Source organism: Rhizobium sp. ZK1 (assembly GCF_047782645.1).
In the GTDB taxonomy this organism is placed as follows: domain Bacteria; phylum Pseudomonadota; class Alphaproteobacteria; order Rhizobiales; family Rhizobiaceae; genus Rhizobium.
On the sequence record NZ_CP180586.1, the window covers coordinates 2,161,202 to 2,605,256 of the forward strand.

General features: G+C 61.2%; 461 protein-coding genes, 1 tRNA gene, 1 other RNA gene, 15 pseudogenes and 4 riboswitches (2 of these 482 cut by a window edge). Of the genes and pseudogenes, 246 read left to right on the forward strand and 232 right to left on the reverse strand.

Annotated elements, in window-relative coordinates; all coding sequences use genetic code 11:
- Positions 1-443 carry the final stretch of an aldehyde dehydrogenase family protein gene (locus ACK9YZ_RS11120; RefSeq protein WP_416066632.1) on the forward strand. It extends 934 nt beyond the left edge of the window, so 443 of the gene's 1,377 nt are visible here — the last part of the coding sequence; its start codon lies off the left edge, out of view; the stop codon is at positions 441-443.
- A 117-nt stretch (positions 444-560) separates the two neighbouring features.
- On the opposite strand, the pseudogene ACK9YZ_RS11125 reads toward ACK9YZ_RS11120, so the two are convergent.
- Positions 561-719: pseudogene (locus ACK9YZ_RS11125) on the reverse strand (HlyD family type I secretion periplasmic adaptor subunit); the annotation flags it as partial.
- A 166-nt stretch (positions 720-885) separates the two neighbouring features.
- Here ACK9YZ_RS11125 and ACK9YZ_RS11130 point away from each other — a divergent pair.
- The 4 genes from ACK9YZ_RS11130 (at position 886) to ACK9YZ_RS11145 (ending at position 2,745) form a co-directional block, all read left to right on the forward strand.
- Positions 886-1,149, forward strand: coding sequence for a hypothetical protein (locus tag ACK9YZ_RS11130; protein ID WP_416066633.1), 264 nt, complete (start codon positions 886-888; stop codon positions 1,147-1,149).
- Entirely contained in the window at positions 1,146-1,622 is a 477-nt protein-coding gene (locus tag ACK9YZ_RS11135; protein ID WP_416066634.1) for a hypothetical protein, read from the forward strand. Before ACK9YZ_RS11130 ends, ACK9YZ_RS11135 begins: the two co-directional genes overlap by 4 nt.
- A gap of 15 nt (positions 1,623-1,637) precedes the next feature.
- Positions 1,638-2,354 (forward strand): SOS response-associated peptidase, encoded by a 717-nt coding sequence (locus ACK9YZ_RS11140; RefSeq protein WP_416066635.1) that lies wholly within the window; start codon positions 1,638-1,640, stop codon positions 2,352-2,354.
- A gap of 64 nt (positions 2,355-2,418) precedes the next feature.
- Complete coding sequence (locus ACK9YZ_RS11145; RefSeq protein ID WP_416066636.1) at positions 2,419-2,745, forward strand: DUF982 domain-containing protein; 327 nt, start codon at positions 2,419-2,421, stop codon at positions 2,743-2,745.
- A 16-nt stretch (positions 2,746-2,761) separates the two neighbouring features.
- Here the strand turns inward: ACK9YZ_RS11145 and ACK9YZ_RS11150 are convergent, their stop codons facing one another.
- Entirely contained in the window at positions 2,762-3,622 is an 861-nt protein-coding gene (locus tag ACK9YZ_RS11150; protein ID WP_416066637.1) for a hypothetical protein, read from the reverse strand.
- A gap of 196 nt (positions 3,623-3,818) precedes the next feature.
- Between ACK9YZ_RS11150 and ACK9YZ_RS11155 the strand changes: the two genes are divergently transcribed.
- Positions 3,819-3,977, forward strand: a complete 159-nt coding sequence (locus tag ACK9YZ_RS11155; protein WP_416066638.1) for a hypothetical protein — start codon at positions 3,819-3,821, stop codon at positions 3,975-3,977.
- Between the two features lie 374 nt (positions 3,978-4,351).
- Here the strand turns inward: ACK9YZ_RS11155 and ACK9YZ_RS11160 are convergent, their stop codons facing one another.
- The 7 genes from ACK9YZ_RS11160 to ACK9YZ_RS11190 form a co-directional block, all read right to left on the reverse strand.
- On the reverse strand, positions 4,352-5,809 hold the full coding sequence (locus tag ACK9YZ_RS11160) for an HlyD family type I secretion periplasmic adaptor subunit (RefSeq protein WP_416066639.1): 1,458 nt from the start codon (positions 5,807-5,809) through the stop codon (positions 4,352-4,354).
- Positions 5,806-7,950 (reverse strand): peptidase domain-containing ABC transporter, encoded by a 2,145-nt coding sequence (locus ACK9YZ_RS11165; RefSeq protein ID WP_216758642.1) that lies wholly within the window; start codon positions 7,948-7,950, stop codon positions 5,806-5,808. The genes ACK9YZ_RS11160 and ACK9YZ_RS11165 overlap by 4 nt, the downstream gene beginning before the upstream one ends.
- Before the next feature lie 42 nt (positions 7,951-7,992).
- Entirely contained in the window at positions 7,993-8,301 is a 309-nt protein-coding gene (locus tag ACK9YZ_RS11170; protein WP_216758643.1) for a hypothetical protein, read from the reverse strand.
- A gap of 34 nt (positions 8,302-8,335) precedes the next feature.
- Positions 8,336-9,553: a GTP-binding protein gene (locus ACK9YZ_RS11175; protein WP_416066640.1), complete on the reverse strand. Its 1,218-nt coding sequence runs from the start codon at positions 9,551-9,553 to the stop codon at positions 8,336-8,338.
- 64 nt (positions 9,554-9,617) lie between these two features.
- The gene (locus ACK9YZ_RS11180) at positions 9,618-14,894 is read right to left on the reverse strand and encodes a DUF4082 domain-containing protein (RefSeq protein ID WP_416066641.1); all 5,277 of its coding nucleotides are present in this window, start codon (positions 14,892-14,894) and stop codon (positions 9,618-9,620) included.
- A gap of 268 nt (positions 14,895-15,162) precedes the next feature.
- Entirely contained in the window at positions 15,163-15,693 is a 531-nt protein-coding gene (locus tag ACK9YZ_RS11185; RefSeq protein ID WP_416066642.1) for a dihydrofolate reductase family protein, read from the reverse strand.
- A gap of 247 nt (positions 15,694-15,940) precedes the next feature.
- The gene (locus ACK9YZ_RS11190) at positions 15,941-16,174 is read right to left on the reverse strand and encodes a hypothetical protein (protein WP_416066643.1); all 234 of its coding nucleotides are present in this window, start codon (positions 16,172-16,174) and stop codon (positions 15,941-15,943) included.
- Between the two features lie 555 nt (positions 16,175-16,729).
- On the opposite strand from ACK9YZ_RS11190, the gene ACK9YZ_RS11195 reads away from it, so the two are divergent.
- Both ACK9YZ_RS11195 and ACK9YZ_RS11200 read left to right on the forward strand, forming a co-directional pair.
- Positions 16,730-17,197, forward strand: coding sequence for a DUF6789 family protein (locus ACK9YZ_RS11195; RefSeq protein ID WP_416066644.1), 468 nt, complete (start codon positions 16,730-16,732; stop codon positions 17,195-17,197).
- Between the two features lie 150 nt (positions 17,198-17,347).
- Entirely contained in the window at positions 17,348-17,821 is a 474-nt protein-coding gene (locus ACK9YZ_RS11200) for an NUDIX domain-containing protein (RefSeq protein ID WP_416066645.1), read from the forward strand.
- 492 nt (positions 17,822-18,313) lie between these two features.
- On the opposite strand, the gene ACK9YZ_RS11205 is transcribed toward ACK9YZ_RS11200, so the two are convergent.
- Positions 18,314-18,631 carry a hypothetical protein gene (locus ACK9YZ_RS11205; RefSeq protein WP_416066646.1) on the reverse strand — a complete coding sequence of 106 codons (318 nt, stop codon included), beginning with the start codon at positions 18,629-18,631 and terminating at the stop codon, positions 18,314-18,316.
- Positions 18,632-18,675: 44 nt separating this feature from the next.
- Positions 18,676-19,548: an FAD-dependent oxidoreductase gene (locus ACK9YZ_RS11210; RefSeq protein WP_416066647.1), complete on the reverse strand. Its 873-nt coding sequence runs from the start codon at positions 19,546-19,548 to the stop codon at positions 18,676-18,678.
- 371 nt (positions 19,549-19,919) lie between these two features.
- Here ACK9YZ_RS11210 and ACK9YZ_RS11215 point away from each other — a divergent pair, with 371 nt between their 5' ends.
- Complete coding sequence (locus tag ACK9YZ_RS11215; protein WP_416066648.1) at positions 19,920-20,657, forward strand: TetR/AcrR family transcriptional regulator; 738 nt, start codon at positions 19,920-19,922, stop codon at positions 20,655-20,657.
- A gap of 363 nt (positions 20,658-21,020) precedes the next feature.
- On the opposite strand, the gene ACK9YZ_RS11220 is transcribed toward ACK9YZ_RS11215, so the two are convergent.
- A complete protein-coding gene (locus tag ACK9YZ_RS11220) occupies positions 21,021-21,371 on the reverse strand; it encodes a KTSC domain-containing protein (RefSeq protein WP_416066649.1) in 351 nt (116 codons plus the stop codon).
- Between the two features lie 42 nt (positions 21,372-21,413).
- Positions 21,414-21,782, reverse strand: a complete 369-nt coding sequence (locus tag ACK9YZ_RS11225) for a hypothetical protein (RefSeq protein ID WP_416066650.1) — start codon at positions 21,780-21,782, stop codon at positions 21,414-21,416.
- A 311-nt stretch (positions 21,783-22,093) separates the two neighbouring features.
- Here ACK9YZ_RS11225 and ACK9YZ_RS11230 point away from each other — a divergent pair, with 311 nt between their 5' ends.
- Positions 22,094-22,639, forward strand: a complete 546-nt coding sequence (locus tag ACK9YZ_RS11230; protein WP_416066651.1) for a terminase small subunit — start codon at positions 22,094-22,096, stop codon at positions 22,637-22,639.
- A gap of 5 nt (positions 22,640-22,644) precedes the next feature.
- The gene (locus ACK9YZ_RS11235; RefSeq protein WP_416066652.1) at positions 22,645-24,141 is read left to right on the forward strand and encodes a terminase; all 1,497 of its coding nucleotides are present in this window, start codon (positions 22,645-22,647) and stop codon (positions 24,139-24,141) included.
- A 478-nt stretch (positions 24,142-24,619) separates the two neighbouring features.
- Here ACK9YZ_RS11235 and ACK9YZ_RS11240 read toward each other — a convergent pair whose 3' ends face one another.
- Positions 24,620-25,564, reverse strand: coding sequence for an oxidoreductase (locus ACK9YZ_RS11240; RefSeq protein ID WP_416066653.1), 945 nt, complete (start codon positions 25,562-25,564; stop codon positions 24,620-24,622).
- Between the two features lie 84 nt (positions 25,565-25,648).
- Between ACK9YZ_RS11240 and ACK9YZ_RS11245 the strand changes: the two genes are divergently transcribed.
- A complete protein-coding gene (locus ACK9YZ_RS11245) occupies positions 25,649-26,566 on the forward strand; it encodes an AraC family transcriptional regulator (protein ID WP_416066654.1) in 918 nt (305 codons plus the stop codon).
- A gap of 386 nt (positions 26,567-26,952) precedes the next feature.
- Here the strand turns inward: ACK9YZ_RS11245 and ACK9YZ_RS11250 are convergent, their stop codons facing one another.
- The 5 genes from ACK9YZ_RS11250 to ACK9YZ_RS11270 form a co-directional block, all read right to left on the reverse strand.
- Positions 26,953-27,228: a hypothetical protein gene (locus ACK9YZ_RS11250; RefSeq protein ID WP_216758660.1), complete on the reverse strand. Its 276-nt coding sequence runs from the start codon at positions 27,226-27,228 to the stop codon at positions 26,953-26,955.
- 130 nt (positions 27,229-27,358) lie between these two features.
- Positions 27,359-27,739: a DUF6481 family protein gene (locus ACK9YZ_RS11255; RefSeq protein WP_416066655.1), complete on the reverse strand. Its 381-nt coding sequence runs from the start codon at positions 27,737-27,739 to the stop codon at positions 27,359-27,361.
- Positions 27,740-27,769: 30 nt separating this feature from the next.
- The gene (locus ACK9YZ_RS11260; RefSeq protein WP_416066656.1) at positions 27,770-27,994 is read right to left on the reverse strand and encodes a hypothetical protein; all 225 of its coding nucleotides are present in this window, start codon (positions 27,992-27,994) and stop codon (positions 27,770-27,772) included.
- A gap of 135 nt (positions 27,995-28,129) precedes the next feature.
- The gene (locus tag ACK9YZ_RS11265; RefSeq protein ID WP_416066657.1) at positions 28,130-28,339 is read right to left on the reverse strand and encodes a cold-shock protein; all 210 of its coding nucleotides are present in this window, start codon (positions 28,337-28,339) and stop codon (positions 28,130-28,132) included.
- A gap of 621 nt (positions 28,340-28,960) precedes the next feature.
- Complete coding sequence (locus ACK9YZ_RS11270; protein ID WP_416066658.1) at positions 28,961-29,899, reverse strand: aromatic alcohol reductase; 939 nt, start codon at positions 29,897-29,899, stop codon at positions 28,961-28,963.
- Between the two features lie 101 nt (positions 29,900-30,000).
- On the opposite strand from ACK9YZ_RS11270, the gene ACK9YZ_RS11275 reads away from it, so the two are divergent.
- Positions 30,001-30,426, forward strand: a complete 426-nt coding sequence (locus tag ACK9YZ_RS11275; protein ID WP_416066659.1) for a winged helix-turn-helix transcriptional regulator — start codon at positions 30,001-30,003, stop codon at positions 30,424-30,426.
- 171 nt (positions 30,427-30,597) lie between these two features.
- Here ACK9YZ_RS11275 and ACK9YZ_RS11280 read toward each other — a convergent pair whose 3' ends face one another.
- Positions 30,598-31,152: a TetR/AcrR family transcriptional regulator gene (locus ACK9YZ_RS11280; RefSeq protein ID WP_216758665.1), complete on the reverse strand. Its 555-nt coding sequence runs from the start codon at positions 31,150-31,152 to the stop codon at positions 30,598-30,600.
- 105 nt (positions 31,153-31,257) lie between these two features.
- On the opposite strand from ACK9YZ_RS11280, the gene ACK9YZ_RS11285 reads away from it, so the two are divergent.
- From ACK9YZ_RS11285 to ACK9YZ_RS11300, 4 genes and pseudogenes are all read left to right on the forward strand, one after another.
- Entirely contained in the window at positions 31,258-32,001 is a 744-nt protein-coding gene (locus ACK9YZ_RS11285; protein WP_416066660.1) for an SDR family NAD(P)-dependent oxidoreductase, read from the forward strand.
- 147 nt (positions 32,002-32,148) lie between these two features.
- Positions 32,149-32,505 (forward strand): cupin domain-containing protein, encoded by a 357-nt coding sequence (locus ACK9YZ_RS11290; protein WP_216758667.1) that lies wholly within the window; start codon positions 32,149-32,151, stop codon positions 32,503-32,505.
- Between the two features lie 58 nt (positions 32,506-32,563).
- Positions 32,564-32,872, forward strand: a pseudogene (locus ACK9YZ_RS11295) (ArsR/SmtB family transcription factor); the annotation flags it as partial.
- Positions 32,873-32,974: 102 nt separating this feature from the next.
- Positions 32,975-33,343: pseudogene (locus ACK9YZ_RS11300) on the forward strand (SRPBCC domain-containing protein); the annotation flags it as partial.
- Positions 33,344-33,388: 45 nt separating this feature from the next.
- On the opposite strand, the gene ACK9YZ_RS11305 reads toward ACK9YZ_RS11300, so the two are convergent.
- The 3 genes and pseudogenes from ACK9YZ_RS11305 to ACK9YZ_RS11315 form a co-directional block, all read right to left on the reverse strand.
- On the reverse strand, positions 33,389-33,622 hold the full coding sequence (locus ACK9YZ_RS11305) for a hypothetical protein (protein ID WP_216758671.1): 234 nt from the start codon (positions 33,620-33,622) through the stop codon (positions 33,389-33,391).
- A gap of 381 nt (positions 33,623-34,003) precedes the next feature.
- Positions 34,004-34,141 (reverse strand): annotated as a pseudogene (locus tag ACK9YZ_RS11310) (pyridoxamine 5-phosphate oxidase); the annotation flags it as partial.
- A gap of 132 nt (positions 34,142-34,273) precedes the next feature.
- A complete protein-coding gene (locus ACK9YZ_RS11315) occupies positions 34,274-35,260 on the reverse strand; it encodes an MBL fold metallo-hydrolase (RefSeq protein ID WP_416066661.1) in 987 nt (328 codons plus the stop codon).
- 135 nt (positions 35,261-35,395) lie between these two features.
- On the opposite strand from ACK9YZ_RS11315, the gene ACK9YZ_RS11320 reads away from it, so the two are divergent.
- Both ACK9YZ_RS11320 and ACK9YZ_RS11325 read left to right on the forward strand, forming a co-directional pair.
- Entirely contained in the window at positions 35,396-36,292 is an 897-nt protein-coding gene (locus tag ACK9YZ_RS11320) for a LysR family transcriptional regulator (RefSeq protein WP_416066662.1), read from the forward strand.
- 489 nt (positions 36,293-36,781) lie between these two features.
- On the forward strand, positions 36,782-37,075 hold the full coding sequence (locus tag ACK9YZ_RS11325; RefSeq protein ID WP_216758674.1) for a hypothetical protein: 294 nt from the start codon (positions 36,782-36,784) through the stop codon (positions 37,073-37,075).
- A gap of 94 nt (positions 37,076-37,169) precedes the next feature.
- On the opposite strand, the gene ACK9YZ_RS11330 is transcribed toward ACK9YZ_RS11325, so the two are convergent.
- The 3 genes from ACK9YZ_RS11330 to ACK9YZ_RS11340 all read right to left on the reverse strand — a co-directional run bounded on the left by ACK9YZ_RS11330 (position 37,170) and on the right by ACK9YZ_RS11340 (position 40,185).
- The gene (locus ACK9YZ_RS11330) at positions 37,170-37,877 is read right to left on the reverse strand and encodes a LuxR C-terminal-related transcriptional regulator (protein WP_416066663.1); all 708 of its coding nucleotides are present in this window, start codon (positions 37,875-37,877) and stop codon (positions 37,170-37,172) included.
- A gap of 741 nt (positions 37,878-38,618) precedes the next feature.
- Positions 38,619-38,957: a hypothetical protein gene (locus ACK9YZ_RS11335; protein ID WP_416066664.1), complete on the reverse strand. Its 339-nt coding sequence runs from the start codon at positions 38,955-38,957 to the stop codon at positions 38,619-38,621.
- 142 nt (positions 38,958-39,099) lie between these two features.
- Complete coding sequence (locus ACK9YZ_RS11340; protein WP_416066665.1) at positions 39,100-40,185, reverse strand: hypothetical protein; 1,086 nt, start codon at positions 40,183-40,185, stop codon at positions 39,100-39,102.
- A gap of 490 nt (positions 40,186-40,675) precedes the next feature.
- Between ACK9YZ_RS11340 and ACK9YZ_RS11345 the strand changes: the two genes are divergently transcribed.
- The 5 genes from ACK9YZ_RS11345 (at position 40,676) to ACK9YZ_RS11365 (ending at position 45,816) form a co-directional block, all read left to right on the forward strand.
- Entirely contained in the window at positions 40,676-41,248 is a 573-nt protein-coding gene (locus ACK9YZ_RS11345; protein WP_216758679.1) for a PE-PGRS family protein, read from the forward strand.
- Between the two features lie 103 nt (positions 41,249-41,351).
- On the forward strand, positions 41,352-43,067 hold the full coding sequence (locus ACK9YZ_RS11350; protein WP_416066666.1) for a type I secretion system permease/ATPase: 1,716 nt from the start codon (positions 41,352-41,354) through the stop codon (positions 43,065-43,067).
- A gap of 14 nt (positions 43,068-43,081) precedes the next feature.
- Complete coding sequence (locus ACK9YZ_RS11355) at positions 43,082-44,527, forward strand: HlyD family type I secretion periplasmic adaptor subunit (protein ID WP_416066667.1); 1,446 nt, start codon at positions 43,082-43,084, stop codon at positions 44,525-44,527.
- A 7-nt stretch (positions 44,528-44,534) separates the two neighbouring features.
- Positions 44,535-44,810, forward strand: coding sequence for a transposase (locus ACK9YZ_RS11360; protein WP_216758682.1), 276 nt, complete (start codon positions 44,535-44,537; stop codon positions 44,808-44,810).
- Between the two features lie 265 nt (positions 44,811-45,075).
- Entirely contained in the window at positions 45,076-45,816 is a 741-nt protein-coding gene (locus tag ACK9YZ_RS11365; protein WP_216758683.1) for an SDR family NAD(P)-dependent oxidoreductase, read from the forward strand.
- A gap of 565 nt (positions 45,817-46,381) precedes the next feature.
- On the opposite strand, the gene ACK9YZ_RS11370 is transcribed toward ACK9YZ_RS11365, so the two are convergent.
- Complete coding sequence (locus ACK9YZ_RS11370; RefSeq protein ID WP_416066668.1) at positions 46,382-47,494, reverse strand: hypothetical protein; 1,113 nt, start codon at positions 47,492-47,494, stop codon at positions 46,382-46,384.
- 192 nt (positions 47,495-47,686) lie between these two features.
- Here ACK9YZ_RS11370 and ACK9YZ_RS11375 point away from each other — a divergent pair, with 192 nt between their 5' ends.
- The 5 genes from ACK9YZ_RS11375 (at position 47,687) to ACK9YZ_RS11395 (ending at position 50,003) form a co-directional block, all read left to right on the forward strand.
- Positions 47,687-48,250 carry a transglutaminase-like cysteine peptidase gene (locus tag ACK9YZ_RS11375; RefSeq protein ID WP_416066669.1) on the forward strand — a complete coding sequence of 188 codons (564 nt, stop codon included), beginning with the start codon at positions 47,687-47,689 and terminating at the stop codon, positions 48,248-48,250.
- Between the two features lie 161 nt (positions 48,251-48,411).
- A complete protein-coding gene (locus tag ACK9YZ_RS11380; protein WP_416066670.1) occupies positions 48,412-48,696 on the forward strand; it encodes a hypothetical protein in 285 nt (94 codons plus the stop codon).
- Positions 48,697-48,802: 106 nt separating this feature from the next.
- Entirely contained in the window at positions 48,803-49,264 is a 462-nt protein-coding gene (locus ACK9YZ_RS11385) for a DUF3597 domain-containing protein (protein WP_416066671.1), read from the forward strand.
- A gap of 182 nt (positions 49,265-49,446) precedes the next feature.
- Positions 49,447-49,725, forward strand: a complete 279-nt coding sequence (locus ACK9YZ_RS11390) for a CopG family ribbon-helix-helix protein (protein WP_216758687.1) — start codon at positions 49,447-49,449, stop codon at positions 49,723-49,725.
- Complete coding sequence (locus ACK9YZ_RS11395; protein ID WP_216758688.1) at positions 49,713-50,003, forward strand: type II toxin-antitoxin system RelE/ParE family toxin; 291 nt, start codon at positions 49,713-49,715, stop codon at positions 50,001-50,003. Before ACK9YZ_RS11390 ends, ACK9YZ_RS11395 begins: the two co-directional genes overlap by 13 nt.
- Positions 50,004-50,050: 47 nt before the next feature.
- Here ACK9YZ_RS11395 and ACK9YZ_RS11400 read toward each other — a convergent pair whose 3' ends face one another.
- A complete protein-coding gene (locus ACK9YZ_RS11400) occupies positions 50,051-50,347 on the reverse strand; it encodes a YkgJ family cysteine cluster protein (protein WP_416066672.1) in 297 nt (98 codons plus the stop codon).
- 281 nt (positions 50,348-50,628) lie between these two features.
- On the opposite strand from ACK9YZ_RS11400, the gene ACK9YZ_RS11405 reads away from it, so the two are divergent.
- The 4 genes from ACK9YZ_RS11405 (at position 50,629) to ACK9YZ_RS11420 (ending at position 55,366) form a co-directional block, all read left to right on the forward strand.
- The gene (locus ACK9YZ_RS11405; protein ID WP_216758690.1) at positions 50,629-52,110 is read left to right on the forward strand and encodes an ATPase domain-containing protein; all 1,482 of its coding nucleotides are present in this window, start codon (positions 50,629-50,631) and stop codon (positions 52,108-52,110) included.
- 13 nt (positions 52,111-52,123) lie between these two features.
- Positions 52,124-54,181, forward strand: coding sequence for an ATP-binding protein (locus ACK9YZ_RS11410; protein ID WP_416066673.1), 2,058 nt, complete (start codon positions 52,124-52,126; stop codon positions 54,179-54,181).
- 251 nt (positions 54,182-54,432) lie between these two features.
- On the forward strand, positions 54,433-54,696 hold the full coding sequence (locus tag ACK9YZ_RS11415; protein WP_216758692.1) for a hypothetical protein: 264 nt from the start codon (positions 54,433-54,435) through the stop codon (positions 54,694-54,696).
- Between the two features lie 169 nt (positions 54,697-54,865).
- On the forward strand, positions 54,866-55,366 hold the full coding sequence (locus ACK9YZ_RS11420; protein ID WP_416066674.1) for a hypothetical protein: 501 nt from the start codon (positions 54,866-54,868) through the stop codon (positions 55,364-55,366).
- Positions 55,367-55,701: 335 nt separating this feature from the next.
- Here ACK9YZ_RS11420 and ACK9YZ_RS11425 read toward each other — a convergent pair whose 3' ends face one another.
- The 3 genes from ACK9YZ_RS11425 to ACK9YZ_RS11435 all read right to left on the reverse strand — a co-directional run bounded on the left by ACK9YZ_RS11425 (position 55,702) and on the right by ACK9YZ_RS11435 (position 57,332).
- Positions 55,702-55,920, reverse strand: coding sequence for a hypothetical protein (locus ACK9YZ_RS11425; protein WP_416066675.1), 219 nt, complete (start codon positions 55,918-55,920; stop codon positions 55,702-55,704).
- Complete coding sequence (locus ACK9YZ_RS11430) at positions 55,917-56,672, reverse strand: COG4280 domain-containing protein (protein WP_216758695.1); 756 nt, start codon at positions 56,670-56,672, stop codon at positions 55,917-55,919. Before ACK9YZ_RS11430 ends, ACK9YZ_RS11425 begins: the two co-directional genes overlap by 4 nt.
- Positions 56,673-56,867: 195 nt before the next feature.
- Positions 56,868-57,332 (reverse strand): MarR family winged helix-turn-helix transcriptional regulator, encoded by a 465-nt coding sequence (locus ACK9YZ_RS11435; protein WP_416066676.1) that lies wholly within the window; start codon positions 57,330-57,332, stop codon positions 56,868-56,870.
- A gap of 82 nt (positions 57,333-57,414) precedes the next feature.
- Between ACK9YZ_RS11435 and ACK9YZ_RS11440 the strand changes: the two genes are divergently transcribed.
- The 3 genes from ACK9YZ_RS11440 (at position 57,415) to ACK9YZ_RS11450 (ending at position 59,286) form a co-directional block, all read left to right on the forward strand.
- Entirely contained in the window at positions 57,415-57,822 is a 408-nt protein-coding gene (locus ACK9YZ_RS11440) for a DoxX family protein (protein WP_416066677.1), read from the forward strand.
- Positions 57,823-57,832: 10 nt separating this feature from the next.
- Positions 57,833-58,516: a glutathione S-transferase family protein gene (locus ACK9YZ_RS11445; protein WP_416066678.1), complete on the forward strand. Its 684-nt coding sequence runs from the start codon at positions 57,833-57,835 to the stop codon at positions 58,514-58,516.
- Between the two features lie 503 nt (positions 58,517-59,019).
- Positions 59,020-59,286 carry a DUF2277 domain-containing protein gene (locus ACK9YZ_RS11450; protein WP_416066679.1) on the forward strand — a complete coding sequence of 89 codons (267 nt, stop codon included), beginning with the start codon at positions 59,020-59,022 and terminating at the stop codon, positions 59,284-59,286.
- 8 nt (positions 59,287-59,294) lie between these two features.
- Here ACK9YZ_RS11450 and ACK9YZ_RS11455 read toward each other — a convergent pair whose 3' ends face one another.
- Positions 59,295-60,005: an LssY C-terminal domain-containing protein gene (locus ACK9YZ_RS11455; RefSeq protein WP_416066680.1), complete on the reverse strand. Its 711-nt coding sequence runs from the start codon at positions 60,003-60,005 to the stop codon at positions 59,295-59,297.
- A 187-nt stretch (positions 60,006-60,192) separates the two neighbouring features.
- Here ACK9YZ_RS11455 and ACK9YZ_RS11460 point away from each other — a divergent pair, with 187 nt between their 5' ends.
- Positions 60,193-60,870, forward strand: a complete 678-nt coding sequence (locus tag ACK9YZ_RS11460) for a winged helix-turn-helix domain-containing protein (RefSeq protein ID WP_416066681.1) — start codon at positions 60,193-60,195, stop codon at positions 60,868-60,870.
- 99 nt (positions 60,871-60,969) lie between these two features.
- The gene (locus tag ACK9YZ_RS11465) at positions 60,970-62,343 is read left to right on the forward strand and encodes an ATP-binding protein (protein WP_416066682.1); all 1,374 of its coding nucleotides are present in this window, start codon (positions 60,970-60,972) and stop codon (positions 62,341-62,343) included.
- Between the two features lie 120 nt (positions 62,344-62,463).
- Here the strand turns inward: ACK9YZ_RS11465 and ACK9YZ_RS11470 are convergent.
- From ACK9YZ_RS11470 to ACK9YZ_RS11480, 3 genes and pseudogenes are all read right to left on the reverse strand, one after another.
- A pseudogene (locus ACK9YZ_RS11470) lies at positions 62,464-62,649 on the reverse strand (arylsulfatase); the annotation flags it as partial.
- 307 nt (positions 62,650-62,956) lie between these two features.
- Positions 62,957-63,079 (reverse strand): annotated as a pseudogene (locus ACK9YZ_RS11475) (GIY-YIG nuclease family protein); the annotation flags it as partial.
- 119 nt (positions 63,080-63,198) lie between these two features.
- On the reverse strand, positions 63,199-63,840 hold the full coding sequence (locus ACK9YZ_RS11480) for an IMP cyclohydrolase (protein ID WP_216758703.1): 642 nt from the start codon (positions 63,838-63,840) through the stop codon (positions 63,199-63,201).
- 204 nt (positions 63,841-64,044) lie between these two features.
- On the opposite strand from ACK9YZ_RS11480, the gene ACK9YZ_RS11485 reads away from it, so the two are divergent.
- Positions 64,045-65,394 (forward strand): chloride channel protein, encoded by a 1,350-nt coding sequence (locus ACK9YZ_RS11485; protein WP_416066683.1) that lies wholly within the window; start codon positions 64,045-64,047, stop codon positions 65,392-65,394.
- A 106-nt stretch (positions 65,395-65,500) separates the two neighbouring features.
- Here ACK9YZ_RS11485 and ACK9YZ_RS11490 read toward each other — a convergent pair whose 3' ends face one another.
- Positions 65,501-66,211, reverse strand: coding sequence for a phosphatase PAP2 family protein (locus ACK9YZ_RS11490; RefSeq protein ID WP_416066684.1), 711 nt, complete (start codon positions 66,209-66,211; stop codon positions 65,501-65,503).
- 198 nt (positions 66,212-66,409) lie between these two features.
- Complete coding sequence (locus tag ACK9YZ_RS11495; protein ID WP_183806270.1) at positions 66,410-66,862, reverse strand: Lrp/AsnC family transcriptional regulator; 453 nt, start codon at positions 66,860-66,862, stop codon at positions 66,410-66,412.
- A gap of 119 nt (positions 66,863-66,981) precedes the next feature.
- On the opposite strand from ACK9YZ_RS11495, the gene ACK9YZ_RS11500 reads away from it, so the two are divergent.
- The 3 genes from ACK9YZ_RS11500 to ACK9YZ_RS11510 all read left to right on the forward strand — a co-directional run bounded on the left by ACK9YZ_RS11500 (position 66,982) and on the right by ACK9YZ_RS11510 (position 70,162).
- Positions 66,982-67,959, forward strand: a complete 978-nt coding sequence (locus tag ACK9YZ_RS11500; RefSeq protein WP_416066685.1) for a nucleoside recognition domain-containing protein — start codon at positions 66,982-66,984, stop codon at positions 67,957-67,959.
- A gap of 285 nt (positions 67,960-68,244) precedes the next feature.
- Positions 68,245-68,637: a hypothetical protein gene (locus tag ACK9YZ_RS11505; protein ID WP_216758707.1), complete on the forward strand. Its 393-nt coding sequence runs from the start codon at positions 68,245-68,247 to the stop codon at positions 68,635-68,637.
- Positions 68,638-68,815: 178 nt separating this feature from the next.
- The gene (locus ACK9YZ_RS11510) at positions 68,816-70,162 is read left to right on the forward strand and encodes a carbohydrate porin (protein ID WP_416066686.1); all 1,347 of its coding nucleotides are present in this window, start codon (positions 68,816-68,818) and stop codon (positions 70,160-70,162) included.
- A gap of 33 nt (positions 70,163-70,195) precedes the next feature.
- On the opposite strand, the gene ACK9YZ_RS11515 is transcribed toward ACK9YZ_RS11510, so the two are convergent.
- The gene (locus ACK9YZ_RS11515; protein WP_416066728.1) at positions 70,196-71,086 is read right to left on the reverse strand and encodes a hypothetical protein; all 891 of its coding nucleotides are present in this window, start codon (positions 71,084-71,086) and stop codon (positions 70,196-70,198) included.
- 317 nt (positions 71,087-71,403) lie between these two features.
- On the opposite strand from ACK9YZ_RS11515, the gene ACK9YZ_RS11520 reads away from it, so the two are divergent.
- The 4 genes and pseudogenes from ACK9YZ_RS11520 to ACK9YZ_RS11535 all read left to right on the forward strand — a co-directional run bounded on the left by ACK9YZ_RS11520 (position 71,404) and on the right by ACK9YZ_RS11535 (position 73,312).
- The gene (locus ACK9YZ_RS11520; RefSeq protein WP_416066687.1) at positions 71,404-71,619 is read left to right on the forward strand and encodes a hypothetical protein; all 216 of its coding nucleotides are present in this window, start codon (positions 71,404-71,406) and stop codon (positions 71,617-71,619) included.
- Positions 71,620-71,700: 81 nt separating this feature from the next.
- The gene (locus ACK9YZ_RS11525) at positions 71,701-72,492 is read left to right on the forward strand and encodes a potassium channel family protein (protein WP_416066688.1); all 792 of its coding nucleotides are present in this window, start codon (positions 71,701-71,703) and stop codon (positions 72,490-72,492) included.
- 46 nt (positions 72,493-72,538) lie between these two features.
- Positions 72,539-73,002 (forward strand): annotated as a pseudogene (locus ACK9YZ_RS11530) (LysR family transcriptional regulator); the annotation flags it as partial.
- Positions 73,003-73,186: 184 nt separating this feature from the next.
- Positions 73,187-73,312: a hypothetical protein gene (locus ACK9YZ_RS11535; RefSeq protein WP_416066689.1), complete on the forward strand. Its 126-nt coding sequence runs from the start codon at positions 73,187-73,189 to the stop codon at positions 73,310-73,312.
- Between the two features lie 237 nt (positions 73,313-73,549).
- Here the strand turns inward: ACK9YZ_RS11535 and ACK9YZ_RS11540 are convergent, their stop codons facing one another.
- The 3 genes and pseudogenes from ACK9YZ_RS11540 to ACK9YZ_RS11550 all read right to left on the reverse strand — a co-directional run bounded on the left by ACK9YZ_RS11540 (position 73,550) and on the right by ACK9YZ_RS11550 (position 75,031).
- A complete protein-coding gene (locus ACK9YZ_RS11540) occupies positions 73,550-73,849 on the reverse strand; it encodes a HigA family addiction module antitoxin (protein ID WP_216758711.1) in 300 nt (99 codons plus the stop codon).
- A 47-nt stretch (positions 73,850-73,896) separates the two neighbouring features.
- Positions 73,897-74,180 (reverse strand): annotated as a pseudogene (locus ACK9YZ_RS11545) (type II toxin-antitoxin system RelE/ParE family toxin).
- 110 nt (positions 74,181-74,290) lie between these two features.
- A complete protein-coding gene (locus tag ACK9YZ_RS11550; protein ID WP_416066690.1) occupies positions 74,291-75,031 on the reverse strand; it encodes a phosphatase PAP2 family protein in 741 nt (246 codons plus the stop codon).
- A 306-nt stretch (positions 75,032-75,337) separates the two neighbouring features.
- On the opposite strand from ACK9YZ_RS11550, the gene ACK9YZ_RS11555 reads away from it, so the two are divergent.
- Together ACK9YZ_RS11555 and ACK9YZ_RS11560 are read left to right on the forward strand one after the other, a co-directional pair.
- Positions 75,338-76,030, forward strand: a complete 693-nt coding sequence (locus ACK9YZ_RS11555) for a response regulator (RefSeq protein WP_416066691.1) — start codon at positions 75,338-75,340, stop codon at positions 76,028-76,030.
- Positions 76,027-77,196: an ATP-binding protein gene (locus tag ACK9YZ_RS11560; RefSeq protein WP_416066692.1), complete on the forward strand. Its 1,170-nt coding sequence runs from the start codon at positions 76,027-76,029 to the stop codon at positions 77,194-77,196. Before ACK9YZ_RS11555 ends, ACK9YZ_RS11560 begins: the two co-directional genes overlap by 4 nt.
- Positions 77,197-77,217: 21 nt before the next feature.
- Here ACK9YZ_RS11560 and ACK9YZ_RS11565 read toward each other — a convergent pair whose 3' ends face one another.
- On the reverse strand, positions 77,218-78,168 hold the full coding sequence (locus tag ACK9YZ_RS11565) for a DUF535 family protein (protein ID WP_416066693.1): 951 nt from the start codon (positions 78,166-78,168) through the stop codon (positions 77,218-77,220).
- A 395-nt stretch (positions 78,169-78,563) separates the two neighbouring features.
- On the opposite strand from ACK9YZ_RS11565, the gene ACK9YZ_RS11570 reads away from it, so the two are divergent.
- The 9 genes from ACK9YZ_RS11570 to ACK9YZ_RS11610 all read left to right on the forward strand — a co-directional run bounded on the left by ACK9YZ_RS11570 (position 78,564) and on the right by ACK9YZ_RS11610 (position 86,012).
- Positions 78,564-78,803, forward strand: a complete 240-nt coding sequence (locus tag ACK9YZ_RS11570; RefSeq protein WP_132654374.1) for a hypothetical protein — start codon at positions 78,564-78,566, stop codon at positions 78,801-78,803.
- A 15-nt stretch (positions 78,804-78,818) separates the two neighbouring features.
- The gene (locus tag ACK9YZ_RS11575; protein ID WP_416066694.1) at positions 78,819-80,504 is read left to right on the forward strand and encodes a portal protein; all 1,686 of its coding nucleotides are present in this window, start codon (positions 78,819-78,821) and stop codon (positions 80,502-80,504) included.
- A complete protein-coding gene (locus ACK9YZ_RS11580) occupies positions 80,504-80,857 on the forward strand; it encodes a hypothetical protein (protein ID WP_416066695.1) in 354 nt (117 codons plus the stop codon). The genes ACK9YZ_RS11575 and ACK9YZ_RS11580 overlap by 1 nt, the downstream gene beginning before the upstream one ends.
- Entirely contained in the window at positions 80,841-81,548 is a 708-nt protein-coding gene (locus ACK9YZ_RS11585; protein ID WP_416066696.1) for a hypothetical protein, read from the forward strand. The genes ACK9YZ_RS11580 and ACK9YZ_RS11585 overlap by 17 nt, the downstream gene beginning before the upstream one ends.
- A gap of 6 nt (positions 81,549-81,554) precedes the next feature.
- Positions 81,555-82,589, forward strand: a complete 1,035-nt coding sequence (locus ACK9YZ_RS11590) for a major capsid protein (RefSeq protein WP_216758721.1) — start codon at positions 81,555-81,557, stop codon at positions 82,587-82,589.
- A gap of 103 nt (positions 82,590-82,692) precedes the next feature.
- A complete protein-coding gene (locus ACK9YZ_RS11595; RefSeq protein WP_416066697.1) occupies positions 82,693-83,103 on the forward strand; it encodes a Bbp16 family capsid cement protein in 411 nt (136 codons plus the stop codon).
- Positions 83,096-83,419 (forward strand): hypothetical protein, encoded by a 324-nt coding sequence (locus ACK9YZ_RS11600; protein ID WP_416066698.1) that lies wholly within the window; start codon positions 83,096-83,098, stop codon positions 83,417-83,419. Before ACK9YZ_RS11595 ends, ACK9YZ_RS11600 begins: the two co-directional genes overlap by 8 nt.
- A 178-nt stretch (positions 83,420-83,597) precedes the next feature.
- On the forward strand, positions 83,598-85,412 hold the full coding sequence (locus ACK9YZ_RS11605; protein ID WP_416066699.1) for a hypothetical protein: 1,815 nt from the start codon (positions 83,598-83,600) through the stop codon (positions 85,410-85,412).
- A gap of 87 nt (positions 85,413-85,499) precedes the next feature.
- On the forward strand, positions 85,500-86,012 hold the full coding sequence (locus ACK9YZ_RS11610) for a hypothetical protein (RefSeq protein WP_416066700.1): 513 nt from the start codon (positions 85,500-85,502) through the stop codon (positions 86,010-86,012).
- Here ACK9YZ_RS11610 and ACK9YZ_RS11615 read toward each other — a convergent pair.
- Positions 85,978-86,226 (reverse strand): hypothetical protein, encoded by a 249-nt coding sequence (locus ACK9YZ_RS11615; protein WP_416066701.1) that lies wholly within the window; start codon positions 86,224-86,226, stop codon positions 85,978-85,980. The two genes, ACK9YZ_RS11610 and ACK9YZ_RS11615, sit on opposite strands and share 35 nt — an antisense overlap.
- Before the next feature lie 224 nt (positions 86,227-86,450).
- Positions 86,451-87,545, reverse strand: a complete 1,095-nt coding sequence (locus tag ACK9YZ_RS11620) for an acyltransferase family protein (RefSeq protein WP_416066702.1) — start codon at positions 87,543-87,545, stop codon at positions 86,451-86,453.
- 190 nt (positions 87,546-87,735) lie between these two features.
- Between ACK9YZ_RS11620 and ACK9YZ_RS11625 the strand changes: the two genes are divergently transcribed.
- Both ACK9YZ_RS11625 and ACK9YZ_RS11630 read left to right on the forward strand, forming a co-directional pair.
- Complete coding sequence (locus ACK9YZ_RS11625; protein WP_416066703.1) at positions 87,736-88,350, forward strand: imm11 family protein; 615 nt, start codon at positions 87,736-87,738, stop codon at positions 88,348-88,350.
- Positions 88,351-88,827: 477 nt separating this feature from the next.
- Positions 88,828-89,037, forward strand: coding sequence for a hypothetical protein (locus ACK9YZ_RS11630; RefSeq protein WP_416063896.1), 210 nt, complete (start codon positions 88,828-88,830; stop codon positions 89,035-89,037).
- 39 nt (positions 89,038-89,076) lie between these two features.
- On the opposite strand, the gene ACK9YZ_RS11635 is transcribed toward ACK9YZ_RS11630, so the two are convergent.
- Together ACK9YZ_RS11635 and ACK9YZ_RS11640 are read right to left on the reverse strand one after the other, a co-directional pair.
- Positions 89,077-89,583, reverse strand: coding sequence for a hypothetical protein (locus ACK9YZ_RS11635; RefSeq protein ID WP_416063897.1), 507 nt, complete (start codon positions 89,581-89,583; stop codon positions 89,077-89,079).
- 64 nt (positions 89,584-89,647) lie between these two features.
- On the reverse strand, positions 89,648-90,052 hold the full coding sequence (locus ACK9YZ_RS11640; RefSeq protein WP_416063898.1) for a hypothetical protein: 405 nt from the start codon (positions 90,050-90,052) through the stop codon (positions 89,648-89,650).
- A gap of 286 nt (positions 90,053-90,338) precedes the next feature.
- On the opposite strand from ACK9YZ_RS11640, the gene ACK9YZ_RS11645 reads away from it, so the two are divergent.
- The gene (locus tag ACK9YZ_RS11645) at positions 90,339-90,641 is read left to right on the forward strand and encodes a hypothetical protein (protein ID WP_416063899.1); all 303 of its coding nucleotides are present in this window, start codon (positions 90,339-90,341) and stop codon (positions 90,639-90,641) included.
- 63 nt (positions 90,642-90,704) lie between these two features.
- A complete protein-coding gene (locus ACK9YZ_RS11650; RefSeq protein ID WP_416063900.1) occupies positions 90,705-92,306 on the forward strand; it encodes a hypothetical protein in 1,602 nt (533 codons plus the stop codon).
- Positions 92,307-92,551: 245 nt separating this feature from the next.
- Here ACK9YZ_RS11650 and ACK9YZ_RS11655 read toward each other — a convergent pair whose 3' ends face one another.
- Entirely contained in the window at positions 92,552-92,812 is a 261-nt protein-coding gene (locus tag ACK9YZ_RS11655) for a KTSC domain-containing protein (RefSeq protein WP_416063901.1), read from the reverse strand.
- A 339-nt stretch (positions 92,813-93,151) separates the two neighbouring features.
- Between ACK9YZ_RS11655 and ACK9YZ_RS11660 the strand changes: the two genes are divergently transcribed.
- The 3 genes from ACK9YZ_RS11660 to ACK9YZ_RS11670 all read left to right on the forward strand — a co-directional run bounded on the left by ACK9YZ_RS11660 (position 93,152) and on the right by ACK9YZ_RS11670 (position 95,854).
- Entirely contained in the window at positions 93,152-94,285 is a 1,134-nt protein-coding gene (locus ACK9YZ_RS11660) for an acyltransferase family protein (RefSeq protein WP_416063902.1), read from the forward strand.
- Positions 94,286-94,456: 171 nt separating this feature from the next.
- The gene (locus ACK9YZ_RS11665) at positions 94,457-95,146 is read left to right on the forward strand and encodes a GntR family transcriptional regulator (protein WP_416063903.1); all 690 of its coding nucleotides are present in this window, start codon (positions 94,457-94,459) and stop codon (positions 95,144-95,146) included.
- A gap of 33 nt (positions 95,147-95,179) precedes the next feature.
- Positions 95,180-95,854 (forward strand): GntR family transcriptional regulator, encoded by a 675-nt coding sequence (locus ACK9YZ_RS11670; RefSeq protein ID WP_416063904.1) that lies wholly within the window; start codon positions 95,180-95,182, stop codon positions 95,852-95,854.
- A gap of 81 nt (positions 95,855-95,935) precedes the next feature.
- On the opposite strand, the gene ACK9YZ_RS11675 is transcribed toward ACK9YZ_RS11670, so the two are convergent.
- Entirely contained in the window at positions 95,936-97,825 is a 1,890-nt protein-coding gene (locus tag ACK9YZ_RS11675) for a bifunctional sugar phosphate isomerase/epimerase/4-hydroxyphenylpyruvate dioxygenase family protein (protein ID WP_416063905.1), read from the reverse strand.
- Positions 97,826-98,057: 232 nt separating this feature from the next.
- Between ACK9YZ_RS11675 and ACK9YZ_RS11680 the strand changes: the two genes are divergently transcribed.
- The 7 genes from ACK9YZ_RS11680 (at position 98,058) to ACK9YZ_RS11710 (ending at position 102,596) form a co-directional block, all read left to right on the forward strand.
- The gene (locus tag ACK9YZ_RS11680) at positions 98,058-98,888 is read left to right on the forward strand and encodes a transporter substrate-binding domain-containing protein (RefSeq protein ID WP_216758740.1); all 831 of its coding nucleotides are present in this window, start codon (positions 98,058-98,060) and stop codon (positions 98,886-98,888) included.
- 110 nt (positions 98,889-98,998) lie between these two features.
- Positions 98,999-99,448 (forward strand): type II 3-dehydroquinate dehydratase, encoded by a 450-nt coding sequence (gene aroQ / locus ACK9YZ_RS11685; protein WP_416063906.1) that lies wholly within the window; start codon positions 98,999-99,001, stop codon positions 99,446-99,448.
- Complete coding sequence (locus ACK9YZ_RS11690) at positions 99,445-100,113, forward strand: amino acid ABC transporter permease (RefSeq protein ID WP_416063907.1); 669 nt, start codon at positions 99,445-99,447, stop codon at positions 100,111-100,113. Before aroQ ends, ACK9YZ_RS11690 begins: the two co-directional genes overlap by 4 nt.
- A gap of 7 nt (positions 100,114-100,120) precedes the next feature.
- A complete protein-coding gene (locus ACK9YZ_RS11695) occupies positions 100,121-100,765 on the forward strand; it encodes an amino acid ABC transporter permease (protein ID WP_216758743.1) in 645 nt (214 codons plus the stop codon).
- Between the two features lie 73 nt (positions 100,766-100,838).
- On the forward strand, positions 100,839-101,567 hold the full coding sequence (locus tag ACK9YZ_RS11700) for an amino acid ABC transporter ATP-binding protein (RefSeq protein ID WP_416066729.1): 729 nt from the start codon (positions 100,839-100,841) through the stop codon (positions 101,565-101,567).
- Between the two features lie 19 nt (positions 101,568-101,586).
- The gene (locus tag ACK9YZ_RS11705; protein WP_416063908.1) at positions 101,587-101,772 is read left to right on the forward strand and encodes a hypothetical protein; all 186 of its coding nucleotides are present in this window, start codon (positions 101,587-101,589) and stop codon (positions 101,770-101,772) included.
- A complete protein-coding gene (locus tag ACK9YZ_RS11710) occupies positions 101,769-102,596 on the forward strand; it encodes a shikimate dehydrogenase family protein (protein ID WP_416063909.1) in 828 nt (275 codons plus the stop codon). Before ACK9YZ_RS11705 ends, ACK9YZ_RS11710 begins: the two co-directional genes overlap by 4 nt.
- Before the next feature lie 28 nt (positions 102,597-102,624).
- Here ACK9YZ_RS11710 and ACK9YZ_RS11715 read toward each other — a convergent pair whose 3' ends face one another.
- Positions 102,625-103,059 (reverse strand): hypothetical protein, encoded by a 435-nt coding sequence (locus ACK9YZ_RS11715; RefSeq protein WP_416063910.1) that lies wholly within the window; start codon positions 103,057-103,059, stop codon positions 102,625-102,627.
- 273 nt (positions 103,060-103,332) lie between these two features.
- On the opposite strand from ACK9YZ_RS11715, the gene ACK9YZ_RS11720 reads away from it, so the two are divergent.
- Positions 103,333-103,788 (forward strand): hypothetical protein, encoded by a 456-nt coding sequence (locus tag ACK9YZ_RS11720; protein WP_416066730.1) that lies wholly within the window; start codon positions 103,333-103,335, stop codon positions 103,786-103,788.
- 826 nt (positions 103,789-104,614) lie between these two features.
- Here the strand turns inward: ACK9YZ_RS11720 and ACK9YZ_RS11725 are convergent.
- Entirely contained in the window at positions 104,615-104,950 is a 336-nt protein-coding gene (locus tag ACK9YZ_RS11725) for a hypothetical protein (protein ID WP_416063911.1), read from the reverse strand.
- A 306-nt stretch (positions 104,951-105,256) separates the two neighbouring features.
- On the opposite strand from ACK9YZ_RS11725, the pseudogene ACK9YZ_RS11730 reads away from it, so the two are divergent.
- A pseudogene (locus tag ACK9YZ_RS11730) lies at positions 105,257-107,176 on the forward strand (adenylate/guanylate cyclase domain-containing protein).
- 745 nt (positions 107,177-107,921) lie between these two features.
- Here the strand turns inward: ACK9YZ_RS11730 and ACK9YZ_RS11735 are convergent.
- The 3 genes from ACK9YZ_RS11735 to ACK9YZ_RS11745 form a co-directional block, all read right to left on the reverse strand.
- Positions 107,922-108,176: a hypothetical protein gene (locus tag ACK9YZ_RS11735; RefSeq protein ID WP_416063912.1), complete on the reverse strand. Its 255-nt coding sequence runs from the start codon at positions 108,174-108,176 to the stop codon at positions 107,922-107,924.
- 176 nt (positions 108,177-108,352) lie between these two features.
- Positions 108,353-108,553, reverse strand: a complete 201-nt coding sequence (locus ACK9YZ_RS11740; RefSeq protein ID WP_416063913.1) for a hypothetical protein — start codon at positions 108,551-108,553, stop codon at positions 108,353-108,355.
- Positions 108,554-108,966: 413 nt separating this feature from the next.
- On the reverse strand, positions 108,967-110,373 hold the full coding sequence (locus ACK9YZ_RS11745; RefSeq protein ID WP_416063914.1) for an adenylate/guanylate cyclase domain-containing protein: 1,407 nt from the start codon (positions 110,371-110,373) through the stop codon (positions 108,967-108,969).
- A 415-nt stretch (positions 110,374-110,788) separates the two neighbouring features.
- Here ACK9YZ_RS11745 and ACK9YZ_RS11750 point away from each other — a divergent pair, with 415 nt between their 5' ends.
- The gene (locus ACK9YZ_RS11750) at positions 110,789-112,117 is read left to right on the forward strand and encodes a DUF2254 domain-containing protein (protein ID WP_416063915.1); all 1,329 of its coding nucleotides are present in this window, start codon (positions 110,789-110,791) and stop codon (positions 112,115-112,117) included.
- Positions 112,118-112,192: 75 nt separating this feature from the next.
- Here ACK9YZ_RS11750 and ACK9YZ_RS11755 read toward each other — a convergent pair whose 3' ends face one another.
- Positions 112,193-112,636: an SRPBCC family protein gene (locus ACK9YZ_RS11755; RefSeq protein ID WP_216758756.1), complete on the reverse strand. Its 444-nt coding sequence runs from the start codon at positions 112,634-112,636 to the stop codon at positions 112,193-112,195.
- 281 nt (positions 112,637-112,917) lie between these two features.
- On the opposite strand from ACK9YZ_RS11755, the gene ACK9YZ_RS11760 reads away from it, so the two are divergent.
- Positions 112,918-113,355, forward strand: coding sequence for a VOC family protein (locus tag ACK9YZ_RS11760; RefSeq protein ID WP_416063916.1), 438 nt, complete (start codon positions 112,918-112,920; stop codon positions 113,353-113,355).
- Positions 113,356-113,391: 36 nt separating this feature from the next.
- On the opposite strand, the gene ACK9YZ_RS11765 is transcribed toward ACK9YZ_RS11760, so the two are convergent.
- Positions 113,392-113,823, reverse strand: coding sequence for a helix-turn-helix domain-containing protein (locus ACK9YZ_RS11765; RefSeq protein ID WP_416063917.1), 432 nt, complete (start codon positions 113,821-113,823; stop codon positions 113,392-113,394).
- Positions 113,824-113,892: 69 nt separating this feature from the next.
- On the opposite strand from ACK9YZ_RS11765, the gene ACK9YZ_RS11770 reads away from it, so the two are divergent.
- On the forward strand, positions 113,893-115,137 hold the full coding sequence (locus tag ACK9YZ_RS11770; protein WP_416063918.1) for an MFS transporter: 1,245 nt from the start codon (positions 113,893-113,895) through the stop codon (positions 115,135-115,137).
- Between the two features lie 616 nt (positions 115,138-115,753).
- On the opposite strand, the gene ACK9YZ_RS11775 is transcribed toward ACK9YZ_RS11770, so the two are convergent.
- Both ACK9YZ_RS11775 and ACK9YZ_RS11780 read right to left on the reverse strand, forming a co-directional pair.
- Positions 115,754-116,080: a hypothetical protein gene (locus ACK9YZ_RS11775; protein WP_416063919.1), complete on the reverse strand. Its 327-nt coding sequence runs from the start codon at positions 116,078-116,080 to the stop codon at positions 115,754-115,756.
- A 110-nt stretch (positions 116,081-116,190) separates the two neighbouring features.
- Complete coding sequence (locus ACK9YZ_RS11780; protein ID WP_416063920.1) at positions 116,191-116,949, reverse strand: SDR family oxidoreductase; 759 nt, start codon at positions 116,947-116,949, stop codon at positions 116,191-116,193.
- 263 nt (positions 116,950-117,212) lie between these two features.
- On the opposite strand from ACK9YZ_RS11780, the gene ACK9YZ_RS11785 reads away from it, so the two are divergent.
- Entirely contained in the window at positions 117,213-117,902 is a 690-nt protein-coding gene (locus ACK9YZ_RS11785) for a hypothetical protein (RefSeq protein ID WP_416063921.1), read from the forward strand.
- A 280-nt stretch (positions 117,903-118,182) separates the two neighbouring features.
- Here the strand turns inward: ACK9YZ_RS11785 and crcB are convergent, their stop codons facing one another.
- The 3 genes from crcB to ACK9YZ_RS11800 form a co-directional block, all read right to left on the reverse strand.
- Positions 118,183-118,614, reverse strand: a complete 432-nt coding sequence (gene crcB / locus ACK9YZ_RS11790; RefSeq protein ID WP_216758763.1) for a fluoride efflux transporter CrcB — start codon at positions 118,612-118,614, stop codon at positions 118,183-118,185.
- A gap of 77 nt (positions 118,615-118,691) precedes the next feature.
- Positions 118,692-118,753, reverse strand: a riboswitch (Fluoride riboswitch).
- A gap of 117 nt (positions 118,754-118,870) precedes the next feature.
- Complete coding sequence (locus ACK9YZ_RS11795) at positions 118,871-119,041, reverse strand: hypothetical protein (RefSeq protein WP_183736319.1); 171 nt, start codon at positions 119,039-119,041, stop codon at positions 118,871-118,873.
- A 121-nt stretch (positions 119,042-119,162) separates the two neighbouring features.
- On the reverse strand, positions 119,163-119,372 hold the full coding sequence (locus tag ACK9YZ_RS11800) for a cold-shock protein (protein WP_183736320.1): 210 nt from the start codon (positions 119,370-119,372) through the stop codon (positions 119,163-119,165).
- Between the two features lie 306 nt (positions 119,373-119,678).
- Here ACK9YZ_RS11800 and ACK9YZ_RS11805 point away from each other — a divergent pair, with 306 nt between their 5' ends.
- Genes ACK9YZ_RS11805 through ACK9YZ_RS11815 form a run of 3 tightly spaced genes read left to right on the forward strand, consistent with a single transcriptional unit; the run spans position 119,679 to position 120,578 of the window.
- Positions 119,679-120,005 (forward strand): hypothetical protein, encoded by a 327-nt coding sequence (locus tag ACK9YZ_RS11805; protein ID WP_416063922.1) that lies wholly within the window; start codon positions 119,679-119,681, stop codon positions 120,003-120,005.
- Positions 120,002-120,280 carry a BON domain-containing protein gene (locus ACK9YZ_RS11810; RefSeq protein ID WP_416063923.1) on the forward strand — a complete coding sequence of 93 codons (279 nt, stop codon included), beginning with the start codon at positions 120,002-120,004 and terminating at the stop codon, positions 120,278-120,280. Before ACK9YZ_RS11805 ends, ACK9YZ_RS11810 begins: the two co-directional genes overlap by 4 nt.
- Positions 120,281-120,290: 10 nt before the next feature.
- The gene (locus ACK9YZ_RS11815) at positions 120,291-120,578 is read left to right on the forward strand and encodes a hypothetical protein (protein WP_416063924.1); all 288 of its coding nucleotides are present in this window, start codon (positions 120,291-120,293) and stop codon (positions 120,576-120,578) included.
- A gap of 34 nt (positions 120,579-120,612) precedes the next feature.
- On the opposite strand, the gene ACK9YZ_RS11820 is transcribed toward ACK9YZ_RS11815, so the two are convergent.
- Complete coding sequence (locus tag ACK9YZ_RS11820; RefSeq protein WP_416063925.1) at positions 120,613-121,002, reverse strand: DUF4242 domain-containing protein; 390 nt, start codon at positions 121,000-121,002, stop codon at positions 120,613-120,615.
- Positions 121,003-121,029: 27 nt separating this feature from the next.
- Between ACK9YZ_RS11820 and ACK9YZ_RS11825 the strand changes: the two genes are divergently transcribed.
- Complete coding sequence (locus tag ACK9YZ_RS11825) at positions 121,030-121,581, forward strand: hypothetical protein (RefSeq protein ID WP_416063926.1); 552 nt, start codon at positions 121,030-121,032, stop codon at positions 121,579-121,581.
- A 186-nt stretch (positions 121,582-121,767) separates the two neighbouring features.
- On the opposite strand, the gene ACK9YZ_RS11830 is transcribed toward ACK9YZ_RS11825, so the two are convergent.
- On the reverse strand, positions 121,768-122,640 hold the full coding sequence (locus tag ACK9YZ_RS11830) for a LysR family transcriptional regulator (RefSeq protein WP_416063927.1): 873 nt from the start codon (positions 122,638-122,640) through the stop codon (positions 121,768-121,770).
- Between the two features lie 106 nt (positions 122,641-122,746).
- Here ACK9YZ_RS11830 and ACK9YZ_RS11835 point away from each other — a divergent pair, with 106 nt between their 5' ends.
- Both ACK9YZ_RS11835 and ACK9YZ_RS11840 read left to right on the forward strand, forming a co-directional pair.
- Positions 122,747-123,688: an AEC family transporter gene (locus ACK9YZ_RS11835; RefSeq protein ID WP_416063928.1), complete on the forward strand. Its 942-nt coding sequence runs from the start codon at positions 122,747-122,749 to the stop codon at positions 123,686-123,688.
- 284 nt (positions 123,689-123,972) lie between these two features.
- Positions 123,973-124,770: a class I SAM-dependent methyltransferase gene (locus tag ACK9YZ_RS11840; protein ID WP_416063929.1), complete on the forward strand. Its 798-nt coding sequence runs from the start codon at positions 123,973-123,975 to the stop codon at positions 124,768-124,770.
- A 40-nt stretch (positions 124,771-124,810) separates the two neighbouring features.
- Here the strand turns inward: ACK9YZ_RS11840 and ACK9YZ_RS11845 are convergent, their stop codons facing one another.
- Positions 124,811-125,218 (reverse strand): hypothetical protein, encoded by a 408-nt coding sequence (locus tag ACK9YZ_RS11845; protein WP_216758774.1) that lies wholly within the window; start codon positions 125,216-125,218, stop codon positions 124,811-124,813.
- Between the two features lie 348 nt (positions 125,219-125,566).
- Here ACK9YZ_RS11845 and ACK9YZ_RS11850 point away from each other — a divergent pair, with 348 nt between their 5' ends.
- Genes ACK9YZ_RS11850 through ACK9YZ_RS11870 form a run of 5 tightly spaced genes read left to right on the forward strand, consistent with a single transcriptional unit; the run spans position 125,567 to position 131,799 of the window.
- Complete coding sequence (locus ACK9YZ_RS11850) at positions 125,567-126,202, forward strand: hypothetical protein (RefSeq protein ID WP_416063930.1); 636 nt, start codon at positions 125,567-125,569, stop codon at positions 126,200-126,202.
- Positions 126,195-128,288 carry a hypothetical protein gene (locus tag ACK9YZ_RS11855; protein WP_416063931.1) on the forward strand — a complete coding sequence of 698 codons (2,094 nt, stop codon included), beginning with the start codon at positions 126,195-126,197 and terminating at the stop codon, positions 128,286-128,288. The genes ACK9YZ_RS11850 and ACK9YZ_RS11855 overlap by 8 nt, the downstream gene beginning before the upstream one ends.
- Positions 128,269-128,745 (forward strand): hypothetical protein, encoded by a 477-nt coding sequence (locus ACK9YZ_RS11860; RefSeq protein ID WP_416063932.1) that lies wholly within the window; start codon positions 128,269-128,271, stop codon positions 128,743-128,745. The genes ACK9YZ_RS11855 and ACK9YZ_RS11860 overlap by 20 nt, the downstream gene beginning before the upstream one ends.
- Positions 128,738-129,250: a hypothetical protein gene (locus tag ACK9YZ_RS11865; protein ID WP_216758778.1), complete on the forward strand. Its 513-nt coding sequence runs from the start codon at positions 128,738-128,740 to the stop codon at positions 129,248-129,250. The genes ACK9YZ_RS11860 and ACK9YZ_RS11865 overlap by 8 nt, the downstream gene beginning before the upstream one ends.
- 8 nt (positions 129,251-129,258) lie before the next feature.
- On the forward strand, positions 129,259-131,799 hold the full coding sequence (locus ACK9YZ_RS11870; RefSeq protein ID WP_416063933.1) for a hypothetical protein: 2,541 nt from the start codon (positions 129,259-129,261) through the stop codon (positions 131,797-131,799).
- A 52-nt stretch (positions 131,800-131,851) separates the two neighbouring features.
- Here ACK9YZ_RS11870 and ACK9YZ_RS11875 read toward each other — a convergent pair whose 3' ends face one another.
- From ACK9YZ_RS11875 to ACK9YZ_RS11885, 3 genes are all read right to left on the reverse strand, one after another.
- On the reverse strand, positions 131,852-133,507 hold the full coding sequence (locus ACK9YZ_RS11875; protein ID WP_416066731.1) for an alpha/beta hydrolase: 1,656 nt from the start codon (positions 133,505-133,507) through the stop codon (positions 131,852-131,854).
- A 106-nt stretch (positions 133,508-133,613) separates the two neighbouring features.
- Positions 133,614-134,432, reverse strand: coding sequence for a class I SAM-dependent methyltransferase (locus tag ACK9YZ_RS11880; protein ID WP_416063934.1), 819 nt, complete (start codon positions 134,430-134,432; stop codon positions 133,614-133,616).
- Between the two features lie 135 nt (positions 134,433-134,567).
- Complete coding sequence (locus ACK9YZ_RS11885) at positions 134,568-135,125, reverse strand: acyltransferase (protein WP_416063935.1); 558 nt, start codon at positions 135,123-135,125, stop codon at positions 134,568-134,570.
- A gap of 283 nt (positions 135,126-135,408) precedes the next feature.
- Here ACK9YZ_RS11885 and ACK9YZ_RS11890 point away from each other — a divergent pair, with 283 nt between their 5' ends.
- From ACK9YZ_RS11890 to ACK9YZ_RS11900, 3 genes are read left to right on the forward strand one after another with little or no spacing between them, the layout of a single operon-like run.
- Complete coding sequence (locus ACK9YZ_RS11890; RefSeq protein WP_416063936.1) at positions 135,409-135,804, forward strand: hypothetical protein; 396 nt, start codon at positions 135,409-135,411, stop codon at positions 135,802-135,804.
- Between the two features lie 31 nt (positions 135,805-135,835).
- Positions 135,836-137,008 (forward strand): hypothetical protein, encoded by a 1,173-nt coding sequence (locus ACK9YZ_RS11895; protein ID WP_416063937.1) that lies wholly within the window; start codon positions 135,836-135,838, stop codon positions 137,006-137,008.
- Positions 137,005-137,418, forward strand: coding sequence for a hypothetical protein (locus tag ACK9YZ_RS11900; RefSeq protein ID WP_416063938.1), 414 nt, complete (start codon positions 137,005-137,007; stop codon positions 137,416-137,418). The genes ACK9YZ_RS11895 and ACK9YZ_RS11900 overlap by 4 nt, the downstream gene beginning before the upstream one ends.
- Before the next feature lie 85 nt (positions 137,419-137,503).
- Here ACK9YZ_RS11900 and ACK9YZ_RS11905 read toward each other — a convergent pair whose 3' ends face one another.
- Positions 137,504-138,175: a VOC family protein gene (locus ACK9YZ_RS11905; RefSeq protein ID WP_416063939.1), complete on the reverse strand. Its 672-nt coding sequence runs from the start codon at positions 138,173-138,175 to the stop codon at positions 137,504-137,506.
- Positions 138,176-138,287: 112 nt separating this feature from the next.
- Positions 138,288-139,205, reverse strand: coding sequence for a LysR family transcriptional regulator (locus tag ACK9YZ_RS11910; RefSeq protein WP_416063940.1), 918 nt, complete (start codon positions 139,203-139,205; stop codon positions 138,288-138,290).
- Positions 139,206-139,322: 117 nt separating this feature from the next.
- Between ACK9YZ_RS11910 and ACK9YZ_RS11915 the strand changes: the two genes are divergently transcribed.
- Positions 139,323-140,201 (forward strand): aldo/keto reductase family oxidoreductase, encoded by an 879-nt coding sequence (locus tag ACK9YZ_RS11915; protein WP_416063941.1) that lies wholly within the window; start codon positions 139,323-139,325, stop codon positions 140,199-140,201.
- Positions 140,202-140,461: 260 nt separating this feature from the next.
- A complete protein-coding gene (locus ACK9YZ_RS11920; protein WP_416063942.1) occupies positions 140,462-141,454 on the forward strand; it encodes a carbon-nitrogen hydrolase family protein in 993 nt (330 codons plus the stop codon).
- Between the two features lie 57 nt (positions 141,455-141,511).
- On the opposite strand, the gene ACK9YZ_RS11925 is transcribed toward ACK9YZ_RS11920, so the two are convergent.
- From ACK9YZ_RS11925 to ACK9YZ_RS11935, 3 genes are all read right to left on the reverse strand, one after another.
- The gene (locus ACK9YZ_RS11925; RefSeq protein ID WP_216758787.1) at positions 141,512-142,036 is read right to left on the reverse strand and encodes a hypothetical protein; all 525 of its coding nucleotides are present in this window, start codon (positions 142,034-142,036) and stop codon (positions 141,512-141,514) included.
- Between the two features lie 12 nt (positions 142,037-142,048).
- Positions 142,049-142,762, reverse strand: a complete 714-nt coding sequence (locus ACK9YZ_RS11930) for a hypothetical protein (RefSeq protein WP_216758788.1) — start codon at positions 142,760-142,762, stop codon at positions 142,049-142,051.
- A gap of 114 nt (positions 142,763-142,876) precedes the next feature.
- A complete protein-coding gene (locus tag ACK9YZ_RS11935; RefSeq protein ID WP_416063943.1) occupies positions 142,877-143,221 on the reverse strand; it encodes a hypothetical protein in 345 nt (114 codons plus the stop codon).
- 74 nt (positions 143,222-143,295) lie between these two features.
- On the opposite strand from ACK9YZ_RS11935, the gene ACK9YZ_RS11940 reads away from it, so the two are divergent.
- From ACK9YZ_RS11940 to ACK9YZ_RS11975, 8 genes are all read left to right on the forward strand, one after another.
- Positions 143,296-145,740, forward strand: coding sequence for a hypothetical protein (locus ACK9YZ_RS11940; protein WP_416063944.1), 2,445 nt, complete (start codon positions 143,296-143,298; stop codon positions 145,738-145,740).
- Between the two features lie 102 nt (positions 145,741-145,842).
- On the forward strand, positions 145,843-149,610 hold the full coding sequence (locus ACK9YZ_RS11945) for a hypothetical protein (RefSeq protein WP_416063945.1): 3,768 nt from the start codon (positions 145,843-145,845) through the stop codon (positions 149,608-149,610).
- A gap of 54 nt (positions 149,611-149,664) precedes the next feature.
- Positions 149,665-149,916 (forward strand): hypothetical protein, encoded by a 252-nt coding sequence (locus ACK9YZ_RS11950; protein WP_183736350.1) that lies wholly within the window; start codon positions 149,665-149,667, stop codon positions 149,914-149,916.
- 123 nt (positions 149,917-150,039) lie between these two features.
- Complete coding sequence (locus ACK9YZ_RS11955) at positions 150,040-150,243, forward strand: hypothetical protein (RefSeq protein ID WP_183736136.1); 204 nt, start codon at positions 150,040-150,042, stop codon at positions 150,241-150,243.
- Complete coding sequence (locus tag ACK9YZ_RS11960) at positions 150,240-150,635, forward strand: hypothetical protein (protein ID WP_416063946.1); 396 nt, start codon at positions 150,240-150,242, stop codon at positions 150,633-150,635. The genes ACK9YZ_RS11955 and ACK9YZ_RS11960 overlap by 4 nt, the downstream gene beginning before the upstream one ends.
- Before the next feature lie 237 nt (positions 150,636-150,872).
- Positions 150,873-151,670: a hypothetical protein gene (locus ACK9YZ_RS11965; protein ID WP_416063947.1), complete on the forward strand. Its 798-nt coding sequence runs from the start codon at positions 150,873-150,875 to the stop codon at positions 151,668-151,670.
- Between the two features lie 158 nt (positions 151,671-151,828).
- Positions 151,829-152,518, forward strand: coding sequence for a hypothetical protein (locus ACK9YZ_RS11970; protein ID WP_416063948.1), 690 nt, complete (start codon positions 151,829-151,831; stop codon positions 152,516-152,518).
- A gap of 2 nt (positions 152,519-152,520) precedes the next feature.
- Positions 152,521-153,747: an HlyD family secretion protein gene (locus ACK9YZ_RS11975; RefSeq protein WP_416063949.1), complete on the forward strand. Its 1,227-nt coding sequence runs from the start codon at positions 152,521-152,523 to the stop codon at positions 153,745-153,747.
- A gap of 32 nt (positions 153,748-153,779) precedes the next feature.
- Here the strand turns inward: ACK9YZ_RS11975 and ACK9YZ_RS11980 are convergent, their stop codons facing one another.
- Positions 153,780-154,244: an Lrp/AsnC family transcriptional regulator gene (locus ACK9YZ_RS11980; RefSeq protein WP_216758798.1), complete on the reverse strand. Its 465-nt coding sequence runs from the start codon at positions 154,242-154,244 to the stop codon at positions 153,780-153,782.
- A gap of 162 nt (positions 154,245-154,406) precedes the next feature.
- Here ACK9YZ_RS11980 and ACK9YZ_RS11985 point away from each other — a divergent pair, with 162 nt between their 5' ends.
- The 8 genes and pseudogenes from ACK9YZ_RS11985 to ACK9YZ_RS12020 all read left to right on the forward strand — a co-directional run bounded on the left by ACK9YZ_RS11985 (position 154,407) and on the right by ACK9YZ_RS12020 (position 159,284).
- A complete protein-coding gene (locus ACK9YZ_RS11985; RefSeq protein WP_216758799.1) occupies positions 154,407-155,186 on the forward strand; it encodes an ABC transporter ATP-binding protein in 780 nt (259 codons plus the stop codon).
- Between the two features lie 42 nt (positions 155,187-155,228).
- Positions 155,229-156,002: a transporter substrate-binding domain-containing protein gene (locus ACK9YZ_RS11990; protein ID WP_416063950.1), complete on the forward strand. Its 774-nt coding sequence runs from the start codon at positions 155,229-155,231 to the stop codon at positions 156,000-156,002.
- A gap of 9 nt (positions 156,003-156,011) precedes the next feature.
- Positions 156,012-156,737: an ABC transporter permease gene (locus ACK9YZ_RS11995; RefSeq protein ID WP_216754919.1), complete on the forward strand. Its 726-nt coding sequence runs from the start codon at positions 156,012-156,014 to the stop codon at positions 156,735-156,737.
- 12 nt (positions 156,738-156,749) lie between these two features.
- Positions 156,750-157,439, forward strand: coding sequence for an ABC transporter permease (locus tag ACK9YZ_RS12000; protein ID WP_416063951.1), 690 nt, complete (start codon positions 156,750-156,752; stop codon positions 157,437-157,439).
- A gap of 114 nt (positions 157,440-157,553) precedes the next feature.
- A complete protein-coding gene (locus tag ACK9YZ_RS12005; RefSeq protein WP_416063952.1) occupies positions 157,554-158,462 on the forward strand; it encodes a homocysteine S-methyltransferase family protein in 909 nt (302 codons plus the stop codon).
- Between the two features lie 10 nt (positions 158,463-158,472).
- Positions 158,473-158,643 (forward strand): annotated as a pseudogene (locus tag ACK9YZ_RS12010) (HlyD family secretion protein); the annotation flags it as partial.
- Between the two features lie 58 nt (positions 158,644-158,701).
- Positions 158,702-158,920, forward strand: coding sequence for a hypothetical protein (locus ACK9YZ_RS12015; protein WP_216758886.1), 219 nt, complete (start codon positions 158,702-158,704; stop codon positions 158,918-158,920).
- A 91-nt stretch (positions 158,921-159,011) separates the two neighbouring features.
- Positions 159,012-159,284: a hypothetical protein gene (locus ACK9YZ_RS12020; protein ID WP_416063953.1), complete on the forward strand. Its 273-nt coding sequence runs from the start codon at positions 159,012-159,014 to the stop codon at positions 159,282-159,284.
- On the opposite strand, the gene ACK9YZ_RS12025 is transcribed toward ACK9YZ_RS12020, so the two are convergent.
- Positions 159,281-160,210, reverse strand: coding sequence for a LysR substrate-binding domain-containing protein (locus ACK9YZ_RS12025; RefSeq protein WP_416063954.1), 930 nt, complete (start codon positions 160,208-160,210; stop codon positions 159,281-159,283). The two genes, ACK9YZ_RS12020 and ACK9YZ_RS12025, sit on opposite strands and share 4 nt — an antisense overlap.
- A gap of 122 nt (positions 160,211-160,332) precedes the next feature.
- Here ACK9YZ_RS12025 and ACK9YZ_RS12030 point away from each other — a divergent pair, with 122 nt between their 5' ends.
- Both ACK9YZ_RS12030 and ACK9YZ_RS12035 read left to right on the forward strand, forming a co-directional pair.
- Positions 160,333-160,932, forward strand: a complete 600-nt coding sequence (locus tag ACK9YZ_RS12030; protein WP_416063955.1) for an NADPH-dependent F420 reductase — start codon at positions 160,333-160,335, stop codon at positions 160,930-160,932.
- 11 nt (positions 160,933-160,943) lie between these two features.
- Positions 160,944-161,327 (forward strand): limonene-1,2-epoxide hydrolase family protein, encoded by a 384-nt coding sequence (locus ACK9YZ_RS12035; RefSeq protein WP_416063956.1) that lies wholly within the window; start codon positions 160,944-160,946, stop codon positions 161,325-161,327.
- 37 nt (positions 161,328-161,364) lie between these two features.
- Here ACK9YZ_RS12035 and ACK9YZ_RS12040 read toward each other — a convergent pair whose 3' ends face one another.
- A complete protein-coding gene (locus tag ACK9YZ_RS12040; RefSeq protein ID WP_416063957.1) occupies positions 161,365-161,988 on the reverse strand; it encodes a LysE family translocator in 624 nt (207 codons plus the stop codon).
- Between the two features lie 222 nt (positions 161,989-162,210).
- On the opposite strand from ACK9YZ_RS12040, the gene ACK9YZ_RS12045 reads away from it, so the two are divergent.
- The 6 genes from ACK9YZ_RS12045 to ACK9YZ_RS12070 all read left to right on the forward strand — a co-directional run bounded on the left by ACK9YZ_RS12045 (position 162,211) and on the right by ACK9YZ_RS12070 (position 165,173).
- The gene (locus ACK9YZ_RS12045; protein WP_416063958.1) at positions 162,211-162,540 is read left to right on the forward strand and encodes a hypothetical protein; all 330 of its coding nucleotides are present in this window, start codon (positions 162,211-162,213) and stop codon (positions 162,538-162,540) included.
- Positions 162,541-162,611: 71 nt separating this feature from the next.
- Positions 162,612-162,740: a hypothetical protein gene (locus ACK9YZ_RS12050; protein WP_416063959.1), complete on the forward strand. Its 129-nt coding sequence runs from the start codon at positions 162,612-162,614 to the stop codon at positions 162,738-162,740.
- A 66-nt stretch (positions 162,741-162,806) separates the two neighbouring features.
- Positions 162,807-162,989: a hypothetical protein gene (locus tag ACK9YZ_RS12055; protein WP_216754929.1), complete on the forward strand. Its 183-nt coding sequence runs from the start codon at positions 162,807-162,809 to the stop codon at positions 162,987-162,989.
- Between the two features lie 106 nt (positions 162,990-163,095).
- Positions 163,096-163,341, forward strand: coding sequence for a hypothetical protein (locus tag ACK9YZ_RS12060; protein WP_183736155.1), 246 nt, complete (start codon positions 163,096-163,098; stop codon positions 163,339-163,341).
- Between the two features lie 55 nt (positions 163,342-163,396).
- Positions 163,397-164,296: a transglutaminase family protein gene (locus tag ACK9YZ_RS12065; RefSeq protein ID WP_416063960.1), complete on the forward strand. Its 900-nt coding sequence runs from the start codon at positions 163,397-163,399 to the stop codon at positions 164,294-164,296.
- Positions 164,297-164,363: 67 nt separating this feature from the next.
- Positions 164,364-165,173, forward strand: a complete 810-nt coding sequence (locus ACK9YZ_RS12070; protein WP_416063961.1) for a transglutaminase-like domain-containing protein — start codon at positions 164,364-164,366, stop codon at positions 165,171-165,173.
- A gap of 22 nt (positions 165,174-165,195) precedes the next feature.
- On the opposite strand, the gene ACK9YZ_RS12075 is transcribed toward ACK9YZ_RS12070, so the two are convergent.
- From ACK9YZ_RS12075 to ACK9YZ_RS12095, 5 genes are all read right to left on the reverse strand, one after another.
- Positions 165,196-165,405, reverse strand: coding sequence for a type II toxin-antitoxin system YafQ family toxin (locus tag ACK9YZ_RS12075; protein ID WP_416063962.1), 210 nt, complete (start codon positions 165,403-165,405; stop codon positions 165,196-165,198).
- A 114-nt stretch (positions 165,406-165,519) separates the two neighbouring features.
- Positions 165,520-165,801, reverse strand: a complete 282-nt coding sequence (locus ACK9YZ_RS12080; protein WP_416063963.1) for a type II toxin-antitoxin system RelB/DinJ family antitoxin — start codon at positions 165,799-165,801, stop codon at positions 165,520-165,522.
- An 83-nt stretch (positions 165,802-165,884) separates the two neighbouring features.
- Positions 165,885-166,079, reverse strand: a complete 195-nt coding sequence (locus tag ACK9YZ_RS12085; protein ID WP_416063964.1) for a type II toxin-antitoxin system HicA family toxin — start codon at positions 166,077-166,079, stop codon at positions 165,885-165,887.
- A 4-nt stretch (positions 166,080-166,083) separates the two neighbouring features.
- Positions 166,084-166,326 carry a DUF1902 domain-containing protein gene (locus tag ACK9YZ_RS12090; RefSeq protein ID WP_416063965.1) on the reverse strand — a complete coding sequence of 81 codons (243 nt, stop codon included), beginning with the start codon at positions 166,324-166,326 and terminating at the stop codon, positions 166,084-166,086.
- A 297-nt stretch (positions 166,327-166,623) separates the two neighbouring features.
- Entirely contained in the window at positions 166,624-167,256 is a 633-nt protein-coding gene (locus tag ACK9YZ_RS12095; protein ID WP_416063966.1) for a CatB-related O-acetyltransferase, read from the reverse strand.
- 384 nt (positions 167,257-167,640) lie between these two features.
- Between ACK9YZ_RS12095 and ACK9YZ_RS12100 the strand changes: the two genes are divergently transcribed.
- Positions 167,641-168,174, forward strand: a complete 534-nt coding sequence (locus ACK9YZ_RS12100; RefSeq protein ID WP_216754936.1) for a DUF1269 domain-containing protein — start codon at positions 167,641-167,643, stop codon at positions 168,172-168,174.
- Between the two features lie 276 nt (positions 168,175-168,450).
- Here ACK9YZ_RS12100 and ACK9YZ_RS12105 read toward each other — a convergent pair whose 3' ends face one another.
- Positions 168,451-169,089, reverse strand: coding sequence for a helix-turn-helix domain-containing protein (locus ACK9YZ_RS12105; RefSeq protein WP_416063967.1), 639 nt, complete (start codon positions 169,087-169,089; stop codon positions 168,451-168,453).
- A 271-nt stretch (positions 169,090-169,360) separates the two neighbouring features.
- Here ACK9YZ_RS12105 and ACK9YZ_RS12110 point away from each other — a divergent pair, with 271 nt between their 5' ends.
- From ACK9YZ_RS12110 to ACK9YZ_RS12135, 6 genes are all read left to right on the forward strand, one after another.
- Complete coding sequence (locus ACK9YZ_RS12110; RefSeq protein ID WP_416063968.1) at positions 169,361-169,588, forward strand: hypothetical protein; 228 nt, start codon at positions 169,361-169,363, stop codon at positions 169,586-169,588.
- Entirely contained in the window at positions 169,581-169,793 is a 213-nt protein-coding gene (locus ACK9YZ_RS12115; RefSeq protein WP_416063969.1) for a hypothetical protein, read from the forward strand. The genes ACK9YZ_RS12110 and ACK9YZ_RS12115 overlap by 8 nt, the downstream gene beginning before the upstream one ends.
- A gap of 117 nt (positions 169,794-169,910) precedes the next feature.
- The gene (locus tag ACK9YZ_RS12120) at positions 169,911-170,312 is read left to right on the forward strand and encodes a helix-turn-helix domain-containing protein (protein ID WP_416063970.1); all 402 of its coding nucleotides are present in this window, start codon (positions 169,911-169,913) and stop codon (positions 170,310-170,312) included.
- A gap of 108 nt (positions 170,313-170,420) precedes the next feature.
- A complete protein-coding gene (locus tag ACK9YZ_RS12125) occupies positions 170,421-172,955 on the forward strand; it encodes a CHC2 zinc finger domain-containing protein (RefSeq protein ID WP_416063971.1) in 2,535 nt (844 codons plus the stop codon).
- Between the two features lie 528 nt (positions 172,956-173,483).
- Entirely contained in the window at positions 173,484-174,275 is a 792-nt protein-coding gene (locus ACK9YZ_RS12130) for a glycoside hydrolase family 108 protein (protein ID WP_416063972.1), read from the forward strand.
- 263 nt (positions 174,276-174,538) lie between these two features.
- Positions 174,539-174,880 carry a hypothetical protein gene (locus ACK9YZ_RS12135; RefSeq protein WP_216754940.1) on the forward strand — a complete coding sequence of 114 codons (342 nt, stop codon included), beginning with the start codon at positions 174,539-174,541 and terminating at the stop codon, positions 174,878-174,880.
- Positions 174,881-175,163: 283 nt separating this feature from the next.
- On the opposite strand, the gene ACK9YZ_RS12140 is transcribed toward ACK9YZ_RS12135, so the two are convergent.
- The 3 genes from ACK9YZ_RS12140 to ACK9YZ_RS12150 form a co-directional block, all read right to left on the reverse strand.
- Positions 175,164-175,817, reverse strand: a complete 654-nt coding sequence (locus tag ACK9YZ_RS12140) for a hypothetical protein (protein WP_416063973.1) — start codon at positions 175,815-175,817, stop codon at positions 175,164-175,166.
- A gap of 210 nt (positions 175,818-176,027) precedes the next feature.
- On the reverse strand, positions 176,028-176,180 hold the full coding sequence (locus tag ACK9YZ_RS12145; protein WP_416063974.1) for a hypothetical protein: 153 nt from the start codon (positions 176,178-176,180) through the stop codon (positions 176,028-176,030).
- A 381-nt stretch (positions 176,181-176,561) separates the two neighbouring features.
- On the reverse strand, positions 176,562-176,855 hold the full coding sequence (locus ACK9YZ_RS12150; RefSeq protein WP_416063975.1) for a hypothetical protein: 294 nt from the start codon (positions 176,853-176,855) through the stop codon (positions 176,562-176,564).
- 197 nt (positions 176,856-177,052) lie between these two features.
- Here ACK9YZ_RS12150 and dusA point away from each other — a divergent pair, with 197 nt between their 5' ends.
- Positions 177,053-178,090, forward strand: a complete 1,038-nt coding sequence (gene dusA / locus ACK9YZ_RS12155) for a tRNA dihydrouridine(20/20a) synthase DusA (RefSeq protein ID WP_416063976.1) — start codon at positions 177,053-177,055, stop codon at positions 178,088-178,090.
- Between the two features lie 30 nt (positions 178,091-178,120).
- Positions 178,121-178,327 (forward strand): annotated as a pseudogene (locus ACK9YZ_RS12160) (DUF992 domain-containing protein); the annotation flags it as partial.
- Positions 178,328-178,410: 83 nt separating this feature from the next.
- Here the strand turns inward: ACK9YZ_RS12160 and ACK9YZ_RS12165 are convergent.
- The 3 genes from ACK9YZ_RS12165 to ACK9YZ_RS12175 form a co-directional block, all read right to left on the reverse strand.
- The gene (locus ACK9YZ_RS12165) at positions 178,411-179,868 is read right to left on the reverse strand and encodes an efflux transporter outer membrane subunit (protein ID WP_416063977.1); all 1,458 of its coding nucleotides are present in this window, start codon (positions 179,866-179,868) and stop codon (positions 178,411-178,413) included.
- 191 nt (positions 179,869-180,059) lie between these two features.
- Complete coding sequence (locus ACK9YZ_RS12170) at positions 180,060-181,352, reverse strand: ATP-binding protein (RefSeq protein WP_416063978.1); 1,293 nt, start codon at positions 181,350-181,352, stop codon at positions 180,060-180,062.
- A gap of 2 nt (positions 181,353-181,354) precedes the next feature.
- Positions 181,355-182,041: a response regulator gene (locus ACK9YZ_RS12175; protein WP_416063979.1), complete on the reverse strand. Its 687-nt coding sequence runs from the start codon at positions 182,039-182,041 to the stop codon at positions 181,355-181,357.
- A 274-nt stretch (positions 182,042-182,315) separates the two neighbouring features.
- On the opposite strand from ACK9YZ_RS12175, the gene ACK9YZ_RS12180 reads away from it, so the two are divergent.
- The 4 genes from ACK9YZ_RS12180 to ACK9YZ_RS12195 all read left to right on the forward strand — a co-directional run bounded on the left by ACK9YZ_RS12180 (position 182,316) and on the right by ACK9YZ_RS12195 (position 188,191).
- Positions 182,316-183,347: an efflux RND transporter periplasmic adaptor subunit gene (locus ACK9YZ_RS12180; RefSeq protein WP_416066732.1), complete on the forward strand. Its 1,032-nt coding sequence runs from the start codon at positions 182,316-182,318 to the stop codon at positions 183,345-183,347.
- On the forward strand, positions 183,347-186,502 hold the full coding sequence (locus ACK9YZ_RS12185) for an efflux RND transporter permease subunit (RefSeq protein ID WP_416063980.1): 3,156 nt from the start codon (positions 183,347-183,349) through the stop codon (positions 186,500-186,502). The genes ACK9YZ_RS12180 and ACK9YZ_RS12185 overlap by 1 nt, the downstream gene beginning before the upstream one ends.
- Positions 186,503-186,908: 406 nt before the next feature.
- Positions 186,909-187,748 (forward strand): SDR family NAD(P)-dependent oxidoreductase, encoded by an 840-nt coding sequence (locus tag ACK9YZ_RS12190; RefSeq protein WP_416063981.1) that lies wholly within the window; start codon positions 186,909-186,911, stop codon positions 187,746-187,748.
- Between the two features lie 152 nt (positions 187,749-187,900).
- A complete protein-coding gene (locus tag ACK9YZ_RS12195; RefSeq protein ID WP_416063982.1) occupies positions 187,901-188,191 on the forward strand; it encodes a hypothetical protein in 291 nt (96 codons plus the stop codon).
- Positions 188,192-188,459: 268 nt separating this feature from the next.
- Here ACK9YZ_RS12195 and ACK9YZ_RS12200 read toward each other — a convergent pair whose 3' ends face one another.
- A complete protein-coding gene (locus ACK9YZ_RS12200; protein WP_416063983.1) occupies positions 188,460-189,053 on the reverse strand; it encodes a hypothetical protein in 594 nt (197 codons plus the stop codon).
- Positions 189,054-189,288: 235 nt separating this feature from the next.
- Positions 189,289-189,828: a Pycsar system effector family protein gene (locus ACK9YZ_RS12205; RefSeq protein WP_416066733.1), complete on the reverse strand. Its 540-nt coding sequence runs from the start codon at positions 189,826-189,828 to the stop codon at positions 189,289-189,291.
- A gap of 113 nt (positions 189,829-189,941) precedes the next feature.
- Here ACK9YZ_RS12205 and ACK9YZ_RS12210 point away from each other — a divergent pair, with 113 nt between their 5' ends.
- From ACK9YZ_RS12210 to ACK9YZ_RS12225, 4 genes are all read left to right on the forward strand, one after another.
- Positions 189,942-193,715: a FecR domain-containing protein gene (locus ACK9YZ_RS12210; protein ID WP_416063984.1), complete on the forward strand. Its 3,774-nt coding sequence runs from the start codon at positions 189,942-189,944 to the stop codon at positions 193,713-193,715.
- Positions 193,715-195,730, forward strand: a complete 2,016-nt coding sequence (locus ACK9YZ_RS12215; RefSeq protein WP_416063985.1) for a CHASE2 domain-containing protein — start codon at positions 193,715-193,717, stop codon at positions 195,728-195,730. The genes ACK9YZ_RS12210 and ACK9YZ_RS12215 overlap by 1 nt, the downstream gene beginning before the upstream one ends.
- A gap of 83 nt (positions 195,731-195,813) precedes the next feature.
- Positions 195,814-196,506 (forward strand): fumarylacetoacetate hydrolase family protein, encoded by a 693-nt coding sequence (locus tag ACK9YZ_RS12220; protein WP_416063986.1) that lies wholly within the window; start codon positions 195,814-195,816, stop codon positions 196,504-196,506.
- A 10-nt stretch (positions 196,507-196,516) separates the two neighbouring features.
- Entirely contained in the window at positions 196,517-197,047 is a 531-nt protein-coding gene (locus ACK9YZ_RS12225; RefSeq protein WP_416063987.1) for a gamma carbonic anhydrase family protein, read from the forward strand.
- Between the two features lie 78 nt (positions 197,048-197,125).
- Here ACK9YZ_RS12225 and ACK9YZ_RS12230 read toward each other — a convergent pair whose 3' ends face one another.
- The gene (locus ACK9YZ_RS12230; protein WP_416063988.1) at positions 197,126-197,824 is read right to left on the reverse strand and encodes a DUF1223 domain-containing protein; all 699 of its coding nucleotides are present in this window, start codon (positions 197,822-197,824) and stop codon (positions 197,126-197,128) included.
- A 236-nt stretch (positions 197,825-198,060) separates the two neighbouring features.
- Here ACK9YZ_RS12230 and ACK9YZ_RS12235 point away from each other — a divergent pair, with 236 nt between their 5' ends.
- From ACK9YZ_RS12235 to ACK9YZ_RS12250, 4 genes and pseudogenes are all read left to right on the forward strand, one after another.
- Entirely contained in the window at positions 198,061-198,921 is an 861-nt protein-coding gene (locus ACK9YZ_RS12235) for a cytochrome b/b6 domain-containing protein (protein ID WP_216754958.1), read from the forward strand.
- Positions 198,918-199,694 (forward strand): molybdopterin-binding protein, encoded by a 777-nt coding sequence (locus ACK9YZ_RS12240; protein ID WP_416063989.1) that lies wholly within the window; start codon positions 198,918-198,920, stop codon positions 199,692-199,694. Before ACK9YZ_RS12235 ends, ACK9YZ_RS12240 begins: the two co-directional genes overlap by 4 nt.
- Before the next feature lie 16 nt (positions 199,695-199,710).
- A pseudogene (locus ACK9YZ_RS12245) lies at positions 199,711-199,797 on the forward strand (gamma carbonic anhydrase family protein); the annotation flags it as partial.
- Positions 199,798-199,967: 170 nt separating this feature from the next.
- A complete protein-coding gene (locus tag ACK9YZ_RS12250) occupies positions 199,968-200,738 on the forward strand; it encodes an SDR family NAD(P)-dependent oxidoreductase (RefSeq protein WP_416066734.1) in 771 nt (256 codons plus the stop codon).
- 363 nt (positions 200,739-201,101) lie between these two features.
- On the opposite strand, the gene ACK9YZ_RS12255 is transcribed toward ACK9YZ_RS12250, so the two are convergent.
- On the reverse strand, positions 201,102-201,842 hold the full coding sequence (locus ACK9YZ_RS12255) for an SDR family NAD(P)-dependent oxidoreductase (protein ID WP_416063990.1): 741 nt from the start codon (positions 201,840-201,842) through the stop codon (positions 201,102-201,104).
- Positions 201,843-201,979: 137 nt separating this feature from the next.
- On the opposite strand from ACK9YZ_RS12255, the gene ACK9YZ_RS12260 reads away from it, so the two are divergent.
- Positions 201,980-202,657 carry a TetR/AcrR family transcriptional regulator gene (locus tag ACK9YZ_RS12260; RefSeq protein ID WP_416063991.1) on the forward strand — a complete coding sequence of 226 codons (678 nt, stop codon included), beginning with the start codon at positions 201,980-201,982 and terminating at the stop codon, positions 202,655-202,657.
- 100 nt (positions 202,658-202,757) lie between these two features.
- Here the strand turns inward: ACK9YZ_RS12260 and ACK9YZ_RS12265 are convergent, their stop codons facing one another.
- The 5 genes from ACK9YZ_RS12265 to ACK9YZ_RS12285 form a co-directional block, all read right to left on the reverse strand.
- A complete protein-coding gene (locus ACK9YZ_RS12265; RefSeq protein ID WP_416063992.1) occupies positions 202,758-203,093 on the reverse strand; it encodes a helix-turn-helix domain-containing protein in 336 nt (111 codons plus the stop codon).
- A 2-nt stretch (positions 203,094-203,095) separates the two neighbouring features.
- Positions 203,096-203,458: a type II toxin-antitoxin system RelE/ParE family toxin gene (locus ACK9YZ_RS12270; RefSeq protein ID WP_416063993.1), complete on the reverse strand. Its 363-nt coding sequence runs from the start codon at positions 203,456-203,458 to the stop codon at positions 203,096-203,098.
- A 164-nt stretch (positions 203,459-203,622) separates the two neighbouring features.
- On the reverse strand, positions 203,623-205,170 hold the full coding sequence (locus tag ACK9YZ_RS12275) for a DHA2 family efflux MFS transporter permease subunit (protein WP_416063994.1): 1,548 nt from the start codon (positions 205,168-205,170) through the stop codon (positions 203,623-203,625).
- A 326-nt stretch (positions 205,171-205,496) separates the two neighbouring features.
- Positions 205,497-206,987 (reverse strand): arylsulfatase B, encoded by a 1,491-nt coding sequence (locus ACK9YZ_RS12280; protein ID WP_416063995.1) that lies wholly within the window; start codon positions 206,985-206,987, stop codon positions 205,497-205,499.
- Positions 206,988-207,156: 169 nt separating this feature from the next.
- A complete protein-coding gene (locus ACK9YZ_RS12285) occupies positions 207,157-207,828 on the reverse strand; it encodes a TetR/AcrR family transcriptional regulator (protein ID WP_216754965.1) in 672 nt (223 codons plus the stop codon).
- Positions 207,829-208,017: 189 nt separating this feature from the next.
- Between ACK9YZ_RS12285 and ACK9YZ_RS12290 the strand changes: the two genes are divergently transcribed.
- The 5 genes from ACK9YZ_RS12290 (at position 208,018) to ACK9YZ_RS12310 (ending at position 212,498) form a co-directional block, all read left to right on the forward strand.
- Complete coding sequence (locus tag ACK9YZ_RS12290) at positions 208,018-208,920, forward strand: NADP-dependent oxidoreductase (RefSeq protein ID WP_416063996.1); 903 nt, start codon at positions 208,018-208,020, stop codon at positions 208,918-208,920.
- An 8-nt stretch (positions 208,921-208,928) separates the two neighbouring features.
- The gene (locus ACK9YZ_RS12295; protein WP_416063997.1) at positions 208,929-210,140 is read left to right on the forward strand and encodes a TCR/Tet family MFS transporter; all 1,212 of its coding nucleotides are present in this window, start codon (positions 208,929-208,931) and stop codon (positions 210,138-210,140) included.
- A 315-nt stretch (positions 210,141-210,455) separates the two neighbouring features.
- Positions 210,456-211,103 carry a VOC family protein gene (locus ACK9YZ_RS12300; RefSeq protein ID WP_216754968.1) on the forward strand — a complete coding sequence of 216 codons (648 nt, stop codon included), beginning with the start codon at positions 210,456-210,458 and terminating at the stop codon, positions 211,101-211,103.
- A gap of 306 nt (positions 211,104-211,409) precedes the next feature.
- Entirely contained in the window at positions 211,410-212,042 is a 633-nt protein-coding gene (locus ACK9YZ_RS12305) for a DapH/DapD/GlmU-related protein (protein ID WP_416063998.1), read from the forward strand.
- Positions 212,043-212,072: 30 nt separating this feature from the next.
- Positions 212,073-212,498 (forward strand): GFA family protein, encoded by a 426-nt coding sequence (locus ACK9YZ_RS12310; protein WP_416063999.1) that lies wholly within the window; start codon positions 212,073-212,075, stop codon positions 212,496-212,498.
- Positions 212,499-212,653: 155 nt separating this feature from the next.
- Here the strand turns inward: ACK9YZ_RS12310 and copD are convergent, their stop codons facing one another.
- From copD to ACK9YZ_RS12350, 8 genes are all read right to left on the reverse strand, one after another.
- Positions 212,654-213,541 carry a copper homeostasis membrane protein CopD gene (gene copD / locus ACK9YZ_RS12315; RefSeq protein ID WP_416064000.1) on the reverse strand — a complete coding sequence of 296 codons (888 nt, stop codon included), beginning with the start codon at positions 213,539-213,541 and terminating at the stop codon, positions 212,654-212,656.
- Complete coding sequence (copC, locus tag ACK9YZ_RS12320) at positions 213,541-213,906, reverse strand: copper homeostasis periplasmic binding protein CopC (RefSeq protein WP_416064001.1); 366 nt, start codon at positions 213,904-213,906, stop codon at positions 213,541-213,543. Before copC ends, copD begins: the two co-directional genes overlap by 1 nt.
- A 118-nt stretch (positions 213,907-214,024) precedes the next feature.
- Positions 214,025-214,621, reverse strand: coding sequence for an SCO family protein (locus ACK9YZ_RS12325; RefSeq protein ID WP_416064002.1), 597 nt, complete (start codon positions 214,619-214,621; stop codon positions 214,025-214,027).
- Positions 214,618-215,550: a copper uptake system-associated protein gene (locus tag ACK9YZ_RS12330; RefSeq protein ID WP_416064003.1), complete on the reverse strand. Its 933-nt coding sequence runs from the start codon at positions 215,548-215,550 to the stop codon at positions 214,618-214,620. Before ACK9YZ_RS12330 ends, ACK9YZ_RS12325 begins: the two co-directional genes overlap by 4 nt.
- Positions 215,551-215,560: 10 nt before the next feature.
- Positions 215,561-216,934 carry a PepSY-associated TM helix domain-containing protein gene (locus ACK9YZ_RS12335; RefSeq protein ID WP_416064004.1) on the reverse strand — a complete coding sequence of 458 codons (1,374 nt, stop codon included), beginning with the start codon at positions 216,932-216,934 and terminating at the stop codon, positions 215,561-215,563.
- 89 nt (positions 216,935-217,023) lie between these two features.
- Positions 217,024-217,431, reverse strand: a complete 408-nt coding sequence (locus ACK9YZ_RS12340) for a hypothetical protein (RefSeq protein ID WP_416064005.1) — start codon at positions 217,429-217,431, stop codon at positions 217,024-217,026.
- A 174-nt stretch (positions 217,432-217,605) separates the two neighbouring features.
- A complete protein-coding gene (locus ACK9YZ_RS12345; RefSeq protein WP_416064006.1) occupies positions 217,606-217,881 on the reverse strand; it encodes a hypothetical protein in 276 nt (91 codons plus the stop codon).
- A 207-nt stretch (positions 217,882-218,088) separates the two neighbouring features.
- A complete protein-coding gene (locus ACK9YZ_RS12350) occupies positions 218,089-218,268 on the reverse strand; it encodes a hypothetical protein (RefSeq protein ID WP_416064007.1) in 180 nt (59 codons plus the stop codon).
- 184 nt (positions 218,269-218,452) lie between these two features.
- Between ACK9YZ_RS12350 and ACK9YZ_RS12355 the strand changes: the two genes are divergently transcribed.
- The 7 genes from ACK9YZ_RS12355 to ACK9YZ_RS12385 all read left to right on the forward strand — a co-directional run bounded on the left by ACK9YZ_RS12355 (position 218,453) and on the right by ACK9YZ_RS12385 (position 224,199).
- Positions 218,453-218,767, forward strand: coding sequence for an ArsR/SmtB family transcription factor (locus tag ACK9YZ_RS12355; protein WP_416064008.1), 315 nt, complete (start codon positions 218,453-218,455; stop codon positions 218,765-218,767).
- Positions 218,764-219,135: an SRPBCC family protein gene (locus tag ACK9YZ_RS12360; protein WP_416064009.1), complete on the forward strand. Its 372-nt coding sequence runs from the start codon at positions 218,764-218,766 to the stop codon at positions 219,133-219,135. Before ACK9YZ_RS12355 ends, ACK9YZ_RS12360 begins: the two co-directional genes overlap by 4 nt.
- A gap of 48 nt (positions 219,136-219,183) precedes the next feature.
- Positions 219,184-219,804: an ATP-dependent Clp protease proteolytic subunit gene (locus ACK9YZ_RS12365; RefSeq protein WP_416064010.1), complete on the forward strand. Its 621-nt coding sequence runs from the start codon at positions 219,184-219,186 to the stop codon at positions 219,802-219,804.
- A 345-nt stretch (positions 219,805-220,149) separates the two neighbouring features.
- Positions 220,150-220,400: riboswitch (cobalamin riboswitch) on the forward strand.
- 177 nt (positions 220,401-220,577) lie between these two features.
- Positions 220,578-221,594, forward strand: coding sequence for an ABC transporter substrate-binding protein (locus ACK9YZ_RS12370; protein ID WP_416064011.1), 1,017 nt, complete (start codon positions 220,578-220,580; stop codon positions 221,592-221,594).
- Positions 221,591-222,631, forward strand: a complete 1,041-nt coding sequence (locus tag ACK9YZ_RS12375; RefSeq protein WP_416064012.1) for a FecCD family ABC transporter permease — start codon at positions 221,591-221,593, stop codon at positions 222,629-222,631. The genes ACK9YZ_RS12370 and ACK9YZ_RS12375 overlap by 4 nt, the downstream gene beginning before the upstream one ends.
- Positions 222,628-223,392 carry an ABC transporter ATP-binding protein gene (locus ACK9YZ_RS12380; protein WP_416064013.1) on the forward strand — a complete coding sequence of 255 codons (765 nt, stop codon included), beginning with the start codon at positions 222,628-222,630 and terminating at the stop codon, positions 223,390-223,392. The genes ACK9YZ_RS12375 and ACK9YZ_RS12380 overlap by 4 nt, the downstream gene beginning before the upstream one ends.
- 3 nt (positions 223,393-223,395) lie before the next feature.
- Positions 223,396-224,199, forward strand: a complete 804-nt coding sequence (locus tag ACK9YZ_RS12385; protein ID WP_216754985.1) for a class I SAM-dependent methyltransferase — start codon at positions 223,396-223,398, stop codon at positions 224,197-224,199.
- A 35-nt stretch (positions 224,200-224,234) separates the two neighbouring features.
- Here the strand turns inward: ACK9YZ_RS12385 and ACK9YZ_RS12390 are convergent, their stop codons facing one another.
- The 3 genes from ACK9YZ_RS12390 to ACK9YZ_RS12400 all read right to left on the reverse strand — a co-directional run bounded on the left by ACK9YZ_RS12390 (position 224,235) and on the right by ACK9YZ_RS12400 (position 227,315).
- Positions 224,235-224,450, reverse strand: a complete 216-nt coding sequence (locus ACK9YZ_RS12390; protein WP_416064014.1) for a hypothetical protein — start codon at positions 224,448-224,450, stop codon at positions 224,235-224,237.
- Positions 224,451-224,569: 119 nt separating this feature from the next.
- Positions 224,570-226,267 (reverse strand): rhomboid family intramembrane serine protease, encoded by a 1,698-nt coding sequence (locus tag ACK9YZ_RS12395; protein WP_416064015.1) that lies wholly within the window; start codon positions 226,265-226,267, stop codon positions 224,570-224,572.
- 343 nt (positions 226,268-226,610) lie between these two features.
- Positions 226,611-227,315, reverse strand: coding sequence for an SDR family oxidoreductase (locus ACK9YZ_RS12400; RefSeq protein WP_416064016.1), 705 nt, complete (start codon positions 227,313-227,315; stop codon positions 226,611-226,613).
- Positions 227,316-227,450: 135 nt separating this feature from the next.
- On the opposite strand from ACK9YZ_RS12400, the gene gcvA reads away from it, so the two are divergent.
- A complete protein-coding gene (gcvA, locus tag ACK9YZ_RS12405) occupies positions 227,451-228,371 on the forward strand; it encodes a transcriptional regulator GcvA (protein ID WP_216754988.1) in 921 nt (306 codons plus the stop codon).
- Positions 228,372-228,454: 83 nt separating this feature from the next.
- A complete protein-coding gene (locus ACK9YZ_RS12410; protein WP_416064017.1) occupies positions 228,455-229,573 on the forward strand; it encodes a metallophosphoesterase in 1,119 nt (372 codons plus the stop codon).
- Positions 229,574-229,590: 17 nt separating this feature from the next.
- On the opposite strand, the gene ACK9YZ_RS12415 is transcribed toward ACK9YZ_RS12410, so the two are convergent.
- Positions 229,591-230,424: a helix-turn-helix transcriptional regulator gene (locus ACK9YZ_RS12415; protein ID WP_416064018.1), complete on the reverse strand. Its 834-nt coding sequence runs from the start codon at positions 230,422-230,424 to the stop codon at positions 229,591-229,593.
- 182 nt (positions 230,425-230,606) lie between these two features.
- Here ACK9YZ_RS12415 and ACK9YZ_RS12420 point away from each other — a divergent pair, with 182 nt between their 5' ends.
- The gene (locus tag ACK9YZ_RS12420) at positions 230,607-231,506 is read left to right on the forward strand and encodes an SDR family oxidoreductase (protein ID WP_416064019.1); all 900 of its coding nucleotides are present in this window, start codon (positions 230,607-230,609) and stop codon (positions 231,504-231,506) included.
- Between the two features lie 72 nt (positions 231,507-231,578).
- Here the strand turns inward: ACK9YZ_RS12420 and ACK9YZ_RS12425 are convergent, their stop codons facing one another.
- Positions 231,579-232,334: an SDR family NAD(P)-dependent oxidoreductase gene (locus ACK9YZ_RS12425; protein WP_216754992.1), complete on the reverse strand. Its 756-nt coding sequence runs from the start codon at positions 232,332-232,334 to the stop codon at positions 231,579-231,581.
- Positions 232,335-232,492: 158 nt separating this feature from the next.
- Between ACK9YZ_RS12425 and ACK9YZ_RS12430 the strand changes: the two genes are divergently transcribed.
- Entirely contained in the window at positions 232,493-233,083 is a 591-nt protein-coding gene (locus tag ACK9YZ_RS12430; RefSeq protein WP_416064020.1) for a TetR/AcrR family transcriptional regulator, read from the forward strand.
- 13 nt (positions 233,084-233,096) lie between these two features.
- On the opposite strand, the gene ACK9YZ_RS12435 is transcribed toward ACK9YZ_RS12430, so the two are convergent.
- Positions 233,097-233,618, reverse strand: coding sequence for a winged helix-turn-helix transcriptional regulator (locus ACK9YZ_RS12435; RefSeq protein WP_416064021.1), 522 nt, complete (start codon positions 233,616-233,618; stop codon positions 233,097-233,099).
- Between the two features lie 90 nt (positions 233,619-233,708).
- On the opposite strand from ACK9YZ_RS12435, the gene ACK9YZ_RS12440 reads away from it, so the two are divergent.
- The 3 genes from ACK9YZ_RS12440 to ACK9YZ_RS12450 all read left to right on the forward strand — a co-directional run bounded on the left by ACK9YZ_RS12440 (position 233,709) and on the right by ACK9YZ_RS12450 (position 235,897).
- The gene (locus ACK9YZ_RS12440; RefSeq protein ID WP_416064022.1) at positions 233,709-234,350 is read left to right on the forward strand and encodes a dihydrofolate reductase family protein; all 642 of its coding nucleotides are present in this window, start codon (positions 233,709-233,711) and stop codon (positions 234,348-234,350) included.
- 21 nt (positions 234,351-234,371) lie between these two features.
- The gene (locus tag ACK9YZ_RS12445) at positions 234,372-235,028 is read left to right on the forward strand and encodes a glutathione S-transferase family protein (RefSeq protein ID WP_416066735.1); all 657 of its coding nucleotides are present in this window, start codon (positions 234,372-234,374) and stop codon (positions 235,026-235,028) included.
- Positions 235,029-235,105: 77 nt separating this feature from the next.
- Entirely contained in the window at positions 235,106-235,897 is a 792-nt protein-coding gene (locus ACK9YZ_RS12450) for a methyltransferase domain-containing protein (protein ID WP_416064023.1), read from the forward strand.
- 20 nt (positions 235,898-235,917) lie between these two features.
- Here the strand turns inward: ACK9YZ_RS12450 and ACK9YZ_RS12455 are convergent, their stop codons facing one another.
- Together ACK9YZ_RS12455 and ACK9YZ_RS12460 are read right to left on the reverse strand one after the other, a co-directional pair.
- A complete protein-coding gene (locus ACK9YZ_RS12455; protein ID WP_416066736.1) occupies positions 235,918-237,672 on the reverse strand; it encodes an acetolactate synthase 3 large subunit in 1,755 nt (584 codons plus the stop codon).
- A gap of 269 nt (positions 237,673-237,941) precedes the next feature.
- Complete coding sequence (locus ACK9YZ_RS12460; protein ID WP_416064024.1) at positions 237,942-238,673, reverse strand: SDR family oxidoreductase; 732 nt, start codon at positions 238,671-238,673, stop codon at positions 237,942-237,944.
- A gap of 137 nt (positions 238,674-238,810) precedes the next feature.
- On the opposite strand from ACK9YZ_RS12460, the gene ACK9YZ_RS12465 reads away from it, so the two are divergent.
- Positions 238,811-239,407 carry a TetR/AcrR family transcriptional regulator gene (locus tag ACK9YZ_RS12465; protein ID WP_416064025.1) on the forward strand — a complete coding sequence of 199 codons (597 nt, stop codon included), beginning with the start codon at positions 238,811-238,813 and terminating at the stop codon, positions 239,405-239,407.
- A gap of 21 nt (positions 239,408-239,428) precedes the next feature.
- On the opposite strand, the gene ACK9YZ_RS12470 is transcribed toward ACK9YZ_RS12465, so the two are convergent.
- Positions 239,429-240,592, reverse strand: a complete 1,164-nt coding sequence (locus tag ACK9YZ_RS12470) for a mandelate racemase/muconate lactonizing enzyme family protein (protein WP_416064026.1) — start codon at positions 240,590-240,592, stop codon at positions 239,429-239,431.
- 219 nt (positions 240,593-240,811) lie between these two features.
- Between ACK9YZ_RS12470 and ACK9YZ_RS12475 the strand changes: the two genes are divergently transcribed.
- Complete coding sequence (locus ACK9YZ_RS12475; RefSeq protein ID WP_416064027.1) at positions 240,812-241,729, forward strand: LysR family transcriptional regulator; 918 nt, start codon at positions 240,812-240,814, stop codon at positions 241,727-241,729.
- 38 nt (positions 241,730-241,767) lie between these two features.
- Here the strand turns inward: ACK9YZ_RS12475 and ACK9YZ_RS12480 are convergent, their stop codons facing one another.
- The 4 genes from ACK9YZ_RS12480 to ACK9YZ_RS12495 form a co-directional block, all read right to left on the reverse strand.
- Positions 241,768-243,459, reverse strand: coding sequence for an FAD-dependent oxidoreductase (locus tag ACK9YZ_RS12480; protein WP_416064028.1), 1,692 nt, complete (start codon positions 243,457-243,459; stop codon positions 241,768-241,770).
- A gap of 9 nt (positions 243,460-243,468) precedes the next feature.
- A complete protein-coding gene (locus tag ACK9YZ_RS12485; protein WP_216755001.1) occupies positions 243,469-243,771 on the reverse strand; it encodes a UBP-type zinc finger domain-containing protein in 303 nt (100 codons plus the stop codon).
- A gap of 335 nt (positions 243,772-244,106) precedes the next feature.
- Positions 244,107-244,283: a hypothetical protein gene (locus ACK9YZ_RS12490; RefSeq protein ID WP_416064029.1), complete on the reverse strand. Its 177-nt coding sequence runs from the start codon at positions 244,281-244,283 to the stop codon at positions 244,107-244,109.
- A gap of 852 nt (positions 244,284-245,135) precedes the next feature.
- The gene (locus tag ACK9YZ_RS12495) at positions 245,136-245,537 is read right to left on the reverse strand and encodes a GFA family protein (RefSeq protein ID WP_416064030.1); all 402 of its coding nucleotides are present in this window, start codon (positions 245,535-245,537) and stop codon (positions 245,136-245,138) included.
- 258 nt (positions 245,538-245,795) lie between these two features.
- On the opposite strand from ACK9YZ_RS12495, the gene ACK9YZ_RS12500 reads away from it, so the two are divergent.
- Both ACK9YZ_RS12500 and ACK9YZ_RS12505 read left to right on the forward strand, forming a co-directional pair.
- Positions 245,796-246,050, forward strand: coding sequence for a hypothetical protein (locus tag ACK9YZ_RS12500; protein ID WP_416064031.1), 255 nt, complete (start codon positions 245,796-245,798; stop codon positions 246,048-246,050).
- A complete protein-coding gene (locus ACK9YZ_RS12505) occupies positions 246,047-246,313 on the forward strand; it encodes a hypothetical protein (protein ID WP_416064032.1) in 267 nt (88 codons plus the stop codon). Before ACK9YZ_RS12500 ends, ACK9YZ_RS12505 begins: the two co-directional genes overlap by 4 nt.
- Before the next feature lie 26 nt (positions 246,314-246,339).
- Here the strand turns inward: ACK9YZ_RS12505 and ACK9YZ_RS12510 are convergent, their stop codons facing one another.
- From ACK9YZ_RS12510 to ACK9YZ_RS12525, 4 genes are all read right to left on the reverse strand, one after another.
- Entirely contained in the window at positions 246,340-247,104 is a 765-nt protein-coding gene (locus tag ACK9YZ_RS12510) for a sugar phosphate isomerase/epimerase family protein (protein WP_416064033.1), read from the reverse strand.
- Between the two features lie 119 nt (positions 247,105-247,223).
- Entirely contained in the window at positions 247,224-248,153 is a 930-nt protein-coding gene (locus tag ACK9YZ_RS12515) for a glycosyl hydrolase family 43 (RefSeq protein ID WP_416064034.1), read from the reverse strand.
- 3 nt (positions 248,154-248,156) lie between these two features.
- A complete protein-coding gene (locus tag ACK9YZ_RS12520) occupies positions 248,157-249,251 on the reverse strand; it encodes a glycosyltransferase (RefSeq protein WP_416064035.1) in 1,095 nt (364 codons plus the stop codon).
- A gap of 335 nt (positions 249,252-249,586) precedes the next feature.
- The gene (locus tag ACK9YZ_RS12525) at positions 249,587-250,321 is read right to left on the reverse strand and encodes a glycosyltransferase family 25 protein (protein WP_216755007.1); all 735 of its coding nucleotides are present in this window, start codon (positions 250,319-250,321) and stop codon (positions 249,587-249,589) included.
- A gap of 380 nt (positions 250,322-250,701) precedes the next feature.
- Between ACK9YZ_RS12525 and ACK9YZ_RS12530 the strand changes: the two genes are divergently transcribed.
- Both ACK9YZ_RS12530 and ACK9YZ_RS12535 read left to right on the forward strand, forming a co-directional pair.
- Positions 250,702-252,045, forward strand: coding sequence for an NAD(P)/FAD-dependent oxidoreductase (locus tag ACK9YZ_RS12530; protein WP_416064036.1), 1,344 nt, complete (start codon positions 250,702-250,704; stop codon positions 252,043-252,045).
- A 155-nt stretch (positions 252,046-252,200) separates the two neighbouring features.
- A complete protein-coding gene (locus ACK9YZ_RS12535) occupies positions 252,201-252,329 on the forward strand; it encodes a hypothetical protein (RefSeq protein ID WP_416064037.1) in 129 nt (42 codons plus the stop codon).
- 15 nt (positions 252,330-252,344) lie between these two features.
- Here the strand turns inward: ACK9YZ_RS12535 and ACK9YZ_RS12540 are convergent, their stop codons facing one another.
- Positions 252,345-253,154: a pirin family protein gene (locus ACK9YZ_RS12540; protein WP_416064038.1), complete on the reverse strand. Its 810-nt coding sequence runs from the start codon at positions 253,152-253,154 to the stop codon at positions 252,345-252,347.
- 200 nt (positions 253,155-253,354) lie between these two features.
- Positions 253,355-253,921 carry a winged helix-turn-helix transcriptional regulator gene (locus ACK9YZ_RS12545; RefSeq protein WP_216755011.1) on the reverse strand — a complete coding sequence of 189 codons (567 nt, stop codon included), beginning with the start codon at positions 253,919-253,921 and terminating at the stop codon, positions 253,355-253,357.
- A 259-nt stretch (positions 253,922-254,180) separates the two neighbouring features.
- Between ACK9YZ_RS12545 and ACK9YZ_RS12550 the strand changes: the two genes are divergently transcribed.
- On the forward strand, positions 254,181-255,017 hold the full coding sequence (locus tag ACK9YZ_RS12550; RefSeq protein WP_416064039.1) for a hypothetical protein: 837 nt from the start codon (positions 254,181-254,183) through the stop codon (positions 255,015-255,017).
- A 9-nt stretch (positions 255,018-255,026) separates the two neighbouring features.
- Here the strand turns inward: ACK9YZ_RS12550 and ACK9YZ_RS12555 are convergent, their stop codons facing one another.
- Together ACK9YZ_RS12555 and ACK9YZ_RS12560 are read right to left on the reverse strand one after the other, a co-directional pair.
- Positions 255,027-255,551 carry an AAA family ATPase gene (locus ACK9YZ_RS12555; RefSeq protein WP_416064040.1) on the reverse strand — a complete coding sequence of 175 codons (525 nt, stop codon included), beginning with the start codon at positions 255,549-255,551 and terminating at the stop codon, positions 255,027-255,029.
- Between the two features lie 23 nt (positions 255,552-255,574).
- Positions 255,575-255,739 (reverse strand): annotated as a pseudogene (locus tag ACK9YZ_RS12560) (Lrp/AsnC ligand binding domain-containing protein); the annotation flags it as partial.
- A gap of 4 nt (positions 255,740-255,743) precedes the next feature.
- Between ACK9YZ_RS12560 and ACK9YZ_RS12565 the strand changes: the two are divergent.
- Positions 255,744-255,922: pseudogene (locus ACK9YZ_RS12565) on the forward strand (amidohydrolase); the annotation flags it as partial.
- A 141-nt stretch (positions 255,923-256,063) separates the two neighbouring features.
- Here ACK9YZ_RS12565 and ACK9YZ_RS12570 read toward each other — a convergent pair.
- Both ACK9YZ_RS12570 and ACK9YZ_RS12575 read right to left on the reverse strand, forming a co-directional pair.
- Positions 256,064-256,456 (reverse strand): hypothetical protein, encoded by a 393-nt coding sequence (locus ACK9YZ_RS12570; RefSeq protein ID WP_416064041.1) that lies wholly within the window; start codon positions 256,454-256,456, stop codon positions 256,064-256,066.
- A gap of 43 nt (positions 256,457-256,499) precedes the next feature.
- Positions 256,500-257,054, reverse strand: coding sequence for a DUF3990 domain-containing protein (locus ACK9YZ_RS12575; RefSeq protein ID WP_416064042.1), 555 nt, complete (start codon positions 257,052-257,054; stop codon positions 256,500-256,502).
- A 43-nt stretch (positions 257,055-257,097) separates the two neighbouring features.
- Here ACK9YZ_RS12575 and ACK9YZ_RS12580 point away from each other — a divergent pair, with 43 nt between their 5' ends.
- The 4 genes from ACK9YZ_RS12580 (at position 257,098) to ACK9YZ_RS12595 (ending at position 261,666) form a co-directional block, all read left to right on the forward strand.
- A complete protein-coding gene (locus tag ACK9YZ_RS12580; protein ID WP_416064043.1) occupies positions 257,098-257,766 on the forward strand; it encodes a hypothetical protein in 669 nt (222 codons plus the stop codon).
- A gap of 188 nt (positions 257,767-257,954) precedes the next feature.
- Positions 257,955-258,935, forward strand: a complete 981-nt coding sequence (locus tag ACK9YZ_RS12585) for an SDR family oxidoreductase (protein ID WP_416064044.1) — start codon at positions 257,955-257,957, stop codon at positions 258,933-258,935.
- Between the two features lie 163 nt (positions 258,936-259,098).
- Positions 259,099-259,572 (forward strand): VOC family protein, encoded by a 474-nt coding sequence (locus ACK9YZ_RS12590; protein ID WP_416064045.1) that lies wholly within the window; start codon positions 259,099-259,101, stop codon positions 259,570-259,572.
- A gap of 225 nt (positions 259,573-259,797) precedes the next feature.
- Positions 259,798-261,666 (forward strand): ABC transporter ATP-binding protein, encoded by a 1,869-nt coding sequence (locus ACK9YZ_RS12595; protein WP_416064046.1) that lies wholly within the window; start codon positions 259,798-259,800, stop codon positions 261,664-261,666.
- Between the two features lie 24 nt (positions 261,667-261,690).
- Here the strand turns inward: ACK9YZ_RS12595 and ACK9YZ_RS12600 are convergent, their stop codons facing one another.
- Together ACK9YZ_RS12600 and ACK9YZ_RS12605 are read right to left on the reverse strand one after the other, a co-directional pair.
- Positions 261,691-262,572 carry a hypothetical protein gene (locus tag ACK9YZ_RS12600; protein WP_253958231.1) on the reverse strand — a complete coding sequence of 294 codons (882 nt, stop codon included), beginning with the start codon at positions 262,570-262,572 and terminating at the stop codon, positions 261,691-261,693.
- Positions 262,573-262,845: 273 nt separating this feature from the next.
- A complete protein-coding gene (locus ACK9YZ_RS12605; protein WP_216758894.1) occupies positions 262,846-263,634 on the reverse strand; it encodes a class I SAM-dependent methyltransferase in 789 nt (262 codons plus the stop codon).
- A gap of 114 nt (positions 263,635-263,748) precedes the next feature.
- On the opposite strand from ACK9YZ_RS12605, the gene ACK9YZ_RS12610 reads away from it, so the two are divergent.
- From ACK9YZ_RS12610 to ACK9YZ_RS12625, 4 genes are all read left to right on the forward strand, one after another.
- Positions 263,749-264,885: an ABC transporter substrate-binding protein gene (locus ACK9YZ_RS12610; protein ID WP_416064047.1), complete on the forward strand. Its 1,137-nt coding sequence runs from the start codon at positions 263,749-263,751 to the stop codon at positions 264,883-264,885.
- A 6-nt stretch (positions 264,886-264,891) separates the two neighbouring features.
- Entirely contained in the window at positions 264,892-265,962 is a 1,071-nt protein-coding gene (locus ACK9YZ_RS12615) for a FecCD family ABC transporter permease (RefSeq protein WP_216755017.1), read from the forward strand.
- Entirely contained in the window at positions 265,956-266,708 is a 753-nt protein-coding gene (locus ACK9YZ_RS12620) for an ABC transporter ATP-binding protein (RefSeq protein ID WP_216755018.1), read from the forward strand. Before ACK9YZ_RS12615 ends, ACK9YZ_RS12620 begins: the two co-directional genes overlap by 7 nt.
- A 178-nt stretch (positions 266,709-266,886) precedes the next feature.
- Positions 266,887-267,651: a hypothetical protein gene (locus tag ACK9YZ_RS12625; protein WP_416064048.1), complete on the forward strand. Its 765-nt coding sequence runs from the start codon at positions 266,887-266,889 to the stop codon at positions 267,649-267,651.
- Positions 267,652-267,736: 85 nt separating this feature from the next.
- Here ACK9YZ_RS12625 and ACK9YZ_RS12630 read toward each other — a convergent pair whose 3' ends face one another.
- Complete coding sequence (locus ACK9YZ_RS12630) at positions 267,737-268,351, reverse strand: hypothetical protein (protein WP_416064049.1); 615 nt, start codon at positions 268,349-268,351, stop codon at positions 267,737-267,739.
- Positions 268,352-268,607: 256 nt separating this feature from the next.
- On the opposite strand from ACK9YZ_RS12630, the gene ACK9YZ_RS12635 reads away from it, so the two are divergent.
- From ACK9YZ_RS12635 to ACK9YZ_RS12670, 8 genes are all read left to right on the forward strand, one after another.
- On the forward strand, positions 268,608-269,348 hold the full coding sequence (locus tag ACK9YZ_RS12635) for a carbon-nitrogen hydrolase family protein (protein ID WP_216758895.1): 741 nt from the start codon (positions 268,608-268,610) through the stop codon (positions 269,346-269,348).
- A gap of 107 nt (positions 269,349-269,455) precedes the next feature.
- A complete protein-coding gene (locus ACK9YZ_RS12640; protein ID WP_216755020.1) occupies positions 269,456-269,707 on the forward strand; it encodes a type II toxin-antitoxin system Phd/YefM family antitoxin in 252 nt (83 codons plus the stop codon).
- Positions 269,704-270,153 carry a type II toxin-antitoxin system VapC family toxin gene (locus ACK9YZ_RS12645; protein WP_216755021.1) on the forward strand — a complete coding sequence of 150 codons (450 nt, stop codon included), beginning with the start codon at positions 269,704-269,706 and terminating at the stop codon, positions 270,151-270,153. Before ACK9YZ_RS12640 ends, ACK9YZ_RS12645 begins: the two co-directional genes overlap by 4 nt.
- Positions 270,154-270,246: 93 nt before the next feature.
- Complete coding sequence (locus tag ACK9YZ_RS12650) at positions 270,247-270,687, forward strand: hypothetical protein (RefSeq protein WP_416064050.1); 441 nt, start codon at positions 270,247-270,249, stop codon at positions 270,685-270,687.
- Positions 270,680-271,207 carry a DoxX family protein gene (locus tag ACK9YZ_RS12655; protein WP_416064051.1) on the forward strand — a complete coding sequence of 176 codons (528 nt, stop codon included), beginning with the start codon at positions 270,680-270,682 and terminating at the stop codon, positions 271,205-271,207. The genes ACK9YZ_RS12650 and ACK9YZ_RS12655 overlap by 8 nt, the downstream gene beginning before the upstream one ends.
- Positions 271,208-271,412: 205 nt before the next feature.
- Positions 271,413-271,979, forward strand: coding sequence for a sigma-70 family RNA polymerase sigma factor (locus ACK9YZ_RS12660; protein WP_416064052.1), 567 nt, complete (start codon positions 271,413-271,415; stop codon positions 271,977-271,979).
- The gene (locus ACK9YZ_RS12665; protein ID WP_416064053.1) at positions 271,966-272,601 is read left to right on the forward strand and encodes an NrsF family protein; all 636 of its coding nucleotides are present in this window, start codon (positions 271,966-271,968) and stop codon (positions 272,599-272,601) included. The genes ACK9YZ_RS12660 and ACK9YZ_RS12665 overlap by 14 nt, the downstream gene beginning before the upstream one ends.
- A 201-nt stretch (positions 272,602-272,802) precedes the next feature.
- Positions 272,803-273,749 (forward strand): IS630 family transposase gene (locus ACK9YZ_RS12670; RefSeq protein ID WP_416064054.1). Its coding sequence is split into 2 segments (ribosomal slippage): positions 272,803-273,141 and positions 273,144-273,749, totalling 945 coding nucleotides; the frame shifts between segments, so codons are not numbered across the junction.
- Positions 273,750-274,004: 255 nt separating this feature from the next.
- On the opposite strand, the gene ACK9YZ_RS12675 is transcribed toward ACK9YZ_RS12670, so the two are convergent.
- Positions 274,005-274,235 carry a hypothetical protein gene (locus tag ACK9YZ_RS12675; RefSeq protein WP_007817645.1) on the reverse strand — a complete coding sequence of 77 codons (231 nt, stop codon included), beginning with the start codon at positions 274,233-274,235 and terminating at the stop codon, positions 274,005-274,007.
- Positions 274,236-274,370: 135 nt separating this feature from the next.
- Positions 274,371-274,631, reverse strand: coding sequence for a hypothetical protein (locus ACK9YZ_RS12680; protein ID WP_416064055.1), 261 nt, complete (start codon positions 274,629-274,631; stop codon positions 274,371-274,373).
- Between the two features lie 189 nt (positions 274,632-274,820).
- On the opposite strand from ACK9YZ_RS12680, the gene ACK9YZ_RS12685 reads away from it, so the two are divergent.
- From ACK9YZ_RS12685 to ACK9YZ_RS12700, 4 genes are all read left to right on the forward strand, one after another.
- Positions 274,821-275,021 (forward strand): hypothetical protein, encoded by a 201-nt coding sequence (locus ACK9YZ_RS12685; protein ID WP_416064056.1) that lies wholly within the window; start codon positions 274,821-274,823, stop codon positions 275,019-275,021.
- Positions 275,022-275,647: 626 nt separating this feature from the next.
- Positions 275,648-275,911 carry a DUF982 domain-containing protein gene (locus ACK9YZ_RS12690; RefSeq protein WP_216755025.1) on the forward strand — a complete coding sequence of 88 codons (264 nt, stop codon included), beginning with the start codon at positions 275,648-275,650 and terminating at the stop codon, positions 275,909-275,911.
- 111 nt (positions 275,912-276,022) lie between these two features.
- A complete protein-coding gene (locus ACK9YZ_RS12695; protein WP_416064057.1) occupies positions 276,023-277,159 on the forward strand; it encodes a hypothetical protein in 1,137 nt (378 codons plus the stop codon).
- Positions 277,160-277,311: 152 nt separating this feature from the next.
- Positions 277,312-278,793: a DHA2 family efflux MFS transporter permease subunit gene (locus ACK9YZ_RS12700; protein WP_416064058.1), complete on the forward strand. Its 1,482-nt coding sequence runs from the start codon at positions 277,312-277,314 to the stop codon at positions 278,791-278,793.
- 16 nt (positions 278,794-278,809) lie between these two features.
- Here the strand turns inward: ACK9YZ_RS12700 and ACK9YZ_RS12705 are convergent, their stop codons facing one another.
- Positions 278,810-279,568, reverse strand: a complete 759-nt coding sequence (locus ACK9YZ_RS12705) for an alpha/beta hydrolase family protein (protein ID WP_416064059.1) — start codon at positions 279,566-279,568, stop codon at positions 278,810-278,812.
- A gap of 436 nt (positions 279,569-280,004) precedes the next feature.
- On the opposite strand from ACK9YZ_RS12705, the gene ACK9YZ_RS12710 reads away from it, so the two are divergent.
- Both ACK9YZ_RS12710 and ACK9YZ_RS12715 read left to right on the forward strand, forming a co-directional pair.
- Entirely contained in the window at positions 280,005-281,489 is a 1,485-nt protein-coding gene (locus ACK9YZ_RS12710) for a L,D-transpeptidase family protein (RefSeq protein ID WP_416064060.1), read from the forward strand.
- Positions 281,490-281,592: 103 nt separating this feature from the next.
- Positions 281,593-282,558 (forward strand): DMT family transporter, encoded by a 966-nt coding sequence (locus ACK9YZ_RS12715; protein ID WP_416064061.1) that lies wholly within the window; start codon positions 281,593-281,595, stop codon positions 282,556-282,558.
- A gap of 20 nt (positions 282,559-282,578) precedes the next feature.
- Here the strand turns inward: ACK9YZ_RS12715 and ACK9YZ_RS12720 are convergent, their stop codons facing one another.
- Positions 282,579-283,199 carry a TetR/AcrR family transcriptional regulator gene (locus ACK9YZ_RS12720; protein WP_416064062.1) on the reverse strand — a complete coding sequence of 207 codons (621 nt, stop codon included), beginning with the start codon at positions 283,197-283,199 and terminating at the stop codon, positions 282,579-282,581.
- Positions 283,200-283,367: 168 nt separating this feature from the next.
- Between ACK9YZ_RS12720 and ACK9YZ_RS12725 the strand changes: the two genes are divergently transcribed.
- Positions 283,368-284,399 carry an aldo/keto reductase gene (locus tag ACK9YZ_RS12725; protein ID WP_216755032.1) on the forward strand — a complete coding sequence of 344 codons (1,032 nt, stop codon included), beginning with the start codon at positions 283,368-283,370 and terminating at the stop codon, positions 284,397-284,399.
- A 59-nt stretch (positions 284,400-284,458) separates the two neighbouring features.
- Here the strand turns inward: ACK9YZ_RS12725 and ACK9YZ_RS12730 are convergent, their stop codons facing one another.
- A complete protein-coding gene (locus ACK9YZ_RS12730) occupies positions 284,459-285,199 on the reverse strand; it encodes a gamma-glutamylcyclotransferase (RefSeq protein WP_216755033.1) in 741 nt (246 codons plus the stop codon).
- 201 nt (positions 285,200-285,400) lie between these two features.
- Here ACK9YZ_RS12730 and ACK9YZ_RS12735 point away from each other — a divergent pair, with 201 nt between their 5' ends.
- Positions 285,401-286,147: a phosphotransferase family protein gene (locus ACK9YZ_RS12735; protein ID WP_416064063.1), complete on the forward strand. Its 747-nt coding sequence runs from the start codon at positions 285,401-285,403 to the stop codon at positions 286,145-286,147.
- A gap of 42 nt (positions 286,148-286,189) precedes the next feature.
- Here the strand turns inward: ACK9YZ_RS12735 and ACK9YZ_RS12740 are convergent, their stop codons facing one another.
- Genes ACK9YZ_RS12740 through znuC form a run of 3 tightly spaced genes read right to left on the reverse strand, consistent with a single transcriptional unit; the run spans position 286,190 to position 288,376 of the window.
- Positions 286,190-286,588 (reverse strand): Fur family transcriptional regulator, encoded by a 399-nt coding sequence (locus tag ACK9YZ_RS12740; protein ID WP_007814087.1) that lies wholly within the window; start codon positions 286,586-286,588, stop codon positions 286,190-286,192.
- Positions 286,585-287,400, reverse strand: a complete 816-nt coding sequence (gene znuB / locus ACK9YZ_RS12745; protein WP_216755035.1) for a zinc ABC transporter permease subunit ZnuB — start codon at positions 287,398-287,400, stop codon at positions 286,585-286,587. Before znuB ends, ACK9YZ_RS12740 begins: the two co-directional genes overlap by 4 nt.
- A complete protein-coding gene (gene znuC / locus ACK9YZ_RS12750) occupies positions 287,393-288,376 on the reverse strand; it encodes a zinc ABC transporter ATP-binding protein ZnuC (protein WP_416064064.1) in 984 nt (327 codons plus the stop codon). Before znuC ends, znuB begins: the two co-directional genes overlap by 8 nt.
- A 102-nt stretch (positions 288,377-288,478) precedes the next feature.
- Between znuC and ACK9YZ_RS12755 the strand changes: the two genes are divergently transcribed.
- The 3 genes from ACK9YZ_RS12755 to ACK9YZ_RS12765 all read left to right on the forward strand — a co-directional run bounded on the left by ACK9YZ_RS12755 (position 288,479) and on the right by ACK9YZ_RS12765 (position 291,043).
- Complete coding sequence (locus ACK9YZ_RS12755) at positions 288,479-289,483, forward strand: zinc ABC transporter substrate-binding protein (RefSeq protein WP_416064065.1); 1,005 nt, start codon at positions 288,479-288,481, stop codon at positions 289,481-289,483.
- Between the two features lie 178 nt (positions 289,484-289,661).
- A complete protein-coding gene (zigA, locus tag ACK9YZ_RS12760) occupies positions 289,662-290,867 on the forward strand; it encodes a zinc metallochaperone GTPase ZigA (protein WP_416064066.1) in 1,206 nt (401 codons plus the stop codon).
- The gene (locus ACK9YZ_RS12765) at positions 290,864-291,043 is read left to right on the forward strand and encodes a hypothetical protein (RefSeq protein WP_416064067.1); all 180 of its coding nucleotides are present in this window, start codon (positions 290,864-290,866) and stop codon (positions 291,041-291,043) included. Before zigA ends, ACK9YZ_RS12765 begins: the two co-directional genes overlap by 4 nt.
- A gap of 144 nt (positions 291,044-291,187) precedes the next feature.
- Here the strand turns inward: ACK9YZ_RS12765 and ACK9YZ_RS12770 are convergent, their stop codons facing one another.
- The 11 genes from ACK9YZ_RS12770 to ACK9YZ_RS12820 all read right to left on the reverse strand — a co-directional run bounded on the left by ACK9YZ_RS12770 (position 291,188) and on the right by ACK9YZ_RS12820 (position 304,247).
- On the reverse strand, positions 291,188-291,523 hold the full coding sequence (locus ACK9YZ_RS12770; protein ID WP_216755039.1) for an RcnB family protein: 336 nt from the start codon (positions 291,521-291,523) through the stop codon (positions 291,188-291,190).
- A gap of 282 nt (positions 291,524-291,805) precedes the next feature.
- Positions 291,806-292,306, reverse strand: a complete 501-nt coding sequence (locus ACK9YZ_RS12775) for a GNAT family N-acetyltransferase (RefSeq protein ID WP_416064068.1) — start codon at positions 292,304-292,306, stop codon at positions 291,806-291,808.
- An 8-nt stretch (positions 292,307-292,314) separates the two neighbouring features.
- Complete coding sequence (locus tag ACK9YZ_RS12780) at positions 292,315-293,928, reverse strand: glycoside hydrolase family 43 protein (RefSeq protein ID WP_416064069.1); 1,614 nt, start codon at positions 293,926-293,928, stop codon at positions 292,315-292,317.
- 89 nt (positions 293,929-294,017) lie between these two features.
- Positions 294,018-295,049 carry an L-glyceraldehyde 3-phosphate reductase gene (gene mgrA / locus ACK9YZ_RS12785; protein ID WP_416064070.1) on the reverse strand — a complete coding sequence of 344 codons (1,032 nt, stop codon included), beginning with the start codon at positions 295,047-295,049 and terminating at the stop codon, positions 294,018-294,020.
- A gap of 281 nt (positions 295,050-295,330) precedes the next feature.
- Positions 295,331-296,464: a Gfo/Idh/MocA family protein gene (locus ACK9YZ_RS12790; RefSeq protein ID WP_416064071.1), complete on the reverse strand. Its 1,134-nt coding sequence runs from the start codon at positions 296,462-296,464 to the stop codon at positions 295,331-295,333.
- Between the two features lie 8 nt (positions 296,465-296,472).
- Complete coding sequence (locus ACK9YZ_RS12795; protein WP_416064072.1) at positions 296,473-297,237, reverse strand: sugar phosphate isomerase/epimerase family protein; 765 nt, start codon at positions 297,235-297,237, stop codon at positions 296,473-296,475.
- 39 nt (positions 297,238-297,276) lie between these two features.
- Positions 297,277-299,742 carry a beta-mannosidase gene (locus tag ACK9YZ_RS12800; protein WP_416064073.1) on the reverse strand — a complete coding sequence of 822 codons (2,466 nt, stop codon included), beginning with the start codon at positions 299,740-299,742 and terminating at the stop codon, positions 297,277-297,279.
- A gap of 124 nt (positions 299,743-299,866) precedes the next feature.
- A complete protein-coding gene (locus ACK9YZ_RS12805; RefSeq protein WP_216755046.1) occupies positions 299,867-300,958 on the reverse strand; it encodes an ABC transporter ATP-binding protein in 1,092 nt (363 codons plus the stop codon).
- Positions 300,959-300,962: 4 nt separating this feature from the next.
- A complete protein-coding gene (locus ACK9YZ_RS12810; RefSeq protein ID WP_216758897.1) occupies positions 300,963-301,895 on the reverse strand; it encodes a carbohydrate ABC transporter permease in 933 nt (310 codons plus the stop codon).
- A gap of 4 nt (positions 301,896-301,899) precedes the next feature.
- The gene (locus ACK9YZ_RS12815) at positions 301,900-302,805 is read right to left on the reverse strand and encodes a carbohydrate ABC transporter permease (RefSeq protein ID WP_216755047.1); all 906 of its coding nucleotides are present in this window, start codon (positions 302,803-302,805) and stop codon (positions 301,900-301,902) included.
- Between the two features lie 206 nt (positions 302,806-303,011).
- The gene (locus tag ACK9YZ_RS12820; RefSeq protein ID WP_216755048.1) at positions 303,012-304,247 is read right to left on the reverse strand and encodes an ABC transporter substrate-binding protein; all 1,236 of its coding nucleotides are present in this window, start codon (positions 304,245-304,247) and stop codon (positions 303,012-303,014) included.
- Positions 304,248-304,702: 455 nt separating this feature from the next.
- Between ACK9YZ_RS12820 and ACK9YZ_RS12825 the strand changes: the two genes are divergently transcribed.
- Together ACK9YZ_RS12825 and ACK9YZ_RS12830 are read left to right on the forward strand one after the other, a co-directional pair.
- On the forward strand, positions 304,703-305,743 hold the full coding sequence (locus ACK9YZ_RS12825) for a LacI family transcriptional regulator (RefSeq protein WP_416064074.1): 1,041 nt from the start codon (positions 304,703-304,705) through the stop codon (positions 305,741-305,743).
- 46 nt (positions 305,744-305,789) lie between these two features.
- Entirely contained in the window at positions 305,790-306,299 is a 510-nt protein-coding gene (locus tag ACK9YZ_RS12830; protein ID WP_416064075.1) for a GNAT family N-acetyltransferase, read from the forward strand.
- 76 nt (positions 306,300-306,375) lie between these two features.
- Here ACK9YZ_RS12830 and ACK9YZ_RS12835 read toward each other — a convergent pair whose 3' ends face one another.
- Both ACK9YZ_RS12835 and gndA read right to left on the reverse strand, forming a co-directional pair.
- On the reverse strand, positions 306,376-306,774 hold the full coding sequence (locus ACK9YZ_RS12835; RefSeq protein WP_216755051.1) for a VOC family protein: 399 nt from the start codon (positions 306,772-306,774) through the stop codon (positions 306,376-306,378).
- Between the two features lie 94 nt (positions 306,775-306,868).
- The gene (gene gndA / locus ACK9YZ_RS12840; protein WP_416064076.1) at positions 306,869-308,299 is read right to left on the reverse strand and encodes an NADP-dependent phosphogluconate dehydrogenase; all 1,431 of its coding nucleotides are present in this window, start codon (positions 308,297-308,299) and stop codon (positions 306,869-306,871) included.
- A 155-nt stretch (positions 308,300-308,454) separates the two neighbouring features.
- Here gndA and ACK9YZ_RS12845 point away from each other — a divergent pair, with 155 nt between their 5' ends.
- The 3 genes from ACK9YZ_RS12845 to ACK9YZ_RS12855 all read left to right on the forward strand — a co-directional run bounded on the left by ACK9YZ_RS12845 (position 308,455) and on the right by ACK9YZ_RS12855 (position 310,066).
- Entirely contained in the window at positions 308,455-309,240 is a 786-nt protein-coding gene (locus tag ACK9YZ_RS12845) for a DUF6597 domain-containing transcriptional factor (protein WP_416064077.1), read from the forward strand.
- 63 nt (positions 309,241-309,303) lie between these two features.
- Complete coding sequence (locus ACK9YZ_RS12850; protein WP_216755054.1) at positions 309,304-309,702, forward strand: SRPBCC family protein; 399 nt, start codon at positions 309,304-309,306, stop codon at positions 309,700-309,702.
- Position 309,703: 1 nt separating this feature from the next.
- Entirely contained in the window at positions 309,704-310,066 is a 363-nt protein-coding gene (locus ACK9YZ_RS12855; RefSeq protein ID WP_416064078.1) for a VOC family protein, read from the forward strand.
- A 2-nt stretch (positions 310,067-310,068) separates the two neighbouring features.
- Here the strand turns inward: ACK9YZ_RS12855 and ACK9YZ_RS12860 are convergent, their stop codons facing one another.
- From ACK9YZ_RS12860 to ACK9YZ_RS12890, 7 genes are all read right to left on the reverse strand, one after another.
- Positions 310,069-310,764 carry a PAS domain-containing protein gene (locus ACK9YZ_RS12860; RefSeq protein WP_216755056.1) on the reverse strand — a complete coding sequence of 232 codons (696 nt, stop codon included), beginning with the start codon at positions 310,762-310,764 and terminating at the stop codon, positions 310,069-310,071.
- A gap of 201 nt (positions 310,765-310,965) precedes the next feature.
- On the reverse strand, positions 310,966-311,901 hold the full coding sequence (locus tag ACK9YZ_RS12865; RefSeq protein ID WP_416064079.1) for a lipid A biosynthesis lauroyl acyltransferase: 936 nt from the start codon (positions 311,899-311,901) through the stop codon (positions 310,966-310,968).
- 4 nt (positions 311,902-311,905) lie between these two features.
- Positions 311,906-312,934 (reverse strand): zinc-binding dehydrogenase, encoded by a 1,029-nt coding sequence (locus ACK9YZ_RS12870; RefSeq protein WP_416064080.1) that lies wholly within the window; start codon positions 312,932-312,934, stop codon positions 311,906-311,908.
- Between the two features lie 57 nt (positions 312,935-312,991).
- The gene (locus ACK9YZ_RS12875) at positions 312,992-314,278 is read right to left on the reverse strand and encodes a beta-ketoacyl-ACP synthase (RefSeq protein WP_416064081.1); all 1,287 of its coding nucleotides are present in this window, start codon (positions 314,276-314,278) and stop codon (positions 312,992-312,994) included.
- Between the two features lie 12 nt (positions 314,279-314,290).
- Positions 314,291-315,496: a beta-ketoacyl-ACP synthase gene (locus tag ACK9YZ_RS12880; protein ID WP_216755060.1), complete on the reverse strand. Its 1,206-nt coding sequence runs from the start codon at positions 315,494-315,496 to the stop codon at positions 314,291-314,293.
- A complete protein-coding gene (locus tag ACK9YZ_RS12885; protein WP_216755061.1) occupies positions 315,496-315,990 on the reverse strand; it encodes a 3-hydroxyacyl-ACP dehydratase FabZ family protein in 495 nt (164 codons plus the stop codon). Before ACK9YZ_RS12885 ends, ACK9YZ_RS12880 begins: the two co-directional genes overlap by 1 nt.
- A gap of 114 nt (positions 315,991-316,104) precedes the next feature.
- Positions 316,105-316,383 carry an acyl carrier protein gene (locus ACK9YZ_RS12890; protein WP_007814022.1) on the reverse strand — a complete coding sequence of 93 codons (279 nt, stop codon included), beginning with the start codon at positions 316,381-316,383 and terminating at the stop codon, positions 316,105-316,107.
- A gap of 420 nt (positions 316,384-316,803) precedes the next feature.
- Here ACK9YZ_RS12890 and ACK9YZ_RS12895 point away from each other — a divergent pair, with 420 nt between their 5' ends.
- The gene (locus ACK9YZ_RS12895; RefSeq protein ID WP_216755062.1) at positions 316,804-317,526 is read left to right on the forward strand and encodes a Crp/Fnr family transcriptional regulator; all 723 of its coding nucleotides are present in this window, start codon (positions 316,804-316,806) and stop codon (positions 317,524-317,526) included.
- A gap of 5 nt (positions 317,527-317,531) precedes the next feature.
- On the opposite strand, the gene ACK9YZ_RS12900 is transcribed toward ACK9YZ_RS12895, so the two are convergent.
- Positions 317,532-317,960 carry a L,D-transpeptidase gene (locus ACK9YZ_RS12900; protein WP_416064082.1) on the reverse strand — a complete coding sequence of 143 codons (429 nt, stop codon included), beginning with the start codon at positions 317,958-317,960 and terminating at the stop codon, positions 317,532-317,534.
- 136 nt (positions 317,961-318,096) lie between these two features.
- Positions 318,097-319,599 (reverse strand): winged helix-turn-helix domain-containing tetratricopeptide repeat protein, encoded by a 1,503-nt coding sequence (locus ACK9YZ_RS12905; RefSeq protein ID WP_416064083.1) that lies wholly within the window; start codon positions 319,597-319,599, stop codon positions 318,097-318,099.
- 139 nt (positions 319,600-319,738) lie between these two features.
- On the opposite strand from ACK9YZ_RS12905, the gene plsY reads away from it, so the two are divergent.
- Entirely contained in the window at positions 319,739-320,401 is a 663-nt protein-coding gene (gene plsY, locus ACK9YZ_RS12910; protein WP_416064084.1) for a glycerol-3-phosphate 1-O-acyltransferase PlsY, read from the forward strand.
- 32 nt (positions 320,402-320,433) lie between these two features.
- Here the strand turns inward: plsY and ACK9YZ_RS12915 are convergent, their stop codons facing one another.
- From ACK9YZ_RS12915 to ACK9YZ_RS12925, 3 genes are read right to left on the reverse strand one after another with little or no spacing between them, the layout of a single operon-like run.
- Positions 320,434-321,345: an agmatinase gene (locus ACK9YZ_RS12915; protein ID WP_416064085.1), complete on the reverse strand. Its 912-nt coding sequence runs from the start codon at positions 321,343-321,345 to the stop codon at positions 320,434-320,436.
- A 19-nt stretch (positions 321,346-321,364) separates the two neighbouring features.
- Positions 321,365-321,820, reverse strand: coding sequence for an SRPBCC domain-containing protein (locus ACK9YZ_RS12920; RefSeq protein ID WP_416064086.1), 456 nt, complete (start codon positions 321,818-321,820; stop codon positions 321,365-321,367).
- 1 nt (position 321,821) lies between these two features.
- Entirely contained in the window at positions 321,822-322,148 is a 327-nt protein-coding gene (locus ACK9YZ_RS12925; protein WP_416064087.1) for an ArsR/SmtB family transcription factor, read from the reverse strand.
- Positions 322,149-322,196: 48 nt separating this feature from the next.
- Between ACK9YZ_RS12925 and ACK9YZ_RS12930 the strand changes: the two genes are divergently transcribed.
- Together ACK9YZ_RS12930 and ACK9YZ_RS12935 are read left to right on the forward strand one after the other, a co-directional pair.
- A complete protein-coding gene (locus tag ACK9YZ_RS12930; RefSeq protein ID WP_416064088.1) occupies positions 322,197-322,559 on the forward strand; it encodes a DUF1127 domain-containing protein in 363 nt (120 codons plus the stop codon).
- Positions 322,560-322,663: 104 nt separating this feature from the next.
- On the forward strand, positions 322,664-323,776 hold the full coding sequence (locus ACK9YZ_RS12935; RefSeq protein ID WP_416066737.1) for an MFS transporter: 1,113 nt from the start codon (positions 322,664-322,666) through the stop codon (positions 323,774-323,776).
- An 8-nt stretch (positions 323,777-323,784) separates the two neighbouring features.
- On the opposite strand, the gene cbiB is transcribed toward ACK9YZ_RS12935, so the two are convergent.
- The 6 genes from cbiB to ACK9YZ_RS12965 all read right to left on the reverse strand — a co-directional run bounded on the left by cbiB (position 323,785) and on the right by ACK9YZ_RS12965 (position 329,546).
- On the reverse strand, positions 323,785-324,765 hold the full coding sequence (gene cbiB / locus ACK9YZ_RS12940) for an adenosylcobinamide-phosphate synthase CbiB (RefSeq protein WP_416064089.1): 981 nt from the start codon (positions 324,763-324,765) through the stop codon (positions 323,785-323,787).
- The gene (cobD, locus tag ACK9YZ_RS12945) at positions 324,762-325,763 is read right to left on the reverse strand and encodes a threonine-phosphate decarboxylase CobD (RefSeq protein WP_416064090.1); all 1,002 of its coding nucleotides are present in this window, start codon (positions 325,761-325,763) and stop codon (positions 324,762-324,764) included. Before cobD ends, cbiB begins: the two co-directional genes overlap by 4 nt.
- On the reverse strand, positions 325,760-327,067 hold the full coding sequence (locus ACK9YZ_RS12950) for a cobyrinate a,c-diamide synthase (RefSeq protein ID WP_416064091.1): 1,308 nt from the start codon (positions 327,065-327,067) through the stop codon (positions 325,760-325,762). The genes cobD and ACK9YZ_RS12950 overlap by 4 nt, the downstream gene beginning before the upstream one ends.
- The gene (cobA, locus tag ACK9YZ_RS12955; protein ID WP_416064092.1) at positions 327,064-327,912 is read right to left on the reverse strand and encodes a uroporphyrinogen-III C-methyltransferase; all 849 of its coding nucleotides are present in this window, start codon (positions 327,910-327,912) and stop codon (positions 327,064-327,066) included. Before cobA ends, ACK9YZ_RS12950 begins: the two co-directional genes overlap by 4 nt.
- A 194-nt stretch (positions 327,913-328,106) precedes the next feature.
- On the reverse strand, positions 328,107-329,057 hold the full coding sequence (locus tag ACK9YZ_RS12960; RefSeq protein WP_416064093.1) for a nucleoside hydrolase: 951 nt from the start codon (positions 329,055-329,057) through the stop codon (positions 328,107-328,109).
- Positions 329,058-329,126: 69 nt separating this feature from the next.
- Entirely contained in the window at positions 329,127-329,546 is a 420-nt protein-coding gene (locus tag ACK9YZ_RS12965; RefSeq protein ID WP_416064094.1) for a cobalamin biosynthesis protein, read from the reverse strand.
- A 128-nt stretch (positions 329,547-329,674) separates the two neighbouring features.
- Between ACK9YZ_RS12965 and ACK9YZ_RS12970 the strand changes: the two genes are divergently transcribed.
- Positions 329,675-330,460, forward strand: a complete 786-nt coding sequence (locus tag ACK9YZ_RS12970; protein WP_416064095.1) for a TSUP family transporter — start codon at positions 329,675-329,677, stop codon at positions 330,458-330,460.
- On the opposite strand, the gene ACK9YZ_RS12975 is transcribed toward ACK9YZ_RS12970, so the two are convergent.
- Positions 330,457-331,104, reverse strand: a complete 648-nt coding sequence (locus tag ACK9YZ_RS12975; protein ID WP_416064096.1) for an isochorismatase family protein — start codon at positions 331,102-331,104, stop codon at positions 330,457-330,459. The two genes, ACK9YZ_RS12970 and ACK9YZ_RS12975, sit on opposite strands and share 4 nt — an antisense overlap.
- A gap of 141 nt (positions 331,105-331,245) precedes the next feature.
- Between ACK9YZ_RS12975 and ACK9YZ_RS12980 the strand changes: the two genes are divergently transcribed.
- Positions 331,246-331,674 carry a nuclear transport factor 2 family protein gene (locus tag ACK9YZ_RS12980; protein WP_416064097.1) on the forward strand — a complete coding sequence of 143 codons (429 nt, stop codon included), beginning with the start codon at positions 331,246-331,248 and terminating at the stop codon, positions 331,672-331,674.
- On the forward strand, positions 331,674-332,468 hold the full coding sequence (locus tag ACK9YZ_RS12985; RefSeq protein WP_416064098.1) for a helix-turn-helix domain-containing protein: 795 nt from the start codon (positions 331,674-331,676) through the stop codon (positions 332,466-332,468). The genes ACK9YZ_RS12980 and ACK9YZ_RS12985 overlap by 1 nt, the downstream gene beginning before the upstream one ends.
- Before the next feature lie 3 nt (positions 332,469-332,471).
- Here ACK9YZ_RS12985 and cobO read toward each other — a convergent pair whose 3' ends face one another.
- From cobO to cobU, 4 genes are read right to left on the reverse strand one after another with little or no spacing between them, the layout of a single operon-like run.
- Positions 332,472-333,104, reverse strand: a complete 633-nt coding sequence (gene cobO / locus ACK9YZ_RS12990) for a cob(I)yrinic acid a,c-diamide adenosyltransferase (protein WP_216755083.1) — start codon at positions 333,102-333,104, stop codon at positions 332,472-332,474.
- Positions 333,101-337,066, reverse strand: a complete 3,966-nt coding sequence (cobN, locus tag ACK9YZ_RS12995) for a cobaltochelatase subunit CobN (RefSeq protein WP_416064099.1) — start codon at positions 337,064-337,066, stop codon at positions 333,101-333,103. The genes cobO and cobN overlap by 4 nt, the downstream gene beginning before the upstream one ends.
- 9 nt (positions 337,067-337,075) lie before the next feature.
- Positions 337,076-338,122: a cobalamin biosynthesis protein CobW gene (gene cobW / locus ACK9YZ_RS13000; protein ID WP_416064100.1), complete on the reverse strand. Its 1,047-nt coding sequence runs from the start codon at positions 338,120-338,122 to the stop codon at positions 337,076-337,078.
- A gap of 4 nt (positions 338,123-338,126) precedes the next feature.
- Positions 338,127-338,636, reverse strand: coding sequence for a bifunctional adenosylcobinamide kinase/adenosylcobinamide-phosphate guanylyltransferase (gene cobU / locus ACK9YZ_RS13005; protein WP_416064101.1), 510 nt, complete (start codon positions 338,634-338,636; stop codon positions 338,127-338,129).
- Between the two features lie 203 nt (positions 338,637-338,839).
- Positions 338,840-339,234, reverse strand: a riboswitch (cobalamin riboswitch).
- Positions 339,235-339,441: 207 nt separating this feature from the next.
- Between cobU and ACK9YZ_RS13010 the strand changes: the two genes are divergently transcribed.
- Complete coding sequence (locus ACK9YZ_RS13010) at positions 339,442-341,232, forward strand: chloride channel protein (protein ID WP_216758898.1); 1,791 nt, start codon at positions 339,442-339,444, stop codon at positions 341,230-341,232.
- On the opposite strand, the gene ACK9YZ_RS13015 is transcribed toward ACK9YZ_RS13010, so the two are convergent.
- Positions 341,229-342,680, reverse strand: coding sequence for a cobyric acid synthase (locus tag ACK9YZ_RS13015; RefSeq protein ID WP_416064102.1), 1,452 nt, complete (start codon positions 342,678-342,680; stop codon positions 341,229-341,231). The genes ACK9YZ_RS13010 and ACK9YZ_RS13015 overlap by 4 nt on opposite strands.
- Before the next feature lie 657 nt (positions 342,681-343,337).
- Between ACK9YZ_RS13015 and ACK9YZ_RS13020 the strand changes: the two genes are divergently transcribed.
- Both ACK9YZ_RS13020 and ACK9YZ_RS13025 read left to right on the forward strand, forming a co-directional pair.
- Positions 343,338-344,330, forward strand: coding sequence for a glycine betaine ABC transporter substrate-binding protein (locus ACK9YZ_RS13020; RefSeq protein ID WP_416064103.1), 993 nt, complete (start codon positions 343,338-343,340; stop codon positions 344,328-344,330).
- Between the two features lie 33 nt (positions 344,331-344,363).
- Complete coding sequence (locus ACK9YZ_RS13025; RefSeq protein ID WP_416064104.1) at positions 344,364-344,714, forward strand: hypothetical protein; 351 nt, start codon at positions 344,364-344,366, stop codon at positions 344,712-344,714.
- Between the two features lie 6 nt (positions 344,715-344,720).
- Here ACK9YZ_RS13025 and ACK9YZ_RS13030 read toward each other — a convergent pair whose 3' ends face one another.
- The 3 genes from ACK9YZ_RS13030 to ACK9YZ_RS13040 form a co-directional block, all read right to left on the reverse strand.
- Positions 344,721-344,876 carry an entericidin A/B family lipoprotein gene (locus ACK9YZ_RS13030; protein ID WP_007813980.1) on the reverse strand — a complete coding sequence of 52 codons (156 nt, stop codon included), beginning with the start codon at positions 344,874-344,876 and terminating at the stop codon, positions 344,721-344,723.
- Positions 344,877-344,971: 95 nt separating this feature from the next.
- A complete protein-coding gene (locus ACK9YZ_RS13035) occupies positions 344,972-345,871 on the reverse strand; it encodes a LysR family transcriptional regulator (protein WP_216755090.1) in 900 nt (299 codons plus the stop codon).
- Positions 345,872-345,979: 108 nt separating this feature from the next.
- Positions 345,980-347,386 carry a DUF882 domain-containing protein gene (locus tag ACK9YZ_RS13040; protein ID WP_416064105.1) on the reverse strand — a complete coding sequence of 469 codons (1,407 nt, stop codon included), beginning with the start codon at positions 347,384-347,386 and terminating at the stop codon, positions 345,980-345,982.
- Positions 347,387-347,674: 288 nt separating this feature from the next.
- Here ACK9YZ_RS13040 and ACK9YZ_RS13045 point away from each other — a divergent pair, with 288 nt between their 5' ends.
- The 5 genes from ACK9YZ_RS13045 to ACK9YZ_RS13065 all read left to right on the forward strand — a co-directional run bounded on the left by ACK9YZ_RS13045 (position 347,675) and on the right by ACK9YZ_RS13065 (position 353,023).
- Positions 347,675-348,979 (forward strand): hemolysin family protein, encoded by a 1,305-nt coding sequence (locus tag ACK9YZ_RS13045; protein WP_416064106.1) that lies wholly within the window; start codon positions 347,675-347,677, stop codon positions 348,977-348,979.
- Between the two features lie 115 nt (positions 348,980-349,094).
- A complete protein-coding gene (locus tag ACK9YZ_RS13050) occupies positions 349,095-350,996 on the forward strand; it encodes a potassium transporter Kup (RefSeq protein ID WP_416064107.1) in 1,902 nt (633 codons plus the stop codon).
- Positions 350,997-351,211: 215 nt separating this feature from the next.
- Positions 351,212-351,373: a hypothetical protein gene (locus ACK9YZ_RS13055; protein ID WP_416064108.1), complete on the forward strand. Its 162-nt coding sequence runs from the start codon at positions 351,212-351,214 to the stop codon at positions 351,371-351,373.
- A gap of 121 nt (positions 351,374-351,494) precedes the next feature.
- Complete coding sequence (locus tag ACK9YZ_RS13060; RefSeq protein ID WP_216755095.1) at positions 351,495-351,698, forward strand: hypothetical protein; 204 nt, start codon at positions 351,495-351,497, stop codon at positions 351,696-351,698.
- A gap of 302 nt (positions 351,699-352,000) precedes the next feature.
- A complete protein-coding gene (locus tag ACK9YZ_RS13065) occupies positions 352,001-353,023 on the forward strand; it encodes a GlxA family transcriptional regulator (protein WP_183736076.1) in 1,023 nt (340 codons plus the stop codon).
- A gap of 108 nt (positions 353,024-353,131) precedes the next feature.
- Here ACK9YZ_RS13065 and ACK9YZ_RS13070 read toward each other — a convergent pair whose 3' ends face one another.
- The 9 genes from ACK9YZ_RS13070 to ACK9YZ_RS13110 all read right to left on the reverse strand — a co-directional run bounded on the left by ACK9YZ_RS13070 (position 353,132) and on the right by ACK9YZ_RS13110 (position 366,109).
- Positions 353,132-354,463, reverse strand: a complete 1,332-nt coding sequence (locus ACK9YZ_RS13070) for a diguanylate cyclase (RefSeq protein WP_416064109.1) — start codon at positions 354,461-354,463, stop codon at positions 353,132-353,134.
- A 201-nt stretch (positions 354,464-354,664) separates the two neighbouring features.
- Positions 354,665-355,495 (reverse strand): response regulator, encoded by an 831-nt coding sequence (locus ACK9YZ_RS13075; RefSeq protein WP_216755097.1) that lies wholly within the window; start codon positions 355,493-355,495, stop codon positions 354,665-354,667.
- Between the two features lie 168 nt (positions 355,496-355,663).
- Complete coding sequence (locus ACK9YZ_RS13080) at positions 355,664-358,177, reverse strand: GcvT family protein (protein ID WP_416064110.1); 2,514 nt, start codon at positions 358,175-358,177, stop codon at positions 355,664-355,666.
- 203 nt (positions 358,178-358,380) lie between these two features.
- Positions 358,381-358,656 (reverse strand): hypothetical protein, encoded by a 276-nt coding sequence (locus ACK9YZ_RS13085; RefSeq protein ID WP_416064111.1) that lies wholly within the window; start codon positions 358,654-358,656, stop codon positions 358,381-358,383.
- Positions 358,657-358,757: 101 nt separating this feature from the next.
- A complete protein-coding gene (locus ACK9YZ_RS13090; protein WP_416064112.1) occupies positions 358,758-361,406 on the reverse strand; it encodes a mechanosensitive ion channel family protein in 2,649 nt (882 codons plus the stop codon).
- A 90-nt stretch (positions 361,407-361,496) separates the two neighbouring features.
- Positions 361,497-362,054, reverse strand: a complete 558-nt coding sequence (locus ACK9YZ_RS13095; RefSeq protein WP_216755101.1) for a DUF924 family protein — start codon at positions 362,052-362,054, stop codon at positions 361,497-361,499.
- Between the two features lie 36 nt (positions 362,055-362,090).
- Positions 362,091-363,146 (reverse strand): sensor histidine kinase, encoded by a 1,056-nt coding sequence (locus ACK9YZ_RS13100; RefSeq protein WP_416064113.1) that lies wholly within the window; start codon positions 363,144-363,146, stop codon positions 362,091-362,093.
- 272 nt (positions 363,147-363,418) lie between these two features.
- Positions 363,419-364,864, reverse strand: a complete 1,446-nt coding sequence (locus ACK9YZ_RS13105; protein ID WP_416064114.1) for an MFS transporter — start codon at positions 364,862-364,864, stop codon at positions 363,419-363,421.
- Between the two features lie 165 nt (positions 364,865-365,029).
- Complete coding sequence (locus ACK9YZ_RS13110; protein WP_416064115.1) at positions 365,030-366,109, reverse strand: glycosyltransferase family 2 protein; 1,080 nt, start codon at positions 366,107-366,109, stop codon at positions 365,030-365,032.
- Between the two features lie 190 nt (positions 366,110-366,299).
- On the opposite strand from ACK9YZ_RS13110, the gene ACK9YZ_RS13115 reads away from it, so the two are divergent.
- On the forward strand, positions 366,300-366,989 hold the full coding sequence (locus ACK9YZ_RS13115; RefSeq protein ID WP_416064116.1) for a methyltransferase family protein: 690 nt from the start codon (positions 366,300-366,302) through the stop codon (positions 366,987-366,989).
- 15 nt (positions 366,990-367,004) lie between these two features.
- Here the strand turns inward: ACK9YZ_RS13115 and ACK9YZ_RS13120 are convergent, their stop codons facing one another.
- The 8 genes from ACK9YZ_RS13120 to ACK9YZ_RS13155 form a co-directional block, all read right to left on the reverse strand.
- The gene (locus tag ACK9YZ_RS13120) at positions 367,005-367,670 is read right to left on the reverse strand and encodes an O-methyltransferase (RefSeq protein ID WP_416064117.1); all 666 of its coding nucleotides are present in this window, start codon (positions 367,668-367,670) and stop codon (positions 367,005-367,007) included.
- 63 nt (positions 367,671-367,733) lie between these two features.
- Positions 367,734-367,877 (reverse strand): hypothetical protein, encoded by a 144-nt coding sequence (locus tag ACK9YZ_RS13125; protein WP_416064118.1) that lies wholly within the window; start codon positions 367,875-367,877, stop codon positions 367,734-367,736.
- Positions 367,878-367,895: 18 nt separating this feature from the next.
- Positions 367,896-367,971, reverse strand: a tRNA-Lys gene (locus ACK9YZ_RS13130).
- A 127-nt stretch (positions 367,972-368,098) separates the two neighbouring features.
- Positions 368,099-369,010, reverse strand: coding sequence for a PhzF family phenazine biosynthesis protein (locus ACK9YZ_RS13135; protein ID WP_216755107.1), 912 nt, complete (start codon positions 369,008-369,010; stop codon positions 368,099-368,101).
- 70 nt (positions 369,011-369,080) lie between these two features.
- Positions 369,081-369,818, reverse strand: a complete 738-nt coding sequence (locus ACK9YZ_RS13140) for an NUDIX hydrolase (RefSeq protein ID WP_216755108.1) — start codon at positions 369,816-369,818, stop codon at positions 369,081-369,083.
- A gap of 183 nt (positions 369,819-370,001) precedes the next feature.
- Positions 370,002-371,021, reverse strand: coding sequence for an ABC transporter ATP-binding protein (locus ACK9YZ_RS13145; protein ID WP_416064119.1), 1,020 nt, complete (start codon positions 371,019-371,021; stop codon positions 370,002-370,004).
- Positions 371,009-372,703 carry an ABC transporter permease gene (locus tag ACK9YZ_RS13150; RefSeq protein WP_416064120.1) on the reverse strand — a complete coding sequence of 565 codons (1,695 nt, stop codon included), beginning with the start codon at positions 372,701-372,703 and terminating at the stop codon, positions 371,009-371,011. The genes ACK9YZ_RS13145 and ACK9YZ_RS13150 overlap by 13 nt, the downstream gene beginning before the upstream one ends.
- A 7-nt stretch (positions 372,704-372,710) precedes the next feature.
- The gene (locus tag ACK9YZ_RS13155) at positions 372,711-373,688 is read right to left on the reverse strand and encodes an ABC transporter substrate-binding protein (RefSeq protein ID WP_216755111.1); all 978 of its coding nucleotides are present in this window, start codon (positions 373,686-373,688) and stop codon (positions 372,711-372,713) included.
- 341 nt (positions 373,689-374,029) lie between these two features.
- On the opposite strand from ACK9YZ_RS13155, the gene ACK9YZ_RS13160 reads away from it, so the two are divergent.
- The gene (locus ACK9YZ_RS13160; protein WP_416064121.1) at positions 374,030-375,088 is read left to right on the forward strand and encodes an aldo/keto reductase; all 1,059 of its coding nucleotides are present in this window, start codon (positions 374,030-374,032) and stop codon (positions 375,086-375,088) included.
- A 94-nt stretch (positions 375,089-375,182) separates the two neighbouring features.
- Positions 375,183-376,226 (forward strand): DUF2278 family protein, encoded by a 1,044-nt coding sequence (locus ACK9YZ_RS13165; protein WP_416064122.1) that lies wholly within the window; start codon positions 375,183-375,185, stop codon positions 376,224-376,226.
- A 23-nt stretch (positions 376,227-376,249) separates the two neighbouring features.
- Here ACK9YZ_RS13165 and ACK9YZ_RS13170 read toward each other — a convergent pair whose 3' ends face one another.
- Positions 376,250-377,467: a PLP-dependent aminotransferase family protein gene (locus ACK9YZ_RS13170; protein WP_416064123.1), complete on the reverse strand. Its 1,218-nt coding sequence runs from the start codon at positions 377,465-377,467 to the stop codon at positions 376,250-376,252.
- Positions 377,468-377,783: 316 nt separating this feature from the next.
- Between ACK9YZ_RS13170 and ACK9YZ_RS13175 the strand changes: the two genes are divergently transcribed.
- The 3 genes and pseudogenes from ACK9YZ_RS13175 (at position 377,784) to ACK9YZ_RS13185 (ending at position 379,915) form a co-directional block, all read left to right on the forward strand.
- A complete protein-coding gene (locus ACK9YZ_RS13175; RefSeq protein WP_416064124.1) occupies positions 377,784-378,881 on the forward strand; it encodes a branched-chain amino acid aminotransferase in 1,098 nt (365 codons plus the stop codon).
- 137 nt (positions 378,882-379,018) lie between these two features.
- Positions 379,019-379,224: pseudogene (locus ACK9YZ_RS13180) on the forward strand (AbrB/MazE/SpoVT family DNA-binding domain-containing protein).
- 103 nt (positions 379,225-379,327) lie between these two features.
- Complete coding sequence (locus tag ACK9YZ_RS13185) at positions 379,328-379,915, forward strand: class I SAM-dependent methyltransferase (protein WP_416064125.1); 588 nt, start codon at positions 379,328-379,330, stop codon at positions 379,913-379,915.
- 195 nt (positions 379,916-380,110) lie between these two features.
- Here ACK9YZ_RS13185 and ilvC read toward each other — a convergent pair whose 3' ends face one another.
- Both ilvC and ACK9YZ_RS13195 read right to left on the reverse strand, forming a co-directional pair.
- The gene (ilvC, locus tag ACK9YZ_RS13190) at positions 380,111-381,130 is read right to left on the reverse strand and encodes a ketol-acid reductoisomerase (protein WP_216755118.1); all 1,020 of its coding nucleotides are present in this window, start codon (positions 381,128-381,130) and stop codon (positions 380,111-380,113) included.
- A gap of 47 nt (positions 381,131-381,177) precedes the next feature.
- Positions 381,178-381,843 (reverse strand): TetR/AcrR family transcriptional regulator, encoded by a 666-nt coding sequence (locus ACK9YZ_RS13195; RefSeq protein ID WP_183736049.1) that lies wholly within the window; start codon positions 381,841-381,843, stop codon positions 381,178-381,180.
- A gap of 174 nt (positions 381,844-382,017) precedes the next feature.
- Here ACK9YZ_RS13195 and ACK9YZ_RS13200 point away from each other — a divergent pair, with 174 nt between their 5' ends.
- Complete coding sequence (locus tag ACK9YZ_RS13200) at positions 382,018-382,374, forward strand: DUF4087 domain-containing protein (RefSeq protein WP_416064126.1); 357 nt, start codon at positions 382,018-382,020, stop codon at positions 382,372-382,374.
- An 18-nt stretch (positions 382,375-382,392) separates the two neighbouring features.
- Here ACK9YZ_RS13200 and ACK9YZ_RS13205 read toward each other — a convergent pair whose 3' ends face one another.
- Complete coding sequence (locus ACK9YZ_RS13205; protein WP_216755120.1) at positions 382,393-383,301, reverse strand: AraC family transcriptional regulator; 909 nt, start codon at positions 383,299-383,301, stop codon at positions 382,393-382,395.
- A 199-nt stretch (positions 383,302-383,500) separates the two neighbouring features.
- Between ACK9YZ_RS13205 and ACK9YZ_RS13210 the strand changes: the two genes are divergently transcribed.
- Entirely contained in the window at positions 383,501-384,547 is a 1,047-nt protein-coding gene (locus ACK9YZ_RS13210; RefSeq protein WP_416064127.1) for an NAD(P)-dependent alcohol dehydrogenase, read from the forward strand.
- Between the two features lie 55 nt (positions 384,548-384,602).
- Here the strand turns inward: ACK9YZ_RS13210 and ACK9YZ_RS13215 are convergent, their stop codons facing one another.
- Entirely contained in the window at positions 384,603-385,868 is a 1,266-nt protein-coding gene (locus ACK9YZ_RS13215; protein ID WP_416064128.1) for an NAD(P)/FAD-dependent oxidoreductase, read from the reverse strand.
- On the opposite strand from ACK9YZ_RS13215, the gene ACK9YZ_RS13220 reads away from it, so the two are divergent.
- Complete coding sequence (locus tag ACK9YZ_RS13220) at positions 385,854-386,831, forward strand: phosphotransferase (protein WP_416064129.1); 978 nt, start codon at positions 385,854-385,856, stop codon at positions 386,829-386,831. The two genes, ACK9YZ_RS13215 and ACK9YZ_RS13220, sit on opposite strands and share 15 nt — an antisense overlap.
- A 5-nt stretch (positions 386,832-386,836) precedes the next feature.
- Here ACK9YZ_RS13220 and ACK9YZ_RS13225 read toward each other — a convergent pair whose 3' ends face one another.
- Positions 386,837-387,301 carry an Lrp/AsnC family transcriptional regulator gene (locus tag ACK9YZ_RS13225; RefSeq protein WP_416064130.1) on the reverse strand — a complete coding sequence of 155 codons (465 nt, stop codon included), beginning with the start codon at positions 387,299-387,301 and terminating at the stop codon, positions 386,837-386,839.
- Between the two features lie 150 nt (positions 387,302-387,451).
- Here ACK9YZ_RS13225 and ACK9YZ_RS13230 point away from each other — a divergent pair, with 150 nt between their 5' ends.
- The 4 genes from ACK9YZ_RS13230 (at position 387,452) to ACK9YZ_RS13245 (ending at position 391,239) form a co-directional block, all read left to right on the forward strand.
- Complete coding sequence (locus ACK9YZ_RS13230; protein WP_416064131.1) at positions 387,452-388,174, forward strand: aspartate/glutamate racemase family protein; 723 nt, start codon at positions 387,452-387,454, stop codon at positions 388,172-388,174.
- Between the two features lie 160 nt (positions 388,175-388,334).
- Positions 388,335-389,252 (forward strand): bifunctional helix-turn-helix transcriptional regulator/GNAT family N-acetyltransferase, encoded by a 918-nt coding sequence (locus ACK9YZ_RS13235; protein WP_416064132.1) that lies wholly within the window; start codon positions 388,335-388,337, stop codon positions 389,250-389,252.
- Positions 389,253-389,312: 60 nt separating this feature from the next.
- Positions 389,313-389,936, forward strand: a complete 624-nt coding sequence (locus tag ACK9YZ_RS13240) for a TetR/AcrR family transcriptional regulator (protein ID WP_416064133.1) — start codon at positions 389,313-389,315, stop codon at positions 389,934-389,936.
- A 94-nt stretch (positions 389,937-390,030) separates the two neighbouring features.
- The gene (locus ACK9YZ_RS13245) at positions 390,031-391,239 is read left to right on the forward strand and encodes an MFS transporter (RefSeq protein WP_416064134.1); all 1,209 of its coding nucleotides are present in this window, start codon (positions 390,031-390,033) and stop codon (positions 391,237-391,239) included.
- Between the two features lie 40 nt (positions 391,240-391,279).
- Here ACK9YZ_RS13245 and ACK9YZ_RS13250 read toward each other — a convergent pair whose 3' ends face one another.
- Positions 391,280-391,708, reverse strand: a complete 429-nt coding sequence (locus ACK9YZ_RS13250; protein WP_416064135.1) for a winged helix-turn-helix transcriptional regulator — start codon at positions 391,706-391,708, stop codon at positions 391,280-391,282.
- A gap of 119 nt (positions 391,709-391,827) precedes the next feature.
- Here ACK9YZ_RS13250 and ACK9YZ_RS13255 point away from each other — a divergent pair, with 119 nt between their 5' ends.
- Positions 391,828-392,709 (forward strand): SDR family oxidoreductase, encoded by an 882-nt coding sequence (locus ACK9YZ_RS13255; RefSeq protein WP_416064136.1) that lies wholly within the window; start codon positions 391,828-391,830, stop codon positions 392,707-392,709.
- A 49-nt stretch (positions 392,710-392,758) separates the two neighbouring features.
- Here the strand turns inward: ACK9YZ_RS13255 and ACK9YZ_RS13260 are convergent, their stop codons facing one another.
- Positions 392,759-393,511, reverse strand: coding sequence for a pyridoxine 5'-phosphate synthase (locus ACK9YZ_RS13260; RefSeq protein ID WP_416064137.1), 753 nt, complete (start codon positions 393,509-393,511; stop codon positions 392,759-392,761).
- Between the two features lie 447 nt (positions 393,512-393,958).
- On the opposite strand from ACK9YZ_RS13260, the gene ACK9YZ_RS13265 reads away from it, so the two are divergent.
- A complete protein-coding gene (locus tag ACK9YZ_RS13265; protein ID WP_216755133.1) occupies positions 393,959-394,651 on the forward strand; it encodes a MerR family transcriptional regulator in 693 nt (230 codons plus the stop codon).
- 74 nt (positions 394,652-394,725) lie between these two features.
- Here the strand turns inward: ACK9YZ_RS13265 and ACK9YZ_RS13270 are convergent, their stop codons facing one another.
- The 3 genes from ACK9YZ_RS13270 to ACK9YZ_RS13280 form a co-directional block, all read right to left on the reverse strand.
- Complete coding sequence (locus ACK9YZ_RS13270) at positions 394,726-395,853, reverse strand: ATP-dependent DNA helicase (protein ID WP_183736035.1); 1,128 nt, start codon at positions 395,851-395,853, stop codon at positions 394,726-394,728.
- Positions 395,854-395,978: 125 nt separating this feature from the next.
- On the reverse strand, positions 395,979-396,758 hold the full coding sequence (locus ACK9YZ_RS13275) for an alpha/beta fold hydrolase (RefSeq protein WP_416064138.1): 780 nt from the start codon (positions 396,756-396,758) through the stop codon (positions 395,979-395,981).
- Between the two features lie 159 nt (positions 396,759-396,917).
- A complete protein-coding gene (locus ACK9YZ_RS13280; protein ID WP_416064139.1) occupies positions 396,918-398,219 on the reverse strand; it encodes a bifunctional folylpolyglutamate synthase/dihydrofolate synthase in 1,302 nt (433 codons plus the stop codon).
- A 21-nt stretch (positions 398,220-398,240) separates the two neighbouring features.
- A riboswitch (ZMP/ZTP riboswitch) is annotated at positions 398,241-398,321 on the reverse strand.
- Between the two features lie 175 nt (positions 398,322-398,496).
- Here ACK9YZ_RS13280 and ACK9YZ_RS13285 point away from each other — a divergent pair.
- From ACK9YZ_RS13285 to ACK9YZ_RS13295, 3 genes are read left to right on the forward strand one after another with little or no spacing between them, the layout of a single operon-like run.
- Complete coding sequence (locus tag ACK9YZ_RS13285; RefSeq protein WP_416064140.1) at positions 398,497-398,877, forward strand: hypothetical protein; 381 nt, start codon at positions 398,497-398,499, stop codon at positions 398,875-398,877.
- A gap of 10 nt (positions 398,878-398,887) precedes the next feature.
- Positions 398,888-399,403: an RNA polymerase sigma factor gene (locus tag ACK9YZ_RS13290; RefSeq protein WP_216755138.1), complete on the forward strand. Its 516-nt coding sequence runs from the start codon at positions 398,888-398,890 to the stop codon at positions 399,401-399,403.
- Complete coding sequence (locus ACK9YZ_RS13295) at positions 399,400-400,182, forward strand: anti-sigma factor family protein (protein WP_416064141.1); 783 nt, start codon at positions 399,400-399,402, stop codon at positions 400,180-400,182. The genes ACK9YZ_RS13290 and ACK9YZ_RS13295 overlap by 4 nt, the downstream gene beginning before the upstream one ends.
- A 131-nt stretch (positions 400,183-400,313) precedes the next feature.
- On the opposite strand, the gene ACK9YZ_RS13300 is transcribed toward ACK9YZ_RS13295, so the two are convergent.
- Together ACK9YZ_RS13300 and ACK9YZ_RS13305 are read right to left on the reverse strand one after the other, a co-directional pair.
- Positions 400,314-400,613 carry a putative quinol monooxygenase gene (locus ACK9YZ_RS13300; protein ID WP_416064142.1) on the reverse strand — a complete coding sequence of 100 codons (300 nt, stop codon included), beginning with the start codon at positions 400,611-400,613 and terminating at the stop codon, positions 400,314-400,316.
- Between the two features lie 18 nt (positions 400,614-400,631).
- Positions 400,632-401,648, reverse strand: a complete 1,017-nt coding sequence (locus ACK9YZ_RS13305) for an NADP-dependent oxidoreductase (RefSeq protein ID WP_416064143.1) — start codon at positions 401,646-401,648, stop codon at positions 400,632-400,634.
- A 110-nt stretch (positions 401,649-401,758) separates the two neighbouring features.
- On the opposite strand from ACK9YZ_RS13305, the gene ACK9YZ_RS13310 reads away from it, so the two are divergent.
- A complete protein-coding gene (locus ACK9YZ_RS13310; RefSeq protein WP_416064144.1) occupies positions 401,759-402,313 on the forward strand; it encodes a TetR/AcrR family transcriptional regulator in 555 nt (184 codons plus the stop codon).
- Here ACK9YZ_RS13310 and ACK9YZ_RS13315 read toward each other — a convergent pair.
- The 3 genes from ACK9YZ_RS13315 to nthA are packed head-to-tail and all read right to left on the reverse strand — an operon-like array spanning position 402,276 to position 403,967.
- Complete coding sequence (locus ACK9YZ_RS13315) at positions 402,276-402,689, reverse strand: nitrile hydratase accessory protein (RefSeq protein WP_416064145.1); 414 nt, start codon at positions 402,687-402,689, stop codon at positions 402,276-402,278. The genes ACK9YZ_RS13310 and ACK9YZ_RS13315 overlap by 38 nt on opposite strands.
- Positions 402,676-403,335: a nitrile hydratase subunit beta gene (gene nthB, locus ACK9YZ_RS13320; RefSeq protein WP_216755145.1), complete on the reverse strand. Its 660-nt coding sequence runs from the start codon at positions 403,333-403,335 to the stop codon at positions 402,676-402,678. Before nthB ends, ACK9YZ_RS13315 begins: the two co-directional genes overlap by 14 nt.
- Positions 403,332-403,967 carry a nitrile hydratase subunit alpha gene (nthA, locus tag ACK9YZ_RS13325; protein ID WP_416064146.1) on the reverse strand — a complete coding sequence of 212 codons (636 nt, stop codon included), beginning with the start codon at positions 403,965-403,967 and terminating at the stop codon, positions 403,332-403,334. The genes nthB and nthA overlap by 4 nt, the downstream gene beginning before the upstream one ends.
- A 180-nt stretch (positions 403,968-404,147) precedes the next feature.
- Between nthA and ACK9YZ_RS13330 the strand changes: the two genes are divergently transcribed.
- Entirely contained in the window at positions 404,148-405,428 is a 1,281-nt protein-coding gene (locus ACK9YZ_RS13330) for an SDR family oxidoreductase (protein ID WP_416064147.1), read from the forward strand.
- Positions 405,428-405,898 (forward strand): DUF2269 family protein, encoded by a 471-nt coding sequence (locus ACK9YZ_RS13335; protein WP_416064148.1) that lies wholly within the window; start codon positions 405,428-405,430, stop codon positions 405,896-405,898. Before ACK9YZ_RS13330 ends, ACK9YZ_RS13335 begins: the two co-directional genes overlap by 1 nt.
- On the opposite strand, the gene ACK9YZ_RS13340 is transcribed toward ACK9YZ_RS13335, so the two are convergent.
- The gene (locus tag ACK9YZ_RS13340; RefSeq protein WP_216755149.1) at positions 405,890-406,483 is read right to left on the reverse strand and encodes a LysE family translocator; all 594 of its coding nucleotides are present in this window, start codon (positions 406,481-406,483) and stop codon (positions 405,890-405,892) included. The genes ACK9YZ_RS13335 and ACK9YZ_RS13340 overlap by 9 nt on opposite strands.
- A 151-nt stretch (positions 406,484-406,634) precedes the next feature.
- On the opposite strand from ACK9YZ_RS13340, the gene ACK9YZ_RS13345 reads away from it, so the two are divergent.
- On the forward strand, positions 406,635-407,480 hold the full coding sequence (locus ACK9YZ_RS13345) for an aldo/keto reductase (protein WP_416064149.1): 846 nt from the start codon (positions 406,635-406,637) through the stop codon (positions 407,478-407,480).
- Positions 407,481-407,544: 64 nt separating this feature from the next.
- On the opposite strand, the gene ilvN is transcribed toward ACK9YZ_RS13345, so the two are convergent.
- Entirely contained in the window at positions 407,545-408,117 is a 573-nt protein-coding gene (gene ilvN / locus ACK9YZ_RS13350) for an acetolactate synthase small subunit (protein WP_183736022.1), read from the reverse strand.
- A 24-nt stretch (positions 408,118-408,141) separates the two neighbouring features.
- Positions 408,142-409,935 (reverse strand): acetolactate synthase 3 large subunit, encoded by a 1,794-nt coding sequence (locus ACK9YZ_RS13355; RefSeq protein WP_416064150.1) that lies wholly within the window; start codon positions 409,933-409,935, stop codon positions 408,142-408,144.
- A gap of 325 nt (positions 409,936-410,260) precedes the next feature.
- Here ACK9YZ_RS13355 and ACK9YZ_RS13360 point away from each other — a divergent pair, with 325 nt between their 5' ends.
- Positions 410,261-412,291, forward strand: coding sequence for an ATP-binding protein (locus ACK9YZ_RS13360; RefSeq protein WP_416064151.1), 2,031 nt, complete (start codon positions 410,261-410,263; stop codon positions 412,289-412,291).
- Positions 412,292-412,298: 7 nt separating this feature from the next.
- Here ACK9YZ_RS13360 and ACK9YZ_RS13365 read toward each other — a convergent pair whose 3' ends face one another.
- Both ACK9YZ_RS13365 and miaA read right to left on the reverse strand, forming a co-directional pair.
- A complete protein-coding gene (locus ACK9YZ_RS13365; protein ID WP_216755153.1) occupies positions 412,299-412,556 on the reverse strand; it encodes a hypothetical protein in 258 nt (85 codons plus the stop codon).
- 81 nt (positions 412,557-412,637) lie between these two features.
- Positions 412,638-413,534 (reverse strand): tRNA (adenosine(37)-N6)-dimethylallyltransferase MiaA, encoded by an 897-nt coding sequence (miaA, locus tag ACK9YZ_RS13370; protein WP_416064152.1) that lies wholly within the window; start codon positions 413,532-413,534, stop codon positions 412,638-412,640.
- Here miaA and serB point away from each other — a divergent pair.
- Positions 413,533-414,423, forward strand: coding sequence for a phosphoserine phosphatase SerB (gene serB / locus ACK9YZ_RS13375; protein ID WP_416064153.1), 891 nt, complete (start codon positions 413,533-413,535; stop codon positions 414,421-414,423). The two genes, miaA and serB, sit on opposite strands and share 2 nt — an antisense overlap.
- Positions 414,424-414,499: 76 nt before the next feature.
- Here serB and ACK9YZ_RS13380 read toward each other — a convergent pair whose 3' ends face one another.
- The 6 genes from ACK9YZ_RS13380 to ACK9YZ_RS13405 form a co-directional block, all read right to left on the reverse strand.
- Positions 414,500-416,254 (reverse strand): Do family serine endopeptidase, encoded by a 1,755-nt coding sequence (locus tag ACK9YZ_RS13380; RefSeq protein ID WP_416064154.1) that lies wholly within the window; start codon positions 416,252-416,254, stop codon positions 414,500-414,502.
- A 232-nt stretch (positions 416,255-416,486) separates the two neighbouring features.
- Entirely contained in the window at positions 416,487-416,672 is a 186-nt protein-coding gene (locus ACK9YZ_RS13385; protein WP_416064155.1) for a DUF2065 domain-containing protein, read from the reverse strand.
- Positions 416,673-416,683: 11 nt separating this feature from the next.
- Positions 416,684-417,649 (reverse strand): protease modulator HflC, encoded by a 966-nt coding sequence (gene hflC / locus ACK9YZ_RS13390; protein WP_416064156.1) that lies wholly within the window; start codon positions 417,647-417,649, stop codon positions 416,684-416,686.
- Positions 417,650-417,652: 3 nt separating this feature from the next.
- A complete protein-coding gene (hflK, locus tag ACK9YZ_RS13395; RefSeq protein WP_216755159.1) occupies positions 417,653-418,750 on the reverse strand; it encodes an FtsH protease activity modulator HflK in 1,098 nt (365 codons plus the stop codon).
- A 146-nt stretch (positions 418,751-418,896) separates the two neighbouring features.
- On the reverse strand, positions 418,897-419,418 hold the full coding sequence (locus ACK9YZ_RS13400) for a dihydrofolate reductase (protein WP_416064157.1): 522 nt from the start codon (positions 419,416-419,418) through the stop codon (positions 418,897-418,899).
- A 113-nt stretch (positions 419,419-419,531) separates the two neighbouring features.
- The gene (locus ACK9YZ_RS13405; protein WP_216758901.1) at positions 419,532-420,326 is read right to left on the reverse strand and encodes a thymidylate synthase; all 795 of its coding nucleotides are present in this window, start codon (positions 420,324-420,326) and stop codon (positions 419,532-419,534) included.
- 114 nt (positions 420,327-420,440) lie between these two features.
- On the opposite strand from ACK9YZ_RS13405, the gene ssrA reads away from it, so the two are divergent.
- The 4 genes from ssrA (at position 420,441) to ACK9YZ_RS13425 (ending at position 421,998) form a co-directional block, all read left to right on the forward strand.
- Positions 420,441-420,817: a transfer-messenger RNA gene (ssrA, locus tag ACK9YZ_RS13410) on the forward strand.
- Positions 420,818-420,948: 131 nt separating this feature from the next.
- Positions 420,949-421,458, forward strand: a complete 510-nt coding sequence (locus tag ACK9YZ_RS13415) for an SspB family protein (protein WP_216755161.1) — start codon at positions 420,949-420,951, stop codon at positions 421,456-421,458.
- Positions 421,459-421,505: 47 nt separating this feature from the next.
- Entirely contained in the window at positions 421,506-421,694 is a 189-nt protein-coding gene (locus ACK9YZ_RS13420; protein WP_216755162.1) for a DUF4169 family protein, read from the forward strand.
- Between the two features lie 82 nt (positions 421,695-421,776).
- The gene (locus tag ACK9YZ_RS13425) at positions 421,777-421,998 is read left to right on the forward strand and encodes a ribbon-helix-helix domain-containing protein (protein WP_416064158.1); all 222 of its coding nucleotides are present in this window, start codon (positions 421,777-421,779) and stop codon (positions 421,996-421,998) included.
- Between the two features lie 36 nt (positions 421,999-422,034).
- Here ACK9YZ_RS13425 and ACK9YZ_RS13430 read toward each other — a convergent pair whose 3' ends face one another.
- The 3 genes from ACK9YZ_RS13430 to ACK9YZ_RS13440 form a co-directional block, all read right to left on the reverse strand.
- Entirely contained in the window at positions 422,035-425,739 is a 3,705-nt protein-coding gene (locus ACK9YZ_RS13430; RefSeq protein WP_216755164.1) for an AsmA family protein, read from the reverse strand.
- Between the two features lie 89 nt (positions 425,740-425,828).
- Positions 425,829-427,241: an FAD-binding oxidoreductase gene (locus tag ACK9YZ_RS13435; protein WP_416064159.1), complete on the reverse strand. Its 1,413-nt coding sequence runs from the start codon at positions 427,239-427,241 to the stop codon at positions 425,829-425,831.
- Between the two features lie 100 nt (positions 427,242-427,341).
- The gene (locus ACK9YZ_RS13440) at positions 427,342-428,394 is read right to left on the reverse strand and encodes an aldo/keto reductase (protein WP_216755166.1); all 1,053 of its coding nucleotides are present in this window, start codon (positions 428,392-428,394) and stop codon (positions 427,342-427,344) included.
- A 91-nt stretch (positions 428,395-428,485) separates the two neighbouring features.
- Between ACK9YZ_RS13440 and ACK9YZ_RS13445 the strand changes: the two genes are divergently transcribed.
- Complete coding sequence (locus ACK9YZ_RS13445; protein WP_416064160.1) at positions 428,486-429,388, forward strand: LysR family transcriptional regulator; 903 nt, start codon at positions 428,486-428,488, stop codon at positions 429,386-429,388.
- 149 nt (positions 429,389-429,537) lie between these two features.
- On the forward strand, positions 429,538-430,632 hold the full coding sequence (locus ACK9YZ_RS13450) for an AbrB family transcriptional regulator (RefSeq protein WP_416066738.1): 1,095 nt from the start codon (positions 429,538-429,540) through the stop codon (positions 430,630-430,632).
- A 194-nt stretch (positions 430,633-430,826) separates the two neighbouring features.
- On the opposite strand, the gene ACK9YZ_RS13455 is transcribed toward ACK9YZ_RS13450, so the two are convergent.
- Entirely contained in the window at positions 430,827-432,617 is a 1,791-nt protein-coding gene (locus ACK9YZ_RS13455; RefSeq protein WP_416064161.1) for an ABC transporter ATP-binding protein, read from the reverse strand.
- Between the two features lie 571 nt (positions 432,618-433,188).
- On the opposite strand from ACK9YZ_RS13455, the gene ACK9YZ_RS13460 reads away from it, so the two are divergent.
- Entirely contained in the window at positions 433,189-434,109 is a 921-nt protein-coding gene (locus ACK9YZ_RS13460) for a LysR family transcriptional regulator (protein WP_416064162.1), read from the forward strand.
- 95 nt (positions 434,110-434,204) lie between these two features.
- On the opposite strand, the gene ACK9YZ_RS13465 is transcribed toward ACK9YZ_RS13460, so the two are convergent.
- Entirely contained in the window at positions 434,205-435,158 is a 954-nt protein-coding gene (locus ACK9YZ_RS13465; RefSeq protein WP_216755170.1) for an NmrA/HSCARG family protein, read from the reverse strand.
- Between the two features lie 231 nt (positions 435,159-435,389).
- Positions 435,390-436,310 carry an AraC family transcriptional regulator gene (locus ACK9YZ_RS13470; RefSeq protein ID WP_416064163.1) on the reverse strand — a complete coding sequence of 307 codons (921 nt, stop codon included), beginning with the start codon at positions 436,308-436,310 and terminating at the stop codon, positions 435,390-435,392.
- Positions 436,311-436,343: 33 nt separating this feature from the next.
- On the opposite strand from ACK9YZ_RS13470, the gene ACK9YZ_RS13475 reads away from it, so the two are divergent.
- Positions 436,344-436,751, forward strand: a complete 408-nt coding sequence (locus ACK9YZ_RS13475) for a DUF2000 family protein (RefSeq protein ID WP_416064164.1) — start codon at positions 436,344-436,346, stop codon at positions 436,749-436,751.
- Positions 436,752-436,818: 67 nt separating this feature from the next.
- On the opposite strand, the gene ACK9YZ_RS13480 is transcribed toward ACK9YZ_RS13475, so the two are convergent.
- Positions 436,819-437,484 carry an OmpA family protein gene (locus tag ACK9YZ_RS13480; RefSeq protein ID WP_216755173.1) on the reverse strand — a complete coding sequence of 222 codons (666 nt, stop codon included), beginning with the start codon at positions 437,482-437,484 and terminating at the stop codon, positions 436,819-436,821.
- Positions 437,485-437,644: 160 nt separating this feature from the next.
- A complete protein-coding gene (locus ACK9YZ_RS13485; protein WP_416064165.1) occupies positions 437,645-438,058 on the reverse strand; it encodes a winged helix-turn-helix transcriptional regulator in 414 nt (137 codons plus the stop codon).
- 77 nt (positions 438,059-438,135) lie between these two features.
- Between ACK9YZ_RS13485 and ACK9YZ_RS13490 the strand changes: the two genes are divergently transcribed.
- Positions 438,136-438,723, forward strand: coding sequence for an NADPH-dependent FMN reductase (locus ACK9YZ_RS13490; RefSeq protein ID WP_113204759.1), 588 nt, complete (start codon positions 438,136-438,138; stop codon positions 438,721-438,723).
- Positions 438,724-438,784: 61 nt separating this feature from the next.
- Here ACK9YZ_RS13490 and ACK9YZ_RS13495 read toward each other — a convergent pair whose 3' ends face one another.
- The 3 genes from ACK9YZ_RS13495 to ACK9YZ_RS13505 form a co-directional block, all read right to left on the reverse strand.
- The gene (locus tag ACK9YZ_RS13495) at positions 438,785-439,783 is read right to left on the reverse strand and encodes a flagellin (RefSeq protein ID WP_216755175.1); all 999 of its coding nucleotides are present in this window, start codon (positions 439,781-439,783) and stop codon (positions 438,785-438,787) included.
- Between the two features lie 283 nt (positions 439,784-440,066).
- Positions 440,067-443,222 (reverse strand): efflux RND transporter permease subunit, encoded by a 3,156-nt coding sequence (locus ACK9YZ_RS13500; RefSeq protein WP_416064166.1) that lies wholly within the window; start codon positions 443,220-443,222, stop codon positions 440,067-440,069.
- Positions 443,219-444,055, reverse strand: the 3' portion of a protein-coding gene (locus ACK9YZ_RS13505; RefSeq protein ID WP_416064167.1) for an efflux RND transporter periplasmic adaptor subunit. The gene runs 375 nt beyond the window's last position; 837 of the gene's 1,212 nt are visible here — the last part of the coding sequence; its start codon lies beyond the right edge, outside the window; it ends in the stop codon at positions 443,219-443,221. Before ACK9YZ_RS13505 ends, ACK9YZ_RS13500 begins: the two co-directional genes overlap by 4 nt.

Genomic DNA, 444,055 nt, shown 5'->3' on the forward strand with positions numbered 1-444,055 from the left:
CGGCGGAAGCCGAACGGGTCGCCACCTGGGTTGAGGAAGCCGCGTCAGGCGGCGCCCGCCTGATCGGAGGTGGACGGCTGAGCGACACGACGCTGGCCCCTGCTATTCTCGTCGATCCACCGAAGACATCGAAGGTCTCGCGCGAGGAGGTCTTTGGCCCGCTCACCTGCATTTTCGGTTTTGCCGATCTCGATGATGCCATCCGCGAGGCAAATTCGCTGCCGGTCGCATTTCAGAGCAGCATCTTCACCCGCGATCTCGCCGTCGCGCTCGACGCAGCCGAACGCCTCGACGCCTCGGCCGTCATGGTCAACGACCACAGCGCCTTCCGCACCGATTGGATGCCTTTCGCCGGCCGGAAGACATCCGGCTATGGGATCGGAGGCATTCCCTACACCGCCCGCGAGATGACGGCGGAGAAAATGATCGTCTTCAAACAGTGATCGGGATGCGGCTCCCCTGGTCGTCACCAGGTCTGGGGCAGCACCGCAAACCGCGCCACGGCCCCATCCCCTGGCTCGTGCAGGTGGCCCCTCGCCTACACCTCGCCGGCGGACCCCTCAGTTCGGCTCGCAGATCGCGTCATCCGGCCCGCGCAGCAGCGGATAGAGGAAATACGAGATCACCGTCCGCTGTCCCACCTTGATTTCTGTCGACACGGTCATGCCCGGCAGCAGCCGAACCGGCACGTCCGAGGCGTTCAGCCGCTCCCTGGATAAATCAGCAATCCCCTTTTTCGGCCAGCAAAGCCCCTTGACGATTCTTTAGCATTGCCTCAAATGTTCTTCTTATGTTCCATCAGACGTGCGGCCGTCTCCGATCAACGCGAACAGGGCAGAACAGGAATGAGTGAAAATGCCGCCGGTGGTTTTATCGATATCCAGAATGCAGAAAGCCGGTTACGACCGGATTGTAGTCGATTGCCGGATATGCCCCCGGCATGGGGAATATGTCATCGCCCGCCTTTTGGAGCAGTATAGCCCCGATCTGCTCGTTGCCGTCTTCGTCAACCTTGCTGCTGCCGATTGTCGGTACAGGTGCGAGCAAGGCCAAAAGGAAATCTGCGGCGCCTATTGCGGCGATGCGGATGCCCTGCAGTCGCAAGCGCCGGCCAATCCCTACGCGAAGGCCAAGGGTGGCGCGCAATGAAGGATATGGGGCCGACCTATAAGGGTCGCGTCGGCGTCATCTGCGAAGACTGCGAGGTTTTGAAATTCTTCGAGCCCGGCGATCTTGAAAAGACCTATCCGGCCGAAGAAGGCATTTCGAGCATCTACATCATGGCGGAAAAGCTCTTCGGCTGCCCGCGGGTGCGAAACCAATGGTACGACCGCTGTCATATCCACAATCACTTCAGCCCGGCGGAATGGGCGCGGCGCATGGGCTACATCGACCCCAAGGATTTGAACGCGGCACCCACCGGGCGGATGATCGGCGAGCTTGCGGAATGGGAGCAGATGAAAGCCACCTGCAAGCGGTGCAAACACAGCCGCTGGCTTGATCGGTGGGCGCTGCAAAGGCGGTACGGCAAGGGCCTCGCGCTTTCAGACCTTGGCGCGCGACTGAAATGCAGATGCGGCATGAGGGGTGCCGAAATCGAAATCGGCTATATGTCTCGATAGGACGGAGGAAAAAGCATGTGCGGAAGAGTATTCGTCAGATCCGATTTGGCAACGCTGATGCAGGCTTTTGCCTTTGCCGGCCGCGAAGGCGTGCTCGGCATGGCAAACCAGTTTCCGCGCTATAACGGCGCCCCGAGCCTCGAATATCCCATCATCATCATGCAAGCCGATCGCAGCGGCAAAGTCGGCCCTGTTTTCGAAAGCGCCTCTTGGGGATTGAAGCCGGCTTGGTGGAAAGCCGGTATGCCGACACCGATCAATGCCCGGTGTGAAGACGTTGCCAGCAAACCGATGTTCCGGTCGGCCTACCGGTCAACGCGCTGCCTCATCCCGATCGATGGTTTTTTCGAGTGGCACAAGCTCGATGAAAAGGGAAAGAAGAAGCAGCCCTATGCCATTGCCATGAAGAGCGGCCAGCCCTTTGCGCTCGCCGGCCTTTGGGAGATATGGCGCGATCGGGAAACCGATCTGCAGGTTCGAACGTTCACCATCGTTACATGCGCGGCAAACGAGATCATGGCGACCATCCATGACCGGATGCCCGTCATCCTGCATGAAAAGGACTATCAGCGCTGGCTCTCCGAAGAGCCGCCGCCACATGATCTGATGACGCAGTTTCCGAGCGAGCTTATGACCATGTGGCCGATCGGGCCAGGTGTCGGCAATCCGAGGAATGACCGGCCGGATATCATAGAAGAGATCGACCCCGATCCGGAGCCGTCTTTCATCTGATCAGCGGCGGAACGAATCACCGCATCGACAGTTGAGTCGCAGTTTCATTGCGCGAGGTGTCGAGATGCCCGAGCTATCCCCTGTCCCCATCAAGGAAATATCCGCCCAGATTCACGGCGTCGGCGGCTACAGGACCGTCCATACAGTCGCCGATCTTGCCGGAATTCTCATGTCGAACAACTGGCCGAAGAAGGCGGGCGATCCGTTTTTTCAACGGGCGATAGCCGCATGTCTGACCGCGCTGGAGGTGCAGGGCCAGGGCGATAAGGCGCGACGGGCTTTTGTTGATGCGGCTCGCAAGGCGGGAATTGCAGTGCTTCCGGACGATGCGGCCCGGCATGAGCGCACCCGGACGCGCTTTCACGATTGGAGATGCGAGCGCACAAATTGAATAGACATGGCCGCTTTCAGGGCAGACGGTCCAATATGCGCCCGGTCAGATTCGCCCAGTTGGTCCTCGGGGCGAAACGCTTTCGTGCCTCTATCTCAAATTCCTTCTGCCGATCCATCCACTCGGAGCCATGAATTTTCCGCATGATCTCCTTGTGTCGATCCAAACGAATGCAGAAGAAATCGGGATCGTAAGGCTGTCGGCGCTCCAAAGTGTTGTTGGGAAACAGCTCACCTAGAAGCAGGATCTGCATTTCCACCTTGAAGTCCCCAACCCAGGCAAGCAATCGCTGGATTTGTCGAAGCTCACGGTTCAGCCGATCCATGATGTCTGCATGTTCTTCAGGTGACGGGATCGACCATGTAGATTCGTGCCCGTGAACGGGCATCTTGTATACCAGCAGGTCGGGTGGTCTTTGAACTTTTGAAAGCTCCTCCAACCCCATCGAGATCGCATAACGAAACACGTCAAGCTTCGGCTCGACAATATGCCATGACTCGATCATCGTTATTACACCAATGAAGGCCGTACTCGCTTCGTTGCGTAACTCTAAATACTGAGGGTAGCGCTCAGCCGGGATTTGCCATTTATCGCCAGCGTTGTTCCATATCTGGACCAAGTCCAAACTCATCTGGAACCTATTCAGGTAGTTTTGTAGCTTGAGCCCGGCACCTTCAGCATTGCGCGATGTACCAAGAGTCTGCTCGTATATTTCAACCTTGCGTTTGATCTGCTCGTTTTTTTTGTTGGCTTTAATCGCATTTCCCAACTGTAAGAACACAGCTGTAAAGCCTAGGAGCGCCGCAAAACAGGTTGCGGCAGCTCCTATGACGGGACCCTTTAATCCGGGATCAAGGTTCTGAAAAAAATCCAACATGCGAGCCACCAAATTAGCGCTGCTGCACCGCTATTCGGTGACTATCTCGCATTCGAAGAGCGCCGCCAATTGAATAAGGTTGGGCGTCCCCAAAAGAAATCCCCCCACATTTGAATTCGGACCTCGCAATCCCAGCGCAATATCCCAGATAATTGCTAGAACAGCCGGCGCCTTGGAGTGTGTTTTGGAAATTCTAATGGCAGCTATGGGACGGGAAATGCTTCGCTTTATTGTACTGGAGATTTGGGCTTATTGGTGCAAGCGGCGGCGCGAGCGCAAATATGAGGCCGACATGGCCGCTTTCAGGGCCGGCAAGGACAACCTCTTGGGGCAAACCGGAGACAAGGCTCGCTGAGATCTCGGAACTCTTCTTTTTGCATGGAATCCTTTCGAGTCGGCAAAGGCATTCACCAGAGGAATGATCCTCGCCGCGTCGATCCGGCAGACGGGGGGCGGTCGGATTGTCCAACCGACCATTGTTTGCAGCATTAGCGGCGATCCCTGTGACAAGCACAGGACGGAGGTGTGTTGACGCCTCGCTCCTTCATGCAACGCTGGAAATCTGGACGGCGGTGCGGCGATTTTGGCTTTCGGACCGGCGCCAGAAAAAAGGCCGACCCCCACCCCCCCAAAAAACAGGTCTGGGGGCAGCACCGCAAGCCGCGCCACTGCCCCCATCCCCTGGCTCGTGCAGGTGGCCCCTCGCCCTACACCTCGCCTGGGGACCCCTCAGTTCGGCTCCCGTATCGCATCATCCAGCCCGCGTAAGAGCGGGTAGAGGAAATACGAAATCACCGTCCGTTGCCCCACCTTGATTTCGGTCGACACGGTCATGCCCGGCAGCAGCCGAACCGGCACGTCCGAGGCGTTCAGCCTTGTATCCGCAAGCAGGATGCGAGCCTTGAAGAAGGGTGCGGCCGGCTGGCTGGGCGTGGCGGTTTGTTCCGGCTGCTGGCCGGTCATGAACGTGTCCTGGCTGATGGTGCGGACCTCGCCGGATGCGGTGCCGTATTTCTGGAAGGGATAGGCGTCGAGCTTGATGCGGGCCTCCTTGCCGACGGCGATGCGGCCGATGTCGCGGGTGTTGATCGACACTTCCGCTTCGAGCGGCACGTTGATCGGCACCAGCGTGACGATCGGTTCGGCCTCGCGCACGACCGAGCCGATGGAACGCTGGGCGAGATCGAGCACGACGGCATCGGCGGGTGCCGTCAGCGACACCATGTTGCGGCGCAGCTCCATCTTCTTCAGCTCTTCATCGGCCATGTCGCGCTGGCCGCGCAGTTCCACCAGCTGTTCCATGGCGGCGCGGCGGAAATCCTCGATGAAGGCCTGGCGGTCGGCGCGCAGCTTGGCATAGGCGTGTGCTGCCTCGTCACCCTTGCCGCGAACGGCGGTCAGATCGGATTCCACGTCGAGGCGGGCGTCGCGAGAGCCGAGCATGGTGATCAGCGAACCGCTCTGCTTGTCGTAAAGCCGCGTGCGCGCGCCCTCGATCTGCGAGAGCGTATCGCGCCGGTCGATGAGCACGGCCTCCTGGTTCTTGGCTGCCGCGAGCGCCGCCGACTGGCCGGCGATCTGCTGCTCGAAATTCTGCAGCTGCGCCATGTAGAAGGCCCGCCGCTGGCCGAAGAGCTGCACCTGCAGCATCTCGTCGGGCGTCTTGCCGGCCATGGCGGTATAATCGTCGCCGGCAAGTTCCGCCTCGATGCGCTTCACCTGCGCGTCGAGCGCGGAGAATTTCGCCTGCTGCTGGTCGACATCGGCCTGGCTGAAGGTGGCGTCGAGGGTCGCCAGCGTCTGGCCGGCATGCACCACCTCGCCGGCCTTCACGTCGATCGTGCGGATGATCGAGGTTTCCAGCGGCTGGACGACGATAGTCGGCTGGGTGGTGACGAGCTTGCCGGGCGCAATCACCACCTCGTCGATCTCGGAAACGGAGGCCCAGGTGATGGTGGCGGCAAGCAGCGCCGTCACGCAATAGAGCGTCATGCGCGCAACGCGCGGCGGCGCGCGTTCCTCCAGTTCGACGGCATCGGACTGGAATTCGGCGATGGCCGGCGGCAGCGGCGGGCGGGCGACGAGCTGGTTTCCCTTTTTCTGGCCCTTCTCCGGACCCTTGTCCGATGGCCCCTTGCCTGAGGGAACCGGCATGTTTTCGTCGGATTTTCTGACATGCGCGTTCATGCGACCTGCCTCATCTGCTGTGCCCAGAGATGGCGGTAGGTCATGCAGCGCGACACGAGCTGGTCGTGCCGGCCGATATCGGCGACCTTGCCGCGATCGATGACGAGAATGGCATCGGCATCGACGAGCGTCGAAAGCCGGTGCGAGACGATGATGACGGTGCGCCCGGCGGCGATGCGGCTGAGATTCTCGCGGATGATCGCCTCGCTGTCGGGATCGAGCGCGCTTGTCGCCTCATCGAAGATCAGCAGCTTCGGATCGGTGATCAGCGCCCGCGCAATGGCGAGACGCTGCTTCTGGCCGCCGGAGAGGTTGGCGGCGTTTTCTTCCAGCATCGTGTCGAAACCGCGCGGCAGCCGCTCGATGAATTCTTCGGCGCCTGCGATGCGGGCGACCTGCATGATCTCCTCGATGCTGGCATCGGGCCTGGCGGCTGCGATATTGTCGCGCACCGAGCCGCGGAACAGGAAATTATCCTGCAGTACGACGCCGATGCTGGTGCGCAGATGCACGAGGTCGATCTCGCGGCTGTCATAGCCGTCCATGCGCACCAGCCCTTCCTGGCTCTGGTAGAGCCCCTGGATGAGCCGGGTGATCGTCGTCTTGCCCGATCCGCTCTTGCCGACCACGCCGAAGACCGAGCCTGCCGGAATGGCGAAGGAGACATTGTCGAGCGCCGGCGCAGTATCGGGCGCATAGCGGAAGCTGACGCGGTCGAATTCGATGCGGCCATGCAGATGTGGCCGCACCCCTCGCCCGCGGCCCGCCTGTTCCGGCCGCTGGTTCATGATCTCGCCGAGCATGCGCACCGAGAGCGCCACTTCCTGATATTCGTGCACCATGGTGACGATCTGCACCAGCGGTCCGGAGACGCGGCCGGCGAGCATGTTGAAGGCGACCAGCGCGCCGATCGTCATCGCGCCGGAGAACACGTCGAGCGCGCCGAGGCCGATGATCGCGACACTCATCAGCTTTTCCAGCAGTCCGGTCATCGCCTGGGCGATGGTCGAGATCTTCTCGACCCGGAAACGCACCGAGATCGACTGCGCCGAATAATCGTCCCACACCTTGCGCTGGCGCGGCTCCAGCGCCAGCGATTTGACGGTGCGCATGCCGTGCACGGTTTCCACCAGGAGCGCCTGCCGGTCGCCTTCGGCCTGGTAGAGCGCCTGCAGGCGGCGCTGGAACGGCCCGACGAGCAGCATCACGACGAGCCCGACGAGGGCTGCGAAGCCGAGCACGACGAGCGTCAGCTTGACGCTGTAGAGAAGCAGGATCGGTATGAAGACCAGGAGCGACACGCCGTCCAGAAGGGTCAGAAACAGCCGGCCGGTCAGGAATTCGCGGATGCGGCCCGTCTGCTGCATATGCTTGACGAGAACGCCGGCCGAGGCCTGCTCGAAGAGCGCGATCGGCAGGTTGAGCAGATGCCCGAAGGTGCGCGTCGCCACCCGGATGTCGATCCTGTTGGTGGCGTAGAGCAGCAGGTAACGGCGCAGGAAGGTAAAGGTCGCGTCGAAGACGAGCGCGACGGCAATGCCCGCCGTCAGAACCGTCAGCGTCGCATAGCTCTGGTGCACGAGCACCTTGTCGATGACGAGCTGAAAGAACATCGGCGTCGTCAGCCCGAGGCCATAGAGAACGAAGGCGGCGAGCGCCACGTCACGGAAGAAGCTGCGCTGCTTGATGATTTCGGGGATGAACCAGCGGAACCCGAAGGGCCGGTCCTCGTCGGACATGCGATAGTTGCGCTTCAGCAGGATCACCGATCCGAGCCAGGCCTTGGCGAACTGCTCCTCGCTCAGCATCATCACTTCGGCGCGGCTGGCGAGCGGGTCGAGAACGCGGATCCTCTCCTCCTCGCCCTCCCCGACGGCACCGGCGATGACCACCCAGTTGCCGTTCGAAAGTTCAGCCAGCACAGGAAAGGCTTCGCCGAGCTGGAACAGGCTTCGCCAGGTGAGATCGAGATGCTTGGCCCTCAGGCCGGCATCCTTGGCCATGCGCAAGAGCTGCCGCACGGCAACCGGATCGCTGCCGACGGCATAATCGTGCTGCAATCGCTCAGGAGAAAGATCGACGCCGTGATGACGTGCGACGAGCGCAAGACAATGCAGGTTCGTATGCAGAAATTCACTCATGGCCCACCCGAAACAATACGAGACCGAGGCGATATTTGTTTATCAGTTGAAGTTCGGCGAGGCGTTCGAAGTCCCGGCCTGCGTCGCCTGGATATCGGCGGCCGCGGCAGCCGACATGTCGCCGATGCGGCGAACGGCACCCGCCTCGACCAGCCCGCCGAGCGCCTTCTGCATGAGATCGACCGCATTGGCGAAGGCATCGACCGGCATGATGATGCGCTGGCGGAAGATGGGCTTCGGATTGTTGTTGGCATCGCGGTCGGTGGCCGACAGCGACATCAGGTCGATGCGCACGATCGTGCCCGTGATGGTGATTTCGCCGATGCCGTCTGCATAAAGTTCGCTGCTCATTGTTCTTTTCCTCTGGTTGATAATCAAAACACCTTCACCTGTGGATATCATGCCTCCATGCCGGAAACGGATCTCGAAGGCCGACGGCCGTCAGCGGATCGAAACCCGTCTCCTCACCGGTGAGACAATCGTCGAGCGCAGCGCGGATCGCCGCCTCGTCGAAGCCGGAACCGATGAAAACCAGCTCCTGGCGACGATCGCCCCAGACGTCGTCCCAGTGCCGGTCCAGCAACTGGCGGAATTGCGGATGGCGCGGCCAGTGCGCCCGCGGCACCGACACCCACCAGAATCCTCTCGTATCGATGCGGCACTGCGTGCCGGCAATCGACAGCAGGCCGATCTCGTCCGGCCGGGTCGCCAGCCAGAAATGCCCTTTCGCCCTGATGATGCCGGGCAATGGCTGCTCGAGGACGCGGGCGAGCCGCGCGGGATCGAAAGGCCGGCGGCTGCGGTAGACGAAGCTCGATATGCCGTATTCCTCGGTCTCCGGCACATGGTCGCCCCAGCCGTAAAGCTCCTTGTGCCAGAGCGGGTGGCGGGCGGCCTTCGCCTCGCTGAAGAGACCGGTATCCATGATTGCCGAAAGCGGCACCTGGCCGAAGACCGCATCGATGACGCGGGCATCCGGATTGAGCGCCGCAATGACCCGGCGGACCTCCGCAAGCATCGCGGGCGCCACCTCGCCTGCCTTGTTGACGATGACGACATCGGAAAATTCGATCTGCTCGACGAGCAGTTCGACGAGCTTGCGCTCGTCGTCGCCGTCACGCCTCTCGCCGCGATCGGCCAGGAATTCGCCGCTCCGGTAATCGGCCAGAAGATTGACCGCATCGACGACGCAGACCATCGTGTCGAGCCGCGCCACATCGCAGAGCGCTGCCCCGTTCTCGTCGCGGAAGGAGAAGGTGGCTGCGACCGGCAGCGGCTCGGCAATGCCCGTGCCCTCGATCAGGAGGTAGTCGAAACGGCCGGTAGCGGCCAGCCGGCGGACCTCGCTCAGGAGATCGTCGCGCAGCGTGCAACAGATGCATCCATTGGTGAGCTCCACCAGCGTCTCGTCCGTGCGCGAGAGGTCTGCACCCCCCTCGCGCACGAGATCCGCATCGATGTTGACCTCGCTCATATCGTTGACGATGACAGCAACCCGGCGACCCTCTCGATTACTCAGAACATGATTGAGAACGGTCGTCTTGCCGGCGCCGAGAAACCCGGCGAGGACGGTAACCGGCAATCTGTTGTCTGCACGCATCATCGATATCGTCATCCTTTCCGGATGCCCTGTTTTCCAGGTGCTGGGCCTCACATGTCAGCGGTGTTTACGCCGCAAGCTGCGGTCTGAACGCCACGTCCACATAGTAGTTCGTGCTGTTGTAGCTGGCGCTCGGGAACAGCCCGCCCGCCCCATAGGCATAGACGCCGTTATTGCCTGATGGCGCCTTGAGATCGCCATTCGTCACATCGGCGCTGAAGTAATTGCCGGTCGCCGAATAGTTGCCATTGGTCGAATAGGAGACGACGTAGGTCGTATCCGCCGAGATCGCCACCTGCTGGGTGAGCGCGGCGGTCTGCCAGCCGCTCGCCGTTTCGTTGTTGAAGGTGACGCTGCCGAGAAGCGTGCCCGAGGCGGTCCAGAGATAGCCGTTGTGCGGGCCTGTATTGTCGGCACCCTTGTAGAAGCGGATGGCGGTGATCCAGCCTGCCGTATCGGCCTGGAATTTCATGCCGAGATTGACCTGCTGGTTGTCGTTGGTGTTGACGATGGCAGGCGTTGCATTGGCGGCAAAGAGGGTCTGGTCGGCGCTCTGATTGTTGACGGCAAGCGAGACGCCGGCCGTTGCCGTGCCGCCCTGCCCGTCGGCGATGGAATAGCTGAAGCTCGCCGGCCCGGAATATCCCGATGTCGGGGTAAACGTGATGGTCTGCGCCTGGCTGTCGAAGGAAACCGAGCCGTTGACCGCGCCGCTGACACCGGTGATGGAGATGGCATCGCCATCGGCATCGCTGTCATTGGCAATGAGCGCCGACGCCTGGATCGTGATCGGCACGCCCTTATTCGTCGAGAAGCCGTCGTCATTGGCCGCGACCGGAGCGACATTCTGCTTTGCCTGATAGACCACGTCGACCCAGTAGTTGGTCGCATTGTAGGAAGCCGTCGGGAACAGGCTGCCCGAGCCGTAGGCATAGACACCGTTGCCGCCGCTCGAAGCACTCGACGGCGCCGTCAGCGAGCCGCTCGTATGGTCCGTGGTGAAATAGTTCGCCGTGGCCGAATAGAAGCCGTTGGAATGGTAGCTCGCCACATAGGTGACGCCGGCCGAAACGGTGATCGGCTGCGCGAAGGTCACCGTCTGCCAGCCGCTTCCCGTTTCGGCGGTGAAGGTCGCCTGCGCCAGCAGCTGGCCGCTCGCGGTCCAGAGCGAGCCGACATGCGTGCCGGTATCCTGCGCGCTCTTGTAATAGCGCAGGCCGGTGATCTCGCCGCGGGCGGACGCGATGAACTTGACGCCGAGCTCGACGGACGAATTGTCGGCGGCCGCACCCGCCGGCGCGTCGGAGACGGCAAACAGGCCGGAACCATCAGGCTGCGCGCCGACATTGAGGCTGACGGTCGCAGACGCCGTGCCGCCCTGCCCGTCCGAGATCGAATAGGAGAAGCTTGCCGCACCCGTATAACCCGTCGTCGGCGTGAAAGTGACGGTATTGGTCTGGCTGTTGAACGTCACCGTTCCGTTGACCGCGCCATTGGCGCCGGTGATGCTGAGCGGATCGCCATCGGCATCGGTATCGTTTGCCAGCAGGCTGGCTGCGGCAATCGACAGCGCCGTGTTGGCATAGGTCGTATAGCCGTTGTCGTTGGCGGCGACCGGCACCATGTTGCCCGTCGACTGGTTGTAGACGACATCGACCCAGTAATTGGTCGACTGGTAGCTCGATGTCGGGAAGGTCGAGCCCGATCCGACCGCGTAGACGCCGTTGCTGCCGGCCAGCGCCGTCAGCGAGCCGTTGGTATGGGCTGTGGTAAAGTAGTTCGCCGTCGCCACATAGCTGCCGGTCGTGTGGTAGGAGGCGACATAGGTCGCACCCGCCGTGATCTGCAGCGGCGTGGAGAAGGTCGCCGTCTGCCAGCCCGAAAGCGACTCGTTGGTGAAGGTGACCGTGGCGATCAGCGTGCCGTCTGCCTTCCAGAGGGAACCGGTATGCACGCTCGTATCGCCGGCGGTCTTGTAGAAGCGGATGCCCGATATCGTGCCGCTTGACGAAGCGACGAACTTCATGCCGAGTTCCATCGCCGTATTGTCGTTGAAGCTGCCGCCGGTCGGCCCCTCGCTGCCCGTAAATACCGTCTCGCCGGCCGGTCCTGCCTGGACCGTGAGGCTGACATTGCCTTGATCCGTACCGCCGCGGCCGTCCGACAGCGTATAGGTGAAGCTTGCCGGCCCGGTGTAATTGTTGGCCGGCGTGAAGATGACGGTTCCGGCCTGCTTGTCGAGGGTGACCGTGCCGTTCAGCGCATTGCCGACGGCGGTGATGGTGAGCGCATCGCCATTGGCATCGGTATCGTTTGCCACGAGCGCGGCGATCGAAATGACAAGCGTTCCGTTATGGCCGGTGACCAGCCCGCTGTCGTCGGTCGCGACCGGCGTGCTGTTGGGGCCGGCATCGAAGACCACATCCACCCAGTAGTTGGCGCCGCCGGAGCTCTGGCCGGGGAACGTGCTGGTGCCGCTGTAGGCGAACACGCCGCCGCCATCGACCACCTTCAGCAGGCCGCTGGTATAGGGGCTGCTGAAATAATTGTCGGTGACGGAGTAGTAGCCGTTGCCGTGATAGGAGGCCACATAGGTCGTGCCGGCCTGAATCTGGATCGGACTGGAGAACATCACCGTCTGCCAGCCGGAAAGCGATTCCCCCGTCGATACGCCGGTCGCCAGCAGCGTTCCGTCGCTCGCCCAGAGGCTGACGACATGTTCGCCGATATTGTAAAAGCCCTTGTAGAAGCGGATGCCTTGCACCGAGCCCGCCGTCGTCGCCTGGAAGCGCAGGCCGAGCTCGACCGAGTCACGATCGATCGCCACCTCGGTTGCCGGCTTTTCCGCCAGCGTCCACAGGCCCTGCGTGCTGGGCAGCGTAACGGTGACCTGCTTGCCGGCCGAAGGCGTCTCCAGATTGACGCTGTCGTCGACGGCGCGCGACATGATCGTATAGGTGCCGCTTGCCTGGACGACCCAGTTATAGCTCCAGTTCTCGCGGCCGGTCGCCTTGAACCAGTGCTGGCCGCCATCGGTGGAGACCTCGACGCCGGCGATGATGCCGCCGCCGAAATCCTGCGCCGTGCCCGTGATCGTCACGTGTTGCCCTTCGAGGAAGGAGGCACCCACGATGGGCGTTGATATCGACGAGGTGGGCTTCAAGAGGTCGGTCGATTGGGTGGCGAGGATCAGGCTCGCATCCAGCGTCGTCGGCTGGATGCCCATATCCGCGAACATGTTGACCATCGCCTGCTGCACATTGCGATCGGTCGATGTCGTCGGACCCTGGTGATTGTCGCTCAGGCCCCAGGACCAGAAGACGGTGCCGGCGCCGAAGACCAGCGCGCCGCTTGCCGCCCGGTACATGGTGAGGCTGTGGGTGGCGACGGCATCGCCGATCGTCTGGCCGTAATCGCGCAGATACGTATTGACCGCGACCGACGAGAGCGACAGGTTGATCAGTCCAGCCGGACGGAACCCGTTCTCGACATCGGAATCCCATTCGTAGCCGAGCAGGTTCTGCGTGAGATTGTAGGTATCGCCTTCATTCAGCTCCGAGACCTCGGTGTTGCGCCAGAAGCGCAGGTTCGAATAGTCATAGGGGATGGAGATCGTATCCTGGCGGTAGCTGTCCACCTGGAACATCGTGCCCGTCAGCGAATTCTCCGGCTCCTGCCCCGGATCGGCATAACGCGGATCGCGCCAGGTGCCGGTGCCGACACTGCTCGGATCGGTGCTCGAGCCCCAGGTCTCCTTGTAGCAGACCATGGTGCGATAGGCCTGGCCGCTGCCGTCGATGCTGCTTTCCCAGCGAACCTTCCAGTAGCACTCGTTGCCGCTCCAGAAGGCGAGGTTGACACCGGCATCGCGTGCGGCCTCGACATTGGCGCGCTGCTCGGCAGACCAGTATTCGTCGTGGCCGACCGAGAGATAGGCCTGATGGTTGAGCAGCAGGCTGCCGCTGCGCGTCGCATCGACGCCCGAGATGTAGGATACATCGTAGCCGTTCTGCTCCAGCCATGAGATGGCGGAGGATTCGACGCCGAAGATGAAATCATGCGAACCGCCGGACGGGCTCGTATTGGTGATGATCGGCCTGTTGTAGCTGACGGCCGAGGCGCGGCCGATCGCGGTCAGCCCGCAGCTGCAGTTCGGCGGCAGGTAGCCGATCATGTCGGCCGGATCGACGGGCACTTCGCCGTAATAGAGGCTGGCGCCGCCCCAGGCATTATAGGCCTGCCATGTCGTATCCGACGTCTGGAAGACGATATCGCTGGTCGAGGCATCGTCGCGCACGACGAAGGGGATGATGCCGGCATCCTCGGTGCCGTCCTCGCGCACCAGCTTGGCGAAGTAGACGCCGGAGACGGCATCGGCAGGGATCTGCCAGCTGGCGGAAACCGACCAGTTGCCGCAGTCGATGAGGCCGAGCGACATGTCGACGATCGGATGCGGCTGGATCTGCGCCGTGGTCAGCGATTTCTCGATCGAGTCCACCTTGCGCGCGCCCATACCGCCATAATAGCCCATGCGGTAGATATCGATGCGGTAATGGGTGGAATCCGTGGCGATCTTGAAATCGACCGTCTGGCCGATATTGGTGCTGATCTCGGTGGCGAAGCCCTGGATGGTGCCGTTGCCGTCGCCCTCCAGCCCCCATTCGCTGATGGGGTTGCCCTGCTTCAAGTTCTCGAGCGCGATCTTGTTGGGACCAGCCGCAGCCGCCGCCGCGGGCGCAGCAAGCGTCGCCGAGGCCACGGGGGTCTCGGCGGAAACGCTCTCGCTCGGCTGCAGCGAGATGGAGGCGATCGAGGTCTGAAGGCGTAACGACTGCGTGCCGGAACCGGCGGCAGGATCGGTCGCAGACGTGGTCGTGCTTGCGGTGCCGGCGTCGCTGGTGACGCCTGTCAGCGTGGGCGCCGCAGGCAGCGTCGCCGCCTCCTGGTACGGGTCCGGGCCGAGCACGGTACGCTCGGTGGACGTGGTCGTCGTCTGCTGCGCCGGCAGGATCGACGCCGTCTTGGTGGATGTGTCCGGCGCGCCGCCATCGCCCGCAGGCGCCGACATCGCCGTCGGCGACAGGGAGGCGGTCTGCATGCCGCCGAAGGAGATCGCTGCGGCAGGCTGCATCATATTGCCTGCGAAGGAGGACGGGACGGCGCCACCGCCCGGATCGGTAAAGCTGCCCTGATTGGCAAAGCTTAGGGAACCCTCGGTACTCGTGGAAGACACAACCGTCGCGGTTCCCAGCACTGCGCTCCAGGCCGAGGGTGCACGACTGATACTCAACGCCCCACCAAATGTACTCAGGCACTCAAGACTACTAACGCGAATTTTCCGCATAAGTGGCGTCCCCTTTCCCGTCCACCAGCCTCCTGGACCCGCCCCATAACCGGCTCCACGAAGCAGCATTCCAAGGCTTCATTCTGGCAGCTTTCGCGCGGGAACGAACGACAGCAATCCGCGGTATGAGGGTGGTACCCCCTACGCCCATATGATGACCCCCCGCATGCCCGACTGGCATGGCGGCAAGTTTGCCTGTGAAGGTTGAAAGGAAATTTGGAGTGTTGCATCGAGGTGAGCAATCGTCACCTCTGGCGCGCGCCTGCCCTCAGGCCGGAACGTAGGTCAGCCTGATCACGTCCTCGTCGATACGATCGCTGGCCACAAGGCGCAGCCGCGGCCGGGGTGCCGTGAAGAATGGCGTGCCGTGGCCGAGCACGACAGGATGGAAATAGAGCTGATATTCATCGATGAGGCCAAGCTCCGTCAGGCTTCCCGCCAGGTCCGATCCGCCAATGCCGATCTCTCCGACAAGCCGGTCCTTCAGTCCGCGGATGGCAGTTTCGAGGTCCCCCTCGACAAGCGTGGCATTAGGGCCGACCGACGTCAGCGTGTGTGATACAACCCACTTCTGCCGGCTCCGCCACGCCGCCGCAAACTCGCCTCCCGCTGGTTCCCAGTCCGCATGATCTTCGTCCCAATAGCGCATGAGCTCGTACATGCGGCGACCGTAGACGATGGCTGCCGCGCCGCGCACGCTCTCGATGAAGTGACGGAAGAGGACGGGACCGGGCATGAATCTGTCATGGTCGATGTAACCGTCCAGTGACACGTTCAATCCGAACACAAGCTTGGCCATGTCCTCTTCCTCCTCCAGAGTGTCCTTTGAATCCACGCATCGGTTCGAAAATCGATGCCGATTTTCGAACCGATGCTGCAAGCGCCGCACCATCGAGATTCTGATTGCCCTATACAATCAGTTGCAGGATAGCCCGACTAGTTTCAAATCGCAATCAGTTTTTGGAATGCGCATGAACGCTCGACACCCGGGCTGCTCGCCCGATCCGGCGCTGGAGACGCCGCCGCGCACCTTTCCTGAAATCGCCCTAGATATCGGCCATCCTCAGCTCGATCAGTTCACGCGCCAGCTCGTAGGTTCCGTCCTCGTCGTCGCCGGAGGCTTCATCGATCATCTCGGCGGCGGCGCGGTAGACTTCCCGCTCTTCCTCGGGGGAAAGCAGACCCCTGTTGCCGAGCACGGAGATGAGAGAGTTCAGAATGGCGGCAGCCGATAGTGTAATTGCCTCGGATGTGAGACGCGTGGATTCTGAAGACATCATTATTCCTCGATCGATAAAGCGTGTCGCGCAAAAGTGTGCGCAGTTTTGCGATGACGACACGCGTAAAAACAAAGACCTAAAGCACGGCGAACGAATCTTGAAGATCGTGACGTGCTCTAGAACAACGCCTAGACAATACATTGGCCATGCAACAAGTTCCAAGTCGAGGCCGACGTATAGTTCAGGTTGATCTTATCGCGACAAGAACGGCTGCACCACCCCTGATGATTGCAGGAAACAACCTGGCTCGCCGTCGGACTTCGTCTCGGGGATGCCTCGATATCGGCGACCCTGCCGCGGGTTTCGATGCCGCCGTGCAATCTGGTTATGCGACGTCCGAACGATACCGGGAGGCATCGGCCGAGCGCCTGATTGCGACATCAAATTGCTGATCTTTGAAGCACAATCGGTGTATAATGATGCCGGAGCCTGCTAGCGGTACATGCCGGGTTCCCATGAAATCGAGGATGGCGGTCATGCCTCTGGCAGGCGCGCGGATCCGGATCGACCCGGTTCGGAATTCGCGTGTCAACCTTATGCTCATGAGGCAACGCCATGAAACTCCTCCACCACCCAATGCCGACGCTCCTGGATGAACGGGCCGGCCTGATCGCCGGCTTCACAGCCACGGTCGCAATGTCCATACTGATGATAGCCCAGAAAGCGGCGGGCCTGATGCCGCAGCTCGATCCAATCGCAGATATCGCGAATCTGGCCCAACTGCCGGCAGGCACAGCCATGGCCCTGTCGTTCGGCTGGATCGGCCACTTTGCGCTGGGGACAATCATCTGGGGCACCATCTATGCGGCAATGCACGCAGACCTTCCGGGCCTCCCGGTCGTCAGGGGTCTCATTTTCGGAGCTTTAGCCTGGCTCGCGATGATGATCGTCTTCATGCCCATGGCCGGCCATGGCCTGTTTGCACTGTCGCTCGGCCTTCGGGCTGTCGTGGCCACCCTTGTTCTTCACCTCGTCTACGGTGCGGTGCTGGGTGTGGCTTACGCCAGAGCTGCGCATGAATAGCATCCGAGGCCGGAAAGGCTGAAACCGTTGGCCTGCGTCCGTCGGTGGTGAGGGATGCAGTGGCGCAGGCTTCCATGTGCGCAATCTTGACCTGTCCGGGGATTGCCCAATAACTGTGCCGGAGTTCGTCATTCACCCGGGGGAAGCATCGTGGAATCCAGTCAGGACCGGTTCTTTCAGGCCGTGGCGATGAGGCAGATTCCGAGGGTCAGGGTTGCAGGCATCGTGGTCGAGGATGGAAAGGTGCTGGTTCAGCAGCCCGCCGACGATCCATCGTCCTGCTATGCCTTCATCGGCGGCGAATATGAAATCGGCGATACGTTCGAACGCCGGCTGCGCAAGGAATTCGAGGAAGAGACGAATGCCAGGGTGAGGCAGGCGCGATATCTCTTCTGCGTCGAGAACCATTTTCGCTATCGCGGCCAGTTGATCCAGCAGGCCGAGCATTATTTCCTGGTGTCGCTCGATCGGCATGACGTTGTCAGCAACGAGACGCACCTGAAGCAATATTGGCTGCCGCTGGAAACGCTCGCGAACGTCGACCTGCGTCCGGTGGTGGTGAGGGATGCAGTGGCGGATGGGCGCTATTTGACCGAGAGGCATTTTGTGCAGATGACGGACTGAGCTTGCCGTCACCCGCTCAGTCCCGCTACCGTCCCTTGCGCCGCATCCAGCGCCCCTCCAAACGCCTCAAGGCATCTCTTGCTCCGCCCTTGCTTTGGAGATGAGTGCCCTCCTCTCCACCCCTCATCCCTGTGCTTGTCACAGGGATCCAGCCTGCCCAAGTCCTTGGGCAGGAGAGACTTTTTCGCTTGCGGCATGTGAGAGTCATTCACCGCGCGGACGCGCGGTGGCTGGATTCCTGTGACAAGCACAGGAATGAGGGAAGTTGGCGTGCCGGTCCCTATCGAGAGGTCGAGTTGCCCAACCCTCATCCTCCGCCCAGACCATCCCCCTGCCCGCCATCCAGCCCCCCGCGCAAACGCCTCGAACCGCGCATCATACGCGCCAAACGCCCCCTCCCCATCGAAAATCCCCCAATAGTCCCGGAACGACGGCTTCTCGATCTGCCGCTTGAGAAACATCTCCCACCCCGGCCAGAAATGCTCCGTTATCTCAGGCGTCTTGTGCCGCTCCAGAGAAGCCCGCGAAAATGTCGCGCCGGTTGAGGTCGGCGAGGGAAAGGTCGGCGGCCTCCTCCTGCCACGGGAAGATGCCGAGATGAGGATATTCGACGGAGAGTTCCAGGAGCCGGTGATAGGCATCGCTGATCGTCAGGTACGAGCTGTTGAACTCCTGCTCCTTCTCCTTCACATGGCCGCGCCGCGCCTTGATGAGCTCGGCGACACCGGCGACGATCGCGACGAAGGTGCCGACCGCCGTCAGCAGCGAGATGAGACCGGCATATTCGACCAGCGCGTTGTGCATGAGCACAGGCGACGTCTTCGCCTCGGCAGGTCAATCGCCGCAGCACTGCCTCATCCCTGCCCGAGCTTGCCGGTAAGAAAATCGACCAGCCCATAGGGCGCGCGGTCGCCGACGCAGAGATCCAGGATGAAGCGGGCGCCTTCCGCCTCTGTTGCGCTGCGGGCAAACATCGGCTCCTCATAGGCGGCAAGCGCTGCTTCGATAGTGTCGGGCTGCGCGGCGATTGCCGTTGCGAGCTCCGCGCCGTCGAACATGGCGAGGTTTGCCCCCTCGCCCGATGGCGCCATCAGATGGGCGGCGTCGCCGATGAGCGTCACGCCGGGGACACGCGGCCAGCGGATCGCATCCGGCAGCGCGTGGATCAGGCGCGGGGCAAGCGGCGTATCACTCTCGGTGATCAGTGCGGTCAGCGCCGGCGCCCAGCCTTCAAATTCCGCGGCGATCCTGGCCTTGGCCGCGGCGGCATCGGAAAAATCGATGCCGGCGATCCATTCCGGCGAGCGGTTCATCTGGATATAGGCGTGCAGCACGCCGCCCGCCTCGCGATGGGCGACGATGCCCTTGCCCGGCGAAAGCGCAAACATTCCGCCGCTGCCGACCACGTCGGCCGCCGCCGGATGGCGGACATCGGCATCATGGAGATAGGTTTCGATGAAGGCCGTGCCGACATAGGCGGGCTTGGCATCCGAAAGCAGCGGCCGCACCTTCGACCACGCACCATCGGCCCCGACGAGCAGATCGCTGACGACGCTGGTCCCGTCGGCAAAGCTCAATTCGTGCCGGCCGGCGCCGAGCGCCGCAACGCCAACGAGTTTCTTGCCCCACCGGATCGTGTCACCAGGCAGGGACTCGATAAGGATGCGGCGGAGATCGCCGCGCAGCACTTCCGGGCGCGAGAGCGTACCGTCATCGGCCTTCTCCATGAGCACCACGCCATGCCGGTCAAGCGCGCGCGAGGCCTGGGCGCCATGATGGATGATGGCGCGGAACGCCTCGGTGAGGCCGGCAGCCTCCAGCGCCCGCTGGCCGTTATGCGGATGGATATCGAGCTGGCCCCCTGTTTGCGGGCCTCGGCCGAAGGCTCCGCCTCATAGACAACAGCCCCTATGCCGTTGACGGCGAGGACGCGGGCAAGCGTGAGGCCGCCGAGGCCTGCCCCGACGATCGTGACTGTTGCAGTCATCGTGTTCCTTTCCGACGATGCTTGGCCGAAGATGCCCGGCCGAAGATGAATGGAACAGCGTTCCATAGATAGTAATTGGAACGTCGTTCCATTCATGTCAAGATGCGGCCCATGGAAATCAAGATTCGGCAAAGCAAGGCTCGTCCCATCAAGACTGAGCGGACCGGAACCCGGCGAAGCGGGCGGCGCACAGACGCTCTCTCCAAGGAAAGGATCGTCGAAGCGGCGATCGATATCCTCGATGCCGAGGGCGAAAATGCCCTGACCTTCCGTGCGCTTGCAGCACATCTCTCAACAGGCAGCGGCGCGATCTACTGGCATGTCGCCGACAAGAACGAATTGCTGACTGCCGCCACCGACGCCATCATCGGCGGCGTCCTGACCGGTCTCGCGTCGGATGCCACGCCGGATCAGGCGATCCGCGCCTTCGCGCTCGGCCTGTTCGACGCGATCGACGCCCACCCCTGGGTCGGCACTCACCTCTTCCGCGAGCCATGGCAGGCGGCGATGCTGGAGATCTTCGAAGCGATCGGCGGACGGCTGCAGGCGCTTGGCGTTCCCGAAGAGGCGCTGTTCAATGCCGGCTCGGCGCTCGTCAACTACATCCTCGGCGTTGCCGGACAGAATGCCGCCAATGCCCGCCTGCAGCCGCAAGGCACGGACAGGTCAGCCGTCCTCGGCGCCATTGCCGCAAGCTGGACGGAGCGCGACCCGGCGCGCTATCCCTTCGTCCACCATCTGGCAACGAAGCTCCGCGATCACGACGACCGCGAGCAATTCCTCGCCGGCATCGACCTGATCCTCGCCGGCATCGGCGCGATCAAAGGGGCGGATGAGCCGAGGCCTTGAATGGCGCCGGTCCTATTGAGGTCTCAGTTGCCGGATTGATGCGTGCTTCATGTCTGCCTTTCCATTCCGCGGCACGCCAATAGCCATCCCCACCCCGCACATTCTTCGCATTGGCAGGTCATTCGCCCTCGCCGCTCGCGACTTCTCCGCTTCCGGGGGGGCAATATCCCTTCTAATCAAATCTAACCCATTGATCCTGAATAAGAAATCGGATTAGTGCAGCAAAAACGCCCCAAAATTGTACTAAGTCATTGATTCTGAATAAGTGATGCACTTTCCCTAAAAATACGCGTAAAGAAATTCAATTCAGGAGAGAGCGCCGGATGACGAGAAAAATTTGAAAGTTTTTTCGCCCCTGATGCGTCACTTATTCATTTTCAAGGACTTAGACAGTTTCTGCAGCCATGCCGGCAGCATCGTGCCTTGATGGCGCGGCGTCTCCGCCTTCAAAACTCCGCTCGCCGCGGGATGGCGGCGCAAGCGAAGCCGGAAAAGGGAGAAGCGTGGAGGAGGTTCGTCGTCCGTGCGGGCAAAGGCATGGTGGATGTGCTGCGTGTAGTACCAGCCGGGCGACGGCGCGGTGAGCAGGTTTTTGACGACGGCGGGAGGCACGTTGAAATAGCGGCGACGGCCTTTCAGGCGCAGCTTGACGTCGAGGGTCTGCGTCGCCGCATCATAGGTAATCTCTTGGATCAATCGTGATGAGATTTCCATCGTCACTATCCGGAAGCGGGTCCCGGGATCCGAGGTGAGATCTCAGGACTGCGCCTCGCGCTTTCCTGGCGCAGCCGCTGCTCTTGCTCTCATGCTCTGGGCTCCCATGCTTATACCTGGCCTGATATGGATGCTCGCTCTGGTGCTCGTATCGGCGATTGCCCTTGCGCCCGACACTTCGAGGGCAACATTTGCGGGCACGATCTGGGATTCGTAGTAATCCAGCTTATCGGCCGCCACCCGCAGACCGACGATGTAACCCGGCATGACATTGAGATGGGTGCGCCTGGTGCCATCGGTGAATTCGATCACCAGCCGGGAAGGTTTTTCGCTATAGCCGATCCAGTTTATCTCCCTCTCACGGTGGTTCTTCTTGGAAACACCAAGAGTTTTTATCAGTTTTTCAAGCATCGTAAAGCTCCCTCTCCTCTCTGCTGCAGTATTATCAAATTGATTTTCTCAGCAACGAAGAGCTTTTCCTTAGGTTAATAGCGGTCATTAATCCCCGTGGCCGCGATCCGGTCCACACCGGGTGCAGGCATCGTCCGTTCAGGACATGCCCACGGGCTCTTTCTTCTACAGCGCCAGGAACGCAGGGAACGAGGTCTGGCAGAAGCGCAAAACGCCACGTGTCCGAAAAAGTTCCTGCATAGGACTTTGGTCCGATATCGCCTCGACAACCATTGGCCTGCACTCTGTCAGGCAAACCGGGAGCCGATCGCATGAGCGAACTGACGGCGCGCCAGCAGCGCTTCGTGGAAGAATATCTCGTCGATGCAGTTGGCGCGCACGCGGCGATCAGGGCCGGCTATTCGCCGCGCGGCGCCAAGAAGAGGGCCTGGCTGCTCTTGAAGAAACCCGAGATCGCCGCCGCCATCGAAACGGCGACGGCGGAGCGCTCCGAGCGCACGAAGATCGATGCGGACTGGCTCTTGACGCGGCTTGCGGCCGAAGCGGAAGCCGATCTCGGCGATCTCTACGACGAGAACGGCGATTTCAAGCCGATCAGGGAATGGCCCGCCATCTGGCGGCAAGGGCTGGTGACCGATGTCGAAATCTCCGCGCTCTATGAGGGCACCGGCAAGGAGCGCAGACAAGTCGGCCATGTGAAGAAGGTAAAATTCGCCGAGCGGCTGCGTCGGCTGGAGTTGATCGGCAAGCATATCCGCATCAACGCCTTCAAGGAGATCGTCGAGCACAAGGGCCTCACCGCGCTCGCCGAGCGGCTGGAGCGGGCGCAGAAGCGCAATGATGGCGGGGCGGAGTAGCGACGATGCTTCAAAAACCCCTGCCCGCCGTCTCAGGCGAAAGCCGCGATCCCAATGACGAGATCATCGCGCTTGCCGCCTCCTGCCGCTTCAGCCCGAAGCGCTGGAGCCGGCTCGCCTGGGATTGGGGTGTCGGCGAACTCTCGGGTTACGATGGCCCCCGTCCCTGGCAGGACGAGATCAACGATCTGATCGGCGCCCATCTTGCCGACCCAGCCACCCGCTTCCAGCCGCTCCAGATATCGGTCGCCTCCGGCCACGGCATCGGCAAATCGGCCGAAATGGGCATGCTCTCCAACTGGGCGATGTCCGGTTTTGCAGACTGCAAGGTGGTCACGACAGCCAATACCGAGGGGCAGCTGCGCACCAAGACGGCGCCCGAGATCGGCAAGTGGTTCCGGCTCTCCATCACCGCCCACTGGTTCGATGTGCAGGCCATGTCCATCAAGTCGCGCGATCCCGAGCGCAGCGAAAGCTGGCGGCAGGATTTCATCTCCTGGAGCGAGCACAATACGGAAGCCTTTGCCGGCCTGCACAACAAGGGCCGCATCATCCTGCTGCTCTTCGACGAGGCCTCGAAGATCCACGACAAGGTCTGGGAAGTGGCCGAGGGCGCGCTGACGGATGAGGACACCGTCATCATCTGGATCGTCTTCGGCAACCCGACGCGGAACAGCGGCCGCTTCCGAGAGTGCTTCCGCCGCTTCCGTCACCGCTGGGTGGGACGGCAGATCGACAGCCGCTCGGTGCCCGGCACCAACAAGCAGTTCCTTCAGCGTCTCGTGGACGATCACGGCGAGGATAGCGATATCGTCAAGGTGCGCGTGCGCGGCCAGTTTCCGAGCCAGTCCGCCATGCAGTTCATCTCCGCGGATGATGCCGACCGGGCACGATCAGTCCACCTGCGCCCCGAGCAATATGGCTTCGCGCCCGTCATCATCGGTGTCGACCCCGCCTGGACGGGCGATGACCCGACAGTCATCATGCTGCGCCAGGGGCTTTACTCGAAGCGGCTGGCGACCATCGCCCGCAACGACAACGACATCGAGGTCGCCAATCTCATTGCCCGGCTGGAGGATGAATATCAGGCCGATGCCGTCTTCGTCGATGCCGGCTACGGCACCGGCATCGTCAGCGCCGGCACGGTCATGGGCCGCTCCTGGCAGCTCGTGTGGTTCGGCTCGACCAGGGTGTTGGACCCCGGCTATTACAATATGCGCGCCTATATCTGGGGGCAGATGAAACGCTGGCTGAAGGCCGGCGGCGCGATCGACCCGGCCAATGAGGCTCTCTATCAGGATCTCGTCGGGCCGGAGACCGTGGCGCGGCTGGATGGCAGAATCCAGCTCGAAAGCAAGGACGACATGAAGGAACGTGGGTTGCCTTCGCCCAACGAGGGCGATTCGCTGGCGCTGACATTCGCGCAGCCGGTGGCGAAGAAGCCGCGTCACCGGGCGGGGACAGGGGCGAAGGCGGCGGTGGATTATGATGTTTATGGGTAGCGTGGGTGGCGCGATGCGGCAGCAGGTGCAGTTGGATGGAATGGCCGTTTCGTGCCAATAGGAGACGTCATGCCGTCCCCGGCACATCTTTCCCGCTGAACACCTCGATCAGGTAATAGATGAAGAGCCTGACCTTCCAAGGGGTATGCTGGCGCTGGGCGTAATCATCTGCGGTTTTACATAGTGCCACGGCTCATCGCCAAAATTGCCGTTTCCGTCCACCGCGCGGCGCTCAAAGGCGGCGGTCTCGCCATACTCTCCCACATTCTTGCCGGTCGGATATCGAAAGCGGACGGTTAGTGAACGTGATGCCGGGCACGCGACTGCCCATCCATGTGGTTTACCTGTCGCGTCGAAGTATGTCGCCGCGTTCGGGGCGTATTCGATTTCTTGTGGACGCCGTCCGCCAAGCCCCCCTCATGGCCTCGTCGATGGTCGCTATGCCGCAGGTCAGCTAGGTTTCCTGCCAACGCTTCCATTACATCCGGTCGGACACATGCCAAAGCCGCGCCGCAAGGTCTGGATCGATGGCATAGTGCGCCACGCCCTTGCGGCCCACATCTCCGGAATGTACCGGCGCAACATTGCAGTCCTCCAGGTAGAGACCGCCCTTTCCGCTCAACAACGGACTTGTGGCCGCCCAGACGCTGGTTGCGGCACCTTGCTCCGGGGTCTTCATGCCCTTGTCCGGATCCACGATGGGCCTGCCGTCCGCGTCGAGCGCATCGAAACTGGCGATTTCCTCCTCCGACAGGTGTCGCGCGAGGTTTGTCAGAACCTGTCCAGGATGCAGCGAGAAGGCGCGGATGCCCTCCTCCGCTCCTCGCCTGTCCAGTTCGACGGCAAACAGGACGTTGGCGGTCTTGGACTGGCCGTATGCGATCCAGCGATCATAGGGACGGGCACGGAAATCGATGTCGTCGAAGTCCACCCCGGCGAGTTGATGGCCGCGCGAAGAAACGCTGATCACCCGTGCCCCCTGTGACTTGGCGAGCGCCGGCCAGAGGGCCTTCACCAGTCGGAAGTGACCAAGGTGGTTGGTCGCGAACTGACCCTCGTGTCCGTCACCGTCGCGGAACAGCGGCGTCGCCATTACGCCGGCGCTGTTGATCAGGATCGGCAAGGCAAGTTTCCGATCCAGAAACCCTGCGGCAAAGGACGCCACCGATCTGGGGTCCGACAGGTCCATGGAAACGATCTCGACGCCGCCAAGTCCGGCCAGGGCTTCCTCTGCCTTACCCGTGTCACGTGCCGGAACGATCACCGACGCGCCCGCACTCGCCAGAGCACGCGTCGTCTCCAGTCCCAATCCTGAATAGCCGCCGGTCACGATGACTGCTTTTCCCGACAGATTGATATCCTGCGCGACATCCCAGGCTGTGCTGTGCGCGTTGAAGGGAGAGGCAATGGGCTGCTGCTGCATGTCAAACTCCTGACTGGGCTTTCATGCGACGGAGATAGGCGATATACCGAGGACGAGCCAGCGCCTCGCGTCCAGGATTCCGTCGTGATCGTCCAAACCCAGTCTGCCGACGTCTTGTCGGATATCCTTGCGACCGTTCAGGCGCAAGCACGCTGTTCCATCAGCCTCAAGGCTGGCGGCAGTTGGGGCATCGATTTTCCGATGCCATCGCACCTCAAGTTCAATGCGGTGCGAAGAGGCCTGTGCTGGCTGCGGCTCGATGGACAGGACCCGATCCCGCTCCAGGCGGGCGATTGCGTCGTCGTGGTCCGGGCTCCATTCACCCTGTCGAGCGAGCCCGAGGGGCCGACCATCCCGGCGCGAGAGGTGTTCGCATCCGACAACCTGGCAGCGTCGATCGGGGATGGCGATGACTTTTCCATTCTCGGGGGAAGTGTCGAAGTCGACGGAACGGACGGTGTGCTACTGACCTCGGCATTGCCTCCGGTCATGACCATACGGAGCGATCGGGCCGCCTCGATCGGCTGGCTGCTGGCCGAACTCGATCGTGAATGGAACAACACCGCACCTGGCGCGCGCCTGATCAGCAATGATCTGCTCAGGATGATTTTCGTCCAGGTCCTGCGCATCCATCTGGCCTCGGAGAGCGCTCATGCGCAGAATTGGCTATCCGGCCTCGCCAACATCAACATCGCCCGCGCGCTGCATGCCATTCATGGCAACCCCGCACATGCCTGGACGGTCGAGAGCCTAGCACATGAGGCGGGACAATCGCGATCCGCCTTTGCGGGCCGGTTCAAGGCACTTCTCGGCGAAGCTCCAATGGAGTATCTCACGAAGTGGCGCATGCGCCTTGCGGCGACCAAGCTCCGCACCACATCAGCCTCCATCACCGAAATCGCCATCGCCGTTGGGTACAATTCCGACACTGCGTTGAGCGCGACTTTCCGGAGAATTCATCAGATGTCGCCAGCACAATATCGTCGCGCTCATCAGCAGTGACATTGAACCGGTGCGGATGCCGCGCGGGGCAGAGGCCTGCCTGTTCGTCCCGACCAGCCTGGTCAGATGAGTCGTTCACGCACAAAATACATCGACCAGTGCAAACAACCACGAACTGCCGCCTCGCGGCGAAGTGACGAGATCACCTGGCGCTTGGGCCAACAGGAGCCCGAGGTCTCTGAAGTGCCAAATGCGGTCGTCAGGACAAGCTTTCGTATGTGGCAGCTCTCGACGTCATTAGCGCCGATTACGATGCTTTCATCGCTGCCCGAAACTTGCCGTTCGTTCGGACACTATAGACGGCAGAGTTGGAGCTGACGGCTGTTCGTTGCCAGCGTCACAATGCGAAAGGTGGGCATGTTGCTCGATCTGGAGCCTTAGCCCCGTCAGGTGCGATCGTATGTGAACGATGTCAGCAGCGTGGTGACAAAGTTACTCGCCTTTTCCTTGACAAGTAATTCCGTCCATTCGTTCGTGCCGCGCAGCCGCAGGTCGGAATAAATGCTGTCGACCGCAGCCTCTTCAATGCGCTTGATGTTCGCCAAAAAGGCAGCCTCTCCGTCCGCATGATAGATGTCGCGGATCACCATCCGCAGGATTTCCTGAATAGCGATCTGCCAGGCCGTGTTGATTGCCTGGAGTTCGCCGGGGGTTTCTGGCATGGAGGCTCCTTTCGGTTTGATGGGTCTTTGGCAGCAGTTTACGCCGTGCCGGCGGCACTGCGCTTTAGCGGGCCGGATGCGGCGAACAACGTGGGCTTACAGGTCCGATCGGATGTCCGAAACCTGGACGCTAGGACCGCCTGGCCTTACGGTTGGCATAGCGCCGGTCGCGCTCAGCCTTGCGGATAGCCTCGTCTTCGAGCACCCGGGCGATGCGATCTCTTTCCGCCACCTCGCGCGCTTCGGTTTCGGCGCGCGCCGCAGCATCGGCAGCCGCCTGCTGCTCCGCGGCCTCGGCCACCCGGCGTTCGGCCTCGTCGCGCTTTGACCGTTCGCGTTCAAGGCGCCGCTCTTCCCTGGCAGCAGCGATGGCCAAGCGTTCCGCTTGCCTCGCCAATCTGGCGGGTTCGGCGACACTTCTTGCCGCATGATAGGCCTTCAGGAGAGCGGACTTTGCTTCCGCTGCCGCAGTACGGCGATCGGAAAGGTCGTTGTTTCTGGCGTTCTTCAAATCTTTGTCCTGCAAATCGTGTTGAACGAGTCAGGCCTTCCTGGCTCGTTTCGCGATGAGAGAGGCGGTCGCCGCCTCCCGGTCCTTCAATTCTTTTGCAAGGCGGGCTTCACGAAGCCGCCGGGTCTTTTCGTCACGGGCCAGAACGAGGGAATCGAGTTCCTCGACGGCGTGGTTGCGAGCGAAGAATTGTGATTGGACATTGCCGAAGGCAATCTCCGCCTTCTGACGGGATTTGCTGTGTGTCTGTGACATGGTCTTTTCCGGATTGGAGGCCGCAAGGTACCGCGGGAACAAAAAAGGCCAGGCAACCTGCCTGACCTTGCTGGTATCATGCTCTCGACAGTGCCAGTACATCCGTGGTCAACGGAGAGCGGATACCGTGATGATTCAGGCGGTCTGCAGGTTGCAGGCCGACATCTTGCCCGACTTGTTGTCGCGCTCCAGCTCATAGCCGATCTTCTGGCCTTCCACGAGTTCGCGCATACCGGCGCGCTCGACGGCAGAGATGTGAACGAACGCATCGGCGCCGCCATTGTCAGGCTGAATGAAGCCGAAGCCCTTGGTCGAATTGAACCATTTAACTGTGCCAGTGGTCATGATGAACCCTTTCATAGCAAGAAGAGAACCACAACGCTCGAAGCGCTGCGGACGGTGATAGCGATTTTTGAAAGAAAAGGTTCGTTCAGGGAGCGGTGTCAGACGCGCGATAACCAAAGCTCAGCAAGCAAATATCGACTATTGGTATATGGACCCTCCTTGTCGGGTTGTCAACTTTTAGTTTTTTCCCTTCGATCTCATCGGCGTTTGGTTGTAATTCCGCAAATCCTTTTCACAACCGAGACTACAGAGCCGAGCTACAGCATCGGCCCGAAAACCGGGATCGATTTTCGGAAAGCCTGATGCGCAGATTGAAAGAGTTAGAGTATCCTCGTGCGTCCGAATGGACGCACGGCGCTCCAGAAGAGTGACCCGACACCTGCCAGCCTGCTTCTCCACCCCTTACCCGACATTTTCAGACCAGCCTTCTCATGACCGATTCGAGCCGAAAGCGGTCCGCATCGCAGCAATGGATAACAAGCCCCGGCCTCGATTGGCAAAGTCACAGGGGCTGTATTTCGGGGGCTAGTCTCCAAGCCAGTCCGCCCTGCAGTCCATCTCCGCAGACGGCGAATGCAGCGGGCTCGGTGCGGTCATTGACCTCGCCGAGCCATATCGCTCTTAGGAGCGAAGGTTTTTTCTGATCCATTCTTCGGCGGTCGTAACCTTTATACCGTTTCGCTCATTGAAGCTGTCGCGCTTTGGCCATGCCACGCCTTTGCCCTCGGCAAAGACCGCCCGATATTTCCTGATGTGGTTATCTGGGTCCTGAGCAAGTTCCGACTTGAGCCGAGGAACCGTCCATTCCGCTTTCGTAAACGGACGCCCAAGCACGGTCTGAAGCGTGTCGGCAACGTCGCCGTAGGTCACGGTGTCGCCAGCAAGATAGACGATCTCGTTGCGGATCATCGGCTGAGCGAAGACCACCTCGGCGGTCAGGGCACCGATATCATCAGGAGTCGTCAGCGTCACTTCCGTATCCAGGCTGCCCAGCGCGTTGACCACATTCCTTTCGAGATCGACGACCTCGAAGATCGGTTCGAACAGGAAACTCGTGAACATGCCCGTAGAGATGACCACCCAGTCCGTCTTGTCTTGCCCACGCAGAAGTTCACGCACGTCGATCTGTGCATCGAACAGATCCTGCGGGCTGCCGCGGCCGATGACGTCGAAGTCGACGCCGAACTGCCACGGGAAATAGCGCTTGAGCTTGGCTTCCAGTGCAGCTTTCGCGAGTTTCATTGGCGTGTTTCGACCGGCGGAAAAGCCTGCACAGCCGATCACCGTATCAAAACGGCCGAAGATCGCTGCCAACTCACTTATTGTTGCGGCAAGGATGTCGCCGGTGACGATGTCGATCCCCAGTTTGCGTATTTCGGAGACATCACGCTGTTTCGCCGCCTCAGTCGACTGAACGGTCGCCGCCCGCAAGAGAACGCTGATGGTTGTACCCGGATGATCCTTGGCCTTACGCGCCAGATTGCGTAGTACAGGCATACCAAGCTCTCCGGCACCGATGACCAGGATCGACTGTGCTTCTGTTGGTTGCGTGGAGTTCATTTGGTGATCCTTTCTGATCTTTTCGTTCGTGTGAACGAGCAAATGGCATCTCTCGGATGGGATCGTAAGAAGGTACACGCGTGATACCGTAGGTCAGAAAGATGACGAGAGACGAAATCCTGAGCTATTCTCAAGCGGTCTGCGATGGCCTTCGCGAAGACGAGGACGGCGTAAGGCGCGAAGTTCTGACCCACGCGGGAAACAGATGGTCGCTGGGCGTCATCCACACCTTGGGCGTCTACGGCAGATTACGCCATGCCGAAATCGGACGGAGAATGCACGGTGTTACCCAGAGGATGCTGACACGAACTCTCCGGCAACTTGAGAGGGATGGGCTGGTCACGCGCCATGATCTGGTGGAGATGCCGCCACGGGTGGAATACGAGCTTACCGAATTGGGAATGGGGCTGCTGATCCGAATGATCCCGCTTTGGACATGGGTCGTTGAAAACTCGGATCAGTTTCGAAAAGCGCGTGAAGAATACGATTCCCGACCGCATGCAAAACCATCATGGCAGACTTTTTAATGGGCTTGAACTGCCACGGGCAGCTTGCATCATGCTCCATGACTATCTGCGGCTAGGAAACATCATGTCAGCTTTGGGCCGAAAGCGGTCGCGGACTTAAACGGCGGGATACGGCGGCTGGTGCGGCTGGCGGCGTGACACTTCGCGCCGAAAGCGGTCATCGGCCAGACCTCAGCGCACAGCCATCCCATCCATGAACACTCCCACGAGACGCGCGATGTGTGCCTGTGGCGAACTCTCCTGCCCTGTTGCGAGCGAGATGGCGGTTGCTATGCATACGATGTCGTCGAAGCCGATGTCGTGCCGGATAACCCCCGCCGCCTGCGCATTTTCCAGAAGCCGCAGACCTTCCCTGCTGGTCGCCGCGCAGCCGGGCGTGCCGACCTGCAACACTGTTCCGAGCGAAGCGGCGAGGCCACGATAGACGTTGGTGTGCTGGACGAGTTCTTCCAGATAAGAGCGCATCGCGTTCAGCGGATCACGTCCCGTGTCTCTTGATCGGCTGGTTTCGGCAAGGGCCAAAAAGCGAGAGCTGTAGGCCGCGGCCAGAAGCTCCTCTCGTGTCGGGAAGCGACGGTAAAGCGTCCCGATGCCGACGCCGGCGCGTTTTGCGACATCGTCCAGGGACACGTTGGCCCCTTTCTCGAGAAAGACGTCTTCGGCTGCGGCGAGGATGCGTTCCCGGTTTCGCTGGGCGTCGGCCCGCAATGGGATTTCGTCAGCCAAAAGATTCGCCTCCAAAGATTTGCTTCAACGCGACTTGCTAAGTGGAGCCTACCTCCATATAGAAAGTGGAGCAATCCTCCACTTGATCAGGAAGCGAGCAACGACATGGCAAAACGGTTTGATAATAAGGTTGTGGTGGTTACGGGCGGCACGGACGGCATCGGCCTGGCCACGGCCAAGGCATTCGCAGCGGAGGGTGCCCATGTATATGTCACGGGGCGCCGGCAGGAGCGCCTGGATGAAGCACTCGAGGAGATCGCGAACGGTGCCATCGGCGTTCAGGGCGATGTCAGCGATCCCTCGGCCCTCGACAGGCTCTACGCTCGGATAAAGCAGGATCACGGTCGCGTGGATGTGGTCTTCGCCAATGCCGGCATATCCGAGTCCGCCCCGATCGGCGGTATCGAGGAGGACCATTTCGATCGCGTTTTCGATATCAACGTCAAGGGGACCGTCTTCACGGTGCAGAAGGCTCTGCCGCTGATGTCTGCCGGCGGTGCCGTCATATTGGCCGGATCGGGCGCCGGCAGCAAGGGCTTCGCCAACCTTTCCGTCTACAGTGCGACGAAGGCGGCGATCCGCTCATTTGCACGAACCTGGACAGTCGATCTGAAAAGCCGCGGAATACGTGTGAACGTCGTCTCCCCCGGCATGGTCCTGACCCCGGCAATGCAGACCTACCTTCAAGACAATGCCGGTGCCGAGGAATGGATGAAGCAGGCCATTCCCTTCGGCAGGCTCGCCGAGACCGCAGAGGTCGCCAAGGCGGTATTGTTCCTGGCATCGGATGAAAGCAGCTTCGTTGGCGGCGAGGAACTGCTCGTCGATGGCGGCTTCGTCGCGGTCTGACGCAGCCGGTCAGAGCGTCAGGCGCGATCCGCCAATGCGCACAAACGTTCAAGACCGTGACGCGGCCCTCGTGTTTCTTCCGGGTCTCCAGTCTTCCGGGTCACCAGGCCACCGGTGAGCCCGGATCTATTTGTCAAAGGCGAGAAAATGAAAACAGTCAATCTCGAGGAAAAGCTCGGCTGCTTCTCCAGTCACTGGGATCCCCACGTCATTGCGGATTACAACGAAAATGACGTGATGGTCGTGAAATTCCTGGGGGAATATCCCTTTCACAAGCATGAAACGACCGACGATTTCTTCCTCGTGCTCGAGGGTGAAATCGAGATCGATATCGAGGGGGAGCCTTCCCGAACGGTCCGGGCCGGCGAACTGTTCGTCGTCCCCAGGGGCGTCGTTCACCGGCCGCGCGCCGCAAAGGAAGCCAAGGTTCTGCTGATCGAACCCAAGGGAGAACCCAACTCCGGCAATTCCGACCGGGCGCCTTCTCCGAAACCGCGGATCTGATTGCGGATAAAACGTGACCATCTTGACACGTGACTATTTAGTCACGTATTGTCGTCACATGGATGAAATCTTCAACGCCCTGGCGCATCCGCTCCGGCGCGAGCTGCTGGACCGCCTGCGCGAACGCGACGGCCAGACGCTGAGCGAGCTTGAGCGCGACCAGCCCGTCACCCGCTTCGGGGTGATGAAGCACCTCGGCGTGCTCGAAGACGCCCATCTCGTCGTGACCCGCAAGATCGGCCGGGAAAAGCTGCATTATCTCAATCCGCTTCCGGTTCAGGAGATCGCGGATCGCTGGATATCGCGCTTTTCTGCGCCCTTCGCCCGCACGATGAGCGACCTTAAAACCGCTGTCGAGAGAAGGGACGCGACCATGGCACCTGCTGCACCGAAACATGTCTGGGAAATGTTCATTCGCGCCACGCCGCAAGACGTGTGGGCCATCCTGACCGATGACGAGAAAACGCCGCTCTGGCAGCACTACAATATGACCTCGAAAACGGAATGGGTCGCAGGCGGCGCCATTACCTTCCATGTCGGCGACCGCGCGATGATCGTCGGAAAGGTCCTTGACATCGATCCGCCCCGCCGCTTCGTGCATTCCTTCAGCGCGCAATGGTCGCCCGATGTCGCCGCGGATCCGGCCTCGCGCGTGACCTGGCTGCTGGAACCCGTCGGCGACAAGGCCTGCAAGGTGACGCTGACCCATGACAATTTCGGCGGAGAAACCGCCACCAGCAAGGCCGTCGGCGGCGGCTGGCCGGAAGCGCTGTCGCGATTGAAGACGCTCGCGGAAACCGGCGAGCCTTTCTATATGCCGGCCCCCGTATCGGCCTGATCGGGAACGAACGGATGGCGTTCCCGCTCTTATCGCGTCAAGCCTTCACTCGGCCGAGAATTTGACCGTCACGCCGCGCTGACGGAAATAGGCCTGCATCAGCTTCCTGCCGGACCGGTTGTTCTGCACGAGCCTGGCGGGGTCGAAGACGGCCTCTTTCAGACCCGCGCGCGCCAAGGCTGCCTTGAGAGCGGCGATATGCAGGTCGATATCCTCATTATCGGCCCGCAGTGACTCGTAAATGCGGTTCGTCGCATCTTCTACCGTCGGTTCGCTCACCGTTACTCTCCCTTTGTTTTCTGGCGCTTGCCGCCCATCTCGGCCCGATCCTATTAAGGCGAAAAATGCCTTCGTCAATCTGAGACCTGGCTGGAAAGCTGCGTTCGCCTCAAGAAGGCGGCACGCAAAGATGAAGGCGGGGTCATCTCCACGCGGCCTGCCCTCGCCCAACGAGGGCGATGCGCTGGCGCTGACATCAGCGCAGCCGGTGGCAAAGAAGCTGTGTCACCGGGCGGGACCGGGGTGAAGGCGGCGGTGGATTATGACCCGTATGCGTAGCGTGGGGGAATGGCGGATTTGGTGTGCGTTTGCGCGTGTGGCCCCCTCACCCTAACCCTGACCGGGGTCGAAACCCGTGGCGGGGTGATCATTGAGCTTCGGTCATCTTTCAGGGTTCTCCAACCGTGCGCGCAAAGTCGCGTTCTCGGTTTCCAACCGCTGCAGTTGTTCACGGAGAGGAGCGACAGCTTGTTCAACCTGCTATTCGTTGCAGCGCGGGATGATGTGCTGTGGGCAATTGGATAAGGCATGCCTGTTCTCCTTGCCCAGGCAGGCTCGCATCGTTGTCTCACGGTGCGAGCCCGGATCTATCTTTGGATAGCCGAAATCAGTGCTTGGCATTTATATCCTTGAGATCACCGAGAGCAGACATCAGTCCTGCAAGGCCCAGTCTGCGACCTGCCAACGCATCTCCCCACGATCGGCGACGACACGGCCGAGCCCAGGGAACGGCATGTGCGTGGCAGCGATGAGTGCGCCCTCCGACGCGGCGCGCGGAAAGAAGCGATCACGCATGGCTTTCGCAGCGGCACGGTCCTGCTCAAACAGGAAGAACACGTCGGTCGCGGCCGGATGGACGACCGGAAAGACCATATCCGAAACCATGATCATGCTCTTGCCGCCATCTTCGACCCGCACGCCGATATGGCCGGGTGTGTGGCCGGTCAGGTCGACGATCGAAACACCGCGCATGATCTCGCGCTCTCCGTCGATCGCTTGGAGCCTCGGATATAGCCGCACGACCTCCTCCGCCATCTTGAAGCTCGCCTGCAGGTAATCAGGCGCGCCGTTGCGCTTGGCCGGATCGGTCCAGTGAGTGATGTCGCGACGATCGATATAAAGCTCGGCTCCGGGGTAGTTGTTCTTGCCTCCCAGAACCAGCCCGCCCATGTGGTCCTGGTGCATATGCGTCACGATGACCGCGTCGATCTTGTCGGGCTGCAGACCGAGCGCGGCGAGTGCCTGTGGTAACTGTCCGGTCTGCCCGATCGAACCTGCCGCACCGGCGTCGATCAGGATGCGGCGCTCACCATCCTCGACGAGATATTGGTTGAAGAGAAACCGAACCCCACTCGGCCGGGCCGTAAACTGTGCGCTTGCCGCCCTCTCGACCTCGGACGCTGAGCGCCCCGGAAAGTAGTCATAGGGCATATCGGCATACCCGTCCGTCAGTGCCGTCACGGTGAACCGACCGATGCGAATCTGTGCGAACGGGTTCACCGCAACAGGCGCGTTGGCAGCTTCCTGCGTCGCCGCACGGGCGGCGGTGTCGCCGAGCAGGCCTCCACCGAGGAGGTTTCCCCCGATGAGGCCGAGAGGCAGGGCGCCGGCAAAGGCGCGACGTGAAAGTTGAGGCATGACATCTTTCTCCGGGATCAGTAGCACGATGGGAGCTACGTCGAGCCCCTTGACGACGCGAATGCTATGACATCCAAAGACAACGGGGTATCTTTGCAATGTGGAAACATTCTTCTCATTTTATGGAAGGCTTCGATGGATCGTCTTGATGCGATGGCGGTGCTATTGGCGGTGGTCGACGCCGGCAGTCTTTCTGCCGGGGCACGGCGGCTGAATACGCCGCTTGCCACGGTCAGCCGCAAAGTGGCCGATCTTGAACAGCATCTCGGCGTCTGCTTGGTCGTGCGCACCCGCCGCGGCCTCGCCTTGACTGAGGAGGGGCGCGCCTTCGTCGCCGCGTCACGTCGTATTCTCGAGGACCTGGACGCGGCGGAGCGGCAGGCCAGCCGCGATTATGGAGCGCTGCGTGGCGGGCTGCACGTGACCGCGCCGATTGCCTTCGGCGAGCGCCATCTGCTGCCAATTGCGCTCGAATTCCTCAAGGAGCAACCCGATATCAACCTGCGGCTGACCCTGAGTGATCGGCAGCTAAGCCTGGCGGATGAGCAAGTCGATGTAGCCCTACGGATCGGGCACCTGCCGGACAGCGCCATTATCGCAACACGGGTTGGTGTCGTCAGACGGGTGATCTGCGCGAGCCCCGACTATCTCGCCCGCCGAGGAGTGCCGCGTCAGCCGCAAGACCTCGCCCCGCATGATGGCATAAGCTTCCAGGGCTTCGCGACCGCCCCGGAATGGCGATACCGCCGGGACGGCGCGGCGTTCGCCGTCGAGCCGCGCCTCAAACTCGCAGTCAACACGACAGAGGCTGCCATTCAGGCTGCGCTGGCCGGGATCGGCATTATTCGCGTGCTTTCTTACCAGATCAACGAACATTTGCGCTCTGGGGCTCTGCAGGAATTGTTGGGGGAGTTCGCACCGGAGCCGCTGCCCGTCAATGTTATTCACGGACCAGCCGATCCGCCGTCGCTGAAGGTGCGATGCTTCCTTGACTGGATCGGCCCACGCCTGCGCGCGCGGATGGCATCCTAGCGTTCCGCCTATCAGAGGCGCCTCCGTTGATGGCTGTCGGGCTCACTGGTCGTCGATCGTCCTGCATGACGACGCGCTGGCGCTGGACTGTGCGCAAGCTATGTCACCGGGTGATGTCTATGGGCAGATGGGCGGTACCGGGAGAGGATTAGACCAGCGGCCGCAGCAGGCTAATCACAATACACGGCGCCGATTTTATCCACAGGTTTATTTCTGGATTCCAGGCGTAAAAAATCCCGCAGAAGCTGGATTTTTTGCAGCGAACAGCCAAACTAATCCAACTGGTCGAATTGCTGCGCTTCGTGCCCGGGCGTCTAATTGTGATGTCGCGGTGGAGGGCACAGATGAGACAAGCACCGGGGCTGGGGCTCGTCTTGGTGCTGGGTGGCGAGCCCCAATATCTTCGCCAGTGATCTGATAAACTGCGTTAGAAAAAAGACTGCCTCGGGGGACGCTAAAGGATGAACTCCATCTTCAGAAGGTCCGCCAATGCCGCCATTGCTCGATGCCGACGACCCAAACAGCCTTGATATTGTCTGCGATGTCATCCTGGTAGACTGGTATAACGCAGGCGTAGACACCTTCGATATCAGAGACTTCCGGGAGGAAATGGAGCTGCACTATCAAGAGGTGGGCAGGCCCGTCCCTGCAGAGATTGCCGATCCCCAAAAACTCGTTCCAACCCTGCGGCTGCTGCAGGCGCGCATGCACATCGTCAAGCCGACGCGGATTACCGGTATCGAGTGGCAATTCCTGCGAAATGGTAACGGTAACGGGGATTGAAGGTGCAAGGGCGTCATACCCGTCGTGACGGCATCAAACCCTGCCCCGAAACCCGACGAAAACGGTGCGACAGCGCCCTACCCTGAGACCTCGCCTACCCCGGCGAGCCGTCAGGCCCTCCGGCGGCTCTTTGAACCAGGCGGGCGACCACTTCAGTGCGGTTCTGCGCCTGCAGCTTGCGCATGATATGTTGCAGATGCATCTTCACCGTATGCCCCGACAGATTGAGTTTTCCGGCAATCACCTTGTTCGAGCAGCCGCTCTGCAACGCTGCCAGCACATCCGCTTCCCGCGGCGTGAATTCGGCGATCGCCAGGTATTGCGTCCTGTCGTCAAGGCGTTTTTCGGCCTCGCTTCTCGCCGGAACATGCTCGTTCGCGCCGTTTGTCACCGCGCCCAACAGCTGCGGGAAGAATGTTCCTCCTGCCAGAACGAGACGAAGACCGGCAAGCGCGATGTCGATGGGAACAGATGTCGAGAAAAAGCCGCGGATACCCATCTTGAGTGCCTGACGGGCTATATCGACGTCGTCGGTTCCTGAGAGCAACGTGATAGGTGCCTCGGGAAACCGTGCAGCAATTGCCGCGAGATCATCTCGCAGGCTGGGGCTCTCGACACTTCTGCCGGCCAGATCCAGTGCGATCAAACGCACCTCGGCTCCAAGAGCGCGATCGAGGCTCTCGGTCGAGATCAGGTCGATAAAGTTCCACCCCGCGAGCTCATGCTGAAGAAGCTTCACGACGGTGGTGCGAGCCAGTGTAGAATGCTCAATTATGATCACAGTTGGTGCATTGCGCCCCATACGGCGCTTAGATTTAGCACTGTCGGACACTTGCGTGCTCCCCACAAGATTTGCAACCCAACAGCTGTTCACATTATTCCTGTTCTCGCTTCATGTCATGAGAAAAAAAGAGTGTATTGCCAGCCTCAATAGTCTGATCTCTCATGATAATTCTTATAGTCTATAAGATTCAGGTGAGAGACAACTGGGCCTGTAGAGCACTTAGGAAAGCGTATCTGCGAGGACTTGCCGGTTCGACTTGTCGCTGCAGACTGTCCAGTCTTCGCCGAATTCACGTATGGAAAGCGCCTCAACAAAGCTTTCAAAGGCACTGAAAAGGCGAGCGATCTGCTTCAGATCCATTGGGGAATGAGACGTTGGATGGAACGCCCTGGCGATCCGTTCGGTTTTCTTCCCACATCTCATGTCAAAGCAGCCGCTGACCTCGACGCCGAAACGTCCAGAGCGAAAAGCAAAAACAAGCCCGAGATGCCTGGTAACCCTTTATGATTACTGAATAACTGGGGGCCATTGACGCACCAGGACGCATTAATACCAGCTGGCCTCGTTTTCACTCAGGCAACACTGCGCCGGCACCGACAGATGTCGGCCTCTTCTATGACAATGCGGATAAGGTCATGGTGGAATGTTCGGTATCTCGATGAGCCGGCCGTGCCATGTCGGCCCAAACGACGAAAGCCGGGGGCTGAACGGGCATCTCGCCGCGAGGCTAGAGCTGCACACCCGTCAACAGCATACGTTTTAATGAAATTTGTGAAGGACAATCACGCGCTCACCGTCGCGGCCGGTCCACTCGGATGCACTGTAGAAGAAGCAGCTTGGGTAATCTTCCAAGTAAGGCTTCTCTGACACATGCAAGTTTGAGCGGATCGACTTCCAAAATTCAAAACGTTCATTCAGCGGTATCCAGCGCAGCGGCCTGCCGACGTTAACTTCTAGGAATCTGATAGGAGCTTCTCGAAGCAGGTCGCGGATATCCTCTTCAGTGACGTCCTCCCTCACGCACTGACCGAACTCTCCTTTGTCATCCCACAACTTGGTAAGCGGCCCGCCCACATACTTGCGTTCTACATTTATCATCTCATTCCTGCGATTCCGGCTTCACCGTGTGCCACCTTGTCACTGCAGCGCAACCTCACCCGAAAATGTCCGCGAAGAAAAGGCCTACGACACTCTGTCAACAGAACCTAGAGTTCCATGTTGGAGGAAAAATGGAAATGCCCTAGCTGTGCAGGAAGCCCATGATATCGTCGACGAGAGCCGAATGGGCGTCCGTGAGGTTGCCCACTCCGCCGTGTCCCCCGATGCCTGCCATCTGGAGCGCGTGCTGATCATAGAGAACATGATCGATCTGCTGGGCGTCTGCCGTCCCGCCGGCGGGAACGGCGATGTTGATGGGATGGAAATAGGCGAAATTGGCGTCGACCATGCTGCCGGTCGACGATCCGACCCCGCCACCGCCACCCGCATGGCCGCCGGTAAAAATCGTGTCCGACGACAGGTTGAAGCCACCGCCATTGCCGCCGATGCCGGCGATCTGCACAGCGCCCTGATCGAAAATGACGTTGTTGGTCTGATGCGCCGTTGCCGAGCCGCCTGCGGCGCCGATGGCAATGTTGATCGGCGAGAAGATGGCGATACTCACGTCGACGATGCTGCCGACGAAATATCCATTGCCGCCATGGCCCGCATAAAAGTCGCCGGTCAATGTCAGCGATGTTCCCGGGCTCAGCGCGTCGTGGCCCGCGACATTGTGGTCTCCGCCCGAGCCGCCCATGCCGCCGATCTGGGTTGCGCCCTGCAGGAACAGCGCGTTGTTCGATTGGTCGGCGTGAGCCACGGAACCAGAGCCTGCAGCCACGGCGGCATTCACGGGGACAAACAGCGCGGTTTCGGTGCTGACGAGGCCACCGTAGAAGACCCCATTGCCGCCGCTGCCGGCATGACTGCCGCCGTCGCCGCCGCCGATAGCAACATTGCCGCTTCCGCCATTCCCGCCGATGCCGGCCATTTCGGTGGCATGCTGATTGATGAGCGCATTGTTGCCCTGAACGGCATCGACAGAAGAATGAGGTCCCGCAATCGCGGCATTGGACGGCATGAAGACAGCCAATGCGTTGCTGCTGATCACGCCCTCGCTGATCCCGTTACCGCCGCTGCCGGCTGACGTATAACTCGGACCGGAAGCGACATCCAACGGAAGCCAGGTCGGCACCAGCGCCAGATGCCCCGCGGCCACATTGGAGGCGGGGTTCTGATCGGTGCCTGTCTTGGGCACGTCTTCCGACAAGGGACGATTTTCCGTCATTACCGTCTCCGTTCCGCGGCCAACCACGCGTCCATCAAGCGTGCAGTCTGAATTATCCAGGCCCTGAATTATCGGAGACATTGTGCCTCTGAACGTCGCAAAAGCGGAGCCTGCAATTCGTCTACATCCCCTCGGCTAGGACCGTAGCCATTTGGCCGTCATGGCCGCAGCCTCCCCCTGTCCGGGTTCGACAGCACCAGATCCGCCTCCGCACGAGAGGTCTTGCAGCTTGCATCCCCTTTCTTCGCGGCGGGACATGAACGTTTTTTGGCCGGCATCGGATTATCAGGCACCAATCTAAAGCAACGCCACGTCGTCTCGAAGTATACACCCAAAGGAACGTCACCGAATATCTAGATAGTTAGAGGTTTAAATCGAAGGCAATATTCGCTCGCGGTTGTATTGGCTGGCGGTGACATCGAATACCCACGCCGTAAGGGGGACGCCGTAAAAGATTCACGGACGAAACGAAGTAGAAGGAGTGACATCAATGCCTATTCCACAAATGTCTGACACGATCTATCTCAACAACCCGGATGCGGGTGACGCCAATGCCGGCAACGGCGGTGATGGCAACAACCACGGCAACATCAACTACAATCCGGTTGCCTATGTGGACCCCTCACAAACGGTCTACGGGGCAGAGACCCATCTGCACAATGGCGATCACGTCTGGCAGACGGCAGGTTGGGACGCCGGCGGTGGCGGACCCGGCGGCTTCAGCCAGGCCCAGAACGGCTTCCTGGCATCGCTCACCAGCGGCGCCGGAGGCGCCGGAGGAGAAGCACACTCCAACGGCGATCAAGGCAATACGAGTGGCGGCGACACGGCTACGGTGAATGCGGCGACGACCGCGACACAATATACGCAGCTCGTGGCTGACCAGCATGCCACCATCCTGGCAGGCGTCGGCGGCAACGGCGGCAACGGAAACAACGCTCTGGGCGGCGATATCGCATCGGCTCTGGTTCACACCGATCCCGAAACGACGACGGTGAACAATTCACTCGATCATTTCATCAACGCCTTCGGCCATATCGACGTCAGCCATCTCGGCTCATGACCTCAGACCCCGAGGGTCGCCGGCTCCGGCTGGCGACCCTTCTATATTGCCGAACCAGCAGGCAGCCCCTCCTTGTCAGTATCAAATGCAGCGAGATCTGATAATGGCAACGATCTCTACAAAGCTATCGCGCCCGCAGACACACCTCGTTGTTGCGCTCCGAGCCTGTGCCGGAGCCTTCGGCCTGGTCTTCCTTTACAGCTGCGGCTACAATCTCTTTCTTCTGGCGCCTTCCGTCTATCTCCTGCAGATCTATGACAGGGTCCTGTCCAGCCGAAGCGTCGACACGCTGCTGATGCTGACCTTGATCATCGCCGTCGCCGTGCTGGTCGGGTCCATGCTGGATATCGTGCGCAGGGCGGCTCTCTCGCGCATCGGCAGCTGGCTGGACCACAGGCTGCGGCCGATGGTGCTGACCGCATCGTTCGAATATGCCACTCTTGCCGATACGGGAGCCGCCACGGAATGCTACCGGGATCTCGCCGCGCTGCGCCAGTTCCTCGATTCACCGGCCAGCTCGCTGTTCTTCGACGTTCCCTGGGCGCCGCTGTTCCTGCTCCTGCTCTTTCTCGTTCATCCGCTGCTTGGGACCATCGGGCTTCTGAGCGCATGTGCGCTTCTGCTGTTTGCGTTCCTGACGGAACTGGCGACGCGGGAGCCGCTCGGCCAGGCCAATCTTGCCCTTTCGAGAAGCTATCTCAGATTTTCGACCGCCCTCAAGAACCTCGAGGTCATCAGGGCAATGGGCATGCAGGATGGCGCGGCGCAGATCGTCTATCGCGATGCGGAAATGGCAAGACGGTCACAGGACATCGCGATGCATCGCACGGAGATCATTCTCGGTTTCTCCAAATCGGTCCGCACGCTCGCGCAGATCCTCATGATGGGATCGGCGACATGGCTGGTGCTCGAAAACAACGGCAGCCCCGGAATCATCTTCGTCGCCAGCCTGCTGCTCGGGCGCGGGCTCGCCCCGATCGAGGGCGCGATCGGGGCATGGCGCGCCTTTACCTATGCGCGCCATGCCTTCAATCGCCTGAACAATATGCTGATATCGGTTGCATCGGGATCCGACCCCCGCATGGTGCCGGTGCCGGAACCCGGCGGCCTCGTTCTCGACAATGTCAGCTATATCAGGCCATCAGCCAATGAGCCGATATTGACCGGCATCACCTTGCGCCTGGCGCCTGGCGATTGCGTCGCGCTCATCGGCCCCTCAGGATCGGGAAAATCGACGCTCGGTCGCGTCATGGCAGGCGTCGTGCCGGCAACGAGCGGATGCGCCCTTCTCGGCGGGGTCGATATCTCGGCGCTGCGCCTCTGCGGCGGGACCCGCCATGTCGGCTACCTGCCGCAGGACATCGAACTCTTCGGCGGCGCAATCAAGGATGTGATCGGCCGGCTGGACGGGGGAGATCCCGGCAAGGCGATCGAGGCCGCAAAGCTGGTCGGATTGCACGAAGCAATCATGCGCCTGCCCCGCGGCTACGAGACCGATATCGGCGAAGGCGGAAACCTGCTCCTGCGCGCCCAGCGCCAGCAGCTCGGACTGGCGCGCGCAGCCTATGGAAATCCGTCCCTGATCGTTCTCGACGATCCGAATTCGAGCCTGGATTATGACGGCGAACGCATGCTGTTCCATGCGATCGAGCGCATGAAATCCCGCGGGATGACCGTCGTCATCATAACGCACCGGATGGGCATCCTGCCGGTCACCAACAAGATCGCCATCATACGCAACGGGACGGTGGCTGCCTTCGGCGACAGCGAGCGGATCTATGAAACCTATCTTCAACCGCCGTCTCGAACAGGAACATAGGGAGGGACGCCGACATGACCCTTGTTCAACTGGAGGCAAAGCCGGCGAGATTTTCAAACTGGTCAAGGGCGTGCCGGCAGTTCGCGCAACGATCGGCAGCGGCAGCCAGGCGGCGGACGAATTTTTCGCCTGTCATCGAACAGAACCAGCGCGGCATCGCTTCCCCTTCCCCCATGCCGGGGCTCAGAGGCGTCGTCTGGACGGGTAACCTGTTGATCCTCGTCTTCATCGTCGGATTGGGCGGCTGGTCGGTTCTGGCGCCGCTGAAAAGCGCTGCGATCGCATCCGGTGTCATCGAGCCGGAAACCAGCCGCAAGACCATCCAGCACCTGGAGGGCGGCATTATCAGGCGGATCCTCGTCAAGAACGGCGACAGGGTCATGGGCGGACAGATCGTGATCGAACTCGACGACACGAAGTTCCGCGCCGAGCGCGACAGCATTCAAGGGCAGCTTTGGGACGCCGAAGGAAGCCGCGCCCGCCTGTTTGCGGAGCAGACGGGCGGCGACCGTGTCGTCTATCCGCAAGACCTCAGGGCCGCCATGGACAGATATCCTTCGGTCGGCGCGATCCTGACCGGGCAGCAGAAAATCTTCGAGGCCCGTCGCCGGGTCATGCAGGCCGAAATCCAGATCGCCAATGAAAAGATCGCGCAGGTGCGGCAGGAAATCATCGGACTGGGCGCGCAGAAGGCCGCACTCGCCGACAGGGCCGCGATCTCGAGCCAGGAACTGGATCAGGTGACGTCCCTCAACGCCAAGGGACTGGAAAAAAAGAGCAGGCTGCTCAACCTCCAGCGGGAAAAAGCAGATCTCGATGGCCAGCAGGGTCAGGTCGAGGCGCAGATATCCCGCGCCCATCAGGTGATCAGCGAGACACAGGCCGATCTCGCAAAGCTCGAGAGCGACCGGTTGAGCGAAGTCGCCCAGGGCATGCGCGATACGGAAAGCCGGATCTTGCAGCTGCGCGAGCGCCTGCGGGCGATCGACGACCAGCTCCTGAGGACCGATATCCGTGCCCCCGAGGATGGGACGATCATGAACCTGCGCATCCACACGGCCGGTGGCGTGGTCGGCGCGGGCGAACCGCTCGTCGATCTCCTGCCGCGCTCCGATCGCCTCATCGTGTCCGTCCACGTCAGGCCGGAAGACATGAATCTCGTCCGTGCGGGGCTCGAGGCCCAGGTTCATCTGCTTCCCTACAATCAGCGGCGCGTTCCGCTCCTGAAAGGTCGGGTCGAATATGTATCGGCCGACCGCCTCACCGATCCACAGACCGGCCAGCCCTATTTTGCCGCGACAATCCGCGTGACGGACGAGCGGCTGGCGAAAATGAGGGATGTCGAGCTGATCGCGGGCATGCCCGCACAGACACTGATCGAAACGGGCCAAAGCAGCGTGGCGCTCTATGCTGTCAGGCCATTGCTCGACAGTTTCAACAGAGCATTTCGCGAGGACTGAAGCGGTGATGGGCAAGAGAAAATTCGACGACGACCAGATTACGGGCATTCTCAGGGAGCACAAAGCCGGCGTGACGGTGGCCGATGTTTGCCACAGGTACGGCATCAGCGAGCCGACCTTCTATCGATGGCAATCCCTGCAGGTGCGAAATGTCGGGCTCGATGCCAAAAGGGTGAAAGCGCTGGAGGAAGAGAACCAGAAGCTCAAGAAGCTCCTGGCCGAAGCCATGTTCTCGGCGGCAACGCTGAGCGAGATGCTGGCGAAGACCTCGAAAGGAAGCTGACGTGGAGGTACCACCGGTCAAGGCTGTGGCGTTCATGGCAGCTTTGCGCCAACAGCGGTCATCGAACCAGTAAAGCACCTAATGCGCTGGAAGCAGACGAGCGGTGAAAAACCGTTCACCCTGCGGGCAACCGTTCCTCCTTGCGCGACAAAGCGTTCCGCCGGTTGGCACTACGAGAGGCAACCTGGCGCTCTCAGATATTGTCTGCCGAGACTATGGGATTCATCCCCGAGCTCGACAAATCCAACAATCGAACGAGGAACAGATGATCAATCTTGAGGGCAAACTCGCATTTGTCACAGGCGGCTCGCGCGGGATCGGAGCGGCAATCGCGCTCGCTCTGGCAGAGAACGGCGCCGATGTCGCATTCACATACCAGAACTCGGAGGAGAGAGCCAAAAATGTTACCGAATCCATCCAGCGCACGGGGCGACGTGCCTTTGCGATCCAAGCCGACAGCGCCGATCCGAAGGCCATTCAGCGGTCTGTGAATGAGGCGCTCGATAAGCTTGGTGGGCTCGATATTCTCGTCAACTCGGCTGCGGTCGGGATGAATGGCACGATCGCAGACCTCGATGTGGAAGCCTATCAGAAGATGATGGATATCAACGTCCGCGCACCTGTGCTGTTTGCAAAAGCGGCAATTCCGTATCTGAAGGCAGGTGGACGCATCATTTCCATCGGGTCGGGTCTCGGTGAACGTGTACCCTTCGCAGGCGTAACGGCCTACGCGATGTCCAAAGCGGCTCTCACCTCCTTCACGCGCGGCCTTTCGCGAGAGCTGGGGCCGAGTGCAATCACCGTCAACCTCGTGCAGCCTGGTTCGACCGACACGGACTCGAATCCGGCAAGCGGTCCCGCCGCCGAATTCCAGCGAGGCATGACATCCTTGGGACGCTTCGCCGAGGCCCGCGAAGTTGCGAACGCAGTTGTCTTTCTGGCCAGTCCCGCGGCGAGCATTATAACCGGCGCGATACTGACAGCGGATGGCGGTGCGATCGCCTGATCAGATACTCGCAAGCCGGAACGGAATGCGACCTTTCTCGCGAGTGCAGGACCATGCACAGATGGCGGCAAGGCCGCCGCCATCGCTGGCGACTTGCTTCGACAATGTGGTCGCCTCTCGGGCTCCTTTGCTTTAGCCTCAGCCCTTATCCAAATCTTGTGGCACTTGCTCCATGATGCCGCAAAAAAGGGGCACCTCGCGGCACCCCTTTTTCGCCCCCCCAAGAGCCGGCATCCCCTCCCCGGACCCCGGCCCTCCCCAAACAACCCTCTCCCCCCTCATCTCTGTGTTCCCGGCCAGCCCCGAGTTATCTCACAGAGATCAAGCGCCCGCCCTTTTGGCCGCGGTGACTCCTACGCAGTCACATATGAACCATCACCGCAGAGCCGACGCCTGAATTCCTGTGACTTCCTTTGCGCCAGCACGCGGGCACAGGAATGAGGGAGGAAAGGGAATGCGCCCGGCAGATGGTGGCGACAAGACACCGTCGCCGGGCGCATTTCGATACCGCCATTGAAGAAGGGCTTCGGTTCCTGAAGCCCTTCTTCCGGTTCAGGACGTCGGATCAGCCGCGGTTGTGTCCGCCCTTATCGGAAGTGCCATTGTCGGAATTGCCCTTATCCGAGTTCCCCTTATCCGAGTTCCCCTTATCCGAGTTGCCCTTGTCGGAGCCGTTGTCCGAGCCGCTGCTGCCACCCTTGTCAGAGCCATTATCGCTGCCCTTGTCGGAGCCGCCGCTGCCGTCCTTGTCACCTCGGTCGGAGCCGTCCTTGTCACCTCGGTCGGAGCCGCCCTTGTCGCCCCGGTCGGAGCCACCCTTGTCGCCCCGGTCGGAGCCGCCCTTGTCACCCCGGTCGGAGCCGCCCTTGTCACCCCGGTCGGAGCCGCCCTTGTCGCCCCGGTCGGAGCCACCCTTGTCGCCCCGGTCGGAGCCACCCTTGTCGCCCCGGTCGGAGCCGCCCTTGTCGCCCCGGTCGGAGCCGCCCTTGTCACCTCGGTCGGAGCCGCCCTTGTCGCCCCGGTCGGAGCCACCCTTGTCACCCCGGTCGGAGCCGCCCTTGTCACCTCGGCCCTTGTCGCCGCGATCACCGTGATCCTTGTCACCACGATCACCACGATCCTTATCGCCACGATCCTTATCGCCATGGTCCTTATCGCCATGGTGGTCACGATCCTTGCCGCCATGGTGGTCACGATCCTTGCCGCCGTGGTGATCACGGTCCTTGCCGCCGTGATGGTCACGGTCCTTGCCGCCGTGATGGTCACGGTCCTTGCCGCCGTGGTGGCCACCATGATGACCACCGTGATGATCGCCGGGGCCATCGCCGTCACCATCGCCGGAGCCGCCAGTGTTGCCGTCACCGCCGCCGTTGCCGTCGTTGCCGCCGCTGTTCTGATCGCCGGAAGGATTCTGGTTCGACGCCTGTTTGCCAGAGCCGGTGTTGCTGCCGGAATTGCTGCCGGAGCTGCCGCCGAAGCGGTTGCCGCTGCTGTCGTTATTGACCGTGCGGCTGTCATTGTCGGTACGGATGGATTTCGTCGGCAGGCACAGCCTGGCCTCGATCGAGCCTGGTGCAGCCGTGGCGCAGTTGACAACTGCCGGTGCGGCCATCGTGAGGCTGCTGCTTGCCAAGAGGTAAGCAACGGCGACGCTATACTTCGCTGCTTTGCGGATCATCTTTTTTCTCCCAAAGTTAACAAACCGTTAACTGAGGGGAATTCCTATATTAGCAAAAAGTTAATTCCAAGAATAAACTGTGGATACTGGCACAGGTTCTTAATGTATAGTTAATTACGCAAGTAATAATTTTTATTAAAGTTTTAGTATAAACTGTGTTACCTTCTCACATGAACAATAGAGGGGTGATTCATGCGACGGCTTGTTTGTCTTGTTTCCCTTATGTTCTTTCCCATGCAATTTCAGGTATTTGCCGGACAGCTGCTGCCGGTCGGCAGAAGCATCGGCGCGCCGGTGGGATTCGCGTCCGCCTGTGCCAGTTACCGCTGGCTTTGCCGTGGGACTCCCTCGCGAGCGACAGCCGAGCAGGCGGGCATGCCGCTTCTTCGCAAGGTCACCCGCACCGTGAACCTGCGCGTCCGCTCGACGGAGGACCGTTCCGCCGACGACTGGACCCTGCCCGTCGGCGGCCGGGGCGACTGCGAGGATTACGCTTTGCAGAAGATGAAGGACCTGATCGACGCCGGTTTTCCGGCAAATCGCCTGGCGCTCTCGGTGGTGATCGGCCTGCGTGACGAGAACCACGTCGTGCTGATTGCCCGCATGGACGACGGCGATTACGTGCTCGACAATCTCAACAACGCGGTGAAACCCTGGAGAGCCACGCCCTATACGTTTCTGGCGACGCAGGATTTCCGGGCGAAATCGACTTGGCGGGTGACGCTTGCCGGGCCGCGGGCGAACGAGTTTTCGTGACGGAAGATGGCGGGTGCGGTAGGCGCCCGAAGCCCCCTCCGGATCCGCCGCCACGAATTCCAGCGGCCGGAGACCGACGCAAACACCGCATCGCCACGCGGGTATTTCTCCATCGCCGCACCCTTCCTGCCCCCGCAACGAAGAACGCTCTCGCCTTCCGCATGCGACCCTATGGCACCACCTCCTATTTCGACGCCTTCAAGGCGACGATGGCTTACCGGCTGGATGATGTGGCTGACAGGATCACCTGCCCGATGCTGATTACCGAGCCCGCCAACGAGGCCTTCTGGCCCGGGCAATCGCAACAGCTCTACACGATGCTGACGGGGCCGAAGACAATGGCGGCTTTTGCGGCATCCGACGGGGCCGATCTGCATTGCGAGCCGGGCGGATACGGGTTGAGGGATTTGCGGGTCTTCAACTGGCTGGACGAGGTTTTGGGGTGAGAACCGGGGTCTTTCGACCGATAGAGCCTCAAAACGACATCACCACCCGGAACACCTGGCCACCCAGCGGCGTTTCCCCATCTCGACCACCGGAGGAGGGTTTCCCATGAGCATTTTCGACCGCATCAAGCACGCTATTTTCGGCGAGGCACAAGCCACCGAGGCCGCAGCGCCCGCCGCCCCTGCCAACTCGGCGCCCACCGCTCCCGCCAGCGCGGCACCCACGGCAAGCGCACCGGCTTCGGCCGCGCCCGCCGCCCCCTCGCCGGCGCCGACCACCAATCCCTCACCTGCCCCGGCCAGGACGCAGCCTGTCGATATCGAGCAGATGCTGAACGCAGCCGTGAAAAAATCCGGCCAGAAGCTCGACTGGCGCCATTCGATCGTCGATCTCATGAAGGCGCTTGGAATGGATGCGAGCATGGCGGAGCGCAAGGAGCTGGCCGGCGAACTCGGCTACACCGGCGATACCGGTGACAGCGCGAAAATGAACATCTTCCTGCACAAGGCGCTGATGAAGAAACTGTCGGAAAACGGCGGCAAGGTGCCGGCCGATCTCCTGGACTGAGTGCGAGCCGGATGGAGCGGCAGATGGCGCCGACGCTCAAGCACGCGCCATCAGCTTCAAATCTGCGCGGCCCTTCGCAGGCTATCGTCTCCAAGATTTTACGACGCAGATATTGTCATCGACAGGCGCCGGCGCAGAGCCTACATTAGCGTCAGGTATTACCTTTGACCAAGGAGGCCCGTGTGGCATCGCCGACCTCGCTCAAGCTCGATGATGAACTGAAGGGCCGCGTCCAGCATCTGGCCGAGCTTCGCCGTCGCTCGTCCCACTGGATCATGCGGGAAGCCATTGCACAATATGTGGCGCGCGAGGAAAAGCGCGAGGCGTTGCGACAGCAGACGCTGGACGCCTGGGACGAATTTCAGGCGACCGGACTGCATGTCACAGGTGACGAAGTCGAGACATGGCTTTCCACCTGGGGAACTGACGACGAGCTGCCCGCACCCGAATGCCACAAGTAGTCTTTTCGCCGGCAGCGATCCGCGACCTTCAACGGCTACGGGATTTGCTGACGCCGAAAAACCCCTCGGCAGCAAGGCGAGCGGGGGAAACGATCCTCGCAGGTGTCAGAACGCTCTGCCTGCATCCGCATATGGGCCGCCTGATCGAGGACCTGCCCGAGCAATACCGCGAATGGCTCATCGATTTCGGAGACAGCGGATATGTGGCCCGCTACCGCTTCGATCAGAACACGGTCACGATCCTTGCGGTGCGGCACCAGAAGGAAGCAATGTTCTGATACGGTTGCCGTGAAGAAGTTCGGCACGCTTGGCGACCGGTATTGATCTACATCAGCCCGTAGGCCGCGCGCGCCGTCAGGCAGGCTTCGTCGCCGGGAAGGCAGGCGCGACAGACATCCGGCCTGATATCATAGACCATGCACGAGACATATGAGCCGACCGTGCCCGAGAGCGCAGAGCAGCGCTCTCCATCGCAACGCATGCCCGTCTGATCCGCCCAAACGAAATGCGCCGGCAGCAGATCCAGGTCGGCGTCGCTCTCGGTGGTGAACCTCGGCCATTCGCTCGAATAGGAACAGCACGCGCCGCAGGCCTGACAGTCTAGCTCTGTTGATAGGGTCATGGCTGGCTCTTAACACTTTCCCTGCCGGGGATGCAAAACCATCCTTGCAGTGCCGGAGATTTCGCATCCGCCGCCCCAGCCGCGCCTGGGGAGCCGCGCGCGATCGTTGCCGCCAGCAAGGGCCAGCACGCCTACCATCTCCAAGTAGAGCCGCCGCAACAGATCGGGCTTGTGGCTGAAAATCTTACGGCCGGCGAGAACTTATTGTTTGTCTCATGCGTTTTGATGTCGGCTTGTCCTGGCAGTCACCGGTCCTAATTTCTTGGAAATACGGAGGAAACATGGACGAAATTTCGAGAACGAAGGCGAAAACCGGCGTCGCTGGGCTGGACGATGTTCTTGCCGGCGGTTTCACGCGCAGTCACGTCTTTCTCCTCGAAGGGTCTCCGGGCACGGGCAAGACGACGATCGCGCTGCAGTTTCTCGTGGAAGGTGCCGCCCTTGGCGAGCGCTGCCTCTACATCAGCCTTTCCGAAACCAGGGAGGAATTGTGCGAGAGCGCCAGGTCGCACGGCATGAAGATCGGCGAGGAGATCGAGATTTTCGAGCTCGTGCCGCCCGAAAGCCTGCTCGATGCCGACCAGCAGCAGAGCCTGCTCTACTCCTCCGATCTCGAACTCGGCGAGACGACGAAGCTGATCTTCGAGTCCTTCAAGCGCGTCAAGCCGCAGCGGGTCGTCATCGACAGCCTCTCCGAGATCAGGCTTCTGGCGCAAAGCTCGCTGCGCTATCGCCGGCAGATCCTCGCGCTCAAGCACTTCTTCTCCGGCTCCGATGCCACCGTGCTGCTGCTCGACGACATGACCTCCGACACTCTGGACAAGACGGTCCATAGCGTGGTGCACGGGGTCATCCATCTCGAGCAGCTGGCGCGCAGCTATGGGCCTGAGCGCCGCAGCCTGCGGGTCATCAAATATCGCGGCCAGTCCTTTCGCGGCGGCTATCATGATTTCATCATCAGAACCGGCGGTGTCTACGTCTTCCCGCGCCTGCGCGCCATCGAGCACAAGACGAGCTTTGCCCGCGCGGTACTGAAGAGTGGCATCCGGGAGTTCGACGAGCTTCTCGGCGGCGGCATCGAACGCGGGTCGAGCACGCTCTTGATCGGGCCGGCGGGCACGGGCAAGAGCCTGTTTTCGCTGCAATTCGTCGAGGCGGCCGTCAAGCGCGGCGAAAGGGCCGCAGTATTCGTCTTCGACGAGGAACTGGGCCTGCTGTTTGCCCGCACGAAGTCGATGGGCCTCGATCTCCAGAAGATGAGCCATGACGGAATGCTCCATATCGAACAGCTGGATGCCGCCGAACTGTCGCCCGGAGAGTTTGCCCAGCGCGTCAGGGAGCGGGTGGCAGACTACGATGCCAAGACCGTCGTCCTCGACAGCATCAACGGCTACCAGCAAGCGATGCCGGAAGAAAACGCCCTCCTCCTGCACATGCACGAGCTGCTGCAATATCTGAACCGGCAGGGCGCCAACACTTTCCTGACCGTTGCCCAGCACGGCCTCGTCGACGACATGAAATCGCCCGTCGATGTCACCTATCTCGCCGATACAGTGATCCTGCTTCGTTATTTCGAAGCACATGGCATGGTCCGCAGAGCCGTCTCCGTCATCAAGAAGCGGACCGGCAAACATGAGGAAACCATCCGCGAATACAAGATCACTCATGAAGGGCTGATCCTGGGCCAGCCGCTAACCGGCTTCCAGGGGATCCTTCGCGGGCTGCCGACACTCGTCGATGACCGTAAGCCGTTACTGCAATAAAGCGGGCACGCGCATGGCGACGATTCCTAATAATGATGCCATCGCCCTGATCCACGCGCCGCTTGGGCGTGATGCGCAGATTGCGGTCGCGCTTCTGCGGGAAGCCGGCATTCCGTCACAGGCGGTATCCGACCTCACGTCGTTCGTCGCCTGTCTCGGCGACGACACGGCGCTCGCCATCATTACCGAGGAGGCACTGCGCTATGCCGACCTGCGCGCCCTCTCGGCGTGGATCGAGGCGCAGCCGAGTTGGTCCGACCTGCCCTTCATTATTCTCACCAACCGCGGCGGCGGCCCCGAGCGCAACCCCGCGGCGGCCAGGCTGCTGGAAGTGCTCGGCAATGTCAGCTTCGTCGAACGCCCTTTCCATGCCACGACCTTCATCAGCGTCACGCGCGCGGCCCTGCGCGGACGAAGACGCCAATACGATGCCCGGCTGCGCATGGAGGCGCTGGACGAAGGTGAACACCGCTTGCAGACGGCGCTCGCCGCCGGCCGGCTCGGCGCCTGGGAACTCGACCTTGCCACCGGGATTCTAACGGCCTCGGCCGCCTGCAAGGCCATTTTCGGCCACAGCCCAGACGAGGATTTCACCTATCGGGACATGATAATGGCAATCCACCCTAATGACCGTGCCCGCATGCTGGCCGCCGTAGAGAAAAGCGTGGAGATGGGATCGGACTATTCAATCGAATACCGGACGGTCTGGAAGGACGGCACCGTTCACTGGGCCGAAATCCGCGCCCAGCTTCACCGGGATCGCGCCGGCAGAGGGATGAAACTCGTCGGCGTCTCGGCAGATATCACCGACCGGCTCGAGGCCGAGGAACATCAGCGGCGGCTCAACGAGATCCTCGAGGAACGGGTGGCCGAACGCACCCGCGAACTCGAACAGGCCCATGCGACGATGGTGGCGGAAATCGGCCAGCGCCAGCGGGCCGAGGAGCAGCTGCGCCAGGCCCAGAAGATGGAGGCGATCGGCCAGCTGACCGGCGGCGTGGCGCATGACTTCAACAACCTGCTGATGGCCGTGCTCGGCAATCTCGAACTGCTGCGCAAACATGTCGGCGACAATACCAAGGCGATCCGCCTCATCGACGGCGCGCTGCAGGGCGCCAGGCGCGGCGCATCGCTGACCCAGCGGCTGCTCGCATTCGCGCGCAGGCAGGACCTTCACATCGGCCGGGTCGACATGACCGGCCTCGTGCTTGGAATGGCCGATCTTCTGCAGCGCTCCGTCGGCTCCACCGTGACGATCGAAACCGTGGTTCCCGACGAGCTTCCGCCGGTTTCGGCCGATGCCAACCAGATCGAGCTGGCGCTTCTCAATCTCGCCGTCAACGGCCGCGATGCGATGCCCGACGGCGGCACCATTCGCATAGAGCTGAAAGAGGCCCGCCGGGCTCCCGCCACCGATGAACTCGCCGCCGGGGATTATGTCGTGCTCTCCGTCACCGATCAGGGACACGGCATGGACAAGGAGACGCTGCGAAAGGCGGTGGAGCCGTTCTTTTCGACCAAGGAACTGGGCAAGGGCACCGGGCTTGGCCTTTCGATGATCCATGGACTGGCCCTGCAGCTGAACGGCGAACTAAAGCTTGCAAGCGAGCCCGGCAAGGGCACAACGGCAGAGCTGTGGATACCGGTTTCGCCCGCGCCCGCTGCCGTGCCGGAGCCCGCCGAAGGGCCAGCGGAGAATGCCGAACCGTCTTCCGGCCCGAAACGCATCCTGCTCGTCGACGATGACGTGCTGATCGCCATGAGTTCGGCCGACATGCTGGCCGATCTCGGGCATGAGGTGGTGGAAGCCCATTCCGGCAGGGAGGCGCTGGAATGCCTGAGCCACGGCGCGGCTTTCGACCTGATGATCACGGATTATTCGATGCCGGGAATGACCGGCGGCGAGCTCGCCAGGGCAGCCCGCGAGATCGCCCCGCGTTTGCCCATCCTGATCGCCTCCGGCTATGCCGAACTGCCGCCGGGCCTCGACCTCGATGTCGCAAGGCTCGGAAAACCCTATACCCAGGCTCAATTGGCCCAGCAGATCGGCAAGCTGATGATATCGGCATAGCCCTCTTCCAGCCGGGGAAGGCCATGCATCCTTTTCCCTCCTCGGATGTTTCAATTCCCGCCAGCGCCGTTTCGTTCGAGCGCACCCGTTCCGTTTGGCTTGATATTCGTCACGTCGAGTTCGATCGGAACGGTGATCATCCTGTCCCGTAAAACCAGATGCACCCACCCATGCGGGTGATATCCATGCGATGACCCGAGGCGTAGAGTTTTCTCCGGCTCTGATTTCAGGAGAAGCAAGAGGAGGACGCAATGCCAACCATCCTGGCTCATCACGACGTCAAGGACGTCAAACACTGGCTCGCCTCGCCCCGTCGCAAGGAAATTTTCGAACCGATCGGCTGCACGAACATTCGCACCTTCGTCGATCCGCAATCGTCCAACAAGGTCGGCCTCGTCATGGACGTCGCCGACATGGGCCGCCTGACGGAACTCATGAAAAGCAAGCAAGCGGCTGATGCGATGGAATATGACGGCGTATTGCCCGAGACCCTGGTGATCCTCGTTCAGTCCTAGCTGTCAGGGATCAACCCGGCCGGTACCAAGTGAAAGCCCCTCCCCACAAGGGGGCGGGCTTTTTTTCTCCGCGGAGAACGTGAAGCCGGCGTGCGCAATACCCGTAAAACCCATGCATCCTTTTTCCGCGTCAAGCGTTTGAACTCCGTCAGCGAATGAGGAGACCGAGATGGCGGGCAGCACAGGCAGAGACACGATCGAAGGCAAGGACGAGGTGAAGGATGCGGGCGAGCAGCCGCCGGCCGACCGCATCACGCCGACCGACCACGCTGCCCGTCACGAGGGTTTCGAGAGCGAAGCGGAATACCGCGCCTATCTGGATGCGGTCGCCGAGGATGCGCCGGTGGAAGAGATCGTCGTCGATGTCGAGCGCGCCGCCTCGCGCGCGGAGCTCGAGCGGCAGATCGAGGACGTGCGTTACGAGATCGACAATCTGCGCGCCCGCCTGCATATCATCCGTCATCAGGCGGGCAACGTGCTCCAAGAGAATATCCGCTGGGCGGACGCGAGCGCCCATGCGCAGCTCGGCGATCATCCCTGGCTGAAGCTTTCCACCGCCATGGCCGCCGCCTTCCTCGTCGGCAAGGCCCTGCAGCGCCTGCCCTTCGGTCCGTTCGCCACCGCCCTGGCGCCGCTCATTCTGGCCGTGGCGCGCGAGAGAGGAAGGTAGCGGAACCGTGACGTGTGAACGCACAGCGCTTTGGAGCATTCATTGGGGCGGCGGCGCCACCTCCCTTGTGAGCCATGAGGCACGAGGCTTCCCTATCCTCCCTCATTCCTGTGCTTGTGACAGGAATCCAGCAGCCGCGAGTCCACGCGGCGGGGGACCCTATGTCTGCAATGACCTCATAAGCCTATAAAATGTAAGAGTCTTTTCGGCTTGCAGACGCAAGCCGGCTGGATTCCTGTGACAAGCACAGGAATGAGGGGGTTGGGGTGGCGCCTTCATTCAAAAGGGAAGCGTCATGGCCAAAAGGTGGTCGCCTCTCTAGGCTATCCCACCCGCTACCGCCGAAACGTCCGCCTTGCCGCCCGCGCGACACTTTCGGCGAGCACCGCAAGACAGCCGACGACGAGCAGTGCGGCACCAACAGTCGGGCCAATGAGGCCGGATTTTACCGCAAGGCCGACCCCGAGCACGAGAAGCAGGCTGAAAAGCGCCAGCGCCCCGTCATCGATGAACATGCCGATGAGTTCCCTAAAGGCGATTTTCAGGATGTTCATCGGGCGACGGGCTCCGCATGCAGATCGTAATACTGGCGCAGCCACCGGACTGCGATGAAGGAGAAGATGGCAAGCCCGCCGAAGAGCACGGGCAGCGAGAGGTCTTCGCCCGGCCATGGCGTGCCGATGCCCTCGCCCACCCAGAAGATGCCGAAAGCCGTCAGCAGCAGCCCGACGATGAATTTCAGCGTATTTTCCGGCACTGAAGACAGCGGCTTGTGAACCGCCAGGCCGATGACGAGCACGGCGATGCAGGCCACCAGCGCGCCGATGGCCGCATAGGGCAGCATGCCGGGCCGCGCACCTGTCGCGATGACGATGAATACCACTTCGATGCCTTCGAGCAGCACGGCCTTAAAAGCGGCCGTACCGGCCAGAAAATCGGCCCGCCGATCCGTCGACTGGCGGGCAAGCGCATCGGTTTCCGAGGCAAAGGCCTTCTCCTCGTCATGCAGCGCAATGAAGCCCGCGGCCCTGAGGATCGCTTTTCTCAGCCACCGCATGCCGAACAGGATCAGGAGCGTACCGATGACGAATTGCAGGATGTCGATCGGGATGAGGCCGAGCAGAGGCCCGAAGACCAGCACCAGCACCGCAAGCAGGGACAGCGCCAGCCCCGCGCCGATAAAGGCCGACCGCCAGCTCCGTGTGACGCCGACCGCAAGGATGATGGTGAAGGCTTCCACGACCTCCACGAAGGAGCCGAGGAAGGAGGCCGTCATCGTCGAAGTAATGCTTGTGATCGTCGTCATCGTCACCTCGGTCTTCCACAGTCGATCGGGACAGGCAGGCACCAGCAATGCTCCGGCCGCGAAAAGAATGCCAGCGGAAAGCCCGGCCTGTCCACTGCCCTCATTGGCCTGCGGAAGACGTGAGTTGCTTTGGACGGGAGGGATTGGCACCGGCTCCTATGGAGCGAGATCGCCATGCGGCATTATTCGCGCTGGCTAAGCATTCCGTGACAATGCGCTCAGCAGGTTGGCCAGTTGATCGCTTTGGGCGATGTCGAGCTTGTCGCCAAGATGACGCTTTATCGCGGGCGCATAGACTTTCCACATTCTCGCCTGCATGGCGCGGCCATCGTCGGTGATAACAACCCATCGGCCCCGCCCGTCCTCGGCATAGAGTTCGCGCACCACAAGTCCGCCCTTTTCCATCCGGTCGAGAAGGCGGGAAAGATTGTGTTGCGCAAGAAGCGTGCGCTGCTCGATCTCGTAAGGGCGCAATCGGCCGCCCTCAGCCCGCGAGAGTTCCAGAAGCACGTCATACCAGCCGAGCGGCGGGAGATCGGCGGCTTTGAGATCGTTTTCGATCGCCTCGAGAACCCTCTGCTGGGCGCGCATGAGCAGCACCCAGGCGCGCGTGGCGGAAGGAGACGGTTGAGCATCGTCGGGAGCGCAAGGATCATCCATAGATGCAATTACATCTATATTGACGGGGCGCGCAAGGGCTTATATAGATGCAATTACATCTACCTTATTAAGGACATCCTCGATGAATCAGGAACGCATGACCGATTATGCCGTCACACTGCTGCGCGTGAGCCTCGGCGTGATGTATCTCGCCCATTCCATCGTGCTGAAGCTCTTCACATTCGGCCTTACCGGCACGGCGGGCTATTTCGCTTCCATCGGCCTGCCGGGATGGCTGGCCTATCTGACATTTGCGGCCGAGGCCGTTGGTGGTGTGATGCTGGTGCTCGGCATCTATGCCCGCTGGGTTGCCCTCGCATTGATCCCTGCCCTGCTCGGCGCGATCATCTGGGCTCATTGGGGCAATGGCTGGGTGTTCAACGCGCCGAACGGCGGCTGGGAATATCCGTTCTATCTCGTCGTGCTGTCGCTCGCCCAGTTCCTGCTTGGCGATGGCCGCCATGCGCTTCGTCCCGCCCCCGCGTTTTAAGGTGCCTGTCATGTCCGATGCACATCTGATCCTCGTCAGCCATCATCTCTGCCCTTATGTCCAGCGCGCCGCCATCGCCCTTGCGGAAAAGGGCGTGCCCTTCGAGCGCCGCTCTATCGATCTCTCGGCAAAGCCCGACTGGTTCCTGGCCATCTCGCCGCTCGGCAAGGTGCCGCTGCTGCTCATCAACCAGGCGGACGGAACGCAGGCGGTGCTGTTCGAAAGCGCCGTGATCTGCGAATACCTGGAGGAAACCCAACCGGGATCGCCGCTCCATCCCGCCGATCCGCTGAAGCGGGCTCGGCACAGGGGATGGATGGAGTTCGGCTCATCGATCCTCTCGGACCTGTGGGGCTTCGAGACAGCCAGGGATGCCGCCGCCTACGAGGCCAAACGATCGGCTCTCATCGACAAATTCAGGCGCGTCGAGGCGGAACTCGGCGCGGGGCCATTTTTCGTGGGCGAGACGTTCAGTCTCGTCGATGCAGTCTTCGCGCCGATTTTCCGCTATTTCGACGTGTTCGACACGATCGCACCCACCGGAATATTCGATGGGCTGTCCCGCACGGCCCAATGGCGCGCAGCATTGACCGAGCGCCGCAGCGTGCGCGAGGCGGTCGGCGGCGACTATGGCGACCGCCTGCGGACCTTCCTCAGGCAGCACGATGCCTGGCTCTTGAAACTATCGGCATGATCCGAACCTGGAGCCCGCGGGCTCCCCGGACGTTCTACCGAATTCCGGAACTATCCTCCCTTTCAAACCTGTGTCGTCGCTGTTTTTCAAGAGTCCTCTCGGCTTGCGGACGCAAGCCGGCTGGATTCCTGTGACAAGCACAGGAATGAGGGAGGTTGGGGCCCGCCCCTCTGTCCATCACACTCCAGGCATCATGGGAGTCTGCCCTGTGGCTCCCACCAAGACCTGTCCTGCCGCACAAAGCTCCTGTGGCACAGACGCCCCCTCCTCTCCTCATTCCCTCCTCGTGCCGGCGCGAGGGATGTCACAGGAATCCAGCAACCGCGTCTCTCCCATTGGATGCCAGGAAATATCTGCGATTATGGAGCACATGCCAAGGCTGGAAGCGTTGCGAGCGAGACGGCACATCGGCGCAAAGCTGCTCTTGTGGATTTGCAGTCCTTTGCAATTGGCACTCTCGCGACTAATTTTCATGGCGGAGAGACGATGAAGGAAAGCAGCGCATGTGCCGAAATATAAAACCCCTGTTCAATTTCGATCCGCCGGCGACGGACGAGGAAATCCATGATGCGGCGCTTCAATTCGTGCGCAAGCTGAGCGGAACAACCAGGCCGTCGAAACGCAATGAGGCCGCCTTCGAGAGCGCCGTCTCGTCGATCGCGAGATGCGCCCGTGAATTGCTCAATTCGCTGGAGACCTCTCAACCACCTCGCGACCGCGAGGAAGTCGCTGCCAAGGCGCGGGCACGAACGGCGGCCCGCTTCGCATAGGAAACGCCCTACGGCTGCCGGTTTCGAAGCACGCCGACGAGCGCCTTCCCGTCGGTGAAATAGGGATCGCCGCCCCCGTTGCGACCGTCCTTGGTCGCTCCGATGCCATCGATCTCATAGCTCGACAGAAGCTGTCCGGCCTTGAGAAGATCGCTGATGACGAGGTTTCGCTCCGCGTCGACATCAGGGCCGATATGATGCGTGATCTGACCGGTATCGTGGCTGAAGCCGACGCCTCGATCGAAGCTTGCCGAGCCCAGCCAGTGCGGGCGGTCATTCGGGTCGGTTTGTCCGGTCAGCCAGAAGCGGACATGGTTGCGTTCGTCGGCACTTCTGCCCACGGGCTTTTCGAAAGCCAGATCCTGTTTTCTGCCCTCGAACAGCAGCGGGCTGACCGGCGCATCGAGATCGGGCCGATCGAGCACCACGCTCAGTCCGATATCGATCGATGTGCGCAGGGTGATCTTATCGGCAGCATCCCACCCGGCAGCCGCAAACGCCCGGATGACCTCCTCCTTCGAACCGACAAGACCGACATTGATCGGGTCGCCGGGAATCCCCTGCTCTGTCGTCGTGACCATGTTGCCGACTTTGGCAACGCGGTCGGCATCGTGAAAAATCCAGATCTCGGGAATGACGAAATAGGCAAGCAGCAAATAGATGAACAGCAGAACGGCCACTATTCTCGTCGCCGCGCGGATCTTCGTGCGATGAAGCATTGGAAATCCCCCCAGATTGCCAGGCAGGATCATACGCCGAACATGCGGCGGCGACATCCATAATTTGCAGTCGGCTTCGTAAGAACTCCAAAGTGGCGGACACAATTCCGCGCCAATTGTGCGACGTGACTTTTCCGGGCTCCGAGGAAAAGCGGGAATGCTCCAGAGATGAGGAGTTGGACCGGTCATGCGCATTCTCGTCGTCGAGGACGATAAAAAGACGGCCGATTACGTCGCCCAGGGCATGAGCGAGGCAGGCCATGTCTGCGATATCGTCGAGGACGGGCGCGATGCGCTGTTCCAGGCGAGCCACGAACAATATGATGTGCTCGTCGTCGACCGAATGCTGCCGGGCCTCGACGGCTTGTCGCTGATCAAGGCGGTGCGCGCGGCAGGGATCGGCACGCCGGCGATCTTCCTGACCTCCGTCAGCGGCGTCGACGACCGCGTCGAGGGGCTGGAGGCCGGCGGCGACGACTATCTCACCAAACCCTTCGCCTTTTCCGAACTGCTCGCCCGCGTCCATGCACTCGCCCGCCGCCCGCCCGTGCAGGACCAGAAGACGGTGCTGCGCGTTGCGGATCTCGAACTCGATCTGGTGCGTCGGCAGGTGACGCGCCAGGGCCAGGCGATCGAGCTGCAGCCGCGCGAATTCACCCTGCTCGAAGTGCTGATGCGCGACGAGGGCCGCGTGCTGACGCGCACCATGCTGCTCGAACGCGTCTGGGATTTCCATTTCGACCCAAAGACCAGCGTCGTCGAAACCCATATCAGCCGCCTGCGCGCCAAGATCGACCGGCCCTTCGACGTGCCGCTTCTCCATACCGTGCGCAATACAGGATATAGCCTGCATGCGCCGTGCTAAAGCATCGGACCAAAAAGTGCGAAGCGGTTTTTGGATAATCCGATGCTTCAAGCAAAAGCCATCGGACCGAAAAGTGTATAGCGGTTTTCGGATAATCCGATGCTGAAGAAAAAATGGAGACTATGGAGAAGCACGCCCTTCCGGCTGGCGCTCGCTTTCGGGCTGCTCTTCATCCTCGCCTTTCTGGTGGCTGATATCATCACCTATCAGCTGCTGAAACGCGACCTGGCGGAAGCGCTCGACGATTCCGTGCGCGATACCTATGCGGTCGTCGCCTCCACCTATTCCTCCGAGGACGCGGAAGACTTCGTTGCCGGAGTGGCAACCTATGCCCGCCTCAACAGCCCCGACGACAGCATCTTCCTGCTGGTCGACGCAAAGGGCGAGCGGCTTGCCGGCAATGTTTCGCTGTTTACAGCAAAGGACGGCCTCTCGACCATTCACGCCGGCGATATCGGCCTGAAAGGCAATGATCGCATCCGCATCCAGGCGGGCACGGTCAGCGGCAACCGGCTGATCGTCGGCGAGAGCTATTCCGACACCGACGATCTGGAACATGTCGCCTTTATGAGCTTCGTCTGGGCCTCCGGCGTCATCGTCATCCTCGCCTGCGGCGGCGGCGCCTTTTTCGCCGCCCGCGCCCAACGGCGGCTCGACGGCATCGAGCGCGCGATGAGCGACGTTTCGGCCGGCAATCTGACCCGGCGGATTCCGCTCGAAGGCAATGGCGACGATATCGATGTCGTCGCAGCCCAGATGAACGAGGCGCTGGACCGGCTGTCCGCCCTCGTCGAAGGCATGCGGCAGGTGAGCGCCGATATCGCCCACGACCTGAAGACGCCGCTCAACCGGCTGCGCATGACCATCGAGCAGGCAATGCAGCAGAGCGGGCGCGGCGTGGACGTCCAGTCCTTCCTGCTCGATGCCCGCGCGGAGAGCGACCGCATCAATGCCACCTTCGAGGCGCTACTGCGCATCTCGCAGATCGAAGCCGGCGCCCGGAAGGCGCGGTTCCGGCCGGTCGACCTCGGGGACATCATGAGTTCGGTTGCGGAAATCTACGGCAGCGTCGCCGAGGACAATGGCCAGTCGCTCGCCTTCGCCACACGGCCCGCCTTCCCCTGCATGGTCAATGGCGACCGCGAACTCCTGACCCAGCTCTTCGTCAATCTCGTGGAAAATGCCATCACCCATTGCCCGCCGAAGACATCGATCATGCTCGGGCTTGAGGCCGTCGCCGGCAGCTTTTCCGCCACCGTTGCCGATGACGGCCCCGGCATTCCCGAGGAAGAGCGCGACCTGGTCTTCCGCCGCCTCTACCGCCTCGACAAGAGCCGCACGACACCGGGCAGCGGCCTGGGCTTAAGCCTCGTCAAGGCGATCTCCGATCTGCACGGCGCTGCGATCACGCTCAAGGACCGGCATCCCGGCCTCGGCATCATCATCAGCTTTCCTGCCCAACCGCAGGCATAAGGAGGCCCAGCACTAAGGATAAGCAATGAAAAGACGCTGGAGGTTGCCCGCCGATTGCAAACTCCCAAACAACAGACGGGCAGCCCCTCCGGGCCACCCGTTGTCTTGACCCATTCTCGATCAGTTGCCTGGCTTGTTCCTGATCGCCGCGTCTATCTGCCTCTTCACGGCATCCAGGTTGAAGGAGGCCGGATCCTGCATTGGCGGATAGTCGACCGCCGTGAGCGCGAGTTTGGCGACTTCCTGCTGAACACTCACGAAGCGCCAGAATTCGCGGGCAAAGAAGTCGTTCATGTAGCCTCCACCGCACATCTTCGCCTTCGCCGCCAGATTGAAGGCCCTCGTCGATACACTCCGATGTGATAGGGACCCCGGCCTCGGAATGATCATCAGCTTTCCCGCCCGACCGCAGACATAATGGCCCAACATCGGGGATAAGGAATGAAAAGACGCGGGAAATTCCCCTCCAGGCAATGCCTGGAGCGCTGATGGAGAGGGAGGCGGGCACTGCCCTACCCTCCCTCACTTGTGCTCGGGCTTGTTCCGGGGATCATCACAGGAATCCAGCAGCCGCGCGTCCACGCCGCGGAAGCCTCCTATCCTCCCGACAACCTCACAACCCCATCAGATGCCAGAAGATATCCTCCCATTCCGAATTGTTCTCTTCGATGAGATTGAGCTTCGACTGTCGCGGCCATTTCTTGATCGTCTACTCGCGCGTGATCGCCGCCGTCACGGATTGGCATCCATTGCGCTTGCCCAGAGGTGGCGCCCCATCCGACATATTTCCGGTACTGGGTAGCAATTGCCACCGAGGACCGCTTTCAGCCCTTTGCGGTGATCCGCTACGTGCGATCAACTGAGACAGTTGAACGTTGCAGCCGCTTGTCCCGATGCTGACCCGATCCAGGAAGCAGCACATACGGGTTTCTCGAACTCAGAGAAGACCGATAAATGGGTAATATGGCGGCAGACCGCATTTGCATCACCAGCATCGAAAAACTGATCGATTTGATCAGCCCGAGGAAGAGGAAACTCATAGGTCGCAATATACGCGAGCTGGCCGGGCTGAACTTCGACCGGCATGACCGATAAGCTGTCGGCGGTTACACTGCCAAGCCAAAGCCTGTTTTCCTCCAAGTCTACCAGACCACAAATTCGAGGCGTATCGTGCTGATCGAACTCGCGGTCCAGACCGACGAGAACGCTCACGATCGCATCTCGTGGGGTGTTGCCTGCCTTTAAACGCTCGTAAATCGGGCGTGTGTGGGTGCCGTTCCCTACAACGGCAAAACGAGAATTCCAAATGAGGCATTCGTAGGCGATGTAAGGACTCTCAGATGTTGCATCTTCACTTCCGGCCTGTGCGACAATCCGTATGGTATCGCCGAGCTTTTCCGCATTTCTGTTGGGAAACGATCTGCTCGAAACCCGATACGCAGCGACCAGGTCCCCTTTTCGATCCCGACCTACCCCAACAATGCGACCGACATACATTTCGATGATTCTCCGAACCAATATGAACGCTAGCCATAGTACGCCCGAAGGCCGTGATCTCAATGCCCGCAGGGGGCAAAGCAGCCTTTCCAGACTGGTGGCAGTTGCTACCGGATTGAGCATATTTCCTGAATCAACAGATGATCTGCGGCATCGTTTGCGGTTATACCGGGCGGCCCCAAACCGCGTCATACAGAGTCCGCCATGCCCCTTCCCTATCGCAATTCCAGGCTGCTTCGCCGTTCCCGTGTCATCTGGGGATCCTTTTCGCTCTGGCGGCCGCGGTTGGTATTCTGGTGCGGGGCGCTGGCGATCGGGCTTGTCAGCGTCGGTTTTGCAAGGCTCGCCGATCTGGCGCAGAGGGCCTTCGGCAGTCTCACATCCTCGGGCGAATGGTCGTTCCTGCTGCCGCTGATCCTGAGCCCGCTCGGCTTCATGCTTTCGGCCTTCCTTGCCGCCAGGCTGTTTCCCAATTCGCAGGGCAGCGGCATCCCGCAGGCAATCGCCGCCCGGCATCTGCGCCATGAGGAAGACCGCACGCGGCTGCTGTCGCTGCGGATCGCCGCCGGCAAGATTGCGCTCACCGTTCTCGGGCTCTTCAGCGGCGCTTCGATCGGCCGCGAGGGGCCAACGGTGCAGGTCGGCGCGTCCATCATGCTGGCGGTCGCCCGCTTCGGTGGCATGGCGCAGGCGCGCGGCCTGATCCTGGCGGGTTCGGCAGCCGGCATTGCGGCTGCCTTCAACACGCCGCTTGCCGGCATCGTCTTTGCCATCGAGGAAATGAGTCGCACCTATGAATCGCGCGCCAATGGCCTGGTGCTGACCGCCGTCATCCTCTCGGGCCTTGCCGCCCTTGGTCTTGCCGGCAGCTATAATTATTTCGGCGAAGCTTCCGTTTCGCCAGCAGGCCTGAGCGACTGGGGGCTCGTGATCGTCTGCGGCATCGGCGGCGGCGCGCTCGGTGCTGCCTTCAGCGGCTTTGCCCTGCATTTCGGCCAGCGCATCCGCCGCTGGGCGCAGCCGCAGCCCTTGCCGCGCATGGTCATGCTTGCTGGCATTTGCGGACTTGCAGTCGCCGTGATCGGCATCGCCTCTGATGGCACGACCTTCGGCACCGGTTATGAACAGGCGCGCGGCGCGGTCGAAGGCCATGCGCTGCCGCCCTTCTTCTTCATCGAAAAACTTATCGCCGGTTTCCTGTCGATGCTGTCAGGCATTCCCGGAGGCATCTTCGCCCCTTCGCTTGCCGTCGGCGCCGGCTTCGGCAGCACGGTCGGCTCGCTGCTCGGCACCAGCATCGCGCTGGCCGCGATCCTCGGCATGACCGGCTATTTCTCCGGCGTCGTGCAGGCACCGATGACGGCCTTCGTCATCATCCTCGAAATGACCGGCGACCATCAGGCCGTCATCCCGATCATGGCCGTCGCCATGCTCGGCTATGTCACCTCCCGCCTCCTTTCGCGCGAGCCGCTCTATCACGGCCTCTCGCGCGTCTTCATCGCCGCCGCCGTCAGGGCGCGGCGGGCGATGGAACGGGAAGAGGCTGCGGTCTAGAGCACTTTCGTTTTCTTCGAATCGCGAAAGTGCTCTATCTGCTTGTTTTTACGCAATTCCGGACGCAAAACCGCTGCACACTTTTGCTGGAATTGCCCTAGAGCCGTCACGACCGCTCGCTCTGCACCTCATCGGCCGTCCGCGCGATGAACCGCTTCGAGACCAGCCAGCACAACAGCGCCCAGAGCGCGCCGGCGACCCAGCCGGCGAGCACATCGGTCGGATAATGGACGCCGAGATAGATGCGGCTGAGGCCGATGATGACGGCAAGGAAGATGCCAGCCCCCATGACGAAGATGCGCGTCGCACGGAAGCCCTGCGTGCGCGCCAGAAGCGCACCGAGCGTGAGATAGGTGACGGCCGAGACCATTGCATGGCCGCTCGGAAAGCTGAAATCGTTGACGTCGACGAGATGCGGCACCACGTCCGGCCTGGCGCGGGCGACGATGATCTTCAGCCCCGTGCTCGCCAGCCAGCCGCTGAGAACCGATAGGAACAGGAAAACGGCGATTGTGGTCCTGCGGTCGAGCAGCAGATAGACGGTGGCCAGCAGCGTCAGGATCGCCAGCACGGTGACGCCGCCGAGGCTGGTAATGTCGCCCATCGCGTGGACAAGCCATGACGGGCCGATCGGCTGGCCGAGATCGCCGGGCTGGCGCAGCCAGAGCAGGATCGTCTGGTCGAAGCCCTGCGTCTCGCCCTCCAGCACCTCGCTCGTCAGCTGCTGCAGCAGGAAAAGGCCGCCGGCAAGGCAGGCGAAGGTGATGAGCGTCATCGGCTCATATTGGTTCAGCCAGGTCTTGATACGCTGCTGCATTCTTCTCCCATCCGAGATATCACGCACCAGGAAAGCCCCGGCGCAGGAACTCATCAACTGTGTTCAGTGGTTTGATTTTGCAAGGGGGTCCGAAGGACGTGTCGAGACCCGTGGCTCGACCCCGGTCGCGTTTGGGCAGGGTTCCCAGCGTCATGCAGCACCTTCACTTTCGGAGCCACCCCGCCGCCGGCGAACCGATCAAAGCCTGATGGCAGTCTCCTCTTTCGCCGTCCGGATAACGATCATGGTGAAATAGCGGGCAACGTTGTTTTCGTCGCGGAAAAGGCGTTCGCACAGGCTATCGAACTCCTCCATATCGCGCAGGCGCAGCATCAGGACGACATCGGTTGCACCCGTGACGGAATAGGCCTGCGACACGGCCTCCTCGGCGATGGCGATGTCCAGAAAGCGGCGCATATGCGCCTCGCCGTGCAGCTTCAGTTCCACGGTCACCAGCGCCTTGATTCCACGTCCGGCTTTTGCCGGATTGAGGATGGCGACGATGCGGTCGATGACTCCAGATTTGCGCAGCCGCTGCACGCGGCGCAGACAGCTGGAGGGCGCCAGCCCCACCTCGTCGGCCATCTCGATATTCGTGCGCGATGCGTCGCGCTGCATCAGGTTCAGAAGTTTTCGGTCGATACGGTCCATTCCCGCAGCTTATCCGCCAGACACGCCTTTGCAATAAAATTGCAAGACGCTGCAATCTTTGACCGAAAATTCGAAGCGAACGGGTTTAGCAGATGGAGACATCGCAAAAGGAGTCTCACATGTCGTTCCTGTCGTTCATCCGGCGCAACACCAGCCAGACGCTGGGCATCTACTGGGTGCTTGTCCGCATCACCGTTCCGATCGCCATCCTGACGGAGCTTCTGTCGCGGATGGGAGCGGTGAAGGCGGTTGCACCCGCCTTTGCACCTGTGATGAACCTGATCGGCCTTCCCCCAGAACTGGGACTGGCCTGGCTGACGGGCATGCTGGTCGGGATCTGGGGCGCCATTCCTCTCGTCTTCACCCTGGTTCCCGTTTCCTCGCTCAGCGTCGCCGACGTCACGGTTTTCTCGGCCCTCATTCTGTTTGCGCACGGTCTGCCGATCGAGCAGAAGATCATCCAGAAGGCCGGTCCCGGCATGATCGCGACGTCGGTGCTGCGCATCGTGGGCGGCCTGCTCTATGCCTTCATGCTGCACCATGTTCTCTCGGCGACGGGCTGGCTGTCCTATCCGGTCGATCCTGTCTGGCTGCCGATGAGCGCGACGCCCGACTGGGGCGATTACGCCTGGGGCCTTGCCGAGACCATGGTCTGGATGCTCGTCATCCTTCTTGTCCTGTCCTGGGGCCTTGAAATCCTCAAGGTGACCGGGCTCATGGAATGGATGATGAAGGCTCTTTCGCCTGTGCTGCGTCTTGCCGGCATCCGCGGCGAGGCCGGACATCTGACGGCGATCGGCCTGTTTCTGGGCATTTCCTACGGCGCCGGCCTGCTGATCCGCGAGGCGCAATCGGGCTCGGTGGCGCCGCGCCAGATCTTTCTGTCCTGCGTGTTCATGGGCTTCGCGCACAGCGTGATCGAGGATACGATCGTGGTGATGTCGCTCGGCGCCAATCTGCACGGCGTCCTGACCGGCCGGCTCGTCTTCGCGGTCGCGGCATGCGCCGTCATTGCGGCCCTGCTTCGCCGCTTGCCCGACAAGGCGTTCTTTGCGCAAATGTTCCGGATGGGAACCATGGAGGCCGCGCGCCGATAGAGCACTTTCGTTTTTCTTCGAATCACGAAGGTGCTCTATCTGCTTGTTTTTACGCAATTCCGGACGCAAAACCGCTGCACACTTTTGCTGGAATTGCTCTAGACACGATCACATCGGGCTCACCGAACTTTGTACTCACCTCTTCATCTACTGTTTTCTCGACCTTCGTATAGTTACAAATCCCGCATAACCCGGTGATCCTGATGCGGCTGAAGAACAGTCGCCGCCTGTCGCCACGGGAGCCTCTCCTGTTCAGGCACGGAGCAGCGGCAGAAAGGACCAAAAATGTCTGGAATGACGAAAAGCCTCGTGATCTCGTTCGGCCTCGCCCTGATCTCCCTATCGGTTGCAGAGGCAAAACCCATGTCGCCTGCCACGGTCGTGACAAGCGGACAACACAAGCTGTTGGCGGACGATAGCGGCCGATCGCTTTACACCTTCGACAAGGACCAGCCCGGCAAGTCCGAATGCACACTGCTCTGCGCCCTCGCCTGGCCCCCCTTCGAAGCGCCGGCCGGCGCCAAGGCCTCCGGTCCCTGGAGCATTGTCACGCGGCCGACCGGGGTAACCCAGTGGGCCTACAAAGGCTCGCCGCTCTACACCTATCACTTCGATTCCAATCGTGGCGATATCCACGGCGACGGGGCCGAAGGCGTTTGGCATCTTGCCAGGCCGTGACGGCATAACGCGTATCGAACTGGCGACAGGGCAAGTCGAGTCTTCTATACTGCCTCCGACAAACTTGCCCTGCTGCGCGATTCGTTCCAATGATGGCAAGCTCATGTTTGCGCCAAAGGCGCTGTAGGTGAGCGCCTTTGCATCCTCCCAAATCAGAGCCTGCGGAAAAGGGAAGAGAATGAAAAAGGTACCCGCCGCCCTTGCATTTGCGATTCTTGCTTACGGCGCGGGCGCACGGGCCGACGATATGGCCCCGCCATCCTATGCCGATACGACACTGACCGGCGATTGGCACGGCTATCGCAATTGGCTGCGGGATCAGGGCGTCACCATCACGATATCGCAGACCAGCGACGTGCTCGGCAATGTATCGGGCGGTGTGAAAAGGGGAACGGCCTATGACGGTCTTTTCCAGTTGCAGGGCGATTTCGACATGGGCCGGTTGGCAGGCTGGACCGGCGGCAGCATTCATATCTCCGGCTATGCGATCCAGGGTCAGGGCCTGTCGGGCAAGGATGTCGGCAATCTTCTGACCGCAACCTCTGTCGAGGCCGATCCCGGCTTCAGACTGGGCGAATTCTATCTCTCGCAGAGCCTCATGAACGATAAGGTAACGGTGAAGCTCGGGCAAATTCTGGCGGACCAGAATTTCGCGATCAGCAGCACGGCCAGCCTTTTCGTCAACTCGACATTCGGATGGCCCGGCATTTTTGCCGCGGATCTTCCAGGCGGCGGACCGGCCTATCCCTTCGCCGTTCCGGGCGCCCAGATCATCGTCAAGCCTGACGATGCCTGGACGCTGCAGGCCGCCGTCTTCAATGGCAGCCCGACCGGATCGGACCCGGACGGCAATGCCAATGGACTGGGGTTCCCGGTTGGAGATGGCGTGTTTGCGATTGCCGAGGCGGCCTATGCCTATACGCCCGGAAAGGGCGATTGGGGCTTGCCGGGCACCTACAAGATCGGCGCCTGGTACAATTCCGAAGGGTTCGACAGCCTGTCCACCGCATCGAACGGCGTTTCGCTCGCCGATCCCCTGTCGAGCGGCAGCCCGCGCCGGCTCTCGGGCAATTTTGCGGTCTATGCCGTTGTCGATCAGACGCTGTGGCAGGAGCCCGGCAGCACGGATAACGGCCTGAATGGATTCTTCCGCGTTGCGGTCGCGCCGCAGCAGGACCGCAACAGTATGAACTGGTATTTCGACATGGGCCTTGCCTATAAGGGGCTTCTGCCTGGCCGCGACGATGACACCGCCGGCGTCAGCTTTGCCTATGCCAGCATGAGTTCGGGCATGTCGGATCTGGCAAAGGCCGAGAATGCCTTCTCCGGGACGTCGCAGCCGGTTCCGAGTTCCGAGGCGGTGATCGAAGCCACCTATCAGGCTGCCGTCACGCCATGGCTGTCGGCCCAGCCCTTCTTTCAATATGTCATCCGACCGGGCGGCAATGCAGCCGATCCCGACAAGCCCGGCTCGCGGATCGAGAATGCGGCGATCTTCGGGTTCCGGGCCGTTACAACCTTTTGAGAGGGCGGCGCCCTTTCAGGCGCCGCTCTCCCTTTACACCAGCGGCCCGCGGCTCGTCGCCACCAGATCCTCTTCCTCATCCCGCTGATGCCCGCCGAACGCGGCAGCCGCAGCGGCGATGAAGGCGCCGACCAGCAGCGACAGCGAGCCGATCAAGGCCGAGGTCGCCGCAGCCTTGCGGGCCTCGTCGGCCGCAGCCTGCGCTGCGACCTTGGCGTCTTCGATCTGCTTCAGCACGGTATCGACCCGGGCGCGGGCATCGGCTTCGGAAAGCCCGGTGCGGGCCGAGACGATGCCGGCAATATAGGTCTTGTCGCCATCCGGCACCGAGCCGTTGACGGCCCCCTGCAAGAGGATGCGGGAGATCTCGGCAGCAGCCGCGCCATTGTCCTCGTTGGCGCGGTCGGCAATATTCTGCGGCCGCAGCAGCGCATCGGTGAAATAGGCGGTGGATAGGCCAGGCCCCGTCGAATCCGTGTCCGAAGCGGAGGCGGCGGCCCCTCCGGCGACACCGGCAGCCATTGCGGCCTGACCGGCAGCACTTGCCCCAGCGCCTGCAAGCGAGGTCAGCGACGAGGCCAGGAAGCCGGCGACGAAGACGGTCGCGAGCGCCCAGCTGAGGAACCCGTGCGCCGTATCGCGGAAGAACACCTCGTTGGTATGGATGGCCGCCCACTTGGTACGCAGCCGTCCGGTCAGATAGCCGCCGAAGGCCGAGGACAGCCATTGCACGACGACCAGCCAGATCGCAGCGGTGACGCCGACGGTTGTGGCCGAGCTGCTTTCGCCCGACCAGGGGGAGACCATCGTCAGACCGACGCCGGAGCCGAGCAGCAGCAGGATGAGCGTGATGCCCGTCGCCGCCACGGCGCCGCCGATGATCGGCCCCCAGGCCATGGCCGATTTCGATGATTCGACCGGCATCACGCCGGTCCGCCCGCTTTCGAGGCCGGAGCCTCCGATAACGGTTCTGTCTTCAGCAAGAGACATGGCAGCCTCCTATCGCATGAAGAGAACGAGCAGGATGACGATCGGCAGCGGGATACCCAGAAGCCAGAGAAGAATACCGCGACCCATTTGAAAATCCTCCGTGAATTGAATGTGTTCGCGAGGACCGAACGCCGGCGGATGCTGTTTGTTCCTGAGGCGGATGTGGCGCTGGAGACAAGCCCTCGAATCTACCCCTCGATGGAACAGGCGAGTCCGCCCCGCGTTGCGTTTTTGGAGAAAAGGAGCGCCTGATGGCCCACAAGACAAAACCGCTCGTCGAAGTCGCCGCAAAGACCGAGGGCGGCCGCGTGCCGCTTGGTATCATGAACACCAAGCAGGCACTCGACCTGCCCAACGAGCTGGATCTGGAAATCTCCCATCCGGACAAGGAGCCCGGCGCGACCGATCACTTCATCGACAAGGAAGAGCTGCGCAGGGTCAGAACAAAGGCCCGCGGCAAGCAGTAAGCCATGGGCTGCGAGCGGCTGAGGATTCCTCCTTGGATTAACCGCCGTTGATACCTGCGGCAAGCGAGCTATCTCGCCTGCATGGATCATCTCTTCGACGACGACACGCATCACAAGAGCCTGCGCGCGGGACTGCGACGCATCGAGCGGGGCGAAGGCCGTAAGGCCATGCTCCTGCAATTCGTCTTTACCGTCGTCGACATCGCCATCCTCGCCTTCTTCGTGCTCGGCCCCTATTTCCGCGCCGCCCCCACCTATCTCGTCATCGACTACGTCATCGCCGTCTGGATCGCCGCCGAGACCGCGGCGCGCGCCATCGCGGCACCCTCGCTGCGCAGCTGGATCCTGCGGCCGATGACCTGGATCGATTTCATCGTGCTGGCAACGCTGCTCTTTCCTAATGCGCTCTTCAACTTCGCCTTCCTGCGCGTCATGCGACTCTGGGCGATCGGACGAAGCCCGCTGCTGAAGGCGGCGCTGCACCGGATGGGCTGCGGCTACGCGATCGATGTTGTGCGCGCGGTGATCAATTTCCTGGTCTTCCTCTTCCTCGTGACGGGCTTCGTCTACACCTCCTTCTTCTACAACCAGCCGGGCGGCGAAGGTTTCGTGGACGCGCTCTATTTTACTGTCGCGACCGTGACCACGACGGGCTTCGGCGACATCACACTGCCCGGCACGCTCGGCAAGCTCACCTCGGTAGTGACCATGATCGTCGGCATCTCGCTCTTCGTGCGCCTGGCGCAGGCGGTGGTGCGGCCGCACAAGGTGACCTTTGCCTGCCACCGTTGCGGCCTGCAGCGCCACGATGCCGATGCCGTCCACTGCAAGGCCTGCGGCGAAGTCCTCAACATTCCCGACGAAGGCGCGTAGGCCGAACGCGGCACGCTGAAAAGCGAGGATGGTCCTGGGCCGTGCCTACCGCGAGGCGCATCTCGCCATCATGCACGGCCGGCCGGAGCGCGGCAATTTCGCCACGCGCCGCTCCGTCTCCGTCGCTCACGCAGCCTATCAGGCCGCCACTTTCAGCCCCGCCAATCACAACTGGATTTCGCTCGGAACGGAAATTGCGACGACACCGGCCGACAAATGGACTTTGAGCAGCCGGACCACTGGATCACCAGCTGGACGAACACGCCGCTGATGCTGCTCCATCTCATCCGCGGCGGCGCCGGCCGCGGTCTGCTGCCCTGCTTCATGGGCGATGCCGAGCCCGGCCTTGTCCGCGCCGGGCCGGTGATAGACAGCCTGACCTATGACATCTGGATCACTGTTCACGAAGATGAGCGTCAGCGGCCGGAAGTGCGAACTGTCATCGACAGGCTGAGCGCACTGTTTGCCGCGCATGCGGATCTCTTCGCGGGCAGATGCGAGCGCACCTGAAAAGGCGTCAGAGGGCGGCGGGTGCTGCTCCATGCCTCGGCCGTTGCGGCAGTTGCACGGTGGGGTGCGCCACGCCCTCGCCAGCCGCGCACTATTCGCCCTCACCCCAAAGCGGAACGAACTTCACGCCTCGACTGTTACTCGACCGACAATATTACGAACGGATCGCCCCATCCGACTATTGATGATAGTCCTGGCAGCAATGATCGCATCGGTCGTCGGCATATTGGGCGTCCAGATGTTCGATCGCGGCGGCAGCGGCAAGAGTGAAACACCACCAGCGGTCATCCAGCAGCCGGAGCCGAAATAGCGCCGCGCGGCTATTCCCTCGCTCAGCGCGAGCTTCTATCAAGGCGGTCTCGTTGGAATCCCTTTGCCGCTGGAATCTTACCGAGCTACTGCATAAGTGTTACAGCGTCCATTGCGCGTCTTAAAAGACGCGCGGCGCTGTAATGAACCGGCTGGACGCGATCGCACGTCTCTAGAGCAGAGCTTTCGGAACGAAGGTTTGGCCCCTATCGGAATGACAGAGGGCCACCAGCCCGCCTCAAGCCGCGTGGCCGATTTCCTCGATGGCGTCGAGCTCTTCCTGCAGGGCAGGCGCTTCAACGCCGAGATCGTAGCTGGACTGCAGGTTCAGCCAGAAATCCGGCGTCGTGCGAAAGTATTTGGCGAGCCTGAGAGCCGTATCCGTTGTCACCGGAGTCTGTTCGGAGGCAAGCCGCTCGATCCTGGTGCGTGGAACATTCAGCTTTCGCGCCAGCGCACCGGCGCTCAGGGCGAGAGGTTTCAGATATTCCTCCCGAAGGATCTCGCCGGGGTGAACGGGCGTAAGAATTTTCAGCATTTTCTTACATTGCCTCCTGGCAAAAAAGGCGTAGCGACATCAAGCCCTCAATGGTAGTCAACGATTTCAACATCCTCGGCGCCGGCTTCGGTCCAAACGAAACAGATGCGCCATTGGTCATTGATTCTGATCGAATGCTGGCCTTGCCGATTGCCTTTCAGCGCTTCCAGCCGGTTGCCGAGAGGTGACCGAAGATCGTCCAGCATGGATGCGGCATTCAGCATTGCCAACTTTCTCTGCGCCACACGCATGAGATCGGCCGCAAACCTTTAGGCGGCTTCTGCGTGGTCGCGACCGTTTCCGTCATCGCAGTCTTGAACGATCGGATCACGGCCATCTCCTGAACGCACTTGTATCATAGCGCGATACGAGCCAGCGTCAAACGCAATGTATCACAACACGATACAAAGAACGGCTTCGCGCCTCCAACCATTCCCCGCCTCACCGCCAAAGCTTTTCTTCCGTATACACATCCATCCAGCGCCAGACCCAGGCCATGGCGAACATCGTCAGCAGCCATCCAAGCACGACGTCCGAAAGGAAATGAGCGCCGAAAATCACGCGATTGAACGCCACGAACAAGAGGCAGGGCAACAGCAGTATCGCGGCCGCCCACCTGAGCCTGGCGGGCACCAGAACCAGCAGCGACAGTGACGCCGCCGCGGCTGAAGCCTCGCCGGACGGGAATGAGCAGTTGCGGCTGCACGCAGCGGAAAACTGCCACACCGGCGTAAAATCCATGGTTCCACCGAACTCGGCAAGCTCGCGGGGCCGTACTCGCCCGATGAGAACCTTGAGCGTCTGGACCGTGAAGAGCGGGCCTGCGACAAAGCTCAGGAGCACGAACAGCGGCTTCTCGGGCGGGCAGAACCGCATTCGTCCCGGCAGGAGCCTCTGCAGCGCGATCAGCACGATCATCGATCCGATAAGCCAGGGTTGTGCGAGGCGGCCGATATCCCTCACCGCCAGCAGGAATGGATCGTCGGCCAGAATGAAGGTCTGTCCGCTCGCAAACCAGCGCGAGACGATGAGATCGAGATTGGGAAAGACGACGAAGACGAAACTGACCCAGACGATCGACGTGCCGATCGCGGCGAGCGCCCGGTCAGCCTCGGATGGCGTTGCCGGCAAGCCCACGCCGCTGGCGGCAGAATTCCAAGAATCGAACACGAATTTTCGCATGCCGGCATCTCCGAAAGCTGCAGCATCGGCCCGAAAATCGGAATCGATTTTCGGAAAGCCTGATGCACCAAATCAAAGGGTTAGAGCGTTCGTTGCGCGTCCGGGCGGATGCGCGGCGCTCTAATCGGCGGCAAGCTGATTTCGAATTGTCAAGAAATGGCGAGGAAGGGATCAAGGCGCTGTTGAGAACGGGTTGCCTGGCCGCTAAAAGCGCGCTTGCAAATTGCAGAAATCTCCTCCGTCCGCGATGGTGGACGTCCGGCGGCAAAGCCGGCAAAGGGAATTGAACAACCGCAGGGCATTGGAATGGATAACAGTCTCGTTCTGATCGTTGAGGATGAACCGGCAATCGCGCAGATACTGGAAGGATATTTGTTGCGTGACGGGTTCCGTACCGTTCGCGCCGGCGACGGCGAAATAGCGCTTCAACATCATGCCCATCTGAAACCGGATCTTGTGCTGCTTGACGTGCGCCTGCCGAAACTCGACGGTTTCGACGTGCTCGCGCGCTTGCGCCAGGCCGGGTCAACGCCTGTCATCATGGTGACGGCTATTGCCGACGACATCGACCGGTTGGCTGGTCTGCGCCTCGGCGCCGATGACTATGTGGTCAAACCGTTCAACCCGCAGGAGGTCGTGGCCCGGGTCAAGGCCGTCCTGCGCCGGACGCGCGGAGAACACGCCAACGTCATCAAGCGGTTCGGACCCATAGAGGTCGATTTCACCAGCCACACAGCGTTTGTCACGAGCGACGAGCGCCGCACGCATCTATCCCTGACGCTCAGTGAATTTCGAATTCTCGCCTATATGATCCGCCACCCGACCCAGGCTTTTGCGCGCGCCGATATTCTCGACGCCTGCCTGCCGGAAAGCGACGCTCTGGTGCGCACTGTCGACACGCATATCTCCAACCTTCGGCGCAAGCTGGAAGAGTTGGGGCAGACCGGCTTCTTTCCTGCAGTGCGGGGAATTGGCTATCGTTTTTCGGATCCGAGATGAAGATATCAAGGCTCCCCTCGCTGCCGCTGGCAACGGTCACCGCCGTCACCATCGGCGTGATGCTGCTTCTCAGCGTCGGCATGACATATCTCGGGGCCATATGGTATTCCACCTATCTTGAGGAAAGCATTATTGAAAACCTGCCGCCGAGAGCCGCGGCTGCTTATCGCGATCTGGACAATGGCGTCGTCCCCGACCAGGATTCGCTCAAGCTCCTCCTCGCCAACCTCAATGGGCTGCAGGAAGAACAGACAGATTTCCAGCTTCAGATCCTGATTCTGACCTGCGGCCTGCTTTCGGCCCTTGTCTGCGCCATCATCGGGATATTTCTGGCGCGGCGGATCGCAAGGCCTCTCGCAGAACTCACATCTGCTGCCGAAGGCCTGAAATCCGGCGACTTCTCGGTGAGCGTCGCCGCCTCGCGCCATGCCACCCGAGAGGTCTCCAGTCTTATGGACACCTTCAATGCGCTCGCAGCCAGCCTCGACAGCATGGAAAAAAGGCTGCGCTTCAACAACATGGCGGTCGCCCACGAATTGCGAACGCCACTGACGATCCTGCGGGGTTCGTTGCAGGGCATGCTTGACGGCGTTTTTCCGATGGACCGGAAGATGATGTCCGATCTCCTGGTCCAGGTGGAAGGCCTCGGGAGAATTGTTGAAGATCTGCGCACCCTGTCGCTGGCGATCGGTCAGAAACTCGTCATGGAGCGTGAATGGATCGACGTGTCGCAGGTGGTGGCAGCGGTGCTGACATCCGCCAAACCCATGCTGGAGACGAGCACGCTGACGCTTGAAACCGGGCTGCAACCCGCCTTCCTGTCGGTCGACTCCCCGCGCATTCGCCAGGCCGTGCTGGCACTTCTGGAAAACGCCTGCCGATACGCGGCAGACGGCAACTGGCTGCGGTGCGAAACGGAGCAATTGCCGGATGAGAGCGTCGTCATCCGCCTTCTGGATCGAGGTCCCGGATTTCCTGAAGGACTGGATGCGGTGGCCACGAACCCCTTCTGGCGCGGCGATCCCTCACGGTCTCGCGCAACGGGCGGTACGGGACTGGGACTATCGGTGGTGCAGGCCATCGCGGTTGCCCATGGCGGACACCTCGAATTCGCAAACCGGGAAGGCGGCGGCGCGCTGGTCGCAATCCACCTGCGTCCGGCGTGAGGCGCAAGGATTCGATATGGCTCAATGGAACAGTTCGCCGATCATGTGGAACCGCGATTTGCTCCGGCTGCGCCTGTCCGTTCCGCCGATTGCTGACTTGGGCACCCTGAACCCGTAGACATCTTCGGGCTCGGCAGAGCGCTCGGCCCAGAACGTGTCGATCGCCGACAGCATCATCGAGCGCCGTTTGCGGCGGCGGTACTGGATCGGCTGCCTGGCCCGCGAGACGGCCAGGAAATACGCCATGCCGCCTTCTACGGTCAGCCCCTGCAACACGATCAGGATCGCCTCCTTCGGGCGAACGCCTCGGAGATCGCGGGTCGCCTCGACGATCAGCCGCTTTCCATTGCGAGGCCCCTGCATGCTGCCGATGACGAAGGTGTAGCCGCCCTCAGAGCCCTGGCGAAGGAAGGTGAACCTGCCTGTGCACAGGAGAGCCTTGTCGCGTGTGCGGACAAGCTCGACGGCGAAGCCCCCTTCGTGACGTCCGCCGCAAAGATCGGCCAGTGCGATGCGGCACGTATAGGTCTCGTTGCGGCCGTTCACCACGCCGATCTCAAGCCTTTCCCCCTGCCACAGCCGTATCATGGTTTCCCTGGCCAGGATCCTGTCCGCAACAAGGAAATGCTCGACGAGACGTGCGAACCGCAGGGATTTGGACATTCCGTAAACCAGGAACTTCGACAGCGGCTTCTGCAGCAACGCGTCATGCGGGGCCGGAAACCCTCGTGCTGCGGCAAAACCCGCGAGGAAGCGCCACCAGCGGATGGTCAGAAGCGGATGGGCGGCAAAGCGAAACCAGAACAGGACGCCGCGCTTCCAGCGGGCTCGCAGAACGAAGGTCAGTATTCTCCACAGGACGAGAAATCGGAACTGCCGTGGTCCGTCAGCGATTTCGGGCGCTGAGTACGGACGAGGAGCAGCGGAAATTTCGCCTTTTGCCGCCGCAGTGATCAATTCGTTCTGGATCATGTTTCAAGCCCCGACGCGTGTGGTTGCGGCCAACCATCTGCGGCGGGACTATCAAGATCGTGGCAAGAAACCGTGGCCATCGCGGGAAGAGCGGCCGGGATGGCGGCCTGCTCAGGTCCTTGAGCGGGCGGGAAACTTCAGCGTTTCAGGTTGGCGTTATCCAGGTCGATACGGCCGGGGTTTGATCGAAGCCATCTACCGTGTGGCCCCCTCATCCGCCCTTCGGGCACCACACGGCACAGTCCAGCCTCTTCACATTAGCGAACATCCGTCGCCACCCCATGTCACCCCCACAACCTTTCACCCCGCAGGCTGCCTCCCATCGACGCCGAACCGGCTGGAGGCCACCCTCCTCCACCTGGTCCAACCGCTCAACCCTCACGATCGGATGACCCATGTGCATGTTCTCCTCGCCGCCGAAAGCCGAGCCGCCGCAGGCGCCGCCCGAATACGCCCAGCAGAAGACGCCCGATTATGCTGCCGCCCAATCCACCGCCGCACGCCGCGCCTCCGACAAGGTGAAGGGCGCGCCCTCCACCATCCTGACCTCACCCTCGGGCGCACCTGTTCTCGCCGATACGCAATCGCCGGCGCTGTCGGGCAATACGCTCAAGAAGACGCTGCTCGGGCAATAGAGGCTGACATCATCTATGGAAAATCCTCGTCGCGACAACGAGACGCAAATTGCCTATCACCGCCGCCGGCTGGCGGAGCTGAAGGAGGTTCGCCAGCCCTGGGAGGCCGAATGGCGGGCGCTGGCAGAGCATATCGAGCCGACGCGGCTCAGGCTGCATTCCGACCGGGAAGGCCCGCGCTCGCGCGACAAGATCATCGACAGCACCGGCAGCCATGCCTATGAGACGCTGAAGTCAGGCATGCATTCGGGCCTCACCTCGCCCGCCCGGCCCTGGTTTCGGCTGACCACCTTCGATCCCGATCTGAAGAAGCAGGATTCCGTCAAAGTCTATCTCGCCGCCGTGCAGGACAAGATGCGCGAGGTCTTTGCGGCGTCGAACCTCTACCGCGCCTTTCATATCGGCTATGGCGATCTCGGCCAGTTCGGCCAATCCGTCGCCATTCTCGTGGAAGACGAGGAGACGGTCATCCGCGTGCAGCAGCTGGTGCATGGCCGCTTCTGGATCGCGAGGGATCACAAAGGCAAGGCGACCACGCTTTACCGCACCTTCCGCTGGAGCGTGCAGCGCATCATCGAGCGCTTCGGTTATGACAATGTGCCGGAGCGGCTGCGCAGCCTCTATGACTCGTCGAAATATGGCGAGTGTTTCGATGTCTACCACGCCATCGAGCCGCGTTACGACCGCGACCCAAGGCTGATCGACAAGCGCAACAAGGCTTTCCTCTCCAATTACTGGATCGACGAGCTCGGCGGCGATCTGCTCGAAGAAAGCGGCTTCGGCTCGAACCCGATCATCGCGCCGGCCTGGGAGCTTTCCGAGGACGATCACTATGCGCTCTCGCCCGGCCAGAAGGCGCTCGGCGACATCAGGATGCTGCAGCTCGAACAGACGCGAAAGCTCGAGGGTATCGACAAGAAGGTGCGCCCGCCGATGAACGCGCCGACCTCGATGCAGAACAGCCCGGCCTCGCTGCTGCCGGGTGCGGTCAACTATGTCGATGATCCCACCGGCAAGGGGTTCCGCCCGGCGATGGAGGTGAATCTCAGCCTGGCGGAACTGCGCGAAGATATCCAGGAAGTGCAGAACCGCATCGAGAAGACCTTCTTTGCCGATCTCTTCTTCGCCATCACCAATATGGAAGGCGTGCAGCCGCGCAACCAGTTCGAGCTGACGCAGCGCAAGGAAGAGCAGTTGCTGCAGCTCGGCCCCGTGCTCGAAAACGTCTTCGGCGATCAGCTCGGCCCGACCATCGACCGCACCTTCGATATTCTGGCGGCCCGTGACGAGCTGCCGCCACCGCCGCCGGAGCTGCAGGGTACCGAGCTGAAGGTGGAGTACATCTCCACGCTCGCTCAGGCGCAGCAGGCGGTCGCGACAGGCGCGATCGAGCGTGGCGTCGCCTTCATGGGCCAGCTCTCCGCCGTCAAGCCGGAGGCGCTCGACAAGCTCGATGTCGACGAGGCGATCGACCTCTATTTCGATGCGATCGGCGCCCCGCCCTCGATGATCCTGGCCGACGACAAGGTGGAGGATATGCGCGCCCAGCGCGCCCAGCAGATGCAGGCGGCACAGACGGCGCAGATGGCCTCGCAGGTCGCACCCGCCCTCAATCAGGGCGCCAAGGCCGCACAGGTGCTGGCCGATGCCAATGACAACCCGAACGGCGCGGCACTGCTGCGCCAGCTGGGGCTCGCCTGATGGATCGCTTTAAGGATCAACCATCCATCCCCCAAACCATTCAGCGAGACGAAATTACGACGGCGTTTCGCGAGGTCTTCGCGACCGCCTCCGGCAAGCGCGTGCTGTTCTGGATGCTGGAACAATGCGCCGTCTACCAGGAGGCCTATGCGGGGGAACTCAGCAACGCGACGCATTACACGCTCGGAAAACAGGGCGTCGGCCGCCGGCTGATCGCCGAGCTCGATCGCATCGACCCGACGCTCTATCCGCGCCTGCTGCTCGCCATCGCGGATCTCAAGGCAACAGACAAGGCAGCGGCGGCAAGCCGCGCCGAACAAGAGGAAGGCGAAGACAATGACAAGGATGCTTAGCAGGAGCCCCTTTCCGATCGTTCTGCGCAGCGCCGAGGGAATCGGCAGCGGTGGCGGCGATGCCGGTGACAGTGGGGCGCCGGAGACCATTCTGTTTCCGGATGATGCGCCATCACCGGACGGTGACAACGGTAGCGACGATCATGCCGACGCTGCCGATCATGACAGCGGCAAGTCCGACGACACAGCCGGCGACGACCCGGCAGATCGCGTCCCCGATGATGGCCGCTATTCCCTCACCATGCCTGAAGGCATCGAGGTGGATCAGGAGCTGATCGACGCGCTCGGCCCTGATTTCCACGATCTCGGCCTGACCAACCGGCAGGCACAGCAACTGGCCGACCGCTTCATCGAGATCCAGGGCCGGCGCGGCAAGGCGGCGTCCGAAGCCTGGGCCGGCCGCGTTCAGGGCTGGGCGGATGAAGCGCGCAGGGACCGCGAGATCGGCGGGGCGAAATGGGTCGGCACCGTGGGCTCGGCCCAGCGCGCGCTCTCTCGGCTCGGCACGCCGGCGCTGCGCGAGTACCTGAATACCAGCGGCGGCGGCAACCACCCCGAGATGATCAGAATTTTCGCAAAGGTCGGATCGATGATCCAGGAGGACAACCCACCGAATGGCGGCGCGGGCGGAAACGGCAGGAAAGCCGAAACCGCGCACCTGATGTTTCCCAAAGACGCACCGAAGGGCTGATAAGACATGGCCACCATTGGCAGCTACTACCCCAATCTCGTTGACGCATTCAAAGGCTCCGCCGAAGGCGCCGTCATCGAGCTTCTCTCGCAGCAGAACCCGATCCTCGACGACGCGATGGCCGTCGAATGCAACATGGATGCCGTGCACCGCCATATGGTGCGCACCGGCCTGCCCTCGGTCTCCTGGGGCCGGCTCTACCAGGGCATCAAGCAGTCCAAGGCCACCATGCAGCAGGTGGACGATACGACGGGCTTCGTGCATGCCCGCTCGGAAATCGACATGCGCCTGCTCGATCTGGCCCCCGACAAGGCCAAGGCCCGTCTCGTCGACACCATGCCCTTCATCGAGTCGCTGAGCCAGGAAATGGCGTCCGGCCTTTTCTATCATGATACGGCAACCACGCCGGAGAAGTTCAAGGGCCTCTCCGCCCGCTACTCCGCCTATAACCCCAACCTGCCGAACGTGGCGCAGCCGAACATCGCCAACCAGGTGGTCAATGGCGGTGGCACCGGCGCCGACAACACTTCCATCTGGTTCGTCACCTGGGGCGACCACGCCACCCACCTGCTCTACCCCAAGGGCACCAAGGCCGGCGTCAAGATCGACGACAAGGGCGAGCAGCGCGTGCTCGATGCCAACGGCGACCCCTACTATGCCAAGGAAACGCTCTACACCTGGCATATCGGTGCCGCCGTGAAGGACTGGCGCTACAACGCCCGCGTCGCCAATATCGACGTCTCCGACATGATGGCCGGCAGCGTCGATCTCTGGTCGCTCTTGCGCAAGGGCTACTACCGCCTGCAGTCTCGCCGCCTGAACGCCAAGGCGAGCCGCATCGCCATCTACATGAATAAGGATGTTCTCGAAGTGCTCGACGTGCAGTCGTCGGACCGCGCGCTGACCTCCGACCGGCAGAACACGGTGCACCTGACCACGCAGTTCGTCGAGGGCCAGGAAGTGAAGTTCTATCGCGGCATCCCGATCCGCGAAACGGACGCCATCCTCAACACCGAAGCCGCCGTTCCGGCGCTCGCCTGATCGTCTTCCTCAAGCCCGCCGTGATGAGCGGCGGGCAACCCTCTCTTTCACTGCCCGATCCGCGACCAACGGATAGCGGGCGAATCCCAGAAAGGTACTTCCCATGATTTTCGACCGGCAGACGCTGCTTTCGGACGCACAGGCGATCACCGCAACCGGCCCCAGCACCAATGTCATCCATCTCGGCCCGGTCAAGGCCGGCCTCACCCGCGATATCGGCAAGGGCGAACCGATCCCCTTCCTGTTGCAGGTAGTGGAAAGCTTCAACAACCTGACCTCGCTTGCCGTCACCATACAGACCGACGACAACGAGGCCTTCTCCTCGCCGAAATCAGTGATCACGACGACGCTCAACCTCGCCGATCTCAAGGCCGGCAAGATCATCCCGCCGAGCCATATTCCGCGCGGCACGGACGAGCTCTACCTGCGCCTGCTTTATACCGTGACCGGCACGGCCCCGACCATGGGCAAGATCACCGCCGGCTTCACTGCGGGGGTTCCCTCGCATGGTTGATGTCGTGGCCATCGAGCCAGGTTATTTCGGCGGCGCCAGGCGCGACCCCGGCGAGCGTTTCAGCGTGGCCGACGCGCTCTGGAGGGACGAAAAACGCCGCCCGAAATGGGTGCGTCTTGCCCGATCCGGCGACAAATCAAACGGCAAGGCGGAAGCGGAACCGGCCGATAAAAAGCCATCCGCAAAGCCCGCCAAACCCACCACGCCTCCCGAGCCTCCCGAGCCTCTCGGCAACGGCGTGCAGGAAGCGCTCGGCGGCCCGGCCCCGGACTGGATGCCGCCGGAAATCCAGGACTCCTCCCAGCCTGTCGATTGACCCCCTCTGATCGACAGGCCACCTCTGGAGCGCCGTGCGTCCATTCGGACGCACAAAGGACGCTCCAGCTCTTTTATTCGACGCATCAGGCTTCCGAAAATCGATTCCGATTTTCGGGCCGATGCCGTAGCGGCTTCGGCCGCTCCTTTTTCTCTTCGAGCGAAGGCAGAGCGCAGCGATGGCGAAACTCTATAATATGCAGCGCGTCCAGGGCGTCGTCATCGTTCCCGACGGCACGCGCATGTTCAACAACCGCCCTGTCATCGGCATCCGCGATGTGGGCGACACCACCCTGTTCGTCGACAACAAGCCTGTCCTTGGCGTCGAGATCGTCACCGATGGAGCGACCGTCCATAACGATCTGCCCGTGCTTGGGGCCGTCAGGATATCGGATGGGCGCAGCCTCTACGGCAATGCGCCTGTTATCTCCGTCATGGGCGGTGGAGAACCCGTCGACCCCGAGCGCTATATGTTCTTCGCCTCCCGCGGTTCGCGCATGCCCTCGGGTTATGCCGTCGATACCACCAGCATCGGCCTCACCTATTTCGCCAGCAAGCTCAAACTCGGCAATGCGCCCTACAAGACGAAGGCACCGCGCTTCCACTTTTCGGGCTTTGCCATGAACGAGGGTTTCGGTCCGCAGGAAACGATCGTGGCCGGCAACGATGTGGTCATCGACGGCGTGGACCTCATCGTCAAGGGCGTCACTTACCAGTCCGACTTCTCCGGCACTCCGGGGGCGACGATATCATCGGGCACCAAAGGCGCTTTCTGCGACTTCCCAACCTTTACCGGCGAACTCGACCCGCTGGAGGATTTCCTCGTCATCACCCGTTGGCACATCGCCTCCGTCGGCCAGAAATTCATCGGCCCCGCGCGCATCCAGAAGCACCGGGGCGAGAAATACTGGGCCGCAGCCGACGCCGCAGCCCTCACAGCCCTCATAACCTCCGATGCGCCCACCTCGGCAGCCCTCGACAGTTTCTACGCCGTCGCCCCCGGCAACCAGACGAACAGCCAGCTCATCTGCTACGGGCCGGACCTCATGCTCGCCAAGGGCGGCTGGGACGGCAGGCCCGTCGTCCTCGGCACCGGCGACAGCATCGGCTACGGCCGCCAGGAAGTCTCCGCTTCGGCTGATCTCAGAGGCAATCTCGGCTGGTTCAGCAAATGGCTGGATCTCGACGGCGGCTCCGGCCGCATCCCCCATCTCTTCATCGGCTGCCCCTCGGCCCAATCCGCCCGCGAGCTGACGACCAGCGCACTGCTGCGCTGGGATATCCTCGATGACATCAAGGCCTTCAACGGCGGCAAATATCCCTTCACCATCGTCATCAACCAGATGGGCACCAACGACGCCAACACCACGACCTCGACATGGAAATCCCGCCTCGTCAGCCTGATCGCCCGCGTCAAGACGCGGCTCGGACCCGACATGAAGGTCATCCAGTGCACTATTCCGCCGCAGAACAGCTCCACCGCCGCCTATTCCACATCAGCCGCCATCACCGTCAGCGCTCCCGTCTGGACGACAGGACGGGCAAGCATCAACGACGATATCCGCAGCAACAGCGGATTCGGCCACGACGGCTATCTCGATGTCGACCAGGCATGGACCGACCCGGCAAACCCCGACAAATTCCGCGCCGCCGTGGATCTCGGCCAGATCGGCACCCTGCTCTCCGTCACGCCGGGTGACGGTGCCAGCACGCACCCGACGGGAACGGCCGACTTCCAGCCGGAGATTGGCGACAGCCTCCTCGTCGAATACCAGCCGGGGCTTTATGCGAACCGGGTGGTGATCGATGTCAGCGATGTTGGCAATGGGACATATTTCGTGACCTTCGCCAATACCTACAACACGGCGTTTCAGGCCAATGCCCGTGTGTATTGGGCCGTGAGTTCGGAAGGGATTCATCCACAGCCCGGCTATGTGGATCATTGGATCGTGCCGAGGTTGGCGCAGGCGGATAAGGGGAAGTTGGGGAGTTAATCCGGCAGCGCCCCGCTAAAGGGCGGCGGGGTCTACAGTTGGACGCTAGCCCAGCTAAATCCGGCTGTCTGGCTCGATGCCGCTGACTTGTCGACCATTCAGGCAACCGGCAGCAGTGTTGACCGCGTCCTCAACAAAGGCTCCTATGGCAGTGCATCGGACGGAACGCAGACGGGTTCTGCGCGGCCTTCGACCGGCACTCGCCAGCTTAATGGCAAGAATGTACTTGCTGCGAACAACGGTCAGCCTCTGATCATCGCCGGTCCAGCCCTCAATATCTTCGAGCAGCCGCATACAGTCATTGAGGTCATCGAGAATGATGTAACGGCATCGCTCAAGTATGCCCTGGCTGGATCTGACGGCGCTCTCAAAATTGCCCACATCTTCCAGCTCGGCGGCACGGCTGGAACAGCAGCTTGGTACACGGGGTCTGCTACTCCCATAAGCCGTGCAGACCTCACGCTGAATGGCGCCAAGATCATGACGACCAGGGCTGAGCGAGTAAATGCGTTTGGCTTACCTTACGCAGTTGCTGAACGCAGAGATCACTACGCGTGGCTGGTAATTATCCGAAGACCTTTGCCTTCACGCTGTCGATGAAATCCAGCAGCGTGAAGCGCGGCGTCTCACCGATGGCGAGATAGCCGTTTCTGCGAATGCCGATCGAGACATGGACCGCCTGGGCCGGGGCACTGATGAAGATCAGTTTTTCTTCAAGCGCGCGGATGAAAAACGGGCGCTCCTCAAGCTCATCGAACTCCGTCTCCGGCATAGACAGACGGTGATATTTGTCGCTGACGATCGCGCGGAGCAATCTCTCAGTCTCTCCGTCTGAAACCTGATAAAGACGGTCTCTACCAGTCAGTCTATAAAGGGCAGAATTTGTAGCGCCTTGAGCGGATTCGCGGAAGTAGTCGATGCGCACTGAGGTTCCCCAACCAATGCGCGAGCCTACATCGGATATGCGCCTGCATTGCAAGAACCTTTTTTGGGTTTTTGTGATGTATGTAACAGAAACCTTCGCGAGCGCCGAGCCCGTTAAGCCTCCATCGCTCTCAACCGGCGATTTCGGGCGTCACGGCGCCACTTATTAAATTGCTTTTCGACCACCAAATGAAAAGCGATACCGGCAATCACGGCAACTACCGCCGTGATTGCCACTGCCTCGTCTATGAACGTCACAAATCCCCATCCAATCAACTTGGGGTAAATCCGCGAGAGTATGTGGTAAATGACCACGATGTGGATCAGATAAATGGAGTAAGAGGCGTCCCCAAGCCTTGCAAACTTATCTCCAAGCCAGCCTTCTGCCTTTACCGGCAACACAGCCGCGACGATGATGGCGGCAGGGATGCCCCAGTAGATGACGCGCAAGACCTCGGGTAGCGTATCGGCTTCATGATAGTACGATGCAACCGCCATGGTCGCTACCGCCGGCGCCAGTATGAAGATTGGAAGCGCCGGCAGACGCTTATTCAGATAAAGATGACCGATGCAGCAACCAAATAGGAATTCAAAAACAATCGGGCTGCTGAAGAAAATGCCAAGCGCAGACGGACTGGAGATGATTGTCGCGATCAGCCAAACAGCGACGATGCCGGTCATCAGTACAGGAAGGTACCTTCTTTTCCCAACCGCCAGCGCGAGCGCGAACATGAAGTAGAAATACATCTCATAAGAAAGCGTCCACCCGACGCCGAGGATGGGTTGCACGGTTCCCGCTGCATCAAATGAGGGGATGAGCGTCAGGGAGGCGAAGATCCTCCAAGCAGAAAATTCCGCAGGTATTGAGCGGCTCCAGGCGATCATCAGGCACATCAAAATCAATGTTGCCACAATGTAGGGCGGGTAGATCCTTTCGACGCGCTGGACGATGAAGTCAGTCGGCTTCTTTTTTCCTTCGGCGTGATCCCTCGACACGTAGACCATGATGAAGCCGCTGATGACGAAGAAGATGTCGACACCAAGGGCCATCCCATCACGGAACCATGGAGCCGACAGCCACGATTGAGGAAGCCCCTGCATGTAGCCAGGCGGGTTGATCGTGTAGGCTCTGATGGAGTGGGAGAGAACAACGATCAAGGCCGCAACGGCCCTGAGCACTTGAATGGAATTAAGCTTTCCGCGCTGCATGATTTTTCCCCGGACCCGTTTGCAACTGCGTAACACATCCCGAACGCGAGTAAAACAAAACTGCAACACCCCACCGCCCCATCATCAACTGAGGCCTTGTCGCCGAAATGCTGACGCGCCAAAAACTGCGAGGCATGAGCAAGAATGCAATATTTTCAGCCATTAGCGGGTAGGCATGAGCGGCACTAGAATGAAGCAGCAAGCAATTTATCTGCTCGATTCGAGTGGCTCCTACGGCTGGGACTTCGCGAACTACCACACGATGCAGGCTAATGGCAAAGGGGTTGGGATCCACCACAATGCCGGGAGCTGGCCGCGTGACATGCTCAACGTGGCCAGGGGACCGTGGCAAATACCGGATTACGCTGAGACGCCGAAATTGGTCTTCGATTCAAAAAGAAAAGTAAAAGACATTTATGCTGTTGAGTACTTCTACTTTATCTCGGACGAAATGAAGGGCTTACTGGAGGAGGTTGCTCCGAATTCGTGTGAGTACGGTCTGTGCGAGACGGAGTTCGACAGTGGAAAACCTGGCCCACGGATCTGGCAATGCAGCGTCATCACGTCTTACAGCAAAGCCGTAGACATTGAAAACTCTGAAAAAATCCGGCTAACTGCGTGGGGCGGTTATATGATATCTGGCGGAGCAAATTGGCAATTCTTGCCTGCCGTCCTCAACGGAGCCAGCCTATTTCGCCTTGTGGAATTCCCCATCGCGGCACTTTGCGATCAACGGTTCAAGGATCTCTGCAGACGCCGAGGCATTAAAGGTGCGGATTTCCAACAGGTGGGTTTTCTACCCTGATATCAGCGGGACATTCTTGAGGGGCTGCTCGATGACCGCGAGCTGATTTTCAGCAACATCCTCCATCGCCACGGCCAACTCGGGTCACTTGCCGTCAAAATCGATAGGATCAAGCGTTTGAGAGAGCGTGGCCTGATCGCATTGGAGAGATCCGAAGCTGGCATCGGCCATTATGCTATCACTGACAAAGACTGGCTGACGCTGTGGTAAAGCCGCACGTCATCAGATATCATTGGCCACGGATGGCCCGCCACGCGTCACTGGTTTGCGAGCAGGATGTGACGGTCGTTATATCTTTTAACGGAAAGCCGGACTAGGAAAGTCGGGAACAATCCAGGTTCGTCTCCTGCTGATTTTGCAGCATCAGCAGCGGGCAAGTGAGAGTGGACAGCAGGAAAGTCCAGTGGAACTTGCGGACTGCAACCGACTGAAGAAAGCCGCTGCTCAGGTGAAAAGCTCGCCTGCTGACGACACTCTATGAAACCGCTGCATTACCTCTTGATCATCTTCGTTGTGCCGCCGCTCATTGCGCTTGCGCTCGGCATTATTTTCATCATCGCGACGTCGCGCGATGATGAACGGCCGGACCCGCGTCCAACAGGAACGCTCGGGATCAAGAAAGGCGGCAGGATCGGCAGCCCCAGCGATACGCCGGCACTTCCCCGATCCGGCGGTGACTTTCGATAGTCTTGCCGAAAGTGGGAACGCGCCCTCACCCCATCGCTCTCAGCGCTGGTTCAGCGCGAGCCTGATCCTGTAGAAGTTCTCAGCGTCCGGCTTGGCCTTCACGTCGCATTGCTTCGTGCCGACTGCCACGGTCGCGATCTCACGGACATCGGTGCTCAACCAGATCGGCGCCTCGCGGGTATAGGAGCGGCCGGGCAGCGCCCGCCAGTTGGCGTAGAAAATACCGACCTCCTGGCCAGTTGCATTCAGGAAACTCGCGACGACGCAGACCTGATCGTCGTCTTCGGGGTCTTCGTTCCGCAGCGTGATGCGGGACGTGACGGAATTGGTCTCCGGGTCCGAGCGGAATGAGAAACTGTAATATTGCGGCCGCTTCCAATCCCACTTGTCCTGGACGATTTCACAAAAACCATCCTCGACACCAAGGCATTGTTGCGCCGCGTGAACGCGCCAGACGTAATTTACCCAGCCATCCTTATTGGGAACGGGGGATTGGTCGCTGGTGAGCAGGCCTAAGGCAATGGAGAGTTGCTTGAGAGTCGGCATGCCCGATGCTGACTAAATTTGCTGCAGCGCGCAAGACGTCCGCGCATTCTCCTGCCGCTCCCGGTCAGGATTTCCGCGCCAGCGGCGGCAGGGGAACGAAGGGATTGTCGGGATCGTAGCTCGCCTTCGGCTTGCCCTTGCCGGTCTTCAGCAATCCCGGCGCAAGCTGGCCCTTGGGTCCGAAGAGATAAGCGCTTCCCGCGCAGAGATGGGCAAGCGCACGGTAGTCGAAATAGCGGAAGGTGGTGTCGGCAAGGAAGGCAGCTTCGTTATAGGCCTTGCCCTTGATGTCTGCAAAACCGGTCTCGGTCATATAGGAATAGAGGGCTTTCTTGTTGAGCGACGCGCCGCTGCAGAGTTTGCCGAGCGCATCCGCCAGCTTCACGACCCTCAATGTCTGGGCATCCGGGTTCGCGAGCGGCTTCATCGCCTCGGCAACATAATAATTCGTCGCCGGATCGTTGGTCATGGATTTCTTCCAGGACGCCGGCATCTCTTCCGCCGTCGCAAAGCCCGCAGAAGCAATCATGAGACTTGCGGCGAATAGACAGGATCTGAAACTATGGGCCAAGATATCCCCCATCTGAGCAATTCAGACTGGCTTCGATTCGCAATGCGATACAAGGTCAAATTTTGGGCGCCCGGGTTGAAAACTCCGGTCAAGACGTGCCAGCCTCAAGTTTAGTTTTCAACCATCGCGGCTCCAACTTCGCGACATGCACTGAACCCGGTGCGAACACGAAGGGAAACAATCGATGAGCAAGTTCGACATCTATCTGAGCCGCAGCGGCACGAACGCAATCTCGGGCGCAAGCCTGCCGATTTCGCTGGCCGATATCGAGGGTCACAACAACGCGGACGCAACCACGACGGCACTCGCCGTGCCGGTCGAAGCCGTCAGCGACGAGCAGTTCTGGACCGTGACGGCCACTGATGCGGCAATCCGCGTCGACTTCCGCACGCCTGTCACCGCGACCCCCGGCTGGTTGGTTCATGCCGGCGAGACCCGCTATTTCGGCGCCCGGATCGGCCAGTCGCCCTCCGTTATCCTCGCCTGACCCGGGATCGTGGGCAGTTCGCCGTCTCTTTCACTACAGCGATTAACAAGGAGAGCATTCACCATGCTTGGCCTTTCTCTCGGCTTGTCCCTCGGGACGTCCACAAACACCTCGAACAGTGGCGGCGGGGTTGAACCCAACCGCTACATGTTCTTCGCTTCCCGCACCCGCATGCCGTCGGGCTTCCTGATGCCCGCGGCAAGCGGCCTCAACTATTTCGCAAGCAAGCTGAAATTTGGAAACGCGCCCTACAAGACGCGCGGCTTCCGCTTTCACTTCTCGGGCTTCGCCATGAACGAGGGCCTCGGTCCTCAGGAAACGATCCTGCCCGGCAATGACGTGGTGATCGACGGCGTCGATCTCGTCATTGGCGGCGCGGCCTATCCGGCCGTTTTCGGCAGCAGCCCCGGCGTCACGATTGCGTCGGGCACGAAAGGTGCATGGTGCGATTTCCCAACGGCACCCGACCTCGACGCCGAGGCGGATTTCATCGTCATCACCCGATGGCATGTCAATGCCGGTCAGAATTTCGTCGGGCCTTACCGCATCCAGAAGCATCGCGGCGAGAAGTTCTGGGCCGCTGCCGATCCGTCAGCACTTGGATCTCTGATCGGTGCAGACGCCCCGGTCACGCCTTCGCTCGACGTCTTCTATGCCGTCGCGCCCGGTAACCAGACAAACTCCCAGCAGATTTGCTACGGCCCGGACATGATGGTGGCCAAAGGCGAATGGGATGGCCGGCCCGTGGTTCTCAGCACCGCCGACAGCATCGGTTACGGCCGTCAGGAAGTCTCCGCCTCTGCCGACATCAGAGGCAATCTCGGCTGGGAAAGCAAATGGCTCGATGCCGATGACGGCCTCGGCCGCATCCCCCACATGACCATCGGTTGCCCCTCGGCTCAGTCAGCGCGGGAATTGACGACAAGTGCCTTCCTTCGCTGGGATATCCTTGACGACATCAAGGCTTTCAACGGCGGCAAGTACCCGTTCACGGTGGTGCTCAATCAGATGGGCACGAATGACAGCAACACCGCGATCTCGACCTGGAAGTCTCGCATGACCAGCTTGGTTTCGCGCATCAAGGCGCGGCTCGGCGGCGGCATGAAGGTGATCCAGTGCACCATCCCGCCGCAGAACAGCTCCAGCAATGCCTTCGCGACCTCGGCGGGCATCACCGTCAACACTGCAGTATGGGTAACCGGGCGCAACAGCATCAACGCCGATATCCGCAGCAACAATGGCTTCGGCCATGACGGCTATATCGACGTCGATCAAGCCTGGACCGATTATCCCGCTAACCCGGATAAATTCCGCGCTGCGACGGATCTCGGCCAGATCGGCACGCTGCTGTCCTATACGCCGGGTGATGGTGCCAGCCTGCTGAGCTCGGGTGTTCTCGCCGGCTTCGTTCCGAAGGTGGGCAATGTCATCCTGTCGGAGTACCAGCCAGCGACATATGGCGCCCGCACAATCAATGCCGTTGTTGACAATGGCAACGGCACATTCAATGTCGGGTTCACCTCGAACTCGGCGACGGCTTTCCAGGCGAACGCTGCGACCTACTGGGCCATCAGCCCCGAAGGCGTCCATCCACAGCCAGGCTACATCGACACCTGGATCGTTCCGCGTCTGCCGCAATCGGAAAAAGCGAAACTGACCGCCTAGCCTTTACCACCCGTCACCGAATGATGCAGGCATAGGCCGATCTCGCGAAAAGCAAGGATTTCACGCTGTCGATGAAAGCGACAAGCGTGAAATTCGGCCGTTCCCCCATGGTCGGATCGCCGTTCCTCCTGACAAGCAGCGGCACCCTACCCCCGGCCATCCCGGCCTCTCAGGGCAAGCTTCATAGGCGTGTGCTTTTTTGACCGGCGACGTTATGAAGATTGCCGAACGCCGCTCCACCGCAATCAGGAAAACTGGCCGCGACGGCCGAGAATCGTTCTGAATGCTCCGAGGTGTTTTTCGGCACCTTCGGCCGAGCGCGGAAACGCATCGCGGATGTGGCGTGTGTAGTACCAGCCAGGTGACGTCGCCGTGATCAGGTTTTCATACACGACCGGCGGCACGTTGAAATATCTGCGGTGCCCCTTGAGGCGAATCTCGATGTCGAGAACCTCTGTCGACGGGTCGTAGGCAACGGATTTCACCAGCTTTGACGAGAGTTCCATTGTTGCTCCTATGGTGCGTCGCACAATGGAAGCATGGTTAAGAGAATAGTCAAGTACCTGTTCAGTTCCGAGACATAATATCTCATCGGCAGGCAGTGATCATCGGGTACATCTGCCGGCAAATGTCCTGCGCTGGCGGACGCTTCGTGATTTTTGGTACTCGAAAGCGCGACGGCTGCCATGTTCTCCCGCAATAACTGAAACATCGACGCCAACAGTTGCAATTGCCTGAGGCGTTCTGCTGCGACGCAACAAACGGCTTGTTCCATAGCGAGAAAAATGGTCTACTCTGCCAGGAACACGGTGAAATTCCACAATCAAAAGTAGAGGAATTGGCATATGCTCAATGGCAACGGCGGAGGCCGTGTCGACTGCCTTGATGGCCTGCGTGGCCTTGCCGCTCTATGGGTTCTGGTGGGTCATGCGCATCTCCTGACCGGTTTCACAATTCCCGTCATAGGCGATCCCGATCTCGGCGTTGATCTCTTCATCATGCTGTCCGGTTTCCTGATGGTCTTCCACTATCAGCGCAGACGCGACCGGGAGCCTTGGGAGGCAAGCAACACATGGATCACCTTCTGGGTGAGACGCTATTTCCGGATTGCGCCGCTCTATTACGTGATGCTTGTCGCCGCCCTGACGCTGGGCCCCCTCATCTACGATGCCCGCATGGTGATCGATGGCTTCAACGGCGTAAGACCGCAGTTGGCGGAGCGCTATCTGGACAGCAGCCTGGCGAACTATCTTGCGCACCTGACCTTCCTCTTCGGTCTCAGCCCCCACTTTGCATACAGGACAGCGCTGCCGGACTGGAGCATCGGCCTTGAAATGCAGTTTTATGCGGCCCTGCCCTTCATCATGATCCTGGTCGGCCGCATCGGCTGGATCAAGGGCATCGCCGGCGCTGCCCTTACGGGGCTGGTGATTGCATACGGCCTGACCCGGATTGGCGTTTCTTTCCCGATGCCAACCTTCCTCCCGCTCAAGATGCATATCTTTGCCGCCGGCATGCTGCTGGCCGGCGCGCTGAGGGCAAACAAGATGCGAGCCTACCAGTTTGCGGCGGTTTCCGCCGTGCTGGCGCTTGCGCCGATCGGCGGCGATCGTGACCTTATGCACGAAATCGTGCGGGTCTTACTGGTTTTGATCTTCTTCGCCTTCATCCACACGCACCGCCTGCCGGAACCACTCGCAAAGCGACTGAGCCCGATCAGCGCCTGGCTGGGTAACGGCTTTTTCCATAATCTCGGCGAGTTGTCCTTCGGTGCCTATCTCATCCACCTGATGGTGATGCAGCCGGTCATTGCTTATCTGATCCAGACAACTGACGTCTCCAATCCGGTGCGCTGGGTTCTGACGCTGGCAATCACCGTGCCGATCGTCTACGCGCTGGCCTGGGTTGGATACAACCTCATCGAAATGCCGGGGCAGAATATCGGCAAGGGCCTGACGAAGCCGCGCGCCTCCGCCTGACAGGACACCAGCACCATCTGCAGATAGCGCAGCCTCACGGCCGCGCCTCTCCGCCCTGGCCGCGCTCAAAAGCGCGCCTCACCCACCCCTTTACCTCGAAACCCATTTCCCATTGAACCTGCCAGAGTTCTCCCGCTATATAGGAGAAAACGCAAAATCTCGGAGAGACTCATGCGGCAGGACGATATCGAGGAAACTGTCGCCGAGAGCGGTTACAGGCAGATCAGGGCCGATATCATCTTCGGGCGGCTTGCGCCCGGGCAGAAGCTGAAACTGGAAAATCTCAAAGGCACCTATGAGACCAGCGTCAGCACCCTGCGCGAAATCCTCAATCGGCTGACTTCGGAAGGGCTTGTTGTCGCCGAAGGGCAGCGGGGCTTTGAGGTGGCGGGGGTTTCCGTCGCGGACCTGCGCGAGATTGCTGCACTTCGCCTTCTCCTGGAAGAACATGCGCTGGAGCAATCCTTCGAGCAGGGCGATGTGGAATGGGAGGCGCAGCTTGTCTCGGCCCATTACAAGCTGGCGCGCATGGAAAAGGTCATGGCATCCGGCGATACAGCCCAAGCGGAGGACTGGAAGCGCTATGACTGGGAGTTCCACCAGGCACTGATTGCCGCCTGCGGGTCGCGGCTCCTGATGGAGACGCATTCGGCCGTCTTCGACAAATATCTGCGTTACCAGATGGTGGCGCTCTCCTATCGCGGCGGGGTGGCCGAAGAAGAGCATAAGCAGCTGCTGGAAGCGGCCCTGCAGCGCGACAGCAGGACGGCCAAGACGATCCTGCAGCGCCATATCGAAGGCGGTGTCGAACATGCGCTCGGCAGGGGCCTGCTTTCGGCCCCGGCGAAGCAGGCGAAATAGACTATGGCTGGCCCGCGCAGGACAGAAAAACCGATGCTCAAGACCACGGCCGAAGCCTCCGAAACCATCAGCGACGTCGTCTTCCGGCAGATCCGGCAGGATATCATCTCGGGCGCGCTGGCGCCGGGCGCCAAGATCAAGCTGGAACAGGCCAAGGAGCATTATTCGATCAGCATCTCCTCGCTGCGCGAGATCCTGAGCCGCCTTGCCATGGAAAACCTCGTTCTCGCCGAAGGCCAGCGCGGCTTCGAGGTGAGCCCGGCTTCGCGTAAGGAACTCGAGGAGCTTGCCGATCTCAGGACCGTGCTCGAAACCCACGCGATCGGCCTCTCCTTTGCCGCCGGCAACCTGGAATGGGAAGGCCGCATCGTCGCCGCCCATCACAAGCTGGCGGCCGCCGAGAAGAAGCTGCTCGCGGGGGATGCGTCACGGACGGTCGACTGGGTGCGCTATGACTGGGAATTTCATCAGGCAATCGTTTCGGCCTGCAATTCGGCGACGCTGATGGCCGCGCTGTCATCGGTGTTCGACCGGTTTTTGCGCTATCACATGCTGGCGCGGAGTTTTCGCGGGCAGGCAGTGGTGGATGACCACAAGCTGCTGTTCGAGCTGGCGCTGAAGCGGGATATTGAGGGCGCGCGGGCGGTGATACGGCGGCATGTGCAGAGTGGGGTGCAGCATGTGCTGACGAGCGGGCGGATTGGGTGAGAGTGGGATCGTCCTCGATCCTGCCAGACTAATAGTTGTGCCGTCTGCCCCCCCTCGCCTTACGTCAAGCAGACTCCGCCCTTACCCCGCATCCTTCGGAATCCCCTCCGGCCGCATCTGCTTCTTCAGCGCGGCAATCCGGAAAATCGCATTCGGCGCCCCATAACCGCGATAGGCGCGACGCTCCACTACCTCGAAGAAGAAGCCCTCCCCATATGTCCCGCTATAGAGCTGGAAATACTCGCCCTCCCCATCCCGGTCATAGAGAATGTTCTCCGCCTTCAGCCGCTCGGTCAGCTCCGGCTCCAGGCCGAAGCGGGCTTCGACATCGTCGTAATAGTTGGGCGAGATCGGCAGCGGCTTGAAGCCTTTGGCGCGCAGGCGTTCGGCGGTTGCGAAAATATCGTCAGTCGAGAACGCCAGATGCTGGATGCCGGAGCCGAATTTTTCGGCGATGAAATGGCCGGCGAGCGTGCGGCGGTTTTCGGCGCCGTTCATGGTGATGCGCAGGCTGCCCGCCTCGTTTTCGATCACCTGGCTGCGCACCACGCCGGAGGGATCGATGATGTCGACCATGGGGGTTTTGCGGGTTTCGAAGATCGAGGTGTAGAAGAGCAGCCAGGTCAGCATCTCGTCATAGGAGACGGTCTGGGCGATATGGTCGATCTGTAAGAGGCCGGCATCTGCAGCGTCGCCCTCCTCCGCGACAGGCTCGAAATCGATCTCGGAGAAACGGCCGAGCGGGCTCTTCTCGTCGATGAGATAGATCAGCCCGCCGCCGACGCCGCGGATGGCAGGCAGCTGCAGCTCGCCCTCGGCCACGGCCTGGGTGAATGGTTCGGCATCGAGCGCCAGCGCGCGGGCGTAGGCCTCAGCGGCATCATCCACCACCAGCGCCATGGCATAGGCGAAGGTGCCGTGCACGGCATAGGCGGCATTGGCAAAGCCGGCGGGATCGACATTGATGAGGATGCGGATCTCGCCCTGCTGGAACAGCGTCACCTTCTTGGAGCGATGCACCGCCACCTTGCGAAAACCGAGCGCTTCGAGAATGCCGACGAGTTCTACCGCCTCCTCATCGTCAGTGGCAAATTCGATGAAGCCGACGCCCTTGACGGCGGCCCGCGCCGGCATCTCCACGCCGATCGGGGTGTCGACCTTGCGGCGGATCTGGTCGGCGAGATAGATCAGCGAGCGGTGGCCGTCTGCGGCAATCGCCCTTGTCGAGCCGCCGCGGAACTGGTCGTTGAAAATCTCCAGCGAGAAGAAGCCGTCGTAGCCTGTCGAGGCGACGGCCTCGGTAAATTCGGTGACGGGCAGATCGCCCTCGCCCGGCATGTTGCGGAAATGCCTGGACCAGTAGAGCAGGTCCATATCGATCAGCGGCGCATCGGCGAGCTGCACGATGAAGATCTTCTCCTTCGGGATCGAGCGGATGGAATTGATGTCGATCTTGCGTGACAGCGAATGGAAACTGTCGAGGATCAGCCCGACATTCGGATGATCCGCGCGCCGCACGATCTCCCAGGCATCGCGATGATCGTTGACGAAGCGGCCCCAGGCAAGCGCCTCGTAACCCACCTTCAGCCCGCGTTTGGCGGCCCGCTCCCCCAGCTCGCGAAAATCGGCCGCCGCCCGGTCGATACCGCCAAGGGCGGCCTGCGAGACATTGGAGCAGACGAGCACCATGTCCGTGCCGAGCTCCTGCATGATATCGAACTTGCGCTCGGCGCGGTCGAAGGTGCGCCCCCGCAAACTATCCGGCATGCCCTCGAAATCGCGGAAGGGCTGGAAGAGCGTGATGGTGAGGCCGAGATCCCGCGCCATCTTCCCCACATCGGCAGGGCTGCCATCGAAGGCCAGGAAGTCGTTCTCGAAAATCTCCACGCCGTCAAAGCCGGCCCGCGCAATCGCCTCCAGCTTTTCCGGCAGCTCGCCCGAGATCGTCACAGTCGCAATCGAGGTCTTCATATCAGGCAATCCTCCTCGTTCAGGCCGCTTTTCGGCTGAGGCCGGCGACCCTCCTGACGGCATTATGGCGAATGTCGTGAGGATTTCAATTCAATTGACCAAATGAAAAGTCTCATATGATTTTCAAAAACTATGTTGATTTATGGGTCCTCCTCTGGCAAACATTGTTGCGAACAGTCGGGAGAGGATGACTGTGGGCCGTTTTAACGGCATCAAAAGGAGGAGAATTCCAATGCTGAAGTCTTTGCTGACGCGGCGTGGCGCCATGCTGGGTGCTGCCGCTCTCGTGGCCGCCATCGGGCTTGCAAACCCGGCCGCGGCCGTCACCCCGGAAGAAATCAAGGCCCGCGGCAAGCTGATCGTCGGCATCCAGGGCGATAACCCGCCATGGGGCTTCGTCACCAGCGCCGGCAAGCAGGATGGCCTGGATGCCGATATCGCCACCCTCTATGCCAAAGAGCTCGGCGTCGAAGTCGAATTCGTGCCGCTGGAAGTGAACAACCGCATTCCGGCGCTGACGACCGGCCGTGTCGACGTGCTCTTTGCGACGATGGCCATGCTGCCGGACCGCGCCAAGGCCGTGCAGTTTTCAAAACCTTATGTCGCCAATGCCATCGTGCTGATCGGCGCCAAATCCGCCTCGATCAAGACCAATGAGGATATGGCGAACCTGACGATCGGCGTCGCCAAGGGTGCGGCGCAGGATACGCAGGTGACGAAGAACGCGCCGCCGACCGCCACGATCCGCCGTTTCGATGGCGACGCGGCAAGCGTCCAGGCGCTCGCCTCCGGCCAGGTGCAGGCGCTCGGCGGCAACATCTTCTACATGGACCGCGTCGAAAAGGCCCGCCCCGGCGAGTTCGAAAACAAGCTGGAATTCCAGAAACTCTACAATGGCGCCTGCACGCGGCTCGGCGAAAAGGAAATCAACGCCTCGATCAATACGTTTATCGACAAGATCAAGGCCAATGGCGAACTGAAGAAGATCTACGACAAGTGGATGAAGGTGCCGGTTCCGGAATTCCCGGAAAAGCTCGAGGGCATTCCGTTTACGGCGGGCTGAGCGACAGGTTTCCAACAATCCGATTACCAAGGCGGGCATTTCGATGCCCGTCCACGTCACCCCTATGCCAAGACCAAGCCTGAAGCCCAGCCCCGTTTGAGGTGCGCGACATGACCAGAACCATCTTCGTCCTCAACGGACCGAACCTGAACCTCTTGGGCGAGCGCGAGCCCACCATCTACGGCTCCACGACGCTTGCCGATATCAGGCAGATGTGTCTCACCAAGGCCAAGAGCCTCGGCTTCGAAATCGACTTCCGCCAGACGAATTTCGAGGGCGAGCTGGTGGAAAGCGTGCATCAGGCCCGAAAGGAGGCCTGCGGCATCATCATCAATCCCGCCGCCTACACCTTCACCTCGATTGCCCTGCTCGATGCCCTGAAAACCTTCGATCCGCCGAAGATCGAGCTGCATATTTCCAATGTCCATGCCCGCGAGGAGATCTACCATAAATCCCTCGTCTCGCGCATCGCCACCGCCATCATGATCGGCTTCGGCGCCCGCGGTTACGAGCTGGCGATCGAGGCTATGGCCGGCATGGTGGGAGCCGCGAAAGCATGAACTACCAGCTGGATTTCACGCCCGTCATCGACGGGTTGCCGAGCCTGCTGCTCGGCTGTCTCGGCACCTTCCTGCTCGCCATCTGCGGCATGGTGCTCGCCATCGTCATCGGCGTCGGCGGCGTGGCGCTCAGGGATTCGCATATCAAGGCGGTGCGCTGGCTGGTGATCGGCTTTGTCGAGCTCATCCGCAACACGCCCTTCCTTGTGCAGATCTTCTTTCTCTTCTTCGCCTTGCCGCTGATCGGCATCCGCCTCGATCCGACGCCGACGGCGATCATCGCGCTCGGCATCAATGGCGGCGCCTATGCGATCGAGATCATCAGGGGCGGCGTGCAATCCATTCCCAAGGGTCAGATGGAAGCGGGCCTGGCGCTCGGCCTGCACAAGGCCCAGGTGTTCCGGCTGATCATCCTCAAGCCAGCGCTGAGGGCCATCTACCCGTCGCTGACCAGCCAGTTCGTGCTCTTGACGCTATCGACCAGCATCTGCTCGGCCATCTCGGCCTATGAGCTGACCTCGGTGGCGCAGCGCATCGAATCCGACAGCTTCCGCAGCTTCGAGGTCTATTTCACCGTCACGGTGTTCTACCTCGTCATTTCCTGGCTGATGATGCGCCTCTTCGCGCTCTTCTCGGCCCGCTATTTCACCTATCCGGTCAAGTGAGGGCACCATGGGCAGCGAAGAATTCATCTTCCTTCTGATCGGCCTCAAATGGACCGTTCTTCTCTCCGCCGTCGGCTTCGTCTGCGGCTGCATTGCCGGCCTTGCCGTGGCGCTGGCCCGCACCTCGGGCATGCCGTGGCTGGAGCGGCTGACCTCAGCCTATATCGCCGTCTTCCAGGGCACGCCGCTCCTGATGCAGCTCTTCGTCACCTATTACGGGCTGGCGCTGATCGGCTTCAAGCTCGATGCCTGGGAAGCGGTGGCGATCGGCCTCACGCTGCATGCCAGCGCCTATCTCGGTGAGATCTGGCGCGGCTCCATCGAGGCCGTGCCGCGCGGCCAGACGGAGGCGGCCAAGGCCCTCAGCCTCAAATATGTCTCGCGCATGAAGGATGTGATCCTGCCGCAGGCAATCCGCATCTCGCTGCCGGCAACGATCGGCTTCCTGGTGCAGCTCATCAAGGGCACGTCGCTCGCCTCCATCGTCGGCTTCACGGAACTGACGCGCGCCGGCAACATCATCTCCAACCAGATCTTCCAGCCGCTGACCGTCTTCGCCATCGTCGGCGCCCTCTATTTCCTGATGTGCTGCCCGCTGACGATCATCGGCGCGCGCCTGGAGCGGCGCTTCAACGCCGCCCATGCGCGCTGAGCACACTGCGATCGGAACCAACACCATGACCATAGCAACCGCACCCGCTCTCAACGCCGCCACAGGCGAAACCATGATCACCATGAGCCATGTGGAGAAATGGTACGGCGCCTTCCAGGCCCTGCACGATATCAATATCGAGGTGCACAGAGGCGAGCGCATCGTGCTCTGCGGCCCCTCCGGCAGCGGAAAATCGACGCTCATCCGCTGCATCAACCATCTGGAGACCTATGAGAAGGGCGAGATCCGCGTCGGCGGCATATTGCTCGGCAATCAGGCCAAGGCGATCGACGCCATCAGGCGCGAAGTCGGCATGGTCTTCCAGCAGTTCAACCTCTTCCCGCACCTGACCGTACTGCAGAACTGCATGCTGGCGCCGATGCGCGCACTTGGCGTGACCAAGGCGGAAGCCGAAGAACGCGCCCGCACGCTTCTGGCCCGCGTAAAAATTTCCGAACAGGCGGAGAAATATCCGGTGCAGCTCTCAGGCGGCCAGCAGCAGCGCGTGGCGATCGCACGCGCGCTCTGCATGCGCCCCAAGGTGATGCTCTTCGACGAGCCGACCTCCGCGCTCGACCCCGAAATGGTCAAGGAAGTGCTGGATACGATGATCAGCCTTGCCGAGGAAGGCATGACGATGATCTGCGTGACCCATGAAATGGGCTTTGCCCGCCAGGTCGCCAACCGGGTGATCTTCATGGCGAGCGGCGCGATCGTGGAAGAAGCCCCGCCGGCGGAATTCTTCACCAATCCGCGCCATGAGCGCACCCGCAAATTCCTCGGCGAAATCCTGCGCAATTAGGATCGGAAGGCCACTGTTCATGCCCGAACCGTTTCGCACACGCCCGCTCGAAATTGCCGTCATGGGAGCCGGGCTGATCGGCCGGCGCCGTATCGTCAGCGGCCACGAGGGGCTTGCCGCACTTGAAGTCATCGAGGCGATCAAGCAATCCGCCCGATCAGGCAAGACCGTCTTCCCCAAGAGAGCAGCGGGATCACATCCATGATTAGCGGCACCACACGGCTGATCGCCCATCTCGGCTACCCGACGGAAAGCTTCAAGGCGCCGCTGATCTACAACCCCTATTTCGAGGAACAGGGCATCGACGCCGTCGTCGTGCCCATGGGCTGCAAGCCCAGGGATTACCCCGATTTCCTGAGGCTGCTCTTCCGCCTGTCAAACATCCACGGGGCGCTGATCACCATGCCCCACAAGATCACCACGATGGGCCTGCTGGACGAGATCTCCACCAACGCCCGCGTCGCCGGCTCCTGCAACGCCGTCAAGCTCGGCGCGGACGGCACGCTGATCGGCGACATGTTCGACGGCGAAGGTTTCGTGCGCGGCCTCGAGCGCAAGGGCCAGACCATCGCAGGCGCCAGCGCCCTCATGATCGGCGCCGGCGGCGTCGGCTCGGCCATCGCAGCATCGCTGGCCAGCGCCGGCCTCACCCACCTCGCCCTCCACGATGACAACGAGGCGGCACTGGACGGCCTGAAGACCCGCCTCAACACCTGGTATCCGGAAATGCAGGTCACGACCGACGGCAACGACCCCGAAGGTTTCGACATCGTCATCAACGCCACGCCGCTCGGCATGCGCAAGGATGATCCCTTGCCGCTGGATGTGACGCGGCTTTCGGCGGGGACCTTCGTGGGTGAAGTGGTGATGAAGGAGGAGATTACGCCGTTTCTCGCCGCAGCAAGGGAGAGAGGATGCCGGTATCAGGTGGGGACGGATATGCTGTTTGAGCAGATACCGGCTTATCTGGAGTTTTTTGGGTTTGCGACGACGACCGCGGAGGAGTTGAGGCGGGTGGCGCGGTTGTAGTGGGCTGCCAAAGCCCGCCGCCCACTCATCAAGTAGTAGGGCGATTGCCCGTTTGAGATTCGCGGTACGCGGGCCTGTGCAAGCACTTAGAGGCCACGACCAAATTATAAGCCCTCACGGTGCGGATGGAGTCGAGGTACTCATTCTCGTCGTAAACTACGTCACTTAAAAACAGGCGCGCAATCTTGTCTTGTGACTGAAGCATGAGCTCCTCTTCCGGCGAAAGCGGCAGATCATTGAAGAAATTCATAGCGTTGTAATTTCTGAAGTAGGTCTCGTTGCCGCAAGCATATTTCATATCATGCTGAACATAGAATTTGGCGATGGGAACCGCGATCCGATTAAGAGTATGAGATTGCTCGTATTTTCCAAGCCACCGGAGATACTCGACCGGATAAGTGACAAACAGTAACACAGGGCAGAAGATCATAAAGGCCAATGCCGCGAACAATACCTTGCGCACGATTGAGTAACATCCTCTCTGAAACACTATTAGCGGGGACCATCTAGGCCGATTAGCATATCAGGGTGGCGACGGCGCTACAGAAAACATGCCAACCGACCGCCCCATCATCAAAAGCCTACGCGTCGTTAATCCTAGAGTGAGGTGGAGGCCGGACGTTGTCACGCATATTTTGGCGTGCAATTCTGCCGCGCAAGCTTTTTCGATAGGGTATACATGCCTGTAAAAACTCTTCCCTCTCCGCCTTGGTGGAGAATAGCGGTTGCGTTGATCGTGGTTCCCTTGATCGCGTCCTTCGCATACGCTGTTTACAACCCCGCGTATCAGGGCCTGCCGGATATGATGGAGCGCATTGTCCGAACAACTGAAGTCGTCGCGGTCATCGGTGCGTATCCGCCAACTCTCGTATTGGGAATTCCATTGCTGCTCTATTTCAGGGGACGTGTACGGCCGTCCCTTGCAAATTGCGCGATGGTTGGGGCCTTTGTGGCGACCGTCCCCTGGATGTGCCTGGTTGTATTTTCAGGCCCGGATCAGGCTTCTATTGATGACCACATCACCTACCAAAACGGAACGATGACATGGTGGGGATTTCTGGAGGCCCTCCAATGGCTCGGAGAGACAGCTGTATTCGGCATTGCCGCCGGTGGACTGTTCTGGCTGGTGGCCGCCGCAGGCATCAAAATACAGCCCGTTTCCGACACGGCTTCTGGCAAAGTGTTTGAGTAGGCGGTCTCTCGATATTGTCAGATACCCACCACCCCATCGCCGATTGAGGTCAATCCTCGTCCAAAAGACGCAAACCCTCATCGGTCCAGAACCCGCCCCATGGTTCCGGCTTGACCAAACCGTAGGATACCAGGACTTCGACGGCGTTTTCGCCGGCGCTCATGGACTTGTGAACTAGCCCTTCCCGACCGTCGTCCAAGTACTGGTAACACATGGAGGCAAGAGCTTTTAATATAGTTCTTTCTTCAGCCGTCATTGAACCCTGTGCTCCTCGGCGTGGCAAAATCTTGTGACGCTGATGGTTATAGGACATTCTCACTACCCACCACCCCATAATCGGGTGAGAAATATGGGCCGCTTCAGTGTGTGTGACCGTGGTTATGCAAAGGCGGAGACTTTTATGCTAGGTCACTACTTTAGCAAAATCTACTTTGTTAGGCGCTAATGCGAATCCGGTGGATGATACTAGTGACCATGACGAGCCTGTTGATGTGGGCCAGTCTGATTGAGGTAGCCTCCGTGCTTCTCCGAGCCACGGTGCGTGAGAACCTGGAAATTGCACAAATGGAGTGCCGGCTTTACCGGAACTTCATCTGAAACCCAACCGCCCCATCATCGTCTGCTGGGTACTCTACATCGTGAAAGACTCAGATCCCCTCCGGCATCTGGCGGTAGCTTTTGGGCTGGTGAACATTCCTCACCTCAAATCAGTCATTCACCGCGCAGACGCGCGGTGGCTGGATCTCTGTGACAAGCACAGAGATGAGGGTGGAGAGGGTTGCCGCCTCGGCGCTGTTGCCGGCAGCGACCCACCCCGCATCCTCACCTACAACTTACACCCCTTCGAAAGCGCCGCACTCTCCATCGCCGACACCTTCCCCTTCGACACCGCGACCTCGCCCTCCTTGTCCCCACCGGCCACGCTCCCGATCGGCACACCAACCAGAAACACCCCGAAAGCATCCCCATTGGCCGCCGAGATCTGCTGCTTCGACAGGTCGTCGAGCTTCTTCTTTTCCGTGGTGTGGAGCTGAGCGATCCGCTCACAGCTGAGATTAGTATAGGCCTGCATCGGGATATCGGCCTGGACGATGGCGTCAGGTCTTTTCGCGCAGGAGGTGAGTGCTGCGGCAAGAGCCGCGGCGAGAATGATTTTTTTCATGAGATAACCCCAGTTAGCAGCCGATCTCTAGCATTGCCGCCCGCCTGGCGCGAGTAACGCGCAAGAACAACCACAGAAGAATTCCGGGGCGCGGCGGGTAGCGCCGGGCAGCCTCTTGTCCGGCAATGGCAGGTCTTCGCCACTTGAGCGCCCGGATGACTGGCCGGATGACTGACTTGTGCGGCTCCTCAAAAAGCAGTTAGCTGCGAGCGTTGGGGACGCTCATTCCTGCGCGGCCGGAAAGCCCGGATAGGCCCGGGCCGATGATATGGCGCTGAAACGCGTCCGCTTTTCGAGGGAAAGCGCGTGCACTGGTCCAAACCCCTGAGGTTGCATCTCGGCGTGCTGGTCGTGGCATCGCTGCTCTGCACGTCGATACCGATCATCTGGATGGCGTTCCGCAGCGGAAGCGACGCGGCGGTGCAGGCCGGCGCCCGGCAGATGCGCGAGATGAGCCAGCTGCTGATCGAGGGATACCGCAATACGCTGCAGCGCGGCGTGGAGGCGGTGGCCTTCGCCTCCGCCCTGCCGCAGCTCACCTCCCCGCCCCCGCAGGATATCAAGGCAAAACAGGAATTCTTTCTGGAAGTCCTGCGCAATGTGCCTGACGCCACGAGCGTCTATGCCGGCTACCCTGACGGCTCCTACCTGCAGTTCATCAACACCGTAAGGCAGGATGTCAGGCGCACCCTCGCCGCGCCCGAAGGCACAGCCCTCGCCATCCGCACGATTGCCCGCAGAGACAGCCCCGATCCCATATCGACGCTCCAGTTTCTCGATGGCGAGGCGAGCCTGCTCGAGACGCGGGATGTCGACTATGCCTCCTTCGATCCGCGCGAGCGCCCCTGGTATCAGGCCGCCGTCCAGGATCGCGCGCCGGTTTCCGTCGGCCCCTATGTCACGGGAACGCTCAACGTTCCGACGCTGACGATCGCCGCCCCGATGAAGGACGATACCAAGGTGATCGTCGGCATCAACATTCACCTGCAGACCGTCAGCCGCCTGCTCGATGCGCGCTCGATCTCGCCGCGTGCCCGCGCCTATATCATCGATGCCGGCGGCGATCTCGTCGCCCATTCCGATCCCGACATCATGGACAGGATCATCGACATCTGGTCGAGACGCGCCGGCTCCCTGCATGCAACGGCCAACGGCTTCGACACGAGCCTCGAAACGGTGGACAGGCTGCGGGAGGATCCGGCCTTTGCCACTGGCGGGCTCGCCCGCATCGATCTCGATGGCGAGACCCATCTCGTGCAGATCGCCCCGGTCAGCGTCGACGGCCTGTTCAAGGCAAGTGCCGCCGCCATCATCGTGCCGATGGAGGATCTGGTGGCGGAAGCCAACCGGCTGCTCGTGCGCAACCTGCTGGTCGCGAGCGCCTTCCTGATCGCCGGTGTCGCCGCATCGGTCACACTGGCGCGCATCGTCAGCCGCTCTCTCAATCGGCTGGCTGACGAGGCTCGCCGGATCGGCGATCTCGATTTCGGCGAGAAGCCTCCGACGCATTCCTGGATCACCGAGATCAACACGCTGGGGACCGCGCTCGCCGCCAGCCGCCATGCCATCAGCCAGTTTGCCCTCTATGTGCCGCGCGAAGTCGTGAGGCGGATCGTCAACCCCGAAGGGCGAGCGGTCGCCAAGGCCAGGCGCCAGGACGTGACCGTGCTCTTCACCGATATCAGGGATTTCACCACCATATCCGAACAGCATTCGCCCGAAGACGTGGTCGATACGCTGTCGGCCTATTTCGAGATCCTGAACACAACAGCCGAACGCAATGGCGGCACGGTCGTGCAATATCTCGGCGACTCCATCTTCGTCATGTGGAACGCCCCCGTTGAAGATGTTGATCATGCCGAACATGGCTGCCGCTGCGCGCTCGCCATGAAAGCCGCGATCGACGATCTGAACTAGGAAAACAGAGCAAACGGCCGCCCCGAACTCGTCACCCGCTTCGGCCTCCACACCGGCCCCGCCGTCGTCGGCAGCTTCGGCGCGCTCTCGCGCCAGCAATATACGGCCATGGGCGACACGATCAACGTCGCCTCGCGGCTGGAAGGGCTGAACAAGCAATACGATACGTCGATCCTGGTGAGTGCCGCCATCCGCGACGCGGTCGGCGCGCGGTTCGAGCTGCGGTCGCTGGGCCTGGTGCAGCTCAAGGGGCGAGCCGAGAAGGTCGATCTGTGGGAGTTGGTCGGGGAGAGTGGTGGCCGCAACTGACGTCCATGCTGTCGGGCGACGCTCGGCTTGAGCGGAACCTGCCCGAGCACGAAAAAGCCGCCAACGGATGTTGGCGGCTGATCAGGAGAAAGAATTGAAAAGGGTGTTCCGACTCAAGAAAAGGCACCCTTTTCGCGCTGATCCTGGAGTCGTCAGCCGGACAAAAATAAACCGCCAGATCGCCGCCTTCAATCGGACCAAAGTCCCACCCTCCTGCCTTTTTTGCCGGCCAGTGGACGGTGAACGACCCGCCAGCGAAAACCGCCCGAACTCGCATCACATCAAAGCGCAGACGCCCCTCACGACAGCGCAAATATCCTCACCTGCCGCCCGATGCCCCTGTGAAAAATTGACGGGTTCTGTCATTCCACTCACACAGTCCTATATCTTCAACACCGGAGCAGACCACCGCACACCGGGCACCTCCCGCAAATGGTGTCGCAATGACATATGAAGCCGACATGGTGATAGTGTGGGATCAGGTCTCACGAGGAGTAGCGATTGTCTTTCGGGGTAAGCCACACTATCTGGACGGGCCTTTCTCGGACAAAAGGAGCGGGATACGTGCTGCAGAATGGTACTGCACCCGATTGGGATGGCGTGACGCAAAGGTTAAACGACGTCCGGTGCCTGCCCCAATCATCATTTGAGCGAGAACGAATACCCGCACGGTCTGCTCGCTTGCGAGGGAAATCTCCAGCTCTGTGACCCTATTATTCGACTGGCCGTAAATTCGACTGGCTACCTAGCAAAAAGCCTGAACGCGTAACAGGTAATCCATAGCGCAACGTCTGCTGTCATAAATCCTCGCCAAGAGCGCCTTCTCCGATTCCGCTGGAAAACAGTTGACCCCGCGTCCTCCGACAATCGCCGTCTGACTGACGAGTTGCCGGGTTATTTTGTCGACTCTGTTTTCGGCGAACTTTAGATTTTTCTTTTGGGAACGTTGATTTTTCATCTGCTTGATTGGCCGGAAAGCCATCTGACTACGGTCATTCATCTGAAAGACCTCCTCCTTTGTTTCGAAGAAAAGGGTTTGAGTTGGCGGCGCGGGCTCCAGGACGCTCAGGTGCCGGAACAGAACCACAGACGGACCACGCACGACGTCAACCACGTCCCGTATACCGGCGAACGATTTCGGCTGCCCCTTAAAGCCACGACCATAAGCAACGGGCGTTATCGGAGTTGCGAGATCCCGAGTTTGATAACCTTGATCAAATCCGTCATCCGCTCGCCGCGGCTATTCTGGTATTCTTCCAAGCTCGGGATACTGACGGTGGCATCGGCGAGCGCAGAAATATGATTGTCTTGCACAACCTTGACGCCCAGAGCCCAAATCCGGTCAAAGAGCAGCCGGTCTAATTCTTTATCTGACATATGATCCACTGGCTGCTCGATCGTGAAGAGGAAGTCGGGCGAGGAGAAAGGTTACGAGGAGCCCAGAAGAAGCGAACGCGACCGAGTTGACTCCGCGGCCATTTTGCTCACGGCACGCGATGCATCCAACGGTCCTCACCCAAGGCTTGGTCAAATCATAGGTACCGTCACAACAAGGACGCCGATGAGCGCAGCTGTAAGCACCGATGTTTCGATCAGAAAGATTGCGATTTGCCTTCCCGTCAGGCCAGGAAAAAATTGCTGCATGATTTATTCCTTCTTGAAAAATTTTATTCTACAAGCGCACCGTATCATTGTTTGGCGCCAAATATTTTTTTATTTTCGAAAATACTAAAGTTTTTTAGCGGCAAACGTTTGGCTGCTGCTCGCGGACCGGTCCGACGACGCGGCGCTCACGACAGCGCAAAAATCCTGACTTCCCGCCCGATGCCATGAAGCTCCTCCATCCGCGACACCGAACTGATGCCGCCGTCGCGCAATATTTCGGTGACCTGCTCGTTGCCGACCACCGCCTCCGTCGTCAGGATCACATGCGGTTCGGCGAGCTCCTGCACGCGTGAGGCGATGTTGACAGTCTGGCCGAAATAGTCCTGCCGGTCGTTCATATTGACAGCAAGGCATGGTCCCTCATGGATGCCGATCTTCAGGAGAAGATCCTCGCTACCGCGCTCAGTGTTCAGCTGCAGCATGGCTTCGCGCATCCGAAGTGCTGCCGCCACCGCGCGGTCCGGGCTCGGGAAGGTCGCCATCACGGCGTCGCCGATGGTCTTGACGACGGCGCCAGCCTCGGCCGCGACGATCTCGTTCAGAACCCTGAAATGCGTGCGCACCAGATCGAAGGCCGAGAGATCGCCGACGCGCTCGTAAAGGGCGGTCGAGCCCCTGAGGTCGGTGAACAGGAATGTCAGGCTGGTGATCTTCAGGCGCTGGTCGACGTCGAGCGTATCGGTCCGGTAGATGTCGCGAAAACTCTGGTTCGTCAGAAGCCGCTTGGCCGTTAGGAAAGGCCGCCTGTGGCCCAATATGTCGTGCAGTTCGTCTCCCGCGATGCAGACATTCGGCAGCACCCGGCGATCGGTGTGGTTTTCCACCGTCAGCCGCAGCGGGCCGGGGCGCAGCGAAATCGTTTCGTTCGGCGCATGCCCGTTGCTGAGGACCATCGAGAGGGTCTGCCGTTCGTCCGTCGGTTCGCCCTGCACGTCGATGAACTGCGCAGAATGCGTCACCGCATCGAAGATAATGACGAACGCCGCCGGCAGATGCAGCGAGACGAGAGCCCTCTCGCCCGGCTCCAGCTCGACCTCCTCCAGAAGGACGTGCGCGAACCTTTCTTCGAGATTGTCAGGCAGGTCGACGCCGGTGCTGAAGAAGATCTGGCGGTAATATTCGAGCGAAGGCAGCCGGTCGGGATCGTGGGCGGCGATCCTGCGCACCCGCGGGCTGATGGTGAAGGTGACCTCGACCATCTCGTCGAGGGTCGGCTCGTAGCCTGCCGCACAGAGCGCGCAGTGATAGCATTCCCGGTCGACGGTTTTGAGCGTCGCGCCGCTGTCGAGCACGCCGCCGCATCCGGGGCAAAGCACGTTCCAGGTCATCTCGAACGCGCCCATGCGGGCTGCATGGAGAAGCGCCGCGATCACCTTCTCCTCGTCGAGACGGTGTGCCGCAGCAAAGGCCAGTGCATTGATGCGGTTGAGATCGCGATCGGCGCCGTGCCTGACGACATTTTCGATACAGTCGACCGTCTCGGGATCGGCCGCCTGTCGTAGGGCTGCAAAAAGCACGTCCATTTCGCTCATCGGACAAGTCTCTGTGGGCGCTACGCCACGCCGGACAGCGCCGGCGATAATTATAACACGAGAGTTTCCTGATAGAAATCTTAGCCGGATGTAGCGCTCAAACTTGGAGGCGCCAATCTCTTCATTGCGCTGAATCAAGGTCGAAACGACAAGGTTTCGGCAAGCTGAGGATCGGCATTGCGCCGGGAACCGGTGCGACCCACGTCCCGTGTCTACAGTAACATACGTGGCAGTCGCGCCGGTTCATGCATAATTGCAGGGTCTGTCTCGCGGGCATATCCGGGCGGCGACCGGGCACTACAGCATCGGCCCGAAAATCGGGATCGATTTTCGGAAAGCCTGATGCGCAGATTCAAAGAGCTAGAGTATCCTCTGTGCGTCCGGATGGACGCACAGCGCTCTAAGGGGGCCGAACATGGGCTGGAACCGGCTGTATAGCCTGAAGAGCTACATCAAGTCGTCGCTGTGGCTGGTGCCGTTCATAGCCCTGCTCCTCTATATCCTGGCGATCCGCACCGTCTCTCTGCTGGAGCCGTGGCTTGGCTGGATCGAACCTTGGCCTTGGGGCATGGATGGCACCCAAAGGCTGCTCGAGACGATCGTTACGATGACGCTGACATTCGTCGTCTTCACGTTCGGCTCGCTGCTGGTGGCGATCCAGATTGCTGGCGGCCAGCTGACGCCGAGGATCATTGCGACGACGTTGCTGAGCGACAACGCCATCCGCTTAACCGTCGGGCTTTTTACATTCACCCTGCTCTTTTCGACAGGCGCACTGATACGGCTGGAAGCCGCCGTACCGCAGACCATCGTGGAGATCGTGGCCTTTCTCGGTTTTCTGTCCATCGCCGCCTTCCTCTATCTGATCGATTACGCCGCCCGTCTGCTGCGTCCCGTCAGCATCGTCCTGCGCGTCAGCGAGGAAGGTCGCGCTGTCATCGAAGACGTCTATCCCGCGATGGCAAAAGCCGAAGCCGACACGGTCACCACGCACCTGCACCCCGACACCGTGCCGGACAGGGTCATCCTCTACAAGGGGCGTCCCGCCATTGTGCTTGCCGTCAACAAAAGCCGCCTTCTTGCGCAGGCCGAGAAAACCCGCTCCGTCATAGAGCTCGTCCCGCGCATCGGCGATTTCGTCGCCTCCGGCGAGCCCCTCTTCCGGCTGTACGGCATCCTGTCACCGGACGAAGACAAGCTGAAATCGCTGATTGCCTTCGGGCCGGAACGCACCCTCGAACAGGACGCGACCTTCGCCTTCCGGATCATCGTCGACATCGCGATCAAGGCGCTTTCGAAAGCCATCAACGATCCGACAACGGCCGTGCTCGCGATCGATCAGCTGCAGCGCCTGCTCTGCTTCGTCGGCAAGCGCGACCTCGGCAGGGAGGAGATCTTCAATCCGGCCGGCGAATTGCGGCTCATCTGCAGGACCCCGGACTGGGAGGATTTCGTAAAGCTGACCTTCAGCGAAATCAGGCTCTACGGCGCCGAAAACTTTCAGATCGCCCGCCGCCTGCGGGCCGTGCTGGAATATGCGCTGCAGGTCCTGCCCGAATTCCGCCGGCCTGCCCTTGAAACGGAAATGGCTCTGCTGGATCGATCGCTCGCCAAGGTCTACGACTTTCCGGAGGATCTGGAGCTTGCCAGGATAGCGGACACGCAGGGCCTCGGCGGTTCGAAATCCCTTCCCCCGAAAGCGCAATCCGCAACCGGCTCCGTCACCCCTTTTCGCCCCTTGTAGCGGGCAGGAGCACACACGCAAAAGGCCGGGTACGAAAGCAGCTTCCAGACCCGGCCTCCCTTTACGTCCCGACGCCTATTCCTGAATATCGGGCTCGACGAGACGGGCGAGGTTGCGCAGCGATTCCTGCCAACCGAGATAGCAGGCCTCCGGCGGGATGAGGTCAGGGATGCCGGCCTGCACCACATGGAGTTCGGTGCCGACCGAAACCTTCGTCAGGGTCACCGTCACGTCCATTTCGCCGGGCAGGTTGGCGTCGTCGAACTTGTCGGTGTAGCGAAGCTTCTGGCCGGGAACGAGCTCCAGATACTCGCCGCCGAAGGAATGGCTGTGGCCGGTGGTGAAGTTGCGGAAAGACATCTTGTGTGTGCCACCCACGATCGGTTCCAGATGGTGGACCGTGCAGACAAAGCCGTTGGGGGGAAGCCACTTGGCAACGGCATCGGCTTCCAGGAAGGCGCGGTAGACCTTGTCCGGAGTGGTTGCCAGGACGCGGTGAAGGCGAATTGTGCTTGGCATGATGATTCTCCCTTTGGATTGAACTTTGGCAATACCTCTAGGACGGGCCTGATCTGGCCGATCCGACACGGCGCTCGATTTTTTTGCTTCCGCCCTCTCGTCTGCCCGCGATGGAGGACCGCATCCCGACCTTCCGCCGAGGCGGTGCATGTTTCAAGCTTGCTAATTGGAAAACAGCCGATCGGGCGTGGATGGCTGTCGGTATTGGCCTGCCTCAAACGTTCTTTGGTCGACGAGGCAACGCCTTGTAAATCGAAACGACACCCACGGAGATTGAAAACATGGCGCTCAAGCGGATGGACAATGTAGGAATCGTCGTCGAAGACCTGGATGTGACGATCGATTTCTTTCGCGAACTCGGCCTCAATCTCGAAGGACGGGCCATGATCGAGGGAGAATGGGCCGGACGCATCACCGGACTGGGCGATCAGCGTGTCGAGATCGCCATGATGCGCACACCTGACGGACACAGCCGGCTGGAACTCTCCCGCTTCCTCGCGCCTGCCGTCGTCGCGGATCACCGCAACGCCCCGGTCAACGCGCTCGGCTACCTCCGCGTCATGTTCGCCGTCGATGATCTCGATGACACGCTTGAAAGGCTGCGTGGGCGCGGTGCCGAACTCGTCGGCGAAGTCGTCCAGTATCAGGAGGCGTACCGGCTCTGCTATATCCGCGGGCCTGAAGGGATTCTCATCGGGCTCGCCCAGGAACTCGGCTGAGCGCAATATCGATCGGGCGCTTCGGTGCTCCGCCCCTCACCCGCTCTTCCCCTGCCGCGCCGCCTTGCCGGCACTCGCCCGCTTGCCCGCCACCTCCACCAGCCGGCGAAAGGTCGGGCATTCCATATGCGAGGGCGCCGGGCATTCGGCCACGTGCCGCAGCGTGTCGCGCAGCGCAGAGAGCTGGCGGATCTGGCGGTCGATCTCGTCGGCCTTCTCTTGGAGCGTTGCGCGCGGCAGATCCGGGCCGCCGGTCCCGCCGAACATGCCGGAAATTTCCGTGAGCGAGAAACCGGCCGTCTTGCCCATCGAAATCAGCGTCAGCTGCAACAGCACCTCCGGCGGAAACTGCCGGCGCAAGCCATGGCGGAACACTGAGGTGATGAGCCCGACTTCCTCGTAATAGCGCAGCGCCGAAGGCTTGATTCCGCTTCGTGCGGAGACCTCTCCGATATCCAGAAATTTCATGCTTGACCTCAAGTCGGCTTGAATTGGTAGCCTGCTCTTGAATGACATTTCAAGCAAGAGGATATCGATATGCAACAGGCAGAAATGACCGGATCGGAGCGAACGGAAAGACGGGGCGCCACACTGACGCTGTCCCTTTCGATGCTGCTCGCCTCGCTCGGCACCAGCATCGCCAACATCGCCCTGCCCAAACTCGCGGAGGATTTTTCGGCGCCCTTCACCCAGGTGCAGGGCATCGTCATCGCCTATCTTGCGGCCCTGACGATCTCGGTCGTCATCGTCGGCCGGCTCGGCGATCTCTATGGGCTGAAGCGCATGCAGCTTGTGGGCCTCGGCCTGTTTGCCATTGCCTCGTTGCTTTCGGCCATGGCACCCGATCTGACGCTGCTGATGGCGGCGCGCGCCGCTCAAGGCGTCGGCGCGGCCTTCCTGATGACGCTCTCGATGGCGCTGATGCGCGAGACGGCGAGCGAGGCGCGCATCGGACGCGCCATGGGCCTGCTCGGCACCGTCTCCGCGCTTGGCACTGCGCTTGGCCCGTCGCTCGGCGGCGTATTGATCCCGCTTGCCGGCTGGCGCGGCATTTTCTGGGTGCAGGTTCCGCTGGCGGGTCTGGCGCTGATCCTCGCCATCGCGACACTGCCGGCTGACAGGGCCAGGGGCAAGACGCGCCCGGCCGGCCTGCTTGCCATGCTGGAACGGCGCCTCGTCCCCAATCTCGTCGTCAATATCGTGGTGGCCGCCGTGATGATGACGACGCTGGTGGTCGGCCCCTTCTATCTCGGCCTTGCGCTTGGCCTGAAGCCCGCCTGGGTCGGCCTCGTCATGTCCGTCGGCCCGGTCATCTCCATCGCCAGCGGCGTGCCCTCCGGCCGGCTGGTCGATGCCTGGGGTGCTGCCCGCGTTCTGTCGATCGGCCTTGCGATGCTCGGCGCCGGCGCTTTCCTGCTGGCGATCCTGCCTGGGCTTTCAGGCGTCGCGGGCTATGTCGCCGCCATCATGGTGCTCACACCCGGCTACCAGCTTTTCCAGGCTGCCAACAATACGGCAGCCCTTGCCGATGTGCCGAAGGACCGGCGCGGCACGGCCTCCGGCCTGCTCGGCCTGTCGCGCAATATCGGCCTGATGTCAGGCGCATCCCTCATGGGCGCCGTCTTCGCCTATGGCGCGGGCACGCAGGATTTCATCCATGCGGCGCCGGCAGCGATTTCAGCCGGCATGCGGCTGACCTTCCTGCTTGCCGGCGGGCTGATGCTATCAGCCATGGCCGTTGTCTTCGTTGGCGCCTTCGAACGGACATCGGCCAGGGCATGACAATCGCCGACCTGTCTCGGGCGGTGCGACCACCGCCCGAGGATCACCCATGGGGATGAAACTCGACGATTTCGTAAGCAAACTGGCCCATCGCCCGTTCGCATTTTGGGCACCTCGCTACTCCATCACCACCTTTGGTCAGACGCTGGCCACAACCAGGACAAAACCATCTGTCCATCCCGTCAAGTTGATGGGGTTCTGAAGGTTTGATCCCCTCGACGTACACAGCACGGAATCGAGTTTCGAGATTTCGAGACAACCCCATTCCACTCGCAGAGCATACAAGGTTCCCGTCGTCACCGCGCGTAAAACCTGTTCCGCACCAAGGGCAATGAAGTCGACTTCGATCTATATTTTGCATTGTGCGGAGCCTTTATCGTTGGTCTGCGGCACATTCCAGGCAATAGTTCATCAATCCTATTGATCGGAATGGTCGGCAAGGGTGACGTTACTAACGACGAAATTAGTGACGTAAATTCAAGTGTTCGATGGAATCTCAAAGCCAGCTTTACCGAACGCTTACTCTGCGTCGCGGCCATCCGTTTCATCGGATGCAGGCCGGAGATACGGTCGAGGAATTCGGGATTGTTCTCGCCGCCGCATCACACAGGGCAGCTCAAGCAAATACGGTAATGCAGACGGCCGTCCAGATTAACGCCGTCCCCAGTGCCATCGCTCGCCTGGCGACGGCGACCTTGTCTGCCTCGTCCTCCGCGACAGGTGTGGTCACGATCCAGGGCACGCAACCAAGTGCCGCAAATCCGATGACAGCCACAGTCATCACAAGATAATCGACTGCACGCCAGCTCCCCTGTTCATAGACCCCCCAGTAACCCAGAAAGGCCATTCCGACTGCAAACATGGTGGCGGACGCAGAGCAAAGCCCTGTCACGGAACCGGTCGGTGCATGCAGGTTGCTTTTCTCACGTGTCTGCGAGCTCATCATGCAATATCCACGACGGTTGGCTGTCCCTCCGGCAAATATGTCAGGAATTGAGCGCGGCGTGAAGCGCTGGTGCCCCGTATGGGACATCAGCGCGTTCCCCGCCTTTGCTACAGCAGCCGAACCGACATCCCACCATCGACGATCATCGGGCTGCCGGTCATGAAGCTCGACTGGTCCGACAACAGGAAGGGCGCTGCCTGCGCGATCTCTTGAGCCGCGGCCATCCGCTTCATCGGATGCAGGCCCGAGATATAATCGAGGAATTCGGGGTTATTCTCGCCGCCGGCGGGCGTGATGGTGCCGCCGGGAAGCAAGCTGTTGATCCGGATGCCATCGGCCGCGTAATCGGCGGCGACCGATTGCACGAGGCCGATCAGGCCCGCCTTGGAAGCTGCATAGGCCCCCATGCCCGGCAGGCCGCCATTGCTGTATCCGACGAAGGACGAGGTGAAGGCGATCGAGCCGCTGCGCTGCGCTTTCATGACCGGCAGCTGCGCCTTCAGCGCAAAGAAGGCGCTCGTCAGGTTGGTGGAGATCACCGCCTCCCAATTGGCCACGCTCATCTCCGAAAACGCCCCCATCTCGCCGACGATGCCAGCATTGTTGAAAGCGCCGTCCAGCCTGCCATAGGCATCGAGCGCCCGGTCGACCAGCGCCTTCGCGTAGGTCTCGTCGCGCACATCACCGGCGAGAGACACGGCCGTGCCGCCGCTTTCATTGATCTCGGAAACCAGCGCCGAGAGGTTCTGTGCCCGCCGCGCGCCGAGCACGAGTTTCGCGCCCCTCCCCGCAAACAGCCGGGCGGCGGCCGCTCCGATGCCGCTGCTCGCGCCGGAAATGATGATGATCTTGCCGTCCAGTTCCATGTCCAAACCTCCTGTTTTGATGGTCATGGAGGGGTAGGAAATATGAGAAGCGGCAGCCACCCGATTCCGGATCGGCGACCTGCCAGCCGACACCGAAACCCGTTAACCATCTCCCGCTCTCTAAGACCATAGTCCGAGGGATGCCGGACCTCGGTCCGATGCACGCCCCGCGTTTCGCGCCTAACATCGCCTTCATTCGATAGCCGCCATCCCGAGTCGGCTATCTCACGATTTTTGATGAATTATCCTGCGAGGAGACCCGGATGCGTATCGCAACTCTTGCGTCCATAGCCGCACTTTCGATGATCATGGCTTCCAGCCCGCTGACGATCACCGGCGCCGATATTGCCGCCATGGCAAAGGGCGGTGGAGGCGGCAATGGCGGCGGCAACGGCGGCGGTAATGGCGGAGGCAACGGCGGCGGTGGCGGCAGCAGCAATGGCGGCGGCAACGGTGGCGGACAAAGCGGCAGTCACGAAAACCGCGGCCACCAGTCCGGCACTTCCCGGATGGGCATTTCATCGCACGACGGTTCTAAATCCGCGAAGGGCAAGTCCGGCGAGGCGAAGACGAAATCGCTCACTGCGAAAAACGCCGCAGCCGATATCAAGCAAAAGAACCTCGCCTCCGAGCTGAAGGGCCTGAACTCTCTCAACCGCAGCTACAAGGCCTATATGCACACGTCCGATCCGAAGATGACCGCGATCGCCGCCTATGCGATGGCCTATGCCCAGTTTGAACTCGATAACGGCATCGAGCCTTCAGTCGACGACCCGGTCCTCGGCGACGCGGCATTGGAGGATGCGCTGGCTTCGGCAACGCGCAGCGGCGAAGTGAGCCCAGAGGTCCTCGCCGAGGCCAAGGCCATCCTCGGCGTCGGAGAAGCCGACGGCAAGATCGACCAGATCCGTGAATCCCTGTCTTACTCCGCCCCGACCTCGACAGGGAATTAACGGCTCCTCGATCCGCCGGGCGGCGTGCCCGGCGGATCGATTGCACCTGTCATGGGTTTTCCCACGGGCAGGATAGTTTCTTCCCCCTGCAACTGCACCCGCTTCCCGCGACATCCCCAGCCGACCTGCAACAGGCTTCGAGCCGAGACCGAAAAAACCCACGAAAGACCTCTTGGGCCGGACCCAGCGTCATAGTTTCGAAAGGGTTCCGAGACAGCGCGGGAGGCGTGATGGACGCCAAGGAACGGGAACTGGCTGACGGCGCCGCAATGGGCTCTTCTTACGCCTGCTCCTCGATCGTCACTTGCGCCACATCAGGCGCGCCGCTGTTGATCCGCGTCGCGATGAAATGGCCGACAGCCACCGCCGCGATGCAGAGCACGACGGAAGCCGCAACATTGATGCAGGCCCGCACCACGGCACCTGATCGCAGCAGATCGAGCGTCTGCAGGCTGAAGGAGGAGAAGGTCGTATAGCCGCCGCAGAAGCCGACGATCACGAAAAGGCGCATGGTATCGGAGACCGGGAAGCGACCATTGGCGAGCGTCAGCGCGCTGAAAAAGCCGATTACCAGCGAGCCTGTAATATTGATGATGATCGTGCCCCAGGGCAGACCACGGCTGATCGGCATGGCGAGGACAGAGACGGCGTAGCGGGCGAAAGTGCCCAAGGCGCCGCCGGCCATGACGATGAGACAGGTATAAAACGACATGCTCGCTCCAAAAATCTCGGACGGGCAATAAAAAACCCGCCTTGCAGCGGGCTCCGGACAGATTCCCACCGCGGTTGAACACGGTAGGAGTCATCAGCCTTTACGGCGGTTTCGGGGGTACTCCATCCCCATCGAGGTCGATATATAGCGCGGGTTGCGGTGGGATGGCAAGGGGTGAGAGACGGATGATCTCACCCCGACAGGCACCCATGAAAACGCTCGGTCTCCTGGTACGACCGGCTCGCCCGCCAGACTGTTATTTCCCGCGCGGCGGCCTGCGGGTTTTATCGCTCTTGTCCTTGGCGGAAGATGTCTTTGCATCGAAGGCCTGACCGAAATTGGTGCCTCCCAGGTGCCCGCCGCCGCTGGTGTTGGCCACCTGGCGCGCGGCACGTCTAAGAAGCGCTGCAGCATCCGTCTTCGTCATTGTTGTTCTCCTGAACAAACCGGCTTGAAAACAAAAAGGCCGGGACTGGCCCGACCTTTCCAAGGTTCGCATATCCGCAGTGCCAGTACATCCGTGGTCAAAGCGGGTGCGAGCCGATTGATTATGCAGAACCGAGGTTCTGCGCCGCGTTCTTGCCGCTGCGGCTGTCGCGGACCAGCTCGAAAGTCACCGACTGGCCTTCGCGCAGCGCAGACATGCCGGACTGCTCGACAGCCGAAATGTGAACGAACACATCCGGCGAGCCGTCGGTCGGCGAGATGAAGCCAAAGCCCTTGGCCGTGTTGAAGAATTTGACGATACCAGTATTCATGCACGATTTCCTTTCAATCGCAAAGAATTACCAAGCCCGCTGTGTGCAGGCGATAAATGGTCGAGCTTGAGAGGAAAGATTAGCCAATGCGCATCTTGCGCAGAAACGAAGCTGACGAAGCAAATTCGATAAGCTGAACATAGGGAGCATTTGTGTTCGGAACAAGGTATATTTTATTTTTATTAATTTCGCCGGCTGTTGTGGAGGCAGCAAAAAGGGCGCATCTTGATCGGGTCAGCAGCCATTTTCACGGGCGCTGTTGGTTAAGGGCATCCACACCCTGGCCCCGACCAGAAGGAGGACTGAATGTCTTCCACGATCCTGATGCATCCAATCGCGATGTCCCCAATTACGATGTCTTCGGCCGGCGAAACCGTTCTTGACAGCGACGATATGAATCTGCTGGCCCGTGTGCTCCATCGAGCCGGATATGACCAGGCTGCCGAACCGGCGCTGTTCGTGCTCGCTGCAGCCCAGATCCGTTCGCTGTTCGCAAGCGGCATCCGCCATGAAACGATCCTCATGGCAGCGCTTCAGAATGCCGGCGATTATTCCGGCGTGGCCGATCCCTTCGTCAAGCGCCGCTTTGCCATCCAGGGCCTGCCGCCGGTCGGCGCCGCGCCGGCAGCATGATGCGCAAGAGAACGGATACGCCCGTAGGTGAACGGCATCTGCAGCTCGTGCATTCCAGACCGGCCAATGCGGCCGATCTGGAATCCGAAGTCTCGGCATCGCTTCACCGCGCGGGCGATATCGATGCGACCTATATTTTCGTATCGGCGCATGATGGCGGCGTCACCCTTGCAGGATGGGTGCCGCTCTACACCCAGATCGAGCGGGCGGCGGATGTGGCGTGGGGCGTCGGTGGCGTGAGGCACGTTTTAAACGAGCTGTCCTGTTCGCTCTGAAGGGAAACACATGCCGGTACCCTTCGAATCCATGCCGCAGGAAGAACGCCTCGCCATCATCGAGCTGCTGGTCGCCCATCTTGCCACGGCCTCATCCGACGCGGCGGCTGCCGGCAACGCCTCGTTGCACGCCGAAATCGGCAAGGTTTCGGGACGGCTGAAGAACTGCCGCGAGCAGATCTCCGCCAGCGACCCTGCATCCGCTAGGCCCGCCGTCTCCGCAGCGCTGCGCCTGCTGTCGCGCCTGCAATCCAGAGCTCCCGGCGCCACGGCATCTGCCCGGACGGGTTTCTGCTGACTTGGTTAGGTGATCAATTACCCTGCACGCCCTCTTACCATCCCCCTCCCCGAGCCGAACCCGAGAAGGGAACAAGGTGAACGCCGGCCGCTGCCCCCCCCGCAAAACGACCGGACGCGGTTAATGAGGCGCTGGCAGTCTCCCTGGCAGTCTGGGGGCCGATCTCGGAGGCGATCTCGGTGACGAAATCGGCCGGGAAGCCGCCCTCGCGGGCGTGGCGATAGACGGTTTCAGCGCTGTCGGCCTCATGCACGCAATAGATCTTGTCGCCGGCGGCATAGCTGGTGATCCAGTTGTACGGACGGTCGAGGCCGGCGACGACCTTGTTGGACGTGGTGGAAATCTCCCGCAACTGCTCGGGTGTGAGCTTGGCTGCGCTGCTGACAACAAGACAATTATTGCATAAAACGATGCCGATCGCCACTGGATCTGCACGAACCGAGGATACGTTGTGGGCATCGAATATTATGTCGCAGTGCACGAGGCCCATTGGCTTTCGCCGGAAAAACTCAATGCCTGTCTTAGCGATCTCAAATATCCGGTGCAGATCATTCCAGCCTTGCCTTCGGACATGAGCAAGCCGCTTCAGGATAATCCAGCCTCTTCCGGCCTGACGGTCGCCTTCGACGGCCGGCAGATCGAGCTGGAGGCTTCGATCAAACAGCTGCGCCCCGGAGAGCCTTTCGCCTATGGACTGAAAATCGACAGGGCCAAGATCGCAGAAGGCGCGGCCATCCGCCCCACGGGAATGACGGATTTCGTGCCGCTTGATCTGAACGAAGAACTCACGAAAATCGGCATGAATGCGCCCGATTTTGGTTATGGCGATTATGTCCTGAGCATAACTTTCCGATCATCCGTCGATGAATACCGCGCGGGATTTCTGTTGATCGCAGGCCTCATCCGATGTGCTAACGGACTGGCCTTCGAGTTCGGCAGTGCATCTTTCGGCAGATCGTCGTTCGCTGAAGCGCTTGTGCGGCAGGCACAGGACATGGAGTAGACACAGGTCAGACTGATACGCGAGACACCCCTATCAATCTTCGTCGCGGCGCAGCGGCGACGTCCCTTTCTACCTCATCAAGTCAGCAAACTGGGCTGATCGGAAGCTTTAGTCGTCGCTTCGGGCGAAGGAGACTCTGTCAGCCCGGGCCAGCATGTGGCCAAGGTCATGCGTCAGGGGCGCCGGTCACGTCCGCCCCGCCGCCTCGAACAACTCCGGCACCGCCGGGTTCCTGCCGGCTCGCGGTGCGCACAGCACTACATCGAATTCCGGTGCATCCACAAGCACCCGCGACACCACACCCTCAGCAAGATCACTGCACAGCGATTGCGGGATCAGCGCCACCCCCAGCCCCTCCTGCACCAGCCGGATGATCGTGTGCTGCAGGCGCGGCTCGAAGGCATAATGCGGGATGACGCCGCCGGATGCGCAATAGAGGCCGATCGCCGTGCGCAGCGTTGGCGCCACGGTTGCGGGCGCGGCGATCAGCCTTTCGCCCGCAAGCGACCGCGGCCCGATGGTTTCGGCATCAGCCAGCCTGTGGCCCGACGGCACGATCAGGCACAGCCGGTCGCGGGCGAGCAGTTGCGTGCGCAGATGCGGTGCAGGACCGCCGCCGAAGGTGACGGCGGCATCAAGTTTGCCTTCGGCCAGCATCTCCTCGATATCGGTGGGTATGCGCTCTTCGAGGATGAGGCGCACATCCGGCCGCGCTTCGGAATAAAGCCGCACCAGCGCCGGGATGACGCTATGGGCGGCATGCATCATGAAGCCGAGCTTCAGCTCGCCCTTCATGCCGCCGGCGACCAGCTGCACATCGCGGCAGGCGGCATCGAATTGATCAAGCACGGCGCGGCAATCGGCAAGGAAATGCTGGCCGGCCGGCGTCAGCGCCACATTGCGCGAATTGCGCTCGACGAGTTTTGCGCCGAGCCGCTTCTCGATCGCCGCGATCTGCCGGCTGAAGGGCGGCTGGCTCATGTTCATGCGCGCCGCCGCATGGCCGAAATGCAGCGTTTCGGCCAGCGCCACGAAATAGCGCATATGACGTGTGTCCATTCGATACCCCAGAAGTATCAATCAGCATCCAAGATGACATTGGATTATCTTGATCCCAGGCGATAGGCAATGATCGCCCCAGCCAAGAATGACACCGAGTTGCCCCATGCTGACGAACCTGACGATTGTCCTGCCGATCTTTGCCCTCATCCTCACCGGCTGGATTGCCCGCAAGACCGGCGCGCTCGGCGAAAATGCCACGCGGGAGGTCAACCGGCTGGTCGTCTATCTTGCCTTGCCCGCTTTGCTCTTCGACATCATGGCAAATGCCAAGACCGCCGAGATCTGGCAGCCGGGCTTCATTCTCGCGTTTACATCAGGCTGCGCCGTCATCTTCGGCGCCACGCTCTGCTGGCGCATCGCCAAAGGCCGGCATCTCGCCGATGCCGCGATCGACGGGCTGAACGCGAGTTTCGCCAATACCGGCTTCATCGGCTTTCCGCTCGTCCTGTCCCTGGTCGGCGACACCGGCATGGCGCCGACGCTGATCTCCACCATTCTCACCGTCTGCGTGCTCTTCGCCGTCGCCATCATCCTCATCGAAGGCGGCCTGCAATCCGAAAATCGCCGACGCGATATCGCCATCAAGACTGCCCGCTCGCTGGCAAAAAACCCGCTGCTTGTCGCGCCCGCTCTCGGCGCGCTGGTTATGGTCTCGGGTGTGGCGCTTCCCGCCCCCGTGCATGCCTTCCTGAAGCTGCTCGGCGGGGCAGCCTCGCCCTGCGCGCTGATCGCGCTCGGCCTGTTTCTCGCCGGCACCAAGGCCGGCGAAGCGAGCGCCCGGGCAACGACGACAAGCATTCTCGTCGGCCTGAAGCTGATCGCGCACCCCGCCGTTACCTGGCTCATCGCCGCACCGCTCCTCAACCTGCCGCCGGCCGCCGCCCATACCGCCGTGCTGCTCGCAGCACTGCCGACCGGCACCGGCCCCTTCATGCTGGCAGAATTCTACGGCCGCGAGGCGAGCCTCACCGGCCGCGTCGTTTTGGCCTCGACCGTGCTCTCGGTGCTGACGATCTCGGCCTATCTGGTGGTTGCAGGCCGCTGACTGCGATTTGGGAAGACTGCTTGCGCCTAGCCGAAGAGCCCGATCAGCCGGGCCGAACTGATCATCAGGCCGGCAATCGCCACCAGCACAAAGGCGCACATGAGAATGAAAAAGATCCGGTTCTTCACAATGTCTCCTTGGGGCTGCTGCGGGCAAGGCGCATCATCTACACCAGCCAATCCACCGCCTCATAACCGATCTCATCATTGCCCACTACACTATAAAAGTGCAGGATCAGCCGCCGCATTCATTCGATCTGACATTGAGGGAAGCCGGGGCCAATCATGTCATCCATCACCACAGGCAATGAAGAGCAATATGGCGACAGCAAAAAGCTTGCCGCCCGCGGGCGCCTGATCCGGGAATATACGATTGCCGAAACCCGCTGGTTTCCCTGGGTCGCAAGGCAGCTGCCGCTCAGGTCAGGAGATCGCGTACTGGATATCGGCTGCGGCCCCGGCTGGTTCTGGGCTTCGGTGGTGAACGAACTGCCCGACGATCTCGGCCTCACCCTTGCCGATCTCTCCCCCGGCATGCTGCAGGAAGCGCTCGAGCGCTGCCGGCCGCTCGCCCTCGCCGAAGTCACAGGAAAGCAGGCCGACGCCACGGCCCTGCCCTTCGAAGACGGCTCCTTCGATACCGTCATCGCCATGCACATGCTCTACCACGTGGCCGATCAGGCCCAGGCGCTTGCCGAAATGCACCGCGTGCTGAAGCCCAGAGGTCACCTTGCGGTGACTACCAATGGTGCCGGCAACATGCGCGGCATGTACGAACTGACGACGGTGTTCGGCAGCCCGCCCTACGACCCGGCGGGTGCCGCCTTCGGCTATGAGACGGCGGAGCGGCTGATGCAGGCGCAGTTCGGCAATGTGACGATGACGGAGCACCCGGCCCATATGCGGATAACGGAGCCGGAAGATGTGTTTCTGGCGCTGACCTCCTATCCGCCGGGGGATCGGGCTGATGAGGCCGAGCTTGCAGCGTTTCGGGCGGCGATATCAGAGGCGTTCCGGGCGGGCGGCGGTGTGCTCGAGGTGGGCAAGGAGACCGGGTTGTTTATCAGCCGGAAGGTAGGGTGAGAGCGTGCCTCGCTGCTTAGTTACCCGAGCAACTGCGACCTCACCCTATCAGCTTTCCCTCGGTCCAGAATTCTTGGACCTTGATCCACCATTTGCTCGTTTCTGACCGCAACCATGGAATAAAATCCTCAGGCTGAGCAACGTTGTAAAAATGCTCGTTCTGCAAGTCTTCGAGCAGCCCGATCGTCACTGCTTCTTTGACATAGTCGTCGCCGCTGATGTGCCAGCGTTCGACGACGTCAAAGACCGCATCTAACCGCTTCGTGTCACCTGCCTCGAGATGCTCAATCAGATGACGCGCAAGGTCATTGAGAGCCAGGTAAAGCGGTAGCTCGTCTCCATCAGGCAGAAATGTCGCCAGGAAGGCCTCCCATTTTCCTCGAAAGGATGGATCGGCCAGCAAGAGCGGCTCAAACATATTCGAGCGATCGAACTCGAATTGGTTCATATCGATATTTCCCTTCGGTGGTGGCTGTGTTTCATTGCGCGACATCCGCTCGAGAAGGCAAGGCTTACTTTGGGCACCAACGCAACCCTCCCCACCCCTCATTCCTGTGCTTGTCACAGGAATCCAGCCTGCCCAAGTCCTTGGGCAGGAAAGACTATTTTCCTTGAAGTCTATTAGCGAGCGCTATCGCGCAGATAGGCAACGCGCTGGTTTTCCGTGAAAGAGTCCTCTCGGCTTGCCGACGCAAGCCGGCTGGATTCCTGTGACGAGCACAGGAATGAGGGAGGAGAGATTTCACCCCCACAACCATCTCCACGCTAGCCCTATCCCAACTCAAGAGGTTGGTTCATGGCTACCGTTGTCTCTATCTGCAATCTCGCCCTTTCCAATATCGGCAAGGACAATATCAACGATCTCACCGAAAAGAGCGCCGAAGCACGCGCCTGCAACCAGTTCTATGCGCAGACGCGCGATGTGCTCTTGCAGTCCTTTCCTTGGGCTGCGGCCGGCAAGACGCTGGCGCTGGGCGCGCTCGACAATGACAAGCCGGGTGTCTGGCGCCATTCCTATGCGCGGCCGGCCGATTGCCTGCAGATCCGCTGGATCAGGCCGCGATATTCCGCTGATGCCGCAGCGCTGCCGGAGACGCTCAACCCCGATCTCGACGAGGCCGGCCGCGAGATGCGATATGCTTATGCGCTCGAGGGCGACCGGCTCTATTGCGACCTCTCGCCCGCACTCCTGCGCTATACCTGCCGCCTGACCGACCCGACGAAATATGCGGCGCTCTTCGTCGAGGCGCTCTCCTGGCATCTTGCCGTTCGTCTCGCCATGCCGCTGACGCGCGATCCGAAGATCCGCGCCGATGCGATGGCGCTCGCCCAGAGCAGCCAGCGGGCCGCCGAACAGGCCGAGGCCAATCAGGTGAGGCACACGAGCGAGAATTTCGTCAGCGAGCTGATTGCGGTGCGCGCCCATGGCTGATTTCCGCGCCTACCAGCCCTCCTTCACAGCCGGTGAACTCTCGCCGGCCCTCGGCGCCCGCGTCGATCTCACCAAATATCAGAGCGGCCTGCGTACGGCGCTGAATGTCTTCGTGCATCCGCATGGCGGTGTGTCGAACCGGGCCGGGCTGCAATTCATCCACGAGATCAAGGACAGTTCGAAACAGGCCCGGCTGATCCGCTTTCAGTTCAATACCGAGCAGACCTATATCCTCGAATTCGGCCACCAATATATTCGCATCTTCCGCGATGGCGGGCTGGTGCTGTCGGGTGCGGCCCCCTACGAGGTCGTGACCGCCTATACTGATAATGACGTGCAGGACCTCGTCTTCGTGCAGGAAGCCGACGTGCTCTATCTCTGCCATGTCAATCATCCCGTGCGCAAACTCGGGCGTCTCGCCGATAGCAACTGGACGCTGACGACGGTTCAGTTCAAGCCGCTGATAAATCCGCCCGCAGGCACTCCCTCCGTCACCAAGCCCGGCGATACATCAGGCAAGCCGGGTTATGTGGCAACCACATACCGCTATCGAGTCTCCGCCGTGGCCGACAGTGGCGAGGAAAGCCTGCCGTCCAACGCCGGTGCCGTCGTCAACGACCTCGCCATCCAGGGCGGCATCAACCGTGTCACCTGGGCGGCGGTTTCGGGTGCGGCGCGCTACATCGTCTACCGCGACGACAACGGCATTTTCGGCTATGTCGGCGGCACGACGGGCCTGACCTTCGACGACGAGAACATCACGCCCGATCTCTCCGATACGCCGCAGACGGACCGCAACCCCTTCAATGCTGCGGGCGACTATCCGCGCTGCGTGACCTTCATCGAACAGCGCCTCGCCTTCGCCTCGACGCAAAACGACCCACAGGCCGTCTGGCTCAGCCAATCCGCCAATTACGAGAATTTCGGCGTCTCCTCGCCCGCCAAGGCAAGTGACGCCGTGACCTTCCGCATCCGCGCCCGGCAGGTGAACGAGATCCGCTCGATGATCTCTGTGCGCGGCCTGCTGCTGCTGACATCAGGTTCCGAATGGATCGTCACCGGCGGCTCGACTGCCGACGCGATTTCGCCCTCCGCCATCAAGCTCGATAACCAGGGCTATCGCGGAGCCGCCAAGGTGCAGCCGATCGTCGTCGGCAATACGGTGCTTTTTGCCCAGCGCCTTGGCGGCGTGGTGCGCGATTTCTCCTACGACTATACGCAGGACAGCTATGTGGGCAAGGACCTGACCATCCTCGCCCGCCACCTCTTCAAGGGCCGCGAGATATCGGCCTGGGACTATGCGCAGGCACCGGATTCCGTCGTCTGGGTGGTGCTCGATGATGGCGCGCTCGTCTCGCTCACCTACATGAAGGAGCAGGATGTCTGGGCCTGGACCCGCCATGAGAGCGGTGCCGATGCCTTCTTCGAGGATGTGACCGTCATCGAGGAGAATGGCGAGGACGTGCCCTATTTCATCGTGCGCCGCACGATCAATGGCACTCAGAAGCGCTATATCGAACGGCTGCACAGCCGCGCCTTCGATGATGTCGAGGACGCCTTCTTCGTCGATTGCGGGCTGACCTATTCCGGCCCGCCGGCCACGACCATTTCCGGCCTCGGCCATCTCGAAGGCCAATCCGTCGTGGCGCTGGCCGATGGCAATGTCGTGCGCAATCTCACCGTCACGAACGGAGCCGTGCGGCTGCAGAATGCGGCGGCAAAAATCCATATCGGCCTGCCGGTGACGGCGGCGATCCAGACGCTCGATCTCGATGTCGGCCAGGTCCAAGGCCTCGGCACCGTGCAGGGCCGCTCGAAATCCGTTTCCGAAGTGACCTTCCGGGTGGAAAATACCCGCGGCATATTCACCGGTCCTGCCGATGGCGAGCGCGATGGCAATGTGCTGGTGGAATACAAGCAGCGCCGCAATGAAAACTGGAACGAGGCGATCAGCCTCTATACCGGCGATCTCACCATCACCCCCTATTGGGACTGGAATACCAGCGGCGCCATGTGGGTAAAACAATTCGACCCGCTGCCGATGACGATCCTCTCCATCATGCCGGATGTCACCCTTGGCCGCTGAGATTGCCATCGTACCCGCCCGGCCCGGCCATATCAGAGAGATTGCCGGGCGCATGCGCCGCGCCGATAGCGAGGAGGTCTTCGCCGCCTCCGGACACTCGCCGACCTCGGCGCTTTCCTTCTCCTACCGCCATTCCTCGCTTGCCTGGAGCGCGCTCTTCAATGGCCGGCCGGAGGTGATGTGGGGTGTCGGCGATATCAATATCCTGACCGGCATCGGCGCGCCCTGGCTGCTCGGCACGGATGCGGTCGAAGAGAATTTCCGCGCCTTCCTGCGGATATCGCGCGATTGGCCGGCTCAACTGTTGAGCCGCTATCGCTTGCTCCGAAACGTCGTGGATGCCCGCAACATGGTCTCGCTCCGCTGGCTCGAATGGCTGGGTTTTCGGCTGTTCGAGCCGGTGGAGATCAATGGCCATCAATTCCGGTTATTCGAAATGGGAGTAGCAGATGTGTGATCTTGGTCTAGCGCTGACATTGGGCTCGACGCTGCTCGGCGCCGCCGGCCAGGTGCAGCAGGCAAAGGCGACGGCGGAGGCGAACAAATACAACGCCCAGGTCGCCGAAATGAATGCGCAGATCGCCGACAAACAGGCGAAGGACGCGATCGAGCGCGGCAAGCAGGAAGAGCAGCAGAAGCGCCTGCAGACCGCGCAGCTCGAAGGCCGGCAGCGCGCCGCAATCGCCGCAAACGGCGTGGACCTCTCCTTCGGCTCGCCGCTCGACACCATCGTCGATACCGCCAAGATGGGCGAGATCGATGCGCTGAACGTGCGCACCAATGCCTATCGCGAAGCCTATGGCTACAAGATGCAGGGCACCAATCAGCTGGCCAGCGCCAAGCTGGACCGCATGCGCGCCGACGCCGCCGTCAAGGGCGGTTATCTCGAAGCTTTCGGCACCGTGCTCGGCGGCACGGGCAAGGTCTACAGCCAGGCGAATTCGCTTGGATATATCAAGTGAGGTGAAGAATGCCGACTGTTCCGACCTATCAGGATACGCAGCCGCATATCGCGCTTCGCCCGGAATATACCGAGGGTTTTACAGTCAAGGCCGATGCCGAGGCCTTCGGCTCGGCGATCGGCAAGGGCATGCAGGGCCTTGCGACCGGCATGGGCACGCTCGGCGACGCCGTGGTGCAGGTGGAGCAGCTGGACAATGCCAATTCCGCCAAGGATCGCCAAACGAAATTCGGCGACTGGTCGCGCGAGGCGCTCCATGGCAAGGACGGCTTCCTGACGCTGACCGGCCGCGCCGCCGTGGAAGGCCGCGCCGCCTTCGAAAAGCTCGTCGAGCAGAAACGCGCCGAATTCGGCAAGGGCCTGACGCCGGGCGCGGCCCGCACCTATGAAGAGACCAGCCGCGCCAGCATGAACACCCTGCTGGACAGCACGATCCGCCACACATTCGACCAGCGCAAAGCGTGGTTTGCCGAGACCTCGGCCAACAGCATCAAATCCGCCAGCGCCGGCGCTGTCGCCGTCTACAGCGATCCGGCCAAGGTGGATGCCGAGATCGGCAAGGGTGTGGCCGAGATCGAGCATCAGGGCCATATGCAGGGCTGGAGCCAGGAAAGGCTCGACCAGGAACGCGCCCGGTTCGTCTCCGACACGACGAAGAATGTCGCGCTTCGCATCGCCAATGACAGCGCCGTCAAGGCCGAGCAATATGTGAAAGATGCCGGCGACCGGATGCTGCCGGCCGACAGCACCGCCCTGCTGAAATCGCTGCAGCCCGCCATAACCGAGGAAAAGGCCCGGCAGAACACCACCGACATCATCGCCGGCCGGCCGCCGACCTATACCGGTGTGCCTGACGCCAATGCCGCCCCCACGGCGGCCACCGCAAACGCCGGTAGCGGTACAGGCGGCCAGCCGCAGACCGGCAGCCCGGTTCAGCCCTCCACAGCGGGCGCAGGAACCACCGGCCTCGAAGCGGAGGGCGCCGGCAGCAGAACGGGGGGAGCCCGCACACTTGGCGCGCCGCCTTCGGCGGGCAAGACCGCAGCCCCGCAAATCGCCCTCTCTCAAGCAACCGGCCAGCAACCCACCGGCCCTCAGGTATCGACCACTCCGGCCCCGCCGCGCCAGCCGAGCGGCCCGGAGGATTTCCGCACCGTTGCCGCCAGGCTTACCTTCCCCGGCAAGGCGAAGGACGATCTGGCGGTGGCGAGCTTCGTCAGAAATGCCGCCGGCACCACAGTCGCCCCGCCGCTCCAGCCCTGGTTGACCGATGTCACGGGAGCTATCCTTGGTACGACCGCAGCCCCCGCCGGAAGCACTGCGGCCGATGCCACAAGCTTCCGCCATTTCGGCCTGCCGACGCAGACACCTCGCCCCGGCGACATCGTCGTGCTCGGCCCGCCTCAAAGCAAAGGCGCCGGGAAGAACGGCGGCAATGCCCCGGACGATCCCGAGAAGGGCCAGATCGGCATCTTCCGCGGCTACGATGCCGATGGCAACATCCTCGTGCTCGGCCGCGATCCCGGACGCGCCGGCGAAACCGTGCTGACGGCCCACGCCGCAAGCCAGGTCATCGGCTTCCGCACATCCGGCACCGTCGACGAGAAGACCATGACCTTGCCGAACTACAATCCCGAGAGCTTGCGCAGGATAGAAGAAAGCCTGAACAGCATCGCCGACCCCGCCTTGCGCGCCGCCACCGAGGCACAGCTAAACGGCTATACCGTCTCGCTGAAGAAGGCGATCGACGCCCAGCGGGTGCAGGTGCAGGAATGGGCCAACAACCAGGTCATCGCCGACCCGACCTTCGACCCGACGAAACTGCCGGTCCACATCCAGCAGGCCATCGGCCCATCCGGCATGCTGACGCTGCGCGACTACAAGGAAAAAGTCCGCGCCTACGGCCAGCCGGCGACGGACACGCAGACGCTCTACGACCTGCAGAGCGAGTTCGCCAGGGATCCCGCCGCCTTCTCGCGGATCGATCTCCTTGAGTATCGCTCCATGCTCTCCGACAAGGATTGGGAAAAAGTCACCGGCTGGCGGCAGATGGCCCTCACCGACCAGCGCAAGGCCCGCCTCGAAAGCCTCGACATCAACACCGCCTTCGAACTCGCCAAACCCCAGCTGGAAGCCCTTGGTTTCTTCAAGGATGATCCCGGCTTCTTCACCGCCAACAGTGTCCCCACGCGCGTCGCTCTGTTCCGCGCGACGCTGCTCGATCAGATGGATTCATTCAAGGACAAGAACAACGGCCAGAACCCGACCCAGAGCGACATCCAAAAGATGATCAACCGCCTGCTGTTCCCGATCGTCATCAGCTCGCCGGGCTCATTCGTCACTGGCTGGAATCCCACAGAGAAGTACGGCTACCTTTATCAGGCCAACTCGCTTGCCGACGATCAGAGCTACGATATCGCCGTAGAATATCAGGATATTCCACGCGATCTCAGGCAGTCGATCGAGGCGGATTTGACGAAGAATAACCGCAGGAAGCCGTCTCAGGATGAAATTGTGAAAGAATACGAAACATTCATGCTCAATCGTTGAGTGACAGGGAAAGACCTGGCGGCGGGAAATCGCAGGCACCCCAGCGAAAGCCTCACTTCCCGACCGACGCCTTCTCGAAATGCAGCTTCAGCCGCTCGATCTCCTCAGCCGACCAGCCGGGCGGCTCCGTGACCGCCAGCCACGCATCGATATAATGCTGCGGTGCATAGACATGCCCGAAGCCCATCGGCGAGGTGGTGGCGATCATGGCGTCGAAGCCGAGCTGCAGGGCGGTGATGATGGGGTACCAGCGGAAGCCGGGGGAAACGTCGGGGCCTCGCGTGCCTATCATCCAGTCCGGTTCGCGGTACAGCGCCCGCCAGTCGAAGAAGGTGACGGGATCGCTGGCATATTGCAGGAAGACGATGCGGACCGGCCCCCAGGCGGCATCGGCAGTGGTGGCAGACGTCCACTGATTGGAAAACCGGATCATGCTGCCATCGCGAAATTGCGGCAACCAGGCCGGCGATCCCGGATTACGGTTTGCGGTCAGGTAGGACCATGTGGAACTCGCAAAGGGCGGCCCGCTCCACAGCGCCCCCTGGAACGGATCGTCGAACACCTCGAAGAGATTGACGGACGATTGCGAATTCAGCGCCCCGAGGCTCAGGCCATGCAGATAGAGTTTCGGGCGATGATCGCGCGGCAGCGTCCGCCAATAGCCGTAGATTTCCCGAAACAGCGCCCTTGCCGTATCGGATCCGTATTCCGGCTCGACCATCAGTGACAGCCAGCTGCTGAGATAGGAATACTGGATCGCGACGCTGGCGACATCCCCGCGCAGCAGATATTCGACCGTATCCAGGGCTTCCGGATCGACCCAGCCGGTTCCCGTCGGCACGACGACGATCAGGGAGGATCGCTCGAATGCGCCCTGGCGCTTGAGTTCGGCAAGCGCCAGGCCTGCCCGCGCATCGGCATTGTCTGCGCTGTTGAGGCCGACATAGACCCGGATAGGATCCTTTGCGGGAGAGTTCAGGAACGCGCCGATCTGGTCCCGCGTCGGGCCAGATGTGATGAAATGACGGCCGCGTCGTCCGAGCTCCTCCCAGTTGACGAGCGAGACCGCACTTCCCGTTTTGGCCGGGTCGTCGGGCATCGGCGTATCATCGTCAATCAGCGCATCGGCCTCCCGGAAGGAGGAATCGACGACGCGCAACGCGACATGGAACAGCACGCCGTCGACGACAGTCCAGAAAGCGAAGGCCGAAATCAGGATTGCGGCAAGGGCGGCGATCCGCCTGGGAACGATACGGCTGGCGCGTTCATAACTCGCAACCACCATCATCTTGAAAAGCCGGCCGATCGCGATGAGAAGGATGAAGACCACGGCTGCGGTGAGGATCAGCAGGAAGGGCTCGATCGTTGCATTGGGCGGAAGCTGCATCAACGCCCGCACGGAATTCTGCCAGGATGACGCCTGCCATACGAAAAACGTGGCGATCAGCATACCGGCTATGACCGCGACCGATCGCACTATCCATCCGGGGCTGAACCGCAACGACGGGATCTCGAGATAGATCCAGAGCCATTGCAGGACGACGCCACAGAAATAACCGACCGCAGCGCTCGTGCCCGACAGGGCACCCTGCACGAACCAAGACCGGGGCATCAGGCTCGGCGTCAGCGACAGGCACAGGCAAAGCAGCGCCAAGAAAAGCCCCGGCCACGAAAGCGGCCTGACGGAAACGATCGTCCGATATCGCATCATTGCCCTCACACCACGCCGATTGCTGCACCTCCCTGTTTTATGTCAGGTTTTGCATACAATCCAGAAGCGATGTGCGGGCGTATGGTCTGCCGTCCGGCGACCGCTATGGTTTCTCGTAGAAATGTCCGTAGATTGCCTGACCGTAATGGTCTTCTTCTCCGGCGAAGTTTTTCTCACGAAGATAAAACGCGCGATATTCCCTATCGATATCTGTTCGAGCGAGGGTGATGTTGCTGTTTCCCCGCTTCCTCATCTCCTCGACGAGCGAATTTAGAACGAAACTGGCGTAGAAATCGAAATGCTTCCGGCGGCAAATATAGCATTTGTCATTTGTCACCAGGAATACCCTGAGATCGGTCCATGATCGGTACAGATATTTGTAAACCGCCGGCAGGATCTGCGAATAATTCAGGTTCGCGTAGTCGTCCAGGCAGAGCACGCCATCTGGCGCGAGCAGCGCGTCGGCAAGTTTCATCTCTTCAAGCGTACCCCGATAGGAGTGCGTGGAATCAACATGCATAAACCGAACTGACCTCTTCAGCGACTTATACCCGTCGTAGCTCTTCGCGAATTCTTCAGATCTCCCCAGGTGAAAATCCGGCTTGGCGAAGAAAGAAGCGGCAGTCTCCGCAGTCATATACGGCTCAACGTCCACCAGAACGAACTTGTCTTTAGGCTGAACATGGGCGCTCAACACAGCCGCTGATCGTCCCTTGAAAACCCCAAACTCCAGAATGCTGCCCGTGACACCTGTCGCCTTCTGAAACGCAAGCACGGAATCCATCAACTGCATCGAAAAGGCAGACATCATGCCTTCAATACTGTCCGCCTTCTCCTGGACTTCCCCAAACGGAAACGTGGCGACTCCATCCATGTTAACAGACGGGTGTCGCCTGTGTCTAAAGCGGGCAAATAAGTCCATTCCCATCATCCCCTCGTTGCCGGTCACCGATTGCAGATTTGTTTCAGAAGAGCAACGAAGAAGGGGGATGATCCCCAGGCGTGAAAACTTAGATGCTACACGCGGCGATGTAATAACGAAGCACGTGATGGACGGCTAGGTTCGATATTTGACAACCTTCGCGGGTGAACCAACGGCAATCGCGTATTCTGGGATGTCGGATGTCACGACAGAATTGGCACCGATTACAGCACCTTTTCCTATCGTCACGTTCATCAGAATCTTTGCCCCCACTCCAATCCAGACATCGTCTCCAATCTCTACGAAGCCGATTTCTGCCCGTTGCAGCCGCATTGGAGTATCGCGCCTTGTGCCATGACTGTGATCGATAATCTGAACGTCTGATCCGATCAAAACATCGCTTCCGATGCGGATAAGGTTCTTTGCCGTGATGATGTTTCGCCTGCCTATTACGGTATTATCACCGATAAATACCTTTGGCTCCGGCATGGTGAGTTGGAAGAATGAATAATCCTGGATGGTCACATTTTCCCCAACTTCCAAGACTGCATGCTTAACTACCCTAAACTCAGCGCTTTGCTTCACGACTAGGTTTCTACCCGCCTTGGTGAAATAGCGGACGCGTTTATAAGCGGTCACCAGCTTCTGTACGATGCCACCGCGATTTCTGTAGGATGCCTTGTCTTCTTTCACACACTTCTCCATCGGAAAATGGTGCTTGTAGCCTGACAACTTGGCCATTGCCAGAACTGCCAACTTCATCCTAAAAATTAAGAGCAAGCCTGCTCTCTACGATTGTCAGATGACGGCGCTTCGCCCAGTCAACCTTGTCACCCATTCCAAATCGGCTTGCCACTTCTTGGTACGTCTCTGCCGTTTCATCTTTTAGCGCTTACCCGCCGCGCACTGCGATTTCGGCAGGTCAAGCAAACAACCTTCTTGCGCCTATGGTCGGCGAAACAAGAGGCACGACGGCATGACCATTTCAAGTGAAGTAAATCGATCCGGCCCTTATGGTGCGAACGGCGTAACGACGGCCTTCGAATACAAGTTCAAGATCCTTGAGCCTCAGCATCTGCAGGTCATCAAGACGAATGTCTCCGGCACGGATACAATCCTGGCGCTCGATACCGACTACACAGTAACCGGCGTTGGAAACGATGGCGGCGGAAGCGCCGTCATCACCCCTGCCCCAGCCGCCGGCAGCAAGATAACGCTGCTGCTGAACGTGCCATTCACGCAGGAAACCGATCTGGAAAACCAGGGCGCGTATTATGCCGAAACCGTCGAGCAGGCGCTCGACCTGCGTGATGCGACTTCAGCAATTGAAGGAACGGGCGGCCCGCGCCGTTACCATTCCACCGAGTTATGATTCCGCCACCATCGACCAGCTTATTTCCAATGTGCTGGCGCTGAGCGACAAAGGAGCAGCCATCGAAGCCGTCGCGGCTGTGGCGCAATATCTGGAAACAGTCGCTGGCATAGCTGATGATATTCCTGCCGTTGCGGACCTCACGCAAATTGCTGGACAGAAGGCCAACGAAGCTGCGCAATCAGCGGCGGCCGCAAACGCAAGCGCCAATCTCTCGACCGCCTATGCGAACAATCCGGAAGACGTTCAGATCCCAGGCTCGGGCGGCCTTTTCTCTTCATTTCATTGGTATCGAAAAACGCTCGCACTCTACGATTCGGTTGCCGCCGGCATCGCCGGAATGTTTCACAGTTCCGCCGCAAAAGCGGACATCACAGATAGCGACGAATTCGCCATTGCCGACAGTGCTGACGGCTGGGCCCTGAAAAAGGTTCTGGCGAGCAGTGTTGTCAAATACGTCTGCATTGCCACCGGCTTCGATTTTTTTACCGGATTCATCCCGGCCTATGTCGGGGCTTCATCCGTCACCATCGGCCCAGGCATGGGTTTTTTTGGCGGCAAGAAACATCAGGCCGCCATTGCCACGGCAAAGACGCTTGTTCAGTTGCTCGACACGGGATCCGTGCAGCCGTCAAGGACCTATTTCCTCTATGCCATCAGGAAGGCATCGGATGGCACTACGGATTTTGTGATGTCGCTGTCGGCATCAGAGGCAGGTGTCACGAAGCCGGCCGGCTGGGAATGCCTGTCCGGAAGCCGCGTTGGCCTGATCCTCACCAATTCATCGGGGAACGTCGTTCCGTTCTGGCAGACCGGCAATGAGGTCAACACCGACACCTACGCGTGGTTTACCGCCAATGCCAATGTGCAGGGCTTGGCAATACCGAGCAATATCCCCGTGGGATTGAGTGTCGATGTCTCGGTGCAGATCGACACTGTCGTCGCAGCCCCCGGGCAGGATTGTATCGGCATCGTTTCGGATGCTGCTGCGGCCAACTACACCACCGGTGCCGCCCATCAGGTGCGGTGCCGGTCACGCTCGGGCAACGATTATCCCGACCAGAGCGCGGCTGCGGGCAAGGCGCGCAGCAATGTCAATGGCCAGCTCTGGAGATACGCCGCGGTGACAGGCGCGGCGGCCTGTTTGGCTTCCTTTTTCGTCTGCGGCTGGCATGATTACACCTGCAAGAGGCTATTTGCATGACAACAGTGTATGTTCGCTACGACAGCGTAGGAACCATCCTTGAAATATTCTTCCGCGATCAGCCTGATATGATCCTCGTGGCTCATGATGACAAAGAGCCCGCGATTGCGAAATACCTTCGCGGCCCCCTCGGCCGAGAAGATCGCTTCCCGCCCCTCAAGAAATGGCAGCTCTGGCTCGCCGCACTCGAACTCGAGCCGCCGATCGTCAAGGCAGATATCCTCACGACAGTCAGCGGCATGGCCGACATGTCGTTCAAGGACAAGGAAACGATCCGCATCATGATCGAGGATGCGCAGGATTATTCCCGCGAAGATCCCCGCATCGATCTCCTGGCTGTCGCCATGGGCATTCCGCCGAACCAGATGGACGACCTCTGGCGATGGGCGGCCGAGTTTCGGCCCCTGTAACGGCGAGCAAGTGTGACGGCAACCGGATGTGACAGCGTGTGGAGCCGGCCAAACCGGCCCCACTGGTCATTGGCCGGCAATCATCTCACAGCGGCAGCGGCTTGCCCGTCTGCTCGGCCATCATGTATTCCGCATACCAGTCCGGCCAGTTCTCGTCGTGCTTTCCGCCATTGCGCTTCTCATGCTCGCCATGCGCCTCGGCTGCCCGGCGAAGCCCGGCGGCGAGATCCTTCGCCGTGCCGAAGGCGGCGAGGTCGGAGGTGACGCGGCCGGGCAGCCGGGCGGTGATTTCCTGGAAGAGCCAGCCATTGCCGTCAGGGTCGCTGAAGGCTGCGAAGGAGCGGTAGCTGCCTCGGTCGGGATCGGGGCCGCTGACCCGCCGCCGGCCGAAAAGATAGGGCACGTCCGGACCGCTATAGACTTCACCTTCGGGATGAAAGGCCTCGCTGACCTCGACGCCGCGCTCGCGTAGCTCCTTGCGGGCGGTCTCGATGTCGGAAACGATGAGATAGAGGCCTTGCGCGGAGCCGGGTGCCGCCGGTGTCACGTTCTTCCCGAAAATGACGGATGCGTTTGAGCCCGGAGGGGTGAACTGGATCACCCGGTAGTCATCGCCCGAGGAATAGTCAGCATCGAGGCGCCAGCCGAGCCCGCCGTAAAATGCCTTGGCCCGGTCGACATCCGAAACGGGCACGACGATGATCTCCAGCTTCATCTCGCTGGTGCCGTTGCCGGTCATAGTGTTTGCGCTGCTCATGATCTTCCCCCTCCCATCGTCACGACGATGGTGTTGATGATGATGATGACGGCGATGCGGCGAATGCATCGCCCGCCCCCACTCTACCACGTTGCGCGCCGGCGATCTCCGCTCAACCCTCTCGCGGCATCGCCTTGATGAAATCGATGAAGGCGCGCAACGGCGCCGGCACCAGCCGCCGGCCGGGATAATAGAGGAAGGGGCCGGAAAAGCTCTCCCACCAGTCCTCCAGCACCGGCTCCAGCGCGCCGCTTGCAAAATAGGGCCTGAGCCAATCCTCGAAGGTGAAGACGACGCCGGTTCCGGCGACCGCCGCATCGACGGCGAGATCCGTGCCGCCGCCATTCTGGACGATCAGCGGGCTCGGCGGATCGACCCTGACGATCTCGCCATCGCGCTCGAACTCCCAGACCGGAATGGCGCGGCCGGCAAACCGCCCGCGGATGCAGGCGTGAGTGAGCAGATCGCGCGGATGCTGCGGCCGGCCATGTGCCGCGAGATAGGCTGAAGACGCGCCCCCGGCATAACGCTGGACCCGCGGGCCGATCGGCACGGCGATCATGTCCTGCTCCAGCCGCTCGTCGTAGCGAATGCCGGCATCGCAGCCGGCAGCGATGATATCGACGAAATTCTCCTCGGTAACGATTTCGAGGCGGATGTCGGGATAGGCTTTCAGAAACGGCGGCACGATGCCCGGCAGCACCAGCCGCGCCGCACTGACCGGCACATTGAGCTTCAGCGAGCCGGCCGGCCGATCGCGGAAATCCTTGACGAAATCGAGCGCCGCATCGATCTCGCCGAAGGCAGGACCCAGCCGCTCCATCAGCCCGCGACCGGCCTCGGTCGGCACCACGCTGCGCGTCGTGCGGTTGAAGAGCCTGACACCAAGTTCCGCCTCCAGCCGGCGCACCGCATCGCTCAGCGCCGACGAGCTCATATGGCTCGCCCGCGCCGCCTCGCGGAAACCGCCGGCCCTTGCGACAGCCAGAAAGGCACTGACATCGCCGATGTCGGGCGTACCCTGCTTCATGTGCCTGCCTCCGTTAATTGTCCTCGATGCCGGACAGCCCGTCCGGATTATAGCCAATTGTCGCAGCAATGTTAGAGGCCTATCTCCTCATTGCCTTCAATCGGAGATCCAGAATTCATGTCAACTGTCGAAAAATCCGGAAGCTTCAAACTCGGCGACCGCACGGTCAAGCGGCTCGGCTATGGCGCGATGCAGCTCGCCGGCAAGGGTGTCTTCGGCCCGCCGCGCGATCGCGACGAAGCCATCGCCGTGCTGCGCGAGGCGGTCGAAAGCGGCGTCGATCACATCGACACCAGCGATTTCTATGGCCCGCACGTCACCAATGAGATCATCAGGGAAGCGTTGCACCCCTATAATGACGACCTGGTCATCGTCACCAAGGTCGGCGCGCGGCGCGGCGCGGACGCCTCGTGGAACCCCGCCTTCTCCAAGGAAGAACTGACCGCGGCGATCCACAGCAACCTTAGAAATCTCGGCCTCGACGTGATCGAGGTGGTCAATCTGCGCGCCATGTTCGATGTGCATGGGCCGGCCGAAGGCTCGCTCGAAGCGCCGCTCACGGTTCTCGCCGAGCTGCAGCAGCAGGGCCTGATCAAGCATATCGGCCTGTCGAATGCCACGGCAAAACAGGTGGATGACGGCCGCAGGATCACCGAGATCGTCTGCGTCCAGAACCAGTACAACCTCGCCAACCGCGACGATGACGCGTTGATCGACAAGCTCGCCGCCGAAGGCACCGCCTACGTGCCCTTCTTCCCGCTCGGCGGCTTCTCGCCCCTGCAGTCCTCGACGCTCTCCGATGTCGCTGCCCAATTGGGCGCCACGCCTCTGCAGGTGGCCCTCGCCTGGCTCCTGAAGCGCGCGCCCAACATCCTGCTGATCCCCGGCACGTCCTCGCGCGGCCACCTCAGGGAAAACCTCGCGGTGGCCGATATCGAATTGTCTGATGATGTGATGGCGCAACTCGACGGCATTGCCGCAGCGAAAGGCGCCTGACTCTACGGAAGGAACGAAACGCGGCCGATCACCTGCCGCGTTTCGAAGCCCACATTACGGCCCCTCCCCAGATTGACGAATCGCCACGGCATCGACATCTTTCTCGTCAGGCGTGGCCTGCGCCCAACCTCCAGCGATCCTCCCCGGCAGGATCTTCAAAACGGAGGCAAAGGGACTTCCGTCTCGGGTTCGAAAACCTTGGTCCGATCGCTCGGGCGTGGTTGCCGGGGAACATGCGTCCGTGATGGAAAGGCCAGACAATGACCCAGAACGGAAATCTCAAACGCAGGGTTCGCGCCCGCGCTGCAAAAACCGGCGAATCCTATACTTCAGCCCTCAGCCATATCCGCAAGAAGCCGACGGATGAGCCTGCCGGCAAATCCCTGCGGCTGGCGGTCGCCCAAACGTCTGTTTGCCTAGACCCATGCGATGCCGCGGCATTCCGCGCCAACGGCGCCGAAATGCGCCACCTGATGCGCCAGGCGAGCAAGGCCGGCGCCCGGCTGATCCACTTCCCCGAGGGAACGCTCTGCTTTCCGAGCAAGCGCCTCCTTTCCGAAACCGGCCCCAGGGAGATCGGCGCGGCCGACTGGAGCCGTTACCAATGGGAGGTCCTGCGCGAGGAGTTGGAGGAGACGAGAAGGCTCGCAAAGAGGCTGAAGCTCTGGACGGTCTTCGGCGCGCCGCACAGGCTGACCCCGCCGCACCGGCCGCATAACAGCCTCTATGTCATCTCAGACCGGGGCGAGCTGGTGACCCGTTATGACGAGCGCCTGCTCTCCCACACCAAGATTTCCTTCATGTATTCGCCGGGCAAGATCCCCGTCACCTTCGAGGTGGACGGTATGCGCTTCGGCTGCGCTGCCGGCATAGAATCTCACTATCACGAGATCTTCACCGAATATGAGCGGCTCGACGTCGATTGCGTGCTCTTCTCCACATCGGGCGAAGTCCCCTCCGCCGCTCCTCCCTTCGCCGCCGAAGTCCTGGGAGTTGCGGCCAGCAATGCATTCTGGGTGAGCTACGCCGCCCACGCGCCGCAAAGCGTCATCGCCCCCTGCGGCATCGCCGGCCCCAAGGGCCAGTGGGCCGCTCGTTGCCCTGATGACGGCAAACCCGGCATCGCCATCGCCGAAATCGCCACCGACCCGGCCAATCTCGCCCGCCCCTGGCGGCGCAACGCCCGGGGCGATCTCTACCGGCCGCACCAGATCGAGGGGGATCCGAGGAGCGACAGCCGCGAATCCTTTTGAAGCGGCAGGGGCAATTCCGGCAGACCGTGCAGCAATTGTGCTGGAATTGCATGCTTCTTACTTCAGGAAAAGACCGGTCACGGCAAGCCCCGCGCCAACCCCGTAGATCAGCACCATACCTGCATACACGCAAGCGGTTGAAGATTCATATTCCCAGCCGGATGGTAGTTCCACAAATCCTGAGACTATGCATCCCACGAGACCGGTTATCAAAAAATGCCACTTGTCGATTGGTTTCTCATCCACGTCATCAGAAGGCCTGATCTCTCCAGGAGGGTGAAATTTTAGCCGAAATCGGTTTGTCGAAACGATGACCATCATCATAATGAGACCGGACCACCCAAGCCCCCGACCCAGATAATCCGTCCGTTCATCGCTTGTTGAGTGAGAAGCCAGATCCGCCTGCCAGAGGCATATGATGCACGTCACATAGACAAGGATCACGCCAGTCAGCACGCAAAAAAATGCCAGCAGCGAATAGAGCTGTCCCTTGGGCAATAGCCGCGCCCAATATCTCGCCCCAAACCAGGCCGCCATGAAGGTGGGCACGAGTGTGGAGAGGAAGCCCAGATTGGAAGTCATGCGCTCGGCCCCCTAGCGCTGGTCGGGCGGCGACCAGCGCTTGCAGCCGTCACGGCAATATTGCGGGAAGGCCGCGCTCGCGCTTGCCAGCGTGGGGTAGATCACGACGATGGTGACATTCCCCGCCCTGCTGACCGAGACGAGAAACATTCCGGCCGGCAGGCTGTTGAGGTAGGCATCGCCATTGGGGAAGGCAGCACCCGGCCGCGGCGGCTTCGTCGCTCGGGAAGCAACGAATCTGATTGCCTGCAGGCTCTGATTGTCCTTGGCCAGATAACCGGAAAACCGCTTCTTGGCCTCCTCCTCGCCCAGATCATGGACAGCTTTGACGATGTCAATCGTAACATTCCTGGTCACAAGATTGACAGGCACATCCTCGTTTTGATGGGAAAAGCCTGATGAACCGATGATCTCCCAGAAGCTGTCGGCGCGATAGGGCATGAACTCTCCGTAAAGTGCGCGGCCATCCAGCATGCCGATCCGGAACGTGCCGATCTGATCGCCGACCTCAACTTCATCGAAACACACGCTTTTCCGCTCTCCGACATCGCAGGCATACCAGCCCTGCTGCGACAGAATGCTCTCATAGGCATCCCCTACCTGCACGCCGAATATGAACTCTGCAGGCCCGCCATTTTCAGGCTCCGCCGCATGGGAAGCCGATGGCAGGAAAAACAGAAACAGGCCAACGCCCGCAGCCCTCAGCCGACGAGCGAAGTTCCGCAAAAACATGCTCCTCACAGACCACCCCTGGCGCCCGCAGACGCTTCCGTCACCTCTGCCTCGTGCGTTATCCATCTCTTCCCAAGCCGGCTTCTGCCGCCATGACGCATCATGTCTCTACCGAAAATCGTTCAGATGATTGAGGTCACCGAGATAGCCGAGGCCCGAAAGCGCGAGCACGACGATCAGACCTGACAGCACGCCGGCGAAGCGATCTCCGCCTTTGCGCCTGATGAAGCGAACGATGAAGAAAACGATCAGGCCGACGATAAACGACGGCAGCGATCCGCCGATGATCTCGCCGATAAATCGCGGCCCTGCCGACGGCGGATAGGCCGTCGCCGCAACGAAACGGCGCACCAGACTGCAGACCAGCGCGACCGCCGCCAGGATCGCGATTCCCGATCCCATACCACCTTTGCCACCGGCCGAAGCCCCACGCAGATCAGTCCCGTTTGCCACCGGCATTCCCCCTTCGATTTATAAAACAACTCTTGCGCACCTACCCCTGTCTCTCGGCCGAACGGGAGACAGACATGGACAACATGCAACCCTATGACGACTGGAAACGACGGCAACAGGGCGCTGCCGCCGCCAGCTATATTCAATCCTCGGATGAAAATCCAGACGAGGTTGCGGATAACCTTAATTTCGCGCGGCAGTATTCGGAAAGAACGGGAAATCCTCTCCCGACTCTGTCGATGATCAGGGAATATCGCCCAACATTTCAACGCATTATGGACGAGACGCGTGACAAGGCGTTGCTCTCCACCGCAAGGAAGACGGCGACCTGGTATGGCGAAAATCCTATGGCTATCCTTCTGGCGAAGGATGATGTCTACAACCTATGTTCCTTCGAAGAGGCTGTTCAGCGGTATGGGCAGTTGCCGAAGGCTTTCGGTGACGCAACGCTTCCGGCAAAGGAGCCTGCCGGCTCATCCGCGAATCCTGAAGCGCCGCCGTCTGCGAGCCCTGCAGGCCCGGCCGCACCTCAACAGGCGCCGGCCTTAGGTCCCGTTGCGCCAAGCTCGCAGCCCGGCACTCCCGCGCCCGAAAATGCCGGCTCGACTCCGCAGCCTGGATCTCCGCCGGTCGATCCAGCCGGTTCGAACGCCTCATCTCCTGATCGACTTGAAGAACCTGCACAGCCCGCTGCCCCGGTCACGGAGAATGTTGCTCCGGATACGCAGCCTGCCGTTTCGCCCCCTAGCCTCGTCTCAGATCCCTTAGTTGCCGAAGACACTCGCAGCGATGACACGAGAAAGAGCGATGCGCTCATTGAAGAAATCGCCAACGCGGGGAAATCGAACGATGAGCAAGCCGCGGTACTTGAAGAAAAAATCCGCACACAAGACTTAGTCAATCCGGGCGCAGCCAAATTCTATCTGGATGCGGTGAGAGCACACGAGATCACACCGGATCAGGTGCGAGTATACTTGGCATCCTCATCCAGCCCAATAGTCAAAAGAACCAAAGAGGTCGGCCAAACGGCCATAGAGGCGCCGAAGGGTATTACCACCGGCCTCGTTACCGCAGTAGGTCGTATCATGGAAGGCGATGGCCAACTTATGAGCAGCCCGCCATCACCGGAAGCGGAGGCCGTCATTGAGGTGATCGCGAACGCGGCAAAAGCGCCGGCTGATCAGATTCCTCTGATAAAACAGCAAATCGCAAACCAAGACCTGATCGAGAAGCTGCGGGCGAATATAGTACTGGAAGAGGTTTTGGCAGGGCGGATGACACCCGAACAGGCCAGAAGAGACTTCGATCCTTGGTTCGCGGATTTCTTCAAAACCATTCAAGACTGGGGCGCAACGATCGGTGACTTTGGCGAAACGATCGCTCCAGCCGCCCCGGGATATGAAAATAATTGGGTCCGTCGCGGCAGCGAAATGTTAGGCGCTTATTTGCCGGCGTTGGTGGTTGCGTCCAAGCTCGGCCCCGGAGGTGCTATCGCAATAGAAATGATGCGAGCAGCCGGGGAAGGTACCGCTGCTGCTCGAAAAGCGAAGGCGAGTGAATATAAGCAAAGCCAGATGGCTGTGGCCTTTGCGCCGACTGCATTCACTGATCTGCTTCCCACCGCCAAGATATTATCGCCAATACTGAATCGCGTGATAATGAATCAGTTTCTGCGGCACTTAGTCGGGCACGTCGTACAGGATGGTACCGCGCAGACGATCCAACAGGTCATTCAGAACGCAATTAAGCGACAACTTCTGGACCCCAGCCAAGAGGTCTTCAAAGACATAGGGGTCACGTTCGCAGGAGGTTCTCTTGCCAGCGTAGGCAAGGAGTTCCTCATCCTAGGCGTCAAGGCCCTCCTGCGCAATCGCGGCTCGTCACATACGTCCACCCCCCATCCGGAAGCAGCCGCCCAAACCCGCCAGTCACTTGAAGAAATCTCTGTCGCAGCGCAGGCATCAAAGCTCTGGCAACGGTCACGCGACGAGTTCCATAAATTTGCCACCAGGATGACACCAAACCCCGAAGCGCGGGACGTTTTCGTTCCAGCCGGCGCCTTCGTGAGAGCTGCCAAGGCAGCGGGTATCAATCCCGAAGATCTGGTGGACAGTCGCACCCTCGCGTTCGCCAGAATAACCGGCGGCGACGTAAAGCTCTCCATGGCGACCTACGCCACGCACTTCGCCGGTTCGAAGGGCGATGGATATATTATGGATAATATCCGTCCGCACGCCAGCAGCCTCACCTTTGCGGAATCCCAAGCGTTTCGCGAGCACGCGAACGCCTATGGTAGCACCCTCAATCCGCGGGCCAGCCCCGCCTTCTCATCCCCCATCATCGACCGTGCCGCCGAACAGCGGGCCTACAATCTCGCAGTGTTGCGCTCTGCCATCGCCGGACACCCTGCCGAAACAATTTCCCACTTCGCCATAAGTCATTCCGCCTTCACGTCCGCTCTGGCGGGAGCCGAGGGCCGCAGCCTCGATGAATATCTGAAACTCTATCCGCAGCCCTGACCGGCAAGCGATTTCCCGAGGGAATTCAACTTGAAAAACCTGACCAACCGTCCCGCCGACACGACAACCGTGTCCGCCCAACCTTCATTTGGAAACGCGGTGATGAAGACCGATAACCTCACATCCGACACGCCGCCGCGTTTGTTCCAGAGCCCAGCCGTCTCACCCGACACCCCACTCCGTATCCCAGCCGACACCGAAACCATCCTCGATGTCTTCCGCAAGCCCAATTTCTCCACGTTGCTGCAAGGAGCAAGCCGCCATTTCCTCGATATCATGCAAGATATGGCCGGCCGCGGCGTTCGTCCCGCTGCGGAGAGTTTTGCCCATCTCGAAAGCTGGTGGCACGAGGACGCCAAGGCCGTCGCATCCGATGGAGTGCGCACCAAACTCGGCGTCAAGATCACCGCCAAGGATGTGTTCGCCGCACTCGATCGCGGCACCACCGGCAATCCCAGCAAGGACGCGGCCATCGACGCCGCCATCCAGTCCCGCTTCGCACATGCTGCCGAAACCTACCTCATCGAAGGCGAGGCGCCCTCACCTGAGATGCGCGGCGTCTTCGAACAGTTCCGCGACTGGCTGCTCTCCATATATCGCCGCCTCGTCGCCCTCGACATTTCCCTCGCACCGGATGTCGCCGCCATCTTCTTCCGCCTGCTCGCCTGCGACACCGCAATCGAGATGGCCCAGCAGAATGTCGGCGGCGATGAACCCGTCTTTGCCAATGCGCAAGATGCCGGCCTGACGCAGCCGCACTACGACCGGCTGCTGAAGCTGCGCGCGCTGGCCTCACAGGAAGCGAAGGCCCGCCTTCTGCGGCAGATGATGGAGCCCGTGCGGCGCGAGGGGCAGAAGGCTTACAGGGAAGAAAAGGCGGCCGTACAGCGCGAGGTGGAGAAGGAGATCAACGCCACCGGCATCTACCGCGCCATCGAATGGATGACGAACCGCCGATGGCTGGATGCGGAAAATCCCGCACCATCCGGCGACATCCGCTTCGACAAAGCCACCCTCGTGGCGCGCTACGGCGCCACCATCCTCGAAGCCCTGCCCAGGGGTGAGCGCTCCATCTATGCCGATGAAGGCGGGCTCGATCCCGATATCGTCGCCGATCTCTTCGGCCTTGGCTCAGGCGACGAGCTGGTGGCGGCCATGGCGCTGGCGCCTGCCCGCGAAGACGCAATCGCCTTCGAAGTCGAGCGCGTGATGCTGCAGCGCCACGGCGACATGCTGATCGACGGTTCGGCCGAGGAGCGGGCAATCGCAGCCGTGCACAACGACCGGCGGGCCGAATGGCTGGCGGCCGAGCTTGCGGCCCTCATCGAGGTTGCGGGCTCGGGCGACGGGCTGACGGCGGTCGAAGCCAGGGCCTATGCGCTCTCGGCAACCGCGGGCATGGAGGTGGCCGATGCCATGGACGGCGCGCGCTTCCTCGCCGCCGGCAGGCGTACCGCTATCGAAGCCATCAGGCTGGGTGACGAACTGGCGCAGGATGAGACCTGGCGCGAGAGGGCAAGCCGCAAGGCTGCCGGCAATGCAGACGCCGCCCCTCACGAACAGGACGAGCGTATCGCCAGGCTGATCACCGCCAAACGCCGCCAGCTTCTCAATCACGCGATTTATGCCGAAAGCCTCGACATTATCGGCGAGGTGGAAAAATTCGAGGCCGAAGCGGAAAGCCTCGCAAGCGGCCCCGCGCGCGAAAAACTCGCCGCGGCCGTCCTTCGCGACAATGGCCGCATCGATTATCCGGGCGCGATCGACGCCCTGCTCGACCGCTTCGGCCTCGGCGGCCGGGCGGATCGTCAGACCGGAGGTCAGGCGGGCGGACAGGATGATCCGCGCATCGCCCTCAGAAACTATAGTCTCGCCATGAAGGCGGCAGGCCGGGAAAACGAGCTTGCCATTCCCGATAGTGTGCTGATCGGCTCCGGCCGCCAGTCCTACAAGGAGATCACGCTGGAGCGCTTCCGCGCCGTCGCCGCGGCGCTGAAGAATCTCGAACATGCGGCCAGGCGCGCCGGCAAGCTGATCGATGCCGATCGCGAAGCCGATATCGAGGCGACCGTTGCGAGCCTCGTCGGCGCCCTGAGAAGGCCGCGACCGGCCGGCCCTGCCAAAGGCGAGCGTCCTCCCCTCGATCCGGCCCGTGCGGCGGATGCGCTGTTGCTTGAGCTCGACGCCACCGCTGCCGGCCCAGCCCACCGGGCCATCAAGGCGCCGCTCGATGCCGCAGCAAGCCGCCTTGCGCTGCGCAAACAGAAGGCGGCCGCTGATCTGGAAGAGCTCTACAATGTCTACTCCGCCGAGGAGCGACACCAGATGGCAACGTCCCGCTATCTCCCGGCCCTCGGCCAGTCCCTGTCAAAATGGGAGGCTATTGCCATCGCGCTGAACACCGGCAACGAGGTCAATCGCCGGCGCCTGACGGATGGCCGCATCCAAGGCGCGCTCGACGAAGCCGGGCTCGCCGCCGTGCTCGCCTCGCTCGATGCGCGCGATGCCGGCTTCGTGCAGTCCGTCTGGGATTATCTCGCCGCCCTCGAGCCCGATATCGCCGCCCGAGAAAAGCGTGTGACCGGCATCGCGCCGCAATGGGTGCAGCCCGTCTCCGTCGAGATCGCCGGCAAGGCGCTGAAAGGCGGCTATTATCCGCTGGCCTATGATGCCGCCGATGCGGCACCGGATCCGGCGCAGGCCCTTGGCGCCGGCCGTTTCGCCAAATCCGCAACCGAGGCCAGTCATGGCAGGTCCCGCGTCGACCTCGCCGCCCGGCCGCTCGATCTCGACATCGCCGTCCTGCACCGGCACGTCAATCACCTCATTTACGACCTGGAATTCAGCGAGCCGCTCGCGAATGCAAGGCGTCTGCTTGCCGATGCCGGCCTCAAGACGGCCTTTGAGGAGGCCGGCCGTGCCGCTGATCTGGAGGCCCTGAAGGCCTGGCTCAGCGAAATGGGCGCCGGCGAATTGCGCTCCGCCGATCGCATTGGCCGCATGGCTCGCCTGGCAAAAAAGAACGTCACCGCCGTCAGCCTGGCGAATGATCTCGCGGCCTCGCTTTCAAGCCGCTACCGGCTCACCGAGATCATCGCCGCCTCAGGCAGGGGCGATTTCGTGGCCGCGCTGCAGAATGTCTTCCGCCCCGGCATTATCGGGGAGGTCGCCAGCCGTTCGCCTCTCATGGCCAGCCGCGGGTTTTTCGCTGAGGCCGGAACGGCATGGGAGACGATGGCCGGCTGGCTTGAGGAAACGCTGCGACACCATCTCATCGAGAGACCGGCCTGGCTTGCCTTTTACAACAAGGGCATCGGCCAGTTCGGAGGGGATGAAGCGAAGGCTCTTGCCCATGCCGATGCCTGCATGCGGCAGGCGATAGTGGATCCGTTCCCGGCCCATGCCGGCAGCAACGAAACCCTGCTGCTCTTCAAGGCGCTGGGCGCGCATCTCGCCGCAAAGTTCAAGGCCGGTGCCGAAGCCACCGGTCAGGATGCGGACACGGCAGCCCGGCAGGGCATTGCACTCGCCATGGATCTGACCGCGCTCGCCATGACCGATATGGTCTTTACCGCCGCCATCGGCGGGCACGACAACGGCCCTGCATGGCCGGCCTTCCTGGCCCAGCACACCGGCTATTCCGTCATGGCCGCCCTGCCCGCCATCCGCGATGCGGAAAAGCCGCTTGCCGGCACTGAGAGCGATGCCAGGGCGCTCGTAAAGGCCATCCGCCCTCCGTCAGGCGACATCGGCATCGGCCACCAGCATGTCACCGAGATCCTCGAAGCCACCGGTCTCGCGGCGGAGTCGCCCGCCGATGAAATCCCCCGCAAGGTGGACGCCGGGTTTGCGCGGATCGGCCAGCCGTGATTTTCGATCTCAACCGTTTGCGCCCTATCCATGATGCCAAAAAGGAATGACATCATGGATGAGACAACCCGCAACGAGCTTGAAAAGCTCCACAGCAGGATCGGTGATTTGAAAGAGCGTGTCGTCTCGCTGGAAGCGCAGCAGCCGCATATCAACGCCGCCCTGCTGCGCATCGAAGGCAGCGTCGAAAAGCTCGCAAACCGCATCGGCAAGGCGCTCTGGGCCGTCGTCGCCATCGTGCTGACGCCGCTTGCGGGCCTGCTGATCAAGGCGATCGCCTCAGGTGCGCTCGCCCGCTTTCTTTAGGGCAAGTCCGGCAGAAGTGTGGGCGGTTTTGCATCTCAAGAAAATCGCGATCCCTCCGAGTTCAGCTTGACAACTCTCCCCACCCCATCCTGCCGCTCTCCATCATCATCAAGGGCAGCAGACATGACCCTCGTCTTCATTCGCATTCTCTTGCGTTACCTCGCCGCCATCCTCGTCACCCGCGGGCTGATCGCACCCGATCTCGGCGAGATGATCTCGCGTGATCCCGATGTCGCCATGGCGCTTCAGGTTGCCTCCGGCGCGCTCATCGCGGCAACAGCCGAGGGTTGGTACTATCTGGCGCATCGTTGCGGATGGGCGAAATGAAGTGGCTGAGCGACCTGCTGCTCGGCGGCATCATTGAGAAATTCACCGGCCCGCTGCTCGCTGCCTATCAGGCGAAACTCTCGGCCGAGACCGATCAGCAGAAGCTTGCCGCCGCGGAAGTGATCAAGGGCATCGAGGCCGCCCGCGACATTGCGGTGGCCGAGGCCGCCGACCGCTGGAGCGCCACCCGCCTCGGCCGCCTGCTCATCGTCATCCCCTTCGGGCTCTGGTGGGCGGCGATCTACATGGTGCAGATCCTCAATCCCTGGTTCGGCCTCAATCTCGTCGTCGTCGATGTACCGCCGCGCATCAATGACATGGCGCTGGTGCTGATCCCGGCGATCGTCATCGGCGATGCCGGCGCGCTCTTGGCGCGGCGTCTGAAAAGATAGCAAGACACCGCCTCAACCATCTGCTGCGATCATTGCAGCGTCAAGAGAGCGCTGGGTTGGGGGCCGAATTCCTCCGGTGACCTTGCGAAACGCCTTCGGCCGGAGCCAGGCGCTCTCTTGATACCGGCCTCCCGGCGCCCTTTGCTACGTTCGGCACATAAACAAAAGGTTGCGTATGACGAGCTGTTAGGGCCGACTGCGCGTGGCCGCAGCGACGGATTCGGGAAAAATTCAGGCATGATGGAAGAAGCCTCTAACGAGATCACCCTTGTCTCCGCCGAGGAACGGCCCGACCTCATCCCCGCTTTCGACGAACTGGGCGCAACGGTTTGGCCGAAATTCATCGGCGGTGACGCTGCCGTCATCAAATACTGGAACAGCCTGTTTTCGGATGGCCTGCGCCGCCATCAGTTCCTGGCCCTCGGCAGGGACAACAGCGGAAATGAGCAGGTCGTCGCCACATCGAACAGCATTCCCTTCTTCTGGCCCAAACATGACGACGACGCCTCCCTGCCCGATGCCGGATGGGATGCCGTTCTCGCCGGCGGCGTGGAGGCCTTCGCATCGGGCCGGAAACCCAATGCCCTCTCCGCACTTGCCATCGTCGTATCGCCCGCCATGCGCGGCTCGGATCTGGCCGAGCGGCTGATCGGCAACATGAAGGCCGATGCCAGGCGATACGGCCTCCAGGCCCTCGTCGCGCCCGTGCGCCCCACCAAGAAGGCTGCCTATCCGCTGACATCCTTCGCGGATTACATCGCCTGGACGACGTCATCAGGCGCGCCCTTCGATCCCTGGATACGCAAACATTGGCAGCTCGGCGCGAGCCTCGTCAAAATCGCGCCGCGCTCGATGCGGGTCGAGGCGCCGCTGTCGCAATGGAGCGAATGGAGCGGGCTGCGCTTTCCCATGTCCGGGCCGTATCACATGGAAGGCGGCCTGGCGCCGCTGATGGCCGATTGCAAGAGCGGGCTTGGGCTCTATGAGGAGCCGAATATCTGGATGCGGCATAGGCTGGAGGATGGTGGACGGTGACGGTGTTGGCGGGCTAATTGAAAGAGAGGTGCCCGACCATTTACGAATGGCACGAGGCACAGATTTTACCCCCGTAATTACCGTTACGTACTTTCGTGCCGCGCACAAAAAGCCTAGAATTAAGCGGACACTAAAATGCCGTCCGGGGGAGCTTTGGCATGGGCGATGGAAGGAAGACGAGAAGGCAGCAGAACCGCCACTGGAGCGCCATCGGCGCAACGCTCGCAACGGTCTCCCTGGCCGCTCAAACGGCAGCGGCAGCAGATGAGGCAGCGACGCAACCCTATCACGCCGCCCTGACCGATCATGTGCCCGTCTTCATCACCGCGCCTGGACAAACCGACTATCTCTTCGTCGTCGTCATCGTGCTGATGCTGTTGATCATCCTCGCGATCGGCAATTTTTATTTCCAGCTCCATGCCGTTCCCGAGCGCATCGCGCACCGGGCCAACAAGGTGCAACTGGAGATCGTCGCCGTACTGGCGCTGATCTCCCTCTTCACCCACAATCATATCTACTGGATTATCGGCCTGCTGCTGGCAATGGTCCGTATTCCCGACTTTTCGACGCCGCTCTATTCCATCGCCCGGTCCATTGCGAGGCTCGCGAGCCGCAGTCCCGAGGCCGGCACCGCTCAGAGCGCCCCCGTCCCCCCGGCTGAAGCGCATCCGGTTGAAGGGCCTTCGGCTGCTGCGGCAGCGCAGCATCATCAGGCCAATCATGGGTCAAGCGGCGCTCCCGTCTCCGGCGCTCCGATCGCCCCTGCCCCGTCGCCTCATCCGCAGCTCATCCAGCCGGTCGTTACAGCCAGCGCCCAGAAAGCCAGCGCCCAGGAAAAAGGTATCTGACCATGCTGGAATTGCTCCTCTGCTCGATGCTGACCATTTTCCCCGATTATCTCTTCCGCCGTTATGTGCAGGGAAAGCGCATCGGCCATGAGATCACGCTCTACAGCATGTGGTACGAGTTGCGCTGGGGTATAACCGCCTGCCTGCTGCTCACCATCTCGCTCATCACCATGATCTTCTATTTCCACCCCGCGACGAAGAGCGTCACCGCGGTCTTCCGCACCGTCACCATATTGCCGGAAGCGATGGGCCGGGTGGATGAGGTCTTCGTCGGCGTCAACCAGAAGGTCGCGGCGGGCGCGCCGCTCTTCCGCCTTGACGATTCCGCCCAGAAGGCCGCGCTCGACGTGGCGCGCAAGCAGATCGCCGAAGTCGAGGCCCAGACCAAGGTGGCCGAAAGCGAGCTTGCGAGCGCCGACGGTGTGATACGGCAGGCCGAAGGCGCCCTGCAGGTTTCGATCGACGAACTGCAGATGAAGACCCAGCTCCTGAAGAACGACGCCGTTGCCCGCCGCGAGGTAGACCGGCTCACCAATACGGTCGAAAGCCAGCGCGGCATGGTCAGCGCCGCCTATGCCAACAAGGAGACGCTGCAGACCAAGCTCAATGTGCTCCTGCCGGCGCAGAAGGCGAGCGCCGAGGCGGCTTTGGCACAGGCCCAGGTCGAACTCGACAAGACGGTCGTCAAGGCCGGCATCAGCGGCACTGTTCAACAGTTTACGTTGCGGCGCGGCGATGTGCTCAACACCATGCTGCGCCCGGCCGGCATCCTGGTGCCTGAAGAGGCCGGTCGCGGCACGCTGATTGCCGGTTTCGGCCAGATCGAGGCGCAGGTGATGAAACCCGGCATGGTGGCCGAAGCCACCTGCGTCGGCAAACCCTTCGCCATCATCCCGCTCGTCGTCACGGAGGTGCAGGATGTGATCGCCGCCGGCCAGTTGCGCCCGACCGACCAGCTCGTCGATGTCGCCCAACTGGCAAAACCGGGGACGCTGACCGTCTTCCTGCAACCCCTCTTCCCCGGCGGCCTGGACGACGTGCCCCCGGGCGGCAGCTGCATCGCGAACGCCTATACCAGCAATCACGATGCGCTCGCCGACCCCAGTATCGGCACCTTCAAAGCGATCGGCCTGCATGTCATCGACACGGTCGGTCTCGTCCACGCGATGATCCTGCGCATGCAGGCACTGTTCCTGCCGGTGCAAACACTGGTGCTGAGGGAACATTGAGGCCGGCGACGGGCCGGCGCACGGTCCGCCTGCTATTGAAGTGGCACGAACAGGCCGAGCTTGACGTCGCGCAGCACGACATTCGTATGCATGCGGCGGATCTGCGGATTTTCCGCCATGATCAGGGCCGCGATGTCGTCATAATGCTCGACGTCGCGGGCGGTGACGATTGCGATCAGATCGACCGCACCCGTGACGTAATAGACCTGCTGTATATGATCCTGCTTCTCCGCCCATAGGCGGAACTTCGCCAGCGCGTCGTAATTGTCCCGCTCGATCTCCATCCCGACGATGAACACCATCGATGTCCCCGTCGCCTTGCGGTCGAGGACGGCCACCTCCGCCTTGATGATCCCTTCCTCGCGCAGGCGCTTCAACCGCCTCTGCACGGCCGAGACCGATAACCCGACCCGTTCGGCGACCGTTTCGGCCTTCAGCTGGCAGTCGCGCTGAACGATATCGAGAATCTCACGGTCAAAACGATCCAGTTGTTCCATTGTCCAGTCCGATTTCTGTCGCGGCACTTCGCGTATTCTGCCGCATTTGCCGCATGAACAAGATTATTTTGCGCAAAATATGCAGAATGAATGAAAATTGCGCGAAAAAACCGCGTTAATTTATCATTATCCTTCGCGAATTCACTTCAGCCGGAACCATGCATGCCCGATCAGTCCTCTCCTGCTCTTCGTGTCGAAGATCTCCATAAAAGCTTCGGCTCGCAACAGGTTCTCAAAGGCATTTCGACCGAGGCCCGCAAGTCCGATGTGATTTCGATCATCGGTTCGTCGGGTTCCGGCAAGAGCACCTTCCTCAGATGCATCAATTTCCTGGAAACGCCGGATCGTGGCCGCATTGCGATCAACGGCGAGGAGATCTTGCTGAAGATGGGTCGGGGCGGGCGGCTGCAGCCGCGCAACTGGCGGCAGATCGAACGGCTGCGCACCGGGCTCGGTATGGTCTTCCAGAGCTTCAATCTCTGGGCGCATCGGACGGTGCTGGAGAATGTCATCGAGGCGCCGGTACATGTCATGGGCATTTCGCGGCGCGAGGCCATCGAAAAGGCCGAGGCGCTGCTGCACAAGGTCGGGCTCTTCGATAAACGTGACGCCTATCCCGCCTTCTTGTCCGGTGGCCAACAGCAGCGCGCGGCCATTGCCAGGGCGCTCTGCATCGATCCCGCTGTTATGCTGTTTGACGAGCCGACATCGGCGCTCGATCCGGAGCTGGTCGGCGAGGTGCTCAAAGTGATCCGTGACCTTGCGGAAGAAGGCCGGACGATGCTGATCGTCACGCATGAAATGCGCTTCGCACGGGATGTCTCGAGCCGCGTTCTGTTCCTGCATCAGGGACGGATCGAGGAGGAAGGCCCGCCGGAGCAGATATTCGGGGCGCCGGTGAGCGCCCGCTGCCGGGAGTTTACCGGTCTCAACGCCCACTGACGCGAACTCTCATCGACAACACAAACCAGGAGAATCCTGCGAATGAAGCTGATCCCCACCCTTTTCGCCGGCGTTGCCCTTGCGCTTTCCGCTGTCGCCGCGCAGGCCGAAGTCCGCTTTGGCGTCATGAACGAATCCTATCCGCCTTTCTTCGCCAAGGATGCCTCCGGCCAATGGCAGGGATGGGAAATCGACCTCATGAACGCCGTCTGCGAGGAGATGAAGGAGAAATGCTCGATCGTCGACATTTCCTGGGATGGTCTCATCCCGGCTCTGCAAAGCAAGAAGTTCGACGTGATCTGGTCGTCGATGTCGAACACCGCGGAACGCTCGAAGGTGATCGACTTCACCGACAAATATTACAACACGCCGAGCACCCTGATCGGTCCCAAGGACCAGAAGCCAGGTGCGACGGCCGAGGACGTGAAGGGCAAGACCATCGGCATCCAGGTGTCGACGATCCAGTCGGAATATTACAAGAAGTATTTTGCCGGCGTCGCCGAGGAAAAGACCTACCAGACGCTCGACGAGGCTTTTCAGGATCTCGCCTCTGGCCGTATCGACTATGTTTTCGGCGATTCGCTGGCGCTTGACGCTTTCCTGAAAAGCGATGGGGGTAAGGATTGCTGCGCCAAGATGGGCGACGTCGCCGACGATAAGGAAATTCTCGGAGCCGGCGTTTCGGGCGGCCTGCGCAAGGAAGATACCGAACTGAAAGCCAAGCTGAACAAGGCGATCGCTGCGGTTCGCGCCAATGGCCAGTACGACACGATCACCAGGAACTACTTCGACTTCGACATCTACGGCGCAAAGTAAGCAGTCCTGATGGCGACCGCACAACAAGGCATTCTGGACCTGCTGTCTCCCTATCCTCCGGGATGGGGCGGCGTTCTCCTGGCAGGTGCGGTCTCCACGGTCGCCATCTCGGCTTGCGCCTTCGCGATCGGCCTGCTGCTCGGTACGGCCGGCGCGCTTGGAAAGCTTTCGGGCAACCGCGTTCTCCGCCTGCTGCTCGATGTCTACACCACCGTTATCCGCGCCGTTCCCGAGTTGATCCTGATCGTCGGGCTCTATTACGCCGGCACCGACGGTCTCAACCGGCTTTTGGCCGCGCTCGACCTGCCGCCGGTCAATGTGAACGGCTTTGTCGCGGCCGTCGCGGTGCTGGGCTTCGTGCAGGGCGCCTATATGACGGAGGTGCTGCGCGGCGCGATCCTCGCCATTCCCCTTGGCCAGATCGAGGCCGCCAAGGCCTTCGGCATGGGGCCGGCGCTGAGATTTCGCCGCGTGATGTTGCCAGCACTCTTGCCGAACGCCCTGCCGGGCCTTGCCAATCTGTGGATGTCGGTCACCAAGGACAGCGCACTGGTTGCGGTCGTCGGCTATCAGGAACTGGCGCTCGCCACCCGCCTTGCCGGGGCAAGCACCAAACACTACTTCGTCTTTTTCCTCGCCTCGGCTCTTCTCTACCTCGCCATCACGCTCGTTTCCAACGTCCTCTTCAAACTGATCGAGGGGCGGATGCGACGGGGACAGCTGCGCCTTGCCTGAAGCGAACGCCCCATGAATTTCACCTGGATCTCTTCCTATTGGCCGCTGCTTTTGACGGGCGCCTGGCAGACTGTCTGCCTGCTGGTGATATCGGTGGTGTTCGGCTTCGTCATCGCGATTGGCCTCGCCTTCGCGCAGGTCAGCGGCGGCGGACTGACACGGCTGCTGGCGCGGGGCTACTGCACCTTCTTCCGCGGCACCCCTCTGCTGATCCAGCTGTGGCTTCTCTACTACGGCGTGGGTTCGCTGCTGCCGATGATCCCCGGCATCCGGCAGAGCCTGTTCTGGCCGATCCTTCGCGAAGGCTTCTTCTTCGCTGCGGTCAGTTTCACGCTGAACTACGCCGCCTATGAGGCAGCGGTATTGCGCGGCGCGCTGCTTGCCGTTCCCAAGGGGGAACTCGAAGCCGGCCGAGCCTTCGGCCTGTCGCCTTGGAAGCTGACCCGCCGCATCTGGTTGCCGCGCGCCATTCGCATCGCCTTGCCGACCATTGCGGGCGAGATCGTCATGCAGCTCAAGGCGACGCCGCTCGCCTTTACGGTGACGGTGATGGATCTCTACGCCGTCGCAAACAAGGTCCGGCAGGACACGCTGCTCGTCTACGAACCGCTATTGGTCGTCACCCTCTTCTATCTCGCCTTGACCGCAGTGATCGCCCGCGTCTTTCGAGGTCTCGAAGCGCAGGTGCCGGTCCGTCGCTAGGCCCAAAGAACCGGCCATGAACTCGCTTACCCACGAACCATCTGCACCCCACCCACTTTCCTATGAAAAACCCGCTGCCGGTCACGGCGCAACAGACCGAATGGAGACCTCTTCGTGAGCACGACCCGAATTCTCGACGGCGGCATGAGCCGCGAGCTGCTGCGGCTGGGCGCCGAACTGAAACAACCGGAATGGTCGGCGTTGGCGCTGATCAACTCGCCTGACATCGTGCGCCAGGTACACCAGGAATTCATCGCCGCCGGCTCGCAAATCGTTACGACAAACAGCTATGCGCTCGTGCCCTTTCACATTGGCGAAGAACGGTTTCGGAAGGAAGGGCCGGCGCTGATCCGTCTTGCCGGCCGCCTGGCACGTGAGGCGGCCGATGCGGTTACGGATCGGAAGATACTGGTCGCCGGTTCGCTGCCGCCGATCTTCGGCTCATACGAGCCGCAGAACTTTCAGCCTTCTCGGGTGCAGGATTATCTCAAGGTGTTGGTCGAAAACCTCGGCCCCTTCGTCGATATATGGCTCGGCGAGACGCTGAGCCTGATTGCCGAGGCAGAAGCCGTCCGCCAGGCGGTGGCGACATCAGCCAAGCCGTTCTGGATTTCCTTCACGGTGGCGGATGACGAGGCAGCCATGAAGGGCGCAGAACCGAGGCTCCGCTCCAACGAAAGCGTGGAGGACGCGGCATCCTGGGCGGCATCCTCGGGCGCTGAAGCCCTCCTGTTCAATTGCAGCAAGCCAGAGGTCATGCAGGCGGCCGTGGAGACGGCAGCGCGCGTGTTCCGGAAGATGGACGCTCCCCTCGAAATCGGCGTCTATGCCAATGCCTTCGAAGGGGAACAGGGCGAGGCAGCCGCCAATGAAGGCCTGCACGACACCCGTAGCGATCTGAATGACGATGCCTATTCGCACTATGCCTGCTCCTGGGCCGAAGCGGGCGCGACCATCATCGGCGGCTGCTGCGGCATCGGTGCAGCCCATATTCATCGCTTGAAGACAACGTTTTCGGATTGAAGCACCCGCTGGTCGCGATACTCCTGTTCTCCTGGGCAAAGAGTGCAGCCGCATCGCCAACGCCTATACCAAAGGGATCAGCCTGCATGTCATCGATACGGTCGGCGTCATGCATGCCATGATCCTGCGCATGCAGGCCATGCTGCTGCCGGTGCAGACGCTGGTGCTGACGGGGTATTGAGCGAAGCGGTGGGGTGCCGCAGTTTGATAACGGCACCCCATTGGACTATCTTGGACGCATGACGCATTTTGGAAACCAGATCGTTCCTGCCGAATTCCCCGAGCTGAAGATGCTCGCGTGGAACCGGAATCCTGCGCGTCCCATTGCCGCCGACGAAGCCTTTGCCTTGTACGAGCGGAACTGGCGCTTCGTCGATCGTGAGAACCTGACCTCTCGTGAAAAGCTCCTGATCGAGGAGCTCACCGAAGAGTATGGTCACGGCCTCATGCTGGTTTAACAGATTTACCGATGCTTCCGACGACGCGACCTTGCGCGATACCACCCGCGCCGCCACCTATGCAGTGTAAGACCGCCTCATAGAGACAGGCATGAACCCCGCAGACGACTTCACCGGTGCCCTCGCCCTTATCCCCGAGGGCTACAGCGAAGGCAGTTTCGAGGCCGTCCGCTGGGGCGCCACGGTCAAGCGATCCCCCGACGGCAAGCGCATCTGGCTCTATGCCGAAGATCTCTCCGGCACCGATATCGTCAGCTTCAACCTCTATCTCCTGGAGGCAAGCGGCAGCACGCTGAAACCCTGCGAAATGTCGTCCGCGAAAGTCATCGCCTTCGTGCTCGGTTACCGCCCCGACCCGCATTAGCCGATACTGCCGGCAAAACGCTCAGGCCACCGCTGACGCTGAAAAGCCTCGATGACGAAATCGATGAATACCCGCGTCTTCAAGGGCAGCAGCCTTTTGTTGGCGTAGTAGATCGAGATCGGCCCGATATCGACATACCAGGAGGGCACGAGCCGGATCAGCTCGCCGCTGTCGAGATAGGCAAGCGCATCCGGCTTCGAGATCAGCGTAACGCCGAGCCCGAGAAGGGCGGCACCGCGCATGGCGGCGGGATCGTTGACGACGATCTTTGGCGCGAGATCGACCAGCTGTTCCACTCCCGCTGCGTTACGCATCTGCCGTTGCGGAATGCGCCCGGTATTGATCGATTTCATGACGATGCCGTCCATCCCCGCAAGCCCGGCCGGATCGACCGGCGGCACACGGCCCTGCATATAGGCTGGTGATGCCACCGCCACGAGATGGGCTGGCGCAAGAGGCCGCGCCACTAGGCCCGAGGCGAGCTCGAAGCCTCCGCCGATTGCCGCATCGTAACCCTCCGCGATCAGATCCACCTGCCGGTTCTCGAACATCCATTCCGGCTGCACCAGCGGATAGCGTTTCATGAAATCAGGCAGCATCGGCAGGATATAGCCCGTGCCCAAACCCGGCGGCAGGCTGACCTTCAGCACGCCTGCCGGCTCCGCATGCTCGTTGGAGATCTCGGCAATCGCCCCCTGCAGCCCCTCGAGATGATCGCGCACGGAGAGAAGAAAGCGCTCGCCTGCCTCCGTCAGCGTCAGGCTGCGCGTGCTGCGGTGAAAGAGCCGGAGTTTCAAATTGGCCTCGAGCGCCGCCACATTGCGGCTGACCGCCGCCGGTGTCAGACCGAGGCGTCTGGCCGCCGCCGAAAAGCCGCCAAGCTCGGCGCTCCGCACAAAGGATTCCAGATTTGCCAAACTCTCCATTGCCGATCACCTTCAAGGAAAACTTGAAACTGATACCACCCACTCCCCTCTAATAAAACAGGAATGACATCGCGATAATGCCTTCATCGAAACGAACACGACATGCAGAAAGGAAACTTGCCATGTCCATCGGTATCATCGGCGCCGGCAATATCGGCGCAGCCTTCGCCCGCGCTCTCGCCCGCAACGGTATCGCCGCCACCATAGCCAACAGCCGCGGCCCTGAAACGCTCGCCGAACTCACCGCCGAGCTCGCCCCCCATATCACCGCGGGCACCATCGAGGAGGCGGCAAAGGCCGATATCGTCCTCATCGCCGTGCCCTGGTCGAAACTGCCGGCAGCACTGTCCGGCCTGCCGGACTGGGCCGGCCGCATCGTCATCGACGCCAATAACCCGATCGAAGGCCCCCTCTTCAAGCCGGCCGAGCTCGGCGGCCGCCTGTCGAGCGAAATCGTCGCCGGCCTGGTGCCCGGCGCCCGCCTCGTCAAAGCCTTCAATCACCTCTTCGCCAATCTCGTCTCCGCCGACCCCAGGGCCGAAGGCGGCAACCGAGTGCTGTTCTATTCCGGAGACGATGCGCAGGCGAAAGCTGAAGTTGCTGACATCATCACGCGCCTCGGCTTTGCCGGCGTCGACCTCGGCCCGCTCAAAATCGGCGCCAGCCTGATGCAATTCCCCGGCGGCCCGCTGCCGGCCCTCAACCTCGTCAAGTTCGGCTGAGAGAGGTTGATATGTCACCGCTCGAAACCGCAAGGATCTTCTTCGCCCATTGGAGCGCCAGCCGCATCGAGGAGGCGCTCGCCATGCTTGCCGAAGAGGTGCTCTACGACAACGTGCCCCTGCCCGATATCACCGGCCGCGAAAACGTTCGTAAATTCCACGCCGATTTCGGCATCGGCTCCACCTTCAAGGTGGACTGGCAGGTCACGGCAATCGCCGCCTCCGGCAACGTGGTGCTGAACGAGCGCATCGATATCTTCACCCATGAAAGCGGCAGCCGGATCACCCTGCCGGTCATGGGCACGCTGACGGTGGAAAACGGCAGGATCACCGTTTGGCGCGACTATTTCGATCTGGGGAGTTTTGAACGGCAGCTGGCCGCGATAAAGCGGTAGCAACTCAAAGCCCGGTCGCATCAGCGGCCGGTGCCGCTCACTGCTGCTGAAACGCCAGCCGAACGCCGAGCGCCATGTAGATCGAGCCGATGACCTTGCCCTGCCGGCGGCCAATCGTCCGGTTCCTGTTGAGCCAGCCGCGCACCGAACCGGCGCCGATCGCGAGCGCCGATGTCACGCAGATGCTGAGCGTCACGAAGATGATGCCGAGCAGCGCGAATTGCCCGATCACCGAACCGCTTTCGGGATGGATGAATTGCGGCAGGAAGGCGAGGAAGAACAGCGCCGTCTTCGGGTTCAGGATTTCCGTGAAGACTCCCTGCCGGAAAGCCTTGCCGGGGCTGATCTCCGGGGCGGCCGCCAAGTCGAGGTTGCCGGATTTTTCGATGAAGGCCCGGTATCCAAGATAGATGAGGTAGGCCACACCGATATATTTGACCACTTCGAAGGCGAGCGCCGAGGTCGCAAGCAGGGCCGAAAGGCCAAAGGTCGCCATGGTGGAATGGATGAGATCGCCGACCCCAATGCCAAGCCCCGTTGCAATGCCGGCCCGCCTGCCGCCGCTGACCGATCGGGCGAGAACCAGCAGTGCTGCTGGCCCGGGAATTACCATCAGCCCGAGCACGACAAGAACGTAGGTCGTCAAAACAGCGATGCTCATCTTCGATTTCCGTTGCTTGAAATGTCCGCCTTCAAATTAACGGCTTCTGGCGTCGGCGCAATATTCGAAAAGTTTATGCCGCGACAGCTGCTCGGATCCCCATCCCGCGAAAAACGCCTTGCGCGGCGCAGCGAATAAGCGCAGGATTCCAATTGCTGGCAGCCACTTCAAGGGCGCTGCCGGTTCGGGCGTTAGCCCTGGCCCCAACGAAAGGAGGACGCGATGTCTTCCGATTTTTATCCGCCAAGCCTGTCGCGCAATCTCATCCGGACCGGCGCGTTCGGCTACCGTGAGAATGTGACGCTCGGTATCCTCGATCGTGCCGAAGCCGCCGGGCGGCAGGGCGATCGTTTTGAAGCCGCAGAAAGTTTCGTGGCTTTTCCCAATTTCAGCCATGGGCCGGAGACCGGCCGGAGAACAAGCACGCTGCGCATCCATTCCCTGGGGCATTCCCCAGAACAATCCCAAGCGCAACCCCAAGGCCAATCGCGCCTTTCCACTTTGGCAGCCTCTCTGGACGAGCATTCCGGCATCGGACCGCAGCCCCTTTGATGCCGCGCCGGCCAGCCGTCGGCGGGCCGCAATACCTGATCTGTCCCGCATCGTCACACCAGGAGGAAACCATGGCGAAAGGCCAAGTGCGCAGCAACAAAGAAACCCGCAAGCCGAAGAAAGACCGCTCTGCCGCATCCTCGGCAACGCCTGCGCCCGGCACGCAGGTCAAGATGGCAGGCAGCGACAAGAAGAAATAACGCCCGAGCCCAATCCGGCGCGGCGGCCTTCCGGCCGTCCCGCCCATCATCCAAGAGGACAGCAATATGACCACCAAAAAGCGCGCAGCCGAAAATCTCTTCCGCGCGCCGCAGCCCGAAAAAGACTCCGATGCCGAAAAGCTTCAGGATGTTCGCAAGCGGCTGCGCTTGAGACAGCGCGAAATCAGGCAGGACGAACGCAGCGAGCGCCAGAAAACGAGAGTGACATTACCCGCCGTTTCATCCTGAAACCGCCGGCCCCGGAAAACCTGGAAGAACTGGAAAATCCGGAAGAGCCGCAATACTCCGACACCCGAATGGCTCGGCCATATTAGGAACGAGCAAGGACCATCACGTGGCAGAATTCAATTATACGATCGAAGCCGGGCTCTACACCGGCAAGACATTGCGCAGCTCCCGCGGCCCCCGCTACAGGCGCTTCGAAACCGCCGCGGAAGCACTGCGTTTTGCCATGGAAGAGATGCCCGGCTCGCAATTGCGCGGCTGCGTGCTGGAGGTGAACGAAGCCCGCTTCGACGAAAGGCAGATCCGCGTGCTCTACGATGCACCTGCCTATCCGCTCTCGCGCAGAGAGAAGTGACGGACGCCTCCTCCGCGGTCATTCGAGTGCTGCGTCATGAAAACACGGAGGCAGGATGACGATTTTCTCCGTCCGCCACATCACATCCTACCATTACAAACGGCCGGTGCATTTCGGCCAGCACCGGCTGATGTTCCGCCCCCGCGACAGTTTCGACCAGACGCTTTTGAACTGCAGCCTCGATGTCTTTCCCAAGCCGGAATCCGTCCGCTGGATTCACGATGTCTTCGGCAATTGCATCGCGCTGGTCGATATAACGGCCGCCTCCGCCGAACTGCGCTTTGAAACCGTCATCCGTCTCAACCATACTGCGCAGGTGCCGCTCGATCTGGAGATCGACCGCCAGGCGCTCAGCTTTCCCTTCACCTATGACGAGGACGAGGCGGTCGATCTCGAGCGCACCATCGACAGGCACTATCCCGATCCCGCAGACGAGGTCGGCAGATGGGCGCGGCAATTCGTGCCGCTTGTTCGGCAGCCGCGCACCGGCCATATCCTGATGACGCTCTGTTATGCGATCCATGAGAGCTTCAGCTATGTCAGGCGCTTCGAGCACGGCACGCAGGCGCCCCGCGAGACATTGCTGCTGCGCAGCGGCACCTGCCGCGATTTCGCGCTGCTGATGATGGAGGCGACCCGTTCGCTCGGCTTCGCCGCCCGCTTCGTCACCGGCTACGTCTATGTGCCCGATCGCGACGGCTCCGTCACGCTCGGCGGCGGCTCGACCCATGCCTGGTGCCAGGTCTACCTGCCGGGTGCGGGCTGGGTGGAATTCGATCCCACCAATGGCATCGTCGGCAACCGCGACCTGATCCGCGTCGGCGTCGCCCGCGACCCGCGCCAGGCCGTGCCGCTCTCCGGCAGCTATGACGGCGGAGCGCACGATTTCGACAATATGCGTGTGCAGGTCAACGTCACCATGGAACGGGATTTCGATGCCGCAAGCGGCAGGTGACGGAACACCTGGCCCGCTTGTGCATTCGCCTGCAGGACGTTCATTTGATCGAAGGGACACGACTTCCATGAAGATCCGCGCAGGCTTTCACATCGGCTATGAATGCGAACACGAAACGCCCATGCTGCTGGTCCTCGACATCCACCCGTCCCGCCGCGTCGATCTCCTGACGGAACAGGTCCTCGGTTTCGACCGGCCGATCGAGGCCTGGTCCTATGTGGACGGCTTCGGCAATGCCTGCAGCCGCATCACAGCGCCACCGGGTCTCACCACCATTTCCACCGAATTCGAAATCTACGACAGCGGCCTGCCCGATCCCGTGCCCGAGGGCGCCATGCAGCACGATATCGATGATCTCCCTGATGATGTGCTCGTCTACCTGCTCGGCAGCCGTTACTGCGATACCGACCGCCTCGCCGACTTCGCCTGGAAGACCTTCTTCGGCACACCGCCAGGGTGGCCACGTGTCCAGGCAATCCTCGATTTCACCCATAACCGCATCGCCTTCGATTACCAGAAGGCCGATCCGCTGCGCACCGCCTTCGGCGGCTTCACCGACCGGTCAGGCGTGTGCCGCGACTTCGCCCATCTCGCCATCACGCTCTGCCGCTGCATGAACATCCCGGCACGCTACTGCACCGGCTATCTCGGCGATATCGGCGTGCCCGTCGACCCGAACCCGATGGATTTCAGCGCCTGGTTCGAGGTCTATCTGAGCGGCCGCTGGTACACACTCGACGCCCGCCACAACACGCCCCGCATCGGCCGCATCCTGATCGCCACCGGCCGCGACGCCACCGACGTCGCCATGTCGACGGCTTTCGGCCCTGCGGTGCTCAAACGCTTCGAGGTGATCACCGAGGAGATTCCGGTGTGATGTGACGGAGGAAATGAACGCCTTATTCAAAGAGTTCGGCGTGGGTACCGGCACTAACGAACACGACCAGATTCCTCTTGTCGTCTATGGAGTAGATGAGCAGAAAGTCACCACCGATGTGACATTCTCGATGATCTTTCCAGTCACCCGTCAGCTCGTGATCTTTCAGCTCGGCCGGCAGAGGACCTTCATTGTCGACGATCAAACCGACGACCTTCTTCAGTGCGACCATGTCATAGCGGCCGGACCTCGAAAGCGCTCCCAATCTTTCTGAAATTGTTTGGTATGGCTTGATTGCCGCGGCAACGAAGCCCGCTTGGTGGAAGCGGGTTTCGCTCGGTTTCTGTCACTTGGCAAGCGTGTTGCCGTCAAGTGACTTGATCAGCTCTTCGGCAGTGTCGAAATGCTTGCCATGATCCGCCTTGATCGCTCTTGCTTCTTCCATCGCAGCGATCGTCCTGGCGTTCGGTCGAGTGAGTTCGACGGGAAGAGCCTTATCTCGGGCGATTCTGGTCAAAACGATGCGGATAATGTCCGAGATGGTCAATCCAAGGCTATCGAGTACCAAGGCGGCATCATCCTTCACCGAAGAGTCGATGCGGGCACGTACATAGGCATTTGCAGCCATCTTCAGCCTCCTTGTTGAGTTTGATATCTATGTAGCCCAATTGAGCAACACCTTCAAGAAACGTTCCCTATCAGCGTCTTGCTTCAAAACGCCTTTGGGAGACCCGCCTGCTTCAGCGTCTCATTGGCAGTATGGCGGGATTTGACACCATGATCGAACGTGAAATGGCGATTTGAAATCGGACTGAACCAGATTTCATGGTCGCCCTTTCCCGGCCGAACATATTTGCAGCCGGCTTTCGACAGTAACTCTTTAAGTTCCTTGAGATAGCCGGCCATGCAGTCAGTAGGTGGGATTGGGGATACGAACGAGCTGCTCGGCCATGATATGAACAGGGATTTCCGGCAGGTCGGACGTAAATCCGTTCAGCTCCAAAAGATCCGTTATGGCCGCGATGACCTTGGGCTCAAGAGCTTCCAGAGTATCGGCCTCAACGGCCAGCCCATCGATGTCGCTGCTGCTGGCGACCCAGACGGCAGCCTCTTCATCCCACTCCGCGCGCACAACGATCGATACGTGCTTCATACGATGAGTTCTCCAAATCGGACACGATTGTCCAACACGCTCGCGCGCCACCAGCGTGGCTCGCCATGGTGTCATAGTGCACATATGTAGCGGAAAGAAAGTGAATTTTTAGTAGAGCCTCTGCAATCGCGATCATCGGGGCAAACCACGGCTCCCCGCTCGCAACGCTTCAATGCAACTCCTGTAACCCCGCCTCATCCGGCAGTGTGAAAATGAACCTCGTCCCGCGCGGCTCGTTCCTTTCCGCGCCGGCGGTCGCAGGCATCGCGCTCCTGTAAGGACCTGCCCAGCACCGGTTCAGGTCCGCTTGAGGGCCGCGAGATCGCCGCTCTCCAGAGCCGGCAGATTGGCCTCGATCTTGTCGATCGGCCAGTCCCACCAGGCAAGTTCGAGGATCTCGCTGATGACCTCGACAGGATAACGCATGCGGATGATGCTGGCCGGATTCCCTCCCACGACCGCATAGGGCGGCACATCGCGGGTGACGACCGAGGCGGCGGCGACGATGGCGCCTGCGCCGATCCTGACACCGGGCATGATGACGGCATCATGGCCGATCCAAACGTCATGCTCGACTACCGTGTCCTTCACCGGCAGATCCTTGTAGCCGAAGGTCTCCGGCTTGAAGATGCGGAACGGATAGGTGGTGATGCCGCCCATCGGGTGATTGGCCGAACTGGTGATGAAATAGCTGCCGCGGGCGATCTGCACGAACTTGCCGATGACAAGCCGCTCCCGGCAACCCGGCCCGAGATAGGGCGCCAGGATCTCGGCCGTCTCCTCCAGCTTTCCGTAATGCGTGAAATAGCTGTAATCGCCGATCTCCATGCGCGGATGATCGATGACGTTCTTCAGATACATCGTCGCCTTCGAAACCCGACCATCGGGATAGGTGATGGGAAAAGCTGATTTCGCATCGAGAAGCGGCATGAAAAGACCCCTGCGCGGACGTGTGAGAGCCTGCCGCCGATATGACGGCACGGCATTCGATCGTGGTCGGATGGAAATCTATCCGCCGCCACCGCACAGTGACATGGGCCGAAGGACGGAATCCACAGCAGAGTTCCCGCACTGGGCGAAGCCCTCGGCATTTGCGCTGATATCGGCCAGTCCTGAAAAACCCCGGCCTGAAGATCTGCGGAAAACATGCCGAAATCCGCGTTGGCCGTTCGACGCCCGTCCCGTTAAGGCACGCCACGCCTTCATCGCCCCCTCACAAACCAGTGGTAGCAAAAGCAAATGGCGCCCGCTCTATGGACAGCGCGCCACTGAGACCTATCTGCCGCATCTGTAAATGCAACTGGAGGGTAAGCGATGTCAGAACTTGTAGTGCTTGGTTTCGATACTGTCGATAAGGCGGATACCGTGCTCAACCGGCTCGTCCAGCTTGAGAAGGAATATCTCGTCGATCTCGAAGACGCCGTCATCGCCGTGCGCGATGCTTCCGGCAAGGTGCGCCTCAAGCAGAGCGTCAATCTGACGGCGACAGGGGCGGCAAGCGGCGGGCTCTCGGGCGCGCTCTGGGGCTCGCTCGTCGGCCTGCTCTTCCTCAATCCGCTGGCCGGAATGGTCCTCGGTGGCGCCTTCGGCGCGGGCTCCGGCGCGCTCGCCGGCTCGATGACCGATTACGGCATCAACGACGATCTCATCAAGAAGCTCGCCGACACCATCCCCGTCAACAGCTCCGCCCTCTTCCTGCTGCTGCGCAAGGTGCAGGCCGAGAAAGTGCTGGCCGAATTCAAGGGCGAACACGCCACCATCCTGCGTACCTCGCTCTCGCCGGAGCAGGAAGAGCAGCTGCGCAAGGCGCTGGCGACGGGGCCGGCGGTTGTGACGCCGGCTGCCTGAGCGCTCGGCATAAAACGAAAGTGCCGGGCACCGGCCGTGCGCCCGGCACATCTGTTTTCAGATCGTAATGCCGCTCGATGCCGCGAGGCGCTGGGGGCGCAGGTTTGTCGCGCCGATGTGGATAGCTGAGCAGCCGTTCGAAACTGCGGATGACGATTTTGCTTTCGCATGGCGCTGTTGCATGTCTTCGATATGAAAGCACTCGACGCGCCGAGGCGGCGTGCCGTGGGGCACCCCCGTGCTTCCCTCTTGTTCGCACAGTTCCGACACCAGTCCCTACGGTATCAGCGCCAGCACCGGCGTCGCACTCACCAGCACCACCTCCTCGACCTTCCCCTCCGGCAAAACCACCCTCGCCTCGCCCGTCTTGCGGGCGCGGTCGAGCTTGGCGAGGATCTGTCTGCCGCCCGTCAGCCCGCAGATGGAAAGCGCGCCGGTAGCATCTGGCTCGATACTGTCGGCCGGCGCGAAGAACAGCACGGCATCGTCCCAGATCGACAACGGGCCGGAAGAGGCGCGCACCTGGGCGGCGATGATGGCGCGGTTGCGGCCGGCGGCGATTACCGGCTGCGCCTTGTCGAGCACCGCTTGCGGCAAGAGCTGCGGCTCGGCAAGCGAGCGGACTTCACCATTCTCGCCGATCGTGGCCGAGAGCAGGACTTTTGGCCCCAGCCGCTCGCCGTACCAGGGCGTGCCGGCACGCCCTGTAATGCCGGCATGATGCATGACCTCGGTCACCGGCACCCCGAGGAAGGCCGCAATCTCAGCTGCCTCCTCCATCGTCATCCTGCGCTTGCCTGAGAAGGTGCGGGAGACGGCAGAGGCGTCCTTGCCGAGATGGCGGGCGAGCGCGCGCAGCGACTGCCCCCTGTCATCAAGCTGGTTGTGAAACCAGGCGCCATCGATCTCAGCCATCCGTGTCCCCATGCACATATGCGGCGTTGCTGATTTGTTGCAAAAAACGCAACGACACGCAAGCAACCGCACCGGGCTTTTTGCCGTCAACCTTTCACATGGTTGATGTGCTGCGGTTGCACCGTTACCCGTCCTTCGGTCGAAAAACACTCTCTCCGACGCCGAAGTGTAAAAGATAGGTATTTTTTCCTATTTGCGATTGACGTTGCGATTTCGACAACATAATCTCAACTCCAACAACAAGAGCCGCATGGCAGGAGGGAAGATCAGCATGGCAAAGGCCCCGACGCCCTGGCAGAAGGTCACCGCCAAACTGGCGCTGACGCCGAGCGAGCTCGCAGCCGAGCTCAAGCGCCATCGCTCCAAGATCTCGCGGGCGCTGCGGGATGAGCGCGGCCTCATCAATGGCCGCGACCAGGTCATGCTTCTTTTAGCGGCAAGGCGCCTTGGCGTTTCGCTCACCCTCTCCGACCTGATGCCGGAGGAACAGGATGCGTAGGGAGCCGCTCTCCATGCTGGCGCAATCGGAACTGATCGATGCGCTGGTCGGGCGCTGCGTCATGCACGGCGGCGAAGCGGCCGGCGAAACGCTGCTGATGATCGACCACGATGATGTCGACGACCTCGTGCATCTCGCAAACCGGCTGCGCCGGCTCGCGCTTTTCGAAGACCACATCCGGGCGATGGTGATGGCCCCGCCATAGGGTTCAGTCACGCCGGAAACCGAAGCCCCCAGGACCGAAGACCAAAGACCGAAGACCCACGACATCAGGCGACCGCCGGATCGGACGGCGCGCGTCTCCAAACAAGTGAGGACCGATATGCAGACGATCACGACACGCCCGACCCCATCAGCGGCACCCGCCCCGCTCGCCATCACCAAGCCCCTGCTCTGCCCCTGCTGCAAGCAGCCGGTCACCATTCCCGCGCCCGAGATCGTCATCGATCACTATGGCATCACGCCCATGGAAGGGCGCATCTTCGAGGCGGTCTGGAAGGGCAAGGGCATGCCCGTCATCACCGAGCGCATCTTCACCGCCATGTATATCGACGACCCCGATGGCGGCCCATCGCCGGACAAGATGTACCTCGCCTTCAAGGTGGCGCTCTGCCACCTGCGCCAGAAGCTCGAAGGTTCCGGCATCGGCATTGTCAATGTCGGTTATCGCCGCGGCTACCGGCTGGTGCTGGAAGGCAAGTTTCCCAATTCCTCGTCACGATGAACCGCATCCCGTTAAATCCCCACCGGATACATGAAATGACCATGGCCGCCGCCCGCACCGCGTCGGCCATGTTGCGATACCGACAACATTCCTTGCAAGAGCCGCAACATGCCCTCAGATGTCGAACGGCTTCGCCGCGATGTGTCGCTGTCTCAGACAGCGGCGCACTATGGCTGCAGGCTGCAGGGAAAAGGACATGAATATCAGGCCTGCTGCCCCTTCCACGCCGAGGAGACGCCGTCCTTCACCATCTTCGCAGGCCAGGATGGCATCGAGCGCTTCCACTGCTTCGGCTGCGGCGCGAGCGGCGATATCCTGGATTTCGTGCAGCAGATCAAGGGCGTCGATCTCACCGAGGCGATCCGTATTCTCGATGGCGCCAGCCATATCCGGCCGAACATAGGCCCGCGCGTGCGGCAGGTGCGCGACGCCTATGAAGGCATCACCCCTCTGGCACCGCCTTCGGAGCCGATCAAGCCCGGCGTCCGCATCCGCCTCTATAATCCCAAGCGCAAGGGCGACCGCTCCGAATGGGGCTCCTTTGCGCCGTCAATGGTCTTTCCCTATCGTGAGGCCAATGGCGCTCTGACAGGCTATGTTCTGCGCCATGATCTCGCTGACGGGGGTAAGGAAACGCCGATGGTCATGTTTGCCCGTCTGCCCGACGGGCGCGAGACCTGGTGCCGCTATCCCTTTCCCAGGCCGCGCCCGCTGTATGGCCTCGAAAGTCTCGGCAAGACGAAGCAGGTGATCGTCGTCGAGGGCGAGAAATGCCGCGACAGGCTGGCGCAGAAATCCGGCCGCACCGTGCTTTCCTGGGCCGGCGGTACGCAAGGCGTCAAGCACACCGACTGGTCGCCGCTATCAGGCCGTGACGTGGTGATCTGGCCGGATTTCGATGCGCCGGGCCTTTCGACAGCGGACGAGATCGCCGCCATCCTCTCCGGCCTCGGCGCGCGCGTGCGCCTCGCGGGCTTTGCCGACGCGACGGCCGCCTCTGATCTCAGGCATTTCACTCACGCCGACTGGCAGGCGGGCCGGCGTCCCGGCAAGGGCTGGGACAGCGCCGATGCCGTCGATGCCGGCTGGACGCGCCTCGAGCTCGACGCCTTCATGCGCGCCACCATCCGCCGCTACACGCCCGCCCCGGCAGAACCCCCGCCACCAGTAGAGAAGCCGCCGGCAGAAAAGCCGGGCGAGCCCGGGCCAAAGGAGCCCCCGCCGGGCGCCGATGGCATAGACCGCATGCCGGAATGGTTTCCGAGCCAGCCCTTCGGCTCCGAAGTCTGGCTGGCGCGCATCTTCAACGAGCATCTGGAGCAAGCCTGCGGCGGGCGGATCGTCCGCGCCGATGGCAGGTTCTGGGCCTATGGCCCCTTTGCCTGGCGCGCCATCCCCGAGCAGAAGATCCGCCTTGCCATGCATGCCTTCGATGCCATCGGCATCGGCCCGAAGGAAAAGCCGCTGAAGCTCGGCAGGCACATGATCGACGGCATCATCAACGAGTTCGGCACGCGCACTGCCGATGCCGGTTTCTTCGGCAATCCAGCCATCGGCGTCAATGCGCAGAACTGCACCATCACCCTTGACGACGCCGGCAAGGTGATCTGCCGCGAGCACGCCCCGGATGACCGCTTCCGCTTCACCATATCGGCTGATTATAACATGCACACCGAGAGCCACCCGCCTGAGGGCTCGCTTCTGCATCGGCTGCTGCATGGCGCTTTCCTCGGCGATCCCGATGCGGCCGACAAGATCCACCTCGTCGCCGAGATGCTGGGGGCGGCCGCCTTCGGCCTTGCCACCCGCATCCGCCAGCCGAAGGCTTTCATCCTGCTCGGCGAGACCGCCAGCAACGGCAAATCCACCATCGCCTCGCTTTTTCGCGCACTCCTGCCCGAAGGCTCGGTATCCTCCATCTCGCCCGCCTTCTTCAATGACGAGAAGCGCATCATCAATCTCGCCGGCAAGGCGGCAAACGTCGCCGACGAACTGAGTGCTGCGGCCATATCAGGCGAGGAATTCAAGGCCGCAGTCACCGGGAACCCCATCGAAGGCCGCAGCCTCTACAAGGATGTTCAAAGCTTCGTCCCGCGCGCCCTGCACTGCTTTACCACCAATACCCTGCCCCGCTTCAACGGCGGCATCGACCGCGGCCTGCGCCGCCGCCTCGTCGTCGTCCAGTTCAACCGCACCATTCCCGACAACGAGGTCATCCCCGACATTGCCGAGCGCATCGCCGAAGAAGAGCTGGAACTGCTGCTCGGCCTTGCCATAGCCGGCGCCCAGCGGCTGAAGCGCAATGGCAGCTACACAATCCCCGAAAGTTCCAAGGAGGCGCTGAATTCCTGGCTGCTGCTCGATCCGCTGAACGAATGGTTCGACATCCGCGTCGAGTCCGCGTCGACAGAACCATCCGGCGGCTGGCTGCGCACTGCAAGGCTGTTTGAAGATTTCCGCAAATGGGCGATCGACCAGGGTTACCGCGAAAGCTTCCTGCCGCCCGTCAACACCTTCTCGCAGCGCTTGAAATCCATGCCCGAGGTGCGCCTGGTGCGGTTGGCCAACGGCATGGTGGCGCAAGGGGTGACGCTGAAGGAAAACACATTCGCCGCCGCGCCGGGTTACGCCGACGTGTTCTGAGCGTCTGCTATTGCCGAGCGAGACCTCGCGCTTTTCCGCCACTATCGCAAAGCAATTGGCGACACCGAAGCCCTCCCTACAGCGCCGCGCGTCTTTTCAGACGCGCAAAGGACGCTGTAGCACTTTGGATTGCTGCATAATTTCATCCCAAAATCGATTCCGATTTAGGGAATTATGCAGTAGCCCAATATGATTAGGCGCGATCGAGGAACGATCCCGCAAGATCTCGGTTGTCTCATCGGCCCTCGAAGGCCGGGCCGCCGCCGCCCCACTCCGCCTTCCTGTAGCGGAGGCGGCGGCCCCACCGTCCCCCCAAAGCCTCACCGCACAGTCCTGGATCTTGCGCCTGATAGCCACCGGATCTCGGCGAGGCCCCACCCAAACCCAACCCTCACCTCTGCAAGCGTCACCGCGCCATTGCCCGAAGCAAAGGCCCGATTGCCGGCACGCCGTTTGCCACGGTTATGCGACGGCCGCAACTGTTGCCGTCGGAAGGTTGTCGCGATCCGACCGAAAAAGGAATATGACATGACCGCGGCCAATTTCCCCGAATGCCTTTCCATCACGCTCGCATCCGAAGGCGGCCTCTCCACCGAGCGCACCGACCCTGGCAACTGGACCGGCGGCAAGATCGGCAAGGGCACGCTGAAAGGCACCAAATACGGCATCTCGGCTGCCGCTTTCCCCGACATCGACATCCGAAACCTGACGCTCGACAACGTCAAACCCATCTACAAGACGAAATACTGGGACCAGATCGGCGGCGACACTCTGCCCTCCGGCTTCGACCTCGCCACCTTCGACTACGCCGTCAACTCCGGCCCCGCCCGCGCGCTGCGCGACGCCCAGGCCGTGATCGGTGCCCCCGCGGACGGTAAATTCGGGCCAGTCACCCGCGCCAAAGCAGCCACCGCCGGCACCAGGGAAATCAAAGCACTCTGCGCCCGGAGGCTAAGCTTCATGCAAAGCCTGGCGATCTGGAAGACCTACGGCAAGGGCTGGTCGGCCCGCGTGGCGAAGATCGAGGCCAAGGCGGTGGCGATGTTCCTGCGCGGCCAGCCGGGGGTGGATGCGAAGGCGGCGCTAGCGGATGAGGCGGAGAAGGCGGAGAAGACTGCGGGGACACTGCGGAAGGCTGGTGCGGCGATTGCGGTTTCGGCCTCGGGTAGTGCGGGGACCGGCGCCGCCCTGCCGGCGGAGCCGAATTTGCTCGCGCTTGGTGCGCTGATGCTGGCCGGGCTGGTCGTGGCGTGTGTGCTGGTCATGAGGGCCGCAAGAGAAAAGGAACGCGCAGAGGCATACCGGGCCACCGGGCGGTAACGACCGAAGCTGGTCCTCGTCGAATGGCAGCGTCACCGGCTCATCAGCCCATACATCCTGTTTATCCGCACTTGGACTGCATCCGCGATAAGAGCCTCCCGCCTGCTGCCACACGCCTGTCATCAGGCGATGCAATTTTCAACCAAATCTAGAAGAAACAAAATAAATTAAAGAACATAATTCCCGCCACGCGAGAATCGAAATAAAGAGGTCTCGCAAATCACAGCACAAGACTCTGGCAGCAGCACAATTGAGGAATAATCATGCGCGCTTATCTTGCATTGACATTGATCGCCACCGGGTTGCTCACCGGCTGTGTTCCGACCGAGAAACAATATGATGCAGCTGTCAGGGTGGTGCGAGGCAGCGAGAGTCAGAGAAACGGGCTTTTGGACGAGTGCATCAGGCAGGTCGGCTTTTCCGACAAGAAGGCCCGCCATAACGCCGCTGTCGCGCTGAATGTGGCAGACAAGGACGCTCCGAAGGCTTTCTGCAGCCGATACACAAATGCGATCGTTTCCGGCGACATAACCTATCAGGATACGCTCGACATGAAAAATCACCGCTACACCCCAAAGCTGATCAAGATCTTCCGGGGCGGTTGAGATGGACGTATTGACTGCCTTTCGGCGCTCGCCGCCTGCGGATGGCAAGGCGGGCGCAGGGCAGCACCAAGTCGGAAAAGCAGGAAGGTAATGCTTCCGGGCGCAGGTCGTGACACGGCCCTCAGAAAAGTGCCCCTCCCCGCGGCGGTAAAGGCCTATCCGCTTAAATTCGTCCTTACCCCGGAGCCCGGGCTGCATGGTCCGCTCCTATGGCACCTACCCGCCGCCGCAAGGCTCGCCGCGGACTGATATCGGTTGGTGAAAGCGCGCCATACCGGCAGCGCTACCCTCTCGACGAGATGGTCGCCCTTGCCCAACTCCCCCTCTGCGCCTCCGGCACCGGGTCGATGGTGTTCAGCTTCTTTAAGATTGAGCACAGGCGTCCAGCCGGAGCCTGCATGAAATTCGCCAACATCCGTATATCCTCGATGCTGAGGCCGAGATAGGTGGTTGTCAGCTGAAGCATATCCTTGGGCACCATCCTGGGAATCTGCTCGCGGGATTTCCCATCCTGATAAGCAAGACGCTTGGCTTCCAGATAATCATGGTATCGTTGAGCGACCGCTGGAATGGCCAACCCGTCTCGCGGCATGGCGTCGACGTCAAAATATCTGCATCCTTCGGGATATTGGTCGATCAAGACATCGACGAGTTCAACCGTCTTGTTCAAAACACCGATTGCATACGTGTCACTTGCACGCGAAAGTGCCGACGTTCCCGACATCACAACGATGCTACCGAGGGCCTTCTGCATGGCGGCCACATCTCGGGTCTGCAAAAATTCGTCGAATATCTGCCGAGTCTCATCCATATGATCGACAAGAATTGCATGCATATAAGGATCGACGCGGGCGAAAGCGTCCATCTGCCTCTGTAAAACGGCACCTTTCTCATCCTGCGCAAACGCAATGGATGTGATGACCGCAACCGCAGCCATGATTGACCATAATCTTTTCATGAAAACCCACCCCGAATAGTTGCAGTATTTCTACCTTTGAAATCCCAAGCCGTCCACGGCCCATTCAAAAAATTGTAAAGACATCAGAGGAATACGCGCAACACCAAGCAACGCTTCACACACATACCGCCTCAACCGCCCCGGCCATCGCCCGGTAACGTCAAAACGTTTAATGATCGCACCCACCACTCAGCTATCCAGCTTCAGCGCCAACTGCTGCCCGCCAAACACCTTCAGCACATGCTTGTTGATCGGCCGCATCGCCTCGATGCGGCGCTGTTCTTCCCGCCTGCGCGCTTCGTGGCGCTCGCGGTCTGCGCGCAGTTGCGCGGCAAAGGCCATGGCCCTGTCTGCTGCTCCTGAATAACTCGGGCTTGCTGCCATCGAACTCTCCATCAGAACATAGATGAGAACGTTTATTTGTTCTCATTTTGTTCTCATTTCTGGATAAGTCAAGAGCATCGTTTCAGGGCAATAACAAGGGTGGCTTTCCGGCGCGGGACAAGCAGTGCCGGCAGATAGACAGGAAAGCGCCAAGTCTTTGGCGCAGAAAACTATTCTCTCATCTGGATCCAGACCATGGCGAAAGACATGAGACCGCAAAGGATGGCGATCAGAAGCAGGCTATCCATTTAAATCCTCCTGTTTGTGGCAGAAACGCGGCAGAAAGATTTTGGTTCAATTGCACTCTGTTTCAGGCGATCGTCTCGCCCCTGTACTCCATTATGCCGGCCTGATCACGGTCATGATGACGATATTGCCGGCTTCGTCCCGGGCGCTGTCTGTCGTTGCAAGAACCTTGCCGCCAAAGTCTTCCTCGGCCTCGGCGAACGCCTCCCGCACCAGCCGGAGCGTTTCCAGATAGGCGCTGTTGTCTCGCCTGGGCATTGAAAGCAATGCCTTGATCCCTGCGCTATCCTCGACCATGACGCTGATTGTACTCCTTTGCTCGATCCCGACACCGAGAATGTCAGGATCGCCCTGCGTTGCCTTCCCGGAAAACGGCACCGGGGTCAAGTGCGCGTGACAGCCTCCAGGCGGATGACGACGGCTCTCGACACCCCATCTCGCTTTATCGCCATGCCTCATGTATAAGCCCTCGTCCCATCGCGGCACCCCGTCCGGCTTTTGCCATTGAGGGCTTGCAGGATCGGGCCTCTGCCACGACATGAGGCCACGGAGACATACGACCAGACGAAAGAAGATTTGAGATCATGACGACGGCAAAAACGGCTGCATCCGAGAGCAACCAGCGCTATTTCAAGGCGCCGGTCTTCGCCGTTGCGCCCATGATCGATTGGACGGACCGCCACTGCCGCACGTTCCACCGCCAGCTCAGCCGCCACGCCCTGCTCTATACGGAAATGGTCGTCGCCGACGCAATCATCCACGGCCCGCGCGAGCGGCTGCTCTCCTTCGATGCCGCCGAACACCCCGTCGCCCTGCAGCTCGGCGGTTCCGATCCGGCCAAGCTTGCCGAGGCCGTGCGCATTGCCGAGCCCTATGGTTATGACGAGATCAATCTCAATGTCGGCTGCCCGTCGGATCGCGTGCAGTCAGGCACGTTCGGCGCCTGCCTGATGCTCACACCCGAGACGGTTGCAGACTGCATCGCCGCCATGAAGAAGGTCGCTGATGTCCCGGTCACGGTCAAATGCCGCATCGGCGTCGACGAGCAGGACCCGGAAGTGGCGCTGCCGACCCTGATGACCAGGGTGATCGATGCCGGCGCCGACGCGATCTGGATCCATGCCCGCAAGGCCTGGCTGAAGGGCCTGTCGCCAAAGGAAAACCGCGAAATCCCGCCGCTCGATTACGAGATCGTCTACCGCATGAAGGCCCGCTTCCCCGATATCTTCATCGGCATCAATGGCGGCATCCACACGCTGGATGAGGCGGAAGCGCATCTTGCCCATGTCGATGGCGTCATGCTCGGCCGCGCCGCCTATCAGAATGCCGGCATCCTCGCCGACGTCGATCACCGCTTCTATGGCGCCCCCGCCACGGAGCCGGATTGGAACGAGTTGCGCGACCGCATGATGGCCTATGCCGAGAGCCATATCGCCAATGGCGGCCGCCTGCAGCATATCGCCCGTCATATGGTCGGCCTCTTCACCGGCCTACCCGGCGCCCGCCGCTATCGCCAGATCCTGTCGACCGATGCCGCAAAGCCGAATGCCGGCCCGGAAGTGATCGCCGCAGCCTTCGCCGCGGTCGATTTCGCAGGCACGGCGGAAGCCGTCAGCGCCTGAGGCCACGCCTGCCGTTTCCTTTGGCGATGGGGCGCTCTTGCCGGCACCTAAGTCGGCGCTTCGGCGGGTGCTTCCGTCGGTGTCGGCCTCGGGGCAAATGCCCTGGTGGGCGGAAATTCGAAGAATTTCGCATTGCAGCCGCTCAGCGGTGAAGCCGGAACCGGGGTGAACGTCGCCGCCAGCGTCTCTCGCCTCGAGCTGAGACCGGCGCGCCAGGTCGACAACGCCGCCTTTTGAGGCGGCGCTTTCCACCATTGCGCCAAGTCGGTAGTCGGACACGATTTCCGCTTCTGCCTGTGGCGCTGGACTTTGTCGATCAGCTACCTGGTTGGAATTCGCGCTTGCGTTGTGGCCCCTGCGAAATCGGAGTGTCCTTCTTGCGCCACGTAGCCGGCACCCACGGCAACGTACAAATCTGCATAGTCCTTGGCGACCTGCTGCACGGTGGCTGCAAGGCTTTCCTCAGCATCGGAAACCGAGCGCTGCGCATCCAGGACATCGAGCAGCGACGAAGCGCCATCCTTGTAGCTGGTGGTCGATAGCGCGAGCGCTTCCTGTGCCGTCTGCACCTGTCTGCGCCACGGTTCCAGCGTCTGCGTGTCACGGCGAACGGCCGAGATCGCGTTTTCAACTTCTTCGACGCCGTTCAGCACCGCTGCCTTCCACGCCAGATATTGGGTCCTGGCATCGGATTTCTCGACCTCGACATTGGCCCGCAATTTTCCGCCATCGAAGATCGGCAGGCTGAGCGTTGGCCCGAAAGACCAGCTCGTCAGGCCGCCGCCACCGGCGCCGGACGATTTGACCCAGCTCGGTGAAATCGAGCCGGAAAGCGAGATCGACGGGTAGAGCTGGGCTTCGGCTGCGCCGATATCGGCCACGGCCGCCGCCAGCTCGCGTTCTGCCTTGCGAATATCGGGACGATTGCGGATAAGATCGGCCGGAATGCCGGCGCGAATGTCGCCGTGGAAAACCGGCTGGCCCGCACTCTTGCGCAGCTCGTCCGTCAGCGAGGCCGCCGGCATTCCGAGCAAGGTTGCAATCTGATGGGCCGACTCGGTGAAGCTCTGTTCGAGGCCGGGAATGTCGGCCTTCGTCGACTGTACCAAGCCCTCGGCCTGAACGACGTCGAGGCGGGAGGCCGCACCTGCCTTGAGCTGCAGCAGCGTGAGTTCATAGGTCTGCTGGCGGGATTTCAAGTTCGCCTGAGAAAGCGCGATGCGCTCCTGATAGTAGCGGGCGTCGATATAGCTGTCGACCAGTTCCTTCAGAAAGGTGAGTTTTGCATTGTCGGCCGTCGCATAGGCTGCCCCAAGCGAGGCAATCGCGCTCTCTTTCGAACGACGGTACTGGCCGAAGAAGTCGAGCAGCCAGGAAAGGCTGGCATCGCCTCCCGTTGTGTTCGTGGCGCCAACCGTGGTGCGGAGCCGTCCCTTCTCGCCGGATACTGTATGAGATGCGCCGACAGTCAGGCTCGGCAGGCTCCCTGCACCGGCAATCGTTACGTTGGCGGAAGCCGAGTTGATGCTTTCGAGCGCCTGCAGCACATCAAGGTTCTCGCTGAGGCCGTAAACGACCCACCCGTCGAGCTTCGTGTCGCGATAGGCGGTCCACCACTGCTCCGTCACGACATTGCCGTTGCTCTTGTTACTCCCCTCTTCGAATTTCGCCGGAAGCGGCATCTGCGGGGGAACGTGATCCGGGCCGCTGACGCAGCCCGCCAGCAGAAGCGCGAGAGCAATTCCAGGAAAAGTGCGAAGCGGTTTTCCGTCCGGCATTGCGTAAAAACAAAAACTTGGAGCGGTTATGCGCTTCCGTGAAAAGCTGAACCGCTCTAGTCCCGATGTGGCGGAACTGAGGGATGATAGTCTTGTGCAAAGCGACCTACTCACTGGCGAGCCTTCCGAACCTGGATCGAGGGTTCAGGCTTAGCGAGGCCAAGGTTAATGGCGGTTAAGAAACCGTAAAGTTAGGTAAAATCCCGGCCGAAGGATCTGGGCTGTCTGGGAAGCTCCAGGGTGATCGCCAGGCCACCCGCCTCCGGCAATGACGCATGCACGCGCCCGCCATGGCGTTCGATGGCCTGCCGGGTGATGGCGAGACCCAGACCGTATCCGCCTCTCGGCACGGCATCCTTCCCGCGTGAAAACGGCTGGAAGATCCGTTCGAGTTCGTCTCGCCTGACGCCCGGCCCCTGATCCGTGACGCAGATCTTGAGGCGGTCGGCCGTCGCCTCGCAGGACACCGAGATGAACGAATGATCGGCGGTATACTTGACCGCGTTGCGGACGACGTTTTCGAGCGCCCTGTAGATGAGCTCGCCCTCGACCTCGGCGCGGAAGACGCCGTCGACCCCCGTGGTGATCGAGACCTCACGCGCCTGGGCTTCGAAGGCCGCGTCACCGAGGATTTCGTTCAGGAGTTCGATGACATCGAGGGTCTGCGTCTTCAGCGGCAGGCCGGATCCCACCGTCAGCCTGGCAAGCGTCAGAACCTCTCCCACCAACGTATCGAGCCGTTCGACCTCCCTGTCCATACGATCCAGCATGGCGCCGAGCCTGGCCGGGCTCTGCCGGAGGACGCCGACTGCGGCCTGCAGGCGGGACAAGGGCGAACGCAGCTCATGGGAAACGTCATGGAACAGTCTCTGCTGCGCATCCTGAAGCTCTTGCAGCCGTGCGGCGGTGGAATCGAAATCATGCGCCAGCGCGGTGACCTCGTCCCTTCGTCCCGCCATCTGGTCTCCGATGCGGAAGTCGAAACGGCCGTGGGCAAGCGCACTCAGGCCGTCGCGAAGGTGGACGACCGGACGAATGAGGTATCCGGCGAGTGCTGCCGCAGCGACCGTGCTCGAAACGAAGATCGCAAGCCAAGGCACCAGCAGAGCCAGGTTATCCATGATGTTGAGAAGGAAGCTGGCTTCCGGCGCCACGGAGATCCGGTAGCAAGTTGCGTCCTTGAGGACGGATCTCATCTCCGCCGTGCCTTCGCCTGCGCACGCACTCGGGTCCGCCATCTTCGAAAGCGTCAGCCCGAGCGGTGTCGTCACCTCACTTGTGCGGATGAAACGCGCGGCGGCCTCCTCGCCGTCCCTTGTGAGCACGTTCGCCGTCAGCGCCAGGATGATCGCCCGCTCCTGGTACTCCCGATCGCGGCCGGGAGGCGGAATCTGAAAGAGGTTGACGATAAGAATGACTGCCCCGACGCCCACCACAAAGGTCAGCCAGATGATCGCGAAGAACTTCCAGAAAAGCCGGGGCATGGTCAGTCCACGAGAAGTTGATAGCCCTGGCCGCGAACGGACTGGATCCAGGATTGCCCGTCCTCCCTCAATCCGAGCTTCTGGCGAACGCTACTGATATGGACGTCGATCCGGCGATCGAACGGCGTGAGCGGCTTGCCGAAGGCCCGCTTCGAAATATCCTGCTTCGACACCAGCTGGCCGGCGCTGCGGGCGAGAACTTCCAACAGGCTGAACTCGGTGCCGGTCAGCTCCAAAGTCGCACCGCGCCATTCGGCGCTTCTGCTGCCGGAATGGATCACGAGCTGCCCTGCCCTTACGGTCTCGGCCGACACCCCTGTTGCCCGCTGACCCGCGCGTCGCAGAATGGCGCGCAGCCTCGCCGCAAGCTCGCCCGGCGAGCAAGGCTTCGGCACATAGTCGTCGGCGCCGAGATTGAGACCGGATATCCGATCGACATCATCACCTCTTGCCGTCAGCATCAGGACGGGGACCTGGCTCAGCTTCCTGACCCTCTGCAGGACTTCGATCCCGTTCATGCGGGGCATCATGATGTCGAGCACGATGATGTCGACCGTATTGCCGGCAGCGGCAGCAATGGCGGCGCGGCCGTCCGTGTCCGTTACGACGTCATATCCTTCCTCGACCAGATATTCCTGCAGAAGCGTCGTCAGCTCGGCATCGTCATCGATGAGGAGAACCTTGTTCATTCGCGTTTCCATTATCAATTTCGACAAGCCATACAGCACGAATACCGTCGTGCGGCCAGGTTTTACCCAACTTAACACTAACTTGACCGCACTTAACGTTCGCCCCGTTACTTATCCTGCCATGACATCGACGCGCGCCAAGACCCGCTTGCCATGCATGAACGGCAATCCTTCGTCGAATTGGCGCCGATCGGGAAAAGGCGCCGATACCTTGACGACAAGGAATGCATCGTTGAGAAGAACCTCCAGACTATTGGCCTCCGCCTTCGTTGCGATGGCGCTGTTCTCTCCCCTCCGCAACGCCATGGCGCAACAGGCCGCGGCAACCGCCCTCACCGTCTCTTTGACGGCGCCGGCTCAGCGGGACTGGCCTGAGACCGTTCCCGCGAGCGGGTGGCTGAAACCATGGCAGGAAGCGGTCATCGCCTCCGAGACGAGCGGGCTGCGCATCACCGATGTTCTCGTCGATGTCGGTTCCGTGGTCACCAAGGGCCAGACGCTCGTGCGGCTTTCCCAAGAGAGCGTGCTCGCCGATCTTCGCAAGCAGGAGGCCGCCGTCGCGACCGCCAAGGCGAGCCTCTCGAAGGCCAAAGCCAATGCCGACCGGGCGCGGCAGCTCCAGCCCTCAGGGGCGCTCTCCGATGAGAAGATCGTCGAGTATCTCGCCGACGAGCAGACGGCGACGGCAAGTCTTGCATCCGAAGAGGCCGCGCTCGACAGCGAAAAGATCAAGCTTGCGCAGACGACCATTACGGCCGTCGACGACGGCCTCATCACGTCGCGTTCCGCCGATCTCGGCGCCGTCGTCTCCGCCGGCACGGAACTGTTCCGCATGGTTCGCCAGCAGCGGATCGAATGGCAGGCCGAGGTTTCCGCCCGCTACCTCCCACGCATTTCGGAGGGCCTGAGCGTCCAGGTCAATGGGCCTGAAGGTCACGCCATCGAGGGCAAGGTGAGGCTGGTCGGGCCGTCGGTCAGCACCGATACCAGCCGGGCAATCGTCTATGTCACGCTGCCGGCCGACACCCGTCCACGCACGGGCCTTTACGTCACGGGCAACATCGAGCTGCAGACCTCCCCGGCGCTGACCGTCCCCGAGACCGCAATCGTGTTCCGGGACGGGATCAGTTACGTCTTCACCGCAGGGGAGGATCAACGGGTGCAAAGGATCCGGGTGGAAACCGGCCGCCGCAACAATGGCGAGGTGGAAATCGTCTCCGGCATAGACCGCGCGTCGAAGGTGGTGACCTCGGGAGGCGCATTCCTCTCGGACAATGACCTCGTGAAGATCGCGGAGAAAAACTGATGAACTTCTCGGCATGGTCGATCCGCAACCCCGTCCCGGCAATATTGCTGTTCGTGATGCTGACGGTTGGGGGACTCTTGGCCTTCAAGACCCTGGCGGTCCAGAACTTCCCCGATATGGACCTTCCCACGATCAGCGTCACGGCGACGCTCGACGGCGCGGCGCCGGCACAGCTCGAAACCGAGGTCGCCCGCACCATCGAAGACAGTTTGGCTTCGCTCAGCTATCTCGACCACATCACCACGACCATCACCGACGGCACCGTCTCGATCAAGGTTTCCTTCAAGCTGGAGAAAGACAGCGAAGCGGCGCTCAACGAAGTCCGCAACGCCGTCGACAGCGTCAAGGGCGATCTTCCAGCGCAGATGGAGACACCAAGCGTCACCAAGGTTACGGTTCAAAGCTCCGCGCTGGTCACCTATGCCGTCCGCTCGACTGCTCTCAACGAAACGGAGCTTTCCTGGTTTGTCGACAATGACCTGACCAAGGCGCTGCTCTCGGTGTCCGGCGTCGGAGAAGTCAACCGCATCGGCGGGATCGACCGCGAGGTTCACGTCGATCTCGATCCCGCGACAATGGCGTCGCTCGGGGTCACCGCCGCGACTGTATCGTCGCAGCTGAAGGCGGTGCAGGCGGATACGTCGGGCGGCCTCGGCGAAATCGGCGGCACCCGTCAAACGCTGCGCACCCTCGGCGCTCTGCCATCGGTCGAGGCATTGAAAGGACTGAGAATTCCCCTGGCCAACGGCCAGCAGGTTCGCCTCGACGAAGTCGCATCCGTTACCGACAGTTTCGCGGAGCGGTCCTCAATGGCCTATCTCGACGGCAAACCGGTGATCGCGGTCGAGATCAAGCGCTCGAATGGCTTTTCAGACAGCGGCGTCTCGACCGACATCGACAAGGCGATCAAACAGTTCGCCGCCAAACATTCCAACGTCCAGATCGACGAAGCCTACAGCACGATCGGGCCGATCATCGATAACTACGATGGTTCGATGCACATGCTGTACGAGGGGGCGATTCTGGCGATTATCGTTGTCTGGCTCTTCCTTCGTGACTGGCGCGCGACGATCCTCTCAGCTGTGGCGCTGCCCCTGTCCGTGATCCCGACCTTCCTGGTCATGTACCTTTGCGGCTTCAGCCTGAATACCATCACGCTGCTGGCACTGTCGCTCGTCGTCGGCATCCTCGTCGACGACGCCATCGTCGAGATCGAAAACATCGCCCGTCACCTGCAGATGGGCAAGCGACCGATCGATGCCGCCCTGGAAGCCGCCAATGAGATCGGGCTCGCGGTCATCGCAACCACCTTCACGCTGGTTGCCGTCTTCCTGCCGACGGCCTTTATGAGCGGTATTCCGGGACTTTTGTTCCGCCAGTTCGGGGTCACCGCCGCCGTCGCCGTCCTTGCCTCGCTCGTCGTCGCGCGCCTGCTGACGCCGATGATGGCCGCCTATTTCATGAAGGCTGTCCCTCCGACGGAGGAAAAGGACGGCCGCATCATGCGTATCTATCTGGCAGTCGTGAAGGCGGCCATGAATCGCCGGAAGACCACGGTGGCCGTAACTGCTGTCGTCGTCGCACTTTCGCTGTCCACGATCCCGCTGCTGAAGTCCGGCTTCCTGCCCGCTTCCGACGACGCGCGAACCCAGATCACGCTCACCATGCAGCCGGGCGCCACCATCGAGCAGACGGACACCGCGACCCGGAAAGCCGCCGATATCGTCGGCAAGCTGCAGGACGTCACCCGTGTCTTCTCCTCGGTCGGCTCCACATCTTCGGGCGGCGGCCCCGACGCCAGCACCACGAGCAGCGTCAATTCCGCCACGATCGTCGCTGTGCTGACGCCGATCGGCGAGCGTGACCGCAAGCAGTCGGAAATCGAAAACGACATCCGGCAGGCTCTTTCGGTTCTATCCGGCGTGCGTGTCGCAGTCGGCGACGGCGCCAACGGCACCAAGCTGGAGATCACCCTTGCCAGCGACGATGCCAACGCCCTCGACAGCGCAAGTACTGCGCTCGAAGAGCAGCTCCGCACGCTGAATGGCATCGGAGCGGTGACGTCCACCGCAGCAAGGCAGGCACCCGAGATCCAGATCACGCCCGATTTTGCGCGCGCAGCCGCACTGGGGGTAACGTCAAGCGCTATCGCCGAGGCCGCGCGCGTGGCCACGAACGGTGAATATTCCGCCAACCTGCCGAAGCTCAATCTGCCGCAGCGCCAGGTTCCGATCGTCGTCCGCTTCAGCCCGGAATCGCGCACCAGCCTGGACGATATCAAGAACATGCGGGTGGCGGGCACGAACGGCAATGTCGATCTCGGATCGATTGCCGATATTGGGATCGGCGGCAGCCCCTCCGAAATCGACCGCATTGACCGGATGCGCAATGTCACCGTGTCGGTCGAACTCAACGGCCGTATCCTCGGCGACGTCAACCGCGAGGCACAGGCGCTGCCGGCGCTCCAGCATCTGCCGTCCGGCGTCACGCTGGTCGAACAGGGCGAGCTTCAGCGCAGCTCGGAACTGTTCCAGAGCTTCGCCCTGGCCATGGCGATCGGCGTGTTCTGCATCTATGCGGTCCTCGTCCTGCTCTTCCACGACTTTCTGCAGCCGCTCACCTTGCTGATGGCCCTGCCGCTCTCGCTCGGCGGCGCGCTCGTGCCGCTGGTGCTGACCGGGACCAGCTTTTCGATGGCGGCCGTCATCGGGCTGCTCATGCTGATGGGCGTGGTGACGAAGAACTCCATCCTGCTCATCGAATACGCGATCATGTCGCGCCGCCAGGGCATGCCCCGCTTCGATGCCCTCGTGGATGCCTGCCACAAGCGCGCCCGGCCGATCGTCATGACTACCATCGCCATGGCGTCCGGCATGCTTCCGGTCGCTCTCAGCCTGACCGGCGGCGATTCGAGCTTCCGCCAGCCGATGGCGATCGTGGTGATCGGCGGCGTCATGATGTCGACGCTGCTCAGCCTCATCGTCATCCCCGTCATCTTCACGTTTGTCGACGATTTGGAAGTGGCGCTGATGCGGTTCCTGCGCCGGATCGGGCTGCGCCAGGAAAGTGCCGATGACGAGGTGCGGTCTGTATCCAACGATCGCGAGGCCATCGCTTTCAAACCCGACCAGAAACACATGCACGGCCGCAGATGACAGCCAAACTCTTCGGTCGCGTTCTCCCCAGGACGAGGCCGCGGGACGTATACCCCCGCAGGCGGCGTCTTGCCGCCTGCGCGTCCTGCGTTCCGACAGGCGCAATCCGATAAAGCTGAGATCGACGGGCTGTTCCTGCAGCAGTCGATGCTGGAAGGCATCCGACTTGTCGGGGAACGTCGCATCACTCGGCCCGGCGATGTAGGTCTTGCCGGCGGCGGCGACCGACCGGTCGCCGCTTCTCCGAGGCCCTTCACGCTCGTGACCATCGGCAATCGTCACGAGCGACATTTGCTGTTCCGCAAGTCTTCACAATGGAATGGCGGGGCCGTATTTTGCGTTGTCCAAGATAAACCGCAACCATCAGCCGCGATTGCAGTCAACCATCGTTGAGGGTCCCGCCAGCATGAAAGATGTCGTCGCATTGGTAACAGGGGCAAGCCGCGGTGTCGGCCGCGGGATTGCGCTCGCCTTGCTCGCCGAGGGCGCCACAGTCCACGTGACCGGCAGGACGCGTTCCGAGGCGGAAGCAAGCGGGGGCAAACGCTCAGGCTCCCTGGAAGGGCTTGCGCTTGAGGCTGCGAACTTGCCCGGACGCCTTGTCCTTCATCATTGCGACCACGCCAACGACGCCGAGACCGAGCGTGTGGCGGAAGAAATCAGAGCCGGCAACAGGCTGGACATTCTGGTGAACAATGCATGGCCCGGCTATGAAAACATGGTCGAGAATGGTGATTTCACCTGGCCTCGCGCCTTCTGGGAGCAGCCCCTCTGGCGGTGGGACGCGATGATGGGCACGGCACTGAGGGCGGCTTTCATCACGTCGCGTGCAGTGGCGCCTGTCATGATCTCGGCGCAGCACGGCCTGATCGTCAATATTTCATTCTGGGCAGCGCAACTCTACGACGGGAACGCGATCTATGGCATCGCCAAAGCTGCTGCGGACAAGATGGCCGCAGACTTCGCGCACGATCTGCGTCCGCACCATGTCGCCGCCGTCGCTCTCTATCCCGGCCTGGTCCGCACCGAAGCCGTCATGCAGAATGCGGAATATTTCGACCTGTCCAACTCCGAGTCACCGCAGTTTATCGGCCACGTCATATCAGGGCTCTGGCGGGACGCGGCGCTGATGTCGAAATCCGGCAAGGCCCTGGTCGCGGCAGAGCTTGGCCGGGAATATGACATTACCGACATCAACGGCTACAGGCCTGTTCCCCTCACTGCGGCGGACTTTGCGAAGAGCTGAGTCCAACGACCGAGCCGTCCAGACAGCCGGCGATAGCGAAGGTGACATCTACCCGCCACTCACCCTTCCGGATTATTTTCAGCAACCCAGCCCGCACGATTTACGCGTAACTTACAACCTGATATCCCTGCCTGCGGGTTAAGGTATATCACATGACGACGCGCAACGTCGTGGGGATCGCCGGGGATGCCGACAAGGCGTCCTTCGTCCAGGTCCTATTGCGACCAATCAGATTTTTCAGACTCCGCACGGTGCTTACAACTTGGCACTGGTACTACGCATGCGAGCCGCTAACGGGCGTCGACGGCGAGATACTTGAAGGCTACGTCATGCGCCGGCGAGAAGGTGGCTCAATCCTCTACCGCGGCATGACCGATGAGGAAGCCGAAGCTTGCAAGACCGATCTCCATGTTTTGGCTCTTTTAAGATTTGGCGGCGTCTAGAAGGAGCTGGATAGCGGCAGCCAATTCGGACCTTCTGCTTCATGAGGCCGATCGAAAAGGCCAGGCGGCGGGACGCTGACGAAGGACCGTTTCGCCCGGTCAACGCTCTCTTCTATGCATCGCTCGGCTTCCGGCTCGTTGAAAAATCCGAACCTTCGCCGTGCCTGCAGGCCATCCTCATTTCCGAAGCCGAAAAAAGGCCGTGATCCGGCCAGGCGCATCGGCATTGTTCTGGCGTCTTGATACCCCTGGCGCCGGCGGCAGCCCGTCACTTCGAATTCCTGGAGCCTGCGCTTTCGGCCTGGCATCTGGCGAGATTGTCGAAATTGATCTGCAGAAACATAACCGCACTATCCGGCTCCAGCGCGCCGACAGAGAGCGTAACAGACGTAATCCCCGCGACAGGCGCTCTTACGCCTGCTCGCGCCGGCCAGCGGAATTCATAGTCCCGCTGTTCTTCGTGAAGCGCCATCACCCAATCGGCAGGCCGCGTCCATTGTGCGTTTGCATGCAGCGTGTCCACCTTCGCCGGTGAGCCGTAGATCGCCTCAAGCCGCCGCACGACCGCATCCATCTGCTTGCGCACTGCCACTCCGCCGGCATCGTCCACCGTCCGCGGCGCGACGGCCGTTACCGAGCATAGCCCGGTTTTCTCACCGACAGTCACCAAATAGCCGGTAAAATCCGGGTCGGGCTTCGGCACGGATGCAAGGCGGTAGCGCTGGGAACCCATTGCATTTGCAGTAAGCCCCAGCGATGTCCGCGTCTGGCCTTCATGCAGCCCGAAAACCTCCGCCTGCGGTGATGCCGATGGCTGGGCAAAATGCAGGATCGTCGCGATGATGAGGGCAATCAGGCTCATGGGCTGAAATCCGGTCTGTGCAATTGTAGCTAGCGTGCAACCTCAATTTGCGTCAAGCCGGAGCTCCCTAAGACAAAGCGCACCCCGTGCACGCTCCAGCGCTCATCGAGACCAAGGCACCTCCTACCGCAGTTCCTCAAAGAAACTCGCGAGGCGCTTGCCCGTCACTATCTCGAAAAGACCGCACTCCCCGCCTCCGGAATTTCCGTCCTGCGCGGTTTCGACGCAGCGCCCATCAAGCCGCCACCAGCAGCAGCACATAGGCCACGACCGTCACCATCAGCCCCCGAAACGCAATTGTCACGAAGCGGTATTTGCTGCGCGCGATATGCGAGAGGATATCGGCATTCTCGACATATTGGTCGAAGAGATAGCGCTCGTCGCGCCGGATCGCCGCATCAAAGAAGGTATCTCGATGAACAGGCCATGCCCCCCAGAACATCGAGGTCGATTTGTCGAGCCGCCGCGGCAGTACGACCATGATGGCAGAGAGAATCGAAAAGACCGAGGCTGCGGCCAGGAGCCCGGAGAAGAGAATGGCCTGCGGCGTGCCCTGCGCGTAGCGCGCAAAGGTGAAGACCGCCCTCACCTCGGCTGAGCTCACAAGAAAGGCGAGCATAAAAGTAAAGATATAAGCGGCCTTCTGATCCGATATCTTGATCTGGTCATAGAATATGTCGTTGATTTTCTTGATATGGTCGAAATACTCCGAGCTGATATCCTCGGTCGATGGAGAACTGGAGGGCAGTTCCGCAAAATTTTCAAACTCACTCAAAGGAAGTCCCCACCCGCAATAGTGTTTCCCTAATATTACACTTGGCCCTGAAAGCAAGAACACGTGTGCATCCGGCTTGACTTTTACAGCCCGCTTGGCCAAACGGGAAAAGGATGCGGGGGTATCTGTCAATGTCGGGGCCGAAGTCTATTCTGTGCGCAGGTACATCTCTTGCGCTCATGTCAGCATTACTTGCATTTCCGGTTGCAGCCGAACCGGTTCAGCGCCCGACTCCGGTTGCAGGCTCCGTCATCGCCCGCAAGACCGGCGAGGAAGTACGCTTCGTCGATGTCAGCAACTGGCGCGTCGTCGATCTCAATCAGGACCTCTTGGATGGAGACGTGCTGCGCACCAATGCCACCGGCCAGCTTGCCATCCTCTTTTCCGATCACACTCAGATCCGCCTCGGCCGCAATTCAGCGCTGCAGGTCAAGAAGATGTCGCAAACCGGCGACACGATCCTCAACCTGCAGTCCGGCACCATCTGGGCGCGCGCCCAGCGTGGCGGCCAGGGCCTGACGGTCGAAACCCCTGCGGCCGCAGCCGCTATCCGCGGTACCGACTGGACCATGACCGTCGAAGGCGCCAGGACCTCGATGATCGTGCTTGAAGGCCGCGTGGCGCTCAGCAATCCGCAGGGCAGCGTCGAGGTGAACGAGGGCGAAGGCGCCGTCGCCACCATCGGCCAGGCGCCGCACAAAATCATCAGCGTCAACCCTGACGACCGCGAGCAGATGCTCTTCTATCTGGACCTGCGCGATGGTTTCGGGCTGATGCCGACCTCGCCTCTGCGCGCCGACCGCATGGCAACCGAGCGCCGGCGGCTGCTGGCCCTGCCGCCTGCGCGCCGCACGACGGATGATTGGCTGGAACTTGCCGAAGTGCAAAGCGCCTTCGACGGCCGTCAGGCTGCAGCCGCAACGCTGCAGAATATCCGCGGCCGCAAGCTGACGGTCGCCCAGCAGGCGCGCGTCGACCTGCTCGACGCCACCATCGCCGGCTCAGAAAAGCGCTATGGCGATGCGGCAAAGCTCTTCCAGAAAGCCCTGCCGCATCTCGACCCGACCCGCCGCAACATGGCCCAATATGGCGGCTATTTCGCCCGGTCTCTGGCCGACCCCACGCATGCCGAGCCGCCGCCGAAAAACACCACCGGCCCCTACGGTGCGATCATGGAAGCCTATACGGCAGGCTTCCTGGAAAATCCGCCTGTCGCGCTTGAGATCATCAGGAAAGCGGAACAGCGCTATCCCGATGATCCAACCCTGCCGGCGGTCCGCGCCCAGCTCGCGCAGCTCGTCGACGACCGCAAGCAGATGAAGGAAGCCTTTGAACGCTCGCTGGCGCTCGACCCCGATCATCCGATGGCGCTCGCCGCCCGCGCAGGCTACAGAGCTGCCTATGAAAGCGATATCAACGGCGCGCTGGCAGACCTGAACCGCGCATTGGAACTTGCCCCCGGCGCATCGGGCACGCTCAATTCGCTCGGACTGCTGCAGAGTTCGCGCGATGCCAATGGCGAAGCCGAGGAAGCCTTCAAGAAGGCGATCGAGCTTGATCCGCAGGACCCCTTGCTGCACGCCAACCTCGCGATCCTTTATCTCGATCAGGCCCGGATGAAGGAGGCCAAGCGCGAGATCGACACGGCAATCGCCCTCGACCCGTCCTTCGATATCGCGCTGCTTGCCCGCGGCCGCTACTATCTGCAGACCGGCGAGCGTGACAAGGCGCTGGAAGATCTGCTCGCCGCCAGCACCGCCAATCCGGGTCACTCACAGTCGCAGCTGATGCTTGCTGCCGCCCATTATGAAAAGGGCGATCGCCTCCCCTCCGAACAGGCGCTCGACAATGCCAACCGCCTGGATGATAACGATCCGGTCATCTCCGCCTTCCGCACCGCCGTCGATATCGACGACTACAATGCCGATGGCGCAATCGCCAACGCGCAGGAATTCCTGCGTCGCTCGCGCGCCCGTGGCGGCGATTTCAGCGGGCTCGGCGCCAATCAAAGCGCCGGCTCGACTCTGAACAACGCCTTCCGCCTGCAGGGGCTGGATGCCTGGGGCCGCTATTATGGCGATGCCGTCTTCGATCCCTTCAAAGGCAGCGGTTATATCGATCAGTCGATCAAGGGCAGCATCTTCCCGTTCGTCAATGCGACGAGCTTCAGCGACGACAATGTCATCCTGAACCGGGCCAATGCGTCAAGCTACTCGTCCTTCATTCAGGGCCTGCTGCTCTCTCCGCATATGCTGTCCGGCCGTTCGCGCTCGGCATCGCTGTTCGACGTGCCCTTCATCGAAGGCTCGGTCGGCGGCGGCATCAACAGCGTCGATGGCCACACACGCCGCACTGGCGAAGCGGAAATCCAGGGCTATTCGAACGCGACGATCCCGATCAGCTTCTACGGCAATCTGACCTGGGAGGAATTGGCGCTGGACGGCACCTACTCGGGCTTCGGGGGCTATGCGACCGATAACAAACTGCTCGGTGGCAACGGCTATATAACGGCCACTGTGACGCCCGACGATCGTGTGGTGGCTTATGTCAACCATGCCAAGAATAGCGGAACGCTGAATGCGCTGTCACAGGGCACGGCGCTGACGGATTTCCTCAATCTTCTTGGCGCCGGCCTTCCGGATATCGTGACCTCGCAATATTCCGATCGGCTCGTCGATGCAGAGATAACTAATGCCGGTATCGGCTGGAGCCACACGTTCAGCTATGAAAACATCCTGAACGGAGCCTTCCTCTATTCGGAAACCAAGTCGAAGGTCGATAACTTCCTAAGCGTGGATGATGCGCCGCTCTTCGGCCTGCCCGATCCGGAAGTCATTCCCTTCCTGGACACTACGGAGGAATCATCCTCGAAGACCTATATCGGAGCTCTCAGCCATTCCATCGGCAACGGTCCCCTGACCTGGCGATACGGCATTGAAGGCGGCTGGATCGATGGCAGCACGACCACGTCTTCTCGCCTGCATGATCTCTTTCCCAGGCTTCTGATTATCCCCGAAACCACCGACGGCCCCAACCCTGTAAGCAATACCGTCAATATCGGCCGCGCCTATATCGACGTTCTGCATGACATTACGCCCGACCTGAAAGGCGAATACGCCCTGTTCGGTACGCGCATGGAAGGCGACGGCGTCGATGTGAGCCGGCTGGAACCGCGCTTCGGCCTTGCCTGGGCTCCGACCCAGAGCCAGTGGCTGCGCGCCGCCTTCATGCGCCAGAGCCTCGATCTCGGCGTTCCTACTCTTGCCCCCATCGGCATCCTTGGTCTGCAGGCAAATCAGTTTTCGGTCAGTGCCGAAGGTTATGCGGACACGGCAGCCTTCCAGTGGGATGCAGAGTGGACTGACAGATTCTTCACTTCCGTCGAATACCAGCATCAGGAACTGCACGATTTCTCCATCGATCTGCCGCTGATTGCACTTCCTGCCGATGACAGTATGTCGCTCTCGCGCGGCTCGATCGACCGCGCCGCCGTCACCGCTAACGTCGCGCTCGGCAACGGCTTCGGCCTGTCCGCCACCTACGCCTATATGGATTCCGAGAACAAGGATCAGGGATCGCTGAACTACGGTGGCAACCTGCCTTATATCCCGCAAAACTCCGGCCAAGTCGCACTCACCTGGGTCAACGAAGCCAAGGTGAAAGCCACCGTTGCCGCCAATTATATCGGCGAGCGCGACGGCGACGATCTCGGCACCAAGCTCGACGATTACTGGAGCCTCGACGCGCACCTCATCTGGGAACCCTTCGACAAGCGTATCGCGCTCGAAGCCGCCGCCTATAACCTGCTCGACGAGGATTTCGAAATCACGCCCGGCGTGCCCGGCTGGGGCCGCGCCTTCAAGGGCAGCCTGAAGATCCGCTTCTGATGATGGCGCTGCCGGCCGCCCTGCAACGCCGTCTGACAGAGCGTCCGGATCTGCCGCGCGGGGAGACTGGGCGCCCGCCCGGCTGGCCCTTCTCCAGCCGCGGCATCCGCCTCCTCATACTGGCGCTGGTCACGCTGATCACCATTTCGCTGATCTCGCGCCTGCCCGCCTGGTCGCTCACGGAGCTGCGCACCTTCGACTATCTCTCCACCATCGACGACCCGACCCCGCCAGATGGCGGCCCGATCATCGTGGCGATCGACGAGCCGGCGCTTGCCGACATCAATGCTCAATGGCCCTGGCCACGCAGCCTGCATGCCGAACTCGTCAAACAGCTGCGCGCCGCCGGCGCAACGGCGATCGCCCTCGATATAATCATGGCCGAGCCTTCGACGCCCGAAAACGATCAGGCGATAACATCCGCCGTCGGCCCGGACGTGGTGCTCGCCGGCGATGAGACGCTCATTCAGACGCCACAGGCCGATCAGCTGGTGCGCACCACGCCGCTGCCGCAGTTGACGCAGGCAGGCGCACGCACCGGCATCGCCTCCATCACGCTAAATGGCGACGGCATCTTCCGCAATATTCCATCCTATGAGGACGGCTTCGCCATGGAGCTTGCCAAGGCTGCGGGCATCAAGGCGCCGCATCTGCCGGCAGGCGCGCTCGTCCAGTCCCTCGGCCCGGCCCGCAGTTACCCCACTGTCTCCTACTATCAGGCGCTCGACCCAAGGAATTTCCTGCCGCCCGATATATTCAAGGATCGTGTCGTGCTGGTCGGCCTCAGCCTGCAGAATGCCCCCGAGATCGACCAGGGCGGCGTCGATGCTTATGCCACACCCTACACGGTGCACACCGGCAAGCTGATCTCGGGCGTCGAGGTACAGGCCACCATCTATGACAATATCGTCCATGGCCTGGCGATCACGGAGGCCGGCCTGCTGCTGGTCGCGATCTGCATCCTCATTGCCGTATTGCTGGCCGCCGCCACCGTCTGGAAAGCCACGAGCTGGCGCACCTTGGTCGCCACTGCCGCTGCTGTTCTCGCCTTTGCGGCGGCCAGTTATGCCGGCATCCGCTTTACCCATGTCTTCGTCTCGCCGCTTGGGCCGACCGTTGCATTCGTCGCCGTCGCCTTCGGCCAGGCGGCTTTCGATTATGCGCAGGAGCGCCACCAGAAGCGGCAGATCACTCGCGCTTTCGCCCAATATATCTCGCCCGATCTGGTGCGCCGCCTCTCCAACGATCCCTCGCAGCTGAAGCTCGGCGGTGAGCGGCGCACGCTGACCGTCCTGTTTTCCGATGTGCGTGGCTTCACCACCATCGCCGAAACGATGAAGGACGATCCCGAGCAGCTGACGACGCTGATCAACCGGTTGCTGACGCCGCTATCCGATGTCGTCATGGATCACGGCGGCACGATCGACAAATATATGGGCGATTGCATCATGGCCTTCTGGAATGCGCCGCTCGACGACCCCGACCATGCGCTGCATGCCGTGAAGGCCTCGATTGCCATGCAGGATGCGATCGCCACGCTGAACCGCGAGCTGGAGCGCGAAGCCATCGCGTCGGGCCGGCCGCTGCATGTCCTGAAAATGGGTGTCGGCATCAATACCGGCGAATGCATCGTCGGCAATATGGGCTCCACCCGCCGCTTCGACTATTCCTGCCTTGGCGACAGCGTCAACCTCGCCTCTCGTCTCGAAGGCGCCTCGAAGAACTATGGCGTGGCCCTGCTGCTCGGCGAGGAAACCGCCCGCCTCGTCGCCGACCGCTACGCCGTGGTCGAACTCGACCGCATCATCGTCAAGGGCCGCACCGTCCCCTCGCCCATCTTCACCGTGCTCTACGGCTCGCACCGCGCGGTATTGCCGGAGCATAACGCCTTCCTGGAGGCGAAATATGCGGGCACACTGACCATGGCGGATCCCGCCTTCGAAACCCTGCCGAAAGCCATACCGGAGCTTGCGGCCTATTACGCGCTGATGCGCGGCGCCCTCGCACAGGACTGACCCGGCCCACACCGCACTTTCCCCCGGCGGCCTTTTGCGTCTAGGATGTCGCCAGACTCGTCAATCAGCCAAGAAGTCCCATCATGTCCCTTCCCGCCACCGTCATTCCCCTGCCGCAGCCCGTTCTCCTGCCCGTCGAAGGCAGCGCAGAAAGCTTCCCCGTCCGCCGCGTCTATTGCGTCGGCCGCAACTATGCGGATCACGCCATCGAAATGGGCCATGACCCGAACCGCGAGCCGCCCTTCTTCTTCCAGAAGAATGCCGACAACCTGTTTTCCGGCAGGGACTTCCCCTATCCGCCGCTGTCGAACGATGTGCATTTCGAGGTCGAATGCGTGCTGGCACTGAAGGCCGGCGGCGCCGATATTTCAGCCGAAAAGGCGCTCGACTGCATCTATGGCTACGGCGTCGGCATCGATTTCACCCGCCGCGACCTGCAGGCCGAAGCCAAGAAGCTCGGCCGCCCGTGGGAGCTCGCCAAGGCTTTCGAACATTCCGCCCCGGTCTCTCCCATCGTCCCGGCCAGCCGCATCGGCCATCCCACCGCCGGCCGCGTCTGGCTGGAGGTGAATGGCGTCAAAAAGCAGGATGGCGACTTAAACCAGATGATCTGGAAAGTGCCGGAAATCATTGCAGAGCTTTCGAAACTCTTCGTTCTCGCCCCAGGCGACGTCATCATGACCGGAACACCGGCCGGTGTCGCCGCCATCAGCAAGGGCGACAGCATTTCCTGCGGCGTCGACGGCATCGCGACCCTGTCGCTGAAAGTGGTCTGAGGAGACGGAAATGGCGATCTATGCGCTCGGAGGTATCAAGCCGAAACTGCCTCCACCAGGCACCTTCTGGATCGCCCCCGACGCGCATGTGATCGGCGATGTGGAACTTGCCGAAGAGGTCGGCATCTGGTTCGGCGCGGTGCTGCGTGGCGACAACGAACCGATCGCGATCGGCAAGGCCACCAACCTGCAGGAAGGCGTCATGGTCCACACCGACCCCGGCTTCCCGACCACGATCGGCGAAAATTGCACCATCGGCCACCACGCAATCATCCACGGCTGCACGATCGGCAACAACTCGCTCGTCGGCATGGGCGCCACCATCCTGAACGGCGCCAGGATCGGCAACAACTGCCTCGTCGGCGCCAATGCGCTCGTCACCGAAGGCAAGGAATTCCCCGACAACTCCCTGATCGTCGGCTCACCCGCCAAAGCGATCCGCACGCTGGACGACGAGGCGGTCGCCAGGATCGCCCAGTCCGCGAAGAAATATGTCGGCAACTGGCAGCGCTTTGCGCGGGATCTGGTGCGGATCGATTGACAATCGACCGCGCGGATCGACCAAAATCGACCGCGGGATCGTAGGCGACCGCAGGAGGATCGGTCAGCGAAGCAGTTTTCAGTCGGTTGCTGCGGCGAGAATCCTGCCGCCTTTCGGCTCCTGGACGATGATGGCGCTCTTGAGGTCGCCGGTTGCAGCCGGGATCGGCAACCTCAACATCTTGCCGTTCCAGGTCCCGAGACGCGTCAGTTCGTGCACGACATGGGCATGCGGCAATGTCTCGCCGGCATTCTCGCCTCTGGCGACCGGAACCTGCACGGTGCCCGGAGCGTAGCGGACGAGCCACACGTCGGCGGCGGCGGTCCGGTCCTTCGCAGCGTCGATGACAGCCTCATTCCGGACAAGCGCGATCCCAGGGCCGGATAGTGCGGGCTCGGACGCGATCACGCGCCGGATCTCGTTGAGATCATAGCCGATGGTCGACTGATGGCCATTGACCACCATCTGCGGCGTGAAAGGGCCGGATTGGCCGAGTGCCGGCTCATAGGTCACCTGCCGGTCAGTGAACTCCCTCCTCCCGAAAATGTCCTTCCATCCAAGATAGTCCCAATAAGTCACCGAGAAGCTCAAAGTGAGCACATCAGGATCGTTGCTGAGCTTGACGAGATTGGCATTGGCCGGAGGACATGAGGAACAGCCCTGGCTGGTGAACAGTTCGACGACCGCAGGCGATTGCCCAGCGCCGGCCTGAGCGGCGGAACCAAGGCCGAAGACTGCTGCGATGATCGCAAGATTGAACGCGGCGGATTGTTTCATGGCGGTGCTCCCTGGTGATCTGCATCTCGTTCTCCTTCGCAGGTGGAACGCCATTCGTTACAGCTTCACGCACTTGTGACGGCGTCGCCCGGATGTCCTGAAAGCCGCACCGCCAGCCTTTCCCGGTGAAAGGTTCGCGGCTGCGAAGAAAAAACTTCGGAACGCCAGTAACAAATCCCGCTTCGCCTACGTACATGCAAGTAGGGGCGTGACGGTACCGGACATCGAAAACGATCATGGCAACACTCGACGATCACAGCCAGGCCACTCCAGCAGGCCCGATGACAACAATCATCCGCCGGCACTCGCTGGCGACCCGCATTACACACTGGATCAACGTTCTCTGTCTCAGCCTGCTTTTGATGAGCGGGCTGCAGATTTTCAATGCCCACCCGGCGCTCTATTGGGGCCAGTACGGCGCGAATGCAGACCCGTCATGGCTGTCGATCGGTGCCGTCGATGAGGATGGCGCAACGCGCGGCGTGCTTCGCATCGGCAAGCTGCAGATCACGACAACAGGTCTTCTCGGCGTTTCGGGAACCGGCGATGACGCGGCCGAGCGTGGCTTCCCTTCCTGGATCACCATTCCGAGCTACCAGGATCTCGCAACCGGCCGCCGCTGGCATCTGTTCTTTGCCTGGCTCTTCGTCATCAACGGATCGATCTATGCGCTCATCGGCTTTCTGTCAGGCCATTTCCGCCGCGATCTGGCACCGAGCGGGGAAGAGATCTCGCCGCGCCATCTGGGGCAGGAGATCGCCGACCACGCGCGCCTGCGCTTCCCCAAGGGTGAAAAGGCAAGGCGTTACAATGTGCTGCAGAAGCTCGCCTACCTGATCGTCATCTTCATCCTGCTGCCGCTGATGTTTGCAACGGGCCTGACCATGTCGCCCGCCATGGATGCCGGCTATCCCTTCCTGCTCGACCTCTTCGGCGGCAGGCAAACGGCCCGGTCGATCCACTTCATCTGCGCCTGGTCGATCGTCCTCTTCGTTTTCGTGCATATCGCAATGGTGATCCTGTCCGGCCTCTGGAACAACATGCGCTCGATGATAACGGGCCGCTACGTGATCGAAACCGAAAGGGACGATCGATGACCTTCTCCATCACACGCCGCGGCCTGTTGATCGGGTCGGCTGCCGGCCTCGGTGCATTCGGCCTGACCGGCTGCGACGATGTCGTCCAGAACTCCAATGTCCAGTCCGTTCTCGATATGGCCGAGACGCTGACGATGAAAAGCCAGCGGCTGCTCGTTCCCAGGGACAAGCTGGCGCGCGAATATTCCGAAGCCGATATCTCGCCGACATTCCGGCCGAACGGCACGAGCCAGCCCGACAGCGAAGCCTATGCGCAAATGATGGCAACCGGCTTTGCCGACTGGCGACTGAAGATTGACGGGCTGGTAGAGCGTCCCGTCGAGCTTTCGCTCGCAGATCTGAAGAAGCTGCCCTCACGCACCCAGATCACCCGTCACGACTGCGTCGAGGGCTGGAGTGCCATCGGCAAGTGGACGGGCGCGCAGCTCGGACCACTGTTGCAGAGCGCGGGGCTGAAGCCTGCCGCTCGCTATGCTGTCTTCTACTGCGCAGACCAGCTCGAACTGACGCTGGACGGCAGCGAAACCTACTATGAAAGCATCGATCTCATCGACGCCTTTCACCCGCAGACCATCCTCGCCTACCAGATGAACGGCAAGGATCTGGAGGTCGCCCACGGCGCCCCGCTTCGCCTGCGCGTCGAGCGCCAGCTCGGCTACAAGCATGCCAAATACCTGATGCGGATCGAGATGAAGGACAGCTTCGCCGGCCTGTGGGGCGGCAAGGGCGGCTTCTGGGAAGACCGGGGCTACGAGTGGTACGCCGGAATCTAGGAATCACCGCCGCTGCAAGATCGGCAACACCTGCCTCATCGGCGCCGACGCGCTCATTACCGAGGGCGATGAATTCCCCGACAACTCCCTGATTACCGTCGCACGGCAAGGCCATTCGTGCGCTGGAGATCGAGGCGATGGCCTATGGATATGGGCAAAGCGGCCCTGATGCGTCGGCATGATCCGGCGGGGAAGCTCATTGGTATGCGCAGAACATCTGGCATCCGCAAGCCGACGCTGGCATAAATGAGCTTCATCGAGGGAGGCATCATGATGCAGAAGAACGCGCCGGACTTCAGCCTTGCGGGCAAGGTGACTTTGGTGACGGGAGCGAGCCGTGGCATCGGTCGGGCCTGCGCACTTGCCTGTGCCGCAGCAGGCTCTGATATTGTCCTGGGGGTCCGCGATGTCGCAGCCTCGGCGGACCTCGTTGCCGAACTCGAGGGCACGGGACGAAAAGTTCTCCCTGTCGAACTGGACATTCCCAACAAGGCCCATATCGCACAAGCCGTCGACGCGGCGCTTGCCACGTTCGGTCGGATCGACATCCTCGTCAACAATGTCGGCGTGGCTCCGGGCAATCTCGCCGAACTCGTTGAGGAGAAGGATCTTGATGAGATACTCGATGTCAACATCAAGGGCACCTTTCAGATGACGCAGGCAGTTGGCCGTCACATGATCAAGCGCCATGGGGGCCGGATCATCAACATCAGCTCACAGGCCGGTACCGTGGCACTGCGTGGCGAGGCAATCTATTGCATGAGCAAGGCGGCAATCAATCACCTCACGCGCTGCCTCGCAGCCGAATGGGCACGCTACGATATCACCGTAAATACCGTATCGCCGACGTTCATTCACACCGACGGTACAGCACCTTTTCTGTCCGATGCCGACAATCGCAAAGCGACGCTCGATCACATTCCACTCGGTCGAATCGGTGAAACCGATGATGTGGTGGGTGCCGTAGTCTTCCTTGCATCTCCGGCTGCGAGCCTGATCACCGGCGCGAACCTGCTGGTGGACGGTGGATGGTCCGTCGCCTGAGGCCGAGACACCAGCGGCACTTTCCTCCGCAACTTGACGCGGCTCCCACGATTCACGGCTAGTTTGCATTCCCGATATCAGAGCGAACGATCCTTTAGCCCTCCATGCGCCGCAGCCTTGTCCTTCAGCCATGACTTTGCCCCTACAGCGGCCGGCCATTCAGATCGAATAGCCTCTGCATCACCTCGACTGACTGCCGACTACCGGATCAGCTTGCGCCGATCGGGGGTGGATCGACTATTGCCGAGAAGGCGAGCGGCGACCTCTGGCATGCATCTCTTCTGCCAGCGCTTTCAAGGATGCGAAAAAGGCCGGCATCGACCAGCCTTTTCCTGGTGCTGATCTTCCCGAAGCCCAGAGGTCTCAGGTGTTCAAGCCGCCATCCACATTGAGAATGGCGCCTGTGATGTTCCTTGCAGCCGGGCTTGCGAGGAAGGCGACGGCAGCCGCCACATCCTGCGGCTCGCCGTAGCGGCCGAGCGGTATCAGGGCGCGCTGGAAATCGGCAAATTCCCCGTCGGCCGGGTTCATGTCCGTATTGGTTGATCCCGGCTGGATCAGGTTGACGGTAACATCCCGAGGTCCGAGTTCGCGGGCGAGACCGCGCGTGAAGGACTGCAGCGCGGATTTCGTCATGTAATACACCGTGCCGGTATCGCCGACGATGCGTTCGGCGCCGGCCGAGCCGATATTGATGACGCGGCCTCCGGCTTGCAGATGGGGAATGGCGGCCTGCGCAGCGAGCACCGGCGAGCGCACGTTGACATCAAGCAGCGCATCGATCTGCGCGACGCTGAAGCCGGCAATTGTATCGTAAAGCGCGATGGCGGCATTGTTGACGAGAATGTCGAGACCGCCAAGCGCGCGAGCCGCCGCCTCCACCGAGCGCTTCACGGCTTCCGGATCGGCACTGTCGGCCTGGATTGCCAATCCCCCCCTGCCCTTGCCCTCGATAGCGCGAACGACCTCGGCGGCGCGATTGGCAGAGCGCTCATAGGTGATGGCGACATCGGCGCCCTTTTCGGCGAGCGCCACCGCAATGGCGGCACCGATCCCACGCGATGCGCCCGTCACGAGAGCACGTTTTCCAGCGAGTTCAGTCATCAATCGTCCCTTTCTGTATTGATCGACACAGAATTAGTTGGGAATGCCGAACGCACCCGTCAAGAATATTATATCGATCGACACAAAAATATCTCAAGCCGTTGCCGAGGCGCCCCGGCGGGTTTAAATAGTGACCGATGCAGAAATCCGACCAGGCACCGCAAGCCCAGGATACGACAGCCACCCGCACCCGAGGGCGACCGCGTGCCTTCGACCGGGAAGCTGCGCTCGCGAAGGCAACCCGCCTGTTCTGGGAAAAGGGTTTCGAGGCGACGTCGATCACCGACCTTACCGAGGCGATGGGCATCGGATCGCCAAGCCTCTACGCGGCCTTCGGCTCGAAGGAGGCGCTCTACGCCGAGGCATTGAACTACTACCACGAGACCAACGAGGCGCTTGTCTGGGCGGGCTTTCGCGCCGCCCCTACTGCACGCGAAGCTATCAAGGCGCTTCTCATGGACTCGGCGGCGGTCCTGACCGGCTCCGTCGTCGATATTCCCCTCGGCTGCATGGTGGCCCTCTCCTCTGTCGGCAGCGAGGGCCATGCCGAACTCGGCGAACTGGTGCGAACCGCCCGCGCCGTCACGCTCGACCTTCTGAAACTGCGCCTGACCCAGGCGGTATCGGCAGGCGAAATTCCAGCCTCGACAGACATTCATGGCCTCGCCCGTTTCGTGCAGACCGTCCAGAGCGGCATGTCGATCCTCGCCCGCGATGGAGCAAGCCGCAGCGAACTGGAATCCGTCGCCGAAGTCTCGATGCTCGGGTGGGACGCCCGCACGCTGGACGACGAGGCGGCCGCGAAGATCACTTAGGCGCGAGGAAATATGTCCGCAACTGGCAGCGCTTTGCGCGGGATCTCAAGCGGATCGATTGAAAATCGACCGCGGGCGGATCGACTAAAGCGAGCAGTCGTCAGGATGCTGCGCGCTTCCGAGGCTCTTCGTGCGCCGCCACGTTTAGTTTGCGAAGCGCTTCCACCATTTTCCCTGGCTCGGAGTTGATCAGGAGCAGATAAGCACGCATGGCCTGCACAGGCCGTGCGCGGCCCTGTTCCCACTGCTTGAGCTGATCGAACCCAAAGCCAAACGTAGAAGCGAAATCCTTCTGGGTTAGTCCAGTGCGTATTCGAATGGCCTTTACATCGATTTCGGCGGGTACATGGAGCTTATACGGCACAGCTTCGCCGCGAGCGACGGCCAAAGCCTCGTTCAAGCCCTCTGCGATCTGATCAAATACCTTCTTGCTCATGTTCATTCTCCGACGGCGACGGGTAACACCCTTCTTGAATACTCTTGCACGATTGCGTCAGAAATCTTCTTCAGACTATTTCGTTCCGCCTTTGTGAGGTTTGCCTTTTGGCTTTTCCCGAAAACGGTCAGCAGGAAAACGGGTAGGTTTTCTCCAGTGTAAAAAGTGATTGTCCTTACGCCGCCACTCTTACCTTTGTTGTTTCCGCGGATCGCCCAACGCAATTTTCGACAACCTCCTGTTTCGACAACCTCCTGTTCCTTCCATCTCATCACCTGCATCAGGATTGGCCGCGAGATAGTCAACAAGCTCCGCAATGTCCTCGTCAGACATTCCCGCCGACTTTGCCGTATTGCGGAACGCATGAAGTTCTGCCACTGTCTGCATGGTTTGATATGTATGTAAATTACGCACCTTGTCAATAACCGTGACGAGGTTAGGCGTTCGTCACAGGCGAAATCCAGCCCCAGGAAACTTCGACGAAAGACGGCAAAAACCGCACGAGGACAGATGATTTTCGATGCATCGCTCACCCCGCCGGGGGCGCCACCCTCCGCGCAAATGGCACCCACAGCAACGCACACCCCGTCAGCACGGCAACCACCATCCACGCCTCGTTGATCGCCTGAACGGTCGCCGCCGTCTGCACCAACGGATCGAGCATCGCTGTCGTATCCGCATCGAACTCTCCCTGATGCCCCGCAATTGCCTGCAGCGGCGCGCCGACGAAAGCGGCAGTATCGATATCTCCCGCCTTCAGCCGGTCCCAGATGCCTTGGCCGAGCGGGTCCGAGCGGGTGTAGATAACAGTGTCGATCAGCGCGATGCCGATCGCGCCCCCAAGATTGCGCATCAGATTGAACAGACCGCTCGCGTCAGGAATGCGCTCCGGCGGCAGGGTGCCGAGGGCCAGCCGCGTTGGTGGCAGCAGGCAGAACATGATGGCCACGCCGCGGATGATCTGCGGCCAGAACATCGCATCGTAATCAGTCCGCGGATCCTGAAACGCGCTCATGCCGATGCCGACAGCAAAGAGCGTGAAACCGACAGCAGACAGCAATCGGGCATCCGTCCGCTTTTCGAGAGCGACCGCGATGGGCGCGGTGACGAGCTGGGCAATGCCCGTCACCAGCATCGTCATGCCGATCTCGAGCGCGTTGTGTCCGCGCACGAAGGCGAGAAAGACCGGCATGAGATAGACGGAACCGAAAAGCCCGATGCCGAGAACGAAGCTCAGCGCGGACCCCACCAGAAAGTTCCTGTTGCTGAAATTGTTGAGCTCGACGACAGGTATCGCTCTGCGCAGCGACCGCCATGCGAAGACGCATCCTGAGACCACAGACAGACCGATGAGGCCGGCGACAACGAGCGAGATCCAGCCGCTCGTCGGCGCCTCCTTCAGGCCGATTTCCAGCGCTGCCAGGCTCGCTGCCATCAGCAGCAACGAGACGATATCCAGATGCCGGAGCTCCGAGAGATTGACACTCTCCCGGGGAAGCGAGCGCATGGCGACGAGCGCTGCCAGAATGCCGGGAATGATGTTGATCAGGAACAGCCAGTGCCAGGAATAGGTCTCGGTCAGCCAGCCGCCGACGATCGGCCCGATGGTCGGCGCGAGAACCGCGAGAACGCCGGCGATCGTCGTCGCAAGCGCCTGCCGCTTATCGGGAAACAGGATGAAGACGGCCGAAAACACCGAGGGGATCAGCGTGCCGCCGGAAAAGCCCTGGATGACCCGCCAGGCAATGAGTTCGCCGAAATTGCCGCTCGCAGCACAGCCTGCCGAGGCGATGACGAACAGCGAGAGCGCGGTCACGAAGAGCCAGCGCATCGTCAGCAGACGGGTCAGGAAGCCCGTCAGCGGTATAGCCACCACCTCGGCGATGAGATAGGCGGTCTGCACCCAGCTCATCTGATCCGGATGGATGTCGAGCGCCGACTGGATGGTCGGAAGCGAGGTTGCGACGACCTGCACGTCGAGGATCGCCATGAACATGCCGAGGCACATGGCCAGAAAGCCGATCCATTTGCGCTGTGGCGCAACTGCGGACGAAACGGGTTCAGACCGGTCGGGCATGAAATGGTCCTGCAAGAGCTTCAACGCGTCGGCATGGACAATAGCCGCGATGTGCCTCTATCGCCAGAGTCACCTGGTCCGCCGTCAGCATGCCGATAACCGGCGGCGATTTGCAGGGGATCTCAAGTAAAGATTCTTGAATCCTGCCTCTTGCAATTTTTGCCGCTGCGCATCATATCCCGGCTTCACCTGAAAACGGACTTGCGCTTGGTATCGACGTTGGTCGAGCCGCGTTCGAGCTCCACAGGACAAGGGCGCTCCCCGCAAGGGTCGAGCGCCCTTTTGATTCCCCCCGCCGTCCAATCCTTGCCGCCCGATCCGTGCCATCAGTCGCCAAGACTGAACAGAACCGACGGATCGGGCGTGACCGGCGGGACGAAGAAGGTCAGGCGCACGGCTTCCATGATCAGCAGCGGCGGCTTCATCTCGCCGGCAAGCTGCGTTATCCGGGCCTGCAGTTCGCGCACCTTGTCCGGATTCCGATCGGCAAGATCGGCCGCCTCGGACGGATCGCCGGAAAGGTCGAAGAGCTCGACTTTTGGCGGCAGCGATGCCTTCCAGACCAGTTTCCAGTCACCCTGACGGACAGCGCCGGCCAGCGGATCGACATTGTAGACGATTTCGTCGCGCGGCGACGGCATGTTCTGGCTGATCGTCGCCCATACGTCCATTCCGTCGAGCCGCTTGCCCTTGCCAACAGCAGCCCCGGCAAGACTTGCCAGCGTCGGCGCCATGTCCACGATATGCACCATGCCGCCGACCGCGCCGGGCTTGATCATGCCCGGCCAGTTGGCGAGCGCCACGACGCGTGTTCCGCCCTCGTACAGCGTTCCCTTGCCGTCCCGGTACGGGCCGTTATCGGCGGGAAGTCTGCCCGAGATCTTGCTGTCGCCGGCAAACATGGAGCTTTTCACGCCGCCATTGTCACTGTGGAAGACGATGAGCGTATTGTTGCGCATCCCGCGCTTTTCGAGTGCGGCGACCACTTTGCCGATGCCGTCATCCATGACGGATATCATCGCCGCATAGGCCCTGCGGTTCTCGTCCTCGATATTCTCAAAGCGATCCAGATATTCTCTGGGCGCCTGGAACGGCGTGTGCGGCGCGGTGAACGCCAGATAGAGAAAGAGCGGGCGGCCGGCATCGTGATGCTCGATCGTGCGGGCGGCCTCCTCGCCGAACAGGCTGTTGTCGAAGCCCTTTTCCTCCAGCGGCTTGTTGTTGCGGTACCAATCCTTGATGCCGTGCGAGGAATGCTTGAAATGGTCGATTTCGCCGACAAGCGCGCCGTAGAAACTGTCGAAGCCGCGCTGCCGCGGCCAATATTCGGGCTTGGCATGGCCGAGATGCCATTTGCCGACCAGTGCCGTCCTGTATCCGGCATCCTGAAGCATCTGCGGCAGCAGATATTCGTCGAGCGGAATGCCGTAGGTTCCCGCCGCCGGAATGACGCCGGTCTGCAGCCCGTAGCGCAGCGGATAACGCCCCGTCATGAATGCCGCCCGCGTCGGCGTGCACATCGGCTGCGCATAGAATTGCTCGAAGCGCGCGCCCTCCTGCGCCAGCTTGTCGAGATGTGGCGTCCTGATGTCGGAACCCTGGAAGCCGACATCGCGCCAGCCGAGATCATCGGCGACAATATAGACGATATTCGGCCGCGGCGGCGGCACTTCAGCCGCCTCTGCCCCGGCAAGGCTGCCCAGCACGCCGGCGGCCAGGGCGACGCGGGAAAAGGCGGCGCTGCTCATCAGGATCTGCCGTCGGGATATCATACTGCCTTCGCCCGTCCCGGCGGGCGCTGCTTCGTCATGGTCCATGATGCGTTCCTCCGTCCGGTCAGCCAACCGGGAGCGGTGATTATGCGCCGGCGCGACGGGCGGGCAAGCTGGTCTTTTGGAGGAACGAAGCCGGCAGCAACCGGGATGTTCAGCGGCGCCAGCGGCTTGCTTTCGATCGCATCCAGAAAACGCCGGCCTCGGGCCGGCACTACCGGCTTGCCGTCGCTCCGGCATAGGGCGTGCTTTTCATCGCCGCCTCTACCCCAACAATTCCCATATCGATGAAGCCGAGAAACAAGGTCTTCGCCTTCTCCGGGTCCTGGTGCTGCCGGAAGTTCCGGTGCGCCTCGATGAAGGCGACGCTCCAGGTGGCAAGCAGCATGGCGCTCGCAAGCTTGGCCGCGAGATCGTCAGCCGGCCGGCCGGCACTTTCGGCAAGCGCCACTGCCAGTTCCCCGGCAATCTCGTCCCGGATGGCCCGCGCCCTCGCCTTCAGCGTCTCGCTGTTTTCCACCGTCTGGATGAAATTCTGGCTCGCCGGCGAAAATATCAGATAGGGCGTCTGCTGGTTCACGAGCCGGTACGCCAGCAGCCGCAATGTCTCGATCGGCGAAACCTCCGGATCGCGCTGTCGCAGGGCTTCGCGCAGCGTCTCGCGCGCCTCCTCGTCGCGGTCAAAGAACATGTCCTCCTTGCGCGGAAAATGGTTGAACACCGTCATCCGCCCGACATCGGCCGCCGCCGCGATCTCATCGACAGTCACATTCTCGAAGCCCCGCTCGAAAAACAGCCGGTCGGCAGCAAGCGAGATCGCGCGCCGCGTGGCAAGGCGCTTGCGGGATCTCCGATCTGAGGGTGTTTCGTCTGATGGCGTCGTCATGCGCCTCCCATAGCAGGATTTATATACTGAGTACACTGACGTTGACAGGCAGCGCCCAACATCCTATTACTGTACTCAGTACATATTTAGATGAAGTACACACAAAGCCAAGTTTGACGTGGAACCGGGCCGCCATGCCCGGCACCGCGATCGGCAAAGCTTTGCCTGCATCCTTCGTAGGAGAATTCCATGAAAGCCATTCAGTTCAGTCGCTATGGCGGTCCCGATGTCGTCGATATCGTCGAGATCGACCCGCCGCATCCTGGCCCCGGCGAGGTGCAAATCAGGGTGCGAGCGGCCGGCGTCAACCCCTCGGACTGGAAGCGCCGCGAAGGGCAATATCGCACTTTCGAGGAAGTAACCTTTCCCGCGGGCGTCGGCGTCGAGGCTTCGGGCATCGTCGAAGAAATCGGCCCCGGCGTTTCCAACACTTTCGTCGGCGATGCCGTCTTCGGCTACGGCGAAGCGACGATGGCGGAGCGCGCCGTCCTCACCCATTGGGTCCACAAGCCCGATGACCTGCCCTTCGAGATCGCCGGCGGCCTCCCCGTCATATCGGAGACGGCATGGCGCAGCCTTGACGAGTCAGGCGTCAAATCCGGTGAGACGCTGCTCGTCAGCGGTGCCGCCGGCGGCATCGGCTCGGCCGTCCTCCAGCTCGCCCGCATCAGGGGCATCACCGTCATCGGTACGGCGAGCCTGCAGAAGCACGACTATATCAGGGACCTCGGCGCCATCCCGACCACCTACGGGCCGGGACTTGCCGATCGTGTGCGGCAACTCGCGCCGGATGGCGTTGATGCGGCACTGGATGTCGCCGGCTCCGGCATCATCCCTGAGCTGATCGCCATGACTGGCGATCCCGCCCGTGTGGTCTCCGTCGCCGATTTCTCGGCCGAGGAATATGGCGCGAAATTCTCGCGCGGCCCGCCGAAGGAGCCGGAGCGTGTGCTCGCCGATGTGGCCCGGCTCTATTCGAAGGGCCTGTTCCGCCTGCGCATCGAGCAGAGCTTTCCGTTGGAGCGGACGGCTGAAGCGCTGTCCATCAGCGCCGCCGGCCGCGTGACCGGCAAACTCATCATTTCCCCGTGATATCAGCTATGAACAAACCCCTCATCGTCATCTTCACCGCCATCTGCCTCGATGCCATTGGCATAGGGCTGATCTTCCCCATCCTGCCGCACCTGCTTCAGGAGGTGACGCGGACAGAGGACATCGCCGTCCATGTCGGCATCATGACCGCGCTCTATGCCGCCATGCAGTTCGTCTTCGCCCCCATGCTCGGCGCGCTCAGCGATACGATCGGCCGCCGTCCGGTACTCCTGATTTCGCTCGCCGGTGCGGCGGTCAATTACCTCATCATGGCCTTTGCGCCATCCCTCTCGGTGCTTTTCATCGGCCGCGCCATCGCCGGCCTCACCAGCGCCAACATGTCCGTCGCCTCGGCCTATATCACCGATATTTCGCCCGCCGATCAGCGCGCCCGCCGCTTCGGCCTCACCAACGCCATGTTCGGCGCCGGCTTCATCATCGGCCCCGTTCTCGGCGGGTTACTCGGCGATTACTGGCTGCGCCTGCCCTTCATCGCCGCTGCAGTGCTCAACGCCTGCAACCTGCTGCTCGCCCTCTTCATCCTGCCGGAATCTCGACCACTTGAATCTCGGGTGCCGTCGCGCCGGAAGCTCGATCTCGCCGCGCTGAATCCGCTCCGGCCGCTGAGACGGATCGTCTCGATGAAAGGCCTGTTGCCCATCGTATCCATCTATTTCGTCTTCAGCGCCGCCGGCGAATCCTACGGCACCTGCTGGGCGCTCTGGGGCTTCGACACATTCGGCTGGAACGGTGTCTCAATCGGCCTGTCACTCGGCGCCTTCGGCATCTGCCAGACGATCTGCCAAGCCTTCCTGCCGGGGCCGGCAACCCGGTTGCTCGGGGAGCGCTGGTCGGTCATGACAGGCATCGCCTGCGCCTCGATCGCACTGTCAGTCATGGCCTTCGCAAACCAGGGCTGGATGATCTTCGCCATCATGCCGGTCTTCACCCTGGTCGGCATCGGCAACCCAGCCTTCCAGGCGCTCGCCACAAGGCAGGTCGAACCCGACCGGCAGGGCGAGCTGCAAGGCGTGCTCGCCTCCACCGTCAGCCTCGCATCCATCATCGCCCCACTTGGGTTTTCATCGCTCTATTTCATGACGCGAGAGAATTGGCCGGGCGGTATCTGGCTGTCGGTGATCGCCCTCTATGCGATTGCGGTGCCGCTGGTGCTCATCAGCACGAGAACCGCTGGCACCTTACGGACACTACAGAATTGATCCGCGCGCGGCTGAGATGGGGTGGAAAGCGGACAGTCGGCTTGCCATTGGGTTCTCGGGAGCACTCGCCATTCGGCGTCGTAGAGGAAACTCTTCGGAGCTCGATTGGAAGCTTTGTGATAGGCGGTGGCAGATGCTCTTCCATAAGGAACGATTGTTCCAGAATATGTCGCCGGTTTAGTCGCGGAGCGCAACAAAGTCGTGGGTCTTGACCGTCTCACGCAAATTCTGCATTTTGAAGATAGCGCTACGTAGGGTGCACCGGCCTTTGAGCCGACTGGGCAACGCCCGCCTACAACTTCAAAGGTAGCGCTTATGCCGAATCTCGAAAACCTCAAGAAGCAAGCCAAGCAGTATTTGCGGTGGCATCGCGAGCGGTATTATCCAGTCGCGGCCCATATCCGCGCTGCTTTGCCACGATTTCAACACCTCGACGATAATCAGATATTGGAATCCAGTTTCAAGCTGAATGACGCGCAAGAACTTGTCGCGCGTCAATTGGGATTCGAGGGGTGGCTGGCGCTCAAGTCAGGAGCCCATGGCATGACCAATCAAAGCAAACAGACCGCATCCCACCCGGTTCTGAGTTCTGTCTCCGCGCAACTCTTCGTCTCCGACATCAAAGCGTCGTGTGAATTCTTCACCGACAAACTCGGCTTCGCGCTCGACTTTGTTTACGGCGACCCTCCATTCTACGGACAGGTTGTTCGTGACAACGCGCGCCTCGCTCTGAGGCTAGTTTGCGAGCCTGTGTTTGTCGGCGACATCCGACAACGCGAACATCTGCTCTCCGCCTCGATCACGGTCGACACCGCCAGTGAGATCAAGCGACTCTTTCTGGATTTCCAAGCTGCCGGAGTGGATTTTCACCAGACGCTCAAGAAGGAGCCGTGGGGTGCCCGAAATTTCATTGTTAGGGACCCGGACGAAAATCTCATACTGTTTGCTGGTCCGGCCGACTAAATATATCTCAAATCTCTGAATACCGACCTAGATTGTCGCAGAATTCCCGAAATCTGCGACACGCTTTTCCGGTAGATCAATGTCAGGTCTTCGGCGGCTCGACTGAGCCGGCGAACGTCCGCAATAAAGGTCGATAGCTGACTTTCGTCAATACTTGGAAAGATGACCGCTTCGGGCGCGATAGCTGCCATCGCCGCCCAGCCTCGATCGGGCCCTCGCAAGAAACGCGCCACGATCCCTTGAGGTCTTGACGTCACACATCCTTCATCTTCCGCAGCTAGGCAGGCCGAAATCCGGAGACTGTCCATGGACTCGACCGCGCCAGCAAACCGCCCCAAAATCGCGGAGACCATCATCCATCCGACCGCCAGCATCAGGGATTCGAGCATCGGCACGTGCTGCGAAATCCTGGAAAATACCTCTCTGCACACGGTCGAACTCGGGGATTATTCCTATCTGGGGCAGCGCTGCATCGTCGGCGATGCGACGATTGGAAAGTTCTGCGCCATTGCCGCCGAGGTCAGGATCGGCGCGCCCAATCACCCGATGGACCGCCCCTCCATGCATCGTTTCACCTATTGCCCGGAATATTATTCGGCCGACGCCGTGCGCGACCATTCCTTCTTTGCCGAGCGAAAGGCAGATCGCGCCGTCATCGGTCATGACGTCTGGATCGGTCACGGGGTCATCGTGCTCCCCGGCGTCAAGGTTGGAGACGGCGCCGTGCTCGCGGCAGGCGCAGTCGTCACCAAGGACGTCGAACCCTATACCGTTGTCGGCGGCGTTCCCGCCAAATTCATTCGCGAGCGGTTCTCGCCGACAGTCGCCGAAAAACTTGCCGCCATCGCCTGGTGGGACTGGCCTTTCGAGACGATCATGGCGCGGCTTGCCGATTTTCAATCCAGCGACGTCGAGGCCTTCTGCAAGCGCTGGGCTTAGAGTGTTTTTATCGAGAGAGACAGGCGGATCATGAGCGACGAAAGACAAGAGCATAATGCAGCCTGCCACTGCGGCAGCGTCAAATTCCGGGTGCGGTTAGCAGACGAATTCAATACGATCCGCCGCTGCAACTGCTCCTACTGCCGCATGCGCGGCGCCATCGCCGTCTCGGCCGAGCTCAAGGATATCGAATTCGTCGAGGGCGAAGACAATCTGACGCTCTATCAATTCAATACCGGCACAGCGAAGCATTATTTCTGCAAGACCTGCGGCATCTACACTCATCATCAGCGCCGCTCGAATCCGAGCCAGTTCGGCATCAATGTCGCCTGCATCGAGGGCGTCAGCCCCTTCGATTTTTGGGAAATCCGGGTCATGGACGGCATCTCCCACCCCTCCGATTCCGGCTCCGCGGCCAAAGTCGCCGGGATCCTTCGCTTCGAACCGACAAGATGAAATCACGCTCAAGCGTTCGGACTAAAATGGTATCCCGAACCAGGTCGCAAGCGCCACCATGCCGCGGACGACCGCCAAGCTCAAATGAGGCCCTGGCATTTGCCGAGCCTCAGTGGAAGCGAAACCACCAATTTGAGTACATTCCCTCGCGATTTCTACCCCGAGAACGGCGCCAGCGTCCCGAACCAGGCGACAAGCGCCACAACGCCGATGGCGATCAAGATCTCCGCAATCGTCCCGGCCGCCAGCGCCTTGGCGGCCGAGTGCGACCGGCCCATGCGCGGCACCAGCCCATAGCGGTTGAAGACCGCCATTAGCACCATGATCACGACAAGCCCGATCTTCAGCGCAAGCAGACGCTGATAAGGCACGCTCCAGTCGAGCGGCAACCCGCCTGTTATCAACAGGCTGTTGGCAAGCCCCGAGAGAATGACCAGCGCCACGGCGACATGCCCCGCGCTGGAAAATCGGATCAGCGCTTTCAGTGCATCAGCACCCGCCCTGTGGTCGCGAAGTCGGCAAAGGACCAGCACAACCGGGGCCAGCGCGCCAATCCATGCGCCGCCCGAGAGCACATGCACGATGTCGTTTGCCCGGTGCAGCACCCGCAGCCAGCCGTCATTCATCGCCGCATGGCCGGTCAGCGCCAGGCCGCAGAGCAGCAAGGCGGAAACGACAGCGGTCGCCGCCATCTGCCGGCGCGACGGCAGCCCTGTCACCGCCAGGAGAACAACGGCAAACATGGCCTGCCAAGCCCATGCAGTGCCGATGGAGGTTCCCGTCAGCACTGACATCATCGTGTCCGTATCCAGCCCATCCGCCCAGCCATTGCCGAGCATGGCGCTGCGCACCGGCAGCAGCGCCGTCGTGGGGATCACGGCCAGCGCCACGGCCGCAAAACGCGCCACCCTGAGCTTCGCCCAGATGCAGCCGCTCAAACCCTTGGGCACGAGCAGCCACAGATAGGCTGCGCTGCCCCAGAGAAACAGCGCTGCCCCGTCGAAGGCGAAACGGCAGAGGATGAAGGCCGTATCCGGTGTCATCAGGGATTGACGGTGAACGTGAAACTGCCGTTGGTCTTGTGCCCGTCGGTGGAAAGCACATGCCAGTCGACCGTATAGCTGCCGGGCGCGAGCTTGTCGGAGACCGGCACCATCAGCACCTTGTCGCCGTCCTCGAGCATGCCGTCGCCGAGCTTGATGTCCTTCTTGTCCGGGCCGGTCAGGGTGACGCCGCTGAACTTGAGGTTCAGCTCTTCGGTGAAGGTGAGATCGAGTTCGCTGGGCGACGCGACGGCCGCCTTGTCGGCCGGCTCGGAGCTTTTCAGATGCGCATGCGCGAAGGCCTGCCCTGCAAACGCGACGCTTGCGAGGGCGGTGACGGAGAGAATGCGGGTCATCGGGGACATCAGATCATGCCTTTCGTTTGGTTGGGACAGGCGATGGCGCACAAGGCCCTCGCGAGATTAGACAGTCGGAGAGCGGATTTATTCCGGGTCATGCTGTAGATTATTGGCACGAGCCACCTCACACCCCTCCGCGCAACAACACATCGCGGATCTTCGCCAGCGCCTCATCCCGATCCGCCCCATAGGGGATCAACCCCTTCAGCCGCCCATCGGCGCCGATGAGCAGCAGCGAGACGGTATGGCTCATGTGATAATTGCCGTCTTCGCTCGGCAGCTTTTCCGCATGGATGAACCAGCCGTTGGAAACCTTCTTCATCTCCTCCGGCGCACCGGTAATGCCAGTGATGCGGCTCGAGAAGGCGCTGACATATTCATGCATCACCTCCCGCGTATCGCGCTCCGGATCGATCGAGAAGAAATAGGCCTTCAGCGCCCTGCCCTGATCGCCAAGCGTCGTCAGCCAGTCCGCCACCTCGTAAAGCGTCGTCGGGCAAGCCTCGGGGCAATGCGTGTAACCGAAATAGACGAGCGCCGGATGGCCCCGGAAGATCGACTGATCGACATCATTGCCCCTGTCATCGACGAGGGAAAACTGCGTATCGAAAGGCCCGGTGCGCGGCTCCGAAAGATAGAGCGACACGACAATCGCAATCAGCGCGCCGACGAAGACCACACTTGCGGTAACGCCTGAAATGGCAAGGGTGCGCGCGCTCATTGGCCATGCCCCTCATGGCCGCCCTGACCAGCGCCACCGGCCTCGTCCGCCATCATGACGGTACCCTCGAAGCTCGCAAATGTCGCCAGCACTTTCGGGTCAAGCGCGGCTTCGGCCTCAGCCAGATCCGCCGCAAGCGCCCTGGCATTCTCGGCGGAAAGCCCGACCTTCTCCAGCGCCGTTGCCTCCCTTATGCCGTCGCCGCTGCAGAGAACGATGCTCCACCCGTGATGCCCCTTCTTCAGCAGTGCCCGTCCGCCGCGCCCATCCTGCTGCCAGCCGGCAATCGCCCAGTCGTTCCTGACGACCACGGGCAGGATTGTCAGCGGCTTGTCCGGCCTCTCGAACATGGTCTTCAGCGTCGCCGGGATCGCCTCCTCCGGCGATGGTCCGGGCATGTCCATGCCCTCCATGCCGGGCATCGCCATCCCGCCATGATCCATCGCACCATGGTCCATGCCGCCGCTTGCACCGCCGACATCATCGAGCGGCCCGGCAATCCTGCCGACGGCAAAATCGACAGCGATCTTTCCAGCCCTCTCGAAGCTCAGCACCGCCCGGATCGTCTCGCCCTGCTTGAAGGGCTTGCTCACGTCCTGGAACATCAGGTGGTAATTGGGCGCAAGCGTCACCGTCTGCCCGGCGGGAATGGCAAGCCCGCCCTTCAGCTCGCGCATGGTCATGATGCCGTTATCCATGCTCATCTGGTGCAGTTGCACGGTCCTGGCGCGGTCCGAACTGGCGGCAACGAGTTTGTCCGGCTCGCTGCCCGTATTGGTGATGACAAGATAGCCATCGCCGACCTTGGCCCCCGGCACCATGGAATGCGAGGCCGCATGGTCGATCCGGATCGTGCCGGCGGCCGGGTCCTGCGCAGCCGCAGCCGTCGCAACCAGCAGGCCCAGAAGAAGAGAGAAAATCGTCTTCATCATCATCTCCTCAGGCAAAGGCGCGCTTCAGCGGCGGCACGAAGCGGATCACCATCTGGTCGAAGGCGATCATCACCAGGATCGTGAGCCCGCTCATCGGAAAGGCGATTGCGAAGGCGAGCACGATGGTCCAGAGCCCCAGATAGACGGAGCGCCGCGGCGGCATCGGCGGCACACCGACCCGCCCGGCCGGTCGCCGCTTCCACCACATGACAGCACCTGTGACGCAGGAAAGGATGATCGCCAGGCACGTCGCCAGCATCAGAAGCTGGTTGAAGAGCCCGAATTCCTGCCCCTGATGCACATTGATGCCCCATTCGATCGCCCGCCCCAGGAAGGGATACTGGCCAAAGGAGAGATCGACGAGCGGCTTGCCGGAATACTGGTCGATATGGAGGGTGCGCTCGTTAGTAAGGTCATCGGGATAGACTGCCGCCGTATAGACGCCGGTCTCGCTGCCGGGAATGGCGAGATCGAAACCTGGGGCCATGCCGAGCCCGCGTGCGATCTCGACGGCGCGATCAAGCCCGATCGGCTTCTTCGACTGCGCCGCCGCGATATCCGACAGCGGTACCGGCGCCTTCTCGACGATCCAGCCGGCCTTCGGCAGGATATCCTCCGTCACCTTCTGCGACTTCGGCACGGCATCCCACAGCTGCACGGGATAGCCGAGATCATGGCTCGTCAGCCAGGCATTCACATTGGCCCCCCAGTATCCCGACCAGGGCATGCCGGTCATCGCCATGAAGAAGATCAGGATGCCGGCGAATGCGCCGGTCACCGCATGAAGATCACGCCAGAAGACCCGCCGCGAAGGCGTGCCGCGCACGGTCACGACGCCACCCGTCTGCCGCCGCGGCCACCAGAGATAGATGCCGGTCACGACCAGCACCATGGCAAAGCCGCCTGTGATTTCGATCAGCTTGTTGGGCGTCGTCCCAAACAGCGCAAGGCTGTGGATGCGCTTGACGACATAGTTGAACTCCTCGGTCGTCCCGACCGTATCGAGCACCTTGCCGTCATAGGGATTGACGAAAACCAGTGTCGAGCCGGCATCCGAGGAAACGGTGACGATCGCCGAGCGGTCGAGCCCGGCCGGATCCTTGTAGGAGCTGGCGACGGAACCAGGCACGGCCGCCGCCGCGATATCGGCGACCTCATGCGGCGCCAGCGCCTCGCCGGCGGGCTGAACAATATAGCGATAGGCAAAGACCGTATCGTTGATCTCGTCCTTGAAGAGATAGAGCGAGCCGGTGATCGCGAGATTGAGCAGGAATGGAATGGTGAGCAGGCCGGCAAAGAAGTGCCAGCGCCAGATGGCGCGATAGAGCGAAACGCCGGATACGGCGCTCTCCGCCACCTCAGCGGCAATAGTGATAGACATGGAAGTTTATCCGAATCCGCGGCCGGCTGCGTCAGCGCGGCCCGGCCATGATTGCAAGACGCATCACGGCCCATTGCCGCAATGCGGGTTCAGGCAAGGATCGGATTGGCAGGCGGCGCGCGCGGCCCGGTATTCGGTGGGAAAAGCTGGCGATGGAAGGCTTCGACACGGCGCGGCAGCTCCACCGCGACCGTAAAGCCAATCCGCGCACCGGTGATATCGGCAGGCTGCGGCAGCACCACGGCGGCACTGATACGGCAGGCTTCGCACGGATTGAGATGCGCGATCTTGCCGTGTTCCTTGCCGCTGTCGTCAGTGACGGTGACGCAGAGCGTCGGCAGCGTGCCGTCGGGCAGCACATATTGGGCAAGTGCTGCGGGGCTCAGGGTATCCTCGGCAAGGGCCGGAACCTGATGCGCAAAGCCGACGAAGACGAGCGCAAGCGCGCATAGAATGCGCACCATCAATTGCTCGATCCTGTCCAGACGGTGTTGCATCGTTCCCCTGCGCCTTGAGGCCCCTACCTCAGCATCGAATCCGTGATAGCGACATCCGCGGGAAAGCTCAATGCGACATTCGTTCGCCGCATGCCGCCCCATGTTTCAAACAAACGGCTTCTCCCCCACCGGCAAGACGGCGCAAGAGACTGCCACCCCGCAAACGAGACCTCTTCACATGCGATGAGAGATCTCGTCCTGATGCCGTTCGTAAGCGTGTCGCGCCTCGGCCAGCGCTTCATCGATATTGTGCGACCGGCCGGCCAGCGGCACATCGCCCTGCCTGCCGTCGGCAATCAGCAGGCGCCACCCCCAAGGTTTTGCCGACGACAGGTTCTCTCCATCGCGGGCGATGGTCCCGACATATTTGCCGTCGACGGTCAGGTGGAAAACGCTCGGCTCGCCTGACCGCACAAGCGCGAAATTCGCGCCTTCCTGATGTCCAATCATGGCACTGCTCCAACTGATGATGATCAGCGATCCGAACCGCCGCCTCGCGCCGTTGTTCCCGAGCCCATGCTTCTGATAGGCCGCTACTTCCGAAAGCAAGTCACCATGAGGCGACGGCAAGAGATCCGACCGTGATGATCACGGCAACAAGCAGCACCAGCCCGATATAGATCGACATATATCTGACCCGGTATGTCGTCGCCGGCGTCATGGCGCAGCTCCGGGAGGCGGCTCATCCTCGCCGGGATCGGGCACCGGCTGATCATCGCCCTGCTTGTCGGGCATCGGCTCCTTGACGGGCGGAGCGGGTTTTCCGGGCGGCGGAACGGGGGCTGACGGATGAGGTTCAGGTGCCAGGACCTTGATCGCTGTGGCAGGATTCGTCATGGCCTTGTTCTCCGGCTCGCGTGAAGGGCTTGAATGCAAAAGCCCAACGAGGCCGGGCCTGCGATGTTCCAGAGGCGCGGCCTTTTTCCGCCCGACGGAGACCTCGGCGCTCGCATCGGGTTCGCAAGACGCGCAGATGACGCAAGCCCTTGCGAATCACATAAGTCTGTGCTTATGTGTCATCATGATGGAACACGACATTTTCCGCGCCCTCGCGGACCCGACACGCCGCACGATCTTCGAGAAACTGGCGACCGGCAGCATGAATGCCAGCGCGCTTCGCCAAGGCATGGATATCAGCCAGCCGGCGATGTCCCAGCATCTCGCCGTGTTGCGAGCGGCAAGGCTGGTGCGCGAACAGAAGGAGGGTCGTTTCGTGAATTACGAGGTCGACCCCGAAGGGCTCACCCTCATCGCCCAATGGCTGGCGAAATATCGCGCCTACTGGCCGGCCCGCATCGATGATCTCAAGCTCTTGCTGAAGGATATGGATCAATGAACGAGGTGAAAGCCAAGGTGCAAGCCAAGCAACAACAAAGCGGCTTCGAACAGACATATGAGCTGGATGCGCCACTGGAAAAGGTCTGGCGCGCGATCAGCATTGCGGAATTCCGGGAGAAATGGCTGCCGAAGGAAGCGCTTGCCGATCCGCAATCGCTCTCCGAGACGCCAGGCAAGGAAATCCGCTACCGATTGCGCGACGATGCCCCGCCCTATCTCGAAAGCACCGTCACCTTCACGATCGCCGCGAACGCATCCGGCGGAACCAGCCTGCGGATCGTCCACGAATTGACCGGAGCCACTTTCGAGCGGCTTTCGAGATCGGTCGCCAACAGCAACGGCCAGACCATGATGCTCGCCGCCTGACGCGGCAGGCCTTCCCCCTGATCAACTCTGGAAGATTGGAGTTCGCCGATGCGCGAAACGATGCAACTCGTCCCTATGGTCGTGGAACAATCCTCGAGAGGGGAGCGATCCTTCGACATCTATTCCCGCCTCCTGCGAGAGCGGATCATCTTTCTGAACGGTGAGATCAACGACACCGTTTCGGCCCTCGTCTGCGCCCAATTGCTGTTCCTCGAAGCCGAAAATCCCAAGAAGCCCATCAATCTCTATATCAATTCGCCTGGCGGCGTCGTGACCAGCGGCTTTGCCATGTACGACACGATGCGCTTCATCCGCGCGCCGGTGCACACGCTCTGCATGGGAACGGCCCGCTCCATGGGCTCCTTCCTGCTGATGGCCGGCCAGCCGGGAGAGCGCTATGCCCTTCCGAATGCCAGCATCCTCATCCACCAGCCCCTCGGCGGCTTCCAGGGCCAGGCCTCCGACATGCTCATCCATGCGGAGGAAATCAGGAAGACCAAGCAGCTCATGACGCGCCTCTACGCCGAACATTGCGGCCGATCCTATGAGGAGTTCGAGCAGGCAATGGATCGCGATCGCTTCATGACGGCGCAAGAGGCGCAGGAATGGGGCCTGATCGACCGCATCCTGCAGGATCGTGAAGAGATGACGGACGTCGCGCCACAATAGCCATCGGCTGCTTTGAAGGGGCTCGGCTCACCAATCGCTGTCGATGGCTTGCGTCATACGCCGCCATCCCGTCACGATGAAGAGCCGGCCAGACATCAGACGAGGCCCGCGCCCAATTTCTCAAAAATCCGACAGCCGGGACTGGACAACGCAGGTGTAACTTTATAACAGTGGCTATGTAATGTTATTACATTAAGGGAGATCTCATGTACCGGCGCCCTTTCACTGTCTCCGCAGTCGCCACCGCGCTCACATCCGCCGCCGCGCGGCTCGGGCGTCAGCCACGAAGGCGGCGTCGGATCCGACACACTTCGCATTCCGGTGCTTGACGTTGCCCATGGCGGCGTCATAGATCGGAGCGACGGTTCCCCGAAGAGAACTCCGAGGGGAATAATAGGGAACACGGTGAGGACGACCCAAGAGGGACCGAGACCGTGGCTGCCCCCGCAACTGTAAGCGGATTGTCGATCTCGGGGTTGATCGCTTCAACGATCATGCCCTCGGCCTCTGGGCCGTGCCACTGCGATTTCGCGGGAAGGCAGATGACCGGCACATATTCGCGAGCCAGGAGACCTGCCGTCGATCACGATCCAATCAAGCCGGGCGGGGATGCCCGACAAGGAGCAGACATGATTGACAAGACCCCTCCCCACCTGCCGCCATCCATCCGTCTCGATTGGACGATCCGCCGCTAGCTTGCCGCTCGCCGGCTTCGTTCGCGTTTTCGCGCACCGGCATCCGCCAGCCCTTTTCCTTCTGATCGAGAGTTTCCCATGCGACAGCTTCTGAAGAGCTTTTCCCTCGCGCTCGGGCTGGCCGGCTTTGCTGCGCCCGCCTTTGCCGCCACCCAATATCCCCTCACCCTCACCAATTGCGGCCAGCAGGTCACCTTCGAAAAAGCGCCGGCCAGGATCGTTTCGATCGGCCAGGGCATGACCGAAGTGCTGTTCTCGCTCGGCCTTGCCGACAAGATCGCCGGCACCGCCGTCTGGGTCGGCCCGGTCCTGCCGCAATATGCCGATGTCAACAGCAGGATCAAACGGCTGGCCGACAATGACCCGAGCTTCGAATCCGTCGTCGGCGCGGAGCCCGATCTTGTGACTGCCGAATTCGAATGGCATGTCGGCACGCAAGGCTCCGTCGGCAAGCGCGAGCAGTTCAAGGATCTCGGCATCAACACCTATGTCGCGCCGGCCGATTGCGTCGCCAAGATCAACACCGATGGCGGTGATGGCGTGCGCAAGGAACTGTTCACGATGGACCTGATCTATCAGGAAATCGCCGAACTCTCCGAGATCTTCGACGTGAAAGACCGCGGCGACGCGCTGATTGCCGACCTGAAAAAGCGCGAGGCGGATGCCGTTGCCTCTGTCGCCGGTGCAGCGGCGAAGAACCTGCCTGTCGTATTCTGGTTCTCCAGCAAGGAGGTCGAGGGCGATGCCTTCATCGCCGGCAAGAACAGCGCGCCGGCCTATATCCTGAAAACGCTCGGCGCGAAGAACGTCGTGACGACTGAAGAGGAATGGCCCCTCGTCGGCTGGGAAACCATTACGCAGGCCAATCCTTCCGTCATCGTCATCGCCACCATGGACCGCCGCCGCTATGCCGCCGACGATCCCAGGGTGAAGGTGGATTTCCTGGAGAATGATCCGGTCACCAGGGAGCTGGATGCGGTGAAAAACAAGCGCTTCATCATGATGGACGCTCAGTCGATGAACCCGACGATCCGCACGATCGACGGCATCGAAACGCTGGCAAAGGGCATCAAGTCCTTCGGTCTGACACAGTGAGCCAAGCGCTTTCGCCACAGAGGACATGGTGGGCGCTTGCCGCGCTCACCATCGCCGCCGTCATCCTGCTCGCACTGATGATCAGCCTTGCCGTGTCGATCGGCGAGATCGCCATCCCGCTCGCCACTACGGCAAAGGCGGTCTCCAACCGCCTGTTCGGCACGGCGTTCGAGCTCAGCCGCATCCATCAGGGCATCATCTGGGATTACCGCCTCAGCCGCGCGCTGGTGGCGGCAAGCGCCGGTGCGTCGCTGGCGCTTTGCGGCGCGATCCTGCAGGCGCTGCTGCGCAACCCGCTCGCCGAACCCTATGTGCTCGGCATCTCCGCCGGCGCATCGACGGGCGCCGTCTGTGTCATGATATCAGGCCTCGGTTATGGCATACTCGGCCTGTCGAGCGGGGCCTTCATCGGCGCGGTCGCCGCCTTCCTGCTGGTCGGCGTGCTGGCGGCCGGTGCCGGCGGCACCAGCGAGCGCATCATTCTCTGCGGCGTGGCGGGCTCGCAGCTTTTCAATGCGCTGACCTCCTATATCGTCACCACCTCGGCCAATGCCGAACAGGCCCGCGGCGTGCTCTTCTGGCTCTTGGGATCGCTGAGCGGCGTGCGCTGGCCGGATGTCTATCTTTCCGTGCCCATCGCCGTGATCGGCTTCATCCTCTGCCTCGCGCATGTGCGTGCGCTCGATGCCTTCGCCTTCGGCACGGATGCCGCAGCCGCGCTCGGCGTCCCGGTGCGCCGGGTGCAGTTCACCCTGCTCGCCGTCACGGCCGCGATGACGGCGAGCGTCGTCAGCATGGTCGGCTCCATCGGCTTCGTCGGCCTCGTCATTCCCCATGCCGCCCGCTTCCTCGTCGGGCCGGCGCATGGCCGCCTGCTGCCGGCGACCGCGCTTGGCGGCGCGCTCTTCATGGTCGGCGCCGATATCATCTCGCGCATCATCATTCCGCAGCAGATCCTGCCGATCGGCGTCGTCACCGCGCTCTTCGGCGCCCCGGCCTTCGCCATCATCCTCTATCGCGTGCGGAGAAGCGCATGAGCATATCAGTCGACAAGGTCACCTATGCCGCCGGCAATACCGTCATCGTCAATGGCGTCAGCATATCGGTCGAAACGGGCAAGGTGCTCGGCCTGCTCGGGCCGAACGGCTCCGGCAAATCCAGCCTGCTTCGCCTGATCTGCCGGCTGCGGCAGGTCAGATCCGGCATCATCCGCCTCGGCGAAGACGACGTCTCCGGCCTTTCGCGCGCCGCCCTCGCCCGGCGCATCGCCTTCGTCGAGCAGCAGTCGACGACGGATACGCAGATCACCGTGCGCGATGTCGTGCGCCTCGGCCGCACGCCGCATCGCGGCCTCCTCGCCTCCTGGGGCTCCGATGACGATGCCGCCGTCGAGGAAGCGCTTGCCCGCGTCGACATGGCCGAGCGCGCCGGCCAGCTCTGGCAGACGCTGTCGGGCGGCGAGCGCCAGCGCGTGCATATCGCCCGGGCGCTGGCCCAGAGCCCGAGCGAATTGCTGCTCGACGAGCCGACCAACCACCTCGATATCCAGCATCAGCTCGATATCCTGGCGCTGGTTTCCAAACTCGGCCTCACCTCGATCATCGCCCTGCACGATCTCAATCTGGCAGCGATGTTCTGCGACCATCTCGCCGTGCTGCAGAAGGGCGAGGTTGTTGCATCAGGCATACCCGAAGAGGTGCTGACCGAGGAGCTGATCGCCAGCGTCTTCGGCGTGCGCGCCCATATCGAAAAATCACCCGTGCATGGCCGCACGTATATCCAGTATCTGATGGGTTGAGGGATGGACGGCTCCAATTTCGATCTCCCCAATTTCGATCTCCCCAATTTCGATCTCAAGGAAGAGATCCGCGACTACTGGTCGAAGCGCTCTGAAACCTTCGACCTCGCCTTCGGCCACAGGATCGCCCCCGGCCCGGAGGCAGACGCCTGGCAGAAGCCGATCCGCGATGCCCTCGGCCCGGAGCCGAAACGCGTGCTGGAGCTTGCCTGCGGCACCGGCGAAGTGACCCGCCTGATCCACGATCTCGGCCATGACGTCACCGCGCTCGATTTCTCCGAGGCGATGCTCGCTGTCGCCCGCGCCAAACATGCCGGCAAGGAGCGCCTGCGCTTTATCCTGGCGGATGCCGAAAACACCCTGGAGCCGGACGCGAGCTACGACGCCATCATCTGCCGCCACCTCGTCTGGACGCTGACCCGCCCGGAGGAAACCTTTCGCGAGTGGTTCCGCATCCTCAAACCAGGCGGCCTGCTGCTCTTCTTCGACGGCGACTGGGCGAGCCCGAAGCCAACCGGCCGCATCGCCAGCCGGCTGATCTCCTGGATCGACCGCATCATCGGCGCCGACAGCAATTATGACGGCGCACTCGGCAGCCGCCACGCGCGCATCATGACGGCCCTGCCCTTCGGCGCCGGCCTGCGCCCCGACATGCTGCTGCCGCTCCTGAAATTCGCAGGCTTTGCCGGGATCGAACTGCACTCCCACGCCCCGATCGCCCGCGCGCAGCGGAAGAACGCCAACCTCAGAAACAAGCTCAGAACCTTGGTTTATCGCCGCTTCATCCTGACCTGCAGGCGGCCTTGATCTGTTGCGGATGGGCCTGACGTGTCAGCCCCCGCCTACCAGTTGCCGGGATCGGCCGTATGATCGACAGCAGCGAATTCGTCCGCCTTGTCCCGATTCAGCGTCACAGTCCTCGTCCGCTTCGTCTCGTCCGCGACCAGATAGCGAAGCGGCGCCGCATCCCGCGCCAATTCCTGATACAGGAGAAGCGCAGCCTCCTCGGCGGAATCGGCCTCAATCTCTCGCGTAATGGACACAGTGAACTTCTGCATGGCATCTAGCCTTCTCGATCGTCGCGGGCATGGGCGCAATATCCGCAGGCTGAGAATAAGCGCCGGGCCGGATAGTTCAAGCTATCGATCTGTTGAGTTCTGAGCCGGACGTCGTGAAATTAGTGGGCATCAAGCCTGTTCAGCTCACCTTTTGCACCATCATATTCGAGGTAGGTCGTCGGGCAGGAGGATAGGGCAGTCTGGAACAATTGCCGCGCTTCCCTGCTGTCCCCGCCCATCAGATACCATTCGCCATTATAGAATGCGGCCTCGCAGCGCTGATTGCTGTCAGCCGCCCTTGCCATCACCTCAGCCGGTCTCAACTCGCCCAGAAAAAGGCTGTAAACCGGATAGGGCCACGCTCCCTGATCCATTTGCCGGGCCGCGACTGCGAGATCATCGTTTGCCTTGACGTCATTGCCTCGCTTCTGAGCGAGATAACGCCAGAGATTGAAATAAGGCGCGGTCGCCGGATCCGCGGCGGCCCTGCTGGCAAACCCAGTAGCGGACTGCTTATAGTTTCCAGCGAAATAGTTGATCATCGGATTATCGACAATGAATTGGCGCGTGTAGATGATGGGCAGCAGCGACACCAGCGTTACGATGACGAAGAGAGCGCTGAAGCCGATTGCCGCCGCGCCGAAACGCGGGGTCGGGCGTTTCCGCGGCCAGAGACGCAGAAGCAGTAATGTGAGCACCGCTCCCGTCACGGCGCCGCCGAGATGCGCAGCATAATCGACAGTGTCACCGTCCTTTGCTGCACCGAACAACGGCAGCAGAGATGGAATGAGAATGCGGATTGCCCCCACCTGCAGGGCATACGCGATCTGACCTGAGCGAAAACGAATGCTGCCGACGATCACCGCCGCAAACAGCCCGATAATCCCGCCGGAGGCACCGATGCCGACGATACCGGGTGGATTGATCCATATGGATGCGACAGATCCGCCAAGGGCGCTTGCGAAGAAAATCGCCGCAAACCAGCGCCAGCCGATCAGCCGCTCGAAAAGCTGCCCTGCGAACCACAGGGCGATGCAATTGAAAGCGATATGAAGGATGTCTGCGTGCAGAAATGGCGCCGTAAACAGCCGCCACCACTCGCCATCGCCAATGATGCTCTGTCGAAATGTCCCGCCAAGAATGTAGAGGGTCCGAACGCTGGGAGCGCCGTACTGCGGCTCATCGACCCCGAAAGCAAGTTCGCAGGCATAGACTGCGACCAGAATGGCAATAAGAACGTAGGTGAAGACCGGATAGCGGGCATCGTGGAGAACCGGATCCAGCCCTTCACTCCCGCCCTCCTGCGGGGCCTGAGCTTCGGCTTCACGCGCAGCGGACGCCAATTCCGAGAACTCATAGTATATCTCGGCCGGATGGCCATCAAGATTTGACAGAACGACATTGATCTTACTGCGGGAGCCGAAGAACCGCCCTCGCTTGATCAAGGTTCTTGCAAACAGGGGATCAAGCTGAAGAGCAATGGAATCCACGTGCTTGCTCTGGATTCTATCGAAGCTTCGAATGGCGGACCATGGCACGATCTGGCCCGGAAAATCCCATAGGCGGAGTCCGGCCGTCGATACGACCATCCCCGGCCTCTTCGACAAGAGCTTGCGCGATACACGCAACGCAACGTAGCCGAACAATGCCGTCGTTATGAGCATCAGAACGATGATAAAACGGCGATCTATCCCTGCCGGCGGATGGAAGCTAAGCCAAATCGCTCCCGCGACAAAGGCACAGCTTAGCAGAAATATTCGTAGAAGTTTTCCTTTGTCGTGAGCGTATTCCGACCTGCGCAATTCTTCGAATCTCATTCAAAATTCTCGCTCTAAAAATATCCGTTGCGCCTGACTGCTTGCGCAAATTGCAAGCGCGCGATTCCCGGAAGATAAGAAATAAGTTTAAAGGAAATTTATCTACCTAAAATAGTATTTTGCAAGAGGTCTTTGGACGATGCGAAGAATTAAGCGCCCGATAATTCGCCTAAACACCGGAGATCGTGATGCGATTGCCGGTGTCGGCTTCATCAATTGGTAGCGGATCGATTGAGAGCAGCCGTCCGTTTTCGGCCGGCGCCATTCCACATCAGCCTCGATGAGCCGTCGAGCACAAGCTGCATCCCGACGATCAAGGCCGCATCATCCGGCAGGCGCCATGTCAAACCGACCGCATCAACCCGCCATCAACCTTCAGGCTCTGGCCGGTAATGTACCCCGCCCCATCGGACACCAGAAACGCAATCGTCGCAGCCACTTCCGCACTCGTGCCGTAGCGGCCCATCGGCACGCTTTCGCGCCGCGCGTCGGTTGCCGGCAGGCTGTCGATCCAGCCGGGCAGCACATTGTTCATGCGGATATTTTCGGCTGCATAGGTGTCGGCAAAGAGCTTCGTATAGGCGGCAAGGCCGGCGCGGAAGACCGCCGAGGTCGGGAACATCACCGACGGCTCGAACACCCAGGCCGTCGAGATATTGACGATCGCGCCCTTCTTCTGGCCCTGCATGATCGGCGTCACCAGCCGCACCGAACGGATGACGTTCATCAGGTAGACGTCCATGCCGGTATGCCACTGCTCGTCAGTGATCTCGTTGAGGGCAGCGCGCGGCCCGTGGCCTGCGCTGTTGACGAGAACGTCGATGCGTCCCCATTCCTTCATGGCGGAATCAACCAGCCGCTTCAGATCGTCATTCGACTGGTTGGAACCGGTCACGCCGACACCGCCGAGTTCCTTGGCGAGCGCCTCGCCCTTTCCCGACGAGGACAGGATCGCGACCTTGTAGCCATCGGCCGCAAGACGCCTCGCGCTCTCGGCGCCCATGCCGCTGCCGCCCGCAGTGATAACTGCCACTTTTTCTACTGACATGCCGGTGTCCTCCAGGTTTCATCACATCGATTGATCGGTCTATGACAGCAATGTACCATGCCGTTCACGAGAGCACGAAACAGTTCTCCTTCTCTTTGCCAGCAGAAAAACTATCGTCAATGAAGAGAGTATAGAATGAGCGATGTCATCGGAAGGCTCCCCTCCCTCAACGGCCTGAAGGCCTTCGAGGTCGCCGCGCGCCATCTGAACTTCCGGCTGGCGGCGGAAGAACTCGGCGTCACCCAAGGGGCCGTCGCCCAGCAGGTGCGCGGGCTGGAGGCCGAACTCGGCATGAGCCTGTTCGAGCGCCTACCGCGCACGCTGGCGCTGACGGCGGAGGGTCGCCGCTACATCGCCGATATCAGGCGCGCCTTCGAGATCATCGCAAGGGCAACCGGCGAATTGAAGCCGCAGGCGATCAAACTGACGATCAGCACGACACCGACCTTCGCTTCCAAATGGCTGATCCCCCGCCTGCCTGAATTCACTGCGCTCCATCCCGATCTCGACCTTCACATCCTGGCGACCGAGCGCATCTCCAATTTCGCCGTCGATGGCGTCGATCTCGCCGTCCGCTATGGCCGCCCGCCCTTCGGGCCGGGGCTGAATGCCGAACTCTTATTCGAGCAGGAGGTCATCGCCGTCTGCAGCCCGCTTTTGCTTGCCGGCCGCAATCCGCCGCGCACGGCCGAGGAGCTCGCGGCCTATCCGCTGCTGCACGATGCCCATAATCTCTGGCCCGAGTTCGTCGAGCGCCATCTCGCCAGCAGCAGAAGCCCCTCCTTCAAGGGCATCAGCTTCTCGCAGACCTCGCATGCCATCGAGGCGGCGATTGCCGGTCAGGGCATCGTGCTTGCGAATGGTGGATTCGTCACCGACGATCTGGCCAAGGGCCGGCTGGTGCGGGTCTTCGAAGCCAGGCTGCGCGGCCCGTCGGATATCTACCTCGTCTGGCCCCGCTACCGGAAATCCTCGGCACTGGAAACCGTCATCGACTGGCTGCGGGCCGAGGCGCAAAAGGAGAGCTCGGCAGAGGGCGAGCCTATTGTCCCGTGAGGCACCCGACACCAGATAGCTGGAGTCATCGGAATCAGTTTCTTCACTCCCACCCGTAACATCAGACAATCACAGGCATATTGATGTTTCATCTCATCCTCGGGCTTCCCTGGCTGGTCGTTGTCGTCAGGTTCATCCTGCCCCTGCCGTGGATCTGGCCCGCCAAGGCCCTGCTTGCCGGCGTGCTCCTGGTCGCCTCTCAGCAGGTACTGCTGAACCGTATCTCGTCGGGGTCCATCTTCGCGCCCGAGTATCCGCGCCCGTTGATCATCGTGTTCAACTTCCTCTTCGGTGCAACGCTCCTGCTGGCCGTCTTCCAGATCGCACTGGATGCCATCTCGCTTGTCCTCGCCCTCGTCGAGGGACAGTTTCCGGCCATTCCCCCTGAGATCCGCTATATCATCGGATTCGCGGCCTTCGGCCTGGCCGCTTTCGGCGTCGCCCAGGCCGTGCGTATTCCGCCGCTGAAGAGCGTCGAGATCGCAATCCAAGACCTCCCCGAAACCTTCGACGGCTACCGCCTTCTGCAATTGACCGACCTCCATCTCAGCCGCCTCTTCCCGGCGTCCTGGGCCGAAGCCGTGGTGCAGAAGGCCAATGACCTCCAGGCCGATCTGATCGTCGTAACAGGCGATTTCATCGATGGCCGCCTCGAAAAGCGCCGCACGGATGTCGCCCCGCTGGCAAAGCTGCAGGCGCCCGACGGCCTCTTCGCCATCCCCGGCAATCACGAGTATTATTTCGGCTACGACGACTGGATAGAGCACCACGCCAGCCTTGGCATGCGCATGCTGACGAACGAGCATGCGGTCATCGAGCGCGGTGCTGATCGCATTGTCATTGCCGGCGTGACGGATCTTGCGGCCTTCGGCAGATCGATGCCCAATCCCGATCTTGCCGGTGCCTTGAACGGTGCTCCGGCCGAGGCCCCGATTATCCTGCTCGATCATCAGCCGCGAATGGCAGCCGAGACCGCCAAGGCGGGTATCGCGCTGCAACTGTCAGGGCATACCCATGGCGGCATGGTGCTCGGCCTCGATCGTCTGGTCGCCCGTGCCAACGGCGGTTTCGTCTCCGGCCTGTACGCGGTCGGCGGCATGCAGCTCTATGTCAACAACGGCACCGCGCTCTGGCCGGGCTTTGCGCTCAGGCTGGGCAGGCCCTCGGAACTCACGGTGTTCACGCTGCGCAAGCGTTCCTGACAGCATTGCGTCCTCGATTAGGGACGACCGTTATTCTCCAGCACCAGTCCACGAATACGCTCGGCCACGTCAGGATCGACGGGGTTATAGACGACCATGTTGAGATCCGGCCTGCCGTCGATGGCAAAGCCCGAATACTCCAATGCGATATCGCCGAGCACAGGATGTCTCAGCCGCTTGGTGCCCTCGCCATGGGAGATCACCTCATTCTCCTGCCAGATCCTCTTGAATTCCGGACTGGCGAGGCTGAGTTCCTCGACCAGTTCGGAAACCTCCGAGGTAGCACCCGCACGCGCCGCATCCGCCCGGAAGGCGCCGACGACGAAGCGGGCCATGGTTTCCCAGTCATGCTGGACGTTCCGGACATTTGGGTTGCAGAAGAGCAGACGCAGGACGTTCCGGTCCTCAGGCGCAAGGCTGCCGTAATCGGTCATGACGACAGTCGCCGCGCGGTTCCAGGCAACGATGTCCCAGGCTGCCGTACGAACCAGCGCCGGGCTCACCTCGAGCGTGTCGATAAGCCGCTGCAGGCGCGGGCTGATGCCCTCGATGGCACGATAGCGCACCTCGGGCGGCCGGCCGAGACCGAGAATGAACAGATGCTCGCGCTCCGGTTCGGTCAGCATCAGGCCGTTGGCAATCCGGTTCAGCACGTCTGATGATGGTGCGCCGCCGCGCCCCTGCTCCAGCCATGTGTACCATGTCGGGCTGATATTGGCGCGCTGCGCCACCTCCTCACGCCTCAGCCCCGGCGTGCGCCGGCGGCCCGAGAATCCGAACACCGCCGGATCGAGGCGTGAACGGCGGTCGCGAAGAAAGATGCCAAGGGCGTTATTGCTGTCGGTCGTCATGCTGTGCCTGTTAGCTATTATAATAGGATAACGTCACTACTTTAACAGCATAAAACATAGCGCAATATTGGGGACTGTAAAGCAGGTCGCGCAAAAGTGTGAAGCGGTTTTGCGAAAACGACATGCGAAAAAACAAAGACTTAAAGCGTGCGGGAGCACGTTTTAAAATAAGGAGATACAACATGCGCATTTTCCTCACCGGCGCCACCGGCTTCATCGGATCGGCCATCGTGCCTGAACTCCAGAAAGCAGGCCATCACGTCATCGGCATGACCCGCTCCGAAGCCGGTGCCAGGGCGCTCGAAGCAGCCGGCGTCGAAGTCCACCGGGGAGTGCTGGAAGCGCCCGAAAGCGTGCAAGCCGGCGTCGAGAAGGCCGAGGCCGTCATCCATACGGCTTTCGACCATGATTTCTCCCGCTTCGTCGAGAATTGCCAGAAGGACAGCCGCGTCATCGCCGCAATGGGCGAGGCTCTGAAAGGCTCGAACCGCCCCCTCCTCATCACCTCGGGCACCGGCATCGGCAATGCCCATCTCGGCGAACCGGCGAGCGAGGATGTCTTCAACATCGAGCATCCCAACCCGCGCATCGCCTCCGAACTTGCCGGCAACGCCCTGCTCGATCAGGGCATCAACGTCTCCGTCATGCGTCTTCCGCAGGTCCACAACACGTTCAAGCAGGGCCTCGTCTCGCCGCTGATCGAAATCGCCCGCGCAAAGGGCGCCGTCGGCTACGTCGGCGAAGGCCGCAACCGCTTCCCGGCCGGCCACCTGCTCGATGTCGCCCTGCTCTATCGCCTTGCGATCGAACGCGGCAAAGCCGGTGCCCGCTATAACGCCGTTGATGAGGAAGGTGTGACTATGCGCGAGATCGCCGAAGCCCTCGGCCGCGGCCTGAAACTGCCGGTCATCTCCATCGCGCCGGAAAAGGCAGCCGAGCATTTCGGCTGGATGGCCATCTTCGCCGGCCTCGACTTCCCGGCGTCAAGCGAAAAGACCCGCCGTATCCTCGGCTGGAACCCAACCGGTCCAGGCCTGATCGCCGATCTCGACGCGATGGATTACGGCAATCTCGCTGCCTGACCGGTCGCCTCGTCGCCGAACCTGTCGCCTGCGGAACCTCTCGGCTTCGCAGGCGATGAGCCGTTTTGATTTTTAGACTTGCAGCCCGCCGGAAATGTCGATCACGCCGCCGCTGATATAACCGCCATTCGGCCCCGCCAGGAAACTGATGGCCGCCGAGACTTCCTCCAGCGTCGCGATGCGCCGGATCGGATGCAGGTCCATCACTGCGTCGGGCAGGTTGTCTCGCACGTCAGCCGCCATGTCGGTCGGCATGATGCCGGGTTGGACGATGTTGACGGTGATATTGCGTCCGCCGAGATCGCGGGCGACGCCCTTCGCATATCCTGAAATCGCCGCCTTGGTTCCCGCATAATCGGCAACGCCGGAAAACGGCACGCGGCTGCCGAGCAGCGAGCCGATGAAGATGATCCGGCCGCCATCCGAAATCGCCTGAGCTGCCGCCCGCGTGGTCGCCACAGCACCCATCACGTTGACCTGCCACTGGCGATCGAGATTGACCGTGTCGAGATCGGGATCGTCGACCGTCCTGCCCTGCACGGCAATCGCCGCATTGTTGACGAGGATGTCGAGCTTGCCGAAATAGGCCACGACCTTCTCGACCAGCGGCTTGGCTGCCGCGGTGTCGGCCTGATCGCTCTGGATCGCCAGAGCCCGCACACCCTTCGCCCGCAGCGTCTCGACCACGGCTTCCGCCTTCTCGGCCGAATTGACATAGCTGATCGCCACATCCGCGCCCTGATCCGCAAGCGCCTCCGCCGCAGCAGCACCCAGGCCGCGTGAACCACCGGTCACCAGAGCGACCTTTCCCTTCAAAATGTCAGACATATCAGTCCTTTCCATACCCCGTCGAAGCACCGCCCGCCCCATTGGCTGGCGGTTCAGTTTTTCGTAACGATCGTTACCATAACGATTGGTATGAAATCTGGACAAACGCTGTCAAGCGGTTTAATAATGACCATTATGAAATTCATTGAGTCGGTCTGATGGGACGCCATCGCGAGTTTGATGTCGAAAAAGCGCTCGATGCCGCGCTTTGCGTCTTCTGGCGCAAGGGCTACGAAGGCGCGTCCTACGCCGACCTCACCGAGGCGACCGGCGTCGAACGGCCGGCGCTCTATTCCGCCTTTGGCAACAAGGAAGCGCTCTTCCGCCAGGTTCTGGATCGCTATTACGAGCGATACCTGGATTACATCCCGAAAGCATTGGAGCTGCCGACCTCACGGGAAGTCGCCGCCCATATCCTGTCCAACGCGATAGACCTCAACACGCGCTTTCCCACCCACAGGGGCTGCCTCGGCATCAATGGCGTGCTGGCGGGATCGGATGAAGCCGAACCGGTGCGGCAGGCTTTGATCGATGCCCGCGCGGTCGGCGAAATGCAGCTTCGCGAACGCTTCGAGCGGGCAAAGGCCGAGGGCGACCTGCCGGAGACCGCCAAGCCCGCAGCACTTGCAGCCTTCCTGCTCGCCGTGCTTCACGGCATGGCGGTACAGGCCAAGGCCGGCTTCAGCCGCGAGGCGCTGGAGGCCGTTGCCGAGCAGGCGCTATCGACCTGGCCTTCAAAATCGTCCTGAACCTTGGCGGCAACTAACCCGCCGCCGCATCCATCTTCGCCCGTACCTCCAGAAACGCCGCCGTCAGCCGCGCTAGCACCGGCGATTTGACTGATCCGTTCGCCCCGCCGATCGGGTCCTCGATATGGATCCTGCGCAGATCCGCCATGAACTCGTCCCACAGCGGTTGCCCGCCTTCTTCCAGCAGTTCCGCGCGGATGCTCAAATCCTCGCTGACAGGCAGAAACCGCCGCCCCCAGGCGCCGATCATCGCAAACATGGGCACGAGCTGGATGGAGGCTTCCGTCAGGCTGTAGATCGCCTTCTGGCTATGGGAGGGATCGTCGAGCTTGGTGATCAGCCCGTAGGACATCAGCCGCTTCAGCCGCGCCGCCAGAATATTGGAGGCGATCCCCTCTTCCGATTGCGTCAGCAGCTCGCGGAAATGACGGCGATTGCCGAACATGATATCCCTGATGATGACGAGGCTCCATCGGTCGCCCAGCACTTCCATCGTCAGGTTGATCGGGCAGCCCGACCGTATCTCGATATCCATATTCGACTCCGCGACAAAAACCAGTTGCATTATAGGATTGGTTATGCGACAAGACAACCGATTTCAAAATGCAATCAGATGGAGGTTCACATGACTCGTGTACGCGTCGCTGCATTTTCCCTTTCGGTCGATGGTTTCGGCGCCGGCCCGGACCAAAGCCTTGAAAATCCTCTCGGCAAGCGCGGCATGGAAGTACACCAGTGGTTCTTCCCCACCCGCACCTTCCGCACCATGATCGGCAAGGACGACGGCACCACCGGCGTCGATGACAGATACGGCGCCGCAGCCATGACCGGCTTCGGCGCCTTCATCCTCGGCCGCAACATGTTCGGTCCCATCAGGGGCGAATGGCCGGATGAGAACTGGAAAGGCTGGTGGGGTCCGAACCCGCCCTATCATGCGCCCACCTTCATCCTCACCCACTATCCCCGCGAGCCCATCGCCATGGAGGGCGGCACGACCTTCCATTTCATCACCGGCGGCATCGAGGAAGCGCTTGAAAAGGCAAAGGCGGCCGCCGGCGACAAGGACGTCAAGATCGGCGGCGGCGTCAGCACCGTGCGCCAATATCTGAAAGCCGGCCTGATCGACGAGATCCATTTCGCCATCTCTCCGGTTGTCCTCGGCAAGGGCGAATCCATGTTCGAAGGCATCGACCTGCCGGCGCTGGGCTTCTCCGTCAAATCCCACGAGATGACCGAGATGGCTGCGCATATCGTCCTTTCGAAGTAAGGCTTGCCCATGTCCGCCGCCATGCCGCTCGTGATCTACCTGCACCCGCTTTCCTCCTATTCCCAAAAGGCGAAAACGGCCTTCTACGAAAAGGACCTGGCCTTCGAGGTGAAGCTTCTCGACGGCAGCGAGCCGATCGCCTCGGAATTCCAGGCGAAGTGGCCGATCAAGCGCTTTCCGGTCCTTGAGCATGGCGGCGACTTCATCTTCGAGGCCACCAGCATCATCGAATATATCGACCTCCTGCACCCGACCGACCACCCCTTGCTTCCCGCCGACGCCATGGTGGCGAACAGGGTGCGCATGTGGGACCGTTTTTTCGATAATTACCTCCAATATCCGCAGCAGCGCATGGTCAATGCCTCGCTCGGTCGCGAGGTCGAGCCCGATGACAACTATATCCGCTGGCGCCAGGCACTTGAAACCGCCTATGGCATTCTCGACGAGCATATGAAGGGCCGCCAATGGGTGGCGAGCGAAGACTTCAGCCTCGCAGACTGCTCCGCCGCCCCCGCCATGCTCTATGCCGACTGGGCGCACCCAGTCCCCGGCCATTTCGAAAATGTCCGCGCCTACCGCACCCGCCTTCTCCAGCGCCCGAGCTATGCCCGCGCCCTCGACGAGGCCCGCCCCTACCGCCATCTCTATCCGCTGGGAGCGCCGGTCGGGCGGGATTGAGCGGGCAGTCATTGCCCCGATAACAAACCGTCCTATCCTTCCCCGGCGTGAATCAGGCAAGGACATGCGAGGGACCGATGAGTGACGATCTGTTACAGGGCGTGGCGGCGCGATGGGACGACAATGCCGATCAATGGACGCATGACGTCCGTAACGGCTACGACGTCTATCGCGAGCTTTTCACCTTCCCCGCCTTCCTGGATTTCCTGCCGCCGATCGCCGGCCTTGATGTCATCGATTTCGGCTGCGGCGAAGGCACGAATACCCGCCGCTTTGCCGAGCTCGGCGCACGCCTGACCGGCATCGATCTCTCCGCGCGCATGATCGGCCATGCGCAAAAGGCCGAGGATGAAAGCACTCTCGGCATCACCTACAAGATTTCTTCCTACAGCGCCGATACCGGCTTTCCGGATGCCTCCTTCGATGCCGTCGTCTCCACCATGGCGCTGATGGATGGCCCGGATTTCGAGGCTGCCATGCGCGAAGCCTACCGGCTGCTGCGCCCCGGCGGCTTTATCGCCTTCAGCGTGCTGCATCCCTGCTTCATCACGCCGGGCCTCGGCTGGCAGAAGAACGAGGACGGCTTTGCGACCGCCCTCTGCGTCTCGCGCTATTTCGATCGCAGCACCTTCACCGAGGAATGGCGCTTCGGCGCCCGGCCGGCCGGCGAGGAGGTCAGGCTCTTCGCCGTACCGCGCTTTCCGCGCACCATGGCCGATTACCTGAACGGCATCGCCGCCGCCGGCTTCCGCATCGGCAGGATCGGCGAACCGCAGCCGAGCCCCGAGGTCTGCGAAAACTCCCCGCGCTTTGCCCGCTGGCGCGACCTTGCCGCGTTCCTGCTGCTCGTCATGGCCGAGCGCCCCTAAACCGGGGCGCCCTGCTCTGATCAGACAAGCCCCTGGCTGAAGCCGAAGCGGGCATCGGCTTCAGCCGCGCGCACATCGTCTCCGAACAGCATGTCATTATGCGGCCGGCCGCTGCGCACCATCGGATAGACATTCTCGAGCGCCGCGACCCGGCAATCGAAAAGCACCGTCCGGTCGATAGCGATCATCTTGCGGATCTTGTCATCGAGTTCATCGGGCTTCTCGCATCGGATACCAACTGCGCCATAGGCTTCCGCCAGCTTGACGAAATCCGGCAGGGAGGCGGAATAGGATCGATCCCGGCGGTTGCCATGCAGGATCTGCTGCCATTGCCGGATCATGCCGAGCTGCGCATTGTTGAGGATAAAGATCTTCACCGGCGCCCGGTGCTGCATCGCCGCCGAAAGCTCCTTCAGCGTCATCTGTACCGAGCCATCGCCGACAATGCCGAGAACCAGCCGCCCGGGATAGGCGATCTGCGCCCCGATCGCCGCCGGTAACCCGTATCCCATCGTGCCGAGACCGCCCGACGTGATCCAGCGGTTCGGCTCCTCCATGCCGAAAAGCTGCGCCGCCCACATCTGATGCTGGCCGACATCTGTCGTGACGATGGGATCAAGGCCTGACGTCAGCGCATGCAGCCGCTCCAGCGCATATTGCGGCATGATCACGTCATCGCGCATCTCATAGGCGAAGGAGTTTCGCGCCCGCCATCGCTCGATCTTCGCCCACCAGCCGGCGAGCCGCCTTCGCTCCGGCACGGCAGGAAGCGCCCGCCAGGCTTCGATCATCGCCTTCAGCACATCAGCCGCATCGCCCGCGATGCCGATATCGACGGCGACATTCTTGTTGATCGAGGACGGATCGATGTCGATATGGATCTTCCTCGACCCCGGCGAAAACTTGTCGATGCGCGAAGTCACGCGGTCGTCGAAACGCGCGCCGACGGCGATCATCAGATCGCAATCATGCATCGCCATATTCGCCTCATAGGAGCCGTGCATGCCCGGCATCTTCAGCCAGTTAAGCCCAGATGCCGGATAGGCGCCAAGCCCCATCAGCGTCGAGGTGATGGGAAAACCCGTCAGCTCCACCAGTTCCCGAAGCAGGCGCGAAGCCTCCGGCCCGGAATTGATGATGCCGCCGCCGGTATAGAGGACCGGCCGCTCGGCCCGCGCCATCATCGCAACCGCCTCCGCAATCGCTTCGCGGTTATCGTCCGCCTGCGCCCGATAACGCACCGGCACTGAAATCTCATCCGGTCCGACATAGAGCCCGCTCGCAAAGAGCACGTCCTTCGGCATATCGACCAGAACCGGACCCGGCCGGCCTGACACCGCGATCCTGAAAGCGAGATGGATCGTCTTTGCGAGATCGTCGATATGGCTGACGAGGAAATTATGCTTGGTGCAGGGTCGCGTGATACCGACCGTATCGCATTCCTGAAAGGCATCCGTGCCGATCAGGTTCGTCGGCACCTGTCCCGTCAGGCAGACGAGCGGAATGGAATCCATCAGCGCATCCTGCAGCGCCGTGACAGCATTGGTGACACCTGGTCCAGAGGTCACCAGCATGACGCCGACCTTGCCGGTCGCGCGCGCATAGCCTTCGGCCGCATGGCCGGCCCCCTGCTCGTGCCGCACCAGCAGATGTTTGATGTCATCCTGTTGAAAAATCTCGTCATAGATCGGCAGCACGGCAGCGCCCGGATAGCCGAAAATATGCTCGACGCCATTGTCGCGCAGCGCCTGCAGAACGATTTCACCGCCGTTCATAAGGCGGTTGTAGGGGGAATTTTGGGTAGAGTTGGCCTTATCGCCGGTCATAGCAATTTCCGTCGTTGATAGGGTGATCAGGGTGCGACGGGGCACAAAAAAAGGCCCCGTCAGGGACCTTGTGTTCGGCGCATGGGTGGCTGATGCCGGACGGTTACACCGTCCTGCCCATGCGCGATATCACCACGACGAGAACCATTGCGATTTTCATGGGCGGTAGAGCTAGCCGCAAATCGCCACGCCGTCAATCGCTTCGCGGTGAAGGAAAATTACCAGGGCACCGCGCCGCCTTCGCTCTGAAACGCGCCTTCGGGACCATATTGCCCGACCAGGGCCATCCGAACCGGGAAAGCCGCCGCCTCGGCGGGCGAACGATCGCCTCTGTGGCCGCTGAGATCGGTATTGACGAGGCCGGGGCAAACCGAGACGGCGGTAATGCCGCTGTCGCCAAGCTCGGCATTGAGCTGGATCGTCAGCATGTTCAGCGCCGCTTTCGATGCGTTGTAGCCAATGAGCCGCACGCCGTAGAAGGGCCAGTCCGGGTCGCCATTCAGCGTGAGCGAGCCGAGGCTGCTCGTCATGTTGACGATACGGCCGGTCGCCGCCTTGCGCATAAGCGGCAGCATCGCCTGGGTGACCGCCAGCGCGCCGACGAAATTGGTCTCCAACTCGCGGCGCACCGCTTCCAGCGAGGCCTTGCCGGGCGCCCCATCGGTATAATCGGCAATGCCGGCATTGTTGACGAGAATGTCGAGACGGCCGCGCCTGGTCTCGATCTCGCCGGCAGCCGCCGCGATGCTCTCTGCATCGCAGACATCGATCTGCACGAAAGACACATCGAGCCCCTGGGCGGCCAGTTCATCTGCAGCCATCCGCCCGCGCCCGGCATCACGCGCGCCGAGCAGTACAGTCACGCCTGCCACGGCGAGCTGTCTGGCGATTTCATATCCAATTCCCTTGTTTGCGCCTGTCACGAGCGCGATACGTCCAGTGTTGTTCATCCTGAAGTTCCTTGAAAATCTCGATCGGTGCGCGCAAATTGAAAATAAGAAGGATTCTTCAGGTTTTGAATTCGCATATGGTTTCCGCGCAGATATCAGCCGCAAGTGCCCGCAAATCACCGCGTCAGGCGCGGTCGGTGAGCACCGTCGAGGCGATTTTCGAAGCGACGATTCAGGTTTTGATATCAGACGGCCCAGGTGATCTGACGACGACACGGGTCGCCGAAAGAGCCGGCGTATCCGTCGGTTCCCTCTACCAGTATTTTCCGAACAAGCAGGCGCTGTTCCACGCCGTCAACGAGCGCTACCTGACGATGCTGGCCGAACGCGTGGAAGCCGCCTGCCTCGCCCATCGCGGCGCGCGCTATGCCGAGATGGCCGATGCCCTCGTCAGCACCTATATCGAGGTCAAGATCGAGCGCCGCGACGTGACGATCGCCCTCTACCGCGCCGCCGCCGAAGTGGATGTCGCTGAGATCGTCGAGGCTATGTCGCAGCGCATCGAAGCCGCCAGCCATGCGATGTTCGCCACCGCCTCGGACGCGGAGTTCGAGAAGCTCGCCGCCGTCAACGTCATGATGTTGAACGTCCTCTGCGGCACCGTCCGCAACGTCTTCGAGCGGGATATGTCCGAACTGCTCATCGACGGCGGATTGCGGACGCAACTGACGCTGATGTTCTGCACCTACCTGGACGCCGCAAAAACTCCGCCGTCGGAAGCTCAGGCCAATTAAGCGATAGCAAGCTCTTCGCCGTCACTCCGCCAGTTCCCGCATGACCTTGATGAGGTCCGACTTGCCTTCGAAACCTATGCCGGGCAGTTCCGGCATAGTGAGGTGGCCGTCGATGACATTCACCCCGTCCGGGAACCCGCCATAGGGCTGGAAGAGATCGGGATAGCTCTCGTTGCCGCCGAGACCGAGGCCGGCTGCAATGTTGAGCGACATCTGGTGGCCGCCATGCGGAATGCAGCGCGACGGCGACCAGCCGAACTGGCGCAGCACGTCGAGCGTGCGCAGATACTCGACGAGGCCGTAGGACAGCGCGCAGTCGAACTGCAGATAATCGCGGTCGGCGCGCATGCCGCCATAACGAAGCAGGTTGCGGGCATCCTGATGCGAGAAAAGGTTCTCACCGGTCGCCATCGGCGCGTCATAGAATTCGGAGATCGCCGCCTGCAGCGCATAATCGAGCGGCTCGCCGATCTCTTCGTACCAGAAGAGCGGATAGTCGCGCAGCATCTTGGCGTAGGCAATGCCGGTCTCCAAATCGAAGCGGCCGTTCGCATCGACGGCAAGCCGCGCCTCAGAACCGATCTCTTCCAGCACGGATTCGACACGGCCGCGATCCTCATCGATCGAGGCGCCACCGATCTTCATCTTGACCACGGTATAGCCGCGGTCGAGATAGCTGCGCATTTCCCTACGCAGCGCGCTATTGTCCTTGCCGGGATAATAATAGCCGCCGGCCGCATAGACGAAAACCCTGGGGTTGGCCTCCCTGCCCTTCATGTCCGCCAGCAGCCGGAAGAGCGGCTTGCCCTCGATCTTGGCAACGGCATCCCAGACGGCCATGTCGATCGTGCCGACCGCGACCGAGCGCTCGCCGTGGCCACCGGGTTTCTCGTTTTTCATCATCGTCGCCCAGATCCTGTGCGGATCGAGATTGGTGCCGGCATCGTTCACGAGGCTTTCCGCCGCGGCTTCGAGAATACGGTCCTTGAAGCGTTCGCGGATAAGACCGCCCTGGCCGTAGCGGCCATTGGAATTGAAGCCGTAACCAACCACGCGGCGGCCGTCTCTCACGACATCGGTGACGACAGCCACCAGGCTCGCCGTCATCCTGCTGAAGTCGATATAGGCGTTGCGGATCGGCGAAGCGATCGGCTTCGTCACTTCGCAGACATCGATGATACGCATTGTTGCCTCCATTCCGAACCTGAAGGCCGTTGCCCTCGTATGCCGATAACTTGATAGAAATCCGCCTCCCAGTCCAATGCCGATCCGGGTCCTTTCAATGCCGGATCGGCACTGCCAATGTCCCGCTTCACCGCAAATGCCTATGAATTAACTTGAAATCCTGAGAGCGATGCCGTTTTGTCAATGCTTCAGAAGCATCACAGAAACGGGTAAACCATTGTGGAAACCGCCTGGCTCGCCGATCTCCAGGCTCTCGCCGAAACGCTGAACTTTTCGAGAGCCGCAGAAAAGCGCCACATCACGCAGCCGGCCTTCGGACGCCGCATCAAGTCGCTCGAAGACTGGTGCGGCTCCGACCTCGTCGACCGTTCGACACACAGATTGAAGCTCACTCCCGCAGGCGAGGCCATGCTGGAGGCGGCAAACGATATCGCCGCACGGCTGGAGCGCGCCAGCCGGGATCTCGCGCAGATGCGCGCGGCGACCTCGACCGTGACCTTCGCCGCCACCCACGCCCTCTCCTTCATCTTCTTTCCCGGCTGGATCCAAGGATTGGGTCACGAGGCATCGACGATGCCGATCCGCCTGCTCTCCGACAATATGAATGAATGCGAGCGGATCATGACGGAAGGCCGCGCGCAATTCCTGCTCTGCCACGACCATCAGAACAGCAGGATCGGTCTCGACAGGAACGCCTACAGGCATGTGGAGCTTGCCAGCGACCGGCTGATTCCGGTGAGCGGCAGGGACAAGCATGGCCACCCGCTCCACAGCATTTCCGAGGCGTCGGATCGCGCAGTCCCACATCTTGCCTTCGAGGAGACATCAGGCATGGGCCGCATCCTGTCGTCGGCCCTCTCCTCCGGCACGCGCCCGCTGCACCTCTCGACAGTCTTCACCTCCCATCTGGCGATGGCGCTGAAGGCGCTCGCCATGGAGGGAAAAGGGATTGCCTGGATACCGGAGAGCCTGGCCGCCGACGAAATGGGGCCAAGCGGAAGACTGACGTCATCGGGATCGGCGGATTGGGCCATCGACGTCAAGATCGTCCTGATCAGACCACGAGCGCGCATGACGGATATCGCCGAAAACTTCTGGAGCCTGGTTCAAGGCAAGGATTGGCGTTCAGGCCGCTGACGCCGTCGACAGTGGTGGCGCCCGCGCACCGGATCACTTCATGATCGGAGCTGTCTCAGCGCCGCGTGAACATCGCTGACGACGGCAGCGCCTTCGCCGACGGCTGCGGCAACCCGCTTGGTCGAACCGGCCCGGACATCGCCGATCGCAAAGACGTACGGCAGACTGGTTTCCAGTTGCAGGGAGCGCCTTCCAAGCTCCTCTTCGACCTCGGGGCTGAAGGCTGTCCCTGTCCTGATGAAGCCCCTGTCATCCGTCTTGATGCGGCATTTGATCCAGTCGGTATTCGGGTCGGCGCCGATGAACATGAAGACGCGGCGGAGATTGTAGTTCTTCTCCGACTGCCCCTTGAGATCCCTAATGGTTCCCGCCAGGCGGCCATGCAGGTCTTCCGACAGCGCTGTCAGCTCGCATCCCAGATGCATCTCGACGTTTGGCAGCGCCGCTATGCGATCGATGAGATAGGTGGACATGGTTTCGGTCAGGCTTCGGCGGATCACCAGGTGGAGACGCCGGACCCGCGGTGCCAGGAACGCGATCGCCTGGCCGGCTGAATTGCCGCCGCCGACCAGGGCGATATCGTCGTTTTCGCATAGTTTCGCTTCGATTGCAGATGCCCAATAGGAAATACCGGCGCCCTCGAAGCGCGTAATGTCGGGAATATCAGGCCTGCGGTAGCTGGCACCTGAGGCGATGACGACGGTTCGTGCCTTGACCGTCCTGTCGCCCTCAACCCTTAACACCATCGGATCGGTTCTGCGTCTGCCGGACGGGGCCGGAATCAGCTCATTGACCTCGAGTGGCAAGGCGATCTCCGCTCCGAATTTGAGCGCCTGATTGAAGGCGCGGCCCGCGAGCGCCTGGCCTGAAATTCCGGTCGGGAAACCGAGATAATTTTCGATACGCGAGGAACTGCCGGCCTGTCCGCCGATCGAACGTGCGTCGATGACGATGACACTAAGGCCCTCCGACGCCGCGTAGACCGCAGCAGCCAGGCCCGATGGACCTGCTCCGACGATCGCCACATCGTAGACGGCCGCCGGATCGAGCTCCGGCATGATGCCGAGGCAACAGGCAGCTTCGGCGTCGGTCGGATGTTTGAGTACCGTGCCATTCGGGCATACCATGAGCGGCAATTCACCCGCCAGAATTCCAAGCCTTTCCACCAAGGCCCGACCTTCGTGGTCCAGGGCCGCGTCGAGCACGACATGGGGATAGCCGCTCCGGGTCAGGAAGCCCTGCAGGCGAACCAGGTTGGGCTCTCCGGGATTGCCGATCAGAACCGAACCGGCGCCGCCGAAATTGATCAATTCCACGCGCCTCAGAATATAGGCACGCATGATGATCTCGCCGATATCAGCCGATCCTATGATGAGAGCCTTCAGATGCGCGGCATCGAATGCCAGCGCCACGCATCCTTCCGGACCCGCACGTCCGCCTGCTAGCACGGGCCGTCCGGAGAGCTGACTGACCTCTCCCGAAAACTGCCCTTTTCCATGGCTCGTGATCAGGGCTTCCGGCATCGACAGCCCGTCATGCCGGAAGACATCGAGACGGCCGGAGAGGATCAGCCACGCGGGCGAATGCCTGTCACCGACCTCAGACACGACCTCGCCGGGAGCAAAAGAATGCGGGCCGCTGCTGGCAAAGCGTGTCGCCATTTGAACTTGTCCGGCACTCAGCACGGGAAACATCTGGTGGCGGCGGGTTTCGAGGCTGTCGGAGCTCATGACGGCAGCTCAATAATAGCTCGGGATCGGGCCGCGCTGCGGCGTCTGATCGGGCAGTTCCACCATAGTCTCGTCGAGATAGCACCAGCCCCAGCCCTCGGGCGGATCGTACCCTTCGATAATGGGATGTCCCGTGGCGTGGAAATGCGCCGTCGCATGCTTTCCGATGGATTGGTCGCAGCACCCGACATGGCCGCATTCCCGGCAAAGCCGAAGATGGACCCATTCCTGCCCGTCCTCCAGGCATTCCTCGCAGCCAAGCGTCCTGGGCTCCACGGATCGAACGGCTGCAACATGCTTACATCCCGACATCTGAATCTCCGGTGGTTAGTGAAGTACGCGCCTGCCGAAGGGAACATAGGTCAAGAGACGGTTTTCTGTATATATATACGCGAGTACAAAACCACCGACATCCGGGCAGAACGGCGCCGCCACGCAGTCGCGAAGCCGGTTCATTCAGCTTTTGCGAGAAAAAATTGTCGCAATGTGACCGCCGTCACTATCCAGAACATCCACTGCTTGTATTTTGCCTCCGCTGGATGCTGCACCTACCAGCAGGAGAAGGGTTGCCAGGCCCCACTTGGCGGCCCTTCTCAATTTCTCGCTGACGATGAGGGAGCGGCGGCAGCTCTATTTTGCGCCCCGGATTACCGAAACATCTCGCTCTGGCTGCCGATCCTGCCGCCTTTTTGTACGCTGACCGTTACATCCGTCCGCGGGCCGGACTGCTCATCACCGAACCATGACACGATGACCAGAAGAGCCGCAACTGCAAACAGTGGCGGGCCAATATAGACGATCAGGAGGGAATGCAGCGATTTCATAGTGGTCTTGCTTTCCGATTTCTACGGTCGTCGCGGGGTTGATTTCGGCGGTCACGCCTGGGCGGGAACTATCGTGATCGGGCGTCACTGCGGGGAGCCACGAACCGCACTTGGAATGAAGGACATATCAAATGATCCGGAAGCATTCAGGGTATGATAGATTTCCCGGGCGCTATAGTAGGCGCCACCCCACATCAGCAGGCTGAGTTGAAACGCAATGACAAAGGAGCAGATCCTCATAGCTTCCCTTCCGGGCTTGTGTTTTAATGCGTCAAATATTCAAATATAAGACACACAACATCTGGAATTTTACCTATATTTCACCTTTATCGTAAAATTGTCTGATTTACTATTACAGCATTCGCAATATAAAGGATGATATAATAATCATAACGGGTGAAATTCTGAGGCATAAAAAGAATTATACTTCCAAAGCCCGACGACAACATCACTTTTCATTGCTGACATACCGGTCGATGTCTGAAGGGTCTGCTTGCCACATCCGCTCGTCCTATCGGATGACGAAGCAACGGTCATGAAGATCCGATCGTTAACCACTCAGGACTGAAGCCTTGGCGTCACACACCTTTTAATAGGAATATTAGAATGCCCTAAGGAGATCGGGAGGGGTTGATGACACACGGGGATGAAGACGAAGTCTTTTCCAGATTCGTAGAAGAGTGCCGCGAACTCGGCTTTCGGGGCGAGCGGCCGCAGCCACGACGGCCGATGGGTTGGCCCTTGATTGCGCTGATCACGGTCGCCTTTGGCGCCGGGCTCATAACGCTGACATAAGCGACAATCGACAAAGCGATAACCATCGCCGTTCACTACCCGCGGCGCGCTGTTCCCTCAGAACCAGAGATCGCGCACGCATTGCCCCCTGGAAGGAAGGTCGTCAAATGTGTCCAGCCCGTCGAAATGATCGATCGGCAGATCTGAGACGAGATCCGGCGGCGCCAGCCGTACATTGACCGCCATGCGCCGGCGCCCATCCCGGTTGAGCCTCAGGCCGCGCCAGCTCAGCACACAGGCGCAGGTCGGGCAAAACAATATTTCGAGCGAGGGCGTCTCCCGGCCGGCCCGCGTATAGGAACCGGTCTCGCCCCTCATGGTAATCCGCTCGCCCTCGTAATCATAGGCCCAGAGCGCGCCATAACGCCGGCAGAGCGTGCAGTTGCATGCGGTGATCGGACCCGGATCGCCTTCCAGCATCCAGCCCGCCTTGCCGCAATGACATGAGCCGATCAGCATCAGCGCCCCGTTTTTTTGCCTGTTCAGATGAGCCTATCTTGCCTTAATCGTGGAATGTCCGCAAACGGCGGCCGATCCAGGGCAAGTTCTTCTTCCTCCCCCACAAGGCAGAGTTTGGGAAGGGTTTTGACGCTCCCGCAGCGAACCACCACTCGCCCTTGACTCCCACAAAAATGAGAACATAATAAGAACATCCGTGGCGCTGCGGCCGCCATCCCGAGAATCTGGAACTGAGTGCTCTGCAAGGAGAATGAGAACATGCGCCCGCAACTGGCCCCTAAAATCCCGAATGAAGAGACGACAAACGAAGACCTGAGCTGGGAGGTCGAGGCCGTGCTTTCCTGGCATGACGAGGACGCCAAGGCCGCCATCGCAACGCTCCTGCAGGACTGCCGCCACCTGCGTCAACAACTGGCCCTTGCCGAAGGCGCCATGAGTCGCGGCATCACGCGCGGTTGGCGACCCTCCTTCGACCGGCTCCTCTCAGACAGGCCCCCCTTCGACAAACAATGAAACACCGCCGCAGCATCGATCTCGTCGCCAGCCATGAGGCTGTCGCAGCCGAGAGGGAAACGCTCGCCACTCTGCCGCAATGGTATGTCCTTCACGCACGGTGCGACGCCTGCCATCATGAGACGAGGATCGACCGGCGCGCGCTCGCCTACCGCTGCGGCAAGGACCTGTCACTGGCGATGATCGGCCTTCGCCTGACATGCAGGAGCTGCGGCAACCGCAGGGGAAACCACCTGCTGCTCGGCAAGCTGCCGCAGGATTGATGATCTCGCCACCCGAGGCCTGGTTCCTACGTCAGGAACCGGCTGAGATAGGCATAGCTGCGGGCTGCAAATTCAAAGGGCAGCCGCGGATTGTCATGCTCGACCACGAAGAGCCGCGCCCCGCTTACAACCGCCGCCCGCCAGAGCGAGGGCCAGAGAAGCACGCCGGAGCCGACATTCGCCCAGCCATCCTCGTCGGGGTCCATGTCGTCGGGCGCCTGATCCTTCACATGAACCGAGGTGAGCACAGCGGCATAGCGCCTTATCCATTCGATGGCGTTGGGCTGGGCGCGCGCCAGCCAGGCGATATCCGCCTGCCAGACGAGCGGACTGCCCCTGGCCGCCTCGAACATCAGCTCGAAACCATAGCGCCCGCCGATAGTGCGGTCGAAGCCCGCCGTCTTGTTGTGATAACCGAGCGTGATGCCATCGGCTCTCATCTGCTCCGAGAGCAAGCCGAGTTCATGGCCGATCCGCTGCCATGCCGCCTTCGTTTCCTTCATCGCAGACGGCGCCGGATGAGGAACGAAGAGCTGCCCGATGCCGCATTGCCGGCAGGCATCGACAAAGCGCTGCCGCTCGCTGCGCAGCGCCTCCAGCCCGACATGCGCCGACGGCGCCAACAGCCCGTTCCTGACAAGCCCGGCCTGAAGGATATTCGCGTCACGCAAATGCCCTTCGAGCGGCTCGACGGCGCCAAAGCCGGCGCCTGCGGCCTTGTCGAGTTGCGTGCCGAGATCTCCGAGACCTCGCATCGAATAGAGCTGCAATGACAGCATCGGCTTTGTCATCGCTCATCTCCACACCATTGTCGTCCTCGCCGGCAAGGCATCCCGACCAATCCTCCGCATCGAATCCGAGGACAGTTTCGCCCGTGTCGGCGCAGATTGCGAGGGCCAAACGGCCGATATCACCCCAATCCCGGCAATGCACCCTTCGGCAGCAGCTTCCGTTTCAGGTTGACGATATGACGGCCGAAAGACCTGTCGATGCGCTTCACATCGATGAGCGTCAGGTCCCCGCAGGCGGAAAACGTGTGCAGCCCGTCAGGGTAATCGGCAGCGGCCAGATCGCCGGTCAGCCGCACCGGCAGGTGCTCCGAGGTCACATGCGTTTCCGTAAGCAGGCTGAAACGCAGAAAGCGCAGGCCGCCGCCATAGCTGACGCTGCAATCCTGAACCGGCAGGATGATTTGGCCGTCGGCGCCGACAAAGGGCGTGCCGCCCGGCCGCGCGCCGGAGCGGTCGACCAGGACCGGATTCTGCGGATGGGTCTTCCATGGTCCGGTCAGCCGGTCGGCAAAGGCGACATGCAGCTCGCGCTGGTCGCGCGCGCCGGACCCGACGACGGTGTAGAACATCCACCAGATGTCCTGATGCTGGATCAGACAGGCCTCGGCAGCCGGAATATCGGCCAGAAGCACCGTTTCGCGCACCCAGCCGTCCGGGAAAGCACGGGCGCGATAAAGGGCGACTTCACCGGCCTTATGGCTTTCCGGCACCATCAGCACCTCGCCATCCTGCTCGATCAGGAAGGGATAGGAGAGATGGAAAGGCCGCACGAGCGTCACCGCCTTGCCGCGCCAAGCGAGATCCGGCCCGAATTCATGGCGCTCGATGAAGCCATGCTTGGTGTGGTAGTCATAGGCCTCGACGAAGACGTGCAGGGCATCGCCCCGCCTCACGGCGAAGGGATCGGCGAGAAAGCGCCAGGGGCCGGGATCGGGCAGCCACGTGATGCGGCTGGAACGATCCGCCAAAGTCTCGGCATCGAGCAGCTCCTGGGCCGGCGCCGGCACGATGCCGACCTGCCAGAAATCACTCTTGGGCTTCAGACGCATGGATCAACCGCGGATGATCGGTGTCCGGGCCAGCTGCGCAGCGGCTCCGCCGGCAACCCGGGAATAGAAATCGAGAACATTCACAATGCCTGCCGAACGAGAGAAAGGACGCAAGTCGTAGCTTACGCGCGACAGGCGGACAACAGGCTGTTCTCGCATCGCATCGGCAAGCGCCTCGGAAAGCTGCTCGACGGAGCCCGGCGTGACCAGCGTCACCGGATGCTCGCGCAGATATTCCGACGGCCCTTCGGCGGCCGTGGCGATGATCGGCAGCCCTTCCTGCATGGCCTCGAGAATGGCGAGCCCCGCCGATTCCTCGCGCGACGGCGACACGAAGAGATCCAGATTGCGCAGGAATCCCGGCACATTGTTGCAATGGCCGAGCAGATGGATGCGGCTGTCGCCCCTGGCAAGCTTTTCCAGCGCGGCGCGATGCGGCCCCTCGCCGACGATGACGAGAGCGGCATCCTTGGGGGTCGACTGCCGGAAGGCCGACACCAGCACATCATATCCCTTGCTGAGATGCAGACGCCCGACGCCGCCGACGAGCCGTGTTTCGCGCGGCAGATTCAGTTGCGCACGCAGGTCGAAGCTCTCGGCGGATTTGACATCCGGCAGCCAGTTGGAAATCAGCGTCGACTGGCCGTCATATTTGCCGAGCCGTGTCGCCTGGGCCGCGTTGACACAGATGACGCCATCGAGATGCGCATGCTGCCTGGCCTTGTACCCGACATGCAGGGTCGCGATTCTGGCGACGCTGTCGGGCGCTGCGGCAAGCGCTTTGCAGCCATGGCTGAGATGCCCGTGCGCAATTTCGATCCCTGCCCGCGCGGCCAGCCACCGCAGCCTAAGACCGCGCAGAAACGGTGTCGCAAAGCCGTGGAAAATGACTTGCTTGGAAAGCAGTTTCGCCATCGGCGAGCCGTATCGTCCGGCAACATGCACCTCGTGCCCAAGAGCAGCCTGCCCGTTGGCGAGATCAATGCAGTATCGTTCCGATCCGGCAATTCTGGAGGAGAACAAGATATGCAGAATTTTCAACTTATGAGACGCTACCGGATCGGCAGCCGCATAGGTACGCGGGTGCAGATCACCCACGAAATTATTTCGAGCGCTCAAGATACACCTCAGACCGATAGCCGACCGAGTTGAGATGTTGGCGCAACACTGCTCGATAGGTTTCGGCGATGGTCTACATTGCCGAACTGTCACGAACAAGACTGGGTAAGCATACGGAATCGTAAGCTTTTACGTCACAGAATAACCATTTTTGGGGTAATTTCTTGAATTGGCTCTTGAAAAATTGCGGCCGCATTATGCCGCGACTGCAACACCACTGAGAGGGCCTTCTAAAGTACCAAAAAAGTCTTGAGCCGGATCTTGCCGGCGACAGCAAAGCCGCCCCTTACATCTGGGCCTTCCAGCCCGTTGCCTTACTTTTTCAATGCGTAGTTGATTCTGCGGACCGTCTCGGCGATGCGGATCGCATAGGTCGGCAACCGCCTCCACCAGGGAAATTTGGTGGCCCTGTAGACGGATCGCGTCCCGATATTCGAGCCGCCCTCTTCCACGACAGTCACATTCCGCCGGGTCGTGTAGATCCGCGCTCGCGATGCCCAGCCCCGTTCCAGTTCGATATCCCACGGAAACCGCATGACGGCGATCTGCTCGAGGAGCTTCAGGGCACCCTTCCGCGTCACCGCATAGCAGGCGGCCGACCCCTGCGGACCATGCGTCGCCCGGCCGATCTCATCGCCGGCAGCCGAGGTGGCGACAGGCCTGAAGCCGACAATGCGGTGATTGACGAGCTTGATCACATCGGCGCCGGGCACGGCCGCGAGCGCCGCCTCGGCGCGGGCAACGAGATCGGCAGACAAAATGATATCATCCTCGGCGATGATGCAGGCGGCCTCGCCCGTTTCCAGAAAGGCCGCGAGCACCTTCAGATGGCTCCGGTAGCAGCCATATTCGCCCGGCAGCATGGTTCGGCCGTTGTTGCGCCGAAAGGCGCGGTCATCGCATGCCGTGCGCTGATCTGCGGGAACCTCCCGCCCATCGACACCGGCAATGCGAACGAGGTCGAACTGAAGGGCCTTCACCTGCTCGGAGAGCGCATTCCACCGATCCGTGGACCGGTCGAGATTGATCACATAAATGCTGATGCTCATCGTCCAACCATGGTTTCCGCTGCTCGAGGCCGCGATGGGCGACGCCTTTGCATCGGAGCTGCGTTTCCGTTAAAAAATGCTCGCCTAGCACTTCCCCCGCCGGCTGTGCAACCTGTCCCGGTATTGCAGCATCGCTGGCCGCGAATTTCTCTTTATTCGGCTGCAGCATCGGCCCGAAAATCGGAATCGATTTTCGGAAAGCCTGATGCGTAGATTCAAAGAGTTAGAGTGTCCTTAGTACGTCCGAATGGACGCACGGCGCTCTAGGGGGGGCAAACAGCATCATGGCTTCGGTGGCCACTTGCTCACATCGCCTTGAATTGCCGGCCTGGACCCTCTAGCAATCGTTAGCCCACCGGTCAGCCTTCAGGATTCACAGCTTGCCCACCTTCCCCTTCTCCGTCGCCGACCCCATCCGGCATCATGGCCCGCTTCCGAAAACCTCCGATGTCGTGATCATCGGCGGCGGCGTGATCGGTGTGACGACGGCGCTGTTTCTGGCCAAGCGCAGGATCTCCGTGACGCTCATCGAGAAGGGACGCATCGCCGCCGAACAGTCCTCGCGCAACTGGGGCTGGATCCGCAAGCAGGGCCGCGATGGCGACGAACTGCCCATCGTCATCGAGGCCTGCCGCCTTTGGAAAGAGCTGGCGGAAGAATGCGGCGAGGATATCGGCCTTATCACGACCGGCGTCACCTATCTTGCGAACTCGGACAAGCAGATGGCCGGCTTCGAAACCTTCATGAAGCTCGCGAGTGCCTATGATCTCGACACCCGCCTGCTCGACAGCGGGCAAACGGCAGCCCTCTTCGAAGGCATATCCCGCAAATTTGCCGGCGCGATGACGACACCGTCGGATATGCGCGCCGAGCCCTGGCTCGCAGTCCCCGCCCTTGCCCGACTCGCCGCCCGGCTGGGCGTGACGATCATCGAGAACTGCGCCGCACGTACCCTCGATATATCCGCCGGCAAGGTGAGCGGTGTGCGAACCGAGGCCGGCCGCATCGAGACTTCGACCGTGCTGGTCGCAGGCGGCGCCTGGTCGTCTCTTTTCCTGAAGCGGCACGGTATCTCCATCCCGCAGCTTGCCGTGCGCGCCACCGTCGCCGCGACCGACCCCATGCCCGAAATTCACGCAGGCGCCGCCGCCGGAGCCGAAGTCGCCTTCCGCCGCAGGCAGGATGGCGGCTACACGCTGGCGCCCGGAAGCCATCGCCTCTATCTCGGGCCGGACGTATTCCGCCACGCGACGAAATACCTGCCCGCCCTGATGGCCCACCCCTTCGGCACGCGCTATTCGCCCGCGGCCCCCGAAGGCTACCCGGACAGCTGGTCGACCCCGCGCAACTGGACGGCGGATGCCGAGAGCCCCTTCGAACGGATGCGGGTCCTCAACCCCGCCCCGGAAAAGTCCGACCTCGATGCCATCAGCCGCAATTTCCAGCGCCTTTTCCCGCAATTCAAAACGGTTCGCCTGAAGACGACCTGGGCTGGCATGATCGACGCCATGCCCGACATCGTACCGATCGTCGATCGCGTGGAAACAATTCCCGGTCTCTTCGTCGCGACCGGCATGAGCGGCCACGGCTTCGGCATCGGCCCAGGCATCGGCCGCGTGGTGTCGGACCTGATCCAGGGAAATGCCACCGGCCACAATCTCAACCGCTTCCGGCTGTCGCGCTTCACCGATGGAAGCCGCATCCAGCCAGGTCCGGCGATCTAGGGTGGCACGTCCGGCATGGCGCCGGCGGCGTGGTGAAATGCAAGCCCGGCCAGTTCGGCAGGCCTGGCACCGGTGGCAGGCGTCCGCCTGCCGTCCTCCCTCTCCTCCCCAGCCAACGACGCTCCAGCCTTACTCCCGCCTGGCAATGAAAACCGATGTCGTCATATATTCCTGGTACCGACACCGCCAAAATCGGTCGTTGCCAGATCTTCCAGCGCGTGCTGCCGGCCGCTATCGTCTGCTGGTTCGCCATCCTCACCGGCGCCGTCAAACATTGGAATTGAGGCCTACCCCTATCATCAGTTCCGCAGCCACAGCCGCTTCAGCCCTTGCCACCGTTTCACGAGACGGATCACGAGAGGCGGCGGAATTTTCCTGTTGTCGGCCACCGTACCCTTCCTCGTGACAGGCGATCGGGGATCGAGCAAAAAGGCCACCATCAGGCAGGCGCTCGTCGCCTCTGCGGTCAATGTTTCGTCCGACAGCAGCAGCCCCTGCTCGCCTTCACCAAACGCCTGCCCGCCGGCCCGAACCGTGCCGCTGAACACATAGAAATAAAGGTCGTGGCCAGGTTTATGCGGGAAGTCCACCCACACGCCGGGTTCCACCCGGATATCGAAGACGTCGATCTGGTTGCGAACGAAGAAGGGCGCATCGCTTGCCTCCGGCCCGACGAGATACCGCCATCGATTGGGCGCGCTCTCAGGCATCGCCCCATGCTGGATGCCGGGTTCGAGATCGATCGCATCGGGCCGCACGAGGATCTGCAGCATGCGCAGCGGCGGATCGGAGGCCAGCGTCTCCTCGGAGTGCCAGAAGCCACGCCCAGCATTCATCACCATCAGATGCCCGCTGTCGCAAACCAACCGGCCGCGGGCTCTGTCTTCGTGGCGCATCACACCGTCAGGCACCCAGGAGATGATCTCGTCATTGCGGTGCTCATGCATGGCAATCAGCCGGCCCGGATGCAGGATGGATTCGACCACCATCGCCAGCGGCCCATGCCCATGATCGGTTGGCTTCGGCTTTACCCATCCCGGCATATTGATATGCGCGATGAACCCTCCCATGTCGCGCACAACGAAGGTTCGTTCTCCCTTGAGCAGCATCGCGTCCTCCTTGCCTACAAGAGTGACGATACCGACCCATTTGCGACCTGATTCGGTTTGAGGTCAATAAAGCGTAGCCGCGCCCGAGACCGACAGCCAGGTGTTGTCACTTCCAAGGGATTGACGAAGTCCGCAACAACGATGTTGCCGAGGGTGAGATTTTCTTCCGTGACTCGGAGAGCGAGGCCGCAGGGCCACCCTCACCTCGCAGGTTTTGCCGGCTGCGCATCCGGTGCCTCACCCGAGGCGGCAATGATATCGTCGAGCGCCCGACGACGGGCCTCGGCATGGGACAATCGCCAGCGAACCGTGTCATCCGCGCCATCCCCTTCCCTGATGTCGAGATCCACCGGGTTCACCGGTTCACCTGTCTTCTGATCGATGAAGCCCCAGCGTATCTCCGCACCTGTCCTGCGATTGACGAAACTCATGGGCGGTCCCGCAGCGCCTGACAGGCCCAGGCTGTCGCCGATCTGGGCGAGCACCGGCATGATAGGAGCGATCTGCCAGCCTTTCCGGGTCAGGAGATATTCGAACCTCTCCGGGTTCACCTGATAGCGGCGCCGCTCGATAAGGCCATTGGCCTCCAGATGCTTCAGCCGGTCGCTGAGCGTCGCATTGGTCACGCCGGACGACTGGCGAAAATCCTCATAGCGGCTAAGCCCGCACACGAGATCGCGCAGAATGAGCAAGCCCCACCGATCCCCGATTGCCGCCATGACGCCGGCAATCGAGCACACCATTCCATCGAAACCCTTCGAACGCATCGCACCTTTCCCGGCACCTGCAGATGACTGGGCGCCTCTCATCATGAGAGCCACATTAGTTTGCCGGATTGACCGTTTCAAGAAAGCCCTGAAGACACCCGCCTGCGACAAACCGCGCCGCCAAATCGCTTGCCGCACAATCACTCTTATTATAAGAGTTAATATGTCATTGGAGGGTGACAACGCTCCATTTGACGGCAGCCAAGCCGATGCTTGCTGCAACACATGGCCGGTTTCGCCAAAACGGGAGGATCTCACCTTGGCGTCGAACACCACCCTTAATTTCACCAGCCCGACATTTGCATTCGCCGCCAGCGCGGCCGTAACGGGCTTCTGGTTCGCTGCTCTTATCACGATACCAGAGCTTCAGCGCTCGGACCTATCCGTCATCGGCATCCGTATCGCCGTGCATCTCATCGTGCTCGCCGGAACCTGGGCGGGATTGTCGCGAACCTCGCTCACCGCTTCGCAGCGGATGGCAACCTGGCTAGCGATCGCCATCCCCCTCACCGTCTGGCATGGGGCGGCCTGGGTGATCGTGGCAGAAGGCCTTCTCCTGCCGGGGGCAGTCTCGATCCCGTTGCTGCCGCTGATGATCGCGGTGCCGACCGCCATCGTCATCACGCTCATGTTGCGTTCGGACCGGATCGGCATGCTGCTCGACGCCATGCCCGCCAACTGGCTGATCGGCCTTCAGGCCTACAGGGTGATCGGCAGCGTCTTTTTCGTCAACTGGCTGGCCGGGACCACGCCCGGCATCTTCGCCCTGCCTACCGGCACGGGTGACGTCATCACCGGGCTGATGGCGCTTCCGACAGCAGTGGTACTTGCAAGCGGCCGGCCGGGCGGCACCAAAGCAGCGCTACTCTGGAACCTCTTCGGCATCGCCGATCTGGTCGTGGCAGTCACGCTCGGCGCCCTCACCACGCCCGGCCCTTTGCAGCAGCTCGCTCTCGATCATCCCAATCTGACGACCGGCACCTACCCGACCGCCATCATTCCAGCCTTCACCGTGCCCACCTCGCTCGTCCTGCACGCCCTGTCGCTGCGTCAGTTGCTGAGGCGAACGCGTCCCGTGGCGAGAGTTGCCGTCTAAAGCCTCGGATCAAAAATCCTGTCGCCGATTTGAGCTGGCCCCCAGTTTCAACATCAATTCGGCGACGGCTTGATCCACACTCAGCACCGCAGTGTCGATCAGTATGGGTCTCTGCCCCCAATCGTCGTAATCGCGCGTGATCACCTTGTCCCAGCTCAGGTCTATCAGCCCCGGAATATCGCTTGCCCGCGTCTCGAGCCGCCGGCGATGCTCGATCTTGTCCGAGCAGACGATTTCGATCTCGGCGGCCCGCACTCCCGCCCGCGTTGCGACCGAGAGCCACGCATCACGCGTTATCGTCAGGCTGTTCACCGAGTCCGCGACGACTGTATTGCCGAGCGTCAGATTATCTTCGGCAAGGGCGTATCCAACCATATATCCCGCCGGTCCGACCTCCGATCTCAACATGCCGGAATCCCGTACCATCTGTTCGATCGTATCGATGCGCAGATGGACGGCCCCGAGCCGCTTCGCCAAGGCCCGCGCAATCGTCGTCTTCCCACTGCCCGGCAAACCGCCGAAAATGATCAGCATGAAATAGCCCCTTGAAACCACGCTCAAATCGCAACGCTGAGCCCCACCTTGATCCGGTCCATGGCAACGAATGTCCGAAACCGTTTCACGTTGTTGTTGCCGAAGAACAACCGCCGCGTCAGCGCTTCGTAATCGGCCATCGAAGACACGATGATGACGGGCATGAAATCAGCCGCTCCCGTCATGTAGTCGTCGGAGGATTTCGCCCGCTTCCTCGCTCTGAAGCTCGTCTGCTACGTCTTCCTCGGCAACGGCAGGCCTCCGCACTGCTGCAAAACCCGGCCTTAGATTTCAACGATGACGGGCTGATCTATGAAGCGAGGTTTCATGCCAGCATCGTGCGCAGACGCCTTCCAATGACTGGAGGCTGATGAGGCCGGCCATGGCGCGACGTCCATAAATGGCCGGCGGCAAGCCAGCGACTATCCGCACGAATCGCCGAGCACATATGGAAATAACATCGTCTTCCGATGTATCTTTTAGATCATTTGCAGCGGCCGACAGGGAGGCTATCAAGCAAGGAAATCGTCGGGGATCAGTTTGTTTATAGCTTCTTCGATAAGAGGATGTTGGCGATCTTCCTCCCGTCTGAATCTATCCAGTAATTTCGAATATCTTCTTTTCTCTTCGGCACTCAACGGGCCTTCTCTACCCAACATATCCTTGGCCACCTGGAGAGGGTTCTGATTAAAAAAGAACACTTGCGTTTCCTTTGGAGCGTCCTCCAAACGTTCTCTAAGTGTGTCGATCAAAGTTTGCGAGGCAGCTTTAGACTGATTAAAAACCGTCACCAGAACATCCAGCAGATGTTCCCAAAAGGGTTCCTCGATCTCAGTCGAGAGCGCCCCGCCGATATTAACTTCATGGGCAGCCGTATCATGTGTGTCGAAATCAGTATTCGCCATGCGCCATACCTTTCACCATGATCGTTCCAAGCCTAGCACGATTTCATTGGTACGGAAAGAAATCGTCGCCGGGCGTTAAATTCCTTGCCGTTTCTTCGAGATGGGCTCTCGATAAGCCGGATACCGCACGTCTCGTGTGGAAGCTGATTTGATCGCAGTCCTGTATCGTAAGTGTCTGCCCCCAAATCGTCACCGGACCATGGACCACATCATAGGGGCGAGGCTGAGGAGGAACCCGTTGATGCGGCGCGAATCCCAATCTGCAATCAATGACGAGATCCCAGAAGTCGGAGGTCGGGCGAACAAATGCCAGATTATCCAGACTGGCGAGCCAATCCCTGGAAATCGTAAAGCCGATGACGACGGCAAATAGATTGGCGTTCGGTCGGGCCCGCAAGACCTTTACGTTAGCCCATTGCTTCGCCTGATGAAGATGGGTGGTGACGTAGAATCCTTGCCCAAAATCTGTATTCGGCACGCAAAGCGCCAGATTTGGAAGGAACGGAATTGCTGATCCCACTGCCAGTGTAGTAGCATTGGCCGAAATGCTATCTGTTCCATGGTAGACGATCAGGTCTTTATTGTTCCATCTTGGCAATTTGACGCCTCCCCAGACAGACAATTTATAGCGGAAATTGGCGATGAAGGAACTGATAAAACTTTTGGATGTTGCAGCTTGGCCGTTTGTGGCTTTGGTTGCAATAATTCTTTTTCGTGTAAAACTGGATGGACTATTTTTTTCTATTACCGACAAAATCCGTCGAAGTAATAAAATCAAAGCCAGCGGCCTTGGAATATCGTTTGAACTTATGGGAGAGGTTATAAAAAACTCCATTGCACCGGGCGCAACATATTTAACTGCAGACCAAACAGAAGATTCGAAGAAATTCGACAAACTTGTATCCGACTACGACTCTGTAAAAGACGCGGATCCGCGTCAGCGGGCTCGGCTCAGGAAACCGATCGCCGACGAGTTGGGGGAGCTTGCAGTGGCCCTGCAACTTGACAGGAAAACCTTGGCGCAGGGACCGGAGGGAAAACTGGTCGCGCTGGCAACGGCAATCATTCTCAAGCCGAATGACGGCGATCTGGATCAGATTCTGGAAGGCTCTAAAAGGGTCAAATACAAATACACCGCCTATCGCCTCGTGCTCGGGGTGATTTCGGCGTTGCGCAAAACCAGTCTGACAAAAGCCAATAAAACAAAGATAGCCTCGATACTTGCGGCCATCGAAGACAACGCGAATTCCAGCCAGGACAGTTCTCTGCAAAATCTTATAAACAAAACACGCAGAGATTTGCTCAACTAGATACACCCTCACGCGCGCGGACCATTGAGGCCGCCCCTCAGTGCCCGTCAGAGACGGAAGCGAGAAGCGGATCAGGCCATCCCTGCTGCGTCATCATGCCTGCCGGCCATTTTGCACGCGACGCCCCATCTCTTTCGCGCTATGAAGATTATCGATAATCCTGCCCCATCCGACACGGAGATCCCCTTATGGCTCTGAACATCCTTTTCATCGGCGGCACCGGCCAGATTTCCTATCCCTGCGTCGAGCGCGCCGTCGCTCAAGGCCATCATGTCAGCGTCTTCAACCGAGGCTTGCGAGGCGATCCTCTGCCCGCCGGTGTGACCTCCATCGTCGGCGAACTCGGATCGTCTGCCTATGCTGATCTCGCCAAGGCCAATTACGACGTCGTCGCCCAGTTCATCGCCTTCACGCCCGATCAGATTGCCCGTGACATCGAGATCTTCTCGGGCCATTGCGGCCAGTACGTCTTCATCTCCTCGGCCTCGGTCTATGAAAAACCGGCGCGCCATTACGTGATCACCGAGGAGACGCCGGCAATCAACCCCTACTGGCCCTACAGCCAGGCCAAGATCGCCTGCGAGGAGTTGCTGAAGAACTCCCGGAACCTCGCCTGGACGATCGTTCGCCCCAGCCACACGGTTCGCACCGGTCTGCCGATCATGATGGGCGACAGCGATATCATGGCGCGGCGCATGCTGGATGGCGAGCCGACCATCGTTGCGGGCGACGGCCACACGCCCTGGACGCTGACCCGCTCGGTGGATTTCGCCGTGCCCTTCGTCGGCCTGTTCGGCAAGCAGGCGGCACTCGGCGACATCTTCCACATCACCAATGACCATGCCCATATCTGGGACCATATCCAACACGCGATCGCCCGGCTACTGGGCGTCGAGGCAAAGATCGTCCACGTGCCGACAGACACGCTCGTCAAGTACAATCCGGAATGGATCGGCCCGCTGACCGGCGACAAGGCCTGGACGGCGATTTTCGATAATTCCAAGGTCAAGGGTGTGGCCGGCGACTTCTCCTGCGCCACGAGCCTGGATGAGATCCTCGAAGAGCCGATCATGCACCTGAAGCAGCGTTTCGCGAAGGGCCGTCCGCCGAAGGGCGATTTCGACGCCCTGATCGATCGCATCTGCGCCGAACAGAGCGCCCTCGGCTAACCGCCCTCCTTCAAGCCCGGCGCCCGAGGCGAGGACCGAGGTCAATAAGTCCTGGTTCTCGGGATAGCGGCTGCTGGGTTTCAAATGACGCAGCAGGGCTGGAGAAAAGCGGTTTGCCCCTTATGTCTCTGCCATCAGGGAGAAAACAGCAGAGGACCACGCGATGCACAAGAACACGATCTGCGTCTGGTATGACAAGCACGCCGAAGAGGCCGCCCGCTTTTACGCCGGGATCTTTCCGGACAGCAAAGTCGGCGCCATCCACCGTGCCCCCGGCGATTATCCCGCTGGCCAGCAGGGCGACGTGCTGGTGGTGGAATTCACGGTTGCAGGCATCCCCTGTATCGGGCTGAACGGCGGTCCCTCGATCAAGCACAGCGAAGCCTTCTCCTTTCAGATCTCGACGGAGAACCAGGAAGAGACCGACCGCTACTGGAACGCCATCGTCAACAATGGCGGCCAGGAAAGCGAATGCGGCTGGTGTAAGGATAAGTGGGGCGTCTCCTGGCAGATCACCCCGCGCACCCTGATGGAAGCGATGCAGGCTGGCGGAGCCGAGGCCAAGCGTGCTTTCGACGCGATGATGACCATGCGCAAGATCGATGTCGCAGCCATCGAGGCGGCCCGCCGCGGTTGAGGCGACAGGTCCTGCAAATAGCAAGATCACGATGTCAGGGCCACCGACTGGTGTGATCCCTCAAACAACAGCCGCGGCGGTCGAGCTGATGCTTTGCCCTGTGATCACAGAGATTTCCAAAATTTCTAATTGAGATTGCAGCCGGAAGATGATTCCATGCGGTGCGCGTTGCCTGATTACGCCCGCCCTCTTCCCGATGCTGCACCCGAGAGGCTCAAGTCGATCATGTCGATTTCAGATGCGATCTACCGTCCCTTCGAAACGCTGATCCGGCCGCTCGATATCCCCTACCGTCCGCTGCCGTCGAAAGGACCGGTGACGGTGCTCCTGCACTTCATCTCGATGTTTCGCGGGATCCTGATCGCGCTCGTCCTTTGCACCATGGCGATCGAGGCCATGAACCTGACGATCGTCTGGAGCCTGTCGGTCATCGTCGATGGCGTCACGCAGCAGGGTGCCTCCGCTTTCCTGCACAATGACCGGCCGCTGCTGATCTTGCTCGGCCTGATGCTCTTCCCCTGCATCCCTATTGCCTCCTTCCTCGTCAATACGCTGAATTCGCACACGCTCGGCATCGGCATGCCGGCGGCCATTCAGTGGCAGGGCCACAGGGCGGTGGAGCGGCAGGATCTCGCCTTCTTCCACGATCTCTATGCCGGCCAGGTCGCCTCGCGCCTGCAGCAGGTGGCCTCCGCCGTCCAGCAGCAGGTTATATCGGCCTTCCAGTCCATCCCGCGCTTCATCATGCAGATGGTCGGCTCGGTCATCCTTCTGAGCGCACTTTCCTGGCAGCTTGCGCTGCCGACCATCGTATGGATCACGCTCAACGTACTGCTCGCTGTCAGGCTGGCGCCTGTCTTCACCGAACGAGCACGCCGCTCCGCCAAGCGCCGCAGCCTGATTTCCGGCGCCATTACCGATCTCTACGCCAATATGCAGATGGTGAAACAATTCGCCGCCGAAGACAGCGAGGCGGGCACTATCCGAGGCATCATCGGCAAGGCGATCAAGGCCCAGCAAAGCGAACAGCGCATCTATCGGACCGCAGAGGTCATCGTCGTCGTCCTCAACGTCACGCACTGGCTGGCCATCCTGTCGATCGGCTTTACCGGGCTCGTCGATGGCTTCGTCACGATCGGCGAATTCACTGCCGCTGTTTATGTTCTCAACCGGCTATCCGGTCACACATTTACATTCCTGCAGATGGGCCAGCAGATTTTCCAGGCGATCGGCACGATCAAGGACGCCATGCCCGTCATGACGACACCGCCCACCATCACCGACCGGCCGGATGCGCAGGACCTTGTCGTCCCGAACGGCGAGATCCGTTTCGACAATGTCCATTTCGCCTACAAATCCGGCAAGCCCGTCATCGACAAGCTGTCGCTGACCGTCCGCCCCGGCGAAAAGGTCGGCCTCGTCGGCCTCTCCGGTGCCGGCAAGACGACGCTCGCCAACCTGTTGCTGCGTTTCTACGACATCAAGGACGGCGCGATCCTCATAGACAACCAGGACATCCGCGCTGTGACCCAATCCAGCCTTCGCCGCGCCATCGGCGTCATCGCCCAGGATGTCGCGCTGCTGCACCGCTCGGTCGGCGATAACATCCGCTACGGCCGGCCGGAGGCCACACAGGAGGAGATCGAGGCTGTCGCGAAGATGGCAAGCGCAGACGCTTTCATCGCCGATCTCGCCGACAGTGAAGGCCGCAAGGGCTACGAAGCCTATGTCGGCGACCGCGGCATCAAGCTCTCGGGCGGCCAGCGCCAGCGCGTCGCGATCGCCCGCGTGCTCCTGAAGGACGCGCCGATCCTGGTGCTGGACGAAGTAACCTCGGCCCTCGACAGCGAATCCGAAGCCGCCATCCAGGAACGGCTTGATCTCGTGATGGAAGGCAAGACGGTCATCGCCATCGCCCACCGGCTGTCGACCATAGCCAGCATGGACCGCATCGTCGTGCTCGACCACGGCCGCATCATCGAGGAAGGGCGGCCGGAGGAATTGATTGAAGGCGATGGGCTCTTCGCGCGCCTGTGGAGGCGACAGACGGGTGGGTTTATTCCGGAGGAGATTGAAGAGGATTCGCCGGGTTAGCGCGTGGCAGCGGACGCCAGGAACTCAACCCTCTCGTTGATCACCAGTCGGCTCGGGCACATGACGACAGGCCCATTCGAACGCTTCCTCGATGGCCGCAAACTTGACCGCCTGCCAATGTCGATAGTCGCGGATCAGCCCTGCCCCAAGCCAGAAATCACCGCTGTCGCGGGAGAGGTCCCATCCACAAGCCTCAAGCAACTGAGCGCGATCGAAAAGGCGCCGCGCATGGGTGCGGGAGATGGCGTAGCGCTTGAAGAACTCTCCGATGCGCAAGGGACCAATAGATATCCGCGGCTCCAACTCCTTTTCCGGGGGTAAGCGAGACATCAGGTCGTGCAGGATGTTGCTGCCGGAAGCAGTTCGGACGAAAGCGTCCACCGTCTGCGGAGGGCTGGTCCAGCCTGGATCGTGAAAGAGGCTCCGGGACATCATCGGCTGCGCATACCAGAGCAGGCGCCGATCGGCAGATGATCGGCAGAATCGTGTCCCCTGATCGAGCATGTCGAGTGATTTCAAATGTTCGTCGAACCATTCGCGAATCAAGGCTTCGGCAGTTTCGGAAATTCTGAGCTGGCGAACGCGCTTGTCCCCGTTGTCATGGGTATCAACCAGGAGACCGTAGTTGCGCATCTCTGCGAGATGCGCGAACGCCGTGTTCTTGGAGGCAACGTCACTCTCGGCAATGAGGGCGTTCAGTTTGGCGGCCGTAAGTCCCGGATGAGACGGCGACGTGACACGCTGAAAATGAAAAGCCACAATTGACTGCGTCAGCAACCATCGTTTCATATCTGCGGTGTAGCGGACGATACGAGGCGCGGCATCGTGCATGGCAATGAGTTTCAGCGCAGCATCCCTTAAGGCGAACGCATAAAGGCGATTTTCCACAATGGCTTCGACGGTCAAGACGTCAGCCGCGTCAGTGGCGGAGCGCATTGCGGTTGATACGGAAGTCAACGGATCTCTCCAGGCAAGGTTGAATTGGGCAAGCGACCGACGGCTTGCCCTCGCGGCGTTGGTTACGCCCTTGCGCGCTCGCAGGCTTGCGTGTTCACGCACACTTACCTTGCACGCAGGGCATATCGACATCGCCAGCGTCTTCCGCCAGCAGTCGGCCATCTCCTGCTGCACTATGTCCCTTAAGATAAAATTGCAACGGGCCGAAAGCCCCGCAAAAACCTAAGCCAGCGGCTTCGTCGCACAGATCGCAAAGCGGTCCTGCACCATGCGCTCCAATCCGCGCAGGAAGGGCATCTTGCGCGCCTGCGCCCAGTGGATATCGGAGAGCTTGCGGTCAACGACGATATTGTCGAAGCCTGCCTGGCGCAGCAATTCGACGATCGCCTCGGCCGGCATCTCATTGGAGAAATAGACGCGTGAGCGGATGGCCTGGTGGCGGGCCATCATCTCGGGCTTCATGTGGCTCGCCGGCGCTTTGCCCGTCAGCTTCGTCCAGAGCTTCTGCAGACCTTTCACCCAGGTCTCCTTACCCATGTTGCCGTCGACGATCAGCACTTTGCCGCCCGGCTTCAGCACGGAAAACCACTCGCGGAAGGCCGAGGGCGGATCGACCAGCGTCCAGACGAGGTGCCGGTTGGTGATCACGTCGTAGCTGCCCTTCGCCTCCATGGTGTTTTCCGCATCTCCCGAGACGAAGCGGATATCGGTGCCGCGCTTCTTCGCCTTCGCGCGCGCCTGCGCCAGCATCGCATCCGACCAGTCGAGCCCGGTCACCTTGAAGCCTGCCCCATGCATGAGATGGGAAATGACCGCCGTGCCGCAGGCAAGGTCGAGTGCTGCCCGCCCCTGCCCCTCGCCGAGATGCTTGCGGATCAGCCGCTGCCAGCCTTTTCGCTCGGCTTCGGAAAAGATTTCGTGGCCGACACTCTCGTCGAACGTCGCTGCGCGTTCCGACCAGAAGTCCCGAATTTCATCGCGAATGGAGTAATTCGTGTTCATCGTATTCATCATCTTCGCTCAGCGCCGGACTTACTTTGGAAAAGCTCTAAAACATAAAACTTGATTCCAAAAGTCAATTTTTCTATGCCTCGGGAAATAGCCGAGTACGGGGAGAGTTTCCAGATGAATTTTATGAAATCGCTTTCACTATCAGTAGTTGCAGTTGCGGCGCTGTTGCCGTTCTCGGTCCTTGCCGAGCCTTTCACCATCAAGGATGTCGCCGGCCGCGAGGTCACTTTCGACAAGCCGGTCGAACGCGTGATCCTCGGCGAAGGCCGCATGCTCTATGCTGTCGCCCCGATCGAAAAGGAGGATCCCTTCGCCAAGATCGTCGGCTGGCGCAACGATCTCTGGACGACCGACAAGGATGGCTTCAACGCCTATGTCGAGAAATTCCCCAAAGGCAAGGACCTGCCCTTCCTCGGCAACCTGACGGATGGCACGCTGCAGACCGAGACGGTCGTGGCGCTTCACCCCGACCTCATGCTGCTGCCGATCGGCAACAAGAAGGCCGCCGACGAGGTGAAGCTCGAGGATATGCTCAGCAAGATCGGCGTGAAGATCGTCTACATCGATTTCCGCGAACACATCCTCGCCAATACCGAGCCGAGCCTGAAAATCCTTGGCAAGCTTTTCGGCCATGAAGACCGCGCCGAAGCCGTCGCCGCCTATTGGAAAGAGCAGATGGCGCGCGTCACCGACAAGCTGAAGGAAGCCAATCCCAAGAAGCCCAACGTCTTCATGTATCGCGCCGCCGGCCTCGTCGAGTGCTGCGGCACCTTTGGCCCCGACAATTTCGGCCTGATGGTGGATTGGGCCGGCGGCCACAATCTCGGCTCCGATTTCCTGCCCGGCTATACCGGTTCGATCAATGCCGAACAGGTCGTCGCCTCCAATCCTGACGTCGTCGTCGTAACAGGCTCGAACTGGAGCCAGACAAAGGACGCCAAGGATTACGTCAATGTCGGCCCGGCCGCTGCCGCCACCATCGACGACAGCCGCAAGGCACTGGATGCACTGATGCAGAACCCGGCCTTCACCGGCTCCAAGGCCGTTGCTGACGGCAATATTCATGCGATCTGGCATCAGTTCTATACGAGCCCTTACCAGTTCGTCGCCGTGCAGCAGATGGCCAAGTGGTTCCATCCGGATCTCTTTGCCGATCTCGACCCGGATGCGACCTTCAAGGAATTCCACGAGAAATTCCTGCCGGTCGCGTATCAGCCGGGTTACTGGGTCGACGCCAAGGCCGGAAAGTAAGCGCCAATGGCAGAGATCGCCGCCATGCCGATCGAAGCCGAAGCAGGCAGGGCGCGTTATCGCGCCCTCGCCCGCCGCAAGCTGATGATCCTCTTTGCCATGACGGCAGCGCTCTGCCTGTCCTTCGCCATCGATCTCGCCTGGGGGCCGGCCCGTTATGGCCTCGATGAGGTCGTGGCCGCCCTCCTCGATCCCGACTCCGTCTCGGCGCAGATCCGCGCCGTCGTCTGGGATATCCGCATGCCGGTCGCCCTCATGGCGATCGTCGTCGGCGCCTCGCTCTCGGTTGCAGGTGCCCAGATGCAGACGATCCTCGCCAATCCGCTGGCAAGCCCCTTCACCTTAGGCATTTCGGCCGCAGCAAGCTTCGGCGCAGCTCTCGCCATCGTTACCAGTGTACCGATCCTGCCGGTTGCAGCAGGCCTCTTGGTGCCGGTCAATGCCTTCGTCATGGCGCTGGTCGCCACCCTCTTCATCCACTTCATCTCGCAGGCACGCGGCGTCTCGGTGCAGACGGTCGTGCTGCTCGGCATCGCCCTCGTCTTCACCTTCAATGCGGCCCTCGCCTTCCTGCAATATCTCGCCTCCGAACAGGCGCTCTCCGCCGTCGTCTTCTGGACCATGGGCAGCCTCACCAAGGCCACCTGGCCGAAGATCTGGATCACGCTCGCCGTGCTGCTCCTTGCGCTGCCGCTCTTTGCCCGCCACGCCTGGGCGCTGACGGCGATCCGCCTTGGCGAGGACAAGGCGGCAAGCTTCGGCGTAAATGTGCGCCGCATCCGCCTGGAGACGATGCTGGTCATCTCGCTGCTGGCAGCCGTTCCCGTCAGCTTCGTCGGCACGATCGGCTTCGTCGGCCTCGTCGGCCCGCATATCGCCCGCATGATCCTCGGCGAAGACCAGCGTTTCTTCCTGCCCGGTTCGGTCCTCTCGGGCGCGCTGCTGCTGTCGGTCACGTCGATCGTCTCCAAGTCGATCATTCCGGGCGTCGTCTTCCCGATCGGCATCATCACGGCGCTTGTCGGCGTACCTTTCTTCTTCTCGCTCATCCTCTCGAACAGGAGCCGCTCATGGTAGCGCTTCAGCTGCAGTCGGTCGGCGCCTTTCACGGCCGCAAGCTCTTCGTCGAAGACGTGACGACGCCGAAACTGAAATCAGGCGAACTCGTCGCCGTCATCGGCCCGAATGCCGCCGGCAAGTCGACGCTCTTCAAGCGCATCACCGGCCTCTTGAAAGGCCCGGGAAACGTGCTGGTCGAAGGCGCAAAGAATAAGAACGCCATCAGCTACATGCCGCAGGATACCTCGGCCAATGCGGTGCTGACGGTCTATGAATCGATCCTGCTCGCCCGCAAGCAGGGCCAGTCCTGGGGTGTCAGCGATCAGGATCTCAGGCTGATCGACGACATCATGAAGGCGCTGAACATCGAGGCGATCGCCTTCCGCGATCTCGGCGCTCTCTCCGGCGGCCAGCGCCAGCTCGTCTCCATCGCCCAGGCGCTGGTGCGCGAGCCGGAGATCATGCTGATGGACGAGCCGACCAGCGCCCTCGATCTTCACCGCCAGGTGGAAGTGCTCGATTTCATGCAGCGTCAGGCCCGCAAGCGCGGCATGATCGTGCTGATCGCTATCCACGATCTGAACCAGGCGCTGCGCTTCGCCGACAAGGTGCTGATCATCCAGAACGGCCGCATGCGCGCCTGCGGCGAACCGCGCGATGTGGTCACGGTCGACATGCTGCGCGAGGTCTACAAGATCCACGCCCGGATCGAGAAATGCTCCAGGGATCACGACCACGTCATCGTCGATGGCACGGCGCATTAAGGTGTTCCCAACACCCTGAAGTGAGCGAAAAATATCGTTTTGTTCGAATTTAATTGTGATTGACGCTTTCAACTAAAACTGGCAGCCACTCTTTCATTCAAGTCGCAACAGGCTCGGGCATACAAGCGACTGATCGGCGGATGAAGAGAGGGGGGCAGTATTTTGGTTGGAGGCACATATGTCATTTAAGAGAGTGCTATGGAGTGTGGTTGCGGGGTTAGTCGCAGCGCTGATTGGGACGCCGACGCTCGCAATCGACACTGCAAAGCTTCAATCGATTCGCTCTTCTTTGTCTTTGGAAGAAATAGTCGCGTTTGCTGTAGAGAAATCTACCACGCCTATCCTCGATATCGACAAAACCATCGAAATGAACATCGTCCTCAATGTGAAGGGCATGGAGAGGAGCGATATTCAAACTTTGCAGCTCGAGTTTTTGCGCGTGTTTTCTGGGGTCATGGCTTACGCAGATCTCCGTATCAATTTCAACGCCAGCCAATCGATAGATTACTCGCCTGCGATGCCATATGCACCTTTCGGCGACCAGAATCAGACGTCGAATACCGTCGACGTATTCGTTGATCGTGATGCGCTCAAGCTAGCAAAGATGGGCCAAATAGCAGTTCATGATCTTGACACGCTTCGAAGCAAGCCGGACACATCCGAATGCTACCATGAGCGCCGAAAAGGATACCCGGTTATCAACGTCGTCGTCGACCGCGATATCAATCCGGTGGGCTGTCTATATGGTGTGCTGCTGCAGTCGATCGGGATGAAGGAACCTTTCGGCGGGGTTGCAGCAACATATCGCGCCGGGGAAGCTCCCGGCTTCAGACGAAATGCCGAGATGGCGGCAGCCTATGCCATTCATGTGTGCCAATCTCTCATAGACGAAAAAAATCAGCTCGAAGAATGTGTGAGGGGAGTTCTTGGCAACGGGAAATAACAATGCGCAGCGGCGGAGATGATTCCGCTTTCTTTCCGTCACATTAAGGGCGCGCAGGAGATCCGGCGCGCCCGACTTCAGACCATTAGCGGCCGCGCGGGAATGTCTGGCCCTGCTTCATCGCATCAATATCCTGAGCCTGACGAAGCTCGCGCTCGGCGTCTTCGTTGGATTCGTCCACCGTGCGGTGGTGCCCGGTCGGCAGGATATCGTCACGCAGTTCCGGATCAAGCAGCGGCTCCTCGTGAGCACGAGCCTTGTATCGCGATGCTGCCAAAGCTTCGTTCGACTTGCTGATATCCCAGCCCTCCGCCCGCCAGAGATCGGCACGCTCGTCCATGTCGATGGAGCCTTCATCGTCGAGAATATCATGCGCGATACCGTAGGTCGCATCATCAACCTCGACGGAGATCAAAAAGCCGCCCCGCCGCAGGCCTTCGGCATAAACCGAACGGTCCTCATCCGGAAACAGCCAATCCTCCAGCTTCGACCAGAAACCGCCACGGTCGTCGCCGGCAACGCCGGCCTTGTCGCTATCCGCTTCATATCCCGGCATCATTCTGACGGTGGTGATGCCCAAATTCTTCAGCCGGTCGACCGCGCTGTCGGCGTCATGACGGCTGTCGAAGAAAGCCGTCAGCGTGCTGCGGCCCTTCCCGCCTGAGAATTCGGGGGCGCCGTCATTATGGAGATTGCTCATTGGGATTCCTCCTCGGTGTCTTTCCTCTCCGCAAACGGGCGAAGAAGCTTGAGGTTCCCGATGATACCAGAAGCCGCCAAAATGCTGCTCAGACGAGTAATTCCAGCCGATCTCCCGTAAGGTGGATGACAAGAAACTGGATCGACCTACCCTCCGCGTCGATATCGAGCCCTCGGCGCGCAAGAGCACCGCGGTTGACAACGGTCGTAGCTGGACGATGTCTTCGTCTCCACGCCGAGAGCAACCGGAGCCCCGAATGAAGACCGTCCGCATCGCCGCCGCCCAGACCCTTGAATACCGGGAAAATATCGAGGCCGCCCTGACATGCGCGCTCGATATGATCCGTCAGGCCGAAGCCGAGGGCGCGCGGCTCCTCTGCTTTCCCGAAGGATTTCTGCAGGGCTACCTGACGGAGCCGGAGGCGGCACGGCGCGCCGCGATGGGTCTCGCATCGCCGACGTTCAAAGCCGTGACGAACCGTCTTGCCACTGCCGGCCTCATGATCGTGATGGGCATGATCGAGTCCGAAGGTGACGACCTGTTCAACACTGCCGTCGTCATTCAGAAGGGCGAAGTGATCGGCCGATATCGCAAGGCGCATCTGCTCAAGGGAGAAAGGTTTTTCCGGCCCGGCACCGAGACGCCCATCTTCACGGTCGATGGCCTGCGCTTCGGCATCAACATCTGCTACGACACCGGTTTCCCCGAGGCCGCTCACAAGGTCGCGCTCGCAGGCGCATCTCTTCTCGTCTGCTGCGCCAACAACATGATGCCGCGCGCCAATGCCGAAAAATTCCGGCACGTGCACAACGCCGCCAGAGGCGAGCGCTGCCGGGAAACCGGTCTGTGGCTCATCTCCGCTGACGTAACGGGAGAACGCAACGGGCGCATTTCGTGGGGTCCGACGGCGGTGTTGAACCCGGCGGGGAACGTTGTGGCAGAGCTTCCTCTTGAAGCCCCGGGTCTGCTGGTGTTCGATATCGCCGGCGATCAGTAGGACTTGGTCGCACTGCTGGATGTCCAACCGAATCAGTTGGATCTCTTGATCTCTTTCGCGGCAACTTCTATTTTGACCACATATGGTCATATGAACAGGAGGCCGCGATGTCGACAATAAGTGTGGCTGATGCCAAGGCCGGGTTTGCCGGTCTGGTCGATAAAGCAGCAAATGGCGCATTCGTGACGATCACGCGCCACGGAAAACCCGCTGCAGTGCTCGTTTCGGTCGAAGCCGCTGAGGCCGCAAAGAGAGCTTTGAATAGACCTCGGCCAAATTTCGGAGATTTCCTGCTCACCTTTCCCGGTGGCGTCGAGCTGGAGCGGAATCCCTCGAAAATGCGAGATGCTGATCTGTGACCGCTTATCTGCTCGATACTGATATCATCAGCAGGTTCGCGCCGGACAAGACCCCGCCTTCCGATCCGGTGCGGGCATGGTTCCATGAGCAAGGCGAGGCTGACGCGCTCTTTTTGTCCGCCATGTCGGTCTCGGAGATCGAAAAGGGAATGCGAAGCCTTCACCGTCGCGGCGGCATCGAGCGGGGAAAGCGCCTCGCCTCATGGCTCGACTTCATCACTGAGAGTTTCGGTGATCGTATTCTGCCAATGGATACCGTGGTCGCGCGGATCGCCGGGGCACTGGAAGATGAGGCCGCGAGTAAAGGTCACAATCCCGGCCTTGGCGATATCATTATGGCGGCCACCGCACGCGCCTACGACCTCACCGTGATCACCGAAAACGCCAGGCATTTTCGGCCGCTCAATGTTGCCGTCGATCTTCCGGCCGCGTTCCGGCCGGAATGATTCACCAAGCCCCATCACGCCTTCTTTACCACCCGCCTGTAACAACCCGTCCTCTCCTACGAATATGCTCAGGATCGGCCCTGGCTCTCGGATGTGGCGCGTATCGAGCGCGCATGGCTGGACGCCTATCACGCCGCCGATGCGCCGGCGCTCAGGGCCGAAGCGCTCGCCGCTATACCGCCGGAAAAACTTGATGGCGTGACCTTCCAGCCGCATCCGGCAACGCGGCTGATCTCATCGGCCCACCCTGCCGTCACCATCTTCGCCATGAACCGCGGCTCAGGCCCGGTCAACCGCGTCGACGATCACCCCGAAGACGGACTGATCACCCGCATCGACGACGAGGTCACCGTGCGCCTGCTATCGTCAGGCGCAGCCGCGTTCTTCAACGCCCTTCTATCGGGCGAATGCCTCGCCGCCGCGGTCGCAGCCGGCCTCAACGCCCATCCCGCCTTCGATCTCTCCGCCGCCATCGGCGAGATGATCGCGTCAGGCGCCTTTTCCGCTATCGAACTGGAGATTTCCAATGTCTGATATGCTTCACTCCCGGCCTCACAACGAGCCTCGCAACGGCTCTCTCTCCCCGCTTGCGAGGCTTGTGGCGACGGCTGACGGACTTGTCCGCACCGTCGCCCAACCCGATCTCGTCCAGGCTGTCCTGCGTGTGGCGCTCGCCGTACCCTTCTGGCGCTCCGGCATCCTGAAATGGGATGGCTTCCTGCAACTCAACGATACGGCGATCGATCTTTTCACACAGGAATTCATGCTGCATCTGCCGGGCGGCCCCTATCCCTTCCCCGCGCCTGCGGTCATGGCCTTCCTCTCCGGCTGTGGCGAGATCATCTTCCCGACGCTCCTGGTGTTCGGCCTCGCCACCCGCTTTGCCGGCCTCGGCCTGCTCTTCATGACGCTTGTCGTGGAACTCACCGTTCCCGATGGCTGGCCGATCCACATCACCTGGGCGGCGATGGCGCTCGCCATCATGCGCTACGGGCCGGGCCGCCTGTCGCTCGACCATCTGATTGCGCGGATCTCAGGCGCTGCCAAGAACTAGACCGCCCGAAGACGATAGCAGCGTAAGCTCACCGCCCGGCTCTTCATCGCGCCGGGCGGCTTTTACGCTTTGTTGCCGCACTACTCTTGCCGTTTGCCCGCCGATGCGCTCAATAGGCGCCGGCCTTGCCTCACGTGCCGCGTCATCAAAATTCTCAGGATGACGGTAACAAACACGTGGACCCGTGCGTAGAGGATAGTGGCGGATGAAACATTCGGCCCGTGAAGAGGAATGGGCGGCCTGGATGCGCGCGGCAATCGCCGGCGATATCAAGGCCTATGACCGTTTCCTGAAGGCCGTGACACCCTATCTCCGGTCGATTGCGCGCAGGCGCTGCGACCAGTTCGGTGCCCCGCCGAGCGAGGTCGAGGACGTGGTGCAGGAAGTGTTGCTGGCGGTTCATCTGAAGCGTGGGACCTGGGATATCTCCCGGCCGATCGGCCCGTGGCTGTCGACCATCGTGCGCAACAAGCTGATCGACAGCCTGCGCCGCCGCGGCCGCCATGTCAGCGTGCCGATCGAGGATGTGATAGAGACGCTGGAAGCCGATCACCACGAGGATGGCGCCGATCGCGTCGATGTCGACCGCATGCTGGAAGGCCTGCGCGACCCACAGCGGGAAATCGTCCGGTCCATCTCGCTCGGCGGCGCCGGCATCCGCGAAACGGCCGAGAGACTACAGATGACGGAAGGCGCCGTGCGGGTGGCGCTGCACAGGGCGCTCAAGGGATTGGCGGCCCTCTATCGGAGCAATACGCGTGAAAACGGATGATCTGATCAATCTGCTGGCAAAGGATGCGCGCGTTCGCATCCGCTTCGGCCGTGTCTTCATGATCGCGCTTGGTATCGGCGTGGTGATTTCAGCCATGCTGCTGCTCTCGACCCTCGGTATCCGCAGGAACATGGCCGACATGATCGAGACGCCGCGCGTCCTCTTCAAGCTCGGCTTCACTATGCTGCTCGCCGTCACCGCCACCCGCCTCGCCTTCCGCATCGGCAAGCCGGGCGTCTCGCTGCAATCTGCCGCCCTGATGCTCGTCCTGCCGTTGGCCGTTCTTATCATCGGCATCGCGACCGAGCTCTTCGTCGTGCCGCAGGCGGCCTGGGCAAGCAGCATGGAGGGCCGGTTCTCCGCCTTCTGCCTGTTCTACGTCCCGACCCTGTCGATCGCCCCGCTTGCCGCCATCCTCTACTCGGTCCGGCAAGGCGCCCCGGAAAATCCGGGCACGGCCGGCGCCGTGGCAGGCCTTGCTGCCGGCGGCATCGCAGCCGCCATTTACGCCTGGCATTGCCCCGACGACAGCCCGCTGTTTCTGGCGACATGGTATTCGATCGGCATATTGGTCGCGACCGCGGCCGGTTTCCTCTTGGGCCGAAAAATCCTCCGCTGGTGATGGCGGCGGCTTCCTTCAGGACGCCCCAGCCGTCGACATCGACATCGGCCGATCAGGCGGGACAGCGGCGGACGCATCAGCCGCCGGGAACTTTCGGCCCTGATCTTAGAGCGGGATGATTTTAGATGGAATCGAAAAGGGGATTCCCTTTTTCCCGCAAATCAGATTCACCATTGAGACCGGTAAAGGAGGCCGGTCTTTATGGCAAAACCTTTTTCCGATGATTTGCGGGAACGCGTTGTCGGCGCGGTGACGCGCGAAGGATTGTCCTGCCGGGCAGCGGCGAAGCGCTTCGGGATTGGCATCAGCACCGCGATCGATTGGGTGCGGCGCTTTCGCCAGACGGGCAGCGCAGCCCCCGGTCAGATGGGCGGGCACAAGCCACGGGCGATTTGCGATACGCATCGGGAGTGGCTGCTCGAGCGCTGCCGCACACGGGCTTTTACCCTGCGCGGGCTGGTCGCGGAACTGGGCGAGCGTGGCCTGAAGGTCGATTACCGCTCCGTGTGGACCTTCGTGCATGATGAAGGGTTGAGTTATAAAAAAAGACAATGGTCGCCGACGAGCGCGAGCGGCCCGATGTCGCCGCCCGACGGAACCGCTGGCTGAAGCATCGCTATCACGTCGATCCGGCCCGCCTCGTCTTCATCGATGAAACCTGGACGAAGACGAATATGGCGCCGCTCCGGGGCTGGGCGCCGCGCGGCGAACGGTTGCCCGGTCAGGCGCCCTTCGGCCATTGGAACACCATGACGTTCATTGCCGCCCTGCGCGCCGACCGCGTCAGCGCGCCATGGATCATCGACGGCCCGATCAATGGCGAGCGGTTCCTGATCTATGTGGAAAAGGTGCTGGTCCCCGAACTCAAGCCAGACGATATCGTCGTGATGGACAATCTGGGCTCACACAAGGCAAAAGCAATCCGCACCGCGATCCGCAAGGCTGGGGCCAAACTGTTCTTCCTGCCCAAATACTCCCCTGACCTCAATCCCATCGAAAAGCTCTTTGCCAAGATCAAGCATTGGCTACGCGAGGCACAGGCCAGAACTCGCCACGCGATCGACGAGGCCATCGCAGCCATCCTCAAGACAGTTTCACCACAGGAATGCCAAAACTACTTCAAGGAAGCCGGATATGAACGGACTTAAAATCATCTCGCTCTAGTCTGGCATGCGGAGCGTACGGCGCGCTTCCCCCGACAGAATCATGCATCACACGGCGCGTCGTGCGATCCAGCCTGTTATTTCCCAATAATTCGGCCCGCTTCGGCGGGCCTCTTTGTGCCCTACAGCATCGGCCCGAAAATCGGAATCGATTTTCGGAAAACACGGTGCAGAGATTCAAAGACTTAGCGTCCTTTGTGCGTCCGAATGGGCGCACGGCGCTCTAGTAACGGTCAGCGACTATCGCGTCCGCTTTCCCGTCAGCGCCTGCCAGGCGAGCCGCAGCGTATCGAGGCGGGAGCGAATGCGTTCCTGTTGCGGGATGGCCAGACGGTTGCGAAAATCGGCAAGCGCCTGGGCTTCGAGCCTGCTTCCGAGTTTTTCCGGCAGATGCGGGACGGGTGCGCCGGTCAGCCGGTCGATGACAGTCCAGTCGTCGTCGTTGCGGCGCTCGATATCGTAGCGGTTCATGATGGTCTGGATATCTCTGGAACGAGGAATGCGATGACAAGAAAAGCGGCTTTCCGATCCATATGCAATCGACAAAATGTGAGCGGGCGTCAGAAAAATACGCACATGGTCAAAATTGCGTTGCCAAGCCTGATCTCAGGCACTCAGTTTCGTCGCTCTCACCCTGTCGAACCGCTTGCGGACCTTTGCCGGCATGGCCTTCAGTTCGGCCTCGGCATAGTCCAGATCCAGGAAAGGCATCGGCCGGGCATTGATCTCACCGATCTTGGCCCCGAGCGCGGCAAGACCCATCACGATCTCGTCGAACATCCTTGCGTCGTCATGCCTAGCTCCCCCTTGCCTGGCTTCCACATGCATGGTTTCCCAATGCGTGGCTTCCCCATGCGTGGCTTCCATTGGTCCTCCTCCACTGCGGTTACCTCGGCCGCCACGGTAGCATTCGATAAAATGGCAGACCAATCCCACATTGGAGCTAGCCCGAATGAACCTCATTTACCGTCTTTTCGCCATCGCCGCGACATGCATTGATAGCAATACGGATCCAGGATGCCGCAAGCGTCGGAAACCAGTCACGGGAGGATAACCATGCACGAGATGACACCATCGGAAATGCTGAGAGACCCGATGATCCGCCAGATGCTTCGCGCCGACAGGATCAGCCTGGCGTCTTTTGAGGCGCTTCTCGACGCTGCCGCCCGTCGGCACGCCCGTTGCGCAGGCGACGGCAGTTTTGCGGCACCGAAGACGCCGGACAGCTGGAGTGTTTATGCTGCGGCTCATATCTGATCGAACGCTTTTTCCAGATGCCCGTCCGACTCCGGGCACCCCTGAGGCCCGCTCCCAAGTGAGCGGGTCCTTTTTGTTTGCGAAGGCGCAGCATTGTGGCGATGAAGGCGGCAGGCCCTCATGGACGCCTGCCGCCTCCCACCTCCGAGCGTCCGCCGCCCAGCGCTCAAGGAGGGAGGGCCACGATAGCTCGGTATTGTGGCCTTTAGGGCAGCTGGTCTGGAAGATATTCCCGGTGTCATCGGCCGGTCACATCACCCATCTGGAGGAGCCCGATCGCTTTCAGGCGCATGTCGTTGAAAGCGTTGGAGGAGATAGAACCGCGCCTGTGGATAAGCTGTGGAAACATTGTGGATCGAAGGTCGCGTTGAGGCGCAGTTTGGCGTCGGCCGTTGCCATTTCGTTCCAAATGCAGTCTTCTGATCGCACCTGCCGTCGGCCTCCGCCGCAACTGACGCCGACGCAGCCACAGGGCGCTCCGACATGAGGTCGTAGAGCGCCCTTTCTTTGTCCGCGGTAAATAAGTCACGTGCTCAATATTCACGCATTCCGCAATTCCGAATTTCATAATTCGCGCGTATAGTGTGTTTGAGGGTCAATCTGTGTGCCTTGAGGGGTCGAGGACAATGAGTTGGAACACGTCATCGGCATTTGCGCCGGTCGGGCTGGTTTTGCGCGGTCGGGAGACGCGCACCGTCGTGCGTACGCTCGGCGATGCCGCATACCTGTTGATCCGGGACTGGCCTTTCGATGATGGCGAGGAATATATGATCGCCGTCAAAGCCTGCATCGACGCCATCTGTGGAGATGTTGCCCCGGAACAATTCCGGGAAGCGTTTCTGCGTGCCGCCGACGAGGCCGGCATTGCCGCGCTGACCATCGTTCATTGATGGGGGCGTCCATTGAGGCCAAAGGCATAGACTGCATTGATTTTCTCGGCAAAACCGTCATCTGCTGGCGGCGGCGCGATGACGCGCGCCGGCACTGACATCCGAGAGGCAATGAAGACGGCAGCAATAACAGGCGCAATCGCCTTCATCGCCTTCACCGCGGCCGCAGTCGCGCAGTCCAATCTCGATGCCTTCCCGGTCCAGCCGGACTACGTGGCCGTCATGCAGGCGCTAGACAAGAACGGCAAGCCGGTCGATCCGACCGTCACCACGACCCATCACGATGGCATGTTTCTGAGCGAGACCCAGTGGGATGGGCTGACAAGCTTTGGCTTCGGGCCGGATAGAAAAGATCCGGTGCTGCGCTGGAGCCAGCAGACGGATGGCGAGATCAAGCAGATGGAACTTATCGGTTCAAATCAGAAGCCGGACACGACTGTCGTAGACATCTCCCGACCACTCGCGGAACGGTCGACCGTTGCTGGGCAGGATTGCCTGTGGCGCGAGACTGTGAAAAAGGCGCCGCCGTCGGGCTCGATCGGTCCGGGCGAACTGAACTGCGTCACCGATGATGGCATCGTCGTCGAAACGAAGCTTCTGGCCCGCGAGAGTGTCCCGCTCTACCATACTCGCCTCGCCAGCCTCGAACGCCGCGCCGTCACATCAACGGAACTACACCTGCCACAGGAGATCCTGAGCCAAGACTTCTGGCTGCGACCGATCCGTAGCCATGAGCCCGACCCTTCCCGGCCCGATTTCGAGATGACGCTTGAGAGCCCGGCTGGAATGCACGTCCGTTTGTTGCGACATTTTCCCTGGCGCTATGAGGAGAGCCGCGACAGAGATGGCACGATCCACACGATCGTCCAGAACGAACTCGACGATCAAGGCATCTGGTATCAGCAAAGCAGCGGAGATCGGCGCATGACCGCCTGGCGCTCGTCGAAACGTGTCTCTCCCCCTGTGCAAGACGACCAGACGACAGGAAAGGTTTCACTCGGGAAAACGGACACGATCCTAGGCGAAACATGCGAATGGTTTGATCTTGTGCCGCGCGCGATGCACGGCGAAAACCAGGCGTGCCTCACACAGGATGGGATTCCGTTGAAAGAAGAGGTCAGGATAAAGGTTTCGACCACCTCTTATACGGCAACATCGTTTCGCCGCCGCCCGGTCGACCTCTCGGAAATGCGCTTGCCAGCCGAAGCCTTTTCGCTGGACGAATGGGGATCGCCCGCGGTGCGGTGATGGAACCCGAATCAGCACGCCCGCAAAATTTCGCCTTGCATCCGACCGACTGCATAAAGACATAGGAAATAAGCATACCCCGTGTCGCAATCAGCCCGGCACGTTCGTCTTAAGGCAGCACCCCTTCTTTCAGATATGGATACAGGAACACAATGACCAGCGAACCCCTGCTTTCAGAGATCGAAGAACAGGCCGAACTGCCGGTCGAAGACCATAGCGCCCGCAACAGGCTGGTGATCGGCCTGCTACTCGTCTCCGCCTTCGTGGTCATTCTCAACGAAACCATCATGGGCGTGGCGATTCCGCATCTGATGGCCGACCTGAAGATCCCCGCAAGCTCCGCCCAATGGCTGACTTCGGCCTTCATGCTGACCATGGCCGTCGTCATTCCCGTGACAGGCTTTCTCCTGCAGCGTCTGAACACGCGGCCGGTCTTCATCCTCGCCATGTCGCTCTTTTCCGCCGGCACGCTGGTCTGCGCCCTCGCGCCAGGCTTTCCGATGCTGGTCGTCGGCCGCATCGTCCAAGCCTCCGGCACGGCGATCATGATGCCGCTCCTGATGACGACGATTATGAACCTCGTACCGCCGCATTCGCGCGGCAGGACGATGGGCAATATCTCGATCGTCATCTCGGTGGCACCCGCCATCGGCCCGACGATCTCCGGCCTTATCCTCTCCTCGCTCGACTGGCGCTGGCTCTTCCTGCTGGTGCTGCCGATCGCGCTCGCAGCCCTTGCGCTGGGCGCCTCGAAAATCGAGAACGTCACCGTGCCGTCAAAGGCGCCGCTCGATCTTATCTCCGTCGTGCTGTCGGCCATCGGCTTCGGCAGCTTCGTCTTCGGCGTCAGCGAGCTCGGTGCGCCCGAAACCGGCACGACGCCGCTCGATCCCCGTGTCATGCTTGCCGCGGGTGCGGCCGTCATCGCCATTTTCGTCTGGCGGCAGATCCATCTCCAAAAGCACGAGCGAGCGCTGCTCGATCTGCGCACCCTGCAGACGAAGACCTTCACGATTGCCGCCGGCATGATGGCGATCCTGATGATGTCGATGTTCGGCGTCTTCATCCTGCTGCCGATCTATCTCCTGTCCGTGCTCGGCCAGACGACGCTGACGACCGGTCTCCTTCTGCTGCCCGGCGGCCTGATCATGGGCCTCTGTGCCCCCTTCGTTGGCCGGCTTTTCGATCGCTACGGCCCTGCCCGCCTCGTCATCCCCGGCGCCATCCTGTTCAGCGGCGTGATGTGGAGCCTGACCTTCATTTCGACGACGACCCCGGTCTGGATGGTGCTCGCCATCCACATCGTCCTCAGCATCGGCCTTGCGCTGATGTTCACGCCGCTCTTCACCGTCAGCCTCGGCTCCCTGCCGCCAAAACTCTATTCCCACGGCAGCGCCATCATCGGCACCACCCAGCAGGTCGCCGGTGCCGCCGGCACAACGCTTTACGTCGCCATCATGACCTGGCGCGCCGGCATCCTGACTCAAGGGGAAGCAGATGCCGCAACGGCAACCGTCGGCGGCATGCAGTCGGCCTTCTTCGTCGGCGCGCTGATTTCGCTCGCAGCCGTCGTGGCGTCTTTCTACGTCAGACGCCCGCTCGCTCAGCCCGAGGGTCAGCCGATGGGCCATTGAGGCCCATCACGCCGGCTCAATGGTATGTCACGACGGGATCGAACATCCTTTGCAGAAAGGAGCGCTGCGCCACCTGCGCATATTCCCGGGGAATGTCATGCCCGCATTCGAAGACGTGGAGCATGACCGGCACGCCTGCATCCGACAGCGCATCCGAGAACCGTTCGGCCTGGGCAACGGGAGCCCGCTCATCAAGCCTTCCGTGCAGCAACAGGGTTTCCGCCCGGATTTTCTGCGCGTGATGCAGGGCCGAGCGGGCCAGGAAGGCGTCGCTCGACAGGCCCGCCTCCTGCTCGATTGCCCAGCGCAGCCGTTTCGAGCTGCTTTCATAGGCCGCCTTGAGATCATAGACGCCGCTGCGCAGAATGACGGCTCTGAGATCGGGAACCTGCGCTGCGACCATCGCCGATGCAATCGCTCCGCGGCTGTTGCCATAGAGAACGATACGATCAGGATCGACGCAAGGCTGCTGCCGCAGGAAGGAGAGCGCCGCCATGATCGCCCGCTGGGTATCCGGGCCGCAGAAATCCGCCGGTCCATCCGAAGCCCCGAAGCCCGGCTGCGAGACTGCCGCGGCGGTGATATTCAAACCGGAACAGAACCGAAGCAGTGCGCCCGTATCGACGGCCTCTTTCGCGCCAATGAGACGGCCGCCCTGATTGCCGTGGACGAACAGGATGGCTCCCTCGGGTGTTTCGCTCTCAGGCTGAACCTGAAAAAGTTCCACCTTGGCTCCGTCACCCCTGTCGACGAGATGTCGCGTTACATCAGGCATAGTCACCCTCACCTTTGCATCTGAAACAGGAGACGCCTCTCCACTGGCCGGCCTCCCGGCCCCCAGACTGGAGAAATTCTCATGCTGAGACCGGCAAGTCTCCCATAAATTTCCTCGGAATTTATCGGCATGCTGCCGCGGGCGTCGTCCTGGAGAAATTCCAGCAGAAGCGCATAGCGGTTTTGCGCCCGGAATTACGTCATGTCGCTGCGGCGGACCAGGCTGCCCCGATCCCGCCGCCGTCATAACGATAGTGCTGCAAAGCTCCGCGCTGTCGAAAAAGTGATTTCGTTCCAACAACTTCTGTCACCCATGGGCTTGCCAGGAATGCTGAATGCCCATCTTCTGCCCGAATGTTGGCGTTCTAGTCGGGCTTCGCCCCACACGGACCAACGCCGCGCGTGACAGTATTTTATCGGATTTCAAGGACATCAGAATGCCGCTGAGAACATCTTCCCGCTGGATCGCACCGCTCGCCGGCCTTCTGGTGCTCTCGGGGAGTGCAATTGCCGTGCGCGCCGAGCCGCAGCCTGCGCCGCCGGTCACGCAGGCCAGCCCGAAGCCCGCCTATACGGTTCCGGCCCGCCGCCCCGCCCATATCGTCCGGCAGGATACGGGTGCATCACTGTCAGCGCTCTTTGATTCAGTCAGCGGCAATCAGGCCAAGGTGCTGAACGAAATGGGCGGCCTGACGGTTTCGATGAATAACGACATCGCCGAGGCGATCGAAGCCTATTACGCCCAGCCGAAGGCAAAGTTCATCTGGGTCGATGGCAGGGGGCCGACGCCCAAGGCCGCACAGGCGCTCAGCCTTCTGAAACAGGCCGACGACTGGGGATTGAATGCCGGCGACTATGCCGTTGCCCCTCCTCAAAGATCGGACCCGAAGGCGCTGGCCGAGTTCGAAGTCTCCCTCTCAGCCAAGATGCTGATGTTCCTTCAGGACAATTTCCGGGGTCGCATCGATCCCAACAAGCTGTCGAACTATTATGATTTCAAGCGCAAGCCTGTCGATCTGAAGGGCACGATCGCCCAGCTCTCGGCCACGCCTGATCTGATGGTGGTCTTCGACCGCCTGCTGCCGAGCAACCCGAAATTCGCCCAGCTCGCCGCCGAGCTGCATTATCTCCGCACATCAGGCCAGGGCGGCGATGCTGCCGCCAACATCAACAAGGTGATCGTGGCGATGGAGGAAATGCGCTGGCTGCCACAGGAATTCCCCGAGCGCTACGTGTTCATCAACCAGCCGGCCTACATGGCCTACTATTATGAAAACAGCACGCTGACGCTCTCGATGAAGGCGGTCATCGGTCAGCAGGATCACCAGACCAACTTCTTCGACGCCTCGATCAAGACAGTCGAATTCAACCCCGACTGGGGCGTGCCGCAATCGATCATCCGCAACGAGATGCTGCCGCACCTGAAGCGCGACCCCGCCTATCTCGACAAGGAAGGCTATGTCGTCTCGGTCAAGGGCAAGACCATGCCGTCCGCCAAGGTCGACTGGTCGCAGCCGCTCGAAAATATCGGCGTCGTCCAGCCGCCAGGTCCTGACAATGCGCTGGGACAGTTGAAGATCCTCTTCCCGAACTCTCATGACATCTACATGCACGACACGCCTGCCCGCGGCAAATTTGCCTCGCAGGACCGCATGTTCAGCCATGGATGCGTGCGCCTGGAAAACCCCAAGGCGATGGCCGCCGCCGTCCTGAAGACCTCGGTCGAGTTCGTCGATCAGCAGATCGCGGACGGCGCCAAGAAGGACATGCCGGTTCCTGAACAGGTTCCGGTCTACGTCTCCTATTTCACCGCATGGCCGACCGACGATGGCGTCATCCACTATTTCGACGACATCTACGGCCGCGATGCGGAAACGCTAACGGCGATTTCGGCCACGACCGCGAGCCGGGCGCAATCCTAGACAGTGGGATGATTAAAGCCTGACTCACCCGGTCGTCGCCTGCGAAGGCCGGCGGGGAAGCCCTCACCTGTGCAGCGCCCGGCAACTGTGGCATAACTAGGCCATGGCAATACATGTCTTGGCAGTCCATCGTGACACTGTCGGGACGGAACAGGCGGCAGGCGGTTCGCTTGCAGGGGCCTATTCCGTAGGCGTGCTCTGCTGGCTCCTGTCGGCCGGCGTCTATATCGCCGCCAAATGGGTCTCCGCCGAAATGCCGCCCTGGGCGCTCTGCTTCTGGCGCGTGCTCATCGCCTTCGCGATCCTGTTGCCGATCGTGCAGCACCATTTTTCCGCGATGCTCGCGCTGGTGCGGGCGCGCGGCCTGGAGCTGCTTTTCATCGGTGGCATGGGACTGGCCATCTGTCAGGGCCTGATCTTCGTCGGCCTTCAACATGCCGATGCCACCACCGCCGGCATCATCATCGCGCTGATCCCGATCATCACCATGATCCTCGCCCGCCTGATGCTGGCAGAGCCGATGGGAAGCTGGCAGGTGGCCGGCTCCATCCTCGCCTTCCTCGGCATCCTCATCATCATCGTCAAGGGCAGCCCGGATGCACTGCTGCGCCTCGACTTCAATCCTGGCGAACTCTGGATCGTCGCCGGCGCCTTCTGCTTCAGCCTCTACACGGTGCTGCTGCGCCGCGCGAAATTCGACTTGAACCGGCTCGCGCTGCTCGTCCTGCTGCTCGGCGCCGCCGCGCTGACAGCCCTGCCCTTCTACCTCTACGAACTCGCCGCCGACGAACGCACGACGCTCAATACGAGCGGCCTCATCGCGCTCGCCTATGTCGCAATCCCCGGCGGCGCGCTCATGTATTACCTCTTCAACCGCAGCATCGAGGCGCTCGGGGCCGCCCGCGCCGGCGTGCTCCTCTACATCCAGACGATCTTCATCGCCGTGCTCGCCTATTTCATCCTCGGCGAGAAACTGCAGACCTATCATCTCGAAGGTGCCGCCCTCATCATCGCCGGATTGCTGCTGATCATTTTGCTGAAACCGAAGGCAAAGGCCGCAGCCGCCTGAAGGCGGCGCGTGCAGAACCCTCACCCCTTCACACCCGCCCCATAACGCAGCCCGTCCACCAGCAGGGCAATCATCCGCCGCGTCACCGCCGGATCGTCCCCCTGCCCGAGATTGGAAAGCTGCGCGCCGGCGCGCAGGAGCTCGCTCGCGTCCACATCGCCGCGTGCCGCCCCCGCCGCGACGGCTCTGTCCAGCAGTCCCTGCAGAGCGGGGATCATGCGTTCGTCGAAATAGACAGGCAGCGCCTCATAGGCCGGGTTTCCGGAATGCAAGGCTGCGGCAAGGCCGCGCTTGGCCATGATGAAATCGGCAAAGCGCTGCATCCAGCGCGACAGCGCCTCGCCTGGCCCATGCTCGGCGGCGAGTGTTATGGCAGCATCGGCGCAGGCATCCATCTCGTTGCGCACGACCGCCTTGATGAGGTCCGAGCGCTGCGGAAAATGGCGGTAGAGCGTGCCGACGCCCACACCCGCTTTTTCCGCAATTTCGCGCACCGGCGCATCCACGCCCGAGGTGGCAAATACCTCCAAGGCGGCTTTCAGCAGCAGATCCAGATTGCGCCGCGCATCCGCTCGCACCGGCCTGTCATGGCCGCTATCAGCCTCATGCGCTTCGCCCGGGCCGTCCGTCCCGCCGGTCATATCAACACCCCTTGCAAAACGGAACATTGTTCCGTATAAACGGAACCGCGTTCCGGATACGCCCTTATACCCTGTTTGCCAGGACTTTGCCAGCCGCAAAGCCTGCCTGAAGGGCAGATCAAGATTCACCTGCTCCTGCGAGCAGTTCAAGATTCGAAGGAAACGAAGATGCAATACCGTCCCCTTGGCCGCACCGGCATCAAGGTCAGCCCCTATTGCCTTGGCGCCATGATGTTCGGTGCGATCGGCAATGCCGATCATGACGATTCCATCCGCATCATCCACAAAGCGCTCGATACCGGCATCAACTTCATCGACACCGCCGATATGTACAGCCACGGCGAATCCGAGGAGATCGTCGGTAAGGCGCTGAAGGGCCGGCGCGACAATGTCGTGCTCGCTACCAAATGCTTCATCCCGATGGGCCAGGATCCAAACCAGCAGGGCAGCTCGCGCCGCTGGATCTATCGCGCGGTGGAAGATTCGCTGCGCCGCCTGCAGACCGATTATATCGACCTGTTCCAGATGCACCGCCCCGCCCCCGATACAGATATCGAGGAAACGCTCTCGGCCCTCACGGATCTGATGCGTGCAGGCAAGATCCGCGCCATCGGCTCCTCCACCTTCCCCGCCTCCGATATCATCGAGGCGCAATGGGTGGCCGAAAAACGAGGGCTGGCCCGCTTCCGCACCGAGCAGCCGCCCTATTCGATCCTGCATCGCGGCATCGAACGCGAGGTCCTGCCGACGCTCGAACGCTACGGCATGGGCGCGCTGGTCTGGAGCCCGCTCGCCATGGGCATGCTGACCGGCCGCTACCGTCGGGGTGCAGCACAGCCCGACAGCACCCGCGTTGCCTATTTTCCCAAGCAAATGTCGAATGAAAACAGCCTCGATGCCGTCGAGCAGCTCATCCCGCTCGCAGAAGGTGCCGGCATCTCGCTCACCCACATGGCGCTTGCCTTCGTCATCGCCCATCCGGGCGTTACGTCGGCGATCCTCGGGCCGCGCACGATGGAACAGCTCGATGATCTCCTCGCCGGCGCGCAGGTGCGTCTGAGCGACGAGCTGCTCGATGCCATCGACGCCATCGTACCACCGGGCACCGAAACCGGCCCGCTGGAAGCCAACTACAAGACGCCGGCGATCCAGACCGCGAGCCTGCGGCGCCGTCCGCCCGCCGAACGCGCCGCCGGCTGATCGGTAAAACAGGTCTGAAGGCTCCGCTATTCCCGCGGAGCCTTCAGCACAACGGCGGATCAAACCGCCTCGGAAGGTAACTGCGACAGCCTGCGTTGCGCCTCCTCCACCTCGATGGCGAGCTCCTCCAGAAACTCGTCCCACATATCGAGCGCCCTCAAGCCTTCACGCGTGCGAAACAGATAATCGGCCGAACTGCCGATACTGCCCGAAGCCGTGGCAAGCCGTTGAATGGTCGCCTCCCGGGAAAGCCCGCCCGCATAAGTGTTTGCAAGCGGGTTCATGGTGAAAGCAATGCCGCTTCCAAAGCGGGTACCCTCTTCATCGAGCAGGTCGACCCAGCGGGGAATATAGGCCTCGGCCACCATCTCCCGCCGCCACAACAACTCGAGTTCGTGCAGAAGATCCTCTTCCTCCAGGCGCAGGGCGACCCCATCGCAGGCCCCGCCCGCGTCAAGGCCGAGCACGAGACCTGGATTGTCAGGCGTACCCCGCCCGGAAACGGTGGCAAGGCAAAAGGACCGGCGCCAACCCTCGATGCGGGCTTTCCGGCTTTCGACGCTGAGAATGATCGGATTCCAGATCAACGAACCATAGGCGAAAATCCAGACATCGCCGGCCGGCCGCTCCGCAAGTATCGATGCGAGGGATGCATGCCGCTCCTCGTCGCTGAGAAGTTTGAGCGACGGCGCTTCCCCGGCCAACAGGTCGGCGAATGTGCCGCTCAGCAGCAGTTCGCGCGACAGGATTTCTTCGCCGCAACAGGCGACCGCTTCCGAGCGTTTGTTGTTGATCGTCATGACACCCTCAATGACAGGCCGTTGATATCAGCATGGCCCTATTTCGCGGCCATCATCCACGCCTGGCGCGCGGGATAAAGCCTGCCGGCACAGACACAGTGTCTCCGCAGCCGCAACAATCGATGCTCTTGCCTCCCCCTTCCCGCCGCAAAGATCAGCACCACATCGCTCTGGAAGGCACGCAATGAACGGGAGCCCGACATGAGCGAAATCGGCCGTCTGCTCGGCGCCGGCAAGGAAGCGGAAGTCTATGAACATGGCACGCTGGCGCTGAAGCTCTACAGGCCCGGCCGCCCGAAGGCCCCGGCCTTCCGCGAGGCCGCCAATCTGGCGATCGCCGAGAAGCTGTCATTGCCCGCGCCCAGAATCCATGTCGTCGGCGATTATCACGGCCGATGGGGCCTGCTCATGGATCGCGCCCCGGAAACAAGCCTTGCCGATGAGATGACGCCGGAACCACCGCTGTCGACCATCAAGGAGATGGCAGCACTCCATCAGCGCCTGCATCGCGGGCCTGGCACCGGTCTTCCGTCATTGAAATCAAGACTGTCGGCCAATATCGAGCGCGCCGAACCGCTCACCTCGGACCTGCGCGACCGGCTGCTTCTGACACTTGCCGCCCTGCCCGATGGCGACAATGTCTGCCACGGCGACTTCCATCCCTGGAATATCCTGGGCTCCGGCGAAGATGTGATGATCGTCGACTGGCTGGACGCCTGCAGCGGCAATCCGGCCGCCGACGTCTGCCGCACCTACCTCCTGATGCGTCGCGTGCTTCCGGCAATTGCCGAGGCCTATGTCGTCACCTATGCGAAGGCGGACGATGTGACCCCGGACGAGGTCTTTGCCTGGCTCCCTGTGGTCGCCGCCGCCCGTCTCGCCGAGGATGTGGCTGAGGAGAACGAGGATCTGCTGCACCTGGCAGCACTGGCGCCTGCCGGCATATAGGCAGGGCGCCCCTGACGGAAGGCTGGCCCTGCTGCAGGCAGATCAGGCAGCACAAGCCTCGCAGGTGCCGCGGATTTCGATCGTCGTCTTCGCCGGCTTGAATTTCTGGCTGCGCACCCAGCCCATCAGGCGGTGATCCACCTCATGGTCGTGAAACTCGATCACCTGTCCGCAGCTTTCGCAGATCGCAAAGGCGACGATGCCATGGCTGTGGCAGTCCTCGCCGGGATGGGCGCAGGCGACGAAGGAATTGATGCTTTCGAGCCGGTGCACGACGCCATATTCGAGCAGCTTTTCCAACGCCCTGTAGACCTGCAGCGGCGCGCGAAAACCCTGGTCGCGCAGCTTGTCGAGGATCGTGTAGGCGCTGAGCGGTCCCTCTGCCTTTTCGAGCACGTCGAAGACGAGTGACTGGTTGCGGGTGAGCTGAGGTGCGTTCATGAGCCTTGTCCTTGCAGGTCCCTGCGCCCGCGCCAGGCGGGAAGCAGGCTCAGAATGAAGAGAATGAGGGCCGCGACGACGATCGACGGGCCGGATGGCGTGTCATAGGTCAGCGAGCCGAAAAGCCCGCCGACAACGGCAACCGCGCCGATCAGCGAGGCAAGCACCGCCATCAGTTCCGGCGTCGAGGAGAAGCGCCGGGCGGTCGCCGCCGGAATGATCAGGAGCGAGGTGATCAGCATGATGCCGACGATCTTCATGGCAATCGCGATGACGACCGCCATCAGCAGCATGAAGAACAGCCGCGCCCGCTCCGGCTGCAGGCCCTCGGCCTCGGCGAGTTCCGGATTGACGGTGGCTGCGAGCAGCGGCCGCCACAACCAGGCGATCGCCACCAGCACCAGAATGCCGCCGCCCCAGATGAGTGCGATATCGGTGGTCGAAACCGCCAGAATATCGCCGAACAGGAAGGCGATGAGATCGATGCGCACCCAGCTCATGAAGGCGACCATGACGAGGCCGATGGCGAGCGTCGCATGCGAGAGAATGCCGAGCAGCGCATCGGCCGACAGCGCCTGCCGCTTCTGCAGGAAGAGCAGCAGGATCGAGACGGCAGCGGCAACGACGAAGACGGCAAGCGTGAGGTTGAAATCGAAGAGCAGCGAAAGCGCGACGCCGAGCAGCGCCGAATGGGCGATCGTATCGCCGAAATAGGCCATGCGCCGCCAGATGATGAAGCAGCCGAGCGGCCCGGTCGTCAGCGCCAGGCCCACACCGGCGAGGATGGCGCGCACGAAGAAATCGTCAAGCATGACGGTTCTCCCCGTTGTTGGTCACGCTCTGCGCCTCGCTCTGGAAATGCGTATGTGCGTGGGCGTGAGCCTCCGCATGCGCCCCGTCAGCATGTGCATGGGCATGAGCGTCCGGGTGATCGTGCGAATGCGCATGATCATGCCCGTGATCATGATCGTGATGATGCCCATCCTCGGGATGGCAATGATCCGTCACCGAGCCGTCTTCATGCAGCACGCGCCCATCGGGCAGATGCGTATGGTCGTGATGGTGGCTGTAGACGGCAAGCGTCGGTGCCGCGCGGCTGCCGAAGAGGCGCACATATTCCGGGCTCTGGCTTACCGCCTGCGGCGTACCGCGGCAGCAGACATGGCCGTTGAGGCAGATCACCGTATCCGTCTCCGCCATGACGACATGCAGATCGTGCGAGATCAAGAGGATGCCGCAGCCTGTCGTGTTGCGGATCGATTTGATGAGCTCGTAGAGCGCGATCTCGCCGGCGAAATCCACCCCCTGCACCGGCTCGTCGAGAACGAGAAGATCCGGCTTGCGAGCAATGGCGCGCGCCATCAGCGCCCGCTGGAATTCGCCGCCGGAGAGATGCTGCACCTGCGCATCCAGCATATGCACCATGCCGGCGGCTTCGAGCGCGGCCATGATATCGCTCTCGGGCAATGGCCCGGTCAGCGTCATCAGCCGGCGCACGGAAAGCGGCAGCGTCCAGTCGACGGCGAGCTTCTGCGGCACATAGCCGACCTTGAGGCCGGCGACGCGGCTCACTCTGCCCTCGTCCGGCTTCAGCACGCCGATCGCCGCCTTGGCGCTCGTCGATTTGCCGGAGCCGTTCGGGCCGATCAGCGTGACGATCTCGCCGCGCGAAACGGAGAAATCCACACCGCGCACCAGCCAGCGACCGCCGCGGCGAATGCCGACATTGTCGAGTGAAACCAGCGGTTCGGCCCTGCTGCCGGCGGGGCTATTTGCGGGAGAGAGCATCAAATTTTCCGAAAGTGCTGTTGCGTCCTGCTATTGCACACGTTATAGCATAACGCAATTGATGTAATAACATAACAATTGCAATTCAAGCGGAGCATGCAGATGAAACTGGCGATGGGCCTTACCCTCGTAATCCCGGCCTTCCTTTTCGCCGGGTCCCTCCAGGCCGCCGATGCCCCTGTGGTCGTCACCTCGATCAAGCCGATCCATTCGCTGGTTTCGGCCATCATGCAGGGTGTCGGCAAGCCGGAGCTCATCGTCGATGGCGCCGCCTCCCCGCACACCTATAACCTCAAACCCTCCAATGCCCGCGCTTTGCAGGATGCCAAGGTGATCTTCTGGGTCGGCCCCGGCCTCGAGGCCTTCCTCGAAAAGCCGCTGCAATCGCTGGGTTCTGACGCGATCGTCGCCCAGCTCGATGAGGCGCCAGGTCTGGTGAAGCTGCCCTTCCGCGAAGGCGGGGCGTTCGAGGCTCATGACGATGGCGACGAGCACGATAGTGCTTCCGCTGACGAACATGAAAGCGCCGAGGCCGGTCACGATCATGCTCATGAAGAGGCAGAAGGCGACCATGACCATGGGCACGGCAGCTTCGACACTCATCTCTGGCTCGACCCGATGAACGCCAAAGCCATGGCCGCCGAGATCACCACCACGCTGGTTGCTGCCGATCCCGCCAATGCACTGACCTACGAGGCCAACGCCAAGGCGCTGGATGACAAACTCGATGCGCTCGACAAGGAAATCGCCGCCACCGTGTCACCGGTGAAGGACAAGCCCTTCATCGTCTTCCACGATGCCTACCAGTATTTCGAACATCGCTACCATATCCGCGTCGCCGGCTCGATTACCGTCAGTCCCGAGACCATTCCGGGCGCCGAGCGTGTTTCGGAGATCCACAAAAAGGTCGGCGATCTCGGCGCAACCTGCGTCTTCGCCGAACCACAATTCGAGCCACGCCTCGTCAATGTCGTGATCGAGGGCACCAGGGCGAAGTCGGGCGTGCTGGACCCCGAAGCCGCCACCTTGCCCGCCGGCCCGGATCTTTATTTCACCCTCATGCGCGGCATTGCCGAGAGTATGAAGAATTGCCTTGCCAGCGCATAGTCCGAACCGATCTTCGATAGGAACATGCGCCACTCTATAAGTGAGGGAGCGTCTCGACGCTTCCCATTGACTTGCAGCCCTCCCCGTGAGCGCTGCGGCGAAAGAAGGCGGCGACACCCCCGTTCCGCCTTTTTTTGCTCAATATGAATGTTACGTTATAACATAATAGGATGACATCATGGACAAGCGACTCCCCGTCACCGTACTGTCAGGCTTCCTTGGCGCCGGCAAGACGACGCTGCTCAATCACGTGCTCGCAAATCGCGAGGGCATGCGCGTCGCCGTCATCGTCAACGATATGAGCGAGGTGAATATCGACGCAACGCTGGTGCGCGATGGCGTCGCCAATCTCTCGCGCACCGAGGAACAGCTGGTAGAAATGACCAATGGCTGCATCTGCTGCACGCTGCGCGACGACCTTCTGAAAGAGGTGCGCCAGCTCGCCGAACAGGGCCGCTTCGACTATCTGCTGATCGAATCGACCGGCATTGCCGAGCCCCTGCCCGTCGCCACCACCTTCGAATTCCGCGACGAGAATGGGCTCAGCCTCTCGGATGTCGCCCGCCTCGATACGATGGTTACCGTCGTCGATGCCGCCAATCTGCTCGCCGATTACGCCTCGGCCGATTTCCTCGCCGACCGCGGCGAAACCGCCGGCGACGGCGACAACAGGACGATCATCGATCTCCTCGTCGAGCAGATCGAATTTGCCGATATCGTCGTGCTGAACAAGATCGGCACTGCAAGTGAAGAGCAGCGTGACGCGGCTCGCAAGATCATCACCGGCCTCAATCCGGATGCCCGTATCATCGAAACGGACTTCGGCGAGGTATCGCTGAAAGATGTGCTCGGCACCGGCCGTTTCGATATCGACAGGGCCGAAACCCATCCGCTCTGGTATAAGGAACTGCACGGCTTTAAGGACCATGTGCCGGAAACCGAGGAATACGGCATCCGCTCCTTCGTCTATCGCGAAAAGCGCCCCTTCCACCCCGCCAAGCTGCAGGCCTTCCTCGACCGTGGCTGGCCGGGCGTGGTGCGCGCCAAAGGCTTCTTCTGGCTCGCAACCCGCCCGCACCATGTCGGGGAGATCAGCCAGGCGGGCGCCATCGTCCGCACCGGCAAGATGGGCCTCTGGTGGGCGGCCATCCCGCGCGAACAATGGCCTGGGGAACCTGCCTTCCTCCGCGCTATCGCCCCTTATCTCGACCCTGTCTGGGGCGACCGCCGCCAGGAAATCGTCTTCATCGGCGCCGACCCGATGGATGAGACGTGGATTCGTGGCGAACTCGACGCTTGTCTGGTGGAAAGCGATGCCTTCACGCCGGAGCGCTGGCGCAATCTGCCCGATCCGTTTGTGAGCTGGAACCGGCAGGCAGCATGAGGGCAACGGCAATCAAACCCTACCGATGCCTGTGCATCGAGTGCGAACCGCTGCCGCCGATAGAGGGGCTGCATCCGCTGACTTATGGGGATGCAGCGGAGAGTGAGGCGCGAAAGCCGAAGGGATTGATCGGTACGATCGCCGAGCGGGTGATGCCGTCGCGGCGACAAGAATAGTGCATTGAACGGTACGCCGCGTGCCCCTCTGGCGTTGTGGGGGAGATGGCCGGCAGGCCAGAGGGGGGTGCTAAGCGGCACAACGCCCCCCCACAAAACAAAGAGAGCGGCCGAAGCCGCCCTCTTTGCCGGATGCGCCTAATCTCAACGACCCGCAGCAATGATGCTGGAGATCACGCCGGTAGCGACGCCGACCAGAAGGTAGTCGTTATCGGCCCTCACCCAGTGATAGCCGCGCGGCGGCGGTGCCAGGCGGTAGCGGCGGTAGTCGCGGACTTCACTGTAACGGCCGCGCTCGGCAGCCGACATGCGGTAACCCTTGGACCAGTGATGCCGACGGACGACCACCTTTTTGTGGACGACGACCTTCTTCTGAACGACGACCGGCGGACGACGATGATCGGCCGCACTCGCCTCCGATGCAACGATCGGCGAGAGCAGGAAAGAGGCAGAAAGAAGAGCTGCAAAAATCTTTTTCATGGGGGCTTCCTCGTGTTGAACACGCCCCGAAACTACGTCTTCGAAAATGAACGAAATCTGAAAATAAAATTAAAGATCTGTAATGAAAACGGTCACTTATGAAATATTTCTAATGTTTTAATCGGAGACTAACGCGCCTTGACAAGATCATGGCATTACGGATCACGTCTGCGTAATTGGACGTAATGAGAATGGTGTTTTGGGATGATTTCGCAGGCGTCATCGGGATCACGGGATCGAGCGGGCGCGACCTTCCCCTTCTCCCCAGCGGAGAGAAGGGGACTATCGGAAGATCAGCGCCATGTTGATGACATCCGTGTACTCGCCATCGACGCAGAACGCGTCGCGGCTCACCCCTTCCCGCACGAAACCCACCCTTTCATAAAGCCGGATCGCTCGCGCATTGTCGGCATGCACGCCGAATTCGATGCGGATCATGCCCCCTTCACGCGCCGCCTCTATCGCCGTCTCGATGAGGCGACGACCAAGCCCCCGCCCGCGATAATTGGGCAGCAGCCCCATTCCGAGCGAGCCGCAATGGGCATGCGAAGGAAAGAAATGCCGGCGGATATCGCACCAGCCGACCAGTTCGTCGCCATGGAGCGCGACGAGATGCACATTCCTGTTCGCAATCGATGACAGCGCGAATTTGCGCGTATCCTCAAGTGGTGGAGCCTCGAGCAAGGTCAGATATTTCCGCTCGCGCGCCACGCTATCGAGAACCCGGTGAAAGCCCTCGATATGCCCCTCGGTCATCGGCTCGATGCGGATATCGCCAGCCATGACAGCCCTCACAGTTCCTCGTAGTTGAACCAGTCGAAATCAGCCGTCTTTGCCCGGCCGGACGTATCGAAGGCGAGGACACCCGCGAAGGCACCGGTAAACGAGCCATGCTCGCCTCGCCCGCCCTCGTCCGAGACGACGCCGGCATCGAGAACCGGGCCGATCGGCTGCCAGGCGCCCTTGCCTTCCGTCTGCCAGAAGAACTGCAACTCGTTGTCGCGGATCTCCATGGCAAGCTGCACACGGCCATCGGCCGGAAGCGCCACGCCGGCCTCGGCGGGGAAGGTCATGCGGCCGTTCGGATAATCGCCATTGCAGGAGAAGATCGTGACGCAGCGGCCGAGCTTCTCATGCAGCGTCACGACGACGGCATGGAATTTGTGGCGGTTGTAATAATGCGTCAGGCCAGCGACCTGCTGATAGGTATCCGGCGAGAACTCCACCACCGTCTCGGCGCGGAAACTGTGATGCTCCTGCCGGCGTGCGACCAGCGCCTGTTCGAACCACGAACCGACACTTTCACGGCCGATCAGCCGCAGATGGCCGGGGCGCTCCGTGAGATTGAAGATACGTTCCGGCTGGGGCGTGCGCAGCCACTGGAAATCGGCCGGCAGCGTGCCGCCATCGAAATTATACTCGCTGCGAACAGGCTTTTCGGCCCGCGTGGCACCTGCAAGTCCGGGCACTTCGACATCGGGAACAACGGTGCCGTTTTCGAGGTAGAGCCAGCCGTCCTCGCGCCAGACGCATTTCTGCAGCGCGGTTTCACGTCCCAGCGTGCAGCGGCGCTTCGGCGGCAGCGGCCGGCCGCAGAGATGCGTGTGATAGACCTGCCCGTCGGGCGTCTCGACATATTGTCCGTGTCCCGCCCGCTGCAGCGCCGCTTCCGGATGATCCTTCGAGGTGATCAGGTGCCGGTTTGGATGAAGCTCATAGGGACCGTCGATATTGCGCGAGCGCGCCATCGTCACCGCATGATCGTAGCCGGTGCCGCCTTCGGCCGTCGTCAGATAGTACCAGCCGTTCTTCCGGAAGAGATGCGGGCCTTCCACGAGCCCGAGCGGGCTGCCGGCGAAGATGTTCTTGATCGGGCCTTTCAGGGCCTTGGTCTGCGGGTCCCATTCCTGCAGCAGGATGCCATCGAAGGCCGGCGACTTCGGCGAGCCGCCATAGCTCTCTGTGCGATGGTTCCACTGCATGTTGACGAACCACTTGCGCCCGTCCTCGTCATGAAAGAGCGACGGGTCGAAACCCGAGGAATTCACATAGACGGGCTCGGACCATTCGCCCTCGATGGTGGGCGCGGTCACGATATAATTATGCGCATCCTTGAAATTGCCGTCGAAGCGCTTCACGTCCGTATAGACGAGCCAGAACTGCCCGTCCGCATAGGAAAGGCACGGCGCCCAGATGCCGCAGCTGTCAGGATTGCCGCACATGTCGAGCTGCGAGGCGCGCTCCAGCGGCCGGCGCACCAGCGTCCAGTTCACCAGATCGCGCGAATGATGGATCTGCACGCCCGGATACCATTCGAACGTCGAGGTCGCGATGTAATAGTCGTCGCCGACGCGGCAGATGGACGGGTCGGGATTGAATCCTGGCAGGATGGGATTGCGGATCATGGCGGCTCCTCCTTTGAGCAACAATTTCTGCTGCACGTACATCAAACTATATCAGAAAAACGCCCGGGTTTTGCCCCGGGCGGTGAAACTCATTCCAGCTCTGCGGACTTGGCCCAGAGGTTGATGTCGGCCTCCTTGGCGTAGACATCGATTTCCTTCAGCTCCGCGGCCGTGAATTCGAGGTTGCCGAGCGCTGCAACGCAGTCGACGATCTGCGAGGAACGGCTGGCGCCGATGAGCGCGGAGGTCACGCGCCCGCCGCGCAGCACCCAGGCGATCGCCATCTGTGCCAGCGTCTGGCCGCGCTTCTCGGCGATCTCGTTGAGCTTCCTGATATTGTCGATGATCGAGGGGCGGATGAAGTCCTTCTTGAGGAAGTGGTTTTGCGCCGCACGGCTATCGGCCGGAATGCCGCCGAGATACTTCGTCGTCAGCATGCCCTGGGCAAGCGGCGAGAAGACGATCGAGCCCATGCCGACTTCGTCAAGCGTATCGAGCAGCTTATCGTCCTCGACCCAGCGGTTGAGCATGGAATAGCTCGGCTGGTGGATGAGGCACGGCGTGCCCAGTTCCCTAAGGATCGCGGCCGCCTCGCGGGTGCGCTGCGAATTGTAGGAGGAAATGCCGACATAGAGCGCGCGGCCCGAACGCACGACGTAATCCAGCGCGCCGCAGGTTTCTTCCAGCGGGGTCTCCGGGTCGAAACGGTGCGAATAGAAAATATCGACATAATCGAGACCCATGCGCTCGAGGCTCTGGTCACAGGACGCGACCAGATATTTGCGGCTGCCCCACTCGCCGTAAGGACCCGGCCACATGTCGTAACCGGCCTTGGAGGAAATGATCAGCTCATCGCGCAGGCCGGCAAAATCGGTGCGCAGGATCTCGCCGAAAGCGGTTTCGGCACTGCCGGGAGGCGGGCCGTAATTGTTGGCGAGGTCGAAATGGGTAATGCCGAGATCGAAGGCCGTGCGGCACATGTCGACCTTGCGATCATGCGGGGTGTCGCCGCCGAAATTGTGCCAGAGGCCGAGGGAAACGGCCGGCAGCTTCAGGCCGGAACGGCCCGTGCGGTTATACTTCATCTTCGAATAGCGGTCTTCGGCCGGTTGCCAGCTCATCTGAGGTCTCCTCAACCTGTAAAAGTGCTTCTCTTTCGTGTCCGCAGAGGGCGGCAGTCGAAAGCTGAAAACGTCGCCGCCCTCATGTCGGGCAAAGCGCGACGGCACTATTGGATCAAGCACGCCGATACGGCAAGCGCGTGACGCGTGCTCTCTTCCCGCTCCAACTTTTCTCCGGGCAGTCCCTGCCCTCTAGACACCGTCATCCTCGGGACAAGCCGAGGATGACGGAAGCGTCGAGGCGAGCGCGCCGCACGACAAACGCGCGGCGTCGCCTCACCTTACCTCAACAGCGCCTGCGCCTCTTCGATGCCCAGCGCCGCCGGCTGCGTGCAGGTCGTCGTCAGATCGACGAAGCGGCCTTCCGCACCCGACTTCAGGATCGAAGTCATGATGTCGACCCCGTGCAGCGTGCGGTCGAGCGAGCAACGTGCGTCGCGGCCCTCGATCAGCGCCATGGCCATGTCGGCAAGGCCGGCCGTGCGGTAGTTGGCACGCGAGCCGTTCGGGCTTTCCTGGTTGATCTTGCCGAAGGGGTGATCCCAGGCCTCCAGGGGCTTGATGTCCTTGTCGCGGCCGCTGGCTTCCACGACACCGCCGAAGAAGTTCGGGTCCGGCACGTAGAGCGATCCATCCGTGCCGTAGAGCTCCATGTTGGCATGGCGGTGCGACCAGACATCCCAGCTTGCCGTCAGCGTGATGGTGGCGCCGGAAACGAATTCGAGCAGCGCCTGGATCGTCGTCGGCGTCTTGACCGGGATGATCTCGCCATTGCGCGGCTGGCTGGTGATGGTGCGGGTTTCCGACGCCATCGAAGTCAAGCCGGCAACGCGCTTCACCGGTCCGACCAGGTTGATCAGGTTGGCGATGTAATACGGCCCCATGTCGAGGATCGGGCCGCCGCCCGGCAGGAAGAAGAAGTCCGGGTTCGGGTGCCACATTTCCATGCCCGGCCCCATGACGTAGCAGGCACCGGATGTGATGCGGCCGATACCGCCATCATCGACGAACTTGCGGGCGAGTTGATGCGCGCCACCGAGGAAAGTATCGGGGGCACAGCCGACGGCGAGCCCCTTTTCCTTGGCGATGCGGCGAAGCTCCTCGCCCTGCTCCAGCGAGAGCACGAGCGGCTTTTCCGAATAGACATGCTTGCCGGCTTCGAGCGCTGCCTTGGACACCGGATAATGCGCATCCGGGATCGTCAGGTTGACGACGACGTCGATCTCGTCATTGGCGAGAAGCTCGTCGATCGTCTGTGCCTTCACGCCATATTCTTCGGCGCGCTGCTTTGCAGCCTGCGCGTTGATATCGGCGCAGGCGAGCACCTTCAGCCCCTTGAAGAGCGGTGACAGCGAAAAATAGGTGGTGGAGATGTTGCCGCATCCGATGATGCCGACGCCAAGTTCCCTAGTCATGATCTGCCTCAATAGGTCTTGAAGGAAGCGATCGAGCGCGTGATGTTGCGGTCGATGTCGTTCGGATTGTCGTGCTCGACGACGAAATGCTTGGCCTTGGTCTTCGCCTTGACAACCGGAAGCAGCTTCGCCCAGCCGATCGTGCCGTGGCCCACATCGGCCCAGCCGCCTTCATCAGTGGCTTCGCCAGCCGGCGCGATATCCTTGACATGCACGGCGCTGATACGGTCACCAAGCTTTTCGACCCAGGCATAGGGATCGGCACCGCCGCGAACGACCCAGGCGATATCCGCTTCCCAGGTGATGCCGGGCGCGCCTTCGAAGATGCGCTCGATGGGCAGCGAACCGTCGGAAAGCTTCACGAATTCGAAATCGTGATTGTGCCAGCCGAATTCATAGCCCGCATCCTTGTAGGGCTTGCTCATTTCCTGCAGGCGCTTGCCGAAGGCGAGCCAGCCGGCTGCATCCGTCGGGCGCTGGTCGGGCATCAGGTGCGGTGCATAGATGGAATCCATGCCGAGTATTCTGGCGATCTGCAGCGACTTCTCGACATTGCCATCAAGGAAATCAGGGCTGAAATGGCCTGTTGCCATCACGAGGCCGTTCTTGTCGAGATCGGCGCGCAGGCTTTTCAGGCCAGCCTCATCGAGTTCGGCATAGATACCGCCGAAACCTTCGACTTCGCCGTAGCCGGCCTTGCCGAGCTTATCGAAGATCGCCGACAGCGGCGGGAAATTGCGGGCGCTATAGAGCTGATAGCTGAGCTTGGTCATGTCATCCTCCTCGGGCCTCGTGCCCGTTCTCACGTAAGATCAATCTGCCGACTGGCAGGAATGCAGGTCGTAGAAGCGGAATTCCGGCAGCTCGCCCTTTTCGAGCGACTTTGCCGGGGTAAAGGTGATCCGGCGGCTTTCTCCGGAAGCAAGGTCGAAGGCATTGTCGGAATATTTGCCATCGGTGTCCGTCTCGATCATCACGAAGAGCGCCAGCCCTTTCGCGGTGACGTTGATATCGACCGAGCCGTTCGCTTCGACGAATTCATGGGTGACCGTCAGACCCGCAGGCTCCAGTTCCAGCGCCTTGTAGGTGCCGTTGACATAATGCCCCTCGCCGCCCATGCCGTTGGAAGCGGTGAAGTGCCAGGCAAGCAGTGTGCCCTCGGGTATCTCGGACATGTCGAGCGTCGCCGCAGTCACGGCCGCATCCGGCGCGCACATGGCCTGCACATTCCTAAGATGCTTGCGCTCGCCCTTCGTTGTCAGGATGGAGATCGCAAGATCGACGCTGACATCGGCAAGCGTATCGTTGACCAGCGAGAAGCGGATCGACTTGCCATCCTCCGAGGGGATCGCGGCCACCGCCACCGGCTGGAAGAAGCGCTTGACGAGATAGTGCATCGCCTTCCAGCGCCCGCCGTAATCGAGGCTCGACCAGGAGGCGACCGGCCAGGTATCGTTGAGCTGCCAGTAGATCGTGCCCATGCAGTGGGGCTTCAGCGATCGCCAATATTCCACCGCCGTCTTGATCGCGAGACCCTGCTGGATCTGGGAGAGATAGACGAAATTCGGGAAATCCTTCGGGAAGCGGAAGTAGCGGAACATCGTGCCGGCAATGCGCTCGTTGCCGCCGGCATTCTTCTGATGCAGTTCCATGACGGGTGAAGCGACATTCATGTCCTTGGCGTCCGCATAGGTCTTGATGACAGGCAGCGACGTATAGGACTGAAAACCGAATTCCGAGCAGAAGCGCGGCCTGACCGAGCGATAATTGTCGAACGACTTGTTCTCGTGCCAGACCGACCAGTAGTGCATGTCGCCGGAACCATCGGCATGCCAAGCATCGCCGAAATCGAGATAACCGGAAGCCGGGCTCGACGGCCACCAGAGGGCGCCCGGCATCGCCTTCTTCACAGCCACTTCGATGGTGCGGTTCAGGCGGTCGTAGGAAACGAGATAGCGGTCACGGTCCTTGCGGGACTCCTCGAACCAGGTCAGCGCGCCAACGAGCTCATTGTCGCCGCACCAGAGCGCGATCGAGGCATGCGAGGACAGCCGGCGGACCTGATAATCCACTTCAATGGCAACATTCTCCAGGAACTCTTCGGTCGAGGGATAGAGATTGCAGGCAAACATGAAGTCCTGCCAGACCATCAGCCCGAGCCGGTCGCAGATGTCGTAGAACCAGTCGTGCTCGTAGAAGCCACCGCCCCACACCCGGATCATGTTCATGTTGGCGGCCTTGGCCGATTGCAGCAGGTCTTCGGTCTTCTCCTCGGAAGAGAGCGAGAATAGCGCATCGGCAGGGATCCAGTTGGCGCCGCGGCAGAAGATTTCGCGACCATTGACCTTGAAGGCGAAACGGCTGCCGACAGCATCGGGCGTGGTGATAAGCTCGACGGTGCGCAGGCCGATCTGCTTCGTCACGCTGCCGGACGGCAATTCGACGGTCAGTGTATAAAGCGCCTGCTCGCCGCTGCCCGACGGCCACCAAAGGCGCGGATTGTCGATCTGGAAGACATGGTTGACATTGGTCTCCCCGGCATTGACGCCGACATCTAGCCGCACGCGTTCCCCGTCGAGATCGAAATGAAGCTGGGCGATGCCGGGATCCCTGGCAAAGAGCGTCGCCGTCACCTGCAGTTCCACCGAGCCATCGGCATTATGCATCTGGCGCGTCAGCACATGCTCGATGCGCGCCGTCTCCAGCTTCTTCAGTGCGATCGTGCCGTAAAGGCCGAGCGGCGCAATGGCGATATTCCAGTCCCAGCCGAAATGGCACTGCGGCTTGCGCAGCATGTTGCCGTCAGGGATCGGCGAGTTGGCCGTGCTGTAGGGAATGTAGAAGGGCTGCTGCTTCTGCCGCGCGGCACCGACTGCGACGTTGGAGGCAAAGACGATGCGTATGGAATTGTCGCCCGCCTTCAGCATGCTCGAAACATCCGGCCGGTAGCGGCGGAAACTGTTATCGGCTTCGAGCGCCAGTAAGCCATTGATGTAGACGCTGGCGACCGTGTCGAGATAGTCGATGTCGAGATACCAGTCGCCCTCGGCGTCAGGAAGCGTGAAGCTGCGCTCCACCGTCCATTCGCGCTCGGCGACCCATTGCACCTTTTCCTCGTTTCGACCGAAATAGGGATCGGGGATCAGTCCCGCGCGGTGGAGCGCCGTGTGCACGTCGCCCGGCAGCGTGATGACGCTGCGGATCTCGCCATCGGCGGAGGCAAGCTGCCACGAACCCGAAAGTTCGATGTTGGAACCGTTCTTCGGCAAGGATGTCATCGTCTTATCCTGATCGAGCCGCTCCTGGGAGTGCCGGACAAGCCGGATCGCGGCCGAATTTGGCTGGCCAGAGGCCAATTGGAGGATCGGGCGATGCCGTTTCCGGCACCGTCCGCAGAACTTTTTAGAGGCGCAGCTCGCTCTCGGCATCGAAGACCGAGGCGAGCGCCATGTCGAAGCTGAGCTTCACCTTGGCTCCGACATTGAAGCGGCGCGCACCGTTGATGCGTACCGACATCGTGTGACCGGCATGTTTCAGCCACAGAAGATTGTCGGCGCCCATCGGTTCCTCGATATCGACGGTGGCGTCATGCTCTTCGCCACCGGTATTCTCGTTGACCTTGATGTGCTCGGGTCGAACGCCGAGCACCACCTTGCGGCCGGGCTGCAGCTTCTCGTAGCCGTCATAGGCGGCGAGCGAGAAATTGACGCCGTTGGCGGTAAAGGCGATGCCATCGCCTGACTTGACCAGTTCGCCGCGCAGGAAGTTCATGGACGGCGAGCCGATGAAGCCGGCTACGAAGAGATTGCGCGGCTTGTTGTAGATCGTCGTCGGGTCGTCGAGCTGCTGGATGATGCCGCTCTTCATGATGGCGATCCGGTCGGCGAGCGTCAGCGCCTCGATCTGGTCGTGCGTGACATAGATCATCGTGTTCTTCAGCGACTGGTGCAGGCGCTTGATTTCGACGCGCAGTTCCGAGCGCAGCTTGGCGTCGAGGTTCGACAGCGGCTCGTCGAAGAGGAAGACGTCGACATCGCGCACCAGGGCACGGCCGATCGCCACACGCTGGCGCTGGCCGCCGGAAAGCTCGGCCGGCTTGCGCTTCAGAAGCGGCTGGATTTGCAGAATCTCGGAGGCGCGCGCTACGCGCTTGTCGATCTCGGCCTGCGGCACCTTGGCGACGCGAAGGCCGAAGGAAAGGTTCTTTTCGACCGTCATCTGCGGATAGAGCGCATAGGACTGGAACACCATGCCGATTCCGCGGTCCTTCGGCTCTTCCCAGGTGACGTTTTTGCCCTTGATGAAGATCTGCCCTTCCGAAGCGTCAAGCAGCCCGGCGATGCAGTTCAGCAGGGTCGACTTGCCGCAGCCCGACGAGCCGAGCAGCACCAGGAATTCGCCGTCGTTGATGTCGAGGTTCAGGTCCTTGAGCACGCTGACCGCACCGAAGTTCAGCGACAGGTCCTTGATGGAAACACTTGCATTCATGTTCATTGGATCAACCCTTCACTGCACCAGCGGCGATGCCACGGACGAAAAGCCGCCCCGACACGAAATAGACGACGAGCGGCACGAGTCCTGTCAGGATCGTTGCGGCCATGTTGACGTTGTATTCCTTCACGCCTTGGACGGAATTGACGATGTTGTTGAGCTGTACGGTCATCGGATAGGTATCCGGCCGGGTGAAGACCACGCCGAACAGGAAGTCGTTCCAGATGCCGGTCACCTGCAGGATCATCGCGACGACGAAGATCGGCAGCGACATCGGCAGCATGATCTGCAGGAAGATCTGCCAGAAGCCCGCCCCGTCGACACGTGCCGCCTTGAACAGCTCCTCCGGCAAAGACACGAAGTAGTTGCGGAACAGCAGCGTCAGGATCGGCATGCCGAAGATCGAATGGACGATGATGAGCCCGGTGAGCGATCCGTAAATGCCGATTTCGCGCAGGATGATGACGATCGGATAGATCATCACCTGATAGGGAATGAAAGCGCCGATGATGAGGACCGAGAAGAAGAATTCCGATCCCTTGAAGCGCCAGTTCGCCAGCGCATAACCATTGACCGAGGCGATCGCGATGGAAACGACGACCGAGGGTACGGTGATCCGCACCGAGTTCCAGAAACCGCGCGAAAGACCGTCGCAGTTGAGGCCGGTGCAGGCCGTCGCCCAGGCCTTGACCCAGGGTTCGAAGGTGATTTCCATCGGCGGCGCGAAGATGTTGCCGAGCCGGATTTCCGGCATCCCCTTCAGCGAGGTGACGACCATCACGTAAAGCGGGATCAGATAGTAGACGGCGGCCACGAAAAGTGTGCCGTAGACGATGATGTTGCGGGCCGAAACCATCGGCCGCGGCTTTGGTCCGGCCGGACCGGAAACCGTCGACTTCTCGAAGGGAATGTCGCCGCCATTGACGGCCTTGAGAGCGATATTGTCAGCCACGTTTGCGCCCTCCGCCAAATTCCAGATATGCCCAGGGAATGATGATGATCGCTACTGTCACCAACATCATGGTCGAAGCTGCAAAGCCCTGACCGAGATTCTGCGCCTGGAACATGTAATCGTAGACGTATTTCGCCGGCACTTCCGACGCGATGCCCGGACCGCCGCTGGTCTGGGCGACGACGAGGTCGTAGACCTTGACGATGCCGCTGGCGATGATGACGAGTGTGGTGATGAAGACTGGTCGCATCATCGGAATGATGACGAAGAGATAGGTCCGCCACATCGGAATGCCGTCGACGCGGGAAGCCTTCCAGATATCCTCGTCGATGCCGCGAAGCCCTGCGAGCATCAGGCACATCACGAGGCCGGTACCCTGCCAGAGGGCGGCGATCAGCACCCCGTAGATGACGATTTCGGACGTATAGAGCGGATCGAAACTGAAGCTCGTCCATCCCAGCGACCGCACGACCGCCTGCACACCGAATTCCGGGTTCAGGATCCACTGCCACACAAGACCGGTGACGATGAAGGACAGCGCGAAAGGATAGAGGAAGATCGTGCGGAACGTGTTCTCGAAACGGATCTTCTGATCCATGAGAGCCGCCAGCATGAAACCGATGACCAGACTGAAGATCAGCGACAGAATGCCGTAGATCGCCAGGTTCTCGATGGACACGACCCAGCGCGGGGCGGCCCAGAGACGCTGATATTGCTCGATGCCGACGAAGTTCAATCGCGGAAGAAGCTTGGAATTGGTGAAGGAATAAACCACCGTCCAGATCGTGCCACCGAGAAAGATGACCATGGCGGTGAGGATCATGGGGATGGAGGCAATCTTGGAATTCAGATTGCGGAACAATTTAAACGGTCGGCCGGCTTTCGCTTGACCTGTCATTGAGTTTCCTCCTGAAGCACAGTCGCTTCGGTGATCGGGGTCCATCCGAAGACGGCCACCCTTCCCCTCCCTGTCGCAACCGCCATGCAGCCTTGGCGCGATCGTAGCCGGATGTGAGTGCCGTTGCCGGAAGGATCATAGATCAGGGCGGCGCGATCCGATCCTGCAACTGCAGGACCGGATCTGATGGGCTTGAGGGCCGAGGATCAGTCGGCGGCGGCGATGATGTCGGCGAAGCGCTTCTGCGCTGCTTCGGGCGTCATCGTGGTATTGGCGAAGAACTCGGCGAAGAGATCTTCGATCTGCTTTGTCGTATCCGGCGAGGCGAGCTGATCGGAGCTGGTGACGATATTGCCCTTGGCAAGGATTTCGAGACCCTTCTTCATGCAGTCGTTGGCAGCCGAGATATCGACATCACCGCGAACCGGAAGCGAACCCTTCTTCAGGTTGAAGGCAACCTGGGTTTTCGGGTCGAGAAGCGTGGCGGCAAGCACGTCCTGAGCCTTCGCCTTCTCGGCATCCTTCTGGAGCGGGAAGTAGAAGGCGTCACCGCTGGTCGAGATGATCTCGTTCACACCGAGGCCTGGAAGGCAGGTATAGTCCTTGCCGGCAACCTGCTTGGCGACCTGGAATTCGCCTTGCGCCCAGTCACCCATGATCTGGCCGCCGGCCTTGCCGGTGATGACGAGGTTGGTGGCCTGGTTCCAGTCCTGCACGTTGCTGCCCTTGGACATGCGACGCGCATCGTCGGCAGCCTTGAACACCTTGGCGATCTCGGGACCGGCCGCGACTTCGGCATCCTTATCCTTGAAGACCTTCAGGTAGTTGTCCTTGCCGCCGATGGCGATCATCAGAACGTTAAAGGCGCCGCTTGCCTGCCAGCCCTGGCCGCCGACTGCGAGGGGAATGATGCCGGCCTTTTCCAGGGCCGGAGCGGCAGCGACAAATTCATCCCAGTTTTTCGGAACAGCAACGCCGGCCTTCTCGAAAGCGGCATTCGACAGCCACAGCCACTGCCAGGAGTGGATGTTGACCGGTGCGCAATAGATCTTGCCGTCGATCGTGCAGGAATCGAGCAAGGTCGACGGACGGATGATATCCTTCCATTTGCCTGCGGTCGCCACATCGGTCAGGTCCTTCATGAGGCCGGCCTGGACGAGCTCCTCGGCCTGACGGCCGTGGTTGAACTGGGTTGCACCCATCGGGTCACCGCCGGTGATGCGGCTGATCATGATCGGGCGCGCGGTGCTGCCGGAACCGGCGATTGCGCCGTCCACCCAGTGGTTGCCGGTGGCATCGAATGCCTTTGCCAGCTCGGCCACGGCGGCAGCTTCACCGCCCGAAGTCCACCAATGGGTAACTTCGAGATCGGTCGCCTTTGCGGCGCCAAAAGGAATAGCTACGGAAGCGGCAAGCACAGCCGCCATCATACGGATTTTCATGAGTTCTCCTCCCTCACTGAAACGTTGCCGGAAAAACTTAGAGCAATCGATTTATCCGCGCAACCGCCCGCTCGCAAAATTTTCTGTGAGAGACGCCAATACAGCTTATGAGGGCATTTTCCGGTTCCATCTTTGCTTTATGAGAAAAGCGTAAGCAAGCTGTCTCGCACGTGCATAATGACATTAAACAATTGATTTAATGGTTTTATTTTTTATTAACCTGATAATTTCCACCTTTCTCCATTTCGCGGACGCAAAAAATCGCGGGATCAAAAGGCGATTCAACCAGAGAGGACCACTCTGCAACGTTGATCGGAAAAAGGGCTCGACATTTCTACTGTATCGTTACAGATTGTCCTGCTCAGGGAGGAGAGCTTTTTGAGCGGCGGCATACTTACAGTGCGCCAAAAAGCCTCTATAAGGCGAAGCAAATCGCGCGAGGCGGGCCTAGAGGGATGGAAAACAACGGAAATTTCGGCGGAGCGGCATCCGATTCCGTTCAGCGCGAACGCCCGACACTGAAGACGATCGCCTTCATGACGGGTCTCGGCGTGACGACCGTATCGCGGGCGCTGAAAGATGCACCGGATATCGGCGCTGAAACGAAGGAACGGGTGCGCATGGTCGCCCGCCAGCTCGGCTATCAGCCGAACAGGGCCGGCGTGCGCCTGAGAACCGGCAAGACCAATGTCATTGCGCTGGTGCTCAGTATTGACGAGGAGCTCATGGGCTTTTCCAGCCAGATGGTCTTCGGCATTTCGGAAGTGCTGACCGGCACGCCCTACCATATCGTCGTCACCCCGCATTCGCACAGCAAGGACCCCATGTTGCCGGTGCGCTATATCCTGGAAACGGGCTCTGCCGACGGCGTCATCATCTCGCGCGTCGAGCCTGACGATTCGCGCGTGCGCCTGCTTACAGAAAGCGGCATGCCCTTCACCACGCACGGCCGCACCGATGGCGGCCTCGTGCATCCCTACCACGACTTCGACAACGAGGCTTACGCCCATCAGGCCGTGCAGAAGCTCGTCCAGCGCGGCCGCAAACGCATCGCCCTGCTCCAGCCGCCGAGCAAGCTCACCTATTACACCCATACCCGCATCGGCTTTCAGACCGGTCTGCACGACTACGGCGCCGAGGAAGTGCCGCTGCGCGTCAATATCGATGCCCCGCTCGCCGAAATCCGCGACGCCGTGGAACAGCTGATGCGCTCGCCAGGCGCACCTGATGGTATCGTCTCATCCGCCGGCAGCGCCACCATCGCCGTCAACGCCGGCATCGAAGCCGCCGGCAAGCGCCTCGGCCACGATGTCGACCTCGTCTCCAAACAATCCGCCCCGATCCTCAACTGGATCCGCCCGGAGATCATCACGGCTTATGAGGACGTGCGCCATGCCGGCCGCGAGATGGCAAAACAAGTGATTGCGCGGATCGATGGCGTGGATGCGGAGCTGCTGCAGTCCATCAGCAAGCCGGAATGGCCTGAGGGACGGTAAGCATCCGGGACTGCCGTTACTCTGGCGGTCAAGCACGGAGAAACGCATGCGGGAAATCGAAATACCGACGGAACGCACGATCCTGCGTGCATTCAGGCCGGAGGATGCTAGGGAGGTCTTTGCCTGCATCTCCCCCGAGATTACCCGTTTCACCGCCTGGGAAGCGCCTGCGAGCGAGGAAGCCTTTGCCGAAGTTTGGCAAAACTGGCTGCCTGCAATGGAAGATGGATCGGAAGTCACCCTTGTCCCTCGCAGCCGCGAGGATAGCCGCTGCCTCGGCATTCTCGGCGTACACGCTATCAAATCAGATAGACCGGAGCTCGGAATCTGGCTACGCCGCGATGTGCATGGCAAACGCTTCGGCAATGAGTTGATCGGCGCCGTAGCGAGATGGGTGAGCAAGACTCAGACGGTGCGTTATTTCGAATATCCGGTCGCCGAGGAAAACATCGCCAGCAGGCGGATTGCCGAAGCCTACGGCGGCGAGGTCAGGGAACACCGCCAGAACCGCAAATATGGCTGTGTCGTCTATCACATTCCGCCGATATTGCCATGAACGTGCGTTCTCAGGGTGAGTCGTTTGAGTGTGCGGCCCCCCTCACCCTCCAGAGCTGGTGAAGCCCACTCTCCCCTTAAACCGCCTGATTAAACACCGCCTCGATACGATACCCGTCTGGATCGATCACAAAGGCAGCAAAGTAATTCGGCCCGTAATGCTGCCTCAACCCTGGACCGCCATTGTCGACACCGCCATGCGCAAGTGCCGCCGCATGAAACTCGGTCACCGACTGCCGGTTCGGCGCGGCAAAGGCGAGATGAAAGCCCGCGCCCGGCGCAGCCTGCCCCGCCTGGACCGATTTGATCGCCAGCTTGTCGCCGCCGCCGGGCACGCCGTAGCCGACAGCCTGCTCCTCCTCGCCGGGGCGAATATCCTCCCAGACGCGGACATAGCCAAGCGCGCCGAGGGCGGCGTCGTAGAATCTGGCCGAATGTTCGATATCAACCACGCCGAAAGATGCATGATGAAGCACGTCGCAGACTTCCCCGTTGCAATCAGCCGTATGACGGCAGGATAACAAAAGCCCGGCGCAACGGCCGGGCTCTTCAACTCTATTCCCGCAGGCCTCAGAAAGTCGACGCACCGCTGCCCCAGGGGCCGTGGTGGAAGTCCTTGCCGTCGAGGCGGTCGAAGCCGTGGGCGCCGAAGAAGTCGCGCTGCGCCTGGATGAGGTTGGCAGTGCCGCGGCCCTGGCGGTAGGCATCGAAATAGCTGAGCGCCGAGGCAAGCGCCGGAACCGGCAGGCCGGCGGCGAGTGCTGCGGTCACGACGCGGCGCAGCGCCGGGATCGATTCCTTGACCATGCCGGAGAAGGCCGGCGTGACGATGAGGTTCGCCGCGTCAGGCGCATCGGTAAACGCCTTGGTGATCTCGTCGAGGAACTGCGAGCGGATGATGCAGCCGGCGCGCCAGATACGGGCAATCGTCGGCATCGGCAGCGACCAGTTGAACTCCTTGGAAGCTTCCGCCATGACGGCAAAGCCCTGCGCATAGGCGCCGATCTTGCCGGCAAACAGCGCCAGTTCCAGATCCTTGTTGAAGTCGGGGCCGTAAGCGACCGGGAAGGCGGCACCGAGATCGCCGAAGATCTTTTCGGCGGCGACGCGCTCCTCCTTCATCGACGACAGGCTGCGGGCCGCCACGGCGGCTTCGATGCCGGTCGCCGGAATGCCCATGTTCTGCGCCTCGATCGCCGACCATTTGCCAGTGCCCTTCTGGCCGGCCTTGTCGAGGATCATGTCGACCATCGGCGTCTTGGAGATCGGGTCGGTAGCGGCCAGAACCTTTTCGGAGATTTCGATCAGGTAGGAGTTCAGGCGGCCCTTGTTCCACTCGCCGAAGATGCCGGAGATTTCCGAAGCGCTCTTGCCGAGGCCGTCGCGCAGGATGCCGTAGATTTCGGCGATCATCTGCATGTCGGCATATTCGATGCCGTTATGGATCGTCTTGACGAAGTGGCCGGCGCCGTCATTGCCGAGCCAGGCGACGCACGGATCGCCATCATACTTGGCGGCAATCGAGGTCAGGACTTTCTCCACGCGCTTCCAGGAATCCTCCGTGCCGCCGACCATGATCGACGGGCCGTGGCGGGCACCTTCCTCACCCCCAGAAACGCCCATGCCGATGAAGGTCAGGCCGGTGTCCTTGAGGCGTTCGAAGCGGGCAACCGTGTCGCGGAAGTTGGCGTTGCCGGCATCGATCATGATGTCGTTCTTTTCGAGATGCGGGCGCAGCGCTTCCATCTGTTGGTCGACCGGCTCGCCGGCCTTGATCATGATGATGATCGGACGCGGCGGGCGGATCGCCTCGACGAACTCCTCGATCGTCTTGCAGGGAATGATCTGCTTCTTCAGATCGCCGGCACTCTCGTAGAATTCATCCGTTTTTTCAGGCGTGCGGTTGAAAACCGCGATCTTGTTGCCCTTTTCCGCAATGTTGAGAGCCAGGTTGGACCCCATGACGGCAAGACCGATCAGTCCGATTTCTGCCTTTTCCACGACAAACCTCCGATGAGTGAAATGGTGCGATGTTGTGGCACTCTCTCGGCCAAACGGCAAGGTCGACGACCGCGATTCGGTTCGAAAAAAGGCTGCCGGAACAGGCTTTTCGAATGGCCATGGAAGCACCATATGCATGTGTTTGGGAGGCCGAAATGACTGCTGTTGCAGCAAGGCAAAGCGATCTCAGGCCGCTGCTCGCCAAGAGAGCCGGGCGCTACCGCGAATATGCGCCCTCGCCTGCCCTTGCGCCGCATTTCCGCTGCCTCTGGTCGCATCAGATTCGAACAGCAAGCCCGATTGCCATCGTGCCTGATGGTTATTGCGACCTGCTTTTTGCAGACAGCCACCTCTTCGTTGTCGGGCCGGACCGCACCGCCGCCTTCCCGCCGATGACGCCGGGCATGCGCATTATCGGCGCGCGCTTTGCACCGGGCGCCGGCGCCGCCTGGCTGAAGCTGCCTCTGTCGGAAATCACCGGCCTCGCCGTTCCCCTCAGCGCTCTCGTGCCGGAAAAGGCTGCCCTCCTCGAACCGCGCCTGTCCGACTGTCTGGATGAGGCTGCCACCCTCCCTCTCTTCGCCGCCCTGTTGAGTGAACTGGCAAGGGAAGAAGCGGAGCCAGATCCCGAGGCTCGCCTGATCTTTGCCGCTGCAGACCATGGATCGGGCCGTATCGGCGATCTGCAGCAGAGGCTCGATATCGGCGAACGGCAATTGCGCCGCCGCGCCCACCACCATTTCGGTTACGGCATCAAGACGCTGGAGCGCATCCGCCGGCTGCAGCGTTTCATGGCCTTGTGCCGCGCAAGCGAGACCCTGTCCCTTGCCGCCCTCGCCCTCGAAGCCGGTTTTTCTGATCAGGCCCATATGACCCGAGAGATCGGCGAACTCACGACACTGACACCATCCGCCATGCTGGCTCAATTGACGGCCCGCTGACCGTTTTGTTCAAGACGGCCCGTACCGGCCTGCTAGTCTGACGCAAAGCAAAAGGACAGACCGATGAACACAATGCCCGCCCGCATCGTCCACATCACGATCAAAAGAGACTGGCGCGATGTCTATGATTTCGCCGGCAGGCCGGAGAACATGCCGCTCTGGGCCTCCGGTCTTGCGAGCGGCCTGGAACCCGACGGCGAGGACTGGATCGCCCATGGCCCGCTCGGCATCGTCCGCGTGAGCTTCGTGCCGCCGAACGAATTCGGCGTCATCGACCATACCGTCACCATTGAATCCGGCCTGCGCGTCTATAACGCGCTGCGCATCGTGCCGAATGGCGATGGCTGCGAGGTGATGTTCACGCTGCTGCGCCTGCCCGGGATGACCGACGAACAATTCGCTGCCGACGCCGCCCATGTGCAGAAGGATCTGGCGGCTCTGAAATCGATGATGGAGAAATGAAATGGTCGAGAAAGACGCTGAAAATGACCGCCGCATCGACTATGTCGAGTTTAACGTCACCGATATTGGCGCGGCAAAAGCCTTCTACGGCGCGGCCTTCGGCTGGCGCTTCACCGATTACGGGGAGAACTACTGCGAGTTCGATGACGGAAGGCTGAAAGGCGGCTTCACCAATCTCGGCCCGGTGCGTGCCGCAGGCGGCCCGCTCGTCATCCTCTATGCCGAAAAGCTCGAAGATGTGCTGGCAAGCGTCGAAAAGGCCGGCGGCACCATTGCAAAACCGATCACGCCCTTCCCCGGCGGCCGGCGCTTTCATTTTATCGACAAGGACGGCTATGAACTGGGCGTCTGGAGCAAAGACTGAAATCAGGCGTCCGCAGCGCCGAGATTCTGAATGGTGATGAGCGCCCCGATCACCTTCTTCGCTGCATCGTGGAGCGGCACCATCCGGCAGCGATTGTGCCGCTCATCCCGCGCGTAGGTGTAATCCGCCGGCACGCCGTCGAAGCAGGCGTCGAGCTTCTCCTTCACCTCGTCGGCAAAGCGCTCCTCGCCGATGAACTCGACGATATGGCGGCCGATGAGCTGCATGGCATTCTTGCCGAGATGGGCGCAATTGGCGGGATTGGAATAGAGGTAGCGATAATCCTTCGTGAGCACCGCCATGCGGTCCGGCAGCGTCTGCAGGATCGCCGCGTTGAGAAATTGGCCGTTATCGGTATCGGGAATATAGGCGGGCGGCGGCCTGAGCTTCATGTCCGCCGGCAGCGGCACGCGCCAGTCCGGTGCATGGGCGCCGAAATAACGGTCGAGCAGATAGGAGAGCACGGTGGCATATTGCGTCACGAAAGCACTGTCATCGGCATCCTGGCCGATGAGGTAGCTTACAAACTGAAGTTGCATATAGACTTCGATGAGACTGGACGCCCTACATGCGAGGATCGCCTCGACCAGCGGCTGAATATCGCGGTCGAGCGCCTCCACGCGCCCATCGTCCCCTAGCCTTATCGCTTCCTCAATCTGCGCGTAGCGCAAGGAAAAGGCCCTGAACAGCTCAAGCAAGATACCCCCACCATATCCATTTCCTGAGAAACGTTCCGAAACCGATCGAGGCCTATGCTTAATGAAAGATTACGCCTTACGGTAGGCAATTTACGCGCCCTAGTAGAGACGCGTAACATGAACCGTGCTCAGTTTCAACTGAAGCAGACCTGTCGCTTTTCACCGATTATAAATCAGGAGCAAAATGTTACAGGCGGAATCTTACAGCCTGACGGAACGCTTGATATCCCAGCGATCATGATACCACAACCACTGGGCCGGATATTCGCGCACCCAACTCTCCACCTTGTCGTTCATCATTTGGGCCGTCGCGGGAAGGTCCAGATTGCCCTTCTCGTCGCGCGGCACCTCCATCTTCGGCTCGATCTCCAGCCGGTAGCGATTGCCGGGAAGACGGATGCAGCGGGCCGGATAGACCTCGCAATTGAACTGGCGCACCAGCTTCGGCAGCAGCGGATTGGTCTTGGTGTCTAGCCCGAAGAACGTCGTCTTCAACCCGCGGCTGAACTTCTGGTCCACCAGCACGCCCACCCCCTGCCCCGCCTCGAGCTGGCGCGCCAGCGCAAAGGAGGAACCTGCATGCGAGGGCACGAGCTTACCCATGCGGCCGCTGCGGAAATCGAAGACCTTCTGCGCGATGTAAGGATTGTTCGGCGGGCGGAAGAGCACAGTCACACTGAGACCGAAGGCGTTGCCCGCAACCGGCAGCAGCTCGAAATTGCCGGTATGGCCGGTAAAGACGATGAAGGGGCGCGGATTGTCCCGCAGGTCCAGGAAGATCGGAATGCCTGAGACCTCCACCCTGCCCGGCTCCGCCCGTTCAGGATCGAAATCGAAGAGCTGGTCGAGGAAGACATATTCGGCCGCAAGCCGGCCCATATTGCCCCAGCTTTCGAGCGCGATCTCTTCGAGCTCCGCATCGCTCTTTTCCGGAAAGGCCCGGCGCAGATTGTAGAGCATCAGCTTGTGGCGCTTCAGCCGCTTGCCGATCTGGCGCGTCATCCAGTCGGCAAAGCGCATCGCGCCATCGGCCGGAAAAAGCTTCAGGAAATTCAGGAAGCCGAACATCACCTGCGCCACCAGCCATTGCTGGAAACGCCTGAGCGCCAGAACGATTCTGGTGATGAAGAGCTTCACCCGGTCAGTCCATCTTCAGGATGATCTTGCCGAAGATCTGGCGGCCTTCCATGCGCTCCAGCGCACGATCGATATCGTCGAAGCCGACTTCCGTGTCGATGACGGGATGCACGAGGCCCCGGCCCATCTTCTGCATGGCGTCGGCCATGTTCTCCATGCGGCAGCCGAAGGAGCCGAAGAGCTTCAGCTGCTGCTGGAAGAGCATCATCAGGTTCATCTCGGTCGAGACACCCGAGGTCGAACCGCAGGTGACGAGACGGCCGCCCCGCTTCATGCAGAGCATGGAGCCTGCCCAGGTATCCTTGCCCACATGTTCGAAGACGACGTCGACGCCCTTCTTCTTGGTGAGCTTGCGCACCACGCCTTCGAAACGGTCGGTGCGGTAATTGATGACATGATCGGCGCCAAGCGCCTTCGCCTTTTCGATCTTGTCGTCGGAACCGACCGTGGTGATTACGGTGCAGCCGATCTTCTTGGCAAGCTGGATCGCCGCCGTACCGATGCCGGAGCCGCCGGCATGCACGAGGATTGTTTCACCGGGTTCGAGCTTGGCATTGTCGAACAGCATATGCTCGACCGTGCCGAAGGTGACGGGCGCAAGCGCTGCCCCGATCGCATCGACACCGGGAGGGGCCGGAACCAGCAGGCGCGCCGGCAGGTTCACCTTTTCCTGCGCGAAGCCGTCGAGATGGAAGCCGTGCACGCCGGAAACATGTTCGCAGAGATTGTCGCGGCCTTCGCGGCACGGGCGGCAGAGGCCGCAGGTGCGCGCGCCATAGATCGACACGAGCTGACCGGGCAGAACATTCGCAACGCCGGGGCCGATCGCTTCGACCACGCCGGAGGCCTCCGCGCCGATAACGAGCGGCATCTTGCGCTTGGCAAACGCCATGCCGCGCCAGCCCCAGACATCGATATGATTCAGCGCAACCGCCTTGACGCGCAATGTCACTTCACCGGCTGCGGGGGCATCCGGTTCCGGCAGGTCGGTGATCTCTAGCTTGCGGTCATCGATCAGTTGCAAAGCGCGCATGGCAAAACCTCTCGCCTCCGGGGCGTTCTTTTTATCGGTTGATTTATCGGGAACCGCTTATGCCGGTTCGAGCGCCATGACAAGGCTTGCGTTCTGTCCGCCGAAGCCGAAAGAGTTGGAAAGCACGGCCGAAACCTGGGCTTCCCGCTTCTTATTCGGCACGACGTCGAGAACGATCGACGGATCCGGGTTGTTGTAGTTGATCGTCGGCGGCAGCGTGCCCGTCAGCATCGTCTGCAGCGAGAAGACCGCCTCGACCGCACCGGCTGCGGTCAGCGTATGACCGATCATCGACTTGTTGGACGAGACCGGAATACCGACCAGCTTCTCGCCGAAGACGGCAGACATGGAGCCATATTCCATCTTGTCGTTCTCCGGCGTCGAGGTGCCATGAGCGTTGATATAGCCGATATCGTCCTCGCTCATGCCGGCGTCGGCGAACGCTGCGCGGATCGTCGCGATCGCCGGGCCTCCGTCGGGCGAAGAGCGCGTGCGATGGAAGCTGTCGGCCTTGTCGCCGGCGCCCTTCATGATACCGAGAATTTTAGCACCGCGGGCAACCGCCGATTCCAGCGATTCCAGCACCAGCGTTGCCGCGCCTTCGGCGATGACGAAACCGTCGCGATCCTTGCTGAAGGGCTTGGAGGCCTTGGTCGGCTGGTCGTTCTGGGTCGAGAGGGCAGAGAGCAGCGAGAAGCGGATCAGCGCTTCCGCACTCAGCGAACCATCGGTCGCAACCGTCAGCGCCCGCTCGGTGCGGCCCTGGCGGATCGCCTCGATGCCGAGCTGGATCGCCGTCACACCCGATGCACAGGCCGTCGACAGCGTGACCGGCAGGCCGCGCGTGCCGAAGCGATCGGAGAGACGCTCGGAAATAGCCCCGAAGAGCGCCGCCTCATGAAAGGCCGGATCGGGGCGCTGGCGCATGGCGGCAAGGAACCGCTCATAGGCGTCACCCGGATGGTCGGCCGCCGGTGAGCGGTCGGCAAGCTCGAAACGGGCGCTCCATTCCGGCTCGATCGGCGGGGCCGCGAGGAACAGCGGGCCGTTGAAATCGCCGGACAGACCGGCGTCGGCGAGCGCTTCGATCGTCGTCTCGCGCGCAAAGGCATAGGAGCGCTCGACGGCGTTCGGCACGGGAATGTCGATGAAATCGACCGTACCGGCAATGCGCGTCGAAAGGCCATCCGTGGGGAAGCGGGTGATCTCGTGAATGCCTGAGGTGCCGGACGAAAGAGCCGACCAATTGTCCCTAAGGCCCTGGCCGAGCGAGGTGATGATGCCCATGCCGGTGACCGCAACGATCGGACGGCCGAGATGATCCCTATAAGCGGACGCTGTCATTTCAGTCACTCCTCACGCTTCTGCGGAAAGAACGGCGACGCCTTCGCCGCGCTGATGTCCAACGGTTGTGACGACGGCGGCTTTCGTGCCGGCCTTCATCGGTGCTTCATGCGCAGCATCGAAAGGCGGAACCTTGGCCTTGGCATCGATGGCGAGCGCTGCAAGCGCGAGGCCGAGCGTGAACTGCGCCTCGAGCGTGTGACCGGAAACGCCGCCGAAACCGCGGATCGCAGCCCCCGGAAGCTGATGCTCCAGAACCGTCTTTTCGCGGGCGGCAATCTCATGCATGCCGGTCGAGCCGGAGAAGATCGCCGTCCTGTCGGCGGGCAGGTCCGCGGCAGGCTTCAGCAGCTGCTCCATGCGCACTTCGAAATTGCCCGCAGCGCGATTGCCGCGATCACCCTCGACGGCGGCAATCGTCGCATAGATATGCGCGCCGCGCCCTTCGGCATGCTTGCGCGATTCCAGCACCAGGAAGGCACCGGCAGAACCCAGGATTATGCCCCCGCCTTCAAGGCCAGCGCGCGACCAGAGCGGCGCCCATTCGCCACGCGTATTGGCGCCGATCGCTTCCGTCAGCAGGATCATGTCCTGGCGCTCGGCAGCAAAGGCGCCGCCGACAAGCGCATGGGTGGATTCGCCCGACTTGATGCGCCAGAAGGCCGTCTCGACCGCGGAAACGCCGGACGCTTCCTCGCCCATGAAGGTGCGCGAGGAACCGGTGACCTTATGAACAATGGAGATATTGCCGGCAAGCAGGTTGGAAAGCTGCGCCAGGAACAGTGTCGGACGCAGTTCCGTCGTCAGCTTTTCGTTCAGCAGCAACTCGCGGTCGTTACGCTTCAGCCCCTCGTCGACGATCAGCGTATCGACATTGATGTCGCGCTCGCCGCCCCCGGCCGCCACGATCATGTCCATCGTACCGCAGGCTTCGAGATCGTCCTTGAAACCGGCATCGTCGAGCGCAAGACCCGCGGTGAAGACGCCGATGCGCTGCCAGTTTTCCATCTGGCGCTGATCGCCGCGCTTGGCGATCTGCTGCGACCAGTCGATCTCGGGAAGCGGATGAACCGGATAGGGCTTGAACTTCTCGGTCTCGACGACCGGATCAGGTGCGCGGTCAGCGGTCAGCAGCGCGATATGCGCATCCTTGCCGACACCCTGACAGGTCACGATGCCGATGCCGGATATGACGACGTCATTGGCGGCCTTGCTCATTATTTACTCCCCTGGGCGTTGGCCCCCTGCGCAGCGATGGCGGCCATCAGGCCCACCTCTTCAGCACGTTTCCTAACGATATCGCCGAGCGGAATCTCGCTGAAATTCATGGTGCGCAGTTTCAGCTGCGCATCGCAGACCTTCTTGCCGCCGCTGGTGATCTTTGCCTTGGTGACGGCAAAACCGGAGCCGTCATGTTCGAGGAAGGCCTCGATGTCGAGCACCGCTTCCGGCTCGACGAAGGTGCGCATCTTGGCGCCGTCGACCGACATCAGGAAGGGCATGGATGTAAAATCAGTGGCGGCCAGCACCAGCATGCCGGATGCCTGCGCCATGGTTTCGATGAGAAGCACGCCGGGAACGAGCGGCATGCCCGGGAAATGCCCCTCGAAGACGGGGCTCTTGGCCGGCACCACCGAGCGCGCAGCGAGCGTACGCTTCTCAAGGTCCACCGCCTCGACATGGTCAATCATCTGGAAATATTCCAGCAGCATCAGTCTTCTCCGGCGCGACGGACAAAAGCCCGTCGGAAGGCCTACTTAGGAACAAAATCGCCCGGCCGCCATATCAACGGCGGCAGGGCGTGAAAAAAACACGATGACGTTGCTTCAAGCCTTGGCGGCGCGCAACTCGTCGATCTTGGCACAGAGGTTCTTCAGCACGAAATATTCCTCGGTGGAAACCTTGCCCTCGTTGACTTCCTGAGTCCACTTTTCGAGCGGAATCTTGATGCCGAATTCCTTGTCGATGGCGAAAACGATATCGAGGAAGTCGAGGCTGTCGATACCGAGGTCGTCGATCGTGTGGCTTTCCGGCGTGATCGTTGCGCGGTCGATCTCGCTGGTTTCAGCAATGATGTCGGCAACTTTATCGAATGTAGCGGTCACTCGCTCTACCTCTTGGAAATGAAGATTCTCCTCCTCATAGGCAAATCCATTTCAAAAGCCAATGCTTTCGTCCCGGTTGTAAACCAATTTGGCGGGAAGGTGTTGCCCAAACAGCAATGGAACGGCACCTTTTGGCCTGCGACAGATAGGCATCGAAGCGCCAGGCGATCACCCGGCTAAAAGCTTTTTTCGACTTCCGCAATCGCGAAAGCATCCATCTCGACTGTGAGACAGTGCTGATCTTGGGCTGCAATGTAGCCCTGCCGCCGATATCGGCGGCTCAGTTTGATCTGGATCAAATAGGCATCGGGTCGGGTTGATAAACATCAAGACGCAGACGCAAGAAATCGGGATAGATGACTTTGGGGCCGAAGCGTAACACAGACACGCAGGCTGCATAGTCGGATCGGGGCATCGAACATGGACATCGCGCGCAGTGAAGATCCTGACATAAATATTCCAGCGACCTGCCGCGTCTGCGAGGCACGCCAAGGTGTCGTCTGCAGCGCGCTGACGGCTGCCCAACTGCGCGAACTCTGCCGGCATTCGACACGCCGCAAACTCGATTCCGGCTGCGAGATCGTCGCCCAGGGCGAAGAGGTCTCCTCCTATTCCAACATCATGAATGGCGTCGTGAAGCTCTGCAAGGTGATGTCGGACGGGCGCCAGCAGATCGTCGGCCTGCAATTCGCGCCTGACTTCATCGGCCGCCCCTTCGTGCCGGAGAGCACCCTGTCGGCCGAAGCGGCCACGCCGACGGAAATCTGCGTCATCCCCCGCGGACTGCTGGACCGGATGATATCGGATACGCCGGAGCTGCAGCATAACCTGCATGCCCAGGCGCTGAAGGAACTGGATGCGGCGCGGGAGTGGATGCTGACGCTCGGCCGTCGCACGGCCCAGGAAAAGGTCGCAAGCCTTCTCTATCTCGTCGCCACGCACGCGGAGCCGGAAACGACCAGCAGCACAGCTTTCGACCTGCCGCTCTCACGCGCCGAGATCGCCGATTTTCTGGGGCTGACGATCGAAACCGTCAGCCGCCAGATGACGAAACTGCGCAAGCGGGGCGTCATCCGCATCGAGAACAACCGTCATATCGTCGTTCGCGATATGGATGAGCTGGAGCGCCTGGTTACTGCCTGATTTGATTACTGCGTGATCACCACGCGGGTATTGGCAAGGCCGTTTTCCTGCGTCATCGAGAAAAACTGTGCCGCATTGTTCGGATCGAGGCGCACGCAGCCATGCGAGGCCGGTGTGCCGAGCCGCTTGCGGTCGAAAGTGGCATGAACGGCATAACCGCCGTTAAAGAACACGGCAAACGGCATCGGCGCATTGTCGTATTTCTTCGAGCGGTGATCGCGAGACAGCCACTTGGCGCTCCAGGAACCGGTCGGCGTGGAATAACCCTTGCGCGCCGTCGAAACCTTCCAGCGATACTTCACCCAACCGTTCTCGGTCACGGTCATCGTCTGCTTGCTGAGACTGATATTGGCAACCAGCGTGGCCGCCTCGGCGGCAATGGGAGAAAATTGCAGCAATAATACTGCGGTCGCAGCCGCAAAAAACGTCTTCATGGTCGTCCCTCTATCGAACCTTTAAAGGCTTATTGTCGTCAACGAGGGAAGAGACTACGGCAATACTTGTTATTTTGCTTTAAGACGAATGGTAATCACATTTTTAACAGATGAGGGCGAATTGCGGCATGCGATGTCACTCTGGAAAACCGGCCTTGCGGTATCCATCGACGAAATGCGCAAGTGTCGCGGCATCGCGGAACGGCTCCGTTTCCGCCCAATGACTGATGGTGAATTGCGGATTGGCGACGAGGAACAGGGCGACCTCCGCGCGCGCCTCATCGAGCCGGCCGAGCTGCGCAAGGCCCGCCGCCAGGAAACGGCGTGAACTGGTGCGATAGGTCTCTTCCCGGCGCAGCGTCTCGACGACGGCGTCGTAGTTACCATCTGCATATTGGGCCTGGCCGAGCGTCAGATAGTACCAGCTTGCCGGAAACGGGTTCAGCCGGAACGCCTTGCCGATATGCTGAAGACCCTCGTCGATCCGCCCGGCGAGAACAGCGATGTCGGAAAGTGCCGCCCACGTATCGGCCTCGTTCGGATCGAGCGCGATCGCTTTTTCGAATTCCGCATCGGCATCGGCAAAACTGCGCTCATAGGCCAGCAGATAAGCCAGCACCCATCGGCAGCCGGCATCGTTGGGATCGAGCGCAACAGCCTTGCGCGCCAATCCCAGGGCCACGCTGCGGTTTTCCTCCGTCGGCCCGCCGCTATGCACCCAGCCCATCCAGTGGTTCAGCGCCAGCCAGCGATGCGCCTCGGCATAATCGGGATCGAGCGAAATTGCACGCGTCAGCATCAGCTGCGTTTCCCGCGCCGTTTGCGGCGCATCATCCATCAGCGTGCGCGCCCGCACGCAGAGATCGTAAGCCTCGAGATTTTTCGGCCGATTGCGCGGCGGCGGCGGGCGCAGCCGGCCGAGCAGCGCCTCGACGATCCTGCCGGTAACTTCGTCCTGAACCGCAAAAATATCGTCCAGGCTGCGATCGAAACGCTCCGCCCATAGATGCTCGCCCGTCAGCACATCGACCAGCCGGGCATTGATGCGCACACGCCCGGCTGCACGCCTTGCGCTGCCGTCCAGCAGATAACGCACGCCGAGCTCCTCGGCGATATCACGCACATCCATCGCCTTTCCCTTGTAGGCAAAGGCCGAATTGCGGGCGATGACGAACAGGCCCGGTATCCGCGACAGATCGGTGATCAGGTCCTCGGTCAGGCCATCGGCAAAGAAGTCCTGCCCGGGATCGCTGCCAACGAAGGGCAGCACTACAATCGACGGCTTGTCGGGCAGCGGCAGCGATTTTCGCCTCGCACCGGCGAACTGCCTGACCGCCCCCGTGAAGCGATAGCCGATGCGCGGAACCGTGGATATCCACTCCCCGCCATCCCCGGCCGGCCCCAGCAGCTTGCGCAACTGTGCGATCTGGACGGTGAGATTGCCCTCCTCCACCGCCATGCCCGCCCAGGCCGCATCCATCAACTCGGCCTTGCCGAGGATTTCGCCGGGCCGCCCGACGAGCGCGGCGAGCAGTCTGACCCCACGGTGGCCGACGGCAACGGGATCGTCGTTCCGAAGAAGCGTTCCCGCTTCCGGATCAAGCACGAACGGACCAAAGGCAATACGCGCTCCCTGCATGGCGCGTATCCTAGAGGCTTTCATGCGGGGTTGGAACCGCGCTTGGCATCGAGGAGGCGATCCGTGTAATCCTGCAGCAGATGGTGGCGACGGCAACGAAATAATGACCACCTGAAAATTCAGCAGCGAGGAGGTTCGCATGGTTTTCTGGATAGCAAGTCTGGTTGGACTAGCGATCGCTTATCTCCTCGGCTCCCTACCCACGGGCTATCTGGCTGGAAAACTGCTGGATGGTATCGATATCCGCGAGCATGGTTCCAGATCCACCGGAGCAACCAACGTATTGCGAATCCTGGGCAAATGGCCTGCGCTGGCGGTTCTGCTGACCGACGTACTGAAAGGTGTGGCAGCAATCGTCTTCGCCCGCTGGTTTTATCTCTGGTTCTCGACAGTCTCGTCAGGCATCCCGCCGGCAGCGTATGATCTGCAAAGCTCTGAGCCTTGGGCTGTTTGCCTGACTGGCCTTGGCGTGCTGTTGGGGCATGGCCGTTCGATCTGGCTGAACTTTACGGGAGGCAAGTCGGCTGCGACGGGGCTCGGCGTGTTACTGGCGATGTCCTGGCCTGTCGGCGTGGGCGCTGCGGTGGTTTTTGGCGTTGCGCTGGCGGCCTTTCGGATTGTTTCCCTGAGTTCGATGCTCGCGGCATTGACGGCCATCGCCCTCGTCTGCGGCCTGGAGCAACCGCTGCCCTATCGGTTGCTGGTGATATCAGGCGGCCTGTACGTGATCCTCCGCCATCGCGCCAATATCAGGCGACTGCGGTCAGGGACGGAGCCGCGCCTCGGGCAAAACAGCCTTTGATCGACCCATAGGCCGCGAGAGGACGCCCGGTTTCAGCCCTGCCGGACGATGGCGCCGATCGCATTGACGAGCAGGCGCGATGCTGTCAGCGCCGACAGGCCGTCAATGTCGGCCGGAGGGTAAAACTCGACCAGATCGAACCCGGCGATTCTCGCCCGCCTGCCGAGACCGGCGATCAGGTCGATTACCTGCGTGTAAGTCAGCCCGCCAGGAGTACGCGCCGCCACGCCCGGCATGATGCCGGGATCGAGGCCATCGCAATCGAGCGTGACGACCGCCCGCACGCCCTCGGGGATATGCCGCAAGGCGGCCTCGACGCCGGCGGCATGAATCTCGCGGGCGGTCACGAGATGGCTGCCATAGCGCAGCGCCGCTTCGATCTCGCTCAGGCGTGCGCTGCCCACGCCGCGCATGCCGACCTGCACGATGCCGGCGACGTGCAGCATCTCGCTGACCCTTCGCATCGGGTTCGAATAGCCATAGCGCTCGCCATGGAGCTCGTCGCGCCAGTCGATGTGAGCATCGATCTGCAGGACCCAGACAGGCCCGTGATCCGTAAAGCCCGCAAGGAAGGGAATGGGCACGGAATCGTCGCCGCCGATCAGGATCGGCACGGCCGACAAGGCCAGGACCTCGCGCGTCTTCGCCTCGATCCGCGCCCGGTTGCCTTCATTGTCGTGCATGATGGTTTCGATCTCGCCGGCATCGACGCAGGAGACTGGTCCACCGGCAAAGAGCGGCCCGCCGAGATCGAAATCCCAATGCTCGATGAGACCGGCATCCTCCTGGCTCGCAGCGCGGATGGCGCCGGCGGCGAGCGCATAGCCGCTGCTGTCCTTGCCGGTATAGGTGCTGCCGTGGGCGGCGGAGAAGATCACCGCTTGCGGCGTGCAGCCATCGGCCAGGCGATCGGGAAGGCCGAGAAAGGAAGATGAACCAGTCATGTCTTTTTGTCCTGATGGGTCACGCCGACACCATCGTATCGGTGGCCAGAAACTCCTCCAGCGCCTTCAGCAATGCCGTCCATCCATGCTTGCGGCCTTCGGCACCGTCGCTTGGCGGAATGACGCACATCTGTTCGGTATAGGTCAATCGGGTGCCGCCGTCGTGGTCCGCAAAGACGACGGTGGCGAGCGACACTGAATGGATTCTCCCATTCAGCGCCATCGAATAGGCAAAGACGATCCGCTCACGGTCTGCGATCTCGAAATACCGGGTTTCGTTGGTATGCGTGCCCATATCCGAGACATGCGTGAGATGCTCGGCCCCGCCTGGCCAGAACTCCAGTTTGGTCATGCCCTGGCCGAGCCACGCTTTCTTCTTTTCCATCAGCGCCCAGGCAGACCAGACATGGTCGCGGCAATTCGGCAGGATACGTTCGATCACGATCGTTTCATGAACTTGCTTTGGATTTGTCATCTCATTGCTCCTGATTAAGAAACGTGGCCAGGCGATCGAGACGGCCTTCCAGGGCACGGCGATGCTCGTGCACCCATGATTCGACCCAATTCAGTGCATCCGGCGCGAGACTGACGGTTCGAACCCTGCCCGATTTGACCGACGTTACAAGCTCGGCCTCTTCGAGAACCCGCAGGTGTTTGAGAAAGGAAGGACGCGCCAGATCAAAGGGTTCGGACAACTCGGAGACTGACGCAGGCCCCTTCACAAGTCTTTCGACGACCGCGAGCCGCGTCGGATCGGAGAGAGCGCCAAAGAGGCGTGGCAAGTTTGGTTCATACGTAGCCATATGGCTACGTAACCACGGGGAGGCCCCACTGTCAACATAGGTAGCCAGATGGATACCTTTTCGACGGCTTTGGAAATTTTTGAGAACTTTTTGGAAGCGCTTAATTACGGCACTCGCCGCATCCTCCAGACTCCGGTCTCGTTCGAAGTCGAAGGTTCTAAACCTTCAAACCTGATGGAGGTTATCATGAGCGATTGCTGCACTCCTGCATGCGCCTCGCATCGCAGACCGTCGCACAGGCATCATGGCCCGATCGTCCTGCGAAGCGTAGTCGTACGCTGGTTCTGGCGCATCCACATCCGCCGGGAGCGGAAACAAAGGTCGAAGATCAGCCCCGCCCTGCTCGATGACATCGGTCTGCCGCAGCAACAGGCAGGGTCGGAGGCCACTGGGTTCTTCTGGCACGTATGAGGCAAAATGCCGCGATGAAAGACGATCGCCAGTTCCCCCAAGCAGCAAGAATCGACCGGCCCGCCACGACACCGCCGCAAGACGCGCGCCTCCCTTGGGCCGCGATGGCAGGCATTATCGCGACCGTCTCGGTCTTTGCCATGGCGCAGGGCCTGACCTATCCACTTCTGAGCTTCATCCTCGAGCGGCAGGGCATACCATCCGGCCTGATCGGCCTGTCGGCGGCGATGACACCAACCGGCTTCATCGTCTCGGCCCCCTTCATTCCCGCCCTGTCGCGCCGCTTCGGCGCCATCAGGCTTGCCATCCTCTGCTCGGTCCTCGCAGCGCTGAGCCTGAGCGCCATTGCCGCGATACAAAATATCTGGGCCTGGATGCCGCTTCGCTTCCTGCTCGGCTTCTTCGCCAATCCGCTTTACGTCATCAGCGAGACGTGGCTGCTCGCCATCACGCCCGCAGCGCGCCGTGGCCGCATCATGGGCCTCTATTCCTCGATCGTGTCAGGAGGCTTTGCCATCGGTCCGCTTTCGCTCGGCCTCGTTGGCACCGAGGGCTGGCCGCCCTTCCTGATCGGCATCGCAGCCTTCCTTGCCTGCGGCCTGATCGTGCTTGCGGCCACCCCTCGCCTGCCGGACATGCCGCGAGAAGGCGAACCCACATCGGTCGGTGGCTTCTTTAAGCTGGCGCCGCTCCTGCTCTTTGCCGTTTTCGTCGCCGCTGGTTTCGAGCAGATCCTGCTCGCCCTCTTCGCCGTCTACGGCGCCGCCCTCGACAGCGCCGAACAGCGCATCGCCTCGCTGATCACCTGTTTCATCGCAGGCAATGCCATGCTGCAGATCGTGCTCGGCCGCATCGCCGAAAACCTCGGCTCGCGCCGCACCCTGCTCCGCTGCGTCCTCGCCTGCCTCGCCGGCTGCCTGCTTTTTCCAGTCGTCTTCGACACCTGGCTCATCTGGCCACTGGTCTTCATCTGGGGCGGCGTCTCCTTCGGCATCTACACCCTGTCGCTGATCCAGCTCGGCGAGCGCTTCACCGGCCAGTCCCTCATCGCCGGCAACGCCGCCTTCGCCCTGGTCTGGGGCCTCGGCGGCATCCTCGGCTCGCCCGCGACGGGTGTTGCGATGCAGATGATAGGCCACCAGGGCCTGCCGCTGTCGCTCGGCCTGCTGAGCGGTGCGCTGGCGGTACTGCTGATGACGAAGAAAAGGTTGGGCTGACGGCCGACCTAAAGCAGGCAGACGAAGGCCACGAAGACGACCAGCGTCAGCGCCATGCAGCTCGCCTGGAAGACCGAGATCCCGTCCTCGACATCATCAGCCGTCGCCACATCCCGACCCGCGCCGTTGATCATCGGCTCGCGCACGACCATGCCCGAATAGACGCGCGGGCCGGCAAGCTGGAGATCGAGCGCGCCTGCCATCGCCGCTTCCGGACGGCCGGAATTCGGGGAGCGATGCAGCTTGCCGTCGCGGATGCCGACACGGAAGGACTCGTGGAAGGCCGACGTGCCACGACGGATGCCGGCGCCGACGGCGATCAGCAGAATGGAAAGACGGGCAGCCGGCCAGTTGGCGATATCGTCGAGACGGGCCGAGGCCCAACCGAAATCGACATATTTTTCCGACCGGTGGCCGATCATCGAATCCGCCGTGTTCAGCATCTTGTAGAAGAACAGGCCCGGCAGGCCGAAGATCGCGTACCAGAGCGCAGGTGCGACGACGCCATCGGAGAAATTCTCGGCGAGGCTCTCGATCGCCGCGCGACAGACGCCCGGCTCATCCAGCGTTTCCGGATCGCGCCCGACGATGCGCGATACCGCCTTGCGCCCGCCGACGAGGCCCTCGCTCTTCAGTGCCGTGGCAACCGCCGCGACATGGTCCGACAGGCTCTTCTGCGCCAGGAAGATCGCCACGCAGAAGACTTCAAGCAGGATGCCGACCGGGCCGAAGAGCATGAGGAACCAGTGCAGCACCAGACCGGTGACCACAGCAAGCGCCGAAAGCGCCAGGATCGCCACCACGCCATTCTGCTTGCGCTGCGCCTTGCTCAGGCTCTCGCGGTTGAAATGCTGGTCGAAATAGCCGATCGCCCGGCCGAAGATCGCAACCGGATGCGGCACGCGCATCCACAGCCATTGCGGATCGCCGATGATGCGATCGAGCAGCAGAGCCAGAACCAGCACGAGAAAATGTTCATCCAAACTCATCGCTCAAAGCTCCGAAGGGCCGCAGCCAGTCTCGCGTCATCAGCAGCGTCAGGTGTTAGGCCGAAGCGCAGCCAGTCCGGCGCGTAATCGAACCGGCGGACGAGAATATGATGGCGGCAGAGAGTCGTGTAAATGTCGCCGGCTCTGGCGTCGGCAACAAGCGTGAAAAGCGGCGTCCCGCCCGCAATGGCAAGGCCGGCGCCGGCAAGAATGGCATGAAGGGCAGCCTGGCGCTCTGCAATCGAGCGGGCAATCTCAGATAGGTCCGAATTCAGCAGCGAACCGGCAAGCGACAGCGCCGGCCCCGATACCGCCCAGGGACCGAGCCAGTCCTCGAAGCGAGCGAGAATATCGCCCCGCGCAATGGCAAAGCCGAGCCTCAGTCCCGCAAGCCCGAAGAACTTGCCGAAGGAGCGGAAAATGATGAGGTTCGAAAGCCCTGACGCTCGCGGCGCAAGGCTCGCCTCCGGGCTGGTATCGCCGAAAGCCTCGTCGACCACGAGAAAGCCGCCACCCGCCTTCAGCCGCTCGTGCAGCGCTTCCAGCCTGTCGGCAGTCTGTATCCGGCCATCCGGATTGTTCGGATTGACGACGACGGCCAGCCCATGCTCCGGACCGATATCCTCGATATCGCCGACCGCATCGACAGCAAAACCCGCAGCACCAAAGGCGCGCGCATATTCCCCATAGGTCGGCGACAGGATCGCAACTTTTCTGTCCCGCTTAACGAGCCGCGGCAGAAGCTGGATGATCGATTGCGTGCCGGGGACCGGAAGCGGCAGGATCGCGCCGCTGCGATAATGATCCCGCGCCGCATGCCGCGCCGTCTCGATCAGATGCCGGTCGGGCAGCCGATGCCACACCCTTGCGGGGATCTCCGGCAACGCTACCGGATTGGGATTGATGCCGGTGGAAAGATCCAGCCAGTCCTCCAGCCGACCGCCGAAGCTTGCTGCCGCTGCGGTAATGCCGCCGCCATGCATGATCGGCGCATTCATGCGGCAGCTCCGGCAAGATCGATCAGATGCATGTAGGAGCCGGCCACCTGCCCGCGCCTCAAGCCTGCGGCGCCGAGATCGTTGCCGAGCGCATCCTGCGTGGCAAACAGCCGGTCGGCCTCGCCTTCGGAAACGATAGTCGAATAGTGGAATTCATGCGCCGTCATCGGCTTGTCGAAGAAGGAGCCTTCGAGCGGCGTCACGCGCCGATAGCCGAGATGCCGCATGCGCGTCTCATAGCTGGTGACGACCGGCAGCAGGCCGAGCATTTCATGGCGCACGCCTCCCCCGTCGATCAGCCCGTCGCCGAGCACCATATAGCCGCCGCATTCGCCATAGATGCGCACGCCCCGCGCTGCCGCGGCCTTCATCGCCACGGCAAAATTCTGCGAGGCCGCGAGCCTGCCGGCATGCAGCTCGGGATATCCGCCCGGCAGATAGATCGCATCGGCACTCTCTGCCGGCCCCTCATCCGCCAGCGGCGAAAAGAAGGAAATCTCCGCCCCTCGCCGCCGCCAACCGAGCAGCATATGCTCGTAGCAGAAGGCAAAGGCGATATCGCGGGCAACGGCAATATGCCGGCCGAAGGGCATCAGCCGGGCAATATTGGCAGCCGATGGCCGGTTCATGCCCTGCCGCGCGATGCGCATCAGGAATTCGAAATTGCACTCTTCGGAGACGGCATTGGCCGCATAATCGATGAACTCCTCGAGCGCCGCATGCTCACCCGCCTGCACCAGCCCAAGATGCCGCTCCGGCAGGACGAGCATCGCATCCTTGCGGATGACGGCGACAACTGGCATGCGAATCTTGTCAAGCGCCTGCCGCAGCATCGACTCGTGCCGGTCGCTGCCGACCTTGTTAAGGATGACGCCGGCGATACGCACATCGGCACGGAAACCAGCAAAGCCGCTGACGAGCGGCGCCACCGACTGCGACAGTCGCGAGGCATCGACGACGAGCACCACGGAAAGCCCGAGCTGAGCCGCAAGATCGGCCGCCGTGCCGCGCCCGTCTGCCGCACCGTCGAACAGGCCCATCATGCCCTCGATGAGCAGCACCCGGTCGCCGGAGCGGTGCAGGGTAGCATTGGCCGAAATCAGCTCCGGCCGCATGCCCCAGGGATCGAAATTCAGGCAGAGCGTGCCGCTTGCCGCTGCGTGAAAGGCCGGGTCGATATAATCAGGCCCGGCCTTGCCAGGCGCCACCGCCACGCCGCGATTGCGCAGCGCCCGAAGCAGCCCGAGTGTCACCGTCGTCTTGCCGGAACCGGAGGATGGTGCGGCGATCAGCAACCCGCTCACGCTGTCTCCCTCCCTTGCCCGCCGACCTGTCGAAAAGGATCGGGCTGCAGCCGCCGTCCGCCAAGCGCACCAAGCCAGTCGAGCGAGGCCCGCAGCCGTACCACTTCGCCGACGACGACGATCGCCGGCGGCTCCAGCCCGGAGGCGGCAACGGCAACGACCGCTTCGCCAAGCGTCGTTTCCAGCACCTGCTGGTCGCCGGTCGCCGCATTGCAGACGAAGGCGACGGGCTCGGAGGCCGAACGGCCGGACGCAATGAGATTGGCGCTGATCTGGGCGATATGTTTCATCGCCATATACATGACGATGACAGGCGAGCCCTTGCCGATCGCCTCCCAATTGATCGCATCAGGCACGATGCCGGAGGAATCATGACCGGTGAGGAAGGTCACCGCATGGTTGATCTCCCGATGCGTCACCGGAATACCGGCATAAGCAAGCCCGCCGATCCCTGCGGTAATGCCCGGCACGATGCGGAACGGGATATTGTACTCGACCAGCGTCAGCGCCTCTTCCCCACCGCGTCCGAAGACGAAGGGATCGCCGCCCTTCAGCCGCAGCACGCGCTTTCCGGCCCGCGCCAGCTCCACCAGTCTCAGAGAAATATCCCGCTGCTTGGCCGACGGCTTGCCGCCGCGTTTTCCGGCATATTCGAGCTCGGCGCCAGAGCGTGCGAGTTTCAGGCATTCCTCATTGACCAGCGCGTCATGGACGATCACATCGGCCTCGGCGAGCCCCTTGGCAGCAAGGAGAGTCAGCAGGCCCGGATCGCCCGGACCGGCGCCAACAAGCCAGACGCTGCCCGGCTCCAGCGCCGACAGATATGAGAATGCGCTATCAATCATCCCGCTGATCTAGGCCCGGCTGATGACGAGGTCAACGGCATCAGAGGTCGCGCACCGGAAGTTGACGAAACGGAGTTGAATCAACTCCGGAAGAAGCGGAATCAATTCCGAAAGAAATCCAGACAAACGATTGATTGGACTCCAAAATAGAAAATGGACCAACCGCAGAACACGCGGCCGGCCCGTTGACACCATCAGACCCGCAGAAGCGTCTCGCGAATCAAACCGATCACCTTTTCCGACTCGATGCCGGTGGCAACGCTCTGGCTCGGCAGGCCATCCCAGTGACCCGGCGGGAAGTGGCGGCCATCCGGCTTGACGACCGTCTGGCCGTCGGCAATGCCGCCACAGACGACGCGCACTGCGCCCGTGATCGTCTTGAACAGTTCCGGTGCCACGACATAGACGCTGGCGCAGCTGTCATGCACCATCATGCCGTCTTCGACCGCATGCCTGTAGAAGTCGATATAGGACTGCGAAAGCGCGTTGAGCTGCTTGACTGCCTTGTCGCCCTTGGTCGCCATATCGCCCAGATAGCTGCGGCTCATCGTGGTGATCGCCGTGACATCGAGACCGATGACGACGACCTTCCAAGGCGCGGTCAGCACGATATCGGCCGCTTCCGGATCGCCGTGAATATTGGCTTCGGCCACCGGCGAGACATTGCCGGGCAGATAGAAATTGCCGCCCATGATGACGACGTCCTTCACGAGGCTGGCGATTTCGGGGTCCTCCTTCAGCGCCAAGGCCAGGTTTGTCATGCGGCCGACGGCGACCAGCCTCACCTCGCCCGGATTGGCGCGCACGGTGTCGATGATGAAACGATGCGCCGGGCGCGGATCGAGCGGCAGGTCGATGACATCAGGCACCGGCATGTCGCCGAGGCCATTTTCGCCATGCACCATGGTCGGCCAAGGACGCTCCTGTCGAGACGGATCGATGGTCACGCTCGCCCCCCTGGCAACGGGGGCAGCAATATCCCACTCCCGCTTCAGGAACAGTGCATTGCGCGTCGTCGTCTCGATCGAGGCATTGCCGAAGACAGTGGTGATGCCGACGAGATCGATCTCGGGATGGCGATGCAGGAAAAGCAGCGCCATTGCGTCATCGACGCCCGGATCCGTGTCATAAATGACCTTGTGCATGTATATCCTCTAGATGTGAATCGCTGGCCTGCCGGACGGCGCCGCGAGATGCGCCCACCATAACGCCCGTCAGGCTTTCTGCAACCCGATGCGGGCGATTGCGGCTGTCGCATGCCGAGATTTGATCTTGCCGAGCGTCAGCTCCGCATCCGCGCCAAGAGCCGCAAGGGCAGCGGATTCCGCCACGCCATGGCAGCCGACGCGGGCAAAGACGATCTCGGAGGGATTTTTGAGCCGTGGTGTCTCCGCCTCCAGCCGCGCCGCATCGAAGAACACGGAGGGCACGGCAAAATGCGCCGCAACGGCAAGGATCGCCCGTTCTGCCCTTCGGCTGTCGATCGAAGCGACAGCGGCAAGCCCCGCCCTGCTGATGCCGGCCGCTTCAAGCGCCTCGACAGCCAGCGCCATCACCTCGCCAACCGAAGCCCCGCGCTCGCAGCCAAGCCCGAGCACGTGCCGTCTTGCCTCATCGATGATGATCTCACTCATTCCCGTCAGCCGATTACGCCCCACCGTGTCCCTGGAGCCATTGCAGCTTGGGACCGGAAATGCAACAAGGCCGCCCGAACGCCCTGCCCCGTGCACTCACCCTTGAATGCCCCTCCCGGAATAGCCTCGTGCCTGACATTGCCATCCATCTGCTTCTGCTGCTTTGTGCGGCTGCCTTCTTTGCCGGTTTCGTCGATTCCATTGCCGGTGGCGGGGGCCTGATAACCGTTCCCGCCATGCTGATCGCAGGCATCCCGCCGCTGCAGACGCTCGGTACCAACAAGGTGCAGTCGCTCTTCGGCGCCGCGTCGGCAACCATCGCCTATGCCCGCAAGGGCCATGTCAAACTTTCGGAACAATTGCCGATGGCGCTGATGGCCGTCATGGGCGGTTCGCTGGGTGCCGCCCTCGCCACCCTCGTTCCCGGCCAGGTGTTGCAGGCGGTCATGCCGGTGCTGCTGGTCGCGATCGCCATCTTCTTCGCCGTCAAGCCGAACCTCAACGATTCCGACACGCACCGCCGGATGACGCCCTTTCTCTTCGGCCTGACGCTGGTGCCTGTCATCGGCTTCTACGACGGCGTCTTCGGCCCCGGCACCGGCTCCTTCTTCATGCTCGCCTTCGTCACCCTCGCCGGTTTCGGCATGCTGAAGGCGACGGCCCATACCAAGCTTCTCAATCTCGGCTCGAATTTCGGCGCCCTCGTCGTCTTCGCAAGCTTCGGCGCCACCCTCTGGAAGATCGGCCTCCTGATGGGCGTCTGCCAGTTTCTCGGCGCGCAGCTCGGCTCCCGGCTCGCCATGCGCATCGGCGCAAAACTCATCAAGCCGCTGCTCGTCATCGTCTGCATCGCTTTCGCGATCAAACTTCTGGCCGACCCGACAAACCCGCTGCGTGTCTGGCTCGGAGTTTAGAACTTGATCTCATCAATCGCAGTTAGCGTCGTCTTGGCCGAAACACCCGGCGCATTGGCAAAGTGCCAGGCGACATATTGCTCGGCATAAGGGTCGGTCGACGACATGCCATCGACGGGTAGGATAACGCTCATGCCCTTCAGCGCCGCATAGGAGGCCGTGTTCAGCACGGCGCCTTCCGATGCCGTGCCGGCCACGATAATGGTCTTGATGTGCTTCTCGGTCAGGATCTTTTCGAGATCGGTATTGATAAACTTGTTGGCGCCTCCTTGCACCACCGGATCGCCCTCTTTCGGCGCCAGAACGGTGGCGATATCGCCCTTCGTGGCGCCACCAGTGATGCTATAGATAACGGGCACGCCGCTCTTGCGCGCTTCATTCAGAAGCTTTTCCACCTTCGGAAGCGAGGCGATGCAGCGCGGTTTGTTCTTCGTGTTGCATGGCCCCTTGGTCGGGTCCTGCGCGCCGTTGAAATCGAGGAGCAGCAGCGCCGTATCCGAAGTATCCACACTGACCGGCTTCAGCGCCGGTGCCGGCGGCACCTTGATCGTATTCCAGTCATCGATAATAGTCGCCTGCGTCGCGGATGCGCTGAGAAGCACGATGGCGAATGCGGCTAAGGCTTTGTAAGACCGGGTTTTCAAGGCGGGTCTCCTCCGGAGCAAAAGGGTCGCGGCAAATCTCCGGGCTCGCCCCCTCACCTGTCAAATCACCAAGCCGCGACCTGAACTTGATCCGGCTTCCATTACCTCAGGCGTAATTGATAGGGTGCACCGCTTTCGCCGATGATCGCCCTGCCTGCAATTGACGGGCGATCAAAAGGAGATGACCCGATGCCCAATGCCCCGACAAACGACGCAAACACCAACGCCGAGCGCTACCTCGCCATCTGGAACGAGACGGATGCCGCTCGCCGCCGCGCTCTCATTGCCGAGAGCTGGGCGGATTCCGCAACCTATATCGATCCGCTGATGCGCGGCGAAGGCCACGAGCAGATCAACTCGCTGGTCGAGGCCGTGCAGAGCCGCTTCCCCGGCTTCCGCTTCGAGCTGATCGGCGCAGCCGACGGCTATGGCGATGTTCTTCGCTTCTCCTGGGGCCTCGGCCCTGAAAATGGCGAAGCGCTGATCAAGGGCACGGATTTTGCCGAACTCGAAGGCGGCAAGCTGAAATCCGTCCGCGGCTTCATCGACCAGCTGCCGGAAGCCGCCTGATGACGCCGACCGCCCGCTCTCTCGGAGATCACCTGCGCGAATGGCGCCAGCGCCGCCGCATGAGCCAGCTGGACCTGGCGCTCGAAGCCGATATTTCCCAACGGCACTTGAGCTTCATCGAGAGCGGGCGCTCGACCCCGAGCCGCGAGATGCTGCTGCATCTGGCCGAACGCCTCGGCGTGCCCTTGCGAGACCGGAACCCGCTGCTGCTGGCGGCGGGTTTCGCCCCGGTCTTTGCCGAACGCAAGCTGGATGACCCCGCCCTTGAACCGGCGCGGCGCGCCATCGACATGGTGCTGAAAGGCCATGAGCCCTTCCCCGCCATCGCCATCGACCGCCACTGGAGGCTGGTTGCGGCCAATGCCGCCATCGCACCGCTGCTGCAGGCCGTTGCCGATCCATCCTTGCTGGAACCGCCGATCAACGTGCTGCGCCTCAGCCTGCATCCGCAGGGCCTTGCGCCTGTCATCGCCAATCTTGCCGAATGGCGCGCCCACCTTCTCGACCGCCTGCGCCAGCAGATATCGGTCTCCGGCGATCCCGTCTTGGAAAAGCTTCTGAAGGAACTGCTCTCCTATCCCGCACCCGAAACTGCCGGCGAGAGCCATGCCGACCTTGCCGGAATCGCCGTTCCGCTGAAGCTTGCGACGAAAGCAGGTCTGCTCTCCTTCATCTCGACAACGACCGTCTTCGGCACGCCTGTCGATATCACCCTTTCGGAACTGGCGATCGAAACGCTCTTCCCGGCCGATGAGGAAACGGCCGCGATCCTGCGCGGCCACCTCGCAAACTGAGGATCAGAATTCCACGCCCGGCTGCCCCTTGATGCCGGAGCGGAAAGGATGCTTGATCAGCTCCATCTCGGTCACGAGATCGGCAATCTCGATCAGTTCGTCCTTAGCGTTGCGGCCCGTCAGCACGACATGCGTCATATAGGGCTTCTCGTTCCCCAGGAATTCCACCACCTCGTTGATATCGAGATAGTCGTAGCGCAGTGCGATATTGATCTCGTCGAGCAGCACCATGGAATTGCGCTCGTCGCGGATCAGTTCCTTGGCCTTTTCCCATGCCGCACCGGCCGCCGCCACGTCGCGCGCCCGGTCCTGCGTTTCCCAGGTAAAGCCCTCACCCATCGTATGGAACTGGCAGACATCGGAGAAGTGCTTCTCGATCAGGTCACGCTCGCCCGTCCACATCGCGCCCTTGATGAACTGCACGACGGCAGACGGCTTGCCATGGGCGATATGGCGGAAGATCATGCCGAAGGCGGCGGACGACTTGCCCTTGCCCTTGCCGGTGTGGACGATGATCAGGCCCTTCTCATCCGTCTTGCTGGCCATGATCTTGTCACGGGCAGCCTTCTTCTTCGCCATCTTCTCGGCGTGACGGGCATCGTCCTTTTCGGCTGGTACGACTGGCTCTTCGCTCATGACTGGCTGCCTGCTCTTTTCCTGGTTTCGTTGACTTCACTGAGGTCGAATTGGGCGGAGTTGCTGCGTGGCGTCCAGAGCTTGCGCTCGATCGCCTCCATCAGCCGCTCTTTCATCTCGGAAAGGGCAGCCGGGTTCTTCTCGGCCATGAAATCGCGCACCTTGGGATCGGCGACGAAAGCCTGATAGACCGCTTCGAAATGATGGTTGCCGACAGCACCGGTCGTCGCCGCAAAGGCAAAGAGATAATCGACCGTCGCTGATATCTCGAAAGCGCCCTTATAGCCGTGGCGCATGACGCCCTCGATCCATTTCGGATTGACGACACGCCCGCGCACCACCCGCCCGATCTCTTCTTCGAGCGAACGGATGACAGGCTTTTCCGGCCGCGAATGGTCATTGTGGTAGATCGCCGGCCGCGCGCCGGCGAGCTCTTCCGCCGCCGCCGCCATGCCGCCTTCGAACTGGTAATAATCGTCGCTGTCGAGCAGGTCGTGCTCGCGATTGTCCTGGTTCTGTACTACGGCCTGGATGGACCGCAGCCGTTCTTCGAAGACCCCGCGCTCGGCCTTGCCTTCCTCGCCCGCGCCATAGGCGTAGCTGCCCCAGACGAGATAGGCTTCGGCGAGATCGGCGCGACGCTCCCAGCCCTTCTCATCGATCAGCGCCTGCAGGCCCGCGCCATAGGCGCCGGGCTTGGAACCGAAGATGCGATAACCCGCCCGCTTCGCCGCCGCCTTCTCATCGAGCCCGGCCGCTGTCAGCCTCGCCGCCTCACCGCGCATGCGCGCGGCAATCGGATTATCCGCTGGATCCTCGTCCAATGCGCCGACAGCGCGGATCGCCTTGTCGAACAGCGCGATCTGCTCCGGGAAGGCATCGCGGAAAAAGCCCGAAATCCGCAGCGTCACATCCACCCGCGGCCGCCGCAGCATGGCCGGCGGAATGATCTCGTAGCCGGTGACGCGGCGCGAGGCCATGTCCCAGACCGGTTTGACGCCGATCAGCGCCAGCGCCTGGGCGATATCGTCGCCCCCGGTGCGCATATTCGACGTGCCCCAGGCCGTCAGCCCGAAGGAGACGGGCCATTCGCCATGATCCTGAACATAGCGGCGGATCAGCAGTTCGGCGGATTTCTTGCCGAGTTCGTAGGCCGCCGGCGTCGGCACCGCGCGGCTGTCCACCGAATAGAAATTCCGCCCCGTCGGCAGGACGTCAGGCCGCCCACGCGTCGGCGCACCGGATGGACCGGGCGGCACGAAACGGCCATCGAGACCGCGGAGCAGGCTGGCGATTTCCGCCGGGCCGCAGGCGAGGATGGAGGGTTTGAGGCGGGCTTCGATTTCTTCGAGGACGGCTCTGGTTTGGGACCAGAGGGTTGGGCACTCCATTTCGCCGGCAACGAGCTTGGCGGCGAGCAATTCGATACGCTCGACCGTGTCGCCGTTGGTGCGCCAGGGGGCGTCGGTGACATCGGCGAGGATTGGTGGTTTGGGGCCAGTCCAGATGGCGGCCATATCGCAGTCGAGAGGGTCGAAATAAGACCCCTCCCCAACCCGTCCCGACAGGTGGGAGGGGCTTACTGGGCGCACCGTCTCCGCCTCGTCTAAGACCACTGAACTTGCCGAAAGCGCGAGGCTAAGTCCCTCCCCCTTGTCGGGAGGGGTTGGGGAGGGTTTTTTCAACGCATCCCCCGCAATCGCCCGCTGCAAACTCGCATCCCCACCCTCACCCAGCCCACGCGGCACCCGCGCCAGCGCCACGGTGAGATCCGTCAGCAACCGCCCTTCCGGCGAAACACCGAACACATGCAGTCCATCCCGGATCTGCATCTCCTTGAGATCGCAGAGATAGGCATCGAGCTTCTTCAGCGCCTCGCCTTCGCTCTCGCCCTTGGCAATCCCCGCATCGCGATCCAGCCCGATATCGGCAACAAGCTCGAGGATCTGCTTACTGAGCAACCGGATCCGCCTCGGATCGCCGCCCGACGCCTCGTAATATTCGTCGACCAGCGCCTCCAGATCCTTGAGCGGCCCGTAGCTTTCGGCCCGCGTCAGCGGCGGCGTCAGGTGGTCGATGATGACGGCGCCGGTGCGGCGCTTGGCCTGCGTACCCTCGCCCGGATCGTTGACGATGAACGGATAGAGATGCGGCAGCGGCCCGAGGATCGCTTCGGGATAACAGGCTTCCGACAGCGCCAGCGCCTTGCCCGGTAGCCATTCCAGATTGCCATGCTTGCCCATGTGAATGACGGCATCGGCGCCGAACTCTTCACGCAGGAAAGCATAAAAGGCGAAATAGCCGTGCGGCGGCACGAGATCGGGCGAGTGATAGCTTTCCTTCGGATCGATATGATAGCCGCGCGCCGGCTGGATGCCGATCAGCAACCCGCCGAACCGGGCAAATGGCAGCGCGAAGCCGCCATCGCGCATATAGGGATCGGCCTCGGGCCCGCCCCAGCGGGCCATCACCTCATCCTGAATCTGATTGGGAAGAGACGAGAAGAAGTTCTTGTATCGACTCAAGGAAAGCCTCTCGCGCACCACCTTGCCGTCGAAACCGGAATTGGTCGGCCCCGCCATCAGATGCCGCATCAGCGCATCACCATCAGCCGGAATATCGGCGACAGGATAGCCGACCGCCTCCATCGCCCGCATCACCTCGATGGTGCCCGCTGGCGTATCAAGACCGACGCCATTGCCGAGCCGCCCATCGCGGTTCGGATAATTCGCCATGACGAGCGCGACCCGCCGCTCCGCCGCATTCCTCTGCCGCAACCGCGCCCAGTTGGCGGCAAGGGCGGCCACATATGCCATGCGCCCGGCATCAGGCTCGCTGGAGACGATATTGGCCTCGACCGCGGCATCATAGCGGGCGGCTGCCTTGAAGGAGACGGCACGCGACAGCACGCGGCCATCCACCTCCGGCAGCGCAACATTCATGCCGAGATCACGGGCCGAGAGCCCTTGCGACGAGGCAGCCCAGGCTTCCCGCGACGAGGCGGAAAAGATTGCCTGGAGCACGATGGCGTCGTTCGCCTCCAGTACCGTCGGCTCACGATCGGCGCCGGGGGCGGAGACGGCAAAGCCCGTCGTGTTGATGACGACTTCGGGCTTCAGGTCGGCGAAGATGCTTTCGAGTATGCCTTTCGAGACCGGGTCCTTGAGGCTGTAGGCGAAGACCGGCAGCGGACGCAGGCCTTGCGCCTGCAGAGCCTCGATCAAGGCTTCGACGGGGCGGGTTTCGCCGCTCTGCACGAGGGCGCGGTAGAAGGCGATGGCGACGGTAGGTCGGTCCGTGGGTTTGCATCCCACCTCTTCCGTCGAATGAGTGGTACCCTCTTCTTCGTCCGAGAGCGTGGTACCTGCAGAAACGCTAGTAACTAACCCCTTCCACTCCTCGACCCCAACCAGCCCCCGCCCCGGCCACCAGATCCCCGCCTTCATCAACGGCGCAGCCGGCGCCGGCTTCTCCGCTCCAGACAGCATCGCCGCCGCATAGGCAAGAAAGCCCCGCGCGTTAGCGTCTCCACCCTCGATCAGATAGCCCCATAGCGCATTGAGATCTTCAAGCGCCACATTCGAAAACGGCGTCAGCCCGGCATCCGGCTTGGAATCCCCCGGCAACACCGCAATCAGCGCACCACTGCGCGCCGCCACCGCATGCAGCGCCTCCAGCGCATAGTGGAAATAGCTCGCCCCACCCAGCGCCCGCACGATGATCAGCTTCGCATGCCGCGCCGTGCGTTCAACGTAAGTATCGACCGACATCGGATGCTTCAGGCTCATCAGGCTCGCAAGCCGCAGCGAATGCCCGGCCGCCCCGCCGGCATGCGCCGCGGCAATTGCCGCAAGCTCGGTGTCGGCAGCCGACAGGAACAGGATATCGCCCGGCGACTGGCCGAGGTCGATTGCCTCGTCCCCGTCGCTGATCGTTCCCTGCTGGGCCAGAAGCAGATGCATTTTATATCCTCATGCGAGCGCTTCGATCGCCTTGCGCACCGCGTCCTGATCCATCTCGTGCAGGCCGATGACAACGAGACGCGTGCTGCGCGTTTCACCCGATGCCCAGGCGCGGTCGAAATACTGGTCGATACGGACACCCACGGCCTGCAGCTGCAGGCGCATCGGCTTGCCGGAGACGTCGATGAAGCCCTTGAGGCGCAGCACGTCATGCTCGGCAATGATGCCCTTCAGCTTCTCGACGAAACCGGCCGTGTCCGAGATCGCACCAAGCTCGACGACGAAACTGTCGAATTCGTCGTGATCGTGGGGCTCACCGTCCTCATGCTCCAGCTCGTGATGGGACTTGCGGTTGACGACGTCGTCTTCCGTTCCGATGCCGAGGCCGAGCAGCACGCTTGCCGGCACGTCGCCATTCCTGGCCTCGATCATCACAGGCTTGCGGGCAATGCGCGAGGCGACTTCGCTCTTCACGCGACCGAGCCCGTCGCTGTCGATCAGGTCGGTCTTGTTCAGTACGATCAGGTCGGCGCAGGTCAGTTGATCCTCGAACAGCTCCTCGATCGGGCTTTCATGGTCGAGCGATTCATCCTCGACGCGGCGCGCATCGACGGCATCGTGGTCATCGGCAAAACGACCAGCGGCGACAGCGGCACTATCGACCACGGTGATGACGCCATCGACGGTGACTTCGCTACGAATATCCGGCCAGTTGAAGGCGGCCACCAGCGGCTGCGGCAAAGCGAGGCCCGAGGTTTCGATGACGATATGGTCCGGACGCTGATCGCGCTCCAGAAGCCTCGTCATGGTCGGAATGAAATCGTCGGCGACCGTGCAGCAGATGCAGCCATTGGTGAGCTCGATAATATCGTCTTCGGTGCAATTCTCCGCCCCGCAGCCCTTCAGCACATCGCCATCGACGCCGAGATCACCGAACTCGTTGATGATGAGCGCGATCTTCTTGCCGCCGGCATTGGTGAGCAGGTTGCGGATCATGGTCGTCTTGCCGGCGCCGAGGAAGCCGGTGATGACGGTCGCGGGAATTTTCTGCTGCATGGAACTAACCCTTCATTTTCAGCGGCAATCCTGCCGCGATAAAATAGACGTCGTCGGCCTCTGCCGCGATCATCTGGTGCAGCCGGCCGGCATGGTCGCGAAACTCGCGCGCCATGCGGTTTTCGGGCACGATGCCGAGGCCGACTTCATTGGAAACGATGACGAGCCGCGCCTTTGCGTCAGGGAGAAAGGCGGCGAGCGCTGCGGACTGCGCAGCGATATCGCGCCCGTCCATCATAAGATTGGTGAGCCAGAGCGTCAGGCAGTCGACCAGGATCGCCCTGCCCTCGCCATCGATGGCCGCAAGGCGCTCCGTAAGATCGAGCGGCTCCTCGTGCGTGGTCCAGGAGGGACCGCGATCGGCCTTGTGCCGGTCGATACGCGCCTGCATCTCCCCGTCCCACGCCCGGCCGGTGGCGATGTAGTGGCGGTCGAGGCCGCTGGCTGTCACGAGATTTTCGGCGAAGCGGGATTTGCCGGAGCGCGCGCCGCCGAGGATGAAGGTGGCGGTCATGCGCAAACGCTCCTGTGAGAGAGGATGCGGCTTGTTCTAAGTGTACTTTCCTTGGCAACAGAGGCGGGTGCCACAGACTCGACGCAAGAGGCCGAAAGCACCGCACCGACGCCTGCCAATCGCACCGCCAAAGGCAGCACCGAACCATATTCTTCAGCCAAAACAACCTCCGTGCTGGCAGCGGGCAAAACACCCAGTTGGGCACTATGCCCGGCACGGATGGCAGGTCTCCTGGCTCGCAGTTGTCGGCCGCGATAGGGGCAACCGTTTCCGGTCGCCCCTGATCGTGCCAGCGGATCTGCCTCGCCTTCCCGGCTGCATCTCGTGAAAAGGCGGACGATTCGTAGAAAGAGAGGCGTCCTGCCCCGGCTGATCACGGTGCATTTCCAGTGGCTTTTCCGGCGCCTGTTCCACCTTGCCCGCCCACAGGATGCGGGCCGTCGGCGCGGCAGTCGAAATGCCGGACGGAAGACCCTGACTGCTCTACAGTCGCGGGGTCGGCTGTGATGAAGGCCCCCGGTTTGGGTCCGCCTCGTCACATTCCCTTTTCATCCGGAAGGCGTCAGGCCGATCCGGAACCATCCATTATGTGGTTTCATGGTTAGGCGCGCGCAACCCCCATGTCAATTGCCCCGCACTGTGCCAGAGAGGTTCATCTCTACTTACACTACCAAGATTATCGTGTTTATTCAAAATCTTATGTCATAGAAACTTTACTGCCCGGCCGGTATTTAGCCGCAATTGGCAGGCATGCGGTGCCGCCTGCCACCCTTGACCGCCGCTCCTGTCGCCTAGTTCTCCTATGATGCTCTCCCGAATGGATATCCGCCGCTTCCGGCCCTTCACAACCATATTCGATTTGGGACGCCTGCGCGCCCTCGCCAGACAAAGTGAAATAGGCCTGGTCTTTGCCGGCGCGCTGGTCGGCATCGCTGCGGGGCTGGCGGTCAGCGCCATGAGTTTCGTGTCCGAGGCAATGCACCGGTTGATCTTCGGCATCGAAACCGAAACCCGGCTCAGCGCTTCGCAGATCGACAACCAGTTCCTGCTGATGACGGCGCCTTTCGCCGGCGGTATCCTACTCGGCTTGTTGTTCTTCATCCTCGCCAAGTGGCGCAAGAAGCCGATGGTCGACCCGATCGAGGCCAATGCGCTGCATGGCGGTCGCCTGTCTTTGACAGACAGCATTCTCGTCGCCGTCCAGAACATCATCTCCAACGGCTTCGGCGCCTCGGTCGGTCTGGAAGCCGGCTATACGCAGCTTGCAGCCGGCATCGCCTCGAAATTCGGCCTGAAACTGCAACTGCGCCGCGCCGATCTGCGCGTGCTTGTCGGCTGCGGCGCTGCCGGCGCCATCGCGGCCGCCTTCAATGCGCCGCTGACCGGCGCGTTCTACGCCTTCGAGCTCATCATCGGCACATACGCCATCGTCTCGCTGACACCGGTCGTCGTTGCAGCCCTGGTCGCCACACTGGTTGCACGCCTGCTTGCCGGTAGCGATTTCATCATCGATGTCGGCAGTTTCGGCGCTGTCCAGCCGGCCGATTACGTGCCGGCGATCGCACTCGGCGCCTTCTGCGCCGGCATCGGCATCCTGCTCATGCAGGGCGTTGCCTTCGTCGAGGAACTGGCGAGAAAGAGCTCCGTCCCGCTGCCCTTTCGCCCGGCGCTCGGCGGCATCGTCGTCGGCCTGCTGGCGCTGGTCTCGCCGCAGATTCTGGCCGCCGGACATGGCGCACTGCATCTGAACCTCGCCAACGAAGTAACGATCCCCGCCCTTATCAGCCTGTTTTTGCTGAAATCGGTCGCTTCGGCTGTCTCGATCGGCTCCGGCTTCAGGGGCGGCCTGTTCTTCGCTTCACTCTTCATGGGCGCGCTGCTCGGCAAGCTCTTTGCCTATTCCGCCCCCTATTTTGCCGATGCGACGCTGACCCCCGTCATCTATGCCGTGGTCGGCATGAGTTCGCTTGCCGTCGCCGTCATCGGCGGGCCGCTGACCATGACCTTCCTCGCACTGGAGATTACCGGCGACTTTCCGATCACCGCCCTCGTGCTCGCCGCCGTCATCACTTCCTCGCTCGTGGTTCGCACCACCTTCGGCTACTCCTTCGCCACATGGCGTTTCCACCTGCGCGGCGAGAGCATCCGCAGCGCCCATGATGTCGGCTGGATCCGCAACCTGACCGTCGACAAGCTGATGCGCGCCGATGTGAAGACGGCTAAAAACAGCATGACGCTCGGCGACTTCAAGACGGCCTACCCGATCGGCTCGACTCAGCGCGTCATCCTTGTTGACGATCAGGACAAATATGCAGGTCTGGTGCTCGTCCCGGAAATCTACGCAAATCCCACCAGCGCGCAGGACGAAGCCCAGAATCTCGCCGATTTCATCCGCTATAAAAACGATTTCCTGCAGCCGCAGATGAACGCCAAGCAGGCAGCCGCGATCTTCGACAAGACCGAAAGCGAAGCACTCGCCGTCGTCAACAACATGATCGAGCGCAAGGTGATCGGCCAGCTCAGCGAAAGCCACACACTACGCCGCTACAGCGAAGAACTCGACCGCCGCCGCCGCGAAGTTTCAGGCGAGATTTAGAGTAGGCCGGCAAGAAAGCGGTCATCGAGAGTGCGCTCAAGCTCCGCGGCAACGTCGTCCAGCGCCTGATCGACGCTTTGGCGATAGTTCGCCCGCTCTCCTGAAAGCCCGAAGCTTTCGAGAAGCCTGCCCCGATAGGCATCCGAACCGAACAGGCCGTGCAGATAGGTGCCCATGACATGCCCGTCGGCGGAAACCGCCCCATCCGGCAGGCCATCGACAACCGCCACCGGGCGCGCGCAATCGGCCCCTTGCGTGATGCCGAGGTGGATCTGATAGCCCGATAGCGGCACCTCATACTGACAGGAGCGCGCGCTGCTGTTGCGCACGGTCTTCTCCGGCGCCATCTCGGTATCAACATCGAGCAGGCCAAGCCCTTCAATGTCAGTCACCGCCCCTTCAATGCCCAGTGGATCATGCACCCTGCGGCCGAGCATCTGGTAGCCGCCGCAGATGCCGATCACCCGGCCACCCCGCCTGACATGAGCGGCAAGGTCACGGTCCCATCCCCGTGCCCTGAGATCGCTGAGGTCCGATATGGTCGATTTCGAGCCAGGCAGGATGATGAGTCCCGCATCATCAGGCAGCCGTTCGCCTGAGCGTACAAAGACGAGCTCGACATCAGGCTCGGCCCGCAGCGGATCGAGATCGTCGAAATTGGCAATGCGCGGCAGCACCGGCACGGCAATCTTCAGCGCCCCTCGCGCGCCCTTGGCCAGCCGCTCCAGCACGACGGAATCTTCCGCCGGCAGCCGCCCCGCCGCCTGAAGCCAGGGCACGACGCCGAAACAAGGCCAGCCGGTGAACTGGCCGATCGATGTGATACCGTCGTCGAACAGGCTCACATCCCCACGGAACTTGTTGATGATATAGCCCGAAATCATGCTGCGATCCTCTTCGGCAAGGATCGCATGGGTGCCGACGAGCGAGGCGATGACCCCACCGCGGTCGATATCGCCCACGAGAACGACAGGCACATTTGCCCGTGTCGCAAAGCCCATATTGGCGATATCACCGGCCCTGAGATTGATTTCCGCCGGCGAACCCGCCCCCTCGACAACGACGAGATCGGCATCTTCCGACACCTTGGCGAAACTCTCCAGCACGGAAGAGATGAGCTGCGGCTTCAGCCGCTGATAGTCGCGCCCCTTTGCCTGCCCGAACACCCTGCCCTGCACGATGATCTGGCTGCCGTTTTCGGACTGTGGCTTCAGCAGCACCGGGTTCATATGCACTGATGATGGCGTACGGGCCGCAAGCGCCTGCAGCCACTGCGCCCGGCCGATCTCGCCGCCGTCGTCGGAAACCGCCGCATTATTCGACATATTCTGCGGCTTGAACGGCCGCACCGTCAGCCCGCGATTGGCCGCCAGCCGGCAAAGCCCGGCCACCAGCACCGTCTTGCCGACATCCGAGCCGGTTCCCTGCAGCATGATGGCTCTGGTCATTAGGGTCTATCCGTGAAGCGTTTCCGCAGGCCTACAATGAGCGTTGCGGGCGGGTCAACAGGGACCCAGAAATGCGAAAACCGCGATCAGGCCATCAGCCCAACGCGGTTTGCCATAAAACGCTGACGCCTTCACCATTACGCGATGAAGCTCGCTTTCTCCGGGACGCTCTACCTGATCCGGAGAAGCAGCGCGGTTGTCCCCCGCCGCGTCACAACTGATAACGGCACATTCTTACCGGATGGTTATTGAAAGCGCGCCTTGACGCGAATTTCGACCTTTTTTTGCACTTTTTCTAATTTTTCTCATCTGAGACCGCATTCAGCTCTTTCAGCAGGGGGCACATTTGCCTCCAGCGCGCGCAAGATCGCACCCTCCGTGCGCCGGCATAAATTCTTCGGATTCAATTATTTAGTGATTGATGCAAGACAGAAAAGAGAGTTGATTTCTTGCCGCAAATCCGTAAGCTTGCTCATCATCAGCCATCGATAGAAATGGCCAGCGACGAGCCGCCGGAAAACCAGACGAACGGCGCCGCAGACAGGAAGCCCGGCGAGCATATTCCGGGCGTTTGGCACCTGAAGCGGCGGAGAGATTTGTCGGCTAATTGCCCCGGTGCATGCACGTTCGATCACATAAAATTTCGGGGAATATATAATGAAGACATTTTTCACGTCGTTCATCCTTGCCGTCTGTCTGTATGCGGGAATTGCGCAAGCCGCCGGATGCGGCAAAGTCTCGATTGCCGAGATGAGGTGGGGCTCCGCCGGCATTGCCGCGAGCTTCGACAAATTCATCCTCGAGAAAGGCTACGGCTGCTCCGTCTCGATTGTTGACGGTGACACGCTGCCGACCTTCGCCTCCATGGATGCCAAGGGCACGCCCGATATCGCCTCGGAATTCTGGACGAAGGCCGTCCAGCCGCAGCTCGATACCGCCATCAAGGAGGGTCGGTTGGTGAAGGGCGCCGAAATCCTCGCCGACGGAGCGATCGAAGGCTGGTACATCCCCAAATTCATCGCCGATGCAAACCCGGATATCGGCTCCGTACAGGATGCGCTGAAGCACCCGGAACTCTTTCCCGATATCGACGCCCCCTCGCACGCCGCCATCTACAATTGCCCGGAATCCTGGGCCTGCAAGATCTCGACAAGCAATCTCTTCAAGGCGCTCGATGCCGACAAGCGCGGCTTTGCGCTGGTCGACAGCCGGACCCCTGAAGATTTCGATGATTCGATCGCCCGCGCCTTCGACAACAAGGTCGGCTGGCTCGGCTATTACTGGTCGCCGACATCGGTCATCGGCAAGTATGACATGAAGCTTCTGGATTTCGGCATGCCGCACGATCAGGCCGAATGGGACGCCTGCACCTCGGTTCGCGGCTGCGCCAATCCCAAGGTGAACGCCTATCCAGTGTCGCAGGCCTTCACGCTGATGACCCGGTCCTTTGCCGACCGCGCCGGCCCCGTCATGACCTATCTGAAGGCGCGCAGCTGGGATAACGAGACCATCAGCCAGGTCCTCGCCTGGCAGGATGAAAACGGCGAGAACAACGAAAATGCAGCCCTCTATTTCCTTGAGAATTATGAGGAGCTCTGGAGTCGTTGGGTTCCGACCGATGTAGCCGAGAAGGTCAAGGCCAGTCTATAAACCTTTCCGACAACAAGGACTGGACGATTCGTTATGACTGGCACGGTGCCCTTCCCCGATCGCGATACCGTCGCGGAAAAACTCGCGGCGCTCTCGGAAACCGACAAATCCTATCTGTCGCTGCTGATGGAAAATCCGGCGCAGGATGACAATCTGCTTGCGGGCCTCTATCGGCACCTTGATCTCGCCTCCGCCTCGCGCCTTCTCAATTCGCTGAAGCTTGAAACCCTCGGCAAATGGATCGGCGGAGCAGCGCCCGACCGGCTGCAGATCAGGCTCATGGAAGCGGCGCGCTCCAGCCAGCACCCGGCCTATGCCGCATTCCGGACCGGGCTGACCCGATCCGGCGGGCTGGAAAAAGCCTATCCGGCTTCAAAAATCTGAACTTGTTTATCTCTTCGCTGCGCGATCGACACTGCGGCCGGCATCCTGCGTGGCATTGACAGCATTTGCCGTATCCCTGCCCACGCCGCGGATCGTGTTGGCGCAGGAAGAAAGCGCAAGAAGGATCATCAAGGCGGAAGCGATTTTACCCGTGGTCGTCATGTGCGAAATCCTTTTATGAAATCAACCCCGAACGGCTGATGCCGTCCGGGCGGGATAACGCGTTCGTGAGCGAAAAGTTCACCGGCTAACCGAATTCAGGCAGCAGCCGCTTTCGACCTCTCGGCGAAGGATGCACGGATACTGTCCGCGACAGTCTCGATCGGCCCCGTCATCTGCGATGCCGTCAAAAGCTGGATATCGAAAGAGCCCAGTTCCGGCAGCCCTTCCTGTATGCCGAGGATCGCCATGTCATCGCTGACATAGGAGAGCGGCAGCGGCGCGATGGCGAGATCGGAGACCACGGCGGCGCGCTGCGCCATCGTGTGGGCGCTGAGATAGGCGACGCGATAAGGCCGCTTGTTGCGCTCAAGCTGGGCGATCGCTTCCTGCCGCCAGATGCAGCCGTCTTCCCAGATCGAGATCGGCAGCGGATCGCGCCGATGAGCCGAACCGCACTTCGCGCCTGCCCAGACGAGCCGTTCGCGATAAACGACTTCGCCATTGGTCGGGAAAGGCCGCGTGGCGCAGTTGATGAGCGCGAGATCGAGGCGCTGCTCCTCCATCCGCTTTTTCAAGCCGATGCTCATATCGATCGTCACATCGACCATGATGCCCGGATAGCTCTGCGCAAAGCTTTTGAGGACCTGCGGCAGCAGCCGCTCGCCGATATCCTCGGGCGCGCCGAGCCTTACAACGCCGCTGAGCTCGGGCATGATGAAGCGCGATACCGCCTCGTTGGAGAGCGCCAGGATGTTGCGTGCATAGGACAGGAGCATTTCGCCATGTTGCGTGAGCGTCACCGAGCGCGCATCGCGGCGAAACAGCATCACGCCCAGCTGCTCTTCGAGCTTCTTGATCTGCATGGAAACGGCCGACGGCGTGCGGAACACGGTTTCGGCCGCAGTCGAAAAATTACCGGTCTCTGCAATGGCGACGAAGGTGCGCAGCACGTCATTGTCGAGCAGAGGAATGGGACGGCGAAACGGGATGGTCATCGTCACATCTTTCAATTTTTCTGAATGACGAAGGTTATCATTCCATTTGATTGAAAGTCAATCTGCCCTCTATTTTTGTGGGGCGATCCCTATCGAGCCTATTTGAGTTCAGCCCTCAGTGCCGAAACGGCTGGTCTTGAAGCTTGTTCCAGCCGCACCTGAGGCAACCGTCCGGCCCTCGCCGACACCCTTCGGATAGGTGTTGCCGATCATAGCAGGCGCCGTGAGTTCAACTGTCGTTTCCGGCGACCGCACCGCCCAGGCAATCAGCGCTCGCGCGGACATCTCGCCGACGCCGCCCGAGACATGCTCCGACGCGGAGACCGGCAACACCGCGATCTGCTCAGCCGTCGGTGCGGGATGAGTCTGCCGGTCGGCGATACCTGAGGTATTGGCGGGCTTGCGACCAACGACGAAGCGCGTGAAATCGGCCGGAGCCGGTTGGACGGATGCCAGCACCGGCGCGACCATGGGCACAGGTGCGGGTATCTCGCTTTCCACGGCCTCGATTTCAACAGGCCGCAGCGCCGGCAGCGGAACGGTCAGTGAGGCAAGATCGGCAAAGGCCCGGTCGGCAACCGCCTTGTCCTCGGGCTTGGCAAGCTGCGGCGCCAGCCCGATCTCGGCCCGCTTCTGCGGCGTCGGCAGCATGGCGGTGACAAGGCTTCCGGTCACGATGGGATCAGGTGCCCTCATAGGTGCTGCCGCGCGTGCCGTCAGGAGGGTCGGTGCCGCTGTCTTTGGCGTTACAGGAGCATCGTCATCCTCATCCTCGCCTGACACAATCTCGATCGGTGCGGAGCGGATACCCTTCTTGCGCTCGGCAAGCGCCACCTGATAGCCCGGCAGCGGCCGACCGTCCGCCGGCAGGTGGATCGTGCGTCCGTCGGGGAACAGCCGCGCCAGCTCCTGCCGCGACATGCGCGGCCATGCGCGCACATTGCCGACATCGAGATGCACGAAGGGCGAACCCGATGTCGGGTAATAGCCGACGCCGCCCACCTGCATCTGCATGGCAAGCGCACGCAGCGTCGCAAGCTTGACGCCCGGAATATAGAAATCCATCGCCTTGCCGAGCATGTGCTGGCTGCGCTTGGCGACACCGGTATTACGCGAACGGTTGCGCAGCATGTTGTTGGTCGCCGGCGAGCGATAGGCGGAGACGACGTGGATCGTCTCCTTGGCCCCGCTCTTGCGATAGACTTCCCAGACGAGGTCGAGCAGCCGCGGATCCATCTTCGCCGGCTCGTTACGGCGCCAGTCGCGCAGAAAACGGTTGATCTGGTTGAGGCCGCGCTGGTCGTATTTGCCGTTGCGCTTGAACACGATCGTCGCCCGCTCGCCCGTATGCGTGAAGTAGAGTTTCAGCGCCCTGTCTTCGGCCGCCGCCTCGCCCGATCCGGCAATGACCGCAAAGAAGAAGACCGCAGCAATCGCCATGCGATGGGCAACGACAGACAAAAGCCACACAGAGGCGGTCGTCGGGATGGCGGCGATGGTTTGATGAAGGGACACAGGCTTCGTCCATGGTGCGAGACACGAAAACATCACAAGCACCGCACACGCGGGCGGCGTTAAGCCTTCATTATGGTCAATAGATCGTTAAGAGTGGGTTTATAAGCCGAAGACTATATGAGGCGCTGTTTCAAGGAGATGCCGTCTTGCGATTCTCCAGTTGCGCTGGCAGCGAAAAGTTCGCCATAATTATCTTGCCAAGCGCCATGATCTTCGACGGGAACCCTCGCAAAGCGAGACGAGATCGCATAGTTTCGACGCATCATTATCATCGAAACAGGCCTAAGTTTGTATACCGAAATAGCCATCGTCATCCTCCTCACCATTCTCAACGGCGTCCTGGCGATGTCGGAGCTCGCAATCGTCTCCGCCCGCCCGGCACGCCTCAGGGTTATGGCGGACCAGGGAAGCAGGGGAGCGCGACTGGCGCTGCGCCTCGCCGAGGATCCCGGCCGTTTCCTGTCGACGGTTCAGATCGGCATCACCCTCGTCGGCGTCCTGTCAGGTGCCTTCTCGGGTGCGACGCTCGGCGCGCGGTTCTCCGCCTGGCTTCTGGCGCAGGGGCTTCCCAATGCCTGGGCGGACGGGCTTGGCGTCGGTACGGTCGTCGTGGCGATCACCTATCTCTCGCTCATCATCGGTGAGCTTGTGCCCAAGCAGATGGCCCTTCGCGCGCCGGAAGCCGTTGCCGCCAGGGTCGCACCGACGATGACCTACCTGTCGAAGGCGGCTCTGCCGCTCGTCTGGCTGCTCGACGGCTCGGGCAAACTCGTTCTCGCGCTGCTCGGCCAGTCCGGAAAGAACACCGATGGCGTCACCGACGAGGAGATCAAGACGGTTCTTGCCGAAGCCCAGAGCGCCGGCGTGATCGAGAGCGGCGAATCCGCCATGATCACCGGCGTCATGCGTCTTGCCGACAGAACGGCGCGCGCACTCATGACGCCGCGGCGCGACGTCGAGCTGGTCGATATCGAAGATTCCGCGGAGGAGATCCGCAAGACCATCCAGTCGACCGCGCGAACGCGTCTGCCGGCCCGCAAGGGCAGCTCCGACGAGGTTCTCGGCGTTCTCGCCGTCAAGGATTATTACGATGCCCTTGCTGCCAGCCGGACGGTCGACATCATGACGCTGGTACACGATGTTCCGATCATCTCGGACCTCGCTCCCGCCTCATCGGTGATCGAATCCATCCGCAATTCGTCGCAGCATATGGTCCTGGTTTTTGACGAATACGGCCACTTCGAAGGTGTGATCACGTCAGGCGACATCCTCGAATCGATCATGGGCGTTTTCGGCAACGCGGCCTCCGGCGAGGAACCGGCGATCAAGCGACGCGAGGATGGATCCTATCTGGTTTCCGGATGGACGCCGATCGACGAATTTTCGGAATTCATGAACTTCCCCGTTGATGAAGACGTCGAATATCAGACCGTCGCCGGTCTCGTTCTCGAAGAACTGAAACACCTGCCCGAGCTCGGGGAAACCTTCGTCAAGAACGACTGGAAATTCGAGGTGATCGACCTCGATGGGCGGCGCGTCGACAAGCTGCTCGTCAGTGCGCTGACGAAGGACGAGGCACGGGCGGAGAACTGATCGGCGCGATCATTCTGACCGCCCCTCACGCGATCGGCGTGCCATTCTCAGGCTTGCGCCCCATATCTTTCGTTCTGAGCAGCAATCAGGGCCGAACAACAATCAAGGAATATCCATGTCCGCCACCACCCACGACGCAGACCGGCCCCATGCAGGCCAGCAAAAGTTTGCGGCCCTGCTGCTCGGGGCGATCGGCGTAGTCTATGGAGATATCGGGACGAGCCCGCTCTATGCCTTCCGCGAAGCGCTGCGACCCTTCGTCCATGACGGCGTCACCCCAAACGAGGTCATCGGGCTGATCTCGTTGATGATCTGGACGCTGACGATCATCGTCACGTTCAAATACGTGCTGTTTCTGCTGAGGGCGGACAACGAGGGCGAAGGCGGAACCCTTTCCCTGCTGGCCCTCCTCATGAAAAAGACCAGCCGACATGCGACCGTCTTTTTCTTCGCGGGCATCATTGGTGCCGCGCTTTTCATCGGCGATGCCATGATCACCCCTGCCTTATCGGTGCTGTCGGCGCTCGAAGGGCTGAAGCTCGTAACCCCGGTCTTCACCCCCTATGTCCTGCCGATCGCCGTCGCGATCATGCTGCTGCTGTTTTTCGTCCAGTCGGTCGGCACCGCATCCGTGTCGAAGCTCTTCGGCCCGATAACGCTACTGTGGTTTCTCGTGATGGGGCTTGGCGGACTTGTCCATATCGCCGACGATCCCGCGATCTTCGCAGCACTCAATCCGCTCTACGCCTTCGACTTCATCACCCACGCGGGCCTCATCGGCCTCGTGGTCCTCGGCGCCGTCTTCCTCACCGTGACGGGCGCGGAGGCGCTTTATGCCGACCTCGGCCATTTCGGCAGGAAACCGATCCAGGCGGCTTGGTTCGTCGTGGTCTTCCCGTCGCTTGCGCTGAACTATCTCGGCCAGGGCGGACTGGTGCTTGCCAACCCGCAGGCTGCGTCCGATCCGTTTTTCCTGATGTTTCCGGAATGGGCGATCCTTCCTGTGGTCATTCTCGCCACAGCAGCCACCATCATCGCCAGCCAGGCGGTCATCACCGGGGCGTTCTCGCTTGCCCGCCAGGCGATCCATCTCGGCTTCCTTCCGCGGCTGGAGATCTGCTTCACCTCTGCCTCCAACACCGGCCAGATCTATGTCCCGGCGGTGAATATGGCACTGCTGTTTGGCGTGCTTACCCTGATCTTCGCATTCGGCTCCTCCGAGGCCCTTGCCACCGCCTATGGAATTTCGGTCACGGGTGCGATGGTCGTCACGACGATCCTGTCCTTCCAGTTTCTCCGCGTCGTCTGGGGATGGAACGTGGCCACGGCACTGGCGGCACTCCTGCCGCTCCTCGTGCTTGAAAGCATCTTCCTGGGAGCGAACCTCCTGAAGATCCATGACGGCGGCTACGTCCCGGTCCTGATCGCCGGCGCGCTGATGGTGATGATGTGGACCTGGAAGAAGGGAACCCTGCTGGTGCGCGAGAAATCCGCAAGGAGCGACATACCTCTGATGCAATTCCTTGCGTCGATCGAACGAAAGTCGGATCACGCTCCCGCCCAGGTCCCCGGAACTGCGATCTTCCTGACCAGCCTTCCCGACATGACACCCGGCGTGCTCCTGCACAATCTGAAGCACAATCGCGTTCTCCATGCGCGTAACGTCATCCTCAACGTGAAGACCGCGCCGCGCCCCTATGTGCCGGAAACCGAGCGGGTGACAATCGAAAGGCTTTCGGAGCGCTTCATCAAGATCCAGCTCCTGTTCGGCTTCATGGAGGATCAGGACGTCTCCAGGGCCTTGCCGCTCTGCCGCAAGGCGGGCTTCGACTTCGAGATCATGTCGACCTCGTTCTACCTCGGCAGGCGCAAGCTCGTCGGCGATCCGAACACCGGCCTTCCGGCCTGGCAGGACCGGCTCTTCATCGCCATGGCCGGCTTCGCTATCGACCCCTCGGACTATTTCCAGCTCCCCAGCAACCGCGTGGTGGAGCTTGGCGAGCAGATGGTCATCTGACGGCTGCGCCTGGATCGCCGCGTCCGTCAGTCCTTTGATATGTCGTCACTAGGCTTGAAGAGATGCCGAACGCAGCTCCTCACAGCCATGTGCACGACCTCGCTCATCTTTCAATTTCGCTGAACTTAAAGCCCAGTTCATTTCATTTGTTTGAATCAGCCTCAGTACCTATATTTTAGGTGTGACGATGAGGCTGAAGACAAAGGAGGCCGATCATGTCGCAGATAGCAGACTTCAACATCCTCCAGGCTTTCTTCGCTTTCCGCGCACGCATGTTTCGGGTGGCGGCACGCGAACGGATCAGGCAGGAAATGAAGCATTATCCGCCGCATCTTGCGGCCGATGTCTGCGCCCTGCCCGCTCTCGACGAGCAGTAGCGATAGTTCAAAATAGCTTATGGTACCCATGAAATCTATTCGTTTGAATGATGAGTGCCGCAAGCGCATATTTCATCTCGAGGATACGGGAATCCTAGATCAGCAAGGAAAGGAAACGGCAATGACCTCGATGACCTACAGAGATGGCGGCAAGGGCCTGTCATCCTACGGCAGACATTCTTCGCTCGGCTCCTATGCCGACAGGCTCGTGCGTGCATGGCGCCGCTGGCAGACGGAACGCCAGATCGAATCCATGCCCCTCGACATCCGCAAGGATATCGGTTGGCCGAGTGCCGACGAGAGCGGCAAAGACAGAGCTCATTAAGAACAGGGCTCATGAATGCAACCATATGCAATGAATGCGACATACCTCCCAAGCTAAAGGCGGTGCCTGCCCCATGCAGCGCCGCCTTTTTCATATCCGTCGCCTGCCTTTTCCCCAGTGAATTTCACAGCACTACCGGCCCGCAGCGACGCCTCTTGCTCCGCTCGCGCCGCAAATCACGGCCAATGTCGCAGATTTGCTCTTCCTAGCCGCATTTATCCATGCCAGTGTCGCTTTTGGAACATCGGAACGACGCATTCCACGCGACCAATATGCAGTCGCCCTCGAGCATGGATTTTCCAATGAACAAGATGCAGCTCAAGAAACGTTCCGTAGTCTTCTTCATGGTTCCTCAGTTCACCATGCTGCCCTTTTCGGCGGCGGTGGATACCCTGCGTATCGCAAACCGCATGCTCGGCTATCAGGCCTATACATGGCGCCTGAGTTCCGTCGACGGCGAAAAGGTCTATTCCTCCTGCGGCATCGGCGTGGAGGCCAATTCGTCGCTCGCCGAAGAGCGTCGCCATCTGGGCGGCGAAAACCGGCCGGGCATGGTGCTCGTCTGTTCCGGCATCGATGTCGAGACCTTCAACAACAAGTCCGTCAATGCCTGGCTGCGGGAATCCTATAATCGCGGCGTCGCCGTCGGTTCGCTCTGTACGGGCGCGCATGTGCTTGCCCAGGCGGGTCTCCTGAACGGCAAGCGCTGCGCGATCCACTGGGAAAACCTGCCGGGCTTCTCCGAGGCCTTCCCGCAGGTCGAGGTCTATGCCGATCTCTATGAGGTCGACAACAATCTCTATACCTGCGCCGGCGGCACGGCATCGCTCGACATGATGCTGAACCTCGTCGGCGAGGATTTCGGCGAAAGCCTCGTCAACCGTATCTGCGAGCAGCACCTGACCGATCGCGTGCGCAACCCACATGACCGCCAGCGCCTGCCGCTGCGCGCCCGCCTCGGTGTCCAGAACGCCAAGGTCCTGTCGATCATCGAGCTGATGGAAGGCAATCTCGCCGAGCCGCTGTCACTGCTGGAGATCGCCGAAGGCGCCGGCCTGTCCCGCCGCCAGATCGAGCGCCTCTTCCGTCAGGAAATGGGCCGCTCCCCTGCCCGCTACTACCTGGAAATCCGCCTCGACCGCGCCCGTCACCTGCTGGTTCAGTCCTCCATGCCGGTCGTCGAAGTGGCCGTTGCCTGCGGCTTCGTCTCCGCCTCGCACTTCTCCAAGTGTTATCGCGAACTCTACCAGCGCTCGCCGCAGCAGGAGCGCGCCGATCGCAAGATGACCATGGCCACGGCCCGTCAGCAGGCGGTTGCTGCTTGAGCCCCCACTTCCGTCATGCTCGGGCTTGTCCCGAGCATCTGCCGCCGCTCGTGTTTTGATAGGTGGTTAGATCCTGGGACAGGCCCGAGGATGACGACGGGAGACCCTTTACTGCGCCGCCTCTTCCGTCATCTTGGCGTCGGAATAGACAAGGTTTCGCCCCTTGTGCTTGGCCATGTAGAGGAACTGGTCTGCCGCGTTCAGATAGTTCTCGAAGGTCTCGTAACCGGTGATCTCGGCCAAGCCGATTGACACCGTCACCGACAGTTCCTCGTCATCGGCCGTCACTCTCAAGCGGGAAATGTCCGAGCGGATCTCATCGCAGAGCTTGGTGGCGGCCAACGAATCCATCTGCGGGAAGAGAATGGCGAATTCCTCACCCCCAAGACGAGAAAGAAGGTTGTCGCTGCCTTCGAAGATCGTCTGCAACCTGTCTGCGACAGCCTTTAGCACCTTGTCGCCGATCTCATGGCCATAAGTGTCGTTCAGCCGCTTGAAATGGTCGATGTCGAGAATGGCGACCGCGCTCGCCACTTTCAGCCGCAGGCATTCGTTCACCAGCTTCGGGCCGTTGTCGTAGAAATAGCGGCGGTTATAGAGGCCGGTCAGATAGTCGCAGGCCGCAGCCGCCCGCAGTTGCTTCATCTGCGTCAGCGTCTCCACATTGTTGGCGATGCGGCACTGCAGCTCTTCGGCGACGAACGGCCGGTAGACGAAGTCGCTGGCGCCAGCCTTCAGGAAACTTGCCGACAGCATGCGGTCGTTCGAGGAGGAAACGCCGATGACGCGCATCTTGTCCGAACCGAACCGATGGCGGATGCGCCGCGTCAACTCATAGCCACTCATGTCGGGCATATGATGATCGGTGACGACGAGCTCGATATCGCTGTAGGTCTCGAGTGCCGCAATCGCCTCAAGCCCGGAATTGGCTTCGACGACCATATATTGCTGGGCCTTCAGGAGATCGACGAGTACCTGGCGTGCGGATGAAACGTCGTCGACGACGAGCACCCGGGTCTTGCGGTTCATGATCGCCCGGCGCACGGTCGCGACCAGATTGTCGAGCGCGAACTCGTTATCCTTCAGCACATAGTCTATGACATTACGCTCGAGGATGCGGGCGCGGGTGTTGAGATCGAAGGTCGCAGTAAAGACGATGGCTGGAATATCGTGCTCGATCGTGCAGTCGAGCGCCTCGCCATAGGGTGCGTCAGGCAGGTTCAGGTCAACGACGGCCATGCTGTAACCGTGGCCGTCCTGCGAGAGCTCTTCACGTAACGCCTTCAGCGAGGAACAGCAAACAACGCTGAGGTTGAGCTCGGTCTGGAACCGATGGCAGAGCACGGCACAAAACATTCGGGAATCCTCAACCAGAAGTATGCGGATTCCTCCAAACCGAGGACCTGCATGCTCCCGCTGATAATCCCCCTGGAATGTCACGGCTACCTACCCCTCCACATGCACGAGAGGGTCGACTCGCCCTCTCTTGCAGTGCCGGACGATAGCCGAGGCCTCCCGTTCCGTGAAGAGGCAAATGACGGCAACAACACCTGTGATTGCAAAAATATGAGCCTCAGTCATATCTTTTCGGTGTGGGCCGATCACGGAGGCGTTTCCCCGCACCCGATCTTCGCGGCCGGATCAGGCAACCGCCCGTTCCCTGCGCATCGACTGGATCTGCAGGAGCGTGTCCAGGTTCTGGTTGACGCGGCAGTAAAACTCCTCGTCGATGAAGGGACGCAGCATGAAGTCGTTGCCGCCGGCCTTCAGGAACCGCGCCGAAAGCAGGCGGTTGGAAGAGGAGGAAACGCCGATGATGCGCAGCTCATGCGAGCCGATCGAGGCGCGGATGCGGCGCGTCAGCTCGAAACCGTCGATGTCGGGCATGTTATAGTCGGTGACCATCAGGCCGATATCGCGGTTAGCCTTGAGGATCTCCAGAGCCTTCGCGCCGCTCTCGGCGGTGCTGACGCGGAAATTATAGCGCTTGAGGCGGCTGGACAGCAGCGCGCGGGCCGTGGCGCTGTCATCGACGATCAGCACGTGATGGCGATGGTTGGTCAGGAACCGGCAGATCGATTCCGCCAGGAGGTCGACGGCAAAGACATTGTCCTTGAGGATGTAGTCGACGATGTCCTTGGCAAGCAGCTTGTCGCGCATGCCTTCATGGAACGTGCCGGTGAAAACGATCGTCGGGATCGACAGATCGACCAGGTATTCCAAGGCCTCGCCGTTTTCGGCGCCCGGCAGGTTGATGTTGGAAATCGCGAGCGTGATCGGATCGGAAGACTTGTCGTAGGAAAGCTGCAGATCTTCAAAGTTGCGGCAGATCTCAACGTCGATATCGAAGAGCTCCTTGAGCCGCTTCCCGATCATCGACGTGAAGACGTTGGAATCTTCAGCGAGGATGATACGCGCGCCAGCAAACATTCCTCCGGAATATTGCATCCCCGAAATACCTAGAAACGCCATGACAAACCTTTAAATGGAAATTGTGTCCCCGAACGAAACGGTTACATGAATTCATTTGAGCAATTGTTAATCGAAGGGCTGCAGCCAGCTGCAAAAAGGGCGGCCGATGGTGCGGCCGCCTTTTTCTTCTTCATATGCTTAAGAAACTAGACTATGTCACGACGCGTTTTAGGCACGAAGCGCTGCATTCTCCGTGTCGAACGGGCTCTCGCCGACCACCGTTGCGTTGTAGGTCGTGCCGAGGATCTTGATCTTCAGCCTCGTGCCTTCCTTGGCATAATCGGGCCGCAGCATGGCGAGCGCCAGCGAGCGGTTGATGCGAAAGCCGAAAGTGCCGTTGGTGGCGCGGCCGACGAGCTCGCCAGCCTCGTTGTAGATCGCTTCCGAACCACGCGCGTCGACGTCATTGCCGGTCTCGACGACCAGCGTGGCGAAGTTCCACTTCAGGCCCTTTTCCTTGTAGGCAAGCAGCCCCTCGCGGCCGAGGAATTCCTTCTCCGGCTTGATGAAGCGGTCGAGGCCGGATTCATAGGCATTGTACTCGATCGACATTTCGCGCGGGATCAGGCGATAGGACTTCTCGACCGACATGGAGAGCATGGCGCGGATACCGAAAGGCTTGATGCCGAATTCGGCTCCCGCCTCCATCAGCTTGTCGAAGATGTAATTCTGCATCTCGATCGGGTGATGCAGTTCCCAGCCGAGTTCGCCGACGAAGTTGACGCGCAGCGCATGGGCGCTCGCCGCACCGACCGAGATTTCCTTGCCCGAAAGCCAGGGGAAATCCTTGTTGTCGAGGCTTGTGCGCGTCAGCTTCTTCAGGACATCGCGCGACTTCGGACCGGCGAGAACGAGCACGCCCCAGGCCTGGGTGATCGGAGTGAACTTGACGCTGCCGTCTGTCGGCAGCAGCTTGCGCATATAGTCGTGGTCATGCGCCTCATAGGCACCGGCCGAGACGAGGTAGAAAGTGCCGGGCGCGCTTTCATAGACGGTGAATTCCGCGCGCACGCCGCCTTCCTTGGTCAGCATATGGCAAAGCGCGATACGGCCGCGCTTCTTCGGGATCGCGTTGGCAAAGATCGACTCCAACCATGCACGCGCGCCGGGTCCGGTGACCAGCGCCTTGGCGAAGGCCGACATGTCGAGCACGCCGACATTCTTGTTGACGTTCATGACTTCGTTGCCGACATGCTCGAAATAGTTCGAGCGGCGGAACGACCAGCGTTCCAGAATACGGCCGTCTTCGGTCGGGTCGGAATGATTGTGGTTGGTCAGAACGTCGGCGCCGACGCCGATCTGGTCTTTCGGCAGGTCATAGCCTTCGGGCGCAAACCAGTTGGCGCGCTCCCATCCGTAGACGGAGCCGAACACGGCGCCGAGCTTCTTCAGGCGGTCATAGACAGGCGTCGTCTTCAGCGGGCGGGCAGCGGCACGTTCCTCGTCCGGATAGTGCATGGTGAAGACGTTGGCATAGGCTTCCTCGTTCTTGGCGATGAGGTAGCCTTCCTTGGCATAGGGGCCGAAGCGGCGCGGATCGACGCCCATCATGTCGACGGTCGGCTCGCCATCGACGATCCATTCGGCCAGCTGCCAGCCGGCACCGCCAGCAGCGGTGATGCCGAAGGAATGGCCTTCGTTCAGCCAGAAGTTCTTGAGACCCGGCGCGGGACCGACAATCGGGTTGCCATCGGGCGTATAGGCGATGGCGCCGTTATAGACCTTCTTGATGCCGACTTCGCCGAAGGCCGGCACACGGGCGATCGCGGTTTCGATATGAGGCATCAGGCGGTCGAGCTCTTCCTGAAACAGCTCGTATTCGCTGTCGTCGGAGGGACCGTTGACATAACAGACCGGCGCGCCCTGCTCGTAAGGGCCGAGCAGCAGCCCGCCATTTTCCTCGCGCATGTACCAGGCGCTGTCGGCTTCACGCAAGACACCCATTTCCGGCAGGCCCTTTGCCTTGCGGGCCAGAATGTCGGGATGCGGCTCGGTGACGATATACTGGTGCTCGACCGGAATGACCGGAATGTTGATGCCGACCATATCGCCGGTCTTGCGGGCGAAATTACCGGTACAGGAGATGACGTGTTCCGCGGTGATCTCGCCCTTGTCCGTCGTCACCTTCCAGAGCCCGTCTGCCTGCTGCTCGATCGCGGTGACGGTCGTGTTGCGGTAGATCGTGGCGCCGAAATCGCGAGCACCCTTGGCGAGCGCCTGAGTAAGATCCGCCGGCTGGATATAGCCGTCATCGGGATGCTGGATTGCGCCAAGCAGGCCGTCGGTCTCACAGAGAGGCCAGATCTCCTTCACCTGCTCGGGCGTCAGGATATTGACCTTCACGCCGATCGTCTCGGCAATGCCTGCATAGTACATGAATTCGTCCCAGCGGTCTTTGGTACGGGCGAGACGGATGTTGGAGACCTGGCTGAAACCGACATTCATGCCGGTTTCCTGCTGCAGTTCCTGATAGAAGCGGACGGAATATTTGTGGATCTGGCCGACCGAGTAGCTCATGTTGAAGAGCGGCAAGAGGCCCGCCGCATGCCATGTCGAGCCTGATGTCAGCTCCTTGCGCTCGATGAGCACGCTGTCGCCCCATCCCTTCTTCGCAAGGTGATAGAGCGTCGAAACACCAACCACGCCGCCGCCGATGACCACTGCCCGCGCATGTGACTTCATGGAAAAATACCCTCTTTTATCGAATGTCCGGCAGCCCATACCGAACGAACCATTGTCGCGAACTATGCAGCGAGGCATGCGTCATGAGAGGCCTGTTTACGACATGGGAAAAGCTTGCCGCGACGACGCGCAAATAGGCAAGCGTCAAAAATCGCAAGCCTCGAAAATTCATGAAAAAGGTAGGGAACGGGCTGAAGCCGCCGTCACTTGACGACGGCGGAACCCTTGACGATCTCGATCGTCTCGTCGCCCGAAAGCCCGATACGGTCGCCATCGGGCGTCGTCATGAAACAGCCGGAGGGGCAGACCCGTTCGGAAGCGCCGGCATCGACGACGACCTCCACGCGGTTGCCGCCTTCGGTGACGGTGAGCACCACGGGCGCCTCATCCTTGTTGGTGACGGAGGCCGCCAGCGCGACAGGTGGGGCGGAAAGGAGAAGAAGAAATGCGACTGCGGAACGTGTCACGGTATGCGACATGGGCTTTACGCCCTCCCCTGGAGCACTCGTCGCTGCACCAGCAGCGATCGATTGCATGGGGTTATAGCACCGCAGCCGTGAATGAGCGCTGAATGAGCTGTTCAGCCTTTTAACTTGCCGTCTGCCGTCTTGCCCCGCAATTGGCGCACCGGCTGCTCCTCTTCCACCATCTCGTTCTTGCCGGCCTCGTCTTCGGCAATCTCATCCTCGGGCTCGTCAGGCTTCCGGACAAGCACCTTCTCGGCGTCTGCATTCGCCTGCCGGTGAATGGTCAGATCGCTCTGCGGCAGCGGGATCTCGATGCCCTCGGCCCGGAAACGCTTGAGGATCTCGATCCTCAGATTGTTCCGCACCGTCAGGCCGTCACCCATGTCGGCCAGGAAGAAGCGCAGTTCGAAATCCAGCGAATAAGGTCCGAAGCGCAGGAACTCCACATGCGGCTCCGGATTGCGCAGGATCAACGGCACGGCGGCCGTCAGCTCCAGCAGAATATCCATCACCTTGCGCGGATCGGCCTCATAGCTCACGGAAACCGGAATTTCCGAACGGCCGAGCTTGTTGCGATGCGTCCAATTGCCGACGAGCCCGTTGATCAGATCCGAGTTCGGCACGATGATCGACTGCTTGCGGAAGGTCTCGATTTCGGTGGCGCGCACCGAAATGCGCTTGACGATGCCTTCGGCGGTACCCGAAACGACATGGTCTCCCACCTTGAAGGGCCGCTCGACGAGCAGGATCAGGCCGGAGACGAAGTTCGACACGATATTCTGCAGGCCGAAACCGATACCGACCGAGAGCGCCGAGGCAACGAGTGCAAGGTTCGAAAGGTCGATTCCGGCAGCCGAAACGCCGAAGATCGCCGCAACGCCTACGCCGAGATAGCCGATGCCGGTCTTGACGGAATTGCGCACGCCGAGATCGACATGGCTGCGCGCCATGACATTGCTGTCCAGCCATTTCTGTACCCAGCGCGTCGCAAGATAACCGCCGGCAAAGAGCAGGATGCCGGTGAAGATGCCGAGCAGCGAAATGCTGATGCCGCCGAGCCGCACCTCTGTGAACAGCCGGTAGGCGAGCAGCTGCAGATCCTGCACATGGAAGCCCCAGAGCAGCAGGATGAGCGGAATGCCGGTCAAGAGCGCCACGGCGTAGATGAGGAGGCCGACAACCAGCCCCACCTGGTCGATCGCAACGTCTCCAAGCTTGAAGCGGTTCTGCAGGAAGCGCCCAAGGAACGTATCGGCGAAATTGTCCTGCCGCGAAATCGCCTTGCCGAGCAGCAGGCCGATATAGGTGGTGACGACGATGGCGCTGGTGATGATGAGCTGCGTGGCGACGAACCGCGCCAAGCCCACATAGCCCGAGAGTGCTGCAAGGATGAGGCCCGCACCGAAAACACGCAGCAGGATCGCCATGCCGCGCGGCCAGCGGCGGCCCGGCGCATCGGGATCGCCATTCTTCGCCAGCATCGGCTTGCCGAAGGAAACGGCAATCAGGATGAGGCCGATGATCAGCGCCGCGAGCAGGCTGCGCACGACGGTCAGAACCAGCGGCGATCCCATCGCCTCGCCGACGGCGCCGAAGAGATAGTCGAGCGCGTTGACGACGGCCATGGCGATCAGGCAGTAGCCGACCGAGCGAGCGCCGAGGTTGGAAAGGCGCACCAGACGCCAGGATGGATCATTCGGCGCAAAGACCGCGTTGACGAAGCGGCCAACGAAATAGACAAGGCCGATCGAGCCGAAAAGCGCGCCGATCACGGGCGTGATATCGCTTCTCAGCACATTGAAACCGTCGAGGAAGATCAGCGACGTCACCAGCAGCACATCGAGCGCGGCCGTGCGGATCAGCGTCGACCAGAAGGCAAAAGCAAGGCGGCTGATATAGGACGGCTCCTCGACATTGACATCGCGCCGCAGATACTGGCCGAAAAGCCGGTAGCCGCCGGAGAGCAGGATCAAGGCCGTCGCGAGCGACAGGAAGATCGCGGCAAACAGTTGCAGGCTCTTGAACTTCCAGACAAAGGTGATCCAGCTCGAAAGCGTCTGCGAAAACTCGCTCGCCTCCTCAACGAAGGCGCTGGCCGCATCGTCGAAGACGGAGGCGGAAATTTCGGTGCGCCGGAACAGTGTATCGGCAAAGAGCTGGCGGCGCGTCGCCGTGATCACGTTGGAAAGCTTGGTGATCGCGATCGACAGGTTTTCCGCGTCACCTGTTACGGCATTGATCTGCGAGCGTTCCGCCGTCAGCGCATTGCGCTCGTCGGTGACGATCTGCGCTTCCGGCGGCTGGCCATCCTTCGGCGGCTCGCCAAGCTCGGCCAGGCGGCTCTTGATCTGGTCGAAACGCGGGCGCAGGCTGACGGATGTCGCGATAACGCCGCGGCCGAGTTCATCCACCTGGCCGGCAAGCTCCACGAGAGCATCGTCATTGTCGGCATTCTGCTTGACGCGGTCCTGCAGCGAGACAAGCTGGTTCTTCGCCTTGTCGATATCCTTCAGCGCCTGATCAAGGCCGGTATTGGCAAGCGGCGCCTCGGCCGGAGCTGCTTGGACCGGAGCTGCCTGCGTCTGGGCCGGCTGTGTCTGGGCCGGCTGTGTCTGGGCTGGCAGTGTCTGGGCTGGCTGTGTTTGGGCCTCAGCCGCCGGCTGCGGCGCCTGCGCGAAGGCAGCCTCCCCATCGAGATGCAGGCCGGTAACCACCAGCGACAGCAGAAGAACGGTGCGAAGCAGCCAGTGTGTCAAGCGCAAGAAGCCCCCGCGTGGATTCGTCTCATGATCAAGATGACCGCTTTTATAGGAAAGAAAGGCAACAGAAAGGCGGAATTTCCGGATGATCGCTCAGAAGCCGGCGCCGGGGCGCGCGAGATAAGCGAGTTCGGCTTCGCTCGACTGCCGCCCGACAATGCCATTGCGATGCGGAAAACGCCCGTAAGCGGCAATCACCGCCCGGTGGCGAAGGGCATAATCGTGGAATTCCTCATCGCCGAGCGCAGCAAAGAGCGCCACCGAACGGTCCTGCTCCACCAGATCTTCCGCATGCTCGAACGGCATGTACAGAAAGGTCCGTTTGATGCCCTCCAGCGACTGATCGGCGCCGACGGCAAGCGCAAGCTTTGCCTCGCGCAGCGCGAGCCCATCGGTTGCGAAGGCAAGCGGCGTCGCCCGGTAGATATTGCGTGGAAACTGGTCGAGCACGATGACGGCGGCCAGCCGGCTCTCGGGGCTGGAGCGCCAGTCCTCGGTCACGCTGCGGGCAAGCGACAGGTGGGTTGCGCGAAACCGCGCTCGGATCTCCTCGTCCAGTTCGGCAGTCGAGTTGAACCATTCCTTCCGGCTGCAGCGGACGAACCAGAAGTCATAGACTTCGTCCGGTGTGCAGACGATATCGGTATTCATGACGGCTCTCCCAGCATCAGCTATAGAAAAGATCGGTCAGCTTAGGGAAAAGACCAGTATCGCCCTCGTGCCGCGATGCTCCGGATCATAAGAAAGGTCGGATTTCAGACTGCCGGCCATGGCGTTTAATATCTTCATGCCGAGACCGGTTCCCTTCACCGGATCGGACAGGTCGAAGCCCTGGCCGCCATCCTCCACGATGACCCTCAGCGCATCGTCCTCCTGCTCGACAATGACATTGATCTCCCCCGGGTCGCCATCCGGATAAGCATATTTGAAGGCGTTGGTGACGAGTTCGCTGACGATCAGGCCGAGCGTGATGACCTTGTCGGTCGCAAGATTGATCGGCTGGGCGGTCAGTACCACGCGATGCGGACGTTTCTCGTCTCGCATCGAGGCTTCGAGCTCGGTCAGAAGGCTGCTCAGATATTCATCCACCTGCACCGTGCCGATCTGCCGGTTGGTGTAGAGACGGCGGTGGACGCTGGCGATCGCATTGATGCGCATCTGCGTTTCCTGCAGCGCGTCGATCGCCACCTGATCGCTGGTCATGGAGGACTGCATGCGGATCAGCGCGCCGACGAGGCCGAGACTGTTGGCGATGCGGTGGTTGACTTCGGCGAGCAGCATTTCCGCATGGTCGCGCTGCTGGCGGATCACCTCCTGCGCCTGTGCCGTTTCCCGGAGGAAGCGCGCTCGCTCCAGCCCCTGCTCGAGGGCCGCGGCCAGAAGATCGAAATAGTCGGGCGAAATGCCCTTGAAAACATAGTCGTCGGCGCCGGCCTTCAACGCTGCGACCGCAATGCTCGTATCGTCGGAGCCGGTGGCATAGATGACAGGCGGATGATCGGGCATCGCCACGATGCGCGGCAGGATATCGAGCCCCGTCTCGACCTCCAGGACATGATCGAGAACGACGGCGTCGATACCGCCTTCGGCAAGCAGCGCAAGGCCGGTCGCCCCGTCGCTCGCCCATTCGAGCGTAAAGCCGCGGCGGCCGAGATTCTTCTGCATCAGCTGCGCAAGCGCCTCGTCGTCATCGATATAAAGGATACGGATTGGAGCGCCCGTATCACCACTGGACTCGCTCATTCTGCCTCCGGGCATTTTCCCGCAGCAATACCGGCTATGAGGCGGCCGAGTCTTGCTGCATGCGACTGTCGTATTGCATCGACAGGCGCGCGTAAACAGCACTTGGCCTTTGGCACGAGAAGACGCCCGCTATCAGGCAGATCGAAGGAGAATGCCATCGAAAATGTCGACCCCTGTCCGGCTGCGGCCGGAAGCCCCTCTAAAAAATTGCGAACACGGATACTGAAAATCAATGACCTTAACGCAGGGGAAGGCAAATGGTTCCGCGAAGATCAGCTTTTTTGAAAGCGACGGTGGTGAGAAACTTCGGCACCCGCGTCGGCAGCAAGCTGCAGGAAGCGCAGGCAGGACAGGAAGCCGATCATGCCGACCACGAAGAAGGCCCAGCGGAAATCGCCGAGCGTAGGATCGGCCACACCCCGAAGCCCCGAGGAAATGTTGAGCACGGCGGCCGCCACCGCAACGCCAAGCAGCATGGAAATCTGCTGCAGCATGCTAGACAATGTCGAGGCCGAGCTTCTCTGCGCCGGGCCGATATCGGCAAAGGAGAGCGTGTTGAGCGCCGTGAACTCCATCGAGCGCGAAAGCCCGGCAATCAGGAGCAGCGCCGAGATGACGATCTCGGGCGTTTCCGGCGTCAGGAAACCGCAGGCGGCGATCGAGGCAGCGGCGATGACACCGTTGAAGAAAAGCACGTTGCGGAAACCGAAGAACCGCAGGAGCGGCGTCGTCACCACCTTCATGCCAAGATTGCCGAGGAAATAGACCAGCAGATAGGTGCCGGCGGCAATCGAGCTCAGGCCAAAGCCGATCTGGAAGAGCAGCGGCAGCAGGAAGGGCGTCGCATTGACCGCGACACGGCAGGCCGTACCCGCCGAAAGCGTCGTCATCGAGAAGGTCTGCACCTTGAAGGCGGCGAGATCGAGCAGCGGATTGGCGACCCGCAGGAAGTGCCGCGTCGCCATGACCGAAAGCACGATGCCGGCCGCAAGCAGCGCGACGAGCGGCAGGAAACCACCCTGCCCTCTGACGGACAGTTCGAGCCCGGCAAGCAGCAGGGTCAGCCCCGCGGCACTCAGGAAAAAGCCCTTGATGTCGAGAGGCCCGACGCGTTCCTCCCGCTGCTCCGGCACGAAACGCAGCACCAGCGCAATACCGACAATGCCGATCGGAATGTTGATCAGGAAATTCCAGTGCCAGCTGGCATAGGTGGTGATGAAGCCACCGAGCACGGGGCCGACGACGGGTGCGGTCAGCGCCGGCCAGGTGATCAGCGCGATCGCCTGCACCAGCTCGGATTTGCGGGCGTTCTTCAGCACGATGATGCGCCCGACCGGCGTCATCAGCGCGCTGCCCACCCCCTGCACCGCGCGCGCAATAACGAATTCCGTCAGGCTTCCCGACAGGCCGCAGAACAAGGATGCCACGGTGAAGACGGCAATCGACATCAGAAAGACGCGCCGCGCCCCAAACCGGTCGCCGAGCCAGCCAGAGAGCGGAATGAAGGCCGACATGGTCAGCATGTAGACGGTGATGCCAATGCTCATGGCGACCGGCTGCACGCCGAAACTCGTCGCCATCTGCGGCAGCGAAGTGGTGACGATCGTGCCGTCGAGGATCTGCATGAAGAAGGAAACGGCAACGACCAGCGCTACGATCTTCGCCTGACGGGCGCTTTCCGCCTCCTCTGTCTTCTCACTCGCCTGAACTGCAGTCATCGATCGGCCAATGCGAATTCCGGATTGCGCGGGAAAAGGCGGGAAAACCGACAGGCACGCCGCGCGGAGGGATATGCAGCCTGCATACGCCGCCTATGCCGGATCGGAAAGCTCAAATGCCGCAAAGGCCGAAATTTTTGTCAACATGTTCGGCAGCAATCGATATCAGCGGCCGGCAACCGTCTCGACCGGCCTGGCAGTCACGCCTGCTGCCGAGAGCTTGCCGAGCTCGGATCTGCGTCTGGCCGTATCGAGCTCGGAGAAATCACCGGGCAATTCGGACATGACCTCACCCTGCACCACGCAGTCGATCATGAACATCGGTCGGCGCTTGTGCTCCTGCACGAGGCGCCCGACATATTCGCCGAGCGTACCGAGCGCGATGAGCTGGATGGCGCTCAAAGCGGAAATGGCCGCCATGATGCTCGACCAGCCGGTGATGACATTGCCCTCGAACCATTGCACGAGCGTATAGATCAGCAGCCCCACCGCGAAGACCGCCGAGATCAGCCCCATCCAGGCGCTGATGCGCAGCGGAATGATCGAGAAGCTGGTGATCGCATCGATCGCGAAGCGGATCATCTTCTTCAGCGGATATTTGGTCGAGCCGGCATAGCGGGCATCGCGTGTATAACGCAGTGCCACCTGCCTGCCGCCGATCCAGCTCACCATGCCGCGGATGAAACGATGCCGCTCCGGCATGTTGAGGAGGATATGGACGATGCGCGCCTTCATCAGCCGGAAATCGCCGGTGTCCTGCGGGATCGAGATCGAGGTGAGCCGCGTCAGCAGCCGGTAGAAGACAGAGGCCGTGACGAGCTTGAACCTGGTCTCGCCCTTGCGCGCGCTCCGCTGCCCGTAAACGACATCGGCGCCCTGATCCATGATCGGCATCATCTCGGAAAGCAGCTCCGGCGGATCCTGAAGATCAGCGTCGATGAGCAGCACGCGCTCGCCGCGGGCCACCGCAAGACCGGACGTCGCTGCGAGCTGGTGGCCGTGATTGCGAAGAAGCTTGACGCCGAGCACCTGCGGAATATCTGCCGCAAGGCCTGATATGACGCCCCACGTACCATCGCTGGAGCCGTCATCGACGAGGATGATCTCGAAGGATTGGCCTGCAACCACCTCCGCCGCCGCCCGCGCCCTCCGGCAGAACTCGTTCAGCCCCTCGGCCTCATTGTAGCAGGGCGCGACGATGGAAAGCCTGATCTTCACACCACCATCATCAACGGATTTGCCCATTTCCACCGAATCTCCCATTCCCGCAGGAAAGCATGACCAATCGCCTGAGGGCACACAAGGCAGAGCACCCCCTGCCCTGTCGGCCGGAACCTGCGCCTCCGGCAATGGTTTGATATCATGCACCTGCTTTGCATATCCTAAAGACAAAGCCGCAAACTGGATTTGCGAAGCATGAGCGCAGGGAGGCGTCATGCAGGATGCAGCACCCGATCTCGGCCGCAGGGCCGCCATAGCCAACGCCAAGTTTCTCGTGGCCCTCGCAGTCATTGTGTTCCTGGCGGCGGGCACGCTCGCCTATTGGCAGGGCTGGCTCTTCCTCGCCGATTTCGCCGCCTGGTCGGCCGGATCATCGGTCTATTTCTACTATCGCGACCCGGCACTTCTGGAAAAGCGCTTGCGCGCCGGGCCGGCCGCCGAAACGGACCCGGTCCAGAAGCGCATCCAGCTCTTCACCAGCGTCGTAATGATCGCCCTCATCCTGGTTTCGGTACTCGATTACCGCTTCGGCTGGTCGACCGTTCCGGTATGGGTGGTGATTTCAGGCAATCTGCTGATCTCGGCAGGCTTCGCTTACTTCGTGGTCGTCCTCAGGGAAAACTCCTTCGCCTCGGCAACGATCCAGGTCTCCGAAGACCAGAAGGTCGTCTCCACAGGGCCTTACGCGTTGGTGCGCCACCCCATGTACGCCGCCGTCCTGCCACTCGCATCCGGCATCCCGCTTGCCCTCGGTTCCTGGTGGGGCCTTATCATCGTGCCGCTGATCTTCATCGGCCTGATCCTGCGCCTCACCGACGAGGAAGGCCACCTGCGCCGGGGCCTGCCCGGCTATGAGGATTACTGCCGCAAGGTGAGATACCGGCTCTTTCCCAACCTCTGGTGAAAATCCGCCTGAGACTCACACCGGTTCATAACGGCTGACCTCCAGCCCCGATCCGACCGGCAGCAGCACGCTGGTGATGCCGGGCCTGGCTCTGATAGCCCGGGCATAGATCTTCACGTCTTCGGTGGCAGGATAAATCATGTTGTCGGCAACGATGATCGCGCCGGCATTGAGCTTCGGATAGAAGGCTTCGAGGCATGGCAGATAGAGATCCTTCCAGAGATCGACGAGGACGAAATCCACCTTGCCCCGCAGTTCGCGGATCATGGCGACCGCATCGCCCACCCGGAAATCGATACGCTCGGCAAGCCCGGCCTTCTCCGCCATCGCCTGTGCATAGGCAGATTTATAACCATGCACTTCCATGGTGATCACCCGCCCGCCGGTCGCCCGCGCGGCCTCTGCAAGCCAGATTCCGGAATAACCGAAGGAGGTGCCGAGTTCGAGAATCGTCGGCGCCGTCAGGCTGCGGACGAGAATATTGAGAAATCGCCCAGTCTCCGGCCCGACTGCCCGCATCCGCTGATCCTGCCCGCCATCGCGTCCTCCCGGCGCATCCTGGCGCGGACTGCGGCGCTCCTCATCGATTCGCCGGTGATAGGAATGCAAGACATCGAGAACTTTCTCATCCAGCCGATGTTCGCCGACCAAGGTGGCATGGTCCTGCTTATCATTGCGCATCGACATTCCTCCAGGGTTCGGCCAACCGCGGCAGATGCCGCGGCAGTGACCTCGGCCCACGAGTTAAATACCGAGCGAGATTTCCGGCAAGCGCAGAATGATGAAGACAAGGCCGCCGATGATTCCCGCTGGCGGGATCATCGGAATCAGAAAACAAGAAAAAGCCGACAAGCCCTTGGTATCAAGGGCTTTAACTGCAACGTCCATTCTCTTCGAAGGAGAAATTGGTGGGTGATGTAGGGCTCGAACCTACGACCCGCTGATTAAGAGTCAGCTGCTCTACCAACTGAGCTAATCACCCGTACCGTGCTTGGCTGCGCGGTGTGACGGGGCATATAAATAGGATCGCCCGGCTTGTCTAGCGCCCTGCCGAAAATTCTTTGGTTAATTGCGAAGTTTTTTTGTCAGGGGCCGGAAATGCAATGAAATCAAAGGTCGAGCGTGCCGGTCGCAATCCGAACCGCCTGGCCGCCGATCCGGGCATTCGAAATGGTCCCGCCTTCGATATCCATATGTAGATGAATGAAGGACGGGCGGCCCATCTCCACGCCCTGCTCGATGAGAACAGGGTAATGCCCGTCCGTCAGCCGGTCGAAATGGTTGATCGCGCCTGAGAGAGCAGCCGCCGCCGAGCCGGTCGCCGGATCCTCGGAAATGCCCATGCCGCTTGCAAACATGCGGGCATGGAACTTGGCGACATGGTTCACGCCGCCGCGACAGTAGATATAGGCCGAAGCGAGCGCGCCATCGACGAAGGGTACGGTCTTTTCCCAGAGCTGCGGATCGAACTCCAGCCGCCTGGCCGCACCGACGTCGTGGACCGGCACCATGAGGAAGGGAACGCCGGCGCTCCAGATCGACGGCACGTGATTCTCGAAGCCGATCTCGGTCGTCTTCAGCGACAGCGCGTCGGCAATGCCGGCCTTGTCGAGCGAAAGCTGGATCTGCTGGGATTTGCGCGGCAGGTCGAATTCGGCAAAGCTCGCCTCGCCTTCCCGAAGCCTGACGGCGCAGCGCACCGGGCCGACATTTTCCTCCAGCACCGAAACGAGGTCGAGTGATCCTGCTCCATGCGCCTTCTCCGCCAGCGCAATCGCCGTACCAACCGTGGGATGGCCGGCAAAAGGCAATTCGCGGCCGGGCGTGAAGATGCGGATACGCGCCGTATAGGCGGGATTGTCGGCCTGCTGCACGAAAACCGTTTCGGACAGGTTCATTTCGCTGGCGATTGCCTGCATGGCGGCATCGCCAAGTCCCTCGCCGTCGAAGATCACAGCCAGCGGATTGCCGGCAAGCTTGGTGTCGGTGAACACGTCATAGACGCTGTAGCTTAACGCCACATCGGCCTCCTTGAATCGGTCATCGAACCGCCAACCTGCCCGACAGCACACGCAAGTGCAAGCTTCAGGCCTACTTGCCCGCGAAATACCAGTCGATGATCGGCAGCATCGCGGCATTGTAAGGCTGAGCCTTCGGATTGGCCGTGCGGATCGCGACCGCACCTGATATTTCCTTGTCCTCGGCAACCAGCATGTGCCGGCTAATGAAATCGACCATCTCATCGGCCGTCATATCGAAGCGGAAGAGCTTGAAGATCGAGACCGAGCGGCGGATGTGGCTGGCATGCAACCCCTCGCCCGCAACGGCATCGGCGAGATCGAGGCCCGTCTCCTCCATCACTTCGCGGGCCATGTTGCTGTCGATATCACAACGCCCGTCAACGACATCCTCGGGCTCCAGCGAACCGGCGGCGAAATAGACCTGGCCGGGATTGGCCGTATGCTCTCCCATGCGGATCGCGACCAGCGCGCCGTCGGATGATTCGAGCACCGGATAGGCGAAGAGATGGATGGCGCCCTTCCGCTCCGGCTGCCTGCGCCACCACATGAAGGTCGAGAAGGGAACGGTGTGGGCCTCGCTCGCAATCCCGTCTTCGGAAAGCTTCAGCCGGTGCTGCAGCACCATGCGGCCGTCGAAGAGCGCCGGATTGACGGCGATCTCCCGCTCCCAGTTCTCGCGGATCGACGCCCTGTTGGCTGTCAGCAGCGGATGATCCCCGTCAAGTACGCGCAGATTGGTGCCGGCAATCGGAAAAACCGTCTGTTCCGGCGGAAAGGCTGAAAGGTCTTCTGAAAAATTTGGTGTCATAGGAGATCCAATATCATGACGACGGGGCAATGGTCGGATGCCTTCGGCCTGTCCCACCCGGTACGCGGATAGCACTCCACCTCCTGCCCCGGCGGGCAAGGCGAAGCGACATCAGGCATTCCCGGTTGGCATCAGGGATACAACTAAAGACGAAAGAGCGCTTCGAAAAGCCCTGTTTGTCCCTCATAGCCGCCAGCCGGTCCGGATGACGACATGGACCGCCTCATCAGGCACGACGGCCACGCGGCTGTAGGCACGCAGTGCCTGGCCGTTGCCGAGAATCAGCTTCACCGCATAACGCTCACCCTCGAAGAGCGCGGATTCGACGGTCGCAGGAGCCCCCTCGCCGCCGATGATGACATCTTCCGGCCGCACCAGAATATCGGCGCCATCGGTATTGGCGGCATGCAGCGCGCCCTCCAGCTCGTCCCATTCAAGCTGCCGTTCGCCGCCCATGACCGGCAGCGTGACGATCGCGCCGCGGCCGATCAGCCCGCCGACCATGCGCCCCTCCGGCCGCGCATAGATCTCCGCCGGCGGCGCCACCTGCAGCAGCCGCCCCTCGGACATGACGGCGACGTCGGTTGCGAGCGCCATCGCCTCGCTCTGGTCATGCGTCACATAGATCATCGTGGCACCCGAACGCTGATGGAACTCGCGGAACGTCTCCTCCATCTCCTGCTTCAGATGCCGGTCGAGATTGGCGAGCGGCTCGTCGAGCAGCACGACATCGGGCGAGGTCACCAGACAGCGGGCCAGCGCCACGCGCTGCCGCTGGCCGCCGGAGAGATCGGCCGGCCGCCGCTCGGCATAGTCGACGAGGCGCACGGTCGACAGTGCTTCACGCACCTTGGTCTTATAAGCTTCGCCGGAGATGCCGCGCACCTTCAGCGGATAACCGACATTGTCGGCGACACTCATATGCGGCCAGAGCGCGTAGGACTGGAAGACCATCGCCATGTTGCGCCGTTCCGGCGGCAACGATTGCGCGGCGTCCGCCAGCAGCCGCTCGCCGAGATGGATGGAACCATCGCTCGGCGTCTCGAAGCCGGCAATCATGCGCAGCACCGTGGTCTTGCCGCAGCCCGACGGGCCGAGCAGCGCCAGGAAGCCGCCCTCGCGCACATCGAGCGAAAAGCCGCTGACGGCAGCCCTGCCCGTGCCGAAATCCTTGGCCACCTGATTGAGGATCAGCTTCGCCACGGCACCACTCCCTTGGGCAGATGTTTCGCCAGAAGCTCCAGGAGCAGCATCATGGCGACGACCATGAAGACGACGAGCACCGAAAGTGCCGAGGCAAGATCGGAACTACCGCTGTCGTCGAGATTGTAGATGGCGACACCCAGCGTCTGCGTACCCGCCGACCAGAGCAGCGCCGAGATCGTCAGCTCGTTGCAGGCGATCAGGAAAACGAGGATGACCGAGGCGCCTGCCGCCGGCGCAATCAGCGGCACGATGATATCCTTGAGCCGCCGGAAGAAGCCGGCGCCGGAAAGCCGTGCTGCCTCCTCCAGCGCCGGATCAAGCTGGTGGAAGGCGCTGACCACAGGCTTCAGGCTGACGGCGAAGAAGGAGGAGAAATAGGCAATGAGGATGATCCAGACTGTGCCGTAAAGCGTCACGTTCAGCACCGGGATCGGCGCCGCGAACACAAGGATGAAGCATACCGCCATGACGATACCCGGCAGCGAATAGGGTATTTCGACGAGGCTGGAAATGATGCGCGACAGCGTATCCTTGCGCCGCGTCAGCGCATAGGCGGCCAGCACCGTGACGAACAGCAAGCCGACCGCAGCTCCGCTGGCGAGCGACAGCGAATTGACGAAAGCCGTGCGCGTCACCGCCTGCCGGAACAATATCTCCTCGAAGGCATGAAACGTCATGGTCTTGAAAGTCAGCGGCACGCCGTAAGCCGGCACCAGTGCGCCCGCCACCAACGCAAAGAAGGGCGCCGCCAGCATGAAGAACAGCACGATCCACAGCAGCGGCGTGAAAATGAGCTTCCACCCGCCGAGTTCGAAGGCTGCCGTCGCGCCCGAAAGGCCGATGACGCGGTAGTCACGCCCACGCAACGCCCGATCCTGGATGGCAAGGCCGGCGACCGAGATCAGCGCAATGATGGCAGACAGTAGCGCCACATCGCCGAAGGTGCGGCCGGTAAAGGCGGTGAACTTGGAAAAGATCAGCGTCGGCAGCGTGAAGATCGACGCGGGAATGCCGAGAATGGCCGGAATGCCGAAATTACCGGTGCAGGAAACGAAGGAAATCGCTGCACCCGCAATGACGCCCGGCAGCGACAGCGGCAGGATGATATCGCGAAAGACACGCAGACTCGACGCCCCGGAAAGTCTTGCCGCCTCCACCCCGTCGCGCGGCAGGGTCATCAGCCCTGCCCTCAGCGCCAGATAGACGAGCGGCGCATGCTGCACGCCATAGAGCAGCGCAATACCAGCAACCGAATAAAGCGGCTGCGGCGACCCCAGCGGCGGGGCGATATGCAGCGCCTTCAGAAGCGGGCTCGATGGCCCCGACATCTGCACCCAGGCAAGCGCCGTCACCTGCGGCGGGATCATCATCGGCAGCACGAAGAAGAAGCTGAGCGGCCCCTTGGCCGGAATATCCGTCAGCGTCAGCAGATAGGCGAAGGTGCAGCCGATGATCAGCGAGATGATCGTGCCAATGATAGCCGTGACGATGGTGTAATAGACCGCCGACCAGACCAGGGGGTCGGACAGAACCTCAAGGACACCGCCATTGGCGAAAGCGGAAATGCCGACGACCGCGAGCCGCGCCAAAGGCAGCACGCTGAGGAAAAGAACCACGGAGACAATAAAAGGAAACAGCCAGACGGGCTGGCTGCTTCCTGCACGTACATAGCCCTGCATGGGTCTATTATTTCGAACCGAAAAGATCCGTAAAGGTCTTCAGGTCCTTGTCGGTATTCTTCAGTGCCTCAGCGGCATTGATCGGCAGAACCTTGATCGTGTCGCGTGCCGGGAAGCCCGCGGGCAGCTTCATGCCGTTACGAGCCGGGATATAGCCGAGCTTCAGGAATCCTTCCTGACCCTTTTCCGAGAGAACGTAGTCGACGAACTTCTTGGCGGCATCGGCATTCTTGGCGCTTGCGAGAATGCCGACCGGCTCGGTCACCGCCGAAACGCCTTCGCTCGGGAAGACGAATTCGACCGGAGCACCCTTGGCCTTTTCGCGGATCGGCAGGTAATCGACGACCATGCCGTAGGCCTTTTCGCCAGAGGCGACGGACTTCAGGACGACGCCGTTACCGCCGGAGGCGACGGCAGCATTCTCGGCGAGCGACTTGTAGAAATCCCACCCGAGACCGGGAACGGCAGCCAGCGTCTGGGCATGGATCAGAGCAGCGCCCGAAGCGAGCGGGCTCGGCATGGTGACGAGGCCCTTGGCTTCCGGCTTGGCAAGATCCTTCCAGCTCGTCGGCTTCATCGCAGCCGACGTGTTGTACATGATACCGGTCGTGATCAGCTTGGTGGAATAGTAGTAGCCGTCGGCGTCATATAGCGCGGCATCGTATTGGGCTGCTTCCGGCGATTTGTAGGCGAGCAGCTTGCCGTCTTCCTTCAGGCGCTCCAGCGTCACCACGTCGGCGATCAGCAGCACGTCCGCAACCGGGTTGCCGGCCTGGATTTCAGCCTGCAGTTTCGCCATGATCTTCGGCGTGCCGTCGCGCACCCAGTCGACTTTGATATCGGGATTGGCGGCCATGAAGCCGTCGACGGTCGCCTGCGCATCTTCGTTCGGCTGGCTGGTGTAGAGAACGAGATTGGCGGCGGAAGCCGGGATAGCGAAAAGGCTCGCGGCGAGAAGGGCTGCGGCGGAAACTAGAGTTTTCATGGAAGGAATCCTCGGATGATGATGCCCCTCATTATTCGGGGTCATTGACAGACATGTGACACTAGGCAGCAGACTCCCGACGCGCTATCTGGCAACCAACTGGTTATCGTCCCCCACTTTCTGGAATCGCCCCCTTTGACACGGCTCGATCGGCCATCGCCGCCAGCGTCACTGTCAATTCAAAAAGATCCGATCTCTTCGCCTTTCCCGAAACGACCGCTATTATCCTCGCGCGGAAGCGGGTGAAGGCGTAAATTCACGCAGGCGTGAACACCTTGCTGTTTGACGGCAAGCTTTGCTGCGGTACGTCCGTCAGGCCATTTTCATGAGGAGGAATTTCAATGGAATATCGTTTGCTCGGCCGGTCCGGCCTGAAAATTTCCACAGTAACCATGGGCACCATGACCTTCGGCGGCGTCGGCTGGGCAAAGACGGTCGGTGATCTCGGCGTTCAGGAGGCCCGCCGCATGGTCGATATCTGCCTCGATGCCGGCGTCAACCTGATCGATACGGCCAATGTCTATTCCAACGGCGAGTCCGAGCGCATCATCGGCGAAGTGCTCGGCGGCAAGCGCCCTGATGGAGTGCTGCTTGCCACCAAGGCCCGCTTCGGCATGGGCGACGGGCCGAACGACCGCGGCCTGTCGCGTTACCATCTGATTCGCGAGTGCGAGGCAAGCCTCCAGCGCATGAAGACCGACGTCATCGACCTCTATCAGGTCCATGAATGGGACGGCCAGACGCCTCTCGAAGAGACGATGGAAGCGCTCGATACCCTCATCAGACAGGGCAAGGTGCGTTATGTCGGCTGCTCGAACTATTCCGGCTGGCACATCATGAAGGCGCTCGGCATCGCCAACGAATACAAGTACCAGCGCTTCGTCAGCCAGCAGATCCACTACACGCTGGAAGCCCGCGACGCCGAATATGAGCTGCTGCCGATCTCCATCGACCAGGGCCTCGGCGTGCTCGTCTGGAGCCCGCTCGCCGGCGGTCTGCTCTCCGGCAAGCATCGCCGCAATGCCGCAGCCCCCGAGGGCACCCGCCAGTTCGCCGGCTGGACCGAACCGCCGATCCGCGACGAGAACCGCCTCTGGAACATCGTAGAAACACTGGTGGCGATCGGTCAGGAACGTGGCGTTTCCGCAGCCCAGGTGGCGCTTGCCTGGCTGATCGGCCGCAAGGCGGTCACATCGGTCATCATCGGCGGTCGCACCGAAGCCCAGTTCAAGGACAATCTCGCCGCCGCCGAGCTGAAGCTTTCGGATGACGAGCGCAAGCGCCTCGATGATGTCAGCGTGCCGCCGGTCATCTACCCCTACTGGCACCAGCTCAACACCGCCAATGAGCGCCTGAGCGAAGCCGATATGGAACTCTTCGCACCGCACCTAAAGAGGTAAGCTCTCCAAAGCGTTGCATGGCGGAAGGTCAGCGTCACAAAGATGCATTTCCGCGATGCTATCGTGATATCTCGCCCCCACCACGAGGTTCGCCATGCTCCGGAATTACAAGGTGCTGAAGGGTACGGCTTCCGCGCTCGCCCTTGACGACGACAACGATCCCCATATCGAAATCCGCATCGAGGCCGGTGGCGTGAGCTATCGCATTGCCGTGAACGTGCGCTCGAAAGAATCGCCGCATGACTTGCTCTACGCCAATGTCATGGATTTCCAGCACGCGGAACTGACGGCCGCGCTCGCCGCCCTGCCGATGGGTCTCACGGATATCAAGGGCGACCGAAAGGATCTGGCGATCGACTATGCGCGCGGCGGCATGATCGAGCGCGAGGATATGAATGTCGCCCCGTTCCAGCTCGACGGACCGAAGAACGACCTGCGCGATTTCATTGAGCCGATCGTGCAGGAAGGCATCGCCGACAAGTCGATTCATTTCTATGCCTTCGGCGAAGCCTGGGGGCCGGAGAAGAACAAGCCGGATGAATATTTCGGTTTCGAGCCCGGCAACGGCATCCACGACATCCATATGAACCAGGGTGACAGCGGCAGTTTCAGTGCAACCAGCGGCCCCAATCAGGACGGCGCGCTGCTGATCCACTTCTCGGACGAAGACCATTGGGCAGCAATCTTCCTCGGTTTCCAGTCGCAGAACTGGAACACCGACGCCGACACCGGCCGTCCCGTCGGCGACAACAGGGGCGGTCAGGGCCGCGGCGAAGGCACCCGCCGTCCGCAGCCGATCGTCGCCTCGTCGCTGCGCATCGTCGCTGCCATGATCAATCCGGTAAACCATCCCGACGGCACGGAGGATGAGACGGTGACGCTCGTCAACCGCTCTGACGTGATGGCATCGATCGAAGGCTGGTCTCTGGAAGATGGCGAAGGCCGCCGTCAGAAGCTCTCGGGTTCGCTTGCTCCAGGCGAATTCCGCACCATAAAACTCGACCCGGAAGATGGCGGCCCGCAGCTCGCCAACAAGGGCGGCGACATCATCCTCACCAATGCCGACGGCGCGGTCGCCGACCGTGTCGGCTACGGCAAGAGTGAAACCGCAAATGAAGGCTGGACGACGATCTTCTGATCGCCGCCCATTCTTGAATTCTATCAGCCGATCTCGCTGGCGATCAGCTTGCCGAGACGGCTGATGCCCTCGTCAATCATCGTCTCATTGGCGCAGGAGAAGCTGACACGGAACGTGTTGGCGCCCGAACCATCGGCAAAGAAGGCCTTGCCCGGAACGAAGGCAACCTTGGCGCTTTCGAGAGACTTGGCAAGCAACTCGGCACCGTCCATGCCCTTGGGCAGCGTGACCCAGATGAACATACCGCCTTCCGGCTTCGTCCAACTCGTGCCCTCAGGCATATACTTTTCGAGGGCGGCCAGCATGCAATTGCGGCGATGGCTGTAAGCGGCCCTGATCTTGGCGACCTGCGCATCGAAACCGCGCCCGGCAACTTCCGAAATCGCCATCTGGTTGATGGTCGATGAATGCAGATCGGCCGCCTGCTTCATCAGCACCAGCTTGCGGATAACGGGCGCATTGGCAACGATGAAGCCAACGCGAAGGCCGGGCGCCAGTGTCTTGGAGAAGCTGCCGCAATAGATCGTGCGCGTATCATTGATATGGCTCTTCACGGCGATCTCCAGCGCCAGGATGGGCGGGATTGGATCGCCATCGTAACGCAGGGACTGGTATGCAGCATCCTCGATGACGGCAATGTCGAGTTCATCGGCAAGCTTCAAGACCTTCTCGCGGCCGTCACGGTCGACGGTCTCGCCGGTCGGGTTGGAGAAATCGGCCGAAAGATAGGCGAACTTCACCTTGCCGCCCTTCTGAGCCGCAGCCTCGCGATAGGAGTCCGGCGTGCGGTTGCCGCCCGGCGTCAGTTGATCGTAGGAGGGCTCATAGGCATTGAAGGCCTGCAGCGCGCCGAGATAGGTCGGCCAGGTGACGAGCGCTGTATCGTTGGGCGAGAGGAAGAGCTTGCCGAGATAATCGAGGCCCTGCTGCGAACCGGAAACGATGAAGACATTGTCGAGCCCGCAGGGAATGCCTAACTCCGCCATCTGCCCGACCAGCCATTCGCGCAGCGGCTTGTAGCCTTCGGAAACCGAATATTGCAGGGCGGAGTTGACGGCCGAACTGTCGAAAATATCCGCATAGGCCTGCTTGAACTCCTTGTCCGGAAACAGCGCCGGATCCGGAATGCCGCCGGCGAAGGAGATGATGTCAGGCCGGTCGAGAAGTTTCAGAAGCTCGCGGATTTCCGAAGCGCGCATCCGTGACGAGCGCGTTGCAAACATTGCGTCCCAGTTCAGCATGGGGGTTTCCTCGTATTTTTTATAATATCAGCAACTCAACACGCAGTGGAATTTATGTCAACAATACTGACCTATTTTCTTGTCACTGTGACAAGATTGAGCTCTTATGATTGAAAGCCTTGGGGTCGATTGGGCTGACATCAGAGATTTCATCCAACCGGACCGAATGACCTGCCTCGTTTCGTGAAGGTTCGCCACATCAAGCGATTGTTCCTCTGATCAAAAAGCCGAAACCGGCCGATTCAGACCTTTCCAAAACCGGCCCGGCGGCAGTAGTGTGCGCGCCATTATTCAATGGACTATCAAGGTGCCAGCAATGACCGCGACGTCGACCTCTCCTGAAATCACTATCGAATTCCACAAATCTCCCGTGTCCGACGCCGACCGCATCAAGGCACTGGAAACACCCGGCTTCGGGAAGATCTTCACCGATCACATGGTTTTGGCGCGGTGGACCGCAGACAAAGGCTGGCATGATGCAAAAGTTACAGCGAGGCGCCCGCTGGAACTCGATCCAGCAAGTGCCGTCCTCCATTACGCCCAGGAAATCTTCGAAGGCATGAAGGCCTACAAGGCGGACGATGGCCGCATCCTGCTCTTCCGGCCCGAAGAAAACGCCCGCCGCTTCGCGCAGTCGGCAGCCCGCATGGCGATGCCTGCAGTGCCGGAAGAACTCTTCCTGAAGGCGGTCGAAGAACTGGTCCGGGTCGACAAGAACTGGATCCCCTCCGGCGACGCCAGCCTCTACCTTCGCCCCTTCATGTTCGCCAATGAGGCATTCCTCGGCGTTCGCCCGGCCCAGGAATATATCTTCTGCATCATCGCCTCCCCTGTTGGCGCCTATTTCAAGGGCGGCGCAAAGGCGGTCTCGCTCTGGGTCGAAACCACCTACACCCGCGCAGCCGCCGGCGGCACGGGTGCTGCAAAATGCGGCGGCAACTATGCGGCAAGCCTCGTCGCACAGGCCGAAGCCGCCAAGAAGGATTGCGACCAGGTCGTCTTCCTCGATGCAGCCGAACATCGCTGGGTCGAAGAACTCGGCGGCATGAACGTCTTCTTCGTCATGAATGACGGATCAGTCGTCACCCCGCCGCTCGGCGGCACGATCCTGCCGGGCATCACGCGCGCCTCGGTCATCGTGCTCGCCAAGGAAAAGGGCTTGCGCGTCGAAGAGCGCCCCTATTCCTTCGACGAATGGCAGGCGGATGCAGCGAGCGGCAAGCTTGTCGAAGCCTTCGCCTGCGGCACGGCCGCAGTGCTGGCAGGCATCGGTCTCGTCCGCCACGCCGGCGGCGAGTTCAAGGTCGGCGACGGCCAGACCGGCAAGCTGACCACGGACCTGCGCCAGCAGCTCGTCAGCCTGCAGAAGGGCGTCACGAACGACGAGCGAGGCTGGACGCGCCGCGTTCTGTGATCCGGATTTTGGGCACAGCGATAAGCCCATAACATCGAAGCCGGGCGTAATGCCCGGTTTTTTTGTAACTAAGAGCCGGCTCGCCTTTGACCGCCGCCAGCTAAGCTTCTACCCTCGATCGATAAAGGAAAGGCAAGATGGCGACCGCAACCCTCTCCGCAAAGTTCCGGATCTCCATTCCGAAGGAAGTGTGCGAACAGCAGCACTGGTCTGTAGGCCAGGAACTCGTCTTCATCACAAAGGGCAAAGGCGTCTCCTCCCCGCCCCTGAACTCGCCGACCTTAAAGGTATGGCCCGAGGCGCCGACGCCGGCATTTACAGAGACAGGAAAGACCGGCTCTGATGCGAGAACCTCACGAACTCGGCATATCGATCCTTGACATTATCGGAGCCAACCAGCTCCCGAAAAACGTCTTCAGTCAGACCAATAATCGCGATCGATAGCCATGATCCGAGACGACACGTCCGCCTTCTACAACGACAACGCCGAGACCTACGCCACCCGCGATCGCAAGCCACCGACAACAAGGCTCGATGCCTTCCTCGCCGACCTCCCCGAACAGGCGCGCATCCTCGAACTCGGCTGCGGCGGCGGTCAGGACTGCGCCTACATGCTGTCCAAGGGCTTCGACGTCACGCCGACGGACGGCTCTGCCGAGCTTGCCCGGCAGGCCGAGAAGCTGATTGATAGGACGGTGAAGGTCATGCGCTTCGAGGAGCTTTCAGCCAGAGAGGAATTCGACGGCGTCTGGGCGGAGGCGAGCCTCCTGCATGTGCCTCGCGCCGATCTCCCGGGCATCCTCACTCTCATCCGCAACGCTTTGAAACACGGCGGCGTCTTCCATGCGAGCTTCAAGGCCGGCACGGCAGAAGGCCAAGATGATTTCGGACGCTATTACAACTACCCTTCAAGGGAATGGCTGCAGGAATTGCTTGTTGCCGGCGGCTGGAAGGATGTCTCGATCAGAGAAGCTGATGGCGGTGGTTACGACGGCAAGCCGACCCGCTGGCTGTACCTCGGCGCTCTCAAGTAAATCCGGCGCGTGCTATTCCGCGCCCGGACGAGGCCGGTTAATTTCCCTCCGTCATGCTCGGGCTTGTCCCGAGCATCTGCTGCCGTTGCAGATATCAGGGACGAGCCCGAGCATGACGTGAACTGGAGAGCACATTACCAGATAACAAGGCCGGAGCTTTCGCCCCGGCCTCTCATGTTCAAAGTCTCAAGCCACTTAGTTGACGGACTTGTCGACCAGCTTGTTCTTGCCGATCCAGGGCATCATGGCGCGCAGCTTCGTGCCGACTTCTTCGATCTGATGGCTGTCGTTCAGGCGGCGGATGCCCTTGAAGCGCGATCCGCCGGCGCGGTATTCCTGCATCCACTCGGAGGTGAACTTGCCGGTCTGGATGTCCTTCAGGACGCGCTTCATCTCAGCCTTGGTTTCCTCGGTGATGATGCGCGGACCCGTGACGTATTCGCCCCACTCGGCCGTGTTGGAGATCGAGTAGTTCATGTTCGCGATGCCGCCTTCATAGATCAGGTCGACGATCAGCTTCACTTCGTGCAGGCACTCGAAATAGGCCATTTCCGGAGCGTAACCGGCTTCAACAAGCGTTTCGAAACCAGCGCGGATGAGCTCGACGAGACCGCCGCAGAGAACGACCTGTTCGCCGAAGAGGTCGGTTTCGCACTCTTCGCGGAAGTTGGTTTCGATGATGCCCGAACGGCCGCCGCCGACGCCGCAGGCGTAGGAGAGAGCGAGTTCGAGTGCATTGCCGGAAGCGTTCTGATGAACGGCAACGAGGCAGGGAACGCCGCCGCCCTTCTGGTATTCGCCGCGAACCGTGTGGCCAGGGCCTTTCGGGGCGATCATGACGACGTCGACCGAAGCCTTCGGCTCAATGAGGCCGAAGTGAACGTTGAGGCCGTGTGCGAAGGCGATCGCTGCGCCGTCGCGGATGTTGCCAGCGATGTCGGCCTTGTAGATATCGGCCTGCAGTTCGTCCGGGGTTGCCATCATCATCAGGTCGGCCCAGGCGGCAGCTTCGGCAACCGTCATGACCTTGAAGCCGTCGGCTTCGGCCTTCTTGACGGTCGGCGAACCAGCCTTGAGCGCGATGACGACGTTCTGGGCGCCGGAATCCTTGAGGTTCAGCGCATGGGCGCGACCCTGCGAACCATAGCCGATGACGGCGACCTTCTTCGACTTGATGAGGTTGAGATCGGCATCACGATCGTAATAGACGCGCATTGAAATTCCTTCCCTTTTGCTTGTCTTGTTGACTGTCAATAAAGCGGTCAGCCGAGGATCGGCATCTCCGCCAGAACTTTCTCCGTGCCGTAGAGGCGCAGGAAGGCTGTGACCGCCTTCTCCGCCTGACGTGCAGTATCCTTGAGCCCCGGTTCTCCGAGCAGCATGCGCACATGCAAATCGGAAACGATGAGGCCGTAAAGCGTATGATAGGCCTCATCGGCATCCATAAAACGCAGCAGCCCTGCCCTTTTTCCCGCATCGATCAGCGCCATGGCACGGCGGTCGATCTGCCGGCGGCCGCGTTCGAGCAAGAGCTTGCCGAGCTTGGAACCGTCGCGATGCGCCTCATGTGCGCTGGCATGGCCGATCGCCAGCCGGTTCAGTGCTAGCGATACGTCGCCGGCCAGAACCTCCAGCAGATCGCGGGCGAAGATGACGAGATGGTCGTGCAGGCTCGTATAGGTCAGCCGCTCGCCGCTGCGCTCGAAGGTGCGCACCTTGCTCGCCTGATAGGCGATCATCGCAGATAGCAGACCGTCCCGGTCGCCGAACCACTTGTAGAGGCTTTCCTTGGAGCAGTTGGCGGCGCGCGCCACACCCGAGGTCGTCAGCGCCTTCTCCCCGCCATCGACGAGAAGCTGCAGCGCCTGCTCCAGAACGGCGTTCTGGCGTGGCGAAAACTCGCTCGGCTCTGCGACATCGACTGACACGGTTTCAACTCCCCAATTACGTACCGTACGGTACGGTTCGTAGCGTTTATGCGCCAGACCGTAGGCTCTCGTCAAGAACCGTCAGGAGATTTTTTCGTATCATATGAAACAGTGGAATTCGGCTGTTCGAAGGCAGACAAATCGCCGAGCATCGAAGCCCAAGGAGAATCGCCCGTGAAAACAATAGCCCTCACCGCCGCCCTGTCGCTTACCCTCGCTCTCCCGGCCTTTGCCGCCGAGACGCGCTGCGGCTGGATCCAGAACCCGACGCCTGCCAACTGGTGGCTGGACGATGCGGAAAACACCTGGACGATCATGACGCAGGGGAGCGATGACGAGCCCGAAGGCATGGACCTCATCCCCGACATTTCAGAGCACGACTATGTGCGCACCAACGGCAATTATGGCTATGCCTGCGCCTGCATGAGTGTCGAGACCGATGGCAAGGAGCGCATCACGCGCATCCTCTCCTTCCGCCAGCTGAAGCTCGCGAAATGCCGCAACGACAAGGCGCTGAAATTTCCGGGCTGAGCCTTGCTCGGCTGCCCCTTATTCCGCTGCCACAGCATCCCGCGCGCCATCGACATCGCGTGCGGGCGATGCGCCATAGAGGCGGCTGTACTCGCGGCTGAACTGCGATGGACTCTGATAGCCGACGCGGTGGCCGGCAGTGCCGGCATCGAGCCGTTCCACCAGCATCAGCCGGCGCGCCTCGTGCAGGCGAAGCTGCTTCTGATACTGCATCGGCGTCATCGCCGTCACCGATTTGAAGTGATGATGGAAGGATGACGCGCTCATGTTGACGTGATCGGCGAGATCCTCGATGCGCAGCGGCCGGGCGAAATTCTCCTTCAGCCAGGCGACGGCGCGCGCGATCCGGTTGCTGTGGCTGTCAGCCGTCGCGATATTGATCAGCCGCTCGCCATCGGGGCCGGTCAGGATCCGGTAAAGGATTTCCTGCTCGATCAGCGGCGCCATGGCCGGAATGTCGTCTGGACGATCGAGCAAGCGCAGCAGGCGCACGGCGGCGTCCAGAAGCTCCGGCGGGGCAACGTTGACCGTCATGCCGCGCTGCCCGTCGGTATGGGAGGCCGGGCGCGGAATATCGATGCGGCTCAAGAGCTCCAGCAGCTTTTCGGAATCGATCGCCAGCCCGAGACAGAGATGCGGCACCTCGGGGCTGGCCTCGGCGATGCGCCAGGCAACCGGCAGATCGAGTGAGGTCAGCAAATAATCCCCGGTTCCGTAACTGATGAATTCATCGCCGAGGCGCAGGCTCTTGGCGCCCTGCAGCACAAAGGCAAAACAGGGTTTGTAGCTGCTGTGCAGCGGATCGCTCGGGTTCGAGCGGCGGCTGATGTGAAGATTGCCGATCGATGTGCGAAACTCACCATCATCAGGTGCAAACCGCATCGCGATATCGACGATTTCCCGATAGGGATTGAAGGGCAATGTCATGCGGCAACTCTTTCTGTCTCGCGCCTGCGATCTGATCCCAATCTAAGACTGCTTTTCCATTTCGCAAACAGGTGGCCGGCTCACTTTTGCAGGATCGTGCAAAAAGCTGAGAGTATCGCTCTAACGCTGCGGCAAGGTTCCGCGCAATAGTTCAGCCACCCCTCTCACCCCACCCTCCACATCGGAAAGGAAGGCACCCATGCCTATTGCCAGAGGTTACGCCGCGACTGACGCTTCCAAGCCGCTGACCCCTTTTACCTTCGAACGCCGCGATCCGAACGAGGATGATGTCGTCATCGACATCAAGTTTGCCGGCATCTGCCATTCGGACATCCACACTGTCCGCAACGAATGGAAGAACGCCGTCTACCCGATCGTGCCGGGTCATGAGATCGCCGGCATCGTCAGGGCCGTCGGTTCCAAAGTGACGAAGTTCAAGGTCGGCGACCGCGTCGGCGTCGGCTGCTTCGTCGATTCCTGCGTCGGCTGCGCCGAACGAGACCTCGACCGCGAACAGTACATGCCGGGCCTCGTCGGCACCTACAACGAGTTCGAAGCCGACGGCAAGACCCGCACCCAGGGCGGCTATTCCGATAGCATCGTCGTCAAGGAAGGTTATGTCATGTCCATCCCGGACAACCTTCCGCTGGATGCATCCGCGCCGCTGCTCTGTGCCGGCATCACGCTCTATTCGCCACTGCGCCACTGGAATGCCGGCCCCGGCAAGAAGGTCGCGATCGTCGGCATGGGCGGCCTCGGCCATATGGGCGTCAAGCTCGGTGCCGCCATGGGCGCTGATATCACCGTCCTCTCCCAGACCCTCTCCAAGAAGGAAGACGGCCTGAAGCTCGGCGCCAAGGAATATTACGCCACCAACGATGCGGAAACCTTCACGAAGCTCGCCGGCACGTTCGACCTCATCATCTGCACGGTCAGCGCCGAGATCGACTGGAACGCCTATCTCCGTCTCCTGAAGGTGGATGGCGCCCTCGTCGTGGTCGGCATTCCCGAGAATGCGATCCCGGTCCACGCTTTCTCGCTGGTTCCCGGCCGCAAGAGCATTTCCGGCTCGATGATCGGCTCGATCAAGGAAACCCAGGAAATGCTCGACTTCTGCGGCGAGCACAACATCGTCTCCGAAATCGAGAAGATCAACATCCAGCAGGTCAACGAAGCCTATGAGCGGGTGCTGAAAAGCGACGTGCGCTACCGCTTCGTCATCGACATTGCTTCGCTGGCAGCTTGATGAAATGGAAAGGGCGGCTCTCGGGCCGCCCTTTTTCTTTACAGTTTGTTTGCCCCTACCCGTCGTCGCGCATCGTCTCGCGTTGGGTGATCAGCCGGGCGCTGTGCTGGCCGCTAAGATAAATCCACAGCCAGTTCCAGGCGACGGTAAAGCGCGAGCGCGTGCCGATCAGGAAGTAGATATGGGCAAGGCCCCAGATCCACCAGGCGATCCAGCCCTTGAGCTTGATCCGGCCGAAATCGATGATGGCCGCACTCTTGCCGATGGTCGCCAGGCTGCCCTGATGCCAGTATTTGAACGGCCCCGGCGCCGGCTTGCCTGAGATACGGGCGCTAATGACCTTCGCCACATAGCCGCCCTGCTGCTTGGCCGCCGGCGCAATACCCGGCACCGGCTTGCCGTTCTCCCTGATGACGGAGGCCGTATCGCCGATCACGAAGACATCCGGCAGGCCGGGTGCGGTCAGATCCTTCTCGACGATAGTGCGCCCTGCCCGGTCGGCCGGCACGCCGAGCCAGCGCGCCGCATACGAGGCCTGCACGCCCGCCGCCCAGACGATCGTCCGGCTCGGAATGAAGTTTTCGCCAACGGTCACGCCCTCAGCCGCGCACTGCGTCACCGGCGTTCCCGTCAGCACCTCGACGCCGAGCTTTTCCAGCGCCTTCTGCGCATAGGCCGAAAGCTCCTCGGCAAAGGCCGGCAGCACACGCGGACCTGCCTCGATCAGCACGACGCGGGTCTTGCGCGTGTCGATCTTGCGGAATTCCTTGGGCAGCGTGAAATGCGCCAGCTCGGCAATGATACCGGCAAGCTCGACACCCGTCGGGCCTGCGCCGACGATGGAAAAGGTCAAAAGCGCGTCGCGTGCGGCCGGATCGCTTTCCACTTCCGCTCGCTCGAAGGCGAGCAGCACGCGGCGGCGGATCGTCGTCGCATCCTCCAGCGTCTTCAGGCCAGGTGCCACCGGCTCCCATTCGTCGTGACCGAAATAGGCATGCGTGGCGCCGGTGGCGAGCACCAGCGTATCGTAGTTCAGCACCATGCCGCTGCGCAGTGAAACGCTCTTTGCCTTGACATCGACGCCATTGACCTCGCCGAGCAGCGTCGTCACCTCGGGCCGGTCGGCGTAGAGGTGGCGGATCGGCCAGGCGATCTCCGACGTGGATAGGATTGTCGTTGCCACTTGATAAAGCAGCGGCTGGAAAAGATGGTGGTTGCGCCGGTCGATGAGCGTGATCTTCGCACCCGCACCCTTCAATCCGTTGACGAGCTGCAGTCCGCCGAAGCCGCCGCCGACAACGACGACATGATGTTCGTTCATGATCCTACCCTTTCGTCATTGCGCTGCAACAAATGTCGCCTTTTGCGCAAAGGATTCAACCGCCGTTTCAACATGCCTGCCCTGCATCCCGATCGGCTTTGTGTGCTGTCGATATGCCCGTTGCGTCAGTTCCCATCCTCATTGTCATCAAAAGCGTTTTGCACGTACATTCCAGGCATGGACGAGGAAAACATCTTAACTGGCGGCGGACGCACTGAAGTTTCTCGACGGGGCAATGTTATTTATCGTGAGAGCGGCCCCTGGTCTCCAACCATAGTTTTGCTGCTGAGGCATCTTGAGCAGGTAGGCTTCACTGCATGTCCCCGTGTCGTTGGCACAGGGTTTGACGAGCGGGGTCGTGAAACTCTGTCGTTTATCGAAGGAGATTTTGTCCATCCCGGGCCTTGGAGCGATGAAGCTCTGCCACGCCTCGGAAACATGCTCCGACAACTCCACGAGGCGACATCTTCGTTCAGAGTTCCCGACAATGCTATCTGGCGTGGGTGGTTTGGCCGTGCGCTCAAAACCGGGCCGCGTGTCATTGGCCACTGCGACGCAGGCCCCTGGAATATCGTCTGTCGCTCTAACACACCAATCGCATTGATCGATTGGGAGGTTGCCGGACCGGTCGGAATAGACACTGAACTGGCACAAGCCTGCTGGCTGAATGCCCAGCTTTATGATGACGACATAGCGGAAAGAATGAACCTTGGCTCGGCAATGGAGAGGGCGCGGCAGGTTCGATATCTGCTGGACGGTTATGGTTTTTCGAAAACGCAGCGGGATGGTTTTTTCGACAAACTACTCGCATTTGCAATTCATGATGCTGCCGAGCAGGCAAAAGAGGCTGGCGTCACGCCGGACACAGAAAACCCAGAATCTCTTTGGGCTATAACATGGCGCACCAGGAGCGCATCCTGGATGCTACGCAATCGACAAACGCTGGAAGCGATCTTGTCCTAGGTTATTCAGTTGGCATAGCTTACGGGTATCGCCGTACCATGTTTCAACAGTTCCATCGAGATCGAGGCCGACACGTCGAAAAGCTCGATCCTGCGCACGATCCGCTTGTAGATGACATCGTAATGCTCCACGCGCGGCAGTACGATCTTGAGGATATAATCATAATTGCCGGTTAGCCGGTGCGCCTCGACAATCTCGGGAATGTCGCTGATCGCCCGCCGGAAGCTCTCCGTCCATTCGTCGGAATGATGTGCCGTCTTGATGAGCGCAAAGAGCGTTGTCGGCACGCCCATCCGCTCCCGGTCGAGCACGACGATGCGCCGCGCGATATAACCGCTCTCCTCCAGCCGCTGGATGCGCCGTGAACAGGCCGAGACCGAAAGCGCCACGCGTTCTGCAAGATCGGTCACGGAGACGCCCGCATCGTCCTGCAGGATATCGAGAATCCGCCTGTCGCGATCGTCGATCATGGTGAGCCTACGCTGGAATTTTGCATAAAACTGAAAAATGACACAAAACCGTAGCATAGATCGATGCCAAAGCACAAACAACGCAAACACACCGCGCCCGATTTACCGCATCATCAACGCATCCTAGAACACCAGAGGGAGCGACCATCCATGAAAACAATCGGCCTGATCGGCGGCATGAGCTTTGAAAGTTCCGCAGTCTATTACCGCCTCATCAACGAGATGGTGCGCGAGCGCCTGGGCGGACTGGCCTCCGCCGAACTCATTCTGCATTCGGTGAATTTCGAGGAGATCGTCGCCCTGCAGAAGGCCGGCGCCTGGGATATGGCTGCCTCGCACCTCGGCGATGTCGCGCTGCGCCTGCAGATTGGCGGCGCCGATTGCGTGCTTATCTGCACCAACACCATGCATCTGATCGCGCCCGCGGTTGCTACGCATATCTCCGTGCCGCTGATCCACATCATCGACGAGACGGCAAAGACGATCCACGCAGCAGGCTGCAAGCGCCCGCTGCTGCTCGCCACGCGCTACACGATGGAGCACGGCTTCTATACCGACCGCATGAAGAGCCTCGGTCTCGACATCGTCGTGCCTGATGCCACCGACCGCACCACCGTCCATGACATCATCTTCAACGAACTCTGCGCCGGCAAGGTGCTCGACAGCTCGCGTGAAAAACTGATGGCCGTGATCGAACGTGCCCACGCCAAGGGCGCCGATAGCATCATCCTCGGCTGCACAGAAATCTGCCTGATCCTTGATCCCGATCGGCTTCCCCTGCCCGGTTTCGACACGACGACAATCCATGCCCGCGCCGCTGTCGATTTCGCGTTCGAGGGAGAACTCGCAAACGAAGAAGAAGACGCGGCCTGAGTCACCAATTTAGTTGACTCAGTCAAATAAAAGCAGCAGGGTTTCGTTAGAACGCCGTGCGTCCATTCTGACGCACGGCGTTCTAACTCTTTGAATCTGCGCATCAGGCTTACCCAAAATGGAAACGGATTCTCGGGCCGATGCTGTAGGAGACCCTGCCATGACCGATATTGCCCTCATCGAATCCGCCCGCGAATTCAATCGCTTCTACACGAACTTCCTCGGCCTTCTGAACAAGGCCTATCTCGATACCCCCTTCACGCTGACGGATGCGCGCGTGCTCTTCGAGATCGGCGTCCATGATGGCGTCAATGCCGGCGCGCTCGCCCGCGACCTGCAGCTCGATCCCGCCTATCTCAGCCGCATCCTCAAGCGCTTCCGGGAGGAAGACCTCATCGAGGCAACGCCCGATCCAGCCGATCAGCGCAGCCAGATCCTCACTGTCACCGACAGGGGACGAGCGCAGTTCGAGGAATTCGGCCGCCGCTCCAATGCGCAAATCGCCGCCCGTTTCGAGACGCTGGCCGATGGCGAGCCGGAAGCGGCCGTTGCCGCCATGCGCACGATCCGCGCCATCCTCGATCCGCAGGTACGACCGGCAGCCGCTATCATCCGTTCGCATCGCGCCGGTGACATCGGCTGGATCGTCCAGAGCCAGGGACGCTTTTATGCCGAGGAATATGGCTGGGATTTGCGCTTCGAAGGGCTGGTCGCCGATGTCGCCGGAAAGTTCCTCGCCAATTTCGACCCCGAGATGGAGCATTGCTGGATCGCCGAGCGTGGCGGCATCAATCTCGGCTCGGTGCTGATCACCAATGGCGGCGACGGCATCGCCAAACTTCGCCTGCTCTATGTCGACAAGGCCGCTCGCGGTCTCGGCCTTGGTAAACAGCTCGTCGAAGAATGCATCGCCTTCTCCCGCCGCAAGGGATACCGGCAGATCTCGCTCTGGACCAACGACTTCCTCCATACCGCCCGCGCCATCTATCAGAAGGCCGGCTTCCGGCTTGTCTCCGAAGAGAGACATCGCATGTTCGGCCCTGAGGCCAATGGCCAGACCTGGGTGCTCGATCTCTGATTTTGCTGCGTCGCAGAAATTTTACTTGATTTGGAAACGGTCATTCCCTAATTAGGCGTCATGACCGTTGACACCCTGACACCTGATGTGAAGACCCGCAGCCGCGGCCGCCCGCGCGAGTTCGATATGGACTCAGCCCTCGATGCTGCGCTGCGCGTCTTCTCCGAGCGCGGCTACCACGCCGCCTCCATCAGCGAACTGACCGAAGCCATGGGCCTCGCCTCAGGCAGCGTCTACAAGGCTTTCAAGGACAAGCGCGGCATCTTCCTTGCCGCCTTCAAGCGCTATCGTCAGCTCGGACGCGGCCGGCTGGAGGCGAAGATCGCATCCGTAAAGACCGGGCGCGAAAAAGTCTTCCAGATGGTCATGTATTACGCCGAACTTTCCCATGGCGAAGCAGGCCTCAAGGGCTGCCTCGTCGTCGGCGGCGCGAACGATCTTTCTCTGCTGGACGAGGAAGCGGCAGAGCATGTCGCCGCCGCCTTTTCCGCCGACGAAAGGCTGATGGCCGATCTCATCCGCATCGGCCAGGCCGATGGCACGATTCCGTCGACCGTGGATGCTGATGCCACGGCCCTCACCTTTCTCTGCCTGACCAAGGGGCTGCGCGTCATCGGGAGGACGGGGCGCGGCGAGAAAGAGATGATGGCTGCGGCAGAGGCCGCAATGCGGCTCGTGACCTGACGACCGAAATACCGGCACCCGTTCAAGGATCGGGTGGCGGCAGACGATTAAATTGCATTCAATCCTCCCAATCATTGCCCGACTGGAGTTTCTGATGAGCGTTTCAGCCACCACGCCGGATGCTGCCATGCCCCGCGCCCTATCCCCCTGGCTAACCTTCCTTTTTGCAGCTTCCTGCGGCTTTGTCGCCGCCAACCTCTATTACGGCCAGCCGCTGGCGGGCCTGATCAGCGCCGATCTCGGCTTCTCGCCTGCCGCAACCGGCCTCATCGTCACGTTGACGCAGATCGGCTACGGTCTCGGCCTTCTGCTTCTGGTGCCGCTGGCCGACCTCTTCGAAAACCGCCGTCTCATCCTGACGCTGACTGTCGGCTCGGCACTTGCCCTCATCGGCGCGGCCTTCTCCTCCACGCCATCAATGTTCCTGACGGCCTCGCTCTGCATCGGCCTCGCCTCGGTCGCAGCGCAGGTTCTCGTTCCCTTCGCCGCCAGCATGGCGCCGGATGCCACGCGCGGTCAGGTCGTCGGCAATGTCATGAGCGGCCTGCTCTGCGGCATCATGCTCGCCCGCCCCTTCGCGAGTCTCGTTGCCGAAGCCTCGTCCTGGCATATGGTCTATTACGTCACCGCCGCCGTCATGATCGCACTCGGCGTCGTGCTGCGCGCCAACCTGCCGGTTCGCATCCCGCACACGAAACTGCGTTATGGTGAGCTGCTGGCCTCCATGGGCCATCTGGCGCTGAATTCGCGGGTGCTGCAGCGCCGCGCCCTTTATCAGGCCGGCATGTTCGGCGCTTTCAGCCTATTCTGGACGACCGCGCCGCTGCTGCTTGCAAGCCCGGCTTTCGGCATATCGCAGAGCGGCATCGCCCTCTTCGCGCTCGCTGGCGCTGCCGGCGCCGTCGCCTCGCCGATCGCCGGCCGCCTGGCCGACCGAGGCCTGACGAAGGTCGCCTCAACGCTCGCGATGCTGCTCGGCATGGGTTCCTTCCTCATCAGCCAGTTCGCCACCGACGGCTCGCTGATGGCGTTGGTCCTGCTGACGGCTGCGGCGATCCTTTTGGATTTCGGTGTGACGACCAATCTCGTCTGTGGCCAGCGCGCCATCTACGGGCTGAGCCCGGAACATCGCGGCCGCCTGAACGGCCTGTTCATGGCGACTTTCTTCACCGGCGGCGCCATCGGCTCCGCACTCGGCGGCTGGGCTTACGCAACCGGCGGCTGGACGATGGCTGCCTGGATCGGCTTCTGCTTCCCGGCGCTCGCCTTCCTGTTCTTCCTGACGGAAGGTCGCGAGAAGTAATCAAATCCGAATCAGGCGGCTCGACCGCCTGATCTCTCTTTCATTGCTCTGCATCGAAACGCAGCCGCGCGGCGCGAACCTCATCATGGTTCGCCTCTGCCCAGTTCAACAACTGCGAGAGCGCCGTATAGAGTGACCGCCCAAGTTCCGTCATCCGGTACTCCACACTCGGCGGCTTCGTCGGAAAAACCTCCCGCTCGATATAGCCGTCCCGCTGCAGGTCGCGTAGCGACTGGGTGAGCATGCGCTGGGAAATATCAGGGATCATCCTGCGCAATTCGCCAAAACGGTAGGGCTGCTTGGCAAGCGCTTCGAGAATCAGCGTCGACCATTTGCCACCGATCTGCTGTAACACATCACGAACCGGGCAATTGGTGAAATCCAGGCTGGCAAGGTCGATCTCGCGCCGCGCACCCAGCCCTTCGGATTGGTCTGTTCTCGCTTTCAGATTGACGACTGTTCCGGCCATGAGCTGGTTCCCTTTTGGTAACGAAGTCCCGAAAAACTGCCTTCTTTACAGTCTCGGGTCAATTCCTATTCTAGTGTTACTCTCTTTTTGAGACCAGCTGTCAACCACTAGAGGATACTATGAGCGGAACCATTCTCGTCACCGGCGCTGCGGGCCAACTCGGCCAGCTTGTCGTCCATCACCTGATCGAAAGCTACAAGGTCGCCCCGGCTAGTATCATTGCCGCGACCCGCAACCCGGAAAAGCTCGCTGGTCTCGCTGCCAAGGGTGTTGTCATCCGCAAGGCGGATTTCGATGACGCAGCCGGCCTCGAAGCCGCTTTCGCCGGTGTCGACCGCCTGCTGATCATCAGCACGGATGCGCTCGACACACCCGGCAAGCGCCTGACCCAGCACAAAGCCGCCGTCGCTGCTGCTGCGAAGGCAAAGGTGAAGCACATCACCTACACCTCCATGCCGGCCCCTGATAATTCGCTTGTCACCTTCGCGCCCGATCATCTCGGCACCGAAAACGCCATCAAGGAAAGCGGCATCCCCTACGCGATCGTCCGGGACGCCTGGTATCACGACAACTATCTGCACGGCATGCCGCACAATCTGCAGACCGGAAAATGGTTCACCTCGGCGGGCGACGGCAAGATCTCGACCATCTCGCGTGACGACTGCGCACTCGCCATCGCTTCGGTCCTCGCCGCCGGTACCACCGGCATCTACACGCTGACCGGCAAGCAGTCGCTGACCTCAAAGGAAATCGCCGCCATCGTCACCGAAGCCACCGGCAAGCCGCTGGATGTCGTCAGTGTCACCGACGAACAGCTCGGCCAGGGCATCCGCGGCGCCGGCCTGCCGGGCTTCGTTGCCGACATGCTGGTCTCCGCCGACGCCAATATCCGCGCCGGCAAGTTCGACATCGTCACCGACGACTTCACCAAGCTGACGGGCAAAGAACCGCAGTCGCTGAAGGACTACTTCATCGCCAACAAGGCCGCGCTCACCGCCTGAGCCGGTGTAAAATCCCGCCCTCGCATCCACCGAGGGCGGGCCTCTTCATTCAGATTTTCTGGCCGCAAGCCCGGCAGAAGCGGCGCACCGTCTCCGCCATGCCATATTCGAGTGCGTCGGCCGTCAGCCCGTGGCCGATCGAGACTTCGGCGAGATCGGGAATGCGCTTCACCAGCGCCGGCAGGTTTGCCACCGTCAAATCATGGCCGCCATTGACGGCAAGGCCGAGCGCAATCGCCGCATCCGCCGTCTTGCCAAGCCCCTCGAGAATCGGCCCCGCCCGCTCCGGCGCATCGTAGCAGCCGCCATACGGACCGGTGTAAAGTTCGATTCGGTCGGCCCCCGTCGCCTTCGCGGCCTTCACCGCCTCAGCGTCGCCATCGCCGTCGGCGAACAGCGAAACGCGACATCCCATCTTTTTCAGCCGCGCCACGACATCGGTGAGAAACGCCTGATGCTTGCGGAAATCCCAGCCATGGTCGGAGGTCGCCTGTGAGGGATCGTCAGGCACCAGCGTCACCTGCTCCGGCGCAGCACCAGCACAAAGCGCCAGGAACTCCTCGGTCGGATAACCCTCTATATTGAATTCGGCTTCCGGAAATTCGTCGTCGATCAGGTTGCGAATGACCGGAAGGTCGGAAAAGCGGATATGCCGCTGGTCCGGCCGCGGGTGCACGGTCAGCCCCGAGGCGCCGGCGGCAAGCGCGATGCGCCCGAGCCCTTCCACGCTTGGCCAGGGCAGATCGCGCCGGTTGCGCAGCATGGCGATGGCATTGAGGTTCACGGAAAGTTTGGCGGGCATGGCGAGATCCATCAGCGCTTGAAAAACTGGCCTGCTTTTAAGCTAAGCGGCCCGTCAACGCCAATGAGATTCGCGCATGCATTCATGCCTGCTGGTGATGGCGATGCCCCCGCAGCTGCTAACGTCACACCCCGTACCGGAAACAGTAATTCCCGTTCCCTTGAAAGACCATTCGTCGGCGGCAGTAAACCGTGTGGTGACATCGTACCACACATCCGAAGCAAGAGGTGGATTGAGTGCCATGACATTGCTATCCCATTTAAAAACGGTTATTTTTAGCACTTCTAAAAAAGAACGTCCGCGCATAATGTGGGCGCTGCGTAACGAGTAAGTACGCCGAGTCCTGCTTCTTCCAACGATAAGAACGCTTGAGGAAACCCCACTCGCTGCGCTCCGGAAGCAACTGGCAAACCGCATGAGGTGCAACTAGCTGCCCCAGGAGGGTTCATGCCAGACGGTTCCAAACGTATGTTTGCTGCCGCCGGTATCGCTTCGGAGGCCCGGTCGAAATACCGGTTCCTGCCTTCGGCCGCTTTGCCGCCGGATATCCCACACGGTCCAGTGCCTATCGCCGACATGGCGAACGCTTTCGGCGTCACGCACAGGACATTGCATTTCTATGAGGAAAAGGGCCTGATTTCCGCAAACCGCATCGGCCTGATGCGCGTTTACGATCAGGATGACATCATGCGCATGGCGGTCATCACCGTCTGCCGCGAAACCGGCATGCCGATCGCCGTCATCCAGGAATTGATGGACGTTCTGCGCGGCGCGGCCTCGCAGGAAGAGGCTGAGTCGATCTTCCACGAGGCGCTCTCCCAGCGCAAGCGCGAGTTGACGGCTGAGATGTCGACTTTGCATCGGCAGCTGCAACAGGTGAGCGACCTTCTCGATTACGACAGCAGCCTCGACCTGCCGCCGATCAACGACAATAGGGATCCGGCAAGCCTGACCGATCAGGAGCGCCAATGCCTGGAGCTGATGGCCGAGGGATATTCGACGCAGCGCATCGCCCGCGCCCTCGACCTCAGACATGAGGAAACGCGCGCGCTGGAAGCCGACATCATCATGAAATTCCAAGCCAACAACCGCTTTCAGGCGATCGCCAAGGCGGTTCTCCTCGGCATCGTGCAGGCTTGATTCTCCCCACACCGGCTGCGGCCGCCACCGCATCTGCATGGCAGTGAACGCCAATCTCCAACGAACGCCAGACCTTAGCGGACGATCGTCAGCGTCTCTGCCGCGCGTGTGATCGCCGTATAAAGCCAGCGCTCGCGCGTGTCACGGAAGGCCCAGCTTTCGTCGAACAGCACGACATTGTTCCACTGCGAACCCTGCGCCTTGTGCACCGTCAGCGCATAGCCGTAATCGAACTCGTCATAGCGCTTGCGCGTGTTCCAGGGAATCTCGCCTTCCACATTCTCGAAGGCCTGCTTCAGGAGCTTGATCTTCGCAGCCCCCCGATCCATGTCGTCGTCTTCAGGGCGGACCAGCAGGTTGATGCCGGGCTTCGTCGTTTCCTTGGACGAGGTCATGACCTGCCAGAGCGAGCCGTTGAGCAGGCCCTTGGCCGGGTCGTTGCGCAGGCAGACAAGCTTGTCGCCGGTCTGCGGATGTTCGGTCGTAAACCCTTTGAGTTCACGCAAGCGCTGGTTATAGCGTCGCCGCGTCTTGTTGGTGCCGACGAGCACCTGATCGGCATCCATGACCAGCGGCTGCGTCACCTCGTTCTTCGAGATCACCTGCGCCGTGCCGTAGTCGCCATACATGATCTCGTTGCCCTCACGCACCTGCATGGCAAGCTTGATGATCGGGTTGTCGCGTGCCTGCCGGTGAATATCCGTCAGCAGGTAATCCGGCTCCTGATTTGTGAAATAGCCGCCGCCCGACACCGGCGGCAGCTGGCCGGGATCGCCGAGCACGAGGATCGGTGTGCCGAAGCTCATCAGGTCCTTGCCGAGCGCCTCATCCACCATCGAGCACTCGTCGACGATGATCAGCGCTGCCTTGGCGACCGGGCTCTGGCGGTTGATGGAAAACATCGGCGCAATCGAGGTCTTGCCGGTTTCCTCGTCTTCCACCTCTTCCTCGCCGCGCGGCCGGTAGATCAGCGAATGGATAGTCTTGGCATTCGATGCGCCGCGCGAGCGCAGCACCTGTGCGGCCTTGCCGGTGAAGGCGGCAAACAGAACATCGCCATCAACATGCTCGGCAAAATGCTTGGCAAGCGTCGTCTTGCCCGTTCCGGCATAACCGAACAGACGGAAGAGCGGCGACCTGCCCTCCTTCAGCCAGTTCGAAACGGCCTTCAGGGCTTCATCCTGTTGAGGGGCGAATTGCATGGCAGCGACTTGGCAGGATTCGCATCGCATAGGCAAGGCAGAAATTCACGTCAAACGCAGACGTGCCGGAGCGAAAATCTCCGGCACGCTTTATTCGCGCTGGCTCCAGTGAGCAGCATCATCGCTTACTTGCTCGCAGCCGCCTCTTCGATCAGCTTTGCGACCTTGTCGGGATGCGAGACCATCACGACATGGGATGCGCCCGATACCACGACCGTGTCCTTCGAATGCGCGCGGTCGGCCATCCACTGCAGAGCCTTTGCCGGAATGTTCTTATCTGCATCGCCATAGACGAAATAGGCCGGGATCGTCTTCCAGGCTGCCTTGTCGGTTGCCTCGTTCAACGCCGCATCGGTGATCGGGCGCTGAGTTGCCGCCATCAACTTGGCCTCGTCTTCCGGCACATCGGCGGCGAACTGATCATGGAACTTGGCCTGATCGATATAGAGATCCTTGACGCCGCCATCGAGCGCAACGGGCTCGGCAAGCGCGGATGCCAGAGTGCCGCCGGGAAATTTGCCCGACAGTGCCGCAGCCGTTTCCCCACTATCGGGTGCGAATGCGGCCACGTAGACCAGCGATTTGACGTTTGTTGCCGAAGATGCAGCCTCTGTTATCACCGAGCCGCCATAGGAATGGCCGACGAGCACAACAGGGGTTTTGACGCCCGCAACGACGCGCCTGATATAATCGCCATCAGACTTGACCCCGCGAAGCGGATTGGCAGCAGCGACCACCGGGTAGCCATCCTTTTCGAGCTTTTCGATGACGCCGTTCCAGCTCGACGCATCAGCGAAAGCGCCATGCACCAGAACCACCGTCGGCTTCGCATCTGCCGAAAACGAAGGAGAAGCCATCGCGGCTACCGCACCGGCAACCAGTACAATCTTCAGAAAATTACGCATGTTGTGTTCCTTTCGAGTGCCAATGCCAAGATCAATAATGCACAATTTGATTGCGTACAATAGAAATAGAATGCACGAAGGCTTCACTCTTCCGTGAGACTGAAATTTCAGGATCGCAAGCCGACCGAGGATGATCGCAATCGGCCCTATTTCGCGCCGCTAGCCTTTCGCGGCTTCCCGAATGATCCGCTCGCGTAGAACCCCAACGAGATAAAGCGACCCCGTGAGGATCACCCAGGCGCCGGTGGCGGCAGCCTGCTCACGCGCCTTTTCATAAGCCTTCTGCGGATCCTCGATCACGTCGCTGGAAAGACCGATCTTATCGGCAAGCTCTCGCAGTTCGGCAGGCGAACGGAAACGATCCGAAACCGAGGTGAAGATCGGCGAGACACCGTAACGGCTCATCACTTCGAGGAGCCCGGCGGCATCCTTATCCGCCGCAATCGCAACGACTGCGATACCCGGTCCGGCAAACCCCTCCATGCCGGAGAGATCGTCGAGCACAGCTTCGAGATTGAAGGGCACATGCGCCCCGTCGAGCGCGACGGCAACGCGCCTCTCCGCAACGGTCACGACGAAGCGCTCCAGCCGCCCCGGCAATTGCGATTCCTGCTCGGCCGCCTTGTCGATCAGCCATCCGCCGACCGTCCGGCCGTCCTTCGCCTCCACGCCAAGTTCGCCCAGTATGTCGAGTGCGGCGTCAGCAACCGCGACATTGCGCTCTGCAATCGTCTTCAGCCCGGAAAAATCCGGCCGGATAAGCCGCGCTTCGATTTCGGCAGCGCGCTTGGCAATGACCGCGCCCGCCTTATCGTCGGCATCAAGCGGTGTCACGACCGTCGAATGAGGCTTGATGATGCCGGCCTTTTCGAAGGCGATGGCGGCGCGCGTCTTGCCCAATATCTCCGTATGTTCGAGGCCGATATTGGTGATGATGGAAACGTCGCTCGCTACGATATTGGTGGAATCCAGCCTCCCGCCGAGACCCGTCTCGACCACGGCCCATTTTACGCCCGCATCCCGAAAGATCAGGAAGCCGGCCGCCGTCAGCATATCGAACCATGTCGCAGCCTCTGCCGCTGTCCCTTCCGTCCTTGCGGCGCGCAAGGCATCGAGAGCCAGGAAGAGCGCCTCGGCCAGCACGGCCTCCTCGACCGGCCGGCTGTTGATGCTGACACGCTCGGAAATATGCTCCACATGCGGCGAAGCATAACGCCCGACGGAAATGTCGGCATGGCGCAGGCCAGCTTCGAGCAGTGCCGAGGTCGAGCTCTTGCCCTTGGTGCCCGCCACGTGGATCGAGCGGAAGGCGTGGTGCGGATTGCCGAGACGGGCGGAGAGATCAATGATCGGCTCCAGTCCGACGCGCATTTCGCCGCGCGGGCGCTGTTCCCAGTTGGTAAGCTGATCAAGTTGCGAAAGGGCTTCGATAAGGCGGGGGGTCTTTATCTGCATGGGCATGGCACACGGCTACTTAGGTTACTTCTATGCCCAGGCGAGCGGCATCGGCAACCTGCGCTTCCCGATGGTTCCCCATCTGTCTCGCCAGTCACGCAGGCGGGTCGACACTAGCATATTCCGAGACCCTGCCTAGCCTTCGAAGCGTCATCGAAACCACTCCGCCGCGACCACATGCGGGATCTGAGGATCGGGAAAAAGAAGCGGGAATAAATCGGCAGCCTGCCGTGTCTCATGTCCGGTATCGCAAGAATGCGTGCCTAACCCGAGGAGAGAGACCATGAAGTCCGTGAAATTCCTGTCCGTGCTGGCGCTCGTCGCTGCCACCGCCACCGCAGCCTTCGCCGCCCCCGCCGTCACCACCGTCGAATCGGCCAAGGGTAAGGTTCTTGCAGGCGAAAAGGGCATGACGCTCTACACCTACAAGAAGGACGAAAAGGGCGTCTCGAACTGCTACGACAAGTGCGCCACCAACTGGCCGCCTTTCCTCGCCGCTTCCGACGCCAAGGCCGATGGTGCATACTCGCTCGTCGAACGCAAGGATGGAAAGAAGCAGTGGGCCAAGGACGGCATGCCGCTCTATTATTGGGCGAAGGACATGAAGTCCGGCGATATCACCGGCGACGGCGTCGGCGGTGTCTGGGACCTCGCAAAGCCCTGATGAGGCAAGTGTGAAGACGCCCCTACCCGATACGTTCGAGGGCCAGATCCTGGCCCTCCTTCCCTCGCTCCGGCGCTATTCCCGCAGCCTCACCCGCTCGGATGCCGAAGGCGAGGATCTGCTTCAGGATTGCGTGGAAAAGGTTCTGGCCCGGCGCGGCCAGTGGCGCGGAATCAATCTGCGCGGCTGGGTTCTGACGACGATGACCAACCTCTACCGCAACACCCGCCGGGCGAGCCCCCGCGACCGGCTGGTCGAGCTCGATGCTGCCGAGGAAATGGCCAATCCCGATAACCAGGCCGATCCGCTGGAGCGTCTGCGGCTGGAACAGGCCCTCGCCAGCCTGTCGGAAGAATACCGCGCCGTGCTGATGCTCGTCGTCATCGAGGGTTACAGCTATCATGAAGTGGCAACCATGCTGGACATCCCGATCGGCACCGTCATGTCGCGCCTGTCGCGCGCACGCCAGCGCATGGGCGAACATATGAAAGCCGACAACGTGATTACGCTTCGGAGACCGAAATGAACGAGACCAACACCACCGTGACCGAAGCGGACCTGCACGCCTACGCCGATGGGCAATTGCCGGAGGCCGCTCGCCCCCGCGTGGAAGCCTATCTCGCCGAAAACCCCGAGGACGCCGCCATGGTGGCCGGCTGGCGGACGCAGAATACCGACATCAAAAGCCTGTTTGCAGGCTATGAGAAGAGCCGCGACACCGATCTCCAGCTGGTGACACCGACAGAGCCGGCCTCTCCCTGGAAAATGCGCTCCGCACTCGCGGCTGCCGCCGTCGCGCTCTTTGTGCTCGGCGCCGTCAGCGATCGTTTCGTCCCGCCGCTCTTCGAGCGTCCACCGCTGCAACTGGCCGAATCCGAAACCCTGCCGAAACAGGCCGAAACCGCCTTCCTCGTCTATGCCAGCGAAGTGCGCCACCCGGTCGAGGTCTTCGCCAATGAGGAGGCGCATCTGGCGACCTGGCTCGGCAAACGGCTGGCGATCCCCGACCTCAAGGTACCGGATCTCAAATCTCTCGACTTCCACCTCGTTGGCGGCCGCCTGCTGCCGGTCGATGGAAGGCCGGGCGCCATGTTCATGTATGAGGATCAGGCAGGCGAACGCCTGACCGTCATCGTCGGCCGCAACAAGGAAAACAGGACGACGAGCTTCCGCTTCGCCTCCGCCAAGGACATCGAGACCTTCTACTGGATCGACGGCGAACTCGGCTATGCGGTAACAGGCGAAATCTCCCGCGACATGCTGCGCAAGGTGGCGGAGGAATGTTATCGGCAGTTCCCGTCCTAGAGCAATTCCAGCAAAGCGAACAACGGTCTTGCATCCGGAATTGCGTCGAACAAAGAGATAGCCCGGCTTCGTGTTTCGAAGAAAAACGGAAACACTCTATGGCGGGAACTGCGAGGCAGGCCAGCCTGCGTTCAGCCGATAAGCGGCCGTCCGCTCAAAACCTCATATTCGTGGAGATCACTTTTCATCTTGTCCTTCCAGGCCGTCAGGAACGCCAGCGTCTCCCTTTTCTCGATATGGGCGGCCAGCGCTTGCCGATCCTGCCAGCGCTGAGCGACCACGAAACGTCCGGCCGGCCCGTCATCCGGGGCTATGTTGTAAAACAGGCACCCTTTTTCGGCCTTCGTGCTGCTGCTGATTGCCCTGATGTCGGAAACGAACGCGTCGACATCTGCCGGATCGAGGTCGATGTAACCCATGATGACAAGCATGATTGCCGAGCCTCCTCTTCACACATCGACCGTCAGGACGATCTTGCCCTGGATATGCCCCCTGGCGGCCCGCTCATGCGCCTTGCGCGCATCCGCAAGCGGATAGGCGCTGTCGATGACGACACGGATCGTCCCGTCATTGAGCAGGCGTCCGACTTCCGCCAGTTGAGCTCCGCTGGAACGGACCTGGGTCGCCGAAACCGTGACACCGCGCTTGCCGGCCTCCGTGACATCGGCAAAGCCGAGGGGATATACCGGGAACAACGCCCCGCCACGCTTCAATACGCGCAGGAAACGACCTGTTGTCGAACCACCGACCGCATCGACGACAAGATCGATGTCACGCGCGGTCTCTTCGGGCGGCGTCCTGGTGTAATCGATGAATTCATCGGCACCGAGTTCCCTGAGTAATGACTCATGCTTGCCTGATGCCACGGCAATAACATGCGATCCCTTCAGCTTCGCGAGCTGCACCGCAAAGTGTCCTACGCCGCCGGCGGCGCCGTTGACGAGAACCGTCTTGCCCTTGAGCGGCACCGGCTCGTGCCTGCTCGATTGAAGTGGGTTCGGTTCATCATGTCCGAGCTCGATCATGAATTGCCACGCCGTCAACAGCGACATCGGCGCTCCAGCGGCATGTACGTGATCGATGCCAGCAGGCTTCAATGCGAGTTCCGAGACCGGCACGCTGACATATTCCGCATAGGCCCTGCTCTCTGCGACGCTGAAAAAGCGGACCATGGAATAGACTTCGTCGCCGACGGAGAATTCGCGGACATCATCGGCAACCGCCTCGACGACACCAGACACATCCGTGCCCAGGATGATCGGGAATGGCACCTGCGGCCGCCATTCCGGAGGAAGCGCCCTGTAACCATCGCGCAGATACCAGTCGGGAGGATTGATCCCTATGGCGTGAACGCGAACGAGCACCTCCCCCGGTTTCAGTTCAGGCTTCGGCGCATCCTCGTAACGCAGCACGTCGGGACCGCCGAACTCGTGGATCCGGATTGCTTTCATCGTTTCGCTCGACATTACTTTCTCCATCAAAATACATATGCTACCAATTTGGAGCACTGCCCCGCTACAAACGGAGCACTGCCCCGTTTATAAATGGAGCGCTGCCCCGCTTGTCAAGAGGTGATATGAGAGCCGACGCAAAAAAGAACTATGATCACATTCTCGCGGTCGCCCGTGAGATGCTGACGGGGGATGGTGCGAATGCATCGCTGCGCGACATTGCGCGCAAAGCGGAAGTAGGAGACGGAACCTTGCACCGTCACTTCCCGACCCGGGAAGCACTGCTTGAAGCCTTGCTGCGCACCAGTTTCGAGGATTTGGCGCGACGGGCGAGCGAACTCGAACAATCGGACGATCCCGGCAATGCACTCGTGACGTGGCTGCGCGAGGCGACCGCGATAACCCACAATTACAGCGGCGCTATTGCCTCGATGGTTTCCGCAATCGCTGACGAGAATTCCGCGCTTCACACGTCATGTGTGATGCTGCGCACAGCCGGTGCACAGCTTCTTCGACGCGCCCAGACGAAAGGCGCGGCGCGAATGGACATGGACGGCAACGACCTGTTCGCTTTGATAAGTGCGCTGGCGTGGCTCGCCGAACAGCCTCCGCTCGTGCCGCGCGCGGATCACCTGTTCGACATCATCTCAGGTGCGATCCGGACGAATGAACGGCAGTAGCTGCTTGGCCTAGCGGATCGTTGGCAAGTTCGATCGGCTTGCCATGCGGTGTCGCCTCTGCCGCGCGCTGCCAGCTCTTCTGCAGGTCGAGGATCACGGCGGCATCCGCCACGCCGTGGCTGACGAGCAGATCGGAAAGTGCCGCCACCCAGCAGTCGAAATAATCGCTGCCATCGTCCGCCCGTCCAGGCTTGTGCAATTCCTTCGACAGGGTTTCGGCCCATTCGCTCCAGGCAAAAAGCCCCTTCGAATGCAAATGCACGGTCATGGCGAAAGCTTCGGCCGCCCAGGGCTCGGGAAAGACAGGATCACCCTGCGGTGACTTCGGCAGGCCGGGCAATTGCGCCAGTTCGGACGGCACCTCACACGTGCTCAAGATAGCTCTCCCATGCATCGACTGACACCGTCAGCGACGGATCGGCACCCTCGCCCCAGATCTCGGCTCCGTCGAAGACCACGGTATAGAGCCATTGCGGGTTCTCGCCCTTGCCATGGGCATTGTCATCGGGAAAGACGAAAGAGCCCTGCACCGCCTCGACGACACCCATCTTGGCGCGCGCGTAACGCGGCAGCCGCGTATGGGTCGTGGGATTGAAATTCTTCGTCTTCACTCGCTCGCCGACGACGAAGAGCGGCGCACTCTCCACCGGCCGGTCGCATGGCGCCCCCTTGGCGAGCACGCCGGCCACCATATCGGCCTTCAGCACCCGTTTCGGAACCGCGCCATCCTGCAGTTTGTGGCCGGACAGCAGCTCCTCGCGGCTCGCAAAACCGTGGCGTTCCAGCAGCATGTCGATGCCGCGGATCCAGACCTCGTAGTAGCTCGCCGCAAGATAGTCGGCCGGCGGAATGCTCTCGCGCGCATGCCGGCTCTCGTCGATCGTCCAGGCGCCGAAGGCGCCGCAGGACAATGTGATACCAAGCGCCCGCTTCTCCCATTCGGCATGGAAATAGGGCTCGTTCACTTCGGGCGAGACCGGCCCGAAGCCCATCTGCCCGCCGAGATCGTGTGGGCCGTTCATGGGGTGACCTCCGGCCTGCCAGCTATCGCCGTTCCGATCATCGCATCGCGGCTGACGAGATCGGCAAGCGCCTCCTCGTCCAGACCCTCGGTGCCCTCCGGCCGCTCGGGAATGACGAGGTAGCGCAGTTCCGCCGTCGAATCCCAGACGCGGACCTTCTTGCTCTCAGGCAGCGTCACCCCGAATTCTGCCAGCACCCCGCGCGGATCGATGACGGCACGCGAGCGATAGGCCGGCGCCTTGTACCAGACCGGCGGCAGGCCGAGCACCGACCACGGGTAGCACGAGCAGAGCGTACAGACGACGAGATTGTGCGTGTCAACCGTATTGAAGACGGCACGCATATGCTCGCCCTGCCGGCCAGTATAGCCGAGGCTCGCAATGGCCCCCGTCGCGTCCCGCTTCAGCCATTCGGCAAAGTCGGGATCGCTCCAGGCTTTAGCAACGACACGCGCGCCATTCCGCGGCCCGACCTTCGTCTCATAAGTCTCGACAATCGCGTCGATTGCCGCCGGATCGATGAGCCCTTTCTCCGTCAGCAGCGTCTCCAGCGCTTTCACGCGCGCCCGCATGTCGGAATAGTGGTTGTCGTGGTGATGATCATGGTGATCGTCGTGGTCATGGTCGTGCAATGCTATGTCCTCCTCGCTCGACGGCCTGAAGGGTGGAATCCCCTTCCCCCGCTCGGGGAGAAGGCGGATGAGGCAACGCCGTCCCCTCTCTCGAAACACTTCGCCCATCGTTCTAAACATATGCCACAAGCCCGCCAAGCCCTTCCGAGACCTTAAACCTTTTGCGCTACGCTCGCTGTCATGAACATCCTGATTCTCGGCGCAACAGGTTTTATCGGCTCCGTCGTCGCGGCACGTCTCGCCGCCGAGGGCCATGTCGTCAGCGGCCTCGGACGAAATGCCGCCCGCGCAGCACGCAGACAACCCGGCATCCGCTGGCATCGCGCCGATCTCTCCCAGATGACGCGACCCGAAGACTGGCGCGACATCCTCGATGGCAAGCATGCCGTCGTTAATTGCGCCGGTGCCTTGCAGGATAGCCTCGCCGACGACCTCTCGGCCACCCAGACCGAGGCCATGCTTGCCCTTTATGCCGCCGCAAAACCCGCCTCGACTCTAATTATCCAGATCTCCGCCCGAACGGATGGCGCCGGCAGCGACCTGCCCTTTCTCGCCACCAAGCGTGTTGCCGATAAGGCGCTTGCGGCATCCGGCCTGCCTTACGTCATCCTCCGCCCGTCCCTCGTGCTCGGTCGCAACGCCCATGGCGGCACCGCACTTCTGCGCGCACTCGCATCCTTCCCGCTTGCCCTGCCGCTCATCCATGCCGATAGCCCAGTCGAAACCGTCGCCGCCGAAGATGTCGCCACCGCAGTCTCAGCCGCGATTTCCGGAACGCTGCCCTCCGGCAGCGACATCGAACTGGCCGCCGAGGAGCGGCACACGCTCGCTGATCTCGTCAGGCTGCACCGCGCTTGGCTCGGCCTGCCGGATGCTCCGGTCCTTTCCGTCCCACCGGCGGTGGCAAGGCCGGTCACATGGCTTGCCGATATCGCCGGCCATCTCGGCTGGCGCTCGCCGCTGCGCTCCACCGCCATGACCGTCATGTCCGAAGGTGTCAGCATGAACCGCCGGACGCCGTCAGGCCTTCCCGCCCTCTCGGCCGCCGCGACGCTCGCCGCCAATCCCTCGGGCGTTCAGGACTTGTGGTTCGCTCGCCTCTATCTCCTGAAGGCGCCCATCATTGCCGGCCTGTCGCTCTTTTGGCTTCTCTCCGGCCTGATCCCGCTTCTGGCTCCGAGCCAGGCGAGCGCCCACTTCCTGCCCTTCATGCCCTTGAGCGCCGCGATGGCGCTGACGATGACAACCTGCCTGATCGATGTGGCGCTCGGCGCCGCTGTGCTCTTCCGACCCTTTGCTCGCCGCGCCATCATAGGCATGCTCGCCGTCTCCCTCGCCTATCTCCTGGGCGGCACGGTGCTGGAGCCCGCCCTCTGGCTCGATCCGCTCGGCCCGCTCGTCAAGGTGCTGCCGTCCCTGCTGCTGACGCTTGCAGCCCTTGCCATTCTGGATGAACGCTGATGCTCGCCGAGCTGCTGCTTCTTGCCCATGTGGTCGGCGCAACCGTGCTCTTCGGCACCGGCGCCGGCATCGCCTTCTTCATGGTGATGGCCCACCGCACCCGCGAACCCGCGCTGATCGCCCATGTCGCCGGCACGGTCGTCATCGCCGATACGATATTCACGGCCACAGCGGCCATCCTCCAGCCGGTGACGGGCTATCTTCTCGCCCGCATCATCGGCTGGGACCTGACCGAAAGCTGGATTGTGCTGTCGCTGTTGCTCTATGTCGTGACCGGCATCTTCTGGCTGCCCGTCGTCTGGATCCAGATCCGGCTGCGCAATCTGGCGCGCACCGCCGCCGCCGCTGGCACGACCCTGCCGCCGGCCTATTTCAGCCTCTACCGCATCTGGTTCGCCTTCGGCTTCCCGGCCTTCTTCGCCGTACTCGGCATTCTCTTGTTGATGCTGACCAAGCCGACGCTATTTTAGCATCGGCCAGAGGCTGAGCACGAGCAGCACCGCCATCGTGATATTGAACCATTTGAGCCTTGCCGGATCGGACAGCCACTCACGCAGCGCCGAACCAAAGCCTGCCCAGGTGGAAACGGAGGGCACGTTGACCGCCGCAAAGGCGAGGCCGACGAGCAGCACGCTGATCATGTAGAGCTGCGGGTTGGTGTAGGTCGCCATGGCCGTCACCGCCATGACCCAGGCCTTCGGATTGACCCACTGGAAAGCTGCAGCGCCGAGAAAGGACATGGGCTTCACCCCACTCTTGCCTTCGCTGAGGGAACGCGACGTCGCGATCTTCCAGGCGATCCAGACGAGATAGGCTCCGCCGGCAAATTTCAGCGTGATATAGACCGCCGGCACCGTATGCAGCAGCGCGCCGAGCCCCAACCCCACGCCGAGCAGCAGAGACAGGAAACCCGCCCCGATGCCCAGCATATGCGGGATAGTGCGGCGGAAGCCGAAGTTCACACCCGAGGCGAAGAGCATCATGTTGTTCGGCCCCGGCGTGATCGAGGTCGTGAAGGCAAAAAGCAGCAGTGCCAGAAACGTATCCAGCGGCATGAAACCTCCCCACACCGCGCTTGTCGATGATGCGGCGGCCTATTGGATTTAGGTCAGCTTAACTGCCCTAAACCACAGCGGCCATAACATTGTTGTCATGGTGACAGGATTACCTGATAGTCTGCTGAGCACGTGTAGGACCAGAACTGCCATGGACGACCCGATCCCCACCATCACCTTCCCCGACGGCACCGAGGTCCCCGCGCTCGGCCAGGGCACCTGGGGCATGGGAGAGGATGCCGGCCATGCGAAGCAAGAGATCGCAAGCCTCCAGGCCGGCCTCGATCTCGGCATGACGATGATCGATACCGCCGAAATGTACGGTGACGGCGGAGCCGAAGAAATCGTCGGACAGGCAATCAAGGGCCGCCGTGACGAAACCTTCATCGTCAGCAAGGTCTATCCCTGGAATGCGAGCCGCACCGGCACGATCACCGCCTGCGAAGGCAGTCTCGAGCGCCTCGGCACCGACCGCATCGACCTTTATCTCCTGCATTGGCGCGGCAACTATCCGCTCACCGAGACCGTCGAAGCCTTTGAGACACTGAAAGCCGCCGGCAAGATCCGCGCCTGGGGCGTCTCCAATTTCGATACCGACGATATGCAGGAACTGCTTTCCGTGCCCGGCGGGCAGAATGTCGCCGCCAATCAGGTTCTCTACAATCTCGCCCGCCGCGGCATAGAATACGATCTCCTGCCCTGGTGCCAGGGCCGCAACGTCCCGATCATGGCCTATTCGCCGATAGAACAGGGCCGCGTGCTGCACCATCCCGACCTGATCCATATCGCCAAGGCCTATCAGGCGACCCCGGCGCAACTGGCGCTCGCTTTCCTGCTGGAACGCGACGGTGTCTTCGTCATCCCCAAGACGTCGAACATCGAGCGCGCCCGCGAGAACCGCGGCTGCGTCTCCCTCGATATCACCGACGAGGACTGGGAAGCCCTCGACGAGGTCTTCCCGCCCCCGGCGAAGAAAACGCCGCTGGAGATGCTCTGACCCCAACGGCGTTAGCCATATTCTCGCAATGGGAGTATCGGATCACATGCCCGGGCTGTAGTTCCTACATGCCCTGCGCGCCGCGATTCATCGCCGCAATGCCGGTGCGGCAGACTTCGATGAGACCGAGCGGCTTCATGATCGCGATGAACTGGTCGATCTTCGAGGACTTGCCGGTGATCTCCAGTATGAAGTGGTCGACCGTCGCATCCACCACCTTGGCGTGAAAGGCATCGGCCAGGCGCAGCGTTTCGGCACGCGTCTCGCCGTTGCCGATCACCTTGAGCAGTGCCACTTCCCGCTCGATCGGCCGGTCCTGGCCGAGTTCGCGGGCACGCACCGTCAGGTCCACGACGCGATGGACGGGCACGATGCGTTCGAGCTGCGCCTTGATCTGCTCCAGCACCTGCGGCGTGCCGCGGGTAACGACGGTAATGCGCGACAGGTGCGCCGCATGCTCCGTCTCCGAAACCGTGAGGCTTTCGATATTGTAGCCGCGGCCGGAAAACAGGCCGATGACGCGGGCGAGCACGCCCGGCTCGTTATCGACGAGCACCGAGAGCGTATGGCTCTCGACGGCTGCCGTTTCCGGCGAGATGAAGTAGGCAGAGCCGGTCGGTTGAAGGTGTGCGTTCATGATCCTGGGTTTCCTACCTGATTGTTATACTAGCTGACGGCCCTTGGCGTCGATCGCGTTGGCGACCGCTTCGTCCGTGGCTTCGTCCGGCAGCAGCATTTCGTTATGGGCCTTGCCCGAGGGGATCATCGGGAAGCAGTTGGCGAGATTGGCGACGCGGCAATCGAAGATGACTGGCTTCTTGACGTCGATCATCTCCTGGATGGTTGCGTCGAGATCGTCGGGCTTCTCGCAGCGCAGGCCGACCGCACCATAGGCTTCGGCCAGCTTCACGAAATCGGGCATCGCCTCCGTATAGGAGTTGGACAGGCGGTTGCCATGCAGGAGCTGCTGCCACTGGCGCACCATGCCCATGTACTGGTTGTTCATGATGAAGATCTTGATCGGCGCATTGTGCTGGATCGCCGCCGACATTTCCTGGATGCACATCTGGATCGAGGCATCGCCGGCAATATCGATGACGAGGCTTTCCGGATGGGCGATCTGTACGCCGAGCGCTGCCGGCAGGCCGTAACCCATCGTTCCCAGGCCGCCCGAAGTCATCCAGCGGTTCGGCTGTTCGAAGCCGAAGAACTGCGCCGCCCACATCTGGTGCTGGCCGACTTCCGTCGTGATGTAGGTGTCGCGATCCTTTGTCAGGGCGAAGAGACGCTCCAGCGCATATTGCGGCATGATCACGTCGCTGCTCCTGGTATAGGCGAAGGAGTTGCGCGCGCGCCAGCGGGCGATATCGCCCCACCATGCATCGAGACGGCTCTTTTCCGGCTTCTTCGGCAGCGCTCGCCACAGGCGAATCATATCTTCCAGGATATGGCCGACATCGCCGCGGATGCCGAGATCGACGCGAACGTTCTTGTTGATCGAGGACGGGTCGATATCGATATGGATCTTCTTGGAATTCGGCGAGAAGGCGTTGAGGCGGCCCGTGATGCGGTCGTCGAAGCGGGCGCCGATGCAGACCATGACGTCGCAATCATGCATCGCCATGTTGGCCTCGTAGGAGCCGTGCATGCCGAGCATCTTCAGCCAGTTCTTGCCGGATGCCGGATAGGCGCCGAGACCCATCAGCGTCGAAGTGATCGGGAAATCGGTGAGTTCGACCAGTTCGCGCAGCATGCGGGAGGCTTCCGGACCGGAATTGATGACACCACCACCGGTATAAAAGATCGGCCGGCGGGCATTCGCCATCATTTCGATTGCTGCATGGATCTGGTTCAGGTCGCCCTGGATCTTCGGCTGGTAGCTCTTCTGGATCGCATGATCGGCCGGCGGCGTGTAGGTGCCTGTGGCGAACTGAACATCCTTCGGGATATCGACGACGACGGGGCCAGGACGGCCCGACTGCGCAATCCGGAAGGCTTCATGGATGACGGCGGCGAGCTCGTTGACATCCTTGACCAGCCAGTTGTGCTTGGTGCAGGGGCGCGTGATGCCGACGGTGTCGCATTCCTGGAAGGCGTCCGAACCGATGAGCGAGGTCGGAACCTGGCCCGTCAGGCAAACGAGCGGAATGGAATCCATCAGCGCATCCTGCAACGGCGTGACCGCATTGGTGGCGCCGGGACCTGACGTTACCAGCATGACGCCGACCTTGCCGGTGGAACGGGCATAACCTTCGGCCGCATGGCCGGCCCCCTGCTCATGGCGAACGAGGATGTGCTTGACGTCTTCCTGCTGGAAGATCTCGTCATAGATCGGCAGAACAGCGCCGCCGGGATAGCCGAAGATGTGCTCGACGCCATTGTCCTTCAGCGCACGCAGAACGATTTCCGCTCCCGTCATCCGATTGCTGTCCGTTTGATTGTCCGTGCTCGCCATGTGTCTGTTCCGTTGATGCTGGGGATTGAGTTTGTGGCCGGAAGCCCTGATTTCGGGCATAAAAAAAGGCCCCTGAGGAGCCTTCGTCTAGCGCATGGGTGGCTATCGCCGGATGGTTACACCATCCTGCCCATGCGCTTTCCCACCACGATAAGAACGTTCGAAATTGTCATGGGCGGAATTGATAGACAGAAAATTTCGCAGCGTCAACGCATTCCGCAATAAAAAATCGGCAGCCCATCAAAGCTGCCAAGCATCCAATGGAGGCTGAAGGATTTGTTAAAGGATCGATTATATCCTGTGCGTTAATGCAGGGAGTAACCCTTTGCTCAACAACGACATGATGACGACAGGCAAAGCAGGCGAGCAGGATCGCCGCGATAGCCTCGCACCGGGAAATCGGTTTCTCGGGCGTGTCGTTGCATGCAGCGGATCGCGCGCCACCATCGCCGCCGTGGCAGAATCTGGCGGCACCGATCTCACGGAATTGTGGTCCGTCGGCCGGCTGATTTCGATCAGCGTCGGCAGGAATCGCGTCGTCGCCCTCGTCTATTCCATGAATACCGGCAATCAGGGCTGGGGCGAAGGCCAGGACAACATCTTCCGCATCGAGACGGAACTGCTCGGCGAAGTCCGTGTCGAGGAAGATGGCCGCGAGGAATTCTCGACCGGCATTTCACGCTACCCCTATCTCGGCGCCATCGCCCACCGCATCCGCGCCGCCGACCTCATGCGCATCTATGATGCCGGCAAGGGCGCCACCGCCGTCATCGGCAATCTCACGCAGGATGAAAGCATCGACGCGGCGATCCATGTCCCCTCGATGCTGTCGAAACATTTCGCCGTCGTCGGCTCGACCGGCGTCGGCAAGTCGACCGCCGTCTCGCTGCTGTTGCACAAGGCGATCGAGGCCGATCCGAAGCTGCGCGTGCTGATCCTCGATCCGCACAACGAATTTGCCGCGGCCTTTCCCAAGCACGCCGTCACTATCGATACGGATACGCTTGACCTGCCCTTCTGGCTGATGCGGCTCGAAGAATTCGCCGAGGTCGTCTTCCGCGGTCGCCCGCCGGTGCCGGAAGAGCTCGACATGCTGCGCGATATCCTGCCGGAGGCCAAACGCGCCTTCCGCGGCAGCGACAGTTCGCTAGTGCGCCGCCAGACGGAAAAGAGTTCGATCACGGCCGATACACCGGTGCCCTACCGCATCGCCGATCTGCTCGCCCTCATCGACGAGCGCATCGGCAGGCTGGAAGGCCGCGCTGAAAAGCCGTTCCTGCGCTCCTTGAAGATGCGCATCATCGCCGCGATCAACGATCCGCGCTATCACTTCATGTTCTCCAGCAATACGATCAGCGACACGATCACGGAGACCATCGCGCAGATCTTCCGCATTCCCGGCGACAACAGGCCGATCTGCACCTTCCAGCTTGCCGGCATCCCCTCCGAGGTCGTCAATTCCGTTGCCTCGGTGCTATGCCGCATGGCCTTCGAAATTGCGCTCTGGAGCGAAGGCGCCATCCATATGCTGGTCGTCTGCGAGGAAGCGCACCGCTACATACCGTCAGACCCGACCCTCGGCTTCGTGCCGACGCGGCAGGCGATTGCCCGTATCGCCAAGGAAGGCCGTAAATACGGCGTATCGCTCGGCATCATCACCCAGCGCCCCGGCGAACTCGACCAGACGATCCTGTCGCAGTGTTCGACGCTGTTTGCCATGCGCCTTGCCAACGATCGCGACCAGGAAATCATCCGCTCGGCCATTCCCAACTCCTCGATCTCGACGACGAGCTTCATCTCCTCGATCGGCAACGGAGAAGCAATCGCGTTCGGCGAGGCAATCCGGGTGCCGATGCGCATGCGCTTCCTGCGCGTCGATGAAAACCTGCTGCCGAAGGCCCACAGCGCTACCAGCAAACATGCCGAGGATGATCCCGACACCGTCGACCTGCGCCGCATCGTTACCCGCATGCGGGCGATCACATCCGGCCCCGATATCTCCACCTTCCAGCAGAGCTACACGTCAGCCATGACAGACAGTTTCGAGACGGAAGACGGCTTCGTCGACGACGCGGCCGATCGGCCCTATGCCGCTCCATCAACAGCAGAGGCGCCGCTCGAACCCTATCGCCCCGCCCTGCTGCCGCAGAGCCGCGCGCCGCATCCTGAGCCCCCGCCACTTTCGCCGCAGACCTCCATCGACGCACGCCTGGAAGCGCTGCGCCGCGAAATGCGCCGCGACGAACAGCCGAGGCCGGTCTTCGGCGAGCAGACATCACCACGCCGCGAAGGCGGGATGTCGCTGCGCGAAAGCATCCTGAAGAAGCCGCTGAGCAGCCTTTACGATAAGGATTAAGGGCGGTTCACGAACGCTGCTGGCGCGTCGCCGCTGCGATTTCGGAAAGATGCCGCTCGATCAGCGCCAGGAAGGCGATGGTGCCGCAGATCAGTGCCGCAACCACGATGCCGCCGATGGCGCCCAAAATTCCTCCGACGATGAACATGCCCGATCCGCCCTGCGCCGCAGCAGCGGTCGCACCCGAAAGCGTGGAAAAGGCGAGTATGACGATAGCGATCAAGGCGTTGATCGAAGAAAGTGTCTTTGCGAGAAAATTGTTCATGCCGGCCCCCATAACTCCCTTGATCATGATTCGAGGATCATTGTAACCGTTTGCGGGCGCGAAGCATGTGTCGCTTTAGCGCTAAGGCGAAAGCCGCTCCCAGCTTTCATCCATCTGATTGCGGAACCAGGTCATCTGCCGCTTGGCATATTGCCGTGTCGCGGCCGCCCCGCGCTCGATCACCTCGGCGCGGCTCATCTCGCCATGCAGCATCGCCGCGATCTGCGACACGCCGATTGCCTTCATGACCGGCATTTCCGGGGGAAGATTAAGCGCCAGTAGCGCCCTCACCTCGTCTTCCGCCCCCTGCTCCAGCATTTTCTCGAAACGTCCGTTGATCCGCTGGTGCAGCACGGCGCGATCCGGCAGCACGACGATCTTACGCGCCGTGTGTGGATCGACGACGACAGGCCCCGCCTGCCCCTGGAATTGCGCAATCGACTGGCTCGTCGCCTCGAAAACCTCAAGCGCCCGCACGATCCTCTGCCCGTCCTGTACGTTCAGGCTCTCGGCCATGGCGGGATCAACCTTCGCAAGCTCCTCATACAGACCCTCCGATCCTTCCTCCAGAAGCCGTGCGCGCAACCGCTGCCTTATTTCCTCGGGAATGACGGGCATTTCCGATAACCCGCCCGTCAGCGCCTTGAAATAAAGCCCAGTGCCGCCGACGAAGACCGGCAGCTTTCCCTCTGCACGGATGCGCGGCAAGAGCGCCACCACATCCCGCAGCCAGGCACCGGTCGAATAAGTCGCCCCCGCCGGCACATGACCGTAAAGGTAATGCGGTACGCCTCCCATATCCTCCTCGGACGGTCGCGCCGTCAGCACCCGCAGCGTGTCATAGACCTGCATGCTGTCGGCATTGATCACCACGCCGCCATGCTGTTTGGCGAGCTCCACGGCCAGTGCGGACTTGCCGCTCGCAGTCGGCCCGGTTATCAGGATCGCGTTCACAGAGCTCAGAAGGTTTTCCATCATGGCCCTCGTTGCCACGCTTGTTGCCAATCCGTCAAACCCCGTTCTTTCGCCTGAGATCGCCGAGCGTGCCGCCGGCGCCGTCAAGGCATCCGGGCTCTATTGGCTGGCGGATGGCATTGCCTGCGATATCGTACTCGCTGACGGCTCCGACGGCCAAGCAGCCGAGGCCAATCTGCTCGCCGCCATCGCCGGCAACCCGATCGACCTCGTCATCCAGGAACAGGAAACCCGCCGCAAGAAGATGCTGATTGCCGATATGGATTCGACCATGATCGGCCAGGAATGCATCGACGAACTCGCTGCCGAAGTCGGCCTCAAGGACAAGGTTGCCGCCATCACCGCCCGCGCCATGAACGGCGAGATCGCTTTCGAGCCGGCGTTGCGGGAACGCGTCGCCCTCCTGAAAGGTCTTCCGATCTCGGTCGTCGACGAGGTCATCGCCAAGCGGATCACCCTGACACCGGGCGGCCCCGAACTCATCGCCACCATGAAGTCGAAAGGCTATTACACAGCCCTCGTCTCCGGCGGCTTCACGGTCTTCACGAGCCGCATCGCTGCCGTTATCGGCTTCGACGAGAACCGAGCCAATATCCTGCTGGAAGAAGGCGGCCTGCTGTCCGGCCATGTCGCTGAGCCAATCCTCGGCAAGCAGGCCAAGGTCGACGCCCTCAACGACATCGCCGCCCGCCTCGGCATTTCCCCTCAAGACGCCATCGCCGTCGGTGACGGCGCCAACGACCTCGGCATGCTGCATCTGGCTGGTTCCGGCGTCGCGCTTCACGCGAAACCCACTGTGGCCGCCGAAGCCGACATACAGATCAACCACGGCGACCTGACGGCGCTGCTTTATATCCAGGGCTATCGCAAGACGGATTTCGCGACGATTTGAGCCATAGGGCACTGTTGAAATGAAAAAGGAGCGGCCAACCGCTCCTTTGATTTTTCTTGCCTGTGCCGGGCGACACCTACTCCATCGGCACCGCAACGAACCGCAAGTCGCCATTGGCCGCAGCGACCATCATCTGCGCATTGCGCCGGCCCTCCTGCTTCAGCGTCTGCACCTTACTGGCGACAGCATCCGGTGACTTCATGAATTCCTGTGCCACTTCGACGATCACGTCACCGGGCTTCAACCCCTTCTCGGCAGCGGCCGAACCCGGTGCAACCTCGGTCACGACGACACCATCGACGCTTTCGGCAATGCCGAAGGCCTTGCGGGTTTCGGGACTGAGCAGCGAGAGCGAAAGACCGAGCACATGCTTTGGGGTAGCCTGGCCGGGAGTTGCCTGATCCTGCCCCTTTTGATCCGGGCTCTTTTGGTCTTGCCCTTGATCCTGCTGGTGCGGGTCCTGTCCGTCGGGTGCGGCCTGCCCCTGATCGTCGCCCTGATCCGGTTCATCCATGTCGTTGTTCTCGCCGGGATCGGGGTTGATGACACCGTCATCACTCGAATTGTCGCCGGCCGCAGCCGCCTGGTCGCTGTCTTCGAGACGGCCGAGCGTCACCTTGACGGTCTGCTCCTTACCGTCGCGCAGCACGAGGACATCGACCTCTTTACCGACAGGGCTTTCGGCCACCACGCGCGGCAGGTCGCGCATCTCGGCGACTGCCTTACCGTCGAATTTCAGGATGACGTCACCGGCCTTGATCGAACCGTCATCGACAGGTCCGCCCTTGATGACGCCGGCGACCAGCGCGCCCCTGGCGCTGTCGAGGCCGAGGCTGTCGGCCACTTCGTCGGTGACCGGCTGTATGCGCACGCCGAGCCAGCCGCGGCGCGTCTCACCATACTCGCGAAGCTGCTCGACCACGCCGGATGCAAGCTCCGACGGCACGGAGAAACCGATACCGATCGAGCCGCCCGAGGGAGAAATGATCGCGGTGTTGATGCCGATCACTTCACCCTTCATGTTGAAGAGCGGGCCGCCGGAATTGCCCTTGTTGATCGCCGCATCCGTCTGGATGAAATTGTCGTAGGGGCCGGCATTGATGTTGCGGCCGCGGCCCGAAATGATGCCGACCGTCACCGATCCGCCGAAGCCGAACGGGTTGCCGATCGCCATGACCCAATCGCCGATACGCATCGTGCTGGAATCACCGAACTTGACGAATTTCAGCGGCTGCTTCGGCTCGACCTTGAGCACCGAAAGGTCAGTCTTGGTATCTGTTCCGATCAGCTTGGCCTTGAGCTTGGAACCGTTGGCGAAATTGATCTCGATGTCGTCGGCCCCCTCGATCACGTGGTTGTTCGTGACGATATAGCCGGTGGGATCGATGACGAAGCCGGAACCGAGCGAGCTGACATTGTGGCTGGGGCCGCGGTTGCCCTGCTGCTTGTTGAAGAAGTCGTTGAAGAATTCCTGGAAGGGCGAGCCGTCAGGCGCACGCGGTGCGGGACCGGCGCCCTCGTCACCCTTCACATTCTGCGAGGTCGAGATATTGACTACGGCATCGAGCAACCCTTCGGCGAGATCCGCGACGGAAGCCGGACCATTGACCGGAGCCGTCATCTGCATGGGCGGAGCAGCGGGTGCGACTGCAGCCGGGGAAACCGGCGTCGGTTGAGGGGCCGCAGGGGCCGGTGCTGCCTGTTCAGGTGTCGCTGGTGCGGGGGCGGTTTGCGCATGCGCAACACTGCTTACGCCAACATTTGCCAGAAGGGCGGTGCCGGCCAGCAGCGCGAGCGTTCGTCTGAAGGGCGAGCGAGTCGTGGGGGCCATCAAGCTTCCTCGTCTGGGATAAAGGCGCACATACAGCATCAGCATAAGGCGGAATGATGGAGGGCGAAATCACCTTTTCGAGAAATCCCCGTGCGAATGTGATTGAGAGCCTTTCCTGGCCAGAGGTCGACCGGCCGGCGCGCGTCGTAGCCCAGATCTACGGCCAAGCCGGCCGGTCGATCAGGCGGCCCGTTTCAGCCAACAGAATGCTGCAATCTGGCCAGTAAAGGCTCTAACCTCGCAAAAGCCAGACACAGGCAACGCCGAGCGCTATCGCTGCAAGCCCGAAGACCCTCAGCTGGCGCTCCGGAACGGTGTGGAGAAGCTTCGCCATCTCGACAAGGAAACGAGGGGCCAGTGCGTAGACCAGCCCCTCGATGATAAGGAAGAATGCAAGCCCGGTGAGGAGGTCCTGCATTCAGTCTGTCATCAGTTCGCCGGCAGTGCCGGAGCGGCCGGCTGTGCGGCCGCAGGCGGCACGAGGCCCCCGACCTGGCCCGGTGCAGCAGGCTGGTTGCCGTCCGCGTTCTCGAAGTAACGGAAGAACTGCGAGGTCGGCGAAAGCACCAGCGTCGTATCCTGCGAGGACAGTGCCGCGGAATAGGCGGCCATCGAGCGGTAGAACTCGAAGAAGGCCGGGTCCTTGCCGAAGGAATCGGCAAAGATACGGTTGCGCTCCGCATCACCCTGACCACGCAGGATTTCCGAATCGCGCTGCGCATCGGCAGTGATCTCGACGACCTGGCGGTCGGCGACAGCCCGGCGGCGCTGGCCCTCTTCATTACCCTCGGCGCGGATGCGCTCGGCCTCGGCCAGACGCTCGGAGCGCATGGCGTTGTAGGTGTTCGGAGCCACTTCCGGCGAAAGGTCCGTCCGGCGGATGCGGACGTCATCGATATGCAAGCCGAGGTTTTCGGCATCGGTGCGCAGATCGTCGCGAATTTCGAGCATCATCGCCACGCGTTCTTCCGAAAGCGCCGCGTTGTAGTCACGCAGACCGTAGACACGACGAAGCGAGGAATCGAGCTGCGCACGCAGCCGTGCCTCGGCAGCGTCGCGGTCGCCCGAGACCGTTTCGCGGAAACGGCGTACATCCGAGATATTGTAGATCACGAAGGCGTCGACATCGAAGGTCTGGCCGTCCTGAACCTGAACGCGGATATTGTCGAGGTCGAGCCTGAGCGCCCGCTTTTCCACGAACTGCACGCGGTCGGCATCCATGAAGCCGAACGGCAGTTTGAAATAGAGGCCGGGCTCTGTCTTCACCGACTGGATTTGACCGAAGCGCACGACGATTGCCTGCTCACGTGCATTGACCACGAAGATCGACGAATAAAGAATGACGAGAAGGACCGCGAGCGCGATCAGGATAAAGGGAAGTCTGTTCGATACCATGGTTCAACCTCCCTGCCGTGCCGGTGCCGCCGCCGGTCGATTGATTTCGTTGAGCGGCAGGTAGGGAACGACGCCCTGCTTTTCGTCGATCACGACCTTCTTGGAGTTCTTCAGGACCTGCTCCATCGTTTCCAGGAACAGGCGCTTGCGCGTCACATCGGGAGCCTTCGAATATTCGTCATTGATGGCTGTAAAGCGCTGTGCTTCACCTTCCGCTTCCTTGACGACGCGATCCTTGTAGGCGGCTGCGTCTTCACGGATACGGGCAGCATCGCCTCGTGCCTGACCGAGCTTCTGGTTCGTATAACGGTTGGCATCCTCGATCGTGCTGTCGCGGTCGCGACCGGCACGCTGCACTTCTTCGAAGGAGTCGGCGACTTCGCGTGGCGGCGCCACGTTCTGGATCGTCACGCCGGTCACGGTAATGCCCGCGCCATAGCGGTTCATCGTATCCTGAACGATGTTGAGAACCTGCGTCTCGATCGGCTGGCGGTTGCTGCGGAACGCATCCAGTGCCGGACGCCGGCCGACGACTTCGCGCATGGCGCTGTCGGAAACCTGCTGCAGCGTTTCAGCCGGATTTTCGACACCGAAAAGATAGGCCTTGGGATCGCTGATCGTATAGAAGACCGCGAACTGTACGTTGATGACACTCTTATCGCTCGACAGCATCAGCCCGCTCGAAGAGCCTGCCGTGGTCGCGCCGATGTTCAGCTGCTGCACCGTCACCTTGACCGTCTCGACGGTTTCAACCGGCCAGAAATGGAAATGCAGGCCCGGCAGGGAAACCTCCTGCTTGGGCTCGCCGAAGCGCAGCTCAACGCCGCGTTCGTCCGGCTGGACAACGTAAATGCATTGGAAAAGCCAGAAGATCGCGACGACCGCCACGATGATCGCAACGACACCGCCGTTGAAACCACCTGGAATGAAGCCGCGCAGCCGGTCCTGCCCGCGCCGTATGATATCCTCCAGATCAGGCGGACCGCCCTTGCCGCCGCCACCGCCGCGTGGACGGTTCGGCCCCTGCCCCCATGGTCCCTGATTGTTACCGCCGCCGCCGCCCCAAGGGCCGCCGCCGCCATTCTGATTGCTCCAGGGCATCAAAACCTCGTTGTTCGTTACGTCATACACATCCGACCGCCGTGGGGGCTGCCGGCGGATGCGATCCGACCGTTATAGGTATCGCCGCACCGGCTTTCAACGCGGTGTCAGAAACTTGGTCAATATAATTGGAAAATAGTTCCTTTTCAGGCATCTCGACGTTTATAAACGACGAAACGCGTGGGATAGGTATCCCTTTCCCCCGAGGGAACATCAAGGCTCTCCGTCGCCACCCAGATCGCGGGATCGATGTCCGGAAAGGATGTGTCGCCCTCTACGTCGGCCTCCACATGCGTCACGCACATACGGTCGACGAACGCCATCGCCTGTGCGTAGATCTGCCCGCCGCCCAGGATGGAGATCTCGTTCTCACCCTGCTTGCGGGCAAGCGCCTCGGCCATTTCAATCGCCTCGTCGAGCGAGCGGGCCATATGCACGTCGGGAAGATCGATCGCGGCACCGCGCGAGATCACCACATGCTGGCGACCCGGCAGCGGCTTGCCGCCGAAGCTCTCGAAGGTCTTACGGCCGACGACGACAGGCTTGCCCACCGTCATCGCCTTGAAGCGCTTGAGGTCTGTCGAAAGCCGCCAGGGCATATCGCCGTCGCGGCCAATGATGCCGTTGCGCGCGACGGCAACGAAGATGGTTTTGCGGATATCGGACATCGGCCTTCCCGGCTTAGAGCATGTCGCGCAAAAATGTGCAGCGGTTTTGCGATCACGAAATGCGAAACAAGAGCCTAAAGCGTGGCAAGCGATCTGAAAGATCGCGACACGCTTCAGACGGCGATCGGCGCCTTGATATTGGCATCGGCATCGTAGCCGACGAGTTCGAAATCCTCGTAGACGAAGCTGAAGATATCCTTCACATCGCGCTTGATCAGCATGCGCGGCAGCGGCTTCGGCTGGCGCGCCAGCTGCAGCTTCGCCTGTTCGAAATGATTGTGGTAGAGATGTGTATCACCGAGCGTGTGGACAAACTCGCCATATTTCAGCCCGGTCACCTGCGCCACCATCATCGTCAGCAGCGCATAGGAAGCGATATTGAAGGGGACGCCGAGGAAGATATCGGCCGAGCGCTGATAGAGCTGGCAGGAAAGCCTTCCATCGGCCACATAGAACTGGAACAGGCAATGGCAGGGCGGCAGCGCCATGTCATCGACCTCAGCCGGGTTCCAGGCGGAGACGATGTGGCGGCGCGAATTGGGGTTCTTGACGAGGCCTTTTACGAGATTGTCGATCTGGTCGATATGCCCGCCATCCGGTGCCGGCCAGGAGCGCCACTGAGCGCCGTAGACCGGGCCGAGATCGCCGTTCTCGTCGGCCCATTCGTCCCAGATGCTGACGCCGTTTTCACGCAGGAAGCGGATATTGGTCTCACCCTTGAGGAACCACAGCAGTTCATAGATGATCGAGCGCAGATGCAGTTTCTTCGTCGTCAGCACCGGAAAGCCGGCATCGAGATCGAAGCGCATCTGATAGCCGAAGACCGAACGCGTGCCGGTACCCGTGCGGTCGCCCCGGTCGGTGCCGTTTTCCATCACATGGCTCAAGAGGTCGAGATATTGCTTCATGGTCGCCACTGATTCCTTTTGCACCTAATTTAAGGGCAAAGCGGCCGCAAACCAATGCGCCTTGCCGATTATCCAAGCAAAAACGCTGATGAGGACGATGCTTTTATGACACGTCCCCTTCCATTGCGATCACAAAAACACTATATCACCCGTGCCGGCTTTCGGGCCGGCTATGGCGATAAACGGGCGGTGGAATAAACCTATTGGACCCGGGGGCGGTACCCGGCGCCTCCACCAAAAACAGGCGGATATCCTTTTGGACAAGCGCCTGCTTTTGATGGGGGCGAAATAGGATCGACAAGGGTGTAAAGATCGACTTTTCGCTCGGCATGATACCGCCGTTATCGGGTCACAAGTGTAGTTGCAAACGACAACAACGCTAAGGAATACGCTCTCGCTGCCTAACGGCGGTGCGGGAATTCCGCTCTAAGTCCTTACGGTTAGCCCCGTAAGGCGGGGTCCGAAGGCACCTGGCAACAGAAGCCTTCACCTTCTCCCCTTTTTCGACGAAATCATGTATGCTTGATGAAAGCATGAATCGGCTTGCGCCTTTCCCAAAGCGCCTGTTCGTGCCATACAAGTTCGTGAAAAGACTTCGAAACCGACGAAAGACAGGAAAAGCATGGGGCAGGATCACATCCGCTACGACATTCTGGCACAGGACGCGTTGCGCGGCGTCATCCGCAAGGTCTTGACTGAAGTCGCAACGACGGGCCGACTGCCCGGCGACCATCACTTCTTCATCACGTTTCTGACCGGCGCCCCCGGCGTGCGCATCTCGCAGCACCTGAAGTCCAAATATCCCGAGCAGATGACGATCGTCATCCAGCACCAGTTCTGGGAACTGAAAATCACCGAATCCCATTTCGAGATTGGCCTGTCGTTTTCCGACGTGCCGGAAAAGCTCGTCATCCCCTTCAACGCCATCAGAGGCTTCTACGATCCCTCGGTCAATTTCGAGCTGGAATTCGACGTGCCGCTGAGTGACGGTGAGGAGTTGCCGGCAGCCGAAATCACCGCCTATCCCGTTGACGCGGCCAAGACCGATGATGCGGCCGCAAAGCCCGCCGACGGCGAAGAAAAAAAACCAGGCTCCGTCGTTTCACTCGACTCTTTCCGCAAGAAGCAATGATGTCAAAGGGAGGCCGAAAGCCTCCCTTTTTTCATGGAGAGAACCGAATGAGCGCCGAAATCGTCAATCTGCGCCAGTTCCGCAAGAAGCAGGCCCGTTCCGAAAAGGAAGTGCGGGCTGAGCAGAACCGTGTGTCCCATGGGCGCACCAAGGCCGAGAAGCAATTGACCAAGGCCCTCAACGAGAAAGCCGAAAAGGCGCTCGATCAGGGCAGGCTCGAAAAAGACAAGACTTGATCGCGCCGACATAAAAGCATGCGTGATCAAGCAGTTGCGGTTCCCAAGTGAATCGCTTTCTCAATGAGACATGGTTAGCTCGATGATCCGTAAACATTCGGCGACACTGCATGGGCATCGCACAAGCTTCTCGTTGGAAGATGAATTCTGGATGGAACTGAAGACAATCGCAGCAAGTCGTTCCATGCCGCTTGCAGCGTTGATATCGGAAATAGACGATAACAGGTCGGCTGAGAGCAATCTCTCCTCGGCACTGCGCCTTCATGTCCTGTGCTGGTTGAAAAACGGCGCCGCAGGAGCTTGAGCAACCCTGTTAGGCCGGCCTTTTTGCTCGCCGGAATTATTGTGCCTGGACGCCCGGCACCTGGTCGAAATTGAGTTGCCCGGGCTGAGGCACAGAACGGCGCGCAGCCTCGGCCTCTGCAGCAGCCCTCGCTTGTGCCTCCGCTTCCGCCTTGGCCTTCGCTTCGGCGGCAGCCTTCGCCTCGGCTTCGGCCTTGCGCTCAGCCGCCTGCTGTGCGAGCGCCCGCAGCCGCTCTTCCTCGGCCTTTCGCTGCCGCTCGATTTCGGCAGCCGCAACGCGCTGGGCATCATTGAAGCGATAGAGCGCCACTTCGCGCCGCAGCCGCTGCTTTTCCAGGACATTGGTCTGCAGCCGCTCGACACGCCGCCGCTCGCGTTCGAAGGCGCGCAGCGAGAGAAAGCTGGTGATATCGGTCACATCCATCGTCTTGCCCGGTGAAGCGAGCAGGCCGGAGAAGTTCAGCCGGATGCCCGGCTCCGCTCCCGACAGTGCCTCCGCGCCCGGATTGAGGTTGATGCCAAGCGTCGCGCTGATACGCTCCTGCGGCAGCTCGATCTGCGCATCGGCTGTCAGATGCGCGAGATCGTTGGCGACGCTGACATTCTGGACCCGCAGCGTGCCGTCCGTCACGTTGAAGGGAATGCCGAGCGGCGGCAGCTTCGCCTCGCCATTGTTCAGCAGCGTCTCGACAATCGGATGTATCTTGCCGGCATTGATCTGATCCTGCATCGGATCGGTGGCGGCCAGTAGCGGCGCCAGGATCGCGAGGTTCAGCCCGCGAACGCTCGTCTCGCCGAGCCGGATTTCGCCCGAGCCGTTCAGCGAGCTCGCAATGTCCGCAACCGTCTTGCCCGAAGCTTCGAGCGACAGCGACATGCCGAACTTGCCGTTGGCGACAGGCGCGCCGTCGCGCGACCAGACGACACCGCCTAGATCGGAATCGGCAAGCGTCAGCCGCGACTGCAGGAAACCCGTACCATTGGCATTGGTAAAGAGCATATTGCCCGAAAGCGCGCCGCCGTCCCAATTGCCGGCCATGTTGTTGAGCTGCATCTCGTCGCCCTTGTAGGCAACATCGGAGGTGAAATCATTGACAGCAGTATTGAAAAGCCCCGGCCAGAACTGCTTGGCGCTGAGCTTCAGATTGACGTCGAGATCGCGGAAAAGCGGCTGGCCGAGTGCTGCCGTCGTCAGCTGGCCATTGGACGGATCGTTGATCTGCCCGAACACCGCCTCTCCGAGCCAGCCGAGATCAGCCTTGGAGAGCGCAAGCGAACCACTCGCCGCAGTCTTTGCCGCCTTGCGGTCGAAAGTCAGTGCGCCCGTGAATTCATTGTCGGCCGCGTGCCCGTTGAGATCGGCCAACACCACCTTGTCGGCATCGATGGTCGCATTGGTCTGCATCTTGAAGGGCAGCCCGGTGCCGAGCTCAGGCAGCGCGATGCCGTTCATGACGAGATACGGGTCGAGATCCGCACTTTCGAGCGACAAGGCGACATTGCCGTTCATGAAAGTGTCGGGCCGCACATCGACCTTGCCGTTCGCCGTGAACGAAGTCCGGTCTGTGGCGAAGGTCAGCGCGGCATCCGCCGGATCGTTGCCCGCCGCCGTTACTTTCAGCGTCATGCGGCCGTTGGCGCCGGCATCGACCGGCAGTGGATCGAGACCCGCCTGGCCGAAGAGGATCGACGGAACAGCGTTGTCGAGCGTCGCCTCCAGCGCCGTCGTACCGTTGCCGGTCAGCGCCAGAAGGTCGGACATGCGGTAATCGAGATTGACGCGGCTACCGTTCGAAACGCCAGCCAGCGTCACCGCCAGCGCATTGTCGTCATCGCCGCCAAGCGTCACCGCGCCGCGCAGCGCCGTATTGCCATACCAAGCGGCATTGCGCACCAGCCGGTCCATCACAGGGTGATGCGGCAGGTGTTCGCGCAGCATGGCGAAGAAAGAGCCGGGATCGGCGGCCTTGAAGGTGATCTCGCCGGTACCCTTGTAGTCGAGCAGCGATCCCTCCGCCTTGCCCGTCGCCGTCAGTTCGGCACCCGCAAGGTTCTTGATCGACAGATGGTCGACGGAAAGCGCCCCGTCAGCAAGCGTAAAGGTCGTCTCGACATTGTCGGCCTGCACGCCGAAGGCCGTGAACTTGTCCGCCTTGAGCTGTGCAGCAATCTTGTGGTCAAGCACGTTGTCACCGGCATCCTGCCCGGTAAAGAGACCGGTCAGGGCGCGCAGCGCATCGAGATCGAGCGCATCGCCATTCAGTGCGACGGAAAGCGACGGTGTCTGGCCCTCGGTCGCCTGCCGCTCCAGCCGTCCTTTCAGCGTCGCAGCACCGATAGCGATCTCCAGGTTCTCGAAACGCTGCAGATCATGCGTCAGGCTGACATTGGCGGAGAAACCGGCCTGCCGGAGCTGGCGGATCGCCGGATCGACCGATCCAGACAGCCAGGAGGCAAGTCCGGTCGGCTGGTTGGAGGCGACGACCATCTGGCCGTTGAAGGACGGATCGCCAATGAGCGTCAGCTTGCCCTTGCCTTCCACCTGCGTGCGGCCTGGCAGCGTGCCGACGGCATTGTCGATCATCCAGCCATTGCCGGCGGGCCGCAGTTCCAATGCCACATCGCGGATCGTCGTATCGCCGGCAACGATGGCAGGCAGGCGCACGGTCGCCTTGCCGGGCACCTGCGGGATCGGCACCTGGCCGATGATTTCGATCAGCGAATTCAGCCTCTGGCGCGCCGAAACCGCCGGATCGCGGTTGGTCTTGCCAGCGGCCCCCTGGTTGCCGATACGGTTGACGTCGATCTGCTGGCCATCGGCGGTCAGCAGAAATTCCGGCGCCGTGCCGGTGTCCAGTGTCGCCTCCCCCGTGATCACATAGGGGTCATCGGTCGAGCCGACTTCCATGCGGTATTCGGGAATGCGGATGCGGTCGTTGGTGAGCTCGAAACGGCCCTTGAGGCGCGGCGGCGGCGCCTCTCCCTTTTCAGTCTTGCCCTCGCGGTTTTCAATCGCCGCAGACAGCGTGCCCTGATAGTTCGGCCGGCTGTCGACCAGCTTCAGCTCGCCGTCGAGATCGATGGTAACCGGATGTTTGTCAGGTGCAAGCCGGGTGCGTGCGCGCAGCACGCCGTTCTCGTCCGGCTGATTGCTGGAGATCGAAAAGCTGCCATGCTCGCCATCGAGCGTGCCGTCGCCCTCGATGCGCCATGGACCGGCGAGCGACTTCGCCGACATCTCGGCATTGAGCCCCGTCACATGCCGCGAACGGCCGGACTGGTCGTCGACGAACTCAATCTCACCGCCATTGACGTGCACATTTTCCAGAACGACGGTCTTGGCCGGAATTTCCGGCTGGCTGCCGCGCATCCAGTCCAGCGATCCATCCTTCAGAAGCCGCAGTCGCACCTTGGGGTTGATCACGCGCATGTCGAAGATTAGCGCTTCGCCGGAAAGGAAAGGCGCAAGCTCGGCATCCATGGAGAATTGCTCGACCTGCACGACCGGCTTGCCGTCCTCCTCCTGGCCGACGCGCACGTCATGCAGCGTCACGGACGGAAACGGCAGAAGCCGTGCGTCGACGGTGCCGTGGACCGTCACCTTCTTGCCGATGATGCGGCTTGCCTGATCCTCGAAATTCATCCGGAAATCCGTCCAGTCGATGAACAGCGGTGCCAGCAGCGCTACAAAGAGCACTACGACGATCACTCCTCCTAGAAAGACGAGGAACCGGCCTACCAAGTCAGGGATTCTCCATTCGGGATTCTGTTGCCGACACTAGCGCTATTCATGCCGGGGGCAAGGGCCAAGATCATGAGATTGTTCCATTTTCAGCCCAGATGAAAAATCTTGCCGGGATTGAGGATATTGTCGGGATCGAGCGAGCGTTTGATCTGACGCATCAGATCCACCGTGCCTCCGAGCTCCTGCTCCAGAAATGCCATCTTCCCCTGACCGATCCCATGTTCGCCGGTGCATGTTCCGTCCATTGCCAGCGCCCGCGCATTCAGCCGGGCCACGAACTCCTCGGCCGTGGCAATCCCCGCGGCACTCTTGTCATCGAACAAAAGCTGCACATGGAAGTTCCCGTCGCCTGCGTGGCCGACGATCGGCGCCAGCAAACCATTTGCCTCGATATCGGCCTGCGTTTCGGCAACGCAATCCGCAAGCCGCGATATCGGAACACAAACATCGGTCGAAAGTACGGCAAGGCCGGGTGCGAGCGCGCGCACCGACCAATAGGCGTCATGGCGCGCCTTCCAGAGCTTCGTGCGCTCCTCCGGGCTTGCCGCCCACTTGAATTCGCCGCCGCCGCATTCGGCCGCGATCTCGGCAAAGGCGGCTGATTGCAACGCCACCGTTTCATCCGTGCCATGGAATTCGAGGAAAAGCGCCGGGCTCTCCTCATAGGGAAGGCCGGCATAGGCAATGCTGGCGCGCATCTGCAGCGCATCGACGAGTTCGATGCGTGCCACCGGAATGCCCATCTGGATCGTCATGATGACAGCATCGCAGGCCGCCTTCACGCTCGGGAACGCGCACACACCGCCGGCGATCTTCTGCGGAATGCCGTGCAGGCGCAGCGTCACCGAGGTCAGGATGCCGAGCGTACCCTCAGCGCCCACGAAGAGCCGTGTCAGGTCGTAGCCGGCCGAAGACTTGCGGGCGCGGCGCGCGGTGCGGATTTCCTCGCCTGATGCGGTGACGGCAGTCACCGCAAGCACATTGTCCTTCATCGTGCCGTAACGCACGGCATTGGTGCCGGAAGCCCGCGTCGAGGTCATGCCGCCGATCGAGGCATTGGCGCCGGGATCGATCGGGAAGAACAGGCCGGTATCGCGCAGATGGATATTCAACGCCTCGCGGGTGATGCCGGGCTCGACCGTGCAGTCGAGATCCTCAGGATTGACCTCGAGCACCCGGTTCATCCGGCTGAAATCAATGGAAATCCCGCCATTCGGCGCGTTGACTTGGCCCTCAAGCGAAGAGCCGGTACCGAAGCCGATGACCGGCACTTTGTGATCGGCACAGACCCGCACAGCGGCCTTCACATCGTCAGCCGTCTCGGCAAAGAACACTCCGTCGGGCAACTGAGCGGGAATATAGGTGGTCGTATGTGCATGCTGGGCGCGAAAAGCCTGGCCGGTCTGGAAGCGCTCTCCGAAGCGCTGCTTCAGAATACCGGTGACGGTCTCGATGCCCGCCTCGTTTCGCATCCCGACCTTTGCGTCGCGCAGCGCCATGCCCTTGATCTCCCTACATTCCACAGCCTGCTACAGGATCTGTAGCAGGCCGGGTATGAGGCAAGTCAAAGCGGCTGTCCAGCCAAGATTAGGGAAGATTTCATCCCATCTTTATTGCAGGGACAGCGGGCGGGTTGAGCCGGGCAAAACCCTCCTGCCGATAGTAAGGAAAATAGGGATAAGGCGGCGTCACGGCACTGACCGCATCCAGCCGCCTTATCTGCTCCGCCGTCAGGCTCCAGCCGACGGATCCGAGATTTTGCCTGAGTTGTTCCTCATTGCGCGCGCCGATGATGACGCTTGAGACCGTCGGCCGGCCGATCAGCCAGTTGATGGCGATCTGCGGCACCGTCCTACCGGTCTCGACGGCAATCTCGTCCAGCACGTCGACGATGTTGAAAAGCTTCTCGTCATCGACGGGTGGGCCATATTCAGCGGTCTGGTGCAGACGGCTTCCCTCCGGCAGGGCCACACCGCGGCGGATCTTGCCGGTCAGCCGGCCCCAGGCAAGGGGGCTCCAGACGAGCGCCCCCACCTGCTGGTCGGCGGCAAGCGGCATCAGCTCCCATTCGTAATCCCGCCCGGCGAGCGAATAATAGACCTGATGGGCGACATGGCGCGGGTAGCCGTATCGCTCGGAAATACCGAGCGCTTTCATCAACTGCCAGCCAGAGAAATTGGAAACGCCGACATAACGCACCTTGCCCCCGGCAACCAACCCATCGAGCGCCGAAAGCACTTCCTCCATCGGCGTCGAGGCGTCGAAGGCGTGAAGCTGCAAGAGGTCTATATAGTCGGTGCCGAGCCGCCGCAGCGCATCCTCGGTCGCGCGGATCAGCCGTGACCGCGAAGTGCCCCAATCATCAGGTCGCTCGCCCATCGGCAGCGCCATCTTGGTCGAGATCAGCACCGCATCGCGCCGGCCGGAAATCGCCTGTCCCAGCACCTCCTCTGACGCGCCAGCCGAATAAACGTCCGCCGTATCGAACAGCGTCACGCCCGCCTCCAGGCAGATATCCACCATCCGCCGCGCTTCCTCGGCATCTGTCGTGCCCCAGGCGCCGAAGAGCGGTCCGCTGCCACCGAACGTGCCGGCCCCGAAGCTCAGCACCGGCACCCTCAGCCCCGATGCGCCGAGATTTCTGTATTCCATGATCCAATCTCCTGTTTTCTGAAGAGATAGACCCGGCCAGCACTGTGATATAGATTGCCTCAGAGCATATCATTTGTGATTTGAATTCATCATGAGCCGTCAGGACATCAATCGATCCGGTGAAATGGAAGTCTTCGTCAGCGTCGTCGAGCGCGGCGGCTTCTCCGCTGCTGCATTGGCGCGCCGCATGACGCCGTCGGCCGTTAGCAAGCTGGTCGCCCGGCTGGAAAACCGGCTCGGCACCCGCCTCGTCAACCGCTCGACGCGCAAGCTGCAGCTGACACCGGAAGGCTGCGCCTTCTATGAGCGCAGCGTGGCAATCCTCGCCAACATCTCGGAGGCCGAACGTTTTGCCTCGGCAGGAGAACAGGCGGCCGGACGCATCAGCATCAACACCAGCGGCTCTTTCGGCAATCATGTCCTGGCGCCGCTCGTCCCCGCTTTCATGGCCGAGCATCCCGGCGTCACGCTGGATATCACCCATACCGACAAGGTCGTCGACCTCCTGGAAGAGCGCGCCGATGTGGCGATCCGCGCCGGCCCGCTGAAGACATCGAGCCTGATTGCCCGCAAGCTCGGCGCTGCCAGAAAGATCATCGTCGCCTCGCCCGACTATCTGAAACAACGCGGCGAACCACGCTCAGCCACCGATCTGCACGATCACTGCCGCATTGGCTTTTCCTATGGCCGCGCACTGGAGGGCTGGCCGATCCTCCATGGCGGTGAAACGATCTCCCTTCCGCTCACATCAGGCCTGCAGGTCGGCGATGGTGAGGCCATGCGTTATCTGGCGCTCTCAGGCGCCGGCCTTGCGCGCATGACGGAGTTCACCGTGCGCGCCGATATCGCCGCCGGCCGCCTCGTCCCTGTGCTGGAAAAGCTCAATCCCGGTGATGTCGAAGAGTTCTACGCAGTCTATATCGGTCAGGGCGGGCCACTGCCGGCCCGTGTTCGCACCCTCCTTGATTTCCTTGCCAAACACATCCGCCTTTAGGGGCACAAGGGCCAGATTCCGCAATTGACCCTTTGGCTGCCCCGAGCCTATACGGGGTCTGCGCTTGCCGGCCCTCAGCCGGCCTCTTCATGCTGCCGGAGCCTCTTCCCATCTTCGCCTACGGGCTCGCTCCGGTCAAAAGTTCGAGGATCACAATTTTGGACGCAAGCAGCTTCCCGCAGAAAGCGAGCCTGCCCAAATGGGCATTGCTGCTTGCCTTGTCCGCCATTCTTGTCCTGTTCCTCGAACTCTTCGCCCTGCCCGCCTCGCTGCTGATCGGCCCGATGGTCGCGGCGATCGGGCTGGCGCTCACCGTCGGCAAGGGGCAGTTGCGCATCCCCTACTGGCCGCTACAGTTCGGCCAGGTGCTGGTCGGCCTCCTGATGGCGCGCAACATCACGCCTGACATCCTGGGCACCATGGCCAAGGACGCGCCGCTCTTCTTCGTTTTCATCGTCTCGGTCATCGCCATTGCCGCCGGCCTCGGCTGGCTGCTCACGCGCTGGCAGGTTCTGCCCGGCACGACGGCTGTCTGGGGCTCGACGCCCGGCGGCGCCTCGGCCATGGTCATCATGTCGGAAGCCTACGGCGCCGATGCCCGCCTCGTCGCCTTCATGCAATATCTGCGCGTCGTCTTCGTCGCCGTCGGCGCCTCTGTCATCTCCCGCCTCTGGGTCGCCGCCGATGGTGAGGCGCCGCCGCCGGTCATCTTCTTCCCGGCGGTCGACTGGCCGGCCTTCACCATGACCATCGCCTTCGCCGCCCTCTGCTGCTACGCCGTCTTCCGCTTCCGCATCCAGGGCGGCAACATTGTGGTGCCGCTGTTTGCCGGCGCGGTGCTGCAAGGCTTCGGCCTGTTGAAGATCGAATTGCCGACCTGGATCCTGGCGCTCAGCTACGCGCTGATCGGCTGGAGCATCGGCCTTCGCTTCACCCGGTCGATCCTCAAACATGCCGCCCGCGCCCTGCCCCGCGTCTCCGCCTCCATCATCATCCTGATGGCGCTCTGCGGCTGCATGGCGGTGGCACTCCACAAATTCGCCGGCATCGACCCGCTGACCGCCTATCTTGCCACCAGCCCCGGCGGCGCCGATTCCGTCGCCATCATCGCCGCGTCAAGCGATGTCGACGTGCCCTTCGTCATGGCCATGCAGACCGGCCGCTTCCTGATAATTTTGCTGATCGGCCCGGCGCTCGCCCGCTTCATCGCCCGCCGCTCGGGACTTGCGGAAAGTTCCGCCTAAGGCATCGCTCGCACGACGAAGTTGGAACTCGTCTCGGCTAGCCGAGCGCGACGGAACCTATGATCGCATATTCGCCGCCACGAACCCTGCCTGAGGACTACACCTCTCAGCCACAAAGCCCCGCTTGCCCAACAAAATCCAAGTCGAGCGAGCGGAGACGAAGAACCGGCGCCCCAGCGCGCCGGCTCTTCGGCTCATGCCACCAGACCCTTGGTAAGTTCGAGCGCCTGCCGCTCGAACAGCCGGCGATAGATGCCGTTGTTCAGCCGGATGAGCGCTTGATGGTCGCCTTCTTCGACGATCATCCCCCTGTCGAACACCAGCAGTCGATCCAACGCCCGCACCGTCGAAAGGCGGTGCGCGATGACAAGCGTCGTGCGGCCATCCATCAGGCGCTCCATGGCCTGCTGGATCTGCACTTCGCTCTCGCTGTCGAGGCTCGATGTCGCCTCGTCCAGGATCAGCACGGGTGCATCGGCGAGAAAGGCGCGCGCGATGGCGACACGCTGACGCTCGCCGCCCGACAGCTTGACACCGCGCTCGCCCACCATCGTCTCGTAGCCCTTCGGCAGGTCCATGATGAAACGATGGGCGCTCGCCTGTTTTGCCGCATTCTCGATCTCGCGCCTGGACGCGTTCGGGCGACCATAGGCGATGTTTTCGGCCAGAGTGCGGTGAAACAGGATGGGCTCCTGCTGCACGATGGCGATCTGGCCACGCAGGCTCGATTGCGTGACCTCGGCGATATCCTGTCCGTCAATCCGGATCGACCCCGAGTTGACGTCATAGAGGCGCTGGATGAGCTTGACGAAAGTGGTCTTGCCCGAGCCGGAATGGCCGACCAATCCGACCCGTTCCCCCGGTTTGATGGTGACCGAGAAATCCTCATAGAGCGGGGTCGGATGCGCGCCATACTGGAAGGTGACGCGATCGAACACGATTTCACCTTCGCCGATCGCGATCGCCTTCGCGTTCGGCTTGTCCTCGATGCCGAGCGGCGTCTTGTCGAGCAGGACAAGTTCTTCCATGTCGTTGACGGCACGCTGCAGGTTTCGAATGTCTTGCCCGACCGAGCGCAGATAACCCTGCAGGACGAAGAACATCGCCAGCACGAAGGTGATGTCGCCTGCTGTCGCCAACCCCTGCTGCCACATGACAAGGCCGGTGCCGAGAATGCCGGCCTGCATGGAGACCATCATGAAGCCCTGGATCGTGCCGTTCAGCGTCCCGCGCTTCCACGTCCGCCGCGTGCGGTTGTCCCATTTGGCAAGCACATGGCGCAGGCGTTCCTCTTCGCGCCTTTCGGCACCAAAGGCCTTGACCACCGAGTTGCAGCTGATGGCATCCGCCAACGCGCCGCCGAGCTTGGTATCCCAGGCATTGGCAAGCTTTGCCGCAGGCGACACGAAACCCATCGAAAGTGCGACGGTCACGCCGATATAAGCAAGCGATCCCGCAGCCACGATCAGCCCCATGATCGGCCAATAGGTGCCGAGCACGATACTGGCGCCGACCAGCATGACGATCGACGGCAGCAGAGCGATCAGCAGCAGGTCGTTGAGCGCGTCGAGCGCCCACATGCCGCGGGTGATCTTGCGGACCGTCGAGCCGGCGAAACTATTGGCATGCCAATCCGTCGAGAACCGCTGCACCCTATGGAAGCCGTTATTGGCGACATCGGCCATAATGCGCAACGTCAGCCGGATGATCCCGTCGAAGATGAACCAGCGCAATACAACGCTGGTCAGGCCAAGGGCCACGACCACAGCGAAGGCGCGGATAGCACCGCCAGCCGCATTGCCGCTGGCAATCGTGTCGACGATCTCACCGGAAAACACCGGCACGAGAACTTCGGCCAGCGTGCTGGCAATAACGAGCAGGACAATAGTGCCCACCAATGCGGGGCGATGAGTCCATTGACGAAAAACAAAGCCGAGGACGTTGCGATACGCATCGGCACGGAAATCGAGCTTCTTGCGAGCCATTTTAACCAGTCCGACGCCGTGTTTCGGCAGCCGGCCCCAAAATCGAGAGTTGAAGAGCACAGTCGGAGCGGGAGACGAACTGGTCCCGGCAGATCGGTCGAGCTGTGAACGAAATTAAAACCGCATGTCGCGTTTCCCTGGCGGGCCGCGAATTGGAATGACCTAGTGTCGGATCATTCCGGACGGGAGGACTTCGATGAATGTTGATGCCATGCAACGCCTCCTTTGATTGATCTGCAGCGGTAGAGTTTCTGTACCGGACAAATTTGATTTTGCCAACCGGATCTTTTCTACTTTATGGAGAATGATGCGCGAATAACACAACATCGCGGCGTTCAAAGGAGCCCGGCATCACCCGCCTTGCTTGGGGATCAGGCGTATACGGCATGTTTTTATTGGTGCTTGCCGCGCAAAAATCGCTGAAGTCCCAGCCAAGCCTCGCAAAATTCCATCTAAATCGGGAAATCATCTACATGCGCCCCCAAGAGTCCCTGCCGTTCTGGCCATGCTTGGCTAGCCGCAAGCTCGTTTATCCCTTATACTGACCTAATGAATGTCATTGTGCTGAAAAATGGATAATACCGGGCTGTCTCTCGACAGAATGCGCACATTTGTTCGCGTCGCCGAGCGAGGCAACCTGTCTATGGTGGCAAGAGAACTCGGCGTCGGTCAATCCACGGTGACGCGGCATCTCAACGAACTCGAGGATGCAGTCGGTGTGCCTCTCCTCAACCGAACCACGCGTCGCGTGACGCTTACCGACGAAGGCAGTCGCTATTATGCCAACTGCCTTCAGGTATTGCGCCTGGTCGAGCAGGCTGCCGAGGAAGCCAGGAATGCACGTCGGGCGGCCGCAGGCGCTGTCAGGCTTTCGTGTACCGCAGCGCTTGGCGTGATGCACATCACCCGCCTCATCTTCGAATTTCAGGACCGGCATCCTGATATCAGCGTCGATCTCAACTTGACCGACGAACGCATCGACCTGGTTCGCGAAGGCGTTGACCTGGCGCTCCGACTTGGACCTCTCACTGACAGTTCCATGAAGCTTCATGCGCTCGGAAAAAGCCACCGGCTGCTGGTCGGCGCTCCGGCCTATTTCTCCGTTCACGGGCGGCCGGAGCGCCCGGACGATCTCTCGCGATACGAAACCGTCATAATGTCCAATGTGGCCGGGAGCGATCAGATCGCTCTCTCCTCCCGCCATGGCGGGAATTTTACGGTTCCAGTCAACGGGAAGCTGCGCGTCGATCACGGGCTTGCGGCGCGCGAAGCCTTGGCTGCAGGACGCGGCATGGGTCCCGCTCACCTTTGGCTAGTCCACGATCTCCTGGATAACGGTCGCCTCGAGGTCGTGCTCGAAGACTATCGCCCGTCGCCGGTTCCGCTGAGCCTGCTCATCGTGCCAGAGCGCTCTGCCATCGCCCGCGTTCGCCTTCTCACCGACTTTCTTGTCGCCGAGATTCCCAAACTCCCGGGGATCCGGTCATCGTAACTTAGAGCGGCTCAGCTTTCACGGAAGCGCCGCTCTAAGTGTTTGTTTTTATGTAATTCCCGGGAAAACCGCTTCGCGCTTTGCCTAAAACTGCGCTAGAGCCCGAAAGATCGCTTGTCGCCGCGCCAACCCGTGGTGCGAAGATATTGCTTCCAGTCGAGCGTGTCGGGATTCAGGCGACGGCTCCACTCCAGATCATGCTCCTTTCCGAAATAACCATACTGAACGGCATACTCGACCATCCCCAGCAGTTCTTGCACGAAAAGCTCGTTGGCGGCGAACTCCGGAAAATACTGCAGCAGGCCACCCTTGGTGAAAGCATTTCGATATTCCGCCTTGAGGCCGGTTACCTCTCGGAAGGTTTCGACCATCTCGCGCGGAGAGATGACATCGCCGACGATCGGCAGCGTTCTCCCGTTGTAGCGCTCGGGATTTGAGAAAATTTCGAGCACGGCCGGCCCGGTCGCCGTGAGCGGATCGACAAAAGGTGCTCGAAAATCCTCGGGAAGATAGATCGGCAACAGCAGCGTGTCACCCTCCATGCGCGGCAGATAATATTCGAGAAGATTCGTGTAGAAGAATGCCAGGATGACGAAGGAATGAGAGATCGGCAGACCGCGAATATGGTCCGCAACGCGCGCTTTGTCGGTGAAGTGCGGAGCAAACTTCGTCCCGCCGGAGATGGCATCGACATTCTCAAGCGTGCTAAAGACAATATGTCCGACGCCTGCCTCGACCGCCGCATCCGCAAGTTGGCGGCCGATCGGAGCCTCTGTTGTCTCCGGCGGAATGATGGGCGGCGTCATCAGAAATGCCCCGTCCGCCCCTTCGAAGGCAGCAACGACATCCTTCTGGAAGCCAAGCTGGAGAGGGACGGATACAATCTCGGCTCCAAGTTGCTCCAGATTTAAAGCCTCGGGTGAATCCTTTTTCCGGGTCAGGGCGCGTACGCGGAAACGTCCGCTGCGAAGGAGCGTTGATGCGACGCTACGACCCTGTTTGCTGGTGGCACCGGCAATTGCGATGAGTGGCTTATCGTTTGCAGACATAATGTGCCTTGACCTTTCACAGACCGCCGGCTGCTTAGCCAGGCGTCATACTGAGGAGAGCATTCGGCGGACGCCGATAGCTTGGACCCGGGCAAGTTATCGAATCTGGCTTTCTTGCTGAAGGCATGCGCAATGCATATGATAATGCCGTTTTCTGGATAAATACGGATGTCATCTGATCACGTCAGATCGGTGGTGGCTGCATTTCTCAGATCTTCTTCCGGAAGAGGACTACGCCAGGATGCCATTGCCGGCCTTTGCCGCATGGGCACGATGCAGTCCGGCCCACCGCCCCGGCGTCACGCCATAGGCCTTCTTGAAATGCCGGATGAAATGCGCCTGGTCGGCAAAGCCCGTGGCGGCGGCCACATCGGCAAAACTTTCGCCTTCGCCCATCCGCGCCTTTGCCTGCTGCAGCCGCCGCATCAGCATGTAGCGGTGCGGGCTGGTGGCAAAGGCCGTGCGGAAATGCCGTGACAGGGTGAAACGGTCGAGGCCGGTAATGTTCTCCAGTTCGCCGGAGCGCACCGGCCTCAGCGCATGCGCCTCCAGATAATCGCGAGCCGCCCGCACCTGCCTCCAGGCAACCGCGCCCAGAGCCCGGCGGCGCACCTGCGAATGCCGCGACAGGCCACCCGCCACGCGGCTCACGAAATCATCGACGAAAAGTTCGTCCAGTTCCCGGTCGAGTTCGCCGAGTGCGGCAAGCAGCACCTGCGCTAGCGCACCATCGGCGATCACAGGCTGGTCGACGAAGGGAAGACCGATCTTCTCCGCCTCCAGGCATTCCATCAACAGCGCCGGCTCCATGTAGAGCATGCGGTAATGCAGTCCGTCTGCGGTTCCCGCCCCGCCGTCGTGCTCCTCGTCCGGGTGCAACACGATCACCTGCCCCGGCAGGCTGAAGCGCCGTTCGCCGCGATAGGTGAACGTCTGCACGCCGTGCAGGGTGACACCGAGCGCATAGGTATCGTGCCGGTGTGGCTCGAACATATTGCCGGAGAACTGCGCCTCGATACGCTCGATACCTGGAAAGGCCGGCGCCGTCAGGATGCCGCTGCCGACAGGCGCGGACAACATGCCGCTGCCCACCTGCGGCTCGCACAAACGTTCAAGACCCTCGAAGACTTGCGGCGTTAGATCCTGGCTCAACGCGTTTTCGATACCCTGATGAAAGACACTGGAATGTTTGATACCAAAATTGCGATCGTCCTGCGAAACAATCTTGCCGGCTGGCAGAAGCTGAATGTCACAGCCTTCCTATCGACGGGCATCGCCGGGCAATATCCCGAAATCATCGGCGAGCCCTACAAGGACCGCGCCGGCAACCTCTATAACCCCCTATCGATCCAGCCGATCATAGTCTTGTCGGCCGACGAAACGACGATATCGACCATCCACCGCCGCGCGCTGGAGCGCGACGTGACCTCATCCGTCTTTATCGAGGAAATGTTTGCAACCGGCCACGATGCGGCCAACCGCGCCGTCTTCGCCGAATATGCCCCCGATGATGCCAAGGTTGTCGGCATTGCGCTCAGAGCCGACAAGAAAATCGTCGACAAGATCACCAAGGGCGCCACGATGCAGCATTGAGGCGGAGGGCGCGCAACGAAAAAGGCCGGGCGATGCCCCGGCCTCTTTGTCGTCTGAAGGCACCCGATCAGCTCTGGGTGATCGGCGCGATCTGGATTTCAACGCGGCGGTTCTGGGCGCGACCGGCTTCGGTCGCGTTGGAAGCGACCGGCTGCGACGGGCCGAAGCCGACGGCCGAGACGCGGCGCTGGTCGATGCCCTGGCTGCCGAGATAATCGGCAACGGACAGCGCGCGGCGCTGCGACAGGTCCTGATTATGCTGCAGGCTGCCGGTGGAGTCCGTATGACCGTTGATGTCGATGAGGGTGCGGTTGAACTTGCGCAGCACGATCGCCACCGAATTCAGCGTCGGATAGAAGCCCGCCTTCACCGCGTCCTGGTCGACATCGAAGGTGATGTTCGACGGCATGTTGAGAATGATGTTGTCGCCCTGGCGGGTGACAGAAATGCCGGTGCCTTCGAGCTGGGCACGAAGCTCGGCTTCCTGCTGGTCCATGTAGTTGCCGATTGCGCCACCGGCGAGCGCGCCAAGGCCGGCACCGATCAGCGCCGCGTTGCGCTTGCCATGGCCGCCGCCGCCGACGGCGACACCGACGAGGGCACCGCCGAGCGCGCCAAGGGCAGCACCGCCGGCAGTATTGGATACCTTCTGCTCACCAGTATAGGGATCGGTCGTCGTGCAAGCTGAGAGGTAACTCGCCGCAACGGCCAGAAGGATGAATTTCTTGATCATGGACAGGAGGTTCTCCGTTCGAAGCTGGTGCGAGCAGATATTAGGGAATGCGGCAACAAGATGAAGATACCAATCTGATAAGCCAAATTCCCCATGGGAAACATCGGCCTGTTGCAGCCGCGCACCGATATCACCAGCTTTATTGGCAAACCGCAGGACTTCAGTCGAGGCCGCGACGTCTGGCATAGGCCGCCCGCGCCTCGTCCATGCGTGCGGAGTTTGCGACGACCCACTCGGCGAGCCCCCGAACCGGATCCAGGAACTCCCGGCCGAGATCCGTCAGCGCATATTCGACCTGCGGAGGTGTCGTATGCGTGACGGTCCGGGAAACGAAACCGTTCTCCTCGAGCTCCCTGAGCGTCGATGCCAGCACCTTCTGGCTGATCTCACCCACTTCGCGGCGCAAGGCGTTGAAGCGCAGCGGCCCGTGCCCCAGCACGCGCACCACCAGCAGGCTCCACTTGTCGCTGATGCGTGCCAGCATGCGGCTGATGTGATCGCAGGCGCGAACTTGCTGGCAGCCATCGGCGTCCTCCTCGCAGGGGCCGGTTTCCTGATGGTTATCTGGTTTCAATAAAGTGCCTCCTTGTGCGGCATCGCGAACCATTCGTAATTTGGTTACCGTTAGAAACCAGCATACAGGAGGTTACCATGAATTCTAAGCCCCGTATCGCCGTTATTATCGGCTCTACCCGTCCCACCCGTTTCGCCGATGCCCCGGCACAATGGATATTGAAACAGGCTCAGGCACGTGACGACTTCGACGTCGAGCTGGTCGATCTGCGCGATCACCCACTTCCCTTCTTCGAGGAAATGGCGTCGAACTTCTGGATGCCAAGCCAGAATCCGGAAGCGGTGCGCTGGCAGGAAACGATCGGGCGTTTCGACGGCTATATCTTCGTCGTCGCCGAATACAACCATTCGATCACCGGCGTTCTCAAGAACGCGCTCGACCAGGCCTACAAGGAATGGATGCGCAAGCCGTTCACCGCGATCGGCTATGGCGGCACGGGTGCCACGCGCGCGGTCGAACATCTGCGTGGGATCGGCGTCGAGCTTCATATGGTCTCCACCCGCAGTGCCGTGCATATCGGCGGTGGCGACTTCATGTCGATTCACCCGGCCTTCGGCAACAAGCCGATCGAGGAGATCGAGGCGAACCTGCTGCCGACGGCAAAGGCCGCCCTCGACGAGCTGGTCTGGTGGGCCAAGGCAACGATGGCCGCCAAGGCCGCCTGACGCCAAAGAAAACCACCCGGCGAGCATCGCTTGCCGGGCGGCCGGTACTACAAAATCGAGATCAGAAGTTCTGGAAAAGCTGACGAACCGTGTCGTAGGACGCGTTGGCAATATTCAGCGATTGCAGGCCGAGCTGCTGCTGGGTCTGAAGTGCCCTGAGCTTGCTCGATTCTGCCTCCATATCGGCATCGACGAGGCGGCCGATGCCTGAGGTGAGGTTGTCGGACAGGTTCTTGGCGAATTCGTCCTGAATGCTGATGCGCCTTTCCAATGCGCCGAAGGCCGAGCCGACGGTCGTCAGCTGTCCGAGCGCGGCGTCGACGACGCTGATCATGTCGTTCAGGTCCTGTTTGCTGGTATTCGCCGTCAGGCCGATTTCCACCTGGCCGGCCGTATTGCCGTTCTTGCTCTTGGTCAGCACCCAGGTCTGCGCGGTGCCGAGTTCGGTTGCGAAGAAGGCGGAGGTCAGCACGCCATATTCGCCGGTGCCGCCTGCCCGGTCATCGATCACATAACGCGCATCCTTGGAAGAGGTCGCGCCGCCCGGCGGAATATCGATATGGTAGCTCAGCATGCCGACCGATACCGAACCGTCAGAATTGCGGATGAAGGAGGACGGGATCTGACGCGGCTGCGTCGGCGTCGTGGTATTGTCGAGAATGATCCAATTGTCGTTGTTGAAGCCCGCGCCTTCGGAAACGCTGCGTAGCTGCGCTTTCAACTGCTCCAGCTCTTCACCGACCTTGGTCTTGTCTACGCCCTGCTCGGTAGCGGCGACAAGCTTTGCCTTGATCTCGGTGACGACGTCGATGACGCTGTCAACGCCGGCAGATGCCGTTCCCATGGTGGCAGCCGCCATGCCGAGGGCATCCTGAATGGCGGAGAGTGCCTTGTTGTCGTGACGTACCGTCGTCGCGACTGACCAGTAGGCGGCATTATCTGTGGATTTTTCGACACGCAGACCTGTCGTGACATGGTTCTGCGTCACCGTCATATTCCGATTGATATCACGCAGCACATGAAGCGCCGCATCCACGGAGGTGCGCTGATAAATACTCACGGTACGAACTCCAAAACACAACAGGACGCAACAGAACAGGATGTACCGAAATCACGCGGACGTTCATGTCCGCCGTCGCTCGAAAAGCAGCGCAATGGCCTTCGGAAAAACTGGGGAAGACCGACCGGTTACTGATCGCAATCATTGCCGGTTATGCTTAAAAAACGGCTAAAGTTCAGAAGTAATTTATCTTATTTCACAAGCTTTCGTACACCATAAAAACGCCCGCGGGAGAGGTCCGGCGGGCGTTTCCGAAAGTATTGAAAAAGGCTTGTTCGCCCTCTTACTCGGCGGCCTGAAGCTTTTCTTCCGGATCCGGCTTCGGACGCGTCGCATGCGTCATTTCCTCGTGCAGGCGCGCTTCCTCATGGGCATGCGGCTTGGCGAAGCGGGCAATCAGCAGATAGGCGACGGGAGTGATGAACAGCGTCACCAGCGTTGCGAAGCCGAGCCCGCCGACGATGACCCAGCCGAGCGCCACGCGCGCCTCCGCACCCGCGCCATGGGCGAAGACCAGGGGAACGCCCCCAAGAATGGTCGCGATCATCGTCATCATGACTGGACGCAGGCGAAGCGCGCAGGCCTTTTCGATGGACGAGCGCACATCCTCGCCGCGGTCACGCAGCTGGTTGGCGAATTCCACGATCAGGATGCCGTTCTTCGCCATGACGCCGACAAGCAGCACAAGGCCGATCTGGCTGTAGATGTTGAGGCTGGAGCCGGTGATGATGAGCGCAAAGACGGCGCAGGCAAGGCCGAGCGGCACCGTCGACATGATGATCAGCGACGACAGGACGCTCTCGAACTGGGCCGCCAGCACCAGGAAAATGATGACAATCGCAAAGCCGAAGGTCAGCGCCATGCCGCTGGAATTCTCTTCGAGCGTTGCGGCCTCGGCAAGCGGCAGCAGACGCGCGCCGGGCGGCAACAGCGGTGCTGCCATCTGCGTGACGTTCTTGACAGCATCGCCGAGCGACATGCCGTCCTTGAGACCGGCGGTGATCGCTACGGACGCGAGCTGCTGTTCGCGATTGAGCTGCGGGGCGACCGAGCCTTCCTTCAGCGAAGCGATGACCGACATCGGCACGATCTTGCCTTCGCCCGTCTTCAGGAAGACGTTTTCGAGATCGGTCGGATCGTCGATCGGCCGCATCGTCGAAGTCAGAAGCACCGGATAGGATTCACCATCGACGAAGACGTCGACCACCGATCGTCCCTCGAGCAGTGACTGGATGGCGGTCGACAGCCCTGTAATGTCGATACCGAGATCGGAGGCCCGTTCGCGATCGATGGCGACGGAGACTTGCGCCTGCGACGGTTCGTTGGTCAGGCGCGGCGTGTCGTATTGGCCGCTTGCGTCGAGTTGCTGCACCAGTTTGGCGGCAGCCGCCGTTAGCGCCTCGTGGTCGTTGCCGATCAGCGCCATCTGAAGACCGCTGCCGGCGCCGCGGATGCGCAGGCTGTTCGACGAGATCGCATTGCCGCGCAGCGCTGGCACCTTTGACGCAGCCTGGTTGATGTCGCGCACGATCTGGGCCTGCGTGCGGTGGCGCTCGCCCCAGGGCGCCAGCGTCAGCACCATGAAGCCGCTGTTGGAAGAGCCACCCTGGCCGGAGATCGAGAAGACGTTCCTGATATCGCCGCTGTCAACGAGCGGCTGAAGGTATTCCTCCACCAGTTGAAGCTTGTCGCGCGTATACTCGAGGCTGGAGCCCTGCGGCGTCGTCAGCCGCATCATCACCATGGCGCGGTCTTCCTCCGGCGTCAGCTCGCTCTTGACCGTGCCGAAAGCAACAACGGCTGCAGCTCCGAAAATGAGCGAGAAGACGATGACGACAACAGGCGCGCCCAGGCAGGCATGCAGCGCCCATTTATAAATGCTGGCGAAGGCCTCGCCGAAGCGGCCGAGCAGCCCGTGATCCTCGATCATCGGCTTGGTCAGCATGCGCGAGGCGAGCATCGGACACAGCGTCAGCGCCACGATCGACGACAGGCCGACCGAGAAGGCAAGCACGAAACCGAATTCGCGGAAAAGACCACCCACCTGCCCCGGCAGGAAGGAGAGCGGAATGAAGACGGCGGCAAGTGTGGCCGTTGTCGCGATGACGGCGAAGAATACCTCGCGCGTGCCGAGCACGGCCGCCGCGCGCGGCCCCATGCCTTCCGAGCGTCGGCGCACGATGTTTTCGAGCACGACGATGGCGTCGTCGACCACGAGACCGGTCGCCAGCACAATCGCAAGCAGCGTCAGGATGTTGATCGAGAAGCCGACCATATAGATCGCGGCAAGCGTGCCGATCAGCGCCACCGGCATCGAGACGGACGGGATCAGCGTCGCGCGCCAGTCGCGCAGGAAGAGATAGATGACGACGGTGACGATCACGGCCGAGAGCAGCAACGCCAGCACCACTTCATGGATCGCGCCCTCGATGAACACGGCGTCGTCGCTGGTGATTGCGATCGTCGTGCCCTTCGGCAGCGTCTTGGAAAGCTGGTCGACGGCAGCGTGAATGCCGGTGGAAATATTCAGCGTATTCGACTGCGCCTGGCGGATGATGCCGAGACCGATGCCCGGCTTGCCATTGGAACGCAGCGCCGTCTCGCCGTCGCGCGGTCCGAGCGTCACGGTCGCAACATCGCCGAGGCGCACATTGTGCTGCAGGATGACGTTCTGGAAGTCTTCGGGCGTCTGCAGGCTGGCGGTGGCGCGCACCACGATATCCTGCATCGGGCTCTTCAGCGAACCGGCTGGCACATCGAGCGCGGCATTGTCGAGAGCCTTGGTGAGATCGCCAATAGTCAGCCCGCGGCTTGCAAGCGCGCTCTGATCGACGTCGACGCGGAAAACCTTTTCCTGATCGCCGTATTCCTCAACATCGGCAACGCCATCGACAGAGGCCAGGCGATCGACCACCTCGTTCTCGACGAGCAATGTCAGATCGTCCATGTTGAGCGTATCCGACGTCACCGCAAGGCGCATGATCGCCGAGGAATCCGAGTCAGCTTTGACGATCTGCGGCGCATCCGCCTCATCGGGCAGGTTCTGGGCAATGCGGCCGATGGCGTCACGCACGTCATTGGCGGCAACGGCCAGGTCGATAGAGTCGGAAAATTCCAGCGTCACGCGGCTCTGACCGAACTGGGAACTGGAAGAGATGGATTTGAGGCCGCTGACGCGGGCGACGGCACCTTCGATGACCTTGGTCAATTCCTGGTCGATCGTCTGCGGCGAAGCACCGTCGAAGGTCGTGCGCACGGTTACCACCGGCCGGTCGACATCGGGCAGTTCGCGCACTTCGACGCCGACATAGGCCGCAAGACCGGCCACCACCATCAGCGTGTTGAAGACCAGCGCCAGGATCGGGCGGCGCACGAACAGCGCGGTGAAAGACGCCTTGCTGGATTCCGGCTTGCCCTGGTGGATCTCGGTCACGCTCATTGGGAGGCGACCTTGTCGTTAGAGGCGATATCGGTCGCCACACGCACAGCGCCGTTCTCGCGCACGCGCTGCAGGCCCTGCGTGACGATCTGGTCGCCATCATCAAGGTCAGCCTTGACCAGCACATAATCCGGATTGCGCTGCACGACCGTGACCCGCACCTTGTGCGATCTGCCGTCGGTCACCCGCCAGACGAAAGAGCCCTGGGCATCCCACTGCACGGAGAGCGGGTTGACGGCTGGGTATTTATCGCCGGCAAACTTCATGCTGACAGCAAAGGACATGCCGGCGCGCAGCTCGTCCGAGCTGTTGTCGATCCGTCCCCGCAGGCGCAGCGTGCGGCTTGCCGCGTCGACGCGGTTGTCGACCGCTTCCAGCACACCTGAAAAGATCTTGCCCGGCCGCGCCACGGACGTTGCCTCGACCACCTGGCCAACGGAGACCGTATTGGCGAAACGCTCCGGCACCCAGTAGTCGACGAGGATTTCAGTGCGGTCGTCGAGCGTCACGATCGGCGTCGAGGTCGTGACGTTGTCGCCGATATTGACCGGCACGATGCCGACGATACCGTCGATCGGCGCGACGATATTGCGGCGTGCGAGATTGAGATCGGCCGCCTGCAGTTGCAGCCGCGCATTCTGCTCGGCGATCTCGGAATCGAAGACGTCCATGCGCGACACACTGGACTTGATGTTGTGGTAGAGGCTGGATTTCTCGAGCGCGCTGTTCAGCGCCACCTGCGCTTGCCCCTGGGCAATGACCTGCTCCTCGCTGTCGAGTTTGGCAAGAACCTGACCCTGCTTGACCATATCGCCCGACTTGATGAGAATTTC

Coding starts and splice junctions, on each gene's coding strand:
- ACK9YZ_RS11130 (WP_416066633.1), top strand. CDS start 886: ATGCAGAAAGCCGGTTACGACCGGATTGTAGTCGATTGCCGGATATGC.
- ACK9YZ_RS11135 (WP_416066634.1), top strand. CDS start 1,146: ATGAAGGATATGGGGCCGACCTATAAGGGTCGCGTCGGCGTCATCTGC.
- ACK9YZ_RS11140 (WP_416066635.1), top strand. CDS start 1,638: ATGTGCGGAAGAGTATTCGTCAGATCCGATTTGGCAACGCTGATGCAG.
- ACK9YZ_RS11145 (WP_416066636.1), top strand. CDS start 2,419: ATGCCCGAGCTATCCCCTGTCCCCATCAAGGAAATATCCGCCCAGATT.
- ACK9YZ_RS11150 (WP_416066637.1), bottom strand. CDS start 3,622: ATGTTGGATTTTTTTCAGAACCTTGATCCCGGATTAAAGGGTCCCGTC.
- ACK9YZ_RS11155 (WP_416066638.1), top strand. CDS start 3,819: ATGGCAGCTATGGGACGGGAAATGCTTCGCTTTATTGTACTGGAGATT.
- ACK9YZ_RS11160 (WP_416066639.1), bottom strand. CDS start 5,809: ATGAACGCGCATGTCAGAAAATCCGACGAAAACATGCCGGTTCCCTCA.
- ACK9YZ_RS11165 (WP_216758642.1), bottom strand. CDS start 7,950: ATGAGTGAATTTCTGCATACGAACCTGCATTGTCTTGCGCTCGTCGCA.
- ACK9YZ_RS11170 (WP_216758643.1), bottom strand. CDS start 8,301: ATGAGCAGCGAACTTTATGCAGACGGCATCGGCGAAATCACCATCACG.
- ACK9YZ_RS11175 (WP_416066640.1), bottom strand. CDS start 9,553: ATGATGCGTGCAGACAACAGATTGCCGGTTACCGTCCTCGCCGGGTTT.
- ACK9YZ_RS11180 (WP_416066641.1), bottom strand. CDS start 14,894: ATGCGGAAAATTCGCGTTAGTAGTCTTGAGTGCCTGAGTACATTTGGT.
- ACK9YZ_RS11185 (WP_416066642.1), bottom strand. CDS start 15,693: ATGGCCAAGCTTGTGTTCGGATTGAACGTGTCACTGGACGGTTACATC.
- ACK9YZ_RS11190 (WP_416066643.1), bottom strand. CDS start 16,174: ATGATGTCTTCAGAATCCACGCGTCTCACATCCGAGGCAATTACACTA.
- ACK9YZ_RS11195 (WP_416066644.1), top strand. CDS start 16,730: ATGAAACTCCTCCACCACCCAATGCCGACGCTCCTGGATGAACGGGCC.
- ACK9YZ_RS11210 (WP_416066647.1), bottom strand. CDS start 19,548: ATGGAGAAGGCCGATGACGGTACGCTCTCGCGCCCGGAAGTGCTGCGC.
- ACK9YZ_RS11215 (WP_416066648.1), top strand. CDS start 19,920: ATGGAAATCAAGATTCGGCAAAGCAAGGCTCGTCCCATCAAGACTGAG.
- ACK9YZ_RS11220 (WP_416066649.1), bottom strand. CDS start 21,371: ATGGAAATCTCATCACGATTGATCCAAGAGATTACCTATGATGCGGCG.
- ACK9YZ_RS11225 (WP_416066650.1), bottom strand. CDS start 21,782: ATGCTTGAAAAACTGATAAAAACTCTTGGTGTTTCCAAGAAGAACCAC.
- ACK9YZ_RS11230 (WP_416066651.1), top strand. CDS start 22,094: ATGAGCGAACTGACGGCGCGCCAGCAGCGCTTCGTGGAAGAATATCTC.
- ACK9YZ_RS11235 (WP_416066652.1), top strand. CDS start 22,645: ATGCTTCAAAAACCCCTGCCCGCCGTCTCAGGCGAAAGCCGCGATCCC.
- ACK9YZ_RS11240 (WP_416066653.1), bottom strand. CDS start 25,564: ATGCAGCAGCAGCCCATTGCCTCTCCCTTCAACGCGCACAGCACAGCC.
- ACK9YZ_RS11250 (WP_216758660.1), bottom strand. CDS start 27,228: ATGCCAGAAACCCCCGGCGAACTCCAGGCAATCAACACGGCCTGGCAG.
- ACK9YZ_RS11260 (WP_416066656.1), bottom strand. CDS start 27,994: ATGTCACAGACACACAGCAAATCCCGTCAGAAGGCGGAGATTGCCTTC.
- ACK9YZ_RS11265 (WP_416066657.1), bottom strand. CDS start 28,339: ATGACCACTGGCACAGTTAAATGGTTCAATTCGACCAAGGGCTTCGGC.
- ACK9YZ_RS11270 (WP_416066658.1), bottom strand. CDS start 29,899: ATGAACTCCACGCAACCAACAGAAGCACAGTCGATCCTGGTCATCGGT.
- ACK9YZ_RS11275 (WP_416066659.1), top strand. CDS start 30,001: ATGACGAGAGACGAAATCCTGAGCTATTCTCAAGCGGTCTGCGATGGC.
- ACK9YZ_RS11285 (WP_416066660.1), top strand. CDS start 31,258: ATGGCAAAACGGTTTGATAATAAGGTTGTGGTGGTTACGGGCGGCACG.
- ACK9YZ_RS11290 (WP_216758667.1), top strand. CDS start 32,149: ATGAAAACAGTCAATCTCGAGGAAAAGCTCGGCTGCTTCTCCAGTCAC.
- ACK9YZ_RS11315 (WP_416066661.1), bottom strand. CDS start 35,260: ATGCCTCAACTTTCACGTCGCGCCTTTGCCGGCGCCCTGCCTCTCGGC.
- ACK9YZ_RS11320 (WP_416066662.1), top strand. CDS start 35,396: ATGGATCGTCTTGATGCGATGGCGGTGCTATTGGCGGTGGTCGACGCC.
- ACK9YZ_RS11325 (WP_216758674.1), top strand. CDS start 36,782: ATGCCGCCATTGCTCGATGCCGACGACCCAAACAGCCTTGATATTGTC.
- ACK9YZ_RS11330 (WP_416066663.1), bottom strand. CDS start 37,877: ATGGGGCGCAATGCACCAACTGTGATCATAATTGAGCATTCTACACTG.
- ACK9YZ_RS11335 (WP_416066664.1), bottom strand. CDS start 38,957: ATGATAAATGTAGAACGCAAGTATGTGGGCGGGCCGCTTACCAAGTTG.
- ACK9YZ_RS11340 (WP_416066665.1), bottom strand. CDS start 40,185: ATGACGGAAAATCGTCCCTTGTCGGAAGACGTGCCCAAGACAGGCACC.
- ACK9YZ_RS11345 (WP_216758679.1), top strand. CDS start 40,676: ATGCCTATTCCACAAATGTCTGACACGATCTATCTCAACAACCCGGAT.
- ACK9YZ_RS11350 (WP_416066666.1), top strand. CDS start 41,352: ATGGCAACGATCTCTACAAAGCTATCGCGCCCGCAGACACACCTCGTT.
- ACK9YZ_RS11355 (WP_416066667.1), top strand. CDS start 43,082: ATGACCCTTGTTCAACTGGAGGCAAAGCCGGCGAGATTTTCAAACTGG.
- ACK9YZ_RS11360 (WP_216758682.1), top strand. CDS start 44,535: ATGGGCAAGAGAAAATTCGACGACGACCAGATTACGGGCATTCTCAGG.
- ACK9YZ_RS11365 (WP_216758683.1), top strand. CDS start 45,076: ATGATCAATCTTGAGGGCAAACTCGCATTTGTCACAGGCGGCTCGCGC.
- ACK9YZ_RS11370 (WP_416066668.1), bottom strand. CDS start 47,494: ATGATCCGCAAAGCAGCGAAGTATAGCGTCGCCGTTGCTTACCTCTTG.
- ACK9YZ_RS11375 (WP_416066669.1), top strand. CDS start 47,687: ATGCGACGGCTTGTTTGTCTTGTTTCCCTTATGTTCTTTCCCATGCAA.
- ACK9YZ_RS11380 (WP_416066670.1), top strand. CDS start 48,412: ATGCGACCCTATGGCACCACCTCCTATTTCGACGCCTTCAAGGCGACG.
- ACK9YZ_RS11385 (WP_416066671.1), top strand. CDS start 48,803: ATGAGCATTTTCGACCGCATCAAGCACGCTATTTTCGGCGAGGCACAA.
- ACK9YZ_RS11395 (WP_216758688.1), top strand. CDS start 49,713: ATGCCACAAGTAGTCTTTTCGCCGGCAGCGATCCGCGACCTTCAACGG.
- ACK9YZ_RS11400 (WP_416066672.1), bottom strand. CDS start 50,347: ATGACCCTATCAACAGAGCTAGACTGTCAGGCCTGCGGCGCGTGCTGT.
- ACK9YZ_RS11405 (WP_216758690.1), top strand. CDS start 50,629: ATGGACGAAATTTCGAGAACGAAGGCGAAAACCGGCGTCGCTGGGCTG.
- ACK9YZ_RS11410 (WP_416066673.1), top strand. CDS start 52,124: ATGGCGACGATTCCTAATAATGATGCCATCGCCCTGATCCACGCGCCG.
- ACK9YZ_RS11415 (WP_216758692.1), top strand. CDS start 54,433: ATGCCAACCATCCTGGCTCATCACGACGTCAAGGACGTCAAACACTGG.
- ACK9YZ_RS11420 (WP_416066674.1), top strand. CDS start 54,866: ATGGCGGGCAGCACAGGCAGAGACACGATCGAAGGCAAGGACGAGGTG.
- ACK9YZ_RS11425 (WP_416066675.1), bottom strand. CDS start 55,920: ATGAACATCCTGAAAATCGCCTTTAGGGAACTCATCGGCATGTTCATC.
- ACK9YZ_RS11430 (WP_216758695.1), bottom strand. CDS start 56,672: ATGACGACGATCACAAGCATTACTTCGACGATGACGGCCTCCTTCCTC.
- ACK9YZ_RS11435 (WP_416066676.1), bottom strand. CDS start 57,332: ATGGATGATCCTTGCGCTCCCGACGATGCTCAACCGTCTCCTTCCGCC.
- ACK9YZ_RS11440 (WP_416066677.1), top strand. CDS start 57,415: ATGAATCAGGAACGCATGACCGATTATGCCGTCACACTGCTGCGCGTG.
- ACK9YZ_RS11445 (WP_416066678.1), top strand. CDS start 57,833: ATGTCCGATGCACATCTGATCCTCGTCAGCCATCATCTCTGCCCTTAT.
- ACK9YZ_RS11450 (WP_416066679.1), top strand. CDS start 59,020: ATGTGCCGAAATATAAAACCCCTGTTCAATTTCGATCCGCCGGCGACG.
- ACK9YZ_RS11455 (WP_416066680.1), bottom strand. CDS start 60,005: ATGCTTCATCGCACGAAGATCCGCGCGGCGACGAGAATAGTGGCCGTT.
- ACK9YZ_RS11460 (WP_416066681.1), top strand. CDS start 60,193: ATGCGCATTCTCGTCGTCGAGGACGATAAAAAGACGGCCGATTACGTC.
- ACK9YZ_RS11465 (WP_416066682.1), top strand. CDS start 60,970: ATGCTGAAGAAAAAATGGAGACTATGGAGAAGCACGCCCTTCCGGCTG.
- ACK9YZ_RS11480 (WP_216758703.1), bottom strand. CDS start 63,840: ATGTATGTCGGTCGCATTGTTGGGGTAGGTCGGGATCGAAAAGGGGAC.
- ACK9YZ_RS11485 (WP_416066683.1), top strand. CDS start 64,045: ATGCCCCTTCCCTATCGCAATTCCAGGCTGCTTCGCCGTTCCCGTGTC.
- ACK9YZ_RS11490 (WP_416066684.1), bottom strand. CDS start 66,211: ATGCAGCAGCGTATCAAGACCTGGCTGAACCAATATGAGCCGATGACG.
- ACK9YZ_RS11495 (WP_183806270.1), bottom strand. CDS start 66,862: ATGGACCGTATCGACCGAAAACTTCTGAACCTGATGCAGCGCGACGCA.
- ACK9YZ_RS11500 (WP_416066685.1), top strand. CDS start 66,982: ATGTCGTTCCTGTCGTTCATCCGGCGCAACACCAGCCAGACGCTGGGC.
- ACK9YZ_RS11505 (WP_216758707.1), top strand. CDS start 68,245: ATGTCTGGAATGACGAAAAGCCTCGTGATCTCGTTCGGCCTCGCCCTG.
- ACK9YZ_RS11510 (WP_416066686.1), top strand. CDS start 68,816: ATGAAAAAGGTACCCGCCGCCCTTGCATTTGCGATTCTTGCTTACGGC.
- ACK9YZ_RS11515 (WP_416066728.1), bottom strand. CDS start 71,086: ATGCCGGTCGAATCATCGAAATCGGCCATGGCCTGGGGGCCGATCATC.
- ACK9YZ_RS11520 (WP_416066687.1), top strand. CDS start 71,404: ATGGCCCACAAGACAAAACCGCTCGTCGAAGTCGCCGCAAAGACCGAG.
- ACK9YZ_RS11525 (WP_416066688.1), top strand. CDS start 71,701: ATGGATCATCTCTTCGACGACGACACGCATCACAAGAGCCTGCGCGCG.
- ACK9YZ_RS11535 (WP_416066689.1), top strand. CDS start 73,187: ATGATAGTCCTGGCAGCAATGATCGCATCGGTCGTCGGCATATTGGGC.
- ACK9YZ_RS11540 (WP_216758711.1), bottom strand. CDS start 73,849: ATGCTGAAAATTCTTACGCCCGTTCACCCCGGCGAGATCCTTCGGGAG.
- ACK9YZ_RS11550 (WP_416066690.1), bottom strand. CDS start 75,031: ATGCGAAAATTCGTGTTCGATTCTTGGAATTCTGCCGCCAGCGGCGTG.
- ACK9YZ_RS11555 (WP_416066691.1), top strand. CDS start 75,338: ATGGATAACAGTCTCGTTCTGATCGTTGAGGATGAACCGGCAATCGCG.
- ACK9YZ_RS11560 (WP_416066692.1), top strand. CDS start 76,027: ATGAAGATATCAAGGCTCCCCTCGCTGCCGCTGGCAACGGTCACCGCC.
- ACK9YZ_RS11565 (WP_416066693.1), bottom strand. CDS start 78,168: ATGATCCAGAACGAATTGATCACTGCGGCGGCAAAAGGCGAAATTTCC.
- ACK9YZ_RS11570 (WP_132654374.1), top strand. CDS start 78,564: ATGTGCATGTTCTCCTCGCCGCCGAAAGCCGAGCCGCCGCAGGCGCCG.
- ACK9YZ_RS11575 (WP_416066694.1), top strand. CDS start 78,819: ATGGAAAATCCTCGTCGCGACAACGAGACGCAAATTGCCTATCACCGC.
- ACK9YZ_RS11580 (WP_416066695.1), top strand. CDS start 80,504: ATGGATCGCTTTAAGGATCAACCATCCATCCCCCAAACCATTCAGCGA.
- ACK9YZ_RS11585 (WP_416066696.1), top strand. CDS start 80,841: ATGACAAGGATGCTTAGCAGGAGCCCCTTTCCGATCGTTCTGCGCAGC.
- ACK9YZ_RS11590 (WP_216758721.1), top strand. CDS start 81,555: ATGGCCACCATTGGCAGCTACTACCCCAATCTCGTTGACGCATTCAAA.
- ACK9YZ_RS11595 (WP_416066697.1), top strand. CDS start 82,693: ATGATTTTCGACCGGCAGACGCTGCTTTCGGACGCACAGGCGATCACC.
- ACK9YZ_RS11600 (WP_416066698.1), top strand. CDS start 83,096: ATGGTTGATGTCGTGGCCATCGAGCCAGGTTATTTCGGCGGCGCCAGG.
- ACK9YZ_RS11605 (WP_416066699.1), top strand. CDS start 83,598: ATGGCGAAACTCTATAATATGCAGCGCGTCCAGGGCGTCGTCATCGTT.
- ACK9YZ_RS11620 (WP_416066702.1), bottom strand. CDS start 87,545: ATGCAGCGCGGAAAGCTTAATTCCATTCAAGTGCTCAGGGCCGTTGCG.
- ACK9YZ_RS11625 (WP_416066703.1), top strand. CDS start 87,736: ATGAAGCAGCAAGCAATTTATCTGCTCGATTCGAGTGGCTCCTACGGC.
- ACK9YZ_RS11630 (WP_416063896.1), top strand. CDS start 88,828: ATGAAACCGCTGCATTACCTCTTGATCATCTTCGTTGTGCCGCCGCTC.
- ACK9YZ_RS11635 (WP_416063897.1), bottom strand. CDS start 89,583: ATGCCGACTCTCAAGCAACTCTCCATTGCCTTAGGCCTGCTCACCAGC.
- ACK9YZ_RS11640 (WP_416063898.1), bottom strand. CDS start 90,052: ATGACCAACGATCCGGCGACGAATTATTATGTTGCCGAGGCGATGAAG.
- ACK9YZ_RS11645 (WP_416063899.1), top strand. CDS start 90,339: ATGAGCAAGTTCGACATCTATCTGAGCCGCAGCGGCACGAACGCAATC.
- ACK9YZ_RS11650 (WP_416063900.1), top strand. CDS start 90,705: ATGCTTGGCCTTTCTCTCGGCTTGTCCCTCGGGACGTCCACAAACACC.
- ACK9YZ_RS11655 (WP_416063901.1), bottom strand. CDS start 92,812: ATGGAACTCTCGTCAAAGCTGGTGAAATCCGTTGCCTACGACCCGTCG.
- ACK9YZ_RS11660 (WP_416063902.1), top strand. CDS start 93,152: ATGCTCAATGGCAACGGCGGAGGCCGTGTCGACTGCCTTGATGGCCTG.
- ACK9YZ_RS11665 (WP_416063903.1), top strand. CDS start 94,457: ATGCGGCAGGACGATATCGAGGAAACTGTCGCCGAGAGCGGTTACAGG.
- ACK9YZ_RS11670 (WP_416063904.1), top strand. CDS start 95,180: ATGCTCAAGACCACGGCCGAAGCCTCCGAAACCATCAGCGACGTCGTC.
- ACK9YZ_RS11675 (WP_416063905.1), bottom strand. CDS start 97,825: ATGAAGACCTCGATTGCGACTGTGACGATCTCGGGCGAGCTGCCGGAA.
- ACK9YZ_RS11680 (WP_216758740.1), top strand. CDS start 98,058: ATGCTGAAGTCTTTGCTGACGCGGCGTGGCGCCATGCTGGGTGCTGCC.
- aroQ (WP_416063906.1), top strand. CDS start 98,999: ATGACCAGAACCATCTTCGTCCTCAACGGACCGAACCTGAACCTCTTG.
- ACK9YZ_RS11690 (WP_416063907.1), top strand. CDS start 99,445: ATGAACTACCAGCTGGATTTCACGCCCGTCATCGACGGGTTGCCGAGC.
- ACK9YZ_RS11695 (WP_216758743.1), top strand. CDS start 100,121: ATGGGCAGCGAAGAATTCATCTTCCTTCTGATCGGCCTCAAATGGACC.
- ACK9YZ_RS11700 (WP_416066729.1), top strand. CDS start 100,839: ATGATCACCATGAGCCATGTGGAGAAATGGTACGGCGCCTTCCAGGCC.
- ACK9YZ_RS11705 (WP_416063908.1), top strand. CDS start 101,587: ATGCCCGAACCGTTTCGCACACGCCCGCTCGAAATTGCCGTCATGGGA.
- ACK9YZ_RS11710 (WP_416063909.1), top strand. CDS start 101,769: ATGATTAGCGGCACCACACGGCTGATCGCCCATCTCGGCTACCCGACG.
- ACK9YZ_RS11725 (WP_416063911.1), bottom strand. CDS start 104,950: ATGAAAAAAATCATTCTCGCCGCGGCTCTTGCCGCAGCACTCACCTCC.
- ACK9YZ_RS11735 (WP_416063912.1), bottom strand. CDS start 108,176: ATGAATGACCGTAGTCAGATGGCTTTCCGGCCAATCAAGCAGATGAAA.
- ACK9YZ_RS11740 (WP_416063913.1), bottom strand. CDS start 108,553: ATGTCAGATAAAGAATTAGACCGGCTGCTCTTTGACCGGATTTGGGCT.
- ACK9YZ_RS11745 (WP_416063914.1), bottom strand. CDS start 110,373: ATGAGCGAAATGGACGTGCTTTTTGCAGCCCTACGACAGGCGGCCGAT.
- ACK9YZ_RS11750 (WP_416063915.1), top strand. CDS start 110,789: ATGGGCTGGAACCGGCTGTATAGCCTGAAGAGCTACATCAAGTCGTCG.
- ACK9YZ_RS11755 (WP_216758756.1), bottom strand. CDS start 112,636: ATGCCAAGCACAATTCGCCTTCACCGCGTCCTGGCAACCACTCCGGAC.
- ACK9YZ_RS11760 (WP_416063916.1), top strand. CDS start 112,918: ATGGCGCTCAAGCGGATGGACAATGTAGGAATCGTCGTCGAAGACCTG.
- ACK9YZ_RS11765 (WP_416063917.1), bottom strand. CDS start 113,823: ATGAAATTTCTGGATATCGGAGAGGTCTCCGCACGAAGCGGAATCAAG.
- ACK9YZ_RS11770 (WP_416063918.1), top strand. CDS start 113,893: ATGCAACAGGCAGAAATGACCGGATCGGAGCGAACGGAAAGACGGGGC.
- ACK9YZ_RS11775 (WP_416063919.1), bottom strand. CDS start 116,080: ATGAGCTCGCAGACACGTGAGAAAAGCAACCTGCATGCACCGACCGGT.
- ACK9YZ_RS11780 (WP_416063920.1), bottom strand. CDS start 116,949: ATGGAACTGGACGGCAAGATCATCATCATTTCCGGCGCGAGCAGCGGC.
- ACK9YZ_RS11785 (WP_416063921.1), top strand. CDS start 117,213: ATGCGTATCGCAACTCTTGCGTCCATAGCCGCACTTTCGATGATCATG.
- crcB (WP_216758763.1), bottom strand. CDS start 118,614: ATGTCGTTTTATACCTGTCTCATCGTCATGGCCGGCGGCGCCTTGGGC.
- ACK9YZ_RS11795 (WP_183736319.1), bottom strand. CDS start 119,041: ATGACGAAGACGGATGCTGCAGCGCTTCTTAGACGTGCCGCGCGCCAG.
- ACK9YZ_RS11800 (WP_183736320.1), bottom strand. CDS start 119,372: ATGAATACTGGTATCGTCAAATTCTTCAACACGGCCAAGGGCTTTGGC.
- ACK9YZ_RS11805 (WP_416063922.1), top strand. CDS start 119,679: ATGTCTTCCACGATCCTGATGCATCCAATCGCGATGTCCCCAATTACG.
- ACK9YZ_RS11810 (WP_416063923.1), top strand. CDS start 120,002: ATGATGCGCAAGAGAACGGATACGCCCGTAGGTGAACGGCATCTGCAG.
- ACK9YZ_RS11815 (WP_416063924.1), top strand. CDS start 120,291: ATGCCGGTACCCTTCGAATCCATGCCGCAGGAAGAACGCCTCGCCATC.
- ACK9YZ_RS11830 (WP_416063927.1), bottom strand. CDS start 122,640: ATGGACACACGTCATATGCGCTATTTCGTGGCGCTGGCCGAAACGCTG.
- ACK9YZ_RS11835 (WP_416063928.1), top strand. CDS start 122,747: ATGCTGACGAACCTGACGATTGTCCTGCCGATCTTTGCCCTCATCCTC.
- ACK9YZ_RS11840 (WP_416063929.1), top strand. CDS start 123,973: ATGTCATCCATCACCACAGGCAATGAAGAGCAATATGGCGACAGCAAA.
- ACK9YZ_RS11845 (WP_216758774.1), bottom strand. CDS start 125,218: ATGAACCAATTCGAGTTCGATCGCTCGAATATGTTTGAGCCGCTCTTG.
- ACK9YZ_RS11850 (WP_416063930.1), top strand. CDS start 125,567: ATGGCTACCGTTGTCTCTATCTGCAATCTCGCCCTTTCCAATATCGGC.
- ACK9YZ_RS11855 (WP_416063931.1), top strand. CDS start 126,195: ATGGCTGATTTCCGCGCCTACCAGCCCTCCTTCACAGCCGGTGAACTC.
- ACK9YZ_RS11860 (WP_416063932.1), top strand. CDS start 128,269: ATGTCACCCTTGGCCGCTGAGATTGCCATCGTACCCGCCCGGCCCGGC.
- ACK9YZ_RS11865 (WP_216758778.1), top strand. CDS start 128,738: ATGTGTGATCTTGGTCTAGCGCTGACATTGGGCTCGACGCTGCTCGGC.
- ACK9YZ_RS11870 (WP_416063933.1), top strand. CDS start 129,259: ATGCCGACTGTTCCGACCTATCAGGATACGCAGCCGCATATCGCGCTT.
- ACK9YZ_RS11875 (WP_416066731.1), bottom strand. CDS start 133,507: ATGCGATATCGGACGATCGTTTCCGTCAGGCCGCTTTCGTGGCCGGGG.
- ACK9YZ_RS11880 (WP_416063934.1), bottom strand. CDS start 134,432: ATGGACTTATTTGCCCGCTTTAGACACAGGCGACACCCGTCTGTTAAC.
- ACK9YZ_RS11890 (WP_416063936.1), top strand. CDS start 135,409: ATGACCATTTCAAGTGAAGTAAATCGATCCGGCCCTTATGGTGCGAAC.
- ACK9YZ_RS11900 (WP_416063938.1), top strand. CDS start 137,005: ATGACAACAGTGTATGTTCGCTACGACAGCGTAGGAACCATCCTTGAA.
- ACK9YZ_RS11905 (WP_416063939.1), bottom strand. CDS start 138,175: ATGAGCAGCGCAAACACTATGACCGGCAACGGCACCAGCGAGATGAAG.
- ACK9YZ_RS11910 (WP_416063940.1), bottom strand. CDS start 139,205: ATGAAGCAGGGTACGCCCGACATCGGCGATGTCAGTGCCTTTCTGGCT.
- ACK9YZ_RS11915 (WP_416063941.1), top strand. CDS start 139,323: ATGTCAACTGTCGAAAAATCCGGAAGCTTCAAACTCGGCGACCGCACG.
- ACK9YZ_RS11920 (WP_416063942.1), top strand. CDS start 140,462: ATGACCCAGAACGGAAATCTCAAACGCAGGGTTCGCGCCCGCGCTGCA.
- ACK9YZ_RS11925 (WP_216758787.1), bottom strand. CDS start 142,036: ATGACTTCCAATCTGGGCTTCCTCTCCACACTCGTGCCCACCTTCATG.
- ACK9YZ_RS11940 (WP_416063944.1), top strand. CDS start 143,296: ATGGACAACATGCAACCCTATGACGACTGGAAACGACGGCAACAGGGC.
- ACK9YZ_RS11945 (WP_416063945.1), top strand. CDS start 145,843: ATGAAGACCGATAACCTCACATCCGACACGCCGCCGCGTTTGTTCCAG.
- ACK9YZ_RS11950 (WP_183736350.1), top strand. CDS start 149,665: ATGGATGAGACAACCCGCAACGAGCTTGAAAAGCTCCACAGCAGGATC.
- ACK9YZ_RS11955 (WP_183736136.1), top strand. CDS start 150,040: ATGACCCTCGTCTTCATTCGCATTCTCTTGCGTTACCTCGCCGCCATC.
- ACK9YZ_RS11960 (WP_416063946.1), top strand. CDS start 150,240: ATGAAGTGGCTGAGCGACCTGCTGCTCGGCGGCATCATTGAGAAATTC.
- ACK9YZ_RS11965 (WP_416063947.1), top strand. CDS start 150,873: ATGATGGAAGAAGCCTCTAACGAGATCACCCTTGTCTCCGCCGAGGAA.
- ACK9YZ_RS11970 (WP_416063948.1), top strand. CDS start 151,829: ATGGGCGATGGAAGGAAGACGAGAAGGCAGCAGAACCGCCACTGGAGC.
- ACK9YZ_RS11975 (WP_416063949.1), top strand. CDS start 152,521: ATGCTGGAATTGCTCCTCTGCTCGATGCTGACCATTTTCCCCGATTAT.
- ACK9YZ_RS11980 (WP_216758798.1), bottom strand. CDS start 154,244: ATGGAACAACTGGATCGTTTTGACCGTGAGATTCTCGATATCGTTCAG.
- ACK9YZ_RS11985 (WP_216758799.1), top strand. CDS start 154,407: ATGCCCGATCAGTCCTCTCCTGCTCTTCGTGTCGAAGATCTCCATAAA.
- ACK9YZ_RS11990 (WP_416063950.1), top strand. CDS start 155,229: ATGAAGCTGATCCCCACCCTTTTCGCCGGCGTTGCCCTTGCGCTTTCC.
- ACK9YZ_RS11995 (WP_216754919.1), top strand. CDS start 156,012: ATGGCGACCGCACAACAAGGCATTCTGGACCTGCTGTCTCCCTATCCT.
- ACK9YZ_RS12000 (WP_416063951.1), top strand. CDS start 156,750: ATGAATTTCACCTGGATCTCTTCCTATTGGCCGCTGCTTTTGACGGGC.
- ACK9YZ_RS12015 (WP_216758886.1), top strand. CDS start 158,702: ATGACGCATTTTGGAAACCAGATCGTTCCTGCCGAATTCCCCGAGCTG.
- ACK9YZ_RS12020 (WP_416063953.1), top strand. CDS start 159,012: ATGAACCCCGCAGACGACTTCACCGGTGCCCTCGCCCTTATCCCCGAG.
- ACK9YZ_RS12025 (WP_416063954.1), bottom strand. CDS start 160,210: ATGGAGAGTTTGGCAAATCTGGAATCCTTTGTGCGGAGCGCCGAGCTT.
- ACK9YZ_RS12030 (WP_416063955.1), top strand. CDS start 160,333: ATGTCCATCGGTATCATCGGCGCCGGCAATATCGGCGCAGCCTTCGCC.
- ACK9YZ_RS12035 (WP_416063956.1), top strand. CDS start 160,944: ATGTCACCGCTCGAAACCGCAAGGATCTTCTTCGCCCATTGGAGCGCC.
- ACK9YZ_RS12040 (WP_416063957.1), bottom strand. CDS start 161,988: ATGAGCATCGCTGTTTTGACGACCTACGTTCTTGTCGTGCTCGGGCTG.
- ACK9YZ_RS12045 (WP_416063958.1), top strand. CDS start 162,211: ATGTCTTCCGATTTTTATCCGCCAAGCCTGTCGCGCAATCTCATCCGG.
- ACK9YZ_RS12050 (WP_416063959.1), top strand. CDS start 162,612: ATGGCGAAAGGCCAAGTGCGCAGCAACAAAGAAACCCGCAAGCCGAAG.
- ACK9YZ_RS12055 (WP_216754929.1), top strand. CDS start 162,807: ATGACCACCAAAAAGCGCGCAGCCGAAAATCTCTTCCGCGCGCCGCAG.
- ACK9YZ_RS12065 (WP_416063960.1), top strand. CDS start 163,397: ATGACGATTTTCTCCGTCCGCCACATCACATCCTACCATTACAAACGG.
- ACK9YZ_RS12070 (WP_416063961.1), top strand. CDS start 164,364: ATGAAGATCCGCGCAGGCTTTCACATCGGCTATGAATGCGAACACGAA.
- ACK9YZ_RS12075 (WP_416063962.1), bottom strand. CDS start 165,405: ATGGTCGCACTGAAGAAGGTCGTCGGTTTGATCGTCGACAATGAAGGT.
- ACK9YZ_RS12080 (WP_416063963.1), bottom strand. CDS start 165,801: ATGGCTGCAAATGCCTATGTACGTGCCCGCATCGACTCTTCGGTGAAG.
- ACK9YZ_RS12085 (WP_416063964.1), bottom strand. CDS start 166,079: ATGGCCGGCTATCTCAAGGAACTTAAAGAGTTACTGTCGAAAGCCGGC.
- ACK9YZ_RS12090 (WP_416063965.1), bottom strand. CDS start 166,326: ATGAAGCACGTATCGATCGTTGTGCGCGCGGAGTGGGATGAAGAGGCT.
- ACK9YZ_RS12095 (WP_416063966.1), bottom strand. CDS start 167,256: ATGCCGCTTCTCGATGCGAAATCAGCTTTTCCCATCACCTATCCCGAT.
- ACK9YZ_RS12100 (WP_216754936.1), top strand. CDS start 167,641: ATGTCAGAACTTGTAGTGCTTGGTTTCGATACTGTCGATAAGGCGGAT.
- ACK9YZ_RS12105 (WP_416063967.1), bottom strand. CDS start 169,089: ATGGCTGAGATCGATGGCGCCTGGTTTCACAACCAGCTTGATGACAGG.
- ACK9YZ_RS12110 (WP_416063968.1), top strand. CDS start 169,361: ATGGCAAAGGCCCCGACGCCCTGGCAGAAGGTCACCGCCAAACTGGCG.
- ACK9YZ_RS12115 (WP_416063969.1), top strand. CDS start 169,581: ATGCGTAGGGAGCCGCTCTCCATGCTGGCGCAATCGGAACTGATCGAT.
- ACK9YZ_RS12120 (WP_416063970.1), top strand. CDS start 169,911: ATGCAGACGATCACGACACGCCCGACCCCATCAGCGGCACCCGCCCCG.
- ACK9YZ_RS12125 (WP_416063971.1), top strand. CDS start 170,421: ATGCCCTCAGATGTCGAACGGCTTCGCCGCGATGTGTCGCTGTCTCAG.
- ACK9YZ_RS12130 (WP_416063972.1), top strand. CDS start 173,484: ATGACCGCGGCCAATTTCCCCGAATGCCTTTCCATCACGCTCGCATCC.
- ACK9YZ_RS12135 (WP_216754940.1), top strand. CDS start 174,539: ATGCGCGCTTATCTTGCATTGACATTGATCGCCACCGGGTTGCTCACC.
- ACK9YZ_RS12140 (WP_416063973.1), bottom strand. CDS start 175,817: ATGGCTGCGGTTGCGGTCATCACATCCATTGCGTTTGCGCAGGATGAG.
- ACK9YZ_RS12145 (WP_416063974.1), bottom strand. CDS start 176,180: ATGGCCTTTGCCGCGCAACTGCGCGCAGACCGCGAGCGCCACGAAGCG.
- dusA (WP_416063976.1), top strand. CDS start 177,053: ATGACGACGGCAAAAACGGCTGCATCCGAGAGCAACCAGCGCTATTTC.
- ACK9YZ_RS12165 (WP_416063977.1), bottom strand. CDS start 179,868: ATGCCGGACGGAAAACCGCTTCGCACTTTTCCTGGAATTGCTCTCGCG.
- ACK9YZ_RS12170 (WP_416063978.1), bottom strand. CDS start 181,352: ATGCCCCGGCTTTTCTGGAAGTTCTTCGCGATCATCTGGCTGACCTTT.
- ACK9YZ_RS12175 (WP_416063979.1), bottom strand. CDS start 182,041: ATGAACAAGGTTCTCCTCATCGATGACGATGCCGAGCTGACGACGCTT.
- ACK9YZ_RS12180 (WP_416066732.1), top strand. CDS start 182,316: ATGGCGCTGTTCTCTCCCCTCCGCAACGCCATGGCGCAACAGGCCGCG.
- ACK9YZ_RS12185 (WP_416063980.1), top strand. CDS start 183,347: ATGAACTTCTCGGCATGGTCGATCCGCAACCCCGTCCCGGCAATATTG.
- ACK9YZ_RS12190 (WP_416063981.1), top strand. CDS start 186,909: ATGAAAGATGTCGTCGCATTGGTAACAGGGGCAAGCCGCGGTGTCGGC.
- ACK9YZ_RS12195 (WP_416063982.1), top strand. CDS start 187,901: ATGACGACGCGCAACGTCGTGGGGATCGCCGGGGATGCCGACAAGGCG.
- ACK9YZ_RS12200 (WP_416063983.1), bottom strand. CDS start 189,053: ATGAGCCTGATTGCCCTCATCATCGCGACGATCCTGCATTTTGCCCAG.
- ACK9YZ_RS12210 (WP_416063984.1), top strand. CDS start 189,942: ATGCGGGGGTATCTGTCAATGTCGGGGCCGAAGTCTATTCTGTGCGCA.
- ACK9YZ_RS12215 (WP_416063985.1), top strand. CDS start 193,715: ATGATGGCGCTGCCGGCCGCCCTGCAACGCCGTCTGACAGAGCGTCCG.
- ACK9YZ_RS12220 (WP_416063986.1), top strand. CDS start 195,814: ATGTCCCTTCCCGCCACCGTCATTCCCCTGCCGCAGCCCGTTCTCCTG.
- ACK9YZ_RS12225 (WP_416063987.1), top strand. CDS start 196,517: ATGGCGATCTATGCGCTCGGAGGTATCAAGCCGAAACTGCCTCCACCA.
- ACK9YZ_RS12230 (WP_416063988.1), bottom strand. CDS start 197,824: ATGAAACAATCCGCCGCGTTCAATCTTGCGATCATCGCAGCAGTCTTC.
- ACK9YZ_RS12235 (WP_216754958.1), top strand. CDS start 198,061: ATGGCAACACTCGACGATCACAGCCAGGCCACTCCAGCAGGCCCGATG.
- ACK9YZ_RS12240 (WP_416063989.1), top strand. CDS start 198,918: ATGACCTTCTCCATCACACGCCGCGGCCTGTTGATCGGGTCGGCTGCC.
- ACK9YZ_RS12250 (WP_416066734.1), top strand. CDS start 199,968: ATGCAGAAGAACGCGCCGGACTTCAGCCTTGCGGGCAAGGTGACTTTG.
- ACK9YZ_RS12255 (WP_416063990.1), bottom strand. CDS start 201,842: ATGACTGAACTCGCTGGAAAACGTGCTCTCGTGACGGGCGCATCGCGT.
- ACK9YZ_RS12260 (WP_416063991.1), top strand. CDS start 201,980: ATGCAGAAATCCGACCAGGCACCGCAAGCCCAGGATACGACAGCCACC.
- ACK9YZ_RS12265 (WP_416063992.1), bottom strand. CDS start 203,093: ATGAGCAAGAAGGTATTTGATCAGATCGCAGAGGGCTTGAACGAGGCT.
- ACK9YZ_RS12270 (WP_416063993.1), bottom strand. CDS start 203,458: ATGCGTTCCGCAATACGGCAAAGTCGGCGGGAATGTCTGACGAGGACA.
- ACK9YZ_RS12275 (WP_416063994.1), bottom strand. CDS start 205,170: ATGCCCGACCGGTCTGAACCCGTTTCGTCCGCAGTTGCGCCACAGCGC.
- ACK9YZ_RS12280 (WP_416063995.1), bottom strand. CDS start 206,987: ATGGACCATGACGAAGCAGCGCCCGCCGGGACGGGCGAAGGCAGTATG.
- ACK9YZ_RS12285 (WP_216754965.1), bottom strand. CDS start 207,828: ATGACGACGCCATCAGACGAAACACCCTCAGATCGGAGATCCCGCAAG.
- ACK9YZ_RS12290 (WP_416063996.1), top strand. CDS start 208,018: ATGAAAGCCATTCAGTTCAGTCGCTATGGCGGTCCCGATGTCGTCGAT.
- ACK9YZ_RS12295 (WP_416063997.1), top strand. CDS start 208,929: ATGAACAAACCCCTCATCGTCATCTTCACCGCCATCTGCCTCGATGCC.
- ACK9YZ_RS12300 (WP_216754968.1), top strand. CDS start 210,456: ATGCCGAATCTCGAAAACCTCAAGAAGCAAGCCAAGCAGTATTTGCGG.
- ACK9YZ_RS12305 (WP_416063998.1), top strand. CDS start 211,410: ATGGACTCGACCGCGCCAGCAAACCGCCCCAAAATCGCGGAGACCATC.
- ACK9YZ_RS12310 (WP_416063999.1), top strand. CDS start 212,073: ATGAGCGACGAAAGACAAGAGCATAATGCAGCCTGCCACTGCGGCAGC.
- copD (WP_416064000.1), bottom strand. CDS start 213,541: ATGACACCGGATACGGCCTTCATCCTCTGCCGTTTCGCCTTCGACGGG.
- copC (WP_416064001.1), bottom strand. CDS start 213,906: ATGTCCCCGATGACCCGCATTCTCTCCGTCACCGCCCTCGCAAGCGTC.
- ACK9YZ_RS12325 (WP_416064002.1), bottom strand. CDS start 214,621: ATGAGCGCGCGCACCCTTGCCATTTCAGGCGTTACCGCAAGTGTGGTC.
- ACK9YZ_RS12330 (WP_416064003.1), bottom strand. CDS start 215,550: ATGAAGACGATTTTCTCTCTTCTTCTGGGCCTGCTGGTTGCGACGGCT.
- ACK9YZ_RS12335 (WP_416064004.1), bottom strand. CDS start 216,934: ATGTCTATCACTATTGCCGCTGAGGTGGCGGAGAGCGCCGTATCCGGC.
- ACK9YZ_RS12340 (WP_416064005.1), bottom strand. CDS start 217,431: ATGCAACACCGTCTGGACAGGATCGAGCAATTGATGGTGCGCATTCTA.
- ACK9YZ_RS12345 (WP_416064006.1), bottom strand. CDS start 217,881: ATGATTGGACATCAGGAAGGCGCGAATTTCGCGCTTGTGCGGTCAGGC.
- ACK9YZ_RS12350 (WP_416064007.1), bottom strand. CDS start 218,268: ATGACGAATCCTGCCACAGCGATCAAGGTCCTGGCACCTGAACCTCAT.
- ACK9YZ_RS12355 (WP_416064008.1), top strand. CDS start 218,453: ATGATGGAACACGACATTTTCCGCGCCCTCGCGGACCCGACACGCCGC.
- ACK9YZ_RS12360 (WP_416064009.1), top strand. CDS start 218,764: ATGAACGAGGTGAAAGCCAAGGTGCAAGCCAAGCAACAACAAAGCGGC.
- ACK9YZ_RS12365 (WP_416064010.1), top strand. CDS start 219,184: ATGCGCGAAACGATGCAACTCGTCCCTATGGTCGTGGAACAATCCTCG.
- ACK9YZ_RS12370 (WP_416064011.1), top strand. CDS start 220,578: ATGCGACAGCTTCTGAAGAGCTTTTCCCTCGCGCTCGGGCTGGCCGGC.
- ACK9YZ_RS12380 (WP_416064013.1), top strand. CDS start 222,628: ATGAGCATATCAGTCGACAAGGTCACCTATGCCGCCGGCAATACCGTC.
- ACK9YZ_RS12385 (WP_216754985.1), top strand. CDS start 223,396: ATGGACGGCTCCAATTTCGATCTCCCCAATTTCGATCTCCCCAATTTC.
- ACK9YZ_RS12390 (WP_416064014.1), bottom strand. CDS start 224,450: ATGCAGAAGTTCACTGTGTCCATTACGCGAGAGATTGAGGCCGATTCC.
- ACK9YZ_RS12395 (WP_416064015.1), bottom strand. CDS start 226,267: ATGAGATTCGAAGAATTGCGCAGGTCGGAATACGCTCACGACAAAGGA.
- ACK9YZ_RS12400 (WP_416064016.1), bottom strand. CDS start 227,315: ATGTCAGTAGAAAAAGTGGCAGTTATCACTGCGGGCGGCAGCGGCATG.
- gcvA (WP_216754988.1), top strand. CDS start 227,451: ATGAGCGATGTCATCGGAAGGCTCCCCTCCCTCAACGGCCTGAAGGCC.
- ACK9YZ_RS12410 (WP_416064017.1), top strand. CDS start 228,455: ATGTTTCATCTCATCCTCGGGCTTCCCTGGCTGGTCGTTGTCGTCAGG.
- ACK9YZ_RS12415 (WP_416064018.1), bottom strand. CDS start 230,424: ATGACGACCGACAGCAATAACGCCCTTGGCATCTTTCTTCGCGACCGC.
- ACK9YZ_RS12420 (WP_416064019.1), top strand. CDS start 230,607: ATGCGCATTTTCCTCACCGGCGCCACCGGCTTCATCGGATCGGCCATC.
- ACK9YZ_RS12425 (WP_216754992.1), bottom strand. CDS start 232,334: ATGTCTGACATTTTGAAGGGAAAGGTCGCTCTGGTGACCGGTGGTTCA.
- ACK9YZ_RS12430 (WP_416064020.1), top strand. CDS start 232,493: ATGGGACGCCATCGCGAGTTTGATGTCGAAAAAGCGCTCGATGCCGCG.
- ACK9YZ_RS12435 (WP_416064021.1), bottom strand. CDS start 233,618: ATGGATATCGAGATACGGTCGGGCTGCCCGATCAACCTGACGATGGAA.
- ACK9YZ_RS12440 (WP_416064022.1), top strand. CDS start 233,709: ATGACTCGTGTACGCGTCGCTGCATTTTCCCTTTCGGTCGATGGTTTC.
- ACK9YZ_RS12445 (WP_416066735.1), top strand. CDS start 234,372: ATGCCGCTCGTGATCTACCTGCACCCGCTTTCCTCCTATTCCCAAAAG.
- ACK9YZ_RS12450 (WP_416064023.1), top strand. CDS start 235,106: ATGAGTGACGATCTGTTACAGGGCGTGGCGGCGCGATGGGACGACAAT.
- ACK9YZ_RS12455 (WP_416066736.1), bottom strand. CDS start 237,672: ATGAACGGCGGTGAAATCGTTCTGCAGGCGCTGCGCGACAATGGCGTC.
- ACK9YZ_RS12460 (WP_416064024.1), bottom strand. CDS start 238,673: ATGAACAACACTGGACGTATCGCGCTCGTGACAGGCGCAAACAAGGGA.
- ACK9YZ_RS12470 (WP_416064026.1), bottom strand. CDS start 240,592: ATGCGTATCATCGATGTCTGCGAAGTGACGAAGCCGATCGCTTCGCCG.
- ACK9YZ_RS12480 (WP_416064028.1), bottom strand. CDS start 243,459: ATGAGCTCCGACAGCCTCGAAACCCGCCGCCACCAGATGTTTCCCGTG.
- ACK9YZ_RS12485 (WP_216755001.1), bottom strand. CDS start 243,771: ATGTCGGGATGTAAGCATGTTGCAGCCGTTCGATCCGTGGAGCCCAGG.
- ACK9YZ_RS12490 (WP_416064029.1), bottom strand. CDS start 244,283: ATGAAATCGCTGCATTCCCTCCTGATCGTCTATATTGGCCCGCCACTG.
- ACK9YZ_RS12495 (WP_416064030.1), bottom strand. CDS start 245,537: ATGCTGATCGGCTCATGTCATTGCGGCAAGGCGGGCTGGATGCTGGAA.
- ACK9YZ_RS12500 (WP_416064031.1), top strand. CDS start 245,796: ATGCGCCCGCAACTGGCCCCTAAAATCCCGAATGAAGAGACGACAAAC.
- ACK9YZ_RS12505 (WP_416064032.1), top strand. CDS start 246,047: ATGAAACACCGCCGCAGCATCGATCTCGTCGCCAGCCATGAGGCTGTC.
- ACK9YZ_RS12510 (WP_416064033.1), bottom strand. CDS start 247,104: ATGACAAAGCCGATGCTGTCATTGCAGCTCTATTCGATGCGAGGTCTC.
- ACK9YZ_RS12515 (WP_416064034.1), bottom strand. CDS start 248,153: ATGCGTCTGAAGCCCAAGAGTGATTTCTGGCAGGTCGGCATCGTGCCG.
- ACK9YZ_RS12525 (WP_216755007.1), bottom strand. CDS start 250,321: ATGAGCATCAGCATTTATGTGATCAATCTCGACCGGTCCACGGATCGG.
- ACK9YZ_RS12535 (WP_416064037.1), top strand. CDS start 252,201: ATGTCGTCATATATTCCTGGTACCGACACCGCCAAAATCGGTCGTTGC.
- ACK9YZ_RS12540 (WP_416064038.1), bottom strand. CDS start 253,154: ATGCTGCTCAAGGGAGAACGAACCTTCGTTGTGCGCGACATGGGAGGG.
- ACK9YZ_RS12545 (WP_216755011.1), bottom strand. CDS start 253,921: ATGCGTTCGAAGGGTTTCGATGGAATGGTGTGCTCGATTGCCGGCGTC.
- ACK9YZ_RS12555 (WP_416064040.1), bottom strand. CDS start 255,551: ATGCTGATCATTTTCGGCGGTTTGCCGGGCAGTGGGAAGACGACGATT.
- ACK9YZ_RS12570 (WP_416064041.1), bottom strand. CDS start 256,456: ATGGCGAATACTGATTTCGACACACATGATACGGCTGCCCATGAAGTT.
- ACK9YZ_RS12580 (WP_416064043.1), top strand. CDS start 257,098: ATGAAGGAACTGATAAAACTTTTGGATGTTGCAGCTTGGCCGTTTGTG.
- ACK9YZ_RS12585 (WP_416064044.1), top strand. CDS start 257,955: ATGGCTCTGAACATCCTTTTCATCGGCGGCACCGGCCAGATTTCCTAT.
- ACK9YZ_RS12590 (WP_416064045.1), top strand. CDS start 259,099: ATGCACAAGAACACGATCTGCGTCTGGTATGACAAGCACGCCGAAGAG.
- ACK9YZ_RS12595 (WP_416064046.1), top strand. CDS start 259,798: ATGTCGATTTCAGATGCGATCTACCGTCCCTTCGAAACGCTGATCCGG.
- ACK9YZ_RS12605 (WP_216758894.1), bottom strand. CDS start 263,634: ATGAATACGATGAACACGAATTACTCCATTCGCGATGAAATTCGGGAC.
- ACK9YZ_RS12610 (WP_416064047.1), top strand. CDS start 263,749: ATGAATTTTATGAAATCGCTTTCACTATCAGTAGTTGCAGTTGCGGCG.
- ACK9YZ_RS12615 (WP_216755017.1), top strand. CDS start 264,892: ATGGCAGAGATCGCCGCCATGCCGATCGAAGCCGAAGCAGGCAGGGCG.
- ACK9YZ_RS12620 (WP_216755018.1), top strand. CDS start 265,956: ATGGTAGCGCTTCAGCTGCAGTCGGTCGGCGCCTTTCACGGCCGCAAG.
- ACK9YZ_RS12625 (WP_416064048.1), top strand. CDS start 266,887: ATGTCATTTAAGAGAGTGCTATGGAGTGTGGTTGCGGGGTTAGTCGCA.
- ACK9YZ_RS12630 (WP_416064049.1), bottom strand. CDS start 268,351: ATGAGCAATCTCCATAATGACGGCGCCCCCGAATTCTCAGGCGGGAAG.
- ACK9YZ_RS12635 (WP_216758895.1), top strand. CDS start 268,608: ATGAAGACCGTCCGCATCGCCGCCGCCCAGACCCTTGAATACCGGGAA.
- ACK9YZ_RS12640 (WP_216755020.1), top strand. CDS start 269,456: ATGTCGACAATAAGTGTGGCTGATGCCAAGGCCGGGTTTGCCGGTCTG.
- ACK9YZ_RS12655 (WP_416064051.1), top strand. CDS start 270,680: ATGTCTGATATGCTTCACTCCCGGCCTCACAACGAGCCTCGCAACGGC.
- ACK9YZ_RS12660 (WP_416064052.1), top strand. CDS start 271,413: ATGAAACATTCGGCCCGTGAAGAGGAATGGGCGGCCTGGATGCGCGCG.
- ACK9YZ_RS12675 (WP_007817645.1), bottom strand. CDS start 274,235: ATGAACCGCTACGATATCGAGCGCCGCAACGACGACGACTGGACTGTC.
- ACK9YZ_RS12680 (WP_416064055.1), bottom strand. CDS start 274,631: ATGGAAGCCACGCATGGGGAAGCCACGCATTGGGAAACCATGCATGTG.
- ACK9YZ_RS12685 (WP_416064056.1), top strand. CDS start 274,821: ATGCACGAGATGACACCATCGGAAATGCTGAGAGACCCGATGATCCGC.
- ACK9YZ_RS12690 (WP_216755025.1), top strand. CDS start 275,648: ATGAGTTGGAACACGTCATCGGCATTTGCGCCGGTCGGGCTGGTTTTG.
- ACK9YZ_RS12695 (WP_416064057.1), top strand. CDS start 276,023: ATGAAGACGGCAGCAATAACAGGCGCAATCGCCTTCATCGCCTTCACC.
- ACK9YZ_RS12700 (WP_416064058.1), top strand. CDS start 277,312: ATGACCAGCGAACCCCTGCTTTCAGAGATCGAAGAACAGGCCGAACTG.
- ACK9YZ_RS12705 (WP_416064059.1), bottom strand. CDS start 279,568: ATGCCTGATGTAACGCGACATCTCGTCGACAGGGGTGACGGAGCCAAG.
- ACK9YZ_RS12710 (WP_416064060.1), top strand. CDS start 280,005: ATGCCGCTGAGAACATCTTCCCGCTGGATCGCACCGCTCGCCGGCCTT.
- ACK9YZ_RS12715 (WP_416064061.1), top strand. CDS start 281,593: ATGGCAATACATGTCTTGGCAGTCCATCGTGACACTGTCGGGACGGAA.
- ACK9YZ_RS12720 (WP_416064062.1), bottom strand. CDS start 283,199: ATGACCGGCGGGACGGACGGCCCGGGCGAAGCGCATGAGGCTGATAGC.
- ACK9YZ_RS12725 (WP_216755032.1), top strand. CDS start 283,368: ATGCAATACCGTCCCCTTGGCCGCACCGGCATCAAGGTCAGCCCCTAT.
- ACK9YZ_RS12730 (WP_216755033.1), bottom strand. CDS start 285,199: ATGACGATCAACAACAAACGCTCGGAAGCGGTCGCCTGTTGCGGCGAA.
- ACK9YZ_RS12735 (WP_416064063.1), top strand. CDS start 285,401: ATGAGCGAAATCGGCCGTCTGCTCGGCGCCGGCAAGGAAGCGGAAGTC.
- ACK9YZ_RS12740 (WP_007814087.1), bottom strand. CDS start 286,588: ATGAACGCACCTCAGCTCACCCGCAACCAGTCACTCGTCTTCGACGTG.
- znuB (WP_216755035.1), bottom strand. CDS start 287,400: ATGCTTGACGATTTCTTCGTGCGCGCCATCCTCGCCGGTGTGGGCCTG.
- znuC (WP_416064064.1), bottom strand. CDS start 288,376: ATGCTCTCTCCCGCAAATAGCCCCGCCGGCAGCAGGGCCGAACCGCTG.
- ACK9YZ_RS12755 (WP_416064065.1), top strand. CDS start 288,479: ATGAAACTGGCGATGGGCCTTACCCTCGTAATCCCGGCCTTCCTTTTC.
- zigA (WP_416064066.1), top strand. CDS start 289,662: ATGGACAAGCGACTCCCCGTCACCGTACTGTCAGGCTTCCTTGGCGCC.
- ACK9YZ_RS12765 (WP_416064067.1), top strand. CDS start 290,864: ATGAGGGCAACGGCAATCAAACCCTACCGATGCCTGTGCATCGAGTGC.
- ACK9YZ_RS12770 (WP_216755039.1), bottom strand. CDS start 291,523: ATGAAAAAGATTTTTGCAGCTCTTCTTTCTGCCTCTTTCCTGCTCTCG.
- ACK9YZ_RS12775 (WP_416064068.1), bottom strand. CDS start 292,306: ATGGCTGGCGATATCCGCATCGAGCCGATGACCGAGGGGCATATCGAG.
- ACK9YZ_RS12780 (WP_416064069.1), bottom strand. CDS start 293,928: ATGATCCGCAATCCCATCCTGCCAGGATTCAATCCCGACCCGTCCATC.
- mgrA (WP_416064070.1), bottom strand. CDS start 295,049: ATGAGCTGGCAACCGGCCGAAGACCGCTATTCGAAGATGAAGTATAAC.
- ACK9YZ_RS12790 (WP_416064071.1), bottom strand. CDS start 296,464: ATGACTAGGGAACTTGGCGTCGGCATCATCGGATGCGGCAACATCTCC.
- ACK9YZ_RS12795 (WP_416064072.1), bottom strand. CDS start 297,237: ATGACCAAGCTCAGCTATCAGCTCTATAGCGCCCGCAATTTCCCGCCG.
- ACK9YZ_RS12800 (WP_416064073.1), bottom strand. CDS start 299,742: ATGACATCCTTGCCGAAGAACGGTTCCAACATCGAACTTTCGGGTTCG.
- ACK9YZ_RS12805 (WP_216755046.1), bottom strand. CDS start 300,958: ATGAACATGAATGCAAGTGTTTCCATCAAGGACCTGTCGCTGAACTTC.
- ACK9YZ_RS12815 (WP_216755047.1), bottom strand. CDS start 302,805: ATGACAGGTCAAGCGAAAGCCGGCCGACCGTTTAAATTGTTCCGCAAT.
- ACK9YZ_RS12820 (WP_216755048.1), bottom strand. CDS start 304,247: ATGAAAATCCGTATGATGGCGGCTGTGCTTGCCGCTTCCGTAGCTATT.
- ACK9YZ_RS12825 (WP_416064074.1), top strand. CDS start 304,703: ATGGAAAACAACGGAAATTTCGGCGGAGCGGCATCCGATTCCGTTCAG.
- ACK9YZ_RS12830 (WP_416064075.1), top strand. CDS start 305,790: ATGCGGGAAATCGAAATACCGACGGAACGCACGATCCTGCGTGCATTC.
- ACK9YZ_RS12845 (WP_416064077.1), top strand. CDS start 308,455: ATGACTGCTGTTGCAGCAAGGCAAAGCGATCTCAGGCCGCTGCTCGCC.
- ACK9YZ_RS12850 (WP_216755054.1), top strand. CDS start 309,304: ATGAACACAATGCCCGCCCGCATCGTCCACATCACGATCAAAAGAGAC.
- ACK9YZ_RS12855 (WP_416064078.1), top strand. CDS start 309,704: ATGGTCGAGAAAGACGCTGAAAATGACCGCCGCATCGACTATGTCGAG.
- ACK9YZ_RS12870 (WP_416064080.1), bottom strand. CDS start 312,934: ATGCGCGCTTTGCAACTGATCGATGACCGCAAGCTAGAGATCACCGAC.
- ACK9YZ_RS12875 (WP_416064081.1), bottom strand. CDS start 314,278: ATGACAGCGTCCGCTTATAGGGATCATCTCGGCCGTCCGATCGTTGCG.
- ACK9YZ_RS12880 (WP_216755060.1), bottom strand. CDS start 315,496: ATGAGCAAGGCCGCCAATGACGTCGTCATATCCGGCATCGGCATCGTG.
- ACK9YZ_RS12885 (WP_216755061.1), bottom strand. CDS start 315,990: ATGCTGCTGGAATATTTCCAGATGATTGACCATGTCGAGGCGGTGGAC.
- ACK9YZ_RS12895 (WP_216755062.1), top strand. CDS start 316,804: ATGGACATCGCGCGCAGTGAAGATCCTGACATAAATATTCCAGCGACC.
- ACK9YZ_RS12900 (WP_416064082.1), bottom strand. CDS start 317,960: ATGAAGACGTTTTTTGCGGCTGCGACCGCAGTATTATTGCTGCAATTT.
- ACK9YZ_RS12905 (WP_416064083.1), bottom strand. CDS start 319,599: ATGCAGGGAGCGCGTATTGCCTTTGGTCCGTTCGTGCTTGATCCGGAA.
- plsY (WP_416064084.1), top strand. CDS start 319,739: ATGGTTTTCTGGATAGCAAGTCTGGTTGGACTAGCGATCGCTTATCTC.
- ACK9YZ_RS12915 (WP_416064085.1), bottom strand. CDS start 321,345: ATGACTGGTTCATCTTCCTTTCTCGGCCTTCCCGATCGCCTGGCCGAT.
- ACK9YZ_RS12920 (WP_416064086.1), bottom strand. CDS start 321,820: ATGACAAATCCAAAGCAAGTTCATGAAACGATCGTGATCGAACGTATC.
- ACK9YZ_RS12925 (WP_416064087.1), bottom strand. CDS start 322,148: ATGGCTACGTATGAACCAAACTTGCCACGCCTCTTTGGCGCTCTCTCC.
- ACK9YZ_RS12930 (WP_416064088.1), top strand. CDS start 322,197: ATGGATACCTTTTCGACGGCTTTGGAAATTTTTGAGAACTTTTTGGAA.
- ACK9YZ_RS12935 (WP_416066737.1), top strand. CDS start 322,664: ATGGCAGGCATTATCGCGACCGTCTCGGTCTTTGCCATGGCGCAGGGC.
- cbiB (WP_416064089.1), bottom strand. CDS start 324,765: ATGAGTTTGGATGAACATTTTCTCGTGCTGGTTCTGGCTCTGCTGCTC.
- cobD (WP_416064090.1), bottom strand. CDS start 325,763: ATGAATGCGCCGATCATGCATGGCGGCGGCATTACCGCAGCGGCAGCA.
- cobA (WP_416064092.1), bottom strand. CDS start 327,912: ATGATTGATAGCGCATTCTCATATCTGTCGGCGCTGGAGCCGGGCAGC.
- ACK9YZ_RS12960 (WP_416064093.1), bottom strand. CDS start 329,057: ATGCACAAGGTCATTTATGACACGGATCCGGGCGTCGATGACGCAATG.
- ACK9YZ_RS12965 (WP_416064094.1), bottom strand. CDS start 329,546: ATGAGTGAGATCATCATCGATGAGGCAAGACGGCACGTGCTCGGGCTT.
- ACK9YZ_RS12980 (WP_416064097.1), top strand. CDS start 331,246: ATGATCGCCCTGCCTGCAATTGACGGGCGATCAAAAGGAGATGACCCG.
- ACK9YZ_RS12985 (WP_416064098.1), top strand. CDS start 331,674: ATGACGCCGACCGCCCGCTCTCTCGGAGATCACCTGCGCGAATGGCGC.
- cobO (WP_216755083.1), bottom strand. CDS start 333,104: ATGAGCGAAGAGCCAGTCGTACCAGCCGAAAAGGACGATGCCCGTCAC.
- cobN (WP_416064099.1), bottom strand. CDS start 337,066: ATGCATCTGCTTCTGGCCCAGCAGGGAACGATCAGCGACGGGGACGAG.
- cobW (WP_416064100.1), bottom strand. CDS start 338,122: ATGCAGCAGAAAATTCCCGCGACCGTCATCACCGGCTTCCTCGGCGCC.
- cobU (WP_416064101.1), bottom strand. CDS start 338,636: ATGACCGCCACCTTCATCCTCGGCGGCGCGCGCTCCGGCAAATCCCGC.
- ACK9YZ_RS13010 (WP_216758898.1), top strand. CDS start 339,442: ATGCTCTCCCGAATGGATATCCGCCGCTTCCGGCCCTTCACAACCATA.
- ACK9YZ_RS13015 (WP_416064102.1), bottom strand. CDS start 342,680: ATGACCAGAGCCATCATGCTGCAGGGAACCGGCTCGGATGTCGGCAAG.
- ACK9YZ_RS13020 (WP_416064103.1), top strand. CDS start 343,338: ATGAAGACATTTTTCACGTCGTTCATCCTTGCCGTCTGTCTGTATGCG.
- ACK9YZ_RS13025 (WP_416064104.1), top strand. CDS start 344,364: ATGACTGGCACGGTGCCCTTCCCCGATCGCGATACCGTCGCGGAAAAA.
- ACK9YZ_RS13030 (WP_007813980.1), bottom strand. CDS start 344,876: ATGACGACCACGGGTAAAATCGCTTCCGCCTTGATGATCCTTCTTGCG.
- ACK9YZ_RS13035 (WP_216755090.1), bottom strand. CDS start 345,871: ATGACCATCCCGTTTCGCCGTCCCATTCCTCTGCTCGACAATGACGTG.
- ACK9YZ_RS13050 (WP_416064107.1), top strand. CDS start 349,095: ATGTCCGCCACCACCCACGACGCAGACCGGCCCCATGCAGGCCAGCAA.
- ACK9YZ_RS13055 (WP_416064108.1), top strand. CDS start 351,212: ATGTCGCAGATAGCAGACTTCAACATCCTCCAGGCTTTCTTCGCTTTC.
- ACK9YZ_RS13060 (WP_216755095.1), top strand. CDS start 351,495: ATGACCTCGATGACCTACAGAGATGGCGGCAAGGGCCTGTCATCCTAC.
- ACK9YZ_RS13065 (WP_183736076.1), top strand. CDS start 352,001: ATGAACAAGATGCAGCTCAAGAAACGTTCCGTAGTCTTCTTCATGGTT.
- ACK9YZ_RS13075 (WP_216755097.1), bottom strand. CDS start 355,495: ATGGCGTTTCTAGGTATTTCGGGGATGCAATATTCCGGAGGAATGTTT.
- ACK9YZ_RS13080 (WP_416064110.1), bottom strand. CDS start 358,177: ATGAAGTCACATGCGCGGGCAGTGGTCATCGGCGGCGGCGTGGTTGGT.
- ACK9YZ_RS13085 (WP_416064111.1), bottom strand. CDS start 358,656: ATGTCGCATACCGTGACACGTTCCGCAGTCGCATTTCTTCTTCTCCTT.
- ACK9YZ_RS13095 (WP_216755101.1), bottom strand. CDS start 362,054: ATGAATACCGATATCGTCTGCACACCGGACGAAGTCTATGACTTCTGG.
- ACK9YZ_RS13100 (WP_416064113.1), bottom strand. CDS start 363,146: ATGAGCGAGTCCAGTGGTGATACGGGCGCTCCAATCCGTATCCTTTAT.
- ACK9YZ_RS13105 (WP_416064114.1), bottom strand. CDS start 364,864: ATGACTGCAGTTCAGGCGAGTGAGAAGACAGAGGAGGCGGAAAGCGCC.
- ACK9YZ_RS13110 (WP_416064115.1), bottom strand. CDS start 366,109: ATGGGCAAATCCGTTGATGATGGTGGTGTGAAGATCAGGCTTTCCATC.
- ACK9YZ_RS13115 (WP_416064116.1), top strand. CDS start 366,300: ATGCAGGATGCAGCACCCGATCTCGGCCGCAGGGCCGCCATAGCCAAC.
- ACK9YZ_RS13120 (WP_416064117.1), bottom strand. CDS start 367,670: ATGCGCAATGATAAGCAGGACCATGCCACCTTGGTCGGCGAACATCGG.
- ACK9YZ_RS13125 (WP_416064118.1), bottom strand. CDS start 367,877: ATGGACGTTGCAGTTAAAGCCCTTGATACCAAGGGCTTGTCGGCTTTT.
- ACK9YZ_RS13140 (WP_216755108.1), bottom strand. CDS start 369,818: ATGACACCAAATTTTTCAGAAGACCTTTCAGCCTTTCCGCCGGAACAG.
- ACK9YZ_RS13150 (WP_416064120.1), bottom strand. CDS start 372,703: ATGCAGGGCTATGTACGTGCAGGAAGCAGCCAGCCCGTCTGGCTGTTT.
- ACK9YZ_RS13155 (WP_216755111.1), bottom strand. CDS start 373,688: ATGAAAACTCTAGTTTCCGCCGCAGCCCTTCTCGCCGCGAGCCTTTTC.
- ACK9YZ_RS13160 (WP_416064121.1), top strand. CDS start 374,030: ATGGAATATCGTTTGCTCGGCCGGTCCGGCCTGAAAATTTCCACAGTA.
- ACK9YZ_RS13165 (WP_416064122.1), top strand. CDS start 375,183: ATGCTCCGGAATTACAAGGTGCTGAAGGGTACGGCTTCCGCGCTCGCC.
- ACK9YZ_RS13170 (WP_416064123.1), bottom strand. CDS start 377,467: ATGCTGAACTGGGACGCAATGTTTGCAACGCGCTCGTCACGGATGCGC.
- ACK9YZ_RS13175 (WP_416064124.1), top strand. CDS start 377,784: ATGACCGCGACGTCGACCTCTCCTGAAATCACTATCGAATTCCACAAA.
- ACK9YZ_RS13185 (WP_416064125.1), top strand. CDS start 379,328: ATGATCCGAGACGACACGTCCGCCTTCTACAACGACAACGCCGAGACC.
- ilvC (WP_216755118.1), bottom strand. CDS start 381,130: ATGCGCGTCTATTACGATCGTGATGCCGATCTCAACCTCATCAAGTCG.
- ACK9YZ_RS13205 (WP_216755120.1), bottom strand. CDS start 383,301: ATGACATTGCCCTTCAATCCCTATCGGGAAATCGTCGATATCGCGATG.
- ACK9YZ_RS13210 (WP_416064127.1), top strand. CDS start 383,501: ATGCCTATTGCCAGAGGTTACGCCGCGACTGACGCTTCCAAGCCGCTG.
- ACK9YZ_RS13220 (WP_416064129.1), top strand. CDS start 385,854: ATGATGTTCGTTCATGATCCTACCCTTTCGTCATTGCGCTGCAACAAA.
- ACK9YZ_RS13215 (WP_416064128.1), bottom strand. CDS start 385,868: ATGAACGAACATCATGTCGTCGTTGTCGGCGGCGGCTTCGGCGGACTG.
- ACK9YZ_RS13225 (WP_416064130.1), bottom strand. CDS start 387,301: ATGATCGACGATCGCGACAGGCGGATTCTCGATATCCTGCAGGACGAT.
- ACK9YZ_RS13230 (WP_416064131.1), top strand. CDS start 387,452: ATGAAAACAATCGGCCTGATCGGCGGCATGAGCTTTGAAAGTTCCGCA.
- ACK9YZ_RS13235 (WP_416064132.1), top strand. CDS start 388,335: ATGACCGATATTGCCCTCATCGAATCCGCCCGCGAATTCAATCGCTTC.
- ACK9YZ_RS13240 (WP_416064133.1), top strand. CDS start 389,313: ATGACCGTTGACACCCTGACACCTGATGTGAAGACCCGCAGCCGCGGC.
- ACK9YZ_RS13245 (WP_416064134.1), top strand. CDS start 390,031: ATGAGCGTTTCAGCCACCACGCCGGATGCTGCCATGCCCCGCGCCCTA.
- ACK9YZ_RS13250 (WP_416064135.1), bottom strand. CDS start 391,708: ATGGCCGGAACAGTCGTCAATCTGAAAGCGAGAACAGACCAATCCGAA.
- ACK9YZ_RS13255 (WP_416064136.1), top strand. CDS start 391,828: ATGAGCGGAACCATTCTCGTCACCGGCGCTGCGGGCCAACTCGGCCAG.
- ACK9YZ_RS13260 (WP_416064137.1), bottom strand. CDS start 393,511: ATGCCCGCCAAACTTTCCGTGAACCTCAATGCCATCGCCATGCTGCGC.
- ACK9YZ_RS13265 (WP_216755133.1), top strand. CDS start 393,959: ATGCCAGACGGTTCCAAACGTATGTTTGCTGCCGCCGGTATCGCTTCG.
- ACK9YZ_RS13270 (WP_183736035.1), bottom strand. CDS start 395,853: ATGCAATTCGCCCCTCAACAGGATGAAGCCCTGAAGGCCGTTTCGAAC.
- ACK9YZ_RS13275 (WP_416064138.1), bottom strand. CDS start 396,758: ATGCGTAATTTTCTGAAGATTGTACTGGTTGCCGGTGCGGTAGCCGCG.
- ACK9YZ_RS13280 (WP_416064139.1), bottom strand. CDS start 398,219: ATGCCCATGCAGATAAAGACCCCCCGCCTTATCGAAGCCCTTTCGCAA.
- ACK9YZ_RS13285 (WP_416064140.1), top strand. CDS start 398,497: ATGAAGTCCGTGAAATTCCTGTCCGTGCTGGCGCTCGTCGCTGCCACC.
- ACK9YZ_RS13295 (WP_416064141.1), top strand. CDS start 399,400: ATGAACGAGACCAACACCACCGTGACCGAAGCGGACCTGCACGCCTAC.
- ACK9YZ_RS13300 (WP_416064142.1), bottom strand. CDS start 400,613: ATGCTTGTCATCATGGGTTACATCGACCTCGATCCGGCAGATGTCGAC.
- ACK9YZ_RS13305 (WP_416064143.1), bottom strand. CDS start 401,648: ATGTCGAGCGAAACGATGAAAGCAATCCGGATCCACGAGTTCGGCGGT.
- ACK9YZ_RS13310 (WP_416064144.1), top strand. CDS start 401,759: ATGAGAGCCGACGCAAAAAAGAACTATGATCACATTCTCGCGGTCGCC.
- nthB (WP_216755145.1), bottom strand. CDS start 403,335: ATGAACGGCCCACACGATCTCGGCGGGCAGATGGGCTTCGGGCCGGTC.
- ACK9YZ_RS13330 (WP_416064147.1), top strand. CDS start 404,148: ATGAACATCCTGATTCTCGGCGCAACAGGTTTTATCGGCTCCGTCGTC.
- ACK9YZ_RS13335 (WP_416064148.1), top strand. CDS start 405,428: ATGCTCGCCGAGCTGCTGCTTCTTGCCCATGTGGTCGGCGCAACCGTG.
- ACK9YZ_RS13340 (WP_216755149.1), bottom strand. CDS start 406,483: ATGCCGCTGGATACGTTTCTGGCACTGCTGCTTTTTGCCTTCACGACC.
- ACK9YZ_RS13345 (WP_416064149.1), top strand. CDS start 406,635: ATGGACGACCCGATCCCCACCATCACCTTCCCCGACGGCACCGAGGTC.
- ilvN (WP_183736022.1), bottom strand. CDS start 408,117: ATGAACGCACACCTTCAACCGACCGGCTCTGCCTACTTCATCTCGCCG.
- ACK9YZ_RS13355 (WP_416064150.1), bottom strand. CDS start 409,935: ATGGCGAGCACGGACAATCAAACGGACAGCAATCGGATGACGGGAGCG.
- ACK9YZ_RS13365 (WP_216755153.1), bottom strand. CDS start 412,556: ATGAACAATTTTCTCGCAAAGACACTTTCTTCGATCAACGCCTTGATC.
- serB (WP_416064153.1), top strand. CDS start 413,533: ATGGCCCTCGTTGCCACGCTTGTTGCCAATCCGTCAAACCCCGTTCTT.
- miaA (WP_416064152.1), bottom strand. CDS start 413,534: ATGATGGAAAACCTTCTGAGCTCTGTGAACGCGATCCTGATAACCGGG.
- ACK9YZ_RS13380 (WP_416064154.1), bottom strand. CDS start 416,254: ATGGCCCCCACGACTCGCTCGCCCTTCAGACGAACGCTCGCGCTGCTG.
- ACK9YZ_RS13385 (WP_416064155.1), bottom strand. CDS start 416,672: ATGCAGGACCTCCTCACCGGGCTTGCATTCTTCCTTATCATCGAGGGG.
- hflC (WP_416064156.1), bottom strand. CDS start 417,649: ATGGTATCGAACAGACTTCCCTTTATCCTGATCGCGCTCGCGGTCCTT.
- hflK (WP_216755159.1), bottom strand. CDS start 418,750: ATGCCCTGGAGCAATCAGAATGGCGGCGGCGGCCCTTGGGGCGGCGGC.
- ACK9YZ_RS13400 (WP_416064157.1), bottom strand. CDS start 419,418: ATGTCCGATATCCGCAAAACCATCTTCGTTGCCGTCGCGCGCAACGGC.
- ACK9YZ_RS13405 (WP_216758901.1), bottom strand. CDS start 420,326: ATGAAGCAATATCTCGACCTCTTGAGCCATGTGATGGAAAACGGCACC.
- ACK9YZ_RS13415 (WP_216755161.1), top strand. CDS start 420,949: ATGGGGCAGGATCACATCCGCTACGACATTCTGGCACAGGACGCGTTG.
- ACK9YZ_RS13420 (WP_216755162.1), top strand. CDS start 421,506: ATGAGCGCCGAAATCGTCAATCTGCGCCAGTTCCGCAAGAAGCAGGCC.
- ACK9YZ_RS13425 (WP_416064158.1), top strand. CDS start 421,777: ATGATCCGTAAACATTCGGCGACACTGCATGGGCATCGCACAAGCTTC.
- ACK9YZ_RS13435 (WP_416064159.1), bottom strand. CDS start 427,241: ATGGCGCTGCGCGACGCAAAGGTCGGGATGCGAAACGAGGCGGGCATC.
- ACK9YZ_RS13440 (WP_216755166.1), bottom strand. CDS start 428,394: ATGGAATACAGAAATCTCGGCGCATCGGGGCTGAGGGTGCCGGTGCTG.
- ACK9YZ_RS13445 (WP_416064160.1), top strand. CDS start 428,486: ATGAGCCGTCAGGACATCAATCGATCCGGTGAAATGGAAGTCTTCGTC.
- ACK9YZ_RS13455 (WP_416064161.1), bottom strand. CDS start 432,617: ATGGCTCGCAAGAAGCTCGATTTCCGTGCCGATGCGTATCGCAACGTC.
- ACK9YZ_RS13460 (WP_416064162.1), top strand. CDS start 433,189: ATGGATAATACCGGGCTGTCTCTCGACAGAATGCGCACATTTGTTCGC.
- ACK9YZ_RS13465 (WP_216755170.1), bottom strand. CDS start 435,158: ATGTCTGCAAACGATAAGCCACTCATCGCAATTGCCGGTGCCACCAGC.
- ACK9YZ_RS13475 (WP_416064164.1), top strand. CDS start 436,344: ATGTTTGATACCAAAATTGCGATCGTCCTGCGAAACAATCTTGCCGGC.
- ACK9YZ_RS13480 (WP_216755173.1), bottom strand. CDS start 437,484: ATGATCAAGAAATTCATCCTTCTGGCCGTTGCGGCGAGTTACCTCTCA.
- ACK9YZ_RS13490 (WP_113204759.1), top strand. CDS start 438,136: ATGAATTCTAAGCCCCGTATCGCCGTTATTATCGGCTCTACCCGTCCC.
- ACK9YZ_RS13500 (WP_416064166.1), bottom strand. CDS start 443,222: ATGAGCGTGACCGAGATCCACCAGGGCAAGCCGGAATCCAGCAAGGCG.